Annotated in this window: 405 protein-coding genes, 15 pseudogenes and 1 riboswitch (2 of these 421 only partly in view); of the genes and pseudogenes, 232 read left to right on the top strand and 188 right to left on the bottom strand. The window is 62.3% G+C overall.

Annotated elements, in window-relative coordinates; translation table 11 throughout:
• The 7 genes in view from AC2T3R_RS10205 to AC2T3R_RS10235 are tightly spaced (at most 15 nt apart) and all read left to right on the top strand, a layout consistent with a single transcriptional unit that may run on beyond the window.
• Positions 1-152, top strand: partial view of a thermostable hemolysin gene (locus AC2T3R_RS10205; RefSeq protein ID WP_003259304.1) — the 3' portion only. The gene continues 526 nt to the left of window position 1, outside the view; only the last 152 of its 678 coding nucleotides appear in the window; the start codon falls outside the window, past its left edge; the stop codon is at positions 150-152.
• Positions 142-1,602, top strand: coding sequence for an AMP-binding protein (locus AC2T3R_RS10210; protein ID WP_486745036.1), 1,461 nt, complete (start codon positions 142-144; stop codon positions 1,600-1,602). The genes AC2T3R_RS10205 and AC2T3R_RS10210 overlap by 11 nt, the downstream gene beginning before the upstream one ends.
• A 15-nt stretch (positions 1,603-1,617) precedes the next feature.
• A complete protein-coding gene (locus tag AC2T3R_RS10215) occupies positions 1,618-2,298 on the top strand; it encodes an iron-containing redox enzyme family protein (protein ID WP_023663323.1) in 681 nt (226 codons plus the stop codon).
• Entirely contained in the window at positions 2,285-3,091 is an 807-nt protein-coding gene (locus AC2T3R_RS10220) for an SDR family oxidoreductase (protein ID WP_013972081.1), read from the top strand. The genes AC2T3R_RS10215 and AC2T3R_RS10220 overlap by 14 nt, the downstream gene beginning before the upstream one ends.
• The gene (locus AC2T3R_RS10225) at positions 3,088-3,729 is read left to right on the top strand and encodes a tetratricopeptide repeat protein (protein ID WP_486745037.1); all 642 of its coding nucleotides are present in this window, start codon (positions 3,088-3,090) and stop codon (positions 3,727-3,729) included. Before AC2T3R_RS10220 ends, AC2T3R_RS10225 begins: the two co-directional genes overlap by 4 nt.
• Positions 3,730-3,731: 2 nt before the next feature.
• Positions 3,732-4,394, top strand: a complete 663-nt coding sequence (locus AC2T3R_RS10230) for a response regulator (protein ID WP_289805799.1) — start codon at positions 3,732-3,734, stop codon at positions 4,392-4,394.
• The gene (locus AC2T3R_RS10235) at positions 4,391-5,758 is read left to right on the top strand and encodes a sensor histidine kinase (RefSeq protein ID WP_280167923.1); all 1,368 of its coding nucleotides are present in this window, start codon (positions 4,391-4,393) and stop codon (positions 5,756-5,758) included. Before AC2T3R_RS10230 ends, AC2T3R_RS10235 begins: the two co-directional genes overlap by 4 nt.
• A 7-nt stretch (positions 5,759-5,765) precedes the next feature.
• Here AC2T3R_RS10235 and AC2T3R_RS10240 read toward each other — a convergent pair whose 3' ends face one another.
• Positions 5,766-6,152, bottom strand: coding sequence for a VOC family protein (locus AC2T3R_RS10240; protein ID WP_013972085.1), 387 nt, complete (start codon positions 6,150-6,152; stop codon positions 5,766-5,768).
• 200 nt (positions 6,153-6,352) lie between these two features.
• Here AC2T3R_RS10240 and AC2T3R_RS10245 point away from each other — a divergent pair, with 200 nt between their 5' ends.
• Both AC2T3R_RS10245 and AC2T3R_RS10250 read left to right on the top strand, forming a co-directional pair.
• Positions 6,353-6,538: a hypothetical protein gene (locus tag AC2T3R_RS10245; RefSeq protein ID WP_015269971.1), complete on the top strand. Its 186-nt coding sequence runs from the start codon at positions 6,353-6,355 to the stop codon at positions 6,536-6,538.
• Positions 6,539-6,689: 151 nt separating this feature from the next.
• Positions 6,690-7,595: a LysR family transcriptional regulator gene (locus AC2T3R_RS10250; RefSeq protein WP_013972086.1), complete on the top strand. Its 906-nt coding sequence runs from the start codon at positions 6,690-6,692 to the stop codon at positions 7,593-7,595.
• Between the two features lie 38 nt (positions 7,596-7,633).
• Here AC2T3R_RS10250 and AC2T3R_RS10255 read toward each other — a convergent pair whose 3' ends face one another.
• Positions 7,634-8,107 carry a hypothetical protein gene (locus AC2T3R_RS10255; RefSeq protein WP_367245556.1) on the bottom strand — a complete coding sequence of 158 codons (474 nt, stop codon included), beginning with the start codon at positions 8,105-8,107 and terminating at the stop codon, positions 7,634-7,636.
• 150 nt (positions 8,108-8,257) lie between these two features.
• Between AC2T3R_RS10255 and AC2T3R_RS10260 the strand changes: the two genes are divergently transcribed.
• From AC2T3R_RS10260 to AC2T3R_RS10275, 4 genes are read left to right on the top strand one after another with little or no spacing between them, the layout of a single operon-like run.
• Positions 8,258-8,854, top strand: coding sequence for a paraquat-inducible protein A (locus AC2T3R_RS10260; RefSeq protein ID WP_013972087.1), 597 nt, complete (start codon positions 8,258-8,260; stop codon positions 8,852-8,854).
• A complete protein-coding gene (locus AC2T3R_RS10265) occupies positions 8,851-9,495 on the top strand; it encodes a paraquat-inducible protein A (protein WP_024086789.1) in 645 nt (214 codons plus the stop codon). The genes AC2T3R_RS10260 and AC2T3R_RS10265 overlap by 4 nt, the downstream gene beginning before the upstream one ends.
• Complete coding sequence (locus tag AC2T3R_RS10270; protein ID WP_486745038.1) at positions 9,479-11,119, top strand: PqiB family protein; 1,641 nt, start codon at positions 9,479-9,481, stop codon at positions 11,117-11,119. Before AC2T3R_RS10265 ends, AC2T3R_RS10270 begins: the two co-directional genes overlap by 17 nt.
• A gap of 11 nt (positions 11,120-11,130) precedes the next feature.
• Positions 11,131-11,664 carry a PqiC family protein gene (locus AC2T3R_RS10275; RefSeq protein ID WP_486745039.1) on the top strand — a complete coding sequence of 178 codons (534 nt, stop codon included), beginning with the start codon at positions 11,131-11,133 and terminating at the stop codon, positions 11,662-11,664.
• Between the two features lie 138 nt (positions 11,665-11,802).
• On the opposite strand, the gene AC2T3R_RS10280 is transcribed toward AC2T3R_RS10275, so the two are convergent.
• Positions 11,803-13,581 (bottom strand): phosphoethanolamine transferase CptA, encoded by a 1,779-nt coding sequence (locus AC2T3R_RS10280; protein ID WP_486745040.1) that lies wholly within the window; start codon positions 13,579-13,581, stop codon positions 11,803-11,805.
• A gap of 153 nt (positions 13,582-13,734) precedes the next feature.
• Between AC2T3R_RS10280 and AC2T3R_RS10285 the strand changes: the two genes are divergently transcribed.
• The gene (locus AC2T3R_RS10285) at positions 13,735-13,881 is read left to right on the top strand and encodes a DUF2986 domain-containing protein (protein ID WP_023662626.1); all 147 of its coding nucleotides are present in this window, start codon (positions 13,735-13,737) and stop codon (positions 13,879-13,881) included.
• A 157-nt stretch (positions 13,882-14,038) separates the two neighbouring features.
• On the opposite strand, the gene AC2T3R_RS10290 is transcribed toward AC2T3R_RS10285, so the two are convergent.
• Positions 14,039-14,407, bottom strand: coding sequence for a hypothetical protein (locus AC2T3R_RS10290; RefSeq protein WP_015269978.1), 369 nt, complete (start codon positions 14,405-14,407; stop codon positions 14,039-14,041).
• Between the two features lie 286 nt (positions 14,408-14,693).
• Here AC2T3R_RS10290 and AC2T3R_RS10295 point away from each other — a divergent pair, with 286 nt between their 5' ends.
• Positions 14,694-15,185, top strand: a complete 492-nt coding sequence (locus AC2T3R_RS10295; protein WP_015269979.1) for a GNAT family N-acetyltransferase — start codon at positions 14,694-14,696, stop codon at positions 15,183-15,185.
• Positions 15,186-15,245: 60 nt separating this feature from the next.
• Here the strand turns inward: AC2T3R_RS10295 and AC2T3R_RS10300 are convergent, their stop codons facing one another.
• From AC2T3R_RS10300 to AC2T3R_RS10310, 3 genes are all read right to left on the bottom strand, one after another.
• Positions 15,246-16,619, bottom strand: coding sequence for an 8-oxoguanine deaminase (locus AC2T3R_RS10300; RefSeq protein ID WP_410953591.1), 1,374 nt, complete (start codon positions 16,617-16,619; stop codon positions 15,246-15,248).
• Between the two features lie 224 nt (positions 16,620-16,843).
• On the bottom strand, positions 16,844-18,424 hold the full coding sequence (locus AC2T3R_RS10305; RefSeq protein WP_486745041.1) for an aldehyde dehydrogenase (NADP(+)): 1,581 nt from the start codon (positions 18,422-18,424) through the stop codon (positions 16,844-16,846).
• 289 nt (positions 18,425-18,713) lie between these two features.
• Positions 18,714-20,093 (bottom strand): APC family permease, encoded by a 1,380-nt coding sequence (locus AC2T3R_RS10310; RefSeq protein WP_397462279.1) that lies wholly within the window; start codon positions 20,091-20,093, stop codon positions 18,714-18,716.
• 281 nt (positions 20,094-20,374) lie between these two features.
• On the opposite strand from AC2T3R_RS10310, the gene AC2T3R_RS10315 reads away from it, so the two are divergent.
• The 5 genes from AC2T3R_RS10315 (at position 20,375) to AC2T3R_RS10335 (ending at position 28,303) form a co-directional block, all read left to right on the top strand.
• Positions 20,375-21,217 (top strand): helix-turn-helix domain-containing protein, encoded by an 843-nt coding sequence (locus tag AC2T3R_RS10315; protein ID WP_054571867.1) that lies wholly within the window; start codon positions 20,375-20,377, stop codon positions 21,215-21,217.
• A 42-nt stretch (positions 21,218-21,259) separates the two neighbouring features.
• Positions 21,260-22,642, top strand: a complete 1,383-nt coding sequence (locus tag AC2T3R_RS10320; RefSeq protein ID WP_015269983.1) for an aspartate aminotransferase family protein — start codon at positions 21,260-21,262, stop codon at positions 22,640-22,642.
• Between the two features lie 178 nt (positions 22,643-22,820).
• Positions 22,821-24,314 (top strand): aldehyde dehydrogenase, encoded by a 1,494-nt coding sequence (locus tag AC2T3R_RS10325; protein ID WP_410953586.1) that lies wholly within the window; start codon positions 22,821-22,823, stop codon positions 24,312-24,314.
• 319 nt (positions 24,315-24,633) lie between these two features.
• A complete protein-coding gene (locus AC2T3R_RS10330; protein ID WP_486745042.1) occupies positions 24,634-27,519 on the top strand; it encodes an HD domain-containing phosphohydrolase in 2,886 nt (961 codons plus the stop codon).
• Between the two features lie 520 nt (positions 27,520-28,039).
• The gene (locus AC2T3R_RS10335; protein ID WP_015269986.1) at positions 28,040-28,303 is read left to right on the top strand and encodes a DUF3077 domain-containing protein; all 264 of its coding nucleotides are present in this window, start codon (positions 28,040-28,042) and stop codon (positions 28,301-28,303) included.
• Between the two features lie 194 nt (positions 28,304-28,497).
• Here the strand turns inward: AC2T3R_RS10335 and AC2T3R_RS10340 are convergent, their stop codons facing one another.
• Positions 28,498-30,210, bottom strand: a complete 1,713-nt coding sequence (locus AC2T3R_RS10340; protein ID WP_486745043.1) for an FAD-dependent oxidoreductase — start codon at positions 30,208-30,210, stop codon at positions 28,498-28,500.
• A gap of 194 nt (positions 30,211-30,404) precedes the next feature.
• Between AC2T3R_RS10340 and AC2T3R_RS10345 the strand changes: the two genes are divergently transcribed.
• The 3 genes from AC2T3R_RS10345 (at position 30,405) to AC2T3R_RS10355 (ending at position 33,207) form a co-directional block, all read left to right on the top strand.
• Complete coding sequence (locus tag AC2T3R_RS10345) at positions 30,405-31,181, top strand: IclR family transcriptional regulator (RefSeq protein ID WP_085663306.1); 777 nt, start codon at positions 30,405-30,407, stop codon at positions 31,179-31,181.
• Positions 31,182-31,321: 140 nt separating this feature from the next.
• Positions 31,322-32,374, top strand: a complete 1,053-nt coding sequence (locus AC2T3R_RS10350; protein ID WP_486745044.1) for a Gfo/Idh/MocA family protein — start codon at positions 31,322-31,324, stop codon at positions 32,372-32,374.
• A gap of 17 nt (positions 32,375-32,391) precedes the next feature.
• On the top strand, positions 32,392-33,207 hold the full coding sequence (locus AC2T3R_RS10355; RefSeq protein ID WP_486745045.1) for a sugar phosphate isomerase/epimerase family protein: 816 nt from the start codon (positions 32,392-32,394) through the stop codon (positions 33,205-33,207).
• Between the two features lie 385 nt (positions 33,208-33,592).
• On the opposite strand, the gene AC2T3R_RS10360 is transcribed toward AC2T3R_RS10355, so the two are convergent.
• From AC2T3R_RS10360 to AC2T3R_RS10380, 5 genes are all read right to left on the bottom strand, one after another.
• Positions 33,593-34,918, bottom strand: a complete 1,326-nt coding sequence (locus AC2T3R_RS10360) for an MFS transporter (RefSeq protein WP_015269991.1) — start codon at positions 34,916-34,918, stop codon at positions 33,593-33,595.
• 191 nt (positions 34,919-35,109) lie between these two features.
• Positions 35,110-36,789 carry an FAD-dependent oxidoreductase gene (locus tag AC2T3R_RS10365; protein ID WP_486745046.1) on the bottom strand — a complete coding sequence of 560 codons (1,680 nt, stop codon included), beginning with the start codon at positions 36,787-36,789 and terminating at the stop codon, positions 35,110-35,112.
• A gap of 39 nt (positions 36,790-36,828) precedes the next feature.
• Complete coding sequence (locus tag AC2T3R_RS10370) at positions 36,829-37,149, bottom strand: NIPSNAP family protein (protein ID WP_013972108.1); 321 nt, start codon at positions 37,147-37,149, stop codon at positions 36,829-36,831.
• Positions 37,134-38,867 (bottom strand): FAD-dependent oxidoreductase, encoded by a 1,734-nt coding sequence (locus AC2T3R_RS10375; RefSeq protein WP_486745047.1) that lies wholly within the window; start codon positions 38,865-38,867, stop codon positions 37,134-37,136. Before AC2T3R_RS10375 ends, AC2T3R_RS10370 begins: the two co-directional genes overlap by 16 nt.
• Before the next feature lie 4 nt (positions 38,868-38,871).
• Complete coding sequence (locus AC2T3R_RS10380) at positions 38,872-39,681, bottom strand: shikimate dehydrogenase family protein (RefSeq protein WP_024086799.1); 810 nt, start codon at positions 39,679-39,681, stop codon at positions 38,872-38,874.
• A 154-nt stretch (positions 39,682-39,835) separates the two neighbouring features.
• Here AC2T3R_RS10380 and AC2T3R_RS10385 point away from each other — a divergent pair, with 154 nt between their 5' ends.
• Positions 39,836-40,606 carry an IclR family transcriptional regulator gene (locus AC2T3R_RS10385; RefSeq protein ID WP_486745048.1) on the top strand — a complete coding sequence of 257 codons (771 nt, stop codon included), beginning with the start codon at positions 39,836-39,838 and terminating at the stop codon, positions 40,604-40,606.
• Between the two features lie 157 nt (positions 40,607-40,763).
• Here AC2T3R_RS10385 and AC2T3R_RS10390 read toward each other — a convergent pair whose 3' ends face one another.
• Complete coding sequence (locus tag AC2T3R_RS10390) at positions 40,764-42,617, bottom strand: ABC transporter ATP-binding protein (protein WP_486745049.1); 1,854 nt, start codon at positions 42,615-42,617, stop codon at positions 40,764-40,766.
• Positions 42,618-42,861: 244 nt separating this feature from the next.
• Positions 42,862-43,779 carry a LysR family transcriptional regulator gene (locus tag AC2T3R_RS10395; RefSeq protein WP_023661550.1) on the bottom strand — a complete coding sequence of 306 codons (918 nt, stop codon included), beginning with the start codon at positions 43,777-43,779 and terminating at the stop codon, positions 42,862-42,864.
• Positions 43,780-43,899: 120 nt separating this feature from the next.
• Here AC2T3R_RS10395 and AC2T3R_RS10400 point away from each other — a divergent pair, with 120 nt between their 5' ends.
• The 11 genes from AC2T3R_RS10400 to dapA all read left to right on the top strand — a co-directional run bounded on the left by AC2T3R_RS10400 (position 43,900) and on the right by dapA (position 56,252).
• A complete protein-coding gene (locus AC2T3R_RS10400; RefSeq protein WP_410953709.1) occupies positions 43,900-44,658 on the top strand; it encodes a 5-oxoprolinase subunit PxpA in 759 nt (252 codons plus the stop codon).
• A 90-nt stretch (positions 44,659-44,748) separates the two neighbouring features.
• Positions 44,749-45,636 carry a 5-oxoprolinase subunit B family protein gene (locus tag AC2T3R_RS10405; RefSeq protein WP_486745050.1) on the top strand — a complete coding sequence of 296 codons (888 nt, stop codon included), beginning with the start codon at positions 44,749-44,751 and terminating at the stop codon, positions 45,634-45,636.
• Positions 45,633-46,604 carry a 5-oxoprolinase subunit C family protein gene (locus AC2T3R_RS10410; protein WP_410953710.1) on the top strand — a complete coding sequence of 324 codons (972 nt, stop codon included), beginning with the start codon at positions 45,633-45,635 and terminating at the stop codon, positions 46,602-46,604. The genes AC2T3R_RS10405 and AC2T3R_RS10410 overlap by 4 nt, the downstream gene beginning before the upstream one ends.
• Positions 46,605-46,836: 232 nt before the next feature.
• Positions 46,837-47,709, top strand: a complete 873-nt coding sequence (icmH, locus tag AC2T3R_RS10415; RefSeq protein WP_486745051.1) for a type IVB secretion system protein IcmH/DotU — start codon at positions 46,837-46,839, stop codon at positions 47,707-47,709.
• A 14-nt stretch (positions 47,710-47,723) separates the two neighbouring features.
• The gene (locus AC2T3R_RS10420) at positions 47,724-49,802 is read left to right on the top strand and encodes a type VI secretion system Vgr family protein (RefSeq protein ID WP_486745052.1); all 2,079 of its coding nucleotides are present in this window, start codon (positions 47,724-47,726) and stop codon (positions 49,800-49,802) included.
• Entirely contained in the window at positions 49,802-50,725 is a 924-nt protein-coding gene (locus AC2T3R_RS10425) for a hypothetical protein (protein WP_486745053.1), read from the top strand. The genes AC2T3R_RS10420 and AC2T3R_RS10425 overlap by 1 nt, the downstream gene beginning before the upstream one ends.
• Positions 50,722-53,949 carry a T6SS effector BTH_I2691 family protein gene (locus tag AC2T3R_RS10430; RefSeq protein ID WP_486745054.1) on the top strand — a complete coding sequence of 1,076 codons (3,228 nt, stop codon included), beginning with the start codon at positions 50,722-50,724 and terminating at the stop codon, positions 53,947-53,949. Before AC2T3R_RS10425 ends, AC2T3R_RS10430 begins: the two co-directional genes overlap by 4 nt.
• A gap of 265 nt (positions 53,950-54,214) precedes the next feature.
• Entirely contained in the window at positions 54,215-54,754 is a 540-nt protein-coding gene (locus AC2T3R_RS10435) for a DUF6708 domain-containing protein (protein ID WP_486745272.1), read from the top strand.
• Positions 54,751-55,008: a PAAR domain-containing protein gene (locus AC2T3R_RS10440; protein WP_015270011.1), complete on the top strand. Its 258-nt coding sequence runs from the start codon at positions 54,751-54,753 to the stop codon at positions 55,006-55,008. The genes AC2T3R_RS10435 and AC2T3R_RS10440 overlap by 4 nt, the downstream gene beginning before the upstream one ends.
• 103 nt (positions 55,009-55,111) lie before the next feature.
• On the top strand, positions 55,112-55,264 hold the full coding sequence (locus tag AC2T3R_RS10445) for a hypothetical protein (RefSeq protein WP_023661540.1): 153 nt from the start codon (positions 55,112-55,114) through the stop codon (positions 55,262-55,264).
• Between the two features lie 121 nt (positions 55,265-55,385).
• Positions 55,386-56,252, top strand: coding sequence for a 4-hydroxy-tetrahydrodipicolinate synthase (dapA, locus tag AC2T3R_RS10450; protein WP_015270012.1), 867 nt, complete (start codon positions 55,386-55,388; stop codon positions 56,250-56,252).
• A 151-nt stretch (positions 56,253-56,403) separates the two neighbouring features.
• Here dapA and AC2T3R_RS10455 read toward each other — a convergent pair whose 3' ends face one another.
• Positions 56,404-58,080: a M24 family metallopeptidase gene (locus AC2T3R_RS10455; RefSeq protein WP_486745055.1), complete on the bottom strand. Its 1,677-nt coding sequence runs from the start codon at positions 58,078-58,080 to the stop codon at positions 56,404-56,406.
• A gap of 78 nt (positions 58,081-58,158) precedes the next feature.
• On the opposite strand from AC2T3R_RS10455, the gene pdxR (AC2T3R_RS10460) reads away from it, so the two are divergent.
• On the top strand, positions 58,159-59,706 hold the full coding sequence (pdxR, locus tag AC2T3R_RS10460) for a MocR-like pyridoxine biosynthesis transcription factor PdxR (RefSeq protein ID WP_486745056.1): 1,548 nt from the start codon (positions 58,159-58,161) through the stop codon (positions 59,704-59,706).
• A gap of 208 nt (positions 59,707-59,914) precedes the next feature.
• On the opposite strand, the gene AC2T3R_RS10465 is transcribed toward pdxR (AC2T3R_RS10460), so the two are convergent.
• Together AC2T3R_RS10465 and AC2T3R_RS10470 are read right to left on the bottom strand one after the other, a co-directional pair.
• Positions 59,915-61,159 (bottom strand): DUF1835 domain-containing protein, encoded by a 1,245-nt coding sequence (locus tag AC2T3R_RS10465; protein WP_486745058.1) that lies wholly within the window; start codon positions 61,157-61,159, stop codon positions 59,915-59,917.
• A 189-nt stretch (positions 61,160-61,348) separates the two neighbouring features.
• Positions 61,349-61,747: a tetratricopeptide repeat protein gene (locus AC2T3R_RS10470; RefSeq protein WP_024086815.1), complete on the bottom strand. Its 399-nt coding sequence runs from the start codon at positions 61,745-61,747 to the stop codon at positions 61,349-61,351.
• Between the two features lie 253 nt (positions 61,748-62,000).
• Between AC2T3R_RS10470 and AC2T3R_RS10475 the strand changes: the two genes are divergently transcribed.
• Entirely contained in the window at positions 62,001-63,626 is a 1,626-nt protein-coding gene (locus AC2T3R_RS10475; RefSeq protein ID WP_486745059.1) for a methyl-accepting chemotaxis protein, read from the top strand.
• 932 nt (positions 63,627-64,558) lie between these two features.
• On the opposite strand, the gene AC2T3R_RS10480 is transcribed toward AC2T3R_RS10475, so the two are convergent.
• From AC2T3R_RS10480 to AC2T3R_RS10495, 4 genes are all read right to left on the bottom strand, one after another.
• Entirely contained in the window at positions 64,559-64,879 is a 321-nt protein-coding gene (locus AC2T3R_RS10480; protein ID WP_410953729.1) for a hypothetical protein, read from the bottom strand.
• A 146-nt stretch (positions 64,880-65,025) separates the two neighbouring features.
• A complete protein-coding gene (locus tag AC2T3R_RS10485; RefSeq protein WP_080604860.1) occupies positions 65,026-66,867 on the bottom strand; it encodes a potassium transporter Kup in 1,842 nt (613 codons plus the stop codon).
• 301 nt (positions 66,868-67,168) lie between these two features.
• On the bottom strand, positions 67,169-68,395 hold the full coding sequence (locus AC2T3R_RS10490) for an MFS transporter (protein ID WP_189121781.1): 1,227 nt from the start codon (positions 68,393-68,395) through the stop codon (positions 67,169-67,171).
• A 371-nt stretch (positions 68,396-68,766) separates the two neighbouring features.
• Positions 68,767-69,642, bottom strand: a complete 876-nt coding sequence (locus AC2T3R_RS10495; protein ID WP_486745060.1) for a universal stress protein — start codon at positions 69,640-69,642, stop codon at positions 68,767-68,769.
• Between the two features lie 245 nt (positions 69,643-69,887).
• Here AC2T3R_RS10495 and AC2T3R_RS10500 point away from each other — a divergent pair, with 245 nt between their 5' ends.
• Positions 69,888-70,121 carry a hypothetical protein gene (locus AC2T3R_RS10500; RefSeq protein ID WP_054572896.1) on the top strand — a complete coding sequence of 78 codons (234 nt, stop codon included), beginning with the start codon at positions 69,888-69,890 and terminating at the stop codon, positions 70,119-70,121.
• Positions 70,122-70,222: 101 nt separating this feature from the next.
• Here the strand turns inward: AC2T3R_RS10500 and AC2T3R_RS10505 are convergent, their stop codons facing one another.
• The gene (locus AC2T3R_RS10505; protein ID WP_015270021.1) at positions 70,223-70,600 is read right to left on the bottom strand and encodes a hypothetical protein; all 378 of its coding nucleotides are present in this window, start codon (positions 70,598-70,600) and stop codon (positions 70,223-70,225) included.
• A gap of 289 nt (positions 70,601-70,889) precedes the next feature.
• Between AC2T3R_RS10505 and pstS the strand changes: the two genes are divergently transcribed.
• The 11 genes from pstS (at position 70,890) to AC2T3R_RS10560 (ending at position 81,237) form a co-directional block, all read left to right on the top strand.
• A complete protein-coding gene (gene pstS, locus AC2T3R_RS10510; RefSeq protein WP_003259756.1) occupies positions 70,890-71,921 on the top strand; it encodes a phosphate ABC transporter substrate-binding protein PstS in 1,032 nt (343 codons plus the stop codon).
• Positions 71,922-71,993: 72 nt separating this feature from the next.
• On the top strand, positions 71,994-72,959 hold the full coding sequence (gene pstC / locus AC2T3R_RS10515; protein ID WP_013972145.1) for a phosphate ABC transporter permease subunit PstC: 966 nt from the start codon (positions 71,994-71,996) through the stop codon (positions 72,957-72,959).
• Positions 72,959-73,852 carry a phosphate ABC transporter permease PstA gene (pstA, locus tag AC2T3R_RS10520; RefSeq protein WP_486745273.1) on the top strand — a complete coding sequence of 298 codons (894 nt, stop codon included), beginning with the start codon at positions 72,959-72,961 and terminating at the stop codon, positions 73,850-73,852. The genes pstC and pstA overlap by 1 nt, the downstream gene beginning before the upstream one ends.
• A gap of 75 nt (positions 73,853-73,927) precedes the next feature.
• Positions 73,928-74,689, top strand: coding sequence for a phosphate ABC transporter ATP-binding protein PstB (pstB, locus tag AC2T3R_RS10525; RefSeq protein ID WP_031324478.1), 762 nt, complete (start codon positions 73,928-73,930; stop codon positions 74,687-74,689).
• Positions 74,690-74,782: 93 nt separating this feature from the next.
• Positions 74,783-75,481: a hypothetical protein gene (locus AC2T3R_RS10530; RefSeq protein WP_015270024.1), complete on the top strand. Its 699-nt coding sequence runs from the start codon at positions 74,783-74,785 to the stop codon at positions 75,479-75,481.
• Positions 75,481-76,080 carry a hypothetical protein gene (locus tag AC2T3R_RS10535; protein WP_486745061.1) on the top strand — a complete coding sequence of 200 codons (600 nt, stop codon included), beginning with the start codon at positions 75,481-75,483 and terminating at the stop codon, positions 76,078-76,080. Before AC2T3R_RS10530 ends, AC2T3R_RS10535 begins: the two co-directional genes overlap by 1 nt.
• Before the next feature lie 159 nt (positions 76,081-76,239).
• Positions 76,240-76,794, top strand: a complete 555-nt coding sequence (locus tag AC2T3R_RS10540; protein ID WP_013972148.1) for a helix-turn-helix domain-containing protein — start codon at positions 76,240-76,242, stop codon at positions 76,792-76,794.
• A 27-nt stretch (positions 76,795-76,821) separates the two neighbouring features.
• Entirely contained in the window at positions 76,822-78,168 is a 1,347-nt protein-coding gene (locus tag AC2T3R_RS10545) for a glutamine synthetase family protein (RefSeq protein WP_039613291.1), read from the top strand.
• A gap of 84 nt (positions 78,169-78,252) precedes the next feature.
• A complete protein-coding gene (locus tag AC2T3R_RS10550) occupies positions 78,253-79,026 on the top strand; it encodes a gamma-glutamyl-gamma-aminobutyrate hydrolase family protein (RefSeq protein ID WP_486745062.1) in 774 nt (257 codons plus the stop codon).
• A gap of 70 nt (positions 79,027-79,096) precedes the next feature.
• Positions 79,097-80,455, top strand: a complete 1,359-nt coding sequence (locus tag AC2T3R_RS10555) for an aspartate aminotransferase family protein (protein WP_102083680.1) — start codon at positions 79,097-79,099, stop codon at positions 80,453-80,455.
• Positions 80,456-80,682: 227 nt separating this feature from the next.
• Complete coding sequence (locus AC2T3R_RS10560) at positions 80,683-81,237, top strand: helix-turn-helix domain-containing protein (RefSeq protein ID WP_486745063.1); 555 nt, start codon at positions 80,683-80,685, stop codon at positions 81,235-81,237.
• 26 nt (positions 81,238-81,263) lie between these two features.
• On the opposite strand, the gene AC2T3R_RS10565 is transcribed toward AC2T3R_RS10560, so the two are convergent.
• Positions 81,264-82,034, bottom strand: coding sequence for an SDR family NAD(P)-dependent oxidoreductase (locus tag AC2T3R_RS10565; RefSeq protein WP_486745065.1), 771 nt, complete (start codon positions 82,032-82,034; stop codon positions 81,264-81,266).
• A gap of 158 nt (positions 82,035-82,192) precedes the next feature.
• Here AC2T3R_RS10565 and AC2T3R_RS10570 point away from each other — a divergent pair, with 158 nt between their 5' ends.
• The 3 genes from AC2T3R_RS10570 to AC2T3R_RS10580 are packed head-to-tail and all read left to right on the top strand — an operon-like array spanning position 82,193 to position 84,463.
• Positions 82,193-82,714: a chalcone isomerase family protein gene (locus AC2T3R_RS10570; RefSeq protein ID WP_486745274.1), complete on the top strand. Its 522-nt coding sequence runs from the start codon at positions 82,193-82,195 to the stop codon at positions 82,712-82,714.
• 43 nt (positions 82,715-82,757) lie between these two features.
• Positions 82,758-84,284: a cryptochrome/photolyase family protein gene (locus AC2T3R_RS10575; protein WP_486745066.1), complete on the top strand. Its 1,527-nt coding sequence runs from the start codon at positions 82,758-82,760 to the stop codon at positions 84,282-84,284.
• Positions 84,281-84,463, top strand: a complete 183-nt coding sequence (locus AC2T3R_RS10580) for a DUF2256 domain-containing protein (RefSeq protein WP_082044671.1) — start codon at positions 84,281-84,283, stop codon at positions 84,461-84,463. Before AC2T3R_RS10575 ends, AC2T3R_RS10580 begins: the two co-directional genes overlap by 4 nt.
• Here the strand turns inward: AC2T3R_RS10580 and AC2T3R_RS10585 are convergent.
• The 7 genes from AC2T3R_RS10585 to AC2T3R_RS10615 all read right to left on the bottom strand — a co-directional run bounded on the left by AC2T3R_RS10585 (position 84,401) and on the right by AC2T3R_RS10615 (position 89,906).
• On the bottom strand, positions 84,401-84,889 hold the full coding sequence (locus tag AC2T3R_RS10585; protein WP_486745067.1) for a DUF2878 domain-containing protein: 489 nt from the start codon (positions 84,887-84,889) through the stop codon (positions 84,401-84,403). The two genes, AC2T3R_RS10580 and AC2T3R_RS10585, sit on opposite strands and share 63 nt — an antisense overlap.
• Complete coding sequence (locus tag AC2T3R_RS10590) at positions 84,889-86,151, bottom strand: SAM-dependent methyltransferase (protein WP_015270035.1); 1,263 nt, start codon at positions 86,149-86,151, stop codon at positions 84,889-84,891. The genes AC2T3R_RS10585 and AC2T3R_RS10590 overlap by 1 nt, the downstream gene beginning before the upstream one ends.
• On the bottom strand, positions 86,126-86,935 hold the full coding sequence (locus AC2T3R_RS10595; RefSeq protein WP_410952995.1) for a DUF1365 domain-containing protein: 810 nt from the start codon (positions 86,933-86,935) through the stop codon (positions 86,126-86,128). The genes AC2T3R_RS10590 and AC2T3R_RS10595 overlap by 26 nt, the downstream gene beginning before the upstream one ends.
• Positions 86,932-88,179 (bottom strand): NAD(P)/FAD-dependent oxidoreductase, encoded by a 1,248-nt coding sequence (locus tag AC2T3R_RS10600; protein WP_013972159.1) that lies wholly within the window; start codon positions 88,177-88,179, stop codon positions 86,932-86,934. Before AC2T3R_RS10600 ends, AC2T3R_RS10595 begins: the two co-directional genes overlap by 4 nt.
• A gap of 6 nt (positions 88,180-88,185) precedes the next feature.
• Positions 88,186-88,938: an SDR family NAD(P)-dependent oxidoreductase gene (locus tag AC2T3R_RS10605; RefSeq protein WP_013972160.1), complete on the bottom strand. Its 753-nt coding sequence runs from the start codon at positions 88,936-88,938 to the stop codon at positions 88,186-88,188.
• On the bottom strand, positions 88,935-89,357 hold the full coding sequence (locus tag AC2T3R_RS10610) for a nuclear transport factor 2 family protein (RefSeq protein ID WP_486745068.1): 423 nt from the start codon (positions 89,355-89,357) through the stop codon (positions 88,935-88,937). The genes AC2T3R_RS10605 and AC2T3R_RS10610 overlap by 4 nt, the downstream gene beginning before the upstream one ends.
• Positions 89,358-89,459: 102 nt before the next feature.
• On the bottom strand, positions 89,460-89,906 hold the full coding sequence (locus tag AC2T3R_RS10615; protein WP_003257626.1) for a PAS domain S-box protein: 447 nt from the start codon (positions 89,904-89,906) through the stop codon (positions 89,460-89,462).
• 154 nt (positions 89,907-90,060) lie between these two features.
• On the opposite strand from AC2T3R_RS10615, the gene AC2T3R_RS10620 reads away from it, so the two are divergent.
• From AC2T3R_RS10620 to AC2T3R_RS10635, 4 genes are all read left to right on the top strand, one after another.
• Complete coding sequence (locus AC2T3R_RS10620) at positions 90,061-90,948, top strand: MerR family transcriptional regulator (RefSeq protein ID WP_486745069.1); 888 nt, start codon at positions 90,061-90,063, stop codon at positions 90,946-90,948.
• Positions 90,949-91,165: 217 nt separating this feature from the next.
• Positions 91,166-92,350, top strand: coding sequence for a porin (locus AC2T3R_RS10625; protein ID WP_486745070.1), 1,185 nt, complete (start codon positions 91,166-91,168; stop codon positions 92,348-92,350).
• Positions 92,351-92,619: 269 nt separating this feature from the next.
• Positions 92,620-93,783 carry a nitric oxide-sensing protein NosP gene (gene nosP / locus AC2T3R_RS10630; RefSeq protein ID WP_013972164.1) on the top strand — a complete coding sequence of 388 codons (1,164 nt, stop codon included), beginning with the start codon at positions 92,620-92,622 and terminating at the stop codon, positions 93,781-93,783.
• On the top strand, positions 93,752-95,650 hold the full coding sequence (locus AC2T3R_RS10635; RefSeq protein ID WP_003257629.1) for a PAS domain-containing hybrid sensor histidine kinase/response regulator: 1,899 nt from the start codon (positions 93,752-93,754) through the stop codon (positions 95,648-95,650). The genes nosP and AC2T3R_RS10635 overlap by 32 nt, the downstream gene beginning before the upstream one ends.
• 106 nt (positions 95,651-95,756) lie before the next feature.
• On the opposite strand, the gene AC2T3R_RS10640 is transcribed toward AC2T3R_RS10635, so the two are convergent.
• The 6 genes from AC2T3R_RS10640 to AC2T3R_RS10665 form a co-directional block, all read right to left on the bottom strand.
• The gene (locus AC2T3R_RS10640; protein WP_013972165.1) at positions 95,757-96,422 is read right to left on the bottom strand and encodes a response regulator transcription factor; all 666 of its coding nucleotides are present in this window, start codon (positions 96,420-96,422) and stop codon (positions 95,757-95,759) included.
• Between the two features lie 57 nt (positions 96,423-96,479).
• Positions 96,480-97,040, bottom strand: coding sequence for a PQQ-dependent catabolism-associated CXXCW motif protein (locus tag AC2T3R_RS10645; protein ID WP_486745072.1), 561 nt, complete (start codon positions 97,038-97,040; stop codon positions 96,480-96,482).
• A gap of 304 nt (positions 97,041-97,344) precedes the next feature.
• Positions 97,345-98,136 carry an ABC transporter permease gene (locus tag AC2T3R_RS10650; protein WP_013972167.1) on the bottom strand — a complete coding sequence of 264 codons (792 nt, stop codon included), beginning with the start codon at positions 98,134-98,136 and terminating at the stop codon, positions 97,345-97,347.
• A complete protein-coding gene (locus AC2T3R_RS10655) occupies positions 98,133-98,873 on the bottom strand; it encodes an ABC transporter ATP-binding protein (RefSeq protein ID WP_013972168.1) in 741 nt (246 codons plus the stop codon). Before AC2T3R_RS10655 ends, AC2T3R_RS10650 begins: the two co-directional genes overlap by 4 nt.
• Positions 98,870-99,859: a YVTN family beta-propeller repeat protein gene (locus AC2T3R_RS10660; protein WP_486745073.1), complete on the bottom strand. Its 990-nt coding sequence runs from the start codon at positions 99,857-99,859 to the stop codon at positions 98,870-98,872. Before AC2T3R_RS10660 ends, AC2T3R_RS10655 begins: the two co-directional genes overlap by 4 nt.
• A gap of 31 nt (positions 99,860-99,890) precedes the next feature.
• A complete protein-coding gene (locus AC2T3R_RS10665) occupies positions 99,891-101,084 on the bottom strand; it encodes an ABC transporter substrate-binding protein (RefSeq protein WP_350013309.1) in 1,194 nt (397 codons plus the stop codon).
• A 151-nt stretch (positions 101,085-101,235) separates the two neighbouring features.
• Here AC2T3R_RS10665 and AC2T3R_RS10670 point away from each other — a divergent pair, with 151 nt between their 5' ends.
• Together AC2T3R_RS10670 and AC2T3R_RS10675 are read left to right on the top strand one after the other, a co-directional pair.
• Positions 101,236-102,510: a HAMP domain-containing sensor histidine kinase gene (locus AC2T3R_RS10670; RefSeq protein ID WP_486745074.1), complete on the top strand. Its 1,275-nt coding sequence runs from the start codon at positions 101,236-101,238 to the stop codon at positions 102,508-102,510.
• Entirely contained in the window at positions 102,510-103,148 is a 639-nt protein-coding gene (locus tag AC2T3R_RS10675) for a response regulator (RefSeq protein ID WP_486745075.1), read from the top strand. The genes AC2T3R_RS10670 and AC2T3R_RS10675 overlap by 1 nt, the downstream gene beginning before the upstream one ends.
• A 142-nt stretch (positions 103,149-103,290) precedes the next feature.
• On the opposite strand, the gene AC2T3R_RS10680 is transcribed toward AC2T3R_RS10675, so the two are convergent.
• Together AC2T3R_RS10680 and exaA are read right to left on the bottom strand one after the other, a co-directional pair.
• The gene (locus AC2T3R_RS10680; protein WP_486745076.1) at positions 103,291-103,950 is read right to left on the bottom strand and encodes a pentapeptide repeat-containing protein; all 660 of its coding nucleotides are present in this window, start codon (positions 103,948-103,950) and stop codon (positions 103,291-103,293) included.
• Between the two features lie 188 nt (positions 103,951-104,138).
• Positions 104,139-106,034: a quinoprotein ethanol dehydrogenase gene (gene exaA, locus AC2T3R_RS10685; protein WP_013972174.1), complete on the bottom strand. Its 1,896-nt coding sequence runs from the start codon at positions 106,032-106,034 to the stop codon at positions 104,139-104,141.
• Between the two features lie 254 nt (positions 106,035-106,288).
• On the opposite strand from exaA, the gene pedF reads away from it, so the two are divergent.
• From pedF to AC2T3R_RS10735, 10 genes are all read left to right on the top strand, one after another.
• Positions 106,289-106,750: a cytochrome c-550 PedF gene (gene pedF / locus AC2T3R_RS10690; RefSeq protein WP_013972175.1), complete on the top strand. Its 462-nt coding sequence runs from the start codon at positions 106,289-106,291 to the stop codon at positions 106,748-106,750.
• A 5-nt stretch (positions 106,751-106,755) separates the two neighbouring features.
• Complete coding sequence (locus tag AC2T3R_RS10695; protein WP_486745077.1) at positions 106,756-107,631, top strand: substrate-binding periplasmic protein; 876 nt, start codon at positions 106,756-106,758, stop codon at positions 107,629-107,631.
• A 162-nt stretch (positions 107,632-107,793) separates the two neighbouring features.
• Positions 107,794-108,561: a quinoprotein dehydrogenase-associated SoxYZ-like carrier gene (locus AC2T3R_RS10700; RefSeq protein ID WP_486745078.1), complete on the top strand. Its 768-nt coding sequence runs from the start codon at positions 107,794-107,796 to the stop codon at positions 108,559-108,561.
• Positions 108,562-108,601: 40 nt separating this feature from the next.
• The gene (locus AC2T3R_RS10705; RefSeq protein ID WP_486745079.1) at positions 108,602-109,534 is read left to right on the top strand and encodes a quinoprotein relay system zinc metallohydrolase 1; all 933 of its coding nucleotides are present in this window, start codon (positions 108,602-108,604) and stop codon (positions 109,532-109,534) included.
• A 267-nt stretch (positions 109,535-109,801) separates the two neighbouring features.
• The gene (pedH, locus tag AC2T3R_RS10710) at positions 109,802-111,586 is read left to right on the top strand and encodes a PQQ-dependent alcohol dehydrogenase PedH (RefSeq protein WP_486745080.1); all 1,785 of its coding nucleotides are present in this window, start codon (positions 109,802-109,804) and stop codon (positions 111,584-111,586) included.
• Positions 111,587-111,748: 162 nt separating this feature from the next.
• Positions 111,749-113,269 (top strand): acetaldehyde dehydrogenase ExaC, encoded by a 1,521-nt coding sequence (exaC, locus tag AC2T3R_RS10715; RefSeq protein ID WP_024086835.1) that lies wholly within the window; start codon positions 111,749-111,751, stop codon positions 113,267-113,269.
• Positions 113,270-113,520: 251 nt separating this feature from the next.
• Positions 113,521-113,592 carry a pyrroloquinoline quinone precursor peptide PqqA gene (gene pqqA, locus AC2T3R_RS10720; RefSeq protein ID WP_003253598.1) on the top strand — a complete coding sequence of 24 codons (72 nt, stop codon included), beginning with the start codon at positions 113,521-113,523 and terminating at the stop codon, positions 113,590-113,592.
• Between the two features lie 52 nt (positions 113,593-113,644).
• Positions 113,645-113,917 carry a pyrroloquinoline quinone biosynthesis peptide chaperone PqqD gene (pqqD, locus tag AC2T3R_RS10725; RefSeq protein WP_061302426.1) on the top strand — a complete coding sequence of 91 codons (273 nt, stop codon included), beginning with the start codon at positions 113,645-113,647 and terminating at the stop codon, positions 113,915-113,917.
• 89 nt (positions 113,918-114,006) lie between these two features.
• Positions 114,007-115,170 carry an alcohol dehydrogenase-like regulatory protein ErcA gene (gene ercA / locus AC2T3R_RS10730; protein ID WP_013972181.1) on the top strand — a complete coding sequence of 388 codons (1,164 nt, stop codon included), beginning with the start codon at positions 114,007-114,009 and terminating at the stop codon, positions 115,168-115,170.
• Positions 115,154-116,881 carry a PAS domain-containing hybrid sensor histidine kinase/response regulator gene (locus tag AC2T3R_RS10735; protein ID WP_015270056.1) on the top strand — a complete coding sequence of 576 codons (1,728 nt, stop codon included), beginning with the start codon at positions 115,154-115,156 and terminating at the stop codon, positions 116,879-116,881. The genes ercA and AC2T3R_RS10735 overlap by 17 nt, the downstream gene beginning before the upstream one ends.
• Before the next feature lie 212 nt (positions 116,882-117,093).
• Here AC2T3R_RS10735 and AC2T3R_RS10740 read toward each other — a convergent pair whose 3' ends face one another.
• The gene (locus AC2T3R_RS10740) at positions 117,094-118,746 is read right to left on the bottom strand and encodes a SulP family inorganic anion transporter (protein WP_410953006.1); all 1,653 of its coding nucleotides are present in this window, start codon (positions 118,744-118,746) and stop codon (positions 117,094-117,096) included.
• A gap of 766 nt (positions 118,747-119,512) precedes the next feature.
• Here AC2T3R_RS10740 and AC2T3R_RS10745 point away from each other — a divergent pair.
• The 3 genes from AC2T3R_RS10745 (at position 119,513) to xth (ending at position 121,321) form a co-directional block, all read left to right on the top strand.
• Positions 119,513-120,127 (top strand): hypothetical protein, encoded by a 615-nt coding sequence (locus tag AC2T3R_RS10745; protein ID WP_015270058.1) that lies wholly within the window; start codon positions 119,513-119,515, stop codon positions 120,125-120,127.
• Positions 120,128-120,287: 160 nt separating this feature from the next.
• Positions 120,288-120,530 carry a hypothetical protein gene (locus AC2T3R_RS10750; RefSeq protein ID WP_003257678.1) on the top strand — a complete coding sequence of 81 codons (243 nt, stop codon included), beginning with the start codon at positions 120,288-120,290 and terminating at the stop codon, positions 120,528-120,530.
• On the top strand, positions 120,527-121,321 hold the full coding sequence (gene xth / locus AC2T3R_RS10755) for an exodeoxyribonuclease III (RefSeq protein WP_486745081.1): 795 nt from the start codon (positions 120,527-120,529) through the stop codon (positions 121,319-121,321). Before AC2T3R_RS10750 ends, xth begins: the two co-directional genes overlap by 4 nt.
• Before the next feature lie 18 nt (positions 121,322-121,339).
• Here the strand turns inward: xth and AC2T3R_RS10760 are convergent, their stop codons facing one another.
• The 7 genes from AC2T3R_RS10760 to AC2T3R_RS10790 all read right to left on the bottom strand — a co-directional run bounded on the left by AC2T3R_RS10760 (position 121,340) and on the right by AC2T3R_RS10790 (position 125,091).
• The gene (locus tag AC2T3R_RS10760) at positions 121,340-121,768 is read right to left on the bottom strand and encodes a hypothetical protein (RefSeq protein ID WP_486745082.1); all 429 of its coding nucleotides are present in this window, start codon (positions 121,766-121,768) and stop codon (positions 121,340-121,342) included.
• Positions 121,769-121,794: 26 nt separating this feature from the next.
• On the bottom strand, positions 121,795-122,904 hold the full coding sequence (locus AC2T3R_RS10765; RefSeq protein ID WP_023661904.1) for a mechanosensitive ion channel family protein: 1,110 nt from the start codon (positions 122,902-122,904) through the stop codon (positions 121,795-121,797).
• An 86-nt stretch (positions 122,905-122,990) separates the two neighbouring features.
• Positions 122,991-123,146, bottom strand: a complete 156-nt coding sequence (locus AC2T3R_RS10770; protein ID WP_217190497.1) for a hypothetical protein — start codon at positions 123,144-123,146, stop codon at positions 122,991-122,993.
• Between the two features lie 45 nt (positions 123,147-123,191).
• A complete protein-coding gene (locus AC2T3R_RS10775) occupies positions 123,192-123,437 on the bottom strand; it encodes a hypothetical protein (protein ID WP_015270062.1) in 246 nt (81 codons plus the stop codon).
• Positions 123,437-123,901 (bottom strand): PA2171 family ribosome-binding persister protein, encoded by a 465-nt coding sequence (locus AC2T3R_RS10780; protein WP_004376291.1) that lies wholly within the window; start codon positions 123,899-123,901, stop codon positions 123,437-123,439. Before AC2T3R_RS10780 ends, AC2T3R_RS10775 begins: the two co-directional genes overlap by 1 nt.
• A gap of 110 nt (positions 123,902-124,011) precedes the next feature.
• Positions 124,012-124,551 carry a hypothetical protein gene (locus AC2T3R_RS10785; RefSeq protein WP_486745083.1) on the bottom strand — a complete coding sequence of 180 codons (540 nt, stop codon included), beginning with the start codon at positions 124,549-124,551 and terminating at the stop codon, positions 124,012-124,014.
• A 36-nt stretch (positions 124,552-124,587) separates the two neighbouring features.
• The gene (locus AC2T3R_RS10790; protein ID WP_013972207.1) at positions 124,588-125,091 is read right to left on the bottom strand and encodes a CinA family protein; all 504 of its coding nucleotides are present in this window, start codon (positions 125,089-125,091) and stop codon (positions 124,588-124,590) included.
• 186 nt (positions 125,092-125,277) lie between these two features.
• On the opposite strand from AC2T3R_RS10790, the gene AC2T3R_RS10795 reads away from it, so the two are divergent.
• From AC2T3R_RS10795 to AC2T3R_RS10805, 3 genes are all read left to right on the top strand, one after another.
• Complete coding sequence (locus AC2T3R_RS10795) at positions 125,278-125,511, top strand: PLDc N-terminal domain-containing protein (protein WP_004376302.1); 234 nt, start codon at positions 125,278-125,280, stop codon at positions 125,509-125,511.
• A 313-nt stretch (positions 125,512-125,824) separates the two neighbouring features.
• Positions 125,825-126,520: a DUF2238 domain-containing protein gene (locus tag AC2T3R_RS10800; RefSeq protein WP_410953012.1), complete on the top strand. Its 696-nt coding sequence runs from the start codon at positions 125,825-125,827 to the stop codon at positions 126,518-126,520.
• A 362-nt stretch (positions 126,521-126,882) separates the two neighbouring features.
• Positions 126,883-127,368 (top strand): glycine zipper domain-containing protein, encoded by a 486-nt coding sequence (locus AC2T3R_RS10805; protein WP_025339507.1) that lies wholly within the window; start codon positions 126,883-126,885, stop codon positions 127,366-127,368.
• 151 nt (positions 127,369-127,519) lie between these two features.
• On the opposite strand, the gene AC2T3R_RS10810 is transcribed toward AC2T3R_RS10805, so the two are convergent.
• The 9 genes and pseudogenes from AC2T3R_RS10810 to AC2T3R_RS10850 all read right to left on the bottom strand — a co-directional run bounded on the left by AC2T3R_RS10810 (position 127,520) and on the right by AC2T3R_RS10850 (position 134,312).
• Positions 127,520-127,921 carry a GFA family protein gene (locus AC2T3R_RS10810; RefSeq protein ID WP_410953013.1) on the bottom strand — a complete coding sequence of 134 codons (402 nt, stop codon included), beginning with the start codon at positions 127,919-127,921 and terminating at the stop codon, positions 127,520-127,522.
• 289 nt (positions 127,922-128,210) lie between these two features.
• The gene (locus tag AC2T3R_RS10815; RefSeq protein WP_025339506.1) at positions 128,211-128,570 is read right to left on the bottom strand and encodes a cupin domain-containing protein; all 360 of its coding nucleotides are present in this window, start codon (positions 128,568-128,570) and stop codon (positions 128,211-128,213) included.
• Positions 128,567-129,160 (bottom strand): GNAT family N-acetyltransferase, encoded by a 594-nt coding sequence (locus AC2T3R_RS10820; protein ID WP_176240846.1) that lies wholly within the window; start codon positions 129,158-129,160, stop codon positions 128,567-128,569. Before AC2T3R_RS10820 ends, AC2T3R_RS10815 begins: the two co-directional genes overlap by 4 nt.
• A 617-nt stretch (positions 129,161-129,777) precedes the next feature.
• Positions 129,778-131,022: an organoarsenical effux MFS transporter ArsJ gene (gene arsJ / locus AC2T3R_RS10825; protein ID WP_486745084.1), complete on the bottom strand. Its 1,245-nt coding sequence runs from the start codon at positions 131,020-131,022 to the stop codon at positions 129,778-129,780.
• Between the two features lie 9 nt (positions 131,023-131,031).
• Positions 131,032-132,036, bottom strand: a complete 1,005-nt coding sequence (locus tag AC2T3R_RS10830) for an ArsJ-associated glyceraldehyde-3-phosphate dehydrogenase (RefSeq protein WP_486745085.1) — start codon at positions 132,034-132,036, stop codon at positions 131,032-131,034.
• Positions 132,037-132,059: 23 nt separating this feature from the next.
• The gene (gene arsH, locus AC2T3R_RS10835) at positions 132,060-132,776 is read right to left on the bottom strand and encodes an arsenical resistance protein ArsH (protein WP_410953017.1); all 717 of its coding nucleotides are present in this window, start codon (positions 132,774-132,776) and stop codon (positions 132,060-132,062) included.
• 3 nt (positions 132,777-132,779) lie between these two features.
• Positions 132,780-133,841: an ACR3 family arsenite efflux transporter gene (arsB, locus tag AC2T3R_RS10840; RefSeq protein WP_486745086.1), complete on the bottom strand. Its 1,062-nt coding sequence runs from the start codon at positions 133,839-133,841 to the stop codon at positions 132,780-132,782.
• An 18-nt stretch (positions 133,842-133,859) separates the two neighbouring features.
• A pseudogene (locus tag AC2T3R_RS10845) lies at positions 133,860-133,946 on the bottom strand (arsenate reductase ArsC); the annotation flags it as partial.
• Positions 133,947-133,955: 9 nt separating this feature from the next.
• Positions 133,956-134,312: a metalloregulator ArsR/SmtB family transcription factor gene (locus AC2T3R_RS10850; protein WP_013972227.1), complete on the bottom strand. Its 357-nt coding sequence runs from the start codon at positions 134,310-134,312 to the stop codon at positions 133,956-133,958.
• A gap of 441 nt (positions 134,313-134,753) precedes the next feature.
• Here AC2T3R_RS10850 and AC2T3R_RS10855 point away from each other — a divergent pair, with 441 nt between their 5' ends.
• The 3 genes from AC2T3R_RS10855 to tcuB all read left to right on the top strand — a co-directional run bounded on the left by AC2T3R_RS10855 (position 134,754) and on the right by tcuB (position 138,439).
• Positions 134,754-135,674: a LysR family transcriptional regulator gene (locus AC2T3R_RS10855; protein WP_013972228.1), complete on the top strand. Its 921-nt coding sequence runs from the start codon at positions 134,754-134,756 to the stop codon at positions 135,672-135,674.
• Between the two features lie 148 nt (positions 135,675-135,822).
• Positions 135,823-137,277 carry an FAD-dependent tricarballylate dehydrogenase TcuA gene (tcuA, locus tag AC2T3R_RS10860; protein WP_015270080.1) on the top strand — a complete coding sequence of 485 codons (1,455 nt, stop codon included), beginning with the start codon at positions 135,823-135,825 and terminating at the stop codon, positions 137,275-137,277.
• Entirely contained in the window at positions 137,258-138,439 is a 1,182-nt protein-coding gene (tcuB, locus tag AC2T3R_RS10865; protein ID WP_410953019.1) for a tricarballylate utilization 4Fe-4S protein TcuB, read from the top strand. The genes tcuA and tcuB overlap by 20 nt, the downstream gene beginning before the upstream one ends.
• 60 nt (positions 138,440-138,499) lie before the next feature.
• Here the strand turns inward: tcuB and AC2T3R_RS10870 are convergent, their stop codons facing one another.
• Positions 138,500-139,393, bottom strand: coding sequence for a LysR family transcriptional regulator (locus AC2T3R_RS10870; RefSeq protein ID WP_013972231.1), 894 nt, complete (start codon positions 139,391-139,393; stop codon positions 138,500-138,502).
• Between the two features lie 147 nt (positions 139,394-139,540).
• Here AC2T3R_RS10870 and AC2T3R_RS10875 point away from each other — a divergent pair, with 147 nt between their 5' ends.
• From AC2T3R_RS10875 to AC2T3R_RS10890, 4 genes are all read left to right on the top strand, one after another.
• Complete coding sequence (locus AC2T3R_RS10875) at positions 139,541-140,620, top strand: 4-oxalomesaconate tautomerase (RefSeq protein ID WP_015270082.1); 1,080 nt, start codon at positions 139,541-139,543, stop codon at positions 140,618-140,620.
• Positions 140,621-140,693: 73 nt separating this feature from the next.
• On the top strand, positions 140,694-142,007 hold the full coding sequence (gene dctA / locus AC2T3R_RS10880; RefSeq protein WP_003256769.1) for a C4-dicarboxylate transporter DctA: 1,314 nt from the start codon (positions 140,694-140,696) through the stop codon (positions 142,005-142,007).
• 123 nt (positions 142,008-142,130) lie between these two features.
• Positions 142,131-143,435 (top strand): CitMHS family transporter, encoded by a 1,305-nt coding sequence (locus AC2T3R_RS10885; RefSeq protein ID WP_013972233.1) that lies wholly within the window; start codon positions 142,131-142,133, stop codon positions 143,433-143,435.
• A gap of 58 nt (positions 143,436-143,493) precedes the next feature.
• Entirely contained in the window at positions 143,494-144,747 is a 1,254-nt protein-coding gene (locus AC2T3R_RS10890; RefSeq protein ID WP_054573820.1) for an OprD family porin, read from the top strand.
• 62 nt (positions 144,748-144,809) lie between these two features.
• Here the strand turns inward: AC2T3R_RS10890 and AC2T3R_RS10895 are convergent, their stop codons facing one another.
• The 3 genes from AC2T3R_RS10895 to AC2T3R_RS10905 form a co-directional block, all read right to left on the bottom strand.
• The gene (locus AC2T3R_RS10895) at positions 144,810-145,709 is read right to left on the bottom strand and encodes a DMT family transporter (protein ID WP_486745087.1); all 900 of its coding nucleotides are present in this window, start codon (positions 145,707-145,709) and stop codon (positions 144,810-144,812) included.
• Between the two features lie 24 nt (positions 145,710-145,733).
• Positions 145,734-147,245: a sensor domain-containing diguanylate cyclase gene (locus tag AC2T3R_RS10900; protein WP_410953021.1), complete on the bottom strand. Its 1,512-nt coding sequence runs from the start codon at positions 147,243-147,245 to the stop codon at positions 145,734-145,736.
• A gap of 160 nt (positions 147,246-147,405) precedes the next feature.
• Positions 147,406-148,506, bottom strand: a complete 1,101-nt coding sequence (locus AC2T3R_RS10905) for an SDR family oxidoreductase (protein WP_486745088.1) — start codon at positions 148,504-148,506, stop codon at positions 147,406-147,408.
• A 73-nt stretch (positions 148,507-148,579) separates the two neighbouring features.
• On the opposite strand from AC2T3R_RS10905, the gene AC2T3R_RS10910 reads away from it, so the two are divergent.
• From AC2T3R_RS10910 to AC2T3R_RS10940, 7 genes are all read left to right on the top strand, one after another.
• Complete coding sequence (locus tag AC2T3R_RS10910) at positions 148,580-148,966, top strand: MerR family transcriptional regulator (RefSeq protein ID WP_023660557.1); 387 nt, start codon at positions 148,580-148,582, stop codon at positions 148,964-148,966.
• Positions 148,967-149,059: 93 nt separating this feature from the next.
• On the top strand, positions 149,060-149,584 hold the full coding sequence (locus tag AC2T3R_RS10915; RefSeq protein WP_015270088.1) for an RNA polymerase sigma factor: 525 nt from the start codon (positions 149,060-149,062) through the stop codon (positions 149,582-149,584).
• Positions 149,581-150,417, top strand: coding sequence for a FecR family protein (locus tag AC2T3R_RS10920; protein WP_486745089.1), 837 nt, complete (start codon positions 149,581-149,583; stop codon positions 150,415-150,417). The genes AC2T3R_RS10915 and AC2T3R_RS10920 overlap by 4 nt, the downstream gene beginning before the upstream one ends.
• Positions 150,418-150,494: 77 nt before the next feature.
• On the top strand, positions 150,495-152,933 hold the full coding sequence (locus AC2T3R_RS10925) for a TonB-dependent receptor (protein ID WP_410953023.1): 2,439 nt from the start codon (positions 150,495-150,497) through the stop codon (positions 152,931-152,933).
• Between the two features lie 91 nt (positions 152,934-153,024).
• A complete protein-coding gene (locus AC2T3R_RS10930; protein ID WP_410953024.1) occupies positions 153,025-153,531 on the top strand; it encodes a GNAT family N-acetyltransferase in 507 nt (168 codons plus the stop codon).
• Between the two features lie 277 nt (positions 153,532-153,808).
• Positions 153,809-155,506: a 2-isopropylmalate synthase gene (gene leuA, locus AC2T3R_RS10935; RefSeq protein ID WP_015270092.1), complete on the top strand. Its 1,698-nt coding sequence runs from the start codon at positions 153,809-153,811 to the stop codon at positions 155,504-155,506.
• 298 nt (positions 155,507-155,804) lie between these two features.
• Positions 155,805-156,521, top strand: a complete 717-nt coding sequence (locus AC2T3R_RS10940; protein WP_015270093.1) for an SDR family NAD(P)-dependent oxidoreductase — start codon at positions 155,805-155,807, stop codon at positions 156,519-156,521.
• A gap of 125 nt (positions 156,522-156,646) precedes the next feature.
• Here the strand turns inward: AC2T3R_RS10940 and ftrA are convergent, their stop codons facing one another.
• Positions 156,647-157,606 (bottom strand): transcriptional regulator FtrA, encoded by a 960-nt coding sequence (gene ftrA, locus AC2T3R_RS10945; RefSeq protein ID WP_486745275.1) that lies wholly within the window; start codon positions 157,604-157,606, stop codon positions 156,647-156,649.
• Between the two features lie 95 nt (positions 157,607-157,701).
• Between ftrA and AC2T3R_RS10950 the strand changes: the two genes are divergently transcribed.
• Positions 157,702-158,136: a rhodanese-like domain-containing protein gene (locus tag AC2T3R_RS10950; protein WP_410953026.1), complete on the top strand. Its 435-nt coding sequence runs from the start codon at positions 157,702-157,704 to the stop codon at positions 158,134-158,136.
• A 124-nt stretch (positions 158,137-158,260) separates the two neighbouring features.
• On the opposite strand, the pseudogene AC2T3R_RS10955 reads toward AC2T3R_RS10950, so the two are convergent.
• The 3 genes and pseudogenes from AC2T3R_RS10955 to AC2T3R_RS10965 all read right to left on the bottom strand — a co-directional run.
• A pseudogene (locus AC2T3R_RS10955) lies at positions 158,261-158,401 on the bottom strand (chorismate mutase); the annotation flags it as partial.
• Between the two features lie 60 nt (positions 158,402-158,461).
• Complete coding sequence (locus AC2T3R_RS10960; protein ID WP_410953027.1) at positions 158,462-158,890, bottom strand: MAPEG family protein; 429 nt, start codon at positions 158,888-158,890, stop codon at positions 158,462-158,464.
• Positions 158,887-159,201 carry a DUF2834 domain-containing protein gene (locus AC2T3R_RS10965; protein ID WP_024086856.1) on the bottom strand — a complete coding sequence of 105 codons (315 nt, stop codon included), beginning with the start codon at positions 159,199-159,201 and terminating at the stop codon, positions 158,887-158,889. The genes AC2T3R_RS10960 and AC2T3R_RS10965 overlap by 4 nt, the downstream gene beginning before the upstream one ends.
• 108 nt (positions 159,202-159,309) lie before the next feature.
• Between AC2T3R_RS10965 and AC2T3R_RS10970 the strand changes: the two genes are divergently transcribed.
• Positions 159,310-160,131 (top strand): helix-turn-helix domain-containing protein, encoded by an 822-nt coding sequence (locus AC2T3R_RS10970; RefSeq protein ID WP_486745090.1) that lies wholly within the window; start codon positions 159,310-159,312, stop codon positions 160,129-160,131.
• A 194-nt stretch (positions 160,132-160,325) separates the two neighbouring features.
• On the opposite strand, the gene AC2T3R_RS10975 is transcribed toward AC2T3R_RS10970, so the two are convergent.
• Positions 160,326-161,234, bottom strand: coding sequence for a LysR substrate-binding domain-containing protein (locus AC2T3R_RS10975; protein ID WP_486745091.1), 909 nt, complete (start codon positions 161,232-161,234; stop codon positions 160,326-160,328).
• A gap of 124 nt (positions 161,235-161,358) precedes the next feature.
• Here AC2T3R_RS10975 and AC2T3R_RS10980 point away from each other — a divergent pair, with 124 nt between their 5' ends.
• The 3 genes from AC2T3R_RS10980 (at position 161,359) to AC2T3R_RS10990 (ending at position 163,306) form a co-directional block, all read left to right on the top strand.
• Positions 161,359-161,820 (top strand): DUF6196 family protein, encoded by a 462-nt coding sequence (locus tag AC2T3R_RS10980; RefSeq protein ID WP_486745092.1) that lies wholly within the window; start codon positions 161,359-161,361, stop codon positions 161,818-161,820.
• 199 nt (positions 161,821-162,019) lie between these two features.
• Entirely contained in the window at positions 162,020-162,781 is a 762-nt protein-coding gene (locus tag AC2T3R_RS10985; RefSeq protein WP_410953031.1) for an SDR family NAD(P)-dependent oxidoreductase, read from the top strand.
• Between the two features lie 189 nt (positions 162,782-162,970).
• Positions 162,971-163,306, top strand: coding sequence for a GFA family protein (locus AC2T3R_RS10990; RefSeq protein WP_486745276.1), 336 nt, complete (start codon positions 162,971-162,973; stop codon positions 163,304-163,306).
• 93 nt (positions 163,307-163,399) lie between these two features.
• On the opposite strand, the pseudogene AC2T3R_RS10995 reads toward AC2T3R_RS10990, so the two are convergent.
• Positions 163,400-164,602 (bottom strand): annotated as a pseudogene (locus tag AC2T3R_RS10995) (IS1182 family transposase); the annotation flags it as partial.
• A gap of 196 nt (positions 164,603-164,798) precedes the next feature.
• On the opposite strand from AC2T3R_RS10995, the gene AC2T3R_RS11000 reads away from it, so the two are divergent.
• Entirely contained in the window at positions 164,799-165,248 is a 450-nt protein-coding gene (locus tag AC2T3R_RS11000; RefSeq protein ID WP_173895835.1) for a GNAT family N-acetyltransferase, read from the top strand.
• 259 nt (positions 165,249-165,507) lie between these two features.
• Here the strand turns inward: AC2T3R_RS11000 and AC2T3R_RS11005 are convergent, their stop codons facing one another.
• Entirely contained in the window at positions 165,508-166,419 is a 912-nt protein-coding gene (locus AC2T3R_RS11005; RefSeq protein WP_015270098.1) for a LysR family transcriptional regulator, read from the bottom strand.
• A gap of 93 nt (positions 166,420-166,512) precedes the next feature.
• On the opposite strand from AC2T3R_RS11005, the gene AC2T3R_RS11010 reads away from it, so the two are divergent.
• Genes AC2T3R_RS11010 through aroE form a run of 5 tightly spaced genes read left to right on the top strand, consistent with a single transcriptional unit; the run spans position 166,513 to position 170,351 of the window.
• The gene (locus tag AC2T3R_RS11010; protein WP_023660573.1) at positions 166,513-167,460 is read left to right on the top strand and encodes a ketopantoate reductase family protein; all 948 of its coding nucleotides are present in this window, start codon (positions 166,513-166,515) and stop codon (positions 167,458-167,460) included.
• Positions 167,457-167,855, top strand: coding sequence for a VOC family protein (locus tag AC2T3R_RS11015; RefSeq protein WP_015270100.1), 399 nt, complete (start codon positions 167,457-167,459; stop codon positions 167,853-167,855). Before AC2T3R_RS11010 ends, AC2T3R_RS11015 begins: the two co-directional genes overlap by 4 nt.
• Positions 167,852-168,307: a MaoC family dehydratase gene (locus AC2T3R_RS11020; protein ID WP_003256790.1), complete on the top strand. Its 456-nt coding sequence runs from the start codon at positions 167,852-167,854 to the stop codon at positions 168,305-168,307. The genes AC2T3R_RS11015 and AC2T3R_RS11020 overlap by 4 nt, the downstream gene beginning before the upstream one ends.
• On the top strand, positions 168,304-169,536 hold the full coding sequence (locus AC2T3R_RS11025) for a CaiB/BaiF CoA transferase family protein (protein ID WP_486745093.1): 1,233 nt from the start codon (positions 168,304-168,306) through the stop codon (positions 169,534-169,536). The genes AC2T3R_RS11020 and AC2T3R_RS11025 overlap by 4 nt, the downstream gene beginning before the upstream one ends.
• On the top strand, positions 169,533-170,351 hold the full coding sequence (gene aroE, locus AC2T3R_RS11030; RefSeq protein WP_486745094.1) for a shikimate dehydrogenase: 819 nt from the start codon (positions 169,533-169,535) through the stop codon (positions 170,349-170,351). The genes AC2T3R_RS11025 and aroE overlap by 4 nt, the downstream gene beginning before the upstream one ends.
• Positions 170,352-170,404: 53 nt before the next feature.
• Here the strand turns inward: aroE and AC2T3R_RS11035 are convergent, their stop codons facing one another.
• The 8 genes from AC2T3R_RS11035 to pdxR (AC2T3R_RS11070) form a co-directional block, all read right to left on the bottom strand.
• Positions 170,405-171,124 carry a proteasome-type protease gene (locus tag AC2T3R_RS11035; protein ID WP_015270103.1) on the bottom strand — a complete coding sequence of 240 codons (720 nt, stop codon included), beginning with the start codon at positions 171,122-171,124 and terminating at the stop codon, positions 170,405-170,407.
• Positions 171,125-171,165: 41 nt separating this feature from the next.
• Positions 171,166-171,945, bottom strand: coding sequence for a transglutaminase family protein (locus AC2T3R_RS11040; RefSeq protein WP_015270104.1), 780 nt, complete (start codon positions 171,943-171,945; stop codon positions 171,166-171,168).
• On the bottom strand, positions 171,942-172,892 hold the full coding sequence (locus AC2T3R_RS11045) for an alpha-E domain-containing protein (protein ID WP_015270105.1): 951 nt from the start codon (positions 172,890-172,892) through the stop codon (positions 171,942-171,944). The genes AC2T3R_RS11040 and AC2T3R_RS11045 overlap by 4 nt, the downstream gene beginning before the upstream one ends.
• A gap of 3 nt (positions 172,893-172,895) precedes the next feature.
• Entirely contained in the window at positions 172,896-174,305 is a 1,410-nt protein-coding gene (locus AC2T3R_RS11050) for a circularly permuted type 2 ATP-grasp protein (protein WP_015270106.1), read from the bottom strand.
• Between the two features lie 478 nt (positions 174,306-174,783).
• Complete coding sequence (locus AC2T3R_RS11055; RefSeq protein ID WP_486745095.1) at positions 174,784-175,275, bottom strand: GNAT family N-acetyltransferase; 492 nt, start codon at positions 175,273-175,275, stop codon at positions 174,784-174,786.
• A gap of 436 nt (positions 175,276-175,711) precedes the next feature.
• Positions 175,712-176,977, bottom strand: a complete 1,266-nt coding sequence (locus AC2T3R_RS11060) for an MFS transporter (protein ID WP_039612867.1) — start codon at positions 176,975-176,977, stop codon at positions 175,712-175,714.
• Positions 176,978-177,010: 33 nt separating this feature from the next.
• Positions 177,011-178,081: a sugar phosphate isomerase/epimerase family protein gene (locus AC2T3R_RS11065; protein WP_038409403.1), complete on the bottom strand. Its 1,071-nt coding sequence runs from the start codon at positions 178,079-178,081 to the stop codon at positions 177,011-177,013.
• A gap of 111 nt (positions 178,082-178,192) precedes the next feature.
• Complete coding sequence (pdxR, locus tag AC2T3R_RS11070; RefSeq protein ID WP_486745096.1) at positions 178,193-179,698, bottom strand: MocR-like pyridoxine biosynthesis transcription factor PdxR; 1,506 nt, start codon at positions 179,696-179,698, stop codon at positions 178,193-178,195.
• A 933-nt stretch (positions 179,699-180,631) separates the two neighbouring features.
• Between pdxR (AC2T3R_RS11070) and AC2T3R_RS11075 the strand changes: the two genes are divergently transcribed.
• Both AC2T3R_RS11075 and AC2T3R_RS11080 read left to right on the top strand, forming a co-directional pair.
• Positions 180,632-180,868 carry a hypothetical protein gene (locus AC2T3R_RS11075; RefSeq protein ID WP_410952664.1) on the top strand — a complete coding sequence of 79 codons (237 nt, stop codon included), beginning with the start codon at positions 180,632-180,634 and terminating at the stop codon, positions 180,866-180,868.
• Between the two features lie 427 nt (positions 180,869-181,295).
• Positions 181,296-183,848 carry a bifunctional diguanylate cyclase/phosphodiesterase gene (locus tag AC2T3R_RS11080; protein ID WP_486745097.1) on the top strand — a complete coding sequence of 851 codons (2,553 nt, stop codon included), beginning with the start codon at positions 181,296-181,298 and terminating at the stop codon, positions 183,846-183,848.
• Positions 183,849-183,870: 22 nt separating this feature from the next.
• Here the strand turns inward: AC2T3R_RS11080 and AC2T3R_RS11085 are convergent, their stop codons facing one another.
• Complete coding sequence (locus AC2T3R_RS11085) at positions 183,871-184,785, bottom strand: LysR family transcriptional regulator (RefSeq protein ID WP_015270113.1); 915 nt, start codon at positions 184,783-184,785, stop codon at positions 183,871-183,873.
• Between the two features lie 199 nt (positions 184,786-184,984).
• On the opposite strand from AC2T3R_RS11085, the gene AC2T3R_RS11090 reads away from it, so the two are divergent.
• The 4 genes from AC2T3R_RS11090 (at position 184,985) to hutH (ending at position 189,246) form a co-directional block, all read left to right on the top strand.
• A complete protein-coding gene (locus tag AC2T3R_RS11090; RefSeq protein ID WP_015270114.1) occupies positions 184,985-185,953 on the top strand; it encodes an ABC transporter substrate-binding protein in 969 nt (322 codons plus the stop codon).
• A gap of 75 nt (positions 185,954-186,028) precedes the next feature.
• A complete protein-coding gene (locus AC2T3R_RS11095) occupies positions 186,029-186,880 on the top strand; it encodes an ABC transporter permease (protein ID WP_015270115.1) in 852 nt (283 codons plus the stop codon).
• On the top strand, positions 186,877-187,710 hold the full coding sequence (locus tag AC2T3R_RS11100; protein ID WP_023661493.1) for a quaternary amine ABC transporter ATP-binding protein: 834 nt from the start codon (positions 186,877-186,879) through the stop codon (positions 187,708-187,710). Before AC2T3R_RS11095 ends, AC2T3R_RS11100 begins: the two co-directional genes overlap by 4 nt.
• A 12-nt stretch (positions 187,711-187,722) precedes the next feature.
• Positions 187,723-189,246 carry a histidine ammonia-lyase gene (gene hutH / locus AC2T3R_RS11105; protein ID WP_196184602.1) on the top strand — a complete coding sequence of 508 codons (1,524 nt, stop codon included), beginning with the start codon at positions 187,723-187,725 and terminating at the stop codon, positions 189,244-189,246.
• A 142-nt stretch (positions 189,247-189,388) separates the two neighbouring features.
• On the opposite strand, the pseudogene AC2T3R_RS11110 reads toward hutH, so the two are convergent.
• Both AC2T3R_RS11110 and AC2T3R_RS11115 read right to left on the bottom strand, forming a co-directional pair.
• Positions 189,389-189,517 (bottom strand): annotated as a pseudogene (locus AC2T3R_RS11110) (con-10 family general stress protein); the annotation flags it as partial.
• A 224-nt stretch (positions 189,518-189,741) separates the two neighbouring features.
• Positions 189,742-190,907, bottom strand: a pseudogene (locus AC2T3R_RS11115) (SDR family oxidoreductase).
• A 360-nt stretch (positions 190,908-191,267) separates the two neighbouring features.
• Between AC2T3R_RS11115 and AC2T3R_RS11120 the strand changes: the two are divergent.
• Positions 191,268-192,896 carry a mechanosensitive ion channel family protein gene (locus AC2T3R_RS11120; protein WP_486745277.1) on the top strand — a complete coding sequence of 543 codons (1,629 nt, stop codon included), beginning with the start codon at positions 191,268-191,270 and terminating at the stop codon, positions 192,894-192,896.
• A gap of 192 nt (positions 192,897-193,088) precedes the next feature.
• Here the strand turns inward: AC2T3R_RS11120 and AC2T3R_RS11125 are convergent, their stop codons facing one another.
• From AC2T3R_RS11125 to AC2T3R_RS11135, 3 genes are read right to left on the bottom strand one after another with little or no spacing between them, the layout of a single operon-like run.
• Positions 193,089-194,327 carry an MgtC/SapB family protein gene (locus AC2T3R_RS11125; protein WP_486745098.1) on the bottom strand — a complete coding sequence of 413 codons (1,239 nt, stop codon included), beginning with the start codon at positions 194,325-194,327 and terminating at the stop codon, positions 193,089-193,091.
• A complete protein-coding gene (locus AC2T3R_RS11130) occupies positions 194,312-195,133 on the bottom strand; it encodes a helix-turn-helix domain-containing protein (protein WP_015270120.1) in 822 nt (273 codons plus the stop codon). Before AC2T3R_RS11130 ends, AC2T3R_RS11125 begins: the two co-directional genes overlap by 16 nt.
• A gap of 2 nt (positions 195,134-195,135) precedes the next feature.
• Positions 195,136-195,384, bottom strand: coding sequence for a hypothetical protein (locus AC2T3R_RS11135; protein ID WP_031324572.1), 249 nt, complete (start codon positions 195,382-195,384; stop codon positions 195,136-195,138).
• A 372-nt stretch (positions 195,385-195,756) separates the two neighbouring features.
• Here AC2T3R_RS11135 and AC2T3R_RS11140 point away from each other — a divergent pair, with 372 nt between their 5' ends.
• Positions 195,757-196,683 (top strand): universal stress protein, encoded by a 927-nt coding sequence (locus tag AC2T3R_RS11140; protein WP_039612897.1) that lies wholly within the window; start codon positions 195,757-195,759, stop codon positions 196,681-196,683.
• Between the two features lie 27 nt (positions 196,684-196,710).
• Here AC2T3R_RS11140 and AC2T3R_RS11145 read toward each other — a convergent pair whose 3' ends face one another.
• Positions 196,711-197,259, bottom strand: a complete 549-nt coding sequence (locus AC2T3R_RS11145) for a GNAT family N-acetyltransferase (protein WP_486745099.1) — start codon at positions 197,257-197,259, stop codon at positions 196,711-196,713.
• A 186-nt stretch (positions 197,260-197,445) separates the two neighbouring features.
• Here AC2T3R_RS11145 and AC2T3R_RS11150 point away from each other — a divergent pair, with 186 nt between their 5' ends.
• The 3 genes from AC2T3R_RS11150 to AC2T3R_RS11160 are packed head-to-tail and all read left to right on the top strand — an operon-like array spanning position 197,446 to position 200,394.
• On the top strand, positions 197,446-198,360 hold the full coding sequence (locus AC2T3R_RS11150) for a universal stress protein (RefSeq protein ID WP_486745100.1): 915 nt from the start codon (positions 197,446-197,448) through the stop codon (positions 198,358-198,360).
• 2 nt (positions 198,361-198,362) lie between these two features.
• On the top strand, positions 198,363-199,730 hold the full coding sequence (locus AC2T3R_RS11155; protein WP_023661504.1) for an MBL fold metallo-hydrolase RNA specificity domain-containing protein: 1,368 nt from the start codon (positions 198,363-198,365) through the stop codon (positions 199,728-199,730).
• A 55-nt stretch (positions 199,731-199,785) separates the two neighbouring features.
• Positions 199,786-200,394, top strand: coding sequence for a hypothetical protein (locus tag AC2T3R_RS11160; RefSeq protein ID WP_043935573.1), 609 nt, complete (start codon positions 199,786-199,788; stop codon positions 200,392-200,394).
• Between the two features lie 184 nt (positions 200,395-200,578).
• On the opposite strand, the gene AC2T3R_RS11165 is transcribed toward AC2T3R_RS11160, so the two are convergent.
• Positions 200,579-201,148 (bottom strand): GNAT family N-acetyltransferase, encoded by a 570-nt coding sequence (locus AC2T3R_RS11165; protein WP_024086874.1) that lies wholly within the window; start codon positions 201,146-201,148, stop codon positions 200,579-200,581.
• 57 nt (positions 201,149-201,205) lie between these two features.
• Complete coding sequence (locus AC2T3R_RS11170) at positions 201,206-201,664, bottom strand: hemerythrin domain-containing protein (RefSeq protein WP_486745101.1); 459 nt, start codon at positions 201,662-201,664, stop codon at positions 201,206-201,208.
• Positions 201,665-201,898: 234 nt separating this feature from the next.
• Between AC2T3R_RS11170 and AC2T3R_RS11175 the strand changes: the two genes are divergently transcribed.
• Complete coding sequence (locus AC2T3R_RS11175) at positions 201,899-202,630, top strand: helix-turn-helix domain-containing protein (RefSeq protein ID WP_024086875.1); 732 nt, start codon at positions 201,899-201,901, stop codon at positions 202,628-202,630.
• Here the strand turns inward: AC2T3R_RS11175 and AC2T3R_RS11180 are convergent.
• Positions 202,605-203,330: a ferredoxin reductase domain-containing protein gene (locus tag AC2T3R_RS11180; protein WP_015270130.1), complete on the bottom strand. Its 726-nt coding sequence runs from the start codon at positions 203,328-203,330 to the stop codon at positions 202,605-202,607. The two genes, AC2T3R_RS11175 and AC2T3R_RS11180, sit on opposite strands and share 26 nt — an antisense overlap.
• 194 nt (positions 203,331-203,524) lie before the next feature.
• Between AC2T3R_RS11180 and AC2T3R_RS11185 the strand changes: the two genes are divergently transcribed.
• Positions 203,525-204,079 carry an Hsp20/alpha crystallin family protein gene (locus tag AC2T3R_RS11185; protein ID WP_410952642.1) on the top strand — a complete coding sequence of 185 codons (555 nt, stop codon included), beginning with the start codon at positions 203,525-203,527 and terminating at the stop codon, positions 204,077-204,079.
• A gap of 140 nt (positions 204,080-204,219) precedes the next feature.
• On the opposite strand, the gene AC2T3R_RS11190 is transcribed toward AC2T3R_RS11185, so the two are convergent.
• On the bottom strand, positions 204,220-204,645 hold the full coding sequence (locus AC2T3R_RS11190) for a potassium channel family protein (RefSeq protein WP_486745102.1): 426 nt from the start codon (positions 204,643-204,645) through the stop codon (positions 204,220-204,222).
• Between the two features lie 27 nt (positions 204,646-204,672).
• Positions 204,673-206,514 carry an ATP-dependent zinc metalloprotease FtsH gene (ftsH, locus tag AC2T3R_RS11195; protein WP_486745103.1) on the bottom strand — a complete coding sequence of 614 codons (1,842 nt, stop codon included), beginning with the start codon at positions 206,512-206,514 and terminating at the stop codon, positions 204,673-204,675.
• A 358-nt stretch (positions 206,515-206,872) separates the two neighbouring features.
• Here ftsH and AC2T3R_RS11200 point away from each other — a divergent pair, with 358 nt between their 5' ends.
• From AC2T3R_RS11200 to AC2T3R_RS11210, 3 genes are all read left to right on the top strand, one after another.
• Positions 206,873-207,127 (top strand): hypothetical protein, encoded by a 255-nt coding sequence (locus AC2T3R_RS11200; protein WP_024086880.1) that lies wholly within the window; start codon positions 206,873-206,875, stop codon positions 207,125-207,127.
• A gap of 5 nt (positions 207,128-207,132) precedes the next feature.
• Complete coding sequence (locus AC2T3R_RS11205; protein WP_486745104.1) at positions 207,133-209,415, top strand: heavy metal translocating P-type ATPase; 2,283 nt, start codon at positions 207,133-207,135, stop codon at positions 209,413-209,415.
• A gap of 128 nt (positions 209,416-209,543) precedes the next feature.
• The gene (locus tag AC2T3R_RS11210) at positions 209,544-210,434 is read left to right on the top strand and encodes a universal stress protein (protein WP_486745105.1); all 891 of its coding nucleotides are present in this window, start codon (positions 209,544-209,546) and stop codon (positions 210,432-210,434) included.
• 15 nt (positions 210,435-210,449) lie between these two features.
• Here AC2T3R_RS11210 and AC2T3R_RS11215 read toward each other — a convergent pair whose 3' ends face one another.
• Both AC2T3R_RS11215 and AC2T3R_RS11220 read right to left on the bottom strand, forming a co-directional pair.
• Positions 210,450-211,409 (bottom strand): ribose-phosphate diphosphokinase, encoded by a 960-nt coding sequence (locus AC2T3R_RS11215; protein WP_486745106.1) that lies wholly within the window; start codon positions 211,407-211,409, stop codon positions 210,450-210,452.
• A gap of 177 nt (positions 211,410-211,586) precedes the next feature.
• Positions 211,587-212,576 (bottom strand): universal stress protein, encoded by a 990-nt coding sequence (locus AC2T3R_RS11220; RefSeq protein WP_486745107.1) that lies wholly within the window; start codon positions 212,574-212,576, stop codon positions 211,587-211,589.
• Between the two features lie 69 nt (positions 212,577-212,645).
• Between AC2T3R_RS11220 and AC2T3R_RS11225 the strand changes: the two genes are divergently transcribed.
• The gene (locus tag AC2T3R_RS11225) at positions 212,646-213,536 is read left to right on the top strand and encodes a universal stress protein (protein ID WP_410952636.1); all 891 of its coding nucleotides are present in this window, start codon (positions 212,646-212,648) and stop codon (positions 213,534-213,536) included.
• A gap of 1 nt (position 213,537) precedes the next feature.
• Here the strand turns inward: AC2T3R_RS11225 and AC2T3R_RS11230 are convergent, their stop codons facing one another.
• The gene (locus AC2T3R_RS11230) at positions 213,538-214,113 is read right to left on the bottom strand and encodes a phosphoribosyltransferase family protein (RefSeq protein ID WP_410952635.1); all 576 of its coding nucleotides are present in this window, start codon (positions 214,111-214,113) and stop codon (positions 213,538-213,540) included.
• Between the two features lie 271 nt (positions 214,114-214,384).
• On the opposite strand from AC2T3R_RS11230, the gene AC2T3R_RS11235 reads away from it, so the two are divergent.
• The 3 genes from AC2T3R_RS11235 to AC2T3R_RS11245 are packed head-to-tail and all read left to right on the top strand — an operon-like array spanning position 214,385 to position 217,860.
• Complete coding sequence (locus tag AC2T3R_RS11235; protein ID WP_486745108.1) at positions 214,385-215,578, top strand: cation:proton antiporter; 1,194 nt, start codon at positions 214,385-214,387, stop codon at positions 215,576-215,578.
• 39 nt (positions 215,579-215,617) lie between these two features.
• The gene (potE, locus tag AC2T3R_RS11240) at positions 215,618-216,949 is read left to right on the top strand and encodes a putrescine-ornithine antiporter (protein WP_039612910.1); all 1,332 of its coding nucleotides are present in this window, start codon (positions 215,618-215,620) and stop codon (positions 216,947-216,949) included.
• Positions 216,946-217,860, top strand: coding sequence for a transporter substrate-binding domain-containing protein (locus AC2T3R_RS11245; protein WP_486745109.1), 915 nt, complete (start codon positions 216,946-216,948; stop codon positions 217,858-217,860). The genes potE and AC2T3R_RS11245 overlap by 4 nt, the downstream gene beginning before the upstream one ends.
• Here AC2T3R_RS11245 and AC2T3R_RS11250 read toward each other — a convergent pair.
• Positions 217,857-218,966, bottom strand: a complete 1,110-nt coding sequence (locus tag AC2T3R_RS11250; protein ID WP_367245467.1) for a hypothetical protein — start codon at positions 218,964-218,966, stop codon at positions 217,857-217,859. The two genes, AC2T3R_RS11245 and AC2T3R_RS11250, sit on opposite strands and share 4 nt — an antisense overlap.
• A gap of 58 nt (positions 218,967-219,024) precedes the next feature.
• Positions 219,025-220,443, bottom strand: a complete 1,419-nt coding sequence (locus AC2T3R_RS11255; RefSeq protein WP_322265667.1) for a DUF2252 domain-containing protein — start codon at positions 220,441-220,443, stop codon at positions 219,025-219,027.
• A gap of 616 nt (positions 220,444-221,059) precedes the next feature.
• Between AC2T3R_RS11255 and AC2T3R_RS11260 the strand changes: the two genes are divergently transcribed.
• The 4 genes from AC2T3R_RS11260 to AC2T3R_RS11275 all read left to right on the top strand — a co-directional run bounded on the left by AC2T3R_RS11260 (position 221,060) and on the right by AC2T3R_RS11275 (position 225,981).
• Positions 221,060-223,099: an ATP-binding cassette domain-containing protein gene (locus tag AC2T3R_RS11260; protein ID WP_486745278.1), complete on the top strand. Its 2,040-nt coding sequence runs from the start codon at positions 221,060-221,062 to the stop codon at positions 223,097-223,099.
• Positions 223,100-223,113: 14 nt separating this feature from the next.
• A complete protein-coding gene (locus AC2T3R_RS11265) occupies positions 223,114-224,160 on the top strand; it encodes an ABC transporter substrate-binding protein (RefSeq protein ID WP_486745110.1) in 1,047 nt (348 codons plus the stop codon).
• Positions 224,157-225,077 carry a homocysteine S-methyltransferase family protein gene (locus tag AC2T3R_RS11270; protein ID WP_486745111.1) on the top strand — a complete coding sequence of 307 codons (921 nt, stop codon included), beginning with the start codon at positions 224,157-224,159 and terminating at the stop codon, positions 225,075-225,077. The genes AC2T3R_RS11265 and AC2T3R_RS11270 overlap by 4 nt, the downstream gene beginning before the upstream one ends.
• A gap of 127 nt (positions 225,078-225,204) precedes the next feature.
• The gene (locus tag AC2T3R_RS11275) at positions 225,205-225,981 is read left to right on the top strand and encodes an ABC transporter ATP-binding protein (protein WP_410952630.1); all 777 of its coding nucleotides are present in this window, start codon (positions 225,205-225,207) and stop codon (positions 225,979-225,981) included.
• A gap of 89 nt (positions 225,982-226,070) precedes the next feature.
• Here the strand turns inward: AC2T3R_RS11275 and AC2T3R_RS11280 are convergent, their stop codons facing one another.
• From AC2T3R_RS11280 to AC2T3R_RS11290, 3 genes are all read right to left on the bottom strand, one after another.
• Positions 226,071-227,309: an SfnB family sulfur acquisition oxidoreductase gene (locus AC2T3R_RS11280; protein WP_486745112.1), complete on the bottom strand. Its 1,239-nt coding sequence runs from the start codon at positions 227,307-227,309 to the stop codon at positions 226,071-226,073.
• Positions 227,310-227,321: 12 nt separating this feature from the next.
• Positions 227,322-227,933, bottom strand: coding sequence for an OmpW/AlkL family protein (locus AC2T3R_RS11285; protein ID WP_410952625.1), 612 nt, complete (start codon positions 227,931-227,933; stop codon positions 227,322-227,324).
• Positions 227,934-228,216: 283 nt separating this feature from the next.
• The gene (locus AC2T3R_RS11290; RefSeq protein WP_486745113.1) at positions 228,217-229,455 is read right to left on the bottom strand and encodes an acyl-CoA dehydrogenase family protein; all 1,239 of its coding nucleotides are present in this window, start codon (positions 229,453-229,455) and stop codon (positions 228,217-228,219) included.
• Between the two features lie 340 nt (positions 229,456-229,795).
• On the opposite strand from AC2T3R_RS11290, the gene msuE (AC2T3R_RS11295) reads away from it, so the two are divergent.
• The 7 genes from msuE (AC2T3R_RS11295) (at position 229,796) to AC2T3R_RS11325 (ending at position 236,783) form a co-directional block, all read left to right on the top strand.
• Positions 229,796-230,356: an FMN reductase gene (msuE, locus tag AC2T3R_RS11295; RefSeq protein WP_410952624.1), complete on the top strand. Its 561-nt coding sequence runs from the start codon at positions 229,796-229,798 to the stop codon at positions 230,354-230,356.
• A 26-nt stretch (positions 230,357-230,382) separates the two neighbouring features.
• Positions 230,383-231,474: a dimethylsulfone monooxygenase SfnG gene (gene sfnG, locus AC2T3R_RS11300; protein WP_061552144.1), complete on the top strand. Its 1,092-nt coding sequence runs from the start codon at positions 230,383-230,385 to the stop codon at positions 231,472-231,474.
• 11 nt (positions 231,475-231,485) lie between these two features.
• Positions 231,486-232,610: an AMP-binding protein gene (locus tag AC2T3R_RS11305; RefSeq protein WP_486745114.1), complete on the top strand. Its 1,125-nt coding sequence runs from the start codon at positions 231,486-231,488 to the stop codon at positions 232,608-232,610.
• A gap of 9 nt (positions 232,611-232,619) precedes the next feature.
• Positions 232,620-233,402: an ABC transporter ATP-binding protein gene (locus AC2T3R_RS11310; RefSeq protein ID WP_182328789.1), complete on the top strand. Its 783-nt coding sequence runs from the start codon at positions 232,620-232,622 to the stop codon at positions 233,400-233,402.
• Between the two features lie 20 nt (positions 233,403-233,422).
• Positions 233,423-234,304 carry a branched-chain amino acid ABC transporter permease gene (locus tag AC2T3R_RS11315; protein ID WP_486745115.1) on the top strand — a complete coding sequence of 294 codons (882 nt, stop codon included), beginning with the start codon at positions 233,423-233,425 and terminating at the stop codon, positions 234,302-234,304.
• Positions 234,305-234,316: 12 nt separating this feature from the next.
• Positions 234,317-235,384, top strand: a complete 1,068-nt coding sequence (locus AC2T3R_RS11320) for a branched-chain amino acid ABC transporter permease (protein WP_061552148.1) — start codon at positions 234,317-234,319, stop codon at positions 235,382-235,384.
• Between the two features lie 73 nt (positions 235,385-235,457).
• A complete protein-coding gene (locus AC2T3R_RS11325; protein WP_486745116.1) occupies positions 235,458-236,783 on the top strand; it encodes an ABC transporter substrate-binding protein in 1,326 nt (441 codons plus the stop codon).
• A 67-nt stretch (positions 236,784-236,850) separates the two neighbouring features.
• Here AC2T3R_RS11325 and AC2T3R_RS11330 read toward each other — a convergent pair whose 3' ends face one another.
• The 5 genes from AC2T3R_RS11330 to msuE (AC2T3R_RS11350) form a co-directional block, all read right to left on the bottom strand.
• Positions 236,851-237,699 carry an amidohydrolase family protein gene (locus AC2T3R_RS11330; protein ID WP_486745117.1) on the bottom strand — a complete coding sequence of 283 codons (849 nt, stop codon included), beginning with the start codon at positions 237,697-237,699 and terminating at the stop codon, positions 236,851-236,853.
• Positions 237,696-238,826, bottom strand: a complete 1,131-nt coding sequence (gene ssuD, locus AC2T3R_RS11335; protein WP_410952621.1) for an FMNH2-dependent alkanesulfonate monooxygenase — start codon at positions 238,824-238,826, stop codon at positions 237,696-237,698. Before ssuD ends, AC2T3R_RS11330 begins: the two co-directional genes overlap by 4 nt.
• 90 nt (positions 238,827-238,916) lie before the next feature.
• Positions 238,917-240,020: a sigma-54 interaction domain-containing protein gene (locus AC2T3R_RS11340; protein ID WP_061552152.1), complete on the bottom strand. Its 1,104-nt coding sequence runs from the start codon at positions 240,018-240,020 to the stop codon at positions 238,917-238,919.
• An 8-nt stretch (positions 240,021-240,028) separates the two neighbouring features.
• Positions 240,029-241,216: an acyl-CoA dehydrogenase family protein gene (locus tag AC2T3R_RS11345; RefSeq protein WP_486745118.1), complete on the bottom strand. Its 1,188-nt coding sequence runs from the start codon at positions 241,214-241,216 to the stop codon at positions 240,029-240,031.
• 13 nt (positions 241,217-241,229) lie between these two features.
• Positions 241,230-241,793 carry an FMN reductase gene (msuE, locus tag AC2T3R_RS11350; protein WP_061552154.1) on the bottom strand — a complete coding sequence of 188 codons (564 nt, stop codon included), beginning with the start codon at positions 241,791-241,793 and terminating at the stop codon, positions 241,230-241,232.
• A 793-nt stretch (positions 241,794-242,586) separates the two neighbouring features.
• Here msuE (AC2T3R_RS11350) and AC2T3R_RS11355 point away from each other — a divergent pair.
• The 11 genes from AC2T3R_RS11355 to AC2T3R_RS11405 all read left to right on the top strand — a co-directional run bounded on the left by AC2T3R_RS11355 (position 242,587) and on the right by AC2T3R_RS11405 (position 257,262).
• Complete coding sequence (locus AC2T3R_RS11355; RefSeq protein WP_137137435.1) at positions 242,587-243,156, top strand: acyl carrier protein; 570 nt, start codon at positions 242,587-242,589, stop codon at positions 243,154-243,156.
• An 11-nt stretch (positions 243,157-243,167) separates the two neighbouring features.
• Positions 243,168-244,442, top strand: coding sequence for a beta-ketoacyl-[acyl-carrier-protein] synthase family protein (locus AC2T3R_RS11360; protein ID WP_486745119.1), 1,275 nt, complete (start codon positions 243,168-243,170; stop codon positions 244,440-244,442).
• Positions 244,443-244,599: 157 nt separating this feature from the next.
• The gene (locus AC2T3R_RS11365) at positions 244,600-245,526 is read left to right on the top strand and encodes a beta-ketoacyl synthase (protein WP_410952629.1); all 927 of its coding nucleotides are present in this window, start codon (positions 244,600-244,602) and stop codon (positions 245,524-245,526) included.
• The gene (locus AC2T3R_RS11370; RefSeq protein ID WP_061302390.1) at positions 245,523-246,821 is read left to right on the top strand and encodes a beta-ketoacyl-[acyl-carrier-protein] synthase family protein; all 1,299 of its coding nucleotides are present in this window, start codon (positions 245,523-245,525) and stop codon (positions 246,819-246,821) included. Before AC2T3R_RS11365 ends, AC2T3R_RS11370 begins: the two co-directional genes overlap by 4 nt.
• Positions 246,818-248,023 (top strand): beta-ketoacyl synthase N-terminal-like domain-containing protein, encoded by a 1,206-nt coding sequence (locus AC2T3R_RS11375; protein WP_486745120.1) that lies wholly within the window; start codon positions 246,818-246,820, stop codon positions 248,021-248,023. The genes AC2T3R_RS11370 and AC2T3R_RS11375 overlap by 4 nt, the downstream gene beginning before the upstream one ends.
• Before the next feature lie 43 nt (positions 248,024-248,066).
• Positions 248,067-250,937: an aminotransferase class III-fold pyridoxal phosphate-dependent enzyme gene (locus tag AC2T3R_RS11380; RefSeq protein WP_031325564.1), complete on the top strand. Its 2,871-nt coding sequence runs from the start codon at positions 248,067-248,069 to the stop codon at positions 250,935-250,937.
• Positions 250,938-250,946: 9 nt separating this feature from the next.
• Positions 250,947-251,684: an SDR family NAD(P)-dependent oxidoreductase gene (locus AC2T3R_RS11385; RefSeq protein ID WP_024086890.1), complete on the top strand. Its 738-nt coding sequence runs from the start codon at positions 250,947-250,949 to the stop codon at positions 251,682-251,684.
• Positions 251,681-252,445 carry an SDR family NAD(P)-dependent oxidoreductase gene (locus tag AC2T3R_RS11390; RefSeq protein ID WP_039612918.1) on the top strand — a complete coding sequence of 255 codons (765 nt, stop codon included), beginning with the start codon at positions 251,681-251,683 and terminating at the stop codon, positions 252,443-252,445. The genes AC2T3R_RS11385 and AC2T3R_RS11390 overlap by 4 nt, the downstream gene beginning before the upstream one ends.
• 2 nt (positions 252,446-252,447) lie before the next feature.
• The gene (locus AC2T3R_RS11395; protein WP_023662733.1) at positions 252,448-253,731 is read left to right on the top strand and encodes a DUF1302 family protein; all 1,284 of its coding nucleotides are present in this window, start codon (positions 252,448-252,450) and stop codon (positions 253,729-253,731) included.
• Between the two features lie 51 nt (positions 253,732-253,782).
• The gene (locus tag AC2T3R_RS11400; RefSeq protein WP_100413528.1) at positions 253,783-254,619 is read left to right on the top strand and encodes an outer membrane lipoprotein-sorting protein; all 837 of its coding nucleotides are present in this window, start codon (positions 253,783-253,785) and stop codon (positions 254,617-254,619) included.
• A 33-nt stretch (positions 254,620-254,652) separates the two neighbouring features.
• A complete protein-coding gene (locus tag AC2T3R_RS11405) occupies positions 254,653-257,262 on the top strand; it encodes an efflux RND transporter permease subunit (protein ID WP_486745121.1) in 2,610 nt (869 codons plus the stop codon).
• A 69-nt stretch (positions 257,263-257,331) separates the two neighbouring features.
• Here AC2T3R_RS11405 and AC2T3R_RS11410 read toward each other — a convergent pair whose 3' ends face one another.
• The gene (locus tag AC2T3R_RS11410; RefSeq protein ID WP_003253954.1) at positions 257,332-257,715 is read right to left on the bottom strand and encodes a MerR family transcriptional regulator; all 384 of its coding nucleotides are present in this window, start codon (positions 257,713-257,715) and stop codon (positions 257,332-257,334) included.
• 164 nt (positions 257,716-257,879) lie between these two features.
• Positions 257,880-258,458 (bottom strand): NAD(P)H-dependent oxidoreductase, encoded by a 579-nt coding sequence (locus tag AC2T3R_RS11415; protein WP_039612922.1) that lies wholly within the window; start codon positions 258,456-258,458, stop codon positions 257,880-257,882.
• A 369-nt stretch (positions 258,459-258,827) separates the two neighbouring features.
• Between AC2T3R_RS11415 and AC2T3R_RS11420 the strand changes: the two genes are divergently transcribed.
• A complete protein-coding gene (locus AC2T3R_RS11420) occupies positions 258,828-259,445 on the top strand; it encodes a LysE family translocator (protein ID WP_085719874.1) in 618 nt (205 codons plus the stop codon).
• A gap of 46 nt (positions 259,446-259,491) precedes the next feature.
• On the opposite strand, the gene AC2T3R_RS11425 is transcribed toward AC2T3R_RS11420, so the two are convergent.
• The 3 genes from AC2T3R_RS11425 to AC2T3R_RS11435 all read right to left on the bottom strand — a co-directional run bounded on the left by AC2T3R_RS11425 (position 259,492) and on the right by AC2T3R_RS11435 (position 261,287).
• The gene (locus AC2T3R_RS11425) at positions 259,492-259,800 is read right to left on the bottom strand and encodes a chorismate mutase (protein WP_247847621.1); all 309 of its coding nucleotides are present in this window, start codon (positions 259,798-259,800) and stop codon (positions 259,492-259,494) included.
• Between the two features lie 403 nt (positions 259,801-260,203).
• On the bottom strand, positions 260,204-260,662 hold the full coding sequence (locus tag AC2T3R_RS11430) for a GyrI-like domain-containing protein (protein ID WP_486745122.1): 459 nt from the start codon (positions 260,660-260,662) through the stop codon (positions 260,204-260,206).
• A 160-nt stretch (positions 260,663-260,822) separates the two neighbouring features.
• Entirely contained in the window at positions 260,823-261,287 is a 465-nt protein-coding gene (locus tag AC2T3R_RS11435) for a GNAT family N-acetyltransferase (RefSeq protein ID WP_233694317.1), read from the bottom strand.
• A 335-nt stretch (positions 261,288-261,622) separates the two neighbouring features.
• Between AC2T3R_RS11435 and AC2T3R_RS11440 the strand changes: the two are divergent.
• Positions 261,623-261,941, top strand: a pseudogene (locus AC2T3R_RS11440) (GFA family protein).
• Positions 261,942-262,296: 355 nt separating this feature from the next.
• Here the strand turns inward: AC2T3R_RS11440 and AC2T3R_RS11445 are convergent.
• The 4 genes from AC2T3R_RS11445 to putA all read right to left on the bottom strand — a co-directional run bounded on the left by AC2T3R_RS11445 (position 262,297) and on the right by putA (position 268,057).
• A complete protein-coding gene (locus AC2T3R_RS11445; protein ID WP_486745123.1) occupies positions 262,297-262,470 on the bottom strand; it encodes a hypothetical protein in 174 nt (57 codons plus the stop codon).
• A 20-nt stretch (positions 262,471-262,490) separates the two neighbouring features.
• Positions 262,491-263,195: a LysR family transcriptional regulator gene (locus tag AC2T3R_RS11450; protein WP_486745124.1), complete on the bottom strand. Its 705-nt coding sequence runs from the start codon at positions 263,193-263,195 to the stop codon at positions 262,491-262,493.
• A gap of 66 nt (positions 263,196-263,261) precedes the next feature.
• Positions 263,262-264,053: a pyrroline-5-carboxylate reductase gene (gene proC, locus AC2T3R_RS11455; protein ID WP_486745125.1), complete on the bottom strand. Its 792-nt coding sequence runs from the start codon at positions 264,051-264,053 to the stop codon at positions 263,262-263,264.
• A gap of 68 nt (positions 264,054-264,121) precedes the next feature.
• Positions 264,122-268,057, bottom strand: a complete 3,936-nt coding sequence (gene putA / locus AC2T3R_RS11460; RefSeq protein ID WP_486745126.1) for a trifunctional transcriptional regulator/proline dehydrogenase/L-glutamate gamma-semialdehyde dehydrogenase — start codon at positions 268,055-268,057, stop codon at positions 264,122-264,124.
• A gap of 334 nt (positions 268,058-268,391) precedes the next feature.
• Here putA and AC2T3R_RS11465 point away from each other — a divergent pair, with 334 nt between their 5' ends.
• The 9 genes and pseudogenes from AC2T3R_RS11465 to AC2T3R_RS11505 form a co-directional block, all read left to right on the top strand.
• The gene (locus AC2T3R_RS11465) at positions 268,392-269,711 is read left to right on the top strand and encodes an MFS transporter (RefSeq protein WP_486745127.1); all 1,320 of its coding nucleotides are present in this window, start codon (positions 268,392-268,394) and stop codon (positions 269,709-269,711) included.
• A gap of 141 nt (positions 269,712-269,852) precedes the next feature.
• The gene (locus AC2T3R_RS11470; protein WP_486745128.1) at positions 269,853-271,142 is read left to right on the top strand and encodes an OprD family porin; all 1,290 of its coding nucleotides are present in this window, start codon (positions 269,853-269,855) and stop codon (positions 271,140-271,142) included.
• 192 nt (positions 271,143-271,334) lie between these two features.
• Positions 271,335-272,453, top strand: coding sequence for an ABC transporter substrate-binding protein (locus AC2T3R_RS11475; protein WP_486745129.1), 1,119 nt, complete (start codon positions 271,335-271,337; stop codon positions 272,451-272,453).
• Between the two features lie 63 nt (positions 272,454-272,516).
• On the top strand, positions 272,517-273,410 hold the full coding sequence (locus AC2T3R_RS11480; protein ID WP_486745130.1) for a branched-chain amino acid ABC transporter permease: 894 nt from the start codon (positions 272,517-272,519) through the stop codon (positions 273,408-273,410).
• The gene (locus tag AC2T3R_RS11485; RefSeq protein WP_486745131.1) at positions 273,403-274,269 is read left to right on the top strand and encodes a branched-chain amino acid ABC transporter permease; all 867 of its coding nucleotides are present in this window, start codon (positions 273,403-273,405) and stop codon (positions 274,267-274,269) included. The genes AC2T3R_RS11480 and AC2T3R_RS11485 overlap by 8 nt, the downstream gene beginning before the upstream one ends.
• On the top strand, positions 274,266-275,066 hold the full coding sequence (locus AC2T3R_RS11490) for an ABC transporter ATP-binding protein (protein ID WP_486745132.1): 801 nt from the start codon (positions 274,266-274,268) through the stop codon (positions 275,064-275,066). Before AC2T3R_RS11485 ends, AC2T3R_RS11490 begins: the two co-directional genes overlap by 4 nt.
• A complete protein-coding gene (locus AC2T3R_RS11495) occupies positions 275,063-275,782 on the top strand; it encodes an ABC transporter ATP-binding protein (RefSeq protein ID WP_486745133.1) in 720 nt (239 codons plus the stop codon). Before AC2T3R_RS11490 ends, AC2T3R_RS11495 begins: the two co-directional genes overlap by 4 nt.
• Positions 275,783-275,886: 104 nt before the next feature.
• Positions 275,887-276,906, top strand: a pseudogene (locus AC2T3R_RS11500) (HAMP domain-containing protein); the annotation flags it as partial.
• A gap of 315 nt (positions 276,907-277,221) precedes the next feature.
• A pseudogene (locus tag AC2T3R_RS11505) lies at positions 277,222-277,770 on the top strand (methyl-accepting chemotaxis protein); the annotation flags it as partial.
• 285 nt (positions 277,771-278,055) lie between these two features.
• Here the strand turns inward: AC2T3R_RS11505 and AC2T3R_RS11510 are convergent.
• On the bottom strand, positions 278,056-278,505 hold the full coding sequence (locus tag AC2T3R_RS11510) for a winged helix-turn-helix transcriptional regulator (RefSeq protein ID WP_182328745.1): 450 nt from the start codon (positions 278,503-278,505) through the stop codon (positions 278,056-278,058).
• Between the two features lie 98 nt (positions 278,506-278,603).
• Between AC2T3R_RS11510 and AC2T3R_RS11515 the strand changes: the two genes are divergently transcribed.
• Positions 278,604-279,545: an aromatic alcohol reductase gene (locus tag AC2T3R_RS11515; protein ID WP_486745134.1), complete on the top strand. Its 942-nt coding sequence runs from the start codon at positions 278,604-278,606 to the stop codon at positions 279,543-279,545.
• Between the two features lie 339 nt (positions 279,546-279,884).
• Here AC2T3R_RS11515 and AC2T3R_RS11520 read toward each other — a convergent pair whose 3' ends face one another.
• On the bottom strand, positions 279,885-280,799 hold the full coding sequence (locus AC2T3R_RS11520) for a LysR family transcriptional regulator (RefSeq protein ID WP_085663894.1): 915 nt from the start codon (positions 280,797-280,799) through the stop codon (positions 279,885-279,887).
• A 268-nt stretch (positions 280,800-281,067) separates the two neighbouring features.
• On the opposite strand from AC2T3R_RS11520, the gene speB reads away from it, so the two are divergent.
• The 12 genes from speB to lipA all read left to right on the top strand — a co-directional run bounded on the left by speB (position 281,068) and on the right by lipA (position 297,506).
• Positions 281,068-282,039 carry an agmatinase gene (speB, locus tag AC2T3R_RS11525; RefSeq protein WP_023662744.1) on the top strand — a complete coding sequence of 324 codons (972 nt, stop codon included), beginning with the start codon at positions 281,068-281,070 and terminating at the stop codon, positions 282,037-282,039.
• A gap of 15 nt (positions 282,040-282,054) precedes the next feature.
• Complete coding sequence (locus AC2T3R_RS11530) at positions 282,055-283,563, top strand: aldehyde dehydrogenase family protein (RefSeq protein WP_486745135.1); 1,509 nt, start codon at positions 282,055-282,057, stop codon at positions 283,561-283,563.
• Between the two features lie 98 nt (positions 283,564-283,661).
• Positions 283,662-283,841 (top strand): hypothetical protein, encoded by a 180-nt coding sequence (locus AC2T3R_RS11535; protein WP_031325569.1) that lies wholly within the window; start codon positions 283,662-283,664, stop codon positions 283,839-283,841.
• Complete coding sequence (locus tag AC2T3R_RS11540; RefSeq protein WP_410952873.1) at positions 283,838-285,307, top strand: purine-cytosine permease family protein; 1,470 nt, start codon at positions 283,838-283,840, stop codon at positions 285,305-285,307. The genes AC2T3R_RS11535 and AC2T3R_RS11540 overlap by 4 nt, the downstream gene beginning before the upstream one ends.
• Positions 285,308-285,311: 4 nt before the next feature.
• On the top strand, positions 285,312-287,000 hold the full coding sequence (gene betA / locus AC2T3R_RS11545; protein ID WP_410952872.1) for a choline dehydrogenase: 1,689 nt from the start codon (positions 285,312-285,314) through the stop codon (positions 286,998-287,000).
• A 446-nt stretch (positions 287,001-287,446) separates the two neighbouring features.
• Positions 287,447-288,871 carry a D-serine/D-alanine/glycine transporter gene (gene cycA, locus AC2T3R_RS11550; RefSeq protein ID WP_410952871.1) on the top strand — a complete coding sequence of 475 codons (1,425 nt, stop codon included), beginning with the start codon at positions 287,447-287,449 and terminating at the stop codon, positions 288,869-288,871.
• Positions 288,872-288,952: 81 nt separating this feature from the next.
• Positions 288,953-290,485 carry a sigma 54-interacting transcriptional regulator gene (locus AC2T3R_RS11555; protein ID WP_486745136.1) on the top strand — a complete coding sequence of 511 codons (1,533 nt, stop codon included), beginning with the start codon at positions 288,953-288,955 and terminating at the stop codon, positions 290,483-290,485.
• Between the two features lie 259 nt (positions 290,486-290,744).
• The gene (gene gcvH / locus AC2T3R_RS11560) at positions 290,745-291,122 is read left to right on the top strand and encodes a glycine cleavage system protein GcvH (RefSeq protein WP_367245460.1); all 378 of its coding nucleotides are present in this window, start codon (positions 290,745-290,747) and stop codon (positions 291,120-291,122) included.
• 14 nt (positions 291,123-291,136) lie between these two features.
• Positions 291,137-294,007 carry an aminomethyl-transferring glycine dehydrogenase gene (gene gcvP / locus AC2T3R_RS11565; protein WP_486745137.1) on the top strand — a complete coding sequence of 957 codons (2,871 nt, stop codon included), beginning with the start codon at positions 291,137-291,139 and terminating at the stop codon, positions 294,005-294,007.
• A gap of 61 nt (positions 294,008-294,068) precedes the next feature.
• Complete coding sequence (glyA, locus tag AC2T3R_RS11570) at positions 294,069-295,322, top strand: serine hydroxymethyltransferase (protein WP_085663887.1); 1,254 nt, start codon at positions 294,069-294,071, stop codon at positions 295,320-295,322.
• Positions 295,323-295,388: 66 nt separating this feature from the next.
• Positions 295,389-296,513 (top strand): glycine cleavage system aminomethyltransferase GcvT, encoded by a 1,125-nt coding sequence (gene gcvT, locus AC2T3R_RS11575; RefSeq protein WP_410952869.1) that lies wholly within the window; start codon positions 295,389-295,391, stop codon positions 296,511-296,513.
• A 24-nt stretch (positions 296,514-296,537) separates the two neighbouring features.
• Entirely contained in the window at positions 296,538-297,506 is a 969-nt protein-coding gene (gene lipA / locus AC2T3R_RS11580; protein WP_486745138.1) for a lipoyl synthase, read from the top strand.
• A gap of 15 nt (positions 297,507-297,521) precedes the next feature.
• On the opposite strand, the pseudogene AC2T3R_RS11585 reads toward lipA, so the two are convergent.
• From AC2T3R_RS11585 to AC2T3R_RS11600, 4 genes and pseudogenes are all read right to left on the bottom strand, one after another.
• Positions 297,522-297,696: pseudogene (locus AC2T3R_RS11585) on the bottom strand (S-(hydroxymethyl)glutathione synthase); the annotation flags it as partial.
• 15 nt (positions 297,697-297,711) lie between these two features.
• Entirely contained in the window at positions 297,712-298,845 is a 1,134-nt protein-coding gene (locus tag AC2T3R_RS11590) for an aminotransferase class V-fold PLP-dependent enzyme (RefSeq protein WP_410952867.1), read from the bottom strand.
• A 408-nt stretch (positions 298,846-299,253) separates the two neighbouring features.
• The gene (locus AC2T3R_RS11595; protein WP_156859478.1) at positions 299,254-299,715 is read right to left on the bottom strand and encodes a type II toxin-antitoxin system YhaV family toxin; all 462 of its coding nucleotides are present in this window, start codon (positions 299,713-299,715) and stop codon (positions 299,254-299,256) included.
• Positions 299,715-300,032: a type II toxin-antitoxin system PrlF family antitoxin gene (locus tag AC2T3R_RS11600; protein ID WP_085719882.1), complete on the bottom strand. Its 318-nt coding sequence runs from the start codon at positions 300,030-300,032 to the stop codon at positions 299,715-299,717. The genes AC2T3R_RS11595 and AC2T3R_RS11600 overlap by 1 nt, the downstream gene beginning before the upstream one ends.
• Positions 300,033-300,190: 158 nt before the next feature.
• Between AC2T3R_RS11600 and AC2T3R_RS11605 the strand changes: the two are divergent.
• A pseudogene (locus AC2T3R_RS11605) lies at positions 300,191-300,721 on the top strand (transposase); the annotation flags it as partial.
• 143 nt (positions 300,722-300,864) lie between these two features.
• Here the strand turns inward: AC2T3R_RS11605 and AC2T3R_RS11610 are convergent.
• The 8 genes and pseudogenes from AC2T3R_RS11610 to AC2T3R_RS11645 form a co-directional block, all read right to left on the bottom strand.
• On the bottom strand, positions 300,865-316,440 hold the full coding sequence (locus tag AC2T3R_RS11610) for a calcium-binding protein (RefSeq protein WP_486745139.1): 15,576 nt from the start codon (positions 316,438-316,440) through the stop codon (positions 300,865-300,867).
• A gap of 715 nt (positions 316,441-317,155) precedes the next feature.
• Positions 317,156-318,154: pseudogene (locus AC2T3R_RS11615) on the bottom strand (ABC transporter ATP-binding protein); the annotation flags it as partial.
• Positions 318,155-318,230: 76 nt separating this feature from the next.
• On the bottom strand, positions 318,231-318,455 hold the full coding sequence (locus tag AC2T3R_RS11620) for a hypothetical protein (protein WP_486745140.1): 225 nt from the start codon (positions 318,453-318,455) through the stop codon (positions 318,231-318,233).
• Between the two features lie 178 nt (positions 318,456-318,633).
• Positions 318,634-318,987, bottom strand: a pseudogene (locus AC2T3R_RS11625) (type II toxin-antitoxin system YhaV family toxin); the annotation flags it as partial.
• Entirely contained in the window at positions 318,987-319,304 is a 318-nt protein-coding gene (locus AC2T3R_RS11630; protein WP_486745141.1) for a type II toxin-antitoxin system PrlF family antitoxin, read from the bottom strand. The gene AC2T3R_RS11630 and the pseudogene AC2T3R_RS11625, both read right to left, overlap by 1 nt.
• A 322-nt stretch (positions 319,305-319,626) precedes the next feature.
• Entirely contained in the window at positions 319,627-319,770 is a 144-nt protein-coding gene (locus tag AC2T3R_RS11635) for a hypothetical protein (protein ID WP_167506595.1), read from the bottom strand.
• Between the two features lie 332 nt (positions 319,771-320,102).
• Positions 320,103-321,014 carry a magnesium transporter CorA family protein gene (locus AC2T3R_RS11640; RefSeq protein ID WP_410952865.1) on the bottom strand — a complete coding sequence of 304 codons (912 nt, stop codon included), beginning with the start codon at positions 321,012-321,014 and terminating at the stop codon, positions 320,103-320,105.
• A 3-nt stretch (positions 321,015-321,017) separates the two neighbouring features.
• Positions 321,018-322,598 (bottom strand): RimK family protein, encoded by a 1,581-nt coding sequence (locus AC2T3R_RS11645; protein WP_100413526.1) that lies wholly within the window; start codon positions 322,596-322,598, stop codon positions 321,018-321,020.
• A 94-nt stretch (positions 322,599-322,692) separates the two neighbouring features.
• Here AC2T3R_RS11645 and AC2T3R_RS11650 point away from each other — a divergent pair, with 94 nt between their 5' ends.
• Together AC2T3R_RS11650 and AC2T3R_RS11655 are read left to right on the top strand one after the other, a co-directional pair.
• Entirely contained in the window at positions 322,693-323,787 is a 1,095-nt protein-coding gene (locus AC2T3R_RS11650; protein WP_486745142.1) for a peptidase C39 family protein, read from the top strand.
• Between the two features lie 134 nt (positions 323,788-323,921).
• Complete coding sequence (locus AC2T3R_RS11655; protein WP_486745143.1) at positions 323,922-325,823, top strand: potassium transporter Kup; 1,902 nt, start codon at positions 323,922-323,924, stop codon at positions 325,821-325,823.
• A 181-nt stretch (positions 325,824-326,004) separates the two neighbouring features.
• Here AC2T3R_RS11655 and AC2T3R_RS11660 read toward each other — a convergent pair whose 3' ends face one another.
• The 3 genes from AC2T3R_RS11660 to AC2T3R_RS11670 form a co-directional block, all read right to left on the bottom strand.
• On the bottom strand, positions 326,005-327,363 hold the full coding sequence (locus AC2T3R_RS11660) for a glutamine synthetase family protein (RefSeq protein ID WP_309673665.1): 1,359 nt from the start codon (positions 327,361-327,363) through the stop codon (positions 326,005-326,007).
• Positions 327,364-327,438: 75 nt separating this feature from the next.
• Complete coding sequence (locus AC2T3R_RS11665) at positions 327,439-328,683, bottom strand: outer membrane beta-barrel protein (protein ID WP_486745144.1); 1,245 nt, start codon at positions 328,681-328,683, stop codon at positions 327,439-327,441.
• Positions 328,684-329,125: 442 nt separating this feature from the next.
• Positions 329,126-330,040 (bottom strand): LysR family transcriptional regulator, encoded by a 915-nt coding sequence (locus tag AC2T3R_RS11670; RefSeq protein ID WP_013972367.1) that lies wholly within the window; start codon positions 330,038-330,040, stop codon positions 329,126-329,128.
• 206 nt (positions 330,041-330,246) lie between these two features.
• On the opposite strand from AC2T3R_RS11670, the gene AC2T3R_RS11675 reads away from it, so the two are divergent.
• The 3 genes from AC2T3R_RS11675 (at position 330,247) to AC2T3R_RS11685 (ending at position 334,522) form a co-directional block, all read left to right on the top strand.
• Positions 330,247-331,269 carry a zinc-dependent alcohol dehydrogenase family protein gene (locus AC2T3R_RS11675; RefSeq protein ID WP_410952862.1) on the top strand — a complete coding sequence of 341 codons (1,023 nt, stop codon included), beginning with the start codon at positions 330,247-330,249 and terminating at the stop codon, positions 331,267-331,269.
• A gap of 512 nt (positions 331,270-331,781) precedes the next feature.
• On the top strand, positions 331,782-333,167 hold the full coding sequence (locus AC2T3R_RS11680) for a hypothetical protein (RefSeq protein WP_486745145.1): 1,386 nt from the start codon (positions 331,782-331,784) through the stop codon (positions 333,165-333,167).
• Positions 333,167-334,522 carry an aminotransferase class I/II-fold pyridoxal phosphate-dependent enzyme gene (locus AC2T3R_RS11685; protein ID WP_486745146.1) on the top strand — a complete coding sequence of 452 codons (1,356 nt, stop codon included), beginning with the start codon at positions 333,167-333,169 and terminating at the stop codon, positions 334,520-334,522. Before AC2T3R_RS11680 ends, AC2T3R_RS11685 begins: the two co-directional genes overlap by 1 nt.
• A gap of 133 nt (positions 334,523-334,655) precedes the next feature.
• On the opposite strand, the gene AC2T3R_RS11690 is transcribed toward AC2T3R_RS11685, so the two are convergent.
• Together AC2T3R_RS11690 and AC2T3R_RS11695 are read right to left on the bottom strand one after the other, a co-directional pair.
• Positions 334,656-335,966, bottom strand: a complete 1,311-nt coding sequence (locus AC2T3R_RS11690; RefSeq protein WP_410952859.1) for an MFS transporter — start codon at positions 335,964-335,966, stop codon at positions 334,656-334,658.
• 65 nt (positions 335,967-336,031) lie between these two features.
• On the bottom strand, positions 336,032-337,345 hold the full coding sequence (locus AC2T3R_RS11695; RefSeq protein WP_486745147.1) for an L-fuconate dehydratase: 1,314 nt from the start codon (positions 337,343-337,345) through the stop codon (positions 336,032-336,034).
• Between the two features lie 101 nt (positions 337,346-337,446).
• Between AC2T3R_RS11695 and AC2T3R_RS11700 the strand changes: the two genes are divergently transcribed.
• From AC2T3R_RS11700 to AC2T3R_RS11735, 8 genes are all read left to right on the top strand, one after another.
• The gene (locus AC2T3R_RS11700; protein ID WP_047932559.1) at positions 337,447-338,394 is read left to right on the top strand and encodes a LysR family transcriptional regulator; all 948 of its coding nucleotides are present in this window, start codon (positions 337,447-337,449) and stop codon (positions 338,392-338,394) included.
• Positions 338,395-338,428: 34 nt separating this feature from the next.
• Positions 338,429-339,382: a LysR family transcriptional regulator gene (locus AC2T3R_RS11705; protein WP_486745148.1), complete on the top strand. Its 954-nt coding sequence runs from the start codon at positions 338,429-338,431 to the stop codon at positions 339,380-339,382.
• Between the two features lie 266 nt (positions 339,383-339,648).
• A complete protein-coding gene (locus AC2T3R_RS11710) occupies positions 339,649-341,190 on the top strand; it encodes a UxaA family hydrolase (protein ID WP_410952855.1) in 1,542 nt (513 codons plus the stop codon).
• 34 nt (positions 341,191-341,224) lie between these two features.
• Entirely contained in the window at positions 341,225-342,283 is a 1,059-nt protein-coding gene (locus AC2T3R_RS11715; RefSeq protein ID WP_486745149.1) for an Ldh family oxidoreductase, read from the top strand.
• Between the two features lie 20 nt (positions 342,284-342,303).
• Positions 342,304-343,521 (top strand): fumarylacetoacetate hydrolase family protein, encoded by a 1,218-nt coding sequence (locus AC2T3R_RS11720; protein WP_486745150.1) that lies wholly within the window; start codon positions 342,304-342,306, stop codon positions 343,519-343,521.
• Between the two features lie 98 nt (positions 343,522-343,619).
• The gene (locus AC2T3R_RS11725; protein WP_486745279.1) at positions 343,620-344,921 is read left to right on the top strand and encodes an MFS transporter; all 1,302 of its coding nucleotides are present in this window, start codon (positions 343,620-343,622) and stop codon (positions 344,919-344,921) included.
• A 222-nt stretch (positions 344,922-345,143) separates the two neighbouring features.
• A complete protein-coding gene (locus tag AC2T3R_RS11730) occupies positions 345,144-346,793 on the top strand; it encodes a VRR-NUC domain-containing protein (RefSeq protein ID WP_410952852.1) in 1,650 nt (549 codons plus the stop codon).
• On the top strand, positions 346,790-349,051 hold the full coding sequence (locus tag AC2T3R_RS11735; protein WP_486745151.1) for an ATP-dependent DNA helicase: 2,262 nt from the start codon (positions 346,790-346,792) through the stop codon (positions 349,049-349,051). Before AC2T3R_RS11730 ends, AC2T3R_RS11735 begins: the two co-directional genes overlap by 4 nt.
• Positions 349,052-349,223: 172 nt before the next feature.
• Here AC2T3R_RS11735 and AC2T3R_RS11740 read toward each other — a convergent pair whose 3' ends face one another.
• Positions 349,224-350,405, bottom strand: coding sequence for an NnrS family protein (locus tag AC2T3R_RS11740; RefSeq protein WP_410952850.1), 1,182 nt, complete (start codon positions 350,403-350,405; stop codon positions 349,224-349,226).
• A gap of 214 nt (positions 350,406-350,619) precedes the next feature.
• Here AC2T3R_RS11740 and AC2T3R_RS11745 point away from each other — a divergent pair, with 214 nt between their 5' ends.
• The 9 genes from AC2T3R_RS11745 to ureG all read left to right on the top strand — a co-directional run bounded on the left by AC2T3R_RS11745 (position 350,620) and on the right by ureG (position 357,478).
• Positions 350,620-351,534 (top strand): site-specific integrase, encoded by a 915-nt coding sequence (locus AC2T3R_RS11745; RefSeq protein ID WP_015270152.1) that lies wholly within the window; start codon positions 350,620-350,622, stop codon positions 351,532-351,534.
• Between the two features lie 375 nt (positions 351,535-351,909).
• A complete protein-coding gene (locus AC2T3R_RS11750; protein ID WP_410952849.1) occupies positions 351,910-352,743 on the top strand; it encodes an urease accessory protein UreD in 834 nt (277 codons plus the stop codon).
• Positions 352,744-352,752: 9 nt separating this feature from the next.
• Positions 352,753-353,055, top strand: a complete 303-nt coding sequence (locus AC2T3R_RS11755) for an urease subunit gamma (RefSeq protein WP_003256923.1) — start codon at positions 352,753-352,755, stop codon at positions 353,053-353,055.
• Positions 353,056-353,074: 19 nt separating this feature from the next.
• Entirely contained in the window at positions 353,075-353,392 is a 318-nt protein-coding gene (locus tag AC2T3R_RS11760; RefSeq protein WP_015270155.1) for an urease subunit beta, read from the top strand.
• On the top strand, positions 353,389-355,092 hold the full coding sequence (gene ureC / locus AC2T3R_RS11765; RefSeq protein ID WP_013972449.1) for an urease subunit alpha: 1,704 nt from the start codon (positions 353,389-353,391) through the stop codon (positions 355,090-355,092). Before AC2T3R_RS11760 ends, ureC begins: the two co-directional genes overlap by 4 nt.
• Positions 355,093-355,102: 10 nt before the next feature.
• Positions 355,103-355,606 carry an urease accessory protein UreE gene (gene ureE / locus AC2T3R_RS11770; RefSeq protein ID WP_015270156.1) on the top strand — a complete coding sequence of 168 codons (504 nt, stop codon included), beginning with the start codon at positions 355,103-355,105 and terminating at the stop codon, positions 355,604-355,606.
• Between the two features lie 17 nt (positions 355,607-355,623).
• Positions 355,624-356,169: a HupE/UreJ family protein gene (locus AC2T3R_RS11775; protein WP_061552167.1), complete on the top strand. Its 546-nt coding sequence runs from the start codon at positions 355,624-355,626 to the stop codon at positions 356,167-356,169.
• Positions 356,169-356,843: an urease accessory protein UreF gene (locus AC2T3R_RS11780; RefSeq protein WP_039612955.1), complete on the top strand. Its 675-nt coding sequence runs from the start codon at positions 356,169-356,171 to the stop codon at positions 356,841-356,843. Before AC2T3R_RS11775 ends, AC2T3R_RS11780 begins: the two co-directional genes overlap by 1 nt.
• Positions 356,844-356,854: 11 nt before the next feature.
• Entirely contained in the window at positions 356,855-357,478 is a 624-nt protein-coding gene (gene ureG, locus AC2T3R_RS11785) for an urease accessory protein UreG (protein WP_410952848.1), read from the top strand.
• Between the two features lie 120 nt (positions 357,479-357,598).
• Here ureG and AC2T3R_RS11790 read toward each other — a convergent pair whose 3' ends face one another.
• The 10 genes from AC2T3R_RS11790 to pnuC all read right to left on the bottom strand — a co-directional run bounded on the left by AC2T3R_RS11790 (position 357,599) and on the right by pnuC (position 367,572).
• Positions 357,599-358,327, bottom strand: coding sequence for a DUF899 domain-containing protein (locus tag AC2T3R_RS11790; RefSeq protein ID WP_486745152.1), 729 nt, complete (start codon positions 358,325-358,327; stop codon positions 357,599-357,601).
• A gap of 93 nt (positions 358,328-358,420) precedes the next feature.
• Complete coding sequence (locus AC2T3R_RS11795) at positions 358,421-360,622, bottom strand: LTA synthase family protein (protein ID WP_486745153.1); 2,202 nt, start codon at positions 360,620-360,622, stop codon at positions 358,421-358,423.
• 135 nt (positions 360,623-360,757) lie between these two features.
• The gene (locus AC2T3R_RS11800) at positions 360,758-362,038 is read right to left on the bottom strand and encodes a transporter (RefSeq protein WP_024087027.1); all 1,281 of its coding nucleotides are present in this window, start codon (positions 362,036-362,038) and stop codon (positions 360,758-360,760) included.
• 46 nt (positions 362,039-362,084) lie between these two features.
• Positions 362,085-362,837 carry a hypothetical protein gene (locus AC2T3R_RS11805; protein ID WP_182328805.1) on the bottom strand — a complete coding sequence of 251 codons (753 nt, stop codon included), beginning with the start codon at positions 362,835-362,837 and terminating at the stop codon, positions 362,085-362,087.
• 46 nt (positions 362,838-362,883) lie between these two features.
• The gene (locus AC2T3R_RS11810; RefSeq protein ID WP_189121021.1) at positions 362,884-363,564 is read right to left on the bottom strand and encodes a C39 family peptidase; all 681 of its coding nucleotides are present in this window, start codon (positions 363,562-363,564) and stop codon (positions 362,884-362,886) included.
• A 62-nt stretch (positions 363,565-363,626) separates the two neighbouring features.
• A complete protein-coding gene (locus tag AC2T3R_RS11815; protein WP_031324312.1) occupies positions 363,627-365,078 on the bottom strand; it encodes a hypothetical protein in 1,452 nt (483 codons plus the stop codon).
• Between the two features lie 48 nt (positions 365,079-365,126).
• Positions 365,127-365,705 (bottom strand): adhesin, encoded by a 579-nt coding sequence (locus AC2T3R_RS11820; protein WP_085719915.1) that lies wholly within the window; start codon positions 365,703-365,705, stop codon positions 365,127-365,129.
• Between the two features lies 1 nt (position 365,706).
• Positions 365,707-366,141: a hypothetical protein gene (locus tag AC2T3R_RS11825; protein WP_015270165.1), complete on the bottom strand. Its 435-nt coding sequence runs from the start codon at positions 366,139-366,141 to the stop codon at positions 365,707-365,709.
• A gap of 298 nt (positions 366,142-366,439) precedes the next feature.
• Positions 366,440-367,009: an AAA family ATPase gene (locus tag AC2T3R_RS11830; protein WP_085719917.1), complete on the bottom strand. Its 570-nt coding sequence runs from the start codon at positions 367,007-367,009 to the stop codon at positions 366,440-366,442.
• Entirely contained in the window at positions 367,006-367,572 is a 567-nt protein-coding gene (gene pnuC, locus AC2T3R_RS11835) for a nicotinamide riboside transporter PnuC (RefSeq protein WP_015270167.1), read from the bottom strand. The genes AC2T3R_RS11830 and pnuC overlap by 4 nt, the downstream gene beginning before the upstream one ends.
• Positions 367,573-367,837: 265 nt before the next feature.
• Between pnuC and AC2T3R_RS11840 the strand changes: the two genes are divergently transcribed.
• Positions 367,838-368,896, top strand: coding sequence for an IS110 family RNA-guided transposase (locus AC2T3R_RS11840; RefSeq protein WP_085665802.1), 1,059 nt, complete (start codon positions 367,838-367,840; stop codon positions 368,894-368,896).
• Between the two features lie 307 nt (positions 368,897-369,203).
• Here AC2T3R_RS11840 and AC2T3R_RS11845 read toward each other — a convergent pair whose 3' ends face one another.
• Entirely contained in the window at positions 369,204-369,938 is a 735-nt protein-coding gene (locus AC2T3R_RS11845; RefSeq protein ID WP_486745280.1) for a methyl-accepting chemotaxis protein, read from the bottom strand.
• Positions 369,939-370,076: 138 nt separating this feature from the next.
• Positions 370,077-370,838, bottom strand: a pseudogene (mcpP, locus tag AC2T3R_RS11850) (methyl-accepting chemotaxis protein McpP); the annotation flags it as partial.
• 299 nt (positions 370,839-371,137) lie between these two features.
• Between mcpP and AC2T3R_RS11855 the strand changes: the two are divergent.
• Positions 371,138-371,968, top strand: coding sequence for an undecaprenyl-diphosphate phosphatase (locus tag AC2T3R_RS11855; RefSeq protein WP_003258998.1), 831 nt, complete (start codon positions 371,138-371,140; stop codon positions 371,966-371,968).
• Positions 371,961-372,374, top strand: coding sequence for a DUF1294 domain-containing protein (locus AC2T3R_RS11860; protein ID WP_023660800.1), 414 nt, complete (start codon positions 371,961-371,963; stop codon positions 372,372-372,374). The genes AC2T3R_RS11855 and AC2T3R_RS11860 overlap by 8 nt, the downstream gene beginning before the upstream one ends.
• A gap of 120 nt (positions 372,375-372,494) precedes the next feature.
• On the opposite strand, the gene AC2T3R_RS11865 is transcribed toward AC2T3R_RS11860, so the two are convergent.
• A complete protein-coding gene (locus AC2T3R_RS11865) occupies positions 372,495-372,854 on the bottom strand; it encodes an MmcQ/YjbR family DNA-binding protein (protein ID WP_410952841.1) in 360 nt (119 codons plus the stop codon).
• Entirely contained in the window at positions 372,847-373,749 is a 903-nt protein-coding gene (locus AC2T3R_RS11870) for a LysR substrate-binding domain-containing protein (protein WP_486745154.1), read from the bottom strand. Before AC2T3R_RS11870 ends, AC2T3R_RS11865 begins: the two co-directional genes overlap by 8 nt.
• A gap of 133 nt (positions 373,750-373,882) precedes the next feature.
• Here AC2T3R_RS11870 and AC2T3R_RS11875 point away from each other — a divergent pair, with 133 nt between their 5' ends.
• Complete coding sequence (locus AC2T3R_RS11875) at positions 373,883-374,494, top strand: FMN-dependent NADH-azoreductase (RefSeq protein ID WP_003258995.1); 612 nt, start codon at positions 373,883-373,885, stop codon at positions 374,492-374,494.
• Between the two features lie 154 nt (positions 374,495-374,648).
• Here the strand turns inward: AC2T3R_RS11875 and AC2T3R_RS11880 are convergent, their stop codons facing one another.
• The 3 genes from AC2T3R_RS11880 to AC2T3R_RS11890 form a co-directional block, all read right to left on the bottom strand.
• Positions 374,649-375,851 (bottom strand): NAD(P)/FAD-dependent oxidoreductase, encoded by a 1,203-nt coding sequence (locus tag AC2T3R_RS11880; RefSeq protein ID WP_410952840.1) that lies wholly within the window; start codon positions 375,849-375,851, stop codon positions 374,649-374,651.
• A 69-nt stretch (positions 375,852-375,920) separates the two neighbouring features.
• A complete protein-coding gene (locus AC2T3R_RS11885; RefSeq protein WP_015270174.1) occupies positions 375,921-376,520 on the bottom strand; it encodes a helix-turn-helix domain-containing protein in 600 nt (199 codons plus the stop codon).
• A gap of 39 nt (positions 376,521-376,559) precedes the next feature.
• On the bottom strand, positions 376,560-378,512 hold the full coding sequence (locus tag AC2T3R_RS11890) for an oxidoreductase (protein WP_054573111.1): 1,953 nt from the start codon (positions 378,510-378,512) through the stop codon (positions 376,560-376,562).
• Between the two features lie 176 nt (positions 378,513-378,688).
• Between AC2T3R_RS11890 and AC2T3R_RS11895 the strand changes: the two genes are divergently transcribed.
• From AC2T3R_RS11895 to AC2T3R_RS11920, 6 genes are all read left to right on the top strand, one after another.
• Positions 378,689-379,732 (top strand): ABC transporter substrate-binding protein, encoded by a 1,044-nt coding sequence (locus AC2T3R_RS11895; protein ID WP_410952838.1) that lies wholly within the window; start codon positions 378,689-378,691, stop codon positions 379,730-379,732.
• Positions 379,733-379,755: 23 nt separating this feature from the next.
• Complete coding sequence (locus tag AC2T3R_RS11900; protein WP_486745281.1) at positions 379,756-380,511, top strand: class II aldolase/adducin family protein; 756 nt, start codon at positions 379,756-379,758, stop codon at positions 380,509-380,511.
• 144 nt (positions 380,512-380,655) lie between these two features.
• Positions 380,656-381,540 (top strand): EamA family transporter, encoded by an 885-nt coding sequence (locus AC2T3R_RS11905; RefSeq protein WP_486745155.1) that lies wholly within the window; start codon positions 380,656-380,658, stop codon positions 381,538-381,540.
• Between the two features lie 208 nt (positions 381,541-381,748).
• Positions 381,749-382,069 (top strand): YbjQ family protein, encoded by a 321-nt coding sequence (locus AC2T3R_RS11910; protein WP_015270179.1) that lies wholly within the window; start codon positions 381,749-381,751, stop codon positions 382,067-382,069.
• Between the two features lie 138 nt (positions 382,070-382,207).
• Positions 382,208-382,396: a hypothetical protein gene (locus AC2T3R_RS11915; RefSeq protein ID WP_003253897.1), complete on the top strand. Its 189-nt coding sequence runs from the start codon at positions 382,208-382,210 to the stop codon at positions 382,394-382,396.
• Between the two features lie 140 nt (positions 382,397-382,536).
• Positions 382,537-382,848, top strand: a complete 312-nt coding sequence (locus AC2T3R_RS11920) for a hypothetical protein (protein WP_085704872.1) — start codon at positions 382,537-382,539, stop codon at positions 382,846-382,848.
• A gap of 46 nt (positions 382,849-382,894) precedes the next feature.
• On the opposite strand, the gene AC2T3R_RS11925 is transcribed toward AC2T3R_RS11920, so the two are convergent.
• Both AC2T3R_RS11925 and ampC read right to left on the bottom strand, forming a co-directional pair.
• Positions 382,895-383,227 (bottom strand): hypothetical protein, encoded by a 333-nt coding sequence (locus AC2T3R_RS11925; RefSeq protein ID WP_003253895.1) that lies wholly within the window; start codon positions 383,225-383,227, stop codon positions 382,895-382,897.
• A 301-nt stretch (positions 383,228-383,528) separates the two neighbouring features.
• Positions 383,529-384,671, bottom strand: coding sequence for a class C beta-lactamase (ampC, locus tag AC2T3R_RS11930; protein ID WP_486745156.1), 1,143 nt, complete (start codon positions 384,669-384,671; stop codon positions 383,529-383,531).
• A gap of 119 nt (positions 384,672-384,790) precedes the next feature.
• Here ampC and AC2T3R_RS11935 point away from each other — a divergent pair, with 119 nt between their 5' ends.
• A complete protein-coding gene (locus AC2T3R_RS11935; protein WP_015270181.1) occupies positions 384,791-385,783 on the top strand; it encodes a bile acid:sodium symporter family protein in 993 nt (330 codons plus the stop codon).
• A gap of 170 nt (positions 385,784-385,953) precedes the next feature.
• Here AC2T3R_RS11935 and AC2T3R_RS11940 read toward each other — a convergent pair whose 3' ends face one another.
• Positions 385,954-386,547, bottom strand: a complete 594-nt coding sequence (locus tag AC2T3R_RS11940) for an eCIS core domain-containing protein (RefSeq protein ID WP_043935589.1) — start codon at positions 386,545-386,547, stop codon at positions 385,954-385,956.
• Positions 386,534-387,097 (bottom strand): TetR/AcrR family transcriptional regulator, encoded by a 564-nt coding sequence (locus tag AC2T3R_RS11945; RefSeq protein ID WP_410952834.1) that lies wholly within the window; start codon positions 387,095-387,097, stop codon positions 386,534-386,536. Before AC2T3R_RS11945 ends, AC2T3R_RS11940 begins: the two co-directional genes overlap by 14 nt.
• An 89-nt stretch (positions 387,098-387,186) precedes the next feature.
• Between AC2T3R_RS11945 and AC2T3R_RS11950 the strand changes: the two genes are divergently transcribed.
• Positions 387,187-387,918: an SDR family oxidoreductase gene (locus AC2T3R_RS11950; protein ID WP_486745157.1), complete on the top strand. Its 732-nt coding sequence runs from the start codon at positions 387,187-387,189 to the stop codon at positions 387,916-387,918.
• A 29-nt stretch (positions 387,919-387,947) separates the two neighbouring features.
• Positions 387,948-388,558: pseudogene (locus AC2T3R_RS11955) on the top strand (2-hydroxychromene-2-carboxylate isomerase).
• 94 nt (positions 388,559-388,652) lie between these two features.
• Here the strand turns inward: AC2T3R_RS11955 and AC2T3R_RS11960 are convergent.
• From AC2T3R_RS11960 to AC2T3R_RS11975, 4 genes are all read right to left on the bottom strand, one after another.
• Positions 388,653-389,198, bottom strand: coding sequence for a cupin domain-containing protein (locus tag AC2T3R_RS11960; protein ID WP_003248033.1), 546 nt, complete (start codon positions 389,196-389,198; stop codon positions 388,653-388,655).
• A gap of 81 nt (positions 389,199-389,279) precedes the next feature.
• The gene (locus AC2T3R_RS11965) at positions 389,280-390,485 is read right to left on the bottom strand and encodes an MFS transporter (RefSeq protein WP_041506054.1); all 1,206 of its coding nucleotides are present in this window, start codon (positions 390,483-390,485) and stop codon (positions 389,280-389,282) included.
• Positions 390,486-390,569: 84 nt separating this feature from the next.
• Complete coding sequence (locus AC2T3R_RS11970; RefSeq protein ID WP_015270187.1) at positions 390,570-391,103, bottom strand: cytochrome b; 534 nt, start codon at positions 391,101-391,103, stop codon at positions 390,570-390,572.
• Positions 391,100-392,152, bottom strand: a complete 1,053-nt coding sequence (locus AC2T3R_RS11975; protein WP_486745158.1) for a catalase family peroxidase — start codon at positions 392,150-392,152, stop codon at positions 391,100-391,102. Before AC2T3R_RS11975 ends, AC2T3R_RS11970 begins: the two co-directional genes overlap by 4 nt.
• 124 nt (positions 392,153-392,276) lie before the next feature.
• Here AC2T3R_RS11975 and AC2T3R_RS11980 point away from each other — a divergent pair, with 124 nt between their 5' ends.
• Together AC2T3R_RS11980 and AC2T3R_RS11985 are read left to right on the top strand one after the other, a co-directional pair.
• Complete coding sequence (locus AC2T3R_RS11980; RefSeq protein WP_013972484.1) at positions 392,277-392,798, top strand: sigma-70 family RNA polymerase sigma factor; 522 nt, start codon at positions 392,277-392,279, stop codon at positions 392,796-392,798.
• On the top strand, positions 392,795-393,541 hold the full coding sequence (locus tag AC2T3R_RS11985; protein ID WP_247847651.1) for an anti-sigma factor family protein: 747 nt from the start codon (positions 392,795-392,797) through the stop codon (positions 393,539-393,541). The genes AC2T3R_RS11980 and AC2T3R_RS11985 overlap by 4 nt, the downstream gene beginning before the upstream one ends.
• Positions 393,542-393,648: 107 nt before the next feature.
• Here the strand turns inward: AC2T3R_RS11985 and AC2T3R_RS11990 are convergent, their stop codons facing one another.
• Positions 393,649-394,656, bottom strand: coding sequence for a GlxA family transcriptional regulator (locus AC2T3R_RS11990; protein WP_236222474.1), 1,008 nt, complete (start codon positions 394,654-394,656; stop codon positions 393,649-393,651).
• Between the two features lie 160 nt (positions 394,657-394,816).
• On the opposite strand from AC2T3R_RS11990, the gene AC2T3R_RS11995 reads away from it, so the two are divergent.
• Both AC2T3R_RS11995 and AC2T3R_RS12000 read left to right on the top strand, forming a co-directional pair.
• The gene (locus tag AC2T3R_RS11995; protein ID WP_054573118.1) at positions 394,817-395,287 is read left to right on the top strand and encodes a hypothetical protein; all 471 of its coding nucleotides are present in this window, start codon (positions 394,817-394,819) and stop codon (positions 395,285-395,287) included.
• A 223-nt stretch (positions 395,288-395,510) separates the two neighbouring features.
• Positions 395,511-395,723 (top strand): PLDc N-terminal domain-containing protein, encoded by a 213-nt coding sequence (locus AC2T3R_RS12000; RefSeq protein ID WP_013972488.1) that lies wholly within the window; start codon positions 395,511-395,513, stop codon positions 395,721-395,723.
• 44 nt (positions 395,724-395,767) lie between these two features.
• On the opposite strand, the gene AC2T3R_RS12005 is transcribed toward AC2T3R_RS12000, so the two are convergent.
• Positions 395,768-396,091 (bottom strand): hypothetical protein, encoded by a 324-nt coding sequence (locus AC2T3R_RS12005; RefSeq protein ID WP_486745159.1) that lies wholly within the window; start codon positions 396,089-396,091, stop codon positions 395,768-395,770.
• Between the two features lie 210 nt (positions 396,092-396,301).
• Here AC2T3R_RS12005 and AC2T3R_RS12010 point away from each other — a divergent pair, with 210 nt between their 5' ends.
• Together AC2T3R_RS12010 and AC2T3R_RS12015 are read left to right on the top strand one after the other, a co-directional pair.
• On the top strand, positions 396,302-396,712 hold the full coding sequence (locus AC2T3R_RS12010) for a RidA family protein (protein ID WP_054573119.1): 411 nt from the start codon (positions 396,302-396,304) through the stop codon (positions 396,710-396,712).
• 108 nt (positions 396,713-396,820) lie between these two features.
• Positions 396,821-397,693 (top strand): DMT family transporter, encoded by an 873-nt coding sequence (locus tag AC2T3R_RS12015; protein ID WP_486745160.1) that lies wholly within the window; start codon positions 396,821-396,823, stop codon positions 397,691-397,693.
• Here AC2T3R_RS12015 and AC2T3R_RS12020 read toward each other — a convergent pair.
• Together AC2T3R_RS12020 and AC2T3R_RS12025 are read right to left on the bottom strand one after the other, a co-directional pair.
• A complete protein-coding gene (locus AC2T3R_RS12020; RefSeq protein WP_054573121.1) occupies positions 397,690-398,409 on the bottom strand; it encodes a TorF family putative porin in 720 nt (239 codons plus the stop codon). The genes AC2T3R_RS12015 and AC2T3R_RS12020 overlap by 4 nt on opposite strands.
• 81 nt (positions 398,410-398,490) lie before the next feature.
• Positions 398,491-398,742, bottom strand: a complete 252-nt coding sequence (locus AC2T3R_RS12025; RefSeq protein WP_015270196.1) for a hypothetical protein — start codon at positions 398,740-398,742, stop codon at positions 398,491-398,493.
• Between the two features lie 122 nt (positions 398,743-398,864).
• Here AC2T3R_RS12025 and AC2T3R_RS12030 point away from each other — a divergent pair, with 122 nt between their 5' ends.
• The gene (locus AC2T3R_RS12030) at positions 398,865-399,524 is read left to right on the top strand and encodes a VIT1/CCC1 transporter family protein (protein WP_191472784.1); all 660 of its coding nucleotides are present in this window, start codon (positions 398,865-398,867) and stop codon (positions 399,522-399,524) included.
• Positions 399,525-399,535: 11 nt separating this feature from the next.
• Here the strand turns inward: AC2T3R_RS12030 and AC2T3R_RS12035 are convergent, their stop codons facing one another.
• Positions 399,536-399,781: a hypothetical protein gene (locus tag AC2T3R_RS12035; protein ID WP_025338909.1), complete on the bottom strand. Its 246-nt coding sequence runs from the start codon at positions 399,779-399,781 to the stop codon at positions 399,536-399,538.
• A gap of 294 nt (positions 399,782-400,075) precedes the next feature.
• On the opposite strand from AC2T3R_RS12035, the gene AC2T3R_RS12040 reads away from it, so the two are divergent.
• A complete protein-coding gene (locus AC2T3R_RS12040) occupies positions 400,076-401,533 on the top strand; it encodes a DUF3300 domain-containing protein (RefSeq protein WP_486745161.1) in 1,458 nt (485 codons plus the stop codon).
• Positions 401,530-402,423 (top strand): DUF2950 domain-containing protein, encoded by an 894-nt coding sequence (locus tag AC2T3R_RS12045; protein WP_486745162.1) that lies wholly within the window; start codon positions 401,530-401,532, stop codon positions 402,421-402,423. The genes AC2T3R_RS12040 and AC2T3R_RS12045 overlap by 4 nt, the downstream gene beginning before the upstream one ends.
• A gap of 24 nt (positions 402,424-402,447) precedes the next feature.
• On the opposite strand, the gene AC2T3R_RS12050 is transcribed toward AC2T3R_RS12045, so the two are convergent.
• The 3 genes from AC2T3R_RS12050 to AC2T3R_RS12060 all read right to left on the bottom strand — a co-directional run bounded on the left by AC2T3R_RS12050 (position 402,448) and on the right by AC2T3R_RS12060 (position 407,435).
• Positions 402,448-403,218 carry a DUF6708 domain-containing protein gene (locus AC2T3R_RS12050; protein ID WP_236222421.1) on the bottom strand — a complete coding sequence of 257 codons (771 nt, stop codon included), beginning with the start codon at positions 403,216-403,218 and terminating at the stop codon, positions 402,448-402,450.
• The gene (locus AC2T3R_RS12055) at positions 403,215-406,400 is read right to left on the bottom strand and encodes a T6SS effector BTH_I2691 family protein (protein WP_486745163.1); all 3,186 of its coding nucleotides are present in this window, start codon (positions 406,398-406,400) and stop codon (positions 403,215-403,217) included. The genes AC2T3R_RS12050 and AC2T3R_RS12055 overlap by 4 nt, the downstream gene beginning before the upstream one ends.
• Positions 406,401-406,580: 180 nt before the next feature.
• Positions 406,581-407,435 carry a LysR family transcriptional regulator gene (locus tag AC2T3R_RS12060; RefSeq protein WP_486745164.1) on the bottom strand — a complete coding sequence of 285 codons (855 nt, stop codon included), beginning with the start codon at positions 407,433-407,435 and terminating at the stop codon, positions 406,581-406,583.
• A gap of 92 nt (positions 407,436-407,527) precedes the next feature.
• Here AC2T3R_RS12060 and AC2T3R_RS12065 point away from each other — a divergent pair, with 92 nt between their 5' ends.
• Positions 407,528-407,956 carry a multidrug/biocide efflux PACE transporter gene (locus tag AC2T3R_RS12065; RefSeq protein ID WP_024087038.1) on the top strand — a complete coding sequence of 143 codons (429 nt, stop codon included), beginning with the start codon at positions 407,528-407,530 and terminating at the stop codon, positions 407,954-407,956.
• A 230-nt stretch (positions 407,957-408,186) separates the two neighbouring features.
• On the opposite strand, the gene AC2T3R_RS12070 is transcribed toward AC2T3R_RS12065, so the two are convergent.
• From AC2T3R_RS12070 to AC2T3R_RS12080, 3 genes are all read right to left on the bottom strand, one after another.
• Complete coding sequence (locus AC2T3R_RS12070; protein WP_085665581.1) at positions 408,187-409,206, bottom strand: branched-chain amino acid aminotransferase; 1,020 nt, start codon at positions 409,204-409,206, stop codon at positions 408,187-408,189.
• Between the two features lie 136 nt (positions 409,207-409,342).
• Complete coding sequence (locus AC2T3R_RS12075; protein WP_486745165.1) at positions 409,343-410,920, bottom strand: ATP-binding cassette domain-containing protein; 1,578 nt, start codon at positions 410,918-410,920, stop codon at positions 409,343-409,345.
• A gap of 325 nt (positions 410,921-411,245) precedes the next feature.
• Complete coding sequence (locus AC2T3R_RS12080; protein WP_410953144.1) at positions 411,246-411,605, bottom strand: hypothetical protein; 360 nt, start codon at positions 411,603-411,605, stop codon at positions 411,246-411,248.
• Between the two features lie 98 nt (positions 411,606-411,703).
• Positions 411,704-411,916, top strand: a riboswitch (cobalamin riboswitch).
• Positions 411,917-412,016: 100 nt separating this feature from the next.
• On the opposite strand from AC2T3R_RS12080, the gene cobW reads away from it, so the two are divergent.
• The 4 genes from cobW (at position 412,017) to AC2T3R_RS12100 (ending at position 418,541) form a co-directional block, all read left to right on the top strand.
• Positions 412,017-413,084 (top strand): cobalamin biosynthesis protein CobW, encoded by a 1,068-nt coding sequence (gene cobW, locus AC2T3R_RS12085; protein WP_085602303.1) that lies wholly within the window; start codon positions 412,017-412,019, stop codon positions 413,082-413,084.
• A gap of 3 nt (positions 413,085-413,087) precedes the next feature.
• Positions 413,088-416,849: a cobaltochelatase subunit CobN gene (gene cobN / locus AC2T3R_RS12090; RefSeq protein WP_486745166.1), complete on the top strand. Its 3,762-nt coding sequence runs from the start codon at positions 413,088-413,090 to the stop codon at positions 416,847-416,849.
• Between the two features lies 1 nt (position 416,850).
• Entirely contained in the window at positions 416,851-417,873 is a 1,023-nt protein-coding gene (locus AC2T3R_RS12095; RefSeq protein ID WP_486745167.1) for a magnesium chelatase ATPase subunit I, read from the top strand.
• Between the two features lie 101 nt (positions 417,874-417,974).
• Entirely contained in the window at positions 417,975-418,541 is a 567-nt protein-coding gene (locus AC2T3R_RS12100; protein WP_486745168.1) for a vWA domain-containing protein, read from the top strand.
• A gap of 108 nt (positions 418,542-418,649) precedes the next feature.
• On the opposite strand, the gene AC2T3R_RS12105 is transcribed toward AC2T3R_RS12100, so the two are convergent.
• Positions 418,650-418,916 (bottom strand): hypothetical protein, encoded by a 267-nt coding sequence (locus tag AC2T3R_RS12105; RefSeq protein WP_013972506.1) that lies wholly within the window; start codon positions 418,914-418,916, stop codon positions 418,650-418,652.
• A gap of 341 nt (positions 418,917-419,257) precedes the next feature.
• On the opposite strand from AC2T3R_RS12105, the gene AC2T3R_RS12110 reads away from it, so the two are divergent.
• Positions 419,258-420,583 carry a sigma-54 dependent transcriptional regulator gene (locus tag AC2T3R_RS12110; protein ID WP_061302356.1) on the top strand — a complete coding sequence of 442 codons (1,326 nt, stop codon included), beginning with the start codon at positions 419,258-419,260 and terminating at the stop codon, positions 420,581-420,583.
• A 124-nt stretch (positions 420,584-420,707) separates the two neighbouring features.
• On the opposite strand, the gene yghU is transcribed toward AC2T3R_RS12110, so the two are convergent.
• Positions 420,708-421,550, bottom strand: coding sequence for a glutathione-dependent disulfide-bond oxidoreductase (gene yghU / locus AC2T3R_RS12115; protein WP_013972508.1), 843 nt, complete (start codon positions 421,548-421,550; stop codon positions 420,708-420,710).
• A gap of 200 nt (positions 421,551-421,750) precedes the next feature.
• On the opposite strand from yghU, the gene AC2T3R_RS12120 reads away from it, so the two are divergent.
• The gene (locus tag AC2T3R_RS12120; protein WP_486745169.1) at positions 421,751-422,797 is read left to right on the top strand and encodes an alpha/beta hydrolase family protein; all 1,047 of its coding nucleotides are present in this window, start codon (positions 421,751-421,753) and stop codon (positions 422,795-422,797) included.
• Here the strand turns inward: AC2T3R_RS12120 and AC2T3R_RS12125 are convergent.
• From AC2T3R_RS12125 to AC2T3R_RS12155, 7 genes and pseudogenes are all read right to left on the bottom strand, one after another.
• Positions 422,759-423,952, bottom strand: a complete 1,194-nt coding sequence (locus AC2T3R_RS12125; RefSeq protein ID WP_100413720.1) for an MFS transporter — start codon at positions 423,950-423,952, stop codon at positions 422,759-422,761. The genes AC2T3R_RS12120 and AC2T3R_RS12125 overlap by 39 nt on opposite strands.
• A gap of 247 nt (positions 423,953-424,199) precedes the next feature.
• Complete coding sequence (locus AC2T3R_RS12130; RefSeq protein WP_013972511.1) at positions 424,200-425,786, bottom strand: ABC-F family ATPase; 1,587 nt, start codon at positions 425,784-425,786, stop codon at positions 424,200-424,202.
• A gap of 35 nt (positions 425,787-425,821) precedes the next feature.
• On the bottom strand, positions 425,822-427,000 hold the full coding sequence (locus AC2T3R_RS12135; RefSeq protein WP_486745170.1) for a tyrosine-type recombinase/integrase: 1,179 nt from the start codon (positions 426,998-427,000) through the stop codon (positions 425,822-425,824).
• A gap of 202 nt (positions 427,001-427,202) precedes the next feature.
• On the bottom strand, positions 427,203-427,598 hold the full coding sequence (locus AC2T3R_RS12140) for a phage protein NinX family protein (RefSeq protein WP_108479837.1): 396 nt from the start codon (positions 427,596-427,598) through the stop codon (positions 427,203-427,205).
• Positions 427,595-427,903, bottom strand: a complete 309-nt coding sequence (locus tag AC2T3R_RS12145; protein ID WP_108479838.1) for a hypothetical protein — start codon at positions 427,901-427,903, stop codon at positions 427,595-427,597. Before AC2T3R_RS12145 ends, AC2T3R_RS12140 begins: the two co-directional genes overlap by 4 nt.
• Entirely contained in the window at positions 427,900-428,109 is a 210-nt protein-coding gene (locus AC2T3R_RS12150; RefSeq protein ID WP_486745171.1) for a hypothetical protein, read from the bottom strand. Before AC2T3R_RS12150 ends, AC2T3R_RS12145 begins: the two co-directional genes overlap by 4 nt.
• Positions 428,106-428,432 (bottom strand): annotated as a pseudogene (locus AC2T3R_RS12155) (hypothetical protein). The gene AC2T3R_RS12150 and the pseudogene AC2T3R_RS12155 overlap by 4 nt, the downstream one beginning before the upstream one ends.
• A 154-nt stretch (positions 428,433-428,586) precedes the next feature.
• On the opposite strand from AC2T3R_RS12155, the gene AC2T3R_RS12160 reads away from it, so the two are divergent.
• Positions 428,587-428,907 carry a DUF4160 domain-containing protein gene (locus AC2T3R_RS12160; protein ID WP_486745172.1) on the top strand — a complete coding sequence of 107 codons (321 nt, stop codon included), beginning with the start codon at positions 428,587-428,589 and terminating at the stop codon, positions 428,905-428,907.
• A gap of 24 nt (positions 428,908-428,931) precedes the next feature.
• Here AC2T3R_RS12160 and AC2T3R_RS12165 read toward each other — a convergent pair whose 3' ends face one another.
• The 9 genes from AC2T3R_RS12165 to AC2T3R_RS12205 form a co-directional block, all read right to left on the bottom strand.
• Entirely contained in the window at positions 428,932-429,171 is a 240-nt protein-coding gene (locus tag AC2T3R_RS12165) for a DNA cytosine methyltransferase (protein WP_486745173.1), read from the bottom strand.
• A gap of 144 nt (positions 429,172-429,315) precedes the next feature.
• Positions 429,316-430,989, bottom strand: a complete 1,674-nt coding sequence (locus AC2T3R_RS12170; protein ID WP_486745174.1) for a DNA cytosine methyltransferase — start codon at positions 430,987-430,989, stop codon at positions 429,316-429,318.
• A 357-nt stretch (positions 430,990-431,346) separates the two neighbouring features.
• On the bottom strand, positions 431,347-431,778 hold the full coding sequence (locus tag AC2T3R_RS12175) for a hypothetical protein (protein WP_486745175.1): 432 nt from the start codon (positions 431,776-431,778) through the stop codon (positions 431,347-431,349).
• Positions 431,779-432,683: 905 nt separating this feature from the next.
• A complete protein-coding gene (yejK, locus tag AC2T3R_RS12180; RefSeq protein ID WP_486745176.1) occupies positions 432,684-433,694 on the bottom strand; it encodes a nucleoid-associated protein YejK in 1,011 nt (336 codons plus the stop codon).
• Between the two features lie 46 nt (positions 433,695-433,740).
• Positions 433,741-434,094, bottom strand: coding sequence for a hypothetical protein (locus tag AC2T3R_RS12185; protein ID WP_486745177.1), 354 nt, complete (start codon positions 434,092-434,094; stop codon positions 433,741-433,743).
• A gap of 81 nt (positions 434,095-434,175) precedes the next feature.
• On the bottom strand, positions 434,176-434,634 hold the full coding sequence (locus AC2T3R_RS12190; RefSeq protein WP_486745178.1) for a hypothetical protein: 459 nt from the start codon (positions 434,632-434,634) through the stop codon (positions 434,176-434,178).
• Positions 434,631-434,900, bottom strand: a complete 270-nt coding sequence (locus AC2T3R_RS12195) for a hypothetical protein (protein ID WP_486745179.1) — start codon at positions 434,898-434,900, stop codon at positions 434,631-434,633. Before AC2T3R_RS12195 ends, AC2T3R_RS12190 begins: the two co-directional genes overlap by 4 nt.
• An 18-nt stretch (positions 434,901-434,918) precedes the next feature.
• A complete protein-coding gene (locus tag AC2T3R_RS12200) occupies positions 434,919-435,302 on the bottom strand; it encodes a response regulator transcription factor (protein ID WP_486745180.1) in 384 nt (127 codons plus the stop codon).
• Positions 435,303-435,443: 141 nt separating this feature from the next.
• A complete protein-coding gene (locus AC2T3R_RS12205) occupies positions 435,444-435,749 on the bottom strand; it encodes a hypothetical protein (protein WP_486745181.1) in 306 nt (101 codons plus the stop codon).
• 630 nt (positions 435,750-436,379) lie between these two features.
• Here AC2T3R_RS12205 and AC2T3R_RS12210 point away from each other — a divergent pair.
• Positions 436,380-436,685, top strand: a complete 306-nt coding sequence (locus AC2T3R_RS12210) for a DUF1654 domain-containing protein (RefSeq protein ID WP_486745182.1) — start codon at positions 436,380-436,382, stop codon at positions 436,683-436,685.
• 45 nt (positions 436,686-436,730) lie between these two features.
• Here AC2T3R_RS12210 and AC2T3R_RS12215 read toward each other — a convergent pair whose 3' ends face one another.
• From AC2T3R_RS12215 to AC2T3R_RS12230, 4 genes are read right to left on the bottom strand one after another with little or no spacing between them, the layout of a single operon-like run.
• Positions 436,731-437,354, bottom strand: a complete 624-nt coding sequence (locus tag AC2T3R_RS12215; RefSeq protein ID WP_486745183.1) for a hypothetical protein — start codon at positions 437,352-437,354, stop codon at positions 436,731-436,733.
• A complete protein-coding gene (locus AC2T3R_RS12220; RefSeq protein WP_486745184.1) occupies positions 437,351-437,755 on the bottom strand; it encodes a hypothetical protein in 405 nt (134 codons plus the stop codon). The genes AC2T3R_RS12215 and AC2T3R_RS12220 overlap by 4 nt, the downstream gene beginning before the upstream one ends.
• A gap of 1 nt (position 437,756) precedes the next feature.
• Positions 437,757-438,818 carry a hypothetical protein gene (locus AC2T3R_RS12225; protein WP_486745185.1) on the bottom strand — a complete coding sequence of 354 codons (1,062 nt, stop codon included), beginning with the start codon at positions 438,816-438,818 and terminating at the stop codon, positions 437,757-437,759.
• Between the two features lie 29 nt (positions 438,819-438,847).
• On the bottom strand, positions 438,848-439,699 hold the full coding sequence (locus AC2T3R_RS12230; RefSeq protein ID WP_486745186.1) for a S24 family peptidase: 852 nt from the start codon (positions 439,697-439,699) through the stop codon (positions 438,848-438,850).
• An 88-nt stretch (positions 439,700-439,787) separates the two neighbouring features.
• Here AC2T3R_RS12230 and AC2T3R_RS12235 point away from each other — a divergent pair, with 88 nt between their 5' ends.
• Entirely contained in the window at positions 439,788-439,964 is a 177-nt protein-coding gene (locus tag AC2T3R_RS12235) for a Cro/CI family transcriptional regulator (RefSeq protein WP_486745187.1), read from the top strand.
• A gap of 214 nt (positions 439,965-440,178) precedes the next feature.
• Here the strand turns inward: AC2T3R_RS12235 and AC2T3R_RS12240 are convergent, their stop codons facing one another.
• Complete coding sequence (locus AC2T3R_RS12240) at positions 440,179-440,646, bottom strand: hypothetical protein (protein ID WP_069942522.1); 468 nt, start codon at positions 440,644-440,646, stop codon at positions 440,179-440,181.
• Positions 440,647-440,891: 245 nt separating this feature from the next.
• Here AC2T3R_RS12240 and AC2T3R_RS12245 point away from each other — a divergent pair, with 245 nt between their 5' ends.
• The 12 genes from AC2T3R_RS12245 to AC2T3R_RS12300 form a co-directional block, all read left to right on the top strand.
• A complete protein-coding gene (locus AC2T3R_RS12245) occupies positions 440,892-441,620 on the top strand; it encodes a DnaT-like ssDNA-binding domain-containing protein (RefSeq protein ID WP_486745282.1) in 729 nt (242 codons plus the stop codon).
• A complete protein-coding gene (locus AC2T3R_RS12250) occupies positions 441,617-442,300 on the top strand; it encodes a replication protein P (protein WP_486745188.1) in 684 nt (227 codons plus the stop codon). Before AC2T3R_RS12245 ends, AC2T3R_RS12250 begins: the two co-directional genes overlap by 4 nt.
• A gap of 26 nt (positions 442,301-442,326) precedes the next feature.
• Positions 442,327-442,623, top strand: a complete 297-nt coding sequence (locus AC2T3R_RS12255) for a DUF1364 domain-containing protein (RefSeq protein ID WP_207869541.1) — start codon at positions 442,327-442,329, stop codon at positions 442,621-442,623.
• Complete coding sequence (locus tag AC2T3R_RS12260) at positions 442,620-443,048, top strand: VRR-NUC domain-containing protein (protein ID WP_486745189.1); 429 nt, start codon at positions 442,620-442,622, stop codon at positions 443,046-443,048. The genes AC2T3R_RS12255 and AC2T3R_RS12260 overlap by 4 nt, the downstream gene beginning before the upstream one ends.
• Positions 443,045-444,334 (top strand): tyrosine-type recombinase/integrase, encoded by a 1,290-nt coding sequence (locus tag AC2T3R_RS12265; RefSeq protein ID WP_486745190.1) that lies wholly within the window; start codon positions 443,045-443,047, stop codon positions 444,332-444,334. Before AC2T3R_RS12260 ends, AC2T3R_RS12265 begins: the two co-directional genes overlap by 4 nt.
• Positions 444,335-444,605: 271 nt before the next feature.
• Positions 444,606-444,923, top strand: coding sequence for a hypothetical protein (locus AC2T3R_RS12270; RefSeq protein ID WP_486745191.1), 318 nt, complete (start codon positions 444,606-444,608; stop codon positions 444,921-444,923).
• 12 nt (positions 444,924-444,935) lie between these two features.
• The gene (locus AC2T3R_RS12275; RefSeq protein WP_486745192.1) at positions 444,936-445,622 is read left to right on the top strand and encodes a hypothetical protein; all 687 of its coding nucleotides are present in this window, start codon (positions 444,936-444,938) and stop codon (positions 445,620-445,622) included.
• A 168-nt stretch (positions 445,623-445,790) separates the two neighbouring features.
• Positions 445,791-446,183, top strand: a complete 393-nt coding sequence (locus AC2T3R_RS12280) for a hypothetical protein (RefSeq protein ID WP_486745193.1) — start codon at positions 445,791-445,793, stop codon at positions 446,181-446,183.
• A gap of 82 nt (positions 446,184-446,265) precedes the next feature.
• Entirely contained in the window at positions 446,266-446,589 is a 324-nt protein-coding gene (locus AC2T3R_RS12285) for a phage holin, lambda family (RefSeq protein ID WP_486745194.1), read from the top strand.
• On the top strand, positions 446,589-446,927 hold the full coding sequence (locus tag AC2T3R_RS12290; protein ID WP_486745195.1) for an HNH endonuclease: 339 nt from the start codon (positions 446,589-446,591) through the stop codon (positions 446,925-446,927). Before AC2T3R_RS12285 ends, AC2T3R_RS12290 begins: the two co-directional genes overlap by 1 nt.
• Before the next feature lie 157 nt (positions 446,928-447,084).
• Positions 447,085-447,561: a terminase small subunit gene (locus tag AC2T3R_RS12295; protein WP_486745196.1), complete on the top strand. Its 477-nt coding sequence runs from the start codon at positions 447,085-447,087 to the stop codon at positions 447,559-447,561.
• A gap of 3 nt (positions 447,562-447,564) precedes the next feature.
• Positions 447,565-448,608, top strand: the 5' portion of a protein-coding gene (locus AC2T3R_RS12300; RefSeq protein ID WP_414814174.1) for a terminase large subunit. It continues 636 nt past the right edge of the window; 1,044 of the gene's 1,680 nt are visible here — the first part of the coding sequence; it begins with the start codon at positions 447,565-447,567; the stop codon falls past the right edge of the window.

Raw genomic sequence — 448,608 nt, forward strand, 5'->3', positions numbered from 1 at the left:
GCGATGCCGATAGTTGGGGCAGTTACTACGCTCAGCACCCGCAAGTGTTCGTTGGCAACATCGGCTACGGCCATGCAGCCCTGGCCCGCGGCGGCGTTTTCGAGCGGCTGGGCTTGCCCGCGAGCGTGCAGGAGGCCGGCCATGCCGCGTGAATGCCAGCTGTTCAGGGAAGTGTTGCAACTGCATGCCCGCCACCGAGGGGCACAACCGGCGTTGCTGGGCCTTGGCGGGCCGTTCACCTATCAACAATTGCTGGACGAGGTCGAGCAACGCCAGGCCTGGCTGAGCGCGCAGCCACCGGGCACTTTCGCCCTGGCCCTGGAGAACGGTCCCGAGGCGCTGTTCTGGGACCTGGCTGCGCTGTTCGCGGCGCGCCCCATCGTTATTCTGCCGGCGTTCTTCAGCAGCGCCCAGCGCCGCCACTGCCTGGCACAGAGCGGGGCTGTGCTGGCGCTGGCCGACGAGGCCTTCGCTGACGACTTGCACGCCAGCGGCTTCTCTGCCGGTGAGCGCTTCTGGAGCCGGCAGCCGCCAGCGGCCGCACCCTTGCCACCGGGTACCGCGAAGATTACCTACACCTCCGGCAGTACCGGTGCACCCAAGGGCGTATGCCTGAGCGCCGAGGCCATGCTGCGGGTAGCGCGTGAGCTGGAGGCTGCCAGCCGGCCCACGGCGCCCGGCAAGTACCTGGCGGTATTGCCTCTGGCGGTGCTGCTGGAAAACCTGGGCCTGTACGCGGCCCTGCTGGCCGGGGCGAGCATTGCCCTGTATCCGCAGGCGCAACTGGGTTTTCGCGGTGCCAGTCAGGTCGACTTCAAGCAATTGCTGGGCGCCATCGCCTTGAGTGGTGCCGAAAGCCTGATCCTGGTGCCGCAACTGCTGCTTGGGCTGGTCACCGCCATCGAGCGCGGCCTGATGCGGGTCGGCCCGTTGCGCTTCGTGGCGGTGGGCGGTGCGCGGGTGGCGCCGAGCCTGCTGGCCCGGGCCCAGGCCATCGGGCTACCGGTGTTCGAGGGCTATGGCTTGTCCGAATGCGCTTCGGTGGTATGCCTCAACCGCCCCGGGGCGCATCGTGCGGGCAGTGTCGGGCGGCCGCTGCCGCATGTGCAGGTGCGCATTGCCGAAGATGGCGAAGTGCTGGTGGCCGGTTCGGCGTTGCTCGGCTACCTGGGCGAACCACCCTTCAGCGAGCCGTGGTTGTCGACCGGTGACCTGGGCCACTTCGACAGCGACGGCTTCCTGTACCTGGCCGGGCGCAAGAAGCACCAGTACAGCACCAGCTTCGGGCGCAACGTCAACCCCGAATGGGTCGAGGCCGAACTGACCCAGGGCGGGGTGATCGCCCAGGCGTTCGTCCACGGCGAAGGCCTGGCACACAACCTGGCGTTGATCTGGCCGCTGGACCCGCAGGCTGACGACCACACCCTGGAACAGGCCATCCGCCAGGCCAATGCCGGCCTGCCGGACTATGCCCGGGTGCATGCCTGGCGGCGTCTGCCCGAACCTTTGAGTGCCGCCGGGCAAACCCTGACCGCCAACGGCCGGCCACGCCGCGAACAGATCCTGCGGTGTTACCAGTCCCTGTTATCCGACCTTCAATGATCTACGAGGTTTGCCATGCTTTTCTTCGACATGCTGCAGCAGGAAACCGCCGACGAGCGTACGGCATTGTTCAGTGTCCCGGTCATCCGCGACGCGCTGGCCGGCAAGGCCAGCCTCGAGGCCTATGTGGCCTTTCTCACCCAGGCTTACCACCACGTGCGGCACACCGTGCCATTGATGATGGCCTGCGGGGCCCGTTTGCCGGCGCGGCTTGAGTGGCTGCGCGGCGCAGTGTGCGAGTACATCGACGAGGAGTACGGCCATGAGCGCTGGATTCTCGATGACATCGCCGCCTGCGGTGGCGACCCGCACCAGGTGGCCGGCGGCCGGCCGGCATTGCCCATCGAGCTGATGGTGGCATTTCTCTACGACCAGATTGCCCGTGGCAACCCGGTCGGGCTGTTCGGTATGGTCAACGTGCTCGAAGGCACCAGCATTGCCCTCGCCACCCAGGCAGCCGGTACCCTGCAGAGCAGCCTCGGCCTGCCGGACAAGGCGTTCAGCTACCTGAGTTCCCACGGCGCCCTGGACCAGGACCACATGGCCACCTACCGTGGCCTGATGAACCGTCTGGACCAGCCCGAAGACCAGCAGGCGGTAATCCACGCTGCCAAAGTGGTGTATCGCCTGTATACCGCCATGTTCGAAGGGCTGCCGCGTACCGCGCAGCAGGAGGTAAAGCATGCGCTTGCCTGATTGCGTGGCGGTGCTCACCGGTGCCAGCGGTGGCATCGGCCTGGAGTTGGCGGCCCAGCTATGCAGTGCCGGTGCTCGCGTGCTGGCGGTCAGCCGGCAGCAGGGCAAGCTGACCGAACTGATGGCGCGCTACCCCGGGCAATTGCGCTGGCAGCAGGCCGACCTGCGCTGCGCCGAAGGCCGCCGTGACGTGCTGGAGGCAGCGCGGGCGATGGGTAGTTGCAACCTGTTGATCAACGCCGCCGGGGTCAACCGCTTCGCCTTGCTCGAACAGATGGACGAGGCCGCCCTCGACGAGTTGTTCGACCTCAACATCAAGGCCGCCGTGCAGCTCACCCGCCTGTGCCTTCCGCTGCTGCGCGCCCAGCCCAGTGCGCTGGTGGTGAACGTGGGGTCGATCTACGGCTCCATCGGCTACCCAGGCTATGCCACCTACTGCGCCAGCAAGTTTGCCTTGCGCGGGTTCTCCGAGGCATTGCGCCGCGAGCTTGCCGACACCTCGGTGAACGTGCTGTATGCCGCACCGCGCACTACCCGCACGACGATGAACAGTAGCGCCGCGCAGGCCCTTAATCAGGCGTTGAAGGTAGGCGTCGATGACCCGCAGGATGTCGCCCGGGCGGTGCTCGACGCGGTACAGGCCGAGCGCAGCGAACTGTACCTGGGTTGGCCGGAGAAACTCTTCGTGCGCCTTAACGGCATGCTGCCAGGCGTGGTCGACCGCGCCCTGCGCAAGCAATTGCCGCTGATCCGTCGCTACAGCAACTGGCACAGCAAGGAGTCGAGCAAATGAAATGTCTGATACTGGCCAGCCTGCTGGCCATCGCCCCGTTCACCTGGGCCCTCGACCAGAACGGTACCCAGCAACTCAACGCCATCCAGCAGCGCTGGGCGGTGGTTCGCTATAACCTGCCCGAAGCCCAGCGTGCCGGGGCATTCGAGGCCCTGGCGGCACAGTCGGCGGCGTTGGTGCGCCAGCATCCGGGCTCGGCCGAGCCGCTGATCTGGGACGGCATCGTCAACAGCAGCTGGGCCGGCGCCACCGGTGGGCTGGGCGCGTTGGGCAAGGTCAAGGCCGCCCGCGCCAGCCTGGAAAAGGCCCTGGCCATGGACCCCAAGGCCCTGCAGGGCTCGGCCTACACCAGCCTGGGCGCGCTGTACGACCAAGTGCCCGGCTGGCCATTGAGCTTCGGCGACCAGGCCAAGGCCGAGGCCATGCTGCGCCAGGCGCTGGCGATCAACCCGGACGGTATCGACAGCAACTATTTCTGGGCCGACCACCTGTACCGGCAAAACCGCTACGACGAAGCCCGTGCCGCCCTGCAAAAGGCGTTGCAGGCACCGCCCCGGCCCGGGAGAGAGTTGGCCGACCAGGGCCGGCGTGGTGAAATCGATGCTTTACTCAACGCGATCAAGGACAAACAGGATTAAGCATGCGCCTGCTGCTGGTAGAAGATGACGTCGCGTTGGGGGAGGGGATTTGTGACGGCCTGCGCCGCGAGGGCTATACCCTCGACTGGTTGCAGGATGGCGCCAGTGCCTTGCATGCCCTGTGTCACGAAGAGTTCGACCTGGCCATCCTCGACCTGGGCTTGCCGCGCCTGGATGGCATCGAGTTGCTGCGGCGCCTGCGTGCGGCCGGGAAGAGCCTGCCAGTGCTGGTGCTGACCGCCCGCGACGCCACCGATGACCGCATTGCCGGGCTGGATGCCGGCGCCGATGACTACCTGGTCAAACCCTTCGACCTCAACGAACTCAAGGCCCGCTTGCGGGCCTTGCTGCGGCGCAGTAGCGGCCGCGCCCGGGTGCTGATAGAGCATGCCGGGGTATGCCTGGATCCGGTCAGCCAGCAGGTGCACTACCTGGGCCAGCCGGTGGTACTCACGCCCAAGGAATACCTGCTGCTGCACGAGCTGCTGGCCCAGCCGGGCAAGGTGTTCACCCGCGAACGCTTGACCCAGTTGCTGTATGGCTGGGATGAAGAGCCGGAGAGCAACACCCTGGAAGTGAACATCTACCACCTGCGCAAGAAGCTGTTTAACGGCCTGATCCGCACCGTGCGCGGGATTGGCTACCTGGTGGAACGCAAGTCATGAGCTCGTTGCGCCAACGCACCTTGTGGCGGGTGATGCTGCTGTTGCTGGTCGGCAGCGGGTTGCTGGCGCTGTACAACTATCACGACAGCCGCCACGAAATTAACGAAGTGTACGACGCCCACCTGGCGCAGAACGCCCGGCTGCTGCAGGGCATCATGAGCCTGCCGGTGCAAGAGCAGAGCCGTGACGAGTTGTACCGCGCCTTCGACGAGGCCTTGAGCAAGGCCGGGCACCACAAGGTGGGGCACCGCTACGAGAGCAAGCTGGCCTTCCAGGTATGGGCCGACGACGGCGGGCTGCTGGTACACACGCCCAGCGCCCCGCAGCTGGGGCAGGCGCCGCGGGTGCCGGGTTTCGCCGACGTGGTGGTGGATGGGCGCCGTTGGCGCAGTTTTGTCTTGCCGGTGCCGGAAAAACACTGGGTGATCTGGGTGGGCGAGCGCAACGACGTGCGTAACGACCTGATCGAACGCATCGTGCAGCACACGCTGTTGCCATTCCTGTTCGGCAGCCTGGCCCTGGCCTTGCTGGTGTGGGCGGCCATAGGCTGGGGGCTGCGGCCGCTGCAGAACATGGCCAGGGTGATCCGCGCCCGCCACGCCGAGTCGCTCGAGCCGTTGCAGCTGGTGCCGTTGCCTAAGGAGCTGGAGCCGATGCAGGCGGCGATCAACCGCCTGCTCGGGCAGATCGACGACCTGCTGCGCCGCGAACACCGTTTCATCGCCGACGCTGCCCACGAGATGCGCACGCCCTTGGCCATCCTGCGCCTGCATGCGCAGAACGCCCTGAATGCAGACAGCGCTGCCGAGCGGGACAAGGCCCTGCAGTTCCTGATGGGCGGTGTCGACCGCCTTGCCCGGGTGGTCAACCAGCTGTTGACCCTGGCCCGCCTGGAGCCGCGACCAGGCCGGCGTGACTGGCCGCGGGTGGACCTGGAGGGCGTGGTGGCCGAGACTCTGGCAGAGCTTACCCCCTGGATACTGGAGCGCGGGCTGGAGCCTTCGCTGGACATCGCCGCCGGCGACTACCATTTGCACACCGACGCTGGCGCGCTGGGTATTGCCTTGCAGAACCTGGTGGCCAATGCCGTGGACCATTCGCCGGCAGGCGGTCGGGTCACCGTGACACTGCAGTGCGAAGGGCAGGCCTTGCTGGTCAGTGTCGACGACGAAGGGCCGGGCATCGCCGAAGTCGACCAGCAGCGGGTATTCGAGCGCTTCTACAGCAAGGGCTCGACCAATGGCGCCGGGCTGGGGTTGTCGATCGTCAGCACCATCATGACCCGCCTGGGTGGCAGCGTGCAGTTGCGCAACCAGACGCCACACGGATTGCGCGCGACCTTGCGCCTGCCCGTGGAGCCCTGAACGCTTGCTAGTGTTTCTGGGCGATCTGGATCAGGTTGCCGCAAGTGTCATCGAACACCGCTACGGTGACCGGCCCCATGGCAGTAGGCGGTTGGGTGAACTGCACGCCCGCTGCGCACAGCCGGGTATATTCGGCCTGGATGTCCCGCACGCCGAACGAGGTGGCGGGGATGCCGTCCTGCTTGAGCGCGGCTTTGTAGACCTTGGCGGCCGGGTGCGCGTCGGGCTCGAGCAGCAGCTCGACGCCGTTGGGGTCGTTGGGGGAGGTGAGGGTCAGCCAGCGGTGTCGGCCCATGGGGATGTCGTGCTTGGGCTCGAAACCGAGTACGTAGTGGTAGAAAGCCAGGGCCTTGGCCTGGTCGTCGACGAGGATGCTGGTGACTATGATCTTCATGAACGCACACCGTATGCCTGGAGTCGTTGAGTACCAGTAAAGACAATCAGCGGCATTTGGCCAGGGCACCGGGTTCACTGCTAACCCTGCAACGCGATCCGACAGCATTTCTCTTCACGGTCAAAGTTCCAGATGGGTTGGTGGCAATGGGGGTTGTAGCGTTGATCGGGCGATACCACCCAAACCAAGGAGTGAACCCCATGCAAGAAGAACCCGTTAACGAGCCAGACGACACGCTCGACCACGAACAGCTGGAAAATGCAGAACCGCAGGCAACGTTGTCCCGGCGCAAGCGCGGTATAGGGCCAGTAGTCGGCATGCCCTGCAGGCCAGGGTACAAGCTGATTGGTGATGACTGTGTAATCGCCAATATCGATTTCGAGTGAAGCAAAGGGGGGGGGGCGCATCGCGCCCCTCGTAAAAACCTGCTCAAGCCATAGGTAAATCCTTCATCACCTGGCCCCCACCCAGCCGCTGCCGAGGGTAAAGTGACAGGCATGATCCCAGCGCGCCCAGACCGGCGTCAGAGAGGTGCCCGTGGCGGCCTACACATTGCGACAACTCAAGTACTTCGTTACCACCGTCGAGGCCGGCAGCGTGGCCGAAGCTTCACGCCAGCTGTACATTGCCCAGCCGTCCATCTCCACGGCCATCAAGAGCCTGGAAGAAAGCTTTGGCGTGCAGCTGTTCATCCGCCACCACGCCCAGGGTGTGTCACTGACGCCCAGCGGCAAGCGCTTCTATGCCAAGACCAAGTCGCTGCTGCAGATGGCCCACGAATTCGAGCAGAACGCCCTGGCCGACAACGACACCGTGGCCGGGCAAATCGACATCGGCTGCTTCGAAACCGTGGCACCGCTGTACCTGCCGCGCCTGATCGCGGGCTTTCGCCAGCGTTACCCGGGGGTGGATATCCGCCTGCGCGACGGCGAGCAGCAGGACCTGATCCAGGGTCTGACTGCCGGTACCTTCGACCTGGCGTTCCTCTACGACCATGACCTGGACGGCACCATCGAGGCCGAGCCGCTCATGCCGCCGCAGAAGCCCTATGTGCTGCTCCCCGAGAACCACCGCTTCGCCGGGCAGGCCCAGGTGTCGCTGCGCGATCTGTGCCCGGAGCCGATGATCCTGCTGGACGTCGCCCCCAGCCGTACCTACTTCGTCAGCCTGTTCAACGAAATGGGCCTGACGCCCAATATCGTCTTCAGTTCGCCGTCGATCGAGATGGTACGCGGCATGGTCGGGCAGGGCTTTGGCTTTTCGTTGCTGGTGACGCGGCCGCATTCGGAGTACACCTACGACGGGCAACGCCTGGCCATGCTGGATATAGCCGAGCCAGTGGCGCTGTCAGGGCTGGCAGCGGCGTGGTTGAAGCGGGTGCAACTGACCAAGCCGGCGCAGTTGTTCGTCGAGTTTTGCCGGGAAGAACTGGCCAAGTTCTGAAACGGGCACGCCATGCAGGAGCATGGCGTGCCCGTTGGTCAGGGGTTGACCTGATAGCCGCGCCCTTGCAGGCAGCCGGCATAGGCACTGGCATGAGCCTGGGTTTTCGCTTCGTCCTGGCCGCGCCGGTCCTGACGGCGGTCCTGACGCTGGCGCATGCCACCGACCGCAGCACCGGCGGCGGCCACTTCGCCGGCGCGGTTCTGTCGGTATTGCTCCTTGGCATCGTCACCGACCCGGTCATACAGCTCGTCGTGCTGGTTGCCGCGCACCTGCGCGCCTGCCGCACCGGCAACCGCGCCGGCGGCGGCACCGCGTACCCGGCCACCGACATGGGGGTCGCTGGAGGTCGCGGCACTGTTCGCGGCATTGGTCGCGACAGTATTGCAATCATTGATATCCAGTTGCATCTGCTGGCTGCTCTGGCCCTTGAGCGGCACCACCGACTGCGCCTGGGCTGCCGATGCCGCGCACAGCAGCACCAGCAGGCAACTCCACGTGAACGTACGCATGGCAAACCTCCAGCGGGTGGGGATCCCGTTTCACAGGATAGTTCTATTTGCTGCCGATGATGGCAGTTTTGCCGGGATGGTCTAAACCGGATATCAAACGTGGTTCGCCTGCGTATCACGGCGTGAATCCGGGCTACCTGTGGAAACCCCATGAGCCAGAGCCAGCAACTGATCATCTGTGAGTACTGTGACACGGTGTACCACCGTGCGCCGCTGCTCAAGCACCAGCGCGCCGTTTGCCAGCGCTGTGGCGGCGTACTGTACCGGCATACCTCGCTGACGGTGCAGCAACGCCTGGCCCTGAGTGTGACGGGTGGCATCCTGCTGGTGTTCGCCAACGCCTACCCGGTGATGACCATCGGCATGCAAGGGCTCACCCATTCCGCGACATTATGGGACTCGGTACAGATCCTCAGCCACGGCAGCATCACCTTCATCGCCCTGGTCATGGCCCTGTCGATCATCTTTGCGCCGGTGCTGCAGATTACCCTCTTGTGCTGGGTGTTGGGTTTCGCCCTGGCCGGCCAGCGCGCCCCCGGTTTTGCCCTGTGCATGCGCAGCCTGGAGGGCCTGCGGCCTTGGAGCATGCTGGAGGTGTGCCTGCTGGGGGCGATGGTGGCGGTGATCAAGCTGGCGGGGTTTCTCGACGTGATACCTGGCATCGGCCTGCTGGCGCTGGCAGCGCTGAGCATGCTGATCATCCATATCGCCGGCAAGGACATCCGCGGCCTTTGGGAGCAGGTATGAATACCCCGGCCAACGCCGACGACCTGGGCCTGTGCCTGTGCCATGGCTGCGGTCAGGCCTGCGAACTGGGCAGCGACAAGCACACCTGCGAGCGCTGTGGTGCCGCCATCCACCGGCGCAAGGCCAATGCCATCAGCCGTGGCTGGGCGTTTCTGCTGGCGGCGCTGGTTTTCTACATTCCCGCCAACCTGTTGCCAGTGATGCACACCGAAATGCTCGGCAGTGGCAGCGAAAGCACCATCGGCGGCGGCGTGCTGGAGTTCTGGGAGGCAGGGGCCTGGGACATCGCGCTGATCATCTTCATTGCCAGCGTGGGTGTGCCGGCCATCAAGTTCTTCTCGCTCGGCCTGTTGCTGTTCACCGCCCAGCGCGGTTCTACCTGGGCCTGCCGGCAGCGCTCGCAGCTGTACCGTTTCGTCGAGCTTATCGGCTACTGGTCGATGCTCGATGTGATGGTGGTGGCGCTGGTGGCGGCGCTGGTGCAACTGCGCGGGCTGGGCACCATCGAGCCGCGGGTGGGCATCCTGTTTTTCGGCATGGTGGTGGTACTGACCATGTTTTCTGCGATGAGCTTCGATCCACGCCTGATCTGGGATAGCCGTACCAACGAGGGAGGCCGCATTGATGGTGCAACAGACTGACAAGCGCGATGGCGCGGGGCAGGTTGAAGTGCGCACCCGGCGCTGGAGCGTGTCGCTGGTATGGATCGTGCCGATACTGGCGATCCTGATCGGCGCTTCGCTGGTGGTGCGCAACTGGATGCAGCAGGGCCCGGTCATCGCCATTTCCTTCCACACCGGGGAAGGGCTGGTGGCGCACAAGACCCAGGTCAAGTACCGCAGCGTGGTGATCGGCGAAGTCACCACGGTGGACCTGGCCGACGACAAGAAGAGCGTGGTCGCCAAGGTCCAGCTGTCCAACGACGCCCGTGCGTTCGCCACCCAGGGGGCGCGCTTCTGGGTGGTACGGCCACGCATTGGCGTGGGCGGCGTGTCCGGCGTGGACACGCTGCTGTCGGGCAGTTTCATCGGGGCGGATTCCGGCGAATCGAAAGTGCCGGAAAAGTCCTTTGTCGGCCTGGAGCTGCCACCGCCGATCACCTACGACGAAAAGGGCAAGCGCTTTGTGCTGACCGCAAGTGACCTGGGCTCGCTGGATATTGGCTCGTCGATCTACTACCGCAAGATCCCGGTGGGCGAAGTGGTGTCCTTTGCCCTGCAGGGCGATGGCAAGGGCGTGGAGATCGGCGTGTTCGTGCAGGCCCCTTACGACAGCTTCGTCACCGCCGATACCCGCTTCTGGAGCGCCAGTGGCGTCGACATGCAGATCGGTGCCAACGGCCTGAAGATCGATACCGAATCACTGTCATCGATCCTGGTGGGCGGGTTGGCCTTTGGCTCGCCCGACTTCGCCCCGCAAGCCGAGCCTGCTGCCGACCAGGCGCACTTCCAGCTGTTTGCCGACCGCGATACCGCCCTGGCACCACCCAGTGGCCAGGCCCAGTACCTGCAGTTGCGCTTCGACCAGGCCATGCGCGGCTTGTCGGTAGGCGCCCCAGTGGAGTTCAAGGGGGTCGAGTTTGGCCGAGTCACATCGGTGCAGCTCGACTATGATGCCACCCGCCAGACCTTCCCGGTGGTGGTCGAAGCGGTGATCTACCCGCAGCGGCTGGGGCCGGTACACCGCAAGATGCTGTCTGTGTTCAAGCATTCCGAAGGTGACATGGACGGCGCGCGACGGTTGATCGGCACCTTCGTCGAGCACGGCCTGCGGGCCCAGGCGCGCAGCGGCAACCTGATCACCGGGCAGATGTTCATCTCCCTGGACTTCTACCCGGATGCCCCCAAGGTGGCCTTCGACAAGACCGCAGACCCTATCATCATCCCCACATTGCCCGGCAGCCTGGAGCAGCTCCAGGAGCAGCTGCAGCGGGTGGTGGAGCGCATCAGCAAACTGCCGCTGGAGAGCATCGCCAGCAACCTGGACGGCAGCCTGCGAGAGCTGCGTGCCAGCCTCAAGCAGTTCAATGGCCAGACGCTGCCGGAGGTGAAGGTGGCACTGGACGAAGTGCACAAGACCCTGCGCACGGCCAATTCGGCCATTTCCGAGGACTCGCCGCAGCGCGAGCGGATGGGGGAAACCCTGGACGAACTGGAGCGCATGTCGCGTTCGCTGCGAGACCTTGCCGATTACCTGGGGCGGCACCCCGAATCACTGATACGCGGCCGGCCGAAAGCGGCCACTGCCGCCGAGCTGGAACCCTGAGGAGACAGCCGATGCTTCGACTGCGCAATGTATGTGGCGCCGGCCTGCTGGCAGTGCTGTTGGGCTGCAGCAGTACCCCGAACAACTATCACACGCTGGTACCGAGCGAACCGGTGCGCGACGGTGGCCAGCGCATCCAGGTGGCGAGGGTGGTCGTGCCGCCGCAGGTGGACCGCCCGCAGTTGGTGGTGCGACAAGGGCAGAGCGGCCTGGCCATCCTCGAGACGGAGTGGTGGGGTGCCAACCTGGTGGATGAGTTTCGCAGCGCCTTGCAGGACCAGTTGGGCGGGCCGGTGGGTGGCGGCAAGGTGTTGCTGCGGGTGGACGTGCAGCGCTTCGATACCGTGCCGGGGCGCTACGCCTCGCTGGAGGCGGTATGGCGCCTGACGCGCTCGGGGGAGGCCGAACTGACCTGCCGTACCTCGCTACAGACGCCCGCAGACAACAGCATCGCCAGCCTGGTCAATGCCCACCAGGCCAATCTGCGCAAACTGGCCGAGGCGGTGCGGGGGAGTGCCCGGCAGGGCAGCTGTTCTGCATCCTGAGCATCTCGCGGACCGTTGTAGGAGCGGCCTTGTGTCGCGATAGGGCCGCATGGCGGCCCCAGCAATCGTTGTTGTAACGCTGAAAGCCGGGGGCCGCTTCGCGGCCCTGTCGCGACACAAGGCCGCTCCTACAAGCAATCAGTTCAGGCGTCCAGCATTCTGTTTCTTGCCATTGCTGACCGTTTCCTGTCCCCGCTCGGTTTTGTCCATTGGCAACTGGTCGAAGTCGCGCAGGCCATCCTTGCGGTACGGGTCGCCGATCCAGCGCGGCGCCACCAGGAACTGCGGGCTCACCAGGCTCTTGGCCGGCTCGTAACGGTCGTAGCTCAGCCCGGCCAGGTCGGACAGGGTATGGATCAGGTGCGAGCTGCTGTAGGGGCGATCGGCCATCGCCTGCAAGTCGCGCGGGTGCTCGGCCTGCCAGCTTGGCGAAGTCCACAGCAAGAACGGGATGGTGTACATCGGCCGGGTCGGCGCGCCTTCGTTGCGCCCCAGGCGGTCGTGGTTGCCAGAGCTGTACACATCTTCGCCATGGTCGGACAGGTACAGCAGGAAACCATTGGGGGAACTGGCCGAGTAACGCTTGATCAGGCTAGACACCACGTAGTCGTTGTAGCGCACCGCGTTGTCGTAGAAGTTGTAGGTTTGCACCTGGTCGTCCGTCAGCTTGCCGGGCACCCCCTGACGGTCGTTGAAGTGCGCGTAGTCGTCCGGGTAGCGGTAGCGATAGTCCATGTGCGTACCCAGCAGGTGCACGATGATGAACTTGTTTGGCGCCGGGTCCTGCAGGGCCTTCTCGAACGGCGACAGCACCACGTCGTCGTATTGGCTGGCATTCTGGTTGCGCTGGTTGTTCAGATAGACCGGCGCGTCCGTCTGCTGCGAGAAGGTGGTCAGCATGGTGTTGCGCTTGGTCATGGTCTGCTGGTTGGTGATCCAGAAGGTCTTGTAGCCGGCCTGTTTCATCAGGTTGATCAGTGACGGGTCAGTGAGGAAACGGTCCGGGTTCTGCTCGTCGCCGAAGGTGAGGATCTGCTGCATCACTTCGATGGTATACGGGCGTGGCGACACCACGTTGCGGAACACCGTCAGGCCCTTGTCGCTGGCGGCCAGCGCATCGAGGTTGGGCGTGGTGTCGCGGTTGTAGCCATACAGGTGCATGTGTTCGCGAGTGGTGGATTCGCCCAGCACCAGCACCAGCGTGCGTGGCGCTGCACCGCTGCTGTCACGCAGGTTCTGCAGGGGCGGCAGCGCGGCGTTCTTGGCCAGCAGCTCTTGCATGTTGTCCAGTTGCTGGCGGTACTGGCGGTAGCCGACCAGCAGTTGCCAGGGCACGGCGGGCTCCATGCGTTGCTGCACTTTCTCCGCCGCGTCGGCGAAGCTGCGCTCCTGGGTGACCATCTGCTTGTAGAACGGGTACACCAGGTTGGCCAACAGCAACAAGGCGACCACCGGCAGGCGGCTGCGCAGTGGCAGGCTGACCGGGCGTACGCGCTTCCACAGCAGCACCGCCCCCAGCGTGTACAACAGCAATGCCAGGCCCAGCCAGGCGCTGAAGTACTGGCTGAAGTACTCACCGGCCTCGGCGGTGTTGGACTCGAACATCACGAAAATGACGCTTTGCGAGAACTCCTGGCGATAGATGCCGAAGTAGCTCAGGCCCACCAGTGAAGCGGCCCACAGCACCAGGCCTATACCTGCGGCCGTGGCGCGGGTGAAGCGCGGCAGCAGCAGTACCGGTGCCAGCCACAGGCTGCTGAGGAAGAATGCATCGCGAAAGCCGGCGAACCCGGTGGTACCGCTGAACAGCAGCAACGCCTGGGTCACCCCCGAGAAGTACCAGAAGAACAGCAAAAGCCAGCCCAGGCCGGCCCAATCCACGCGCTTGGGCGAGGAGGGGGATGGAGTGTGTGACACGTATGCCTCGTCGTACTTGGCGGCCAGCGGATGTGCTCGTGGCCGGAAAGGGCGTGACGCTAATCTGCCGAGCGTGAAAATAACGTCAACGAGACGCTGGCCCAGGCAAGGTATGATGTATTCAGCCAAACCGGACTGACAGGTCGAGTGAGAATGAACCGTCGCAAGAAGATCAAGCAGCTACTGCAGGCGCACGCCAAGAAGGCCAGTGCCAAGCTGGCGCCGCGCAAGCCCAAGTACATTTGCAAGGCCGACCGTTTGAAGATGGAGGCCGAGGCTGCGGGGGATACCCCCACCTGACTGGCTGGCGCGGACCTTGTAGGAGCGGCCTTGTGTCGCGATCGGGCCGCAGAGCGGCCCCACGATTTCTGCATTGAAGCAGATATCGCCGGGGCCGCTTTGCGGCCCGATCGCGACACAAGGCCACTCCTACAGGGCTCGCGTTGGCTGCTTGCGGTCAGCGGCGATAGTAGCGGTGGTCATCATTGTAGCGGTGGTGCATGGCCCGCTCATGGCGGTGCTCCCAGTCGCGGCGCCGTTCCCAGTCGCGTCGGCGTTCCCAGTCTCGCCGGCGCTCCCAATCACGGCGGGCCTGCTCGCGGCGCCACTGTTCGCGGCGCCAGTCGCTGCGGTGGTCATGCCAGCGGTCGTCATCGTGGGCCAGCAACGTGGCTGGCTGTTCATCGGCCACACTGGCCACCCTGGACCAGGGGTTGCCGGCAGGCTGCAACGGTGATTGAACCGCCGGGGCAGCCACTGCGGGCGCCTTCATCTGTGTTGCCGATGCCGTGCCCATCGCCGCGAACGAGAACAGGCCGAGCAGCATCAACCTTGCGACATGTATTTTCATGAGCGAAGCCAACCTCTGATAACAATTGAGCCATCAGGCCAGCAGGTGTCGGGCGAACCTAGTCTCGCGTTCCGTTTCCTTTCTGTGCCTCCCACATAGACCGGTAAACGGGAAAAAGTTCGCAGCGGCAACAACTTGTAGAACTTCAGCGCTTCAAAAAAGGGCACCTTGCGCCTATGACAACACAAAACAAGCTGTACCTGTGGCAGCGGAGCTCATTTACCATGGCGGCCGTTTTTGACCATTACCAAGGAAACCCGCCATGAGCGCCCCCCAGTTTCGCACCCCCACAGTCGCCGATGCCGAACGCTGCTATGCCATCGAAATCGGTGCCTACGAAGGCGACGAGGCGGCCACGCTGGAGAAGATCCGCACCCGCATCGCGCAGTATCCGCAGGGCTTCCTGGTGCTGGAAAACGCGGGCGAGATCGTCGGTTTCATCAATAGCGGCTGTGCCCACGAAGTGGTGATGTCCGATGAGGCATTCAAGGAGTTGGTCGGGCACGACCCGGCGGCGCCAAACGTGGTGATCATGTCGGTGGTGGTTGACCCGGCGTACCAGGGCAAAGGCTACGCCAAGCAGTTGATGGATGAATTCATCGCACGCATGAAGGCGGCGGGCAAGCTGACCATTCACCTGATGTGCAAGGAACAGCATGTGGCGTTGTACCGGAAGCTGGGCTATCAGTACGTGAAACCGTCGCCGTCGGACCACGGCGGCATGGCCTGGCATGAGATGCTCATGGTCCTCTGATTTCGCAAGACACGGCAGCGTTGCCGGCGATGGGCCGCCAAGGCGGCCCCGAATGGTTGCTTATTCGCCGCTGACCAACTGGCGTGCCAACTGGTTGTGGCGCTCCAGCACCCGTGGCAGGTCGACCGTGGCCAGCTGGCCGTCCTTCACCACTACACGGCCATTGATGACACTGGTGTGCACCTGGGTCGGGGTGCAGAACACCAGCGCCGCCAACGGGTCGTGGTGGCCACCGGCATAGGCCACGTGGCCAAGGTCGAAGGCGACGAAATCGGCCACCATGCCTGGCGCCAGTGCGCCAATGTCATTGCGGTTGAGCACCTTGGCGCCGCCGAGCGTTGCAATTTCCAGCGCCTCGCGCGCAGTCATCGCGTCGGGGCCGAAACCAACCCGTTGCAGCAGCAAGGCCTGGCGCACTTCACCGATCATGCTGGCGCCGTCGTTGGATGCCGAACCGTCGACCCCAAGGCCCACCGGCACCCCATGGTCGCGCATCTTGCGCACCGGCGCGATGCCCGAGGCCAGGCGCATGTTCGAGCATGGGCAGTGGGCGACACCCGTGCCGGTGCGGGCGAACAGCTCGATGCCATGCTGGTCGAGTTGCACGCAATGGGCGTGCCAAACGTCGTGGCCGACCCAGCCGAGGTCTTCGGCATATTCGGCGGGGGTCATGCCGAACTTCTCGCGGCTGTAGGCGATGTCGTTGACGTTCTCGGCCAGGTGGGTGTGCAACGACACCCCGTACTGGCGCGCCAGCACGGCTGCTTCGCGCATCAGGTCGCGGCTGACCGAGAACGGCGAGCAGGGCGCCACCACGATGCGGCGCATCGAGCCGTGGCTGGCGTCGTGATAGTCCTCGATCAGGCGCTGGGATTCCTTGAGGATGTCGGCTTCCTTTTCCACCACCGAATCAGGCGGCAGTCCGCCCTGGCTGCGGCCCACGCTCATGCTGCCGCGCGCGGCGTGGAAGCGCATGCCGATCTCGTCGGCGGCATGGATGCTGTCGTCGAGCTTGCAGCCGTTGGGGTAGATGTACAGGTGGTCGCTGGAGGTGGTGCAGCCGGACAGGATCAGTTCGGCCATGGCGGTCTGGGTCGACACCGCGATCATCTCGGGGGTCAGGCGTGCCCAGATCGGGTACAGGTTGGTCAGCCAGTTGAACAGTTCGCCGTCCTGGGCTGCCGGTACCACGCGGGTGAGGCTCTGGTACATGTGGTGGTGGGTGTTGACCAGGCCCGGGATGACCACCTTGCCGGCCATGTCCAGCACCACATCGGCGTGCTGTGGCAGGGTATCGCTGGGGCCGACCTGACGGATCAGGTTGCCTTCGATGAACATTCCGCCGTTCTTGAGCTCGCGGCGTTCGCCGTCCATGGTGACCAGCAGTTCGGCGTTTTTGACCAGTAGCGTTCTTGGAGCATTTGTAGATGACATGGCTTAAGCCTGTCGCAATACGCATCGGCGATTACCGATGTCATAGGCGCATGGCATTGTAAGCAAGGTTTTTGTGGATTGTATACAGGGCTGGTAATCCTGTGCCGGCCTCTTCGCGGGCTTGCCCGCTCCCACAGGTACGGCACAGTTCTGGAATTCTGTGCAGTACCTGTGGGAGCGGGCGAGCCCGCGAAGAGGCCAGTACAGGCTACCTCAATGTCAGATCAAACCGCCCCACGGCTGGCGACCCCATCCACCAACCGCGCAATCCCCAGCGGGTTGGCACTTTTCAGCGCCTCCGGCAGCAGCGCATCCGGGTAGTTCTGGAAGCACACCGGGCGCAGGAAGCGGTCGATGGCCAAGGTACCGACCGAAGTGCCTCGGGCATCGGAGGTGGCCGGGTATGGCCCGCCATGCACCATCGCGTCCGATACCTCAACGCCGGTCGGGTAGCCGTTCAGCAGCAGGCGCCCGGCCTTGCGCTCCAGCAGCGGCACCAGCGCAGCAAAGGCACGCAGGTCGTCCGGTTCGGCAATCAGGGTGGCCGTCAGCTGGCCTTGCAGGTGGCGCAGCGCTTCGGCCAGTTGCTGGGCATCGGCCACTTCCACCACCACGGTGGCCGGGCCGAACACTTCTTCCTGCAGCAGCGGGTCGCTGTCCAGCAGCAGGCTCACGTCCGCCTTGAACAGCTGCGGCTGGGCCTGCTTGCCGGCTTGTGGCTGCCCGGCCAGGTGCTGGATGCCAGGGTGCGCCAGCAGGTGCTGTACACCGCTCTGGTAGCTGCGCAGGGTGCCGGCGTTGAGCATGGTCTGCGGCGCCTGGTCGGCCATGCGCGCCACCAGCGTGTGCACGAAGCGTTCGAACTGCGGCGACTTGATGCCCACCACCAGGCCCGGGTTGGTGCAGAACTGCCCGCAACCCAGCACTACCGAGGCGGCCAGTTCGCCGGCTACCTGCTCGCCACGGGCCTGCAGGGCCTGGGGCAGGACAATTACCGGGTTGATGCTGCTCATTTCGGCGAACACCGGGATCGGCTGCGGGCGCGCAGCCGCCATGTCGCACAGGGCGCGACCACCACGCAGCGACCCGGTGAAGCCGACCGCCTGGATGGCCGGGTGCTTGACCAGTGCTTCACCCACGCCGGCGCCATAGATCATGTTGAACACACCTGCTGGCATGCCGCTGCCGGCCACCGCGCGGTCAATGGCCGCGGCCACGTGGGCAGCGGTCAGCATGTGCCCGCTGTGGGCCTTGAACACCACCGGGCAGCCGGCCGCCAGCGCCGAGGCGGTATCACCGCCGGCGGTGGAGAAGGCCAGCGGGAAGTTGCTGGCACCGAATACGGCCACCGGGCCGACGCCGATGCGGTACTGGCGCAGGTCCGGGCGTGGCAGCGGGGTGCGCTCGGGCTGCGCACGGTCGATGCGCGCACCGAGGAAATCGCCACGGCGCACCACATCGGCGAACAGGCGCAGCTGGTTGCTGGTGCGGGCACGCTCGCCGCGGATGCGTGCCTCGGGTAGAGCGGTTTCGCGCATCACATGCTGGACGAAGTCATCGCCCAGTGCGTCCAGTTCGTTGGCGATGGCGTCGAGGAAGGCGGCGCGCTGTGCCGGGCTGGTGCTGCGGTAGGCCGGGTAGGCAGCCTCGGCGGCCTGCACGGCGGCATCGACTTCGTCGCTGGTCGCCTGGTGGAAGGCGTATGGCAGAGGCTCGCCGGTGTGGGCGTCGACGCTGTTCAGCAGCACTTCACCGTTGCCGCTGAGCTGGCCGGCGATGTGGTTCAGGCGATGTTCGATGGACATTTCGTTTCCCGTTGGCAATGACAGTCGATGGGCTGGGACTGTAGGGGGCGAAATGCGTGCTGAATAATGATTAATGCGGATCAGGTGATAACGTTCTGTTATCGCGTGGCCTGCTATTGAGGAACAATGTTCGAGCGTGTGCCATTCCCTGTGGGAGCGGGCGCGCCCGCGAAGCGCCCGACACGGTGTATGGCACCGGCTTTGCCGGTGTTCGCGGGCACGCCCGCTCCCACAACGACCGCGCAGGCGTCCAGGTCTGGGCAAGGCGGTTGTGGGGGCGCTGTTTATGTCACTCGGCCATCTGCAACTCAGGCAGCTTCACCCGGAACGCGCGGGTCAGCCCCAGCAGCACCACAAGGCCCATGCCCATCCAGCACAAACCGATGGTAAACGACAGGCTGGTAAGGCTGCTCCACAGCCACAACGTGCTGAGGAAGCCCAGGCCGGGAATGGCGCCATACAGCAAGTAGTTGCGACCACCACGCAGCTTCTGGTCGATGAGGTAGTGCTTGACCACGGCCAGGTTCACCGCCGAAAAGGCGAACAGCGCGCCAAAGCTGATCATGTTTGCCACCGTGTCGAGGGTGATCACCAAGGCAATCAGCGACAGCAGGCTGACCAGCAGGATGGCCGTGGCCGGTACGCGCTTTTTCGTCACCAGCTGGCCGAACGCGCGGGGCAACGCACCGTCGCGGCCCATGGCGAACAGCACTCGCGACACGCTGGCCTGGGACACCATGGCCGAGGCGAAGCAGCCGGCCACGTAGGTGGCGGTGAAGGCGGTCACCAGCAGCTCGCCGCCAACCCGGCGCATCACATCCACCGACGCCGAGTCCGGGTCGGCGAAGCTGCCCCAGTCAGGGAACACCATCTGTGCGCAGTACGATACCACCAGGAACAACATGCCGCCGATCAGCGACACGGCAAGGATTGCCACGGGAATGCGGTAGGTCGGGTTGCTGGTTTCCTCGGCCATGGTCGAGACCGCATCGAAGCCCAGGAACGACAGGCACAGCACGGCGGCGCCGGTCATGATCAACGGCACGCTGAAGCCTTCGTGGTGGAACGGCGCCAGCAGCGACACCGGCTGCGCCTGCCCGCTGAGGTTGTGGATGGACAGGGCGACGAACACGACGATGAACACCAGTTGCACCACCACCAGGATCCAGTTCACCCGGGTGATCGACTCGATGCCGATCAGGTTGAGGAAGGTGACCAGGGCAATGGAGCCCGCCACCCACACCCAGGCGTGGATGGCCGGGAAGTACTCCGACATGTAGATGCCGATCAGCAGGTAGCTGAGCAGCGGCAGGAAGATGTAGTCGAGCAGCAGGGTCCAGCCGGTGATGAAACCGATGTGGCTGCCGAACGCCTTGCGGGTGTAGGTGTAGACCGAGCCGGAGTAGGGGTGGGCCTGGACCATGCGGCCATAGCTGTAGGCGGTCAGCAGCATGGCGGCGAGGGTCAGCAGGTAGGCGATGGGCAGGTGCCCCTTGGTCATCTGGGTGACCAGCCCATAGGTGGTGAATACTGCAAGTGGGACCATGTAGGCCAGGCCGAACAGCACCAGGGCGGGCAGCCCCATGGACTTGCGGAAACGGCCGTTACTGGCGGTGGGTTGCGACGGGCTATGTGCAGGGCTATGGGCTGTACTTGTTGTTGTATGCATTGCTAACTCCTGGAAAGGGATGCAGGACGCCGCGGTATGCGAGCGGGCTCGATACCGGTGGGTGTTGTGCAAGGAGGTCGAGCGGGTGGCTCGCAGCGCTGGGGCGGGTTGATGCTCCCACACCCCGTCGGTACCCGGAATCACCCTTTGGGGTGAGCCGGGAGGGGGCTTTGCCGGCTCACCCCAAAGGGTGATTTCGGTGTTTGCAGTGCCATGGGAGTATCTGGCCAACGACGCACCGCACTGGCGGCGGTGCCTTTACTTGAGACGGCAGGCCCACAGTGACTGATCAATTGCTTTCGCAACAGTGGTTCGAGCACCTGGCCAAGGTCACCGAGGCGATCGGCCGACCGGGCTTTGCCGCCTCCCTGTTTGCTGCGTTTGGCGTGATCCGACCGATCCAGGCGACCACGGTGTACCTGTACCCGCACGACGGCATGCCCTGCGCGCTGTTCGAGCAGGACGACAAGGCGCCCTGGCAGCCCGAGGGCAATGTCAGCCGCTACCTGTCCGGCTTCTATCTGCTCGACCCGTTCTACGGCGCCTGTGTGGAGCAGGTCGAGTCCGGCTGCTACGGCCTGTTCGAAGTGGCGCCCGACCATTTCGAGGTCAGCGAGTACTACCAGTCGTTCTACCGGCACTCGCACCTGGAGGATGAGCTCAACTACATCCTGCAGGTCGCGCCCGGGCAGAGCCTGGCAGTATCGCTGGCGTTCACCGACAAGCTCGATGGGCAAACCCGTGCGTTGTTCGCGCGTATCACGCCCTGGGTGCTGGCGGTGCTCAGCAAGCATTTCGCCGGGCTGGACAGCCGCGCCGGGCGCTTCGAGAACATTCTCGAGCAGCGCATCCACGCGGCGCTGAACAACTTCGGCAGCTCGCTGCTGACCGAGCGTGAATGCCGCATCGCCCAGCTGATCCTGCGGGGCCACTCGACCAAGTCGCTGGCCGAGCGCCTGGGGGTGTCGGAGGACACCATCAAGTCACACCGCAAGAACGTCTACGCCAAGCTCGACATCGGCACCCAGTCCGAGCTGTTCTCCCTGTTCATCGACGCGCTGGCCAATGCCCAGGGCGTGCTGGGCAAGGACCCGCTGGAAAGCTACATGGGCAAGCTGCGCTGATCGCAAGCCACCCTGCAACCCCACCGCAAAGGAAAACCAACAATGAATGCGCCTTTCGCCCCGCAACGCCAGACCCGTGACTACCAGGCAGCCGATGCCGCGCACCACATCCATGCCTTCCTCGACCAGAAGGCGCTGAACGCCGAAGGGCCACGAGTGATCGTCGGTGGCGAACGCCTGCACCTGTGGGACAGCGAGGGCAAGCGCTACCTGGACGGCATGTCCGGCCTGTGGTGCACCCAGCTCGGCTACGGCCGCCGCGACCTGACAGCCGCAGCTGCCACGCAGATGGACCAGTTGGCTTACTACAACATGTTCTTCCACACCACCCACCCGGCGGTGATCGAACTGTCCGAGCTGCTGTTCAGCCTGTTGCCAGGGCACTACAGCCACGCGATCTACACCAACTCCGGCTCCGAGGCCAACGAGGTGCTGATCCGTACCGTGCGCCGCTACTGGCAGGTGGTCGGCCAGCCGGACAAGAAGATCATGATCGGCCGCTGGAACGGTTACCACGGCTCGACCCTGGCGGCCACGGCGCTGGGTGGCATGAAGTTCATGCACGAAATGGGCGGGTTGATCCCGGATGTGGCGCACATCGACGAACCATACTGGTACGCCGAGGGCGGCGAGCTGACCCCGGCCGAGTTCGGCCGCCGCTGCGCCCTGCAGCTGGAGGAGAAGATCCTCGAACTGGGGGCCGAGAACGTCGCCGGCTTTATCGCCGAGCCGTTCCAGGGCGCGGGCGGCATGATCTTTCCGCCGGAAAGCTACTGGCCCGAGATCCAGCGCATCTGCCGCCAGTACGACGTGCTGCTGTGCGCCGATGAAGTGATCGGCGGCTTTGGCCGCACTGGTGAATGGTTTGCCCACGAGTACTTCGGCTTCGAGCCCGACACCCTGTCCATCGCCAAGGGCCTGACCAGCGGCTACGTGCCCATGGGTGGCCTGGTGCTGAGCAAGCGCATTGCCGAGGCGCTGGTGGAGCGGGGCGGGGTGTTCGCCCACGGCCTGACCTATTCCGGCCACCCAGTGGCGGCGGCGGTGGCCATCGCCAACCTGAAGGCGCTGCGTGACGAAGGCATCGTGCGCCAGGTGAAGGACGACACCGGGCCGTACCTGCAACGCATCCTGCGCGAGGTGTTCGCCGACCACCCGTTGATCGGCCAGGTGCAGGGTGCCGGGTTGGTGGCGGCGCTGCAGTTCGCCGAGCACAAGCCGACGCGCAAGCGCTTTGCCAACGAGAACGACCTGGCATGGCAGTGCCGCACCTTCGGTTTCGAGGAAGGGGTGATCATTCGCTCGACCCTGGGCCGGATGATCATGGCGCCGGCACTGATCGCCAACCACAGCGAGCTGGATGAGCTGGTAGAGAAGACCCGCATTGCCGTGGACCGCACGGCGCGCCTGGTCGGCAAACTCTAAACCGCTGATCCCTGTGGGAGCGGGCAAGCCCGCGAACACCGGCGAAGCCGGTGCCATCCACCGTGTCGCCTGGTTCGCGGGCATGCCCGCTCCCACAGAGGGAGTGCGGCGTGCTTGCGGACTGTGTGGTACCTGTTACTTGCGCAAGACGACCGCACGACGGTCGCCTGGAGTACAAATGTACACTCTCGGATTCTGGCAACAACGTGCCTCGGACCTCTACCTCCCGGCCAATGCACTGATCGACGGCAAGCCCGTCAACGCACAGGACGGCGCCACCTTCGCCGCCATCAACCCCGCCACCAACAAGGTATTGGCCCAGGTCACCGCCTGCGGCCAGGCCGAGGTCGACCTGGCCGTCGCCAGCGCCCGCAGGGCTTTCGAACAAGGCCCATGGCCGCGCATGGCCCCGGGTGAGCGCAAGAAAGTGCTGCTGCGCCTGGCCGAGCTGATCCTGGCCCATCGCGAAGAACTGGCCCTGCTCGACTCGCTGAACATGGGCAAGCCGGTCATGGACGCCTACAACATCGACGTGCCGGGCTCGGCGCAGGTGTTCGCCTGGTATGGCGAGGCGCTGGACAAGCTGTACGACCAGGTGGCACCCACCGCGCCCAACGCGTTGGCCACCATCACCCGCGAAGCCCTCGGCGTGGTCGCCGCCGTGGTGCCGTGGAACTTCCCGCTCGACATGGCCGCCTGGAAGCTCGCCCCGGCGCTGGCTGCCGGCAACAGCGTGGTGCTCAAGCCCGCCGAGCAATCACCGTTCTCGGCCCTGCGCCTGGCCCAGCTGGCGCTGCAGGCCGGTGTGCCGGAAGGTGTGCTGAACGTGGTGCCGGGCCTGGGCGAGCAGGCCGGGCAGGCACTGGGCCTGCACCCGGACGTGGACTGCCTGGTGTTCACCGGCTCCACCCAGGTGGGCAAGTACTTCATGCAGTATTCGGCCCAGTCCAACCTCAAGCAGGTATGGCTGGAGTGCGGCGGCAAGAGCCCCAACCTGGTGTTCGAAAACTGCCAGGACCTGGACCTGGCTGCGGAAAAGGCGGCATTCGGCATCTTCTTCAACCAGGGCGAAGTGTGCTCGGCCAACTCGCGGCTGTACGTGCAGCGCTCCATCCATGACGAGTTCATCGAGCGCCTGCAGGCCAAGGCCCGCCAGTGGCTGCCAGGCAACCCGCTGGACCCGGCGAGCCGTGCCGGTGCAATTGTCGATGCCGGGCAAACTGGCCGGATCGAAGCCGCCATCGCCCGCGCCGGGCAGGATGGCGCGCGGTTGGTGTGCGGTGGTCGGCGGCTGACTATCGATGGTTCGGACAATTATATCGAGCCGACCATTTTTGCCGGTGTCGATGGCCGTATGAGCCTGGCGCGGGAAGAGGTATTCGGGCCGGTGCTGGCGGTCAGTGCCTTCGACAGTGAAGAGCAGGCCGTGCGCCTGGCCAACGACAGCATCTATGGGCTGGCGGCGTCGGTGTGGAGCGATGACTTCAACCAGGTGCACCGCGTGGCGCGGGCGTTGAAGGCCGGCACCGTGTCGGTGAACACGGTCGATGCGCTGGATGTGACGGTGCCGTTCGGCGGCGGCAGGCAGTCCGGGTTTGGCCGCGACCTGTCGCTGCACTCGTTCGACAAGTATTCGCAGCTCAAGACCACCTGGTACCAGTTGCGCGCCTGATACATCCGATCTTGCACCGTGTCGCCTGTTTCGCGGGCTCGCCCGCTCCCACAGGTACTGCACTGGCTGCGGTGCTGCGCGGTCCCTGTGGGAGCGGGCAAGCCCGCGAAGCAGGCGACGCGGTACCCGGATCATTCATGGCGTTCCGTTAATTTTCCTTGCCAACCCGGCAGAAAGCTCGGGTCCGCTCTACACTGCTGCCAAGATAGGGCAGGGCTATGTGCCGCCACGCCCCCCCCGTCTCGCTGCCTGCGAATGGCTTCTGCCTGCATGATCGTCCTGGCTGCCCCGTCAAACCGCCATACATGGAGTACCTGAGATGGGCTGCGTGTCGAATGGTCGTGCTGCTGGCAACGCCGGACGTGGCATTTCACTGCAGTGGCTGGTGGCACTCGCCATCGTGCTGGGCATGTTGCTGCTCGGCGCCGCCCTGGCCTGGCAGGGCTATCACGGCATTCGTCAGACCTTGGTGGCCGCAGCGGGTGATTCTGCCCAGCAAATAGGCAAGACCATCGACGAGCGCGCCCGGCGCCTGATCGACCCCGTGCACAGCAGCATCCGCCTGCTCGCCCACAACCCGGCCGCGCAAACCCCGGCTCAGCGCCTGGAACGCTTGCCGCAACTGGTCGAGACGCTGGACGCCAACCGCATGCTAAGTGCTGCCTACATGGGTTACCCCAGTGGTGAGTTCCTGCTGGTGCGCCGCTTGCGTGACCCGCAGTTGCTGCAGCGTTTCGCTGCGCCGCCGGGCACGGTATTTCTGGTGCAGAGCGTCAGCCGTGAGGGCGGGGCGGTGCAGGGTGAATGGCGCTTCTACGACCGCTCGCTGAACCTGCTGCAGGCCCAGGCCAAGCCTGAATACCGCTACGATCCGCGCACGCGCCCATGGTTTGTCGAAGCCAGTGCCCAGCCCACCACCGTGCTGACCCACCCCTATGTGTTCTTCACCACCCGCGAGATCGGCCTGACCATGGCCCAGCGCAGCCTCGACGGCGGGGCGGTGATCGGCATGGACGTTTCGGTCGACGACCTGGCCAGTGAGACTCAGGGCCTGCGCATGACCCCCGGCACCGAGATCGTCGTGATCGACGACCAGGGCAGCGTGGTGGCCTACCCGGACCTGCAGCGGGTAATCGTGCACGAAGGGCAGGCCGTGCGCTTGTCGCGCATCGCCGAACTGGGCATCCCCAGCCTGGAGCACCTTTACGCCGACCTGCCGCAAGGCACCTGGCCGCAGCCTTATCAGGTGGACGGGCAGACCTGGTATGGCATGCGTGTGCAACTGACCAACCTGGCCGGGCAGGACCTGCAGGTGCTGATTGCCGTGCCAGGCCATGAGTTGCTGGCCGGTGCACGCAAGGTACTGCTCGAACAGTTGCTCTGGACCGCTGCCCTGATAAGCGTGCTGCTGGTGCTGGGTGGTGTGCTTGGCCGGCGTATCGGCCGCCCGTTGCGGTTGCTGGCTGAACAGGTACAAGGCCTGGCCGGCTTTGATTTCAGCCGCGAAGTCGGGGTGCGCTCGCGGGTATCCGAAGTGCGCGAGCTGAGCCGCGTGCTTAGCCGCATGTCCGGCACCATCCGCAGCTTTCAGGCGATTACCCTCACACTCAGCAGCGAGCGCGACCTGGAACGCATGCTCGACGGTGTGTTGACCCATCTGGTGGAAGCCGCCGGGGGCAGTGCCGGCGTGGTTTACCTGTTCGATGCCGAACACGCCTTGCTGCGCCTGGCCGCTGCCTGCCATGGCGAGCAGTACCCTGGCGAGCTGGCCGTGGACGAGACTGCCCAGCAGCACCTGGCCACGGCAGTGAGCCAGGCCCTCGGCCTGCATGAGGGCACCCTGGCCTTGGTGCTGAATGACCGTAGCCAGGCGCTGCTGGGCATATTGATCCTGCAACTGGGCGATGGACATGTACACGAGCAGGCAGGCCAGCCGTTGCGCAGCTTTGTCGCGGAACTGTCCGGGGTGGCGGCGGTGGCCATCGAGACGCGCCAGCTGGCCGAAGCCCAGCAACGCCTGCTGGATGCCATGATCAAGTTGCTGGCCGATGCCATCGATGCCAAGAGCCCCTATACCGGTGGCCATTGCGAGCGGGTGCCACAACTGGCGCAGATGCTGCTGGACCAGGCGGTGGCGGCCGAAACCGGCCCGTACGCCAGTTTCAGCATGACCGCGGCTGAACGCTACGAATTCCACGTCGCGGCCTGGCTGCACGACTGTGGCAAGGTCACCAGCCCCGAGTATGTAGTGGACAAGGCGACCAAGCTGGAAACCTTGTACAACCGTATCCACGAGGTACGCATGCGTTTCGAGGTGCTCTGGCGGGATGCCGAGCTGGCTTATTGGCAAGGCCTGGCCAGCGCTGGCGACCAGCAGGCGCTGCAAGCCACCCTGGTGCGCAGCCAGGCGCAGCTGCAGGACGACTTCGCCTTCGTCGCCCAGGCCAACATCGGCGGCGAGTTCATGCAGGACGCCGACATCGAGCGCCTGCAGCAGATTGGCCAGCGCCTTTGGCAGCGCCATTTCGACAACCGCCTGGGCATCTCCCGTGATGAGCTGGAGCGCTTTGCCGACGTGCCTTCACCTGCGCTACCGGTTTACGAGCCACTACTGGCCGACCGCCCCGAGCATTGCGTGCCCTGGGGCCCCCGCAAGCCGCCGGTGGCCAAGGACGACCCGCGCAACCGCTGGGGCTTCGACATGCGCCTGCCGGCCTGTGCCAGCAATTACGGCGAGCTGTACAACCTGGCGATCCGCCGCGGCACGCTGAATGACGAGGAACGTTTCAAGATCAACGAACACATCGTGCAGACCATCATCATGCTCAGTTCCTTGCCGTTCCCCCGCCAGCTCAAGCGGGTTCCGGACATCGCAGGCAACCACCACGAAAAAATGGACGGCAGCGGCTACCCGCGCAGGCTGGGCGAGCAGGACCTGGGCATTGCCGAGCGGGTGATGGCGATTGCCGACATCTTCGAGGCGCTTACCGCGGCCGACCGGCCCTACAAGGCGCCGAAGACCTTGTCCGAGTCGGTGAAGATCCTGGTGGGCATGGCCCGCGGCGGGCACATCGACGGCCAGTTGCTTGAGCTGTTCCTCAGCAGCGGGGTGTACCGCCAGTATGCCGAGCGGTTCCTGCGTGCCGAGCAGATCGACGAGGTGGACGTGGCGTACTGGCTGGGGCAGATGCGTTGCCCGGCTTGAGCGAAAAATCAGATTTAGCCCCTTCCTTGTAGGCCATTTCCCAAAGATACTCACGCCGCCTGTTTCCCGTTGCGGCCGCTTTGGCAGCGCTCTAGTCTCGGCGGGTCGCTGCACATCAGCGATCGGCTTTGACAGGCCGCGACGAGATACTTCGCATGGCTTTGCGCTTCATGGTGGCTGTGCATGGGGCACGTTCGCGTGCGCCGGTTCTGGTATCCGCCGGTCTGTCAACCTATGTACAGCTGCCACCTACTTGTTTGACAGCAGGCCGGTAGTGGCCCAACAAATGGATACCAAAGCATGCTGAAAGTTGTCCCCGATCCACCCCACATCCCCCGATTCCTTCGAAGACACTTTGCACCAGGGCATAAGTAATGTGTTGCCTGTTCTGGCCTCTTCGCGGGCACGCCCGCTCCCACAGGATCTTCACCGTACTCAAGAGTTGCACAGTACCTGTGGGAGCGGGCGTGCCCGCGAAAGGGCCAGTGCAAGCAGTCGAGAAATTTCAGGGGATTCACCAATGACCACAGAAGAGACCCAATTTACCGTCGGCAAGACCACCTTCTACCAAGGCGAAAACGGCACCCATCCACTGTTCCGCATCGAGCCCGGCATCCCCTGCCGCGATGCCCGCGAGCAGTCCTCGGAATTGATGGGCTATGTCCGCGAACTGACCATTACCGGCCTGATGGATGAGAAACCGATGATGATCTGGGCCGCCCATTACCTGAGCGCGATGGCCAAGGCGCTGATGGATGATGCCGAACTGGGCATGAAGCACTGAGGTATCGCAGGCAGGCGCGGTTTCCTGTAGGAGCGGCCTTGTGTCGCGAAAGGGGTGCGAAGCGCCCCCAACGATCTGTGCATCACCGCAAAAACGCCGGGGCCGCTTTGCGGCCCTTTCGCGACACAAGGCCGCTCCTACAGGAATCGCGCCGTCCATGAGGTACAGGGCATGGCCATCAGTGATCGCTCACCTCATTCATACTCCCGCACCCCAGCAATATGCCGCCCGGCCACATAGCCAAAGGTCAGCGCCGGGCCCAGGTTGATACCACCCGACGGATACCAGCCGCCAAACACGCTGGCCATGTCGGTACCCGCCGCATACAGGCCAGCAATCGGCTGCCCAGCTTCATCCAGCACTCGGGCATTCCCGTCGGTGCGCAGCCCGGCAAAGGTGCCAAAGCAGCCGGGCTGCACCTTCACCGCATAGAACGGCCCATGTTCGATGGGCGCCACGCAAGGGTTCGGCCCCTTGTGCTGCGGGTCACCCTGCTTGCGGTTGAACGGTGTGGAACCACGGCCGAACGCCGGGTCCTGGCCGTTGCGGGCATGGTTGTTGAAGTCGCTGACCGTGGCGCGCAACCCTACCGGGTCGATGCCGCAGGCCTGGGCCAACTGCTCGAGGGTGGCAGCCCGCTTGAGATAGCCGCTGCGCACGTGCGGCCACACCGGCAGTGGCGCCGGGCGGGCGTGGCCCAGGCCATAGCGGCGCAGGAAACGGTGGTCGCAGACCAGCCACGAACACACCTCTTCGCCCTGTGGCACCGCCGCGACCATCGCTGACACGTAGTCGTAGTAGCCATGCGCTTCGTTGACGAAACGCTTGCCGTTGGCCAGCACGCCGATGATGCCCGGTTTGCCGCGTTCGATGATGTGCGGGAAATGGCCGACGCTGCCGTCGCGGTGCGGCACTCGCGAAACCGGCGCCCAGGCCACCGGCGACTTCAGGTCGGTAGCGACCACGCCGCCGGCCGACTCGCCCAAGCGCAGGCCGTCACCCGAACAACCCTTGGGAGGCAGGGCCAGGTTGTCATGGCCACTGGCATCGCGCGGGAACAGTTGCTGACGGCGGGCGTTGTCGTTGGGAAAGCCACCCGCCGCAAGCACCACGGCCTTGGCACGGATCAGTTGCTCGCCCTGCGGTGTAGCCACCAGCGCGCCCCGCACCTGGCCATCCTCGACCAGCAGGCGTTTGGCCGGCGCCGATTCCTGCAGGCGCACGCCCAGGTCCTGTGCCGACCTGGCCAGGCGGGCCACCAGCGCCACGCCGTTGACCAGGTGCATCGCCCGGCCATACCGGGCCAGGTGGTACAGGTGGCGGCCAAAGCGTTTGCACACGTGCAGCAAGGCCTTGGGCGAGCGGGTCATGTTGAGGAACGCGGCAAGGTCGGCACCCGCCATGATCGGCATGCCCATGAACGAGGTTTCGCGCATGGTCTTGCGCAGGCGTGGCAGCAGCGCACCCACCTCGCGGGCGTCATAGGGCGCGGCAATCACCTGGTGCCCGCCCTGGGCCGCGCCCGGTGTGTCGCCATGCATGTCGGGGATGCCGTTGCCGTCGGCAAACTGCAGCGCCGTGTGCTTTTCGAAAAACGCCACCATATGCGGGCAGGCTTCGAGGAAGGCGTCGATGAGTTCGGCGTTGTAATACGCCCCCAGTTCATTGCGCAGGTAGGTACGCGGCTGCTCCATGTCCTCCTCGATGCCAGCCCGGCGTGCCAGCGGGTTGCGCGGCACCCAGGCCCAACCACCGGACCAGGCGGTGGCGCCGCCGAACACTGGCTCCTTCTCCACCACGATCACCTTCTGGCCATGCCAGGCCGCCGTCACGGCCGCAGCCAGCCCGGCGGCACCAGAACCTATGACCAGCACATCGCATTCGGTTTCGTAGGGAGCGGAAGGCATTGCGGGATTCCTGTATTGTTATTGGAACAAGGTTCCACATTCTTATAGGCAGCGAATCGGCCCGCAAGGGTATGGCGGCCCTTCCGGGCAAGTAATGGGCGATAACCGGACAGTTCGTGCCGCCCTGGCTGCGGCGGCTATCGGCGGTGTGGAATCATCTTCTAGAATTCGCAGAAATTTCAGGGACCTGTGTCATGGCTGGTAGTCAGATCGAACGCGCCTTCAGTCTTGTAGAAAGCCTTACCGGTGAGCCGCAAGGGCTGCCGTTGCAAACCCTGGCCGAGCGCCTGGATATCCCCAAGAGCGCCACCCATCGCATGCTCACCGAACTGGTGCGGCTGGGCTATGTGCGGCAGAACCGGGATAACAGCCGCTACCAGCTGTCGGCCAAGCTGGTGGCGCTGGGCTTCCGCTACCTGGCCAGCAGCGGTGCCGACATCATTCAGCCGATTCTCGACCGCCTGGCCCAGGACAGCGGCGAACTGGTGCGCCTTGGCGTGATCGACGGCGCCCGCCAGACCTGGATCGCCAAGTCCCAGGGTGCCCGCTCCGGGCTGCGCTATGACCCGGACATGGGCCGCGACGCGCCGCTGTTCTACACCGCGTCCGGGCATGCCTGGCTGGCCAGCCTGGACGATGAGCAGGCGCTGCAGATGGTGTTGCGCCAGGGTATTGCCGACCCGGCGCAGTTCGGCCCGAATGCGCCGCGCTCCACCGACGAGTTGCTCACCTACCTGCGCCGCGCTCGCGAGCGTGGTTATGCCTGGGTCGAGGAAACCTCGGCCATTGGCACCTCGGCCCTGGCTGCGGTGGTGCGCCGCCCGCAAAGTGACGAGGTGATCGGTGTGCTGAGCATCGCCGGGCCCAGTGCGCGCCTGGCGCAAAGCCGCCTGGCAGAACTGGCGCCGCTGTTGCTGGCGGCGGCAGAGGAACTGTCGGCGGCCAGCCGGGCCAGTGAGTTGTTCGCTTGAAGGTGCATTTCCGGTCGATTACCGCACACTCTGTCCTGCGGCTTCTTCTTAAAAGCTGAACCTGGTTCTAAATTGTCGAATGTGGATTGTGGAATCAGATTCCGGAATCCGCATGACAACAATGACAAGAGGACAGGCTGTTGAACGCACCCCTTCGTATTGCCTTGATCGGCGCCGGCAGCATGGGCCGCCAGCATTACCAGCATTTGCTGAATGTGCCGCAGGCCCAGCTGTGCGCTGTGGCCGACCCGGGCCCGCAGGCCGAGGCCTTTGCCGCCGAATGCGGCGTGCCCTGTTTTGCCGACCACCGCCAGATGCTGGAGCACGCGCGCCCCGAGGCAGTGATCGTCGCCAACCCGAACAACCTGCATGTCGCCACCGCCCTGGACTGCGTCGCGGCCGGTGTACCGGTGCTGGTCGAAAAACCGGTGGGCGTGCACCTGGATGAAGTCCGTGCGCTGGTGGAAGCCTCGCGCCGCCACGATGTGCCGGTGCTGGTCGGCCATCACCGCCGGCATAACCCGCTGATCGCCAAGGCTCACCAGGTGATTGCCGACGGCAAGCTGGGCCGACTGATCAACGTCACCGCGCTGTGGCAGTTGCAAAAGCCCGACAGCTATTTCGACACCCCCTGGCGCCGCGAGCCGGGCGCTGGCTTCCTGCTGACCAACCTGATCCATGACCTCGACCTGCTGCGCCACCTGTGCGGCGAGGTGGTACAGGTGCAGGCATTCACCTGCAACGATGTGCGCGGTTTTGCCAACGAGGACAGCGCCGCGGTGCTACTGCAGTTCGCCAATGGAGCATTGGGCAGCCTGACTGGCTCCGACGCGGTGGCCGCGCCGTGGAGCTGGGAGCTGGACTCCGGCGAAAGCCCCGTCTACCCGCGCCAGGATGGCCAACCGTGCTACCTGCTGGCCGGCACCCAGGGGGCCCTGAGCATTCCGCAACTCAAGCGCTGGCACTACGCCGAGGTCGGGTCGGGCTGGCACACGCCGTTGTTGCAGAGCGAGGAAAGCATCCCCGCCGGCGAGGCATTGACCTTGCAGTTGCAACACTTCGTGCGGGTTGCCCGGGGTGAGCAGGCGCCACTGATCGATGCCGCCGATGGTGGTCGTACCCTGGCGCTGGTCCAGGCGATCCGCCAGGCCGCGGAAACTGGCCGGGCCTGTGCGCCCGAGCACATTGCTTGAATTGTCGGGTGACGATAATGACTGAACGAATTTTCTCCCTGGCGGCCCTGACGGTACTCGAGCTTTCCCCGCCGGACATGGTCGAGGCAGCAGCCCGCGCCGGTTACAGCCACGTTGGCCTGCGCCTGGTGCCCGCCACCGAGCAGGAGCAGCATTTCCCGCTGGTGGCCGATGCCGGCCTGCGCCGCCAGACCCAGGCGCGCCTGCGCGACACGGGCATCAAGGTGCTCGACCTGGAGATCCTGAGGCTGAAGCCGGAAACCTGTGTCGCCGATTTCGAGCCGATCCTGGCGGTGGGCGCCGAGCTGGGCGGCACGGAGCTGCTGGTGGCTGGCAACGACCCGGATGAAGCGCGGCTGACCGAGCGCTTTGCTGCGTTGTGTGACCTGGCGGCGGGGTATGGCATTTATCCGCACCTGGAGTTCATGCCTTGGACTGATGTGCGTGACCTGCGCCAGGCCATGCGGGTGGTGGCCAACGCCGACCGTGCCAATGGCTGTGTGCTGGTGGATGCCTTCCACTTCAACCGCTCCGGTTCTTCGCTGGACGATCTGGCGCAACTGGCACCGCAGCGCATGCGCTATGCCCAGCTGTGCGACGTTGCCGGCCCGGTGCCGGCCGAGATGGACGAGATCCTGCGCCAGGCACGCAACGAGCGGCGCTTCCCGGGCGAGGGCGATGCCGATCTGGTCGGCCTGCTGCGCGGTTTGCCGCCAAGTGTGCCGTTGAGCCTGGAGATCCCCACACGGCAGTTGCTGGAACAGGGCATGAGCGGCGAACAGCGTGCGCGCATGGCGCTGGAGAAGGCCATGGCAGTGTTGGCCAGAGTCTGATTGATAGAGCGCGGCGCATGGCACGGGCTACCGCCCGTGTTCGCGGGCACGCCCGCTCCCACAGAGCTGCACATGATTCACTGACCTGGCAGGGGCCTTGTGGGAGCTGCAGATTTGCGGTGAGGCTGATGGCCCTATCGCCGGCAAGCCAGCTCCCACAGGTACAGCGCATGGCTTGAGCCCTGTGGAGCCCTTGTGGGAGCGGCTTTAGCCGCGAACACCGGCGCAGCCGGTGCCAGGCACCGCGTTGGACTCTTCGCGGCTGAAGCCGCTCCCACAGGTACAGCGCATGTCTTGACTCAGGCGCGACCCCAGACAGTGCGTGTATCAGCTTGATCAAAAAAAGGGCCCGCAAGGGCCCCGTAGAGGTAAGTGGCTAGCGCGTTCAGGCGCTCTCGATCTTGCGTGGTGCCATGAAGTACATCCACACCAGCGCCAGGAAGTACATCGCCGGGATCATGGTGAACAACACGGCATAGTTGTTATTGGTAGCGGTCAGCACGCTACCGACGATCTGTGTCATGAACATCCCGCCAATCGCCGCGCACATGCTGCCGAAACCGAACACAGTACTCACCAGGTGCTTGGGCGTGTAGTCCATCACCAGGCTCCAGATATTCGCCGTCCATGCCTGATGCGCGCCCACCGCCAGCGAGATGGCCGCCACCGCGACCCACAGGCCACTGGCGTTGGCGGCAAAGGTGACGCTGACCATGGTGCAGGCGAAGATCAGCATCGACACCAGCCGCGCGGTGGTGGCGCGCACGCCACGGCCGATCAGCCAGGAAGACAGGATGCCGCCGCCGATGCTGCCGAAATCCGCCGTCAGCCAGATGATGATCAGCGGGATGCCCATCTGGGTCACGTTGATGCCCAGGCTGTATTGCTGGTTGAGGAACGGTGGCAGCCAGTACAGGTAGAACCAGAACACCGGTGCGGTAATCGCGTAGGCCACCGCGAAAGCCCAGGTGCCACGCAGGCGCAGGATACGGCTGAACGGCACGCGGGTTGGCTCGGGCTCGTCATCCTGCTGGATGTACTCCACCTCGCTCTGGCGCACGCGCGGGTGATCTTCAGGGTTGTAGTACTTCAACACCCACAGCACCACCCACACCAGGCCCAGGCTGCCCATGGCGATGAACGCGGCCTGCCAGCCCCACACGGCCAGAATCATCGGCAGCAGGGCGGGTGTGACCATGGCGCCGACGTTGGTGCCGGCATTGAACAGGCCGGTGGCGATGGCCCGCTCGCCAGCCGGGAACCACAGGCGCACGGTCTTCACGCAGGCCGGGTAGTTGGCGGCCTCGGTCAGGCCGAGGATGAAGCGGCAGACCATGAAGCCAGCGGCCGAGGTGGCCAGGCCGTGAGCGCCGGTGGCCAGGCTCCACAGCAGCACGGCGAAGAAGAACGCGCGCTTCACCCCGACCTTGTCGATCAGCCGGCCCTGCAGCAGGAAGCCGACCGCGTAGCCGACCTGAAACCAGAAGTTGATGTTGGCGTAGTCCATCGCCGTCCAGCTCATTTCCTTGGCCAGGACGGGCTGCATGATGCCGAGCGCGGCACGGTCGATGTAGTTCAGGGTGGTGGCGAAGAACACCAGGGCGAGCATGCCCCAACGGGTCTTGCCGACGCCGAAGGCGCCGCGAAGCTTGTCGCCGATCGAACCCTGGGGCATCCGGGGGGCGGCGGGGGTGATCTTGGAGTGGTTCATAAACTGCTCGATTCTTGAAATTGTATTCAGCTGCGGTGCTGCGAGTACGTGACCAGTTCCCAGGCAGGGGGCACGCAAGGCCGGTGCATGGTGAGCAGTGAAGGCGGCAGCGTCAATTAAAGGGAGGGGCTAGTGTTCGGTTACCGAACGGTTGCGTTAGGCCTGCGGGCGAGGCAAGGGGCAACGTGAATTCAGGTGGTCAAGGTACTCAACGCTCTACCAGCCAGATAACCGAATGTCATCCCCGGCCCCAGGGTGATACCGCCACTCGGGTAGTGCCCGCCCATCACGCTGTGCATGTCGTTGCCCACCGCATACAGCCCGGGGATCGGCCGCGCATTGCGGTCCAGTACCCGGGCCGAGGCATCCGTGCCCAGGCCGGCGAAGGTACCCAGGCTGCCCGGCAACAGTTTCACTGCGTGGAACGGCCCGTGCAGCAGTGGCCGCAGCGACGGATTGGGGGCTTGCGACGGCTCGCCCTGCGCCCGGTTGTAGGCCGATACACCGCGCTGGAAAAGCGGGTCTTCACCCCGGGTTGCATGGCGGTTGAAACCGTCCACCGTGCGCTGCAACTGCTCGACGTCGATCCCGCAGCGCTGCGCCAGTTCCTCCAGCGTGCGACCGCTGTGCAGGTAACCGCAGCGTTGATAGTGACGGGTGGGGAAAGGGAAGGGCTTGGCCCAGCCGATACCATAGCGACGTTGCGCGGCATGGTCGCAGATCAGCCAGGCTTCCGGCGCTTCACCCTTTGGCGTGGCGGCGAACAGTGCGTTCATGAAGTCGTGGTAGCAATCGGCCTCGTTGACGAAGCGCCGGCCATCGCGGCGCACGGCGATGAAGCCGGGTTTGGCGCGATCGACCAAGTGCGGGAAATGGCCGAAACTGCCATTGCTGCGCGGCACCCTCGACACAGGTGCCCAGGCACCCGCATGGGCCGTGGTCGCCTGGACCAGGCCACCGGCCTGTTCGCCCAGGTGCAGGCCGTCGCCGCTGTTTTCCCTGGGGGCTGCGGAGTAATGCTGGGTACCGTCCGGCGCATGTGGCATCAGGTGCGCGATGCGCTGGCGATCATGTGCAAAGCCACCGCAGGCCAGCACCACACCGCGGCGGGCGTGGATCATCTGGCCGTCGGCAAACTGTGCGCCGCTGACCCGGCCTTCGCCCAGCAGGCGGCTGGCCGGCTTGTCGGTCAGTAGCGTCACGCCAAGGTCCAGGGCGCTGCGCAGCAGCCGTGCCACCAGGGCGTTGCCATTGACCAGTTGCATGCCGCGGCGGTGCAGCAGCAGGTCGCGGCAATGGCGCAGCAGGCGTTTGCCCACATGCAGCGCGGCCGTGGGCGAGCGTGTGGCGTTGAAGAAGGCGGCCATGTCGGCGCCGCCGGCAATGCCCATGCCGGCCAGGCTGACGATGTCCAGCGGTGGGCGCAGCTTGTGCAGCCAGGGCCCGAGCAGGCGCCCGTCGTATGGCAGGGCGCACAGCGAACGACCACCGCGCGTGCTGCCATCGCCCTCGTGCATGTCGGGCATGCGGCTGCCGCACTGGAACTGCACGGCGGTGTGTTGCTGGAAGAACGCCACCATCTCCGGGCCATGGTGCAGGAAGGCGCGCTGGCGCGGGTCCAGTTCGCTGACGTGGGTTTGCCCGCGCAGATAGCGCTCCGGGGCATCGTCTGTCTCGACGATGCCTTCGGCAATGGCCAGCGGGTTGCGCGGTATCCACAGCCAGCCCCCCGACCAGGCACTGGTGCCGCCCAGTTGGCTGGCTTTTTCCGCGACGATCACCTGCTGGCCGTGATGGGCGGCAGTAACGGCGGCAGCCAGGCCAGAGGCACCGGAGCCGATGACAAGTACGTCACATTCGAGGGGTTGCATCGTGGGGTTCCGCTCAGGCATTGGAGGAAGGTTTTAGTTTTACTGCAGCGGCGAAAAACCGGTGGGCCGCAGCATTCGCGACTGCAAGCGCAGCACCGCGCCCAGTTCGCGATTGCGCCTTGAAAACTCTGCCCAACGGGGGTCCGCTGCCATGGCTGCGCGGCGTGCCATGCGTTCGTCGAGGCTGGCATAGCCCCAGATATGCACCACCTGGTTGACCTCGCCGAACTCGCTGGTGAAAAAGCCGACCAGGTTACCGAGATGCTCGCTTTGCACCTCCAGCGCGTGGCTTTGGTACAGGCTCAACCAGTCGGCCATTTTCAGTGGGTCGAGGGTGTAGGTTCTCAGTTCGTAGTACATGCTGGGGTCTCCATTTGGGTGGTTGGCGCCTGCAGGCGCGCGGCGATGTGGTTGGCAGCGAGCCAGCCGAAGGTGAGGGCGGGGCCCAGGGTGATGCCGGGGCCGGGGTAGGTGCCTTTCATCAGCGAGTTCATGTCGTTGCCGACTGCATACAGCCCGGCAATCGGCTGGCCATCGCGGTTCAGCACGTTGGCCTGGGCGTTGGTCACCAGGCCGCGGGCTGAGCCAAGGTCGCCGGTGTGGATGCGGATGGCGTAGAACGGGCCGCTGGTCAGCGGCGCCAGGCATGGGTTGGGCGTGTGTTGCGGGTCGCCCATGTAGCGGTTGTAGCTGTTGCCGCCTTTGCCGAACGCGCGGTCGATGCCGTTGCGGGCATCGGCGTTGAACTGCTCCAGGGTCTGCATGAGTACCTGTGGGTCGACACCAATGGTCTTGGCCAGTGCCTGCGCTGTTGCGGCGCGGTGCAAGTAGCCGGCATGGATCAACGCCTGGTTGTCCACCGGCTTTGGCCGCGCCAGGCCCAGGCCGTAGCGGTTCATCGCTTCGGCATCGCAGACCAGCCAGCAGCTGGCGATGCCTTTGGCGAACATGGTCTGCACGAAGTGGTGGTAGGAATCGGACTCGTTGACGAAGCGTCGCCCGTCCGGGCTCACCGCGATCACCCCCGGCTTGGCGCGGTCGGTGACCAGGTGCGGGAAGCGCTCATGCTCGCCACTGGCATGGCGCAGTTCCGAAACCGGCGCCCAGAAGAAGTTGGCCACCAGACCCTCACCCTGGGCAGCGGCCACGGCTTGGCCAAGGCGCAGGGCAGCGCCGTCATTTGTGGGCGGTGACATGGTCAGGTGCGGCGCGTGCCGGGCCGGCCGGTAACTGTCGGCGAGCGCGCCTGCAGCGAACCCGCCCATGGCGCACACCACACCACCCCGGGCCAGCACCCGTTCACGGCGCCCTTCGCGTTGCACCACCACGCCGGTGACCACGCCGCGTTCGACGATCAGCTCCAGGGCTTCGCTGCGCAACCACAGCTGCGTGCCATGGGCGAAGGCGCTGCTGGCCAGGCGGGCGATCAAGGCGTTGCCGGTGGTAAGGCGGGTGCCACGCGGATGATGCAGGCGGTCCCGCGCGTAACGCGCCATCAGCTTGAGGCAATGCCACAGCGACCGGGGCGAGCGGCGAATACTGAGAAAGTGCTGGATATCCACGCGGTTGACCATCATGCCGCCGAACAGCAACATGCCGGGCGGCGGCATCTGCAGGTCCTTGAAGTGCGAGCCGAGCTGCCTGCCGTCGTACTCGACCATCTCCAGCGCCCGGCCAAACTGGGTGGCACCGGGGGCGTCCGGGTAGTAGTCCGGCGAATGCGGGCGCAGGGCGTAGCGCAGTTCGGTGTTCTGCTCCAGCCAGCGCAGCGCCTGGTGGCCATGCTCGATGAAGGCGTCGACCAGCGCGGGGTCATAGCCGTCGCCGATGACCTGCCGGAGGTAGGTGCGAATGGCCTCGGGGGAATCCACCGCACCAGCGGCGCGGGCTTGATCAGTACCATAGAGCCACACCGCCCCACCGGAAATTGCCGAGGTACCGCCAAAGTGCTCGGCCTTTTCCACCACCAGCACTTTCAGCCCCCGGCGGGCGGCGGTGGCGGCAGCGGCAAGGCCACCGGCGCCGCTGCCCAGCACGACCAGGTCAAAGTTGTGTTGCGCATGTTCATGGGTCGGCATGGCTTCAGATCTCCAGCGGCGTGACGCCCATGAAGGCGCCCAGGTGGCCGAGTTGGGCGAAGGCCATTTCCGGGCCGGTCTGGACCGCGCAGCCAACTTGGCGTGCCCGGTTCAGCAGCGGGGTGATCTCGGGCGAGGTGACCACATCGGCGACCAGGGTTTCGGGTTGCAAGGTGGCGAGCAGGGCGGCAGGCAGTGGCAGCTCCGCGCTACCGCCCATGCCGACAGGGGAGGCGTTGACCAGCAGGTCGAAGCCTTCCAGCCCGTCGACCCGGGTGGCGATTTCGACCGTGGGGAAGGCATTGCCGAGCAGCTCGCACACAGCGCCCATGCGCGCCGTGCTGGGGTCGCTGAGGGTGACGCTGGCGATGCCGGCCTCGCCCAGTGCATAGGCAATGGCACTGCCGACCCCGCCGCAACCGATTACCAACGCACGCTTGCCGGCCGGCTCGAAGCCATGTTTGCGCGCAGCACCGAGGAAGCCGGCGCCGTCCACGTTGTCGCCCAGCAGTCGCCCGTCACGCTCTCGGCGAATCACATTGACCGAGCCCAGCGCGGCTGCGCGCTCGCTCAGGCTATCAAGGCGGCTGGCCAGGGCCTGCTTGTACGGCACGGTGACCACGCAACCGCGCAGGTTCTGCCAGCCACGCAGAGTGCCGGCAAAGGTATTCAGCGCGGTCTCCTGCAGGTCGATGGGCAGCATGGCGAGGTTGCAGTTGTTGTTGGCGAACCAGGTGTTGAAGTTTTCGGGGGACTTCACCTGGGCAATGGGCGAACCGACGATGGCGACCAGTTCAGTCGAACCACGAATCATGCTGACCTCCTTATTGGCGTTGTTATGCAGGCCAAGGGTGAGGCAAGGGGGCGTGGGCAACAATGCGCTCATCGGGCGTTTAATGCGATAATCGCATCATTGATCCGGTTATCGCTGTAATCGGCTGTTTTTGCCCTGCTTGCGAGTCGAATAGATGAACACCCCCGCTATCCATCCCCGTGACCTGATCGCCGGCTTGCAGAAGGGCCTGGCGCTGATGCAGCTGTTCAGCGCCGAGCAGCCGCGCCTTGGCGTGCCGCAGGCGGCCAGGTTGTCCGGCCTTACCCCCAGTGCCGCGCGGCGGTTTCTGTTGACCTTGGTACACGAAGGGTTTGCCGAAACCGACAGCCGTGAGTACTGGCTTACGCCCAAGGCGCTGCGCCTCGGCCAGGCGTATGTGGATTCGGCGCAACTACCGCGCATGCTGCGACCGATCGTCGAGCAGGTGGCGCGGCAGACGCAGGAGCATGTGTCGGTGGGTACCCGTGATGGTGACGAGATCATCCATCTGGTACGCAGCCGCTACAGCCATGTGGCCTCATTGTCGATCCGGCCGGGTTCGCGGGTGCCGATGTATTGCACCGCCGGCGGGCGCGTCTGGCTGGCCTGGCTGGATGAGGGGGAGCGGGACGCCTACTTTGCGCGTAACCCGCTGCGGGGGTTGACGCCTTATACGCAGACGGACCGGTTACAGCTGGAGGCGGAGTTGCTGCGAGTGAAGGAGCAGGGGTTCTGTATCGTGGACCAGGAGTATGAAATCGGCATGCGCGTGCTGGGTGTGCCACTGTTGGACCGGGCTGGCCGGCTGAAAGCGACGTTGACCATCACCACCCATGCTTCGCGGTTGAGTGTGGATGAAATACGCTTGCGGTATCTGCCGACCTTGTACGAGGCGCAGGCGTTGTTGCGGCCGGTGCTGGATTGAGGCGGTATGGTTCGGGAATCGTGCTGCCGTCTTCGCGGGTAAACCCGCTTCCACAGGGATGGCGCCAGGGCAGTTGATTCTGCAGGAGTGCAGAAATCCCTGTGGGAGCGGGCGTGCCCGCGAAGCAGGCGACGCGGTACCTGATCCAACCTCCTGGCTATTCAATCGCCTCGGCCACGCCTTGGTCCTCACCCAGGAACCCGCCGCTCTGGTGCTGCCACAACCGCGCATAAGTACCATTCTTCGCCAGCAGTTCCGCATGGGTGCCTTGCTCGATGATGCGCCCTTCATCCATCACGATCAGCCGGTCCATGGCGGCAATCGTCGACAACCGGTGGGCGATGGCGATGACGGTCTTGCCTTGCATCATTTCATCCAGGCTCTCCTGAATGGCCACTTCCACTTCCGAGTCCAGCGCACTGGTGGCTTCGTCCAGCAGCAGGATCGGCGCGTTCTTAAGCATCACCCGGGCAATAGCGATGCGCTGGCGCTGGCCACCTGACAGCTTGATGCCGCGCTCTCCCACCAACGTGTCGTAACCCGTGTTGCCCTGGCGGTCGCTGAGCTGGCTGATGAAACCATCGGCCTGGGCATTGGCCGCAGCGGCGCGGATCTGCGCTTCGGTGGCATCGGGGCGGCCATAGGCAATGTTGTCGCGAATCGAGCGGTGCAGCAGCGAGGTGTCCTGGGTGACCATGCCGATCGCCGCGCGCAGGCTGTCCTGAGTGACCTTGGCCACGTTCTGCCCGTCGATACGGATTTCCCCTCTGTCCACGTCGTAGAAGCGCAGCAGCAGGTTGATCAAGGTGGATTTGCCGGCGCCGGAGCGGCCGACCAGGCCGACTTTTTCGCCCGGGCGAATGTGCAGGCTCAGGTCGTCGAGCACCTGACGCTCGCCGTTGTAGTTGAAGCTGACCTTGTCAAAACTCACCGCGCCCCCTGTGGTTACCAGCTCCACAGCATCCGGCGCATCCTTTACCTTGGGGCCGCGGGTGAGGGTGGCCATGCCGTCCTGCACGGTGCCGATGTTTTCGAACAGCGAGGTTATCTCCCACATAATCCAGTGCGACATGCCGTTGATACGCAAGGCCATGGCGGTGATCGCCGCCACCGCCCCGGTACCGACCTGGCCCTGGTGCCACAGCCACAGCGCATAGCCACCGGCAGCGATGATCAAGCCCACCACCAGCGCCTGGTTGACGATTTCGAACTGGCTGACCAGACGCATCTGGCGAAAGCCGGTCTGCTTGAAGTCCTCCATGGCCGCGCGCGCGAAGTGCGCTTCGCGGTTGGCGTGCGAGAACAGCTTCACCGTGGTGATGTTGGTGTAGGCGTCGGACACCCGCCCGGTCATCGACGATCGCGCATTGGCCTGCTCCTGGCCGACCTTGCCCAGGCGTGGCACGAAATACAGTATGGCCAGGCCGAACAGTACGACCCAGGCAATGAATGGCAGCATGAGTTTCAGGGCAAAGCCACCGGCCAAGGCAATGATCGCGATGAAGTACACCCCGATCCCGGGCAGGATCTCGATGATGGTGAACAACACATCGCGCACCGCCAGTGCAGTCTGCATCACCTTGGTGGTGACCCGACCGGAAAACTCGTCAGAAAAGAACGACAGGCTCTGGCGTAGCATCAGCCGGTGAAAGTCCCAGCGCAGCCGCAGCGGCAAGTTGATCGCCAGCACCTGGTGCTGAACCATGGTACGCAGCGCCACCAGCCCGATGCTGACCAGCAGGACGATGCCAATACCCCACAGCACCCGGGTTTCTTCGGGGCCGACGGTACCGCCGGCCTGCCAGGCCGAGAGCAGGTCCACGACCTGGCCGAGAAAGGCGAACAGCCAGGCTTCGTAGATCGATACCCCGGCACTGAGCAGCGCAAGCGCCAGGATGTAGCCGCGTGCGCCCCGGGTGCAGGCCCACATGAAGCGCAACAGGCCAACCGGTGGCGGTGGTACCTCATCAGGTGGGAAGGGATCGAGCCAGCGCTCAAAGATGCGAAGCATGCTTGTCTCCGGAAAATCAATTCTTGCCTGGCCGGTGACCATGACACGCAGCGATATGTCCGCTATCGCCATGGCAGGCTTGGGCTGCAATGCAGCCCCAGTCAAGCCGGCAACCTTAACTGACAGACACTGACCCAACGGTCGTTGTTAACAAAACTTTGCAAATTATTACATTTCTGTCTGATTTCATTTTGCCTTGGTGCTGTAGGGGTACCCGCGACGAGATCGGGCCTGCAGGGAACGGTCAGCGCCGTGCCGACAACTGCTGCGGTGCCAAAAAAGCATCATGGAAGTAATTGCGTACAGCCTGCATCGCCGGGCTGAACGCCCGTTCCCGGTGCCAGGCCAGCCCAACGCTCATCGGTGTCACCGGGTCGCTGATGGTCACCGTCTCGATACGCTTGCCCTCCAGCGACCAGGGCCGGTGCACCAGGTCCGACAGGATCGCTACACCGCTGCCATTGGCAACCATGCTGCGCACGGCCTCCACCGAACTGGTCCGCACCCGCACTTTCGGCCGCTGCCCGGCCTGTTCCCAATAGCGCATGGCGCTTTGCTCGGCCTCATCCACGGTCAGCAGGATGAACGGCTCGCAGGCCACATCGGCCAGGCTTACCGCCGAGCGCTCGCACAGCGGATGGTTGCCAGGCAGCCACAGGCGGCGTTCGGAGTTGAACAGGGTTTCCGAGACGATGTCCGGGTGGGTGAGGTTGGCGGTGAGTACCACTGCCATGTCGAAACGACCCTCCAGCAACCCTTGCTCGATGGCGCTGCGTTCCTGTTCGTACAGCTCCAAGGTCACATCCGGATGCCAGTGCTCCAGCCGCTGCAGGTGATGAGGCAGGAAGTAGCCGATCACCGTGTAGCTTGCCGCCAGGCGCAGCAGGCCACTGGCGCGTACGTCCGGCAGCGGGCTGTTCAACGCATCGTCCACGCTACGCAGGATCACGTAGGCGCGGTTGAGGAAGTGCCGGCCAGCCTCGGTCAGGCTCATGCCCTGCGCCGAGCGCTGGAACAGCAGCACGCCGAGCATCGCCTCCAGCTCCTTGATCGCCGTGGTCACTGCAGACTGGGAAATGTTCAGGTGGATTGCCGCCTGGGAAATCTGGCCGATCTCGGCGGTGGCGACGAAATAGCGGACCTGGCGCAGGGTCAGTGACACGATAGCTCCCGGGGGTATCTGATTTTCAGAAGACACCCTATCTGTTTATAGATCTTCCCAAGGGGGTGCGGAGAATCTAACGTGGCTTGCATGCAGTCACAAGCGCCAGGAGAGACAGTCATGCAGGTGGTGGATTTCAACTCGGACATGGGTGAGGGCTTTGGCCCGTGGACGATTGGCGACGGCGTCGACAACGAGCTGATGGGCTACATCAGCACGGCCAACATCGCCACCGGCTTCCATGCAGGTGACCCCGGCACCATGCGCCGTACCGTCGAGCGGGCCAAGGCCCTGGGCGTCGCAGTGGGGGCGCACCCTGGGTTCCGCGACCTGGTCGGCTTCGGTCGCCGGCACATCAATGCCCCGGCCCAGGAACTGGTCGACGACATGCTCTACCAGCTCGGCGCCCTGCGTGAAATTGCCCGCGCCCAGGGCGTGCGCCTGCAGCACATCAAGCCGCACGGTGCCCTGTACATGCATCTGGCACGTGACGAAGAAGCTGCACGGCTGCTGGTGGAAAACCTGCGGCTGATCGAGCCAGAGCTGCTGCTGTACTGCATGCCGGGTTCGGTGATCTGCCGCATTGCCCAGGAGCTTGGCCAGCCGGTCATTCGCGAGTTCTACGCCGACCGCGAGTACGACCTGAGCGGTTCGATCGTGTTCACCCGCAATGTGCGGGGCTACGAACCTGGAGCGGTCGCTGAACGGGTGTTGCGGGCTTGTCAGCAAGGCGTGGTGCGCACGGTCGAGGGCCAGGACCTGGCCATCGAATTCGATTCCATCTGCCTGCACAGCGACACCCCGGGGGCGCTCGACCTGGTCGAGGCCACGCGCAAGGCGCTGGACGCTGCCGGTATCGTGGTGCGTGCGCCACGCTGAATCCGTGGGGCATCCGGCAGGTATACGCCGGAGCCCGTGCAATTTGCTTTCGCCTGCCTTTCTGTAAAGACTCCAAGAAAAGGAACAGTCATGGCCGAACCGCTCGCTACAACCCCTATCCGCTACAGCTTCGGCGCCGACGAGCACCTGTTTGCCGAAGTCAGCGAGAGCATGTCGCTGGAGGCCTTTTTCAAGGGCATGGCCGTCACCCGCGCGGTGGAGCGGCTGGCCCTGGATGGCGTGCTGGATGTGTGCCTGGCCAACGCCTCGTTCCAGATTCGCTTCGACCCGGACCGTATCGCGCCGCAGGCACTGCTGGAGGCGGTGCGCGGTGCCGAAGCGCAGGCAGTGGCCGAGCGCTCGTTGCAGACACGGATCATCGAGATTCCAGTGCTGTACAACGACCCCTGGACCCATGAAACACTGATGCGTTTTCGTGACCGCCACCAGGCCCCGGGCAGCACCGACCTGGAGTACGCCGCGCGGATCAACGGCCTGGCCGATGTCGAGGGGTTCATTGCCGCGCACAGCGGCGCGCCGTGGTTCGTGTCGATGGTCGGGTTCGTTGCCGGCCTGCCGTTCATGTTCCAGATGGTCGAGCGAGAGCGGCAACTGCAGGTGCCCAAGTACCTGCGCCCGCGTACTGACACCCCCAAGCTCACCCTTGGCCATGGCGGCTGTTTCGGCTGCATCTATTCAGTGCGCGGGGCAGGTGGCTACCAGATGTTCGGCGTCACTCCGGCGCCTATCTACGACCCGCAGCAGACGCTGAACTACCTGAAGGAGCACGTGGTGTTCTTCCGCCCGGGAGACATCGTGCAGTTCAAACCCATTGACCGCCGCACCTACGACCAGGCGGTGGCGGATGTCGAAGAAGGCCGTTTCGACCTGCGCATTCGCCCGGTGGAATTCTCCCTGGACGCGTTCCTTGCCGACCCGGTCGGTTATCCACGGACTCTGCAGGAGGTGCTGGCATGATCAAGGTACTCAAACCCGGCTTGGCTACCTCGGTGCAGGACCTGGGCCGCGAAGGCTACTACCACCTGGGCATCCCGCCGTCCGGCGCCCTCGACCAGTACGCCCTGAGGGCGGCCAACCACCTGGTGGGCAACCCGGCCGGCGCCGCCGGCCTTGAGTGTGCGCTGGTGGGGCCGGAGCTGGAGTTCCAGCAGGATGCCCTGGTGGCGGTTTGCGGGGCGCAGATGCCGGCCTTGCTCGATGGCCGCGAGCAACGCCCGGACACCGCGTTTGCCGTACGTGCCGGGCAGGTGTTGCGTTTCGGCTTCCCTACCGCAGGTGCCCGGGCCTACCTGGCGGTGGCCGGCGGTATCGATGTACCCGAGGTGCTCGGCAGCCGCTCCACCTATGCGTTGGGTGCATTGGGTGGCTTGCAAGGGCGCAAGCTGATGGCGGGTGACCTGTTGCCGGTCGGCATGCCCAGCGGCAAGACCCGCGCCGGCGCAAGCCTGCCGATGGCCTTGCGCCAGGCCTTGGGCGGCGAGGTGGTGCTGCGGGTGGTGCCGGGGCTGTATTTTCACCGCCTGACCAAGGCTGCGGTGCAAAGCTTTTTCACCGAAGCCTGGACGGTCGGCTCCGAGGCTGACCGTATCGGCTATCGCTACAAGGGCGGCAGCGCCTTGAGCTTCCAGCCACGGGAGCAGCCGTTCGGGGCCGGCTCGGACCCGTCGAACATCGTTGACAGCTGCTACCCGATCGGCTCGATCCAGGTGCCCGCGGGGCTGGAGCCGATCATCCTGCACCGTGACGCGGTGTCGGGTGGCGGCTACGCCATGATCGGCACGGTGATCAGCGCCGACCTGGATCTGATCGGGCAGATGCAGCCCAACCAGCAGGCGCGGTTCCTCGAGGTAAGCCTGGAGGAAGCCCTGGAAGCTCGGCGCTCGTACAAGAAGAAGCTGGGTTTCCTGGCCAGGTTGTTTGGCTGATTGATGTTTGCGGCGGTGCGCCACCCACTCTAGGGCTGGCGCAGTCGTTGCAGGAGCGGCCTTGTGTCGCGAAAGGGCCGCCGAGCGGCCCCGGAATTCCGGCATCACAGCGTCCAGACAAGCCAAAAGGAGAAAATTCCTACAGCGCTTTGGGACGCACCACGCTCCTCGAAGAATTGATTCCCCGATAGTGTTCATGTCTTCAGCCTAACTGGAAGACAAGGACCTCTTCATGCCCGGCCCATCTGCTGTTCGTATTGGAAAACCCCAGGCCGCCAACGCTGCCCATGACGTAACCGAAAGCAGCCTGCATGCCATGCTCGATGTCCCGGAGGGCAGCGATTCACCTTATCCACCCGGCCACGGCAGGCGCGCGGATCATGAGGGTTATCCGGCCGACCCGTACTTCCAGCTACGCGGCGGCTTCGCCAACCTGATGCTCGACGCGGCCAACCCGCTGTTCGGCCTGGTCATACGCCTGCGTACGCTGGATGACCTGCCCAACATCGAACATGTGCACAAGACCCTGCAGATTCAGGTCAGCACAATCCGCGAGGAAATACAGCAGCACGGTTATTCCTCTGTGCACCTCGAAGCCTATTCCTATGCCTTGTGCCTTTACCTGGACGAGGCCGTGATGAGTCGCCCCTGGGGGAACAATTCGTGCTGGAGCCACGAACCGCTGCTCAGCATCTTCCATGGCGAAACCCAGGGTGGCGAGAAGATCTTCGTGTTGCTGGAGCGGTTGATGCAGTCTCCGGAGGAGTTCCAGGATGTGCTGGAGTTCCTGTACTTCTGCTTTTGCCTGGGCCTGAAGGGCAAGTACGCCCTGGACCCGAAATGCGATGAAATCATCAACGCCCTGATTTCGCGGATGCACAAGGTCATTCGTGCACTGCGCGGCCCCACGCCGGAATTCCCGGGCGATCCCTATACCAACGTGGTCCATCGCCCCCACCGCATGCGGCGTCGGGAATGGCCCTGGTGGAGCCCGTTGGTGATCTCCGCCATCGCCATGGTCTGCGCCTACTGCTACTACAGCTACCGCCTGAGCTTGATCACCGCCGAGGTGCTGGAGTCGCTCAACGGCATTTTGCAGCAGTAGCAAAGGGGATCCGCATGCCTAGCCAATCCGACTTGCGCTTCACCTTCCAGCCGCTGGCTGGCCAGATTGACTTCGAGGTGGTTTCGTTCGAACTCGACGAAATGATCAGCTCACCGTTCCAGCTGAAACTGGAATTGATCAGTTTTGAAGACGAGGTCGACTTCGGCCAGTTGCTCGACCAACCAGTGCTGTTCACGATCTGGCGCGGTGAGCGCCCCCTGCGCTATGTGCACGGCCTGGTCAGCAGTTTCAGCCAGGGTGAGACGGGGTTCTATCGCACCCGTTACCGCGCATTGGTCGAGCCCGTGCTGGCCCGTGCCGGCTTACGTTCGAACTGGCGCATCTTCCAGCAGAAGACCGTGCCGCAGATTCTCGAATTGATGCTCAAGCGCCAGGGCATTGCCCGTTTCGAAATCAACAGCATGGGCGAGCATCAGGTGCGCGAGTTCTGCGTACAGGCCGGTGAAACGGACCTCGATTTCATCGCCCGCCTGGCGGGTGAGGAGGGTTTCGTCTATCGCTTCGAGCACACGCCGAAACATCACCAACTGGTCATCACCGACCGACTGCTGGCGCTGGGACAGATCAGCCGAAGCGCGATCAAGGCCGACGACGAGGATGATGACTTCTTCGACGAAGACGACATCGGTCCCGACCAGGTGCTGTACCGCGCCAACAGCGGTGGCGACCAGGCCAGGCCTTGCCTGCGCCGCCTGCGTTACAGCGAACAGGTGCGCACTGCACGTCAGGTGCAGCGGGACTACACCTTCACCAACCCGCAGTACCGGCAGGAACACCGCGCAGGTGACAGTGGCATCACCCATCAGTCCCGGGACTACGAGCGCTTCGACTACCCCGGCCGCTACAAGCGCGACGCGGTCGGTGTACCCTTTACCGCCACGCGCTTGACGGCCCTGCGCCATGACGCCCGTATTGCCGAAGTCGAGGGTGACGATGTACGCCTGCAACCGGGGCTGAGCTTTACCCTCATCGAACACCCGCGCAAAGACCTCAACGCCCATTGGCGTGTGATGCGTGTACATCACGAGGGCAGCCAGTTCACCAGCCTGCAAGAAGAAGCTGCCGGGGCCGAACAAGGAACGCGCTACTCGCAAGAAGCCGTGCTGGTACCCGGCCGCATCGAATGGCGTCCGGCGCCACTGCCCAAGCCACGCATCGACGGCCCGCACATGGCCACGGTCGTCGGGCCGCCCGGGGAAGAGATCTACTGCGACGAGTGGGGCCGGGTCAAGGTGAGCTTCCCCTGGGACCGGGAGAGCGAGAACAACGAGTTCAGCTCCTGCTGGGTGCGCGTGTCGCAAGGCTGGGCCGGTGGTAGCTGGGGCTCGATGGCCATCCCGCGCATCGGCCAGGACGTGATCGTCCAGTACGTCAACGCCGACCCCGACCAGCCGATGATCACCGGGCGTACTTATTGCGGCGACCAGCTGCCGCCGTACGACCTGCCTGAACACAAGACGCGCATGACCATCAAGAGCCAGACCCACAAAGGCGATGGTTTCAACGAGCTGCGCTTCGAGGACGAACTCGGCAAGGAAGAAGTGTTCATCCATGCCCAGCGGGACCAGAACAATGTAGTCGGCAATGATGAGACCACGCGTGTGGGGCGTAATCGTGTCGAGCAGGTCGGCAATGATGAGCACTTGAGTATCGGCAATGACTTCCGCCAGGAAACCGGGGGTGACCATACCCAGCTCATTGGGCAAACCTGCCACGTAGACATCAAGCAGGACCTGATCGAGAAGATAGGCAACGACCGTAGCGAATCAACAGGGGCCAATCACAGGGCCCTTGTCGGGAAAGACGCCGAGCTGGTCGTCAAAGGTACGCAAAAGGTCACCGTCGGGCAGGGCATGGAGCAACATACGACGATCTATCAGCTGCGCGCCAGTGAGCGCATCGAGTTCAGAACCGCGGGCGGCAGCATTGTGCTGGACGGGCAGGGCATCACTATCAACGGGCTGAAGCTCGAGCTGTTGGGGCAAACCAGCGCGGCTGCGTCAGGGGCTGGAAACAGCCAGCCACTTACGCTTGCGCCTGACGCCAGCAACAAGTGCGAGGCCAAGGCCTGATGCGCACTGACAACCTGGCGAGGCTCATCGAAAGCCATCATGGGGCGCACTTGTACTGCCATGTGCTGATAGATCCGCTTGCGACTGCTCACGATGGCGACCACGCCGTGCTTGCCCCGCTGCGCAATGCCCTGGGTGAGCAGGCATTGACCCGTGTGCACCGGGCCGACCTGGCCCATGCCCCCCAACTGCATCCCGTACTGGTCTGCCTGGCTTCGCCCGGCATGGTCCCCAGTCGCCGTCTGTTGGAACTGACCGCCCGAGCGGCGCAGAGGGCGTTGTTTCAGCAACGGCGTTACCTGTGTGGCTGGCTGTTCAGTGAGGCGCCTTCGGCCACTGTCGCGTCCCATCTCACGGCCTTGTGTCGGCTACCCGATTCCAATCGGGAATTTGGCTGCTACCCGGTCTACGAACCCGTCCGGCTGGAGTTGCTTGCGGCGACGTTCGAGCGGCTTGAACAAGGCCCATGGTGGCCGATCAGTGACTGGTTGTTCCTGAGTAGCGGTGGGAGGTTGGCAAGCCTGAAAGGGCAGAGCGGGCAGCGACACCCTTTGCCGAGCCCTGCGCGGCGAATTCAGGATGACGTGGGGCTGATCGAACGTGTGCTGGCTACCTGGAGAGTGTTGCGGGCGGGTTCGCAGCACATCAATCAGTGCCAGATTCCACCGTTTGCTGCGGTGCGTGCTTCGAACCATGTCGATGATGCACGCAGGTTGGGCCTGAGCGCGATGGAGGACATCGTGGCCTTCGCTCTCCATCACCTGTGCATTCACCCGAGGCTGCATACCGTACCTGCGGTGGGCGAAATGATCGATGCAGCGGCCAGAGGCCAGGCGCCTCTTGCCGCGTTGCTCGCCCGCTACTCCGAGGCGCAATGGCGCCAACTGATCGAATGCCTGCCGAAATCCGAGAATCGCTCATGACTATCAGCCAACGTATTGCCCTCGCGATCGCCGAAGCCGGGCTGCCGCACGACCAGTGCATGTTCTGCGAGCGCCAGGGCCTGCCGATCCTGCCGCTGCGCCGCGCCCTGGTGCCCGATACCCGCCCCGAGTGTGTCTCCACCGTGGCGGATAACCGGCATATCTCGACAAAGATCGGCTTGCGCACCTTGCGCAGGGGCTTCCTGTATGTGCTGCTCGACCAGCAGGTCTGGCATGCCTATGCCGTCAGCGAGCAAGGTCATCTGCGCCGCTTCAACCCCTACGAGCCGCCAGATGGCCCGCCTTCGCCGCTGCCCGAAAAATGCGTGAACGCAGATCACGACATTCCTTCGGCCTTTCTCAACCTCGATACCGGCAGGTACACCAGCGCCTGGCTGGCCTTCTCCAGTGACGCCTGGCCGGTGAGCGTGCTGAACGCCTACAAGAGCGGCGCGTCGCCTGCGCATCGCTTCGAGGGCCTGGACCTGATTCAGGCCCGCAACAATCCCGAACTGCTGGGCATCGCCATGACGCCCGATAAGCTTGGGGTCGACCAGCAGGTGTTCGAGTACGCCCAGCATGGCTGTGCCCCCTTCGACAGTGCGCATGGCTTCCACAGCCGCTGGTTGCGCCGGTTCGCCCTGCGAGGGTATCTGGTCAATGCGATCAACCGGCACAAGCTGGAAAACGGCGTGCTGGCAGTGGTGCTCGACGACACTGTCGGGCTGATTCAGGAGTACAACCATCAGCGCCTGAACTGGGTAGTGAAGCGTCAGGCCTGGCGTGAAGACCCGATGCGCGCCTATCAGCTGCAGACCTCGCAGATCCTGCAGATCATTCGCGCCACGCACAGGGAATGGGCGGCGCAGAAGGTGCCGTCGCTGGAACCGATGACGGGTGATGGGCCGCCGGTGTTCACCGACCCGGCAGTCGAGCGGCAGCTGTTGGTCGAGCGTGCGCAGCAGGAGAGTGACGAGCGGCTTAAGGAGCGCTACCACGAACCGCAGCGGGCCGCGTTCCAGGCTGACTATGAGCAGCAGGAACGTGAGTTTCAGCGTTACATCGACAAGGACGCGCAGGCGTACGTTGCCTTGTTCGATACGCCCATGTTCAAGGTGGCCGAGGCGTACGATTACGACGGTAATGATCGTGAGTCCGGGGTGGCCTACGCCAAGACCATGGCCCTGTGCCTGGGTGGCGGCGTTACGGAAGCTGTCGTCCCCCGCCTTGAACCGCATGTTCCTGCTTCCGGCACCAGCGAACTGCTCTGGCTGAAATGGCTAAAGGACCCGGACAGCCCGCCCTACCGCGCCTTGCTGATGCGCGACCAGGCACTGCTGGCCGGGCTGCTGCCCAGATTCTCCGCCACAGAAGCGATCAACTGGAACGACAGCGACAAGCTCTACGGCATGCTGAGCAAGATCATCGCCAGCGATGACGCCGGCTTGCGCATGCGCAATACCCTCAAGCAGGCCGTTGCTGAAACGCAGGGCGCGCTCAATGCGGCCAGTCAGCGGCTGGCGCCATGTTTGTCACCTGGTATTCAAAAGGCTGTGCGGCATTTGAACAGTGCCACGCAGTTTCTCTACAACGGCGTCCACCTGATCGAACTGGAAGTGAAGATGAAGCTGGGCGAGTACTACGCCTTGCAGAGCGCCCACCTCCGGGAGTTGCAGCACAAGGCCAATGCGTCGATCGCCGAGGCGCGGGACCGGATGCGCCGCAATATCGATGACTTCGAGTTTGGCTCGATGAAGGCCATGCGCAAGGTGCGGCCGATCATCCAGCACGGGCTGATGAGCCTGGCCGTGCTCGATCCACGGTTCACCAATTCGATGATCAGCGTGACGGTGTGGGTCGAGGGCAAGGCCGAGGAAGTGCATGGGCGGTTGTTCAAGGAGGCCAGCATGGGGGTGACCCAGGCGAGCAGCGCGGCACAGCTTGCCCTGGTGGATATCTCGGTGGCAGCGGGGACGTTGGAAACCGATGCGCGCAGGTTGTTGCAGGGGATGAAGATCACGACGCAGCAGGCGGCCCGATTGGTTAGAACCGGTTTTTCCGGGTTGCGCGGGATTGCTGGCAGCTGGGAGGTTCTGCTGGCGACAGGCGGATTGTATTTGCAACAGGACAGCCTGGGCAGGAATCAGGAAAAGGCGGAAACGGAGATTGGGCCGAAGGCGTATGAGGCCAAGTTGGCGTTGCAAGGATCGTACTTGGGAGTGTTGGGAGGGCATATCGAACTGGTTGGGCTCATGTTGCGGGCAAGTGCCTATAAGGGTATGCCATGGGCCAAAGGTGCTACTGCCACAGGCGAGACCTTGATAAAGATCGGTGCTGTAGTAGGCGCTGTCGTCGGGTTTGTTGAGGCAGCACAGGCAGTTTCTGCTGCTAAACGTGCATCGGCAGCAGGAGATGGTGCAGCAGCGATACGATACTGGTTGGCTGCAGGTTTTTACGGGGCCAGCGCCATTGCCGTCGCTGGAACAGCATTAAGTTCCACTGTATGGGGACCCGTAGGCCTCGCTGTAGTGCTGGCGTTGACTGCCTATACGCTTAGCAAAAGCGCTGAAGAGAATGAGTCATCCGCTCTGGAACGGTGGGCCCGACGGTGCTGTTTTGGAAAGGCAGATGAGACGCCAGTCATTCACTGGAGAAGCCCGGAATACGCAGACATCGCATTTGCGGAGCTCAACGCCGCCACGCTAGGTGTACAGGCAGAATTCCACTTCGAAGCGAATCTGGTAAGCGACCCGGCCACTCCAAGGATCGGAGGGTTGACCGGTCTTGAACGGAAACAAAAAAAAAAATTCAAGATAATCCTACCTCAGTACAAAGACGGAATTTCGGCATATCGGTGGTGCCTGACAGTCCATCGTCGAGGTGATGGCCAGTTCCCGGACTACACGGGAGGAGAGACGCTGGTTGTGGATGAGTTTCATGCACGTCGCTCAACTGGCTCTTCCAAGTCGGCCAGCTTCCCTGGCTTTTCTCCGCCTAGGCTGCCCGACTATAAAAGCGACTTTAATATTGATAAAAAGTACTCTTCTTTTTCGGAGGGTAATGACCGGTCCCAATTGGCTATCTCAGGCCTTATAGAACTCATGCCGACAATTGGAGCGCACTCCATTGTCGCAGCAACATTGCTGGTAATGTACTGGCCGGACCGAGAAATTGAAAGTGCGTATATTGAGGTATGTAACCGGAGGGCAAATGACGACGCATGAGCCAAGAGTGCTAATGAGACGAGCGCCAGCCTGGCGCTACGATCTACCGAGCGCCCACGAAGCACCCACATCTCTCTTGAATTTGAACGATATTAATCCGCCACCAAACCATGCTGATGATGTATACATGGAGTTGCCTCGATCTACAGTCCGTCTACGAGGTGTATTGGCCTTGCTTGGCATTCCGACGCTGCTGTTCTTGTTTTTTGTAGCTGTACAAGTGTATTGGGGCCTAATTGATTACAGTCAGGCCTTCGATTGGATTATGAAGCTAATCTTGATACTCGGGCCTCTAATCTGCATATGGGTCGTCTTTTCATTTGTCCGGCTAGACTTGGCACTTTCACGAGACGAACCAATACGTTTTAATCGCTTGCGTCGAAAGATCTATGTTTATCAATTCAGATGCAACTACCTCTTCCTGTTCAGCCGCAAACACTGGGGCGTTAAACCGGTCGCCTACAACTGGGACGACGTAACCGCCGAAGTCTACCGAGTCTACGCCCCCGGCCACGGTGGGCTGATTGAAAACGTCATGCTGTCGGTCCGCAACCCGGAAACCAACGAAGTCATCGACCGCGTGTTCTTCACCCACGACCTGTACCACGGTGAAGCCTACTGGGCCATCGCCCGGCTATTCATGCAGCAAGGTCCCGAAGCCCTGCCGAAGTTCGTGCACCCACCCCGTGACTGGAACGATGACGATGGCCTGAGCCACATGCATTGCCTGGCACCCAAGGTTAATTGGCCAGAGGAGATAGACCGTGAATCTCGCACCGGGCCATCAGAAGGAGAGACCCAATGAATCCTGTCGTACTTGTAGGCCATCGACATGTCTGTCCGCTGCATGGCATCAACGAGGTAGAAAGCGGCAGTGCAACGTACATCTTCAACGGCAGGGCGGTTGCCAGGGTGGGGGATCGGACCACGTGCGGTGCCGTGATTGAGAGTGGAGCCGAGCATTTCCTGATTGAAGGCGCGGCTGTGGCGCGTAAAGGAGACCGGACGGATCACGGTGGTGTGCTGGAGGAGGGTGATGCTGGGTGGATGCTGGATTGATCAAATATCTCTTGTACAAGATCGGGCCCACAGATCTCTGTGCGGCTTTGGCAGTGAACACCAGCGCAGCCGGATGGGTTTGCTATCTCGGTGTTGACACCGAGTGCGCCGCGCCACCATTATCCAGCCATATCCACGCAACGGGCTTGCCGGCATGTCCATTTCCAACCACGCCATTTTCGCTTCGGGCTTCATCGCCCAGGCAGGCGCGTGCGTTGCCGTTGCCAAGAAATCCAAGAAACAGCCGCTCATCTGACCGAGGCGCGCTGTCTCGTCAGGTGGGCTGACGAGACAGAAGGCGCCAGGTATCCCTGCCAGACCACTTCGACTCTCCGCCCTGCTGACGCTGACTTTCGGTCAACATCAGGAGTTTTTGCATGTCGAATTTCCGTGGTATCTGGATTGCCCTCGTCACGCCATTGCGCGCCAATGAAGTCGACTTCGCCGCCCTGGAAAAACTGGTGAAGAAGCTGCTCGAAGAGGGTGTGGCCGGTTTTGTGGTGTGCGGTACCACGGGCGAGGCGGCGGCGCTGTCCAAGGCCGAACAACTGGCCGTGCTGGATGCCGTGCTGGCCTGGGTGGAGCCGGGTAGGGTGGTGATGGGCTTGTCGGGCTACAACTTGCGCGAGTTGTTGGCCTTCCAGGCTGAAATCCAGCGGCGTGAGATTGGCGGGCTGCTGGTCCCTGCGCCGTGCTACATCCGGCCTTCGCAGGCCGGCATCGAAGCGTTCTTCAGCACCGTGGCGGATGCCGCCAGCGTACCGGTGATCGTCTACGACATTCCCTACCGCACCGGGGTACGTATCGAGCGTGAAACCCTGCGCCGCATCGTGCGCCACCCGCGCATCGCGGCGGTGAAGGACTGCGGCGGTGACAGCGAGACCACCATGGCCCTGATCCAGGACGGCCACGCCCAGGTGCTGGCCGGTGAGGACGTGCAGATCTTCAACAACCTGTGCCTGGGTGGCGCAGGGGCCATTTCTGCTTCGGCGCATGTGCGGGCCGACCTGTACGTGCGCATGCTGCAGCAGGTCGACCATGGCGACTGGGTAGCCGCGCGCGGCACGTTCTACCAATTGCTGCCTTGGATGAAGATGGCCTTTGCCGAGCCCAACCCGGCTGTGGTCAAGGCGGCCTTGCAGCTGCAGGGGCTGATGACCGACGAACTGCGAGAGCCCATGCAGGCGTGCACGGAGATGACCCGGGGCAAGCTGCGAAGCGTTGTGGATTCGCTCGGCGCTTGAGATAGAACAGCGCAAAACTCATTGAATTAGCGGGGCCCCTGTGGGAGCGGCTTTAGCCGCGAACACCGGCGCAGCCGGTGCCATGCAGCGCGTTGGATTCTTCGCGGCTAAAGCCGCTCTCACAGGGTACGCGGATCGCTTGCTTCTGAATCTATGAGAACGACCTGGCCTCACCAATCAGGATGTCTTCGAAAAACGCCCCGACCGGCTCGCTAGGGTGGCACAACTGGATCTCCAGCACCCACACCACTTCGCTCGGGACGATTTCCACCTCGGCCAGTTTGTCCTGCCCATACAGCACATGCGGGAAGTCGGCGATGCGATGCCCGGCCAGGTTGCGCTCCAGCTGCCAGCCTTTTACCTGGGCACTGCGCTCGGCGAAGTCGTACAGTTCGCGCCCGGTCAGGCCACGGCCCCAGGCCTGGCGGGTTTCGTCGAACACCTCATGCAGTGCCTTGACGCAGGCGTGGTGCAGCTCGTGCTGGCCGAACACGAAGGTGTCGCCATAGTCGCCCTCATAGCCATCCCATACAGGGCCGACGTCGATCACGACGATATCCGTAGTACGTAATACACGTTGCAGATCAATGCCTTGGCGCGGCGTGCGCACGGTGTCGTCGCCAAAGCGGATGTAGGTCGGGTGCCAGGTGTGCGATGCACCCATCGCCTGCAAGGTTTGCGCGGCCATCTCCAGCGCCTGGGCAGTGGTCATGCCGACTTTCAGCTGGTTCGCTATCGCAGCAACGGCCCGCACCGACTGCTCGCGGGCAGCGAGCATGCCGTCCATCGAGTAGCGTGGGCCGACTTTTTCAAGCTCCGGGTGCAACGGGCTGGCTGTTGAAGCCTCTGGCGCCAGTGTGCCGCTGGCAACGAAAGCCTCCGCGACAAAACGATGGGCCTGCAGGCCTGCCGCGAGGCACTGCTCGCGAACCTGGCTGATCATCGCCGCATTGCCGCAGGCATAGACCTGGGTATCGGCCCAGCGATGGGCCTTGGCCAGCGCCACCTGCTGCACCCGCGCCTGGTCCGATAGCACCGGGTACCAGCGAAAGTGAGCGTGTGCACGGCTGGCCTGGTCGAGAAATTCACGGTCATAGAAGTCTGCGTCCGATCTGCCGCCCCAGTACAACGTGACCTCGGCATCACCTGCCAGGGCGGTCAGCAGCAAGGGCTTGATGCCGGCGTAACCTGTACCGGTGGCGAACAGTACCAGGGGGCGCTGGGCCTCGTGCTGCCAGGTGCAGGCACCCACCGGTCCTTCCAGCTTCAAGGTGTCACCTGCTTGCAGGGTTGGCAGCAGGCGTTCGGTAAACAGGCCGCCACTGACCTTGCGGATGTGAAACACCAGTTTCCCCTGGTCCCGGTCGGGCAGGTTGGCGATGGAAAAACAGCGGCTATCGCCGTTGTCCAGCCGAAAGCGTACGTACTGGCCAGCCCGTACCGACAACGGCTGCGCAGGCTGAAGCACCAGTTCGACGATATCGGCGCTCAGTTCGCGTTTACCATGTACCTGCGCGTGGATTTCCAGTGTCTGGGCTTCCAGGGACCAGCCGGGAATTTCCAGGCACATGTCACTGCAGGCGTGGCTCTGGCACAGCAACATTTCGTCGTCGGCCAGGGGGTAGCAGGGCGCCGGCATGTCTGCCGTCCGCTGCTTGTCCCGATACTGCCCCGACACCACCTTGACCTTGCACGACCCGCAGGCGCCGCGGCGGCAGGAGAAGGGTACCGGCAGGCTGCTGGCGAGCATGGCATCGAGCAGCAGTTCCTGGTTGGCGTCGAAGGTTTTGCCCGAGGGCGACAGTTCAATGACGTGGCGGTTCTGCATGGGCACCTCGGGGCAAGTGGAGGTTCGATTGTTGCTATAGTCCAGGACCAGTAGAACCTCCAGTTTCGGTTAATTCACATGGTCCAGCTTCGCAAATGGCAGCCGCTGCTCAAGCTCGACGCGGCGCAGTCGCAGGCCTCGTACAGGCAGATCGTCGAGGGCCTGGTAGCCGCTATCACCGAGGGCCGTCTGCGCCCCGGTACGCCCTTGCCCGGCACGCGGGAAATGGCGCAACTGCTGAACGTCAATCGCAAGACGGTGATCCTCGCCTACGAGGAAGCCGAGACCAAAGGCTGGCTGGAAAGCGTGCAGCGCCGTGGCACCTTCGTCAGTCGGCAGCTGGCGGCTGGCACCCTGGCCGAGCCCGATGCAGCGCAGCCCTTTGCCCTGGTGCTACAGGATGAGCCTGCCGTTGCCTACTTCGCGGCCAACGAACAGGCTGCCGCGCAGCAGGATCGGCCGGGTGCGCTGTTCTTCGACAACGGCGCCTGTGACCACCGCCTGCTGCCGCAGACCGTTCTGCACCGCTATTACCGTAATGCCTTGCGCAACAGCTTTGCCGCCAACACCGTGCGCCATGGCAGCGCGTGCAGCAGCCACTCCCTGCGCAGCGCCTTGGCCGACATGCTGCGGCACAATCGCAGCCTGAACGTTGGCGCCGAGCATATCTGCCTGACCCAGGGCGTGCAGATGTCGCTGTACCTGGTGGCTAGCGTGCTGCTCAAGCCTGGTGACGTTGTGCTGGTCGAACGCCTGAGCTATCCGCCCGCGTGGGAGATCTTCCGCCAACTGGGCGCCCGGCTGGTCACCGTGGGCCTGGATGAGGAGGGCTGTCGGGTCGAGCAGATCGATGCACTGTGCCGGCTGCACCAGGTACGCATGCTGTACATCACACCCCATCACCAGTTCCCGACCACGGTCAGCCTGCCTGCCGGGCGCCGGCAGCAGTTGCTGGAACTGGCGCGGCAGCACGACTTCTGCGTGGTCGAGGAAGACTACGACCATGAATACCACTTTGCCGGGAGGCCTTACCTGCCGCTGGCCAGCGACCGTCAGCAGCGGCACGTGATCTACATTGGCTCATTGTCCAAGTCCCTGGGCAGTACGTTCCGTTGCAGTTTCATCGTGGCGCCGGCGGAGGTGGCTGCGGCGCTCGAACGCAGGGCGACGCTGACCCTGGGGCAGGGTGATGCGGTGATGCAGCAGATGCTGGCGGACTTGATCAATGATGGCGAACTGAAGAAGCACTTGCGTCGGGTCACCCGGGAGTATCGCCGACGTCGAGAGACCCTGTTGGTTTGCTTGCGCGATGCCTTTGGCGAGCAGGTAACCGTGCGCGAGCCGGAAGGTGGGCTGGCGCTGTGGGTGAGGTTTGCTGACGAGATCAATGTGGATCAGTTGGTTGGCAAGGCGTTGGAGTTGGACCTGGTGGTACGCAGTGGCCGGCAGTTTTCGCCGTTTGGTCATGCGGAAAATGCCTTGCGCCTCGGGTTTGCCTCGCTGGACATGGATGAAATCCGGCTGGCTACACAACGTTTGGCGCAGGCGGCGAAGGCGATTGCAACATCGGTCCAGCGCAATCCCTGTGGGCGATCACCCAGCCCTTTGGGCTGCGCTGTCGAGTAGAGAACTGAATTCGCAAGCGGTCCGCGTACCCTGTGGGAGCGGCTTTAGCCGCGAAGATCCCAACGCGGTGCATGGCACCGGCTGCGCCGGTGTTCGCGGCTAAAGCCGCTCCCACAGGGGCCCTGCTAATGCAATGAGTTATGGGTAGTTCCATGAGAGCTGACTTGCCGGTGCCATCCACCGCGTTACCTGATCAAGCTTGAGCGGGCTATTTGCGCTGCCACACTCCGCCTTGTTCGCTGACCACCCAGGGCTTGTCCGCGGCATCGATAACCACTCCACCCACCCAGCGCTGCGCAGGGTTGTGGTCAAGCCAATGCGCCTGCCCCGCCAGCACCTGCTCGGCAAGTGCGGTCAGCCGCAACGGCCGTTGCGCCCAAGACTCGCCCGGGCCTTCCAGCAGCAGCGGGTGCGGTGCATGGATCAGGGGCTGCAGCAAAACATGGAACATCATGTCACCCAGGTAAGGCAGCGGTTCATCCTGCATCATCAACTGGGCAAACACACGTCCGGCCGGCAGCTCGCCGCGTGAGGCCAGAATGCGCAACAGCAGGCGTTCGGTGAGGCTCAAGCCGTCGTTCGCCCCCGGCAGTTCCTGAAGTTGCCGCGCAAGGGCCCGGCCCAGCAACGGCAAGGCCGTATGCTGGAGGCCCGCCAGGGCAGCCCAGGCCCTTGGGTCACGCGCGGTATAGGCTGCCCATGTCTGGCGGGCCAGGGCCAGCACGTCCTCACCCAGCGCGCGACGTTGTGGCCATAGCCAGGCGAGCAAGTCCGGGGCCAGCTGGCCGATACCGATGAAGCGCTCGACGCCAGGTACCTGGGTGATTTCGATCAGCTCCAAGCGGCGCGGCAGGCTGGGCAGGCTGGCGAGTACGCGGATCAGGAACAGCTGGTCGTAAGCGTCACCCTCGCACCACAGCACGATCTTGCTGTCGCTGTTCAAGCCGGCCAGGGCGGTGCGCTGTGCCGCTTGGCGTTGCTCAACGTCCTGGATGCTCAGGTTGAACGCCTGCTGTATGTAAGCGGCCCGAACCTGCCAATACTGCTCCTCGGGCAGTGCGCAGACCGGCCCCATGACCATGGGGTCCTCGAACATCTGGAAGGCACCGGCAAAACCGGCCGTGCGCAAGCTGTGGGCGATGTCGTTGCCGCAGCGCCAATGCTGCACGGCTGCCTCGTCATCGGCGGTGAAGCCAGGGTGGCGTGCCGCAAAAGCGACGGCATCGGCATGGGCCTTGAGCTTGGGCCAACTGGCAAAACCGGCCTCGCGGGCCACCAGCCATTGGGTATCGGCAAGCCGGTAGTCAGGGCCAGGCAGGCCGAGTGCGCGTAGCTGCTCGCGGGTGTCGTCGGCCTTGTGGTTTTTCAGGGCGGTGAGCAAGCGTTTGGCGCGTTTGCGCAAGGCGGGCAGGTCGAGCAGGCCGTGGTGGCGGGATGCATTGATGGCGGGCATGCCAACTCCTTTGGGGCTCGGTCCGCCGACAAGCCGGGAGCTGGTATGGGAATGTGATGATGCTTGGCTCGGGAAACCCCTTGGCGCGGACCGCAGGCGCAGCCAGCGCCCTGGCGCCGACTTTACCGGGTAATGCGCGTGGGTGCAAAGAAGGTCGATGGTGGCCTGACGCGCAGCGTCCGATCGCCGTCAGTGCGCAGCCGTCGGCAGCATGCCCGAGCCCTGGGCCTTGTGCGCGGCTTCTATCAGCTGCAGGTTGCGGCTGCGCAGGGCGTGATTGTTGCCAACACGCAGGTTGGAGCGAAGCGCCAGGGTTTCGGCCTGTTCATACTGCCCTTGCTGAAGGCGCAAAACGCCAAGGTAGTGCAGCGTTGCCGGGTTGTTCGGTTGAATGTGCAGCGCACGCTCCAGGGTGGCCGCCGCCTGGTCCAGCTGGCCGTCGGCATACTGTTGCGAGGCGGTTTCGATCAGCACCGTCGAGGCATTGTTGCTGCGTGTGGGCGCGTAGCGTTCGCCGGCCAGTGCGCCCTGTGCCGTGATTGCGCTGAACAACAGGAGCAGGGCTGACAGAACAGGTGTGCTGGGCATCGGCGGAAGACTCGGCAGGGCTTGGGCGGGCCAGGTTGGAGGGCGAGGGGATGCTATCGACCGAATTGGAGCGTTGAAGTTCCCGCCTGGTCGGCTTGTTGCCCGTTGCCCGGTATGTGCCTCGACAACATCTGTTCGGTTACCGCCCATAACCGCACTCCGGCGCCTCAAGCCTGGGGCAGTACCTCCGATAGCAGCACACCCACCGTCGAATCATCGACCAGAAGTGGTGCCAACAAGGAGTACTGCCCCCATGCTTGCCAACCTGAAGATCCGCACCGGAATGTTCTGGGTGCTGTCGCTGTTCAGCGTGACCCTGCTGTTTTCCACCGTCAGTGCCTGGCGGGCGGCGGTGGGCAGCGACCAGCAGATCACTGAACTGGACCAGACCGCGCACCAGTCGGACCGGTTGAACAATGCGTTGCTGATGGCGATTCGCGCCAGTGCCAATGTGTCCTCGGGCTTCATCGAGCAGCTGGGTGGTCATGAGGAAAGCGCCAACAAGCGCATGGCGCTGTCGGTCGAGCTGAACGACAAGAGCCAGAAGCTGGTGGACGAGTTTGTCGAAAACGCCCGCGAGCCTGCGCTGCACGCACTGGCAACCGCGCTGCAGGCCACCTACGGCGAGTATGCCAAGGCGGTCGCCGGGCAGCGTGAGGCAACCCGTCAACGTTCACTCGAGCAGTATTTCAAGGTCAACACCGACGCCGGCAACGCCATGGGCCGGCTGCAGGCGCTGCGCCAGCAACTGGTCGGCGCATTGAGTGAGCGCGGTCAGCAGATCATGCTGGAATCCGACCGGCGCTTGGCGCGCGCCCAACTGCTGAGTCTGGGGCTGCTGGGCGTGACGTTGGTGCTGGCGGTGCTGTGCTGGGCCTTTATTGCCCAGCGCGTGCTGCACCCGCTGCGCGAAGCTGGCCGGCACTTCCAGCGCATTGCCGGCGGCGACCTGAGCGTGCCGGTGCAGGGGCAGGGCAGTAACGAGATCGGCCAGCTGTTCCATGAACTTGAGCGCATGCAGCAGAGCCAGCGCGACACCCTGGGGCAGATCAGCAACTGTGCCAGGCAGCTGGACGCAGCCGCCACGGCGCTGAATACGGTCACCGAGGAAAGCGCCAACAACCTGCGCCAGCAGGGCCAGGAGCTGGAGCAGGCCGCTACCGCCGTTACCGAAATGACCACGGCCGTTGAGGAGGTTGCGCGCAATGCCATCACCACCTCGCAGACCACCAGCGAATCCAACCAGCTGGCGGCGCAAAGCCGCCGGCAAGTCAACGACAATATCGACGGCACCGAGGCCATGACTCGGGAGATCCAGGCCAGCAGCGCGCATCTGGAGCAATTGGTCGGGCAGGTGCGGGACATCGGCAAGGTGCTGGAAGTGATTCGCTCGGTGTCCGAGCAAACCAACCTGCTGGCACTCAATGCCGCCATCGAGGCCGCCCGTGCGGGCGAGGCCGGGCGCGGCTTTGCGGTGGTGGCTGATGAAGTGCGTACGCTGGCTTACCGCACGCAGCAGTCGACCCAGGAAATCGAGCAGATGATCGGGCGCGTGCAGGCGGGAACCGAAGCGGCCGTGGCCTCGATGCAGGCCAGTACCAGTCGCGCCCAGTCGACGCTGGACGTGACACTAGCCTCGGGGCAGGTGCTTGAGGGTATCTACAGTGCGATCGGCGAGATCAACGAGCGTAACCTGGTGATTGCCAGTGCAGCCGAAGAGCAGGCCCAGGTGGCGCGAGAGGTGGACCGCAACCTGCTGAACATTCGCGAGCTGTCGACATCCTCGGCAGCAGGGGCGCAGCAGACCAGTGAGGCGAGCAAGGCGTTGTCGGGGTTGGTGGGGGAGATGGCGGCGTTGGTGGCGCGGTTCAGGGTTTGAGGTCTGGCGGGCACCAGACTGTGGCAGTGGGCGCGCCCGCGAACACCGGCGTAGCCGGTGCCTTCCACCGCGTCGCCTGCTTCGCGGGTAAACCCGCACACAGGGGCCCCACCAGCTGAAGGAATGCGCCATACCTGTGGGAGCGGGCGCGCCCGCGAACACCGGCGCAGCCGGTGCCATCCAAGGCGTCGCCTGCTTCGCGGGCATGCCCGCTCCCACAGGGACCCCACCAGCTGAAGGAATGCGCCATACCTGTGGGAGCGGGCGCGCCCGTGAACACCGGCGCAGCCGGTGCCATCCAAGGCGTCGCCTGCTTCGCGGGCATGCCCGCTCCCACAGGGACCCCACCAGCTGAAGGAATGCGCCATACCTGTGGGAGCGGGCGCGCCCGTGAACACCGGCGCAGCCGGTGCCATCCAAGGCGTCGCCTGCTTCGCGGGCATGCCCGCTCCCACAGGGACCCCACCAGCTGAAGGAATGCGCCATACCTGTGGGAGCGGGCGCGCCCGCGAACACCGGCGCAGCCGGTGCCATCCACGGCGTCGCCTGCTTCGCGGGCATGCCCGCTCCCACAGGAGCCCCACCAGCTGAAGGAATGCGCCATACCTGTGGGAGCGGGCGCGCCCGCGAACACCGGCGCAGCCGGTGCCATCCACGGCGTCGTCTGCTTCGCGGGCATGCCCGCTCCCACAGGGACCCCACCAGTTGAAGGAATGCGCCATACCTGTGGGAGCGGGCGCGCCCGCGAACACCGGCGCAGCCGGTGCCATCCAAGGCGTCGCCTGCTTCGCGGGCATGCCCGCTCCCACAGGGGCCCCATCAGCTGAAGGAATGCGCCGTACCTGTGGGAGCGGGTTTACCCGCGAACACCGGCGCAGCCGGTGCCATCAACCGCATCGCCCGGTTCGAGGGCACGCCATGTGCGCTTTCAGTTATCGATCGTGCTTCGAAGAGGAGCGCCCGGCCTTGTTGTGTTCCTTGGAATGGGCAATGCCGGACCGGGTAGTGCCACGGCCGTTGTCATCATTGCGCAGGCTTCCATAGTGATTGCCGCTCTCGCCATGGTTGCGGGTGGCCTTGCCTGCATGATCACTCTCGTAGCCGGCGCCATTACCGTTGAACCCACCTTTGCCACCGCCATTGCCATTACCTTTGGCATATGCGGAACCAATCGGCGAGACATCGGCAGGCAACAATGCAGTTGCGCCGAGCGCCAGGGCACAGGTAAAGACGGCTACCAGGGCTTTTTTCATGTTTGTTCGCTTCCAAAAGGCGCAGGGGGGAAATTTGAGTGCGGATACGACATAAGGTTGCCTTTTAAGTTCCGCAGTGCGCAGCCTTTCGACGAAGCGGCTGCCAGGCCCTTTCAGTACCTGGCAGCCTTAAGCTTCATGACTGCTCAGATCTCGACCTGGGTGCCAAGCTCGATCACCCGGTTCAGCGGCAGCTTGAAGTACTTCAGGTTGCTGTTGGCATTCTTCAGCAGGAAGGCAAACAGGTGCTCCCGCCAGCGGGCCATGCCCATCTGCCTGCCTGCAATGACCGTCTCCCGGCTGAGGAAATAAGTGGTGCGCATGGGGCCGAACTCAAGGTCCGCACGCTGACAGCGGCTTAACGCCAACGGCACGTCGGGCTCCTCCATGAAGCCGAAATGCAGGCTCACGCGGAAGAAACCATCACCAAACTCCTCGACCTCAAAGCGCTTGCCAGCGTTGACCCGTGGCTCGTCCTCGAACACGACGGTCAACAGCACCACTTGTTCATGCAGTACCTGGTTATGCAGCAGGTTGTGCAGCAAGGCGTGAGGCACCGCCTCGGGCCTGGCGGACAGGAATACGGCAGTACCGCCCACGCGGTGAGGCGGCTGGGCCTTGAGGCTGGTAATGAACAGGTCCAGCGGCAGCGAACTTTCGTCCAGCCGCTCGACGATCATCCGTCGCCCGCGCTTCCAGGTAGTCATCAGGGTGAACAGTGCAAGGCCGGCAATCACCGGAAATGCACCGCCCTGGAGGATCTTCGGCGCATTGGCGGCGAAATACAGGCTGTCGACCAGCAGGAACGCCAGCAGCATCGGCACCGCCAGCCAGCGTGGTGCCTTCCACAGCAGCAGCACCACTGCCGAAGCCAGCAGCGTGGTGATCAGCATGGTCCCGGTCACGGCTACGCCGTAAGCTGCCGCAAGTGCCCCGGACGACTCGAAGCCAACCACCAGCAGCACCACGCCAACCATCAGTGCCCAGTTCACCATGCCGATGTAGATCTGCCCCTGTTCCTCGCTGGAGGTGTGCTGGATGAACATGCGCGGTACGTAACCCAGCTGGATGGCCTGGCGCGTCAGCGAGAACGCACCGGAAATCACGGCCTGGGACGCGATGATGGTGGCCAGCGTGGCCAGCCCGACCATGGGCAGCAGGGCCCATTCGGGCGCCAGCAGGTAAAACGGGTTGCGCACTGCCTGCGGGTCGCCGAGGATCAGCGCGCCCTGGCCGAAGTAGTTCAGTACCAGGCCGGGCAGCACCAGCAGGAACCAGGCCCGGGCGATGGGTTTGCGGCCGAAGTGCCCCATATCGGCGTAGAGCGCTTCGGCGCCGGTCAGCGCCAGCACCACCGCGCCCAGGATCGCCACGCCCATGCCCGGGTGCAGCACGAAGAACTTCACCGCCCAGAGCGGGTTGAGTGCCTGCAGCACCTCCGGGCGCTGGACGATGCCGTGCAGGCCCAGTGCACCCAGCACGACGAACCACAGCACCATGATCGGCCCGAAGAGGATGCCGATGCGCGCGGTGCCATGCTTCTGGATCAGGAACAGGGCCACCAGCACCACCACCGACAGTGGCACGACCCAATGCTCGATACCGTCGAAGGCCAGTTGCAGGCCCTCGACGGCCGATAGCACGGAAATCGCCGGCGTGATCATGCTGTCGCCGTAGAACAGCGCGGCGCCGAACAAGCCGAGCAGCACCAGTATCCTGCCCAGGCGCTGGTAGGGCGCCGCCGCCCGATGCGCCAGGGCGGTCAGGGCCATGATGCCACCTTCGCCCTGGTTGTCGGCACGCAGGATGAACAGTACGTATTTGAGCGATACCACCCAGAGCAACGACCAGAACACCAGCGACAGCACTCCGAGTACGCCAGCGGTGTTGGCCTGTACGCCATAGTGCCCGGCGAACACCTCCTTGAGGGTGTACAGCGGGCTGGTGCCGATGTCGCCATACACCACGCCGACAGCGGCGACGAGCATGCCGACAGGGTTGGACTTGGCGGGAAGGGATTGATTTGCGATGACGGTGGACTGGCTCACGAAAGGTTTCTCTGGACTGGCGGGTATAAATGCATGCCATCCCTGAGCATCGCGCGCCCAGTATTCCTTCTGTCTGCCGGCTCAGTCGTAAAAAGAGCGTAAAAAATCAGCCAGCGCCCCAATACCTGTCAGTCAAGCAATTCGGGGCCGCTTTGCGGCCCGGCCAGCTCCCACAGGTACAGCGCAGACTTCAAGAGTTTACGTGGTCCCTGTGGGAGCTGGCCTGCCGGCGATGGTTTGGTCAGCCAGGTTGCGCCGCCAGGCTGTTGCTGACGTTACGCCCCAGCACCAGCACCGTAGCGAAACCGCAGCCCACCAGGGCCGTGGCCAGGCTCAGCAACACCGAGCTACCCAGCTGGTCGACGATCCGACCGCCGAAGAACGAGCCCAGTGCAATGATCACCTGAAACATGGCAACGAACAGCGGCATGCCACGTTCGACATCCTTGGGCGCGACGACGAACATCCAGATACTGGCGCAGGCCGGGAACGCGCCGAAGGCGAAGCCCCACAACCCGATCAGCATCGCGGCACCGGTCATGCCGGTGGCGAAGTGAGGGAACAGGGCAGTGCTGGTGCCGATCATCAGCGCTACCAGCAGCAGGGTGTGACGTACGCTGCGGTTGGCGGCGAAACCGGCGAAGATGTTGCCGAATACCCCGGCCACGCCATAAAGCAGCAGCAACGAGCCAATGGTAGGCCCATCGAAGCCGGAGCTTTGTTTGAAGAAGGGCGCGACATAGGTGTACGCGGCAAAGTGCGCCAGCCCGATCAGCAACACGGCAATCAGGCCAACCCGCGCCTGTGGGTTGATGAACAGGGCCGGCAGGTCGCTGATGCCAATGGCTTTGTCCGGGTTGAGCCGCGGGAGCAAAAGGATCTGCGCCAGCAGCACCGGTATGCCCAGTAGCGCGGTTATCAGGAAGGTCATGCGCCAGCCCATCAGGCCACTCAACCAGGTGCCCACCGGCACGCCCAGCACGGTGGCCAGGGTTACGCCGACCATGATGATCGAGGTGGCCTGGGCTACGCCCACGCCCTTCGGTGCCAGGCGGCCGCTGAGGGCAATGGCCGTTGCCCAGAAGCCGCCGATACTCACGCCCAGCAGCACGCGGCCGAACAGCAGCAGGTTGAAGTCGCTGGCGTAGGCCACCACCGCGTTGGCGATGATCATGATCAGCGTCAGCCCGATCAGCAGGTAGCGACGGTCCAGAGCGCCAATGCCCACCGACAGTAGTGGGGCGGCGAGGGCGGCCATGATGCCGGGCAGGGTAACCATCAGGCCGGCATGGCCTGCACTGATGCCAAGGTCGCTGGCAACATCGTTGAGTACGCCCACCGGCAGGAACTCGCTGGTCACCAGGGCGAAAGCGCCGACGGCGACCGAAAGGATTGCCAGCCACTGCTGGCTGACGCTTTGTTGATCATGTTCGGGGAGGCCACGAGGGGCCTGGCTGGCACTTGGCATGGTATTGGATTCCAAGAGAGGGATGTCGCCTGAAGCAGGCGCAAGGAGCGGGGGAAATTTGCCGGGGATTATAGGGGGCGGTTTCGCTTGGCCAACATGCGGGTCGCTCGATAGTAATCATCAGCGCAATCGATGAAACGCCTTGCGCAGAGCGCCCGCTGTTGGATGGGAGCGCAGAGAACAAATATCGCTCGTTTGAAGCGTCCATTGTAGGAGCAGCCTTGTGCTGCGAAGAGGCCGGTACTGACAAAGCCTTTGTATTGCTTGTCCCGGCCTCTTCGCAGCACAAGGCTGCTCCTACAAAACCTCACTTAACCAATGAGTCGCTTGTCCGCGAAGGACAGGCACGTGTCCTCCACATCACATGCATCTTATGGCGATACCAGCACATCGCACTGGGATTCGTTCAGCACATGCTTGGTGACGCTGCCTATCAGCAGCTCTTCAAGCGCGCTTTCCCCTTGCTTGCCAACCACGATCAGGTCGCATTCCAGCTCTTGTTCCTGCTCGGCAATCCGCCAGGCAGGGTCGCCATGCACCACGATTTGCCGAGCATCTGCCACTCCGGCGGTTTCGCTCAAGGCCGCGAGCTGCTGGACCGCATCCTTGCGGATGACATTGCGGTAGTGTGCAAGGGTCTCATGGTCGATGTGGGCGAAACGCATGCTGCCTTCGAACGGCGCTTCGTAAACATGCAACAGAATGATCTCGGCCTGTGGGGCAATGGCTTTTGCCAGTTCGATGGAGCGCAGTGACGAAGGCGAAAAATCAACTGCAACCAGCAAGGTCCGGTAGGCATCGCGTGGCGCCTGCTTGACCACCAGCAAAGGGCAGGGCATGCGGTTTAGCATCTTCTGCACCGTGGAGCCCAGCAGCAGGCGCCGCGCGACGCTCTGGCCCTTCGCCCCGCATACCAGCAGGTCGCTGTGTTTATCCTGCACCACACGGGTGATCTCCGTGGTCACCGAGCCATGCGCTACCTGCACGCCAGCGGCGATGTCATGGCGCTGGAACAGCATTGCAGCCAGTGCGCGGATTTTTTCGCCAGCGGTATCCAGCACACGCTTCAGCAGATCATCACCAGGTGCGACCAGCTGCTTCAAGCGCTCGAAGGGGGCCGGGTTGGCAACGTACAGCAGGTCCAGCGATGCCTGCTGCGCCTTGCTCAGGTGCGCAGCGCGCTCTGCCGCGTTGCGGGCGGAGGTGGACAGGTCGGTTGCTACCAGTACGTGGTTCAGGTGGCTCATGTGGGACTCCTTATCCAAGGCCGCGCACAGTGCTCGATGGCGATGGCCTTGAGCACAATGCGCATGGCGGTTTTCGATTCGTTCCTTGCTGACAGCCATCGTCGCGCGAACCCGGCCCAGCGGCTTGACGTGCGTCAAGGGAGCACTTCGGCTGATAGGCTCGCAGGGCTATTGCGATTGTTTACATGAGTCAACTTGATGCTTTCCCGTAGCAGTACTAATACTAAGAGACTGCCGGGAGGGGGATGATCATGCAGACGCGCTTTGTTGTGGTTCCCGCTGTGCCGCTCAAGAAAGAGATTTACCCGCGTAGTCTTGGCTTTCCCGCAACGTTAGGGGAGGGCTATGACCTTTATGACACACAGGAAAAGCTGCGCCTGACCCTCAACTACCCCACACGTGCCGAGGCGGAATTCGTATGCGCATCCCGCAACAGTTGCCGGGATGCCGACACGGCGGATATCGCCGGGAATGGTTGATGCTGTGGCGGACACCGGCGTAGCCGGTGCCATGCATCACATTGCGTTCTTCGCGGGCACGCCCGCTCCCACAGGGATTGCGCCCGGTTCAGGGCTTGCGGTCATGCGTGCTTGAGCGCTTCCACCAACTGTGCCTTGGTCATGGTGGAGCGCCCTTTGATGTTTTTGCTGCGCGCTTCCTTCATCAGGCTTTGCTTGCTCTGGGTTTCCAGGGAGCTGCCCGATGTGCGGGAATGACCTTGGCGCGACTTCGCCGCCCGTTTGGCCGAGTCCGAGCGGGCAGTTTTCTTCTCGCTGGAGGATGTAGCCTTACCCGAGCCACCTTTCTTCTCGCCTCCACCGGACTGTTTGTTCACGGTGGCCCAGGCACGCGCTTCGGCCTGCTCTTTGGGCACGCCTTTTTGCTCGTAGCTTTCCTCGATGTGTTCGGCCTTGCGCTTCTGCTTGTCGGTGTATTTGTCCTTGTCGCCGCGTGGCATGGCACTCACTCCCGTCTGGTTTACATGAGCGGTTGAATGCCGCGGCAACGCCCGAGTGCCCGGTAATCGACCAGCGGCGCCACGAAGCCTGCTGCCTGACGGAAGCAGTCATTCAACCGACACATCGAAGCCGTAGGGTTGAGACAGGAACCACTCCAGGGCTCTGGCCCCTGATGTTGCCGTGATGGCGCCGCCAGACGGCTCTACCGTGCGGCCTGCCATTCATCGGTCACAAAGCTGTAACATTGCTGCTGCAAAGTGTGCCGGCCATCACACGGAGCGCTTTTCGATGATACGCCTGATGAAATCTGCTGCACTCGCCGTTGCCGTTTCTCTTTGCGCCACTTCGGCATCCTTTGCCGCAGAGAACATCCGCCTGACCGGTTCCGGCGCAAGTTTCCCGGCACCGATCTACCTGACCTGGTTCAAGGCCTTCAGCAAGGAAACCGACGGTGTCACCGTTGACTACCAGTCCAAGGGGAGCGGGGCGGGTGTTCAGGACTTTCTGAACAAGACCGTCGACTTTGCCGCCAGCGACTCGGCAATGAAAGCCGAAGAAATCGCCAAGGTCGGCGAAGGCGTGCAGTTGCTGCCAATGACCGCCGGTGAAATCGTCCTGGCTTACAACCTGCCAGGCAACCCCAAAGGGCTGAAGCTGCCACGCGATGTGTACTCCAACATCTTCCTCGGCAAGATCACCCAGTGGAACGACCCGCAGATCGTCGCGGCCAACCCTGAGCTGAAACTGCCCGCCACCCCGATCACCGTGGTCGTGCGTGCCGACTCCAGCGGCACCACTGCGGTATTCACCAAGCACCTGTCGGCCATCAACGCTGACTTCAAGCAAGCGCTGGGTGAAGGCAACACCGTCAACTGGCCGGCCAGCGACAAGTTCATCAAGTCGCCGAAGAACGATGGCGTAACCGCCACCGTCCGCCAGACCCCAGGCGCCATCGGCTACATCGAATACGGCTTCGCCAAGCTGGCCAAGGTCGACTTCGCCCAACTGCAGAACAAGGCCGGCCAATACGTCGTGCCGAACGCCGAGAGCGGTGCCGAGGCGCTGGCTGCGGTGAAGATGCCGGAGAACCTGGTGGCCTGGCTGCCTGACCCGGACGGTGCCAAGTCCTACCCGATCACCTCCTACACCTGGATGATCTTCCGCAAGGACAACGGTAACCCGGCCAAGGCCAAGGCCATGCGCGAAATGGTCGAATACAGCCTGACCGAAGGCCAGAAGATCGCCGACTCGATGGGCTACATCCCGCTGCCAGCGTCGGTTGTCGATCAGGTACGCAAAGCGTCGGCCAACATTCAGTAACACGTCCAGGCGCTCCCGGTGTGGTCTGGCGGCCATGCCGGGTGTGTTTGCTCTCTGTCCCGGAACTTGCCCATGAACACTCCTTTTGCCATCCCGGCTAACCCCGACTCCGCGTGCCAGCCACCGTCTGCGAAAGACTTCCTGGTTGATCGCACCTTCCGTGCGCTTGCACGCATCGGTGTGGTGCTGGTGCTGGCGCTGGTCTTCGCGCTGGTCTACGAAGTGGGCCGCAAGGCACTGCCAGGCATCGAGAAGCACGGCTTTGACGTGCTGTTCGGCAGTGTCTGGGACGTCAACCAAGGCAAGTACGGTATTCTGCCAGCGATCTGGGGCACGCTCTACAGCGCCCTTATCGCCCTGTTGATCGCCGGTTTCTTCGGCGTCAGCATGGCCATCTTCCTGACCCAGGACTTCCTCCCGGCCCGGCTGGCGGCGGTGTTCCGCACCATCGTCGAGCTGCTCGCTGCCATCCCCAGCGTCGTCTACGGCCTGTGGGGGATCTATGTGGTCATCCCGGCCATTCGCCCGCTGACCACCTGGCTGAACAGCGAGCTGGGCTGGATTCCCTTTTTTGGTACTTCCCTGAGCGGCCCAGGGCTGCTGCCTGCCGCACTGGTGCTGGCGATCATGATTCTGCCGACCATCGCCGCCGTTTCGCAGGACGCCCTGACCAGCGTGCCGATGAAGACCAAGCAGGCCGCCTACGGCCTGGGCGCCACCCACTGGGAGGCCATTCTCAAGGTAATGGTGCCATCGGCAGCCACCGGTATCTTTGGTTCGCTGGTACTCGGCCTGGGCCGTGCGCTGGGTGAAACCATGGCGCTGGCCATGCTGGTGGGCAATGCCAACAACATTTCCCTGTCCCTGTTCGCCCCGGCCAACACACTGGCGGCCTTGCTGGCCCTGAACTTCCCGGAGGCCGGCCCGAACGAGGTCGAGGTACTGATGTACGCCGCACTGGTGCTGATGTTCATCACCCTGCTGGTGAACGTGCTCGGCTCGATGATCATGCTCTACGCCCAGCGGGGTAACAAATGATGACCAACCTCACCACCCCTGCAAACGCGTTGCCCAGCCTGCAGCGCAAGCTGGAAGGCCGTTCCCTGCGCAGCCTGTTGTTGACCATGCTGGCATGGTTCGCGGCACTGGTTGCCAGCGTGCCGCTGATCTCCGTGCTGTACATGCTGATCACTCGCGGTGGCGCACGCCTCAACCTGGAGGTGTTCACCGAGCTGCCACCCACCGGCTTCGAGATGGGCGGGGGCTTTGGCAACGCCATGGCCGGTACTTTCGTCATGGTCGGCATTGCTGCTGCCATCGCCGTCCCGGTCGGTATCCTGGCCGCGGTGTTCCTGGCCGAACTCGGCCCTGACAGCAAGCTGGCCAACGCCGCGCGCTTTGCCGCCAAGATGCTCACCGGCCTGCCGTCGATCCTGGCTGGCGTATTCGCCTATGCCCTGGTGGTGATGACCACCGGCACCTACTCCGCGCCGGCAGGTGGTGTGGCCCTGGCGGTATTGATGCTGCCCATCGTCGTGCTGACCGCTGAAGAGTCGATGAAGATGGTGCCCAAGATCATGAAGGATGCCGCCTACGGCATGGGCTGCACCCGTGCCCAGGTGATCTGGAAAATCGTCCTGCCCACCGGCCTGCCGGCCATCCTGACCGGCGTCATGCTGGCCGTGGCCCGTGCCGCCGGCGAGACCGCGCCGCTGCTGTTCACCGCGCTGTTCAGCAACTACTGGATCCTGCATGACGGCGACCTGGCGGTCATGAACCCGACGGCCTCGCTGGCCGTACTGATCTACAACTTCTCCGGCATGCCATTCGACAACCAGCTCGAGCTCGCCTGGGCGGCCTCGCTGGTACTGGTGATGATCGTGCTGGTAATCAACATTCTGAGCCGAGTATTCGGCAAGCCCAAGTATTGAGAAAGGGAGCATCCGACCTTGAACGTATCCACTGCGCCAAAAGCCGCTCCCGTGGTCAGCGAAGCCCCCATCGTCATGGACTGCAAGCTGGACAAGATCTTCTACGGCAATTTCATGGCCGTTCGCGACAGCCATGTGCCGATCCGCAAGAACGAGATCACCGGTTTCATCGGGCCGTCCGGCTGCGGCAAGAGTACCGTGCTGCGTAGCCTCAACCGCATGAACGACCTGGTGAAGGGCTTCCGTTTCGAAGGCCATGTGCACTTCCTGGGCCAGGACGTCTACGGCAAGGGCGTCGACCCTGTGGTGGTGCGCCGCTACATCGGCATGGTGTTCCAGCAGCCCAACCCGTTCTCCATGAGCATCTTCGACAACGTCGCCTTCGGCCTGCGCCTGAACCGCTACAAGGGCGATATCGGTGACCGCGTCAAGCACGCGCTGCAGGGCGCCGCGCTGTGGGACGAGGTGAAGGACAAGCTCAAGGTCAGCGGCCTGGCACTGTCCGGCGGCCAGCAACAGCGTCTGTGCATCGCCCGCGCCATCGCCACCGAGCCGGAAGTACTGCTGCTGGACGAACCCTGTTCGGCACTCGACCCGATTGCCACCCGCCGGGTGGAAGAACTGATGGTCGAGTTGAAGAAGGACTACACCATCGCCCTGGTGACCCACAACATGCAGCAGGCGATTCGTGTGGCCGACACCACCGCGTTCTTCTCGGTCGATATCTCCAAGGGCACCCGTACCGGTTACCTGGTCGAAATGGGCCCGACCACGCAGATTTTCCAGAACCCGCGTGAGCAGCTGACCGCCGACTACATCAGCGGCAAGTTCAGCTGAGGCCGCACGTGCCAAGGTGGCCGGGTGTTGCAGTCAGGAAGGCTGCAACACCCGGGCGCATTACCTTCCGTCAAGTGTTACCAGGGATTTCCAATGCCAGCGACGCGTCGTCTTGATCTGCCAGCGGTAGAGCGCGCACTGCGTGAGGTGCAGGCCCGCTTTGCCGAACTCAGCCAGCATTTCACCGAACCGCGCGATCCGTTTACCGACGAGGTGCTGCTGAATGTGGTTGAAGGCTATGCCCTGATTGACGACTATGTCGCCCGGGGTGTCGACCTTTTCGACCTTCAGCAACTGAACCTGATGCTGGAGATCAACGCCACCGTGCTGTGCGGCAGCGACCCGGCACGCAGGCTGGAGTTTGCCCCGCACCTGGCGGCGACCGAGGCGCACTTTTTCAACAACGTGGAGGGCGGCATCAAGGACCTCTACAACTGGTATTGCTCGTACGGCAGCGATTCGATCTGGAAGCGCGCGGCGGGTGTCTACGTTCGAATTCTGAGCAAGCCGCAGCTGTTCATCGAAGGCAACAACCGCACAGGGTCGCTTATTGTCAGCTACCTGCTGATGCGCGCGGGGTTACCGCCATTCGTGTTGTCGCTGGACAATGCCGAGGGTTACTTCAACCCATCCTCGGTCATACGCAACTCTGCCAAGCATGGTGTCAAGGCTTTGTACGAACTACCCAAGATCAAGAAAAAGTATGCAGCTTTCCTTGAAGCGCACGCGCCTGAGCCCGGCAAGTTCTTCCTGGGCGTCACATCCATGCCTGCGCGCGAGAGGTGCCGCTGATGCAAAGCTCTTCTCTGTTCCAACGCGGGCGGCAAGCCCTCGAGCGCACGTTCAACCGCCCGCAGATACGCATTTCGTTCGATATCGACGACACGCTCGCCTGCCAGGCCGACCATGCCGCCGCCGAGGACAGCAAGCTGCCGGCGTTCATCCACCGCTGGTTGGGTGAACCCCTGCGCAGTGGCACGCGCTCGCTAATCCGCGACCTGCGCCGCCAGGGCTGCAGCATCTGGATCTACACCTCGTCGGGGCGCACGCCGTCTTACATCCGCCGTTGGCTGATGCTCTACGGTATCCGCGTCGATGGCGTGGTCAACAGTGACCGGCACCAGCATATCCTGGCCGTGAACGGGCTTGAGAATGCGCCTTCCAAGTTGCCGTCGGCCTTCGATATCGACCTGCATGTCGATGATTCCGAGGGCGTGCGGCTGGAAGGCGTCGACCACGGTTTTCGCGTGGTGGTGGTGTGCCCCAAGGATGAGAACTGGGCGCAGAAAGTGATGGATGCGGCGGTCGATGTCCAGGCACAGCTGGCCTGGCAGCAACCGCACCGCTATGAAATGCCGGTACGGCAGCGTTCGCAGGCCCTCGCTTCCTGAGGGCTTCAAGGTACTTTTCTCGTTACGCCTCTTCGCTACTTGTTGCCCCCCATACCTCCCTTCGCGGCTTCCCATTTTCAGCTTCGGCTTGACTCGTGAAATTTTTCATGTATTTTTTCATGAAAAATAACTCTAAAAATTTCACGGCAGTCTCAAACGATGAAGATGCACGAAGAGGTTGAAGCCCTCGCGATCCTTATTCACGACCTGCGCAAATTCAAGAACCTGACCCTGGGCGAACTGGCCGAGCGCATCAACCGCTCGGTGGGCTTCTTGTCCCAGGTCGAGCGCGGTGTTTCGCGCCCTACCGTGGCCGATCTCACCGCCATCAGTGAAGCGCTCGGCGTATCCACCGCGTACTTCTACAACCTGAGCAAGCCCCGCAGCGTCAGCTGGGTCACGCGCCCCCACGAGCGGCGCACGCTGTACCTCGAGTCGGGCATCACCGATGTGCTGGCTTCGCCCACCATCGGCGGCGCGTTCTCCATGCTCGACAGCCATCTCGAGCCAGGCGCCAGCAGTGGCGAGCTGTACCTGACTGACCGTTCCGAGCAGGGCTGTTTCGTGCTCGAAGGCGAACTCACGGTCTGGCTGGACCACGGCGACGCCGTGACCCTGCAGGCCAACGACTGCTTCCAGCTGCACCCCCACGCGCAGTTCCGTTACGCCAACCTGACGGAAAAAACCACCCGCGTGCTCTGGGTCTTCAACTGAATTCGTTCACCTCACAAGGACAAGAAGATGAGTGTCGTCTTTCCGGATCTGCTGACTGAAGTGCGCTCGTTCCGAGCGAAACACCCAGAAATACGTTATGTCGACCTGATTGCGCTGGATATTCCCGGGCACTTCTACGGCAAGCGCTATCCCATGGACATGCTGGAAAAAGTCGCAGCCGGCGCGCCGCTGAAGTTGCCGCAGAACTGCGTGTTGCTGGGCACCCAGGGGGGGCTCTATCCAATCGGTGACTACTGCTTCGCCGATGGCGACCCGGATGCCGCCCGCCGCCTGGTGCCGGGTACCCTAAGGCCGGTGCGCTGGGAAAAGGAACCGATCGCGCAGATGCTCATCACCTCTGACGGCACCGCCAACCCCATCGAGTTCGAGCCCCGTGAAGTGCTGGCCCGGGTGATCCAGCGCCTGGCCAGGCGCGGCATTCGCCCGGTGGTGGCCTTCGAGCTGGAGTTCTACCTGTTCGACCGCAAGCTCGATAACGGCCTGCCACAGTACCCACGCGACAAGGCGACCGACGACCACGACGACCAGCCGAACATGCACATCGAGCGGCTGTCGCGCTTTGCACCGGTGCTGCACGAGATGGTCGATGGTGCCAACGAGCAAGGCGTGCCGGCGAACGTCATCACCGCGGAGCTGGGCCCAGGCCAGTTCGAGATCAACTTCTCGCACAGCGACGATGCCATGAGCGCGGCGGACTGGTCGGCGCTGTTCTGCCGCAGTACCCGCGGTATCGCGATGAAGCACGGCTACCGAGCCAGCTTCATGAGCAAGCCGTACCTCGATGCGCCGGGCAGCGGCATGCATGTGCACGTCAGCCTGTACGACAACGCCGGCAACAACATCCTCGCCGGCGATGACCAGCGCAAGCTGCGCCATGCGGTGGCAGGGTGCCTGGAGTTGCTGCCCCACTGCATGCCGATCTTCGCCCCGAACCACAATGCCTACCGCCGTTACGGCGCCATGGTCAACGCGGCGAGCAAGGCCAGCTGGGGTTTCGAAGATCGCGATGCGTGTATTCGCATCCCCGAGTCCGACCCCCGCAACCTGCGCATCGAACACCGCCTCGCTGGGGCCGATGCCAACCCGTACCTGGTGCTGGCGGCCATCCTGACCGGGATGGAGCATGGCCTGGAACGTGGCGTCGAGCCCATTGCCCCGCTGAACGACAACCGCCAGAGCGGCATCGAGTTCCCCAAGGATGCCTTCAGTGCCCTGGCCGCCATGCGTCACCACCCGGAGGTCAACGCGGGCCTGGGCAGTGAATTCGTGATGGTCTACTGCGAAAACAAATACCAGGAGCAACTGGACTTCATGCGCCACATCGATGCCCGCGAATACCGCTGGTTCCTGTAGGTGCCGGGGTCGGGGCAGCGCCGCTGCAACCTGCCTTTCTACCGTTTCAATACAACGCGCAATATGGATTTGCCGGAGGAAGATATGCCACGTGTGCCCGTTATCGGCATTACCGCATGCACCAGCATGATCGAGCTGCATGCAACCCAGACCATCAGCGAGAAGTACGCGCGCGCGGCGGCCAAGGCAGCGTGTGGGCTGCCCATCGTGATACCCAGCCTCGCAGACCTGATGGACAGCGCCGATATTCTCGACGTGGTGGATGGGCTGATCTTCACCGGTTCGCCGTCCAACATCGAACCGTTCCACTACAACGGACCGGCCAGTGCAGCGGGCACCCATCACGATCCGCTGCGTGATGCCACCACACTGCCACTGATGCGTGCGGCCATCGCCGCCGGAGTGCCGGTGCTGGGCATCTGCCGTGGTTTCCAGGAAATGAACGTGGCGCTCGGTGGCACCTTGCACCAGAAAGTGCATGAGATCGGCATGTTCATGGACCACCGCGAAAGCAAGGGTGAGCCCATCGAAAAGCAATACGGCCCGCGTCACGCCTTGCATATAGAGCCCGGCGGCATGCTCGACCGCATGGGTTTGCCGGCGGTTATCGATGTCAATTCCATCCACGGCCAGGGCATCGATGTACTGGCCCCCGGGCTGAGGGTGGAGGCGCTGGCACCTGATGGCCTGGTGGAAGCTGTTTCGGTCGAGAACAGCAAAGGCTTTGCCCTGGCCGTGCAATGGCACCCCGAGTACCAGGTCATGGACAACCCGCATTACCTGACCATCTTCCAGTCCTTTGGCAAGGCCTGCCGGCATCGCTCGGTACTGCGCCAGATGCTGTTGAAGACCGCCTGACAGCGATTTTTCCCAATTACAAAAAAAGTACCTGCGCAGCACGGCTGCGCAACTTGATGGAGTGAAGTCAATGAGTGAGCAGAATTCGCAGACCCTTGCCTGGCAAGCCATGAGCCGCGACCACCACCTGGCCCCGTTCAGCGATGTTCGGCAGCTGGCCGAGAAAGGCCCGCGCATCATCACCTCGGCCAAAGGTGTGTACCTCTGGGACAGCGAGGGCCACAAGATTCTCGATGGCATGGCGGGCCTGTGGTGTGTGGCGGTGGGCTATGGGCGCGATGAGTTGGCCGACGTCGCCAGCCAGCAGATGAAGCAGCTGCCGTACTACAACCTGTTCTTCCAGACCGCGCACCCGCCCGCGCTGGAACTGGCCAAGGCGATCGCCGATGTGGCCCCGCAAGGCATGACTCACGTGTTCTTCACCGGCTCTGGCTCCGAAGGCAACGACACCGTGCTGCGCATGGTCCGCCATTACTGGGCGCTCAAGGGCCAGAAGAACAAGAAGGTCATCATCGGCCGCATCAACGGTTACCACGGCTCCACCGTGGCCGGCGCGGGCCTGGGCGGCATGAGCGGCATGCACCAGCAGGGCGGGCTGATCCCGGATATCGTGCATATCCCGCAGCCATACTGGTATGGCGAAGGCGGCGACATGACCGAGGCCGACTTCGGCGTGTGGGCGGCCGAACAGCTGGAGAAAAAGATCCTCGAAGTTGGCGTGGACAACGTTGCCGCCTTCATCGCCGAACCGATCCAGGGCGCTGGCGGGGTGATCATTCCACCGCAGACCTACTGGCCGAAGGTGAAGGAGATCCTGGCCAGGTACGACATCCTCTTCGTCGCTGACGAAGTGATCTGTGGCTTCGGCCGTACAGGCGAGTGGTTCGGTAGCGACTACTACGACCTCAAGCCCGACCTGATGACCATCGCCAAGGGCCTTACCTCCGGCTATATCCCCATGGGCGGCGTGATCGTGCGAGATGAAGTGGCCAAAGTCATCAGCGAAGGCGGCGACTTCAACCACGGCTTCACCTATTCCGGCCACCCGGTGGCGGCTGCGGTCGGCCTTGAGAACCTGCGGATCCTGCGTGACGAAAAGATCATCGAGCAGGTGCACGACAAGACCGCGCCTTACCTGCAACAACGCCTGCGCGAGCTGGCTGACCACCCGCTGGTAGGCGAGGTACGCGGCCTGGGCATGCTCGGTGCGATCGAGCTGGTGAAGGACAAGGCCACCCGCGCGCGCTATGAAGGCAAAGGTGTCGGCATGATCTGTCGCCAGCACTGCTTCGACAACGGCCTGATCATGCGTGCCGTGGGCGACACCATGATCATCGCGCCGCCGCTGGTTATCAGCATCGAGGAGATCGACGAACTGGTGGAAAAAGCTCGCAAGTGCCTGGACCTGACGTACGAGGCTGTTCGGTAAGGGGGGCTGCTGTGCAGCCCATCGCCGGCAAGCCAGCTCCCACCTCGACCGCATCGACTTCAAGTGCTGCGCAGTACCTGTGGGAGCTGGCTTGCCGGCGATGGGCCGCAAGGCGGCCCCGAATTACACTGCCGGTTCCCGTAATTCCTTGAAGAATCTTGCTTTGTGAAATGAATCATGTACTTTTCAGGGCATCAATTTTCCCATCCGAAAGTCGCGATTCAACCATGAAAGTGCACGAAGAGATCGAAGGCCTGGCCGTACTGATTCGCGACCTGCGCAAGTTCAAGGGCCTGACACTGGGCGAACTGGCGCAGCGCATCGGCCGTTCGGTGGGCTTTCTGTCCCAGGTCGAACGGGGCGTATCCCGCCCAACCGTGGCCGACCTCACGGCTATCAGCGAAGAGCTCGGCGTCTCCACGGCCTATTTCTACAAGCTGGACAAGCCCCGCGAGCTCGAGTGGGTCACCCGCCCTCACGAGCGTCGTACCCTTCACCTGGCCGGTGGCATCACCGATGTGCTGGCATCCCCCACGATAACGGGCGCGTTCTCCATGCTCGACAGCCACCTGGAGCCGGGGGCCAGCAGTGGCGAGGAGTACCTGGACGACAGCTCGGAGCAGGGCTGCTTCGTGCTCGAAGGCGAACTGACCGTCTGGCTGGATGGCGGCGAGCCGGTAACGCTGCGCGCCAATGACAGTTTTCAGCTGCAACCCCACGCGAGCTTTCGTTACGCCAACCTGACAGACAAGCTCACCCGCGTGCTCTGGGTATTCAGCTGAGAGGGGAATCCAGGCTGGCTCTGGAGTCACCAGGCAATCGGTGTCCCGTCCCACGCCCAGAATGTACCGCTCTGTTCTGGGCCGTGTCGGCTCACCAGCGCTAGAATGCATGTCGCCGCAAACGCCGGCGAGAACAGTTTTCCTGGCGCCACATTGCCCTGAAAGGGTTGGGAAAGGCGGGTGTCGGTGGTCCCGGGATGCAGCAACAGTACCGTGGAAGCGGGGTTCAGTCGCTTGAGCTCGATGCTCGCGGTACGCAGAAGCTGGTTGAGCGCCGCCTTGCTGGCGCGATAGCTGTACCACCCGCCAAGATGATTGTCGCTGATCGACCCGACCCGCGCCGACAGCGCCACATAGGTCATCGGTTGCTGTCGCAACAAGGGCAGCAAGTGCCTGAGCAGCAGGACAGGGGCGAAACAGTTGGTCGTGAAGCTGGCCAGCAGCCCCGCCATATCCAACTGTGTCAGCGCTTTTTCGGCCCGTGCGGGTGGCGCTTGCAGCACGCCAAGCGTGCAAAATACCAGGTTCAAGTGGTTGCAGCAGGCTCCCACCCGCGCCGCCAGTGTTTGCAGTGCCACTTCGGAACAAGCGTCGCAGTCGATGCGAACCAACTGTCGTGGGTGCTCGGCAAACAAAGCATCCAGCGTAGGGCTGCTGGTGGCATGTCGCGAGACGGCAAACACCCGTCCGATGTCGTCGCGCGCCAGCAGTTGTGTGCACAGTGCAAGGCCGATCCCCTGGCTGGCTCCGCAGACCAGCACGTTGGCGGGGGTATGAAGGTCATTGATAAGGCTCACTGAACTGCCTCCTTTGCCGGCCCCGACGCTGGTATGCCTCTGTCACTGGCTCTGCCGAAACAAGGCCCTGAGACCTGCAAGTAAAAGTTGTACAACCTCATAAAAAACTGTACATAGTTTCTAATATTGTACAGGTATTTCACGTGCTCGAGGTCAGTATGGGGCACACGACTCGTTGGGCCTTGCTTTGCCTGCTATTGACTGCCCTGTCGGAGGCGGCGGACTGGCGAGCGGAGCTGCCGGCAGCGCAACGGCTGGGCGTCGGTGAGTTCAGCTGGTTTGGCTTGCGCCTTTACACCGCACAGCTCTGGGCCGCAGGTCCGGTCCAGGACTGGAACCGGCCTTTTGCCCTTGAGCTGGCCTATCACCGAAGCCTGTCCAGGGACACGCTGGTACAGGCCAGCCTCGAGGAAATGTACCGCCTGGCACCTGAAAACGTGACGCCGCAGCGGCGCGCGGCGTGGTCCCAGGCCATGCAGCAGGCGTTTGTGGATGTACGGCCAGGCATGCGCATCACCGGCTTGTACATGCCGGGGCAGGGCTGCCGCTTCTACGTCGATGGCAAACTCAGCCGGGCGGTCGCCGACCCCGTTTTTGCACGGGCGTTCTTCGCCATCTGGCTCGATCCGCGGGCCAGGGATCAACAACTGCGTCAGCGTCTGCTGGGAGGCATGCCATGAATCTGCATAACGGTAACGCTGACCAGCCAGGGGTAGCCTGAAGATGCGCCTGGGTCTGGTACTGGGAGACCAGCTGTCCTTCGACCTGGCAAGCCTCAACGCCCTCGATCCTGCCCGCGATGCTGTGCTGATGGCGGAAGTGGAAGGGGAGGCCAGGTACGTGCCGCATCATCCGCTGAAGATCGTCCTGATCTTCAGTGCCATGCGGCACTTCGCCCTGGCACTGCGCGAGCGCGGTTGGCAGGTGCATTATGTGCAACTCGATGATGACGGCAACAGCGGAACCATCGTTGGCGAGTTGCGGCGCTGGCAGCAGGCCCTGGGAGCCACGCATATTCACCTGACCGAGTGCGGAGAGTGGCGCCTGGAGCAGGCGTTGCGCGATGCCGCACTGCCGCTTGTGTGGCATCGCGACACGCGGTTTCTATGCTCTCGCGAAGCTTTCGCGCGCTGGGCCCGGGAGCGCGGCCAACTGCGCATGGAGCACTTCTACCGTGGCATGCGCAAGCGCACCGGCCTGCTGCTGGAGCCTGACGGCAGCCCGGCAGGTGGAACCTGGAATCTCGATGGCGACAACCGCAAGGCCTTGCCTCGCCAGCTACGTGGCCCCTTCGCCGCACATTTCGCACAGGACGACATCACAGCTGCAGTAATAGCCCTGGTACGGCAACGCTTCAGCGACCACTACGGAGCCATCGACGGTTTCGACTACCCGGTGACCCATGCCGAGGCACGGCAGCTCTGGCAACACTTTCTGGATTTCGGCCTGGCGGCTTTCGGTGACTACCAGGATGCGATGGCCGAGGGCGAGCCGTACCTGTTCCATGCGCGCATCAGTGCAGCACTCAACATCGGGCTTCTTGATGTGCGTTTTCTATGCGACGGGGTCGACAAGGCCTGGCGCGAGGGGCGAGTGCCGCTCAATGCAGCAGAGGGCTTCATCCGCCAGCTGATCGGCTGGCGTGAGTATGTACGCGGCATCTATTGGCTGCGCATGCCGGAGTATGCCGCGCTCAATTACCTGGGTAACGAGCGAGCGTTGCCGGAATTCTACTGGACCGGTCGCACCCGCATGCGCTGCATGGAGCAGGCCATCGGGCAGACCCTTCGCTTGGGTTACGCTCACCATATCCAGCGCCTGATGGTCACCGGCAACTTCGCCTTGTTGGCCGGTATCGCGCCCACCGCAATCTGTGAGTGGTACCTGGCTGTCTACATGGACGCCTTCGACTGGGTCGAACTGCCCAATACGCTTGGTATGGTGATGTACGCAGACGGCGGCTACCTGGGCTCCAAGCCTTACTGCGCCAGCGGTCGCTACATCCAGCGCATGTCCGATCATTGCAAGGCCTGCAGTTACAGGGTTGACCAGGTGGCCGAGGAGGACGCCTGCCCGTTCAATGCCCTGTACTGGCATTTTCTCATCCGTCATCGCCACCTGCTTTCGGCCAACCCGCGTCTGGCGCTGGTCTATCGAAACCTCGATGGCATGTCGGCTGACCGTCGCGATGCCATCTGGCAGCGTGGCCAGACACTTTTGGCGCGACTCGATGCGGCGCAGCCGATATGAAAAAGGGTCTTTTGCCCAGCAAGGTCTGTGTGGTGTGTGGGCGGCCGTTCAACTGGCGCAAGCGCTGGTCACGTTGCTGGGAGCAGGTGCGCTACTGCTCCGAACGATGCCGCAAGTCAGCACCGCACCGCAAGGCGCACAAGCAGGGGGAGGGTAACGGCCCATATCGGCATCAGTAGCAGGCCGGTTACCAGTGGGCCCATGGGCAAGTCGACATTTGCCAGCCCCGCTCCGCCTACATAGGCCAGCGGGCCGCCAACTGCACCCAGCAGTGCACCGAGCTGCCAGTGCCTGTCGGCCCATGCCAGGCTGTGGCGCATGCCGCTGGCCAGTACCAGCCACAGCAGCGCAAGCCACAGCGGCAATGGCCAGGTGTCGAAGCTGAACACGCCCAGCGCGCCCAGCACGCTATCCAGCACACACCCGACCGGCGTTACCAGCAACAGCGCCTTGACCTCTGCGTGGACGGCCGGGCACAGGCTCAGATGCACGGCCAGGCCAGGAATCACCAGCATCGACAGGAAGGGTTTTTCGGCCCCCAGTACGCATAGCCACCAGCCAGCCTGTAGCCACAAGGCATTGGCGAGCAGCCAGCCACGGCTCATCAGGCACTGCCAGGCAAGGGCGCGCGCCGTGCCTGGGGCGCTGCCCAGAGCAGATGCGCGACACCGATGGTGCGCTCCTCGAAACCGCCTTGGCAGTAACACAGGTAGAACTCCCACAGGCGCTGGAACATGTCGTCGTAGCCCAGGTCCGTCAGCGCTGCGCGTGCCTGGCGCAGGTTTTCTCGCCAATGCCGCAATGTGTGGGCATAGTCCTGGCCGAAATCTTCCATGTGCAAGAGGTTGAGTGCGGTGTGCCGGCTGGCAGTTTCCAGCATCACGCTCAACGAAGGCAGTGCGCCACCGGGGAAGATGTAGCGCTGGATGAAATCGACCGACCGCCGCGCCTGCTCATAGCGCTGGTCGCGTATGGTGATCGCTTGCAACAGCATCAGGCCGTCGGGTTTGAGTAGCGAGGCGCACTGGCGGAAATACACCGGGAGGTAACGGTGGCCGACAGCCTCGATCATCTCGATCGAGACCAGTTTGTCGAAGGTGCCTTGAAGATCGCGGTAGTCTTCGCGAAGCACTTTCACGCGCTGCTCCAGCCCCAGGGCCTGAACGCGTTGCAGGGTATGGCTGTACTGCGCCTCGGAAAGCGTGGTGGTGGTGACCTTGCAGCCATATCGGGTGGCGGCGTGGATTGCCAGGCTGCCCCACCCGCAGCCGATCTCCAGCAGGTGGTCGGCAGGGCTCAGCTCCAGCTTCTGGCAGATGCGCTCCAGCTTGTGCAGCTGTGCTTGCTCCAGTGTCTGCCCCGGGTGTTCGAACTGAGCTGCCGAATACATCATGGTGGGGTCGAGCAGCCGCTCGAACAGGGCATTGCCCAGATCGTAGTGCGCCAGAATATTGCGGCGGGCACCGCGCCTGTTGTTGCGGTTGAGTTTGTGCTGCAACCGCAGGGCAGGGCGGCCGAAGCGGGCCAGGCCCCCCTCGAGCGCGTCAAGTACCTCAAGGTTTGCGACGAACAGACGAGTCACCAGCGCCAGGTCGGGACTGCGCCAATAGCCGTGAATGTAGGCTTCGCCAGCACCGATCGAGCCATTGCCGGCTATCAGGCCCCAGGTGATGTCATCAAGGATCTCCACCTCGGCCTGCAACGGGCTGTGGGCGTCACCGAAACTCCACTGCTGCCCGTGGCTGAGCAGGCGCAGGTGGCCATGGCGCAGCCTGCCCAGCCGGGCGAGCACGGCATTTCGTGCCAGCCCGCCGAACAATGGCCCGAGGCCTGCGAACTTGCTAACGCTCAGGGTGGGGTTCGACATCATCAGGGTCCTCGCAGGAATGGCCGAGCGCCAGGTCACGCTGGCTGGCCGTGTGGTCATGGACGGGTGTGCGTTTGAACAGCAGGCGCAATGCCTGCCAGTAAATGGCCGAGACGGTGCGCAGGCTCATCCATGGGAAGGCCAGTACGTATCGGTGCACAGCGGCTCTATCCAGCGCCTGGCGTTGCAAGGCCAGGTCGGCCTCGAACACCTTGCTATCGCCTTGCCAGTTCTCCATGTGGATGCGCACATGTTCAGCGTCCAGGGCGAAGCGCAAGCGATAGTCCATGTGCAGTGGCATGAACGGCGACACATGGAAGGCCTTGGCGACGGTGAAGGGCCCGGCAAGGTTTCCGCGCACCGGCAGCACGTAATGGAAGCGTTCACGCCATGGTGTGTTTCGCACCTCCAGCAGGATTGCCGTCAGTCGTCCGTCGCGGTCATGGCAGAAATAGAAACTGACCGGGTTGAACGACAGCCCCCAGCAACGCAATTGCGTGAGCAGGTGCACCGGCCCCTCAGGCATTTCTCCCGTCGCGCTGCGCACCAGCAAGCGTGCAGCCTGGGCCAGGGGCTCGCCCCGGCGGGTCTGGGCTGGCAGGTAATCTGCCTGGTTCCAGCTCAGCGGCGCCAGGCGCCAGCGCCACAGCCAGCGTGACAGGCCTGTCAGCAAGGCTTGCTCGTCCAGGTCCAGGTAGAACATGCCGATCCTGTAGCGGAAGGCGTGGGGGCGCGGCGCCAGGCGCCGGTGGCTGACCCAGCCCACGCAAAGGCTGCTGTTCACAGGTGCTCTCCGAAATGCGCGGCCACCTTCAACGCACTGACCACGCCATCTTCGTGAAAGCCGTTGCCCCAGTAGGCGCCGCAGAAGTAACTGTGGCGCTGGCCCTGCAGCTGCGCCTGGCGCGCCTGCGCGGCGCACGCCGCAAGGCTGTACTGCGGATGGTCGTACTGGAAGCGGGCAATGATCTGCGCCGGATCCACCAGCGCGGTCTGGTTGAGGCTCACGCAGAAGGTCGTCGGTGCCTGGATACCTTGCAGAATGTTCATGTTGTAGGTCAGCGCGGCAGGCGCCTGCTGCGGCCCGCCGAGACGGTAGTTCCAGCTGGCCCAGGCGCGCTTGCGGCGGGGTAGCAGACGGGTATCGGTGTGCAGCACCACATCGTTGCTGGCATAACCGATGGCGCCGAGCACTTCCCGTTCCTGCACGCTCGGCGCTTCGAGCAAAGCCAGGGCCTGGTCGCTGTGGCAGGCGAACACCACATTGTCGAAACGCTCGGTACCGGCAGCGCTCGTCAGGGTGACGCCACCTTCGTCGCGGCTGACCCGGAAAACCTTGCAGTCGAGGCGGATGCGCCCGGCAAACGGCCGGCACAGCGGACTGACGTAGCTGCGCGAACCCCCTTCGATCACGCGCCACTGTGGACGTTGGTTGACCGACAACAAGCCGTGGTTGCGACAAAACCGCACAAAGAACGCAAGTGGGAAGCCGAGCATGTCCGCGCGGGACATCGACCAGATCGCCGACCCCATCGGTACGATGTAATGGTCGATGAAGCGCTGTCCATAGCGCTGAGCCCGGAGGTAGGCGCCCAGGGTCGCGTTGGCATCGATACGCTGGTTATCCAGGTCGGCGAGTGCCTGACGATTGAAACGCAGAATATCCCGTAGCATCCCCCAGAACCCCGGGGACACCAGGTTGCGGCGTTGGGCGAACAGGGTATTCAGGTCGTGCCCGTTGTATTCCAGGCCAGTGACCGGATCATGCACCGAGAAACTCATTTCGGTCGGCCGTGAGGCGACCTTCAGGTGGTCGAGCAAGCGGATGAAGTGCGGGTAGGTCCAGTCATTGAAGACGATGAAGCCGGTATCTATTGCATGGCGTTCACCCTGCCAGATCACATCGAGGGTATGCGTGTGGCCCCCGATCCATTTCTCGGCTTCGAAAACCGTCACCTCATGCTTGCGTGACAGCAGATGAGCGCAGGATAGCCCTGCAATGCCGCTGCCGATGATTGCTATACGCATGGATCATCATTCCTGTTCATGACGGGCAAGGCGTTGCCCAAGCCCCAGGCGCAGGCGCGCGGGCAGTGCGCCAAGCAGGCGCAATACCAGGATGAAAAGCCGGGGGAAGTTGATTTCCAGCGGGCGCTCGGGAAGGCGTTTGGCAATATGGCTGGCTGCGCGCTGCGCCGACCACAGCTGCGGCATGGGGAAATCGTTGCGACGGGTCAATGGCGTGTCGACAAAGCCCGGGTTGACGAGGGTGACGGCGATGCCTTCGCGGGCCAGGTCGATGCGCTGCGATTCCACCAGATAACGCACGGCTGCCTTGGACGCGCCATAGGCGCCGGCACGGGGCAAGGCCAGCCAGGTCACCGAACTGCCCATGACCACCAGATGAGGGCGTTGACCGGCGCGAAGCAAGGGCAGGGCCGCTGCCAGGCAGTAGCTGACAGCAAGGAAATTGGTACGGACCACACGCTCGACCAAGGCAGGGTCGAAATGGTCCGGCTCCAGGTACTCGCAGGTGCCTGCATTGAGGATCACCCTGTCCAGCGCTCCCCAGGCCTGCTCGATACGGGTTGCGATCCCGGCGACCTGTACGGGGTCGTCCAGGTCGCCAATGGCCAGCAGCACCTGCCCGGGAAAACGTTCAGCCAACGGGGCGAGACGATCTGCATGTCGTGCGCCCAGGGCAACCTGGTGGCCTTGCTCCAGCAGGCATTGTGCAAGTGCGGCACCGATACCGCTGCTTGCGCCTGTCAGCCAGCAGCGGCTCATGCCATCCGGCCTTTGAGCCATCGAATCGCACCGCCCATGACCGGAACATGTTCGTAGAGCAGGGCTGCTGCGTCGAAATAGTCCTGGTGAAAATGGACCCGGTCATGCCATTGCAGGTAACTGCATCCTTGCAAGCTGATCTGCTGACCGCGGGCCAGGCGTGGGTGGCGAAACTGCAGGGTCCAGCGCAGGTAACCTTGCCCAGGTATCACTTCGTCGATGCTGGAAAAGGCATAGCGAATATCGTGAGCGTTGGCGTACAACTGCGCGAAATAGGTTCGCAGAGCGCGCAGCCCCTGGATCTGATGCAACGGATCGCGAAAAGTGACATCGTTGCTGTACAGCTTTTCAAGGGTGCCGAGGTTGCCCCCGTCGAGTCTGCTGAAGTGCTCGGCGAATTGCTGCAGATACGCTGACATGCTGGACTCCAGGAAATCCTGTACAGAAATGGCTTGTTGTACAGGTATATCTGAAGTCTAAGCGTAAATCTATACAAGTCAACGATCTTGTATAGGTTTTGTTCAGCGCTCAGCCTGGCCCAGTTGTCGGCGCAATTCAGCCACCTCGGCCTCCAGCTCGCGTAGCTTCTCCTCAGCGAAAATCTGCGCTGTGACATCGCGCTGGATGCCGATGTAGTACGTCAACTGGTCCGCCTCGTTGTACACCGGCGTGACGGACAACTCGTTCCAGAACAAGCTTCCGTCCTTGCGGTAATTGCGCAGCACCTGGCAGCACGGCAGGCCTCCACGGATCGCCTCGCGGATGTTGGCAAGGCCGGCCTGGTCATGATCGTCGCCCTGCAGAAAACGGCAGTCCTGATACAGGATGTCCTCGGCGCGATAGCCGGTCAGGCGCTCGAAGGCGGGGTTGACGTAGATAAGGATGCTGTCGTCGCCCTCCTGCTCTGCGACGACGATGCCATCGTTGGAATGCTCGACCATCAGTTGCATGAGTTTCGCGTTGATCATGGGGCCCACCTACAGGCATTTAGGATGCGAAGTGCGCGGCCTGGCCTGCGTGCAGAAGGCCTCGGCGCCGTTTGTTGCATGATGACCCAAGGAGGCTCGCCGCAGAAGGTGCATATGGGTTTAGAATGTGCCACCCCCCAGATAAACCCTCATCATGACTGACGCCACCCCAGCCGATTTGCTACCCATGCGCGATGTGGTCAGCCTGACCGGCATCAATCCGGTGACCTTGCGGGCATGGGAGCGGCGCCATGGGTTGATAAGCCCGCAGCGCACCGAGGGCGGCCATCGCCTTTATACCGCCCGCGATGTCCAGCGCATACGCGACATCTTGCGCTGGACCGGCAATGGGGTGCCCATCAGCAAGGTAGGCGGCATGCTCGCAGGGCAGCCGGATGCGCCGGTGCAGCAGCACTCGGCGTTCGACGACTGGCGCGCTGCCGTGGAGCGTGCAACCAAGGCATTCGATACACAAGCGCTGGAAAGCATCCATGGGCAGTTGTTCACCGTCCTGCCCAAGGCCACCGTGCTGCGTGAGGTGCTGATGCCAGTCTGGCATGGCCTGGCCTCAGGCATTGCGCCGGGCCAGCGTAGCCAATGGCTGTTTCTGGACATGTTCCTGCGCGCCCGCCTGCTGATGCGCCTGCAGATGAACCAGGCCGATGCACCGCGCGTGCTGCTGGCAGGCACCGAGGGGCAAGCCGAACTGCAGGTATTGTGCACCGGGCTGCTGTTGAGCAGCGAGCAGCAACGCATCGAAGTGCTCGGTTGCGGGCAGCCGCTGGAAGAAATACCCATGCTGTGTGCAGCAATGCAGCCCGCAGCAGTGGTGATCAAGGTCCAGGTGCCGGTGGACCCTGCCTTGGCCAGGCGCCTGCGTTCGCTGCAAATGGCAATCGTTTGTCCGCTGGCCTTGATTGGCGAGGGATTGACCGATTTACAACCAGCCTGGCAAGGCCTCCCGCTGTGTCTGCTGGACGAGCAGCGCGCTGACGTCGCACCCATGCTGAACGCCTTGCTCAGTGGTGCCCTGGACCTTTGACAGGGGCCCGCTGTAGTCTGCCGTATTGATCCTTGCCTGCTCCTGTGGGTTACGCCAGAAGTCTTGCCTCTGGGCGTAACCCGGTCCTGGGCCGGAATCATCACGCCGCGCGCGCAGGCCCAAAGCACCTGGCAGCCCCCTCCAAGGCAGCGTTTCTGGCTGTTTGCCAGCTTCTGATAATCGCCTCCGACATCCCGTCCCCGTTTCGGAGCGCGACATGTACAACAATAAGAATCTGTCCCCACGTTTGCTGGCGGCTGTTACCGTCAGCCTGTCGACCCTTTGCCTGAGCAGCCTGGCCCAGGCCGAGATCATGCTGTACGACAAGGACCAGACGACGTTTTCCACCGACGGCTATATCAACGCCTTCTACGTCAACAGCGATGTCGATCGGCAGGGTGAGCAGTTCGATCGCCGCCAGTCACGGGTGAAGATGGGCTTTCTGCCCAACTACCTGGGCTTCAACATGGGCAAGCAGGTAGATGACCTGAAGCTCGGCGCGCGAGCCTCGTTCTGGGTGACCATCAACGACAGCGAAACCAACGGTACCGACACCGCCATCGACGTGCGCCAGTTCTACGGCACCGTGGCCAACCCCGAGTGGGGTGAGGTGCTGATCGGCAAGGACTTCGGGCTGTTCGCCCGTTCCAATATCCTGCTCGACGAACTGCTGGCCGGTTATGGCCAGGTCAGTGACACCCTGGGGCTGGTTGACGGCGGCGGGGTCTCGTTCGGCAACATCGGTAGCGGCTACCCGTACCCGTTCCCCACCTCGCAGATCACCTATCGCACCCCAGTGATGGACGGCCTGCGGGTGGCGGTGGGCATCATGGACCCGGTGGACACCAACGACAGCAGCCCGACCGGCAAGGCCTACCAGGAAAACCCGCGTACCGAAAGCGAGATCACCTACCAGTTCGACCTGGGTGGGGCGCAGATCTACAGCTGGCTCAACGGCAGCTACCAGACCTCCGACAACACCGACCCGGCGGTGCAGTCGGTCACCTCCAAAGGTGTCGGCTACGGTGTGCAGGCGAAGATGGGGGGGCTGTCGCTGACCGGCTCGGGGTTCCAGGCCAAGGGCATCAACCCGTTCTTCACCAACAACGCTGGCGAACCGACCTTGCGCAATGTCGACAGCAACGGCTACCTGCTGCAGGGCTCCTACAAGGTCGGCAAGAACCGGGTGGCGCTGTCGTATGGCAAGACCAAGGACGATGGCAACGGCGCGGTGGGCAGCGGTGCGGATTACGAGACCCGTGGCGTGGCGCTGTTCCATGACGTCAACGACAACCTCAAGCTGGTTGCCGAGTACAACCAGTTTTCCATCGACGGCCATGAAACCAGTGACCAGAACGAAGACACCGATACCTTTGCGGTGGGGGCGGTGTTGACCTGGTAAGCCTTGCCAGACCGGGCAACACGGTCAATTGTAGGAGCGGCCTTGTGTCGCGAAAGGGCCGCAAAGCGGCCCCAGGATTTCAGCAGCGATGCACAAATTGCTGGGGCTGCTTTGCAGCCCTTTCGCGACACAAGGCCGCTCCTACAAGGTCCCGCGCATGCCGGTGATATTACGTCCATGGAACCGCCCACCCGCTACCCAAGTAGCATTCGTCCTCGATGATCGCCTTCGTACACTCATCACTCAGCCACCCCGCGCCGGAGACCACGATGCAGCAGGCTCACAACGACGGTGTGGTCAGCGCCATGTCCCAGGCAACCGACGCCCGGCAGGCAGCCCAGGAGCTGGCGGCGCAGTTGCTGCACCCGCACCTGGGCTTCGTGCTGTTCTTCTGCTCCGCCGAATACGACCTGCAGGCCCTGGGCGAAGCCCTGGAGCAGGGCTTTGGCGGCATCCGCCTGGTCGGTTGCACCAGCGCCGGGGAAATCACCCCGCAGGGCTATGGCCGCAACTGCATAACGGCAGTGGGGTTCGATCATCGGCACTTTTCCATCGCCACCGAACTGATCGATGAAATGGAGCGCTTCAGCCTGATCGACGCCCAGCAGATGGTCGAGCGCCTGGTCGGCACCTGCCGCAGCAATAACCTGGCGCCGATCAAGGGCCACAGCTTTGCCCTGACCCTGCTCGACGGCTTGTCCAGCCGTGAGGAAATGGTGCTTGCCGCCCTCAGTGCGGCCCTGGGCGACATCCCGCATTTCGGCGGCTCGGCCGGCGACGACAACTACCTGACCCGCACCCATGTGTATTTCGGCGGCGCGTTCCACCACGGCGCGGCGGTGGTGGTGCTGGTCAATACCTGGCTCGACTTCGAAGTGTTCACCACCCACCACATCCTGCCGCGCCAGGAAAAGCTGGTGGTCACCGGCGCCGACAGTGCCCAGCGCCGGGTCTTCGAACTGAATGCCGAGCCAGCTGCCGAGGAATACGCCCGGCACATCGGCGTGCCGGTGGCCGAGCTCGATCATCGTGTGTTCGCTGCCCATCCGCTGGCCGTGCGCATCCACGACCAGTATTACGTGCGGGCGATACAGCAGGTGCACCCGGACCTGAGCCTGAGTTTCTACTGCGCTGTGGAAAACGGCATCGTGCTCACCGCCATGACCCCGGGCCCGCTGTTGCCGAACCTGCACCAGTTGTTCGACGGCTTGCAGCAGCGCCTCGGCCCGCTGCTGCTGACCATCGGTTGCGATTGCTTCCTGCGGCGGCTGGAGCTGGAAGCCCGGGACGGGCTGGAAGCGGTCGGTGCGTTCCTGCGCGAGCAGCGGGTGATCGGCTTCAACACCTACGGAGAACAGTTCGATGGCATGCACATCAACCAGACCTTCACCGGAGTCGCCATTGCCCGCAACCGGCCTCCTGTCGGTCGCTGAACTGCAGGCCGAGGTCGCCCGGCTGCAGCACCAGAACCACAAGCTGCAGCGTATCAACGGCGCCCTGATCGAGCGTATCGAGTCCGGCGTCACGCGTGGCAACGACCCTTATGCCGCGTTTCAGCATTCGGTGGTGCTGGCCGAGCAGGTGCGCGAACGCACCGAAGCGCTGAACCAGGCCATGGCCGAGCTCAAGGCCGTCAACCACCTGCTCAGCGAGGCCCGGCAGCGGGCCGAGACGGCACACCAGCACCAGATCCGCCTGATCACCGACCATGTGCCGGCGCTGATCGCTTACCTGAATGCCGACCTGGTCTACGAATTCACCAACAAGGTCTATGAAGAATGGTATTGCTGGCCTCGCGGCGTGATGCTGGGCCAGAGCCTGCGCGAGGCCCACAGCGAGCAGCATTACCAGCGCCTGGAGGCCTACGTGGCGCGGGCGCTGGCGGGGGAGAGCGTAACCTTCGAGTTTGCCGAAACCAACATCAACGGCCAGGAACGCTACATGCTGCGCTCCTACGTGCCGAACCGCCTGGCCAATGGTGAAGTGGTGGGCATCTTCGTGTTGATCCGCGACATCACCGAGCGCCGTAATACCGCACAGGCGCTGCACCAGGCGTATCAGCACCTGGAGCAACGGGTACGCGAGCGCACGGCCGAGCTGACCAGCCTCAACGAGCAGCTGCTGCGCGAAATCGAGGAGCGCAGCCGGGTGGAATCGCGCCTGCGCGAGGCCAAGCGCGAGGCCGAGCAGGCCAACCTGTCGAAAACCAAGTTCCTTGCCGCCGTCAGCCATGACTTGCTGCAGCCACTGAACGCGGCACGGCTGTTCACCAGCGCCTTGCTCGAACACCGCGAGCCGCACAACAGTGCTCACCTGGTGCGTAATGTCAGCAACTCGCTGGAGGATGTGGAGAACCTGCTAGGTACCCTGGTGGATATTTCCAAGCTCGATGCTGGCGTGATCAAGGCCGATGTCGCCCCGTTCGCTCTGCGCGAACTGATGGACAACCTCGCTGCCGAATACGCCCAGGTGGCGCGCAGCGAAGGGCTTGAGCTGCATTTCGTGGGCTGTTCCGCCGTGGTGCGCAGTGACATCCAGCTGCTGGCGCGGATCCTGCGCAACCTGCTCAGCAATGCCATTCGCTATACCCGCAGTGGGCGCGTGGTGCTGGGCTGCCGGCGCCAGCGTGGCGGCTTGCGGATCGAAGTATGGGACAGCGGGATCGGTATCGCCGAGGAGCACCTGGAAGAAATGTTCCAGGAGTTCAGGCGCGGCGATGTGCAGCGCCCGGACCAGGACCGAGGGTTGGGTCTGGGCCTGGCGATCGTGGAAAAGATCGCCGGCATTCTTGGCCACCGGATTCGGGTGCGGTCATGGCTTGGCAAAGGCTCGGTGTTCGCTGTCGAAGTGCCGCTGAGCACCACCGCGCCCAAGGCCCAGCCGAGCCAGGCAATAAGCGAGCCGATGCTCGAACGCCTGCGCGGGGCGCGGGTGTGGGTACTGGATAACGATGCGGCGATTTGCGCTGGCATGCGTACCCTGCTGGAGGGGTGGGGCTGCCGGGTGGTTACCGCGCTGTCGGAGGAGGACCTGGCGCGCCAGGTGGACAACTACCATGCCGAGGCCGACCTGCTGATCGCCGACTACCACCTGGACAACGACTGCAATGGCGTCGACGCCGTGGCGCGGATCAATGCCCGCCGTACCCAGCCCTTGCCGGCGATGATGATCACCGCCAACTACAGCAACGAGCTCAAGCAACAGATCCGCGAGCAGGGCCACACCCTGATGCACAAGCCGGTGCGGCCGATGAAGCTTAAGGCGGCGATGAGCCATTTGCTGGGCAGCAGTGTGGCATAGCCGCCGGCCTCTTCGCGGGCTTGCCCGCTCCCACAGGTATTGCGCAACACTGAAACCTGCGGGAATCCTGTGGGAGCGGGCAAGCCCGCGAAGAGGCCGGAACAGGTCAACGCCGCAGGTAATCACCGAAATCGATATCACCGGCACTGAGGATGGCCTGTACCCGGTTGTGCACGTTGAGCTTGCGCAGGATCGCCGAAACGTGGGCCTTGACCGTGGTCTCGGCGATATCCAGGGTGTAGGCGATCTGTTTGTTCGACTCGCCCTTGGTCATGCGCTCGAGCACCAGCAGCTGCTTGCGGGTCAGGGCCTGGAGCATCTCCGGCGGGAAGCTCGGGGCATCGTTCAGGCGCCGGCTGGTGCTGCTTTTCTGGGCTCGGATGATGTCGGGCGGCAGGTAGACATTGCCGTTGAGGATCTGCTCGATCGCTTCGATCATCTGTGAACGTGGCGAGGACTTGGTGATGAAGCCCACCGCGCCATAAGTGATGGCCTGCAGCACGATCTGCTTTTCCTGCTCGGCCGAGACGATCACCACCGGCGTGGTCGGGGCCTCGTTGCGCAGGGTGATCAGGCCATTGAGGCCATGCATGCCGGGCATGTTCAGGTCGAGCAGGATCAGGTCGAGGTCGTCATGTTCGTGGGTCAGCGCCAGGGCGCTGTCCAGGTCGGCAGTTTCCATGACTTCGCTGCCCTGGAAGCCATCGCTGATAACGTTGTGGATGGCTTCGCGAAACAGGGGGTGATCGTCGGCAATCAGAATTTTGTACATGGCCTTTTCACCTCGTTTTTATTGGATGGAGCGGGCACGCGTTTGCAGGCGATGAATTCAGGGGAAGGGTTCCGGCTGCGCTGGCTGCAGCGGCAGGTTGGCCTGTTGCCAGGCGTCCAGGCCATCGCGGTACCAATACAGATTCTTATAGCCTAGGGCTTTCGCGCGTTTTACCGCGTTCCAGCTTAACCAGCAATCGGAGCGGCAGTAAAAGACCAGCGGTTGCTCCGTGCGCCCGGCGGTGGCTTTTTGCAGGTTGCGCACGAAGTAATCGTGCCACGCCGGGCTCAGCTCGCCATCGCCGGTGTTGGCCAGCCAGCGGCTGCCGGGGATGTTGGCGTGGGGTTCATCTTCGATGAAGCGGCCTTGCAGCCATTGGCGGCGATAGACGTCGATCAGCACCGGCTTGGGGGTGTGCCCCAGCAGGCCTTGCAGCATGGCGGTGTCGATGACCTGGCCGCCCTCGACCTGCTGTGGGGTCGGGCTGCGGTAGAGGGTGGTGCGGTAGCCGTCGGCAGAGAATAGCGGCGTGGTATCGGCCTGGGCAGCGCCTAGCGTCAGGCTCAGGGAAAGCGCCACCAGCAATGGGCGTGGCAGCCGGGGCAGGGCACGTGGCATGGGGGTTGTCCTTTTTGTTATAGGCCCATTACATGCCAGTGGCGGTGCATTGTGAATGCGACGATCAGACAGCAAAGGCAGTACCAAAGTAGTAGAAAGCCGGGCGCGCAAACCTGTGGGAGATTGCCCAACCCTTTGGGCTACGCTGTCGCACAGGGAACAATGTTCGAGAGCGTGTCACCTTCCCTTGTGGGAGCGGGCGTGCCCGCGAACACCGGCGAAGCCGGTGCCATACACCGCGTCGCCTGTTTCGCGGGCGCGCCCGCTCCCACAGGGTTCGCGCTAAGCGATGGATCGCTGCCGCTCAGCGTGGCTTGCGCAGCGCCGCATGCTGGGGGTTGAAGGTAAGGATCGCCAGCAGGGTGAACAGCACGGTCAGCCCCAGGCATACCGCCAGCGCCAGCGGGTTGAAGCGCTCATACAAGGCAAAGCGCACCAGCTCCACGGCATGGGTGAACGGGTTCACTGCACACAGCCAGTACAGCCACTGGCTGGCCTCGCGCATCTTCCACAACGGGTACAGCGCCGAGGACAGGAAGAACAGCGGGAATATCACGAAGTTCATCACCCCGGCAAAGTTCTCCAGCTGGCGAATCGCATTCGACAGCAACAGGCCCAGGGCGCTGAGCATCAGCGCCACCAGCAACAACGCTGGCAGCGCCAGCAACAGGCCCGCAGCCGGTGGCTGCACGCCATACAACCAGGCGATGGCAAGGAAGGCGTACACCTGCAGCAGGGAGATCAACGAGGTCGCCAGCAGCTTGCTGCCGAGCAGGAAGGGCCTTGGCAACGGGCTGGTCAGCAACACGCGCATGCTGCCCATCTCCCGGTCATAGACCATCGACAGCGAGCCCTGCATGCCGTTGAACAGCAGGATCATGCAGGCAAGGCCCGGAATGATGTACACCTCGTAGGGGATATAGGTGTCGTAGGGCTCGATGATCGCAATGCCCAGGGCCGCGCGAAAGCCGGCGGCGAACACCAGCAGCCACAGCAGCGGGCGCACCAGGGCGCTGAGAAAACGGGTGCGCTGCAGGACGAAACGCAGGCATTCGCGCAGGAGAATGCCGTTGAAGCACTGCCAGTAAGCGTTCATCGGGCATTGGCTCCTGTGGGGGCGCTGGTCAGGCGGGCAAAGGCATGGTCGAGGTCACCGCCGTGCTCCAGGCTCAGGGCATCGGCCGTGCCGCTGGCCACCAGGCGCCCTTGATGCAGGATCAGCAGGTCATCGCTGGGCTGCACTTCGTCCAGCAGATGGGTGGTCCACAGCACACTGAGGCGCTGCTCGCGGCACAGCAGCCGCAGGTGCTGGTTGAGCGCCAGGCGGCTGGCCGGGTCGAGGCCGACGCTGGCCTCGTCGAGCAACAGCAAACGCGGCTCATGCAGCAGCGCGCGGGCAATCTCCACCCGGCGCCGATGGCCGATGTTCAGCGCCCGGACAGGTTCGCGCCGCCGCTCATCGAGGCCCTGGCGGGCCAACTCGGCATCGACCCGAACATTGCCCTGGCGCCGCGACAGGCCGTGCAGCGAGGCGTGGTAGCGCAGGTTCTGCTCCACGCTCAGGTCCAGGTCGAGGGTGCTTTGCTGGAACACCACGCCCAGCTGGCGCAAGGCCGGGCGTGTGGCGTTGCGCAGCGAGCAGCCGCACACGCGGATGTCGCCATGCTGCAGGTCGTACAAGCGGGTGAGCAGGGCGATCAAGGTCGACTTGCCGGCGCCATTGGGGCCCAGCAAGGCGGCAAAGCGCCCGGGCGCCAGGCTGAAGCCGACTTGCCTGAGCGCCTCGCGCTGGCCGTAGGCAAAGCTCACGTCACTGACTTCGAGGGTATTCATGGCGTCACCACCACGCCCCAGGGGTAGCGGCCGACCTTCACCGACTTGAGCACCTTGAGGTTTTTTGCATCGATCACCGAAACGTCGCCACTGACCCCGTTGGTGGCCAGCAACTGGCTCTGGTCCGGGGTGAACGCCAATTGCCAGACCCGCCGGCCCACCAGCAGGTAGTCGAGTACTTCGTAGGTCTTGGCATTGACCACCGCCACATGGTTGGCCGGGCCCAGGGCGACGAACGCGTACTTGCCATCGGCGCTGAGCTTGATGCCTACCGGCTGGACCTTGTCCGGGTGCACGCCCTTGATCTGGAAGTTCAGGGTTTTCAGCACCTGGCGGCTGGCCACGTCGAGGATGGTCACCGTGCCGCCGATTTCTGCCGAGGCCCACAGCCGCGAGCCGTCCTGGCTGAACTCGACGAAGCGCGGCCGCTGGTCCACCGGGGTGCTGTCCGCCAGTGTCTGGGTGCTGGTGTCGATCCAGTGCAGCATGTTGGTGGTTTCGCTGGTGTTGACCGCCCATTTGCCATCCGGGCTCACCGCCATGCCTTCGGGCTCGATGCCGACGTCGATCTGCCCGAGCACCTTGTCGGTCTGGGTATCGATTACCGTCACCAGCGCGTCGTCCTCGTTGGACACATACAACCAGCGGTCGTTGGGGTGCAGGGCGAACTGCTCGGGGTCCTTGCCGGAGGGCAGTTCCTTGATGATCTTGCGGGTAGCCACATCCATCACTTGCACCCGGTCCGAATCGCTGGCGCAGATGTACAGCAGCGTGTTGTCGTGGGACAGCAGCAGGCCGCGCGGGCGTTGGCCCACTGGCAGGGTTTCGGTGACTTGCAGGGTCTGCATGTCGATCAGGCTGAGGCTGTTGTCCTTCTCGTTCGATACCCAGGCGGTGGCGGCCACGGCGTGCCCGCTGGCAAGGGCCAGGGCGCCGGACAGCAGGCTGGGGTAAAGCAGTGCCCGGTGAAAAGGGGAGCGACGCATGGCGAAATCCTTTTTTGTTGTGGTTATCGGGTCAGGGGTAGCCGCAGGTCACTTCGGGCCTGTCGTAGCCCAGGCTGTCCATTTCGTTGAGCGGGTGCAGGAAGCCCTCCTGCGGAGAGGTACTGACCAGGGCCCGCGGCTGCACCAGCGGGATCGGCTGGCGCAGCTCGCCGTTCCACGGGCGGTAGCTGAGCTTGCGGCCCTTGAAGCCGTCCAGCGGCAACTGCTCGCTGAGCAGCAGTTGCTGCAGGGCGCGGGGCTCGGCCTGGCGCAGTTTGCTCACTGCGCTGGCGACGCTGCGCACGGCCATCCAGGCGGCGAAGTCGCGGTCGTTCATCCAGCGCCCGGCCTGGGCTTCGAAGCGCTTTTGCAACTGCGCCGCGCCGAAGGTTTCAACGGTCTTGTGCCAGCCGGTGGGGGTCAGGCCCTGGGTGCCGGCTACCGGCCGCGGATACCAGGTCTGGTAGGGCAGGTACTCGCCGAAGTCGCCGCGTTCGTCAGCCACCAGCACCACGTCGTACTCGGCGGTTTGGGTGAACAGCGGCATGTCGGCCTGGGCGCTGCGGCGCTGGTCGTTGTCGAATGTCCAGGCTTTCTCCGCGACCAGCTGCATGCCGAAGCGCTTCATGGCGCGGCGCAGGGCCGCCGCATAGGCCCGGTCATCGTCGGTCTGGCCGACGACCAACAGCGCCCGTTGCCATTTGCGCATTACCAGGAACTGCGCCAGGGCATCGGCCAGCATGGCGCGGCTGGGCAGGCTGTGCAGCACATTGCCCAGGCACTGGCTGCTGCGCAGGCTGTCGTCCGGGCTGCCGGCGTTGAACAGCAGGCTGTCGGGCAGGGCGGCAGATAGCGCGCGCAGGCTGGCGGCGGGGGCATTTACCACGAACAGCCGCAGGCCCTGGTCATGCTGGGCCTTGGCAGCCTGCAGCAGGGCTTCGGGGCTTTCGACCGTGGCATTGGCCAGGTGGAATTCCTGTTTGAGAAAACGCCCGCTGCTGTTGCTGTCGACAATCGCCAGTTCGGCGCCCTGCAGCCCGGCATCGGTGGGTTCGGGAATGATGTTGGACAGCAGCGGGCCGGGATCGGGGCGATAGCCGAGATAGCCGATGCGCACCTGCAACGGTTCCCCGCCCGGGGCCTGTGCGGCGAGTGCCGGGCTTGCAGAAAGCGTCGCGGCCAGGGCCAGCAGGCAGGTCATGGCAAGGTGGGCAGGCAGGCGCATAAGGCAACTCCACGGCAGATGGCGCCAGCATAGGAAGCGCGCCGGGAGGGGGGAATATGCAGAAAGTAGCGCTCGGCCGGTACCAAGGTAGTAATTCACCACACGGGCCCGGGTTTTACGATGAGCCGCAGCCCCTGGAGGAGAATTGCCCATGCGCCTTGTCAACCTGTCGGCCCTGTGGCGAATCAACCTCTGGGTCACCTGTTGCTTCGCGCTGGTGACGCTGGCCTGTGCCGGGGTGCTGCTGCGCCAGGCGGTGGCTGATGTGGAGCGGGAGTTGCAATCGGCGCAAGCCGTGGTGGCGTACCTCGGGGACACCGCCGAACGCGCCCCGCAGAGCCTGCAACCACGGCTGACGCAAAGCCTGCGCCATGTGCGGGTGCACTGGCTGGCGGCGGATGAACCTGCGCGGCTGCCGCAAGAAACCGGCCTGGATGCCTGGCTGGGCCGCCAGCTGCTTGGCCAGCGCCATGACAGCAGCCGGCTGCTGGAGCTGGGTGACGGCCGCCGGGTAATGATCGCCGTGGATGCGCGGGATGAAATCGACGAGGTGCGTGACTCGCTGCAGCAGTTGTTGGTCCTGTGCGGCCTGGCGTTGCTGCTGAGCTTGTTGACCATCCGTTGGGCGGTGCGGCGGGGCATGGGCTTGCTGGACGATCTGCTGCAGGCCTTGCGCCAGGTCTCGGGTGGGCAATTGACCGCACGCCTGCGCGAGGCCGGCCTGCCGGAGGCGCGCCAATTGGCGGAGCACTTCAACCGCATGACCGCGTCTCTGGAGCAGGCCCGCTGCGACAATACCCAACTCACCCAGGCCCTGCTGGCGGTGCAGGAGCAGGAGCGCACCCAGTTGGCGCAGACCCTGCACGACGACCTCGGGCAATACCTGGCGGGTATTCGGGCCCAGCTCTGCCTGCTGCGCATGGTCGCCGACCAGCCAACCGCGGTGGCGCAGACGACACGCACCCTGGAGCTCGATTGTGAACGCCTGCAGCAAGGTTTCCGCGCCCTGGTACATGACCTGTACCCGCTGGCGTTGCAGCACATGCCGCTGGCCGAAGCCTTCGGCCTGCTGGTGAGCCAATGGCAGGCCAGCCAGGGTATCGATTGCCGCCTGCGGGTAGGCGAGCATTTGCCGGTACTACCCGGGCCGAGTCGCACGCATTTGTATCGTTTGCTGCAGGAGGCGTTGACCAACGTCGCCCGTCACGCCGGCGCAAGCCAGGTGCGGGTGCGCCTGCAACGCAGCGCCAAGGGCTTGCGCCTGCTGGTTCGCGACAACGGTTGCGGTGCCAGCCAGCCCCAGCGCCCCGGGGTAGGCCTGCACTCGATGGCCGAGCGCGCCCGCAGCCTGGGCGGTGAACTGCGCATCCTCAGCCGACCGGGTGCCGGCTGGGCGCTGGCCCTGAACATTCCCATGGAGGTGTGATGAATATCGTGTTGGTCGATGACCACGCCGTGGTCCGCCAGGGCTATGCCAGCCTGCTGCGAGCGGTGCTGCCGAAGGTACAGGTGCGTGAGGCTGCCAGTGGCGAAGAGGCGCTGGCGCGGGTTCAGGAACAGGTGCCCAACCTGGTGATCATGGACTTTGGCCTGCCAGGCATCAGCGGCCTGGAAACCACCCGGCGCCTGCGTCAGCGCCTGCCGCAATTGCGGGTGCTGTTCTTCAGCATGCATGACGAACTGCCGCTGGTGCGCCAGGCGCTGGATGCTGGTGCCTCGGGATACCTGACCAAGAACTCGGCGCCCGAAGTGCTGATCGAGGCGGTGCAGCGGGTGTTGGCCGGGCATGCCTATATCGAACAGCCCTTGGCCACCCAGCTGGCCTGCACGTCACAGCAGAATGCCTGCGACCCGCGCCTGCAGCGCATGACCCAGCGTGAGCTGGAAATTTTCGTGATGCTGGCCAAGGGCACCCCGGTGCGAGGGATTGCCGAGCAGTTGTGCATCAGTGCCAAGACCGTGTCCAACCACCTGACCTTGCTCAAGAGCAAGTTGCAGGTCAGCTCCCATGCCGAGCTGGTGCATCTGGGGATTGACCTGGGGGTGGTGCGGGTGGCGGGGTGAGGTCTTTAGGGTTCGGGCCCGGACCCTGTGGGAGCGGGCATGCCCGCGAACACCGGCGAAGCCGGTGCCAGACACCGCGTCGGCTGCTTCGCGGGCGCGCCCGCTCCCACAGGTAACCGAGTGGTTGCAAAAATGGCAGCGCTCATTTGTCCCAGGTGTCGGGGCACCCCTTGCACCCCTCCATGTTGGCCTCTTGAAAATTCCCGTAATGCTGCCGCGCCCCGCGCAAGTCGGCGCGGGCCAGGTTGCTCTGGCCAAACTTGGCCTCCTGCAGGTTGGCATCGCCAAGGTCGGCCCCTTGCAGATCAGCCTTGCTCAGCCAGGCCATTTCCAGGTCCGCCGCGTGCAGGTTGGCCTGCTGCATCTTCGCCGCTGACAACCTTGCGAACTGCAGGTAGGCCGCGCTGAGGTCGGCCCTGGCAAATTGCGCACCTTGGGCAAACAGGCCCCAGCCCTGAATCGCAACGAGCCGGCTTTGGCTCAGGTCGGCCAGGCGCAGGTTGCTTTGCTGCAGGCTGGCGCGGGTCAGGTTGGCGCCTTGCAGGTTGGCCTTTTCCAGGTTGGCCAGGTCCAGCCGGGCATGGCGCAGGTCCGCATCGCGCAGGTCGGCGCCGGCCAGGTTCATCTTGCGCAGGTCCTGGTTGGCCAGGTTGGCGCCCCGCAGGTCGGCCCCCGGGCACTGGCTGGCTTCGGCAATCACGCAGCCGTTGATGGTCAGGGGGGTATCGTTGCCAGCGTCGTCGGCATTCTCGGCCATGGCAGGAGACAGCACGATCAGCAAGGCAAGTGGCAGGTAGTTCATGGCGATAGGCTCTCAATGTGAAGTCGAGCAATCATCCCGGGCCGCATTGCGGCCCATCACCTGTAGGAGCAGCCTTGTGCTGCGAAGAGGCCAGCAAGGCCACAGAACTGCTTCGGCTGTAATGGCCTCTTCGCAGCACAAGGCTGCTCCTACAAGCAATAGGCTGCACCGCAGGTCACCTCAGGCAGTCAACGCTGTGCAGTCTTGTTGTCCCAGCTTGGGATCTTGAACACCCAGAACGAACCGCCCTGGGCCACCGGTTTGGTCAGTTCGGCCATGTCGCCGCCCCACAGCGGCACCGCGCCGCCGTAACCCACGGTCACGCCGATGTACTGCTCGCCGTCCTGTTCCCAGGTGATCGGCGGCGAGACGATGCCGCTGCCGGTCTGGAACTTCCACAACTCCTTGCCCGTCTTGGCGTCGAAGGCCTTGAAAAAGCCGTCGCCGGTGCCGGTGAACACCAGGTTGCCCTTGGTCGCCAGCACGCCGGCCCACAGCGGCAGGTGCTCCTTGTGCTCCCAAACCAGCTTGCCGGTGGTCGGGTCCATGGCGCGCAGGGTGCCGACGTGGTCGTCGTACATGCGCTTGATGCGGAAGCCCATGCCCAGGTAGGCCGAGCCCTTCTTGTAGTTCACTTCCTCGGTCCAGTACTCCTCCTTCCACTGGTTGCCGGGGATGTAGAACAGGCCGGTGTCCTGGCTGTAGGCCATGGGGTTCCAGTTCTTGCCGCCAAGGAAGGGTGGCGAGACCTCCACCGGCTTGCCCTTGGTTTCTCCCGGCAGCGGTTTGGCCGGGCGCTGCCCAGGGTTTTCCACCGGGCGCCCGGTCTTGAGGTCGATGTGGCTGGCCCAGGTGATGTTGTCGACGAAGGGGAAAGCGTTCTGCAGTTTGCCGTTGCTGCGGTCCACCACATAGAAGAAGCCGTTGCGGTCGGCGTGGCCGGTGGCCTTGACCAGCTTGCCGTCCTTGCCCTTGTAGTCGAACAGCACCAGCTCGTTGTTGCCGGAGAAATCCCAGGCATCGTTGGGCGTGTGCTGGTAGAACCACTTCACTTCACCGGTGCTCGGGTCGACGCCGACCTGCCCTGAGGTATACAGGCTGTCGAAGTCATGCGGGTTGCCGTCCTTCGAGGTGCGCGCCCAGGTGTTCCAGGGGCCAGGGTTCCCGGCGCCGACAATGATGGTATTGGTCTCGGGGTCGAAGCTGGCGCTTTGCCAAGGCGCGCCGCCGCCGTGGCTCCAGGCTTCGACCTTGCCGGTTTCGGTAGTGGGGTCGTCCGGCCAGGACGGCGCCTTGACGTCACCGGTCGGCGTGCTGTCCTTGCCGTTCAGGCGGCCCATGTGGCCCTCGACGAAGGGCCGCATCCACACCTCTTCACCGGTGTCCGGGTCGCGGGCGAACAGTTGGCCGACCACGCCGAATTCATCGCCGGAGCTGCCGTGGATCAGCAGTACCTTGCCGCTGGTCTTGTCCTTGATCAGCACCGGGGCACCGGTCATGGTGTAGCCGGCGGCGTGGTCGCCGAACTTCTTGTTCCACACCACTTTGCCGGTGCGCTTGTCGAGGGCGATGACCCGCGCGTCGAGGGTGCCGAAGTAGATCTTGTCGCCGTAGATCGCTGCGCCGCGGTTGACCACATCGCAGCAGGGGCGAATGTTGTCCGGCAGGCGGTGGTTGTAGGTCCACAGGCGCTTGCCGGTTTTCGCATCGAGGGCGAACACCCGCGAATAGGAACCGGTGACGTAGACCACGCCGTCGCTGACGATGGCCTGGGATTCCTGGCCGCGTTGTTTCTCGTCGCCGAAGGAATAGGACCACGCCGGGGTCAGCTTGAACACGTTCTTGTCATTGACCTGGGCCAATGGGCTCCAGCGCTGGGCGTTGGTACCCATGCCGTACTGCAGCACATCCTGGGTGGTCAGGTGGTCGTTGGCGATGTCTTCCCACGTCACGTTCTTGCTGGCAGGTGCCGCAGGGGTGGTGGCTGCCGTGGCCACGCTGCCCAGGGCCAGGCTACCGGCCAGCAGCAAGGCCCGCACGCTCAGGGCCAGAGGGGAAAGGGCGGGTAGCGTTCTTGTTGTCATGGTTGCAGTTCCCAGTGGAGGTTTTGGCCTGCACAGGGTGGGACGGGGCGGGCCTTGCGGGATACGGAAAAAGTCCCGCCCTTGCCGGGAATAGTTCCCACGGGGCACCTCATTTGGCCCTTCGCCACAAGCCCTACTACCAAGGGAGTAAGGCGCGGCCACCAAAGCAGCATTCGGCCGCCTGCGGGCTGTTTCTAAGATGGCGACACGGCCTCTGTGGTTGAGGCCTTGCGTGCAATCGTGAGGGCATAAAAATGACAACAAAACGCAACGTCTTGCTGGCTGCCGGGCTGCTTGCCAGTGCAGTGCTGACCGGCACTGCCTGGGCACATGGCAATGTGGTGCCCCAGGCTGTGGAAACCAAGGGCCTGACCCCGATCAAGGACGCTGGCGTAACCCTGGACGGCGATGGTTGGGCAGCGGTCAACCCGTACCGCAGCTCTCCCGAGCACGACAAGGCCGTGGAGATCGGTGCCTCGGCCTACAACCAGAACTGCGCCGCCTGCCATGGCCTGGAGGCCAAGTCGGGGGGCATCGCCCCGGATCTGCGCATGCTCGATGCCGGCGAGGCCGGGGATGAGTGGTTCGTCGAGCGGGTACGCCACGGTGCGGTCCGCGACGGCCGGGTGTACATGCCGAAGATGGCCGACTACCTGAGCCAGGAGGCCCTGTGGGCGGTGCGCACCTACCTGGACAGCGTGCACGTCGAGGAATGACGGCCATGCGTCTGTTGGCGGTGCTGTTCAGTGGCTTGCTGCTGTGCTGCGCGGCGGCGCAGGCGCAGGTGCGCAACTACGACGCGATCATTGCCGCCGGCGAATTGAAGGTGGCTGTGTACAAGGACTTTGCGCCCTACAGTTTCGAGGACCACGGCCAGCCGCGAGGTGTCGACGTGGAGCTGGCGCAGGCCCTGGCAACGGCGTTGGGAGTGCGCTTGCAGCTGATCTGGGCGCCACCCGGGGAAAAGCTCGACGACGATCTGCGCGACTACATCTGGCGCGGCAGCCCGTTGCGCCACCAGCAACTGGCCGACCTGATGATGCGGGTGCCATACGACCATGCCTATGCGCAGCGGCGCAACGAGGTAGGCGAGCTGGAAAACGCCCAGGTGGTCATGTTCGGCCCTTATCAGGAGGAGCGCTGGCAGGTCGCCTATGATCGCCGCCGCCTGCCCTCGGTGGCCAGTGTCGCGGTGTTCCAGCAGCACCCGATCGGGGTCGAGGTGGACAGCGTGCCGTCGTTCTACCTGACTTCCGTGTTCAACGGCATGCTCAGTGCCAGGACCCATCATTACCCCAATGTGCAGCAAGCTTTCGGCGCCATGCAGGCCGGCCAGGTGGACGCGGTGATGGCGATGCGCGGCGAAGTTGACTGGCAACTGCATCAAGCCGCCGACCCGCAGCTGGCCCTGGCGGAAAACGCCTACCCGAACCTTGGCAAGCAGGCCTGGGAGATCGGCATGGCGGTGCATGAAAGCAACCGGCAGCTGGCCTATGCGGTGGAGGAAGCGCTTGAGACGCTGATTAGTGATGGGCGGATGAAGGCGATTTATGCCAGTTATGGCCTGCGTTACCAGGTGCCGGAGATGTATCAGTAGCGCTGGCGCGACCCCTGTGGGAGCGGGCTTGTCGAGGCGTCGAACCGCCGCGAACACGGGCGAAGCCCGTGCCATCCATCGCGCCGCCTGCTTCGCGGGCATGCCCGCTCCCACAGGGATCATGCTGGCTCAACGGATAACTGTTTCATCAAGGAGTGGGCGATGAACTGGCGAGCGACTTTCCTGCTGGCCTGCTGGATGCCCTGGGCCGCACAGGCCCAGGCCAGCGAGCCGAGTAACCACAAGGACCCGGTGCCGTCGGTGATGTGGGACTTCTACCACAAGCAGCTGCTGGGCCAGGCCGCATTCGTGTTCGATGATCGGGTCAAGCTGCTGGCGCCACCCTTTGCCGAGGACGCACGCCAGGTGCCGTTGGAGATCGACGCTCGGGCGTTCAGCGGCGAAGTGGTGCGGATCATCGCCTGGGCCGAACTCAACCCGCTGCCGCGTATCGTCGACTACCAGCCTGGCGAGCGCGTGCTGCCCTGGTTGTCGATCCGCATTCGCGTCGAACAGGCCACACCGCTGCGCGCTGCGGTACTGACGCGCGACGGCCTGTGGCATGTCGGCTCGACCCTGATCGATGCTGCCGGCGGCGGTTGTACCGCGCCCAGCGTGGTACGCACCCAGCCCGGCTGGGAGGAACACCTCGGTGAAGTCCTGGGCGGGCGCTACCCGCGCGGCGACAGCAGCCGCCTGCGCCTGCAGGTGGCCCACCCGATGGACAACGGCCTGGTCAGCGGCATTCCCGAATTCTTCCTCAACCATGCCGAGTTGCAAGGCGCGGATGGCCAGCGCCTGGCCAGCCTGGAACTGTACCCGGCGGTCAGCGAAAACCCCAACCTGGGCTTCGACATCCAGGGCCCCGGGCCGACCCGGTTGGTGTTGCAGGACAACAGCGGCAACCAGTTCGAGGCGGCAGTGCCCTGAACGCGTTGCCCGACTCCATCCCTGACCAGAGGCGCCCGTCATGCGTTGCATTCTGCTGTTGCTACTGTGCCTGGGCCTGCCGGCCTGGGCAGACCTGGACTATCGGCTCAAGCCCCGGCAGATCGCCGAAGGCACCTGGCTGCTGGAGGGCAGCATCGACAATTTCGCCAAGGATAACGGCGGCAATATCGTCAACACCGCGTTCATCGTCACCGACAACGGGGTGGTGGTTATCGACAGCGGGCCGTCGAAACGCTACGGCGAAGCATTGCGCCAGGCCATTGCCGCCACCACCGACAAGCCGGTGGTCGAAGTGCTGCTGACCCATCATCACCCCGACCATGTGCTGGGCAACCAGGCCTTTGCCGATGTGCCCATCGGCGCCCTGGCCGGTACCGGCGAGCTGTTGCGCCAGCAGGGGGAGGCCATGGCCGAGAACATGTACCGCCTGGTTGGCGACTGGATGCGCGGTACCGAGGTGGTGCTGCCGACCCGCGTGCTGGAGCCAGGTATTCACGAGGTGGGTGGGCACCGCCTGCGGCTGCTGGCGCTGGGCGGGCACACCGGTGCCGATCTGGCGATTCTGGATGAAAGCACCGGTGTGCTGTTCGCCGGCGACCTGGTGTTCTACGAGCGCGCATTGACCACGCCCAACAGCCCGGGGCTGGAGGTGTGGCTGAAGGACCTGGACACCTTGCAAGCGCTGCCCTGGAAGCAGCTGGTACCCGGTCACGGCCCGCTTGCCAGCGATGCCCGGCCGTTTGCCCAGATGCGTGATTACCTGGGCTGGCTGGACGGGCTGATGCGCGACGGCGCGGCGCGTGGCGATGACATGGCCGAGATGATCCGCAGCCCCATACCCGAACGGTTTGCCGCTATCAGCCTGACCCGTTACGAGCTGATTCGCAGTGTCAGCCACCTGTACCCCCGTTACGAACGCCAGCAGCTGCGGCGCGTGGACAGCAAGGGCTGACACGGTCCCTGTAGGAGCGGCCTTGTGTCGCGAAAGGGCTGCAAGGCAGCCCCGGCAATTTCAGCCATGGGCACAAATCCTGGGGCCGCTTCGCGCCCCTTTCGCGACACAAGGCCGCTCCTACAGGGGGCCGCGCAAGTTCACTGATACCAAGGAACTAGAAAACTCAGCACTGCGGGCAATTGTTGGCAAGCAGGTCGGGACCAAGAATTCCCGACACACCGGGAAGTTTTCCCGGATACAACAAAAAAACCAAAGGTAGCCGTCATGACCCGATCCACACGTCGTCCCGTGTTCGCCTTGAGCCTGGTGCTCAGCGCCATGCTGCTTGCCGGTGCAGCCCACGCCGCTGTCAGCAATGAAGAAATTCTCCAGGACCCGAAGAACCCGCAGCAGATCGTGACCAATGGCCTGGGCGTGCAGGGCCAGCGCTACAGCCCGCTGAACCTGCTCAATACCGACAACGTCAAGGACCTGCGGCCGGTCTGGGCATTTTCCTTCGGTGGTGAGAAGCAGCGCGGCCAGCAGGCCCAGCCGCTGGTCAAGGACGGGGTGATGTACCTGACCGGCTCCTACTCACGGGTGTTCGCCGTGGACGCCCGTACCGGCAAGAAACTGTGGCAATACGATGCGCGCCTGCCCGATGACATCCGCCCGTGCTGCGACGTGATCAACCGCGGCGTGGCGCTGTACGGCAACCTGGTGTTCTTCGGCACCCTCGATGCCAAGCTGGTGGCGCTGAACAAGGACACCGGCAAGGTGGTATGGAGCAAGAAGGTGGCCGACCACAAGGAAGGTTACTCCATCAGCGCCGCGCCGATGATCGTCAACGGCAAGCTGATCACCGGCGTCGCCGGCGGGGAGTTTGGCGTGGTGGGCAAGATCCAGGCCTACAACCCGGAAAACGGCGAGCTGCTGTGGATGCGCCCGACCGTGGAAGGGCACATGGGCTACGTGTACAAGGACGGCAAGGCGATCGAAAACGGCATTTCCGGCGGCGAGGCGGGCAAGACCTGGCCTGGCGACCTGTGGAAGACCGGTGGTGCGGCGCCTTGGCTGGGCGGCTACTACGACCCGGAAACCAACCTGATCCTGTTCGGCACCGGCAACCCGGCGCCGTGGAACTCGCACCTGCGCCCGGGCGACAACCTGTATTCCTCGTCGCGCCTGGCCCTGAACCCCGACGATGGCACCATCAAGTGGCACTTCCAGAGCACGCCGCATGACGGCTGGGATTTCGACGGCGTCAACGAGCTGATCTCGTTCAACTACAAGGATAGCGGCAAGGAGGTCAAGGCCGCCGCTACCGCTGACCGCAACGGCTTCTTCTATGTGCTGGACCGCACCAACGGCAAGTTCATCCGCGGCTTCCCCTTCGTCGACAAGATCACCTGGGCCACCGGCCTGGACAAGGACGGCCGGCCAATCTACAACGAGGCCAGCCGGCCGGGGGCGCCGGGTAGCGAGGCCAAGGGCAGCTCGGTGTTCGTGGCGCCGGCGTTCCTCGGGGCCAAGAACTGGATGCCGATGGCCTACAACAAGGACACCGGGCTGTTCTATGTGCCGTCCAACGAGTGGGGCATGGACATCTGGAACGAAGGCATCGCCTACAAGAAGGGCGCGGCGTTCCTCGGTGCCGGCTTCACCATCAAGCCGCTCAACGAAGACTACATTGGCGTGTTGCGCGCCATCGACCCGGTCAGCGGCAAGGAAGTGTGGCGCCACAAGAACTATGCGCCGCTGTGGGGCGGGGTGCTGACCACCAAGGGCAACCTGGTGTTCACCGGCACGCCGGAAGGCTTCCTGCAGGCCTTCAACGCCAAGACCGGCGACAAGGTCTGGGAGTTCCAGACCGGTTCCGGCGTGCTCGGTTCGCCAGTGACCTGGGAAATGGACGGCGAGCAGTACGTTTCGGTGGTTTCCGGTTGGGGCGGCGCGGTGCCGCTGTGGGGCGGTGAAGTGGCCAAGCGGGTCAAGGACTTCAACCAGGGCGGCATGCTCTGGACCTTCAAGCTGCCCAAGCAACTGCAAACGGCAAGCGCCAGTCGCTAAGCCGACAACCTGCCGCTTGCTGCCAGGGACCCTGTGGCAAGCGGCCCTACTACCAAATGACGAGAGCCCCGCTGCCAACGATGCATTCGCCCGGCAGGCGGGGCTTTTTACCATCGGCTCATCGCCTGTCGCTGGACAGGCATCGACCCACAGAGGCTCAGCATGATCTACGCACAACCCGGAACCCCAGGCGCCGTCGTGTCCTTCAAACCACGCTACGGCAACTTCATCAACGGTGAATTCGTGCCGCCGCTGGGCGGCCAGTACTTCACCAACAGCTCGCCGGTCAATGGCCAGCCGATTGCCGAGTTCCCGCGCTCCGGCGCCCAGGACATCGAGCAGGCCCTGGACGCCGCGCATGCCGCTGCCGAGGCCTGGGGCAAGACCTCGGTGCAGGACCGCGCCCTGGTACTGCTGAAGATCGCCGACCGCATCGAACAGAATCTCGAAGTACTGGCCGTTACCGAGAGCTGGGACAACGGCAAGGCCGTGCGCGAAACCCTCAACGCCGACGTGCCGCTGGCGGCGGACCACTTCCGCTACTTCGCCGGCTGCATCCGTGCCCAGGAAGGCGGCGCCGCCGAAATCAACGAGGGCACCGTGGCCTACCACATCCACGAGCCATTGGGCGTGGTCGGGCAGATCATTCCATGGAACTTCCCGCTGCTGATGGCCGCCTGGAAACTCGCCCCGGCGCTGGCAGCCGGCAACTGCGTGGTGCTCAAACCGGCGGAGCAGACGCCGTTGTCGATCACCATTTTCGCCGAGCTGATCGCCGACCTGCTGCCGGCAGGCGTGCTGAACATCGTCCAGGGCTTTGGCCGCGAAGCCGGTGAGGCCCTGGCCACCAGCAAGCGCATCGCCAAGATCGCCTTCACCGGTTCCACCCCGGTGGGCTCGCACATCATGAAGTGCGCGGCCGAGAACATCATCCCGTCCACCGTCGAACTGGGCGGCAAGTCGCCGAACATCTTCTTCGAAGACATCATGCAGGCCGAGCCCGCGTTCATCGAAAAGGCAGCCGAAGGCCTGGTGCTGGCGTTCTTCAACCAGGGTGAAGTGTGCACCTGCCCGTCGCGGGCGCTGATCCAGGAATCGATCTACGAGCCGTTCATGGCCGAGGTGATGAAGAAGATCGCCAAGATCACCCGTGGCAACCCGCTGGACACCGCGACCATGGTCGGCGCCCAGGCCTCGGAGCAGCAATACGACAAGATTCTTTCCTACCTGCAGATTGCCCGGGAGGAGGGCGCGCAGCTGCTCACCGGTGGCGCTGCCGAGCGGCTCGACGGCGACCTGGCCAGCGGTTACTACATCCAGCCAACCCTGCTCAAGGGCAACAACAAGATGCGCGTGTTCCAGGAGGAGATCTTCGGCCCGGTGGTGGGCGTGACCACCTTCAAGGACGAAGCCGAAGCGCTGGCGATCGCCAACGACAGCGAGTTTGGCCTGGGCGCGGGGCTGTGGACCCGTGACATCAACCGTGCCTACCGCATGGGCCGCGGGATCAAGGCCGGGCGCGTGTGGACCAACTGCTACCACCTGTACCCGGCGCATGCCGCGTTCGGTGGCTACAAGAAGTCCGGGGTGGGCCGCGAGACGCACAAGATGATGCTTGATCACTACCAGCAGACCAAGAACCTGCTGGTGAGCTACGACATCAACCCGCTGGGCTTCTTCTAAACCGCGTCGCGGCCTTCGCGGGCTCGCCCGCTCCCACAGGTATTGCACTGGTCTTGAAACTTGTGCAGTCCCTGTGGGAGCGGGCGAGCCCGCGAAGAGGCCGGCACTGTCATGCACAAATCCACAGCTGCTCCGTGTTACCCCTACCAACGCACCCCGCAAACCTGTCCCAAAGTAGCATTCGGACCCGTCGCCCCTCGTGCATTAATGCCTCTACCGGAATCGCCCGGCACCAAGAAGAGGAATGCCCCATGTGGACTAAACCCGCCTTTACCGACCTGCGCATCGGCTTCGAAGTGACGATGTACTTCGCCAATCGTTGATGCCTGTCCGGCCATCAGCGCGATGGCCGGTTCTTCATTGAGCATGCCCGTTGTGAACCTGATCGATCGCGAACAAGCCCTGGCCTTGCGCAAGGGCTTCCGCCTGCGCTGGGAGCCGCGCCAGGCCTGCCATGTGCTGCTGTACCCGGAGGGCACCATCGAACTCAATGCCAGTGCCGGCTGGGTGCTCGAGTTGCTGGACGGCCGGCGCAGCGTGGCGGCGGTCATCGACCGCCTTGCACAGCGCTTCCCCGGGGTGCCGGGGCTGGACGAGGACATCCTGGCGTTCCTGGAGGTGGCCCGTGCCAAGTACTGGATCGAATGAACCGTGGCCAGGCTTTGGTCTGGTTGCTTTCGCTGCGGGATGCTTTACGCTGGCGGTTACCTTCCAGAACAATAAGAACAGGCTTCCCGATGAGCCAGAGTTTCAGCCCGCTTCGCAAGTTCGTTTCGCCCGAGATCATCTTTGGTGCCGGCTGCCGGCATAATGTCGCCAATTACGCCAAGACCTTCGGTGCGCGCAAGGTGCTGGTGGTCAGCGACCCCGGTGTGATTGCCGCCGGTTGGGTGGCGGACGTGGAGGCCAGCCTGCAGGCCCAGGGCATCGACTACTGCCTGTACAGCGCCGTATCGCCCAACCCGCGTGTGGAAGAGGTGATGCTTGGCGCCGAGATCTACCGGCAAAACCACTGTGATGTGATCGTCGCGGTCGGCGGCGGCAGCCCGATGGATTGCGGCAAGGCCATCGGCATCGTGGTCGCCCACGGGCGCAGCATCCTCGAATTCGAAGGCGTGGACATGATCCGCGTGCCCAGCCCGCCGCTGATCCTGATCCCGACCACGGCCGGCACCTCGGCGGACGTGTCGCAGTTCGTGATCATTTCCAACCAGCAGGAGCGCATGAAGTTCTCCATCGTCAGCAAGGCGGTGGTGCCGGACGTGTCGCTGATCGACCCGCAAACCACCCTGAGCATGGACCCGTTCCTGTCGGCCTGCACCGGTATCGATGCGCTGGTGCATGCCATCGAAGCCTTCGTTTCCACCGGCCACGGCCCGCTGACCGACCCCCATGCGCTGGAAGCCATGCGCCTGATCAATGGCAACCTGGTGGAAATGATTGCCAACCCCACCGATATCGCCCTGCGCGAGAAGATCATGCTGGGCAGCATGCAGGCGGGGTTGGCGTTTTCCAATGCGATCCTGGGTGCGGTCCACGCCATGTCGCACAGCCTGGGCGGGTTCCTCGACCTGCCGCATGGCCTGTGCAATGCGGTGCTGGTGGAGCACGTGGTGGCGTTCAACTACAGCTCGGCACCGGAGCGTTTCAAGGTGATTGCCGAAGTGCTGGGTATCGACTGCCGCGGCCTCAACCACCGGCAGATCTGCGCGCGCCTGGTGGAGCACCTGATCGCGCTCAAGCGTGCCATCGGCTTCCACGAAACCCTGGGCCTGCATGGGGTGCGCACGGCCGATATCCCGTTCCTGTCGCAACATGCGATGGACGACCCGTGCATCCTCACCAATCCGCGTGCGTCGAGCCAACGTGATGTCGAGGTGGTCTATGGCGAGGCCCTCTGACGAGCAGCAACGGGCGCTGGCCGGGCTGCTGGGGCTGGGCGATCACTCGGCGCGCAAGAGCCATTACCCGGAGCTGGCTGCGCGCCTGGACGAACTGGAGGCCGAACGCAACCGCTACAAGTGGCTGTTCGAAAACGCCGTGCACGGGATTTTCCAGGCCAGCCTGCAAGACGGCATGCGTGCCGCCAACCCGGCGTTGGCACGCATGCTGGGTTACGACAACCCGCAAGCGTTGCTGTTTCCGCTGACGGACCTTGCCGCCAACCTGTTTGTCGGCGGGGCCGAAGAGTTGCACGCCATCACCGCGACCCTCGCTCGTGAACGCAGCCTGCACGGTTATGAAACCCGCTTGCGGCGCAAGGACGGCAGCCACCTCGATGTGTTGATGAACCTGTTGCTCAAGCCAGGTCAGGAAGGGCTGGTGGAAGGGTTTGTCGCCGACATCACCGAACGCAAGCTGGCCCAGCAGCGCCTGCAGCAACTGAATGACGAGCTTGAGCAACGGGTGGCTGCCCGTACCGATGAGCTGCTGGAGGCCAACCGCAACCTGCAACAGCAGATCGCCGAGCGCAAACAGATCGCCCGCGCCCTGCGCGATGCCCGCGACGCCGCGGAAACCGCCAACCGCAGCAAGGACAAGTACCTCGCTGCCGCCAGCCATGACCTGCTGCAACCGCTGAATGCCGCGCGGCTGCTGATCTCGACCTTGCGCGAAAGACCGCTGCCAGAAGCGGAAAAAGTGCTGGTGGAGCGTACCCATCAGGCGCTGGAGGGCGCTGAAGACCTGCTGACCGACCTGCTGGACATTTCCCGGCTCGACCAGGCGGCGGTCAAGCCGGACGTGGCGCTGTACCGCCTCGACGAGCTGTTCGGGCCACTGGTCTCGGAGTTCCGCACGGTGGCCGATGCGGCAGGCCTGAAGTTGCGTGCGCGCATTGCCGACTACGCCATCAGCACCGACCTGCGGCTGATGACGCGTATCCTGCGCAACTTTCTCAGCAACGCCTGTCGTTATACCGATGAGGGCAGGATTCTGCTGGGCGCCAGGCGCCGCGGCGATCACTTGCGCCTGGAGGTGTGGGATACCGGTCGGGGCATCGCGGCCGATCGGCTGCAGGCCATTTTCCTCGAGTTCAACCAACTTGACGTAGGCCGTGCCGCCGATCGCAAGGGTGTGGGGCTGGGGCTGGCGATCGTCGAGCGGATCGCCAAGATTCTCGGCTATCGCGTCGAGGTGCGTTCATGGCCGGGGCGTGGCTCGATGTTCAGTATCGACGTGCCGATCGGCGAAGCCATGCCCTTGCCTATCCACCAGGCCGCGCCGCAGCCTGGCGCCGGCAACCCGTTGCCGGGCCGCCGCCTGCTGGTACTGGACAACGAAGTGAGCATCCTCGAGAGCATGGGCGCGCTGCTCGGGCAGTGGGGCTGCGAAGTGGTTACCGCGACCGACCAGGCCGGGGCCTTGCTGGCCTTGCAGGGGCGGGCACCGGAATTGATCCTGGCGGACTTTCACCTGGACCACGGTGTTGTCGGCTGCGAAGTGGTCAGGCATTTGCGTGAACATTTCGGCGCCGCCATTCCTGCGGTGATCATCACTGCCGACCGCAGCGATCAGTGCCGACGCTCCTTGAACAAGCTCGGCGCGCCGTTGCTGAACAAGCCCGTCAAACCGGGGAAGTTGCGTGCGGTGTTGAGCCAGTTGCTGGGCTGAAGCCTCAACCCCACGGCCTTGCGCAACAGATAACTGAATTCGCAAGCGATCCTCGTACCCTGTGGGAGCGGCTTTAGCCGCGAAGAATCCAACGCGGTGCATGGCACCGGCTGCGCCGGTGTTCGCGGCTAAAGCCGCTCCTACAGGGGGGCGCGCAGTGCCAGGTGGCTGTTCCTGAAATGGGACTCTGTATGGCCCTGGTGGATCACAAGTCAGTTGTGTGCCGCCGGTGCCTTTGCCTCCAGCAGGGCGGTACCGAGCATTTGGTGATAGTGCCCGGGGCCAAGCAGACGCAAGATTCCGGCCTTTTCGAGCTTGCCAAGCACCTTGCCGTTGGCTTCGCACAGTTTCACCACGATCTGGCGTTCATGCAGTTGCTGGATCACTTCCTCCAGGGTCTGCAGCCCGGTGATATCCATGAAGGGCACCCGCTTCAGGCAAATTACCAGCAGTTCAGGGTCGGTATGCGTTTGTGACAGGGCGCGCTCGAAGGTTTCAGCGGCGCCAAAGAACAGCGGGCCTTCGATGGTGTACACCAGCACGCCGGGGGGCAGCGATTTCTGGCCGTTGCTGTGCAGTTCATTGGCCAGTTCCTCTTCGACCACCTGCTGGACTTCGACGGACGATGCCATGCGGCGCATGAACTGAAGCATGGCGAGGATGACGCCGATATTCACGGCGATCACCAGGTCGCTGAACACCGTCAAGGTGAAGGTGACGAGCAGGATGGCGATGTCGGCTCGCGGTGCGCGCTGCAGCATGCGCTTGAAATGCTTCAGCTCGCTCATGTTGTAGGCGACGACGAACAGGATCGCTGCCAGTGCGCAGAGTGGAATGTTCGACGCCAGTGGCGCCAGGAACAGAATGATCAGTACCAGTGTCAGCGCATGGATGATGCCGGCCAACGGCCCGGTAGCACCATTGCGGATGTTGGTCGCTGTCCGGGCAATGGCACCTGTGGCGGCAAAGCCCCCGAACAGCGGCACTACCAGGTTGGCGACCCCTTGGCCGATCAATTCCTGGTTCGAGTCGTGCCTGGTCCCTGCCATGCCGTCGGCGACGACAGCCGAGAGCAATGATTCGATGGCCCCCAGCATGGCGATCGCAAAGGCTGGCCCGACCAGTTCGATCACCCGCGCCAGGGAGACTTCGGGCCAGGTCAGTGACGGCAAACCTTGTGGGATAGCCCCGAAGGCGGTGCCGATGGTAGCCACACCGTCAAAATGGAACAGGGATTGGACGAGCGTCGCGAACACCATGGCTACCAGTGGCCCGGGCAGGCGTTTCAGCACGGGCAGCCTTGGCGCCAGGATCAGCAAAGCAAGGCTGCATGTCGCGAGCAGCGTCGTGGCAATGTGGAGGTCCGGCAGGGCTAGCAACAGATGCCACAGTTTTTCGTGGAAGTGCCCACCTTCGATTTCGGGCAGGCCGAAGAAGTCACGCCATTGCCCAACCCAGATGATGATGCCGATGCCGGCGGTGAAACCTACGATCACCGGGTCGGGAATGAACTTGATGACTGCACCCAGGCGGGTAATGCCAAGCACCAGCAGTATGGCGCCAGCCATCATCGTGGCCAGTTGAAGGCCTTCCACTCCGTACTTCGCCGTCACCCCTGCGAGGATCACGATGAAGGCCCCGGTCGGTCCGGCGATCTGCAATCGACTGCCGCCCAGCAAGGAAACCAGCAGCCCGCCTATGATCGCCGTGTAGATGCCTTGCTCCGGCTTGACCCCGGAAGCGATGGCGAAGGCCATGGCGAGGGGCAGCGCAACAACCCCGACGATGAGGCCGGAGACAAGGTTGCGCATCCAGTGTTCACGCTTGAACAGGCCGGCGTTCCAGGCTTCGCGAACCGCGATCATTGCAGGCTCCTTGATAAGGTGCATGCACATAGTATTTAGCATGCCATGGGCCTGTTGTGCCTCTGAACGAACTGATCGAGCTGAACGAGGCGGAGCAGGGCAGGCGCGGCATCTGCACCCTCAAATGTGAAGGCGTTGTGCGGGTCCAGATTCACGATGTCTCGCACGCTTCCTTCCGACCGCCCGTGATGATCGGAATGTAGCTTGCCGGGCCTGACTGATGGCACTTCAGGCACGGTCACCTGCAAAGCGATAACTGCGAAACAGCAGGATAGAGCGTCCAAAGACACTTGCTAAGTTTGGATCCAGTTGTTGGTAAAACTTTCCATTCGGTCAAATTACAACAACTTAGCAAACTAACTAACTTGATTTAGTGTGCCGCCTGTCGGTCGTTTTGCTCGAGAAATGAACGATTTGGATGACGCTGACTCCTATTTGCCAGCAGGTGCCTTCAATGTGATTGCACTTCGCGCCTTTCCCCAGAACTTATGGACGTTCAACCTCATCGGCATTGCAGGGATGCTCATGGGGCTTTTTTATTCCTGAATAATGGAGTATTGCCATGCCCAACCGAGGCTCTTCGGGTGAGCCACCGCGTGTATTGAGTGACAATCTACTTTTTCATTTAACGATTCGAATTTGGCTTTGACGTTGCGATTAAATCGTTCGCACACCTATTTCAAAGCCATCTAGCGCTAACGCATTGCGTGGAGAAAATGTCGTGGAGATTAATACAATTATTAGCCTGTTCGGGCAGAAAGAATCCATGGAGCTGGTGCGGTTGTCTGTTATTTACGTTCATTTATTGGCCTGTTGCATTGCCATCGGCATGGTATTCGCCAGTGACGCCGAGATGGTCAGGAACTTGTTGAAGGGTCATAAAGAAACCGGGCATGACAGTAAGCATATGACCAGCTTGCAGAAGTCCGTGGCCAATGCCCTGATATTCTTGTGGCTCACGGGCGCCGCAGTGATTGGAATTGACTACCTTGATAAAGGTATGAACTATTTTGCCAATCCGAAACTTCAAGCGAAGGTCATTATTGTCATGTTGCTGACCTTTAACGGCATGTTGTTGCATCGCTATGTATTGCCTGCCTTGCTCAAAGCAGGCAACTTGCTGGACCTGAATTTTGGCGTGCGAATGTTTGCGTTGTTCTCCGGCGCACTGTCGGGTGTGTCCTGGCTGTATGCGGCGATGCTGGGTGTTGGCCGCCCACTGGCCTGGAAATACTCGCTGACCGAGTTGCTGCTGGCCTATCCGGTACTGATCCTGCTGGGCTTTGCCATGATGGCTGCCCTGACCCAGTGGGCACGCAAACGCAGCCAGGCCGAACCGGCTCCAGCGCCTGTCTGGCGACTGGCAGGCATTCCTACCTGATTGCCTGAGTAACGCTTCGGTTGCGCCGCGAACCGGGAAACCTGGTTCGCGGCGAGCTCGTTTCATGCGCAGCCTCTGGGCGGTTCGACTGGCGGCATTGAATTTGAACGTCGCCCAATGGTGGGGCTCTTAATGCAAAGGACACCGTGAGGGCTCCATCATGAGCATTGAACGCAGCATCCCCGAGCTCGAAGCCTGGTACGCCCAATACGACGACATCAGTTACCGCCGTGAGTCGCCGGATGCCTACCACCATGAACTGCTACGCACGGCCGAGGCGCTGCGTGACGATGGTGCCATCGACTGGGACGACTGGCTGGCACTCAAGGCATTGGCCGATGACGCCCATGTGCGCGCCCTGGAAGATGCCGTGCAGGCCCATGTGAGCGATCCCGACGCATGAAAGCGCTGAAGATTGCCACGTTCAACATCAACGGCATTCGTAGCCGACTGCCGGCACTGCTGGCCTGGCTGGAGCGGGAAAGGCCTGACATTGCCTGCCTGCAGGAGCTCAAGGCGGCGGATCAGCAGTTTCCTCACCAGGCGCTGGAAGCGGCGGGGTACGGCAGCCTCTATCAAGGGCAGCCTTCGTGGAACGGTGTGGCCATTCTGTCGCGAGGAAGCGAACCACTGGAAGTACGGCGTGGCCTGCCTGGCATGGAGGACGACAACCAGAGCCGCTACCTCGAAGCCGCGGTGCACGGGGTGCTGGTGGCTTGCCTGTACCTGCCGAACGGCAACCCGCAACCGGGGCCGAAGTTCGATTACAAGCTCCGCTGGTTCGAGAGCCTGATCGAGCATGTCAAAGGGCTGCATGACGGTGGCCATCCCGCGGTGCTGGCGGGCGATTTCAATGTGGTGCCAACCGATATGGATATCTACGACACGCGCTCCTGGATGAAGGACGCGCTGCTGCAGCCCGAATCACGTGCGTGCTACCAGAAACTGCTGAATCAAGGCTGGGTCGACGCCATTCGCCATCTGTATCCGGACGAGCGCATGTACACCTTCTGGGATTATTTCCGCAACCACTGGGCACGCAACGCCGGTTTACGTATCGACCACCTGCTGCTCAACCCCGAGCTCGCGCCCTACCTGAAGCGGGCTGGTGTCGATGCCTGGGTGCGTAACGAACCCAAGGCCAGCGACCATGCGCCCGTCTGGATCGAGCTGGGCACGCGTCGCCGGCCATAGGGCAGTTCGAGCGAACCTTCAACTACCGGAACCACCGCTGGAGCCCGAACCACCAGAGCCTCCGGTCCCGCTACCCGTCCCGGTGCCGCGTTCCGATCCACTGCGGTCACTACCGGATCGGTCGGTGGTGCCATCGCCACCGGTATTGTCAGTGTCATTGCCATCGGTTCCGCCGGAACCTGTCCCCATGGCATCCGCAGGCGTGCCGGAGCCGGTCGCTCCGCCTTGGTTGTTCATGTGCCCGCTGTCATGCGGCTGCGTGCCAGGAGCACGCTGATCGTTCAGGTCGGTGGCTGCCAGCACCACAGGTGCGCTGAGCCCCAGGCACAGCACGAGCAGTAACGAATGAGGCTTCATGATCTTCATGGCGATACTCCGTTGCGGGTTGGTCACCTTCTGTTCGGCCTGCATCACCCACGGGCGTGCCGTGAAATCGACGGAATGCATGGAGCGCTGACATGCACGGGGGCGGGTTACCCCACGTGAATACTTTGAGGCCCGCGCTTCGATTCCTCTGGCAAGGCCGTGACCTTGATCGCGCGTACCGGTACGGCGAATTTTGCACCTACCTTCGAGAAGCGCTCGAGCAGGTGGAAATTGATCGCTTGCTGGATGTCCATGTACAGGTTGTAGCCCGGGTCCTTGACGATATACACGCACTCGAATTCCAGCGCCTCCTTGCCGAAGCCGCGCAGGTGGGCACGGTCGAAGCGCACCTGCTGTTGTGCCTTGATCGCTTCCTCGACGATGGCGGGTGCCTTTTTCACGGCCTCGGTTGGCGTGTCGTACGACAGGCCGAACTCGAACACGATCCGTCGTTCCTGCAGGCGCTTGTAGTTCTGGATGGTGCTGCTGATCATGCTGGCATTGGCCATGACGATCTGCTCGCCGCCCAGGCTGCGGATGCGTGTGGTCTTCAGCCCCACGTGCTCCACCGTGCCGGCCAGCGGGCCGATGACGATGAAGTCGCCCACCTCGAACGGCTTGTCGACGGCGATGGACAACGAGGCGAACAGGTCGCCGAGGATGTTCTGCACGGCCAGTGCAACAGCGATACCGCCTACCCCAAGGCTGGCGACGAAGGCGGTGATGTTCACGCCCAGGTTGGACAGCATCGCCAGCAGCACCACTGACCACAACAGTACCCGCGCACCCCATGCCGACAGCGTGGCCAGCGCGCTGCCCTGGTTCAAGCCGTCGGTGCGATGCCGGGCGAAGTAGCGACTCAGGCCCAGGCCGATGGCGCGGTTGGCCCACAGCCCGATCTGCAATGCCGCGACCACGAACCACAGGCTACCGACCCGGGTCAGCCAGCGCTCGGGCAGGTCGAGCATGCTCAGGCCCACCAGCAGCGAGGCAAGGAACAGCAGAAAATTGCTGGTCCCGGCGAGCACTTTGGCCAGCACCTGGCTTAGCGCGCCGTCATGCTCGGACCAGCGCCTGACCCGATGCAGCATGAAACTGATGGCCGCCCGCGCCACGACGAATGTCAGCAGCGCTACCGTCAGTGCCAGCAACAAATTGAGAACGGAAACTCCGAACAGTGTGGTATCGGTGAACAAGGCGATGATGCGATCACTCATGAGACACTTGCCTCCTTCCATAGGATTGGGTGACTGGTGGAGCGGCATTGCCGGCGAAGCAGGCAATGCCGCTCGCCAGGTGAGCCTCAGCCGTCGGACTGCTCCTCTGGCGGCACCTGGCCTTCGGGCCAGTCGGGTGCTTCCTTCTCCTGTTCCTGTTCCTGTTCCTGTTCAGGCACAGGTTCGCCCGGGTTGTGGGGTACTTCGTCCACGTACGGGTCGGGTTGGTTGGGGTCGATCATGGTCTGGCTCCTCGCCGTTGGGCTTTCAGGCATGTGTCCGGGCGTTCAGCCCGACTCCACGGCAGTGTTTTTCTTCCAGCCCCGCAGGTTCATGGCGCACAGGCAACCCTGCAGGATGATCAGCGCCCAGGCTTGCGCCTGCCACCCCCAGGCGGCCCACAGCACGTTGCTGGCAATGAAGCAGCAGAAACCCAGCTTGCGCCGGCCTGGGCGCCGTGAGCCGATGCACCAGGCGGCAAGTACCGTCAGGGCCATGGCAGGCCATTCAAGAAAGTCGATCCAGGCTTCCATCACGCAGCACGCTGTTCGCCCTTGAGCAGTTTTTTCTGCGCTTCCATGGCCTGGCCGAGCTCATCCAGTTGCTGCTTGCCCAGCAACTTGCGGGCGGTCGGAAACAGCTCGCTTTCTTCTTCCTCGATATGGTGTTCCAGCAGTTCCTTCATCACTTTGACCCGCCCGGCGAACTCGACGGTGCCGGTTTCGGTTTGCAGCAGGTCCGGCAGCACCAGGGAGTCGACGGTGCGGTGCTCTTCCTTGGCTTCGTAATACATCTTCGCTTCTTCCTTGCCGCCGGCCTGCTTGATGGCCGGGTACAGGATTTCTTCTTCCAGGGCGGTATGGATGCTTACCTCCTGCTTGATGCGTTCGAGCAACTCGGCGCGCTTTTTCACCGCGCGCTCAGTGGTGGAGGAGAGTTCCTCCAGCAGCTTCTTCACCAGCTCATGGTCCTGGATCAGCAAATCGATAGCGTTCATGCGACACCTCTTCGGGGCTGAAAAAATCACGATTGCCTTCGATGGAGTAGGGGCCGCGCGCCAAGGTTCAAAGCGGATGATCAGCGTACTGCTGTCGCGAAAGGCGGCTCTCACCGGAATCCGTGCAGGTTGCGCCGGCCAGGCAGGGTCACTCCTGCGGAATGAAAACGCACTGCGCTGCCTGGGCCGGCGCTGACAACACCTTCGAGAGTGCCGACATGTTCGCTGCGCAGGGTCAGGTAGAGGGTGGCGATACCCTCTTTGCTGGTGCCAAGCTGGAGCAGGAGCGACCGGCCATGGGAAAGCGATACTTGCGGCTCTGGCTGCAGCGTTTCGATGCTGGCTTCGCGTAGCAAGGTCCCCCCGAGCAGCAACATCACAGGCTCCCCGGCATTGCCGCGAACGGTGATGCGCAGGTTGTCGGTGGTGCCGCTGCGGCTGAGGCGCTGATACTCCACATGCCCCCGGCCGTCGTCGCTCATGACCTGGGCGTCACTGAGCGGACCGTTGCCGAACAGCCCGGCCAGGCCCAGCAGCACGACCACCACCAGCGCGTACCATCCGACCCGTTCGAATCGCCAGACCCGCTGCTGCATGCGCATGTCTTCCTCGACGGGGTGATGCCTTGAAGCCAGCTCGTCTTCGTCCATGCTTGCAGCCTCTCACGTAGCCTCTCACGTAGCCCCTCAGGCGCGCTCACCACGCAGCCAGCGTTGGTGGTAATGGGCCAGGTGCGACAACCCGTACAGCGCGCCCTGGCGGATTACATCCGCGCGCTCGCCAAAAAAGCGCTGGCTGCGTGTGAATACCGCCAAAGGCTCGCCGGCAAAGGCCCAGGCAAAGCACACAGTGCCCGGGGCGATGCCATCCTGCGGCTGTGGCCCGGCGACACCCGTGCTGGCGATGGCGACGGTGGCGTCGCTGTCTTTCAATGCGCCGAGGGCCATCTCCCAGGCTACCGCCTCGCTGGTCAGGCCGTAGCGTTCGATAGTCTGTGGGCTGACGCCGAGCAGGCGTTTCTTGGCGCTTGGCGAGTACACCACGTAGCCGCTTTCCAGAACCTCGCCGGTCCCCGGCACTGCTGCCAACAGCGCAACCATGGCACCGGCCGTGCAGGATTCTGCGGTGGTCAGTACCAGCTTGTGGGCCTTGAGGTAATCAAGGGCCTCGAGTACGGGGTCGGTCGTCATGGCCGGTCACTCGTGCGTTGTTTTTTGGTGGACGTGTTTCCTGCGGGATTGGTTCATTGCTTGTGTGCCACCCATCAATGGTGGGGAAAGCTTCCTGAACTTTGTTCCGTTTGCCGGCTTCCTCTAGGTAGGAGGGCGGCGGTGCGGACCTCGCGCTGCGGCCGGACTAACAGAGGAGAAGCGATCATGACCGAGCCTGTGACATATTTCTGGATCGCTGTTGCAGCGATCATCGTGTTGCTCGATCTGTGGGCCATCGTCAGTGTTTTCCGCAGTGACAAGAGCGACGTGACGAAGGCGATGTGGGCACTGTTGCTGTTGGCGCTGCCCATTGTCGGCCTGGCCATCTGGGGCGTGCTTGGGCCGCGTGGAATCAAACGCGGTACCGGGCCGTCGTCGCCTGAACATAGCAAGGGGTAGGAGGGGAGATGAAGAAAGGATCGGAGACACCTCGCAGCGGAACCCAAGGTGAAGAGGAACGGGACAATGATGCGCAGCGTCCTGATGGGTCAACTGGCACGTCCCATGATTCCACTGCGCAGAAAACAGCTCGTGATAAAGCGCAACGCAAGCGTTGAGCGGGCCGTGAGCAGTTGAGCGGTGCAGCAGGGCTTCACCCGCGCCCACGGGCAAAGTGCCTTCGTGAATTCGGCGCGGTCCCTGTGGGAGCGGGCAAGCCCGCGAACACCGGCGAAGCCGGTGCCATGAGCCACGTCAAGCCGAGCGTGAAGCCATGACCAAGAATCCAGCGTCGCAAACAAGCTTTGCCCCGTCGGCCACGCCAAGGCAGGTTGCGGGTGTGCTGGCATCGGCCACGTTGATGGTGCTTGCCTCGGGAGTTGCGCCGCATGACCGTGCAGATTGGTGGCTCGAAAACGTTTTGCCGCTGGCACTCCTGCTCACCTTGGCTGCAACCAGCCGCTATTGGCGCTTTTCGTGGCATGCCTACCTGGCAATCATGGTGATGCTGGCGATTCATGAGCTAGGCGCGCATTTCACCTATGCCAAGGTTCCCTATGACGCTTGGCTGCGTGCGCTTACCGATCACTCTCTGAATGCCTGGATGGGCTGGCAACGCAACCAGTTCGATCGTCTGGTGCATCTGAGCTACGGCCTTCTGTTCGTCTTGCCGATCAGGGAACTGCTCCAGCGCCAGGCCCTGTTGCGAGGCGCCTGGTTGGCGTTGTGCACTGTTTCTTTCGTGCTTGCGACATCGGCGCTGTACGAACTGCTGGAGTGGATAGGCGGCCAATACCTGGGCGATGACCGGGCCCAAGCCTTTCTCGCGACCCAGCAAGACCCTTGGGATGCGCAAAAGGACATGGCCTTGGCTTTGCTCGGCGCACTTTTCACCTTGTTGATCCAGTGGTTTGGGTCACGCAAGCTTTGGGGCAGAAGGGTAGTGTGTCTGGGGGACAGGCACGGCTGACGGGGCAGGACTTATCGCTGTGTAGGAGCGGCCTTGTGTCGCGAAAGGGCTGCGAAGCAGCCCCAGGGTTTCGGCGCAGACGCATAAGTTGCTGGGGCTGCTTCCGCAGCCCTTTCGCGACACAAGGCCGCTCCTGCAAGACCAGCAGGTAGCATCCAACGCGATCAGAACTTCAAAAGGCCTCTCCATCACTGGAAAGGCCTTTCGCAATCAGCCTGTGACCATCGAAAATCCCTAAAGTTTCCGTCGGGAAAACAGTAACTTGGAGAATTTCTCCAAGTCGTGTCACTCGTCGGATTTCCATTGTAAGGCCCTGTCCAGAGCCTCAGGATCGCCTCCGTATCCCTCTGAGGCTTTCACATATGAAGTACTCCTCGATTCTCTTGTTGTCACTTGGCCTGCTGAGCGGCGTTGCGTCGGCAGGCGGCAATACCGAAGCAGGTATAGGTGGCGCATTGGGTGGAGTATTGGGCTCGGTAGTCGGCCAGTCGATCGGCGGCAGCACCGGCTCGGCAATCGGCGCCGGCCTGGGTGGCGCGGCCGGTGGTGCGGTGGGTGCCGACAAGCACAGCCGTGGCGAGGCGGCCATTGGCGGCGCACTGGGTGCAGCTGGCGGTAACGTGGTGGGTCGCAAGATGGGCGGCACCACTGGCAGCATGATCGGCGCAGCAGCCGGTGGCGGTGTGGGTGGTGCCTTGGGCAACCACATGGGCCGGGAATACGATGACGAGAGCGGGCATCGCTATCGTGATTATGACGACGATGACGATGATCGGGGCTGGCGCCGTCACCGCCACGACCGTGGCAATCACTACGGCTGGCGCAACAAACACCGCCACGACGACTGACCCCCGCGTTACAGGCCCATCGCAAGGGCTGGCCGCAGCAATTGCGGCCAGCCAGGCCAATACCTCCAGCGCCCCTTGCTCCAGGCACCTGCTATGAAGTCCCCCCAGATTTGAACTGCATGAAAGAGGGGACGCTATCGATCTTGAGTTTTCAGTCAACCTGAGGATGGGCATTGGGTAGTTTGTACCAGGGGACTGCGCAGTCCACGTGAACATGCTTCTGCTTCCTGGGTAGAAACGGGGTATCGAGCGTACCTAGCGCTATCGAAACCCAGTCAGCAAACTCACCCTCGAGGCGTGACCAGAACAAGGTCGAACCGCACTCGGCGCAGAACTCGCGCACTACCGTCGGTGATGAAGCAAAAGCCTTGATGCTGTTGGCGCCGCGAAGTATTCGCAGCATGCTGCATGGAACGCTGCCGTACGAAGCGAATGCAGCCCCGTGACCTTTGCGGCACTGGCTGCAATGACAATGGCTCACTGCCTTTGGCGGGGCGAGTAATTGGTAAGTGACCGCTGCGCACAAGCAGCTTCCCTGGAATGTCTCTGTCATAGGCGCTTCCGTGCAGGTAAGGAAAACAGCGTAACCGCCTCGGCTGGATCAGTCGACTGGCCGTTCGTGGCCATTCTCGACCTCAGGATCAGTAGTGATCTCGTGGGGGAGGGCTTGCCATGAAGTGGCGGGCTTGGCTTCAGCAACAGGGGTTACCCTAATGCCGGTCAGTTAAGCAAATTGGGGCCGCTTTGCGGCCCTTTCGCGACACAAGGCCGCTCCCACAAAGGCTTTGTTCCATGCGCGAGAGCGCAGCCATGAAGTAGAGGGCTGTTGTGGCTTGCCGCGCCTAGTTCGCGGGCAAGAGGATCACGAAGTTCTTTTTCATGTCTTCCAGCACGGTCCATTTACCCTTGGCGCCCGGTTCGATGATGAACGTGTCGCCAGCGGCCAGTTTGATGGGGGCGCAACCCTCAAGCTCGATGACGCAGCATCCACTCAGTACATGGCAGAACTCCCAAACCTTGTAGTCGATGCGCCACGCTCCGGTGCTGGCTTCCCATTCTCCGGAAATGCGACCTTGCTGTTCATCGTGATAGTACTTGGACGTCAGCGTATGAGGGGTGCCTTCCACGACCTCTTCAAAAAAGGGAAGGTCGCGTATCGGTTGGATATCCAGTTCGCGGAACACGGTCAGTTTCTTGTTCATGGCTTTTTCTCGAGCACGTTTTGGTTAGGGCGATACATCAAATAGGCTTCACCGGTTACGCCCAGCATCGGGTGCGGAACTATCTGGCAGGTTTTAACAATTTGAAAACCGTGACGTTCGTAGAAGCGGCGTGCACCGTGGTTTTCTGCGTAATCGATCAGGCATAGCCCATTCAGGCCAGACTCCTCGGCGCGCTGCTGGGCGTGGCGAAGAAACTGGACGCCCAGCCCCTGGCTGCGCCAGGCTTCATCCAGGGCCAGGCTGGATATGTACAAGGTGTCGGGTATTTCCATGTCGGAATAAGGCGCGAGGACCGGGTCTGCCTCGACAGACCTGTCAGGGGTCTCGCGCAAGGCATAGCTATGCATCATGCCGATGACACGCCCTTCGAAAGTGGCCATCAGGCAGTTCTTGTAGGAAAAGTCGCCTTGTTCCCTGGCATAGCGAGACGCACCGACGCTCAGCAATGCTTCTCCAGGAGCGGCAAGCTTGCTCCATATGTAATCGGCCATGCCCTCCGATGTCAGTTGAAAGAAGCGCGCAATATCGTGCGCGTCCGAGGCTTGAGCGGGCCTGAAGTCGATAGGCATGTACAGTGCTCCCATGGGACCGGGTGGTCAGTTTTCAAGGATTACGCCTTTGGCAGGGAGGCAGGGTAGGCGGGTTGAACGGTGCCCATCATGCTGTGGGCGAACACCGTCAGCACGGTGTGCGACGCTGTCCCATGCGCAAAGGCATGGCGGCATCTGTAACCGGGGCCGCTTCGCGGCCCATCGCCGGCAAGCGCGGCTCCCACAGGTACAGCGCATGCATGAAGGCTGGTGATATTCCCGAGGAAGATTGCCCAGCCCCTTTGGGCTGCGCTGTCGCGCAGAGAACAAATATCGCTCGTCTGACGCGTCCTTTGTAGGAGCATCCTTGTGCTGCGAAGAGGCCGGTACAAGCAACAGAGCGTGGATCAGTGTAAGCGCCGGGTCGTTAGCAGCCATCCGAGACCAACCGCTATGGACCCAAAGCGGACGCTAAAAGATAACTGATTTTGTAAGCGCGACGCGTACTCTGTGGGAGCGGGTTTACCCGCGAAGCAGGCGCCGCGGTGGATGGCACCGGCTGTGCCGGTGTTCGCGGGTGAACCCGCTCCCACAATGATTTCTGTTGGGCAGAACGACAGCCAAGGATCGATTGTGGGCAGCTATGGATCACCCCTTTACCTTTTTTCTTCGCTAGCCTGGAGCACCCCGGCAGCATGCCTTGGCAATGCGATAGAAATCAGGGCAGCCAGCAGAACAAACGCTGTGGAGATCCACAGGCAGGCTCCCAGCCCGTAAGCCTGGAATACCCAACCGGAAAGCAGCGTACCGACCAGCCGCCCTAGCGCGTTGGACATGTAATAGAAGCCCACATCCAGCGATACCCCGTCTTCCTGGGCATAGCTGACGATCAGGTAGCTGTGCAGCGACGAATTCACGGCGAACAGCACGCCGAACAGCATCAGCCCGCCCAGAAGCACCACCTGCGCCGACCAGCCTGCCGACAGGCCCAGGGCGATAAGCGCCGGCAGCCCGGCAAGGGCGATCGCCCAGATGAAAGCCGCGCGACCGTCGGGCACATGGCCGCGTTTCTTGCCAGTAATGTGGGGGGCAAGCGACTGGACGATGCCGTAGCCGATTATCCATGCAGCCAGGAAACCGCCGACCAGCCAGAAGTCCCAGCCAAAAGCCGTGCTCAGGTACACCGGCAAAGCGACGACGAACCAGACGTCACGGGCGGCAAAGAGAAACAGCCGTGCGGCCGAGAGAATGTTGATGGCCCGGCTCTTGGACAGCATGTCGCGGAACTTCGGTTTGGCCTTGGCCTTGCCCAGGTCCTTCTTCAGCAGGATCAGGCTGCCGATCCAGATCAATGCCAGTACCGCCGCCATGGCCAGCACCGCCAGGGTGAAGCCGAGCAGGGCGAGCAGGGCACCACCAAGGAAGAAGCCCACGCCCTTTAGCGCGTTTTTCGAACCGGTGAGAATGGCTACCCACTTGTACAGGGTGCCTTGCTGGCTGTCCGGCACCAGAAGCTTGATGGAGCTCTTGGCGCTCATCTTGTTCAGGTCCTTGGCGATGCCGGACAGCGCCTGTGCCGCCATCACCCAGGGCACTGTCAGCCAGGCTGCCGGCACCGTGAGCATCAGCAGGGCCAGAACCTGCAGGCCCAAGCCTATGTTCATGGTGCGATTCAGCCCCAGGCGGGCGCCGAGGTAGCCGCCCACCAGGTTGGTGATCACGCCGAACACTTCGTAGAACAGGAACAGCGCCGCGATTTGCAACGGCGTGTAGCCCAGTGAATGGAAGTGCAGTACCACCAACATGCGCAATGCGCCATCGGTGAGGGTGAAGGCCCAGTAGTTGCCGGTAACCAGCAGGTACTGACGCACTTCCATGGACAGGGCTGACAACGCCTTCATGATTGCCGTCTACTCCGCCATGCCGACCATTCGGGCCAGTTCCGCTGCACGGTTGGCGTAGCCCCACTCGTTGTCGTACCAGGCGTAGATCTTCACCTGGGTACCATTGACCACCAGGGTCGATAGCGCATCGATGATGGAGGACCGCGGGTCGGTGCGGTAGTCGATGGACACCAGCGGTCGCTGTTCGTAGCCCAGGATACCCTTCAACGGGCCTTCGGCAGCCGCCTTCAACAACGCATTGACCTCTTCGGCAGTGGTCTCGCGTGCCACTTCGAACACGCAGTCGGTCAGCGAGGCGTTGGCCAGCGGTACACGTACGGCGTGCCCATTCAGCTTGCCGCGCAGTTCAGGAAAGATCTCGGCGATTGCGGTAGCCGAGCCCGTGGTGGTCGGGATCAGGCTCATGCCCGAGGCGCGGGCGCGACGCAGGTCCTTGTGCGGTGTATCGAGGATGCTCTGGGTATTGGTCAGGTCGTGGATGGTGGTGATCGAGCCGTGGCGGATGCCCAGGTTCTCGTGAATCACCTTGACCACTGGGGCCAGGCAGTTGGTGGTGCAGGAAGCGGCGGTGACGATACGGTGCTGCGCCGGGTCGAACAGGTGCTGGTTGACGCCCATCACCACGTTCAGCGCGCCTTTCTCCTTCACTGGCGCGCAGACCACCACGCGTTTGACGCCCTGGTCCAGGTAGGCCTGGAGCACGGCTACCGACTTCATCTTGCCGCTGGCTTCGATGACCAGCTCGCAGCCCGACCAGTCGGTGTCCGCAATGTTCTTGTTCGCGGTGACCTTGATGCGCTTGCCCTCGATCACCACCGAGTCGCCATCTGCCCCGGCTTCACGATCCCAGCGCCCGTGGACCGAATCGAAATTGATCAGGTGGGCGTGGGTCTCGGCGTCGCCGGCCGGGTCATTGATCTGGACGAATTCGAATTCCGGCCAGCCCCAGGACGCGCGCAGCGCCAGGCGACCGATACGGCCAAACCCATTGATGCCTACTTTGATTGCCATGGTCTTGTTCTCGAGTTGTGACTTCAGATGGATCGTTGATTGACACGCCTGGACAATTCCTCGGCCGACTCCTTGCGCTCGGAGTAGCGGTCGACGAGGTAGTCGGCGCGGTCGCGCAACAGCAGGGTGAACTTCACCAGTTCTTCCATGACGTCGACGACACGGTCGTAGTACGGGGACGGTTTCATGCGGCCCGTTTCGTCGAACTCCAGGTAGGCCTTGGGCACGGACGACTGGTTAGGGATGGTGAACATGCGCATCCAGCGGCCAAGCACGCGCAACTGGTTGACCACGTTGAACGACTGCGAACCACCGCATACCTGCATGACCGCAAGGGTCTTGCCCTGGGTCGGCCGTACGGCGCCCATGCTCAGGGGGATCCAGTCGATCTGCGACTTGAACACGCCGGTCATTGCACCGTGGCGTTCCGGCGAGCACCAGACCATGCCTTCGGACCACAACACCAGATCGCGCAGTTCCTTGACCATGGGGTGGTCATCGGGCACGTCATCCGCCAGTGGCAGCCCGGACGGGTTGAAGATGCGCGTCTCGGCACCGAAGTGCTCCAGCAGGCGCGCCGCTTCTTCCGTCAGCAGACGGCTGAACGAACGTTCGCGGGTCGATCCGTACAGCAGCAGGATGCGAGGCTTGTGGGTGGACCGCTGCGCGATCGCCAGTTTCTCGGCTGTCGGCAGATCGACCAGGTCGTTGTCGATGTTGGGAATGTGGTGTTCGGTCATGTTTCACTCCTGGGACAAGGCGCCAGATGGCTGATCGAACCAGCGACGCTTGAGCCACCAGGCCACGCCAACCAGCGAGATCAGTACCGGCACTTCCACCAAGGGCCCGATGACGGTGGCAAACGCGACCGGCGAGGCGAGGCCGAAGGTGGCGATGGCCACCGCAATGGCCAGTTCGAAATTGTTGCTTGCCGCAGTGAAGGCCAGCGCAGTGGTGCGGGGGTAGTCGGCCTCCAGCAGCTTGCCCATCCAGAAGCTGAAGAGGAACATCACCGCGAAATAGATGGTCAGCGGGATGGCGATGCGCAGCACGTCCAGCGGCAGTTGCAGCACCATGTCGCCTTTCAGGCTGAACATGGCAACGATGGTCAGCAGCAACGCCACGAGGGTCAGCGGGCTGATTTTCGGAATGAAGTGCTCCTGGTACCAGGTGACGCCTTTACGGCTGATCAGGGTCTTGCGGGTCAGGAAACCGGCCAGGAACGGGATACCCAGGTAGATCAACACCGATTGGGCTATATCGAGGAAGCTGGTCTCGATGACGCTACCTTCCAGGCCGAACAGTGGCGGCAGCAGGCCCAGGAAGATCCAGGCGTACACGCTGAAGAACAGAATCTGGAAAATGCTGTTGAAGGCGACCAGGCCGGCCACGTACTGGTTATTGCCGCCGGCGATCTGGTTCCATACCAGCACCATGGCGATGCAACGCGCCAGGCCGATGAGTATCAGGCCGGTCATGTACTCGGGCTTGTCGGAAAGGAACACTACTGCCAGCCCGAACATCAGCACCGGGCCGATCACCCAGTTCTGGATCAGCGACAGGGCAAGGATGCGCTTGTTCTTGAAGACCTGTGGCAACTCCTCGTATTTCACCTTCGCCAATGGCGGGTACATCATGACGATCAGGCCGATTGCGATGGGGATGTTCGTCGAGCCCACCGACAGCCTGTTCAGCCACGCTGGCAACCCCTGGAACAGGCTGCCGAGAGTGATCCCCAGGCCCATGGCCAGGAAGATCCAGACCGTCAGGTAGCGGTCGAGGAAGGAAAGCCGGCTTTTGCTCATGGTGTATCTCCCTGAACGTCAGAGCGTTCCGATGATCGCCAGCTCGGCCTTGAGCCGGGCTGCATCCAGTTGTTCGAAAGGCAATGCGAGAAATGCCTTTTTTCTCGGCAGTGGTCAGCAGCAGGCAGCGACGCGCTGAGGGCGGTCACCCATGGTGTCCAGTCGTTTGGCGCTGGTGCTCAACCATTCGCGATTGGCTTCCAGCGTGGTTACCAGCACATCGCGTACCCAGGCGGGCAGTTCTGGATGCAGGCGGTAGTAAACCCATTGGCCCTGCCTGCGGTCTTCAAGCAGGCCGCAGGTGCGCAGTTGTGCGAGGTGGCGAGAAACCTTGGGTTGGCTTTCTTCCAGGGCGCAGATCAGTTCACAGACGCACAGCTCTTCCTCGCGAGCGATCAGCAGCATCATCCGAATGCGGTTCTCGTCGGCGAGGCATTTGAAGACCTGGGTCGGGGTCAGCGAGTCAGTCATGGCAGTTCTCGGTGTTTGCTTTTCATGCTTGATATATATGGTTTTTCAAATATACGATTTTTCGCATGTATTGCAAGGCCTGCCAGATTGATTCCTGCAGACGAAAAGAAGGCCTTGCAGGAGATCGCCCAGCCCTTTGGGCTGCGCTGTCGCGCAGAGAACTCAATTCGCAAGCGCGACGCGGCCTCTGTGGGAGCGGGCGTGCCCGCGAAAAATTCAACGCGGTGGTTGGCACCGGCTGCGCCGGTGTTCGCGGCGGTTCGACGCCTCGACACGCCCGCTCCCACAGAGGCCCTGCTCAATCATCCAGCTATATGCAGTTCCATGAGGGCGGGCCAGTCCGTTCCACCGTAGCGTCCTGTCGATCAAGGCTTGACCGCCCACGCTGTGCAAATACGTTTAACATGCTCCAGGCCTGCCCCCATCGTTGAAGAGATCTGTATGGAGTTACGTCAGCTTCGCTATTTCCTGAGTGTTCTGGAGTACGGCAGCCTTGGCAGGGCTGCGGTCGAGCTAGGGGTTGGCGCCTCGGCTTTGAGCCAGCAGTTGTCGAAGCTGGAGAGCGAGGTGAGTACCCGGCTTTTGACGCGTTCGAGCACCGGCGTAGCGCCGACCGCGGCCGGACTGGCCTTCGAATACCATGCGCGTCTTGCGCTTCGTCAGGCGGAACATGCTGTGCTGGCAGCTCAAAGTGGCCGCATGAGCGGCTATGCCAGCGTGGGGCTGGCTCCGACCACGGCTTCGATTCTTGGCCTTGCCTTGATCGACAGGATGCGAGAGCGCTATCCCGATATCCGTCTGCACCTGGTGGAGATGCTGTCTGGTTATCTGATGAACCAACTCAATGCCAGGCACCTTGACCTGGCGGTGCTGTTCCAGGCAGAGACGGGGCCGCGCCTGGAGGTGCGGGGGCTGCTGACGGAACGGCTGTTCGTGCTGGTTCCCGCACCGCTGGTCAAGGACGGCTGGGGCGAGTCGCTCACGTTGCAACAGATCGCGACGTTGCCGTTGGTGATGCCCAGCAACCAGCATGGATTGCGCACGACGTTGCGCTCGATTTTCGAGCGGGCAGGGCTGGAGGCCAGCATCGTCATGGAAGTCGATGGCCTGTCGCTGTTGATGGATTGCGTGTGTGCGGGCCATGCCGCCACCATCCAACCTGGCGCGACAGTGGCCCGGGCGCATCAGGCGGGCCTGCGCGTGTTTGCTGTCGACGAAGCCCTGGCGCAGCGTCGCAATGTGATTGTCAGCCTGACTGATGACGAGCTCTCACCGGCGGCGCTGGCTACGCGGATCGTACTGCAGGACGTTGCCCGGGAGCTGGTGGAGCAGGGCCGATGGCCAGGCGCACGGCTGCTTTGACCCAGGCGCCGGGGGCGCTTGTTCCGACCCTTTAGAAAAACTGAATGCCTCCCCCCGACCATCGCGTTTCGCGGTCTGCGGGCGCTCATTAAAGTCCCCGGTCACGAGGAGCAGCCGAACATTCGGCTCTTCGTGATCTGGAGGCGAAATGATCGATGTGCTAGTCATCGGAGGGGGCAATGCCGCCCTCTGTGCCGCGCTGATGGCGCGAGAGGCCGGAGCCAGCGTGCTGCTGCTCGAGGCCGCACCCCGCGCCTGGCGTGGTGGCAACTCACAACACACGCGCAACTTGAGGTGCATGCATGATGGACCGCAGGATGTGCTGGTCGAGGCGTACCCGGAAGAAGAATTCTGGCAGGACCTGCTGAAGGTTACCGGTGGCCAGACCGACGAAAAGCTTGCGCGGCTGGTGATTCGCGCGTCCTCCAGTTGTCGTGGGTGGATGCGCCGCCATGGCGTGCATTTTCAGCCCTCATTGTCGGGTGCGCTGCACACAGCAAGGACCAACGCCTTCTTCATGGGCGGCGGCAAGGCACTGGTCAATGCCTACTTTCGCAGCGCCGAAAACCTTGGCGTACAGATACGCTACGACACGCCAGTAGCCGACATCGAACTGCAGGGCGGACGCTTCGTCGCGGCCCATGTGCCGGCGCGTGAGGTTCAGGGGCGACACCTGCCTGCCGAGCGCATCGAGGCGCGTACCTGTGTGCTTGCCGCCGGCGGCTTCGAGTCCAACCGTGAGTGGTTGCGCGAGGCGTGGGGGCAGAACGAGCGAGGGGAGTGGCCTTCGGACAATTTCCTGATCCGTGGCACGCGCTTCAATGACGGGGTGCTGTTGCGCCGCATGATCGAACAGGGCGCCGACACGATTGGCGACCCGACCCAGGCGCACATGGTGGCGATCGATGCTCGTGCGCCGTTGTACGACGGCGGCATTTGCACGCGCATCGATTGTGTGTCGCTGGGCGTGGTGGTCAACCGCGATGGCCAGCGCTTCTACGATGAAGGCGAGGATTTCTGGCCCAAGCGCTATGCCATCTGGGGGCGCCTGGTGGCGCATCAGCCTGGGCAGGTGGGGTTCTCTATCATCGACCAGAAAGCCCTCGGGCGCTTCATGCCACCGGTTTTTCCGGGTGCCACCGCCGATAGTCTGGAGGCGTTGGCCGGCCTGCTCGGTTTGCCTGTGCAGGCCTTCCTCGAAACCGTGCATGCCTACAACCGAGCCTGCCAGGTGGGCACTTTCGACCACACCCGGCTGGACGACTGCCACACCGCAGGCCTGGAACCGGCGAAAAGCCACTGGGCGCGCCCGATCGATACGCCGCCTTATTACGGCTACCCGCTGCGCCCTGGCGTGACTTTCACCTACCTGGGGCTGCGCACCGATGAAACCGCCGCCGTCCATTTCGACGGGCGTCCCAGCCCGAACCTGTTCGTTGCTGGCGAAATGATGGCGGGCAATGTACTGGGCAAGGGCTACACCGCAGGCGTCGGCATGTCCATTGGCACCGCCTTCGGCCGTATCGCCGGGACCAGCGCTGCTGCGGCGGCGGGTTACGAACATCCAGAAAAAGAGAAGAGCCATGACTGCGCAACTGCCTGAGCCACGCCAGCCTGACACCGCCGGGCCGGCCCTCGAACTGATCCCGGTGTTGAACGTCGAGGAGCAGGAAGTGGACCGGCAAATGCGGATCTGCAATGCCTGCCGTTACTGCGAGGGCTTTTGCGCGGTCTTCCCGGCGATGACCCGCAGGCTGGAGTTCGGCAAGGCCGATATCCATTACCTGGCCAACCTGTGCCACAACTGCGGCGCCTGCCTGCATGCCTGCCAGTACGCGCAGCCCCACGAATTCGCGGTGAACGTGCCCCAGGCGATGGCCAAGGTGCGCGGGCAGACATACGCCGAGTACGCCTGGCCGGCCCTCTTCGGGCGGCTGTACAGGCACAACGGCACCTATGTCGCCAGTGCATTGGCCGTAGCCTTGTCGCTGTTCCTGCTGCTGACCTTGTTCGTCAACGGCACGCTGCTGCCCGGGCGGTTGGCTGGGAATTTCTATGCGGTCTTCCCGCACAACACCCTGGCACTGATGTTCGGTAGCGTCTTTGCCGCTGCAGCGCTGGCCCTGGCGGTGGCGGTACGTCGCTTCTGGCGCTCGGTCTCGCCTGCCGAGGCGCTGGCGCAACCGGCCAAAGGGGCGGTGTTCGAGGCATCAAGCGCGGTGTTGACCCTGAAATACCTCGACGGTGGGCACGGCCAAGGTTGCAACAATGCCGATGATCGCTACACGCTCTGGCGCCGTCGCTTCCATCACTTCACCTTCTACGGCTTCATGCTGTGCTTTGCCGCCACGGTGGTCGCCACCGGTTATCACTACCTGCTGGGCCAGCAGGCGCCCTACCCGCTGCTGAGTGCACCGGTGTTGCTCGGAACCCTGGGCGGAATTGGCTTGATTGTCGGGCCGGCCGGGTTGCTGGCGCTGAACCTGCGCAGGGCGCCGGAGCAGGGCGATGTGGCCCAGCGCCCCATGGACCGGGCCTTCATTCTGCTTCTGCTGTTGGTCAGCGCCACAGGCCTCGCCTTGCTGGGCCTGCGTGATACCGCCGCGATGGCGATCGTGCTGGCGCTTCACCTGGGGACGGTGATGGCGCTGTTCATCACGCTGCCCTATGGCAAGTTTGCCCATGGCCTGTTCCGCAGCGCGGCACTGCTCAAGTTTGCAATCGAGAAGCGCTGGCCCAACAAGCTGGGCCTGGGCGGGGAGTGAACCATGAACTCAGTCCGTATGCCCCTTGCGCCGTGCCGAGCCGGAAGCAAGGCATTTCGTTCAACGGTTGGGCCACTTGTCCAGCAGGATCGACACGAACTTCTCCGCTGCCGGCGACAGCGACGCCCCTCTGCGGTAGACCAACCCCAGGGTGCGGGTTACCTGGGGCTCGATCAGCGGCACGCTGACCAGGGTCGGGTGGTCGGCGCTGGGCATGGCCAGGCTGGGCATGGCCGACACGCCCAGCCCGGCCTCGACCATGCCCAGCGAGGTCGACAGGTGCTGAACCTCATAGAACCACTTGGGCCGCAGGTTGAGCCCGGACAGGGCATGGTCCAGCAGCATCCGGTTACCGCTAAGCCGGCCTACGCCGATCAGGCGGTAGTCGGCCAGTTCTGTCCAGGTGACGGCCTCACGGTTCGCCAGCTTGTGGTCCCTGCGGCAGGCCAGCACGAAGTGCTCCTGTACCAGGGAGACGAACTCGATGTCCGGGTGCTGGCCACTCATCATGTTGATGCCGAAATCGGCTTCACCCCGCAGCACGGCTTCGAGCCCGTCGTTGGCACTGAGGTCCAGCAGACGAATGCGGATCTTGGGGTATTGCTCGTTGTAGTCGCGGATCACCGATGGCAGGAAATAGAACGCTGCGGTCGGAATACAGGCGAGGGTTACCTGGCCGGTCTGTCGTTCTGCGAGTTCGCGAATGCTCAGGATCGAGTCTTCGAAGTCATCCAGCAGGCGCCTGGCCTTGGGCAGGAAGTCACGCCCGACGCTGGTCAGGCTGACGCGACGAGTAGTGCGTTCCAGCAACGAAGTGCCCAAGCCTTCCTCGAGCTTCTTGATCCGTCGGCTCAAGGCGGGCTGGGACAGGTGCAGCGCTTCTGCGGCTTCGTGGAAGCTGCCGAGTTCGGCGATTTTCACGAAAGATCGTATGTCTTGCAGCTCATATTCCATCTCGGATCGCTCTTGGCATTGGGTTCGGTATTGATGCTCAAATCGGAACAATAACTACGATATTTGCATTGGATTGATTTATCCATCCCTGTCAATCTTTTGTCCACAGCATCAATGATGTCCATTGATCAACAAGAGTGCGAAATCATGCAACGAATTCCTTGCGTACTCATGCGCGGTGGCACCTCCAAGGGCCCCTTTTTCCATGCATGGGACCTTCCTGCCAATGTGGTCGAACGCGACGAATTGCTGATCAACCTGATGGGTTCCGGGCATGAACTGGAAATCGACGGCATCGGTGGCGGTAGCCCGCAGACCAGCAAGGTAGCGATTGTCAGCCCCTCGCTGCATGCCGACGCCGACGTCGACTACCTGTTCGTGCAGGTCATGGTCGCCCAGCGCCGGGTCGATACCGCGCCCAACTGCGGCAACATGCTGTGCGCCGTTGGCCCGTTCGCCATCGAGCAAGGGCTTGTCAAAGGCCAGGACGGCAAGACGCTGGTGCGTATTCGCAACCTGAACACCGGCACTTTCGTCAATTCGCTGGTGGAAACCCCCGGCGGCATCGTGCGCTATGAAGGCCGCACGGCGATCGATGGCGTACCGGGCACTGCCGCCCCGGTACACCTGACCTTCCTCGATGCGGTCGGCAGCAAGACCGGCAAACTGTTCCCGACTGGCAAGGCCAAGGATGTGATCGACGGCGTTGCGGTCACCTGCATCGACATGGCCATGCCGATGATGGTGGTGGAGGCCAGCCAGCTGGGCGTCACCGGCTCGGAATCCCCGGCCGAACTCGACGCCAACGGCGAACTGCTCGAGCGCCTCGAGGCGTTGCGCCTGAAGGCCGGCAAGGCCATGGGCCTGGGTGATGTCAGCGGCATGGTCATCCCCAAGCCTGTTCTGGTGTCCAAGCCCCGTTATGACGGCACGTTGCAGGTTCGCTACTTCATGCCGCACAACTGCCACCGCGCCTTGGCCATCACCGGAGCGATAGGGCTGGCGACTGCCTGCGTCAGCCCAGGTACGGTGATCGGCGATCTGCTGGGCGAGGGCGCCGTGCAGTTGACCGAAGTGCGTCTGGAACATCCAAGCGGCGGTATCGATGTCGCGCTGTCGCGCAGTGGCGCAGATGGCAAGACGATTCAGGCCTCTGTGGTGCGAACCGCCCGGCGGCTGTTCTCAGGCTTCGTTTACGCGCCTACATTCCGCAGGTTGGCGGGGTAGGCCCAGGCGGTAGTCCAGACCTGTACATTCGCAACAAGCGCATCCGCACAATTTCAACAATGGGTGATGCCTCATGAGACTCGCCAAATCGCTGTACTTCCAGATCCTCTGCGCCGTCCTGCTGGGCGTGGTGGTCGGTCACTTCTGGGCGCAACAGGCCGTTGCGCTCAAGCCCCTGGGTGATGCGTTCATCAAGCTGATCAAGATGATGATCGCGCCGGTGGTCTTCTGCACCATCGTCACCGGTATCGCCGGGATGACCGACAAGCGCTCCCTCGGGCGTTTGATGAGCAAGACCTTGCTGCTGTTCCTGGTATTGACTGTCATCAGCCTGATGATCGGCCTGGCAGCGGTATACCTGTTCCGTCCTGGTGTCGGCATGAACATCGACCCTGCCACTCTCAGCACTGCGGGGCTCGGCCAGTACGCCGCATCTGCGGCGAAGCTCAGCGTGGTCGACTTCTTCATGCATATCATTCCCGACACGTTCATCGGGGCGTTCAACAAGGGTGAAGTGTTGCCGGTGCTGTTCATCGCGGTGCTCAGCGGCTTCGCCTTGTCTTCGATGGGCGAGAAGGGCAAGCCGGTACTCGATGTGCTGGAGTCTGCCTCGACCATGGTGTTTCGCATCTTTGGCTACCTGATGCGCTTCGCCCCGGTCGGCGCCTTCGGTGCGCTGGCCTTTACCGTCGGGCAGTACGGCGTGACGTCCCTGGGGGCACTGGCCAAGCTGGTCGGTACGCTCTACATCGCCTGTGCGTTCTTCGTGCTGGTGGTGCTTGGCGGCATCTGCCGTGCCCATGGCTTCAGCTTGTGGAAGCTGCTGCGCTATTTCCGCGAGGAGTTTCTGGTGGTGCTCGGCACCTCGTCCACCGAGCCTGTACTGCCGCGCATGCTGGAAAAGCTGGAGAAACTGGGCTGCAAGAAAGGTGTGGTCGGGCTGGTACTGCCAACCGGTTACTCCTTCAACCTCGACGGTACTGCCATCTACCTGTCGTTGGCGGCGGTCTTCATCGCTCAAGCTTGCAACATCGACCTGAGCCTTGGCCAGACGGTGACGATGCTGGCGATCATGCTGTTGTCGTCAAAAGGCGCGGCGGGTGTGACCGGTAGTGGTTTCGTTGCGCTGGCTTCGACCTTGACCGTCATTCACGACATCCCGTTGGCAGGGCTTGCCTTGCTGATCGGCATCGATCGCTTCATGTCCGAGGCGCGTGCCCTGACCAGCCTGGCCAGCAATGCCGTGGCCACGGTGGTCATCTCGCTGTCGGAGAATGCCTGTGAGCGGGAAACCTTGCTGCGCCGCCTGAACGGCATTCCGGCTGCACCGGACGAGGCGGATATTGCGCAGGCCGACTGGTCTGCCGAGCCTCGGCATCACGGCTGAAAAGCCTCTTCACCTTCCATAGTTGACTTAGAATCCCACTCAGCATCCCTGCGATGCCGAGTGGGGTAGGGGGCCGTCTGCCTTGCCGATGGCCGCAATAGAATAAAAACAAGAGAAAAGACCATGCTCGCACTCCTGGGCCTGATCATGGTGGTGACCTTCACCTACCTGATCATGAGCAAACGCCTGTCGCCAATCGTTGCGCTCACCGTGGTACCCATTGTCTTTGCAGTGATCGGCGGCTTCGCCCCCGAGCTGGGCAAGATGATGCTCGATGGCTTGAAAATGGTGGCGCCCTCGGCGGCCCTGTTGTTGTTCGCCATCCTGTTCTTCGGCCTGATGATCGATGCCGGCCTGTTCGACCCGCTGATCCGCAAGATCCTCAAGCGCGTCAATGGCGACCCGGTCAAGATCGCCATCGGTACCGCGCTGCTCTCGCTGTTGGTGGCGCTCGACGGTGATGGCACCACCACCTACATGATTACCTGTGCGGCCATGCTGCCGCTGTACAAGCGCATTGGCATGAACCCGATGATCCTGGCCACGGTATCCATGCTGTCGCTGAGCATCATGAGTGGCATGAGCCCTTGGGGTGGGCCGGCCACCCGGGCCATTGCCGCGCTCGGGCTGGATGCGACCGAGTATTTCATCCCGATGCTGCCGACCGTGATCGGCGGTGCGGCCTGGGTGGTGTTCACCGCGTTCCTGCTGGGCCGCGCCGAGCGCCGACGCATCGGCAACATCGCCCTGGAGTCGGGTGGCGGCAACTGCTACATCAAGGAAATCCTCGGCGAGAGCCCACATAAGCGCCCACGCCTGGCGTATGTGAACCTGGTGCTGGTGATTGCCGTCATGGCAGCGCTGGTGATGGGCGTGATGCATTCCGCACTGTTGTTCATGATCGGTTTCGTCGCGGCGCTGATGATCAACTACCCGCAGCTGGATCTGCAGAAAGAGCGCATCCTCGCCCATTCTGGCAATGCCATGACAGTGGTACTGCTGGTATTCGCCGCAGGCATCTTCGCGGGGATCTTCTCGGGTACCAAGATGGTCGATGCGCTGGCTCAGACCCTGGTCGACTGGATTCCCGAGGCGTGGAGCCACTGGTTCCCGCTGGTGGTGGCGCTGACCAGCATGCCGCTGACCTTCGTACTGTCCAACGACGCTTACTACTTCGGCGTGGTGCCGATCCTTGCCAACGCTGCGGCCGCCTACGGCATCGACCCGGTTGAAATCGCCCGCGCCTCGGTGCTGGGGCAGCCAGTGCACCTGATGAGCCCGCTGGTGGCCTCGACCTTGCTGCTGGTGGGCATGGTCGATCGCGACATCGGCGACTTCCAGAAGGCCACCGTGAAATGGGCGGTGCTGACATCACTGGTCATCACCGCACTGGCCTTGGTCACGGGTGCCTTGTCCTTCTTCGTCTGATCTGCTTCGGGCGCCGCTGGCGCCCACCTCATCCAAGAACAACAACAGAGTATCGAAAATGTCCCGAACTGTTTTCCGCCGGGCCACCTGTGGCCTGCTCTGCGGCTGGCTGCCTGTGGCCGGCGCTGCCGGATTCATCGACGACGGCAAGCTCAAGCTGCAGCTGCGCAACGTTTACTTCAACGAAAACTTCCGCGACGAACAAGGCATGAGCGCCCGCGCTGCTGCAACTGCAAAGAGCGAGCGTGTGGAATGGGCACAGGGTTTTCTGCTCGACTACCAATCAGGGTTCACCCAAGGCCCGCTGGGCCTAGGGCTCGATGCCCTGGGGCTTGTAGGCGTCCGGCTCGATTCGGGCCGCGGCCGCAGCGGTACCGGCTTGCTGCCGGTGCATGACGATGGCCGTGCCGCGGACGAGTTCGCCAGTGCCGGGGTAACCGCCAAGGCGCGACTGGGGCAGACCATCGTCAAGCATGGTACCTTGCTGCCCAAGACACCGGTGCTGGTGTACAACGATGCACGATTGTTGCCTCAGACCTACCAGGGTACGCAGCTGACCAGTACCGATGTCGATGGCCTGACCCTGACCGCCGGCCACCTGGACCGCTTCAAGCAGCGGGACTCCTCGGACAGCACCGGTCTGTTCCTGGATGGTTATGGTGGCGGCGAGTCTGGCGATTTCAACTTTGCCGGTGCCGACTATGCCGTCAGCAAGCAGCTGCGCTTGAGCTATTTCCACGGCCAGCTCGAACACTTCTATCGCCAGGACTATGCCGGCCTGGTACACGACCTGCCGTTGGGTGGAGGGGTGTTCACCACCGACTTGCGCTATTTCAAGAGCCGCGACAGCGGAGCCGCTCATGGCGGCCAGATCGACAATGACATGTTCAGCGGGCAGTTGTCCTATACCCACTCCGGGCACACTGTCGGTGCCGGTTACCAGGTGCTCGACGGCGAGGCAGGGCTGCCGTACATCAGCGGCGCGACGGTTTACTCGTTCAGTAACGTTGGCATAGGCAAGTTCATCGAGGAGGAAGAGAAAACCTGGATGGCGAGCTACGCCTACAACTTTGCAGCGGCCGGTGTGCCCGGGCTGACCTTCATGGCGCGTTACCTGAGCGGGGACAACGGTCGTTCCGGTGAAGCCGGGCTCAGCGAGTGGGAGCGTGATGTGGAGCTTGCCTACGTGGTGCAGTCCGGGCCAGTCAAAGGGCTGGGCGTGAAACTGCGCAACTATGTATACCGCTCTGACTTTGCCCGAGGTCGTGACAGCAACCGGATTTATCTCACCTACGATATTGCAGTCTGGTAATGCGGCAGTGCGAGCATGCGCCTCAAGGAGCGCGTGCTCGCCGGGTGCTGATTGAAAATGAATTATGCACCGGACGGTTGTGGTGCTTTTTTGCCTAACCGGATCAGCTCGTTGGAGAAACATAATCCGCAGAGGATCAGCCCGGCCCCCGGGTACAAGGTGTCTCGTGGCACTTCATTGAGGATCACGAACGCTAGAAGCGCGGCAAACAGCGGTTCAGTCAGCTCCAGTGCCTGCACTTGTGATGGCTTCAAATATTCGATGGCCTTGGTGGTACAGAAGAAGCCGAGGATAGTCGGCAACGCAGCCAGCGCCAGCAATGCCAGGACCGCTCCCAGCGACAGTTCACCCATGATGAACCCATCGGTTGCAGCTGGCATCAGCAGGTAGAGACTGCCGAAAAACAATAGTTGCCGAGTGAAATGCAGCCCCCCGGAAACGCCCATGCGCTTCATGGCAACTGAAAATGCACCGTAGCCGCAGCCCCCAGTCGCAGCGAGCATTGCGCCTTGCAGCGTGAAGCCTTGGTCCAGGTCGGCTCCAAAAATCACGGCAATACCGGCTATGGTCAAACCGGCGCCTACTGTGGCATTGGCGGTGATTGGATCCTTGAGGACTATCCGTCCCAGTAATATCGAAGAAATGGAGGCGCTCGCCATCAGGATCACCACGACGCCTGCCGCGGCGTAATGGCTATAGGCCGAAGTCTCAAAGTGGAACAGCACAAAAATGCCGAGAAAGGCGCAAACGGCGGCATGGAACCATTTGGCCGTATGCAGTGGCCGCTTGAGGAACAGTAGCAGTGCTGACAGCAATAGGCAGCCGAGGACTGTTTTTATCAGGGCGATGCTGCTGGAACTGAATCCACTGTTCATCAATACCTTGCTGAGTACACCGATCGTTGCATTCAGTGCAGCGGCGCAGAGTGCAAAGAGCAAGCCTTTGCTGAATTGAGATTGCATTTATACATTCCTTGTTATTTGGCTTTATGTCTTCGACCGGTCGACATGGAGGCGATTGCGGCCGGCCTGCTTGGCGATATAGAGCGCCCGGTCGGCGCGCTCAATCAGTGATGGCGCGCTGTCCAGGGCCGTACCTTTGGAGCAGGCGATGCCGATACTGGCGGTTATGTGTCCGAATGGGCTGCCTTTGTGAGGGATGGCTTGCAAGGCCAGGCGTTCGAGCATCAGCCTGCCGACGACGGCAGCTCCATCGTTGTCGGTATCGGGCAGGATTACCGCCATTTCCTCTCCCCCGTAGCGTGCCAGCAGGTCGCGAGGGCGGCGAATGCAGGAGGAGAGCAGGGAGGCTATCTGCTGCAGGCAGGCATCGCCCGCCGGATGCCCGTAGGTGTCGTTGTAGGGTTTGAAATGATCGATGTCGATCATCAGCAAAGCCAGCGTGGTGCCATTGCGATGGGCCGTGCGGATTTCCTGAGTCAGCGCTTCGTCAAAGCAGCGCCGGTTGGCAAGCCCCGTGAGCGCATCGTGCATCGCCAGGCTCTCGAGCTGCTGGTTGCTGTCGAGTAGCCGTTGCTGGGTCAGTCGAAGCTCGCTTTCGACCGCATTTCGCCGGCTCATGGCGCGAATCAACAGCCAGCCAATGGCCCCGGTCAGTGCCAGCAGCACAGCGACCACCAGCGTTGACAGCAGCGCCTCGAGCCGCCAGGCCGAGAGTGCCTCCTGCTTGCCCAGCGCGACCGTTGTCACCAAAGGTAGCTTGTCGCTCTTGCGAAATGCATAGAGGCGCTCCACGCCGTCCAGGCTGGAGGTGAACGATGCAGTGCCTGCTGACTGGTCAACGAGATACTTGGTAAAGATGGGCGACTTCGAAAAGTTGCGACCCATGTCCTGTTCCCGAAACGGGTAGCGCACCAGCATGGAACCGTCGGTATAGGCCAGCCCGATGGCACCCTCATGGCCGACATCGAGTTTGCCGAATAGCTGCAGGAAGTTCTCCACGCCAAGCGTCATGGCGACAACGCCGGCGAATTCGCCATGGTTATCGTTGAACCGCCGGCTGATGGTGATCACCCATTCCTGGTTGACGCGGCTACGGATTGGCAGGCCGATGAAAGGGTCGCGGGACGGGTCGTCACGATGGTGTATGAAAAAGGCGCGGTCGCTGCTATTGGCACCGACCGGGGTCGGCTGGTTGGACGACATCAGCCAGCGTCCGTCCCTGGCGTAGATCATGATGCCGCTCATTGGCGGCATCAATGGTTGCTGGCGCTTGACCAGTTGATCCAGCCGCTCGATCTGCGCAGGTCCGGAGCCCTCGGTTTCCAGGCGCTCGACCAGCCCGAGCAGCAGCATTGAGCTCTGACGGACAATACCTTCCGAATAGGTGGACAATGCCTGGGTCAGGTTAAGGCCATGGACATTGACGTCTTCCAGGGCACGCTCGCGAGAAGCCATGACCTTCCACAGCGTTAGCGAGGCGAGAGAGCAACCGATGACCGATAGCAGTAGCACAACGAGGTGGATGTCACGCTTCACGTCAATTCACACGCCTTTTTCCCTAAAGACCAAGTTGAGCGTCGACACGCTTTAACTAACCAGACGGTCAGGAAGTAACCAATCGGTTCATGTGCAACAATATAACACCGAAGTTGCTGGAATGTTCGACAGAATTACGCGTTCTGTCAGAACCCGTTTGTTATCTTCCGGCAGGGTATGCAGAAGTATGAACATGACGATTGGGCAAGTAACCCTCAACGTAGCGCACCGTCTTTTCCAAAGTTCGCGTCATGTCGGGATGGGCCAACTGATACTTTCGTTCCAGTTGCTGGCTGTCGTTCATGTCGAACCGCTGCGTCTGGATGAAGTTCAGTGACTCCGCGCTGATCGATAATCGGTTGGCCAGCCCTGGAATCGCCAACAGCCACTTCAGCAACCCTATGGGTACATGGCGGCGGGGGGGCTCTATATCCAGCGTTTGTGCCATTTGCTCAAGCATACCCTGCAGGTTCGGCGTGTGCTCATACAGCGCCAGGACCTGCCGGTTGACCATTGATGGGTCGAACGCCACGCACGTCATCATCTTTACCAGGTAATCAACGCTGACCAGCGGCAACCAGTGCCTGGCGGAACCGGGGACAGCCTTGAACCGGCCCAGTGCCAGGTTTCTGATGAGGTCCACCAGAGGTTGACCTTCAGGGATATGCCCACTCTCGCTGTGACCACATACCGTAGCAGGATGAACGATCGAGTAATCTGCGCCTACCTCCTGCATGTAACGGATGACCGCGAAATGGGACTCCAGCTTGCTGCCTTCGTAGCCCCCGACACGGCCGTATACTGCAGGCCAATTGGTGTTTTCAGGGTGCGCGTTATCAACCCCGATACTTGCAAGATGGGTAAAGTTCTGCAGCATATAACCACCAGCCATCAGCAAGCGGATACGCTGGCTCGCCGCAAGCCTGGCGACCCTCAGCGCCCCTTGTACGTTGACTGCGCGGGCCTGTTCCATTGTAAGGCCCCAGGTAAACTGCGCCGCGAGGTGAAAGGCCACCGCGGCCGAAGTTACGCATTGCCTGTCTGCTTCGCTGAGTCCAAGCCCATCCCTGCTGATGTCTCCTTCAACTGCGTTTAAATAGGCAGGATTACCTCCCAGTTGGCCTACCTGCTCTTTGAGGCGTTCGATGTTTGCAGGGTTGCGCATGAGCACCCAGGTCTTGTGCCCTGTCGCGGTAAGATGGGCCAGCAGATGTTGACCCACAAACCCACTGCCGCCAGTGACGAAGCATTCCACGCTCATATCTGAATCCTTGTCTGGATGATCGGCGCAGGCTAAGGTGTAGAGCCTACTCTACAGTCAAGGAATTTTTATCGTGAATGTCGGAGAGTTGGAGCGCCGGAGTGGGGTGGGCCGCCATACATTGCGTTATTACGAGCAACTCGGGCTTATCGTGGCCCATCGCCAAGCCAACAATTACCGCAGCTACAGCGACCAGACCGTTGTTGACCTGGCCTTTATTCAAAGTGCCCAGAGTGGCGGTTTTTCGCTCGCCGAGATTGGCGACATCCTTGCGGCCAAGCGCGGTAACACGATCGATTGCGCCCAAGGCGCGATGTTGGTAGCCGGCAAGATGGCCGAAATTCAAGCGAAGATCAACACGCTGCAAGCCGCCTATGTCTTTCTGGATGCGGAGCGTGCAAAGCTGGAAGCCAGTGCCATTGCCAACGGTCTGACCATTCCTCGCCCTCTCTCGGTTTAGCATGGCTCGATGCAGTAGCTTGTTTATTCGCAATTATTTCTCATTTACACTTGTGTCTTGTTTTCGAGGCCTACCTCTTATCCAGGATGCATCGTGTCGTTCGATCCCGCCAAACCGTCGCTGCTGTCTACATTGGTCCGTCACTATGACGAGCTGGTGGACCACATTCGCCGACGCTTCGGCGACAGAAGCGTGGCGCGCGATGTAGTGCATGACGTGTGTGTGCAGTTGCTTGAGCGCGGTGAGAAAGAAGACGTCAGAACCCCACTGGCCCTGCTACGAAAAATCTCCCACGACACCGCCGTGAGCCGCTATCGTAGCGATCGCCGCCGAGGCGCCTGGGTAGAGGCAATTTCCGAGCTGCCAGAGGTGGCCTGCCCGGCAGCCACCCCGGTGACCAGGTATGACAGCGCGCGCGAGTTTCAACTGCTCGTCAACGCTATCGCAGACCTCCCACCACGCTGCCAGGCTGTTTTCGTCATGCACAAGATTCACGAAATCCCCCAGGCAGAAGTAGCTGCGCGCCTCGGTATTTCCCTGAAGACTGTGGAAAAGCATCTGCGCCTGGGGTTGGCGGCGTGCAGGCAACGGCTTGGGCGCGATGAGGTGCATCCATGACCAAGCAGCCCGAACAGGCGCCATTGGACGAGGCACTGGGGCGACATCGTGAAGAGCTCAAGCAGCTGTTCCCCATGCCGCCGTCCAGGCCAGCGCCCTCCAAAGCGGTGAGGTCGGCCGGTATTACACTAGCGGTTGCGATCGCCTTTTCGGCCCTGGCGTGGCTGAACCCTGCCTACAAGAGCGAGCGTTTCGCTACCGCCATTGGTGAGCGGCGCGCTGTGCTGCTGAGCGATGGAAGCAAGCTGCTGCTCGACAGTGGCACGCATGTCGATATCAGTTGGCGTCTGCTCAGCCGCGAAGTCGACCTGTGCGCAGGGCAGGCGCTTTTCGATGTGTCCTCGGCCGTGTACCGCCCCTTCGTGGTGTCCGCTGGCATGGCGAAAGTCGAGGTGCTCGGTACGCTGTTCAATGTCCGCCGGCTGGATAACGACGCGGTGCGTGTGACCCTGGCCCGTGGGCGCGTGGACGTCACCGCTGCAGCTGCAGCACAGGCGCCTGTCACCCTGAGGCCAGGGCAACAGGTCGACTCGATTGGCGGGCAACTGATGCCGGTTGCAAAGGCTGACGCCTCCAAGGCGATGGCATGGAAAGATGATCGCATCGTGTTCGAGCAGACGCCGCTGGAAGAAGCGGTGTCGTTGTTGCGCCACTATCGCAAGGCCCCCATCGAGCTGAGCGACCCAAGCCTGGCCGCACTCAAGGTGACGGGGGTGTTCGAAGCGCGCAATGTCGACCTGCTACTGGATCTGCTGCCCAGCATTCTGCCTGTCGCCGTGCTGCAGGTAGGGGACGGCAGCGTCCGGATTCAACGCAAACCGACAAGAAAATAATTCTCAGGCGCAGGTAGGGTTTCTCGATCCCCATGGCGGCTACTGAAAAAGCCCAACCACAAAAAGGAACTCGAGAAGTGCATTTTCCCCTCCGCAGTCGCCAGCTACGCCTGTCATTGCTTGCCAGTAGCCTGCTCATCGCAATGTCGGCCCAGGGCCGGGAAAAGGTGAACGTGGATCTCCCCGCCGCACCGCTGGGCGAGGCCATCAACGCGCTCGCACAGCAGTCTTCGGTACAGATCATCTTCGCCAGCGATCTTGGTGCAGGCCGAAACGCGCCTGCGGTGAAGGGGCGGTTCACACCCGAGGAAGCACTTCAAACGCTGCTCAAGGACACTGGCTTGCAGGTACAGGCCAAGGATGAGCGCACGTTCGTCATCGTCGCGCAGGGTGCCCCTGCATCAAGTGCTGGAATCCAGAGCGGACCCGTGGAAATGGCCCAGACGGAAATCACCGCCTCGCGCACCAGCAGCAGCCTGGTTTCCGCGACGCGGCAATCCACCATTCTCGAGCATGAACAACTGCAGGAGCTGCGCCAGGGGTCAGAGAGCCTGGCTACGGTACTGGCCAAGGCGGTTCCCGGCATGTCCGACTCCAGCCGCACCGTCACCGAGTATGGCCAGACCCTGCGCGGGCGCAGCATGCTGGTCATGGTCGACGGGGTGCCGCTCAATACCAACCGCGACTCCTCGCGCAACCTGGCCAACATCGACCCGGCACTGATCGAACGGGTCGAAGTCATTCGTGGCAGCAGCGCCATCTACGGCAGCGGCGCCACGGGGGGCATCATCTCCATTACCACACGGCCCGCGGGTGGTGAAAACCGCGCCGAAACCAGCCTGAGCGCGACCTCGCCGCTGACCCGCCTTGGCAGCGATGGCCTGGGGGGGCAGTTCCAGCAATATTTCGCGGGCTCTCAGGGTGCGGTGGACTACTCGTTCGACTTCGGTACCCGCCATATCGGTGCCTCGTATGATGCGCACGGTGACCGGATCGCCCCGGAGCCAAGCCAAGGCGACCTGTTCGATTCGAACATCTACAACATTGGCGGCAAGCTGGGGCTGCACATTGACGAGAACCAGCGAGTGCAGCTTGCAGTCAGCCACTACGATGCCCGCCAGGACAGCGATTACGCTACCGACCCAAGCGTCGCGAAACTCCCTGCTGGCTCTGTGCCGGCCAATGCGATCAAGGGCCTGGATCTTGACGAGCAGAACCGCATTCGCAACACGCTGGTGAACCTGGAGTATGAAAATCTCGACATCCTCGGGAGCCGGCTTTCTGCCCAGATGTACTACCGGGACTACTTCACACGCTTCACCCCGTTCGATGCCCGTGCCGTTGCCACCCGCGGCGGCAATGTTGACCAGATCATGCAAAACAGCGAAGTCTTCGGAAGCCGCCTGACGCTGCGCACGCCAATTGGCGACAGCGGCAGTACCGAACTGGTGTGGGGTGGTGACTATAACCAGGAGCGCAGCGAAATGCCGCTCGATGTCTTCGACCCGGCGGCTTATGACGCCAGTGGCGGCCTGGTTTTCGACAAGACTGGCAAGCTCACCTACATGCCCCCGCTGAGGACGCGAAGCGCCGGTGCCTTCGCCCAGCTGCAGCATCGCTTCGATGAGCATTGGTCGGTCGACGGCGGCCTGCGCTACGAATACTCCACCGCCGAATTCGATGACTTCGTTCCGTTGTCCGAGTCCACGTCTGCCTCCCCGGTGGCGGTGAAGGGTGGCGACATTCATTACGATGCGGTGCTGTCGAACCTGGGCATCGTCTACTCGCCGGTACTCGGCCAGGAAATCTACGCCTCCTTCAGCCAGGGTTTCCAGTTGCCCGACGTGGGCATCCAGCTGCGCAATGCGCGCCGTGGCTTCGACATCGGCGCATCGAACCTGGAGCCGGTCAAGACCAACAACTATGAGCTTGGCTGGCGAGGAGAGCTGGGCAGCAACACCCTCGGCACCCTGGCACTGTTCTACACCACCTCCAAACTGGGGGATGTGCAAAGTTTCAACAATGGCCTGATTCTGACCCGCACCAAGGAGCGTATCTACGGTGCTGAAGCCAGTGCCGATTGGCTGTCGGACGATGCTGTGTGGGGCGCAGGGGGGAGTGCGACCTGGATGCGCGGACGAGAAAAACCGGACGGTAAAGACTGGCAAGACATGACCGGCTATCGCGTTCCGCCGCTGAAGCTGACCGCCTACGTGCAATACAAGCCGACCCTGGATTGGAGCAACCGCTTGCAAGCCACGTTCTTCGATGCCAAGGACTACAGGCTCGATGGGGTGGACAGCTTTGGTCGACATCAGGTTAGCAGTTATACGACAGTCGACCTGATCAGCCAGTACCAGATCTCCGCAGACGACAAGGTGAGCGTCGGCATCCAGAACCTGTTCAACCGCGACTACTACCCGCTCTACAGCCAGTTGCTGCGCAATAACAACAACACCAGCCACTTGCCGGCACCCGGCACGGTATTGACTGCCAGTTACACGCACAATTGGTAAGGTAGTGAAAAACCACCGGGCTCGATGTCGGCCCCGGTGGTCATTGTCATGTTTCACACCAATAGCTGGCCTGTAGGGTAGGGAGTCTACGATGGAACGGTCTTGCACCACTTATTATCTGGAAATGGTCTCGGCATCCGACCTGAAGGAAAAAACACAGCCTCACGAACTCCAGATCATTGAATGTGAAGTGCCTCAGGCGGAATTCAATCGGTTTCTGTACAAGCTGGTAGGCACACCTTGGGAGTGGGGCGATCTTGACACCTGGGGGATTTCTGACTGGCAGGCACTCGTCGAACAGGATTGCCATCGTACCTGGGTTGCCTATTACCGTGGTGCGATAGCCGGCTATTACGAGCTCTATCGCCCCGATGGCAGTAACGCAGAGATACGCTACTTCGGGCTGGCACCTCAATTCCTGGGGTGTGGCTTCGGCGGAGCGCTCCTGAGTCACGCTGTTCGAGCAGCGTGGGAGTGGAGCGGTACAGAGCGGGTGTGGGTACATACCTGCACCTTCGACCATCCTGCCGCGCTTCGAAATTATCAGGCGCGAGGGTTCCGTATCTTCAAGCAGGAGGAGACGGAAGCAAGCCAATAAGCGCTTTTTCATGAAGGCGCATTCGCCTTTGCCAGATTTTGGGGCTGTAGCTTCCGATGGGATGGTGAAGAAGGCAATCTGTGGCTGCCTATTTTCATTTTTTGATATAAAAATCCATTTTTTCATTGTTTATAACAATAAATGTTCGCAAGTTACCGAATTGATGCTGAATAACGCAATCGAGGTAAGCCAGGTTCTGTGTAAATTGGATCCAATATTTTGGCTTGTCCATCACGGGCAAGTACAAGGTGTTACACAGGCCCAGGAGAAAGCCGCCATGATGCTTAAGGATCCATCAATCAAATATCGCCATTTCGCCACAGTCGACCTGCCAGACCGCCAGTGGCCCAATCAGGTCCAGAAGGTCGCTCCCACCTGGTGTAGCGTCGACATGCGAGACGGTAACCAGGCACTGATCGAGCCGATGAACGCCGAACGCAAACGTCGATTCTTCGACCTTTTGGTGAAGGTCGGTTTCAAGCAGATCGAGGTTGGCTTCCCGGCAGCATCGCAAACCGATTTCGACTATGTGCGTGAATTGATCGAGAGCGGTCGGATCCCCGAAGATGTGACTATCCAAGTCATGACACAGGCCCGTACACACTTGATCGAGCGTACCTTCGAAGCGCTCAAGGGGGCGCCACGTGCCATCGTTCATGTGTACAACGCAACGGCTCCCGTATTTCGTGATGTGGTGTTCGGTGTGGATCGCGCAGGTTGCATCGGCATCGCCACGCAGGCTACCCGGGAGATCAAGGCGCTGATGCAGGCCAATCCGCAGACGCAGTGGACTTACCAGTATTCACCAGAAACCTTCTGCTTCACCGAGCTCGATTTTGGCCTGGAAATTTGCGAAGCGGTGATAGACGTATTCGAACCGTCTCCCACCAACAAGATGATCCTGAACCTGCCTACCACCGTGGAGGTTTCGACCGCCAACGTGTTCGCCGACCAGATCGAATGGTTCTGCCGCCACGTACGCAAGCGCGACAGCGTGATCATCAGTATCCACCCGCACAATGACCGTGGCACAGGTGTGTCTACCGCCGAGCAGGCCTGCCTGGCAGGCGCCGAGCGGGTCGAGGGCACCTTGTTCGGCAATGGTGAGCGCACCGGTAATGTCGATATCCTGACCTTGGCCATGAACCTCTACACCAGTGGCATCAGCCCGGAGCTGGATTTCTCTGACATCATCCATGTCCAGCGTGAGGTCGAGTTCTGCAACCAGTTGCCGACCCATCCACGCCATCCCTATGCGGGAGAGCTGGTGTTCACGGCATTTTCCGGCTCTCACCAGGACGCAATCAAGAAGGGCTTCGCCCAACGGCGGAAAAACCCCGACGGTTTCTGGGAGGTGCCGTACCTGCCGATCGACCCGGCCGACATGGGGCGCAGCTACGAGGCAGTCATCCGGGTCAACAGCCAGTCGGGCAAGGGTGGTGTGGCCTATCTCCTGGAGCAGCAGGGTATCGTCCTGCCGCGCCGGTTACAGATGGAGTTCAGCGGCCTGGTGCAGCAGGTCGCCGATAGTGAAGGGAGGGAGATCACCAGCGAAATGATCTTGTCGTGCTTCACCAGAAACTACCTGGAGCAGGGTAATCCCTACGCCTTGCTGCACCCCATGGTCACCACTGACGAAGCCTGCACTTACCTTGACGCTCAACTGCTGGTCGAGGGTGAACGCCTGGCGTTCGCTGGCAAGGGTAATGGCCCAGTGGCCGCACTGGTCCATGCGTTCGCCCAGCAGGGGCTGGTCTTCGATATTGCCGATTACCACGAGCACGCCGTGCGTGATGGTGCTGAGGCCGAAGCCATTGCCTACATCGAAATACGTGTCAAGAACCAGTTGCTGTTTGGCGTGGGCAGGGACGGCAGCACACTCCAGGCATCACTCAAGGCTGTGGTGAGTGCTGTCTGCCGGGCCACGCGCCTGGGGCTGCTCGATACAGTGAAAAGCACGGTCGCCACGGCTTGAGGGATACTGGCTGGCGCTGTTCGGCGGTGTGGTGACCAATGCTGCTGCGGCCACGGCGGAAAAGGTGAAATGCCAGCCTTGTAACCCTGAACCGCTATTGACCTCGAGTTAACTCAAGGTTTTAGAGTGGCGTGGCGGCACACTCGCTGCTTGCGCAAACGAACTCGCAAGCACCAGAAATGGACACTCCGACTTCACTGCTGGTTTTCCAGATTATCGGCGTCATCGCCTTGGGCCTGTCGAAGGCGATGACCGATCCAGTGAGGCCTGGAGCAGATCAGGGAAAGAGGAACAGCATGTGAAGACGATGATCGTAGGCGCCAGCAGAGGCCTGGGGCGGGCTTTGCTCGAAGGCCTCGGCAAGCCCGGGGACACGCTGATTGGCGTATCACGCAAACAGCCGAAAGATCTGGCCCTTGCGCCGGGCATCGACCTGTACTGGATCGATGCCGACCTTTCCGAGCCAGTGGCGGCTGTAGCACGGATCGCGGACCGAACACCTGCCGATCTGGACGTACTGATATACAACGTCGGCATCTGGGAAGAGCATGCCTTCAGCGAGCACTATGCATTCTCCGAAGACAGCGACGAATCGATCACCCGGCTGGTCGAGGTGAACGTCACCGCCACGCTGCTTCTTCTCAAACGCCTGATACCCAGGTTGCTCGGTGCTCCCCGGCCGCAGTTGATCCTCACCGGCTCGACTTCGGCTCTTCGCCAGAGCGGGCGCCCGGAGGTAGCGTTCGGTGCCTCCAAGTTCGCCCTCAACGGCATGGCTGATGCGCTACGCGAAGGCTTCAGGGATGACAACCTGGCGGTGACCGTGCTTCAGCTGGGTTACCTGAATACCGATGACGCCCTGTCCACGCCATTGGTGCAGGCTGCTGCGCGAGGTGAGCGGCGTTGGGTACCGGTACATGATGTGGTCACCATGGTCGATGCGTTGTTGCGCCTGTCAGGGGCTTCATTCGTACGGGAGTTGATCTTGCCCGCGATCGGGGATGAGCGCTTCTGACGCCACAACGGTCAGTCGCCCTGAGTCCGGATAGCAGCTGACGCGTACCAGGGCGCGACAGAATCGACATGCACGTGTTTCTGCTTCCTTGGCAGAAACGGTGTATCAAAGGTACCGCTGAACGGTCAGTGGTTGCCAAACTGCGCACGATACCTCATGGGCGCCAACCCCACGGTCTTGCGAAATGCTGCCCGGAAACTTTCCGCCGAGGCGAACCCGCAGCGTTCGGCGATTTGCTCATTGCTCAATGGGCTGCTTTCCAGCAACTCACGCGCCACGTTCATGCGTACCTGAAGCAGCCAGGTTTTCGGCGTGATGCCTGTCGCTTCGATGAAGCGTCGCAGGAAGGTACGTTCGCTCATCAGCGCCTTCGCTGCCAGCTGCTTGACCGTAAGCGGCCTGCCCACATGCAAGGTCGCCCACTCCAGCACCGCGGCAAGATCATCGCGAGGCTTCTGGGCAAGGGGTGCGGGGAAGAACTGTGTTTGCCCTCCGGAACGCTGGGGTGCCATAACCAGGCGACGGGCAACGGTGTTGGCAACCTGCGTACCAAAGTCTCGACTCACCAGGTGCAGGCAGGCATCTATACCGGCAGCGCTGCCTGCCGAGGTAATCAGCTGGCCGCAGTCTACGTAAAGCACGCCAGGGTCAACTTCAAGGAGTGGATAGCGTGCCGCGAGTTCGTCCGTATAGCGCCAATGGGTGGTGGCACGCTTGCCGTCCAGAAGGCCCGCAGCCGCGAGCACGAACACCCCCGAACAGATGGAAAGCAGCCGCGCCCCGCGTTGATACGCGGCGCGCAAGGCGTCCAGCAGCACCTGCGGCGGGCGCTCATCGCGGCTACGCCAGCCCGGAATGATAATGGTATGGGCATCAACGAGCGACTCCAAGCCGAACTCGGCAATGACCTGCATGCCACCTGCCGCGTGCATTGGTGCGGGATCGACGGCGACGATGCGATGCGTGTACCAGGCGAATTCGAACTCCGGGCGTGGCAGCCCGAAGATCTCCACGGCAATGCCGAACTCGAAGGTGCACAGCCCGTCATAGGCCAGCACGGCGACCAAACCAGGGTTCGTGAGCATTGGCGGAAAACTACCGGTGACTGTCGAATGCGCCACTGTAGCGATACAGGCGGGCTTCCTACAATGGGCGCACCTTCAACCGAGGAGTGAAATCCATGCCAAGCCTGGTCAGCGAATATCCTGCCGCAAGCCCATCCGATGCCCTGCTTCATTTCAGCCGCCGTCTGGCGTTCGAGACGGATTGTTCGGATGTTGAACGTAGCCAGCGGTCGGGTGACGTCGACTATGTGCTGGTAGATGTAAGGAGCAGCGAGGCGTTTGCGCAGGGCCATGTGCCGGGCGCGATCAATATTCCTGGCCGCACCATCAGCGCAGAACGCATGGCTGACTATGCGCGCCAGACGCTTTTCGTTGTTTATTGCGCGGGGCCGCATTGCAATGGCGTACATCGGGCGGCGGTTCGTTTGGCTGAGCTGGGTTTTCCGGTGAAAGAAATGATTGGCGGGGTTACCGGCTGGCTTGACGAAGGGTTTTCGTTGGTGGGGGCGGACGTTGCTGCACAGGGTAACGGCGTTTCATGTGCATGTTGAGTCGAGAGGGCACAGTTCGAGCGGCATCACCCGAAGACGTACCCGGCTTGATCGAGCACACGCCGCTTTGAGTCAAAGATGGAAGGGGGAGGCGGCGGGGCTTCGGATGAGCCCCGCGTTGTCTTCAAGATGCTGAAGGTCCGTTGGCCAGCTGCGCATGAATGGCCAGTTCTTGAGTGATGAAGGCCGAAATCATCGCCCGGTAGACCTGCTCCACGACCTCGGCCGAGGCACCAGTTTCGTCAGCCATTTCACGTTGGGGCCGCGCTTGCAAAACTAAATCTCGGAGCAAATTCTGCCTGGGGCTTCTGGCATGAACCCAGGATCAGCGCACCCATATCGTCATTGTGAGCGACGTACAGAACCCCAAGAGGCAGAGTATCCCGATACCATAGTAAACCGTGCGCCATGGCTGGATACCCCTCAAGTAAACCACGGTATGCAGGACCCTGGCGACGGTGAACAGAATGCTCAACACTGCCGTGACGGTTGCAGGTGCATTCATGGCAATGGCCAACCCACCGAGCGCGAAAAAAGTCGGGATGTTCTCCAGGTCGTTTGCCCAGGCCCTGCTCGCCCGATTCACTTGTGCAAGCTCTGCTTCACGGGCAACCCGATTGAAAACAGCGGCGTCTTCTGCGTTGGTGAATGCCCTGTGCCGCAGTCGGAACCAACCTTGGTAACAGGAGACCGCAAACATCTTGAGGAACAGCACAACCACGCACAGCGCGTAGACGTTCAAGGCATCGTTCACACCTGGCGCCCCCGATCAAGGCCATTGACCGCCAGATAGAGCAGCGGCCCGACGGACACGAAAACCGCCGTGAGCAGCAAGTAGGGAAGCATTGCGATGAGCGACCTGCCCCGAGAGTGGTTGTCCTTCACCATCCAGACGCAGGCCAGCGCCGCCATCAAGTACAAGTCGATGACCACCTGGGCTGTGTCCGGTCGCGAAACAAGCTCGCGCCCAAAGGCCAGTAGCGATTGTTCGGCGATCAACATCGTCCAGCCACTGTAAATCGAAAAGAGCACCAACGATGCCAGCGCACAAATACGAAGAGCCATGATCATGTCCCTGATAGGTTTTCCTGGCACATTAGGGGTAGGATGGTCGACGCTCAATGACCTCTGAGGTCATTGAGCCGGAGCGCAAGGACGGGCTAGAGACGAAGCATGAGTTACCAACTGTTCCATCAAAAATCCCCCGCACCGGCCACCTCCGCGGGCCAGCATTTGCGCCACCTGCGTCGGCAGGCGGGGCTCAGCCAGCTTGACCTGGCACTGATGGCCGGGGTTTCGCAGCGCCACCTCAGCTGTGTGGAAACCGGGCGTGCCAAAGTCAGCCCCGACACCTTGCATGCCTTACTGATGACCCTTGGGGCGCCACTGGAATACTGCAACGAAGTGTTTCTTGCCGCTGGCTACGCGCCGCGCTACGCCGCGACGCCACTCGATGCGCCCGCTATGGGTGTGGTACACACGGCCATCGAACATATCCTGCATGCAAACAATCCGGCGCCGGCCATCGTCATGGACAGCAACTGGGATATCACTGCCGCCAACGTGAGCACGGGTCTGCTGTTGGCGCTGGCGGGTGTGGCGCAGGACCTATCATCAGGCGTCAACCTGTTGGAAACACTGTTATGCCCCGGCGGCCTGGGTGATCGCCTGGCCAATGCCCAGGAGGTCCGTGCTGCCGCGTGGCAACGCGCGGCCAGGGAGTCAGTCAGCAACCCTACGCTCGCAGAGCGCCTGAGCAGCCTCCCTCCGCCGGGCATGGCCTTGCACGCAGAGACTGCCAGCCCCGTGCTGCTGACACGAGTGCGCATCGCAGATGGCGAGTTGAGCTTTCTATCTACCTTCACGACCTTCGGGCTACCCCTGGACATCACTGTAGAGTCACTGCGAATCGAGCATTTGATACCTGCCGATCTATCGACCAGACAAAGGATGATGCAAGCTTTCGATGCTTGGAATGCGGAATACGGCGAATAGCGCATAGCAGCTATCGACCCATAGCTGCCGGTCAGCACCGGCAGAGGTCTGCCAAAAGCGGGCATCCTGTAACGGATTACTGCCAGCCTCATCGGCATCAGGCCAGACGACCATGGCTCGGGTGCGATCAGATGATTTCGCCTTCACTATCAAGCACTCTTGCATACAAGCTGCGCGCAACCAGCCCTGTTCTGTTAAGCCTTCGGCGAACCCAATGCAGCAACAACTTCGTCTATGAAGTGCCTGAGCTTTGCGGAGGGGCGACGGTCGAAGGGGTAGATCAGATTGACGGGATACGTGGGCCCTTCGAATTCCTCGAAAAGTACGACCAGTTCACCCCGTTGCACGTAAGGCATCAGTACATCCTCGACGCACAGCGTGATGCCGAAATCCGCTAATGCGGCGTTCACCTTGGCCAGGGTGTTATTGACTTTCAGTCGACTCGCAATGGGGATCGTGAACGTCTGCATGTCTTTGGTGAATCGCCAGAGTTTGTCCGTCATTCGATCGGAGAACAGATAGCCCAGGCAATCATGGTCCACGAGTTGTTCGGGATGGAGCGGGGTCCCTTTGCGCGACAGATAAGCGGGAGATGCGCAAGCAAACATCCTGAAAGGTCTCAAGCCGCGTTGAACCAATGCCGCGCTGTCGGCCAGTTGGGGTTTGCCAAGCCGAAACACGACTTCGAATCCCTCTTCTACGATATTCACGAACCTGTCAGTCAACTCCAACTCGATTTCCGTTTCTGGGTAACGCGTTAGGTATTGGGTCAGGAACGGGATGAGTCGATGAGAACCATAATTATAGGGCGCGCTGATGCGGATTTTTCCGCGCGGAGTCGAGTTTGCTGACAGCGCCAGCTGATCGGCGTCTTCAACGTCGCTCAGGATAGCCTTGCAGCGCAAGTAATAGTCCCTGCCCACGGCGGTCAGGCTTTGTCGGCGAGTGGTGCGGGTGATCAGTTTAAGGCCTAGCTGAGATTCCAGATTGCTGACCTGTTTGGCAATCAGCTGTGGCGTCACGCCTAACACGGCAGCTGCTGCCGAGAAGGAGTCTGACTCCGCTGCTGCTACGAACGCCGCCATGCTTTTTAGCTTATCCATATCTACAATCTTTAGTTGTTAATGTTATTTAAATCCGAGCATTTATCTTGAAGATCTTCCTGCTTAGCATCTCCTCGGTCAATCAAAAGAAGCGCTGCGCGCTTTACTGAACGGAGAGTCTGAAATGGTGAACATTTCCCATGAAACGGTCCAAGATACGGAGCGCCGCTTGTTGCGCGTCATTACCCAAGCCCATTTGAGGCTCTTCCCCGGCACCTACGCATTTCTCGAGTTTCCGTTGCCATCGTTCCCTAATGCCGCTCGCCCTGATGCACTGGCGCTCGTACGGGATGACCAGGTATGGAGTCAACTGGTCCCCTGTGCTGATGTCGAGCAAGAGCTATTCGGCGTCTTCCGATTTCACTTTCCGCAAGGCGCCGACAACAGCGGTTTCGTTGGCTGGTTGGCAATGCGCCTGAAGCAGAAGTTTGGGACCGGCGTTTTTGTGACCTGTGGCCAGAATCGAGATGAGGGTGGGATCTTTGATTATTGGGGCGTCCCGGCCAGCCTAGCTTCGGATGTCTTCGCAGAGATCCAGACTTTGGTAGATGGCCAAACGGACGGGGAGGTGGGAGTTTCCCTGTAGCGGATACGTTCGCGCGTCCCCAAATCTCAGCTTCTGCGCGGCTGAATGGTCATGACCCATGCGCGTATCTAAATGATGTGCTGACGCAGTGAGCCAGTGAGATCTAGCAACTGCTTGCACATCTGTGGATGCCTGACTGAGACGTGCAAGGTGTGTACGCTGGCCGCTTACTCTTTAGCAACCCATTCGAGATATCCATATGCCACCCAATCCGACAACCGATAACGTATTACGCGTCGCATTGGTGACAGGATCAACTTCCGGTATCGGCGCAGCCATTGCACGTGTACTTAGCCGGGCAGGCTATGCGGTGGTGCTCCATTCGCGAAATTCTGCGGATACGGGACACGCTATGGTTGCCGAAATGAAGCAGGCTATTTACTTGCAAGCTGATCTTGCTGTCGAAGCTGACAGGGTCAGGCTTGTTAACGAGGCTATCGCCGCGTGGGGGCAGCTCGACGTACTGGTCAATAACGCCGGTATTAGCAGAGTCATTGCGCACGGCGACCTTACCTCTGCCAGTTCGACGGTGTGGCACGAACTTAACGAGGTTAATGTCGTGGCGCCGTTCCATCTGGTTGCTTTGGCCGAGTCGGCACTGCGCGATGCCGCCCGTTACCGTCGAGCAGGTTGCGTCGTAAACATCAGTTCGCATGCCGGTACCCGTCCTAAGGGCGCATCGATTCCCTATGCGGTAAGCAAAGCTGCGCTTAATCACATGACCCGCTTGCTCGCGGTATCGCTAGGGCCAGAAATTCGCGTAAACGCTGTGGCGCCTGGCTTGGTCGACACGCCTCTGACCGCAGAGTGGACAGAGGCTCAAGAGTTGTGGCGAACTCGCGCACCTATGCGCAGGGCCGCCAGCCCAGAGGACATCGCAAAAGCTGTTGTCATGCTGGTCGAGTCCGACTACTTGACCGGCGAGATACTCCTTTCAGACGGTGGGTTGAATCTGACCTAGAGAAAAAGAGTCACCCTGTCGACCCATGGCTGCCCCTCATCCATCTGAGGTATCTGAAGTCTTGGTAAGGCACCCTTCCAATTGCCACTGTATTTATGTACAGTATTTGTTTCCTTTGGAGAGAAAGCCATGCTTAACGGTAGTTGCTGCTGCGGAGCAGTGAAGTTTTCGGTGTCGAGTCCTCCGACAATGATGGGAACATGTCATTGCTCTCGTTGCAGAAAGGTCGGAGCAAGTACCTTCGTCTTCGTAAAGCGCTCATCGTTCGAGCTGATTTCCGGCTCGGACTCCATCACCACCTACTATCCTGAAGCACCTTATAAGTACAACCGGTGCTTCTGTTCGCACTGCGGAACAGCATTGGGCGAGGTGACGTCAACCGCCGAGTCGTTTCCCGTGGCTGCGAATTGCATCGATGAGGCATTAACCATCACCAATCTCTTCCATGAGTTCGTCAAGGAAAAGCCAAGCTGGTACGACATTTGCGACAGCGCCAAGCAGTTTCCGGAACATCCACATCAATAAGACGGCACTCGCGCCCGACCAAGGCTTTAACGTGGCAACTCGCAAGTGCCACGGCCAGCTCCTGGCCGCAAGCTGCCCTACATGAAGGGCAGCTACCGTTTCATGCTCCCAGCGCTTCAATCGGCGTTCCTTACCCGTCGTACACTGCTTCTGCATGGAGCAACTTTGGCAGCCAGAGAACCAGTAGGAGTGCAGCAACATGCCGTCTTCCACCGAAGAATGCCTGCGGGTCAGTAGTTGATCCGCAGGGCATCGGTATTCATCCGATGCAGCGATGTAGATGAAGTCCTGCTTGCCGAATCGGCCTTCCGCTTTGCTGCTTGATGTCAGCGGCTTCGGGACAAAAGTGGTGATCCCTGCCTGCTCGCAAGCAAGGATCTCCGGACCTTTGTAATAGCCTCGGTCGGCGACCACTGTCAGCGACTCAGCGCCGATCTCTTCGCGTGCCTGGTTCGCCATATTGCTCAGCTGCGTTCGGTCATTGCCAACATTAGTGCCTTCATGAGCAATGATCAGATGGTATTTGTCATCGACTGCTGTTTGTACGTTGTAGCCAACCGTGCCAGTACCTCGGCCACTCGTGGCCATTGAGCGTGCATCAGGATCGGTAAGAGAGATTTGCTGATCTGGGCTGGCGTGAAGCTGCGCTTCAATGTCCTTTAGCTTTGTCATCTGCTGTTTCAGCTTTTCTATTTTTTCGCTCAGCCGTTCAGCCTTGGCCTCGGCGACCTCGGGCGCCGCCCGATCCGCCGAATCCAGCGCCGCAAGATAGCGGTCAATGCTCTGCTCGATCTGCTGCATGCGCGCCTTGATCTTGCCCTGGGTGAAGTTGCGGTCGCGGTTATTTACGGCTTTGAATTTGCTGCCGTCGATGGCAATGATCGACTGGGAGAAAAGATTGAGGTTGCGGCACAGCACTACGAATTGCCGGCACACGCCGCGAATAGCTTTACCGTTGTCTCGACGAAAGTCAGCAATCGTTTTGAAGTCAGGAGCCAACCGGCCCGTTAACCACATCAGCTCGACGTTGCGCTCTGCCTCGCGCTCAAGCCGGCGGCTGGACTGAATCCGATTGAGGTAGCCATAGATGTAGATTTTCAGCAGGACTGCTGGATGGTAGGCCGGACGACCCGTAGCAGCCGGATCGACACCCTCGAATCCGAGCGCTCCGAGGTCGAGTTCATCGACGAAAACGTCAACCACTCGAACAGGGTTTTCTTCGGTGATGTAATCATCCAGGCACTCCGGCAGCAGCGTGACTTGCGTCCGGGCCTCACCCTCAATGAACCGCTTCATGATCGTCCCCGCCACGATCTCGACGATCAGAAGGTTAGATAATCGCAGGGTTTTTTCACAGCCTGGACCCGAAGCTGCCGGTCTGTAACGTTACCTCTCGCGCATGGAAGTGTCTGTTAGCAGAGGCGTTGTTGCATATCTCTAAGTCGGATGTTCTGGTATAAAAATACCCCTGCCCAAGTCACGGACGACGACCATGCAGATACGCAAGATGACTCAGGAAGACCTGCCAAGCGCCAACGCCCTGTGCTTGGATGCGTTCATGCTAGCGGTTGCGCCATCGCTGTCTGCCCAGGGCGTGGAAACCTTCGCAAAGGTGGTTGCTCAGAAGGCGTTTGCCGAACGAATGGTAAGTGACAACCTGATGCTGGTTTGTGTCGCGGAGGGAACCTTGGTCGGGCTGATCGAGCTGAAGGAAGGGCGCCATGTGGCGATGCTGTTCGTTGCGCCGGCCTGGCAGCGCCACGGCGTTGGGAGGCGCTTGATGAATGCGGCTCTGGAGCAGGCCAGGGCCAATGTAGTAACAGTTAGAGCGTCGCTATCTTCAGTGGCCGCTTATGAACGTTACGGTTTTGCGTTGGCAGGGGAAGTGGGCGAGCTTGCCGGGCTGATCTACCAACCGATGGAGAAGCGGTTGACCATTTGAAGCGCCGTCTACGACCCAGGCCGCTGTTCTTAATGACTTCAAATGGCCGTTAGGGGCCATGCGCCAAGGGCCGTAATGGGTCGTTAGTCGCCGTTCGTGGACAATTGCTGTCGGCCCAGAGACCGGCCGCTTCGCGGCCCCATCGCCTTCGACCCGCGCCCGGCGCGGTCGGCAAATAGGCGGCACGCTATGCCCGTTGAACGGCGGGTCAGCCCAGAACCATGGAGCGATGAGGCGAGCGAAGGTTTCGCCGTGTGTGCTAACCGGCCCCTGTTTGAAACAAGCCCCGCACCACCTCCCTGATCCAGCGATTCCCGCTGTCTTGCTGGTACCGTGCGTGCCAGTGCTGCTTGACCGTGAAACCTTCCACTGCAAACGGGCAATCGTGCACGTGCAAACCATGCATGTCGGCGAGTGTCTGGCCGATGTGCCGTGGCAACGTAGCCACCAGGTCGGTCGACCCGACAATCATCCCCAACCCCAGAAACGCCGGCAGCTCCAGCATGATCCTGCGTTCGATGCCGGCCCGCGCCAGGCCAGCTTCCAGTAACTTCTGCCCGGTCCCGGCACTGATTTGTACATGCCCCTCGGCCTGGTAGCCCGCCACGCTCATGCCGTTGCTCAAACGCGGGTGTAGCGGGTTGCTCAGGCAGACCCAGTCCTGCTCGAACAACACTTGCTGATACATCCCCGCACCCAGCCAGGGCACGAAGCCGATGGCCAGGTCCGCCTCGCCCGACTCCAGCGCGCTCTCGGTATTGCCATCGATGCGTGCAGCTTCCAGGCGAATACCCGGCGCGTGGGTGCGCAGGTGGTTGAGGATGCTGGGCAGCAGGGTGATATGGCTGGCATCACTGACGCACAGGCGAAAGCGCCGCTGCGCCGTGGCCGGAACGAACTGCGGCTCCCAGGTAGTCAGGCGCCGCAGCGATTCCAGCACCTCGCGGCATGGCCCGATCAGCTGGTCTGCCCGCGGGGTTGGCGCCATGCCGCCTGGCGTACGCACGAACAGTGGGTCGTTCAACTCTTCACGCAAGCGCCCCAACCAGATGCTCACGGTAGGTTGGCTCTGGCCGAGCTGTTCAGCACTGCGAGTGACGCTGCGGCATTGGTACAGCACATCGAACAGTTGCAGCAGCTTGGGGTCGGGCAAAGCGTCGAGCGCACTCATTATTGCGAAATCCAATAAGTGTATTGAGTCCATTGTATAGCCGAAATAAGGCTCGCTGCATAAGGTAGTCGCAAACCACAGGAGGTCAGCGATTTGAAAATCTGCATTCTGGGCGCCGGCGCCCTGGGTTGTGCCATCGGTGCGGCCTTGAGCGAAGCGGGGCACGAAACCTGGCTGTTGAACCGTGGCCATGCACATGTCGAGGCGATGAACCTGCACGGGCTGCGGGTGCAGGACGAACGCGGCGAGCGGCAGGTCCGGGTGAAGGCAGCCTGCGACGCGGCAACCGTGGGCGTGGCCGACCTGGTGGTGGTGCTGGTCAAGTCATTCCACACCGGCGAGGCGATTGCCGGGGCCAAGGCGCTGATCGGGCCGCAGACGCTGGTGCTGTCACTGCAGAACGGTCTTGGCCATGAAGACATCCTGGCCGAGGCCGTGGGCCGTGAGCGGGTGCTGGCTGGCAAGACCTACGTCGGTGGCGTGCTGCTGGCGCCGGGTTCGATCCGCGCCGGTGTTGCGGGCAAGCAGACTTTCATCGGCGAACTCGACGGCCAAAGGACGCTGCGTGTGCAGGCCATCGCCGAGGTCTTCAATGGTGCCGGGCTCGCCACCACGGTCAGTGACAACATTCTCGGCACCATGTGGGACAAGCTGCTGGTCAACGTCGCGACAGGCGCGCTCAGCGGCATCACCAGGCTCGGTTATGGCCAGTTGTACAGCGAGCCGCTGCTGGAAAGCACCGCCAAGGCAGCGGTGGCTGAAGCCATTGCCGTCGCTGAACGAGCAGGCATCCGCCTGAGCCTCACCAGCCCGGATTCTGCATGGCGGCTGGCCGCCGAAGGCCTGCCGGCAAGCTTCCGTACCTCGATGCTGCAGAGCCTGGAAAAGGGTTCGGTCACCGAGATCGATTTCATCAATGGCTCCGTCGTGCGCTGGGGCCAGCGCCATGGCGTGGCCACGCCGGTCAACGCGACCCTGGTGGCCTGCATCAAGGGCATCGAACGCGCCATGGCCGATCAGCAGAAGGGGAGTAATCCATGAGCCAGCCGAAAGCCTACCTTGAACACGTTGCGTTCTGGGTGCGCGACATCCAGTGGCACATCCGCTTTTTCAGCGAGGTGTGTGGCATGACCATGCGTGAAATACAGGGTGACGTCGAGCAGCCTGCACAGTACTGGACCCTTGGTGGCCTGCAGTTCATCCACCAACCGGACTTTGCCGGCCCGGAAGGGCGCATGGCGCACCTGGGCATCATGTGCGAGGACCTCGAAGCCACCCTGGCCGCCGCACAGCGTTTCGGCGTCAGCGAAATGCCCCAGGGCCGCAACTGGCTGCGCCTGCCTGACGGCCTTGCGGTCGAGTTCATTCAGGCATCGCCGGCGAAATGCGTCGCCCAGGCACTGGCCATCGACCCACGTGCAGAGGTGGTGGCATGAGCGTAGTGGAAAGATACTGGGACGATGCCCGCGAAGGCGATGAATGCATCAGCCCCACCTACACGGTGACCCGCGAACGTATCCTGGCCTACGCAGACCTCACCGGCGACCACACCCCGGTGCATGTCGACGAGGCCTACGCCAACGCCAGTCATTTCGGCTGCCTGGTTGCCCACGGCCTGTTCGGCCTGTCGATCGCCGACGGCCTGAAGACCCAGTGCGAATACCGCTTTGTACCGGGCATGTCGCTGGGCTGGACCTGGGACTTCGTGCTGCCGATCAAGGTCGACGATGTGCTGCACGTGCGCATGCGCGTGGGGGCGATGCGTCCGAGCAACAGCCGACCGGGCTGGGGCATCGTGGTCTTGCCGTCGGAGCTGATCAACCAGCACGGCGAAGTCGTGCAGCGTGGCGAGCACCGGCTGATGGTGCCCCGGAGGGTGCAGGCATGAGCCAGGCATTGCCATTGGCAGGTATCCGCGTCATCGACTACAGCCACTTCCTCGCCGGGCCCTATGTGGGCCGCTGCCTGGCAGCACTCGGCGCCGAGGTGATCAAGGTCGAACGGCCGGGCAGCGGCGATGCCGGGCGCCAGCATGCATTTACCCTTGATGAGCAGCAGAGCGGTTACTTCCTGCAGCTGAACATGGGCAAGCAGGGCGTCAGCGTGAACATGAAGGACCCGCGTGGCAAAGCGTTCATGCAACGCCTGACCGATTCGGCCGATGTGTTCATCGAAAACTATCGCCCCGGCGCCCTGGACAAGCTGGGCCTGGGCTATGCCGAGCTGTCGGCGCGCAACCCGCGTCTGGTGTACTGCTCCATCTCCGCCTATGGCCATACCGGGCCGGATGCCCACCGCGCCGGTTTCGGGCTGATCGCCGAGGCCAAGAGCGGGATCATGCAGATGGTCGGCGTGCCGGGCGAAGCGCCGCCGTTGCTGCGCATTTCCCTTGGCGACATGTACACCGGCATTCATGCCGTGGCGGCGATCAATGCGGCATTGCTGGGCCGGGCGAACAGTGGTCGCGGCCAGCACATCGACATGGCCCTGTACGACACGCTGGTGTCGATGCATGAATATGCGGTGCAGTGCTACACCTTGTCCGACGGCACTGTCCTGCCCGAGCAGACCGGCCATGACATGCCCACCTCCACCCTGTACGGCGTGTTTCGCGCGGCCGATGGCGACCTGGTAATCGCCGCCCAGGTCGACGATGCCTGGAAGCGCTTTGCCGCGATGCTGGAAGCCAACGGTGGCCCGGCCGGGTTCGGCAGCGACAGCCGCTACCACAGCCTCAATGGCCGCAACGCCCATCGCCAGGCGATTCTGGCCGTGGTTCGCGACTGGGTCGGCGCGCGCCAGGTGGCGGATATCCTGCAGTTGCTCGATGACATCGACATCCCCAGCGCCAAGGTGCAGCGCATCGACGAGGTGGTGGCCGACCCGCAGATTAAGGCGCGCAACATGGTCATCGAGCAGCAGCACCCGCGCTACGGTACCTTGCGCCTGCCCAACCTGCCGTTTCGCTTTTCCGACTGCGACACCACGATCCACCAGGTGGCCCCGGACCTCGGTCAGCACAATGCCGAAGTGGCCGCCGGCCTAGGTTTCACCCCTGAAGAAATCACCGCCATGCAGGCAGACGGTGTGCTGTTCACCCACGGAGATGCACGATGAGCGACCGCTATGCAGTGATCGGCCGGCCGATCAACCACACCAAGTCCCCGTTGATTCATGGCCTGTTCGCCCAGGTCGCCGGCCAGTGCCTGGAGTATGGCGCGCTGGAGGGCGAGCTCGAGGGCTTCGAGGCTCAGGTACTGCAGTTTCGCAGTGATGGCGGGTTGGGCATGAACATCACCGCGCCGTTCAAGTTGCGAGCCTTCGAGCTGGCCGACCAGCGCAGCGAGCGCGCCCAGTTGGCGCGGGCGGCCAATGCGTTGAAGTTCGAGGATGGCCGTATCTTTGCCGAAAACTTCGACGGCATCGGCTTGCTGCGGGATATCGAGGAAAACCTCGGTGAGCCGCTGGCCAATCGACGGGTACTGTTGCTCGGCGCCGGTGGCGCGGTACGCGGTGCATTGCTGCCGTTCCTGCAGGCGGGGCCGAGCGAGCTGGTGCTTGCCAACCGTGACATGGCCAAGGCGCTCGCCCTGCGCAACGAACTGGATCATCCAAGGCTGCGCATCAGCCGTTATGAGGAGCTGGAGGGACAGTCCTTCGACATCGTGGTCAACGCCACCTCTGCCAGCCTCACCGGCGAGCTGCCGCCACTGCCTGAAGGCGTGCTGGGCGGGACGCAGCTGGCTTACGAGCTGGCGTATGGCAAAGGCCTTACGCCGTTCCTGCGCATGGCCCAGGCGCAGGGGGTGGTGCGCCTGGCCGACGGTGTCGGCATGTTGGTCGAGCAGGCGGCGGAGGCTTTCGCCTGGTGGCGCGGGGTACGGCCAGAAACCCGCGCCGTCATCGATCGCCTGACTATTCCGCTGGAGTAGGACCATGGCCACAGTGGGAACGGGCATGCCCGCTTCCACTGTGGCCCTGCCAATCAGTACGGCGGCGCTGGCAGTTCGGCCAACAGTCTTTTGAGCCCGTCGCTCCACTGCCTGCGTATCTGCTCGTAATACACATCGTCGCTGGCGATACGCTGGCGTTTCGGTGTTTCCAGGCTGTCCTTCTGATACACCAGCAAGTCCAACGGCATGCCCACCGACAGGTTGCTGCGAATGGTCGAGTCGAACGAGATCAGGCCACAGCGCAACGCTTCATCGAGTGGCATATGGTAGCCGAGGTTACGGTCCAGAATCGGCCGCCCGTACTTGCTTTCGCCCAGTTGCAGGAACGGGGTGTCCGGCGTGGCCTGGAAGAAATTGCCCTGCGCATAGACGTTGTATATGCCCATGGGGCCGCCGGCAATCTGGCCGCCGACGATGAACGAACTGCTCAGGTCGATTCCGGCCGACAGCTTGCTGCGATCACGGCTGACCACCTCGCGCAAGGTGTCGGCGACCAGTACCGTTGCATCGTAGAGCGTCGCAACGTTCAACAGGTGGGGGCCGGGGCCCTTCGTACGTTGCTGGAGCAGGTTCACCACCGATTGCGAGGTCGCCAGGTTGCCAGCGGTCTGCAGGACGATCAAGCGCTCCCCCGGCACGCCGAACACGAACAGCTTGGCAAAGCTGGCGATCTGGTCGATGCCCGCATTGGTGCGTGAGTCGCTGATGAAGACAAGCCCGTCCGCCAGGTGCATGGCGACACAATAGGTCATGCTGTTTCCCTTGTTTTTTTCATGAACGGATGCCGCACCTGTCATTGGCGGTGCACGTGTACGCTGGCCTGCATCGATTCGGCGCCGCCCCCGCGGCGCACGCCCCTGACCGGGCAGGCATCGAGGTAGTCCAGGCCCACTGCCAGCTTCAGGTGGCGTTCTGGCCGGGTCAGGCGGTTGGTGATGTCGAAGCTGTACCAGGCGTCATCGACCCAGGCTTCCGCCCAGGCATGGCTGGCCAGGTGCTGCTCGTCTTCGGTACATAGGTAACCGGACACATAGCGTGCCGGAATACCCAGGCTGCGCGCGCAGGCGAGGAACGCATGGGTATGGTCCTGGCACACCCCGGCAGCGCCGCTGAACGCTTCGATGGCAGTAGTGCCCACCGATGTGGCACCGGGGCTGTATGGCATGTGCTCGGCCAGGCCTTGCATCAGCCCGATCAACGCTGCCCGGTCACGGTGCTCGCCACAATGTCGGCTGGCGAAGGCCTTGAGAGTGTCATCGGCCTGGGTCAGGTGGCTGCCGCGCAGGAAGGGCAGGGGTGAATGTTCGCCGGCCTCCTGCTCGCGATCCGGGTCGATTTCTACCTGGCCGCTGGCGGTCAGTGCCAGGTGGCCATGGGGTTTGTCCAAGGTCAGTACATGCAGGATGTTGCCATACGGGTCGATCTGGCCCTTGACCTTGCAGGGCAGGTCGAGTTGCCATTCAGTGATGCGCTGGCGCTCGCTGCTGCGTGGCGTCAGGCGCAGGAACTGGATACTGTTGCACACATCGCTTGCATAGCTGTAGGTAGTGTCGTGACGAATGGACAGTTTCATACGACCTCCAGATAGGAGTGGTGGACCGCCTGGCCCAGTTGATTGATGCGCCCGATGAAGTCGCTCAACCACGGGTGCAACCCTGCTTCGAGTATTTCGTCGATCGCGGTGTAGCGCAGGCGAGCGTTGAGTTCGGCGGCCATGCGCTGGGCGGCGCGCCCGGTGCTGCCCGGCAGGCTGGCAAGGATCTGGTCCAGCTCCTCGATGCAGGCATGCAGCGAGCGGGGCACATCGACCCGTAGCAATAGCAACTCGGACACCGGTCGTGCACTGGGTGCGGCGCGATACAGTTCGTTGAAGGCTTCGTAGGAGGTCAGCGCGCGCAGCAAGGCGCTCCATTGGTAATAGCCGCGGGCAGAATCATCGCTGACTTCCTCGGAGGCCTCCCCGAACATTTCATAGCGTGCATCGAGCAGGCGCAGGGTGTTGTCAGCCCGCTCCAGGAAGGTCCCCAGGCGGATGAAGCTGTAAGCGTCGTTGCGCATGATGGTGCCTGAAGTAGCACCGCGGAACAGGTGCGAGCGTTCCTTGACCCAGTCGCAGAACTGGCTGATGCCATAACGGCCGAGACCATTGCTGGCAATGTTGCGCATCTCGATCCAGGTAGCGTTGATGTTCTCCCACATGTCGGCAGTGATGCGGCCACGCACTGCGTGGGCATTGGTCCTGGCCGCCTGCAGGCAGCAATAGATGCTGCCGGGGTTGGTCGCATCGAGGGCGAAGAAGTGCAGCATGCGCTCGGTGTCCAGCTCGGTGTGCCGGCGGCGGTAGTCGTCCAGCGTTCCGGATGCCAGCAGTGACATGGCCAGCTCGGCATGGCCGTCGCTGCGGCCAGCCTGGGGCATCAGCGATAGCGAATAACTGACCTCGAGCATGCGCGCAAGGTTCTCTGCACGCTCCAGGTAGCGCGACATCCAGTAAAGGTCGGAAGCAGTTCTCGAAAGCATGGTTCAGTCCTCCACCACCCAGGTGTCCTTGGTACCGCCGCCTTGCGACGAGTTGACCACCAGCGAACCTTCCTGAAGGGCCACGCGGGTAAGGCCGCCTGGCACCAGTCGGGTTTCACTGCCGGACAGCACGAACGGGCGCAGGTCGATGTGGCGCGGCGCGATGCCGCTGTCGACGAAGGTCGGGCATGTGGAAAGGCACAGGGTAGGTTGAGCGATGTAGGCGTGCGGGCGGGCCTTGATGCGGGCGCGGAAGTCCTCGATCTGTGCGCTGGTCGCCGCAGGCCCGACCAACATGCCGTAGCCACCGGACCCCTGGGTTTCCTTGACCACCAGCTCGGGCAGGTGGGCCAGGACATGGGAAAGCTCTGCAGGCCTGCGGCACTGCCAGGTAGGGACGTTGTTCAGGACCGGCTCTTCGCTCAGATAGAAGCGGATCATGTCGTCGACATAGGGGTAGATCGACTTGTCGTCTGCCACCCCGGTGCCTACCGCATTGGCCAGCACCACGTTGCCAGCGCGGTACACCGAAATCAGCCCCGGCACGCCCAGCATCGAGTCAGGGTTGAACGACAGCGGGTCGAGGTAGTCGTCGTCCAGGCGGCGATAGATCACATCCACCTGTTTTGGACCAGCGGTAGTACGCATGTAGACGTGCTCGTCACGGATGAACAGGTCCGCACCCTCGACCAGTTCGATGCCCATTTCCCGGGCCAGGAAGGCGTGCTCGAAATAGGCACTGTTGAAGCGGCCAGGGGTGAGCAACACGGCAGTGGGGTTGTCCAGTGGGCTGGCGCTCTTGAGCGTGTCCAGCAGCAGGTTGGGGTAGTGGTCGATGGGAGCGATACGCTGTGCGGCGAACAGCTCGGGGAACAGCCGCATCATCATCTTGCGGTCTTCGAGCATGTAGCTGACCCCGCTGGGGGTGCGCAGGTTGTCCTCCAGCACGAAGTAGCTGCCATCCCCGTCACGGACCAGGTCGACGCCAGCGATATGGGCATAGAGCCCGCGGTGCAGGCCCAGGCCCTGCATGGCGATCTGGTAGCCTTCGTTGGCCAGCACTTGTTCCGGCGGGATGATGCCGGCCTTGAGGATGCGCTGGTCGTGGTAGATGTCCTGCAGGAACAGGTTCAACGCCTGAACCCGCTGGATACAGCCGCGCTCGACCATGCGCCATTCGCTGGCGCGAATGCTGCGCGGGATGATGTCAAAGGGGATCAGGCGCTCGGTATCCTCTTTGTCACCGTACAAGGTGAAGGTGATACCGGCGCGGTGAAACAGCAGGTCAGCTTCGCGTCGGCGTTGCTCCAGCAACTCCAGCGGGGTGTTTGCCAACCAGCGGGCGAACTCCTGGTAATGCGGGCGGCAACTTCCGTTCGTATCATACATTTCATTGAAAAATGCCCGGGACATACCCACTCCTTGCCACCGTTGCCGGCAGCTTCATTGCGGTTCATCTACGTGTTTCAGGGTGCGGCCTTGCGGGTCGGTGGGTGTTTTGTCTGCGGTGAGCCTCGAATCCGATCAATTGCTGTGCGTTGTGCACGCAAGAGGCCATTGCAATGAAGGTGCCGAAAGCCAGGCACAGTTCTGGAGTGGCAACGGGCTGGCGGTAACACCTTGAAACTCTTGGGTTTTATTGCTGCATTCGATGACTGCGCCGCATGCAGCCGTGCGGGAACGGTCGGGAGGGGGGACAGGCGCGCCTCAAAAAAAGGCGCGCTATGCACCGAGCTGCAGCTTTTGCTCCGAATTGGAGCGAGTCCATGGCGAGGCGGCACTCCGGCCGCGCAAGCAAGGAGTAGTGCGTTTCGTTCCGAGTGTCAGGTTATGACGCAGTCACCGACGCAGAATGCTCTGGACGTCGCTTGCAGATCGAAAACGGTCACTATCATTCAATGGATTTGGCCATTTCCGACGTTCCAGTCCAGCCGGTCTGCTCATAGACCGGTTTACCCGTCTCGGTGGCATGCAGGACAGCGAAGGTGATACCTCGGCGAGCGAACTCGGCGTCAGCAGCCTGCATCAAGGCCGAAGCCAGGCCGCGGCGGCGGTAGGCCGGCTGGACGAACACATTCAGCACGTACCCACGTTTGTCCAGGGTTGGGTGCGATGGATGGGGAGGCCAGTCAATGCTCATCAGGCCAATGGCTGCAAGCGGTTGGTCGCCATCCAGGAGCTTGAAACCGTAATACCGACCGTCACCGAGCCGCTCTTCCAGCCATGGGCGAAAGTGCTGAGTCATGAGTTGCAGTTTTTCAGGGTCGCCACCTGCCTCAAGAAACATCTCCTGGCGATGCGAGCAGATCATTGCTGCGTCAGCGGGCCCGACTGGCCGACACTCCAGGCCTGAAGACGCTCCACATCCTTGTAGCTCGATCATCGTTTATCCAACGTAAGTGGCCGATTCATGAGAAGGCAGCCTATGGCCTCTTCAGGCCTGCTTGCAATGGCTTGGTTCAACGCCTGGCCCGCCAGACGAAACAAGACCCAATGGCTAACGATCGACCTTGGCAAGCAACTCAGCTTTTGTCATCTCTCATGGAACTGCACATAACTCATTGAATCAGCAGGGCCCATGTAGGAGCGGCCTTGTGTCGCGATGGGGCGCGCAGCGGCCCCGGCAATTTCAACTGTTGCGCATCAATCCTGGGGCCGCGATGCGGCCCTTTCGCGACACAAGGCCGCTCCTACAGGTACAGCCACAACCTCGAGAGCAACGCTGTACCTGTGGGGTTTTAGCCGCGAACACCGGCGTTGTGGGCGGAGGAGGGCTCGGCATGATGGACGAACCCTCCTCCTGAAGCCCATGGCGACGATCAGGCTTGTACCGCGTCGGCCCCGCCAGAGAGCACGGATTTTTTGCGTACCGCTTGATAGAGAAGGCTGGACACCATGAAGCCTGCAATGGCCAGCATGCTCATCAGAATGAACACATAGTTGTAGCCCTGTTGACCAGGGAAGTGGTCGAGGATCGCGCCATAGATGACGTAGGCAAACATGCCGGGGGCATAGCCGATCAGGCAACCGATGCCGAAGGCCGAGCCGGTGATGTGCTGGGGAATGCCGACTTCGCCCATGGGTGCCCAGAACACGCCGCGCATCGAGAAAACAATCAGCGCGAAGGATAGGGTGGCCGCCATCCCCGCATAGATGAAGCCCGGGCTTTTAGGAATCAGCATGATCACGGCCATCAGCGGCAATAGCGCCAGAAATGCCCACTTCAGGTAACGGCTGGTGCTCTTGAACTGCTTGTCGGCAATGAAACCGCCGGCAGGCCCGCCGAGGATTTTCAGGAAGTATTGATTGATGATGCCGTAGGCACCTACCAACGCTACTGGCAACCCGTACATTTCCTTGAGGTAGGGGATGAAATAGGTCAGGCCGCAGTAGACGATGTAGACCATGAACACATTGAGGCTGACCAACCAGATACCGGGTACCTTGATAGCCTCCATCAGGTTTGCCAGACCGTTTTTCGGCTTGGTGGCTGATTGCGCGTTACCGCCCTTGAGCAGGACCCAGGTCAGGGTGCCAGCCAGAATGTCGATGACCGAGTAGAACAGGATCGCCGATTTCAGGCCGGCTTCCCCCGAGCCCATGGCGACGAACACGCCCAGTGCGGAAAAGGCCACCAGCGTATCAACCACGCCACGCCCGCCTTCCAGCAGGCCGAACAACCGGCCTTGCTCCTGATCGTCACCCAGATTGCGGATGGCCTTGAGCAGCGATGGCCAGAACAGGCAGTCGGCACAGACGGCCAACAGACTGAACACGATCAGCAAACTGCTGAAGGGCGGGAAGGTCGCCAGGTACAACCCCAGGCTTCCGGTCCCGATCAGGCCGAGGGGGATCAGTTTGCGCGTGTCGTAGCGATCGGCGAGCAGGCCACCAACCACGAACAGTGCAGTCGCGATGATTGCGTTGGCACTCAACAGCATGCCGATTTCAGTGTGGCTCAGGCCCATGAATTCCTGCATGGGGACATAGAAGGCGTCCTTGAGGTTCGCCAGCTTGTAAATGGTGCCGCCACCAAGGATGAGAATCAGGAATCTGAGCCATTTGGCCTTGTTTTGAGTTGTCATTATTGTTCTCCGGGCGTAATCGGGTCGTCAGGTTCAGGCGTTGGAAGGAGCGGCCAGGGTCAGTTCAGCCAAGGTGCGCAGTTCGCCCAGCAAACCTCGGACATAGGCCACCTGATTGTTCGCCCAGCGGTGTTCGTCGGCCAGCATGCGCTCGAGCGAGTAGCCTTTCGGGAGCGGCGTTTCGCTCATCTCCCGGTAAGCAATGAATGGATCGGCTGCTTCGAGGCTCTGCCGGAATGCCGGGGCCACGTAGTGATTTTCCTGCTCGAGAATGAACGCGATCACTTGCGGGGTTGCTTCGCCCAGCATCAACAGTTCGAACAGCATGCGGGCGCTGGGCAGATCGTCTTCGTCGCTGCCTTGCAACACGCCGTAATGGCCGAAGCCGTTTTGTTCGGGGACGATGCGTACGCCCTTGAGGTGAGCCTGGCGGATGTGCGGCGCCAGGTTGTGCAGGGCCTGCAGGGGCTGTTCGCAGGCATTGATCATGTTGCCGAAGTCGAACAGGGCATGCAGGCGAGGGTGGTTGACACGGTTGAGCAGCTGCGCAATTTCGCTGCTCTTGAGTTCTTCATGCTGCTCGAAGTCAAAGTACAGATCGTTGGCATCGGCCTGTTGTGCGAGGTAGTGCAGGTCGGTCTCGATCACGTCCATGACCCGCGACAGCGGACCCTCGTAACGTGAGTAGACACGGATGTTGCGCACGCCCAGTGCGTTGGCGATGGCGATCACCTGGTCGACATCCTTTTTCAGCGTGCTGCTGATTTCCAGGTGCACATCCAGCCCCAGCGCCTTGGCCTTGCTGGCAAACACCTGGAGCTGCTCTGGCGACATCTGGCTCAGGCTGTTTTCCTCGCCGTCGAGCAAGTGCAGGCTCAGGCCTTGCAGCTCGTGGCGATAGGCGAAGTCCAGCATGTCCGCGGGTGTGACACGACCGTGGGTGAGGTTGGTCAGTAGCGGGTAGGCGTGGGCAAACAGGCGCAATTGCCCGAGACGCTCAAGCAGCCGCTGGGCCAGTGCCTCTGTCAGCACTGGAGCAGCCACGTGTTCGACCACCTTGTGGCTCAGCAAGGCGTTGAATCGTTCCTGGATCTTGTTGTTCATTAGAGTTGTTCCTGGTTCAGGCACCGGTCTACCGGCGCAGCCTTTATCGCGCCAGCCAGGAACTCTCGATAGATCCATTATCAATTAATTGATAAGGCCACTTTCCACGCATCAAGTGGTCGGCGGAAGATAACCCAGCGTGCGCAAAGCCTGGGCCAGCTCCTCGACACGCTCCCGGGCCTGCTTTTCAGGCGTGCCGGCAAAGCCGATCAACAGGGCAGGCGGCAGGTCATGCTTGATGCGGTAGTCGCTCAAGGCGTAGGTGTGGATGTTGTGTCGGGCCAGTTGCCGGGCGATTTCAGTGTCACTGAGTTCGGGGGGCAGCCAGGCGATCAGGTGCATGCCGGCATCCGTCGGAGTGATCCTGAAAAAGCTGCCGATCTGCTTTTCAAGTTGTTCGATCAACGCCTGCTGGCGCGCCTTGTACAGTGCACGCATGCGGCGGATGTGCCCCAGGAAGTGGCCTTCGCTCATGAAGTCGGCCGTTGTGGCCTGAAGCAGTGTGGGCGGGCTGCGATCCATGACCGCGCGCAGGGTGCAGAAGGGCTCGACCAGCGCCTGCGGCAGAATTACGTAGCCCAGTCTCAGTGACGGGAAGAGCACTTTGCTGAATGTGCCGACATAGATCACTCGGGCCATCTGGTCCATGGCATACAGTGCCGGAAGAAGTCGACCACTGTAGCGAAACTCGCTGTCGCAATCGTCCTCGATGATCCAGCTCTGATGCTTCGCAGCCCAGTCGATGAGTGCCTGGCGCCGCACATAACTCAGGGTGACACCCAAAGGATGCTGACGCGAAGGCGTACAGAATACCAGGCGCGCATCAGGGCACTCGGCAAGGCCTTGCTGGGCATCGATCCCCTGTTCATCAATACGCAACGGAATGATCCGGGCCCCCTGGGCTTGCAACGCAATTCGCGCGGCGATGTGCCCAGGGTCTTCCATCCAGACACTGTCCTGCGGATTGAGCAGCAGCATGCCCAGCAGGTTGAATGCTTGCTGCGCGCCGGAAACGATCACCACTTGCCCGGCATTGCAGTCGATACCTCGCGCATCGAAGACATACTCGGCAATCGCTGTGCGAAACGCCTGCAAGCCTTGTAACTCGCCATAACCCAGGATCGCCTTGGTTGGCTTTAGCAAATGACGGTTCATCAGGCGCCGCCAGATGGCTTGCGGAAATCCTTCATAGGTGCTGTGACTGGGCAGGAAGGAGGTCGGCGTCGCCGGATCCCAGTCGGCATAGGACACCCCGCGAAAATGATCGCTGCGCAGCGACAGCATCGACTGGCTCAGTTCGGACAGGCGCGGTGGCTGGCGCGGTTGCTCGTCCTCGATACTCCGGTTTTCCCACTCAGTACCGACATACGTACCTGCACCCGTGCGCGAGGCCAGGAAACCTTCGGCAATCAACTGATCGAAAGCATTGAGGATGGTGATCCGCGACAGCCCCAACTCGATGCTCAAGGTCCGCGTCGACGGCAGGCGCACGCCCCCCTGAATTCTGCCGTTGAGTATCTGTTTGCGAATCTGCAGATACAGCTGGCGGTACAGGGGTATGGCACTGGCACGGTCCAGTTCGATAGCCGACAGCAGCAAACCTGTGGGGGATTTCATGACATGCTCGTCTGGGTGAAACGGGATTTGACCCGGGAACCGTCAGGCGACGGGATTTCAGGGTAGCGAGCGATACCCGATAAGTCATCCGTCCGGCTTTGATGTCCGGTGCAGTTTGATGGCTGGATACTGCAGAAAAGACCGAATAAAGCGTCCGCTTTGGGTCGTTGACGCTCAGTCGCGAATGGCTGCTAACGATCCATTGCGGACACCTGTAACCGGGGCCGCTTCGCGGCCCATCGCCGGCAAGCGCGGCTCCCACAGGTACAGCGCATGCCTGAAAGTTGGTGATATTCCTGTGGGAGCCGGCTTGCCGGCGATGAGGCCGGTACTGACTACAGAGCTTTGGATCAGTGTCCGCCGTGGGTCGTTAGCCGCCATTCGCGGTCGATCGCTTTTGGCCCAAAGCGGACGCTAAAGGATAACTGGTTTCGTAAGCGCGACGCCGCTCCTGTGGGAGCGGGTTTACCCGCGAAGAGGCCGGTGCAGGCGACACAACATGGTGATCACTGCTGACTCGCCGGCCGGGATGAGTGAGAGGCGCCAACGGAAGTGTTACTGCACATTCCCTTCGCTTGAAACGCTTCCCTGACACCGGTAGTCTTTGCCCGCTGCTGTAAGTCCAGCGGCCGGGTTTGGTCACCCGCAATCATCAAGGCGCACAAGCGCCCGCTCTGCGATACAGTTGGCGCTTTTTTGTGCCCGCTGTTTCGTTTTATGGCGGCTGTGCGTGGGGCGCCTCCGTGCGCGCCGGTTTCCTTGATTCCCGGTTGACCAACCCGCGTACAGTCGCCACCCATTCGTTTGGTCACGTTGTGTGGCGGCTCCAGTGAATCAAGGAGCGACACAATGACAAAAGGCTTACCCGATCCTCCCGTACGCGCCACCACGGCGTCCTCCAGTTTCTCCACGTGCGAATGCAGCCATCCGCCATTGTTTGCCGTGCGTTCTGGGGTGGACTACGAAGATGCGCTGGTGCATCTGGCCACGCTGCTCAAAGGCGCTTTTGCGACCAATCTCAAGGCACTGGAGCTGGCCAAGGGAACCTGTCGTGATCTGTTGTTGAGCAATGACCATGGGCTGGATTCGGCCAAGGCGGTGGTGGAGGCGTTGCTGGATGGGGTGGAGAGACAGCAACTGGTTGGGCGGAAGACGGTGCCGGGTGTCTGACGAGCGTTTGGGCTTTGTTGGACTCAAGCGGCAGCCGTGATTGACCTCGAGGCCCCTTCGCGAGTGAACCCGCTCCCACAGGTACAGCGCCAACTCGAAGCCCGCGCAGTACCTGTGGGAGCGGGCGCGCCCGCGAAGCAGACGACGCGGTGGATGGCACCGGCTTTGCCGGTGTTCGCGGGCATGCCCGCTCCCACAATGATCGCCGTTGGGCAAAGCGACAACTATGGGTCGTTATCCGCGGTACGCACCAGAACCGTTATCCAACCTGGCGGTCGTTCACCGCTGGCAGGCCCCCGCGCTGTACTGACCATAGCCCCGGATCAGGCTTTAGGTTGCCTTTTGCCAACCACCGATCGTCAGCTCCATCGACCTCCAAGCCTGCCGCCCGGTCAACCGGGAGACCCTAGGCCGCGATGGTGAACCAATGGACGTCTTTGCTGACAATGAAATGTCGACCCGCAGTGATGTGGTCGGGCAACTGATCGTGGCGTTTTCCCTGATTCTGCTGTTGGCCTTGTTGCTGGGGCTGTTCTCCCTCTACCGCCTCGCCGGGGCGCTGGACGCCCGAGAAGTGGAGCAGAGCCGCTTCTATGCTGAATCCGCCATGGCCCAGCTGCAGAAGAACGACAAGACGTTCCTGCTGACCCATGCCAACTGGCAGGCCGCCTATGATCACTTGGGCGGGCAGGTCGATGCACATTGGGCATACGACGAGGACAATGTCGGCGCCACGCTCTATACCTCCGATGGGTACGAAGGCGTATATGTGCTCGATGACGACGGTACGCGGTACGCAATACTGGACGGTAGGCTCAGCCAGCAGGGCCTGGAGCAGCATACCGTCAGTGCCGGCAAGATCCTGCAGGAGGCTCGGCAAGCAGCGCAGCACGATCAGGCGTCTTCAGGCTATCTGGTGTTTCGTGGCCAGCCGGCGGTGTACGTCGCTGCACTGATCCGCCCGCAGACCCAGCCGGCCCGCCCGCCGGGACCAACTGCGGTGTTGGTGTTCATTCGGGTTCTATCGCCACAGGTGCTCTTGCCGCTGGGCCAGGCGGCGGGGCTGTCCGGCCTGGCCGTGGGCGATTCGGCCGATCAGCGCCAAGGGCGCGGTGCCTTGCCACTCGAAGGCAGCGGCCACACCTTGACATGGGATATACCGCAGCCAGGCACCGAACTGATCCACACGGTAATCGCGCCCTTGGCTATCGCCGTTCTGTTCATCGCGCTGAGCATGGCATTGTTTGCACGCTATGCGATCCGCGCCAGCACCAGGATCGATCGCAGCCACCGTGCTCTGGTGACTTCCAGGGTTGCCCTGCAATCAAGTGAAGAGCGCTTCAAGGCAGTGGCCGAAGCTGCCTCGGACTGGATCTGGGAAACGGATGTGCTCCTTCGCCTGACCTACCTTTCGGACCGGTTCACCGAACTCACCGGGCACCCCGTCGAAGCGTGGCGACAGCGCCCGATTACCGAGTTGCTATCGTGTGATACCAGCAACCTCCGGACCTCGCTGCACAGCCTGGCCGCGACAGGCTCTTCCGGCACGGTGCGCTGCCAGTACCAGGACCATCTAGGCCAGCAGCGTATCTGCAGGATCGCTTCGCGCGCGATCGTGGCCGAGGGCGTGTGTACCGGCTTTCGTGGCACGTGCAGCGACATCACCGACGAAGTCGCCGCCCATGCCCAGATTCAGCACCTCTCCTTGCACGACGCCCTGACCGGCCTGCCGAATCGCAACAAGCTGTTCCGTTTCCTCGAACAATCAGCCCCTGGCGCTGAGCTACCCAAGGTGGCGCTGTTGATGCTCGATCTGGACAACTTCAAGCCAATCAACGACAGCCTTGGGCATCCGGCCGGCGACGCGGTGCTGCTCGAGGTAGCGAGCCGCCTCGGTCAAGTTACCCGCGACAGTGATCTGGTCGCCCGTCTGGGAGGCGATGAGTTCATCGTCGTACTGACCCGGCCAGGCGATCACCAGGACATGGACCGATTCTGCATGCGCGTGATCGAGGCGATCAAACGCCCCATTCAGGTCGAAGGGCATGTCGTGCAAGTGGGGGTAAGCCTGGGTGTAGTGCTGTCGGCCGAGTACCCTGGTACGCCGAGCGACCTGATCCGGCACGCCGACGTGGCCCTTTACAGCGCCAAGCAGGCGGGCAAGAACACCTGGCGATTCTTTTCGGCACAGATGAATGCAGCATTGATGGAGAAGCGTGTGCTGGAAAGCGAGCTGCGCGAGGGCATACCGCGTGGCGAGCTGGTGCTGCATTTTCAGCCGCGCTTCAAGGTCGATGGGGTCTCGATCGCATCGGCCGAGGCCCTGGTGCGCTGGCAACACCCGCGCCTGGGCTTGCTCCGCCCGGATCGTTTCATCCCGCTTGCCGAAGAGTCCGACCTGATCGTGCTGCTTGGCAACTGGGTGCTGCAGGAAGCCTGTACCAAGGCGCGGGGCTGGCCGCAGGCGGTGATGGTCTCGGTCAACATGTCGCCGGCCCAGTTCAGCCGCAGCGATGTGGTCCGCGACGTCGGCAACGCGTTGCGCGCCACCGGGCTGCCAGCCCACCGCCTGGAGCTGGAAATTACCGAGAACGTCATGCTCAACGATGTCGAAGGCGCACTGCACACCATGCTTGCACTGAAGGAGCTGGGCGTGCGCCTGAACATGGACGACTTCGGGACCGGTTACTCCTCGTTGGGTTACCTGCGTACCTACCCGTTCGACAGCATCAAGATCGACAAGCGCTTCGTGCAGCACCTGGGCAAGAGTGGCAGCGACCGTAGCGTGGTCCAGGCCATCATCAACCTCGGCAATGCAATGGGCATGACGGTGACTGCCGAAGGTGTCGAGACCGCCGAGCAACTGGCCTTGCTCAGCGATGACCAATGCCATGAAGTACAAGGCTTTCTGCTCAGCAAACCGCTGGAAAACGAGGTACTGATGGGGATGATGAAAGACCAGGTATCGTTAGCGCAATGACGCCTCGCAGAGGAGGGCAGTTTCATTCGGATGCAAACGACGGCCGTTCCGCGAACCATGCTACTGCCAGCTCCTTGAACGCCTCAGCCGAAGGCGTCAGCGGATAGCGCTGATCATGCGCCAGCACGATGCTGTGCGTTGGCAATTTTTCCTCGGTCGGCCGACACACCAGCGCTTGGCCATCATAGCTGCGGTCACCAAATGGCCGGGTGTAGATCAGCGCCACGCCAAACCCGTTGGCGACCAGGCTACGCTGCATCTCGAAGGTGCGCACACGGTGCACAGCGGCGGGCGAAAGATCGTAGAAGCTGAACAGGTCCAGCACATGCTGCCAGCTGTGGACCTGATCGGTGACTACCAGTGTGTATTCGGATAGCGCTTTGAGGCTGACGCGCGATTCCTTGGCCAACGGGTGATCGGCAGCCAGCAGTACCTGAGCGGTCAGCTGGCACAACTGGGTGCATTGAGTGTTCGGCGGCAGACCCAGATCGTAGGTGATCGCCAGCTCTATCGCACCCTCACTCAGCCGCTTGCCAACATAATCGAAGCTGCCTTCGCGCATATCGACCGTGACCCTCGGGCAGGACTCCTGCATCCGTCGCACGATCTGTGGCAGGCAATAGGGCGCCAGGTCTTCAAAACATCCGACCACCAACTCTCCGACACACTCTCCTGCATTGGCATTGATCTCGGCAAAGGTCCGAGCCTCGCTCAGAACGCGGCGGGCCTGGACCATGACGGTACGCCCGAACGGGGTCAGCGATATGCCGAGGCCACGTTGGCGCACGAAAATCGATTGGCCCAGCACCTCTTCCAATTCGCTGATGGCCGCCGAAATGGAGGGCTGCGAAACATGAAGCTCCATGGCGGCAGTCGTGAGGTTCCCGTGCTTGGCCGCTGCGAGCGCGTAGCGCAGTTGTCGCAGTGTGAACTTCATAGGTTTTTCCGTTGTGATACATCAGGACATATTATTTTATCCTTTTTTGAGGTTGTGAAATATTTCCTCTGTGTAGTGGCAACCGATCACAGGTGCCACGCCGATGCCGATTGCAAGGCTGATCAGCCAGTTTGGCGACCCTCTTTGGGCCGGATGCCCTCGACTACTGCAATCCATGTTCTTGTTTGGGAGCGTCACAATGAAAATTACAAAGGCTCTGCTGACCACCACACTATCTTTCGGGCTGCTGGCGGCCGCTGGTGCCAGCCAGGCGGCCGGCTGGTGCGAGTCTGGCAAACCGGTGAAATTCGCCGGATTGAACTGGGAAAGCGGGATGCTGCTCACCGACGTGATGCAGTTCGTGCTGAAAAATGGTTATGGCTGTGAAACCGACAGCCTGCCGGGTAACTCCATCTCCATGGAAAACGCCCTGAGCAGCAACGACATTCAGGTGTTTGCCGAAGAGTGGGTAGGGCGCAGCGAGGTCTGGAACAAGGCGGCGGCCGCCGGCAAGGTCGTTGGCGTCGGCGCGCCGGTCGTTGGCGCAGTCGAAGGCTGGTATGTGCCGCGTTACGTGATCGAAGGCGACCCCAAGCGCAAACTCGAAGCCAAGGCACCGAACCTCAAGACCATCGCCGATCTTGGGCAATACGCCCAGGTATTCAAGGACCCGGAAGAGCCGGACAAGGGGCGCTTCTACAATTGCCCGGCCGGCTGGACCTGCGAGCTGGACAACAGCGAGATGCTCAAGCACTACGGCCTGGAAAGCAGCTACACCAACTTCCGCCCGGGCACCGGCCCGGCACTGGATGCCGCCGTGCTGTCGAGCTACAAGCGTGGCGAGCCGATCCTGTTCTACTACTGGTCGCCGACGCCGCTGATGGGCCTGGTCGACCTGGTCAAGCTGGACGAGAAGCCAGGCGTGGATAAATCCCTGACCATCAAAGTGGGCCTGTCGAAGGCCTTCCACGAGCAGGCGCCGGAACTGGTGGCGGTGCTGGAAAAGGTCAATCTGCCGATCGACCTGCTGAACCAGAACCTGGCGCGCATGAGCAAAGATCGCATCGAGTCGCCGGAACTGGCCAAGTTGTTCCTCAAGGAGCACCCCGAGGTCTGGCACAGCTGGGTCAGCGAAGACGCAGCCAAAAAGGTGGACGCGGCACTCTGAGCGTGTGGGTTCGTCCGGCTCCTGCCGGACAAGGCACGCGACAGTCCGTTTCATGCACTTGCTCGAGAGAATTCCATGTTTCCCAAGAACTTCACGTTTTCCATTGCCGACTGGGTCAATGGCTGGGTCGATGCGCTTGTAACCAACTACGGTGACGTGTTCCGGCACATCTCCGACACACTGCTGTGGGCCATCGTCAACCTCGAAGGCCTGCTGCGCGCAGTACCCTGGTGGCTGATGCTGGCCATTGTTGCTGGTATCGCCTGGCACGCCACCCGCAAAGTCGTGACCACTGCCGTGATCGTCGGCTTGCTCTTTTTGGTCGGCGCGGTCGGCCTCTGGGACAAGCTGATGCAGACCCTGGCGCTGATGCTGGTCGCAACGCTGATATCGGTCCTGGTCGGCATTCCGCTGGGTGTGCTGTCGGCGCGCAACGATCGCCTTCGGGCGGTGTTGATGCCGCTGCTCGACATCATGCAGACCATGCCCAGCTTCGTGTACCTGATACCGGTGCTGATGCTGTTCGGCCTGGGCAAGGTGCCGGCGATCTTTGCCACCGTCATCTATGCCGCGCCGCCGCTGATTCGCCTGACCGACCTGGGCATTCGCCAGGTGGATGGCGAGGTCATGGAGGCGATCAACGCTTTCGGTGCCAATCGCATGCAACAACTGTTCGGCGTGCAGCTGCCACTGGCGTTGCCGAGCATCATGGCCGGTATCAACCAGACCACCATGATGGCCCTGTCGATGGTGGTCATCGCCTCGATGATCGGTGCCCGCGGCCTGGGTGAAGACGTCCTGGTCGGCATCCAGACCCTGAATGTGGGCCGCGGCCTCGAAGCGGGCCTGGCCATCGTGATTCTGGCGGTCGTGATCGACCGCATTACCCAGGCCTATGGCCGACCACGGCATGGGGTGGGCAAATGAGCGCCAAACAGACAATGAACAAGATCGAAGTCAAGAATGTCTTCAAGATATTCGGTGCTCGCGCCGAAGATGCCCTGAAACTGATCCGCCAGCAAAAAGCCAAGGATCAGGTCCTGGCCGAAACCGGCTGCGTGGTTGGGGTCAACGATCTCTCGTTGTCCATCGGCAGCGGCGAGATCTTCGTGATCATGGGGCTGTCGGGCTCGGGCAAGTCGACCCTGGTGCGCCACTTCAACCGCCTGATCGACCCGACCAGCGGCCAGATCCTGGTCGATGGCGAAGACATTCTGCAGTACGACATGGACGCCCTGCGCGAATTCCGCCGGCACAAGATCAGCATGGTATTCCAGAGCTTCGGCCTGTTGCCGCACCGCAGCGTGCTGGACAACGTCGCTTACGGCCTGAAAGTCCGTGGCGAGAGCAAGGCCAGGTGCGCAGAGCGTGCCCTGCACTGGATCAACACCGTGGGCCTCAAGGGTTACGAAAAGTCGTACCCGCACCAGTTGTCGGGCGGCATGCGTCAGCGCGTCGGCCTGGCCCGCGCTCTGGCAGCCGACACTGACATCATCCTGATGGACGAAGCCTTCAGTGCGCTCGACCCACTGATTCGCGCCGAAATGCAGGACCAGTTGCTGGAGCTGCAGAAGACCCTGCACAAGACCATCGTGTTCATCACGCACGACCTGGACGAAGCGGTGCGTATCGGTAACCGGATTGCCATTCTCAAGGACGGTCGCCTGGTCCAGGTCGGTACGCCGAAAGAAATCCTCTACCAACCTGCGGACGAATATGTAGATCGTTTCGTGCAGCGTCGCGTAGCTTCGCTTTAAGGAACCGGGTGTATGTCGTTTGCCGAAAGAATCATCATCGCCGACGCGCCAGTGCGTTGGCAGGACGTGGTGGCAGTGGCCCGGCATGGCGCGAAGCTTGAGCTGGCCCCATCGGCCTGGGCGCGGATCGAGAACGCCCAGGCGATTGTCCAGCGCATCGTTTCCAGCGGTGACCGCGCCTATGGCGTCAACACCGGGCTTGGCGCCTTGTGCAATGTCTCGTTGCAGGACGAACAACTCAGCCAGCTGTCGCACAACACCTTGCTCAGCCATGCCTGTGGCGTGGGTACGGCGCTGTCGGACGAACAGACCCGGGCGATCATGTGCGCGGCGATCATCAATTTCTGCCAGGGCCGTTCCGGCCTGCAGCGCAAGGTGGTCGAGGCGCTGCTGACCCTGCTCAACCAGCACATCACGCCGCAGGTGCCGAAGCAGGGGTCGGTGGGGTACCTGACCCACATGGCGCATATCAGCATCAGCTTGCTGGGCGTCGGCCAGGTCAGCTATCGCGGCCAGATCATGCCGGCGCAGCAGGCCTTGGCCGAGGTCGGTCTAGCGCCGGTCAAACTGGGTGCCAAGGATGGCCTGTGCCTGGTCAACGGTACCCCTTGCATGACCGGCCTTAGCTGCCTGTCCCTGGACGATGCCACGCGGTTGAGCCAATGGGCGGATGTCATCAGTGCCATGAGCTTCGAGGCCCTGCGCGGCCAGCTCGATGCCTTCGACCCTGAAATCATCGCGATGAAACCGCACCCCGGCATGCAGCGCGTGGGCAGTAACCTGCGGCGCCTGCTCGACGGCAGCGAAATCATTGCCAGCAGCCAAGGCATTCGCACCCAGGACGCCTTGAGCATTCGCTCGATTCCGCAGGTTCATGGCGCCGCGCGCGATCAGCTAGACCACGCTGCGCGGCAGATCGAAACCGAACTCAACTCCACCACCGACAACCCGATGCTGCTGGGTACGCCCGAGTCGTATCGGGTGGTTTCCCAGGCGAATCCGCACGGCCAGTCGGTGGCCATGGCGGCTGACTTGCTGGCCATCGCGGTGGCCGAGATCGGGGCGATTGCCGAGCGTCGTCTCGATCGCCTGATCAACCCGTTGGTCAGCGGCTTGCCGGCTTTCCTGGTCAGCCAGCCAGGAGTGAATTCGGGGATGATGATTGTCCAGTACGTGGCCGCCTCACTGTGTGCAGAAAACCGTCAGCTGGCACAACCGGCAGTCGTCGACAACTACGTCACCTCCGGCCTGCAGGAGGACCATCTGAGCATGGGCACCAATGCCGGGTTGAAGCTGCACCGCGCCCTGGAGAACTGCACGCAGATCCTCGCCATCGAATACCTGTTGGCGGCCCAGGCATTCGAGTTCCTCAAGGAGCAGCGCTTTGGTGCGGGTACCAGCGTTGCCTGGCGGTTGTTGCGCGAACGGGTCCCGGCGTATGCCCAGGACCGTTGGCTGGCCCCGGATATCGCCAGCAGCGCATCGATCCTGAAGGATCCGGGCCTGCTTGGCGCTGCATTCCCCGAGCTGTTATGAGCGATGCAAGCGCCACTCATGGCTTCGGCTCCTGAGGCGCAAGACCTGTGCAATCGGGGGGCAAATGCCCCCTTGATTGTGAACGACCAATATTCAGAAAAAAGGCCAGGGTGCCGTGCACCCTGGCCGAGCTCATTTCAAGTTAGCGATTTTCGCTACCACGACCGCCGCCGTGGCTGTGCTGTCCGCCTTTGCGTCCTGTCTCGGAGGCGCGTTCACTGTCGTTGGCAAAATTGCCTGGATTGTTCTGGGCGGTACCACCTTGGCGGCCACGATTGGTTTGGTTGTCAGCCATGATCTTTCACCTCATGTCGTCACACAGGAAAGTCTGTGTTCAACTCGGACGTCAGGCAGAGGGGCGTTTGCTCTACTGCATTTTGCTCGGCCCGACGGGTTGCGCGAAAGAACCCGTGCGGGCGCCTGTGGTGCAGCAGAGCTTTGTTCGCCAACCTTTGGGAAGGATCTGGCTTGCATCGACTTTGACGGCACGGTTGTTCAGCTCCTGCGTCGTGAGTGGGTGATTGCAAAGCCCACGATCATTCCAAGCGCCGCTGCGCCGATCAATAGAGGTGTCTTGTCTTTTGACTTCCTCCAACCCCCGTCGATACTCCTCCTGCCACTCGGCGGCTCAAAGAGGTTGCCTGATGATGTTTCGGCTTTCGGGCTGCGGTTTATCCCCCGACGCGTCAGCCACCCCGATAACAGAGGCAGGCCCGGTACCAGGTAGCTGGCCAGATGCGCCAGGCGGGCCGTGGCACCGACCGTGGTGTGAGCGCGTGGTGAGATTGCGCAGGCCACCATGGCCTTCGCCACAAGTTCGGGATCATATACAGGGCCCGGAGGCGTCAGCGCATGGCCTGTGTAGTTGCCGCCGTCTCGAAAGCCCGGTGTGTCCATGACGGCTGGATAGATATCGCACACGTGGATATCGGGAAACTCCGTCAATTCCCCCCGCAGCGCCTCGGTCAGGCCACGCAAGCCGAACTTGCTCGCGGAGTACGCGGCTGTTGGGCCACCCAGCTGCCCAGTGACAGCGTATTGATCAGGATGCCGCTGCCCTGGGCTTTGAAGAGGGGGAGGGCTACGAACGCACCGCGCAGGTAACCCATCAGGTCGGTCTGAATGACCTGCTCGTGGGCCTCCAGCGGTGTTTCCTCGAAATTGCCGACCGCCCCAACGCCGGCGTTGTTGATCCAGATATCGATTCGCCCGTGGCCGAATTCTGCTGCCTGTGCGGCCAGCGCTTGCACCTGGTCGTTGCGGGTGACGTCGGTCGTGATTGCTATGGCATCGGTACCGCAGTCGGTGCATTCATCCAGCACGTCGAACAACGCCTCTTCATCGCGCGCAGCGAGCACCAGGCGAGCACCCTTGCAGGCAAATGCGTGCGCGGCGGCCCGGCCTATACCGCCGGAAGCGCCAGTGATCACCACGACTTTGCCGCGCAGTGGCCCTCTGCTCGGAGCGCCCCCGCGGGGCGCTTCCTGTTCTGTGCCAGATTTCTTGTGGTCGTCAAGTGGCGCGATCGTTTCGCTGGCCTCGATCCGAGAAAGCTCAAGAGCGGTGCCATCGACCAGGGTCAACCTCAGCCCTTCCATCGTGCCAGCCTCTTCCACGCGATAGCGTTCACCTGGTTTCATACCTGTCGCTTGATCGATCATTTTGCGAACCCCTGTAGTTGGACCTCGGAAATGCCAGCCTTTGCTGTGCTAGTCAGAAGCAGGCCCGGTGCGCTTGACGCCGCGCGGGCCAGCAACGCTCCGGATACCAAAGCGCTCGTTGGCACCTGCCCGGCAGGCGCATCTTTGCGTGTTGGATATGCAGGGGAAGCCAGGGCGGACGGCAAAGTTCAGACCAACAAGTCCGGTGGTACCAAACGGTGCTTCGCTGCATCCGTGTGTCACTGGATGATGTCCTGAACCGCCGCGCCCGTATTTCCGCTGGTTCCTCAGCCCTGGGCAGTAAACGCTGTGCTATCACTACCTGCATGGTTTTCGCCATAGGGGCCCGGGGATTTCATGATGAAGCGCCTTTGTTGCCTGCTGTTGATTCTTTTCACCCTGCAGCCCATGGCCGGGCACGGTATCGAGGTTGCAGGCAGTGCCACAGATGGCGTGCCCGGTGAACCGGCCGAGCTGACCATCGCCAATCGCAGCATCTTCATCTTCCACGCCACCTTGCTGGGGGAAACGCCGGCGGCGCGGGTGCAACGGGCCACAGCCGTGATCGACGAGGCCTTGCGCGGGACTGATGAGCTGAAGGTCAGCGTCGACCCCATCCTGAATAGCCACCTGGTGCTATTGGGAGGGCGGCGTGCCTTCATCATTGCGCCGCAGGACCTGGGCCTGGCCGGTGGCGACACTCGCGAAGCCGCCGAGCAGGCAGCCGCTATGCTGCGCCTGGTGGTCGACGAGACCGGTCAGGCCCGCAGCCTGCGCTTTCTGCTCAAGGCAGCAGGCTACTCGGCGCTGGCCACGTTGATCTACGTGGTGCTCATCAAGGGCACCAACCTGGCTCGGCGCAAGCTCCAAGGCCTGTTGCCGCAGCTGATGCGCGAGCGCGCCCGGCAGATACGGCTCGGGCAGATGCCGCTGTTGGACATGCAGCTGGTCTACACCGTGATCGAACGCCTGTTGCGGCTGCTGCACTGGGGCGTAGTACTGTTGCTGAGCTACCAGTGGCTGAGCTTCGTGCTGTCGCAATTCCCCTACACCCGGCCTTGGGGGGAAAGCCTCAACGTCCACTTGATCGACCTGTTACGTTATCTGCTCGACGGCATTTTGCAGGCAATTCCCGGCATCGCCGTGGCCATCATCATTTTTTTCATCGCCCGCGGTATCAGTGGCTTCAGTCGGCGCCTGCTGGAGCGCATGGCCCGGCCGGGCACCCTCAAGTGGCTGACCGAGGAAACCCTGCAGCCAACCACACGCCTGACCTCGCTTGCCATCTGGCTGTTCGCCCTGGTGATGGCGTACCCGTACCTGCCGGGTTCCGGCACCGACGCCTTCAAGGGGCTGTCGGTGCTGCTCGGGCTGATGATTTCTCTCGGCGCCTCCAGCATTGTCGGGCAGGCGGCAGCGGGCCTGATCCTGACCTATTCACGCACCTTGAAGGCTGGCGAGTATGTGCGGGTAGGTGACCACGAGGGCACGGTGACCGAAGTCGGCATGTTCAACACCACGATCCGCACTGGACTGGGCGAAGTGTTGACCATGCCCAACTCGATGATCACCGGCTCGGTGACACGCAATTTTTCACGTGTTGTACAGGGGCAGGGCTACATCGTCGATACTGTGGTCACCATCGGTTACGACACGCCGTGGCGCCAAGTGGAAGCGATGCTGGTGGAGGCGGCCATGCGTACCGACGGCATACTGGAAAAACCCAGGCCGCAGGTGTTTCAGACCGGGCTTTCGGATTTCTACCCCGAGTATCGCCTGGTGGCGCAGGCGGTGCCGAGTGAGCCACGGCCACGGGCAGAACTGCTGAGCCTGTTGCACGGCAACATTCAGGATGTGTTCAACGAGTACGGGGTGCAGATCATGTCGCCGCATTACCTGGGCGACCCCGCGCAGGAAAAGTGGGTGCCGCACGAGCGCTGGTTCACGGCACCTGCGCGGAAACCTGAGGTTGGCCAGCCGGGGGAATAGCGTCATAACCGGCGATCACGGGGTCGCCATGCTGCCGACGGTGCTCCAGTGGCGTCATGTCGAACCAGCACAGATGGGCGCGGCACCAACTCTTGAGCAAGGTTGATTGGATATATCGTGGTCATGGTCCCTGTAGCTCATCAGTTCCTCAAGCTTGTCCTCATCCAGGGGGTAGAGGTTGCCGATACAACCTCATATCAAAAGCCCCAGCCACATTGCGCCGAGGATGACCAGTTGGCCGGGAACAAGGTATCTCCCGAAGCTGCAGCCGCCGCTACCGAGGGACAGAATACATTTGGTCAAGGTATTGCCGGTCAATGCCAGTAAACCGGGTACTACCAGGCCATCTACACCGAGTCTACCGGCAACGACCAGGGAGGCGACCGACGCTGTCGCTACGTGAGCATCGGCCAATCCGCTGATGAAAGCCGCGATACTGACCCCGTTGTGGCCCAGATGGTGAAGTAGAAATGCACAGAACAAGGCGATTCCGGTCAGCGCGACGGTGATGATCAGGGCTGTGAAGAGATCGAAGGCACCATCGCCCTGATGCGCTGTTGAAGTGCCTTGGTCGCTACGCCAGGGGGCAAGCAACAAAGTGCCGTAAACCACCGTACCCACCGTACCGAGCCCGATCGAGGCCACGAAAGGCTTCAACAGGTGTCGGTCGACGACGCCTAGCACCAGGGCGAATTGCGCGATGCTGGCGAGGTTCGACAGTACGGCAGCGGCGGCCAAGGGCCTCACGGCTGTGACTTGCCGACGTGCCTCATGGGCAAGCAGCGCAATGGTTGCCGTGCCGGAGGCGAAACCTGAGGCGATCGCGCTCAGGGGCAAGCCGTAGCGTGGGCCCACCAGACGCAAGGCGATATGCCCCAGTGCACCGACGGTCATCAGCAGGACGACCAGCGTACAGATGGTGCGAGGGTTGAGTGCGCCATACGGCCCCATGAACCTGTCCGGTGTCAACGGTAGCACCACCAGCGCTACCGTCAGCAGCATCAAACCATCGCGCAGCTCTTCCTCGCTCAGCTGCTGGAGCACGAAATGGTGCAGCTCGCGGCGCAGTGCCAGCAGCACGGTCAGCACCACGCCGACCGCCGTGGCAAGTTCTGGCTCGTCAAGGCTCAGTGCGCCCAGCGTCAGCACCAGTAGCAGGGCGATTTCGCTGGTGACTTCGGGGTCTTTGTCGGCGTGTTTGCGGTAATGCATGCACAGCATCAGAACCAGGCCCAGGCTGGCGACCCCGACCAGCACCGGCCCGGCCAGCAACATGCTGACGTAGCCCAGCAGGGCGGTGATGGCGAAGGTCCTAAGGCCAGCAGCGGCATGATCTTCATTGCGGCCTTTCTTGCGCTCGCGCTCAAGCCCCACCAGCATGCCGATGCCCAGCGCGACGGCACCGTGGCTGACATTTACCGCGTCGAGCATGGCGCCTTCGGGGTGTCCTTGGGGCTGACTTCCGCGCCGCCTTGCTCAAGGGCTATCAAGGCTGGCAGATCGAGTATCTCGACAAGCCTGCCACGCATGCTGACGATGCCCAGCGCGCGCATGCGGGCGACTGAGCGACACACGGTTTCCAGGCGCAGGCCCAGGTACGAAGCCATGTCTTCCCGGGACATGCGCAGCATGAAGCCGTGGGCAGAGTAGCCGCGGCTGACGAAGCGCTGTGACAACCCAACCAGGAAGCTTGCCAGGCGCTGTTCGGCTGTGAGGTTGCACAGCATCAGCACCCGCTCATGCTCACGCACGATTTCTCGGCTCATCAAACGGTTCAGGCTTTGCTGCAGGACGGGAAAGTCACGCGCCAATGCCTGCAGCCGGCGATAGGGGACAGGGCACACCTCGCTGTCTTCCAGGGCAATGGCATCGCATACGTGATGTTCGGTGGCGATGGCGTCGAGCCCAAGTACATCGCCCGGCATCCAGAAATTGATCACCACTCCCTGGCCTTCGGCGCTGTTCAGGCTGGTCTTGAAGCTGCCACAGCGCACGGCATAAAGCGTCGTCAGCGGATCGTTGGCGTTGAACAGCGCGGCGCCTTTGCGAATACGCATGCGCGGGCCGATCAGTGCGCCCAGGCAACTGTTGTCATGCACGGGTAGACCGGTGGGCAGGCACAGCCCGCTGACACGGCACTCTGTGCACAGGGTCGTCAGCGGTTTCAGGTGAATCGGTGTTGCCGGGCTCGACGCTGCAGGTTGGTCGAGCAAGGTCACTTTCAGTAGGCCAGTCATTTTCAGGCCTCCTTCGCGCATCGGAGACCTGCCTGGGCTGCCATCCCTGCATTGGTTTTGCCAACGCTGCCCATACCTGGGCGTGGTGACCAGTCGGCGAGCATGTCCCGCGAGTGGGGCGCGTTGAGGCGCGCATTCAACCGGTCGACAAAGGCTTGCGCTTCGGCGGACGTAACGAAACTCACCCGGCAGTCGTCCATGCGGACCCACCAGCGGTTCTGCTGAGGGCTATTTTCGACGTAGATGTTCATGGAAGCCTCCAAAAGCATGCATGAGCAAACCAACTGCAAATCCATGCGAAAACGAAGGCATCCCTGCCGGCAACAGGGGTGTTCAGGGCGTGATGGCCATTTTCATCGCACTATCGCGCCGGTTGGCGAACGACCATAGGCGACACTCGATGGTTTTCATGAGCGCCATGGCAAGCCTCCGGGGCATTCGATGATTGTTGTTGGTGTAGGGTCAGATTGCGCCGTTAACGGCCAGGATCTTTGACCAGCATCAAATTTCCGCGCAGCGGGCGTTGCCGTTTGTCCGCCCAGTGGTTCAGTTGATAAACATCAAATCTGCCAGGTGCGGGTGATGGATGATCCAGAAACACTTCCCAACCGCTGAGGTGCGCCATGGACAACCCGCAAAGACTCCTGCTGATCGCCTCGCCGCTGATGCGGCGCACCCCGGTCTACGACCGTGCGGCTGCGCTGGCCAAGGCCAAGGGCATGGCCCTGCATATCGTTGCTTTCGACTATCTCGAAGGCCTTGCCACGGCGGGCCTGGTCAACGACCAGGCACTGGCTGTGATGCGTGAAGGTTATGTACAGCAACACCGTGGATGGCTTGAAACCCAAGCGCTTTCGATGCGCCGTAACGGGGTCACGGTCACCACCGAAGTGGTATGGGTGCAGCATCCGCTGGACGAGATCCTCGTCCACCTGCGCGAGCAGCCGTTCGCCATGCTGATCAAGGCCTTCGAGCATGAGCCCTGGTGGGCGCGGGCGATGTTCACCTCGCTCGACATTCAGTTGCTGCGGGAAACCCGCATCCCCCTGCACCTGGTGCATCAGGCCAGCCACGCGCTGCCGCGCAAGATTCTGGCTGCCGTGGACCTGTCCCGCCCCGAGGACCAGTTTGAGGGGTTCAACGACCAGATCATCAGTGAAGCGCTGAAACTGGCATTACAGTGCAACGCCCAGATCGAACTGCTATATGCCTACGACCTGGGGTCCATGTACCTGGACTCAGGCGGCAGCCGCGAGCATTCGTTTCTGTTCGACTCCAACCTCGCCCAGACGCTGCACGAGGCGCAAAGCGAGGCATTCCAGGCACTGGCCGAACGCAACGGTATCGCCGCCGAACACCGCCACCTGCGGCTGGGAGACCCGGCCAAGGTGCTGGCGCTGTTCATGGACAACAATGATATCGATGTGCTGGTCATGGGCAGTTACCACCATCGCGGCATTGGCTGGTTCATCGGTAGCACTGCGGAGCGGGTATTGCATCGGTTGTCCAGCAGCGTGCTGGTGATATCACCAGAGCATTCCCAAGGCTGAGAGACAAGGCCCGAAAGGGCCTTGCTTTCAGGCGTGAAGATCGAGCTCGTGAAGGATTTCGCTGACATCGCCACCCAGGTAGCGGGAGGTGAACCCCAGGGTCTTGGTCAGCCGGTGCATGGCGTAGTTGTTCGCCAGGTCCCTGGAGATCATGCAGTGGAAGCCATTGCGCTTCGCGGCCGCGATCAGGTGCTGCATCAGCAGCCGGCCCAGCCCCTTGCGTTGCCATTCTTCATTTACGGCTACCGCGCATTCGCACTGGAGGCTGCCGGGAACACTGGCATACCGGCTGACCCCGATCTGGCGCAACTGGCCATCTGCATGGACCAGGGCAACGTAGGCTTCGCACTGGTGATGATCCACCGGCATATGCTGCGCATCCAGGCTCGGCACACCGCCACTGAGCCCGGCGATGAAGCGGAAACGCCGGGCCTCGAAGGCGATCGTGCTGAGAAAGCGGCGGTCCCTTTCGCGGTCTTCCTCGCGCAGGGGGCGGATCAGTACGGCAGAGCCATCAGAAAGCTTTTCGATCCAATGCTCGCACGCGTCTGGCTTTACAGTCTGCTGCCTGTTCATGTCGCCTCCCGGTCACCTGGTCGATGCTTGCCAGAGCTGTTGTACCGTGCTGGGCGGCGCCGGTTCTGACAATCGTCAAGTTCCGGCTCGGATGGTGGTTTTCTGATCTGCATCAAGCGCGAACAGGCCTGCTTTCGGACAATCGCCTACATCATCACGCCAGCCGCGCAAGCCCGGAGGTTCGCCATGGGTCAATATCGACAACTGCTGGTGCTGCTCACCGAGCTCGATCCGCATTCGGCCGCGCTGCGCCGGGCCCTGGCGCTGGCGCATGTCAGTGGTGCCAGTGTGCATGTACTGGGCTTGTTCGAACCGACGCAGGAGCACCTGCTGCGCGAAGAGCGATTGAACGAGGCCGATATCCAGCGTCAGTTCGACCAGTACCGTTTGCGGCTGGCGGGGTTGGTCGAGCGTCACCGTGGCAGCGGCATCGCTTTGACGGTCGACGCCTTGCAGGCAGATGACATCCGCAGCCAGGCCATCGACTACATCAGCGAACTGCACCCCGATATGGTCATCAAGGACAGCGAAGTGACGCCAACCATGGTGCGCCTGTTCAGCACGCCCCTGGATTGCGCGTTGATGCGGGGCTTGAGGGGCATCACGCACTTCGTACCGGAGGCGGCGGTGTCGCTGCCCCGGCGCGTGCTGGTCGCCGTGGACACCTCCTTCAGCGAAACCCCCGAGGACCAGGCGTCCTTCAACCGCAGGCTGATTCGTGCAGCGCAGGCGCTGGCACTGCAATGCGATGCACAGCTGCACCTGCTCTCGGCCTACAACCTGGCGGGCGTGTTCGCCTCGGACATGAACGTTACCCAGGCGTGGATCGATGAGATGCGCAATGCCTTGAAGGAGCCGTTCGACACCTTGGCGGACGCCGAGGGGGTCCCGGCCGATTGCCGCCACTTCATGGAAGGTGGCCCGGTTCAGGTGATTCGCGAGCAAGTCGCTGCGCTGGATATCGACGCGGTGGTCATGGGCGTCGTGCAGCCAAAGGGCCTGGACAAACTGCTCGGCGACACCACTGAACGCATCGTCAGCCGCCCGCCGTGCAGCGTCCTTGCGGTTCACCCTCAAGCGGCCGAAACCTTGGAGCCCTAGCCATGCAACTGACATTCCTCGGTGGTACCGGGACCGTGACGGGCAGCAAGTTCCTGTTGACCCGCGACAGCAGCCGCGTGCTGATCGACTGTGGGCTGTTCCAAGGCTACAAGCAACTGCGCCTGCGCAACTGGGAACCGCTATCGGCGGCGCTGCGCGCGCTCGATGCCGTGGTGCTGACCCACGCCCACCTCGACCACAGCGGTTATCTTCCGGTGCTCGCGAAGGAAGGCTATACCGGGCCGATCTACGCAACACCGGCCACCTGTGCCTTGGCCGAAATCCTGTTGCTCGACAGTGCCCGGCTGCAAGAAGAGCAGGCAGAGCATGCCAACCGGCACGGCTACTCGAAGCATTCGCCGGCACGCCCGCTTTACACCGAACAGGATGCAAAGCGTGCCTTGGCATTGTTGCGCCCTGTGGAGTTGCATCACCCGACCATGATTGCGCCAGGGATGGAGCTGCTGTTGCGCACGGCTGGGCACATACTCGGCGCGGCGACGGTACAGATCAAGGTCGACGGCCAGACCTTGGTCTTCTCTGGCGACCTGGGCCGGCCACAAGACCCGATCATGCGCGCGCCGGAACTGATCAGGACGGCAGACGTGCTGCTGGTGGAGTCCACCTATGGCGATCGCCAGCATCCAAGCGAATCGACCGAGCAGTTTCTGGCCCAGGTCATCAACCAGACTCTCCTGCGCCACGGCATCACCTTGGTGCCCTCATTCGCGGTTGGCCGGGCCCAGTTGCTGATGTATTACCTGTACAAGCTCAAGCGCGATGGCCTGATACCCGACATTCCGGTCTACCTCAACAGCCCGATGGCCACAGACGCAACCACCCTTTACCAGCAGTTCCGGAGCGAGCATCGCCTGACGTTGGCGGAATGCGCCGAGATGTGCAGGGGCACGCATATCATCCGTACCGTCGATGAATCCCGGCATCTGGATCAGCTGCGTGAGCCCGCGGTCATTATCGCCGCCAGTGGCATGGCGACCGGTGGACGAGTCTTGCACCATCTCAAGGCACTGGCCCCCAACCCGCGCAACAGCATTCTGTTCTCTGGTTTCCAGGCCGGTGGTACGCGCGGTGCCGACATCGTCGCCGGTGCGCGCAGTGTCCGCCTGCACGGTGAAGACGTGCCGATCCGGGCCCAGGTGCATGCGATGGATAATCTCTCTGCGCACGCCGATGCCGACGAGATCATGGAGTGGTTGCGCGGTTTCGCCCGCCCGCCACGCCAGACCTATGTCATCCATGGTGAACCGCACGCCGCCGACACGTTGCGGCGGCGGATCAGCATCGAGCTCGGTTGGCAGGTGTACGTACCCGAGTACCACGAAACGGTTGCTATTGACCCAGTGCGCTAGCCTGGGCCGGGAGGCTGTCATGGATACACAAGCAAGGGCGAAACTCCGGGCCTGGATGCATCGGCCACGGGGTAGCCTGGGGTTTATCGTGGCAATCTTCGCACTGCTCGTCGTGGTCGCTGCCTACCGGTCGTTGAACCCGAACTGGCGCCTGCCGATGCAACATCCACTTATGCTGCTGGCCTTGCTCGCCTTGTGCGTGGCGTTGGGGTGGGTGGTGCAGCGTGGCGTGAAACGCACGGTAGGCAAGACCATATTCAATGGCCAGGCCACGGGCTGGCAGGCTCGGCTTGCCTTCCTGCGCTCGGTCACCCAGGAGTCGAACGTGCTCTTGGGCATGTTGCTGTTCCTGGCGTTGCTCGCTGGCGGCACGGTTTGGCTGGCGGGGCGCTCGGTGGACCGAATCGTGGAAAATTGCACAGACAGCCTGCAGGCCCGGGTGAACACCCCTGAGGATGAAAAGCTCACGGCATTGGTCGGCAAGCCGGTGTGTACCTGCCTGGCGCAAACGTTTCTGGACCGTAATGGGGTGATACGCCTGGCCTTGTTCGAAACGCCGATGCGGGAAGTGAGCGCATACAAGGCGTTGACGGCAGACGATGAACAGCGCTGCCTCGAGCAGTTCGACCTGCTGCCTGAAGAGGCCCGGGCGACGCTGCCTTGAATGTTAGTAGTGCTTGCCAGTAGCTGGAACGACAGGCGCCCGTCGCGGCGCGGGAGGTTTCCATGTCGCATGATCTTGCTCCTTGTTCACGGATACCTCCTCGTGCGGATAGGGCCGGAGGTCGTGGGGCTTGCAGCGGGCGGGGCAGCACGGTGGCTGCCCCAGGCGCTGGCGCAGCGGCGCTTCAGGTCAGGTTGAGGCGATGGATGACCTGGGCCGGATCCTCCGGATCGGTGCTGGTGGTGAATCCTGCCGCCTTGGCCAGGTCGCGCATCGCCAGGTTGGCGGCTGAGTCGATCGAGTACATCTGCCGCAGGCCCTTTGCCCGGGCATGATCGGTCAGGTGCTTGAGCAGCAGGCGGCCCAGGCCATGGTGCTGCCAGCTGTCGAGTACTGTCACGGCGCATTCGCATTCATCCTTGCCGGCAATGGCGGCATAACGCGATATGCCCACCTCCTGCAGCTCGCCGTCCACATGGGCGAGGGCGACATAAGCCGCTTGTCGGTCCTGGTCGACCGCCATCAACTGGTCGAGCATCGCCTCACCGGGCTCTTTGATCTGGCACAGGAAGCGAAAATGCCGCGACTGCGGTGACAGCCGTTCGATGAAGGCCCTCTCGCGCTCCCGGTCCTTGGCTTGCAGCGGCCTGATCAGTACATGGGTGCCATTGTCGAGGGCTTCGATCCAATGCTCGCCCGCAGGCTTGGGAAACGAGGGCGCGGTATGTTGACGGGAAGTATCAGCAGAAGCCATGGCAGTATCCTCGTGTGATTGAGATGGGGCGGTTGGGCACTTGAATTTGCACTCCAGTTAATGCCATTGATGTTTTATTTCCAGCCATTGACTGTTTGAAAGCCATTTCTCTGCAGCTGGAAAGAATATGTTTTCCTCCGACTCCATGTGGTCGTAATATTTTTCGATATAGTCATCGACAGTGTCAGCGATTACTTTCGTGTCTTTTGTCGTAGCCGCTAATGTCTTCAATTGCCCAGCAATGCGCGCAAATGCCTGGTGATCTCGCTCGATATCCAGGATCCGCGGGTGGATCGGCGCCTCCGTGGCCAGCAAGGCTCGCCGAATGATTTCTTCATTCTCATGGTGGTGCCGCTCTGCATTGCTGTGCAAGGCCTCCAACATTTCGAACAAAAGCTTACAATCATCAGTGGCATCGGGTTCATGCTTTAGCTTTTTCAGCAACTTCCTGATCTGGCTTATCTTATTGGCCATGTCATGGTGATAGGCGTGAAGTTCGTTCAGTAAGGTATTCATGACACATCCTCTACACGTTACCAGACAATGCAGATTTATAAGGCCCAAGGGCCTTCAGACAGGAACACGGGTTGAAGGCTGTCTAAGTCGAGCATGAGGGCAGCGCACTGGCCTGACTTGATCTTGATCAAGCTTTAGTGGGGCACAGCCATGACCCTTGGTCAGTTGCCTCAGAAACTTCGGGCGAAGCGGCTAGCGTTTATAGAGCCCGCAAGAAAAAGCGGAGACATCGTCATGTCAGGCCCTGAAGATATGGGTATAAAGCCCCAGGTAAAGTGCCTTGCGTGCTCTTTGAGCCGACTTTGCCTGCCCGCCAGCCTAAGCGTCGATGAAGTGGAAAAGCTGGAGCGTATCATTCGCCGTAACCGCCCTTTGAAGAGGGGCGAGTATCTGTTCAAGGCCGATGAGCCCATGGAGCATGTGTTTGCCCTGCGCTCAGGGGTCATCAAGAATTTTCTGATTGATACCGAGGGCAACGAGCGGGTCACCGGCTTCGTTCTGCCGGGCGAAATCTTGGGGCTGGACGCTATCGGGGCAAGTCATTATCGGAGCTATGCGTTGGCGCTGGACGTTTCACTGGTCTGCTCGATCCGGCTGGACCAGTTGGTTGATCTGTCGGGGCAGATACCCGGATTGCGCTATCAATTGTTGCACATGCTCAGCCTGGGTATTCAAGGCAAGGACGAACACCTGCGCTGCTGCCACGGGCGAGCCGAGCAGCGCCTTTCGCTTTTCCTGTTGGGCATGGCGGCGCGTTATCAAGAAAGAGGTTTGCGTGCAGACGTCCTTAATCTGCCCATGTCGCGAGGAGATATCGCAAACTACCTGGACCTTACCCTGGAAACTGTCTCCCGGCTGTTCAGCCGGTTCAATCAGGCTGGGCTCCTGCAATGCGTTGGCCGGGAAGTCCGACTCATCGATCAACAGGGCCTGCTCAAGCTCAGTCGGATGGAGGAGCCGAATTGAGGGCCTCGAGAATCCTGTCATAACGTTGCACAGGCCCATTCAGAGGAAATTGACAATTCCAGGATGGACGCGACACATGGTCTGCCCGCAACCAGATACGCTGTATCGGGACCCCCTTTTGCCAACAGATGCGCGCGGCATGCCTTGCCACCAAGGATGGCGCGCAGCAGTAGACAGTGTCCGGCTTGAAATCCTCCAGCTGTTCAGTCAGTTGACTCCAAACGCTTCTGCTGTTGCGCGGCACCGAGGTAAACGCTGAGATCCATGGCTTACATTCAGCGGGCAGTTGCTCCTGCTCAAAGCTTTCGTGCAACAGCCTCACCTCTACCCAAGGTAGCCAACAGCGAACCTCATCCAGTGTGCAAAGTAGCGCCAAAACCCCCTCGCCGTGAGTGATAGCCAGCAGTCGCACACTCTGCAAGGGCACCGGCCAGGCGCTGCCCAGAGGGCCTGAGTACTCCAGCAGATCTCCGACCTTCAATGCCAGGACGCTGCGGGTGGCGACCATGAACCGACCTGCTGCGCCAGGCATGCTGATGTAGTTGCAGGTCCAGCGCTGGGTTTGATTCGCCAGTTGGCAATACTGGCCTGGCATCGCCTCGCTGCGTTGCGGGTTGCACAGCATCAGGCGAAGGTACTGTATGCCGGGCCCCGGCAATGTTTCCAGCAAACGGACACACTCACTGTCATCCTGGTCCATATGCGCCTCGAACAGGTTTGGGCGGGCCACGTTCCATATAAGCTAAGCCCCTGCGATGGCAACACTTTGATCAGGATCAAACCGACAGAGGATGGTGGCCGCATCCTGATTGATAAAGGTCAAACGGGGGCTTGCCTGCCAGCGCAATATCGAGGCGTCTCCCAGGGAGGCATTACTCATTAGAGGAGGTCGCCATGTCCGAAACAGCGAAGAAAGTACCTGTCACTTCCGCAACCACCCAACCTGCCAAGGCTACGCCGCCAAGTACCGAGCCATCGGACCTGTGGCGCCCATTCCAGCAGTTGCGGCGTCAGATCGACAGCCTGTTCGACGATTTCGGTCGCCGGCCATTGCGCATGCCGTTCAGCCATACCCCGTTCGATGTCGAGCCATTCTGGCGCCGTGAACTGTTCAGCCATGGCATGCCGGCGATGGATATCAGCGAACTGGCCGATGAGTTTCGCATCAGTGCCGAACTGCCTGGTGTGGACGACAAGGACATCGAGATCAAGCTGGTCAATGGCAGCGTTGTGATCCGCGGCGAGAAGCAGGAAGAGGTTGACGAAAAGCGCAAGGAGTACCACCTGTCAGAGCGTCACTACGGCAGCTTCGAGCGGGTCTTCCAGTTGCCCCGTGAAGTCGACGCTGAAAAGATCACTGCCCAGTTTGCCAAGGGCGTGCTGCTGGTGCACTTGCCCAAGCGCGCCGAAGCGATTCACCCTGAAAAAGTGATTCCCATCACCAAATGAGCGACCCGGCCGCGTTCAGGAGCATGGACGCTCCCTTTTCGTGTTACAGCGCAACGGTGCTCCAACCAACTGCCCCAGGTGACCTTCGCAAGCCGTCCACTTGTGGCACTGGACGCCGCACCCAGACGCCTGAACAGGTGCTATTTGGCTTTCCAGTATTTCTGCATTTCGAGGAACAGGAACGACGCGGTCCAGGTGATCAGCACCAGGCCTGTCAACGCTTGCAGGCCGGTGAGGTACTTCAGATGGCCGTTAGGCGCTATGTCGCCAAAGCCTATCGTGGTGTAGGTGGTGAAGGAAAAGTACACGCAATCCAGGAAGCTGCCGTCGAAGTTGCCACTGAGCATGCCCCAGCCTTCGGCGTGAATCATCAGGTAATACACCAGGGCGAAACACCAGACCTCCAGCGCATGAGCCAGCAGCGCGCCGAATACGCCTGCGACGATCCGGAATCGGCTCCACAGTTTCAGCCGCGGTAGCCAGTCGTTCAGGCGCAGCAGGCATTCGTAGTGGATGATCACCACCAGGATCACCACCAGCATGTTGATCAATGTGACGGTGAGCATGGTCGGTACTCGGACTGGATCGGAGTGTCATTTGGCCGCATCGACCAGATTATAGGTGGCAGGGTCCTTGGCCACCGGCAGCAGCGCCGGGAATTCTTCCGGGGTGATGGTTTCCCTGGCCAACAACAGGCGTGCCCCAGTGTCCAGGTCGGCGCGTCGTTGCTCGAGCAAGGTCCGGGCACGGGCGTAAGCGTCTTCCAGCAGGCCTCGAATACCCAGGTCGATTTCGCGCGCGGTCTGCTCTGAGTAGTCCTTGCGCTCCTGGCGCAACAACGATTCGCCCAGGTAACTGGCCTGTTGGCGCTCCAGCACTGCCTGGCCCAGTTCCGTGCTCATGCCGAATCGGGTGATCAACTGGCGGGCGATGTCGGTGGCGCGTCCCAGGTCGTCGGCAGCCCCGGTGGACACCTGGCCGTATACCAGGCTTTCGGCGGCTCGTCCGGCCATCAGCACGACGATCCGGTCGCGGAGCATCTGCGCGCTGATCAGGTAGCGGTCATCGGTCGGCCGTTGCAGGGTGAACCCCAGCGAGCCAGCGGCCCTGGGGATGATCGACACCTTGTGCACCGGGTCCATCGCCGGCAGGCTGCTTGCGGCCAGCGCGTGGCCCATCTCATGGTACGCCACGACCTGGCGTTCATCGTCGCGCAGCACGTTACCCTTGCGCTCCACGCCTGCCACCAGGCGCTCGACGGCAGCGGTGAAGTCCTGCAGCTCGACCCATTGGCTGGCACGTCGGGTGGCGACGATGGCGGCTTCGTTCACCAGGTTGGCCAGGTCGGCGCCGGTCAGGCCGGGGGTGATGTCGGCGATGCGTTCGCAGTCCAGGTCGTTCTTGTAGACGATCTTGTGCAGGTGCACCTTGAGGATCGCCAGGCGACCCTTGCGGTCAGGCCGGTCGATCAGGATCTGCCGGTCGAACCGTCCGGCTCGCAGCAGCGCGGGGTCCAGTATCTCCGGGCGGTTGGTCGCCGCCAGCAGCACGACGCCTTCGCGTGGGTCGAAGCCATCCAGTTCGGCCAGCAGTTGATTGAGCGTCTGTTCCTTCTCGTCATTGCCGCCCAGGCTGCCGATGCCACGCATCTTGCCCAGGGCGTCCAGTTCGTCGATGAAAATGATGCAGGGCGCGGCGCGTCGGGCCTGGTCGAACAGGTCGCGCACCCGCGCCGCGCCCACGCCGACGAACATCTCGACGAACTCGGACCCTGAGATCGAGAAAAAGGGTACCGCCGCTTCGCCGGCGATCGCCTTGGCCACCAGGGTCTTGCCGGTGCCCGGGGGGCCGACCAGCAATGTGCCCTTGGGCACATGCGCCCCCAGACGGGCATAGAACGCCTGGTTCTTGAGGAAGGACACCACTTCGGTGAGTTCGCCCTTGACGTCGTCTATGCCCGCCACATCGGCGAAGGTGACCTTGATGTCACGCTCGACGTAGACCCGGGCGCGCGACTTCCCCACACCCATCAGACCGCCCAGGCCTTGTTTATCGGTTACCCCACGAAACAGGAAGAACCACAGCGCCAGCATCATTATCAGCGGCATGAGCCAACCCACCATGGCAGCCAGGTTGCTGTCCTCGGCTACTCCGGTGAAGGTCACGCCCGTGCGGCCCAGTTGCTCGCTCAGTTGCGGGTCGATCCGCACCGTGGAGAACATCGAGCGGCCTGCGATGGGTTCCTGCAGCTTGCCCAGGATACGGTCGTGTTCGACCCGAAGGTCGCTGACCTTTTGCTGCTCCAGCAATTGCAGGAACTGGCTATAGGAGATGGTCTGCACGGCCGCACGGTCGAATAGGCCGAACTGAATGGCGGCGAGCACGGAAAGCCCGATCGCCAGCAAGTACAGCTTCCAGGGCTGATCTTTGTTCATGACCATATCTCGTGGTGGGCAGCCGGGTCAGGCGATCAACAAGTAGTCTTCGACCTTGCTCACGTCCAGGCAGCGCGCTCGACCAATTTCCGTTCGCGAAGCAAATGCACCTTGGCTTCCAGCCCACCGTTGACGGTGTCGCGCAAATCAAGGTCGTTCGGGTGGTCTTCGCTATTCGTTGGAAAGGTGGGCTGAGATGCCCTCAGCCCATGTTTCTACCCCCCAAGCGGTATTACGTGATTGACAAAGGTCAAAACCGGCGCGCTATCGCACGCTGGGCGAGATTGATAAATGTCAGGCTGCGCTGAGTGGCGATGCCGATACTGAGGGTGTCTTGGGCATGCGCGAGGGCACCAACATGCAACGCTATCTGCTTGCCGGATTGTCCAGTCTGCTGCTGGCATCGGCTTCGGGCTGTACCCCTTGGCACGCTGAAGAATACGACGCGCGCCTGGAGTCGGCCGAGAACAACGCGGCTACCGCCCGTTTGCGGGCCGACCAGGTGTGCTACCGCATCGACCTGGTCGAGCAGACCGCCAACGAGGCACTGCGCAGAGCGACCCAGGCCCAGGAACAGGTCCAACAATTGCTGCAGCAGGCCAAGCGCAAGTGACCGCCATGTCACGTCGATGGCTGGACCCAAGCCTGTTGCTGGTCTGCGTCCTGGCCTTGCTGCTCGGAGGGCTGGCCTATGCGGCGCAACGGCCGACCTGGGCTGCGCTGATCTGGGCCGCCGGCAGCGCGATCATGGCAGCGGTGCTGGCGGTGGAAATGGCCCGGCGCCTGGCCAGGCGTGAGGCGGGCATTGACCTGATCGCGCTGATGTCGATTGGCGCGGCCCTGGCCCTTGAGCAGATGCTGGTAGGCGCCGTGGTTGCGCTGATGCTTGCCTCGGGCCGTACATTGGAGACTCTCAGCTTGCGTCACGCCGAGCGCGAGTTGCGGGCACTGATCGACCGGGCCCCTCAGCGGGCCTGGATTCAAGAGCTGGATGGTTTGCGTGAGGTACCGGTGGACGAAGTCCGCGCTGGGCAGAGTGTACTGGTGCGCCTGGGTGAGATCGTGCCGGTGGACGGGTGGTTGCAATCCGAGCAGGCGACCCTGGACGAAGCTGCGCTGACTGGCGAATCGTTACCGGTTACCCGCCATGCCGGTGAGCCGGTGGCCAGTGGGGTGACCAACTCCGGTGCGCCGCTGCTGTTGCTGGCCACGCATACCGCGGCGCAAAGCACCTACGCTGGCATCGTGAAACTGGCCGAAGCGGCACGTCAGTCACGGGCACCTTTCATGCGCCTGGCCGACCGCTATGCGCTGGCGTTGATCCCGCTGACATTGCTCATTGCTGCGCTGGCGTGGTGGGCCAGTGGCGATGTGCAGCGAGTGCTTGCCGTGCTGGTGGTCGCTACTCCTTGCCCGCTGATACTGGCGGTGCCAATTGCCATCATCTCGGGTATTTCGAGGGCTGCACGGCGCAACATACTCGTGCGTGACGGCGAGGTGCTTGAAGCCCTGGCCGGCATCCGCCAGGTGTTCCTCGACAAGACCGGTACCTTGACCAGTGGTCATGCCCAGTTGCAGTCGATCGAACTGAAGGGGCAAGGCGCGCCGTTGCAGATGCTGCAGTTGGCCGCTTCGTTGGCCCAGTCATCGACCCATCCGATTGCCCAGGCCATCGTTCATGCTGCCCGCCTGCGCAACCTGACGCTGACCGCGCCCGAGCAGGTGCAGGAAAGCCCCGGCCAGGGGCTTGCCGGGATCGTTCAAGGCAAGGCTGTACGCTTGGGCGCCCTGGCCTATGTGCAGAACGAGAAGGACGATGGCCAGTGGGCACAGGCACGTTTGCAGCAACTGGACTACCTGGCCAACAGCGGCAGTTTCGTGGCGGTTGACGGTGAGTTGAAAGCGGTACTGCGGCTGGCCGATGACTTGCGCCGGGAAACCCCCCAGACACTGCGCCGCCTGCGGGCGCGCGGGATCGAAAAGGTCGTCATGCTCACCGGTGACCGCCCGGAAACGGCGGAAATGGTTGCGCTGGCGGCGGGTATCGATGAGCTTCGCTCGGGGCTCTCGCCAGTCGACAAGATTCGCCTGGTGCAGGACGGCTGCCGCATGGCGCCCTCGCTGATGGTCGGCGATGGCATCAACGATGCGCCAGCATTGGCGGCGGCCGATGTCGGGGTTGCCATGGGCGCTTCTGGCGTCACGGCCTCTGCCCAGGCGGCCGGTGTGGTGTTGCTGGTCGATCGTCTCGATCGATTGGTCGATGCCTTGGATATCGCCCGGTACGCCGTGTACATCGCCCGTCAGGGGGTATGGGTGGGCATGAGCTTGTCGTTGCTGGCCATGCTGGTTGCCGCCGCCGGCTACCTGCCCGCGCTGCTGGGGGCGGTGTTGCAGGAAGGTATCGACCTGTTGATCATCGTCAACGCCTTGCGTGCGCTGGGCCCCTTGACGGCCGGGCGACGCAGCGGGCTTGCCGTCGAGGACCTGGATCGGTTGCAGGATGAGCATCGGCAACTCGACGGGTTGCTGACGGAGCTGAGCCAGATGGCCTGCGATTTCGCCAAACGCCCCATCGAGCAGGCGCGGGACGACCTGGGCAAACTGGTCACCGGCCTGCATGACCTTCTGGAGCGCCACGAGCGCGATGACGAGCGTCGTTTGTATCCGCTGCTGAGCCGCTTCATGCAGGGCGAAGATCCGCTCTCGGCGATGAGCCATACCCACCGGGAAATCTTCCGCCTCATCCATCTTCTTTCCTGCATGAGCCAGGATTTCAACCGAGCGGCAGCGAGCCCGAGCCCTGATGACATCCAGCACCAGCTGATACGCCTGGACACCTTGGCCAAGTTGCATTTCGACCAGGAAGAAGCCCTTTACCGGTATTTGGATCACCGCTGAGAGCATTCAGCGCCTGACAGGGTTGATAAAAATCAAGCGTTCAACTCCCCCCGAGGCAACCATGACCGATATCCCGGAAAAGCCAGCACCTTTGATGCATCCCCCGATCCCGATCATTGGAGGCTACCATGAGCCACTATCAACGCCTGTTGCTGATCCTGCGCCCGGCATTGTGCCAGTCCTGTGCCTTGGAACAGGCTGCCGCCCTGGCCAGGTCAAGTTCGGCCAGCCTGCACATAGTGGGTTTGCTGGAGTCGCTGGACAAGCTCAGGTTCCTGGAGACAGGTGACCCTCGGAGCGAGCGGCAGGCTCACCTGCAATCCCAGCAAGACCAGCTCGAGGCCCAGGCCAAGGTGCTACGAGCCTCGGGTGTGCAAGTGACGACGGAAGTCGCCTGGAGCAGCAATCTGCAGGCGGATATTCTCGAACATGCCCTGGAGATGCAGCCGGATGTACTGCTCAAGCAGGTCGAGCACGAGCCGGTGCTCAAGCGGGCCTTCTTTACCCCATTGGACTGGCAGTTGCTGCGCCATTGCCCGATCCCGGTCTACCTGTTGGGCGCCGCCAGACCGGCCTTGCCTCGCCAGATCGTCGCGGCGGTGGACGTGGCCGATCAATCGCCCGAGGGCCAGGCGCGCAATAACAGCATCGTCCTGCAGGCCAATGCGCTGGCCTTGCAGACCGGCGCGCAACTGGACCTGCTGTTCGCCTGTGACCTGACCATGGCCTACATGGGCGACATGGGATATGGCGCCTGGGCCATTGGCGACGTCGGCGAGTCCTTGCGCCATGCCCTGGAGGACGATTTCAAGGCGCTGGCCGACCGCTACGGTGCGCCGGCCGAACGCAGGCACTTCCTGCTGGGCCGCCCGGTCGCGGTGCTGAGTGAATATGTCGAGACCCACCCGGTGGACGTCATCGTCATGGGCAGGCCGCTTGCCCGTGGGCTGGACCGACTGTTCGGCAGCACCACGGAGCATGTGTTGTACCAGATACCCTGCAATATCCTGGCGGTGTAGGGCGATGCCTAGGGTTCATGCGCCCCAGCCCCGGCGGTTGGCAAGCAACTCGGCGACCAGGGCGCTGGTATCGACGATATCCAGCTGCTGCAGGCATCGCACGGGCAGGCGAAAGGGCGCGATGCTGTCGGCCACCAGTACCCGTTCGAATACCCCGCTGTCGAACAGCTCGCCACCAGTGGTGAACAGGCCATGGGTGGCAGCGGCCAGCATGCGGCTGGCTCCGGCCTGCCGGCAGGCCTGAGCTGCGCGCAGCAGCGTCTGCCCCGTGCTGATCAGGTCGTCGAACACGATGACAGTGCTACCTGCCACGTCACCCACCAGGTGTTCGCCGCTCAGGCCCGCCTGCTGGCGGTGCTTTTCCATCATGGCCACAGATACCGGGCGCCCGAGCAGGTCCGCCAGAACCTGGCGAAACTGCTCGGCGCGTTTGATGCCGCCAATATCCGGCGACACGACCGTGACTGTCTGCTCACCGAGCAGCGGGGCCAGGTGTTGGGCGAACAGCTCGGTGCATTGCAGGTTCCAGCTCGGGATTCGGTAGGCGTTGTCGAAGGCGCTGGGGTTGTGTACGTCCAGCGCCACCACGCGGTCGACACCGATGCTTTCCATCAGGCAAGCCACATGGCGGGTGATGGTCGCATCCTGAAACTCCACCTTGCGGTCCTTGCGGCCATAACACAGGTAAGGCGTGACTGCTGTCACCCGGCTGGCACCGGCGTCCTTGAGCGCACCACAGAAGAACAGCAACCGGCACAGCTTGTCGTGTGCGCTGTGGTGCGCGTCGCCATAGAGCGAGTGAAAGACGATGACCGATCGACCGTCGACCGATTCGCCAGGCCAGCATTTGTGTTCTCCGTCCTCGTAGTCACGCTCTTCATGTGCTGACAGTGTCCAGCCCAGGCGTTGCGCCACGGCATTCCCATAGGCCTGGCTGCCTCGCAGGGCGAACAGTAACGGCGGTGTCTCATTCATGCCCTGCGCTCCATTGGTCGTACATAGCAACATAAGCTGAGTTGGACTGTGGGGTTTGACGTTTATCAAGTCGAGCATAGCCTGCAGGCGGACACTGGGCAGGTCAGAGCATGCCAAGGCCTGCGCACCTATACCCTGCACGGAGAGTGGAGAAGGTGAAACCAGGCAGGTGATCGTTCAACCGTGGATCGCCAGAATGCTGGAGTGAACCTTGTACAGGGTTTGCTCTGTAGTACTGCCAAGGACCTTGCTCACCCCCTCGTGGTAGAGCGTACCCATCACCACCACGTCGAAGCCATGCTTGTTCGCGTAGTCGCTGACCACGTTACGGGCAGCGCCTCGCACCAGGTGCAGATGATCTGGCTTGATGCCGTAGCGGCCGCCGAACGTCGCCATGCGCTCGCGCGCGCGACCAGATATTTCCTCTACCAGCTTGTCAGTCCAGGCCACGGGTGCGGCGGCATAGGCAACGAAGCTGGTGCTGGGTTCATAGGCCTGCAGCAGGTGCAGTTGCGCCTTGCATCGCTGTGCCAGTGCCTGTGCCCGTTGCAGGATGTGGTCGTTGAGCCTGTCGATCACCGGGTCGTGCTCGACAAGATCCACGGCGACAAGGATGCGCGCTGGCAGCTTGGTTTCAGCCTGGGCCACCAGGTGCATCGGGATCGGGCAACCGCGCAGCAGTTGCCAGTCCAAGGGGGTGAGCAGGGCACGGCTCAAGGCGGTTTCGTGCCTGATGTCCTTGATCACCATCTCCACCCGGTGCAGTTGGGCCAGCCGGATCAAGTCCTTGAGCGGGTCTTCATCGTCCAGTGTCTCGGCGTAGGCGGTAATGCCCAGTTCGCCCAGCGCCTTCACCTGGTCGGCGAGCCAAGCCTTGCGGTGCTCGGCGTCCTGCTTGCGGGCATTACTGCGCAGCACCTGGTCCAGGGTGGCCAGGCGTGAGGGCAGTTGACTGAGCACCACCAGGTGCAAGGTGGCGCCTGCCGTACTGGCCAGCGCCTGAGCACGCATCAGGGCAGGCGAGGGGTGCAGGTCTGGATGGCAGATCAGTAGCAGTCGCGAGTAAGCGTTCATGATGGCCTCCACGGCGATGGCAGCCTCGATGAAGGCCCACCGGTACAGGCCAAGGGTGACGCACTGGGGCTTGATGGCCTTGATATTTATCAAGATTGGCTGAGCGGCAGCTTCGATAATGAAAGCGGTGCGGCACCCTATATTCGCGCCAGGAGGTGGCTGATGAGCCCGTACCGCCGGATTCTTCTGGTCATGACCAAGGTCCAGGCCCATGCCGCGATGCATCGGGCCATGGCATTGGCTCGAGCGTCAGGTGCCTTGTTGCACGTACTGGGCATCCACACCACCACTGAGCCTGGCCTGCCCGAGCCAGGGCAGCAAGCTTCACAACCTTCAGCCGCGTTCGCGCACTTCAGTGCCGGGCTCAAGGCATTGCTCGACGAGCAGGCGCCCGCAGGGTTGCACACCACCTTCGAAGCGCTGGAAAGCTCCATGGCGCGTGACCTCGTACCGGCGTGTATTGCACGCTTTGCGCCTGACTTGGTGATCAAGGGGCTACCCGCCAGTCCGGTACCTGGCCTGAACGACAAATCCTCGGTTGACCATGTGTTGCTGCATACCAGTAAGGTGCCATTGCTGCTCGTGCCTGCCGAGGCCAGCGCCATGCCCGCGAACATACTGGTGGCCGTGGATGTGGCCAAGGCGGACCTTGCGCAGCAAGCGCTGAACCATGCACTGGTGGAGGCAGGCCGGCAACTGGCGAGCCCATGCAACGGCCAGGTCCATCTGCTGTCGGTTTACGATCTGCCGTTGGCCATGCTGGCCAATCCCGACCTGGCAGCGCCATGGGCGGAGCAAGTGCGCGAGTCACTCCAGCTACCATTCGATGAACTGGCCGATATCCATGGCATTCCCTATACGCAGCGCTACTTTATCGAAGGTGCGCCGCTGCGCGTCATTCAGTCTCTCGTCCCCACGCTGAAGATCGATGTGGTGGTGGTCGGCGTGGTGCAGCCCAGACGTTGGGCCAAGCTGATCGGCGATACTACCGAACGGCTCGTCAATGACGCCCCGTGCAGCGTTCTGGCAGTCAGGCCCCCGTCAGCCGATTGATTCAGGCGGTATCGCCGGCTCGGCCGTGGCGAATCACTTCCACGCTGAAATCCGCTTCGAAAGGCGGCACATGACATTCGACAATGTCCTGCTTGGCGACTTGCAGGTGTATGCCCACGATGTGTGCATGCACGGGTTGGCGGCAGGCGTGACGGTCAACGAGCACCGCGCTGAGTACCCGTCGCGCCCCAAGCTCAGCCAGGTAAGCGCAGGTGCGCAGCAGGGAGTGCCCTTCGTACAGCACGTCATCGACCACCAGCAAGGTGGTTTCGGCCAGATTCAGGTTGGCCAGCTCAGGGTTCTCGGTGAGCTGCGTATGGGCATGCAGGAGGCTGAGGTCGTCGGCGTAGCGCTTGACCTTGATCGGGTAGAGCGGCAGTGGCGCGGCACTTCCGGTCAGTTGCTGCAAGTGCAGTTGCAGGCGCCGCGCCAAAGGCTCACCTCGGCGTTGAATTCCCACCAGTACCAGGGGCTGCGCAGGCATCAGCGCCAGGGCCTGATACGCCATTGTACGCAGCACGCTATCGAGATCTTGTTCGTCATACAGGCGAACGCGTGAGGGAGCGGGGCGGTTCATGATTCTTGTCCGTAGCCGGCCAATGGTCATTGGCAAATTAAGCTGCCACCGCCAATTGGACTTGATAAAAGCCAAGCACAGGTCAGTTCCATGACAATGCTTGCGGTCGATGTCGAGGGCATTGGGGCTGGCACCGCCCGATGCGCAGCGGTCTTGCAGGTTAATTACTTCAACTGTTGACCTAAGATAACTTCTGCCGCCTTTGGGATCGCCGCGCCACGGACGCAGTGGTAGCGTTTTTATACAGTCGTGTCGATCCCGGTGGGTTGTCATGTATCAGAATCTGGCTGTCCTGGCTGCCTTGCTGGTGCTTTACGCCAACCTGGCCGGCGCGCTCGAATCCAGGCCCGTCAACGGGCCCCTGTTGTTCCTGCTGGCGGGCCTGGTGGCCGGCCCGGCCGGGCTCGGGTTACTGAACCTTTCCCTGGACCGCCATGATCTTCGGCTACTGGCCGAGCTTACCCTGGCGATCGTGTTGTTCAGCGATGCTGCCCATGCTGATCTGGCTCAGTTACGCCGCAACCGGAGCCTGCCGCTGCGCCTGCTGGCGATCGGCTTGCCGCTGACCCTGGTCGCCGGTTGGCTAGCTGCGTGGCTGATGTTTCCACGCATGCCCTGGCTGGAAATGGCCCTGTTGTCGACAATCCTGGCCCCCACCGATGCCGCCCTTGGCAAGGCAGTGGTGACCAACCCCCTCGTGCCAGCCAACGTGCGTGAAAGCCTGAATGTCGAAAGCGGATTGAACGATGGCATATGCGTGCCGGTGCTGCTCTTGTTGCTGGCATTGTTGATGGAGAGCCGCTCGACGATGCCCTTTGCCCTGGGGGGATACTTCTTGTTTGAGGAGTTGGGTATCGGCGCACTGACGGGGGCTGTGCTGGCGCTGGTGGTGGGAGGGTTGTTGCGTCTTTCGCAGCGCCGCTGCCTGCAGGTGGAGTCATGGCAACAACTGGTAATGCCCGCCCTGGCGTTGCTGAGTTTCGCCAGTGCCCAGGCAATGGGCGGAAGCGGTTTCATCGCGGCATTCTGCGCAGGATTGCTCACGGGGTACCTGTTCAATCGGGAAACGCAACTGCTGCTCAAGACCGGCGAATCCTGCGGTGAAGCGCTTTCGCTGCTGACCTGGGTGGTGTTCGGTGCCTACGTTGCGCCCAAGGCCTCGCAAATCCTGTCGCCCTCGGTATGGTTCTACGCGCTGCTGAGCCTGTCGCTGGTGCGTATGGTGCCTGTCTGGGTCAGCCTTGCCGGGAGCGAACTGACTGCCGATAGCCGTCTGTTCATTGGCTGGTTCGGGCCGCGTGGTCTAGCGTCTATCGTTTTCGCTGTGCTGGTACTCGATGCACGGTTGCAAGAGGGCAGCACGATCATCGCCACGACTATCGCTTGCGTCGTGCTCAGCGTGGTATTGCACGGCATAAGCGCTGCACCTGGGGTCCGTCGGTTGGGACGCAGCGTTGGAAAGTGACGATCGGTTCTTCGACAGGCTTTCGCGGAGGTTGCCGCCATGCGTGAAAAAGCAAAGAAAATGGGCCTTGTCGGACTGACGACACTGGTCACGGTAAACATGATGGGGTCCGGCATCATCATGCTGCCGGCGAGCATGGCGCAGATCGGCGCTGTCTCGCTGTTGTCCTGGGTGATCACGGCCATAGGCTCGATGGCTATCGCCTACTGTTTCGCGCAATGCGGCATCTACTGCACGCAATCGGGTGGCATGTCTGCCTACAGTGAACAAGCCCATGGCAAGTCTGCTTTCTTTCTGTGCTCCTACCTTTACTTTCTGTCACTGATGATTGGCAACGTGGCCATCGCCATTTCCGCCGTGGGCTACCTCACGCCTTTCATTCCCTGGCTTGGCAGTGGCGGCGGGCCGCTACTGGCAGGAGCGGTGACGTTGATCTGGTTTACCACCTTGTCCAACCTGGGTGGCGCCGAGGTTACCGGTCGTATTGGCGCGGTCAGCGTATGGGGTGTCATCGTCCCGGTTGCCGGCTTGAGCTTGATCGGCTGGTACTGGTTCAGCCTCGCAACCTTCCAGGACGCCTGGAACCCAGGTCAAATGCCGGTGGCTCAGGCCATAACCAACAGCATTCCACTGACCTTGTGGGCGTTTCTGGGTATGGAATCAGCTGCGCAGAACTCCGACGCGGTGGAAAATCCGAAGCGCAATGTGCCTCTGGCTTGCTTGCTCGGCACCCTTGGCGCGGCGGTGATCTATATCCTCTCGACCAGTGTCATCCAGGGCATCGTGCCGAATCCGGAGCTTGCCAACGCCAGCGCGCCCTTCGCCATGGTCTATGCACAGATGTTCAACGACTCCGTCGGCAACGTGATCATGGCATTGGCGGTGATCGCTTGCGTCGGTTCGTTGCTTGGCTGGCAGTTCACCTTGGCTGAAACCGCCAGGGTCACCGCCGGGCAGGGGCTTTTCCCAACGCTGTTTACACGCACCACGGCCCGTGGCGTGCCACTGGCGGGCATGCTGACCTGCGCGGTGCTGCAGAGCCTCATTGCCCTGTCGACGCTCTCGCCCAATGCCAGCGCCCAGTTCAGCAAACTGGTGAACCTGGCTGCCGTGACCAACATCATCCCCTACATCACCTCGCTGACCGGGCTGTTGGTGATCATGTACAAGGCCCAGGTACAGGCAGCCATTTTTCGCCGTAACAGCGCAATCATGGTGGTCGCGGTTTGCTATTGCTTCTACGCACTGTACGCCTCGGGCCTGGAAGCCGTATTCGGTGCGGCACTGATCATGGCGCTGGGTTACCTGCTGTTCGGCTTCATTGCCAAACGTTTCGTCAAGGCGCTGGACATGATCGGAGGTGCGCCATGAAGCGCGGATCGAAAGTGACCGGTTGGTGTCTTGTCAGTTTGCTGTCGTGCGCGTCAGCGGACAGCACCGTCGCCGCTGCCGACACGTTGGGCCGGTTACGCCAGGAGCAGGTGCTGAACCTCGGATTCATGGAGGGGTTCGCACCCTTCTCATCAGGCAGCGATCAGGCTCCGGAGGGGTATTCCATCGACCTTTGCCAAGCAGTCGTTGCACGTATTCGGGAATTGCCAGGGCTCGCTGGCTTGCAGGTGCGCTGGCACTCACTGGCAGAGCCAGAGGCTGTTCGGGCCGTGGGCAACGGGCAGGTCGACCTGCTGTGTACACCTATTGTGGAAACCAAAACCAGACGAGGCACCTTGGATTTTTCCATTCCGGTGTTTACCTCCGGCCTCGCGGCTTTGGTCAGGCGCGATGCAGCTGCCAGCTTGCTCAGCCCCCTCAGCGGTAGCACGGACAATACCGGCCCGCGCTGGCGCGCGACGATCAATGCAGGGCTGAGTAAGCACAGTTTCGCCGTATTGCGTGGCACCTTGAGCAGCCGCTGGGCCCATGAGCGGATTCGCCAGCTTGGCTTGCAATCCACGCTCGAGGAAGTGTCGACGTACGAGGAGGGGGTGCAACGGGTGGCCGACCGCAAGGTCGATGCGTTCCTCGGAGACAGGGTGGTCCTGCTGGCCCACCAGGCCCGGCAAGCCGAACGCGACCAGCTGTGGGTTCCGGATCACCTGTTCGTCATGAGCCGGGTGGCGTTGTCGATGCCAAGGGGAGATGTAGATTTTCGCTTGTTGGTGGATACCGCCTTGAGTCAGGCCCTTTCGGGGCCGCAAGGTGAGGCGCTGTTCGTTCGCTACCTAGGTCCACAGTCCGCACAGGACCGATTGCTGCAAAGCCTGTATCCGCTGCCGGACTAGTTGGCGGGGATGGTGATGACTGGTGTTTCCGGCGCGACGCCGGTTTCGGCAAGGGACAAGAGCACAAGGATGAACAGAAACTCGGACTTGGACCTCAGGTCGCGATCGTCTATCCAGAACCAGTGATCGCGATAGCGCACGGCCGCATAGGCATTATCTGGCTTGTGCTCGCTTGAGAAGATACGCACCAGTGGCGCGTCCCACTCGCTGGAAACCACAGGAAGGGCGGGCGCGGGGTTTGCCCGCCCTTCTTGCACATGGATGGGCGGGGCGTCGATGGTGGCGGCAATTTCCGAGAAGATCTCCGACATCGAGCGCGTCAGCAAGGCCACTTCGGAATCGTTCCGCTGCACCGAGCCGAAAGTGAGGTGCAGTACCTCCGCATCGGGTCGAAGGTGCAGCGACTGACGCACCAGCTGGCGGTCTTTTTCGACGATCTCCGACCTGGTGTCGGCAATCAGCAGCAGCTCACTGTCAGCCCCAGCACGTTGACTGATCCGCATACCCAGCTTTTCCGAACGCTGAATCCGCCGAAGTGCATCCAGCACCGCATAGAACTCGGGGTCTGCTGAACGTAGCCGAGACGGGGAGGTAGACCTGTTGTACAAGCCGTTTGCAGCACGCGTGGTCAGGTGCAGCACGCGATCGACCGGATAGCCCGCCTGAATCAGCGAGAATATCGCCGCTGGCGAAAGCGGCGTGAGCAGATAGCGGGAAAAGCGTTCACCGGATAGCGGTGTGTAGCTGATGGTAGGGCGATCCGTATAAAGGCCGGAAGCACCCAATGTCTGGCTGTTACCCTCGGCTGGTGAACCACTGAACCAACTTGCGGAAAGGTTTACCTGGCTTTGGATGGCCGTGGAACTGATCACCGATGACACCTCCAGATACACAGGGGCATCGGCGTAGCGCAACTTGACGATGTTCAACAGGGTCTGTTCTTTCCAGGTCGTGGCTATGACGGTCGCGTAATCGCTTCTATCGCGCTCGATAGTAGAGGGGCCGAGCGTGGAACAGGCGGTCAGCATCAGTGTGGCCGCGACGAGAGCGGTTCTGTTGAAACGGAGGGAGCTTGAATCCGCAGTGGAAACACGATTTTCATTCATCTTCTTGAATCCAGATAAATGCAGTTGGGTCACTCCCGGGCATAGGCCATGGCAGTGCTCAATCGTCTTCCTCGCGAAACGCTTTTATCCTGCCTTTTTTCTCGGCGTTGACCAGCGCCGCGTAGTCCCTGGCATTCTGCTCGGCATAAGCCAGGGCAAACTTGCCAAGGGCCTGATCGAAGGCGTCCGACTTGCCGAGATATCCGCTGATCAGTGCTGCGTCCCCTGACTTGGCATGCGCCCGCGCCAATGTCATGCCGCACACCTGCGCATACATGTTCATCTGCTCGAAAGACGCACCTTCCACCGGCAATGACATCTTCATATCGCGCAGTTGTCTGACGAAAAACTGCCGGCCCTTGCTGCTTTCGGTCCAGCCCAGAAAAATGTCGCTGGCGGACTGCGAAAGGCGCTGGCCGGTAACCACGCGCTGACCTTGATTGGCAAATTCGCTCTTGCCGGCATAGGGCGCCAGCACTGATGGGCAGGCTTCCTTGAATTGCAGCAGTAGCGGATGGTTTTCGGCCGAAAAGAACAAGCCAACGAAGCAGAACGTGCCCACGCTGCCGATGCCTACGGCTTTTACTGCAAAGTCCTCGAGGCGATAACGGTCGTAGAGAAATCTGCGCTCGGGTAGCAATGAACTGCGGTAATCCTCAAGAGCCAGCTTCACGCGCTTGGCAAAACCGGCTTCATGGATATGGAACAGGATTGGCGGCTGGTCGACCAAGCGCCGCCTACCGCCCACTTCATCACTGATCTGGGGATACAGGTAGTCCCCAATGCGCGTTCTGGCCCTGGCTATCAACTCTTGCCGCGCTTTGCGGTATTTCATGCTGGGTGCCATGTCGATGATCGCTTGAGCGTCCAAGCGGTCGTACCAGACGTCAAGCGGACTCATCTCCGACAATTCACGCATGCGTTTGCGGTAGGCCTGCACGCAGGCCATGGCCAGCTGTCCTGCCTCCTTATCGTTCAGCCGATTGTCCTGGGCGGCGACGGCAAAACTGACCGCCAACCGTTTGATGTCCCATTCCCAAGGTGCAGGAAGCGTCTCGTCGAAGTCGTTGATATCGAAGATCAGGTTGCGTTCAGGGGTGGCGAACAAGCCAAAGTTGAGCAGGTGGCAATCGCCGCACGCCTGGACGCGTATGCCGGTGCAAGGCAGTGTGGCGAGGTCGCGTGCCATCAGGCCGGCCGAGCCGCGCAAGAAGGTGAATGGACTGCGCAGCATTCGCCCGTAACGCACAGGCACCAGTGCCGGATGTCGGTCACGGTTGGACAGTTCGAGCAAACCGACAGGATCACGCTGCCTGGGCTTGCATTTCCACGTTGCATGAGCCGCCCGCGGCACGACATCTCGTAGACGTTTGCCGGCCTCCAGTCTCTCCTTGAGCGAGTGAAAATTCTTATCTTCACGGATGTCGTCTATTACCCTGGACAACCGTTTGGTTGAACGCTTCTTGAACTCAGCCATGTCGGCACCTTGGATGAGCAAAGGGTGGGCCCGACCGACAACGGAACTCGTCTGTGATGAATCACTGATGCGGCGTCGAATATTCCCGGACAGCTTCTGAAAAGCGTAGCAGTAATTCACTTATCCCAAAGACACGATGGGCTGGCTCAGACTCGGATTTCGACCGTGCTGGCCCAGCATTCAAACAAGCGTTGTATCAACCCCCAGAAATGCCCTCGATTTCCCCAGCAGGATGCAGGATCGAGAATGGCGATTGCTGACAGCTATCGTAGTGGGGAACTCCGCACCGCAAGTTCACATAGCAGGCCTTCGAGAATCGTTGGTACTCAGTAGCCTGGATACAAAACTGATGAATAGCAGTTTCACCAACCTTTCTTGTTAGGCGGGTTACGCCATCTTACTGTTGCTCACACAGCAGCGGTGCTACAGCGATGTTGCATCAGCATCATGTCGTCCAATGTAAAAAAGCTGGCAACCCCCAGAATACGTGGGTTCTGGTCGGTTGGCATGAAGACTGCTCTCGCTCCCTGGAATCTCATCAATCCCAGGTGCCGACGTGAGTGAAGTATACCCACCGATTACCAATGACCTAGTTGAAGCCGCCCCACGAGACGTGGTGGATGGTAGAAGCGTGTCCTTCGGTTCTGCAGAGACCACCGATATCGCTCTGGAGTTTCGCGCAGTGACCAAGCGCTACGAGGGGGGCCGGAGAGCGGCAAGGAACGCTGTAGAACAAGTGAGCCTTGCTGTGCGTCGTGGCGAGGTGCTCTGCCTGATGGGCACCTCAGGGAGCGGCAAGTCGACCCTGCTGCGTCATGTCAACCGGTTAATAGAACCAAGCAGCGGCGATGTGCTTGTCGATGGCGAGGTGCTGGGTGATTTGACATTGACTGCGCTGCGTCAGTTGCGTTCGCAGCGCGTTGGCATGGTGTTCCAGCACTTTGGACTATTGCCACATCGCAGCGTGCTTGACAACGTCGCCTTACCCTTGGAACTACGAGGTGAGCCGGAAAGTGCGCGGCGTGCTTCTGCACAACTGCAGCTAAAGGCGGTGGGGCTGGGGGACTGGGCCGAGCACTTTCCCCATGAGTTGTCCGGCGGCATGCAGCAACGCGTCGGGCTGGCCCGGGCGCTGGTTACCGAGCCGCGCATTCTGCTGATGGATGAGCCCTTCAGTGCGTTGGATCCGACCATTCGCCGCGATTTACAGGGACGCTTCCTGCAACTGGTACGTCAGCGCGGCATCACGACCTTGCTGGTGACCCACGATCCGGGAGAGGCGCTGCGCCTGGCTGACCGCATCGCCGTACTACGTGATGGCCAGTTGGTACAGGTCGGCACGCCTGATGAGTTACTCGAACACCCGCTGGATGAAGGGGTGGCGGACTTCTTCGACGAACGGCCGCATATCAGTCCAGCCGTGTCGTCAACTGGATACGAGACAAATAACGTCTCGCCGTTTCTAGCCCACGAAGAGCCGGTGGCGGTCAACTGGTTTCGCCAGGGACTGTTGGGGCCGGCGGCCCTGGCGGTAGCCGGACGAAATGGCCTGTTCTGGCTTGCGCTACTGGTCGAGCTTATCGCCTTGGCTGGGCTCGCCAGCGCTTGGCGAGAGGGGGGGAGGTGGACGCTGGCCGGCGCATTTGCAGCGCTGCTCGTCAACCACATGGCCAGTGCCTGGCTGAGCCTGCGTAGTCACTGCCGCGATTCCCATGGAGTAACGTTGCCCTTGGCGCTTTTGCTATTGAGCCAGGCGCTGACTCTTTGGCGGGGGCTGACGCCGGATGCGGCGGGCGCACTACTGCACTTTCCCGCAGACCGCGACAGCATGCTAGCGGTCGCTGGCGCGATTGACCGGATTATCGGCTGGTCACAACAGGCCTTCGAGAGCGTCTTCATCGGGGTGATAGTCGCGGTGCGTACCGTTGTCGAAGGTGTGGAGGGCGCATTGGGCTGGATTCCCTGGCCTGTTCCTGCGGCAGCTTTGATCTACCTGGCTTGGCGCTCTGCCGGTGCGGCCCTGGCACTGACCAGTGCGTTGGCCTTGGGCTACATCGGACTGTTCGGCTTCTGGGAGCGAACGGTTTCCACCATAGCCCTGGTTGGCTCGTCGGTGCTGTTGTCACTGTTGATCGGCATCCCGGCGGGCATTCTGTTGGCCAAGAAGTCACTCGCGCGGCGCTTGATCACGCCGCTGCTGGACGTCATGCAGACATTGCCGACCTTTGTCTATCTGATTCCAGCGGTGGCCTTTTTTTCCGTTGGCAAGACGCCGGCAGTGATAGCTACGGTGATATTCGCCCTCGCACCAATGATTCGCCTAACGGCACTGGGCATCAGGGAGGTACCCAGGGAGGCCGTAGAGGCCGCGATTGCTCATGGCGCGACGCCCTGGCAGACGCTTACCCGAGTCGAGTTACCGTTGGCCTCTGGCTCGCTGTTGCTGGGAGTCAACCAAACCATCGTGATGAGCTTGTCAATGGTCGTCGTGGCCGCGCTGATCGGCGCCGGCGGGCTGGGCTACGACGTCATGACCGCCTTGCGCAACATCAAGGGGGGAGAGGGCGTCCTTGCCGGTATTGCCATTGTTTTCTGTGCCCTGGTACCCGATCGGATCATCCAGGCATCCCTTCGCAAACGTCATCATTCTACTTAGGAGTAATACCTTCCATGACCAGGTTCCTTTCCCGCGCCCTTGCCGGAGTTTTATTGCTAGGCACGATCGTGCCTATTACGGCAAGCTTCGCCAAGGACAAGATCGTGATCGGCGAGCAGAACTGGACCGGCGCTATCGCCATCCAATACATCCTCGGCGACATCATCTCCAGTCGTCTCGATGGTGATGTCTCCTACCTGGCGGGTGATCTGCCAGTATTGTTCGCAGCCGCCGCCAAGGGCGACGGTTCGGTCGATGTGCTTACCGACATCTGGCTGCCTAACCAATCGGCGGCCTTCGCCAAGTACGTGACTGGGGGCACCCGTTCGCTGATTCCCAACAAACAGCCTTATGTCGGTGTGCAGGGCTTTTACATTCCGGGCTACATTCAGGACAAGTACAACGTGAAGTCGGTGTATGACCTGAAGAAGCCGGAGATCGCCAAGTTGTTCGCCCCGCTGGGTGGGGGCAAGTCCCAATTATTGGTCGGCCCTGCCGGCTGGGAGTCGACCTACATTGGCCAGATCAAAGCCAAGGACTTTGGTTTCGACGGCAACTTCGAGTCGGTCTCCACAGAGGCCTCGGTGACTTACGCCAAGCTTGATGCTGCCTACAAAGCCGAGCGCGGGGTGATTTTCTATGCCTATACGCCAGACTGGATCTTCTCCGCCTATGACCTTCGCCGTCTCGATGAACCGCCGTTCGACGGTTACGCTCAGGACAACAAGAAGGGCGACCCGTTGTACAAGGCTGATGGCTGCTGGAAATTCATCAGTCCAACCGTCGATGCCGACTGGCTGAACAAGAGCCACGTGACCTGTGCTTACCCCGACGCGAAGGTTCACATTCTCGCGTCTTCAGCGTTGCAGAAACGCGCCCCCCGGATCGCCGCTTTCCTGGAAAACGTGAGTATCGATCCGGAAGCCCTCAACGACTTGATCCTGAAGATCGAACGCGAAAAACAGCCAGCGGAAGTTGCTGCCAAAGCCTGGGTCGCCGCCAACGAGGCGACCGTCGATCGCTGGTTGAGTACCGCTGACACCAAGGAGAGCGCTCAATGACTCAGAATGCCTGGACTCTACTCGACGGTGGGATGGGGCGAGAGCTCAAGCGCATCGGTGCGCCGTTCCGGCAGCCGGAATGGTCAGCCCTGGCTCTGCTCGAAGCGCCTGAGTACGTAACCCAAGTGCACCGAGCGTTCATTAAGGCAGGTGCTAAGGTGATCACCACCAACAGCTATGCAGTGGTGCCGTTTCATATTGGCGAGGAGCGTTTTGCCCGCTCGGGTCGAACCTTGGCCAAGCTTTCCGGGCAACTCGCCCGCGGTGCTGCTGACGAGGCGGAAACTTCGGTACAGGTTGCTGGATCTTTGCCGCCTGCGCTGGGGTCGTATCGGCCGGATCTTTTCGATCCGATCCGTGCTCAGGCCATCCATCGTGAACTGATCTGCGGCCTTGCGCCGCATGTGGATTTCTGGCTGGCAGAAACCCAGAGCTCCTTGGCCGAAGCTCGCGCCGTGCATGCCGCGCTGGACGGCGAGCACAAGCCGCTCTGGCTGTCCTTCACGCTGCTTGATCCCGACACCGAAGATACGCCGCCTTTGCTACGCTCGGGTGAAAGCGTGGAGCAGGCTGTTCTTCTGGCTATTGAGCTGGGGGCCAGCGCATTGCTCTTCAATTGCAGCCAACCTGAGAGCATGGCCGCAGCGCTCCATAGTGCCCAACGGGTGCTGAAGGCGCAGGCTCGCGAGTTACCGCTAGGTGTCTATGCCAATGCCTTTCCTCCGGTACGTGAAGACGCCCAGGCCAATGACACGTTGCTTGATATCCGTGCCGATCTTGGGCCGGAGGCCTACCTACAATGGGCGCAGCGGTGGTTAGAAGGCGGGGCAACGATCATTGGTGGTTGCTGTGGCATTGGTCCGGAACATATCGCCCAGATCAATGTTCATCTGCAGACGCATGAGGAAAAGCCGTGAGGTCGACCCTGGTTGTAGGACGGCACTGGCACGATGATGCACCGACAGAATGTGCGAGCCAAAGGAATGGCTCGCCATCTACATGATCATAGATGGGCGCCAAGGGCACTCTAAGAGCAAAGCATCCATGAACCATGCGATTTTTGCACGCACCGTAGGCCAGTTGCTGCTTGCGGTAAACGACATCGAAGTGATCTACGACGGCGCGATTCTTGCCGTGGCCGGAGTTTCACTTGAGGTTGGGCAGGGCGACATCGTCGCGTTGCTTGGTGCCAACGGCTCCGGCAAAAGCACCACGCTGAAAGCGATCTCAGGGCTGGCCCATGCTGACCGCGCGCAAGTTAGCCGTGGCGATATCTGTTTCCAAGGGCAGGACACTGCCGGGGTGGCGGCGCATCTTCTGGCGTGCCGGGGTATCGCCCATGTGCTGGAGGGGCGGCATGTATTCGCTCACCTGACCGTAGAAGAGAACTTGCGCAGCGGCGGCTTTCTGCGCAGCCCGAAGCGGTGCGAGCTGGAGCAGGAGCTGGAGCGCATCTACTCCTGGTTCCCGCGTTTGAAGACCAAACGCAAGGCGCAGGCTGGGCTGACCTCGGGCGGCGAGCAGCAGATGCTCGCCATTGGACGTGCCTTGATGACCAAGCCTCGGTTGGTGCTACTCGATGAGCCTTCGATGGGCCTGGCGCCGATCATCGTCGAGGAGATCTTTGCCATCGTCGCCCAGCTCAACGCCCAAGAAGGTATGAGCTTTCTGGTCGCCGAGCAGAACATCAACGTTGCCCTGCGCCATGCCCGTTACGCCTACATCCTGGAAAACGGCCGGGTGGTGGGTGAGGGCCCTGCCGCCGAGTTGGCGGCGCGGGAGGACATTCAGCATTTCTACCTCGGTGGCAAGGCTGGCTGATTGGCGCCGACACCTTGCCGACCACGCAGTATCCATCCCTGTGGCCAAGAGGTTGCCCTGGCCGCGCCTGAGCGCGGCCAGGGGCGGCTTCAGTTCCAGGGATGGCGCGGCGGCTTGATGCCGTTAAGCAGGTAGTTGCCGATGATGTGGTATTTCCAGCGCACGGGGTCGTGTAGGGTGTGTACCCGGGCATTGCGCCAGTGACGGTCGAGGGCGTATTCCTCCAGGGTCGAGCGAGTGCCGGCCAGCTCGAACAGGCGGTTGCTGGCGAGTATGGCCACCTCGGTGGTCAACACCTTTGCTTCCGCCGTGCGGATGGAGGCCTCGGCCACGCTCTCCTCGCTGGGTTCGCGTAGCGCCTGGTCGATGGCATCCGCCGCCAGGTCCAGCACTGCCTCGGCAGCGCTCAGACGAATCTGCAGATCGCCCAGTTGCTGGAGTATGTAAGGGTCATCGGTGGCCTTCTCCAGCCCCGAGTCAATCCAGGGGCGGGTATGCCGGCGCACGTAGTCCAGGGTGTCGGCCAACGCTCCTCGGGCCAACCCTGCATCGATGGCCGCCTGGATGAACTGCGAGATCGCCCCGCCAGCCGTGGGGCGGTCGAAGGCTTGCCAGATCGGCACTACCTGGCTGGCCGGCACGCGGACCTGCTCGATCAGCACCGTGCCGCTCGCCGTGGTGCGCTGGCCGAAGCTGGACCAGTCATTGATCACCTTGAGCCCTTCGGTTTCCCGTGGCACGACGGCCAGGTGCGGGCGCCCCTGATCGTCCACGCTGACGATGGGAATCCAGTGCGCCAGCAGGGCACCGGTGGAGAAGAATTTCTGCCCGTTGACCAGGTAGTCGTCGCCAGCGTGAGTGATCCGGGTCTGGAAGTCCGCGACGTGCTTGCCATTGCGCTCGGAGAAGGCATTGCCGAAACGTGTGCCGGACAGGGCGAGATCGAAGAAGAAACGCTTCTGCTCCTCGCTGGCGTCGAAACCGAGGTGGGCGAGGATGACGAAGTGGTTCTGCGGCAACTGGCCGAGTGAACCGTCGGCTGCCGAGATGATCTTGAACACCTCGCCGACGGTGCGGTAACTGGCGCCCAGGCCGCCATAGGCTTGGGGCACGATGATGCTCCAGAGGCCGCTTTGCGAGTAGGCCTCCAGCTCCGCCAGGGGCAGGCGGCGTTCGCGATCACGGGCGGCGGCTTCGCGGCGGAAGTCTTGAGCCAGGGCGTGCGCTGCCTCGATGGCTTCGCGCTCGCTGCCAAGACGGTGGGCTGGGATGCTGGATTGGCGCAGCACGATGGTTTCATCACGCTGCTGCAGGTGGTTTTCGCTCATTGATGGGCTCCTTCAGAAACGGTAGGCGAGGTTGAGGCTGTAGATGAAAGGGTCGACGTCGACGCTGCCGACCTTCTGCCCGTCGATCTTCACGCTGCTGTCGATCCGGGCGTAACGCACATCGCCGCCCAGGCTCCACTGCTTGTCGAGGGCAAAGTCGAGGCCGGCCTGGAGCGCGGCGCCCCAAGAGTCGGAGAGTTCAAGTTTGGCGCCGTTGTCCAGGTGCTCGTCGTAGAAGTAGGTGTAATTCAGCCCCACGCCGACGAAGGGGCGCACCTTGGCGCCCGGTGCGAAGTGCCATTGCAGGGATACGATCGGCGGCAGGTGCTTGGTGCTGCCGACCTTGCCGCCGTTGAGCTGGATGTTGTGCTTGAACGGCAAACCGCCCAGGACGTCCAGCGCCAGGTTGGGGGTAAAGAAATAGGCGACGTTGAAACTCGGGCCGGTATCGTTGTCGATGTCGATCTTGCCGGGGGTGATGTTGCCGGGGTGGGAGGTCGGGACGATCTTGCTGATGCCGGCGCGAATCAGCCAGGGGCTCTCGGCAGCGAGTATCGGGGTACTAAGCCCCAGGAGCAGACCGCCGAGCAGAGCAGGGCGGGACCAGGGTGCGGAGAGACGCATGCAAGGCTTCCTTTCGAAGTGTGAGGTCGATGCCGCCTCCGTGCGTTCGGTTGGCGTGGCACAGTCCTCTTTTCATTTTTCGTGCCACGCTATAAGTTGCTGAAATTAAAGGAAATGTGTCTTTTGTGGAGTGTTTGGTGGGAGGCAGATTTCGTAAGTACTGCTGCTGCACGAACAGGTCATCAGGCACGGCCTTTGGCCGTAGTGGCGCACTGAAAAAATACGCCCACCCGCGAGCCAGGCTCGGGGTGGGCGTGATTGCAGCGGGCGTGGAGAGGTGTTTTCAGCGCTGCTTGGCGCCACCGCCGATCTGCCAGACATAGGGCGGTTCGCTGCCATTGACGTGCCAGTCACCGATGATGCGTTCCTTGTAGATCACCGGGTTGTGCGAGGCGGCGGTACGGGCGTTACGCCAGTGGCGGTCAAGTTGCCTGGTGGTACTTGTGCCAGACGCGCCCAGGGTGTTGAACAGGTCGCTGGTGGCGCGCAGCACCAGTTCCACGGCGGCCACCTGGGCCTGGGCCGATTCCAGTTCGGCGGCGATGTTGGCTTGGCGCTTGGCGGTTTCGTCATTGTCGAAGCGCGCCAGGTAAGCCTGCTGCGCGGCCTCGCTGGCGCGCAGGGTGCCGGCCTCGGCGGCATAGATCAGCCCCGAAGCCCTGCCGATAACCTGCAACACCTGTGGATCCTCACTTACTGCTGCACCATTGCCATGGCTGAACACACGCGAACGCTTGCCGGTTTCCTGGCTGAAATCGCGCACAGCTGCTCGGCCTGAGCCGACGATGACGGCGAGCAGCACCAGTTGGTAGAAGGCCGTCTGGTATTTGAAACGGGTGGCGAAGTCTAAGATGTTCTCTTCCTCGACCACCGCGTTCTCGAACACCGAGGTGCCACTGCCGGTGGTGCGCTGGCCGAAGCCATCCCAGTCGTCGCTCTGGGTGATGCCGGGCTGCTGGGTACGGATTGCCGCGATCACGTCGGCGCCGGTGTCGTCGCGGCGGGCGAACAGGTCGATCCAGTCGGAGAAGAGGCTGCCGGTGCTGTAGTACTTGGTACCGTTGACCACCCACTGGTCACCCTGGCGCGAGACACGGGTGATGACGTCGCCAATTTTCACCGCACCTACCTCCGTCCAGGCGCAGCCCACCAGATCGCCTTCGACGAAGCGTTTGAACCAGACGTGCTGCGGTGCGCTGGCATGGGCATTGAGACGATCCTCGACAAAGGCGAAGTGCCCACGCAGCGCCTGCGGCACGTTGGAGTCGGCTTCGGCCAGTTCGATCAGCAGCTGGAACAATTGCGGCAGTGAGGCCCCCGCACCGCCGTGCTCGACGGGTACGCGCACGGCGCCGAAGCCGGCTTCCTTGAGCCAGCGAATGGGCTCGAAGGGCAGACTGCGGGTGCGTTCGCGCTCCACGCTGCCTTCGGCGATACGCGCGAAGACCGGGCGGAAGCGGGCGGCAAGGGATGGGTAGTCGGTGCCGGTAGATAGATGTGGCACATGGGCTTGAGCGGTCATCGCGGTTCTCCTCGATTGGTGCGATTACGGACCGTGGGGCCCTCGCAAACTCTGTGCCTTTCCAAATAAAACCTTTTAAATCAGATGCTTATGTTTTATCGCCGACACTCAGACTGTACCGTTGGCAACAGCCTGTTGAACGGTTGTTGCCAGGCGGTCAGCTGGGCCTTTTGGCGTCATTGTTGCCTGGCGGTCATTCATCCAACAGCTTGCTTGCGCAGGTGCAGCAAGAGCTGTTTGATAAATCGTTCAACCTATTGATTTAAAACATTTTCATGGGGTGGCACGGTTGCTGCTCAAGTACTCCCGAACGTAGCCCATACGGGCAGGAGGGATGTACATGAGCGCAAGCGTCATCAAAGTCGTGGTGGTATCTGGCAGCCTGCGTGCGCCATCACGAACTCATGGGCTGCTACAGGCCCTGGTGGCAAGGTTGCAGGCAAGGTTGCCGAACCTGGACGTGCATTGGGTGCGTATCGCCGCGCTGGCCGACGTATTGTCGGGCTCGCTCGAGCGCGACAGCGCCTCTGCCGCGTTGCAACCGCATCTGCAGGCGATCGAGCAGGCTGATCTGCTGCTTGTCGGCAGCCCGGTCTACCGGGCGTCCTACACCGGCCTGTTCAAGCATCTGTTCGACCTGGTCGACCATCAGTCACTCAAGGGCGTGCCGGTCGTGCTGGCCGCCACCGGTGGTAGCGAGCGCCATGCGCTGATGATCGATCACCAGCTACGCCCACTGTTCGCCTTCTTCCAGGCCCACACCCTGCCGTATGGCCTGTACGCCAGCGTCGAGGCCTTCGACCAGCATCGCCTGGTCGAGCCCGCGCAGTTCGAACGCATTGAGCGGGTAATCGATACCGTCAACACCTTCTTCCAGATCCCGGTCGCCACGGCGGCCTGACTTTCCGTGCTACAGGAGATATCGTCATGAGCCAACCGATCAAATTTGCCTACTGGGTACCCAATGTCAGCGGCGGCCTCGTCGTCAGCAAGATCGAGCAACGTACCCATTGGGACATCGACTACAACCGCAAACTAGCGCAAATCGCCGAACGTTCCGGGTTCGAGTACGCGTTGTCGCAGATCCGCTTCACGGCTGGCTATGGCGCTGACAATCAGCATGAGTCGGTGACTATCAGCCACGCCCTGCTGGCCGCCACCGAAAAGCTCAAGGTGATCGCCGCGATTCTGCCGGGGCCGTGGACGCCGGTACTGGCAGCCAAGCAACTGGCGACCATCGACCAGTTCACCGGTGGTCGTGTCGCCATCAACGTGGTGTCCGGCTGGTTCAAAGGAGAGTTCCGTGCCATCGGCGAGCCCTGGCTGGACCATGACGAGCGCTACCGCCGCTCCGAGGAATTCATCCGTGCCCTCAAGGGTATCTGGACCCAGGACAACTTCAGCTTCCACGGCGACTTCTACCGCTTCCACGACTACAGCCTCAAGCCCAAGCCGCTGCAGCGTCCGCATCCGGAAATCTTCCAGGGCGGCAGCTCGCGAGCCGCGCGTGACATGGCTTCACGGGTATCGGACTGGTATTTCACCAACGGCAACACAGCCGAGGGGATCAAGGCTCAAGTCGAAGATATCCGCAACAAGGCGGCCGCCAACGGCCATTCGGTAAAGATCGGGGTGAACGCTTTCATCATTGCCCGCGACACCGAGGAAGAAGCCCGCGCTGTGCTGGCGGAGATCATCGCCAAAGCCGACCCGGAAGCGGTCAACGGCTTCGGCAGCGAAGTGAAGAATGCTGGCTCGGCCAGCCCCGAAGGCGAGGGCAACTGGGCCAAATCCACCTTCGAGGATCTGGTGCAGTACAACGACGGCTTCAAGACCAACCTGATCGGCACGCCACGGCAAATCGCCGAGCGCATCGTCGAGCTCAAGGCAATTGGCGTTGATCTGATCCTCTCCGGTTTCCTGCACTTTCAGGAAGAGGTCGAGTACTTCGGCAAGCATGTACTGCCGCTGGTGCGCGAACTGGAGCAGGCGAAGGCCGCATCATTGGCCTTGGCCTGAGGCGCCGCACCATGCACGAGGAACTCGCGGACAACCTGCCGGCCAGCCTGCTGGCCCGCGCGCGCCAGCGCGCAGGAGATGTAGCGCTGCGCCACAAGCACCTGGGTTTGTGGCAGCAACGGAGTTGGAGGCAACTGCTGGCCGAGGTCCAGGGGCTGGCCACGAGCCTGCGCGCAGCCGGTTTTGCGGTTGGTGACAGCCTGGTTATCCTCAGCCGTCCACGCCCCGAGGCGTTGCTGGCGAGCCTGGCGGCGCAGTGGCTGGGTGGTGTCGCGGCACTGCTCGACCCGTTGGCCGCAGGCGATGAGCAGGTGACCTTGCTGCGTGAGCTGGGGAGCGCTTTCGTCTTCGCCGAGGGCCAGGAGGAGGTCGAGCGGGTGCGCCAGGCGGGCCTGAGCCCCCGCCTGCTGTTCTACGCCGATGCGCGTGGCCTGTCGGCATCCGGCGTGGATAGCTACGCCAGCCTGGTCGCGCAGCCGCTGCAAGGTGACTTGCCGATCCTGGCCCATGGCGAGCTCCCTGCGTTCAGCTTCCATCGCCTGGAAGCCGGGCAGGCCCAGCAGCATTGGCTCTTGCACGCGCAACTGCTCGATGAAGGGTTGCGCCTGATCGAACAGGAACGCCTGAGTTCGGCCGAGGAAGCCCTTGCGGCGCGTAGCTTCGCCGCCAGCGGGCAGGCGCGCTACCTGCTGGCGCCCTGGCTGCTGGCCGGGTTTCGCCTGAATTTCCCGGAAAGCCTGGCGACCCGTGACAACGACCGCCGGGAGCTGGGCCCAACCCTGGTGCTCGGTACCCACGACAGCTACGGCAGGCTGTTTGGAGTGGCGCAGCAGCGCCTGCCGCTGCCCGGCAGCCTGCTCCGGCGCTGGCTCGATTGGGCCCTGGACGGTCGCGGCGGGGTGCTGCGCAACAGCTTTGGCCATTGGCTGCTGCGCCGGCCGCTGCGCGACGTACTGGGGCTGAGCCGCACTCGAGTGCCGTTGCTGGTCGGTGAGGCCTTGCCAGCTGAGGCCCAAGCGTTCTTCGCCGCCCTTGGCGTTGCACCACGGGCCTGGCCGGAAGCCCCGCTGTGGCAGGCCGCGCAGCGCCTGCGCCCATCCACCGCCTGGCCGCTGGGCCAGGTTCAGCCTGCGTGAGTGCTACCCATGTCGAAACCTCCATTGCTCGAGCTGGAAGGCATCAACCTGTCGTTCCAGGGCGTCAAGGCCATCACCGATATCGGTTTCAGCGTCGCCGAAGGGGAGATCTGCGCGCTGATCGGCCCCAATGGTGCCGGCAAGAGTTCGCTGCTGAACATCATCAATGGTGTCTACCAGGCGCAGCAGGGGCGCATTCGTTTCGCTGGCCAGGAGCGGCGGGCGATGCAGCCGCACGCGGCGGCCCTTGGCGGCATCGCGCGTACCTTCCAGAACATCGCGCTGTTCAAGGGCATGAGCGTGCTCGACAACGTGCTCACCGGGCGCAACCTCAAGCGTCGCAGCTCCTGGCTGGAACAGGCGTTGCGTTTCGGCCGCGCACCCGCCGAAGACGACCGCCAGCGTGCCGCCGCCGAGCGGGTGATTGAGTTCCTGCGCATTCAGCCATGGCGCGACGAGGTCGTCGGTACCTTGCCATACGGCCTGCAGAAGCGCGTCGAGCTGGCCCGTGCGCTGGCCGCCGAGCCACGCCTGTTGCTGCTCGACGAGCCGATGGCCGGCATGAATGCACAGGAGAAGCGCGAGATGAGCCGCTTCATCGTCGAGATCAATCGCGAGTTCGGCACCACCGTGGTGTTGATCGAGCACGACATCGGCGTGGTCATGGATATTTCCCACCACGTGGTGGTGCTCGACTATGGGCGCAAGATCGGCGACGGCACGCCCGATCAGGTTCGCAATGACCCCGACGTTATCGCCGCCTACCTGGGCGTGCGCCCGGCCGCGGCCTAGCCCGAGTACAGGAGCGTTCCATGGAGTTCTTTCTCGAAGTGTTGATTGGTGGCCTGTTGGCCGGGGTGATGTATTCCCTGGTGGCCATCGGTTTCGTGCTGATCTACAAGGCCAGCGGTGTGTTCAATTTCGCCCAAGGGGCGATGGTGTTGTTCGCCGCGCTGACCTTCGTCAGCCTGCTGGAACGCGGTGTGCCGTTCTGGCTGGCATTTCTCCTCACCCTGGCGGCGATGGTGCTGTTGGCCCTGCTGATCGAGCGCGCCGTGCTGCGCCCCTTGGTCGGCCGCTCGCCTATCACCCTGTTCATGGCCACCCTCGGCCTTGCCTACATCATCGAAGGCGCCGCTCAGGCGTTGTGGGGGAGCCAGGTGCATGGCCTTGAGCTGGGCATCAGCGACGAGCCGCTGGAGCTGGGCGGCCTGCTGCTGTCGCAGTTCGACCTGTTCGCCGCCGCCACGGCGGCGACCCTGGTGCTGCTGTTGTCGCTGCTGTTCAACCGTACCCGCATTGGCCTGTCATTGCGTGCGGTGGCGGACGATCCACGTGCGGCCATGGCCATCGGCATCCGCCTGCCCAAAGTGTGGGCAGTGGTATGGGCCGTCGCCGGTTTCGTCGGGCTGGTCGCCGGGCTGCTCTGGGGCGCGCGCCTGGGGGTGCAGTTCTCGCTCTCGATGGTGGTACTCAAGGCTTTGCCGGTGCTGATCATCGGCGGTTTCACCTCGATCGCGGGCGCCATCGTCGGCGGCCTGATCATCGGGGCCTCAGAAAAGCTCGCCGAGGTCTACCTCGGGCCGATCATCGGTGGTGGCCTGGAAAACTGGTTTCCCTATGTGCTGGCCCTGCTGTTCCTGCTGGTGCGTCCGGCCGGGCTGTTCGGCGAGCGCGCCATCGAACGGGTTTGAGGAGAGTCGAGCATGTTGTATCGAGAAGCTGGCCAGTTCAGCCTGCGTTATGCCGATGACCGTCGGTTTTTCCGCCTGCGCCAGGCTCGCCTGGGGCTGGCAGCCTTGCTGGTATTCGCCTTCGTCGGCATGCCACTGTTGGGCAATGACTACTGGTTCAGCGCCATCCTGATTCCTTTTCTGGTGCTATCGCTGGCAGGGCTCGGGTTGAACCTGCTGACCGGCTATGCTGGGCAATTGTCACTGGGTTCGGCAGCCTTCATGGCAGTGGGCGCCTTCGCCGCCTACAACTTCGAGCTGCGCGTGGCAGGCCTGCCACTGCTCGCCAGCCTGCTGCTCGGCGGCCTGGTGGCGGCGCTGGTGGCGATCATCTTCGGCCTGCCGAGCCTGCGCATCAAGGGCTTCTACCTGTTGGTATCGACCCTGGCGGCGCAGTTCTTCGTGCAATGGGCGCTGACGCGTTTCAGCTGGTTCAGCAATGACAGCGCCTCCGGGGTGATCAGCGCACCGCCACTGATGGTGGCCGGCCATGACCTGTCGTCGCCGGCAGGGCGCTACCTGCTGACGCTTGCAGTGGTCAGTGCGCTGTTCTGGCTGGGCGCCAACCTGGCACGCAGCGAGCTGGGGCGCAACTGGATGGCGGTGCGCGACATGGATACCGCTGCTGCGGTGATCGGCATTCCCTTGCTCAAGACCAAGCTGCTGGCGTTCGCCATCAGCGGCTTCTTGCTCGGCATCGCCGGTTCGCTCTGGGCTTTCACCTACCTGGGTACGGTGGAGCCGCATGGCTTCGACCTGAATCGTTCGTTTCAGATCCTGTTCATCATCATCATCGGCGGCCTGGGCAGCATCCTCGGCAACTTCCTCGGCGCCGCCTTCATCGTGCTGTTCCCCATCCTGCTGTCGAACCTGGCTGCGCTGTTGCCGGCCGGGCTGATCGACGCCGGGCAGGTAGAGAACCTGCAGAAGATCGTCTTCGGCACGTTGATCATCGTTTTCCTGATCAAGGAACCGGAGGGCCTGGCGCGCCTCTGGCAACGTTTTCGCGAGCGCGCACGGCGTTGGCCATTGCGCTACTGAGCGAACCCTCGAAGCGGGCGGGCAGCCGCCCGCGCCCCAAACATTGCCCACTGATTTGCAAAGGATAAACACGATGTCGACCCGATCCGTCCTCGGCCGCCTGGCGCTGGCCGTGAGTCTCGCTGCGGGTGCACTCAACGTGCACGCGGCTAACGAACAATACTTTCCTCTGCAGAGCTACCGCGTCGGCCCCTATGCCGCCGGGGGTACCGGCTTCTTTGGCGGCTTCATCGATTACCTCAAGTACGTCAACGCCAACGGCGGCGTGAATGGCGTCAAGCTGACCTGGAGCGAGTGCGAAACCGAATACGTGGTGGAGAAGGGCGTGGAGTGCTATGAGCGCCTCAAGGGTGGCCTCAACGGCGCGCCGGCTGCCGCCACCAACCCGCTGTCGGTGGGCATTGCTTACGCCACCCTGGATCGCTCGACGGCTGACAAGCTGCCGCTGATCACCATCAACCACGGGCGCACCGATTCCACCGATGGCCGCGTGTTTCCCTATGTATTCCCGCTGCAACTGAACCCCTATTCGGAGGTGTCGGCCATCGTCAACTGGATCGCCCAGCAAGCCGGCGGCGAGCAGGGCCTGAAGGGCAAGAAGATCGCCACCTTGTACCATGGCTCGCCCTACGGCAAGGAAACCAACGAGGTGCTGCAGACTCTGGCCGACAAGTACGGTTTCGAGCTTACCCTGCTGGAAGTGCCGCACCCGGGCAACGAACAGCAGTCGCAGTGGCTGAATATTCGCCGGCTCAAGCCGGACTGGGTGATCCTGCGTGGTTGGGGCGTGATGAACCCTGTGGCGCTGAAGACCGCGCAGAAGGTCGGTTTCCCCGCTGATCACATCATCGGCAACATCTGGAGCAACTCGGAAGAGGATGCAGCACCGGCCGGCGCCGCCGCCAAGGGTTTCATCTCCATCACCACGCACCCGTCCGGCACCGGCTTCCCGGTGCTGCAGGGCATCAAGCAGCAGGTGGTGGACAAGGGGCAGGGTGACCTGGCCGATCCCAAGCGCTTCGGCACGGTGTACTACAACCTCGGGGTGGTCAACGGCATCCTCAACGTCGAGGCGCTGCGCCTGGCGCAGGAAAAGTTCGGTCAGCAGCCTCTGACTGGCGAGCAGGTGCGCTGGGGCTTCGAGCACCTCAACCTGGACGACGCACGCCTGCAGGCCCTCGGCGCCCAGGGCCTGGTGCAGCCGCTGAAACTGTCGTGCTCCGACCACGAAGGTGGCGGTGCGGTGCGTTTCCAGCAGTGGGACGGGCAGAAGTGGAACCTTATCAGCGACTGGGTGCAGGCCGACCGCGCGTTGCTGCGGCCGATCATTGAGGCGTCATCGCACACTTACGCCAAGGAGAAGGGCATCACCCCGCGCGATTGCAGCCAGGAAGGCTGATGGAGCAGGGCTGGCCGAGGCGAATGCCTCGGCCAGTTCGTTTCCTCAAGCACTTGTCGTAGAGCGCCTAGCCAAGCTTGAACAAGCGTTGGGCATTACTACTGAAGAACTTCTCCACCACCTCGTCATTGAGCCCCAGGCGCTGGGCGTCCTCGATGCTCTGGCGGATCGGGCGGAACGTGTAGGACGATCCGAACAGCAATTGCTCGGCGAGGAAACCGTTGGCCGCCTGTACGTAGCCCTCGCTGCCGGGCAGGAACAGGTACATATCCGGCACCAGGTGGATGTTCTCGTAGCGGAAGGCCAGGCCGATTGCCTGTTGCACGTTGGGCCAGTAGCCGTGGTAGACCACGATCCTGAGATCAGGAAAGGCGCGGCCTACAGCGGCCAGGCGCGCAGGGTCGTTGTAGCTTGGGGCCGGCGTGGTCGGGCCGCTCATCAGAAACAGCGGGATGCCACGCTTTTGCAGGTGTTCGTAGATCGGCCAGTACAGCGTATCGTCGGGGTGTCGCGCCGGCTCGGCGAAACCGGGTTCCAGGTCGATGCCGGCGAGGCCGAGTACATCGATGGCGCGGTCGATTTCCTTCAGCGCGGCGTCTATTCCCTGCTGGGCCGGCTCCACCGCGCCGATGCCGAGCAGTTCGGCATGGCCATGGACGATGCCGTGGATCGTATCGTTGGGCAGGTGCTGGCTCGGTGTGTGGCGGCCGACCACAACGGCCTTGTGCAGGCCCGCCTCGCGTACTTCGGCCAGGAAGCCTTCGGGCGTCAGCGAGCGCTCGAAGTGATCGTCCGCGCCACGGGTGCCGACGCGGCGATTGAGCCAACGGGCAACGTCATGTTCGGGCGAGCCGGGTACGCCACCGAAGAAGGGGTGCAGGTAGGCTGGGCGACAGCGCAGGTCGATGACCTTCATGCGACTTTCTCCTTGCCGGCACGCACGTCGAACGCACCACCGGTGAAGGCACCTTCGACGGTGACCTTGACCTTGCCGGGTAGCAGCGGGAACACCAGTTCGGCAAAGCGATAGGCTTCTTCCAGGTGGGGGTAACCGGATAGCACGAAACTGTCGACACCAAGGTCGGCGTATTCCAGCAGGCGTGCGGCGACCGTTTCCGCATCGCCCACCAGCGCGGTGCCGGCGCCGCCGCGTACCAGGCCGACACCGGCCCAGAGGTTGGGCGCGACCTCCAGTTTATTGCGCTCGCCACCGTGCAGCGCGGCCATGCGGCGCTGGCCCTCGGAGTCCATCTTGGCGTAGTTGGCCTGGGCGGCGGCGATGGTGGCATCGTCCAGATGACTGATCAGCTCGTCGGCGGCGGCCCAGGCCTTCTCGCTGGTTTCGCGCACGATCACATGCAGGCGCACACCGAAGCGCACCGTGCGCCCGAGCTTGGCGGCGCGAGCGCGCACGTCGGCGATCTTTTCGGCCACGGCGGCGGGTGGCTCGCCCCAGGTCAGGTAGGCATCGACGTGCTTGGCCGCCAGTTCGTGGGCGGCAGCGGAGGAGCCGCCGAAATACAGCGGCGGGTAGGGCTTCTGCACCGATTCGAAGAAGTTCTGCGCGCCGCGCACCTTGAGGTGTGTGCCGTCGAAATCGACCTTCTCGCCCTGCAACAGGCGGCGCCAGATGCTGAGAAATTCGTCAGAGGCGGCGTAGCGCTCGTCGTGGGCGAGGAAGACACCATCGGCCTCCAGCTCGGTGGCGTCGCCGCCTGGCACCACGTTGAGCAGCAGGCGCCCACCGCTGGCTTGATCCAGGCTGGCGGCCTGGCGTGCGGAAGCGGTGGGATTGCCCAGCGAGGTGCGCAGTGCCACCAGCAGCTTGATGCGCTGGGTGACTGGCACCAGGCTGGCAGCGGTGACCCAGGGATCCAGGCAACTCGCACCGGTGGGAATCAGCAAACCGTCATAGCCGAGCTGGTCGGCTGCCACGGCGATCTGCCGCATGTAGGCGTTGGTGGCGGGGCGGCCACTGGCGGAGTGACCGATGTAGCGGGTGTCGCCCGATGTGGGCAAGAACCAGAAGATATCCAGGCTCATGGGAATCAATCCTTGTGCGGTTGGGCGTCTGGAAGGGCCAGAGGTTCCCGCCCGGAAGCGCACGTGCGGGCAGGCCTTGCGTGTTCGTTATCAGATTGACAATTGCACGGCCCGATCGGGATGGACCTGCGTCTGCGGCCGGCGTCGATTGACCACCAGCTCACCGATGGCGATCAGCCGCGCGCGGGTGATGTTGCGGCTCAGGCCCAGCAGGCTGGCCGTGTGCACCTGGTTGTAGTGGCAGAAGCGATAGGCCGCGCGCAGCAGGCTGTCCTCGACCTTCTCGTGCAAGCCACCGGCTTGCTCCTCGAACAAGCGGTGGAAGGCACGCAGCAATTGCTCGTCGGCGTTCTCCACGGGCAAGACCTGTGGCTGTTCCTGGCGCTCGATGCGCAGGTGCGACAGGCGCAGGTCGTCGTCCTGCACCAGGCCGTTGCGGCACACCAGCAGGGTGTGGTGGATGACGTTCTCCAGCTCGCGGATGTTGCCCGGCCAGTCGTAGCTCACCAACTTGCGCTCGGCCTCGGGGGACAGGCGTACTTCGCCGTAACCCAGGCGGTTGCAGTAGGTTTTGATGAAGTGGCGGGTCAGCGGCAGGATGTCGCCTGGACGTTCGCGCAGCGGGTAGAGCTGCAGACTGACGACGTTGAGTCGGTAGTAGAGGTCCTCGCGGAAGTTGCCGGCGCCGATGGCCTTGTCCAGTTGCACGTTGGTGGCGGCGACCACGCGCACGTTGATCGGGATGCTCTTGCGCGAGCCCAGGCGTACCACCTCGCGCTCCTGCAACACGCGCAGCAGCTTGACTTGGATGGCCATGGGCAGGTCGCCTATTTCGTCGAGGAACAGCGTGCCGCCATTGGCCTCCTCGAACCAGCCGGCCTTGGCCGCCAGGGCGCCGGTGAAGGCGCCTTTCTCGTGGCCGAACAGTTCTGCCTCCACCAGCGATTCGGAGAAGGCTCCGCAGTTGACCGCGACGAAGGGGCCGTTGCGCCGGCCACTGAGGTTGTGGATATGGCGTGCAACCAACTCCTTGCCTGTGCCGGTCTCACCGATGATCAGGACGCTGGCCTCGCTGGGGGCGACCTGTTGCAAGTGGGCGAGCAGCGCCTGCGATCTAGGGTCTTCGAAGACCTGTGCGGTCGCCCGGATCGAGGTAGCCAGTGTCGGCGAAGGGGGGAGAGTCAGCAGTTGCATGGGAATCCCTATGAATAGAAGGTGGGCGTAGGTCGCGTCTGGTTCAGCGCCCACTCACCCAGCTCATGGAGCTTGTAGTCCAGTGGGTCGTGCAGGCTCTGGGTGCGCAGATTGCGCCAGTAACGGTCGAAGCGGAGCGAGGCGTGGGTGGCGCGCGCGCCGATCACTTCGAACAGCCGGTTGCAGATGTCCAGGCCGGTGCGCACCGCCGCTACCTTGGCGGTGGCTATGGCCAGCGCCAGTTGTGCGCGCTCTTCGGCACCCAGGGCGTGTTCTTTGTGCCAGGCGGCATCGAGCTGCTCGGCAGCACGCTCCACCAGCAGGCGCACGCCTTCCAAACCGACCCAGAATTCGCCGTAATGGCGCAGGATGTAAGGGTCTTCGCTGACGTGCTGGGCTTTGGAGCGGAACCACGGGCGCCCCTCCTTGAGGGTATACTGGCGTGCGTCTTCCAGGGCGCCTTCGGTGATGCCAAGGAAGATGTAGGCAAAATGCAGTTGGGCGATCAGCGGGCGCAGGCACGCGAACGGCGTACTCAGCTGGCCAGGATCGAGCAGCAGTTCGTTCGCCTCCACGCGTACGCGTTCGAAGGTGGCGCTGCCGCTGTCGGTCTGGCGTTGGCCCATGTTGTTCCAGTCGCTGTGCAGGGTGATGCCGGTGCGTGCGCTGGGAATCGCGGCAATCAGCAGCTTGCCCCCGACACCCTCGTCGATCGCCGACGCGATCAGCATTTCTGAATCGCTGGCACCGGAGCAGAAGCTCTTCTTACCGGAGAACTCGAACCAGCCATCGTAGCGCTTGAGCACGGTACGGGTGTCCAGCGGGTTGAGGGCATTGCCCCAGAACCAGTTCTTGCGCGCGGTCTGCTCGAACCAGGGTTGCCACTGATCCGGTCGGGAAAACAGGCGTACGGTCGCCAGCATCAGGTGCTGGAAGCCGAAGACGTGGGCGATGGAGCTGTCGACCTTGGCGAACTCGCGTACCACGCCGAAGGTTTCGCTCCAGCTGGCACCGAGGCCGCCGAACTCAGTCGGGATACTCAGGGCCAGCAGACCGCTCTGACGGATGGCATCGCGCTGTTGCTTGGGCGTGCCACCGGCCTCGTCGCGCTCGACGGCAGTCTCGGCGAACTCTGCTGCCAGCCGGCGGGCGGACTGCAGAGGGCTGAGCACGGTGTGTTGCTGATGGGTTCTCATGCGTCCGCGCTCCTCAGGCAATTTTGCGCAGGGCATGCGCCCGATTGCTGAACACGCCAGCGGCGCGCTCGGCCGCCAGCTCGACACGTGCCTGTAACGCCGGGCTGACGATGCGGTAGTCGGCGAAATCGGCTTCGCTGGCGTAGACGCCGATGGGCAGGGTCAGCGACTGGAAGAAGCTCAGCAGCGGGCGCAACTGGTGATCGAGCACCAGAGCATGGCGTTCGCTGCCACCGGTGGCGGCGAGCAGCACTGGGGTGTCTATCAGTGCGTCCTGGCCGATCAGGTCGAACAGGTGCTTGAACAGCCCCGGGTAGGTGCCGCGATAGACCGGCGTGGCGACGATCAACAGGTCGGCGGATTCGATCTGTTGCAGCTCGTGTTCGACGGTTTCCGGCAACTCCTTGCGCCACAACGCGCTGCCTAGCGGGCGGGCAATGTTGCCCAACTCGATCAGGTGCGTATCGATGTTCAGATGCTGGCCTATCTCACTGACGATGGCTTCGGTCAAGGCCAGGGTGCGCGAGGGGCGGGCGGTGCCGCCAGAGACGGCAACGACTTTCAGTGGGGTGCTCATCCGGTAAGTTCCTGTAGGGCTGTTGGTGTGGACACAAGCCCTTGAGCAAGCCCTGTACCAAGAGCAGAACCCACGTAAAAACTGGGCCACAGGCCTGATGACACAAACAGGCCTGTTGCCCTGGCGGAAGGTTTGTTGAATTGCTGTTGCCGGACGAACAGATGGTCGCCTGTTGCTCTGGCAACAGTGGCGGCAGCAGCAGCGGGTCGAGGGTTGACGGGTGTGGGAATAGGCATGTCGACACCTGAAGCGGGATCGAGGCGCTGGATGCGTCCCGGAAAGCTCTCTTATAGAGATATTTCGCTATTTCTAAAAAGAATAATAATAAATATTTATATCTGATTAGGTTATATAGTGGCTTGTAACGCTGTCTGGACTTGACCTCGTCAGGCAGTGGCCAGATGAAATATACGGGGGGCTGAGAAGTGGGGCGGTACTGTTAATGGGTGAACAGTGGGCTTGTTCCTGCCCGGCCATTAGACTTGTTTCCCTAAATCGGGAAATGGCTGGTGCTTGCCAGCGGGCACGGTTATATCCCACTTCTGGAACTATCGTGCTGTTTCAAGCAATCGATTTTGTCATTTTACGATCCCTCTGCAAGCACAATTGAGCTGCATAAATCAAAGGTTCCAGGGCGCGTCGGGATTTCTCGCAAAAAGCAATGCTGGCGCGTTGACTCTCCCCTTAGGGGGAGACTTTAGACTCCCGGCCCTCGATATATCTGGCCTGAAAACAGCATTTTTTGGCCCGATGAATTTATTCATTCAATGCGGCTTTTGTAGGGAAACAATCAATGAACAATCCCTTGGAATTGGACAGCGTTATCAGCAGTACACAGGAGATTCTTGCGCAGTTGCTGGTGTTGGACCGGGCCGACGTGGCAGAGCACAGCAGTATCGTTGACGACCTCGGCGCCGACTCGCTGGACATCGTCGACCTGAGCTTCCAGCTGGGCCGTCAGTACGGTTGCACCTTGCCGAAAACCAGCGTGCTGGATCACGCGGTAGCGGTGTTCGGCGACGCCACCCGGTTTGTCGAAAAAGGCCGAATCACGCAGGACGGCGTGGCCTTGCTGGAGCAGAGCCTCAGCGCTTATGCGCCGGGCCAGTTGCACGCGGGCATGCAGCCGGGCGATGTCTTCTCGGCCACCACCGTGCGTAACTGGGCGCAGCAATGCCATAACGTTTTCAACTACCTCCCCGAGACCTGCCCTGAGTGTGGCGCGGTGCATGCCCAACTCAATGAACGCAAACAAGTGGTGTGTGGCGGTTGCAGTGCTCGTCTGACCCCTCTGGACGGTGACTCGATCTCGCGTCTGTTGGTTGAGCAGTACGCAGCCACCCAGTTGAAGGCTTCGGTGTAGGGGTTGCCTTGATGCAGGCCCGAGAGGTTCTGGTCACCGGCTATGGCCTGGTGGCTCCCACGGCACTGGATGCAGCCTCGCTGTTCACGACGATCAGCGAAAACCGTTCCTGCATTCGCCAGCACCCGGCGTTTGTCGACCTGGGCTTTGCGAACCCGGCGGCCGGGTTTATCGATGAGCAACAATGGCAGGTGATCGCTGCGGCCTTTCCGGGCGATCTGCAGACCACCTCCCGCCAGGAATGGCTGGCGCATTACGTGGCCCGTCAGGCGTTGGCCCATGCCGGGTTGGCCGACGGCGCATTTGCCCGGGTCGCCAGCGGTATTTTCGTCGGGGCCAATAAATACTGCATGAGCGGTGATTTGCGGGACGCCAGCCGTTACATGGACGATCAGGGGCGGGTCGATCTTGACCAGTACCTGGATAACCACACCCTCAGCGGTGGGGCGTTCGCCCGGCGGGTTGATCAGCAAACCCGCCATCTCGCCGAATGGCTGGGTGTACGTGACCATATCTCCACACATTCCGATGCCTGTGCCGCTGGCACCATGGCCATCGGCAGCGCCTATCGAGCGATCGCCCGTGGCGAGATCGACCTGGCGTTGTGTGGCGCGGTGGAGTTGATGGCCCATGAATTGTCCTACTACAGCTTTGATGGGCTGGGCGCACTCTGCCAGCGAGTGGACTTTTCCCCACAAGAACAGAGCCGGCCGTTCATGCCAGACCGCTGCGGTTTTGTGCTGAGTGAAGGGGCGGCGCTGTTGGTGCTGGAATCCCGCGAGCATGCCGAGCGTCGTCAGGCCCGCTCGCTGGGCCGGGTGCTGGGTTACGCGAATCTGTGCGAGGCAGAGAAAATCACCTCCAGCAGCCGCGATGGCAGCAAGTACGCCGCCTGCATGACCGCGGCCCTGGCCGATGCCGAACTGCCCAGTGCGGCTGTGGACCATGTGAATGTTCACGGTACGTCGACACAAGCCAATGACCGTTGCGAGGCCCTGGGCATGGCGCAGGTGTTCGGCGAAACCCTGGAGCAGATGACGTTCACCGCCAACAAATCTGCCGTAGGGCATTCGTTGGCCGGCAGTGGTGCCATTGAGGCGGTGCTGTCGTTGATGAGCATTCAGTTGGGCGTGGCTTTGCCGACCCTCAATTTTCAGCCGGAAAAATCTGAATTTCCGGAGTTGAAATTCCTTTGCGAACCGTTGCAGCAACCGATCAATGTCGTGCTCTCAAACTCCTTCGGGTTTGGTGGCGTGAACAGTTCGTTGGTGCTGGGCAGGGCATGACATGACCAGATCCAATTCAACTGCTGTTTATATCACTGCAGCGTCGGTACTCAACGCCGCCGGTACTGAATGTGCGCCTCGTGACAGTCAACCTCAGGCCGCGCAACCGTTGGATTTCGACCCGGCACGCCTGGCCCGTTGCGTCGCAGCGCCCGCCTTGCCGGCTGGTGTGTATGACCGCAAATTGTCCCGCAGCCTCGAGCCTCAGGGCGCGCGCCTGCTGTATTGCGCCGGCCGCCTCGCCGAGGCCTTGCGTGAGCTGGAACTGCCCGATGAGCGGATCGCATTGACCGCTGCCATTCCGGAAGTGGATGGCCCCAGCTCGTGCTGGGATGCAGTGCAGGCCATTGGCGCACAACCGGCGGATCTGTTGGCGCAATTCTTTGCCCACACACCGCCGCTGCATGCGCTGATGATGCTCAACAGCAGCGTCATGGCCCACGCGGCTGAGGCCTTGCATTGCAAGGGCCCCATGGGCGGTTTTTGCTCCCAGGGCAATGCAGGACTGGATGCTTTGATGGAGGCCGCCGCCCATCTGAGCGAAGGCCGTGCCGATGCTGCCGTCGTCGTCAGTAGCAGCCCGAACATCACCCCGGCGTTGTACCTGCGTGACGCTACACACCCACCTGTGAACCCCGGCCCGTGGGTTTTCGGCGAAGGTGCTGCGGCACTGTTGCTGACGACCATGCCGGGCCGCGGTGCTCAATCTGCGTTGCGCATTGCCGGGTTTGCCCGTGGTTACAGCGCGCAACCCGAGCGTGGGCTGGCGGTTGGTCGCGACGTCATCGAGCGTGCTTTGAGCAACGAAAAACTATGCCTCAGCGATGTCGGGCAAGTCGTCGCCGATGCACAGGACCCGCAGATTGCCGCGTTGTTCACCCTATCGGGGCACACCCTCGAACACTCCAAGGCGTTGGTAGGTGACTTGGGCGCCAGTGCCTTGCTCAGCGAAATCGCTGTGACCTGGGCACTGGATTGCAGCCGTTACACGCTGTTGCTCGAACATAGCCGAGGTGGGCATTGGGGCGCGGTGCTGCTGGCCAGAACGTCGTCGGACACAGAGACAATGGAGAGTTACCCATGAGCCCCAGACGGATCGTGATCACGGGCATGGGCGCCGTCACCGGCTTCGGTTTCGAGTGGCAGTCCATGTGGCAAAGAATGTTGGCCGGCGAGCATTGCATTCGGCCATGGCAACCGGAAGGTGTCGAGGCGGGTGCGTTCCCCGTGCGTTACGCAGCACCCGTGGATATGGGCTTGATGCCGGCACACTTGAAAGACCATCCGGCCTGGGGATTGTCGCTGGAAAAACGCACCCGCTTTGGTTGGGTCGCGGCCACCCAAGCCATTTCCGACAGTGGCCTGAGCCCCGAACAGTTGCGTGGCGCGGCGGTATTGTCAGCGTCCGGCGCACCTGCTCATCGTTTGCAGGACATGCTGCTCAGCCTGGCGGATAACCCGGCGCAGGCACCGTCCTGGGCTCAGTTGATGGCGCGACAGGCGCAGGTCGATCCTGACAGTTCACTGTGTCAGAGCAACGACCGCCTGGCGCGGGTGATTGCCGATGGCATCGGCAGTGAAGGCCCGGTGATCAATATCAGCAGCGCCTGCGCGGGAGCGTCCCAGGCCATCGGCAATGCATTCCAGATGATCCGTCGCGGCGAGGTCGAACTGGCCATTGCCGGGGGCGCCGATTCGGTGCTGAGCCTGGACACCATGACCGCGCTGTATCTACTCGGCGCCGCCAGCAGCGAGCAGCGTTGGGGCACCGAACTGTGTCGGCCGTTCGACCGCCATCGCAGTGGCTTGATTGCGGGTGAAGGCGGTGGTTTTGTCGTGCTCGAAACCCTCGAACGGGCGCTCGCCCGAGGGGCAACGCCGTACGCCGAAGTGCTGGGTTTCGGCAGCAGCCTGGATGCCTACAAAATCACCGCACCCGACCCGCAGGGCCGGGGAGCGGTGCTGGCGATGCAGGCGGCCCTGACAGATGCCGGGCTGGAGCCGCAACAGGTCGATCTGATCAATGCCCACGGTACGTCGACACCCCTCAACGATGCCGCCGAAACCCTGGCGATCAAGACCCTGTTCGCCGAGCGCGAACATTATCGGCGGTTGCTGGTGACGGCCAACAAATCCCAGTTCGGCCACCTGATTGCGGCCGCCGGAGCACCGGAGTTCATGCTCACGGCCCTGGCCTGCCGGGATGATCGGGTCACGCCGACCCTGAACCTGCATGATGCCGATGAACAATGCGACCTCGACTACTGCGCCCATCAAGCGGTCAAGCGCAAGGTCGACGTTGCCCTGAGCAACTCCTTCGGTTTCGGCGGCCTCAACACTTCACTGGCGCTGGGCAAGTACCGGGAGGCGCCGCGATGAAACAGGCGGTCGCGATTGCCGGTGCGGGTTGCGTGTTGCCCAGCGGCTGGGGTGTCGAATCTTTCTGGGCGGCTGCGAACGAAGGGCGCAGTGCAATTACGGCGCTGAACGCCCGAAGGTTCAGCAGCGAACGCGTGGTGGCGTTCGGGCAAATTCAGGATCAGGACCACCAACGCAGCCGACAAGACCTTGCGCAAAACCTTCAGCGTTACTGCACGCCGGCAGTGATCTGGGGTGTCAGCGCGGTACGTCAGGCGTTGGAAGAGGCAGGCCTGGCCGATGAGCAGGCGGATGTCCGTTTTGGCTTGTATTGCTGTCAGGGCGGCTACACCCATCCGTCTCTGGAGTCCTATGCCGAGTTGTTGCTCGGCTGTCGGCAGGACGGCGACGCCGACATGGCGGCGTTCGCCAAACGGATCCTGCAAGACCGTGCCCAGGACCCATTTCTGGTGCTCAAAGGCTTGAGCAACTGCTTGCTCGGTGTCACCAGCCTGGCGCTGAAACTGGTGGGTGAGTGCAACGCCTATATGCAAGGTGTCGCCGGCAACCTGGCAGCCTTGCGTGAGGCTACGGCCGCTTTGCAGGATGGCCGAATCGACGCGGCAATCGTTGTCGGTGCGGGCAGCGAACTGGACGCCCTGGCGCTGTCCGGGTTGGTCCAGGCGGGGGTCATCAGCGCCAACGGCTCGAACACTCTGCTGCCGTTTGACCTTCGGGGCACCGGCGGCATTGCCGGGGAGGGCGCGGCAGCATTGGTGCTGCGCCGTCGCGAAGACCTGCCGGCCGGTCCTCAGGTGTGCCTCGCCGACATGACGGCCCATGCCACCCTCGGTCGCTTGAGCCTGCCCGACAGCCCAACCGATCTATTGGTGTGCAGCGGCACCGGCGATGCGCACAAAGACCGCGTGTTGTGCCAGACGCTGGCCCTTGCGCGCGCCTCGCACATCACCAGCGGGTTGGCGATAAACGGCATTCTCAGCGCAGCGCCGAGCCTGGTGGATCTGATGCTTGCGCGTTGCGCATTACAGGCCCAAAGCGTGCCGCCGATTGCCGGTTTGCAGCAGCCAGTGGCAAACCTGCCGTTTATTCAGGGCGCGCCCCACGCCGCGAGCCTTGAGCATTGCCTGGTGCTGAACCGCGACGACAACGGATTCAGCGCCGCCTATCAAGTGCTCTACAGCGCAAAGGTCACTCAAGACTGACGCTGACTACCGCCTATTTTTTACTTTCAGGGATATGACAGTCATGGATTATCGCGATTTCGTTCGGCCCAAATTCGTCGGCTTGCTCCAGGCACTGGGCCTGGAGTGTGAGTTTCAGCGCGCCCTCGGTAGCCAGTTGTTCTACCGCAACCCCAAGGGCGACATGGTCACGGTCACCGACTTTCTCGGCGGTTACGGTGCGGCACTGTTCGGCCACAACGACCCACAGTTTGTCGATCAGCTCTGTGCGCTGCTGCGCAGTGACGTGCCGTTCAACGCACAAATGTCGATCCGCGGTGCGGCCGGGCAATTGGGGCGAGAGCTCAGCGACGCCTTCAATCGCGAACTGAAGAACACCGAACGTTACATTTCGACTTTCTCCAACAGTGGCGCGGAGGCGGTGGAAATTGCCGTCAAGCACGCGGAGTTCCGTCGCCAGAAGAGCCTGCAAAAGCAATTCGACGACATCGATTTCACCCTGGCCAGCCTGACCGCCAGCGAACGCGCCTACCGCGAGCTGGATGTGGCCGACCTCGACCTGCCTGCAGGTGTCCTGCCAGCCACTCTGAACAGCGTGACCTTGCGTCAGGTGGTTGAAGCCGTTCGCCAACACAACCTGGCGCAGTTGCACATCGAACCGGTATTCATCGCCCTGCGCGGCAGCTTCCACGGCAAATTGGTCAATACCGTGCAACTGACCTATGGCCGCCAGTACCGCGCGCCGTTTGCCCGTTTTGGTCTGAACGTCGAGTTCATCGACCCCCAGCAGCCCCATCAGTTACAGGAATTACCGGCCCGGCACACGCACCATTGGCTGAGCCTGCAATGGGACGGCGAACACCTGAACGTGCTGAAACTGCCGTTCAGCGCGATTACCGCCGTGTTGATGGAGCCGATTCAGGGCGAAGGCGGTATCAACGAGTTCGCGGCCGAGTTCTACCTGGGGCTGCGCAAGCTGTGTAACGAGCAACAGTGCCCGCTGGTCATCGATGAAGTGCAGTCAGGTTTTGGTCGCGCCGGGACGTTTCTTGCCAGCAGCCAGTTCAACCTGCAAGGCGACTATTACTGCCTGTCCAAGGCCCTCGGCGGCGGCTTGATGAAAATCGCCGCGACGGTGATCCGCAGCAGCCACTACGAAGGCGAGTTCAGCTACATCCACAGCTCGACCTTCGCCGAGGACGATCCGTCCTGCCATATCGCGCTGTCGGCATTGCGCCGGTTGTTCGCCAATGACGACGCGATGCTCAAAGACATACGCACCAAGGGCGCCTACCTCAAAGCCTCGCTCAATGAACTGAAGATGGCCTATCCGGATGTGATCGCCGACGTGCGCGGGCGCGGCTTGCTGGTGGGTTTGGAATTGCACGACCTGAGTGTCAGCAGCTCGCTGGTACAGGCGTCGGCCCAGTACAACGATGCCTTGGGTTACTTGATCGCCGGCTACCTGTTGCAATTCGAAGCGTTGCGGGTAGCACCGTCGGGCAGCAACTCCAACGTGATTCGCCTGGAGCCGCCAGCCTGTATCACCCTGAGCGAAATCGACGGGCTGATCGGTGCCTTGCAACGGGTCTGTGACATGCTGCGCCGTGGCGATGCGTTGCCGTTGGCGGCGGGTATCTGCGCGGACTCGATTCCCGCCGTGCCAGCCCGTCAGGACGATTTTCGGATGGCCGAGCCCGTTGAAAACATCGATGCCAAGGTCGAAGTCGTCGCCCGGGTAGCGTTCATCAACCACCTGATCGATGCCGATATCCTCGGTGACGTCGATCCCTCGCTGGCAGCCCTGAGCCCGGAACAGAAACGCACGTTCATCAACCGCACCAAGCCTGAACGCCGCGCTGCGCCAGTCGGCCCGGTGATCATTCGGTCGCGCCTGGGCATGGCGGTGGAGTTCACGTTGTACCCGCTGTGCATGGATTCGGATGCCATGGCCGAGTACATCCTCAGCGGTGACCTGGACAGCATTCGCGAAGAAGTCGGCAGGCGTGTCACCGATGCCCGCGCCGATGGCTGCAGCATCGCCGGCCTCGGGATGTACACCTCGATCGTCACCAACAATTGTCAGGCGCTGAAGATTGCCGACATGGCGCTGACGTCCGGCAATGCCCTGACCATCGGCATGGGGCTCGAAGCCATCGAGCAAGGCTGTGTACAGCAAGGCCTGGCACTGCGCGAGCAAACCGCTGCCGTTGTTGGTGCCGCCGGTAACGTTGCCTCGACCTATGCCTCGGTGCTGTCCGCCACCGTCGATCACCTGATTCTGATTGGCAGCGGTCGTGACGGCTCGGTTCGGCGCCTGGAGAAAACTGCCCAACTGATTTACGCCGACGCGGCCCGTTCGATCCTCAAGGGCACAGCCGAACACGACCGGTTGGCGCAGCGACTGCTGAGCCTTGATGGTTTTTGTGACTTGTTGCGCTCACATGGACAAAAAGCCGACCTCGGTTTGCACATCGCCCGTCTGGTGGATGAGCGCCTTGGCGCGAACGCCTTCATCACGGTCACCAACGATCTCGACGCCCTCAAGGGCGCACGGGTTGTCCTGTGCGCGGCCAATGCGCCTCAGCCATTCCTCGGCGCCGAACATTTCGCCGAGCGCAGCGTGATTTGCGATATCGCCGTGCCGCTGAACGTTCATCAAGACATGCCGAGCCAACGCGAAGACGTGCTCTACATGCACGGCGGCATCGTCCAGACGCCGTTCGACGACGGCCTGGCGCCCAACGTGCGGGCATACCTGAAAAAAGGTCAGCTGTATGCGTGCATGGCCGAGTCGGTGTTGATGGGCTTGTCTGGCATGAGCCAGCACGGCTCCTACGGCGATATCAGCCGTGAGCAAGTTCAGCAGGTCCGCGCACTGGCCGCGACCCACGGCTTCACCCTCGCGCAATTCAAAACTCAAAACTCGCTTTAAGGAGCGGTCATGACTCAGAAAATAGCCGTCGTGACCGGCGGCAGTCGCGGCATTGGCAAGTCCGTCGTGCTGGCCCTGGCCGGCGCGGGTTATCAGGTTGCCTTCAGTTATGTCCGTGACGAGGCGTCAGCCGCTGCCTTGCAGGCACAGGTCGAAGGGCTCGGCCGGGAGTGCCTGGCTGTGCAGTGTGATGTCAAGGATGCGCAGAGCATTCAGGCGTTTTTTGAACGGGTCGAGCAGCGTTTCGAGCGTATCGACTTGTTGGTCAACAACGCCGGTATTACCCGTGACGGTTTGCTCGCCGCGCAATCGTTGAGCGACATCACCGAGGTCATCCAGACCAACCTGATCGGCACGTTGTTGTGCTGTCAGCAGGTGCTGCCCTGCATGATGCGCCAACGCAGCGGGTGCATCGTCAACCTCAGTTCGGTGGCCGCGCAAAAGCCCGGCAAGGGCCAGAGTAACTACGCCGCGGCCAAAGGCGGTGTAGAAGCATTGACGCGCGCACTGGCGGTGGAGTTGGCGCCGCGCAACATCCGGGTCAACGCGGTGGCGCCCGGCATCGTCAGCACCGACATGAGCGAAGCCCTGGTCGGCGCCCATGAGCAGGAAATCCAGTCGCGGCTGTTGATCAAACGGTTCGCCCGGCCTGAAGAAATTGCCGACGCGGTGCTGTATCTGGCCGAGCGCGGCCTGTACGTCACGGGCGAAGTCTTGCCCGTCAACGGCGGATTGAAAATGCTATGAGCCAGGCACGCACGATTGTGATTACCGGCGCGGCCAATGGTATTGGCCGCGCCGTCGCGGAAAGTTTTGCAGCCCAGGCCGAGCACCTTTTGATCTTGCTTGATCGGGATCTGGCAACCTTGCAGCGGTGGGTCACCGAGGGCGAATTTGCCGCTCGCATCGAAACCCATCAAGCGGACATCGCCGATCTGGCCAGCCTGCAACTTCTGTTCAAGGGCCTGGCCAACCGGGTCGGCTTTGTCGATGTGCTGGTCAACAGCGCCGGGGTCTGCGACGAGAACGAGCCCGAAGACCTGGACAACTGGCACAAGGTGATTTCGATCAACCTCAACGGCACTTTTTACGTCACCTCGTTGTGCCTGCCACTGATGGCGGATGGTGGGCGGATCGTCAACATGTCGTCGATCCTCGGCCGAGCAGGCAAGGTCCGCAACACCGCTTACTGCGCCTCCAAGCACGGCATCATCGGCATGACCAAGGCCTTGGCGCTGGACCTGGCGCCACGGCGAATCACCGTCAATGCCATCCTGCCCGCCTGGATCGATACCCCGATGCTGCAAGGCGAATTGGCGGCTCAGGCGCGGATCGCCGGGATCACCCACGAGCAAATCCTGCGCAATGCCAAGAAGAAGTTGCCCCTGCGGCGCTTCATTCAGGGCGACGAAGTGGCGGCCATGGTCCGTTATCTGGCGAGCCCGCAGGCGAGTGGTGTCACAGCGCAAAGCCTGATGATCGACGGCGGTGCCGGGTTGGGAATGTAGCCATGGCTCGACTGGGATTGAACCGCGGCCTTTTGGCCGCGCTGGTCAGCCTCGGCTCGCCGGTAGCGATCGCCGAGTGGTTGCCGGAGCATCATGAAGCGGAGATCGGCGTAGCCACGGCCGTGCGTCTGCACGGTGACGACCAGGTCACGCAAAAGGCCGTGTACCTCAAGTTCAGCCTGGAGGATGCCTGGGACAGCGGCTACTACAAGGCCAAGGGCCGAGCCCGTTACGACTTCCGTTATGACGGCAACAACCCCTACAGTGCGCAAGCCCGGGACGATTACCGGGCGACCGCCGATTGGCGGCACCTTTACTGGGGGCTCTACGTTGGTGACGGCGAGCTGACGGTGGGCTGGCAGCAGGTGGTGTGGGGGCGTGCAGATGAATTACGGGTGCTCGATCAGATCAACCCGCTGGACTATCGCGAGGGGGTGATCGGTCTGTTGGAAGACAGCCGCATCGCGGTGCCGATGATTCGCCTGGTGCAGCCGGTCGCCGAGTGGGAGCTGGAAGCGCTGGTGATCACTGATTTCGTGAAAAACCAGGCGCCGGCCGTCGGCAGCGAGTTCGATGCACCGATTTTTGCCACACCCGATCCGCAGATGTTTGTGGTCGATTCGCGGCCCGGCTATGACGGTCACAGTGGCTTCGGTTATGGCGCCAGTGCCAACGGCCGGATCGGCACGGTGGATGTCAGCTTCGTTGCCCTCAACGCCCGCCAGCAGGACCCGGTTTACGCCGTCGAAGGCCAGACCGAAGAGGGCCTGATTCGCCTCGAACGGCAATTCCCGCGCTATTCCATGGGCGGCGCCAGTGTGGCCATCGATGCCGGCCACAGCATCGTGGTACGCAGTGAAGTCGCCTACTTCGACAATTGGCGCGTCACCAATCCTTACCGCGCTTACGGCAGCGACCAGACGGCGATGACCAAGTCGCTGCTGGGCGTCGATTACCTGTTGCGGGACTGGCTGATCTCGACGCAGTGGCAACATCAGCGGCTGCTCGACTGGCAGCCCGGCATGGTCCAGGACAAACGCGACGACCTGTTCACCGTGTCTGCCGAGGGCTCGCAGTTCCAGGATCGCCTCAAGACCCGTCTGGTTTTCGGCATGTCGCCGCCAGCGCAGGACGATAGCTTCGTTCAGGGGATCTTCACCTACAAACCGGTGGACTGGCTCAAGTTGGGGCTCGAAGTCGATGTGTTCTTCGGCAAGCCCGACCGCCAGTTCGGTGCTTACGCCAACCGCGATCAGGTGCGCTTGTCCGCGGGTTATCTGTTCTGACCACACCGGTGCCGGTGTGCGAACCACTCAAACAATGAAAAGGAAATCGCGATGTTGCCCATCTTCAAGACCCTGACTGTAAGCGCACTGTTGCTGAGCACCGCTGCCGCCATGGCAGCTGAAACACGCACGGCCGACGACATCATTCGCCAGGCCCGGGACCGCGATGACGGCAAGAGCTTCATGTCCCAGGTGTCCCTGATCCTGATCGACAAGCAAGGTAACAGCCGCATCCGCGAGTTCAGCTACCTGCAAAAGGATTACCCGGACAGCGACAAATTCACCATGTATTTCTCCGCGCCGAGTGATGTGCGTGACGTCGCCTTCCACATCGAAAACCCGCGCGAGGCCCTGGGCCTCGAAGACAGCCAATGGATGTATTTGCCGGTCAGCCGACAGACCCGAAGGATTTCCACCACCGACAAACGCGGGGCGTTCATGGGTAGCGACTACTCCTATGCCGACCTCGACAAGATTCGCGCCGAAGACTATCGCCAAACGCTGGTTGGCGAAGAGCAGTTGCAGGGCCGCGATTGCTACGTGATCGAGCGTGAGCCGGCGACGCCTGCCGTGCTGGCCAAGACCGGCTACAACAAGCTCAAGGTCTGGGTTGACAAGAAAAACTCACTGGTGCTGCGCCAGGACTTCTTCGATGTAAAAGGTGTGATGTTCAAGCAGATGCGCACTCTGAAGACTGAAACCATCGACCAGATCGACAGCATTACCTTCAGCGAAACCGAAGACTTCATCGCCGGTACGCGCTCTCAGTTGCGCTTCAACCAGTTGCAGTACAACGTCGCACTGGACGACCGCCTGTTCACGCAGACCGCGATCAAGCGTGGGCTGAAAGCCGGCGACTTGCCGGAATACGCCGTGTCTGCCCGCTAAGCGCCGCTCTCGATTCATCTGGAACCCTCATTCATGGAAAGATACCTGAACTTCGTCGAGCGCTATGCGCGGGCAATTGTGTTCGTGCTGGTGGCGATCACCGCCTACTTCACCTACACCCTCGGCGCGCTGATGTCGGACACCAATCCGTATCTGCTCAAGGACACTCACCCGGCGCGCAAGACGATCATTGATTTGCAGCGCGAGTTCACCGGCACATATGACTCGGTCATGGTGGCGCTGAGCAACCCCGAGAGTGTCTTCAACACCACGTCGCTGAACGCGCAGTTCGAGTTGTCCCAGGCCATACGCCGGCTGATGCTGGCGAACGATGAGGACCGTGTCGAACTGCAGCGCATCGTTGGCCTCCACAGTGGCGATCCCGATGCCCAGGCCTTGCTGGTGCAGATCCTCGCCGAAGGTTTTTCGCAGAACGATTACGCTGCCGCCAAAGCGCTGCGCGACCATGGGATTGCCCGGTACTGGGACAGCCACGACCTGCAGTTCCTGAGCTTTCTTGCCGAGCGGCTCAACCCGATCCAGGAAATGGCCTCGATGGCTGACCTGGAAAACATCAGCTTGAGTGCCGATGGCGAGTTGTGGATCCACAAGACCCTGCACGCCCTGGATATGGACCCGAGCAAGGTCGAAGCGCAGATCATGGGCAACGAGCAGATGGTTGGTGGCGTCGTCTCGGCGGACAAGAAAGTCGCCATGGTCGTCGCCGAACTGGGCACCAAACAGGACGACGCTCAGGCCCAGTTGCGTGCCTATCACCAGGTCCGCGAGATCATCGCGAAGTACCAGGCCGCTCACCCGGAGTTCACCGATGAGGTGTTCATCGCCGGCATGCCGATCTTCATTGCGGCCCAGCAGGAAATCATCGATCACGACCTGGCGATGCTGTTCCCGATCGTGTTCCTGTTGGTGACCTCTCTGCTGGTTTTCTTCTTTCGCAAACCACTTGGCGTGGTGCTGCCGCTGTTCAATATCCTGTTCTGCACCATCTGGACCCTTGGCCTGATGGCGCTGCTGCGTGTGCCGATGGACTTGCTCACCAGTGTCTTGCCGGTGTTCCTGTTCACCATCTGTTGTGCCGATGCGATCCACGTCATGGCCGAGTATTACGAACAGCTCAATTCGGGCAAGTCTTTCCGCGAAGCCAACCGTGAAACCCAGCGCCTGATGGTCACGCCCGTAGTTCTGACAACGGTCACGACTATTGCGACGTTCTTGATTTCCACCACCAACAACATTGTCAGCATCCGCAACTTTGGCGTGTTCATGTCCATTGGCCTGACGGCGGCGTTGATCATCTCGTTGCTACTGATCCCGGCGTGGATTTCGATCTGGGGCAAAGATGCCGTCCCGCGCAAAGTGCAACTCAAAGAGTCGCTGATCTCCCACTATCTGGTGGTGTTCTGTGCCTGGCTGATTCGCTGGCGCAAGCCGGTATTGCTGGTGACCCTGCCGTTGTTGGCGATGATGACGGTGTTCACGTTCAAGGTGGATATCGAAGACTCGGGCATTGCCTACTTCAAGAAGGACAGCCCGGTGCGGATGTCCGACGAGTTCATCAACCGGGCAGGGGTCGCGGGTACGTCGCCGGGCTGGATCGCTTTCGACACCAAGACTCCGCGTGGCGCGCTGACCACTGAAACCGTGCAGTTCCTGGAACGTCTGGACCAGTTCATCAGGGCCCAGCCGAACGTGAGTTACACCTATTCGGTGGCGACCTACATCAAGCGCATGAACCTCGTGCTCAATGACATGAACCCTGCTTTCCTGCGGGTGCCGCAGGCGGTGGAGCAGGTGACGGTGGTCGATGATGACGGGAAACCGGAGACCTTCGAAGTCGATGGCAACTCGCTCATCGAACAACACATCATGATGTTCGAGAACGGTGGCGGCACCGACTTGCAGAACGTGCTCAATGCCGATTACTCGAAGGCGGTGACGCTGTTCACCATGACCTCCTCTGTGGCGGGCGATTACCAGGCGATGCTCGATAAACTGGACGCCTGGCTGGCGATCAACAAACCGGCCAACCTGCAAGTCACCCATGCCGGTACGCCGTACATATGGACCGGGGTGTTGCAGGAAATCACCCAGGGGCAGGTGCTGAGCTTCTCGCTGGCGTTGCTGGCCGTGACCTTGATGATGATGTTCTGGCTCAAGTCAGTACGCCTGGGCATCCTCGGCATGCTGACGTTGCTGACCACGTCGGTGACGGTGTACGGCAGCATGTACCTGTTGGATATCGAGTTGAACATCGGTACCACACTGGTGACGTTCCTGGTTGTGGGCGTCGTGGATTACGCCGTTCACCTGCTGTCACGGATCAAGATGCTGGTGCAGAAGGGCATCGAGGTCGACGAGGCCATCCTGGCGGCCATGCAGGGCGTCGGGCGCTCGACGGTGGTCAATGTCGTGATCTTCTCGATGGGCTTTGTCGCGCTGCTGTTCTCCGCCTACAAACCCGTCATTGACCTGGGGGTACTGGTGATACTGGCGCTGTCATCCAGTGGCTTCATGACCATTTTGTTGGTCACGCTGATTTCGCCGTGGTTCTTTGCCTCGATTGTGCCGCAACCAGCAGTGCAAGAGGGCGAGCAGCCGCGGGGTGAGGCTGTGCCAGGCTAAATCGCCGGGGCGCCTGCGTGTTGAAAACGGCACGGGGCGCCATGGCCGTTCAGGGGCGGCGGTGCGGATTCAGCGGGCTTTTTCCAGGTGTTCGAACTGGCATTGCATCTGAGCATCTTTGAGGCTCAGCTCAAACTCTACCAAGCCGTCATGCACTTGCTGCAAGGCCTGGATCTGCCCCATCAATTCCTGCTTTTTGTTATCGATGGCCTGCATGGCCAGATCCCAGGGCAGCTCCTGGCCGCGATGATCCTGAAGAATGGCCTGCATTTCCTTGAGCTTGAAACCGAGTTGCTGAGCGCATTTGATGAAGGTCAGCAGCTCTACGCTTTGCTGGCTGTAGATGCGGTACTTGCCTTCGCGTTGCGGGGGGGGCAAGAGGCCGATTTCTTCGTAATGTCGAATGCTTTTGACGGTGGTGCCCGACAGCTGGGCGGCTTTGCCGATGTACATGAAAATCCCTTTTTGACGCATCAGAAGCGAAAAGATGTCGCGCGCTCGCACAGGCGCGCGACATCTTTGCACAAGCGTCAGGGGGTTGGAAGCCAGTTTGGACAAGGTGTCGCAGCAGGTAGGCTCGGCTGGGCAGTGCAGGGGCACGGCACGACCGGGGCCGATCAGCGGCTGGCGACTGCCTGGACCTGTTTGAGCCAGGCTTCACGCTGTTCCGGCTTGGAGCCCAATACCGGACCGAAGGTCAGGGTTTTCAGGGGCTTTATGCCGCAGAATTCCAGGGTGGTCTTGCGCATTTGGTGCAGGCCCGGCATGCGATACACCCATCGGTAGTACCACGGCGGCGTGTCCATGGTCACCAAAAGGTGAGCTGTGCGACCCTTGAGCAGCTTATCCGGGAAGGGCGAGCCCTTGCGGTACTTGAAGGCAAAACCGGGCAGAAACACGCGGTCGAAGAACCCCTTGAGCAACGCCGGAATGCCGCCCCACCAGATCGGGTACACAAATGTCAGGTGTTCGGCCCAGGTAATGTCGTTCTGTGCGGCGATCAAATCGGGCTCAAGCAACTGGACCTGGTTATAGCCATCGTGCAGGACCGGATCGAAATCCAGGGTGTCCAGGCGCAGCAAGCGCACCTCATGGCCTGCTTGCGTGGCGGCCTCGACGTAACGTTCGGACACAGCGCCGCAAAAGCTGTCGTTCGAAGGGTGGCCGAGGATTACGAGCATGCGTTTGCTCTTCATGACAAACTCCAGGTAATGAAGTGCCAAGGGTAAAGTCTGCCCCTTACGGTAGAGTCAAGCCTTGCCGGTTAGCGGTAGAGACAAACAGTTCAGCAGCGCTCGGGTGTAGCCCGGCAAACCGTCGAATGAGTGGGCGCAGGAACGTAATGTCTCAGGGTCCCCGAAGAACATTTGGACAGGGCTCTGTGGCGGCATTTTTGCTTGATGGAATGCTTTCACGAACGGCTGCTATCGACCCATTGCGGACATAGCGTTTGTCGCTGACTTGGACAACTCAGCCAACAATCCTTGAGATTCCTCCTTGCCATTGGCATACCCCACCGTCAGGATGGATGCTTTATCAGGCTTAAGGAGAGAGCCGTGTTTCCAATGAATGTGTGGTTTGCCTACACTGCTGCCTGCGTGCTGTTGGTATTGGCGCCGGGCCCTGACAACCTGTTGGCCATTGGCCGTGGTCTCAGCCAGGGCAAAGTCGCAGCGGCCGTATCCGGCATGGCGTCAGGCGCGGGTATTCTGTTTCACGTCGCAGCCGCTTCGTTAGGGTTGACCCTTCTGATGCAAACCTCGGCGGTCGCTTTCTGGGTGATCAAACTCATCGGTGCTGGCTATCTGCTCTGGCTCGGCATCAAAGTCTTGCGCGCGCGCAGTTTGATCAGCTTTCAGCCGGCGTCCCGGCAATCGTTGCCCAGCATTTTTCTAACGGGTCTGCTTTCGGCTGCGCTCAACCCGAAACCAGGCTTGTTCGTGTTGGCATTCATTCCCCAATTCGTCGATCCAGCTCGCGGATCGGTCAGCGTGCAGATGATGGTTTACGGGGTGTGGTTTGCTGTACTCACAGCCTTGGGTTTTGCCTTGATGGGCATTTTCGCCACGGTGTTATCTCGCTACCTGTACCAGCGGCCGCGGCTGGTAAATGGGCTAAACGTGGGCGCTGGCCTCACCTTTGTCGCATCTGGTGTTTCGATTGCGGCTTTGAGTCAAAGGTAGTGGGTAGGGAAAAGCGGCGGGGCTTCGGATGAGCCCCGCGTTGTCATCAAGATGCTGAAGGTTCGTTGGCAAGCTTCGCATGGGTGGCCAGTTCTTCACTGATGAAGGCCGAAATCATTGCCCGGTAGACCTGCTCCACGACCTCAGCCGAGGCACCAGTTTCCTCAGCCATTTCACGAACCTTCCTTATCACTTGCTCAACCCGAGCAGGCGCACGCACATCATCTGTGGTTTTCTTGAAGGCAGCTGCTTGCGTCACAAGCCGGCCCCGTTTGGCGAGAAGCGAAACGAGGTTGCGGTCGATTTCATCGATCCCTTGGCGGACTTCGTCCAGAGAGGTGCAAAGTACATCCACTTGCTTGACTTCCTTTTCATGAGCCTGCGCTTGATTAGGGCAGGCAGTTGCTGATGGTTTGGGGCTTTATTGTAGCCTCTGGTGGATGTCCGCAGTGGGTCCAGGCTGTGTGAAAACGCAAACGGATCGCTGAAGAGCGCGAGCGTACGTGAAATCTGTAATGGCTTGGTTATTCAGCTAACACTGATTTCGCGCAGGAGCGCGGAATCCTGTTTGTTTTCTAACCCACCGGATCCCGTCGAACGTTTTCACACAGCCTGGACCCGAAGCGGACGTTCGTGGAGGGCAGCAAACGGCCAAATACGGTCATTCAGTGCCTATGAAATTAAGAGCGGTTAAGGGTTTCGGTATTGAACAGCCTGATCAATAGATTCATAAGGGGCTTAGCATTCTTTGCCATGCATCAGACGATACCAAATTGGAGTTCTATGTGATTGTCTAGAGAATCTGGTCCCTGCCAGTTGTGATAGACCTCTCGGCTTTCGTCGGTTAGTCTACAGTCGGCTGCTCGAGCCCCTTCGACGAGCTTCGCATAACCATGGGAAAAGAGGTCGCTGATGGGCCCTCGGTAATCTTCATAAATGCAATGTAACGCCGGTAGCAGTTGATAGCGAACCCCTTCAATCTGCTTTTCCAAGTTACCCTGCACTGGCAAGCAGAATTCAATCCGAAAACGGTCGTTAGAATTGTTAGGGATCTTGTGGGAAACGAAAACCCACGGACCGACGACCTCAAGCCCAAGATATTCGACAGCGCCAATGATTTTTGCACAACAGACTGACGCTTGGTCAGCGATTTCCGGGATGGATAACTCTCGCCCGATAAAAAGTACCCGCTGAGAACCTATGCTTTTTTCCTTCATCTATAATTCCTTGTTTGTCAGGCAGTTACTGCAGGGTCTACTAATCCGTGTAGAGGGCAGATTGAAACCAGGGCGCTCAGTTGATCGCGCCGCTCTAGTGCTCGCCAAGTGGAAATGGCTCTGCGAAGTTGCAGGGGCGCCACGGCGCCCCTGCCTATGATCACGTAGACATCCGTCGCATGATCAACTCACCATCAATGACTTCACCGGTCTCGAAGAAGCCTTCAGATGCATAGAGACGTCGCGCTCCGATGTTCTCGGGGTCGACCCCAAGGGCGACGCCAGGTCCCCCAGGCAACGACTGGAGATGAGCCATGAGCGCTCGCAATGCAGCACGCCCGTAACCACGGCCCTGGTGGTTGCGGTCAATCATCAAGCGGTAGATCCACCGGCTGTTCTCATCCGGATCGAGGGCGTGCATTAGGAAACCGACTAGCTCACCAGTCTGCATGGCCCGTATGGCCAACGGTTCACACCAAGGGCTATCGGCAGCTTGTTCCAGCGATTCGGTATTGCTGGCGATAAAATCAATTTGGTCGTCGCGTACTTGTAGGGCGCGGCAGAGTGCTTCTTCCTCTGGAGAGCTGAGGTTAACAAGAAACACCGGCGGGCAAAGATTGGACATGTTTGATTCTCCGCGGGGCAAGAGGGGCCCCTTCAGGATTTCGTTGACGGTTTATTGGCGGACACATCATTGAAAACCGGGTCATAGGGCACCTCCTTGTTTCGCGGATGGGAAATATTCGGCTCATCCTGCCGAGTAGTTGTAATACTAATTGACAGTTCGTGAATCACGCAAGCGCTCCATCATGTGCTAAACGCAGTCGAACCGCACAACTGCTCGACCCAAAGGAGCCATTTACCGACAGTGACTTACAACCTGTCGACCAATTCAGCCAGGGCGGTTACGCTGGCGTCATTTGCACGGAAGCGTCAATGACAAGGACTTAAGGTGGCTGTTTGTGCTCAGCAGTGAGTTTCGAGTTAGCCACCCGCCAAAGACAGTGACTTACTGCCATTGCAACCAGTGCCGCAAAGTTCACGGGGCTGCTTTCGCATCCTACGGAAGCGTTCCGCGTAGCGACCTGCTAATTCTTCGCGGCGCCAACAGCATCAGGGCGTATGCGTCTTCACCGACGGTAGTACGCGAGTTTTGTATGGAGTGCAGCTCGACTTTGTTCTGGTCACGCTTGATACCCCGTTCATGCCGACGCAGCAGAGACATGTGCACGTCGACTCCGCTGCGTCCTGGTATACGTCAGTCAGCATTCGGACTTAGATCGGCGTACCACTATTGGTCGATAGCTGTCAGTCTAATTATGGCTGTTTTCGACCCAGGGCTGCCAGCGGGGTCAGAGGTGATCTTTGTGGGAGCGGGTTTACCCGCGAACACGGGCGTAGCCCGTGCCATCCTCCGCGTTGCCTGCTTCGCGGCGATTCGACGCCTCGATGAACCCGCTCCCACAGCGTTCGCGTCAGCCTTGGAAAATGAGCAAGGCCAATGCTTTCGCAACGGCCGCTTCGGGTCGACAGCTGCCGGTCCTGAAGGACAGCTATCGGCCCAAAACTCACGGTCGGCCATCCTTCTTGGCAGACCAGTTGTCAGGGGTGACATCTCAGTAATCGGCGTTCCTCTAAGGTGACCGTGGGTTGGTAAACACATACACAAGCTCATCGGCGAGCAGCCGGGCTTCTCGCGTGAGAAGCTCCTGATTTCGATAAACCAGGGAGATATTGAGCGCTGGCGCCTGTTCCTCGACGTTCAGTATCTCCATCGCCTGGCCATCTCGGTTGACGTAGTCGAGCATGCGAAGAGGCCAAAAACTGATCACATCCGTGGTGCGGCCAGTTCGCAAAATATGATTCCAGCTGAGCATTCAAGAATGTTTTCCGGGGGCGCCAGTTGGTGCTGCTCAAACATCAAGCCGATCTGCGAGCTTTCCAATGGCTCCTGCAGTAGCCATCGCTGCTCGCGCACTTGTTCGAGGGAGCGTGCGTGGCGCAGTGGGTGGCCTCTGCGTACCACCAATGCGGTCGGCTGGTGGTAAAGCTCTGTCCATTGGAACCCGTCGCCATAGCGACTGGCCGGTTGGCACGACAATGCAAGGTCCACTTGCCCTTCACGCAGGCCCTCCATCAGCTTTGAAGGACGCATCTCATGAATGCGCAGCCGCACCTTTGGGTAGCGTTCACTGTATTGATTTATCGCCGCGATCACCTGTGCACGGGGCGTCGCCGGTGATAAGCCGATTGATACCCGGCCGTTGGTTTCCCCCTTCAGCGCTGCGATTTCTTCCCTGGCCCGATTAGCCTCTTCCAGCATCAGGCGGGCCCTGCGTATCAGGCGTTCGCCGTATTCAGTGGTGGTGATGCCGCGGTTGGAACGGACCAACAGAGGCACCCCCAGAGATGTCTCGAGTTCCTTGATGGTCCTTGAGAGTGCAGGCTGGGAAAGGTGCAGCAAACGTGCAGTTTCCTGAAAGCTGCCGCTCTCGCAGATGGTGACCAACACTTTCAGTTGATGGAGCTTCATAGGCGTTGTACGTCGGCTACGTGGAGCAGCGTTGGCGTCTTGGCGGCCGCCCGCTGCCCCGGGCTTTCAAGATTCGCGTGAGAGCGCTTGTGAACGGGAATGTGCGGCCTGCACGGCGGCGTCGACCAGCCGACGCAAGCCCTCATTGTCTTCAAACGAGGCGATCGCCGCCGCCGTGGTGCCGTTGGGCGAGGTGACTGCGGTGCGCAACTCTACAAAGTCTGCGCCTGGCTGGGTTTGCAGCGTCGCGGCACCCAGCGCTGTCTGCGCTGCCAGGGTCTTTGCCAGTTCCGGGGTCAGGCCAAGTGATACGCCTGCTGCGGCGAGGGCTTCGCTGAACAGGTGGTAGTAGGCAGGGCCGCTGCCGGACAACGCCGTCACGGCATCCAGCAGGCCCTCGTGCTCCACCCAACTGGCGCTGCCGACAGCTTCGAACAACCGAGTCACCCGCTCGCGCAGGTTTGCATTCAGGTCAGGGGTGGCGAACAGGCCGGTGCAGCCCGCGTTGACCAGTACCGGCGTGTTGGGCATCGCGCGTACCACCGGGCAGCTGTGGCCCAGTGCCAGGCTGAGCTTGTCATGGGGTACACCGGCGGCGACAGAAATCACCACTGCGTGCTCGCGTACTGCGCGGGGTAGGGCGGCCAGTACCTCGCACGCGTAGTTCGGCTTGACCGCCACCACGATGATGTCAAAAGGCAGTGCAGGCAGGGCTGCGACGTTGCTGTAGAGGGTGACTTTGCTGGCTGTTTGCAGATAGGGGTCAACGGCGCTGACATGGCTGACCAGGCCGGCCTTGAGCCAGGCTTGGCCAATGGCGCTGCCCATGCGGCCGTAGCCCAGGAATAGTGCGTTCATGGTTGTTCCTCGTGGTTGTGCGAAAGTGCGCAGCGCAAGGATGCGCTGCGCCGGTTGCGATCGTGGGCCTAGCAGATGGTCATGAGATTGGCGTTACCACCGGCCGCTGCTGTGTTAACGCTAAGGGCATGCTCGATCAGCAGGCGTTCCAGTGGAATGTTGGTGTCTGCTCGCCCCAGACCGTGAACGCCGACGATGGCACCGCGGCGCCGTGCAGACAGCTGGCTGACGTGGCGCAATTGATCGCTATCGCCGTGGTGCAGAATGGCGTCGAAATGGGCGTCCGGGTCGGTCCAGTCGCTGATGCTGTCGATGCGCGCTTGTACCGATGCTGGCAGTTCTGCGCGTAGGGCCTGATGGCTATCGAGCCATAGCACGCGGCTGCCGACCGCCAGGCTGGCGGCGAGTTGGGCGAGCAGGTCCAGGCGGTTTTCAGCCAGATTCAGCACCACCTCCCGCGGCAGCAGGGTGTAGCTGTTGCGCTCACCGGTGGGGCCGGCGAGCAGGTGGGTGGTGTAGCTTTGCGACTGCTCCAGATAGCGGGCGAACAGGTTGGCGATTTCCGGTTCTTTCTGCTCGGCCCAAGCGGCAAAGGCCTTGCGCGCATTTTCCAGGTCGGTGGGGGCTGCAACCTCATGCCCATCGCCGTCAGCCAGGGCCTGCGCTACGGCATCGTGCGGGCGGGTGGCGAGCAGGCGATACAGGTACAGCGGGCCTCCCGCCTTCGGGCCGGTGCCAGACAGCCCTTCACCGCCGAACGGTTGTACGCCGACCACGGCCCCGACTATGTTGCGGTTGACGTAGAGGTTGCCCACGCGGGCGGTATCGACCACTTGGGCGATGGTCTCGTCGATGCGGGTATGCACGCCAAGGGTCAGCCCGTAACCGCTGGCGTTTATCTGCTCCAGAAGTTGGCTGAGCTGGCTGCGCTCGTAGCGCACCACATGCAGCACGGGGCCGAAGATCTCCCGTTCCAGTTCGTCGAGACTGTCCAGTTCGATCAGGGTCGGCAACACGAACGTGCCCCGTTGCAGCACCTGGCCGTCGGCCCGGGCAGCCTGGAAGACGGCACGGCCTTTACGGCGCATGTGCTCGATGTGGTTGACGATGTTGTCCCGGGCTTCGCGGTCGATCACCGGGCCTATGTCGGTATCCAGGCGCTCTGGCGAACCGACGCGGTATTCGGCCATCGCGCCACGCAGCATCTGGCAGACGTGCTCGGCCACGTCTGCCTGCACGCACAGCACCCGCAGCGCTGAACAGCGCTGGCCGGCGCTATCGAACGCAGAGCTGATCACATCCACGACCACCTGTTCGGCCAGTGCCGAGGAGTCGACGATCATGGCGTTCATGCCGCCTGTTTCGGCGATCAGCGGCAGCGTCTGGCCCAGGCCATCTAGGCGGCCGGCAAGGTTGCGGCTGAGGATGCCGGCGACCTCGGTGGAGCCGGTGAACATTACCCCCCTGATTCTGCTGTCACCGACCAGGCTCGCCCCAACGGTCTCGCCCCGGCCTGGCAGCAGTTGCACGACGCCGGTCGGCACACCGGCTTCGTGGAGGATGCGCACGGCCTGGGCGGCGATCAGCGGCGTCTGCTCGGCAGGTTTGGCCAGCACTGTGTTGCCAGCGGCCAGGGCGGCGGCGACTTGGCCACTGAATATCGCCAGCGGGAAGTTCCAAGGGCTGATGCACACCACAGGGCCCAGTGGGCGATGGCTGTCGTTGCTGAAGCTGCCAGCCTGGGCACCGTAGTAGCGCAGGAAATCGACTGCTTCACGGATTTCGGCGATCGCATTGCTGAAGGTCTTGCCAGACTCGCGTACCAGCAGGCCCATCAGTTGCTGCATCTCGCTTTCCATCAGGTCGGCGGCGCGCTCCAGAATTGCCGCGCGCTCGGCGGGCAGGGTCGACTGCCAGATCGGGCCGCTGGCCTGGGCGCACAGAATGGCGTTCTGCACATCGCTTTCGTTGGCTTCGTACACCTGACCGATCAGGTCGCGATGATCCGCCGGGTTACGCACGGCGGTGACGGTGCGCGGGTGGCTGCAATCTTTGCTTGACGTCGGGCCGGCAGTGTAGGGCTGGTTGGCGCTGGCGAGCAGTGCCGAGGACAATGAGCCAAGCCGGTGCTCATTGGACAAGTCAAGGCCGCCGGAGTTGAGGCGGCTGGTGCCATACAGGTTGCGCGGGAGCGGGATGCGCGGGTGCGGCAGGCCCAGCGCGCCTTCCTGCCCGGCCATCTTCTCCACCTGCAGCACTGGGTCTTCGACCAGCTCATCAAGGGTGATGGAGCGATCCGCGATACGGTTGACGAACGAGGTGTTGGCGCCGTTTTCCAGCAGGCGGCGTACCAGGTAGGCCAGCAGGGTTTCGTGGCTGCCGACCGGTGCATAGATGCGGCACGGGCGGTTCAGCTTGCCATCGGCCACTTTGCCCACCACCTGCTCGTACAGTGGCTCGCCCATGCCATGCAGGCACTGGAATTCGTATTGGCCCGGGTAGTAGTTCTGCCCGGCAATATGGTAGATGGCCGCCAGTGAGTGAGCATTATGGGTGGCGAACTGCGGGTAGATGGCCTCCGGTACCGACAGCAGCTTACGGGCGCAGGCGATGTATGACAGGTCGGTGTAAACCTTGCGGGTGTAGACTGGGTAGCCTTCCAGGCCGTCGATCTGGGCGCGCTTGATCTCGCTGTCCCAATAGGCGCCCTTGACCAGGCGGATCATCAGGCGGTGGCGGCTGCGCTTGGCCAGGTCGATGACGTAGTCGATCACGTACGGGCAGCGTTTCTGGTAGGCCTGGATGACGAAGCCGATGCCGTTCCAGCCGGCCAGTGACGGCTCGAAGCACAGACGCTCGAGCAGGTCGAGCGACAGCTCGAGACGGTCGGCTTCTTCAGCGTCGATGTTCAGGCCGATGTCGTACTGCCTGGCCAGCAGGGTCAGCGACAACAGGCGCGGGTACAGCTCTTCCATCACGCGCTCGTACTGGGCGCGGCTGTACCGCGGGTGCAGCGCCGACAGTTTGATCGAGATGCCCGGGCCTTCGTAGATGCCGCGCCCGTGCGAGGCCTTGCCGATGGAATGGATCGCTTGTTCGTAGGCTGCAAGGTAGTTCTGCGCGTCGTGCTCGGTGAGTGCAGCTTCACCCAGCATGTCGTAGGAGTAGCGGAAGCCTTTTGCTTCACGACGTGCCGCATTGGCCAAGGCCTCGCCGATGGTGTCACCGGTGACGAACTGCTCGCCCATCAGGCGCATGGACATGTCCACACCCTTGCGAATCAGCGGTTCGCCACTCTTGCTGATGATGCGGTTGAGTGAGGACGACAGGCCCGTCTCATTGTGGGTCGACACCAGTTTGCCGGTGATCAGCAGGCCCCAAGAGGCGGCGTTGACGAACATCGACGGGCTCTGCCCCAGGTGCTGGCTCCAGTTGCCATTGGCGATCTTGTCGCGGATCAGGGCGTCACGGGTGCCCTTGTCGGGGATGCGCAGCAGGGCCTCGGCCAGGCACATCAACGCCACCCCTTCCTGCGACGACAGCGAGAACTCCTGCAGCAGGCCTTGCACCAGCCCCTGACGGCCGCCGGCGCTTTTCTGGTTACGCAGCTTCTGGGCGATGCTGTAAGCCAACTGGTGAGACGCTTTCGCCATCTCTGCCGGCTGGCGTGCCTGCTCCAGCAGCATCGGTACGGCGTCCGCTTCGGGGCGGCGGTAGGCTGCGGTGATGGCAGCTCGCAGCACCGATTGCGGAAGGACGCTTTCGGCGAAGTCGAGAAATACCTCCAAGGCGCCCTCATCCAGGTGTTCTGCCTGTTCTTCGCCTGCAACAGCGGCCAGGCCAGACTGACGAGCGGGCGTCATGCCGCCTTCGATCTGCTCCAGGTAGTTGAAAATGGCCTGTTTGATCATCCAGTGAGGAGTCTGGGCGATTTGTTGTGCAGCCTGTTTGAGTCGCTCGCGGGTGGCGTCGTCAAGCTTTACGCCAAGTGTGGTGGTTGCCATGTTGTTATCACCGGGTAGGTAGTTGGCTAAACGGAACGGTGCGCAGATTAAACCCGGAATCAATAAGGGTGCAACCTAGTGCAACCCAATAGTTACAATGAACTTTATTGGATGTTTGTTCAATAAAAAATATTGTGTGCCAGCCCAAGGCAGCAAACGTTTGGCATGTGCGTGGCGTGCACTTCAATGGTGCATTTTGGTTTCATTCACCCATTTTGTTATACCTATAGCAAAATAGGTGGTTGCACCTTGTGCCCGATGAAATCTAGGATCGGTGCTACCCAGTGATACTTGGGTCATTGTGGCCCAACCCAAAAAAAATAAGGCATAACACATGAGCAATTCCTCCGCCGATGCGCAATCGGCCAAGACCCGTCGCCGCGCGTTGGTCGCCAGCCTCACAGGCAGTTCGATCGAGTGGTTCGACTACTTTCTTTATGGAACAGCCGCAGCGCTGGTTTTCAACAAACTGTTCTTTCCTAACTTCGATCCGGTCGTTGGGCTGTTACTGGCTTACTTGTCGTTTTCCCTGACGTTCTTTATTCGACCTATTGGCGGCGTACTGTTTGCCCATATCGGCGACCGCATCGGGCGCAAGAAGACTCTGGTCATCACGTTGTCGCTGATGGGGGGCGCAACCGTGTTGATCGGCTGCCTGCCTACTTATGAACATATCGGCGTCTGGGCACCGATCCTGTTGATCCTGCTGCGGGTGGTTCAGGGCCTTGGCATTGGTGGCGAGTGGGGTGGGGCGCTGTTGCTGGCCTATGAATACGCACCGGCCAACCGCAAGGGCCTGTTCGGCAGCGTGCCGCAAGTGGGCGTCACCCTCGGCATGCTGCTCGCCACCATGGCCGTGAGCCTGATGGCGATGCTGCCCGAGGAAGACTTCCTGTCCTGGGGCTGGCGTGTGCCCTTCGTGCTGAGCGCCGGCCTGGTGTTCCTCGGCCTGTGGATCCGCCACGGCCTCGACGAAACCCCGGACTTCAAGAAAGCCAAGGCCAGCGGTAACGTTTCGAAAATGCCGGTGGTGGAGACGCTGCGCAATCACTGGCGTGAAGTGCTGATCGCCGCGGGCCTGAAAGTGGTCGAGACGGCGCCGTTCTATATCTTTTCGACCTTCGTGGTCAGCTATGCGGTAAACAACCTGGGCTACCAGAAAGTCTCAGCGTTGAACGCCGTGATGATCGGTGCCCTGGTGGCCTCGCTGCTGATCCCGGTCATGGGCTGGCTGTCTGACCGCATCGGCCGCAAGCGCGTTTACATCGGCGGCATTCTGGCCATCGCGTTGTACATCGTGCCGTATTTCATGCTGCTCGATACCCGCACCCAATGGGGCATCACCGTCGCCACCGTCATCGGCTTCGGCGTGCTCTGGGCGCCGGTCACCGCCGTGCTCGGCACCTTGTCTTCGGAAATATTCTCCACCCGCGTGCGCTACACCGGCATCACCCTGGGCTACCAGCTGGGCGCTGCACTGGCGGGCGGCACGGCACCACTGATCGCAACCTGGCTGCTGTCCGAGTACAAGGGCGACTGGCAGCCGGTGGCCCTGTACATGCTGGCAACCGTAGCCATCTCGCTGGTCGCCATCCTGTCTGTAGGTAAACGTCGCAAAGACGACGAAATTCAAGGCGGCGCTCGCGCTTCCTGAATGCAATGACCGGAGCCTGCGCGCTCCGGGTTCTATCTGTCGCCACTCCGTATCCGTTCCCCGGGCCTGCCTTGCCATGGCAGCCCCGCGGGAGCGTGTGTCCTAAAAAAAAAAGCAATACACAAGGGAGAGTTGCTTCACATGAAGAGAAAACTATTGAATCTGGCCATTCTTGCGGCCATGGGGAGTTTCGGCGGGCAGGCACTTGCCGCAGGGTTCATCGAAGACAGCACGGCAAAGCTGGAGCTACGCAACTTCTATTTCAACCAAGATTTCCGTGACACCGATACCCAGACCCAGGACGAGTGGGGCCAAGCCTTCCTGCTCAACGTGCAGTCCGGTTTCACCCAGGGGCTGGTCGGCTTCGGGGCAGATGCCACCTACACCCTGGGCGTGAAGCTCGATGCGCCGGGGGCGCGGTCCATTTTCCCCGCCGACAGCGACGGCGAAGCCGTGGACAACTTCAGCCGCGGTGGCCTGACCGGCAAGGTACGCCTCTCCAAGACCGAGGCCCGCTATGGAATCCTCACGCCGAAGCTGCCCATCCTCTGGTCGAACGACGGCCGCATGCTGCCGCAGTTGTTCGAAGGCGGGCAGATCACCAGCAACGAGATCGACAAACTGACCCTCACTGGTGGCCAGATCGAGCATGTAGTGGGCCGTATGTCGAGCAACTTCACCGGCATGTCTATCGCCGGTGGTAGCCAGCAAAGCAACCACCTGCGTTTTGCCGGGGGCGATTACAAGGGCATCAAGGACCTGACCCTGCAGTACTACTTCGCCAACCTCGAAGATTATTATGACCAGCACTTCCTCGGTGCGTTGCACAACCTGGCACTGGGCCCCGGCGTGCTCAAGACCGACCTGCGCTACTTCCGCACCACCTCTGATGGCAAGAATGCCGACCGTGCTGCAGGCTTTCTGGCATCGACCAACGGCAGTGGCAACGATGGCGAACTGGACAACTCGACCTGGAGCGCCAAGTTCACCTACGCCCTGAGCGGCCATGCCCTGACCCTGGGTTACCAGCAGGTGTCGGACGACAGCATATTTACCCAGTTGAACCAAGGCGGCCTGGCCAACGAGGGCGCAGGCGGGACAAGCACTTATGTGATCACCGACAGCCTGGTGCAGAACTTCACCTACGCGGGTGAGCGCACCATCCTTGGCGGCTACGCCTACGACTTCGCCGCGCTCGGGGTACCAGGCCTGAACGCCAGCGTCACCTGGCTCAAGGGCGATCAGATCAAGACTGCCGTGGGTTCCGACCGTGAAGAGTGGGAGCGCGACATCGTACTGAGCTATGTGGTGCAAGGCGGACCATTGAAAGGTGTGGGCGTCGCCTGGCGCAACGGCGTACTGCGCAGCGACGTGCTCGGTGATATCGACCACAACCGCCTGACCGTCAGTTACACCGTGCCTATCTGGTAAGAGTTTCGAAGCGTTTTCATGAATTTTTCCTCCTCCCGCAATCCTCGGGAGGACCGGAGCGGTGCGTCCGTGATTTGCCACGAGCGACTCAGGGAGCATCGGTGCTTGAGCTGTTTTGCCCCGCTGGCGCAGGGGGCTGCATGACGCAGTGAGCGACGGCGACGCCGTCACGATCATTCCAAGGAGACAGTTATGCCTTTCAAGTTCCGCTCCATGCTTATCTCGACTTCGATGTTATTTACCCTGGCCACGGCCGCGCCGTTCGCGTCTGCCGCTGACGCTGTGCAGATGGGCGCGGTGCTCTCGCTGACGGGCGCCAACGCCACCGTTGGTGAAGACGTGCGCCGCGCCGTGAAGCTGGCTGAAGACAAGGTCAACGCCGACGGTGGTGTGCTCGGCAAGCCATTCCAGGTCATCGTCGAAGATTCCGGTGGCAATCCCACCACCGCCATCAACGCCGCACGCAAGCTGGTCAGCGTCGACAAGGTGCCGGTGGTGATCGGCGAATACTCGTCGGGTATCAGCATCCCGATGGGCCAGTATCTGGTGAAAGAGGGCGTGGTGCATATCAACATCGCCAGCACCAGCGTGAAGATCCGCGACCTGGGCAGTAGCTCGTTCAACCTGATCGGCCTGGAAGACAAGGGCAACAAGTTTTCTTCCCAGGATGCCTGGGACCTGGGCTTTCGCAACGTCGCCGTTCTGGCACCGAACAATGCCTACGGCCAGGGCGTAGCACACGGTTTTCGCGCCGAGTTCGAAAAGCTCGGCGGCAAGATCGTCAACGAGACGCTCTACACCGCCGGCCAGTCAACCTACCGCCGCGAACTGCAACAGATCGCCCGCAGCAAACCGGACGCATACATCTACACCGCCTACGGGCAGGAGTCTGCGGTCATCAACCGCGAGGCACTGGAGCTGGGGCTGCGTGAACAGCCGTGGTACGCGATCCTGTTGTCCATGAGCCTGTCGGACACGCCGGCCAACATCGCCCAGGGCCAGTTGGGGATGGAGGTTGGGTCGTTCGTTGGCCTGACCGGTAAGGCCTACGCCGATGCCTTTGCCGCCAAATACAACGAAGGTATGAAAACCTCCTACACCGGCTATGCCTACGACGCTGTGCTGATGGCGGCCAAGGCGATCGAAAAGGCCGGCAGCACCGAGCCGGCCGCAGTACAGGCTGCGCTCAAGGAAGTGGGCAAGGGCTATGACGGCGTGACTGGCACAGTCGCCTTCGACGACGGCCGCCAGCGGCTCGACCCGCCCTACGCCAAGCTCAAGTATGACGGCGGCAAAGTCGTGCCTCGATAAGTACGCGATACGCCCGTCCGGTTCGCCGGGCGGGCTTGTGCCTGCTCTTGCGGAGTGTTTTCCATGTTGCAGTTCCTGATCGATACCTTGCTGCGGGCAACCGACCTGGCGCTGATCGCCTTCGGCCTCAGCCTGGTGTATGGCCTGGTCAAGTTTCCCAATATCGCCCACGTGCAATACGCCATGCTGGGTGCGTACCTGACCTATGGCCTGGACGCCGCCGACGTGCCCTTGCCGCTGGCCTTGCTGTTTGCTGCACTGCTGGTCGGTGCCCTGACTCTGGTGTTGCAGCGCCTGGTGTTTCAGCGCCTGCTCAAAAGTGGCCCGGCCATCGCCATGATTGGCTCGCTGGCCATCGCCATGCTGCTGGTCGCCGCGCTCCAGGGCATCGCGGGTACTTTCCCGCGGATGTTCGAGCTACCCCTGAAGGCGCCGATCCTGTTGGGCGATGCGCGTATCACCCACACCCAGCTGTACTTCTTCGCCACCACCCTCGTTCTGCTGGCAGCGTTCACCGTGGCACTGTTCCACACTCGCCTGGGGCGCGCCATGCGCGCGCTGGCCTGCAACCCGGCACTGGCCAACGCCAGCGGGCTGCACGCTGCCCGGATCACCCTGATGGTGACCTTCGCCAGTGGCGCCATCGCAGGGCTTGGCGGCGGTCTCTTGGCATTGTCCACCGGTGCCCACATCAACCTGGGGCATGACCTGCTCCTGCCGGTGTTTGCTGCGGCCATCCTCGGTGGCCTTGGCAACCCCATGGGGGCGGTGGCCGGCTCCTTGTTGATCGCCTTCACCGAAACCCTGGTCACCAACCTGAACTTCGGTTGGCTGGTGGGCCGGGAAATGGCCTTCCTGCCGGTGTCCTACATCAGCGGCGCTGCGTTCCTGATCCTGCTGCTGGCATTGCTGTTCAAGCCCTACGGCCTGTTCGACCGGGAGGTGCGCCGTGTTTGATTTCCTGGTTTCCGCGCTTACCTTCGCCAGCCTCTATGGCCTGATGGCGCTGGGGCTCAACCTGCAGGCCGGCTATGGCGGCCTGCTCAATTTCGGGCACATCGCCTTCGCCGGCCTGGGCGCCTACGGCACCGGCATTGCGGTCCAGGCTGGCTATTCGCCATGGCTCGGCATGGCCTTTGGTGTGCTTCTGGCCATGGGTCTGGGCGGGTGCGTGGCCCGCCTGGGGCGCAAGCTTGCTTCGGACTACTGGGGTATCGCCACCCTGGCAATTGCCGAAATCCTGCGCGTGGTGGCGACCAACGAGGGCTGGCTTACCGGTGGTGCGCAAGGTATCGGTGCGATCCCTACGCTGTTCGACGGTGTGGGCTTTCTGGTGATGATGCTGGTGCTGCTGGGCATCGCTACGCTGCTCTGCCAGCGCCTTGCCGATGGCCGTTTCGGCCGTGCCCTGCGGCTGATGCGCGAGGAACCGCAACTGGCCGCCTGCATGGGTTATGACCTGACCTCGCTGAAGTCGCGGGCGATCATGGCCAGCGCGGCGCTAACCGCCATCGCCGGTTCGCTGTACGCCCACTTCATGAGTTATGTCGGCCCCGACTACCTGCTCGCCTCTGAGACGTTCCTGCTCTGGACCATGTTGATGATCGGTGGCCTGGGCAACCTGCGCGGCGTGCTGCTGGGGGTGTTGTTGGTACAGGCCGCCTACAGCCTGGTGCCGTTCGCCAAGGATTACCTGGGCTTTGACTCCGACCTTGCCGGCGCCCTGCGCCTGGGTCTGATCGGCGCGGTCCTGCTGGCCTGCCTGATGTGGCGCAGTGAAGGCCTGATCCCTGAAAAAGTGAGGAAGATCGCATGAGTGCTTCGCGCGAATACCTGCTCAACGTGCAATCGGTAGCCAAGGCCTTTGGCGGCAACCAGGTGCTGCGTGACGTGAGCTTCAACGTGCAGCGCGGCGAAATCGTCGGCCTGCTTGGGCCCAACGGTTCTGGCAAAAGCACCTTGCTCAACTGCATCACGGGTTTTGAAGCGGTGGATGGCGGCGCCATTGCGCTGGGAGCACGGCGTATCGAGCGGTTGCAGGCCCACCGTATTGTCCGCCACGGCATTGCCCGGACATTCCAGCTGCCTTCCATGCCCACCAAGATGTCGGTCATCGAAGTGGCGATGGCAGCCTGCACTCGCCAGCACGGTGTGTTCGCCACGCTGCTCGGTCTTCCGGCGCTGCGCCGGGCCGAAGAACAGGCGCGGGCCAAGGCCGAGCGGCTGATCGATGAGTTGCTGCTCAGCCCTGTGCGCGACCTGCCGGCTTCGGCGCTGTCGGGTGGGCAGAAGAAACTGCTGGGCATTGTCTGCGCCTTGATGGGCGAGCCCGAGCTGGTGCTGCTCGACGAGCCTACCGCCGGGGTGCACCCCAACCTGCGCCGTGACCTGGTGGCAGCGCTCAAGCGCCTCAATGCCCAGGGCATGACGCTGGTGATCGTCGAGCATGACATGCACTTCATCCGCGACGTCTGCAGCCGCTGCGTGGTGCTGGACCGCGGTGAGATCGTCGCCAGTTGCAGGCCGGACAAACTGGCCTCCAACGCGCGGGTGATCCAGGCCTACCTGGGTGGCCGTCACAGCCCGCAAGCCCTTGAGGAGAACGCGCCATGATTGAAGTGAAGGACGTCGTCGCCGGCTACAGCGCCGAGGTGGACATCCTGCGCGGCATGACTTTGCATGCCGAGCAGAAGGAAATCGTTACTTTGCTGGGCCCCAATGGTTGCGGCAAGAGCACCTTGCTCAAGACCATCGCCGGTTACCTGCTGCCGCGCAAGGGGCAAGTCCTGCTGCAGGGGCAGGACGTGTCGCGGGTACCGGTGCACGAGAAGATACGCCGCTGCCGGCTTGGCTTCGTGCCGCAGACCGACAACGTGTTCGCCAGCCTGAGCATCCGCGAGAACCTCCACGTGGGCGGGCACTACCAGCGCCCTCAAGACAAACAGCGACGTATCGATGAGCTGTGCACGGCCTACCCGATCCTGGCAAAGAAGTTCAACGCACCCGCGGCGTCCATGTCCGGTGGTGAGCGGCAGATCCTTGCCCTGGCCCGGGCGTTGATGCCCAGGCCCAGCCTGCTGCTGCTCGATGAACCCTCGGCGGGCCTGTCGCCCAAAGTGCTGCTGGAAGTGTTCGAAGCCATCCAGCAGGTCCGCGACCAGGAAGGCGTGACCATACTGATGGTGGAGCAGAACGCGATGGAGGCGCTGCGCATCTCCGATCGCGCCTATGTGCTGTCGATGGGCAGTGTGGCGTTGACTGGTAATGCTCGGGAGCTGATGCACGACCCGCAAGTCAGCGAACTGTACCTGGGAGGGCGGGTCGCCTGAGACTCTGCTGGCATTCGCGTCCTCGCGCTCCTGGGGCCGCGAATGACGTAGAGCGTGTTTGGCCGCGCAGGGTTTACTGCGCGGCCCTTTTTAGAGCCTTGATGATGAAATTCAGCCACAAGATTCTGTTGGCCGCTGCCCTGGTAGTGGTCAGCGCCTTCGCTTCGTTCACCCTGTACAACTACATCTGGCAAAAGCGCCTGCTGGCTCGAGAGCTGCAAAGCCAGCTGCGTGAGGTTGGCGCCCTGGCCGCCGACAGCGTTCACAACTGGCTTGGTGGGCGAGTGCTACTGGTGGAAAGCCTGGCACAACGCTTGGCCGCCGATACCAGCGAAGCCGCTGTCGAGCCGGCCTTCGGCCAGGATGTGCTGAAAAACACCTTCAACATGGTGTACCTGGCGCGCGCCGATGGCAGTTTCAGTATTCGCCCGCAGCAGGATATGCCCGCCGGCTATGATGCCCGCCAGCGTGACTGGTACCAGCGTGTGCAGGCGCGCAACGACAGCGTCCTCACCGAGCCTTATGTCAATGCCGCTACCCAGGAAATGATCATGGCCGCCGCTGCTCCGGTGGTGCGTGCCGGCGAGCTGCTTGGCGCGGTGGGCGCGGGAATGCCGATCGATACGCTGGTCCAGATCATCGGCAGCGTCAACCTGCAGGGCAAAGGCTATGCCTATCTGGTCAATGGCGCTGGAAAGATCCTGGTGCATCCCCAGACTGACCTGATCAACCGTCGCCTCAACGAACTGGACCCAGCGCAACCCCTGAAAGTCAGTCGTGACCTTCAAGAGCACGATGTGAATGGCCAGGTTCGCATCGATACCTTCGTCCCGGTACCGGGGCTACCGGGTGCCGACTGGTATGTCGGGCTTTCGGTGGATCGTGACCTTTCTTACCAGCAACTGCGCGACTTCAGCGGTTCGGCGTTGATCGCCATGCTGGTGTCAGTGCTGCTGGTGATGGTCGCCCTTGGTGTGCTGCTGCGTTTGCTGCTAAAGCCGCTGCTGCGCATGATCGTCGCCATGCAGGACATCGCCGCCGGTGAAGGCGACCTTACCCAGCGCCTGCCTGCCACCGGCCGTGACGAGCTGGCCCAGCTGGCCCAGGCCTTCAACCTCTTCGTCGAGCGCATGCAGCGCACCATCGGGCTGGTCGCAAATGGCAGCGTCGGTGTCGATGAAGGTGCGCGCAGCGTGGTCCAGGCCAGCCAGGCTACCCTGCGCCAGTCAAGCGAACTGGTGCAGCGCAGCGACACGGTTGCTGCTGCCATCGAGCAATTGGGTGCCGCCGCCCAGGAAATCGCCGGCAGCGCCGCGAATGTTTCGGTGCAAAGTGCTGCTGCACGCAACCAGGCCGAGCAGGGCCAGCGCATGCTCAGCGATGGTTCCACGGCACTTAGTGCGCTCGCGGCGCAAGTTGACACCACCCGCGCGAGCATGGAGCAATTGGGCAGCCAGACCGAAGCCATCGGCCGCATCCTCGACGTGATTCACGGCATCGCCCAACAGACCAATTTGCTGGCGCTCAACGCAGCCATTGAAGCTGCGCGAGCAGGGGAGTCTGGCCGAGGTTTTGCGGTGGTGGCCGACGAGGTGCGTCAACTGGCACATCGCAGCCAGGGGTCAGCCCAGGAGATCCAAGAAATGATTGAATCTCTTCAGGTCGGCGCCCAGGCGTCGATTGCCTCGATGGTTGCCAGCCATCGGCACGCCGAGCACAGCGTTAACGTCATTGCTAAAGCCTGCGGGGGTATTGACACAGTCATCGAGCGTTTGGCCGATATCGATGAAATGAACCAGTCTGTAGCTGCCGCCACGGACCAGCAACGCGCGGTTGTCGAGTCGATCAGTCGCGAAGTGGGCGAAATCGCCACGCTCAATCAGCATGTTCAAGTGGGGCAACAGCAGACGCTGGACGTTTGCAAAATGATGGATGCCAGATCAGGTGAACTGCGTCAAATGGTGGCAAGCTTCTGCATCAATCGTTAGTAAATTTCGATTTTGTGCAGAGGCTTTAAACAAGCAGAGCTACTGGTCCCTCGTTTCAGCCAACAAATGTCAAAAAACGGGAGCTGTCTGCTCGCAGTAGTACCGAGCCTATAGGCGGTTCCTTCTTTGAGTGACCGCTATGGGTCGAAAGCTGCCGGCCTTGGTTGGCCGCTTTCGACCCATAGCTGCCCTTCGCGAAGGACGGCTGTAGGCCAAAGGCATGCGTTCGATTTTTGCTAGGTCAAATCGAGTGCTACTTATCTTAATGAGGGTGCACGCTATCGATTACTCTGGATCAAAGAGTGCCGGGGTGGGGATTTGCCAGGCGGGCTTTTTTTCACCTTGACTGTCGAAAGCGCGACGCGCCTCGCGGAATTCCTCGGCGTTTTCGACCACCCACATCCAAACGGGGGACATCCGAACCAACAGCTCCATACCCAGCGGCGTCAGCTCGTATTCGACGCGCGGTGGAATTTCCTCGAACTCCCGTCGAAGCAGTAATCCATCCCGCTCCATGGCGCGTAGCGTCTTGGTGAGCATTCGCTGGGTCACCCCAGTCATCTGTCTTTTTATCTCGGCGTGGCGCATCGTGCCGTACACGCCCAAGGCATGCAGGATGCCCAATGACCATCGGCTACCTGCGTGAGCGAGGACTTCCCGCCTGACGCCATCATCATCTTCTCGGAGCGTTTGGCAGATGGCTTCTGCCTGGCTCAGAGCGTCCTGATTGGTCATTTATTCCTCCTAGGTATCACGCGTGTGCCTTCTTACGAGTACTGCCTGATCATGCCAGCATTTGCTCATGTTATAGGCATCACGCCTCAGGAGGAATCATGACCGAAGCAACCCCACTTGCCCCTCAATCCATTCTTGTTCTCGGCGCCGGGGAACTTGGTCTCCCGGTTTTGCGCAATCTCGTGCGAGTGGCAAAACGCGCACCCGGTTCCCAAATCAGCGTTCTTCTCCGAGAGTCGACCATCAACACCCAGATACCGGAGAAAAAGGCCGAAATCGAGGAGCTTCGCGGGCTGGGCATTCAGATGGTCGCAGCGGACCTGGTGAACGATTCAATTGAACAGTTAGCTGAAGTGTTCGCCCGGTTCGATACCGTCATAGGCTGTGCCGGCATGGTCGCGGGTCGAGAAACCCCCATGAAACTGGCAACCGCAGCGCTAAAGTCGGGGGTGAAGCGCTACTTCCCGTGGCAGTTTGGCGTGGATTTCGAAGTGATCGGTCGGGGCAGCCCCCAAGATCTTTTCGATTCTCAACTCGATGTACGCGAGGCGCTTCGTGCGCAAGACAAAACTGAATGGGTCATTATCTCGACGGGCATGTTCACCAGCTTCCTTTTCGAGCCCGTATTTGAGGTCGTCGACTTCGACAATGACACCGTTAACGCTCTCGGCAGTCTTGAGAACAGCGTGACGCTCACTACACCAGACGACATCGGCGCTCTCACGGCGGAAATCGTCTTCTTCGAACCTCGCTTCCGCAACGAGATTGTCTATCTCTCAGGCGACACGGTGTCGTATGGACAAGTCGCGAACATCCTCGAACATGCGCTGGGTCGTCCGTTCAAAACTAACGTGTGGACTGTTCCGTTCCTGATGGATGAGCTGAGAAAAGACTCTACCCATCACATCAAAAAGTACCGTGCTGTGTTCGCACAGGGCAGAGGTGTGGCATGGCCTAAATCGGGAACCTTCAACGAACAGCAGTCGATTCCAGTAACCACCGCTGAGCAATGGGCTCGGGCGAACCTTGGGGGCAAGTGAGCGCGACGACAGGTAGCTGACTTGCCGAGAACTCCTAGGCTCGACAGTGGACGCTGATAACTAGGTTGAGCGTTTAGAGGGCGACAAGCTGTCTAGACTTCAGCGTAGGGCCTCAGTGTCCGCAATGGGTCGAAAGCGGTCGGTCGCGATCAGCTACCTGCGACCTGTAGCCGGTCAGCGGCGACACAGGCGGGGACGTTGTAATCGACCACTTGCTTGACGTTTACCAATACCCTCATAGGTTCTCCAGTCATTGATGTTGGGGCGGCGGGCAGGGGGGCAACGACGGCAGCGCAGTATTGGCGGGTGGGGATCGTCCGTTTCGAGTAGCGGGGTGAATCAGGGGGAGCCGGGCTGGGAGGCGCAGGCATCGAGGTCTTCGAGGAACGCCTGCAGGATGGGTGGGCGCGATACGCCGCGGCGGGTGACCACATCGAACGGCGAGCAGAGGTCCAGCAGGCTGGCACCCAGGCGACGCATGTCGCCCGTCTTGATCCATTGCTCGGCGAAGTGCACCGGCAAGAAGCCGATATAGGCGCCGGAAATGATCAGGATCGCCGCTGCCTCGATGTTCTCCACGGTTGCATCGGCCTTGGTGATGCCCAACTGCTCCAGGTCGTACTGCTGCATGTAGCCACGCACCACGATCCGGCTCTGGCGCACGTCCTCCATCAGCCGACCGTTGCTCGCGTTGCTGGCGAACAGCGGGTGGCGCCGGCCACAGTAAAGTCCCAGGGCCTCGTCATACAGCGGCTGGTAGGACAACCCCGCGACCCGCAATGGGAAGTGGCCGATGGCCAGGTGCAGCCTGCCGTCGAGCACGCGCTCTTCGAGTTCCGCCGGGGCACCGATATAGATGTGCAGGTGGGCATCGTGCCCACGCGAAACAAAGCGCTGGGTGGTGCGCGGCAGGGGCGAGACGGGGTCGGTCAGGGTGGAGTCGATGATGCCCAGGTTGAGCTTGCCGCTGATGTGCTGCTTGAGCACGTCGGCGTCCATGCAGAAGCTCTCAACGGCACTGAGCAGGCGCAGGGTCGCTTCATGGATGGCCACCCCTTGCTCGGTCAGGCGAAAGCCACTGCGCCCGCGCTGGCAGAGCTTGACCCCCAGGCGGGTTTCCAGGTGCGACATCTGTTCGCTTATGGTCGACTGGCCGGCGTTGAGCGCGGCCTGTGCCGCAGAAAAGCCGCCGCACCTGACGATCGTGGTGAATACCCTGAGCAGTTTAAGGTCGACATCGTGCAGCTGGATCACCGTAGCCTCCCGGCCGGGTGTCACATCGCCAGTGCTGATATGAACACCCGTGCATTGTTCTTGTCGCGCAAGCTAACCATGAGTACCTGGCCGCTGCAATGCCTGGTATCGCCGGGTTTAACCACCGGCAGATACTTCGGATAGGGCGATGTATGTATCTGCACTTGCGCATTTTTCCTCGCTGGCACGGTTGCCATAGTGGATCGCAACGGTGGTCGAGCAGTCGCCCCGTCTCCTGAAACAGAACAAGAACTGGAGAAACCAGAACATGGCAAAGCACGGTTACGAGTCCGGCCGCCTGAACCTGCCCTTCGTGGGCCATTGCACGTTTGCCAAGGCCCCGGTGTGCACCGACTGGGCGGCGATCGACGCCGATGTGGCAATCCTCGGTGCGCCCAACGACATGGGCACCCAGTGGCGTTCGGGGGCACGTTTCGGACCCCGCGGCATTCGCGAGGCATCGACCCTGTTCTCCTTCGGCCATGCTGGCGCCTACGACTTCGAGGATGACGCCACCTACCTGACCGAAGACCAGGTCCGCATGGTCGACGTTGGCGATGCCGATATCGTGCACACCGACATGGCCAGCAGCAACGCCAACATCGAGTCGGCGGTGCGGCAGATCCTTGCAGCGGGGGCCATGCCGGTGGTGCTGGGCGGTGACCATTCGGTGCACGCCCCGGTCATCAAGGCGTTCGAAGGCCATGGGCCGATCCATATCGTGCACTTCGATGCCCACCTGGATTTCGTCGACGAGCGCCATGGCGTGCGCTACGGGCACGGCAGCCCGCTGCGCCGCGCTTCGGAGCTGGAACACATTGTCGGCATGACCCAGATGGGCATCCGCAACGTGTCGTCTTCCAACCGCGACGACTACGATGCCGCACGTGAGGCCGGTTCGCAGATCCTGTCGGTACGTGACGTGCGCCGCCTGGGCTGCGCGGGCGTGCTGGCGAAAATCCCCGAAGGCCGCAACTACTACATCACCATCGATATCGACGGCTTCGACCCGTCCATCGCCCCGGGCACCGGCACGCCGAGCCATGGCGGATTCTTGTACTACGAAGTGCTGGAGATCATCCAGGCACTGGCGCAGCGCAGCCACGGCCGGATTGTCGGCATGGACCTGGTAGAAGTGGCCCCGGCCTACGACCCCACCGGCATGACCTCGATCCTCGCCGCGCAACTGCTGATGAACAGCATCGGCTTCATCTTCCACGCGCGCGCCAAAGCCCGCTGACTCGGAGACTGTCCTGTGGACCACAAGGTAAAAGACTACTTGCAGGCCTTTGGTGTATCCGAGGCGACCCAGCACTTTCTCGGCAAACCGCAGCGCATGTTCATTGGCGGCGCCTGGCTCGAGGCCAGCGACGGTGGCAGTGCCGAGGTGCTCGAGCCGTCCACCGAGGGTGTGCTGACGCGCATCCCCATGGCCACTGCGGATGACCTTGATCGTGCCGTGCGCGCAGCACGTGCGCAGTTCGATGGCGGTGCCTGGAGCCAGCTCAAGCCACTGGAGCGCGAGCGCCTGATCCATCGCCTGGCCGACCTGATCGAGACCCACGGCGACGAACTGGCGCAGATCGAAGCCATCGACATGGGTAAGTCGGTCGCCCAGGCACGCGCGGTCGATATCCAGGGCACGGTCGATACCCTGCGCTATTTCGCCGGCTGGGCCAGCAAGATCCACGGCCGCACGGTCGAGCCTTCGCTGCCAGGGAACTACCTGGCGTACACGCGCAAGGAGGCGGTGGGGGTGGTCGGTGCCATCGTGCCGTGGAACTTCCCGCTGCAGACCATGGCCTGGAAGCTCGGCGCGGCGCTGGCCACCGGTTGCACGGTGGTGGTCAAGCCGGCAGAGCTGACTTCGTTGTCGGCGCTGCGCTTTGCCGAGCTGGTGCAGGCCTCGGGTATTCCCGACGGGGTGGTAAACATCGTGACCGGGCGCGGCAGCGTGGTCGGCGAGGCGATGTCCCGTCACCCGGGCATCGACAAGCTGAGCTTTACCGGTTCGACACCGGTCGGCTGCTCGGTGGGCAAATCGGCGATGGACCAGATGAAACGCCTGACCCTGGAGCTGGGCGGCAAGTCGCCAGTGATCGTGTTCGCCGATGCGGACATCGAGGCAGCGGCGCAAGCCGTGGCCAACGGGGTGTTCTTCAACTCCGGGCAGGTGTGCGACGCCGGCACCCGTGCGTATGTCGAACGCAGTGTCTACCCGGCGTTCCTCGAAGCGCTGGCCAGGTACACCGCCACCCTGAAGATCGCCCCGGGCCTGGACCCGGACTGTTTCATAAGCCCCATGGTGTCGCTCCAGCAACAGCAGCGGGTGCTGGACTACATCGCCCTGGGCAAGGCCGAAGGCGCGCAGGTGTACTACGGCGGCGAGCCGCTCGACGGCCCGGGCTTCTTCGTGCAGCCCACGATCTTCGCCAACTGCAGCAACGACATGCGCGTGGTTCGCGAGGAGATCTTCGGCCCGGTGCTGGTGACCCAGCCGTTCGACACCCAGGAACAAGCGCTGGCCCTGGCCAACGATTCGGAGTTCGGCCTGGCGGCGGCGATCTACTCCAACGACCTGGGCAAGGTCCATGGGCTGATTCCGCACCTGCGTGCGGGCACGGTGTACGTCAATGCCCACAGCACCCTGGACCCGTCCATGCCGTTCGGTGGCTACAAGCAGTCGGGCTATGGCAAGGACATGGGCGCAGAACAACTGGAGTTCCTGCTGGAGACCAAGGCGGTCTGGATCACCTTGCCCTGAGGTAACAGGGCCGTCCTGCGCCGCTGAAGGTTGGCGAGCGGCGCAGGTTTATCGAATGCATCAAATTTCAAGAACAAGAACCTGTCGAGGTGATGCCGATGAACAGCCAAGTGGATATCGAGCGAGCGCAAGACCTGGAAAGGCGCTTGCGCGCCTATGAAGAACTGGAGAACAAAGCGCACTGGCCGGGCGCATTGACGGTGGCCGACGTGGTGGCACTGGCCCTGCTGACGCTGGTGATGGTTGCCGGCGCGTACTACCTGGGAGGCCAGCCATGAGTGCTTCCCGCGAGCAAGAATTTCGCCTGAGCGCGGAACGTGGCGACACCCCCTTGCTGCCCAGTGAGCGGGTTTGGGGTTTCTGGGGGTTTGCCTACGCCAACTCGGCGCTGGCGGTGGCCACCTGGGTGTTCCTGATCGGCGGCGCCACCGCGCTGTTCGTCGGGCCCTTGCAAGGGATTGCCGCAATCATCATCGGCAACATCATCGGCGTGGTCCTCGCCGCGTCGTCCACCTGCCTGCCGTGTGGCAAGTACGGCGTCGAGCAGTTCACCTTCCTGCGCAGCATGTTCGGCCTCAATGGCAGCCGCCTGGTGTACTTCCTCTCGGTGGTGGTGCTGACCATGGGCTGGCTGGCGGTGCTGGGGCTGATGTGCGGGCGGGCGCTGGACAATCTGGAAACCCTGGTACAGCAGAGCCAGCCCAACGGTGATGGCTGGCTGGTAACCGCGGGAGGCTTGCTGGCCATCGTGCTGGCGGCGCTGGTGGCCATGCGCGGGCCGGACATGATCCGCCGGCTGAGCGCGGTGATCGCGCCCAGCCTGATCCTGATCATGCTGGCACTGATGTACTTCATCTCCGGTCGCTACAGCTTCGACGAACTGCTGGCCATGCCGCCTTTGCAGCCACCGTTCGAGAACCCGCACGTCAACTTCATGGTCGCGGTGGAGATCAACATCGCCGCGGGCTTCTCCTGGTGGCCCTACATCGGCAACCTGTCGCGCCTGTGCAGCAACCAGCGCACGGCCTTCTGGCCCAACCTGGTGGGCATCTTCGCTGCGGCGTCGCTGGGCGAGTCAATCAGCCTGTTCGCCGCCACTACCCTGGGCAGCAGCGACCCTACCGCGTGGATGCGCCTGGCCGGCGGCATGGGGTTCGGCGTCATCGCCCTGAGCTTCCTGGCGCTGGCCAACCTGACCGGCATGGTCAACATCCTCTACACCGCGGTGATCGGCTTGCGCCAGCTGGGCGGCGAGCGCCTGCGCAGCGTGGGCTGGGGGGTACTGATCGGCCTGTTCTGCATCATCCCGTTATTGATCGTGGTGTTCCTGCCGGGGATCTACGACGGCTTCTTCATCTTCCTGGTGTGGACATCCGCGCTCAACAGCGCCCTGGCCGGCATCGGCATCGCCGATTACTTCTTTTTGCGCAAGCAGCGCCTGAACCTGCGCCAGCTCTACGCCGAACAGAGCGTATCGCCGTTGCGCTACTGCAAAGGCTTCAACCCCATCGCGCTGCTGGCGCTGGTGGCGGGCTTCGCGATCTATGTGGTGGTGTTCAACCCGCAGACGCTGGCCCATACCGACTTCTTCACCTTCGCCACCGCCTCGCTGCCGTCCTGCCTGCTGGCCGGGCTGGTGCACTACGGCCTGACCCGGCTGCTGGCGGCGCGCCTGGGCTGGGGCGGCTACCCAAAGCGCAATGAACACAATATCCAGGCTGCCAGCCTTCGTGTACAGGACTAGAACCATGACCAAGCGATACGACTACATCATCATCGGCGCAGGCTCTGCTGGCTGCGTCCTGGCCAACCGCTTGAGCGAAGACGCCGGTACCTCGGTGCTGGTCCTGGAGTTCGGCGGCAGCGACCGCAGTGTGCTGATCCAGATGCCCAGTGCCTTCTCGTTGCCGATGAACACCAAGAAGTACAACTGGCGCTACGAGACCGTCGCCGAAGCGCACCTGGACAACCGCCGCCTGCATTGCCCGCGGGGCAAGGTGCTGGGCGGCTCGTCCTCGATCAATGGGCTGGTCTACATCCGTGGCCATGCCTGCGACTTCGATGAATGGGAAAGCCTGGGGGCGAAGAACTGGAGCTACCGTTACTGCCTGCCGTACTTCAAGCGTGCCGAGCAGTACAAGTTTGGCGGTGACGACTACCGCGGCGGCATGGGGCCGCTGGCCACCAACAACGGCAACAACATGCAGAACCCGCTGTACGGCGCCTGGGTCGAGGCCGGTGCCGAAGCCGGCTATATCAAGACCGACGACTGCAACGGCTACATGCAGGAAGGCTTTGGTGCCATGCACATGACGGTCAAGGATGGCGTGCGCTGGTCCACGGCCAACGCCTATCTGCGCCCCGCCATGAGCCGGCCGAACCTGACCGTGATCACCCATGCCATGACCCGGCGCATCCTGCTCGATGGCAAGCGGGCGGTGGGCGTGGAATATGATCACGGCGGCCAGACCCACAAGGTCCTGTGCAACCGCGAGGTGCTGGTGGCGTCCGGCCCGATCGGTTCGCCGCACTTGTTGCAACGCTCCGGCATCGGCCCCGAGGCCGTGCTGAAGAAGGCTGGCATCGAGGTGCGCCACCCCTTGCCTGGGGTGGGCGAGAACCTGCAGGACCACTCGGAAATCTACATCCAGTATGCGTGCAAGGAGCCGGTGACCCTCAACGGCAAGATGAACCTGCTGGGCAAGGCGATGATCGGTCTGCGCTGGTTGCTGTTCAAGGACGGTCTGGGCGCGAGCAACCACTTTGAGGCGGGCGGTTTCATCCGCTCATCCAAGGGCCTGCGCTGGCCGGACATCCAGTTCCACTTCCTGCCGGCGGCCATGCGCTATGACGGCGACAAACCGTTCAAGGGCCATGGTTTCATGGTGCTGACCGGGCCCAACAAGCCCAAGAGCCGCGGCCATGTGCGGGCGCTGTCGGCCGACCCGTACCAACATCCGGAAATCCGCTTCAACTACCTCGAGAGCGAGGAAGACCGGGAGGGCTTCCGCCGCTGTGTGCGGCTGACCCGCGAAATCATCGCCCAGCCGGCCATGGACCGTTTCCGCGGCGAGGAACTGGCGCCCGGGCCGCAGGTGCAGACCGATGAGCAGATCGACGCATTCGTGCGCGCCAACATGGAAAGCACCATGCACCCGTGCGGCTCGTGCCGGATGGGCGAGGATGACATGGCAGTGGTCGACTCGACATTGCGTGTGCATGGCCTGCAGGGGCTGCGGGTGATCGACTCCTCGGTGTTCCCGAGCGAGCCCAATGGCAACCTCAACGCGCCGACCATCATGCTGGCCGAACGCGCTGCCGACCTGGTGCGCGGGCGCCAGCCGCTGGCACCGAGCGATGTGCCGGTTGGCCTGGTTGGGGGCTGGGAGGAGCAGCAACGCAGCCGTGCGCCGCTGCGCGAGATGCCTGTCCGCTAGATAGCCGGGCTGACGCGTTCGGTGCAGGAGCGTCCTTGTGTCGCGATAGGGCTGCGCAGCAGCCCCAGGATTTCAGCGCAGAAGCGAACATTGCCGGGGCCGCTTTGCGGCCCTATCGCGACACAAGGCCGCTCCTACAGGGGATCGCGTCAGCCTGGCGGACTGAATGCGCTCCATTGGAATGATTTCGATACAGAATGGGGAGGGGCAGCGCTCAGTGTGCCCCGGGGCTGCTCGAACGCCTGATTGGCACGGTTTTCTGGAGTGACTTCTTTACAGCCACGAAAGCCCTGATTGAATAAAACCCCGCCAACTAGCGCTATTGGCGTTTGGCACAGAGCTTGCTCTCTACCTTGCACGCGATCGGACTTGAAAGTTGTTCATCCGGTCTCGAGGTTTGAACTTGTGACGTTATAAAAACAATTAGACTAGCAAGGTAGAAAACAATGAATAACTTGCCCCACGGTCACCGCCCGCCTGATGGTGACGCACACGAACTCAAGCGTAACCTGTCCAACCGCCATATCCAGTTGATCGCCATTGGCGGTGCTATCGGCACCGGCCTATTCATGGGCTCTGGCAAGACCATCAGCCTGGCGGGGCCCTCCATCATCTTTGTCTACATGATCATCGGCTTCATGCTGTTCTTTGTCATGCGGGCAATGGGCGAACTGTTATTGTCCAACTTGAAGTACAAGTCGTTCATCGATTTCTCGGCTGACCTGCTCGGCCCGTGGGCGGGGTTCTTCACCGGCTGGACCTACTGGTTCTGCTGGATTGTCACCGGTATCGCCGACGTGATCGCCATCTCTGCCTATTCGCAGTTCTGGTTCCCCGACATCCCCTTGTGGATACCGGCGTTGGCGTGTGTCGGCCTGTTGCTCAGCTTGAACCTGATGACGGTGAAGATGTTCGGCGAAATGGAGTTCTGGTTCGCCATGATCAAGATCGTCGCCATCTGCGCGCTGGTCTGCACCGGGTTCTACATGGTGGCGGTGGCTTACCAGTCGCCGGCCGGGCATGCGGCATCGCTGGCCAACCTGTGGAATGACGGTGGCATGTTCCCCCATGGCGCCATGGGCTTCTTTGCCGGCTTCCAGATTGCGGTGTTTGCCTTCGTCGGCGTCGAACTGGTGGGGACCACCGCCGCCGAAACCAAGAACCCGGAACGCAACCTGCCACGGGCGATCAACTCGATTCCCTTGCGCATCATCGTCTTCTACGTGCTCGCGCTGGTCGCCATCATGGCCGTCACACCCTGGCGTGAAGTGGTGGCCAACAAGAGCCCCTTCGTCGAGCTGTTCGTACTGGCCGGTCTGCCGGCAGCCGCGGGCATCATCAACTTCGTGGTGCTGACCTCGGCCATGTCGTCGGCCAACAGCGGCGTGTTCTCGACCAGCCGCATGCTTTACGGCCTGGCAGTGGATGGCGATGCGCCTGGCAAGTTCGGTGCGCTGTCCTGCCGCGCGGTACCTTCCAACGGCCTGATCTTTTCCTGTGTGTGCCTGACGGGCGGGGCGCTGGTCATCTACCTGGTGCCGAACATGCTCGAGGCCTTCACGCTGATCACCACGGTGTCGGCACTGCTGTTCATGTTCGTCTGGTCGATCATCCTGCTGTCGTACCTGGCGTACCGCAAGCAGCGTGGCCCGTTGCACCAGGCGTCGATGTACAAGATGCCGGGCGGCACGTTCATGTGCCGGGTGTGCCTGGTGTTCTTCGCCTTCATCCTGGCCTTGCTGGCGCTGGAGGCTGACACCCGCAGCGCGTTGTACCTGATGCCGGTCTGGTTTGTCGTGCTGGGCCTGGCCTATCGATCGATCTGGCGGAAAAGGCAGCAGGCCATGCAGCTGTCATTCGATGCCGATTGATCACCTTATTCACGTTTTGCCCAAGGGGGACGGCGTGCTGCGCTGTCCCCCTGTCGTCTTTTTGCCAAGCAGGGAATCTTTATGAGAATCCACGTCAACTTTGTCGACCGTGTCGGTATCACTCAGGAAATCCTCTCGCTGCTTGGGGCGCGCAACCTCAATCTTGATGCGGTGGAGATGATTCCGCCCAACGTCTACATCGATGCCCCAACCTTGTCCCCGGTGGTGCTGGACGAACTCTACGCTGCCCTGATGGGCGTGGACGGCGTGCAGGAGGTGGCGCTGGTCGACTTCCTCCCCGGCCACCGCCGGCGCCTGCAGCTGGAGGCATTGCTGGCGGCGATGAGCGACCCGGTGCTGGCGGTGGACCCTGGCGGTCATGTGCTGCTGGCGAACCCGACCCTGGTCGCCCTGGTGGGGCGCGAGCCGGCCGGTGAGCCGTTGAACAGGTTGTTTGCCGAGCCGGACCTGGCCAAGACCCTGATCGACAGGGGCTTCCGCCTGCCAATGTGCGAGGTGGGCTTTCAGGGCCAGGCCCTGCTGCTGGAGGCCACGCCGATCAGCGGTGGCGCCGATGGCCTGGTGGGTGGCCTGCTGACCTTGTACCCACCCAGCCGCATCGGCGAGCGCCTGGCCTCGCTGCTGCATGACAACAGCGAAGGCTTGGGGGCGTTGCTGGGCGAGTCGGCGGCGCTGCAGGCGCTCAAGGCCCGCCTGCACAAGGTGGCGAGCCTGGAGGCGCCGGTATTGATCCAGGGCGAGACCGGTACGGGCAAGGAACTGGTGGCCCGTGCCTGCCACGCGCTGAGTGCACGGCGCGATGCCTCGTTCCTGGCGCTGAACTGCGCGGCATTGCCCGAGAGCCTGGCCGAAAGCGAGCTGTTCGGCTACGCCGCCGGTGCCTTCACCGGCGCCCAGCGCGGCGGTAAACCGGGCCTGCTGGAACTGGCCGATGGCGGTACGGTGTTTCTCGATGAAGTGGGCGAGATGTCGCCGTACCTGCAGGCCAAGCTGCTGCGTTTTCTCAATGACGGCAGTTTTCGCCGGGTGGGCGGTGGCAGCGAAGTGCAGGTGAATGTGCGGGTGGTCTGCGCCACCCACCGCAACCTGGAAAACATGGTGATCGAGGGCGGCTTTCGCGAAGACCTCTACTATCGCCTCAACGTGCTCAACCTGCAGGTGCCGCCGCTGCGTGAGCGCGGCAAGGATATCCTGCTGCTGGCCGAGCATTTCCTGCGCCAGGCCTGTGCGCAGATCCAGCGCGCCCCGTGCCGGCTGGCGCTGGCCACCCATCCGCTGCTGCTGGGCAATCGCTGGTCCGGCAATGTGCGCCAGTTGCAGAACGTGATCTTCCGTGCGGCGGCCATCAGCGAAGGGGACGTGATCGACTGCGATGACCTGGAGCTGGCTGGCACCGCCCTGAGCAGCCAGCAAGCCGAGGGGCTGGAGATCGTCAGCCTCGAAGCGGCCGTGCAGGCATTTGAAAAATCCTTGCTGGAAAAGCTGTACACGAGCTACCCCTCGACCCGGCAACTGGCGGTGCGCTTGCAGACTTCGCACACGGCGATCGGCCAGCGTTTGCGCAAGTACGGCATCGCTAGTCGGGTCTCGTAGCCGGCCCGGTGCGAATACGCTCCGCTGGAGTGATTATGCTCCAGGCGGGCGTGGTCCCGGGTTCATTGGCCCGTGCTGTCAGGGTTGGCTGCCGGGCCCAGGCCACGGAGCGAATACGCTCCATCGCGCAGGCTTGGGATGGACCGAAATAAAACAGTAAGCCATTGATGTATAAGTATTTTAGTGAGTTGGCATCACCCTTGCTATGTATCAGTCAGTCCTGCATCAGGACCTATCTGATAACAAGAGAGGAAGATCCATGAGCACGCTGCGTTTTACTCCTGAACACGAATGGCTGCGTCTGGAAGCGACTGGCGAGTTGACCGTCGGCATCACCAGCTATGCCCAGCAGGCCCTGGGTGACGTGGTGTTCGTGCAACTGCCGGAGCCGGGCGAGTACGGAGAGGGCAACGAAGTCGCGGTGCTCGAGTCGGTCAAGGCCGCCAGCAACATCACCATGCCTTTGCGCGGCACCGTGGTGGCCGTCAACCAGGCCCTGGCCGACGACCCCGAGCTGGTCAACACCTCGCCCATGCAGGACGGCTGGTTCTTCCGCATCCAGGCGGCCAACCTGTCGGAGCTCGACGGCCTGATGGACCAGGACGGCTACGACCGCTTCCTGGCCGACAACGCCTGAGCCAGGGGGCAGAGATGACCAACGCATCCATCCCGCTGGGCACTGACAACGAATTCATCGCCCGCCACATCGGCCCGCGCGAGGGCGATATCGACGCCATGCTGGCGCTGGTCGGCCATGACTCACTGGAAGCCCTGATCGACAGCGTCATCCCCGCCAGCATCAGGGGCACCAGCGTGCTCGAGCTGAGCAAGGGGCAGGGCGAGGCTGAAGCCCTGGCCGCACTCAAGGCCATCGCTGCGAACAACCAGCTGTTCAGCAACCACATCGGCCAGGGCTATTACTCTTGCCACACGCCCACGCCGATCCTGCGCAACCTGCTGGAGAACCCGGCCTGGTACACCGCCTACACGCCATACCAGCCGGAAATCTCCCAGGGCCGCCTGGAGGCGTTGCTGAACTTCCAGACCCTGGTCAGCGACCTCACCGGCATGCAGATCGCCAACGCCTCGTTGCTCGACGAAGCCACCGCCGCCGCCGAGGCCATGACCTTCTGCAAGCGCCTGGCGAAGAACAAGGCCCCGGCGTTCTTCGCGTCCAGCCATTGCCACCCGCAGACCCTCGATGTGCTGCGTACCCGTGCCCAGCCACTGGGTATCGAAGTGGTCATCGCTGATGAAGCGTTGCTGGATGGCCAAGCCCTGGACGGCTATTTCGGCCTGTTGCTGCAGTACCCGGCCAGCACTGGTGCCATCACCGACCACCGCGCCCTGGTACAACGCGCCCATGCGGCGGGTGCGCTGGTGGCTGTGGCCGCTGACCTGCTGGCACTGACCTTGCTGACCCCACCGGGTGAGTTCGATGCCGACGTGGTGCTGGGCAGCGCCCAGCGCTTCGGCGTGCCGCTGGGTTTTGGCGGCCCGCATGCGGCGTACTTCGCCACCCGCGATGCGTTCAAGCGCGACATGCCCGGCCGCCTGGTGGGCGTTTCCATCGACCGCTTCGGCAAGCCGGCCCTGCGCCTGGCCATGCAGACCCGCGAACAACACATCCGCCGTGAAAAGGCCACCAGCAACATCTGCACCGCGCAGGTGCTGCTGGCCAACATCGCCAGCATGTATGCGGTCTACCACGGTCCCCAGGGCCTGGAGCAGATCGCCCGGCGTGTGCACCGGCTGACCGCGATCCTGGTGCAAGGGCTGAAACAGCTCGGGCACAAGGTCGAGCAGGCGCACTTCTTCGACACCATCAGCGTGGTCACCGCGAGCCCTTTGGCCGATGTGCTGGCTGCCGCCAATGCGGCACGCCTGAACCTGCGCCTGGTTGACGAACTGCGGGTTGGTGTGTCGCTGGATGAAACCTGCGAACAGGCCAGTGTCGAGGCCCTGTGGCAGGTGTTCGCCGAACCCGGCCAGGCGCTTCCAAGCTTCACCGCGTTGGCCGCCGGCAGCAGCGATTGCCTGCCCGTGCCACTGCTGCGCGCGACCCCGTTCCTGCTACACCCGGTGTTCAACCGCTACCATAGCGAAACCGAACTGATGCGCTACCTGCGCCGCCTGGCCGACAAGGACCTGGCCCTGGACCGCAGCATGATCGCGCTCGGCTCGTGCACCATGAAGCTCAATGCCGCCAGCGAGATGGTCCCGATCACCTGGCCCGAGTTCGGCGCCCTGCACCCATTCGCCCCGGCTGAGCAGTCGCAGGGTTACCGCCAGCTGACCGATGAACTGGAGGCCATGCTCTGCGCGGCCACCGGCTATGACGCCATGTCGCTGCAGCCCAATGCCGGTTCCCAGGGTGAGTATGCCGGCCTGCTGGCGATCCGCGCCTACCACGCCAGCCGTGGCGAGGCAGGGCGCGATGTATGCCTGATCCCGTCGTCGGCCCATGGCACCAACCCGGCCACGGCGCAGATGGCCGGCATGCGGGTGGTGGTGGTCAACTGCGACGAGCGTGGCAACGTCGATGTCGCCGACCTGCAGCTCAAGGCCGAGCAGCACAGGGCGCAGTTGGCTGCGCTGATGATCACCTACCCCTCGACCCACGGCGTGTTCGAAGATGCCATCACCCGCATCTGCGACATCATTCACGAGCACGGCGGCCAGGTGTACCTGGATGGCGCCAACATGAACGCCATGGTCGGCCTGTGCGCCCCGGGCAAGTTCGGTGGCGACGTGTCGCACCTGAACCTGCACAAGACCTTCTGCATCCCCCATGGCGGTGGCGGCCCCGGTGTCGGCCCGATTGGCGTCAAGGCGCACCTGGCGCCGTTCCTGCCCGGTCACGCCCATCTGGCGAACCCGCGGGGCGCGGTCAGCGCGGCGCCTTATGGCAGTGCCAGCATCCTGCCAATCACCTGGATGTACATCCGTATGATGGGCGGGGAAGGGCTCAAGCGCGCCTCGCAGCTGGCGATCCTCAATGCCAACTACATCGCCCGCCGCCTGGAGGACCACTACCCGGTGCTGTACACCGGCGAGAACGGACTGGTCGCCCACGAGTGCATCCTCGACCTGCGCCCGCTCAAGGACAGCAGCGGCATCAGCGTCGAGGACGTGGCCAAGCGCCTGATCGACTTCGGCTTCCATGCCCCGACCATGTCCTTCCCGGTGGCTGGCACGCTGATGGTCGAGCCGACCGAGAGTGAATCCAAGGAAGAACTGGACCGCTTCTGCGCAGCGATGATCTGCATCCGCGAGGAAATCCGCGCCGTGGAAAACGGCACCCTGGACAAGCTCGACAACCCGCTGAAGAACGCCCCGCATACCGCCACCGAACTGGTGGGCGAATGGCCCCACGGCTATGCCCGGGAGCTGGCGGTGTACCCGCTGGCCGAACTGCGCGACAGCAAGTACTGGCCGCCGGTGGGGCGCGTGGACAACGTCTACGGCGACCGCAACCTGGCCTGTGCCTGCCCGCCGCTGTCGAGCTATCAAGATGCCTGACCCTGCTGGCCCGGACGCTTCCGGACCGTGCTTGCCGACCGAACAACAAGGAATCTCACCCATGTTCCACAAAAGCCTGACCCTGTCCGATTTCGACCCTGCACTGTCCGCGGCCATCGGCCGTGAAGTGCAGCGCCAGGAAGACCACATCGAGCTGATCGCTTCGGAAAACTACACCAGCCCCCAGGTGATGCAGGCCCAGGGCACCGAACTGACCAACAAGTACGCCGAAGGCTACCCGGGCAAGCGTTACTACGGGGGCTGCGAGCATGTCGATGTGGTCGAGCAGCTGGCCATCGACCGCGCCAAGCAGTTGTTCGGTGCCGGTTATGCCAACGTCCAGCCACACTCGGGCTCCCAGGCCAACGCGGCGGTCTACCTGGCCCTGCTGCAGGCCGGTGATACCTTGCTGGGCATGAGCCTGGCTCACGGCGGCCACCTGACCCACGGGGCCAAGGTGTCGTCCTCGGGCAAGCTGTACAACGCCGTGCAATACGGCATCGATGCCAACGGCCTGATTGACTACGACGAAGTCGAGCGCCTGGCGGTCGAGCACCAGCCGAAGATGATCGTGGCTGGTTTCTCGGCCTACTCGAAGACCCTCGACTTCCCGCGTTTCCGGCAGATCGCCGACAAGGTCGGGGCCTACCTGTTCGTCGACATGGCCCACGTTGCCGGGCTGGTCGCGGCAGGCCTGTACCCCAACCCGCTGCCGTATGCCGATGTGGTCACCACCACCACCCACAAGACCTTGCGCGGGCCGCGTGGCGGCCTGATTCTGGCCAAGGCCGACCCGGAGCTTGAGAAAAAACTCAACTCGGCGGTGTTCCCAGGCGGGCAGGGCGGGCCGCTGATGCACGTGATCGCGGCCAAGGCGGTGTGCTTCAAGGAGGCCCTGGCGCCTGGTTTCAAGGATTACCAGCGCCAGGTCATCAGCAACGCCCAGGCCATGGCGCAGGTGTTCATGCAGCGCGGTTTCGACGTGGTCTCCGGTGGCACCGACAACCATCTGTTCCTGGTCAGCCTGATCCGCCAGGGCATCACCGGCAAGGATGCCGACGCCGCGCTGGGCCGTGCGCACATCACGGTGAACAAGAACGCGGTGCCCAACGACCCGCAGTCGCCGTTCGTGACCTCGGGCCTGCGCATCGGTACCCCGGCAGTGACTACCCGTGGGCTCAAGGAGGCGGAATGCCGCGCCTTGGCGACCTGGATCTGCGACATCCTCGACCATCTCGGTGATGCCGACGTCGAGGCCCAGGTGGCGCGCCAGGTGGCAGCGCTGTGCAAGCTGTTCCCTGTCTATCCGGCCTGACCTCAGGGCTTGGCGGCTGTCGGCAGTGTGCCGGCAGCCCATATCATCGAAGGCCAGGAGCCAGCCATGACCACAGAACAACTGCAACAAACCCCGCTGCACGACCTGCACCTGGCGCTGGGGGCACGCATGGTGCCATTCGCCGGTTATGCCATGCCGGTCCAGTACCCGCTGGGTGTGCTCAAGGAACACCTGCACACCCGTGAACAGGCTGGTCTGTTCGACGTTTCGCACATGGGCCAGATCCGCCTGCGCGGCGCAGAGGCCGCCAGGGCGTTGGAAGCGCTGGTGCCGGTCGACATCATCGACCTGCCGGTGGGCATGCAGCGCTATGCGCTGTTCACCAATGACGATGGCGGCATCCTCGACGACCTGATGGTGGCCAGGCTGGGTGACGACGAGCTGTTGCTGGTGGTCAACGCCGCCTGCAAGGAGCAGGACCTGACCTACATGCGCCAGCACCTGGAAGGTTATTGCGAGGTCGAGTCGTTGTTTGCCAGCCGGGCCTTGCTGGCCCTGCAAGGCCCGGCGGCGGCCAAGGTACTGGCGCGACTGGCGCCCCAGGTTGCCGGCATGACTTTCATGCAGTTCGCCAGTGTGAGGCTGCTGGGTGTCGACTGTTACGTCAGCCGCTCGGGCTACACCGGCGAAGACGGCTACGAAATCTCGGTACCGGTCGAGGCGGCGCCCATGCTTGCCCGTTCGATGCTGGCCGAAGCCGAGGTCCAGCCCATCGGCCTGGGGGCCCGTGATTCGCTACGCCTGGAGGCCGGGCTGTGCCTGTACGGCCATGACATGGCGGTGCACACCACGCCGATCGAGGCCAGCCTGGGCTGGGCGATCTCCAAGGCCCGGCGTGCCGAGGGTGAGCGCGCTGGCGGCTTCCCCGGCGCCGAGCGCATCCTTGCCCAGCAGCACGAAGGCGTGGCCAGCAAGCGCGTGGGCCTGCTGCCTGCAGAGCGCGTGCCGGTGCGTGAAGGGGCAGTGATCGTCGATGCTCGGGAGCAGGTGATCGGCCGGGTCACCAGTGGCGGTTTCGGTCCCAGCCTGGGCGCGCCGCTGGCGATGGGCTACCTGCAGAGCGAGCAGGCAGCGCTGGGCACGCAAGTGTTCGCCCAGGTGCGCGGCAAGCACGTGCCGATGCAGGTGGTGCGCACACCGTTCGTGGCGCAACGTTACTACCGTGGCTAAAGGCCAGACTGTCGGAGCATGAGCATGAGTGAAATCCAGACTGCCCCTACGCACCCGCAGCCCTTGCAGGCCGGGGTGAAACTGCGCGGCGCCGACAAGGTGGCGCGCATCCCGGTGAAAATCCTGCCCACCGAGCAGGTGCCGCGCAAACCCGACTGGATTCGCGTGGAGATTCCCACCACGCCGGAAGTGGCACGGGTCAAGGCCCTGCTGCGCAAACACAAGCTGCACAGCGTGTGCGAAGAGGCGTCCTGCCCGAACCTGGGCGAGTGTTTCTCGGGCGGCACGGCGACGTTCATGATCATGGGCGACATCTGTACCCGCCGTTGCCCGTTCTGCGATGTCGGCCATGGCCGGCCCAAACCACTGGATGCCGATGAGCCGACGAACCTTGCCATCGCCATTGCCGACCTTGGCCTGAAGTATGTGGTGATCACCTCGGTGGACCGTGACGACCTGCGCGATGGCGGCGCCCGCCACTTCGCCGATTGCCTGCGCGAGATCCGCAGGCTGTCGCCGGGTATTCAGCTGGAAACCCTGGTGCCGGATTACCGTGGCCGTATGGACGTTGCTCTGGACATCACGGCGCAAGAGCCGCCAGACGTGTTCAACCACAACCTGGAAACCGTGCCGCGCCTGTACCGGGCGGCACGGCCGGGCTCGGACTTCGAGTGGTCACTGGACCTGCTGGAGCGCTTCAAGCAACGCCTGCCGGCGGTACCGACAAAGTCCGGCCTGATGCTAGGCCTGGGCGAGACCGATGCCGAGGTGGTCGAGGTGATGCAGCGCATGCGTGAGCATCAGGTTGACATGCTGACCCTGGGGCAGTATCTGCAACCGTCCCGCAGCCACTTGCCGGTGCAGCGCTTCGTGCACCCTGACACCTTCGCCATGCTTGCCGAGCAGGCCTTGGCGATGGGGTTCAGAAACGTGGCCTCCGGGCCGCTGGTGCGCTCGTCTTACCACGCTGACCGGCAACTGCAAGCAGTTTAAGGGTTCAGATCACCATCATTCGCGGTAAGTGCCTTTTTGCTTGGCGGCGTGAACCGCGAGTGCATCCATGAGTGGGGGGCGACAAGCAGTCGTAAGGTTCCAGGCCAAGTACACGCAGACGCTCGCGAATTGCCGCCATCTGTGCCGGTGGCGTGCCGCTTTCGATCACCGAGGACACGAAAGCGGCAAATGCCAGGATGAGGCCTTAGTTCACCATCACTTCGTCCAGTGCCTGCTCGAGGGTGCTGACCGTGCGCTCGATATTGTGCAGTTTTTCGAGCCCGAACAGACCGATGCGGAAGGTCTGGAAGTCGGCCGGCTCGTCACATTGCAACGGCACTCCGGCGGCAATCTGCAGGCCGTGCTCGACAAATTTCTTACCGCTCTTGATATCGGCATCATCGGTGTAGCTCACCACTACGCCCGGGGCCTGAAAGCCGGCTGCGGCCACGCTCTTGATGCCTTTGCCAGTCAACATGGCGCGCACCCGATCGCCCAGAGCCTGTTGTTCGCCGCGGACCTTGTCGAAACCGTAGGCTCGCATCTCGTTGATTACTTTGTTAAATCGCGCGAGAGAGTCGCTGGGCATGGTCGCATGGTAGGCATGCCCGCCCTGTTCGTAGGCCTGCATGATCTGCAGCCACTTTTTCAGGTCGCAGGCGAAACTGCTGCTTTGCGTCTGCTCGATACGCTCCAGGGCCAAAGCACTGAGCATCACCAGGGCGCAGCAAGGGGAGGCGCTCCAGCCTTTCTGTGGAGCGCTGATCAGCAGGTCGACTGCGCACTTTTGCATATCAACCCATATCGTGCCTGAGGCGATGCAGTCGAGCACGAACAGGCCGCCCACCGCATGTACAGCGTCGCCGACGGCCCGCAGGTAATCGTCGGGCAGGATAATCCCGGATGAGGTTTCAACGTGGGGGGCGAAGACAATCTGCGGCTTGTGCGCCTTTATCGCCGCCAGCACTTCGTCCAGAGGGGGCGGAGCGTAGGCAGCCTGGCGACCAGTGTCGACCGGTCGGGCTTTCAGCACCGTGGTGGCCGCCGGGATGTTGCCCGTCTCAAGGATCTGGCTCCAGCGATAACTGAACCAGCCGTTGCGTATCACCAGGCATTGCTGACCGGTGGCAAACTGGCGCGCTACCGATTCCATGCCGAATGTACCGCTGCCTGGCACTACCGCAACAGCCTGGGCGTTATAGACCTGTTTCAGGGTTCTGGAAATGTTCTTCATCACGCCTTGAAACGTCTGCGACATGTGATTGAGCGAGCGGTCGCTGTACACCACCGAGTACTCGACCAGCCCCTCAGGATCAATGCTGGGATAAAGCTTCGACATGGGTGACTCCTTTGGCAGAGATGTCATTGGTATCGACCCTGTCCTTAGCCTTGTCAAATGGCAAGATTGATCGGGACTGATGAAATACATGTAATACCGCGGCGCCTGCTTCGCGGGTGAAGCCGCTCCCACAGGGGGGGCGTGGCGTTCTTGCCGGCCAAGCGTGAAAGCCTTGATCCATAGCGCCTGGGCCATTTGCGCGATGAGGTGTTGGGGATCGTGCTCAGAGACTGTCCGGATCCCCGAAGAAACATTTGGCCCTTCATATAAATCAAATGGTTATGAACGGGGAATTGGTTTTGTACCCGCAGATGTACCCCTTTTTACAGCAGCTACGAGTGGATTACAGTGGACGCACCGGGGGCGGGGCTGGCGCAGAACGTGCAATCCCTCACCCATTTGCGCATCTTATGCTTTGGGCTCGTCCCAGTCGCTACGCGTCGCAGCAGTCAGCGCATCCCAGTCATCAGGAGGGTTGCCGCGGCCCAGCATCTTCTCGAATACGGCGTAGGGATCGGATTTGCTGCCTGCGGACCGTAGGGTGTTTTCGTCGTTGACCCATGCATAGACGATGACCTTGGACCTTGAGTCGTAGCGAAAGAACAGCCGAAAACGCCTGCCGATTTTTGCGCGCCGCCAATGTCGGTAGGCGGTGCCCAGCGTGTTGCCTTGGCGGAACTCATCACGGCCCGGGTCGGCAGGCACAGCCTCCATGATCAGATGGCTCAATGCCCGAAACAGCTTGACGTTGGCGTTGCTCTCAAAACCTTGCGGATCGTTCTGCTCGGCTCGGGCGGCGGCTTCTTGCAATTTGCGTAGCTGTAAAGTCACACCTTCATGGAACAACAGTGTCCAGCCATGTCGCAGCATCAGATCGCGACCTCACCGTCGATATCTTCGTCCAGGTTTACAGGGTGGTTTGCATTGGCGAGCATGGTTTGCGCCAAGTCTTCCGGCAGGGTGGTGAGGTTGCGTCCGTTTCGGATATCAGCCTCCAGCAAACCCAGGAACGCACCGATGGCAGGGTCTTCGTGGGTGGTTTCTACGCGGCTGACCACGATTTCACCCCCGCGTACGTCGAATGCAATCTTGCCACCGGTGTCAATGCCCAAAAGCTGGCGAACGGATTTGGGCAGTGTGACCTGCCCCTTCGAGGTCAATGTGGCGATTTCGTGGATGGCAGGCATGGGCGTTCTCCCGGATGTATTGACTGAATGGTAAGGAATAATCCTTACGTGGTCAATTTCGGTTTTATGCTGATCAAGCATAGGCGGGGAGGACGCTCAATAGGGCCGCAAGATGAGTTACACCCTTCCAGGGACGTGAGGCTCGGACACAGGTCACATTGCTGCCGGAGTGCCTGGACGACTACATCACCGATGAAAATCCAGTGCGAGTGGTCGACGTCTTCGTCGACGAACTCGACCAGGGGACGCTCGGTTTCGCAGGCGTCGATCCAGCAGCAACGGGTCGCCCGGCTTACCATCCAGCAGTCCTGCTGAAAATATACATCTATGGCTACCTCAATCGGATTCAGTCCAGTCGTCGGCTTGAGCGTGAGGCAGAGCGTAATGTCGAGCTGATGTGGCTGACAGGGCGTTTAGCTCCTGATTTCAAAACGATTGCCGACTTTCGCAAAGACAACGGTAAAGCCATTCGCAGCGTGTGCCGGCAATTCGTAGTGCTGTGCCGCAACCTCAAACTTGTCTCACAATCCATCATTGCCATCGACGGCAGCAAATTCAAAGCCGTGAATAACCGCGACCGTAACCTCACCCAGGGCAAAGTGAAGGCGCGCATGCTGCAAGTCGAACAGAGCATTGACCGCTATCTGGCGACGATGGATTCTGCCGATAAGGCAGCGCCAGAGGTAGCCGAGTGACTTTTTCAGTGGTACTTCTGAAAGACCACACTAGGCCCTGTACGAAAAGCCTTGATACATCGGTGATGCTGCGTTGAAAACAGCCTCGCCTGACCTTCGTCTCAAGACTTCTCATACAGACCCTAACCAAGCAATGCCTAGGTGATCAGGTCATTGATAGTCAATGTGGATACGCCTGTCAGCTGGATGGAAAACTCTGGGGTGGCATCGTTATCGGTATTGCCGTAAAGCACACCCGCGGAAAACTTCAACTGGCCTGGTGCTGTAAACGCAGCGGTGTCGGCAATGAATGAAGCAAAGCTGTTGTCGGTGGCCGTTGTGGTGTTGGCATCCAGCGATGACAAGTCGAGTTTGTCGATGCCTACTTCAAAGTCGGTGATGATGTCCCGGTTTGAGCGGGAGGTGCTCATGTCGGACAGCGCGCTGAACCGGAAGGTATCGGTACCGGCGCCTCCGGTGAGGGTGTCTTTCCCTGCACCGCCGATCAGGGTGTCGTTGCCATCGCCCCCTGCCAGCACGTCGTTGCCAGCGCCCCCGCTCAACACGTTGTTGCCACTGCTGCCGGTCAGGGTGTCCGCAAAATTCGACCCGGTCAGGTTTTCGATGCCCATGATCACATCAGCGCCCGAGCCGCCACTTGCCGTGGCTGGCGCTGAGTCGTTCAGCGACAGCGTTACACCGATTCGTCCCCGGCCTATTGCAAACGAATAATCGAGGGTATCGAGGCCACCACTGCCATCGATGATGTTCACACCTGTACCTGCGTAGATCAGGTTGTCGAGGCCGTTGCCGGTGAGGTTGGAGGCACCGGTTGCAAAAATGCGGGCATGCTCGATGTTGTCAGCCAGTGTCAACGTGCCGTTTTCCAGATAGCTGTAGACTGTGTCGACCCCGCCCGCATCGCCGCTGGTGCTTTCAACCACGCTGTCACCGGTATGGTCCACGTAGTAGAGATCGTTGCCAACACCGCCATCCATGACGTCGGCACCCGTGCCGCCGTTCAATGTGTCATTGCCGGCACCGCCCTCCAGCCCGTCATCGCCTGCGCCACCGGAGAGCACGTTGTCCAGTCCGTTTCCGATGATCAAGTTGTTCTCGCTATTGCCTGTTCCTGACAGCGCGGCACCGACCAGTACAAGACGTTCGACATTGTTGCCGAGGGTGTACGCGCTGGCGGAAGACAGAACGGTGTCGATGCCTTGGCCACTGGCTTCGGTGACCGTGTCCCGGGTGTTGTCAACCAGGTAAAGGTCGTCGCCTTCCCCGCCGCGCAGGGTGTCGCGCCCGGTACCGCCATCGAGTGTGTCATTGCCGGCGCCACCGGTAAGCACGTTGTTGCCACTGTTGCCGGTCAACACGTTGTCCAGTGCGTTGCCTGTTCCAGAAATACCGGCTATGCCTTTGAGCAGTAGGTCCTCAACGTCGGCGCCGAGCATGTAGTTGATGCTGGCCTCCACCAGGTCCCGACCGTTGTTGCTGGCTTCGATGACTGCGTCGCCGATGGCGTTGACGATGTAGCGGTCGTTACCTGCGCCACCGTACATCCTGTCGTTCCCGGCACCTCCATCCAGGGTGTCGTCGCCTGCGCCCCCGATCAGTTGGTCGTTACCGGAACCGCCACTTAACAGGTCATCGCCATCGAAACCGTAAATGATGTCGTTGCCTGTGGTTCCGAGGACCGTATCGGCAGTGTCGCTGCCCACAACGCTGCCCGGCACAGGGGAAATGACCAGCAAAAAGTCGTCACTGACCGACAGGCCTGCTGGGTCGCTGGCGGTTACCCGCAGGTTGTAGCGCCCGGCATCGGTGAGCGCTGGCGTACCGGTGAACGTCCTGCTGCTGGCGTTGAACTGCAACCAGGCTGGCAGGGCAGAGGCATCCGTGGATGTCGCCGTGTAGGTCAGTGGGTCGCCTTGCCCATCCGTGAAGCTGTCGTCAGGCAGCGTGAGTGTGAACGTTGCGCCGGAGGCTTGGGTGCGGTCCACCAAGGGCCTGTTCACCAGCGGCGCCGAGTTGATGTGGGTGGCTGCCACTGTGACGGTGACGGCGGCACTGTTGCTGTTGTCTTGCCCGTCGCTGGCGATGTAGTTGAAGCTGGCTGTGCCGAAGAAGTTGGCAGTTGGCGTGAAGCTGACGTTACCGTCGGCATCCAGCGCTACCGTGCCACCGTTGCCGCTGGACACCGCGACGATGGCCAGGGGCGATCCTTCCACATCGCTGTCATTGCCCAGCAGCTGCGCTGCGGTAAAGGTAACCGGCGTGTCTTGCAGTGCATCCAGTGCATCCGGGTTGGCGAGCGGCGCGTCGTTGACCGATGCCAGGTTGAAGCTGTTCAGCGCGTTGGTACTGCCACCCTTGCCGTCGAGCACCGTGTAACTTAACGCCACCGGGCCGTTGTAGTGGGCCGTGGGTGTGATTGTCCAGGTGCCGTCGCTGTTGTCGGTCACGGTGCCGTGGTCAGCCACCAGGTCGCTGACCGACAGCGCGTCACCGTCCACGTCAATGAACCCGCTCAGCAGTGCCGTACGGGTCACGGTGTAGGCTGTATCCTCGCTGCCGGCAGCGAGAACGGCGCTGGCGCTACCCGAAGGCGCGCTATTGGCTGCGCCGGCTACCAGCACCCGCAAGTCCGCCTGTGCAGGCGCCGCTTCCTTGTTACCGGTATGGTCGCTTGCCACGGTGTAGAACGCATAGCTGTGGCCGGCCTGGCCGATGTAGGTGGCGTTGGTCAGCGTGGTGTTTTCAAGCCATGGAAGGTAGGCGCCACCATTGTCGGACACGTAAACCGTGTAGTCAGCCACGCCTGAGCCTGCGTCATCCCCTTGCCAGCTGACGTCGAACTCGGTGCTTTGCACGGTGATTTCCGCTGTGTTACCCGTGACCGTGTCCATCTGGCTGGTCGGTAGCTGGGCATCGATGGTGTTGAAGATGGGCGGGGTGTCGATGGGCTCGTTGGTGTCGAAGATGATGCTGGCCTTGGCATCGATCACCGCGCCGGTTGCGGAACCGGCGGCGGGTTTTACGGTGAAGCTTACGTAACCTTCGCCAATCCCTTCGGCAGTGTTCGGCGGCAGGAAACCGACTGTGGGGTCGTCGGGTTGCTCGCCGGTGTTCGGGTCGATTGCCGTGAGGGTCCAGAAGGCCTGGTGACGCTGCACGTCGATACCGGCCACGACATCGACCAAAAAGCCCTTGCTGGCAGTGAGGTCGAGGCGGTTGGCATAGAAGGCGATGCCTTCGGGCACCTGGATGTCGATATCGCCCCAGCCAAAGTCGCCCAAGCGGAAGCTGTTGACGCCGATGTCGCTGTCCAGGTCCAGGGTGATGGACACTTGCCGGGCTGGAGCGGTGGCGGTGGGCTGGTTCTCGAAACGAATGGTGTAGGGCAGGACGTCGTTGTTGGAGACCCAGTGTTGGTCACCATGGCCGTCCGGGCCGATGATGTCATTGGGGTCAGAGGGGGCGATGATACGGACAGTGTTGGTGGTTTCTGGAGTCGAATGAGATGAGACAAAGTCGATCATAAAGGTCGAGATTTTGTCACTAATGCCAAAACGCTCGTCCATAAAACTTCCGTACTTGTAGCCTAGATCAAATACAGCAAAGGCAGTTAGCGGTGAAAGTCCTCCGGCGATAACCGCCGCTCTATAGAGCGGTAGGAACTCAAGAACATCAATAATTAGCGCTGCTGCGTCAATGACATCGGCGGCCTCCGTTGGTGATTGTACACCCAGATATTCATACATTAGCTCGGTTTGTCCAGCGGCATATATTAAGGTTTTTATAAGTGAGCCGGATGCTACCGCTTCAACGCCGGCGAGTAGGTTTTCTCCAGTATTCCAGATGAAGTCCGCACCCTTGTAACTGTCGAAGTGTTTGCCCATCGCGTTGCTGAATAGGTCGGCGAGATACGAGTTAGTACCTTTTGGGTCAATGTATAAATTAGGGTTATTGTGGCTGTACTGATAAAGATTCAATCCTCCTGACAGCTTAATGGGGTCTTGTTGGAGAAAATGTCCGGTGGTTTGGTCGTAAAACCTTTGACGCATTAGCAGCATGCCGTCGTCGCCGTTCATAACACCCCATTGGCCCGCGTATTCAAATGCGTTGGCGATGGTTTCGCCAGATGTTGCAGTTTCTCCAAACGGTAAGTAATGGTATTGATTTACATATGCACCATTGGTGTTTGTCAATCCCGCCGTCGAGCCAATTGCATCAAAGTCGTAGTAACTGGCTCCGTTCGCATCGCGGCTCGAACTCTCCAGCCCGATTCCGTAGTTGTACACCGCCATCTGATTACCCGCACCATCATATTCCGCCGCCACATTCACCATACCGGTCGGGTCCAGTTGATAGTCGGTACGAACCCCGTTATGCACGCTGGCGATGCGGCTACCCAGCGCGTCATACTCGTAGGTCCAGGTATCGCTCGGTGTGGTGACGCTGACCAGCCGATTCTCGCTGTCGTAGCCGTAGGTGGTGGTGATGCCGTTTGCGGTCTTGCTGTGCAGGTTGCCGTCAGCGTCGTAGGTGAAGGTGGCGTTGTCGGTCTGGGTGTATTGGTTGAGGTTGTTGGCCACGTAGTTATCGGCCACGCCATTGTCAGTGACCGAGAGCCGGTTGCCGGCCGCATCGTATCGGTACTCGATATGGCGGCCACCCGGCAAGGTAACGCCGGTCAACTGGCCGATGGCGTCGTAGTCGTAGTGGGTGTTGCCGTCCAGCGTAGTCACATCGGTGCGTCGCCCCATCGCATCGTAGGTGTAGTCGAAGCGCGAGTTGACGGTGCCATCGGCCTTGAAATTGACCAGATGGGTCAGTTGCCCGGCAGCGTCGTACTGATAGGTGGTGTAAGTGCCATTGCCGTTGTCGCCACGGGCCAGGTGGCCAGTGCTGTCATAGGCATAGCGGGCAATCAGGTTACCGGCACCATCGCTCAACTCAGCCAGCTGGCCATCGGCGTTATAGCTGTAGCGGGTGACGTGGCCGGCCTGGTCGGCCATCTCGGTGCGTTGGCCGGCTACGTTATAGCTGTAACTGAGGAAACGGCCCGCAGCGTCGGTGACCTTGATCAGCCGGTCGGCTGCGTCGTACTGGTAGCTGGTGTGGCTGTCAGCATCGCTGGCGCTGGTCAGGTTGCCGCGGGCATCCCAGGTGTAGTTGGCGCTGGAGCCATCGGCGTAGGTCTTGGTAATCAACTGCCCGCGGGCATCGTAGCTATAGCTGATACCGTCACCGCTGCGGTTTAGCGACCCAGTGAGATGGCCCTGCGCGTCGTAGCTGTAGGTTTCGTTGCTGCCGTCGGCATAGGCGATCTTGGCCAGGTTGCCATTGTCGTCGTAGCCGTAGCCAATCGCATTGCCCCGCGGGTCGGTGACGCTGGCCAGCTTGCCGAACGCGCTTTCATAGCTGAACTGCACTTGGCCGCCCAGCCCATTTTGCGCCGTGAGGGGGTTGCCGTTGGCGTCGTAGGCAAAGCTGCTGGCGGTGCCATCCGGGTTGATAATGGCGGTCAGGTTGCCATCGGCGTCATAACGCAACTGGCTGACCTGGCCCTGTGCGTCTTCGATCTGCGCCACTTGGCCACGGTCGTTTAGCAGCACACGGGTGACCGCGCCGCTGGCATCGGTAATGGTGATGCCATTGGCACTGTCGTAAGCGTAGCTGTACTCGACCGAGCCGGTGCTGTAATGGCTCAGCCTGCCTTGGCTGTCGTAGGCAAACTGCTGCACCAGGCCATCAGGGTGGGTAATGGCGCTGACCATGCCCAAGGCGGCACCCGGTGTTGTGACATAGTCGTAATGGGTGGTGCCGTTGGCTGTTGTGACATTGGTGAGGAAGGTGTTGCCGGCGTCGTACCTATAGGTGGTGACTCTCCCCGACTGGTCGCTCATCGCAGCCAGGCGGCCAGCGGTGTTGTAGCTGAAGGTCAGGCTGTCACCGTTGGTGGCGACGATCTGGCTGAGCCGCCCGTTGTCGTAAGAAGCAAGCAACTGGTTGCCGTTGCTGTCGGTGCTGCTGCCCAGGGTGCCGTCAGGGTTGAAGGCCGTTTCGCTGCCATCCTGCTGGCGCAGGAAGAACGCGTTGCCAATCTGGATGAGCTGCGCCGTGCCGCCGCCGACGAAACTGCCGTCGGCTTGGAGCGCAAAATTGGCCTCCATGCGGCCTTGGCGAATGACCACATCGCCATTGGCCTGCCGGGTGGCGGTGATATCCCAGTCGAAGGTCTGGCCAGTTCCGAGCACGCCGGGCGTAGCAGGCCGCAGCAGGCTACCATTGGCGGCGGCCTGGGCGTACTCCATGCCGAACAGCGTGCCAACGTTGTTGCTGGCGGCTTCGACCTGGTCCAGGCGCGTGGCATCTTCGGCCAGTGCGTTCTGGTAGTCGGTGGTGGTGCTTCCCAGTTGCGCGATGAGGTTGGCCTTCAACTGAGCCCAGGCCAGGTCATCGATGCCCACTGGCTTGACCGCTTCCAACTGGGCACTCCAGTCGATGGCTTGGTCTGGCGTCATGCTGGACATGCCAATTTTCAACGTGCCAGCGCCGACGAAGTTGGGGCGGAAATAGAGCTGGATGCTGCCCTCGGCACCTGGGCTGAAAATGCCCGCTGGCCCTTCTTCGTTGATGGCCAGGAACTGCAAGCTGGTGCCTCCAAACTGGGCATCTTCCGGCAGCTTGAACAAGGCATTGCCAGAAACAGTCAGCAGCGGGGCGGTGGCATCCGTATCGCCAACGTTCTTGTACACGATGCGCACGACGCCGCTGCGCCCCACCAGCAACGCCGATGGCGTCTCGACACCATACTCGACGTGGCCGAGGGCACCGGTGTTGACGGTGAAGGCATCGTTCAACAGCGCGGCTTTGGCGCCGTCCACAAGCTTGACGTCGTAGGCCTCTGTCGCCATGCCGGTAAGGTCGAAGGTTGCCCACAGCTCGGTACTGTCCTTCCAGAACACCTGCTTGGCAGTGTGCGCCACGCCATCACTGCCAACCAACTGTGCGGTTGTGTGCTCGGTAAATTTGGCGCCGTCGATGCGCAGGGTCACATTGCCCTTATTGCTGCCGACATGGGTGCCGATGTCGGTGATCGAGAACTGCAGGATATCGGCTGTGATCGTGTACGCGGCGGGTGTAAAGGTAGACGCCGTAGCCAAAGGGCCGGGCTGCTCGACCATGTTCGCATCAGGGCTGAAGGCCATGATGTAGTAGGTGCCGGCGTGGGTGTTGGCAACCACGATGTTCTGGTCAGGGGCGTCGGCCAGAGTGAAGGCATAGTCGAACGCCGACCGGGTGGGCATGCGCTCATAGCTGACGTACAGCTCGGTATGGCCGCTCGCCGCGAGGCTGTCGTAGGCAATCTTCAATGTTTCGCCCGCCGCCACATCGATCCGGTAGAAGGCTTGCCCGGCCTCTGGGCGGGCGTAGTTGCCTGCGCTCAGCAACGTATCGGTGACAGGTGTACCCAGTGTCAGGCCCACGACATCGACGTGGACCTTGTCGCTGGAAACCAACTGGTTGTTGGCCTCGTTGGTTTCACTGAGCTGATTGCGGACGTCGCTGCGCACAATGACGTAGTAGTCGCCTGGTAGCACGCCGGGCATTTCACCTGCGGCCGTTCCCGAGTACTGGCTGCCGCCATTGACTGGCCCACGGGTTTCAACCCGGGCAAACAGGGCGTCGTTCACATCCCAGACGTTGTCCTTGGACAGGTACACGGCATCCAGCCAAGCGCCGGTGCCCGTGTTTTCGCTCAAGTTGCTAACGGTGTAGCTGATGCTGGTGGGTTTGCCGGCCACGCTCGACGCCGGCAGGATGATGGCCGTTGGGGTGTAGTCCACGGGCGGGGGAAGGGCGATCTGCAAGGCTTGGTTGGCGGTAGCTACGTTGTCGGTTTCGCCGTTCCTTTCGTAGATCACGTTTCGGCTGTCGACCATGCCAAACAGGTAGTACTGGCCCGCCACGCCTTTGGGTATCTGGAAACTCTCGGTGAACGACAGCGTGCCGTGTGCCGCCAGCGCAGTCTGGTAGTCGGCAAAGCCGAGGAACACATCGCTGGTTCGATCAAAAACCGTATCGAGGGACAAGTAGAAGGACTGGCGCCACACCGTTTCCTCTAGGGCAGCGTTCTGATTCAGCACATCCCAGGTCAACGTAATGGCTTGGCCACTGATCGCACTGCCAACGGCCTGTAGGTTGCGAATGACCAGGTCGGGGGTAGGGCTCAGGGCAATGCTTGTGGTGGTGGCGCTGATGGCCGCGTTGTTCGCCAGTTGCCCACCTTCGGCGACCGCTTCGAGGACGTCGGTGCGTACAAAGGTCCAATAGTCGCCCTGCAGGTCAATGGGCAGTTCCAGGGTGACCGTACGCTGATCCTGTTGTTGAGCGCCCAATACGCCGGTATGACCCGCTACCAAAAATACCAGGTCGTCTTCGTTGCCCAGCGTGGTGTCCTTCGACAGCACCACTGCATCATGCCACGGTGTACTTTCGATCCTGGCGGGCCCTGGCCCCTGGTTGGTGACGGTGTACTTGACCGTGAGCGGGCGCCCGGAGTCGGCGGCCGCAGGTGCGCTGACCAATGAAACCTGCAGGTCGGCGGGCCAGGGCTTGATATCGACCGGGGTAGAGGTGGCGTTGTTGTCTTCGCCGGCCCCTTCATAAACCTGATCCGGCTCTTGGCCTTGGTCGGCCACGACGAAGAGTTTCGATTCTCCCGTCCATTTGGTCGGCAGGGTGACAAAGGTGCTGGCGGAATAGCTTTGGCCCGCTTCCAACAAGCCTGTGTGGCGAACCTGGGCAAGCGTGCGATCATCCGCATTGCCCAGTACCGAATCGCTGGACAGGATGATCCTGTCTCCCCAACTGGAGACGATACTGTCTCCTGAACCCTGGTTGGTCACCGTCCAGTTTACCCTCAGCCCCAAGCCTTGCAGTGCGGTTGCCGGAACGCTGATGGCACTGACAACCAGGTCGGCGGGAAGGGAAAGCACAGTGATCGGCGCGGAGGTGAAGATGTTGTTCGCGTTATCCAGTTCGAACACGTTGTTACGGCTGTCGGTACTGGCGATCAGGTAGTAGGTGCCCGCAATGCCGTTGGGCAGGGTGGCCGTGAAGTTCTGCGTGTATTGCTCGCCGATGGCGAGGGTGCCTGCGCGATGCAGGTCGGTGGGCGTTAGCTTGATGTCACCGGCATCGAGCGTGGTATCGCTGGACAGGTAGGCGCTGTCGTACCAGCCACTCACTGCTGGCGCACTGAGCCCATGGTTGGCCACACTGAAGGTGATGCCAACGGTGTGCCCGGCAACGGCTTGCCCCGAGGTACTGATGGACACCGGCAGCAAGTCGGGTGGCGGGGTCAGGCGTACCAGTGTGGGTTCAGGGTCGTAATCCTTGTCGTTGGATTGCAGCGGGTTGCTGACCCCTGGCGCTGGGGTGAGCCGCACGAACAGGTACGCGTCGCCTGAATAGCCGCTTGGCAGCATCACATTCATGCTGGTCGAGAACAGGCTTTGGTGCAGGGGGGAGGGTAACGAGGACAACGGCGCAAAGTCCGTTGCGGACGTCTGCGACTGACCAGCCGGTGCGAACCCGCCCAGCAGGTTGGGATCATAGAACCACTGCACCACTGTGCGCAGCAGTAGGTCGCTGTCATCCAGCACGTTGTCAGTCGAGAAGAACACCTGTGCGGTCCATGTTCCGCCCTGTGGGTTCCAGGCAATGGCGGTTTCGCCGACATTGCTCACGGAGTACCTGATGTTTACTACCTGGTCTGAAAATGCCTGGGCCGGTGCGCTCACCCGTTCAACTTGCAGGTCGGACTGCTGAGCCAGCGGCACGGCCTGGATGTCGATGGTGGGGCTGGCCAGCAGATTGTCGTCCTCGTGGCCGATTTCAAGCAGGTTCCGGTTGGCGTCCGTCTGCACGAGAATGTGGAAGTTTCCCTGAAGATTGCTCGGCAACTTGAAGGTTGCCTGGTTGGCATAGGATTCACCGATGCCCAGATAACCTGGGTTCTGCACCAGCCCCAGCAGCACGTCGGTGCTGAATGCTCCGGTGTTCAATTGGTCGTCTGTGGACAGCCATACCGCGTCGGCCCAGGTGGGTGACGTGGTCGGGCTGGTACCGGTGTTCTTGACCACCCACTGGACGGTGATGGTGTTGCCTTGGAAAACGCTCGTCGGCGTGGTGATGTGATCCACTACCAGATTGGGGCTGGGCGGCAGGCTGAAGTGGATGAGGGTATCTGAAACCGTCACATTGTTGTTTTCACCCAGCGTGCCTTCTGCAACCCTATTACCGGCATCTGTGATAACGACAAAGCGATAGTCACCCAGCGCTTCGAGCGGAATGGGGACGGACTGAATGCGCTGCAGTGGCGAATCCGGGTTCAGTGTGCCGGTAAAGCTGAACTCGCCCACCAGGCGATCACGCTCGGGCGTATTGGGATCGTCCAGATAGATCAGGTCGGTCCAAGTGCCAGTGATCGGCGCTTCGCCACGGTTGGTGATGGTCCAGACAAGCTCAATCGGCATTCCACTGTTCGCCAGCGCCACGGAGTAACGTGGCGATACTTGGCTGACCAGCAGATCACCATCGATGTTTCTCACCGTGACGATCAGGTCCTGGTCGACGCTCAACCCGCCTTGATCGGTCGAGCGAACCTTCACGGTATGTGTCGGATGGCTTTCAAAGTCGATCAGACTGGCGTTGGCGACCAGGAGCTGATTGCCTTGCAGCAAGAAGCGCCCACCCGCGTCATCGAGCAGCAGGTAGCTGAATTGTGCGTCGTGGTCGGGGTCTGCGGTGCTGAGGGTACCCACCAACTCGCCATCGATCCCGCGTTCATCAATGCCGGTGGATGCAAGGGCGATGGCGGTGGGCGTTTCGTTGACGTTCCTCACGTCGACGTTCAGCACTGTATCGACACTCAGCCCCGTGCTGTCGGTGGCGCGCACCAGAATACTGTGACTTGCCGCGCTTTCGCGGTCCAGCAAGCTGCCGTTGTTCACGCGCAATTGGTTATCGACCAGTACGAAGCGGCCGTTGGCATCGTCCAGGAGCTGGTAGGTGTTTACGTCGCCAGTGTCGGGATCGGTGCTGGACAGTGTTCCGATCAAGGTGCCTGCGGCGGCGTTTTCGTCCACGGAAGCTACGTCCAGCAGGATGTTGCTGGGCGCTTCAGGCTGGTTGATCACAGTCAGGGCAAAATCGCTGCTGGCTTGAGCACCTGCGCTGTCCGTTGCCACCACTCGAACTGTGAGGGTGCCGATATCTGGGTCATCCGGGGTGCCGGTGAAGGTGCGTGTGCGGGTGTCGAAATGCAGCCAAGCGGGTAATGCCGCGCCCCCAGCGAGCATCGCGGTGTAGTTCAGGGTGTCGCCAGCGTCCGGGTCGGTAAACGTGCTTGCCGGTACGGTGTAGCTGAACGGCTGGCTATCGGTTGCCGCCTGGGCTATCAGGGGTTGGGCGACGACCGGTGCGTGGTTGAGGGTGCGCACCGTCAGGGTGAAGGTATCGGCAACACTGGCGCCTGCCAGGTCGGTGGCAATGACGCGCACCTCGAACGCCCCGGTATCTGCAGCACCGGGGGTGCCAGAGAATTGGCCTGTTAGGGTATTGAAGCTCAGCCAGGTCGGCAGGGCAGTGCCGCCTGCCAGCGTTGCGGCATAGGTCAAAGCGTCGCCCGCGTCGACATCGACGAAGGTGTTTGGCGCAATCGTGTAGATGAACGGCTGACCTTCCGATGTGGCCTGGTCGGGGATTGCATTGTGCAGCTCTGGGGCGTCATTGACGTTGCCGACGCTAAGGGCGAAGGTCACCGCAGCGCTGGCCCCAAGGCTGTCGATGGCATTGACTCGAAGGGTGAGCGTACCTACGTCTGCGTTGCTGGGGGTGCCACTGAGTGTGAGCGTGGTGCCGTCGAAATGTAGCCAGGTGGGAAGTGGCGAGCCATTAGCCAGGTTGGCGGTGTAGTGCAGGGTGTCGCCTGCATCCCCATCCGTGAAGGTGCTGGGTGGTACCACCAGCGTGAATACTTGGTCTTCCAAGGCAGATTGATCGGCGATAGTTGCTGCTACCGTCGGCGCGTGATTGTCGCCAATCGAGGCGGAGGTCCACACAGTGCCGTCGGCGAACTCAATGCGTTCGATCTGGTATTGGGTGTTGTCCTGGAAGCTCGATTGAAGGAACCAGTTCTGCACGGTGACGCCGTCCGTGCCGTTGTGGTGGGCGAGTATCAGGTCCATGCCGTTCTTGCTGACCACGATGTCGCTGGGGGCGATGCCGGGGCCGAAGCGCAGGATATCGGTGATACCGCCGTAGTAGAGGTTTTCCTGGATCAGGTCCTGGCCATCGCCAAGGTTGAATTCGTAGATATCGGCACCACCGGTACCGCGCAGGGTGTCGTTGCCAGTGCCGCCACGGTAGATATTGCCCAGGAAACTGACGAAGTCGCTGGTTGCGTAAGCGCCGCCAAGAATGTCATCGCCCTGGCCGCCGACCAGGGTGTCCGGGCCGTCGCCACCATCAAGGGTGTCGTTGCCATCGCCGCCATCGAGGGTGTCATTACCCGAACCACCTTCCAAAGTATCAGCGCCGAGGCCACCGAGCAGGGTGTCTTGCTCGCCGTCGCCTTTGAGGGTGTCGTCGCCATCGCCGCCCACCAGCGTGTCGCTGCCGGCCCCGCCGATCAGGGTATCGGCCCCCAGCCCGCCGTCGAGCAGGTCATCGCCGCCCAAGCCATCCAGCACGTCGTCGCCCTCAAGGCCGGTGAGGGTATCGCTGTAGCCAGCCAGGCCGGTCAGGGTGTCATTGCCGGCGGTGCCGGTCTGGGTCTGGAACGGTGCGGTGATTTGCGTGGAGGTCCACACAGTGCCGTCGGCGAATTCGATGCGCTCGACCTGGTACTGGGCGTTGTCCTGGAAGTTCGATTGAAGGAACCAGTTCTGTATGGTGACGCGGTCCGAGCCGTTGCGGTGGGCCAGCACCAGGTCCATGCCGTTCTTGCTGACCACGATGTCGCTGGGGGCGATGCCGGGGCCGAAGCGCAGGATATCGGTGATACCGCCGTAGTAGAGGTTTTCCTGGATCAGGTCCTGGCCATCGCCAAGGTTGAATTCGTAGATATCGGCACCACCGGTACCGCGCAGGGTGTCGTTGCCAGTGCCGCCACGGTAGATATTGCCCGGGAAACTGACGAAGTCGCTGGTTGCGTAAGCGCCGCCAAGAATGTCATCGCCCTGGCCGCCGACCAGGGTGTCCAGGCCGTCGCCACCATCAAGGGTGTCGTTGCCATCGCCGCCGTCGAGGGTGTCGTTGCCTGAACCACCTTCCAACGTGTCGGCGCCGAGGCCACCGAGCAGGGTGTCTTGCTCGCCGTCGCCTTTGAGGGTGTCGTCGCCATCGCCGCCCACCAGCGTGTCGCTGCCGGCCCCGCCGATCAGGGTATCGGCCCCCAGCCCGCCGTCGAGCAGGTCATCGCCGCCCAAGCCATCCAGCACGTCGTCGCCCTCAAGGCCGGTGAGGGTATCGCTGTAGCCAGCCAGGCCGGTCAGGGTGTCATTGCCGGCGGTGCCGGTCTGGGTCTGGAACGGTGCGGTGATTTGCGTGGAGGTCCACACAGTGCCGTCGGCGAATTCGATGCGCTCGACCTGGTACTGGGCGTTGTCCTGGAAGTTCGATTGAAGGAACCAGTTCTGTATGGTGACGCGGTCCGAGCCGTTGCGGTGGGCCAGCACCAGGTCCATGCCGTTCTTGCTGACCACGATGTCGCTGGGGGCGATGCCGGGGCCGAAGCGCAGGATATCGGTGATACCGCCGTAGTAGAGGTTTTCCTGGATCAGGTCCTGGCCATCGCCAAGGTTGAATTCGTAGATATCGGCACCACCGGTACCGCGCAGGGTGTCGTTGCCAGTGCCGCCACGGTAGATATTGCCCGGGAAACTGACGAAGTCGCTGGTTGCGTAAGCGCCGCCAAGAATGTCATCGCCCTGGCCGCCGACCAGGGTGTCCAGGCCGTCGCCACCATCAAGGGTGTCGTTGCCATCGCCGCCGTCGAGGGTGTCGTTGCCTGAACCACCTTCCAACGTGTCGGCGCCGAGGCCACCGAGCAGGGTGTCTTGCTCGCCGTCGCCTTTGAGGGTGTCGTCGCCATCGCCGCCCACCAGCGTGTCGCTGCCGGCCCCGCCGATCAGGGTATCGGCCCCCAGCCCGCCGTCGAGCAGGTCATCGCCGCCCAAGCCATCCAGCACGTCGTCGCCCTCAAGGCCGGTGAGGGTATCGCTGTAGCCAGCCAGGCCGGTCAGGGTGTCATTGCCGGCGGTGCCGGTCTGGGTCTGGAACGGTGCGGTGATTTGCGTGGAGGTCCACACAGTGCCGTCGGCGAATTCGATGCGCTCGACCTGGTACTGGGCGTTGTCCTGGAAGTTCGATTGAAGGAACCAGTTCTGTATGGTGACGCGGTCCGAGCCGTTGCGGTGGGCCAGCACCAGGTCCATGCCGTTCTTGCTGACCACGATGTCGCTGGGGGCGATGCCGGGGCCGAAGCGCAGGATATCGGTGATACCGCCGTAGTAGAGGTTTTCCTGGATCAGGTCCTGGCCATCGCCAAGATTGAATTCGTAGACATCGGCACCACCGGTACCGCGCAGGGTGTCGTTGCCTGCGCCGCCCCGGTAGATATTGCCCTGGAAGCTGATGAAATCATTGGTTACAAAGGCAGCGCCGCCAAGGATGTCATCACCCTGGCCGCCGACCAGGGTGTCCAGGCCGTCGCCACCATCAAGGGTGTCGTTGCCATCGCCGCCGTCGAGGGTGTCGTTGCCTGAACCACCTTCCAACGTGTCGGCGCCGAGGCCACCGAGCAGGGTGTCTTGCTCGCCGTCGCCTTTGAGGGTGTCGTCGCCATCGCCGCCCACCAGCGTGTCGCTGCCGGCCCCGCCGATCAGGGTATCGGCCCCCAGCCCGCCGTCGAGCAGGTCATCGCCGCCCAAGCCATCCAGCACGTCGTCGCCCTCAAGGCCGGTGAGGGTATCGCTGTAGCCAGCCAGGCCGGTCAGGGTGTCATTGCCGGCGGTGCCGGTCTGGGTCTGGAACGGTGCGGTGATTTGCGTGGAGGTCCACACAGTGCCGTCGGCGAATTCGATGCGCTCGACCTGGTACTGGGCGTTGTCCTGGAAGTTCGATTGAAGGAACCAGTTCTGTATGGTGACGCGGTCCGAGCCGTTGCGGTGGGCCAGCACCAGGTCCATGCCGTTCTTGCTGACCACGATGTCGCTGGGGGCGATGCCGGGGCCGAAGCGCAGGATATCGGTGATACCGCCGTAGTAGAGGTTTTCCTGGATCAGGTCCTGGCCATCGCCAAGATTGAATTCGTAGACATCGGCACCACCGGTACCGCGCAGGGTGTCGTTGCCTGCGCCGCCCCGGTAGATATTGCCCTGGAAGCTGATGAAATCATTGGTTACAAAGGCAGCGCCGCCAAGGATGTCATCACCCTGGCCGCCGATCAGCGTGTCCTGGCCCTCGCCACCATCGAGGGTGTCGTTGCCGTCGCCGCCGTCGAGGGTGTCGTTGCCACCCTCGCCAAACAGTAGGTCGTTACCACCGCGGGCAGAAACCGTGTCACCTCCATCACCACCATGGATTTCGTAGTCTTCATTGTCTGGCGCATTCAGATTGTCAGGAGACGGGGTACCATCAATTCGGGTTGCCATTTCCAAATTCCTCGCGATTACGATGGCATCACACCTGCTGTAGCTCACAGCGGCGCCTTTGAGGCCGAACTCCTTTTGCCTGAAAACTCCCATTCTGTAGCGTGAAGCACTGCGTTAACCCAGCGTCGAAAACGCCGTCACGAAGGGTTGTCGGGCAGGTGATGCAGGTGCAAAAGGCGCGAGCTGATTGTTTGATCGCAAGCGTCGGAGGGGGGATTGGAAGTGCAGAGGGGCGTCAGCCATCGTGGGTCAGGCCGAGCAAGTGGAGCGGGTGCCAAGATGTACCGAGTGGTTTGGAGGGCGTGAACGCCGAAGAAATCGGCACGAACCAGTTCATGCATGCCAAGCATGTGAACCTCCTCGCTGTGTCTGATGAGGTGGCCCGCAACGGTTGCGGGCTACCTGGCAGCCAGAATTGCATCTGCAGGTAGCCGTACCTGGCTGACGCGCACAACTGAGATTCAACAAAGCGCTAGCAGAGGGGTATCTCGACTACGCGGGCCTTGGAGGCCAGTGATAGTCAGCGACTTAGATGTCTATCGATCAAATCTAGCTAACCTCGACCGTCCTCGCCAGGCGCGCAGCCAGCTTTATTGGAACATGATGGCAAATAGATATGCTTCGATGTAGCGCGCGGTTATATCACGGCGTGTCCGACGCGAATGTGTGGCCAAGAAAACCAGCTAAGCGCGCCTTTGATATCTGTTCGAAAGGCCTACTCCATTGCCTCGGCCAACCCCTGTTCCTTCCCCAGGAAACCACCACTCTGGTGCTGCCAGAGCCGCGCATAGACGCCGTTTTTCGCGAGCAGTTCAGCATGGGTACCTTGTTCGATGATGCGTCCCTCATCCATGACGATGAGCCGATCCATGGCCGCGATGGTGGACAGTCGGTGGGCAATGGCGATGACGGTCTTGCTTTGCATCATTTCATCCAGGCTTTCCTGAATGGCCACTTCAACTTCCGAATCCAGGGCGCTGGTGGCTTCGTCGAGCAACAGGATCGGGGCGTTCTTGAGCATCACCCGGGCGATGGCAATGCGTTGGCGTTGGCCGCCGGATAACTTAATGCCGCGTTCACCCACCAAGGTGTCATACCCTGTGTTGCCTTGCCGGTCGCTCAGTTGGCGGATGAAACCGTCGGCCTGGGCATTGGCTGCGGCATTGCGAATCTGCGCCTCGGTGGCGTCGGGGCGGCCGTAGGCGATGTTTTCGCGAATGGAACGGTGCAGCAGGGAAGTGTCCTGGGTGACCATGCCGATGGCGCTGCGCAGGCTGTCTTGCGTTACCGAGGCGATGTTTTGCCCATCAACGCGGATTTCACCGCTGTCGACATCGTAGAAACGCAGCAGCAAGTTGATCAAGGTGGACTTACCGGCACCAGATCGGCCCACCAGCCCGATTTTTTCACCTGGGCGAATGTTCAAGCTCAAGCCATCGAGCACCTGGCGCTCACCGTTGTAGTTGAAACACACGTTGTCGAAGGTCACCGAACCGCCCGTGGTCACCAGGGTGCCGGCGTTCGGCGCATCTTGAACCTTCGGCCCACGGGTCAAGGTTGCGATGCCGTCCTGCACGGTGCCAATGTTCTCGAACAGCGATGTCATCTGCCACATGATCCAGTGCGACATGCCATTGATACGCAACGCCATGGCGGTAATCGCGGCCACGGCCCCGGTGCCGACAGCGCCTTGGTGCCACAGCCACAAGGCATGGGGAGTGGAGTGGCACAGGTGGTCGCGCTGCTCCTCACCTGCTCCTGTAAACGGGAGAGGGGGCAAGGCCTGCGGCTCAGCGGCGCAGGCGATTGATCTGGCTGATTAATCCGGCCTGGCGGCTACGGCTGGTGCTGCGCAACAGCGCCTTGACGCCACCACCGCTGAGCAGCGGGAAGTTGATTTCCCGCCCTATTGAGCTTGAGTGGCTGCGCTCGGCTGCAAGGTAGCGGCGAGCAGCCGATTCGACGATTGATGTAACTAATAGGGGATCCTCGGCCGCTTTTTTCGACCACTTCAAAGACTCTCTGGATCCCCGAAGAACATTTGGCCCTTCATATAAATCAAATGGTTATGAATGGGGAATTGGTTTTGTACCCCCAGATGTACCCTTTTTTACAGCAGCTACGAGTGGATTACAGTTGGACGCACCGAGGGGAGGGCCGGTGTCAAACGTGCAATCCCTCACCCAGTCGCGCAGCTTTGCTGCCTGCGGGCCGTAGGGTATTTTCGTCGTTGATCCATGCATAGACGATGACCTTGGATTTTGAGTCGTAGCGAAAGAACAGCCGAAAGCGCCTGCCGATTTTTGCCCGCCGCCAATGTCGGTAGGCGGTGCCCAGCGTGTTGCCTTGGCGGAACTCATCACGGCCCGGGTCGGCAGGCATAGCCTCCATGATCAGATGGCTCAATGCCCGAAACAGCTTGACGTTGGCGTTGCTCTCAAAACCTTGCGGATCGTTCTGCTCGGCTCGGGCGGCGGCTTCTTGCAATTTGCGTAGCTGTAAAGTCACACCTTCATGGAACAACAGTGTCCAGCCATGTCGCAGCATCAGATCGCGACCTCACCGTCGATATCTTCGTCCAGGTTTACAGGGTGGTTTGCATTGGCGAGCATGGTTTGCGCCAAGTCTTCCGGCAGGGTGGTGAGGTTGCGTCCGTTTCGGATATCAGCCTCCAGCAAACCCAGGAACGCACCGATGGCAGGGTCTTCGTGGGTGGTTTCTACGCGGCTGACCACGATTTCACCCCCGCGTACGTCGAATGCGATCTTGCCACCTGTGTCAATGCCCAGTAGCTGGCGAACGGATTTGGGCAGTGTGACCTGGCCCTTCGAGGTCAGCGTGGCGATTTCGTGGATGGTAGGCATGGGCGTTCTCCCGGATGTAATGATTGAATCGTAAGGAATAATCCTTACTTGGTCAATCTTGGTTTTCTGCTGATCAAGCATAGGCGGGGAGGACGCTCAATAGCGCCGCAAGATGAGTTACACCACTTCCAGGGACACGATCTGTCTGATGTGCACCAAGCGATCTTCTGGTGGCTACCGGCATGGTGAGCAGATGTTGCCGATAGGATTTACCCACCAGAAGATTCATTGGATCAAGGAAGCCGAAAAAACACACCGCATAATTATTGCGGACACTGACAAGGCAGCCTAACAGCGGATCGCGCAATGCTTCAGCGCTGTCTCATGAACGCCGCTGAACTTTGGTGGCCTGACTTTTCATTAACGGCCTTGCTGGTTTATTGATACGGCGCTCGAACAGACTGATGAGCGTCCCAGTGATGGCTACCAGCGCCAGTAAAAACAGTCCGATGTCTGAGTTTTCCATGAGAATCTTCCTGCCAGTCTGTCTGAAAAATGGAGATGTCTGCCTTGCGTTTGCGCTGGGCGAGTTGATCCGTGCGTTGCCAGTACGCCGTTTCATTGGCGTGCATCGAGATTACGGCTTTTCCAGGTCAAGTTGCTGTCGGTTTTCTGCACGCTGGCGTAAAGACTCAATAAAGGGCCTGCGTTGGGCTGGCATGAGCTCGCGGTGACCTCTCTGAACCAGGCAGAAAACCGTGCATTGGAAATGGGGACCCTGTGGATGGCTGTGTTCGCTGTAAGCCTGCTGGCAGTGCTCAACGGCCTGTGTCTGCACAATAAGTAGAGGGCAAGGGCTCATGCTACGCGCCGCAACGCCACGGCCATGCCCCCGCCCAGCGCCGCCATGCCCAGCAACAAGGCCGGAAATGACAGCCACCAGGGCATGCCAGCAGTCATCATGCTGAATTCCGACATCCCGCCGATGCTGGCCAGCAGGTTCAACGGCAGGAACACCACGTTGATCAGCGTCAAATTGCGCAGGGCGTGGTTCATGCCGTTGTTGGCCAGGTTGCCGCGGGCCTCGATGAGGTTGGTGAAAACCTGGGCGTGGATTTTCGCCTGCTGATAGCTCTGCTCGTTCTCGATGATCAGGTCGTTGAGCGCCTCCAGCTGCTCGGGCCTGAAGCCGTGCTTCTGACCGTGACTGCGCAGCAGCGCGAGCACGGCGCCGTTGCTCTGGATCGCGTTGACGTAATACACCAGGCTTTCGCTCAGGCTGTACATCTGCACCAGGTGCTGGCTGTCCATGGGTCGGTCGAACTGCAGCTGGATCTCCCTGGCCACCTGCTTGACCACCCGCAAATGCCCCAGGTAGTGATGCACGCTTTCGGCCAGCATTGCCATCAGCACATCCAGCGGGGTGCTGATACCGGCCTGAGGATCCACGCCGTCCAGCAGCGAATTGCTGGCGCAAATCACCACCAGGCGTTTCTCGCTGAGCACCACGCCGAATGACGATACGTTGAATACTCGGCCGTCGAAGCTTTCCGGGCGTTTCCAGATCAGGAACAGGTGATCGGGCTTGATCTCGATACGCGCCACTTCGTCCGGGTCCAGCGACGACTCCAGCGCCTGGGCGCTGACGCCCAGACGCCCGCATAGTCGAGCCTGTTCGGCTGCGTCCGGCGCCACGCACAACCAGATGCTGGCCTGATCCTCGGACGACTCAAGAAGGGCACCGTGCTCGGTGCAGTAGCATTCGATCATCGCTCACCAGGTCTGGCCAAGATGTTTGCGTTCGAGCCGCTGCACGAAGGCCTGCAGTACACGGCGGTACAGTTCGTCGCCCAGCACGGCGTCTTCGATGCCGGCATCGAGATTGGGGTTGTCGTTGACTTCAATCACCAGCACGCGGTCGCCGGCCTGCTTGAGGTCCACGCCATACAGCCCATGGCCGATGAGCCGCGCGGTGTCCACGGCCAGCTTCACCACCTCGGGCGGTGCCTGCTCCACCGGCACCGCGCGGCACCGGCCATTGACTTCGCCGGCCTGAGCCTTGTGGTTGTAGATTTGCCAGTGGCCCTTGGACATGAAGTACTGGCAGGCGTAGAGCGCCTCGCCATTGAGCACGCCAATGCGCCAGTCGTATTCGGTGTAGCAGTACTCCTGGGCCAGTAGCAGCACCGAGTGCTCGAACAGTTCCTGTGCCGCCGAGGCCAGCGCTTGGGCGTCGGCAACCTTGATCACACCCTTGGAGAAGCAGCCATCGGGGATCTTCAGCACCAATGGGAAGCCTAGGCGGCGGCCCACCAGCTCAAGTTCCTGGGGGCGGTCCTTGTACAGGATCTCGGTGGCCGGTGCGCCAAGGTTGTGGCGTTTGAGCAGGTCGGCCAGGTACACCTTGTTGGTGCAGCGCAGGATCGAGGAGGGGTCATCGATCACTACCAGGCCTTCGCTCTCGGCCTTCTTCGCGAAGCGGTAGGTGTGATCGTCCACCCGCGTGGTTTCGCGGATGAACAGCGCGTCGAACTCGGCCAGGCGTGCGTAATCTTTCTTTTCGATCAGCTCCACGTCGATGCCGAGCGGCTTGCCGTTCTCGATGAACTGTTCCAGGGCCTGGGCATTGGACGGCGGCAGTTCCTCTGCCGGATCGTGCAGGATCGCCAGGTCGAAACGCGCCAGGCGCTTGGAGGCGGGCTGGCGCCACGTGCGGCGGTTGAAGGCATCCAGCGCGTCGGCAAAGAAATGCTGCTGCTCATCGCGCAGCTTGTGCAGGGCGCCTGCTTTGATGCCGGCGATCTGCCAGGCGTCGCCGCGACGAAACTCCACCAACAGGATGGGGCAGGGGAACGCCTCGAACAGCTGGCGGCCGATCTCCTGCAGTGGTTCGATGGCTGTGCGGCCGAAGTACAGGGTGAGGGTGAAGGCCTCGGTGCTGCCATATGGGTGGTTGACCAAGGCACGCTCGAGGGTGCGCTCAAGGTCGTCCAGCCCCACGCCATAGAGCGCCTTGCGGCTCAGTTCGCTGACCGTGCGTACCGACGGGAACACCTTGTGCCCACGTGCCTCGGCCAGCAGCGAGCAGTAGTAGCCCTGGCCCAGGTATTTGTAGTTGCGGCACAGGTTGAGCACCTGAGTGCGACCGGGTGCGTCATCGCTGTGCTCAAGGTAGTCCTGGGCGAGCATCAGGCTTTCGCTGGGCAGGTAGCTGGCCCAGTCCTCCTTGCGCTCCACCAGGATCAGCAAGCGGCTACCGGCGCGCCGTGTACTGGGAGGTTCCTCGTTGAGGGTGATTGTGGAAGTTTCGCTTTTGGCCAATACTTCGGCCACGTTGGCTTGCACCGCTGACATGAGTATTCGATCCCTGTTGAAGAACACGCCGCTTCAATAAATCACGGGTTTCTCGACCTGTCCCGGTTCGTTACTCAAACATTACGGTGGTGCCATGGTTTTTGATTTTCGCTTTGCGTCGGTGGCCGATGTCGAGGCGCTGGCGGCCCTGGAGCAGGACTGCTTCACCCTTGATCGCCTGAGCCCGCGCAATTTCAGCTGGATGGTGCGCCGTGCCAATGCCTGCCTGATCGTTGCCGAGCAGCAGGGGCAAATGGCCGGTTATGCGCTGCTGTTGTTTCATCGCGGTACGTCACTCGCGCGCCTTTACTCGATTGCTGTGAGCCCCGGCTGGCGTGGCCATGGCCTAGGGCAGCGTTTGCTGGAGCAGGCCGAGGCGGCAGCGCTGAAGCGTAATTGCGCTTGGTTGAGGCTTGAGGTGCGCGCCGACAACCCGACGGCGATCAGCCTGTACGAAAGCAATGGCTATTATCGCTTCGCCGTGGTCGAAGACTACTACGAAGACCATGGCCAGGCGTTGCGTTATGAAAAGCGCATCCTCTGCAACGCACCTGCACCTGCTCGGCAAGTGCCCTATTACGCGCAAACGACAGAGTTCACCTGCGGTGCGGCCTGTCTACTGATGGCCATGGCTGCGATCGAGCGTGGGCGGCCGCTGTTGCGCGCCGAGGAGATTCAGCTCTGGCGTGAGGCCACCACCATCTTCATGACCGCCGGCCATGGCGGCTGTAGCCCGCAGGGCCTGGCTCTGGCGGCCTGGCGCCGTGGGTTCGAGGTGCGCGTGGTGCTTAGCCAGCCGGGGTCTCTTTTTCTCGACGGTGTGCGCAGCCCGCAGAAAAAAGACGTCATGAGGCTGGTAGAGGACGAGTTCGTCGAGGCTCTGGGGGAGACTGACGTGCAACAGGTGGTGGCGCCTGGCTTCGATATCCGTTCGGTGTTGCAAGCGGGTTTCAGACCACTGGTGCTGATCAGTTGTTATCGCTTCACCCGTCTGAAGGCGCCGCACTGGGTACTGGTAACCGGCTGCGATGAGGAGTTCGTCTACCTGCACGACCCGGACGTGGACCACAGCCGCCACCGTCGCAGCCTGGATTGCCAGCACCTGCCGGTCAGTCATGGCGAATTTGCACGCATGAACTGCTTTGGCAGGCAGCGGGTGAGGGCGGCCGTTCTTTTGCGTGGTCGGTGAGACGACCGACGAGCATTTCTTACCCATTCTTTATGCGCTGGATCACGGCCAGGGCCAATACTGGTGCAGCTTTTTCAAGCCCCCGAATTCCCGCCTACACTCAGACTTTACGCAAAACAGACGAGACGTTATCTGTGAGTCAGACCGCAGCCGCTGAAAATCAATCCCACGCAGGCAAGAGCACGGGCGTTGGCCTGTTGGTCGCAGCTGTTGGCGTGGTCTATGGCGACATCGGCACCAGCCCGTTGTATACCCTCAAGGAAGTGTTCAATGGCCACTTCGGCGTGCAGGCCAACATCGAAGGGGTGCTGGGCATTCTCTCGCTGGTGTTCTGGTCGTTGATCTGGGTGGTGTCGGTCAAATACGTGCTTTTCATCCTGCGCGCCAGCAACCAGGGCGAAGGCGGGATCATGGCCTTGACTGCGTTGGCCAGGCGGGCGGCGCGGCCTTATCCAGTGCTGAGCAGGGTGCTGGTGCTGTTGGGCCTGTTCGGCGCGGCGCTGTTCTACGGTGACAGCATGATCACCCCGGCAATTTCCGTGCTGTCGGCGGTCGAGGGCCTGCAACTGGGGATCGACGGGATTGACCACTGGGTCGTGCCGATTTCGGTCGTAGTCCTGTTAGGGTTGTTCATTATCCAGAAGCACGGAACAGCACGCATCGGTATCCTGTTCGGGCCGGTGATGGTGCTGTGGTTTGTGGTGCTCGGCGCGCTGGGCGTCTATGGCATTGCCCAGCGGCCCGATGTGCTACAGGCGCTGAGCCCGACTTGGGCCGTGCACTTCTTCGTCGCTCATCCCGGCGTGGGCATCGCCATTCTGGGCGCGGTGGTACTGGCCTTGACCGGGGCCGAGGCGCTATACGCCGACATGGGGCATTTCGGTCGCAAACCGATTTCTCGCGCCTGGTTCATGCTGGTGCTACCGGGCCTTGTACTCAACTATTTTGGGCAAGGCGCACTGATCCTCAACGACCCAGCCGCGGTGCGAAACCCGTTCTACCTGCTGGCTCCCGGGTGGGCACTGCTGCCGATGGTAGCGCTGGCCACCCTGGCCACTATCATTGCCTCGCAGGCGGTGATTTCCGGTGCGTTCTCGTTGACTCGCCAGGCCATCCAGCTTGGCTATGTGCCGCGCATGTTCATCCAGCACACCTCCAGCGAAGAGCAGGGGCAGATCTACATCGGCATGGTCAACTGGGCGCTGATGGTAGGCGTTGTGCTTCTGGTGATCGGCTTCGAATCGTCCAGTGCTCTGGCAGCAGCCTATGGCGTGGCAGTGACCGGAACCATGCTGATCACCACGCTCCTGGCGTCGGCAGTGGTGTTGCTGTTGTGGAAGACACCGCGCTGGCTGGCCGTTCCGCTGTTGTTGGGCTTCCTGCTGGTGGACGGCCTGTATTTTGCCGCCAACGCGCCCAAGATCTTCCAAGGTGGCGCATTCCCGGTGATCGCCGGCCTGGCATTGTTCGTGCTCATGACCACCTGGAAGCGCGGGCGCAGCATTGTCGTCGAACGGCTGGACGAAACCGCGTTGCCGCTGCCGTTATTCATCGGCAGCGTACAGGCGCAGCCGCCCCACCGTGTACAGGGTACTGCGGTGTTCCTCTCCGCCCGTACCGACGCCGTACCCCATGCCCTGCTGCACAACCTGCTGCACAATCAGGTGCTGCACGAACAGGTGGTACTGCTGACGGTGGTCTCGGAAGATTCGCCGCGTGTCAGCGCTGACAAACGCTTCGAAGTGGAAGCTTTTGGCGCAGGCTTCTTCAGAGTCAGCCTGCACTTCGGTTTCATGGAAGAGCCCGACGTGCCGCTTGCCCTAAGCCAGAGCAGCACTGCTGAGCTGGACTTTAGCCCTATGCGCACCACCTACTTCCTCAGCCGGGAAACCGTGGTGCCCACCAAACGGATCGGCATGGCCAAGTGGCGCGAGCACCTTTTCGCCTTCCTGCTCAAGAATGCCAACAGCAACCTCAAGTACTTCAAGTTGCCGCTGAACCGGGTGATCGAACTGGGCACTCAGGTCGAGATGTGACGTTGGCCTAAGGAATGAACCGGTCGAGCACGATCAGGTCCGGGCCATGAAGATCAGGTCCATGGCGTTTCCTCCAGTAGTGAAGGAAGGCTAGTGGCCCGCAGCGCAAGATGTCAGAAGGATTGGGGCTTTCTGGATAAAGATCGCATCAAGTCCATTCGTGCGGTTTTTTGGAGCGGTGTTACACACTCAATTGCAGATACTCGCGTTCCCACGTGCTGATGACTTGCCGGTAGTGGCGGTGTTCGGTGCGCTTGACCGCGACATACCCTTGCACGAACCTGTCACCCAGGTAGGTCTTGAGCTTGTCGCAGGCGTCCATTCGAGCCAGCGCCTCGTCAAGCGTGTTAGGTAGGCTCAGGCCGCAGTGAGCGTAGGCACGTCCCGATAACGGGGCGCTTGGCTCGATCCGTTCGCGCATGCCCAGATAACCGCACAGCAAGGTGGCGGCCAGCGCCAGGTAGGGATTGGCATCGGCGCCGGGCAGGCGGTTCTCCACGCGCATCGCGGCGGGCGATGCGCAGGGTACACGCAGGCCGACGGTGCGGTTGTCGTGGCCCCAGGCGACGTTCACCGGCGCGCAGTTGTCCGGCAGGAAACGGCGGAACGCGTTCACGTTGGGCGCGAGCAGCGGCAGCAGCTGCGGGATGTAGCGCTGCAAGCCGCCGATGTAATGCAGGAACTGCTCGCTCATGCCGCCGTCATCGCGGGCGAACAGGTTGTCGCTGGTATGCAAGGCTTGCACACTCTGGTGGATGTGCATCGCGCTACCGGGTTGGTAGGCGATCGGTTTGGCCATGAAGGTCGCACTGATGCCGTGCTTGAGCGCCGCTTCGTGAAGGGTGCGCTTGAACAGGATGAGCTGGTCGGCCAGGCGCAAAGCGTCGCCGTGGCGGAAGTTCACTTCCATTTGGGCGGGACCGCTTTCATGGCTCAGGGTATCGAGGTCCAGCCCCTGGGCATCGCACCAGTGGTAGAGGTCTTCGAACAACGGTGCGAATTCGTGGGTGGCGTCGATGGAGAAACTTTGCCGACCCCGTTCCGGGCGGCCGGAGCGGCCGTCGGGTGCCTCCAGTGGCACGTCCGGATCAAAGCTGCGCCGGGTCAGGTAGAACTCCAGCTCTGGGGCTACCACCGGTTGCCAGCCCTCATCGGCATACAGGCCGAGCACCTGCTTGAGTACATGGCGCGGCGACAGTTCGATCGGGTTGCCGGCCTTGTCGAACGGGTCGTGGATGACCATGGCGGTAGGCTCGGCCAGCCAGGGTAGAACAAAGCAGGCCTGCGGATCGGGGCGGCAGTACATGTCGGCACCTGCCTCGTCGAGCAGGGTATCGAACACATGGTCATCGACGTATTCACCGGTCACCGTTTGCAGCAGGACGCTTTCCGGCAGGCGCATGCCACCTTCTTCGAGAAAGCGAGCGGTGGCGGCGATCTTGCCTCGGGCGATGCCACAAAAATCGCTGAGCGCGCACTCGACTTCGGTGATGCCGTGTTGCCTCAGTTGCTCTTGCAACTGCTCAAGGGGGTTATTCATGAAAGCCTCGTCGGATTGGACATTTATTCCTTGACGCCCGTGGGTCGAGCCCTGTGCGACCACAGGGCTTTAGGGTCAGAGCATCAGGCCGGTTTCGGCGAGTACCCGAACCTGGTCACGCTCATCACCGCTGGCACCGAACGCCGAACCATCGTCGGCGCCCAGTGCCTTGACGTAGGCCACCTCGCCCCGTACGAAGAACGGGCCGTCACGGTAGGTCGGCGTGGCGGTCAACGCCCAGGCGCCGGAGCCTGGGCCGTAGAGCAGGTTGGTCGAGGCGCAATTCTGGTCGGTGCCGCAACTGCCGCCCTGGCTGTCGATGAATTCGGCACGCACGCCCAAGGCCCAGTGTTCATCGAAACTGTACTTGGCCAGGAGCGCGGCGCCATAGCTTTCGGCGGCTGCATGGATGCCGATGTCGCGGTCTTGGTCAATACGGGTGTATTGCAGGTAGGGGCTGAGGGTGAAGTCACCGTCGGTGTGGGTGTAGATCAGGTTGTAGAGCTGGCTGTTGTTCTGCACTGTGGGCGTGGCGATGTTCGACTTCGCGTTGCTGGAGAAGTTACCCGCCCCGATGAACGCCAGGGTGTTGTCGGCATCGAAAGCGTAGGCGAGGCTGGTGCTGACCCAGTTGTACTTGCCGGAATAGAAGCCATCGTTGACCGACAGGCTGGCGCTGAGTTTGTCCCTCGCATAGTTCAGTTGCACGCCGCGGCTGATGGAGGGCTCCTGGTTCCACAACAGGCCACGCTGGATGTTGATGTTTTGAAAAGTGAAAGTGGACTCAGCACCAACCAGGGTCGGCAGCGAGCCGGCCAGGATCGCGAAGTGTTCGCCCAACGGCGCCTTCAGGTAAGCCACTGGCAGGTTGCCGTAAAGCTCTTCGGCGGCCTTGGTCGACTTCATGTAGGTGCTGCCCAGGGACGGCAACGAGTAGCCACCGGCCTGGATATAGAACTGCAGCGGCCCGTCGATGGTCTGGATCTCGACTTGGGCATTGCTGAGGTCGGCGCGGAAGGTGTCGTTATCGTTACCGGGAGCATCGATAATATGGTTCTGCCACAGGCCGAGCCCGGTCAGTTGACCGCTGACGTAGACCTTGCCCAGCAGTGTCGTGTCCACGGCGAAGGGGTTGGGGGTGGATGGCAGGGTGCTGGCGATGGCAGGGGCAGGAAGTGGATCCGCCAGTGCTGGCCCGATCATCAGGAATGTGGCAAGACCAGTCTGGACGGGCAACAGGGCGAGGGGCTTGGTCTTGCAGGATTTTGCGAACGAAGCGGACTGGGTGGGGCGAATGAAGGTATTGACGTACAGGAACATGTAGCGCTCTCGATACTCCGAAGAAGTGACTAAAGCGTATTGATTCGCGTGCCAAGTTGCTGTCGGTTTATTTTTCGCCGGCGTAAATTCTGGATAAAGAGTACTAGGCATGGTTGCTGCGCGGCCCTACCTACACAGCAGCGCTCCAACTCTCACAACAACGTCAGTTCTTGATGATCTGTGCCGTTTCCTGAATTGGGTTTTCATTATCTCAGGTGTGTAAGGAAAGAGCTTCAAGTCGACAATCTTAAGCGAGCAAATGGCCATCGATTTCAGTTTGGGAGCGGCAGGGGGTGTAGACATCAGGTTGGGGGCATCCTTTTCAAACCATCCAAAGCATGCCCTCAAATATGCCCCAAATTTAGCAATTAGCTGGAGGAAAATGGCTCTTCGAGGCTAGGAAGAGGCAGAAATGATTAGTTATTAAGCATGCGCGAAGCCCCTATAGGCTGTCAGGGTCGCCGAAGAACATCTGTATCCGCGACCGCAACCACCGTTCCGCCGGGTCATTGTCCTGCGCCCCGCGCCAGGCCATGTGCAGCTCGAAACTACGCACATCCAACGGCAGATCCTCAGCCCGCAACCCACCCGCCGCGGTCAGCGCGTCCGCTGTGTAGTCCGGCACCGTAGCGACAATATCGGTGCCCGCCAGCAAACTCCCCAGCCCGTTGAACTGCGGCACCGCCAGCACCACATGGCGCTTGCGGCCAATCTCTTCCAGGGCCTCGTCGATGAACCCCGACAGGTCCCCGGCAAACGACACCAGCGCATGCGGCCGCGCGCAGAAGTCGTCCAGGGTGATGGCGCCCGGCACGCTGTCGGCGCGCAGCAGTTTCGGCATGCTGCGGCGCAGCACCTTGCGCTTGGCGTTGGCTGGCAGCTCGCTGGTGTAGCTGACCCCCACCGAGATCTCGCCCGAAGCCAGCAGCGTCGGCATCAGCAGGTAATTGACCCGGCGCACCACCAGCACGATACCCGGCGCTTCGGCGCGGATGCGCTTGAGCAACTGCGGCAGCAGGGCGAATTCCGCGTCGTCAGACAGGCCGATGCGGAACACCGCATTGCTGGTGGCCGGGTCGAATTCGGCGGCGCGGCTGACGGCGGTAGAAATCGAGTCCAGCGCCGGGGACAGCAGGGCGAAGATCTCGTGGGCCCGGGCCGAGGGCTCCATGCTGCGGCCGGTACGCACGAACAGCGGGTCGTCGAACAGGTTACGCAGGCGCGACAGCGCCGCGCTGATGGCGGGCTGGCCGAGGAACAGTTTTTCCGCGGCACGGGTCACGCTGCGTTCGTGCATCAGCGTTTCGAACACGATCAGCAGGTTGAGGTCTACACGACGCAGGTCGTTTCGATTCATCGGTGAGCTTCGCCTGAAGTGGGGCAGAGGTGAATCTTAAGGCCAAAGGCTGGTACCCTGCACGGGTTTAGGGGGACCAATCGCAGGGAAAGTCAGGTGCCCAATCGATGACAAGCATGTCGACTATTAATGACCACTGATGGTCTAACCGGCAAAGCCCGGATAGAGTTCGTGGTAATTAGAGGTTCACAATGGCGAGGTATGCGATGTCCCGCATGATCCGTTTCCACAAGTTCGGCGCTGCCGATGTGCTCCGTTGCGAGGAGCAGCCCGAACCGTCACCCGCTGCCGGCGAGGTACAGATCCGCGTCGAGGCGGTTGGCGTCAGCTGGTATGACGTGCTCTGGCGCCAGAACCTGGCACCGTCCCAGGCGCGCCTGCCGGCGGGGATCGGCCACGAGATGGCCGGGGTGGTGACCGCGGTCGGTGAAGGGGTCGAGGATATTGCGGTGGGTGACCGGGTTGCCAGCTTCCCGGCCACCAGTGCCAACGACCACCCGGTGTATGGCGATGTCATCGTGCTGCCGCGTTCGGCCATTACCCGTTATCCGGATGTGCTTACCCCGATCGAGGCCAGCGTGCACTACACGCCGCTGCTGATCGCCTATTTCGCCTACGTCGACCTGGCCCGGGCGAAAGCCGGGCAGACGGCGCTGGTCACCGATGCCAGCCACTGCGCGGGCCCTGCCTTCGTGCAACTGGGCAAGGCCCTGGGGCTGAAGGTGTTCGCCGCCACCAAGGAGCCGGAACAGCGTGAGTACCTGCTGGGCCTGGGCGCCGACAAGGTTATTGTCACCGAAGAGCAGGACCTGCTGCTGCAGGTTGGCAAGTACACCGATGGCCGTGGTGTGGACATGGTCCTGGATGGCATGGGTGGGCCGCAGATGTCGCTGCTCGGCGATGTGCTGGCACCGCGCGGCAGCCTGGTGCTGTATGGCCTGCAAGGCGGCAATCAGACGCCGTTCCCGGCTTGTGCGGCGTTCCAGAAGAACATCCAGTTCTATGTGCACTGCATCGGCAACTTCACCGGCAAGCCGGAGCTGGGTATCAGCCAGGACCAGGTGGCGCTGCAGCGCGCCTTGCGCGATATCAACCAGTTCACTGCCGACCAGTTGCTGACACCGCAGATCATCAAGGTTTACCCGTTCGAGCAGGTGGTCGAGGCGCATCGCTACATGGACCAATGCCCATGCGGCGGGCGCGTGGTGCTGGACATGGCGCAACACTGACAGCGGTCTGCGTCATCAGGAAGCCCGGGCAGAGTCCCGGGTTTTTTGTGCCCGGTACAGAATGATTGATGTTTAAAAAAGAATTTTCCTACAATAAAAGGAGACGCGGATTATATTTAAACGATCACTTGGAGGTTCGTCGAAATATTCCGCCAAGCTTTTTGCCTTGAATTGTTATTCTCTCGCGGTCAATGTGTTTTCTCACTTCTTCTGAATGGTTTTTTTACCCTGATCTGTATCTTCTATTCGCCTTGCATCCCTCGATAATGGCTCAATGATAGTTTGCGCAAGGAGCGTGGAATGAGCATGGCTATGCCCAGGCCAGGGCGGTGTATGGCAGCGGCGGGGCGTCGCTACGATGCGTTTTTCTCGATGTCTTGGCGACAGTGACTGGTTACGTCATTACTTCCAATTAGTTGTAGGAAATTTCTTCTGGAAAAGTTCAGGGCATGTTGATGTTCAGGTTCTCTGATCAACGTGCGCTGGCTGCATGAAGTTGATGAGGTGATTTCGTGACTGCTATTCACGACCAGGCAATGCACTATATCTACCAGCAAGTACTCGAGCGCTTGCTCAGTCATATGTCACAGGCGCAGCGTGCTTCCTTGCAGTTGTTGATACAACGGCTGCTGGTTGCTGCAGGCGGGCCAGAATACATCGGCACCTACCGCTTGCTGGTGCTGCAAGGCAACGATCAGCGCAGCGCCCGGCTGCTGGCGATGCTGCGTGCCGCACAACTGAGTATCGCCCTGCGTGCGCCGGTAACCTTCCAGCTGCGGGTGCTGGTAGTGAGCCTGCCCGTGGCTGACAGTGCCACGCTCGAATGCCATGAGCGCGGCTTCAATGCGCTGTTCTTGCAGGATGACCCGCGGGTGCAACTGCAGATGATCAAGGGGCGTGAAGTAGTGCCGTTCAGCCGGCATGCCCCTGCCGCGCCCGAGAGCTGGCTGTTGGCGAGGGACGCCATGCTGATGTTCGGTCACCTGGTCGACGCCAGCCCCGAAGCGCTGCTAGGGAGTCGCCTGCACCTGGAGTTGGCGGCCGCGGTTGGCTTTGCGCTGCAGGCCCATACCCCTGCGGATGTATTGATCACCGCCATCCCGGCGTGCCAGCGCCGCCGGTACCTTGCCTGGGCACGGCGCAGCTTGCGCCTGGCAGGGGAGCGGGGTTCGTATGCGGTGCACCAGTGCCTGGCGACGCTGGCACAGGGGCTCAGTCGCCTGCATGGCGGCATCGGGGGCCCATCGAGCGCCTTGGCGGAACCGGCCGTGGGGGCGGTGCCGCAGAATACGCCGGTGCGGTTGATTGCCATTGACGACCTGCTGCCGCCGTTGCTCGAAGAACAGCAGCTTGACCTCATGCTCGGTTGCCGCTTCGAGGGGGGCCAGGACGCCCGGCCATTGGCCGCGTTCGTCGAGCCGTTGGCCCCGGCGCAGTTGCAGGAACTGCACGCGCGCAGTCTCGAACCGCAGGCAAGTCGCCCGGCATTGCGGCTGGCTGGCCAGCCGGGCGCCAACAAGCGGCGCGATGTGCATCAACTGCAGTTCGGCAGGGCATACGGCATCAACCAGATCCAACAGGTGTGCCTGCTGTTCAGCCCGTTTGCCAGGCAGGGGAAGAACCTGGAGCGTTTTCTGCAGTGCTGGCATGCCGACATGCTGGTGGCGCTGCCATATCTGCATCGGGCCTTGCAGGGTAAACCCTGCCCTGAAGCGGTGAAAAACTGGCTGGTGAACACCAGCGGCCTGCCGCTGGGGCAACTCAGGTTGATCTATGGCGGGGGCCTGCCGCTGGCCTCCTGGCGCCTGATGAGCCATCTGGCCCGTCGCGATGTACAGCTTAGGTTGCTGCCGCGGCGGGCAGCGGGGCGGCGGCGTGGTCATGCGGGGCCGCCTTGATGGAGCAATCGGGCGCCGGAGAGTTCGCCTATCGCAAGGTCTATCGCTACCTGGAAGCCCTGATCGACCAGGCTCCACGAAGTGGCCCCTGCCGTTTGCCGTCGTTGCGCGAGTTGGCCCGGCGGTTGCGGGTGTCATTGGCCACCGTACAGAGTGCCTACAGCCTGCTGGAAGAAGAGGGTCGCGTGCAATGCCTGCCCAGGTCGGGCTATTACGTACAGGGCGCTGCCAAGGATGCTGCTGCGGCCCTGCCCCTGCAGGCACCCCTGCCGGCACAGCCGATGCTGGAGCGAACCCTGCTCAGCCACGAACGGCGCCTGGCACGTCAGCGCACGGACAATGGTGCCCCTTGGGACGCGCCCGGCAGCGCCCGCCTGCGCAATGCCGTCGCAGAACGCTATACCCGTTCCTCCAACCGGTACTGGCGTGCCGAGGACGTTCAGTTGGCTCCGGATGTGCAGGCGTTGCTGGAGACCTTGCTGGCGGCGTTGGCCGTGCAAGGAGGAACCGTGGTGGTGCACTCGCCCTGTTGCTGGCAGGTACTGCGCGCGTTGGCCCGCGCCGGCATGCGAGTGTTGGAGGTACCACTGGATACCTGCGGCAACCCGGACCTGCGCGCCCTGGCCTGGCTACTGGATAGCGAGCCGGTGTCCATGCTCGTGATGCCGTCGTGCCTTGGCATGCCGCAGGGGCGGCTGGTATCACCGCACTATCAGCAGCAGCTTGGCCAGATGCTTGGGCAGCACTCTGTATGGGTGCTGGAAAACGACCTGGACAGTGAGCACTGTTACAGCGGGCCGCCGAATATGCGCCTGCGCGATTGGGTCGACCCCCGCTGGCTATTGGTGATGGGGGCGTTCGATGCCGCAGTGGGGAGCGAGGCGCCCTATGCCTACTTGCTGGGCCATGATGCCGGGCTGGCCGAGGCTTTCGCGGAGCGTGCGTTTCGGCTTGCACCGCTTCGCCTGCAAGCGCTGGCGCACATGTTGGGCAAAGGCGAGATCGAGACGCAACTGGTGCGGCTACGTACGGACCTGCAAAAGCGTATGCAATGCCTGGCGCGTGAGCTGCAGCTGCAATTTGGCCAGCGGGTTGCATTGGAAACGCCGGAGGGCGGTCGGACCCTGTGGGTGCGCTTTCGCCAGCCACTGCCATGGGCGGATATTGCCGCGTCGTTGGCGGGTTCAGCGCTGCATGCAATGCCGGGCGAGCAGTTCAGCTTGCAGGGGCGCTACCAGCAGTGCCTGGCGATGGCGTGGCTGGGTGATCACCCGGGGGAGCTGCAACAGGCGGTAGAGCGCCTGGCTCAGGTGCTGGAACTGCGCTGCGGCCGACCGGCCGGCGCTACACCTTGAGCCGCCGGGGTTGCGTTGCAACCCATCGCCGGCAAGCCAGCTCCCACGGGGGCAGCGTTGAACTCAAGGTTGTCGCTGTACCTGTGGGAGCCGGCTTGCCGGCGATTAGGCCCTGGCAGGCAAACGCCTCCTGTCAGCGATTCGCTTGCTCCTGCCCTTGTCGCAAGCGGGTACTGACCAGCGCTGCCACCACCAGCAACGCGGCGATGATCCACAAGCCATTGCGGGTACTGCCGGTGGCCTGCTCGATCAGGCCCATCACTGATGGGCCGACGAAACCGCCAAACAGGCCGCAGGTGGTGACAAAGGCCAGGCCTGCCGCCAGGGCGCTGCCACTCAGGCGGCTGGAGGGGAAAACGAAGATGATCGACTGCACCACGAACAGCATCAGGGCAGTCAGCGAAAACCCGATCAGGCCGATGAACGAGTTGGCCAGCGACGCCAGCAGCAGCCCGGCCGCCATGGTCAGCAGGCCGCCGAACAGCAGGGTACGGCAACGGCTCGGCGAGGTGGCCAGGCGCGGGAAGGTGGCGGCGCCGATGGCGGCAGCAATCCACGGTACGGCGGTCAGCAGGCCGACCTGGAAGGGCGACAGCGCGCCGTAGGTGCCGATGATGCCCGGCAGGAAGAAAATCACCGTGTAGATGGTGATCTGGTGCACGAAGTACACCACGATCGCCAGCCAGATCTGCCGGTCGCGGAACATCTGCCCCAACTTGCTCTGCTGCGGTGCGGCGGCACGCTCCGCAGCCAGACGGCGCTCGATGTCCTCGGCTTCGGCGGGCGAGAGCCAGGGCGCCGAGGCCGGGCCATCGGGCAGTTTCTTCCATACCACATAGGCCAGGGCCACTGCCGGCAGGCCCTCGAGCACGAACAGCCATTGCCAGCCGTGCCAGCCCAGCACACCGTCCATTTCCAGCAGCGCACCCCCCAGCGGGCCGCTGAGGATGTTGGCCAGGCACACGCCCAGCAGGAAGTAACCCGTGGCGCGGGCACGCTGTTCACGGTCGAACCAGTAGGTCAGGTACAGCATCACGCCGGGGAACAGGCCCGCTTCGGCGACCCCGAGCAACAGGCGCATGACGTAGAACGAGGTTTCGCCCTGGACGCAGGCCATGCCCGCCGAGAGCAGGCCCCAGGTGATCATGATGCGGGTGATCCAGAAGCGTGCGCCCACCCGATGCATGATCAGGTTGCTGGGTACTTCGGCCAGGGCGTAGGTGAGGAAGAACAGGCCGGCGCCCAGGCCGTAGGCCGCTGCCGACAGGCCGAGGTCGATGCCCATGCTGGCCTTGGCCAGGGCAATGTTGGTCCGGTCAAGGAAGCTCATCACGTAGACAACGATGAGCAGTGGCATCAATTTGCGCAGCAGCAGGCCGTTCAGGCGCTGTTCGGTGGTGGCTGCAGGGGCGGGCGCCGCTGCAGTACCGGTGAGGATTGTCATTGTTTTTTCCCCGTGAAAAGTGCTGGTGGCGTGCCGCGCAAAGGCGGCACACCCAGGTAGGTGGGTCAGGAACGGTTGATGTCGAGCCACACCGCGCCGTTGGGGTACTGGTAGCGTTCCAGGGTCTCGGCATGCATTTCGATGCTGTAGCCCGGGCGTCGCGGCGGCATGTAGCGCCCGCGGCGGATCACCACCGGGTCGATGAAATGCTCGTGCAGGTGGTCGACGTACTCCAGCACCCGGTTGTGCAGCGAAGCCGACACCGCGATGTAGTCGAACAGGGCAATGTTCTGCACGTATTCGCACAGGCCGACACCGCCGCCGTGCGGGCACACCGGTACGTCGTACCTGGCTGCCATCAGCAGCACGATCAACACTTCGTTCAGGCCACCCAGGCGGGCCGCGTCCAGTTGGCAGAAGTCCAGCGCGCCGGCCTGGAACATCTGCTTGAACATCACCCGGTTGTGACAATGTTCACCGGTGGCCACGCCAATCGGCGCAATGCGCTGGCGGATGGTGGTGTGCCCGAGGATGTCGTCCGGGCTGGTCGGCTCCTCGATCCACAGTGGCTCGAAGGCGGCCAGGCGGCGCATGTTGGCGATGGATTCCTCGACGCCCCATACCTGGTTGGCATCCATCATCAGGGTGCGCTCCCAGCCAATTTCGTCGCGCAGGATGCTGGCGCGGCGAATGTCTTCCTCCAGGTCCGCACCGATCTTCTGCTTGATGTGGGTCCAGCCATCTTCCACCGCCTCGCGGGCCAGCTTGCGCATCTTTTCCTCGCTGTAGCCCAGCCAGCCAGGCGCGGTGGTGTAGCCGGGGTAGCCTTCGCGCAGCATCTGCGCTTCGCGCTGGGCCTTGCCCGGGGCCTGGCGGCGCAACAGGGTGATGGCTTCTTCGGGGGTGAGCACATCGGTGACGTAGCTGAAGTCCAGGCAGCGCACCAGTTGCTCGGGCGTCATGTCGGCCAGCAGCTTCCACACCGGCTTGCCTTCGTGCTTGGCCCACAGGTCCCACACGGCATTGATGATGGCGGCAGTGGCCAGGTGGATCACGCCCTTTTCCGGGCCCAGCCAGCGCAACTGGCTGTCGCTGACGGTGAAGCGGTGCCAGAAACCGCCCATGTCGGCCGTGATTTCCTCCAGGGTAAGGCCGACGATCAGCGGCGCCAGCGCCTGCACCGCCGCCGCGCAAATCTCGTTGCCTCGGCCGATGGTGAAGGTCAGGCCGTGGCCTTCGAGGGCCTCGGCGTCGGTGTGCAGCACCACATAGGCCGCTGAATAATCGGGGGCGCTGTTCATGGCGTCGGAGCCGTCCAGCGACAGCGAAGTGGGGAAACGAATGTCGCGAACGCTCAGGTGGGTAATACGTATGCTCATGGTCGGCTCTTGTTCTGTTCAAGCACTGGGGGACCTGACTGTAGGTTGTCGAGCGATACAGGCATAATCGCCAAATCTTAACCAGCGATACCGAATTCGATATGTCTCGATTGCCACCCGACAGCGCCCAGGCGCCTGCCAGCCTCGGCGCATTGAAGATCTCCAGCCGGCAGATCACGCTGCTCAACGCCTTGGGCGAGTTCGCTAACCTGCGCCGTGCTGCCGCGGCGATGCACACCACGCAACCGGCAGCGAGCCTGTTGCTGCAACAGCTCGAGGAACGCCTTGGCGTACGCTTGTTCGAGCGTTTGCCACGGGGCATGCAAGCGACGCTGTATGGCGAAGTGATGATCCGCTATGCGCAGAACGCGCTGCATGAGTTCGAGCACGCCCAGGCGCAGATTGCCGAGCTGGCGCGCGGGGCTCAGGGCCTGGTGAGGGTGGGCAGCGTCATGGGCCCGGTGCCGGGTGTGCTGACCAGGGCGGTACTGGCCTACAAGCGCGATCACCCCAAAGTGCGCATTTCCCTGGAGGTTGGCACCAGCGACACCTTGCTGCCGGCCTTGCTGCGTGGCGACTTCGACATGGTGGTGGGGCGCCTGCCGGACCAGAGCGACAGCCAGGAATTGAACATCGAACTGTTCGAAGGCGGTGAGCAGATGCGGGTTATCGCCCGCGCCGACCACCCGCTGGCCAATGCCACCGGGCTGCAACTGGCCGACCTGGTGGCGTCGACCTGGATACTGCACCCGATCGGCAGCCCGATGCGCCGCCGCGTCGAAAGCGCGCTGCAGGCCGGCGGCATGGTGCAGTCACTGGATATCGTCGAAACTGCCTCGATCCTGGCTACCACCGCCATGCTCGAAGCCTCCGAGATGATTGCGGTGGTGCCCGATGACGTGGCCAAGCATTATGCCCGCTATGGCATGGTCGCCATCCTGCCGGTGGAACTGCCGCTGGCCATGGCCAACCTGGGCGTGCTGACCCTGCGCTCGCGGCCCAACTCGGTTGCCCTGGACACCTTGCTGCACTACCTGCGGGCGCAATAGCCCTGCCTTTTCACTTGCCTGAGGCCCTGCGTCAATGCCGCCGGACATGACCCATTCCAGCTTTTGCAACTGGATCCGCTACAAGCACCTGGTGCTGATCGACACCTTGGCGCGCACCCGCAACATGCACGCCACCGCCACGCGCATGAACCTGAGCCAGCCGGCACTGAGCAAGATGTTGCGTGACCTTGAGGAGCAGTTCGGCTTCGCCCTGTTCGAGCGCCTGCCGCGGAGCATGCCACCCACCGAACTGGGCGAATATGTGGTGCGTTATGCCCAAGGCGCGCTGGCCGAGTCGCAACAGTTCGTCGACCAGGTAAACCGCCTGCGCAATGGCGGGCACGGCTTTATCCGCGTCGGCGGGATCTTTGCCGCCACCGCGCTGGTGTTGCCGCAGGCCATCGCCGCGATCAAGGCACGCAGCCCGTTGCTGTCGATCGAAGTGGTGGAGCATTCCAGCGATCACTTGTTGACCATGCTGGAGCAGAACAAGCTCGACATCATGATTGGCCGCTTCACCGAAGAACGCTTCAGCCAGCTGTTCGACTTTCAGCCCCTTGAGCCGGAACCGTTCAGCCTGGTGGTCAACAGCGAGCACCCGCTCAACCAGCTGGAAAGCACGCCGCTGACAGCGCTGGGCGACTGGCCGTGGGTGCTGTACCCGGGGGGTACGCCGATCCGCAACCGCCTGGAGCAGGCCTTCCGGCTTGCCGGCATTGCCACGCCTGCCGACAGCGTTGAAACCATCTCCATGCCGATGTTCCTGCAATTGCTGCAGGCGGCGCCGATGATCGCCATGTTGCCGCGCTCGATGGTTGCCGCGCAGTTGGCCAGCGGCCAACTGAAAGAATTGCGCAGCCCCTTGCACCTGGCGGCGCTGGAGTACGGCGTAGTTACCCGCAAGGACGAGCCGCTGAGTGCTTCGGCCCGTGCGTTTGTCGAGATTTTGCTGGAGGGGGCTCGGCGCCGTCAGCAAGAGCGGGGATGAAGCCATTGGGGCTGCTCTGCAGCCCATCGCAGGCACAGCACAAGGTTCAAGGCATGCGCTGTACCTGTGGGAGCGGGCAAGCCCGCGAAGGGCTGCGCAGCGGCCCCAATGGCCCTCAAAGTGATTGATAAACGCGCTCTGATACCTGCTTTTGATAACCCAAGGTTATCGCACGATCGGATCATCTCATTGGGAATGTTGCCCAAGGCTTCTTACAGTGGTCGCAGCCATAACAAGAAGCCAGCCGCACCGCCCTGAGAGGTCCCATGCAACTGATTGCCAAATCCGGTGACCTTGCCGTCATCCGCCTCAACCCGCTGGACAACGTGCTCATCGCCCGCCAGGCCCTGCCGCAAGGCCTGCGCCTGGACGCCGAGGCGATTACCGTGCGTCAGCCGATCCCCTCGGGCCACAAGCTCGCTACCGAGCGTGTAGAGCAGGGCCAGCCCCTGCGCCGTTACGGGCAGATCATCGGTTTTGCCTCTCGGGCCATCGACGCCGGCGAACACGTGCATGTGCACAACGTGCAGATGGGCGATTTCGCCCGTGACTACGCCTTCGGTGTCGACACCCGCAGCCAGCCCGGCCGCGAGGCGCAGTTCCAGGGCATCGTGCGCACCGATGGCCGGGTCGCCACCCGCAACTACATCGGCATCCTCACCTCGGTGAACTGCTCGGCGACCGTGGCCCGGGCCGTGGCCGACCATTTTCGCCGCGACATCCACCCTGAAGTGCTGGTTGATTACCCGAACATCGACGGCGTCGTGGCGCTGACCCACGGCGCCGGTTGTGCGGTGGACCCCAGCGGTGAAGCCCTGGGCATGTTGCGCCGCACCCTGGCCGGGTACGCCGTACACCCCAATTTCGCTGCCGTGCTGATCATCGGCCTGGGCTGCGAAACCAACCAGATCGAAAGCCTGCTGGAAACCCAGGGCCTGCAGGCCAGCGCCCAGCTGCGCGCCTTCACCATCCAGGGTATCGGCGGCACCAGCAAAACCATCGCCGCCGGTATCGAGCAGGTCAAGGCGCTGCTGGCCGAGGCTAACCAGGTGCAGCGACAGCCGGTCAGTGCACGGCACCTGGTGGTCGGCCTGCAATGTGGCGGTTCCGATGGCTATTCCGGCATTACCGCCAACCCGGCGTTGGGCAATGCCGTCGACCGTCTGGTGGCCGCCGGCGGCACCGCAATCCTCTCCGAGACCCCGGAAATCTACGGTGCCGAGCACCTGCTCACCCGCCGAGCGGTCAGCCGCGAGGTTGGCGAAAAGCTGGTGGCCCGCATCCGCTGGTGGGAAGACTACTGCCAGCGCATGAACGCCGAGCTGAACAACAACCCCTCGGCCGGCAACAAGGCCGGGGGCCTGACCACCATCCTCGAGAAGTCCCTCGGTGCGGTGGCCAAGGCTGGTTCCAGCAACCTGGTCGATGTGTACCAGTACGCGGAAGCGGTGCACGCCCAGGGCCTGGTATTCATGGATACCCCCGGTTACGACCCGGTTTCGGCCACCGGGCAGGTCGCTGGCGGTGCCAACCTGATTGCCTTCACCACCGGCCGTGGCTCGGCCTACGGCTGCGCCCCGGCGCCGTCGATCAAGCTGGCCACCAACAACCGGGTGTTCGAGCACCAGGAAGAAGACATGGACGTCAATTGCGGCGGCATCGCCGACGGCTCCACCAGCATCGAGGAGCGCGGCGCGTTCATCTTCGAACAGATGCTGCGCATCGCTTCCGGTGAGCGCAGCAAGAGTGAGCTGCACGGCTACGGGCAGAACGAATTCGTGCCCTGGCAGATCGGTGCCGTGACCTGATCGCCAGCCCTGTCCCATTTCCGAGGCAACCGCAATGACTCAAGCCACACATTACAACGTGCAAACGCTCACCACCTTCGTCGAGCGGCTGTTCGAAAAGGCCGGCGCCGATGCCGAAGTCGCCCAGGTAGTGACCCGGGTACTCCTCGAAGGCGAATTGCTGGGCCATCGCACCCATGGCCTGAACCTGGTCAGCCGCTACATCGACGGCATGCTCGGCGGCCAGGTCAAGGCCCGCGCTCAGGTACTGGAGCAGGTGTCGGACAGTGGCATTTCCAGCCTGTTCGATGGCCACTACGTGTTGGGGCCGTACTGCGTCAGCCGTGCCCTGGACTGCGCGGCAAAGGGCGCCACTTTGCAGGGTATCGGTATCGCCGTTGTGCGCCGTGCCGCGCATATCGGCTGCCTGGCAGCCTACCTCAAGCCCTACACCGACCAGGGCCTGGTAGCCATGCTGTATTCCTCGGACCCGTCGGTAGGGCTGGTCTGCGCCCATGGTGGCGTCGACCCGGTGTACACCCCCAACCCGATTGCCGCGGGCATCCCGACCCAGGGCGAGCCGATTCTGCTGGACGTGAGCATGTCCACCGTCACCCTCGGCCTGGTCGGCCAGTGCCGCGACGCCGGCAGCCGCCTGCCGCACCCGGTGCTGGTGAGCAATGACGGGCAACTGAGCGACGACCCGCGCGACTTCTTCACCAGCCCGCAAGGCAGCATCCTGCCCTTGGGTGGCCAGGCTTTCGGCCACAAAGGTTTCGCCCTGGCGCTGCTGGTAGAAGCCCTGACCTCGGGGCTGGCCGGCCATGGCCGCAAGGACGCACCAGACCAGTGGGGTGCCTCGGCCACCGCCGTGGTCATCGACCCGCGTTTCTTCGGCGGCCTGCAAGCGTTCACCGACGAAACCAGCTTCCTCGGCCGGCTGGTCCTGGCCAGCCGGCCACTCGACCCCGAGCGCCCGGTGCGCCTGCCTGGGCAGGCTGGCCTTGCCTTGCGCCGCCAGGCCCTGAAGCAGGGCGCAAGCCTTTCGTCACAGCTGGTGTCCGACCTTGACCGCCTGGCCGGGCAGCTGCAACTGCCGGCACTTTCCCAATGAATGACAGTAAGGGTACACAGATGACTGATCGAGCGAACGGCAAGCGACCGCTGCCTCTGAATCACGATGCCAGCGCGTTCGACAGCGGCAGTTGGGTAGGGCGGGTCTGGCTGCCGGAGCAGGGCCCTGCGGTGGTACTGGTGAAGACCGGTGCCGTGCACGACATCAGCGCCCATGTAGCCACCGTCTCGGCCCTGCTGGAAGTGGCCGACCCGGTGGCCTACCTGCGCGGCCTGCCGCTGGCCGAGCCACTGATCGGGCTGCCAGCCTTGCTGGGCAACAGTGACCCGGCCCGACGCGACCCGCGCCAGCCATGGCTGCTGGCACCCATCGACCTGCAGGCGGTGAAGGCCGCTGGGGTGACCTTCGCCACCAGCCTGCTGGAGCGCGTGGTCGAAGAGCAGGCCAAGGGCGACCCGGCCAAGGCCGATGCCATCCGTGACACCCTGGCCAGCCGCATCGGCGCCGACCTGTCGCAGATCGTGCCGGGCTCGGCCCAGGCCGAGGCGCTGCGCAAGGTGCTGGTGGAGCAGGGCCTGTGGTCGCAGTACCTGGAAGTGGGTATTGGCCCGGATGCCGAGGTGTTCACCAAGGCCCAGCCGCTGTCGGCGGTCGGCCACGGCGCCGACATCGGTATCCACCCCAAGTCGAGCTGGAACAACCCGGAGCCTGAAGTGGTACTGGCGGTGTCGAGTGATGGTCGCATCAAGGGCGCGATGCTCGGCAACGACGTCAACCTGCGTGACTTCGAAGGCCGTAGCGCCTTGCTGCTGTCAAAAGCCAAGGACAACAATGCCTCCACTGCGCTCGGCCCGCTGTTACGCCTGTTCGACGAAAGCTTCGGCCTGGACGACGTGCGCGCCGCCGAGGTGGACTTGCAGGTGGTGGGCGAAGACGGTTTCATCCTCGCCGGGCGCAGCTCCATGCGCCAGATCAGTCGCGACCCGCAGGACCTTGTGCAGCAAACCCTCAACGAGAACCATCAGTACCCCGACGGCCTGGTGCTGTTCCTCGGTACCTTGTTCGCCCCCAAGCAGGACCGCGACCAACCGGGCAACGGCTTCACCCACAAGCCGGGCGATGTGGTGAGCATCAGCAACCCGCAACTGGGTACCCTGTGCAACCGCGTGACCACCAGCGACCTGGCACCGCAGTGGCACTTTGGCCTGCGTGCGCTGATCGACAGCCTCGGCCGACGCGGGCTGCTGGAAGTTGCAACCACCGCGCGCCAGCCTTGAGCGGCGCGCTGCGTCAGGGAGGGCGCAGCTTGAACGAAGGACCGCCAAGGCGCTGACAGCGCGGCAACAATAATAATAAAGGTCATCACATGAACCCTATGAAGAAGTACCAACGCATCACCGTCGTGTTCCTGCTGTTGATCGGCATCGTCAACTACCTGGACCGTAGTGCACTGTCGATCGCCAACACCTCGATCCAGAAAGACATGATGATCAGCCCGTCGCAGATGGGCATCCTGTTGTCGGCGTTCTCCATTGCCTATGCCTTTGCCCAGCTGCCGATGGGCATGATCATCGACCGCCTGGGCAGCAAGATCGCCCTCGGCGCTTCGCTGCTGGGCTGGTCGGTGGCCCAGGCAGCGTTCGGCATGGTCAACAGCTTCGCCGGCTTCATGGGCCTGCGGGTGCTGCTGGGGATTGGCGAGGCGCCGATGTTCCCGTCGGCGGCCAAGGCCCTGTCTGAGTGGTTCGATGCCAATGAACGCGGTACCCCGACCGGCGTGGTCTGGTCCTCGACCTGCCTCGGCCCGTGCCTGGCGCCACCCTTGCTGACGCTGTTCATGGTCAACTTCGGCTGGCGCGGCATGTTCATCATCACCGGTGTGATCGGCGTGGTGCTGGCGCTGTGCTGGCTGACCTTCTACAAAAGCAAGGCACGTTACCTGGCGGAGCTTGCTGCCGAGGGCAAGCCGTTGCCGAGTGGGCAGCAGGCGCCTGCAACCACTGCACATGCGCCGAAAGCCTCGTACTTCGCCGGCTGGCTCGACCTGTTCAAGCACCGCAGTACCTGGGGCGCGGTGCTCGGCTTCATGGGCGTGATCTACATGCTCTGGCTGCACCTGACCTGGCTGCCTGGCTACTTCGAGCGTGAGCACGGCCTGGACCTGTACAAGACCGCCTGGGTAGTGTCGCTGGCCTATGGCTTTGGCGCAGCGGGCACGATCGTTGCCGGGCGCTTCTGCGACTTGCTGGTCAAGCGCGGCATGAGCGTGCTGGCCAGCCGCAAGTTCAGTGTCATCACCGGCCTGGTGCTGGCGGCGCTGTTCACTTTGCCGCTGTCGTTCGTCACTGGCCTGACCGGTTGCATCATCCTGCTGTGCCTGGCGCTGTTCAGCATCAACATGGCCAGTGCCACCGCCTGGATGATCGTCAACACCATCGTCGACAGCCAGCGCGTGGCGTCGTTTGGCTCGATCCAGAACTTCGGCGGCTACATTGCCGGTTCGGTGGCGCCGATCGTCACCGGCTTCAGCATCCAGTATTCGGGCTCGTTCACCACGGCGTTCATGATCAGTGCGGTAGTGGCGCTGTGTTCGGCGGTGGCCTACTTCCTGCTGCTGCAGGCGCCGATTGGCAGTGCCAAGGTCAAGGCGGCGGAGATGGTTGCCGCGACTGAGTAACCTTTGCGCCGTCGCCTGTAGGAGCGGCCTTGTGTCGCGATGGGCTGCGCAGCAGCCTCGGGATTTTCAAGCCAACGCCGAAATCGCCGGGGCTGCTGCGCAGCCCATCGCGACACAAGGCCGCTCCTACAGACAGCGCCACCGAGATGACCCACGGCACTTGCCAGGCATACTGGTCTGTATGTATAACCAGTATTCATTCCAGCCGCCTGACCCCAGCCCGTGATCGCCCATTCCGTCGACGACCCGTTCTACTACCTGCACAACTTCCGCCAGGTGCTGCTGTGGGTCGAACAGCGCTACGAAGACCTGCTCGACGATCAGGAACTCGCTTTCATCCGCACCTTCGGCCAACTGGACGCCCCGGCACAGGCCCTGATGGTGCGCATGGTCATGCGCAAGGGCGAGCTGTTTCGCAGCGACCGCCTCGACTATGCCGAAATCGGCGATACCGGGCAGGCCCTGCAGCCGTTGCTGGCCCTCGGCTGGGTACGGGAGCCCGCGCAACTGGAACTGGAGCAACTGTTCGCCCTGTTGCGCAAGGACGAATTTGCCCGTTGTTTTGCCCCACAGCTGAGCCGCCCTCGCGCCGCCAAGCATGACCTGCTTGCACAGCTGCAACCTCTGGGCCTGCAAGCCCGTTCACTGGCCGAGTGGTTCCCGGACAGCGGCATGCGCATCCTCCATTGGTGCCTGCAACCCTTGTGCGACCGCATGCGCCTGCTGTTCTTCGGCAACCTGTACCAGGACTGGTCGGACTTCGTCCTCGCCGACCTTGGCTTGTTGCGCTACGAACAGGTGCCGTTCAGCCCCGATTCGCGTGCCCTTCAACAACGTGCCGAAGTCGACCTGGCCATGGCCTTGCACCGTTGCGCCGAGCGCCTTGAGCAAGGCGACGACCCGCAGGCGATCCTGGCAGCCATGCAGGGCCTGCACAGCGACAACCCATGGCTGGCCCGGCGCCATGCGCGCCTGCAATTCGCCTTGGGCCAGCAATGCGAGCGTCTGGGCGACTGGACGCAGGCCATGGCTGTTTACACGCAGTGCAGCCACGCCCAAGCGCGCATCCGCCAGGTGCGGGTGCTGGAGCGCAGCGAGCAGTGGCACCAAGCCCATGCGCTGGCGCTGCAACTGGCCGCGGCACCGGCCAACGCCCTGGAAGTGCAGGCGCTGGAACGCATGTTGCCACGCCTGGCACGCAAGCTCGGTGGCCCGCCACAGCGGCGCCAGCGTGTCGCGCCGCTGGAACTGATCGAGCTGGAGCTGCCCCGGGAACACGCAGCGCTGGGCGTGGAGGAGGCGGTACGCCAGTACCTGGCCGAAGCCGGTGGGCCGGTGCATTACGTGGAGAACACGCTGTTCAACAGCCTGTTCGGCCTGCTGTGCTGGGAGGCGATCTTCGCCCCGGTGCCTGGCGCCTTCTTCAACCCGTTCCAGGCCGCCCCGCAGGACCTGCACGACGGTGATTTCCAGCAACGCCGCAGTGCTCTGTTCGAACGTTGCCTGGGGCGACTCGACGATGGCAGCCATCACAGCGCGATTCTCGACTGCTACACCGCCAAGCAAGGCCTGCAGTCGCCGTTCGTGTTCTGGTCCGTGCTCAGCGAAGAGTTGCTTGAGCAAGCCCTGGCCTGCCTGCCGGCGGTCCATTTGAAACAGTGCTTCCTGCGCCTGCTGCAGGACATCCGCAACAACCGCGCCGGCATGCCCGACCTGATCCAGTTCTGGCCCGAACAGGGCCGCTACCGCATGGTCGAGGTCAAGGGGCCCGGCGACCGCCTGCAGGACAACCAGCTGCGCTGGCTGGAGTTCTGCCGGGCGCACGGTTTGCCTGTCGCGGTGTGCCATGTACGCTGGAGCGAAACGCCTTGAGCTATAGCGTGGCGGTACGGGCCTTGTGCGAGTTCAGCGCCAAGGTCGGCGACCTGGACCTGCGCTTCACCCCATCACCCACCGCTCAGGAGGGGATCGATGGGCACCGTCGGGTGGTGGCGCGACGCGCTGCGGGCTATGAGTCGGAAATTACCCTCGAAGGCCAGTTCGAAATCCTGAAAGTGCGTGGCCGCGCCGACGGTTACGACCCCACCTGCAACCGCCTGGAAGAGATCAAGACCCACCGTGGCGACCTGGCGCGCCAGCCGGCCAATCATCGCCAGTTGCACTGGGCGCAGGCCAAGGTCTATGGCTGGTTGATGTGCCAGGCACGGCAACTGCCGGACATCGAGGTGGCGCTGGTGTACCTGGACGTGGACAGCGATGGCCAGACGCTGATCAGTGAACACTGCACGGCAGCCGAACTGCAGGCCTTCTTCGAAACCCAGTGCCAACGCTTTCTGGCTTGGGCACAAGGGCAGGAGCAGCGCCTGGCCGAGCGTAACCAGGGCCTGCAAGCGCTGGGCTTTCCCTATCCGGCGTTCCGCCAGGGCCAGCGACAACTGGCAGAAACCCTGTACAAGGCGGTCAGTACCGGCCGCTGCCTGATGGCCCAGGCCAGTACCGGAATTGGCAAGACCCTCGGTACCTTGTTCCCCCTGCTCAAGGCCATGGTGCCGCAGCAACTGGACAAGCTGTTCTTTCTCACGGCCAAGACCCCGGGCCGGGCCCTGGCCCTGGATGCCATGCGCCAGATCACCGATGCCACGCCGCAGCCGGCCTTGCGCACGCTGGAGCTGATCGCCCGCGACAAAGCCTGCGAGCACCCCGACAAGGCCTGCCATGGCGAATCCTGCCCCTTGGCCGCAGGCTTCTACGACCGCCTGCCGGCCGCGCGCGCTGCGGCGGCAGCGTTGCCCATGCTTGACCGCGCCCAGCTGCGCGAAGTGGCCTTGGCGCACCAGGTATGCCCGTATTACCTGGGCCAGGAGATGGCGCGCTGGGTAGACGTGCTGGTGGCGGATTACAACTACTACTTCGATGCCCATGCCTTGTTGTTCGGCCTGACCCAGGCCAACCAGTGGCGGGTCGCGGTGCTGGTGGACGAGGCGCACAACCTGGTCGAGCGCGGCCGCGGCATGTACAGCGCCAGCCTCGACCAGGGGCAGTTGCAGGCCCTGCGCCAGAGCAAACCGCCTGGGCTGGTCAGTGCGCTGGACCGGCTGAACCGGCAGTGGAACGCCCTCTACAAGGAGCAGCGCGCGCCGTACCAGGCCAGCGAGTCGCTGCCAGATGCTTTGCTGCGTGCCCTGCAGCAATGCATCGGGCTGATCCAGGAACAAATGAACCAGACGCCTGCGCAAATGGACCCGCAGGTGCTGCAGTTCTTCTACCAGGCGTTGCAGTTCAGCCGGGTTGCCGAGCTGTTCGACGAGCACTTCCTGTTCGACATCAGCCAGCGCCAGGGGCCACGCAAGCGGCGGCTGGCCACCCTGTGCCTGCGCAATGTCACCCCGGCGCGCCTGTTGGGCCCACGCATGCAGGCGGCGCGCAGCGTGACGCTGTTCTCCGCCACCCTGAGCCCACGGCACTTCTACAGCGACCTGCTGGGCATGCCGGTCGATACCGCCTGGCTGGAAGTGGCCGCGCCGTTTCGCGCCGAACAGCTGGAAGTGCGCATCGCCAACCAGGTATCCACCCGCTACCAGCAACGCCAGGCTTCGCTGGCGCCGATCGTCGAGCTGATTGCCCGGCAGTACGAGTGCATGCCGGGCAACTACCTGGCATTTTTCAGCAGTTTCGAGTACCTGCAACAGGTGGCCGGGCTGCTGGCCGAGCGGCATCCACAGATACCCATGTGGGCCCAGGAACCGGGCATGGACGAAGCGGCCCGCCAGGGCTTTCTCGATCGTTTTGTGGCGGATGGCCGTGGGGTGGGCTTTGCGGTGCTGGGTGGTGCATTCGGGGAGGGGGTGGACTTGCCGGGCACACGGCTGATCGGCGCGTTTGTCGCCACCCTCGGGCTACCCCAGGTCAACCCGGTCAACGAGCAGTTCAAGCAGCGCCTGGGGCGGCAGTTTGGTGCGGGGTTCGATTACGCCTATCTCTACCCGGGCGTGCGCAAGGTTATCCAGGCGGCAGGCCGGGTCATCCGGGGCGACCAGGACCGTGGCGTTCTGGTCTTGATCGACGAGCGCTTCGCCGAACCCCGGGTGCAGCAGATGTTCCCGGGGTGGTGGCCGGCGCCGGGAGGTTAACGCGGCCCCGGCAATTTGTGCATCTGTGCTGAAACCTTGGGGCTGCTTCGCAGCCCATCGCCGGCAAGCCAGCTCCCACAGGTACAGCGCTGGCCTTGAGGTCGGCGCGGTCGGTGTGGGAGTTGGCTTGCCGGCGATGGGCCGCAAAGCGGCCCCAATCTAGGCATCAAGGCTAGCCCGGCATACCGTCAGCCCGTGGCTGCAGAAGGATGGGCAGGTAGTGGCGCAGGAACAGCAGCAGCGCCAGGCTCCAGCAAACTACTGAAAGGCTCACCCCCAGCGGCGTGAACAGCGGCAGCACCACCCGCGCCAGCGTCGCCAGTTGGATCAAGGCAAAGGCCCAGGCAATGCTGGTCGGCACCTGCAGCGGCCTGCCGGTGTGGCCCAGGCTGACCCGTGCCATCATCGCCAGGATCAGCCCGCTCATGGCGCCCACGGTCAGGGCGTGGGTCACCAGGCTCGGGCCCAGCGCCACCCCGGCATGCCACAGCGTCATGCCCAGGCAGGCAATGGCAATCCAGGCATAGGCCAGATGCAGCGACCACAGCAGGGGTACACGCCACAGGCCGCGGTCATGCCACAAGGTCAGGCGGGCCGTATGCAAGGCAAACAAGGTGCCGAACAGCACGGCCAGGCCGATATGCGGCGTATCGGCCAAACCCGAAGCAAAGGCCAGCGGTACCGCCACGCTCAGCAGCAGGCAGGCCCGGTCCAGCCAGGGGCGGGCAGGGGTCGGTGCCATGTTGCCCAGGCCGCGCCGGGTGAAGAACGGGATCACCCGCCCGCCAAGCACGGTCATCACCGCGGCCACCAGCCACAACCCGGCAAACACCCCGCGGCGCTGCCACAGTTCGTCCTGGCGCAGCCAGCCGGCCAGGGTCAGCCACTGGCAGGCGGCGATCAACAGCACCAGGCCGACGATCGGGTAGTTGTTACGCAAGCGCCGTTGCACGATCGGCCGTGCCAGGGCTAGTGCCACCAGTGGCAGGAAGCTGCCCTCGATCACTACCAGCAGGCCGCCCGGTAGTGGCAGGAACCAGCTCACCCGGCCCAGCAGCCAAAGCAGGAACAAACCCTGTAGCGCGCGCCCGTTCAAGCCTGGGATGCCGCTCCAGTTCTGCACGGCGGTCAGCAGGAAACCCGCGATGATGGCAGCAGCAAAGCCATAGAGCATTTCGTGGCGGTGCCAGGCGAGCATGCCGCCGGGGGGCGTGGGCTCCAGCGCACCGGCCAGTACGCCGCCCCACAACAGCAAGGCGAGCAGCGCAAACAAACTGCCACCCAGGAAGAATGGGCGGAAACCCAGGCCCCAGACGGCCTGGCGTGGGCGTGAATCGATCGGCTGCACAAGCATGGGCTGACCTTCGTTCGTTCAGTGGGCTCAATTGGGGTAAGATCACGATCCGTGCCAGCTCCGAACCCCTTGTATATCAAGGTGATGGCACTTCTCCGGGTCCGAATGACATGTGTATTCCGCTGTTATTTGGACCTGCTTGTATGTCGTATTGACTTGCTTCAGGGTCTGGCCGGTTCGCCGCTGGCCAACGCTTCGCTACAGGATTCACGTTTTGTCCGATCTCTCGAAAAATCCGCTGCTGCAGTACATGGCCCGCCTGGCCCCATCCAGCCAGCAAACCATGCGCTACATACTTCAGGACGCCGCCGATCGGCTGGGTTTTGTCGACTGCAATATCGTCGATGTGCCCTGGCATCGGCTCGAGCCCGGCCATGTGATCGCCCTGGTGGCGGCGCTGCGTGCGGACGGTTACGCCCCCAACAGTTCGTCGCTGTACGTCAACGCCATTCGCGGTGTGATGAACGAAGCCTGGCGCCAGGGCCTGATCGATCACGAGCAGTTGCTGCGCATTCGCGAGGTCAAGCCGGCCACCGGCAGCCGCCTGCCGCCGGGGCGCAACCTGCGCCGCAGCCTGATTCGCGAGCTGATGGATGTGTGTGCGGCCGACCCACGGCCGCAGGGTGTGCGTGACGCGGCGATCATCGCCTTGCTGTACGGCACCGGCATGCGCAAGTCGGAATCGGTGGACATCGACCTGGACCAGGTCGACTTCGAGGCGCGCAGCCTGCAGGTGCTGGGCAAGGGCAACCGCCAGTTGATCAAGTACGCCCCGCCATGGGCGTTCGAGAAGTTGCAGGCGTGGCTGGACCTGCGCCGCCAGGACTTGCCCGCAGGGGCCGAAGACGACCCATTCCTGTTCAACCGCATCCGCCGTGGCAGCCATATCACCCGGGCGCGTATCACCAAGCATGCCATTTACTACATCGCCCGCCAGCGTGGTGCGCAGGTGGGCGTGAAGATCATGCCGCACGACTTCCGTCGCGCGTTCATCACCCGGGTGATCGAAGAGCACGACCTGTCCATTGCGCAGAAGCTGGCGCATCACGCCAATATCCAGACCACCGCCATCTATGACCGGCGTGACGACAACGAACGCCGACGTGCGGTGGACCGCTTCGATTACTGAGTTTTGATAGTTGGGGCCGCTTTGCGCCCCTTCGCGGGCATGCCCGCTCCCACAGGTACTGCACAGGCCTCCAGACACCCATCAACCTGTGGGAGCGGGCGCGCCCGCGAAGGGCTGCAACGCAGCCCCATTTTCACCTTGCTCCGGCACCGAAACAGGGCCGAAGCACGCCCCTGCCTTGTGCGCCATCCCCCCGTATGCCCGATGCCAGAGCGGCCATGGCAAATCCTTCATCTTCGTTCACCTGCGGAGTTGGCCCGCAACCTGCTATATCCAGCCTGCGAATTTGATCGAGTGGTCAGGGCGCGCACGCCGTAGCCGTGCGTGCCTGCCACTCTAAACGGCCAGCAGGCCACGGATTTCAGGGGCCGCAGGATGTCGCTCGCGGAGCAGATCGAACAACAACACGACGATGCCGGCTGGAGTGCTCACCTGCAGTTGCGCTTCGTCAGACGCGACAAGGTGACCCGCCTTGGTGCGTGGCGGCATTTCGGACCTCTTTTGGTGCAGCGACCGTTCTATCCGGAAGGTGCACCGTGCCATGTCTACGTGCTGCACCCTCCTGGAGGGATCGTCGCTGGCGACCGCCTGGAGCTGGATATCCAGCTGGAGCCGGGCAGCCACGCGCTGCTGACCATGCCCGGCGCCAGCAAGTTCTACCGCAGCATCGGCCCGACCGCGCGGCTGGTCCAGCGTTTTCACCTGGGCGCCGACAGCACCCTGGAGTGGCTGCCGCAGGACAGCATCTTCTTCTCCGGCGCCCGCGCCAGCCTCGACAGCCGTTTCACCCTCGAACCGGGGGCGCGCCTGCTGGCCTGGGAAACCCTGTGCCTGGGGCGCCCGGTGATGAGCGAGCGGTTCGATCACGGAGCCCTCGACAGCCGCTTGCACATCGAACTGCCCGACGAAGTGGGCCTGCACGAGCGCCTGCGCGTCGAAGGCGGGCGCCTGAGCAAGCTTGGCGGGCATCCGCTGCTGGCCACCTTCTGCGCCGCACCCGCCGACCAGGCCGTGCTGGATCTGGTGCGCCCGCTGCTCGATGAGATGGCCAACCCGGCCGGCGCGACCCTGCTCGGGTCGTTGCTGGTGATTCGCGTGCTCGACCATGACAACCAACACCTGCAACGCACCCTGCAACGCCTGTGGCATGTGCTGCGCCCGGCCGTCCTCGGCCTGCCGGCCTGCCCGCCGCGTATCTGGGCCACCTGAGAGAGCGCCATGGAGCTGACCCCGAGAGAGAAAGACAAACTGCTGCTGTTCACCGCCGCGCTGCTGGCGGAGCGGCGCCTGGCCCGTGGCCTGAAACTCAACTACCCGGAAGCGGTGGCGTTGATCAGTGCCGCCGTGCTCGAAGGCGCCCGTGATGGCCGCACCGTCGCCGAGCTGATGAGCCTGGGGCGTGAAGTATTGAGCCGCGAGCAGGTAATGCCTGGCATCGCCGAAATGCTCCACGACGTGCAGGTCGAAGCGACCTTCCCGGATGGCACCAAGCTGGTGACCGTGCATGACCCCATCGTTTGAAGTTGCCCAGGAGCCCCGCATGATCCCAGGTGAAATCCAGGTCGCCGCCGGCGACATCGAGCTGAACAGCGGCCGCGCGACAGTCAGCGTCAGCGTGGCCAACCATGGCGACCGGCCGGTGCAGGTCGGCTCGCACTACCACTTTTACGAAGTCAACGAGGCGCTGGTGTTCGAGCGCGCGCCTACGCTGGGCTTTCGTCTGGACATCCCCGCGGGTACCGCCGTGCGCTTCGAGCCTGGCCAGGCGCGTACCGTGCAACTGGTGGCATACGCCGGCAAGCGCGAGGTCTACGGCTTCCAGGGCAAGGTGATGGGCGCGCTGGAGGGCAGGGCATGAGCCGCATTTCCCGCCAGGCCTATGCCGACATGTTCGGCCCCACCGTGGGCGACCGCGTGCGCCTGGCCGACACCGCGCTGTGGGTCGAGGTGGAGCACGACTTCACCATCTATGGCGAAGAGGTGAAGTTCGGTGGCGGCAAGGTCATCCGCGATGGCATGGGGCAGGGCCAGATGCTGGCTGCCGAAGCCATGGACCTGGTACTGACCAATGCCCTGATCATCGACCACTGGGGCATCGTCAAGGCCGATATCGGTATCAAGCACGGGCGTATCGCGGTGATCGGCAAGGCTGGCAACCCCGATGTGCAGCCGGGCGTGAACGTGCCAGTGGGCCCCGGCACCGAGGTGATCGCGGCCGAGGGCAAGATCGTCACCGCCGGTGGTGTCGACTCGCACATCCACTTCATCTGCCCGCAACAGGTGGACGAGGCGCTGAACAGCGGTGTCACCACCTTCATCGGCGGCGGTACCGGGCCGGCCACCGGCACCAACGCCACCACCTGCACGCCCGGCCCCTGGTACCTGGCGCGCATGCTCCAGGCTGCCGACAGCCTGCCGATCAACATCGGCTTGCTGGGCAAGGGCAACGCCTCGCGGCCGGAAGCGCTGCGCGAGCAGATCGCAGCCGGCGCCGTGGGCCTCAAGCTGCACGAAGACTGGGGTTCGACACCAGCAGCCATCGACTGCTGCCTGGGCGTGGCCGAGGAAATGGACATCCAGGTGGCGATCCACACCGACACCCTCAACGAGTCCGGCTGCATCGAAGACACCCTGTCGGCGATCGGCGACCGCACCATCCACACCTTCCACACCGAGGGTGCTGGTGGCGGTCACGCCCCGGACATCATCCGCGCGGCAGGGCAGGCCAACGTGTTGCCGTCCTCGACCAACCCGACCCTGCCGTACACGGTCAACACCGTGGACGAGCACCTGGACATGCTCATGGTCTGCCACCATCTGGACCCGAGCATCGCCGAAGACGTGGCCTTTGCCGAGTCGCGCATCCGCCGCGAAACCATCGCCGCCGAGGACATCCTCCACGACATGGGCGCCTTTGCCATGACTTCGTCCGACTCCCAGGCCATGGGCCGGGTTGGCGAGGTGGTGCTGCGCACCTGGCAGGTGGCCCACCAGATGAAGCTGCGCCGCGGGCCACTGGCGCCGGACACCAGCTACAGCGACAACTTCCGGGTCAAGCGCTACATCGCCAAGTACACCATCAACCCGGCCCTGACCCACGGCATCGGCCACGAAGTGGGCTCGGTGGAAGTCGGCAAACTGGCCGACCTGGTGCTGTGGGCGCCAGCGTTCTTTGCGGTCAAGCCGGCCCTGGTCATCAAGGGCGGGATGATCGTCACCGCGCCCATGGGGGACATCAACGGTTCCATCCCCACGCCGCAACCGGTGCATTACCGCCCGATGTTCGGCGCCCTGGGCGCGGCGCGGCATGCCACGCGCATGACCTTCCTGCCCCAGGCGGCGATGGACCGTGGCCTGGCCGAGGAGTTGAACCTGCGCAGCCTGATCGGCGTGGCCCACGGCTGCCGCCGGGTGCGCAAGCCCGACATGGTCCACAACACCTTGCAGCCGCTGATCGAGGTCGATGCGCAGACCTACCAGGTGCGTGCCGACGGTGAACTGCTGGTCTGCGAACCGGCCCGCGAACTGCCGCTGGCCCAGCGTTACTTCCTGTTCTGAAGGAGCACCGATGATTGTCTTGACCCGCCGTATCACCGAGCCCGGCCAGCTGGGCGAAACCGGCACCGTCACCCTGGACGTGGACAGCCGCATCAAGAGCCGCCTGCGGGTGACCCTGGATGATGGTCGCGAGGCCGGGCTGATGCTCGAACGCGGCCACCTGCTGCGCGGAGGCGAACTGCTGGCCGATGCCGAGGGCACCCAGCTGATCCGTGTGCTGGCGGCGCCCGAGGCGGTGTCCACGGTGCGCTGCGCCGACCCGCACCTGCTGGCCCGCGCGGCCTATCACCTGGGCAACCGCCATGTACCGCTGCAGATCGAACCCGGCCTGTTGCGCTTCCAGCACGACCACGTGCTGGACGACATGTTGCGTGGCCTGGGCCTGACGGTAGAGGCCGAACAGGCGCCGTTCGAGCCTGAAGCGGGCGCCTACCAGAGCGCACCGCACAGCCACAGCCATAGCCATGCCCACGGCCACGATCACCCGTTCGTGCGCCTGCCTGCCCATTCCTGAACTGCCTGGAGCAACCGATGAAAAAGACTTTCGCCCTGTTTCTGCTGATGCTGGCTCTGCCTGCCTTCGCCCACCCCGGGCACGACGCCAACCCGCTGCAGGACGGCCTGCTACACCCGCTGACCGGTCTTGACCACCTGCTGATGCTGCTGGGCACCGGTGCGCTCGCCGCGCTGACCCGGCGCAACCTGACGCTACCCCTGGCAACCCTGGCGGCGATGTTTGGCGGCGCGGTGTGCGGCCACCTGTTCGGCGATGTACTGGGTATGGAAACCCTGATTGCTGTGTCGCTGCTGGTGGCTGCCGGTGCCGTGCTGCTGCCCAGCCGCCAGCTGCTGCTGGCAATGGCCATGCCGGTGTTCGCCCTGTTCCATGGCTGGGCCCATGGCGTGGAAGCCACGCCAAGCGCGTTCTGGCAGTTCAGCGCCGGCTTCGTCACGGTCAGCGGCCTGTTGCTGGCGGCCGGCTTTGCGGTCGGTTGCCTGTTGCGCAGGCATAGCGGCCTGCAGAAGGCCTTTGGCGGCGGCCTGCTGGCCGGCGCCGCGCTGGTACTGGCTGGTTGATGGACAGCGACCTGGCGCTGTTGCGCCTGCTGCAGCTGGCCAGCCCTGGCTTGCCGGTGGGTGGCTTCACCTACTCGCAAGGCCTGGAGTGGGCGGTCGAGGCGGGCTGGGTACGGGACGTGGATGGTTTCGCTGCCTGGCAGCGCGAGCAGATCGACGACACCCTGGCCTGCCTCGACTGGCCGGTGCTGGCGCGCTTGTACCACGCCTGCCAGGCCGAGGACGCCGAAGCCTTCGGCCACTGGAGCCGCTTTCTGCTGGCCAACCGTGAAACCGCCGAGCTGCGCCTGGAAGAACAGCAGCGCGGCGCGGCGCTGGCACGGCTGCTGGACGGCTGGCAACTGGGCCAGGCGCCGGCCTGGCGGGCCAGCCTAGAACTCACCCAGCTGGGCGGTATGGCCTGGCTGGCTGCGCACTGGGCGATCCCACTGCGCCAGTTGGCCCTGGGCCATGGTTTTGCCTGGCTGGAGGGCGCGGTAATGGCCGGGGTCAAGCTGGTGCCGTTCGGCCAGCAGGCCGCCCAGACCTTGCTGCGCGACCTGGGTGCAGGGCTGCCCGCGGCCCTCGACCAGGCACTGGGCCTGGGCGATGACCAGCTTGGCGGTGGCCTGCCATTGCTGGCCATTGCCTCATCGCGTCACGAAACCCAATACACCCGTTTGTTCCGTTCCTGAGGACTGCCTGCATGCAAAGCTATCAACAACCCCTGCGCGTCGGTGTCGGCGGCCCGGTCGGCTCCGGCAAGACGGCGCTGCTCGAAGCCTTGTGCAAGGCCATGCGCGACCATTACCAGATCGCAGTGGTCACCAACGATATCTACACCAAGGAAGACCAGCGCATCCTGACCGAAGCCGGGGCCCTCGAGCCGGAGCGCATCGTCGGCGTGGAAACCGGCGGCTGCCCGCACACGGCGATACGTGAAGACGCCTCGATGAACTTGGCGGCGGTCGAAGCACTGGCGCGCAAATTTGGCAACCTTGAGGTGATCTTTGTCGAAAGCGGCGGTGACAACCTGAGTGCCACCTTCAGCCCTGAGCTGGCCGACCTGACTATCTACGTGATCGACGTGGCCGAAGGCGAGAAGATCCCGCGCAAGGGTGGGCCAGGGATTACCAAGTCGGACTTCCTGGTGATCAACAAGACCGACCTGGCGCCCTATGTGGGGGCTTCGTTGGAGGTGATGGAGCGCGATACCCAGCGCATGCGCCCGGAGCGGCCATGGACCTTCAGCAACCTGAAGAAGGGCGAGGGGCTGCAGGCGGTTATCGACTTCATCGTCGAGCGCGGGATGCTGGGTGTGCGCGGCTGACATACCGCGGCCCCAGTGGGAGCGGGCGCGCCCGCGAAACAGGCGATGCGGTGCCTGGCACCGGCTTTGCCGGTGTTCGCGGGCATGCCCGCTTCCACAAGGGATATGTGTTGCCTCACGTTATTTGTGGCAGCAGTTAGGCTTGTCCGGCTGCCCTTCATAACGGTCGTGGTGCCGCACCCAGTCCATGGTCCCGGCCTCGTTGCGCCCCAGTGGCGCGATGTCGAGGAAGTTGTAGGTGTTGACCAGGATGTCCAGCCCGCGGGCATAGGTCGAGTAGGTGTGGTACACGCTGCCGTCCGGCTCGCGGTAGAACGCACTCAGCCCGGGAAGCTCGCTTTCATCGCCCTCATATGGCTCATAGTTGTACTGCCGCTGGCCCTCGCTGCCGACGCTGACGCCAAAGTCCTCGTTGAAGCCGCTGCCATGTGACGAATACCAGGGGAACTGCCAGCCCATGCGCCGGCGGAATGCCTGGAACTCGGCATACGGCGCACGCGACACCGCCACCAGCGACACGTCGTGATGGGCCAGGTGCAGGTTGGCGCCGTCAAAGTGGTCGGCCAGGAATGAGCAGCCGTGGCAACCTTCGCTCCAGCCTTCGGCGAACATGAAGTGGTAAACCAGCAGTTGGCTGCGGCCTGCGAACAGGTCGGCCAGGCTCAGTTCGCCGTCGGGCCCCTGGAAGCGATAGTCGTGCTCCACCTTGAACCAGGGCAGGGCGCGACGGGCTGCGGACAGCGCGTCGCGGTGGTGGGTGAAGGCCTTTTCGTGCAGCCACAGCTGCCGGCGGGCCGCCAGCCACTGGCTGCGGGAAACCACCGGGTGCCTGCTTTCGCTTGTGCTCATGGTGTTATCTCCACATTGGGTGATTCACACACTAGTCGAGCACGGACGGGTTGAATCGACAGGTCGCGGCGGCCCGGCGATGAGTGGTACCGTTCAGCCCGAATGGGCGATATGCCCTTCGGTCAGCTCATCCGCTGCTTCATCTTCCCCTGGCAGCGCGGTTATCACACTGAAGTCGCTGATTTCCACCTGACCACCACCATAGCCCAGCAAATGGAAGGAAAACGCTTTGCGCGCGGTCGGGTTGTCGAAGCTGAACTCCATTTCCAGCGGCTCGTCGGCGGTGACTTTCACTTCGTAAGGCAAGCCCAGCGGTACGTCCTGCTCCAGCTGTTTGGCCTTGAGCTGGATATAGGCTGCGCGCTTGGGGTCCAGCGAACGTACCTTGACCCGTACGCGGGTATGCGAACCCTCGGGCATTTCCAGGTACTGGGCGCCGATCAGGTTGTCGGCCCAGTCATCTTTGATGCGCTTGCGCAGCTGGATCGGCGATGGGCCGCCGAACTGGTAACGCAGGTTGAGCGGTGTCTGCAGCAGGGACTGGTCGAGCACCCCCGCGAGGGCACCGATCTGCTGGCCCAGCAGGCTGTCGCCCAGCCCAAGGTAACGTGCCTGGTCGGCGATGAAGCCCTCGCTGGCGTAACGCCGGCAGCGCTGCTGGAAATCGCATTCGGTGAACACACCCCGGCCGTCGTGATAGCGCAGCATGCCGTTGGTGTAGGAGATCATTTCACGACCGCTGTCGTAATCGCGGTATAGCGAGCGACCGCCGAGCGCCATGGGGATGGGCAGCGCAAAATAGTCGAGCAGGGAGGTGGCCAGGTCGATATGGCCGTAGGTACCCCGCTTGATCCGTGGCAACTGCGCCTGCTCCGGCGCCAGAGTAAGGTTGAAGCCCCAGGACGAGGCCAGGCGCACACCGTCGATGCCGTGGGACTCGTCGGAAGTCACCACCACCAGGGTGTCCTTGAGTACGCCCTGGCGTTCGAGGTTGGCGAGGAATGCACCGAGCGCATCGTCCAGGTAGGCGACTGCCGCCTGTTTCGGCGTGTCGTAGCGCTCCATGTACTCGAACGGCGCCGAGTAGGGCTGGTGGGTGCCCACGGTGAGCAGGGTCAGCATCCATGGCTTGTCCTGCTTTTGCAGCTGGCCGACGTAGTCCAGCGCCCCCTCGAAGAAGGAGCGATCATCCTTGCCCCAGGGGAAGTCCAGGTAGTTCTTGTTGCGGAACCACTCCTGGCCGTGCACCGAGTCAAAGCCGATGTGCGGCATGATGCGGTCCTTGGCCATGAAGCGCAGGCCGGCACCCTGCAGGTAGTGGGTAGTGAAACCGGCCTGGCGCAACTGCGCCGGCAGGCAGGCCTGGTTGCGATCGTTCTGGGTCAGCAGTTCCATGCCCTTGGGCGTGCCGTTGGCCAGCTTGTCATAGTCACCGCAGAGCATCGCGTACAGGCCACGGATGGTCTGGTGGGTATGCAGCACGTAGTCCGGGGTGTTCATGCCGCGCTCGGCCCACTGGCTGAGCTTTGGCATCAGCTCTTCGTCGAAGCGGCTGTGCAGGGCCTGGCGGTTGGGCCGCAGGTAGGCCCCGGGGATGCCTTCCACGGTGATGATCAGCAGGTTGCGGGCGTTGCCTGGCCCGGCGAGCAGCCGCTGGCCATGCAGGTCGGACTGGGTCAGGCCGGTACTGGCCAGAGGGGTGAAGGTATGTGTGCGGCCCATCCAGCCTTCGACCTGGCGCTGCAGGTTGCCGGCCCCGGCCGACAGCAACTGGTGGGTGAGGTTGTATTGCCGCCATTGGTCGGCGTCGGAAGGTACCAGTTGCTGGCTGCCCCAATGGGCGCCAAACATCAGCAGCGGAATGGCCCAGGCCTTGCGTGGCAGCGGCTGGCTGCGTTGGCTACGGCTGCGCCAGGCGATGGCCAGCCAGCCCAGCAGGCCGGTGCTCATGGTCCAGGGCAGCCAGGCATGGGCCAGGCCGCCACCGGTCGAGTTTTCCATGAACTGCGGGTCGAGCAGGTATGTGAGGTCAGCGCTGGTGGGCAAACGGCCAACCGCGCTGACCAGTTCGGCCGAAGCCACCCAGAGGGCCGCCCAGGCCAGCAATACGGGGAGCGCCAACCACCACGGCCGACGGTGCAGCAGCAAGACCAGCAGGCTGCCGAGTGCGAGGTCGGACAGGTAACCGAGCGGGTTGGACCAACCCAGCATGGCGCGCGTACCCAGTGGGATCACCAGTACCAGGGCCGCCAGGGCGACAAGCCGGGTACGTGGGTGGTCTGACAGGTTCTTCACGAAAACATCCCTTTTGCCATTAAATCGTCATGCAACTGTGCTTGATGATAACAGGCCGTGGCATGGGAGGCGGTCCGGGACAAGGCTGGTAACCAAAACCGGGCCCTTTAGCGCGGGCCCGGCCGATGGCAAGTATCAGAAGTAGTAGGGGAATTTCAGGCTGAAGGAAAAGTCCGGTGCGTCATCGGTCAGACCAATGGACAGGTTGGGCACGATGGTCAGGTTGTCGGTGGCGGCGAAGGTCATGCCGATGTTGAAGTTGGCTGCGTTGTAGTCGCTGTTGGAGATCGACTGCCAGTCACCACCATCCGGCTTTATCTTGCTCTTGCGGGCGAACTGGTCGGACACCGAGAACGACATGCTCATCTTCTCGTTCAGGGCAAAGGCGATACCGCCGCCGATCTGCCAGGAGTCGCCCAGCTTCACGTCGCCGGGCACCTTGCTGTTGACCTGTGGGCTGATGTCGCTGAACGAGTCTTCCATGTTGTAGGTATAGGACAGGCTGCCGAAGAGCACGGCCGGGTCGAACGTCTTGACCAGCGAGATGCCCGGCGTGATCGACCAGACGCCGTTGCCGGTCGGCAGGCTTTCCGGTACCGACAGGTTGTCGTTGCCCTCGACCTGGCGCAATTTGATGCCATACGGGTCTTTGCCGGTCGGTGCCTTTATGCGCAAGGTAGCGACGGCGTCAGGCCAGGTCTCGTCTTCGTCGAGGAACTTGTAGGCGACGCCGACGTTGACGTCGCCAATTTCCGGGTCGCGGGTTACGGTTTCGTCCGAGGTGCTCGCCCCGGCTCCCCCTGCACCGCCGGAAGAATAAGTGGATTCGCGGTACACCACCGGGACGTTGATGTCGAACTGCCAACGCTGGGCGAGGTTGTAGCGGGCAGTCATGTCCAGGGTCCAGTTATCTGCCTTCACCCGGTCAAGGTTGATACTGCCGAGGAAGATCGAGTCCAGTGCCAGGAAGCCGTTGAGCACCAGCGCCCGAGTATCGTAGTGGGTATAGGTGACACCGGTCTCGAAGCTGAACTTGCCGCCGCCGAAGAAGCCGCTGGCCTCGTCATACAGGTTGGACACGCTCTGTGCCGGTTCGGCGTCGGCGGTCAGCGCCTGACCATAGGAGCTGCCGGTGGTGCCCGGTGCACCCGATGCCACCGTCTGTGCGCCCTTGACCCCTTCGGCCGGGGACCTGACCAGGCGTTTGGGCGGTGGTGCTGCCGGGGTTTCCTCGACCTGGCGTACGCGCTGCTCCAGCACCATCAGCGCTTGCTGCTGGGCTTCGTAGCGACGTTTCAGTTCCATCAGTTCCTGCTTGAGAGCCTCAACCTGTGGGTCGGAGGCGGCGTAGAGCAATGTGGCCGGGGCCAAAGTGGTCAAACACACAAAAGCTTTGAGCGATAAAGATCGGTGCATGGAATTGCCGTCCCTGCCGACTACTTTTGATGAGACTGAGCGTAGATCAGTATCCGAATGTGCGAAGACCTTTGAGCTGATCGAGGCTACCGTTCAGCGACGCGGCTGTAGGCACGCTTTCACGCATCACCACATTGAGCGTGGTGACGTTGTTCACCCGGTTGCCATTGCCCAGCAGCGTCGAGTTCTGCATCAGGCCACCCTGCGCCAGGCGCTGTACGCTGCTGCCCTGGTTGTTGCTGGCATTGATATTGAACTGCACCCCTACGCCGCTGGCAGACACACTCAGCGCACCTGCGCCGTTTTCGCCCGTCAGCGTCTGGCCGTTGGCCAGTGCCTGGCCCTGTGGCTGCGCGGTGGGCGCCTGGTTGGCCTTGGAGACATTGATGGCGACATCGTTGTAGGCGGTGTTGTTGTCGCCAGCGGCGCGTACCACCTGGGTAACACCCTCTGTGGTGTTGAGGCCGGCACCGCCCGTGACGGTACCGGTACCTGGTGCGGTGGATCCAGCTGACGCTGTGCCAGTGCCGCTTTCGTCGATCAACGACACATAGAATTGCGGTTTGATGGTCGACTGCTGAATCTGCATCGTGCTCGTGGCACCGATCACGTCCCCTTTGGCATTCTGCCAGGTGCTGGACATGACAATGCCGAAACTCACGATCCGCCCCGGCATCACGTAGCGGCCACGCAGGGTCGCCAACTCATGGTCCTTCAGCTCGATGGGCTTGAACGTTTCGGCATGGGTGGGAAGGCTGACGGCCAGGCATGCGATCGCGAGCCAGAATGGGTTCTTCATTGGGGTGCTCCCCGGAGCCTCGTGCTCCTTGTCGTTGCAAGAGTCGTTAGAAGAAGTCGCTTTTGATGAAACCGAAGTCCAGCAGCTCTGCATCCTGCACCGGGGTGAAGTTGTTCACCCGACCCTTGGCGGTCAGCGGCAGGGGCGGGTCGAGCAGGATGTTGTTCTTGTCGTAGCCTTGGCCGATGACGGCGAAGATGATGCCGTTCCAGCCCTTGAGAAAATCTTCGACCTTGTAGCGCTTGTGGCCCAGTACCGGGTCACCGATATACACCCAGCCCTTGTCGACCTTCTGCATGACCACGAAGTGCTTGTAGCCGCGCACGTCCATCAGCACCACGACCGGGATGCGCACGCTGTGCAGGGTCTCGGGTGCCACCCGGTATCCGCGGGCACGCATCCCCAGGCTTTCCACGTAGCGTTTCATGTCGAGCATCGAGAAGCCTTGCGTGCGCACCAGGTCCTGGTCGGCGTGGGCCAGCATGCCTTCGATGATCTGTTGCTCGTCCACATCCAGCCAGTAGGCCTGGCGCAGGATGGTGGCCAGCGCGGCGGCGCCGCAGCTGAAGTCGGTTTTCTGTTGCACCAGGTCGGCGAACTTGCGCTCGCGTACGCTCTGGATGGGCTTGAACACCACGGCGCCGCCCGGCAGGACGGACAGCGGCATTTGTGCAGCTTCGCTCATGCTGGCCAGGCACAGCAAAAACGCCAGGGCAATGATGCGCATGATCGGATGCCTTCCGGTTCTGTTGAAGAAAGGCCCCCCGAAGGGGGCCTCAAGCACAGCGATCAGAACGAGGTGTTGGAGATGGCCAGCGAGTTGCTCTGCTGGTTGCCCACACCGGCTGCCACGTTCACGCCCAGGTTGCCACTGCCGCCATTCACCGAACCACTAAGGGTTGCAGTGTTGGTAACAGGGTTTGCCCATCCGGTAGGGGTCAGCACTTGGAAGGACACGGTATTGCTCAAGTCGTAGGCACTGCTTTCGCTGTAGCTCTTCGACACGTCGTTCGACGATTGAGACGATTTCTCGCCAGACTTTTCAAACGCCGATTCCGATGCATTGGCATAGGACGACTCGTGAGCCTTCTCATACGAGGAGTCGCGAGACTTCTCGTAGCTCGATTGGCGAGCCTTGTCATACGACGAGTCGAATGCCTTCTCGAACGACTTGTCGTAAGAGCTTTCCCGCGAGTGGTCGACATCCACATTGAGCGATGCATTGAGCGAGGCATCGAAGCTGTCGGTGCGAGTGCGCTCGTGACGGCCGTAATCGGTGGTCGTGGTGCGGGTCGCATCGGCTGCCGCGGCCAAGGAGGCGCTCAGGCTGGCACTGCTGGACGAACTGGAGTTGCCGGCCATCGAACCACTGGCGTTCCAGCTGTTGGAGCCGCTGGCAGTGGAACTGTGCGAGCCGCTGGCGTTCATGCTGCTCGAACCGCTGGAGTTCCAGCCACTGGAGCCACTGGAACTGGCACTTCGCGAGCCGGCCACGCTGAAGCTCGAGGACGAGCTGCGGTCGTCGGTCGAATTGAACGTGCCCTCACGCGAGCTGGAACCGCTCTTGGTGGTGGTGATGGTCAGCGTGTCCACCCGGTAGGTGCGGTCGGCGCCGTTGTTCACCGTCAGGCCTGGGCCGTTCTGGTCGGCAGAGGCGGTGGCAGTGGCATTGCCCAGCGGGGCACCGGTGTTGGCGATGGCCATGGTGTTCTTCTGCTGGTTCAGGTCGCCGCCAGCGATGTTGATGCCGACGTTACCCTCCGCACCATCGGCCGAGCCGGCCATGACTGCCGAGTTCTGGGTGGACCAGTTGTCGACACGGTTGTTGTTGCTGAACTGGCGAACGTCAGCGGTGGCTTCGGCGGTGCCGAACACGAAGCTGTTGTCCAGGCTGGACTCGGACGATGCATTGGCAATAGCCGCAGCATTGTCCTGCTGGTTGCCGTTACCGGCTGCCACGTTGACACCCACGTTGCCGCTTGCACCCGTGGCCGAGCTGCTCATTTCGGCTTCGTTGATGGTGCCTTGGTTGGTGATGGTGTTACCCGTGCTGCGTTGGCTGTCCATGGCGTTGGCTGTGGCATACACAGGGATCCGGGTGGGAGGAGGGGTGTGATGCCCGTTATTGTGGTGACCATTGTGGTGCCCGCCACGCCGGTCGTTCTGATCAGCTTGTACAGCAACAGCCATGACCGCAGCAATTGCGAAAACCAGAGGCTTGATTGCCATCGAGGGTTTCATGGTGATTCTCCGTACTTTTAGGTTAAGTGTTGTTCTTAACTGGATGGGTCAATCCGCGACCCGGATGCTCAAGGTGTTGGCCATTCGGTTTCCCACCCCGGCACTCTGGTTCAACTGAATCACTCCACGGCTACCGGTGAAGGCCTGGTCACTGGTGGTGACCTGGCGATTGCCAGTTGAAGTGTCAATCGGACCGGAGTTGTTGAGCAGCGCCACGTTCTGTTGCATGAGGACGCTGTCGTCGATGCTTTGCGGCTGGGCACCGAGACTGATGCTCAGTGCGTTCGCTTGCTGGGTGTTGGCGCCGGCGCTCTGGTTGACCCCCAGGGCGCCGCTACCGTTGCTGAAGGCGTCGCCCTGTATGGTCGCGCGCGCGTCCATCGCGGAAGTTGCGGGGGCGTTCAGCCGTTGGCGGATCTGCGTGGTGGCGCCAGCCTCGGGCCCTGCGGCGAAGGCGCGCGCGTTGGCCTGTTGCTGTTGGTCGCCGGCTGCCTGGTTGACCGACAGGTTGCCCTGGTAACGGCTGCCCGAGCTGTCGATGTCGGCGTTGTTGATCACGGGGACCGGGGATTGCGCGAAGGCCGATGTACTGCACAGCGTGACCAGGATCAGCAGCGTGTGCTTCATCTCACTTGCCTCCGGTCAGGATCTGCAGCGGCGCCAGGCCGCGCTGCACACTCGAGTTGACCATGTTCGAGATGCCATTTCCCGAGCCTGTACCGCGGCCACCGGCCAGGTTGGGCAGTTGGGACTGGTTATTGAGGTTGCCGCCCAGGTTGTTGGTCTGCTGGGTAATCAGGGTGCTGATGCCCGCACCGCTGCTGATGTTGGCGAAGTCGCCATCACTCAGTTCGTTGGTTTGCTTGAGGATGTGAGCGGAAGGATTGGCATTGACGGTGGTGGGGTTGGGGTCGGGTCTTAACGGCGGGACCACAGCGTTGCGTGTCTGCACATCACGGGTTATCACGATGATGCCGTTGTCGGCCTGGGCCGTCAGGCTCAACGAACCCAGCACATAGCCCATCAGCAGCAGGTGATAAAGGCGTTTGTCAGTTTTCCTCACGACGGCAACTCCTTCAATGAGCGCTGGCCCTGTTCAGCGATGTGAACGAGGGAGCAGAAGGTGTGCCGCTTTCGAGAAGCGGTTTCAGATCAAAAGGTTAAGGTAGGCACCATGACAAGCTGCGGCATATTCTGTCTCAGGGCTGAAACAGGCAGCCGCGAGTGGTGCAGGCAAAGCCAGTGTCGGCCTTGATTGGAAGGGTTTTTGCAGGAGTGTTTCAGCGCCTTGACATTACTTTCGACGCCCCGCAAGACCTCATGTTTTCAGGGGCTTCGCCCCACAAGGGTGTGTCAGTGGGTTAACACTCGGTGGGGCAGGATGGCGTATCGCTATCAATGAGCTTAGCGACTGTTTGCAGTGCCAGCAACTGGCGTTGTGGCCAATTGCCCTCAATTATTTTGTACGCCTGCTCATGCCGTTGCAGCCAGTGCAGGCTGTCGTCGAAAAAGCGCTGGCGGTCGCGCAGTTCCGGCTGGCTGCGCTGGCCATCGGCAACCCAATCCACGCCTTGCGGGCTCAGCAGCAGGTGCAGGTGGTAATGCCGCGCCAGCAACGCCTGTTCCAGCCAGGCCGGGCAGTCGCCGAACAGGGCGTGGCTCCAGAGCATGTTGCTGAGCAGGTGAGTGTCGAGAATCAGTAGCGACGGTGCCTGCTCACGGGCCTGGTCTTCCCAGGCCAGCTGACCACGAGCGATGGCAGGGATATCGGCATAGCAGGTGTCGCGGCGTTCCTGATCGATGAAGTGGCGCACGTATTCGGCCACCACCACGCCGCCGAAATGCGCCTGGATCACACCGCTGAGCCAGCTCTTGCCACTGGATTCCGGGCCGCACAGCACCAGTACTTTCATGGATTGTGCCGCGCTCATGGCTGCACCAACGCCGGGTCACGGCGCCATTCCAGCCAGCCGCGCACGGCAATCAGGGTGAGCACGGCGAAGAAACCGGCGGTGAAGTACAACTGCTGGTGCAGGTACTGGCCCACGTAGACGATATCTACCACTACCCACAGCGGCCAGCACTGCAGGCGCTTCTGCGCCATCCACAGTTGTGCCACCAGGCTGAAGCCGGTCAGGGTAGCGTCCAGCCAAGGCAGGACGGCGTCGGTCCAGGTGGCCATTGCCGCGCCCAGTGTGGCGCTCAACAACACCCCGCCGGCCAAACCGACGAGCAATGCCGGACGCTGCAGGCGGGTGACCTGGCGGGCGTCTTCAGCATGGCCCGGGCGCTTCCATTGCCACCAGCCGTAGACCTGCAGGATGGCATAGGCCAGTTGCAGCAACATGCCGGAGTACAGCTTCACCTCGTAGAACAGCCAGCCGTAGATCAGCACCATGACCAGGCCGATGGGCCAGCACCAGGCATTCTGCTTGACCGTGAGCCAGACAGCGGTGACGCCGAGGACGGCGGCGATGAGTTCAAGGCCGGACATCGGCGATCCTTGGAGACTGCGGGGAAGGGCGCGATTGTAGCGGGTCGGCCGGGGAAGGTGTAGGGCGTTGGGGTCTTTGGGGCTGCTTTGCAGCCCATCGCGACACAAGGCCGCTCCTACAGGGGGACGCGATCGTCTGTAATCGATGGACTCGCCCCCGCCGAGGCATCACAGTGCCACGGTGGCGTTCTAAGAAGCCAACGGCAGCGAGGGCGAGACCATGAAAAAGCATAGTTCCAAGCAAGGTTCCCTGTCGTCCACTGATGTGGAGCTTTGCACAACCATCTGTGTAGACCTGGCCAAGCAGGTCTTTCAGTTAGCAGGCGAGGATGCTACCGGTCGGGTGATCTACGAAGATCGCATCAAATCCCGTCAGGCCTTTCATGATTTCCTGCTCAGGTTGCCAGCGACAGTGACCGTCTTGATGGAGTGCGGCCCAGGTGCACAAGCCTGGGCAAGGCTGCTGCAGGCCAAAGGTAATGCGGTTCGCATCCTGCCTGCGCAACGAGTCGCCGAACACCGCAGCGGCGCGAAGAACGACCGTAACGACACCCATGCCATTTTGCGCGCCGGTCGCGATACCAGTATTGCCTCGATATCGATCAAGAGCACCACAGCACTGGCTATTCAAGCACTGCACCGTATCCGCCGCGGCAACATCAAGCGGCATACCGCGCTGGGTAACCAGATACGTGGTTTGCTGCTTGAGCATGGCGTATCCATGCCACAGGGCGACGCTGCGATTGGTAAGCATGTGCCGCGGTCTCTTGAGGATGCCTCTTTACCTTTGCCCGACCTATTGCGTGAGTTGCTCGATGAGCTGTTGACGGACTGGCTGTCTCTGGGTGAACGCATTGCGGGGCTCAGTAGACGGCTCGAAGCGACAGCCCGGGAGGATAAAGTCGCACAGCGACTGGTCACCATTCGTGGCGTAGGCCCTATCATCGCCACGGCGATCGTGGCGAAACAGACCGAGCCCAGCCGCTTCGCCAGTGGCCGAATGTATTCCGCCTTCTTCGGTATCGTGCCCGATCAGCACAGCAGTGGAAACAAAGTCAGATTGGGCAGGATGAGCAAGCGAGGTGACGGCTACATACGTAGCCTGATGATCCAGGGCGCACATGCTGTCTTGAGTCAGCTAAGGCCTGATTCCGATCAGCCAGACGATCGCCGCCTCTTGCGCTGGCTATCCCGCCTTGGGCGCAAGGAAGCGGCGATCAGACTGGCTAATCGAAATCTGCGCATTATCTGGGCCCTGTTACAGAACGACCAGGTTTATCAACACAAACCGAACAGCAACCCGGAGGCTGCCATGAGCCTCTGACCAACCGAGTAATGCCACCGGGGCGCTAAGCGCTCCAACCCCTGCTAGTGAACATTGACCCCTGGTAAGACCGTCGCAGACTGATGCCTCCGCTCCTACAGGCCCGATGCAGTGGCCTCAATGTAAACGGCACGCTGCGAGCTCACCACGATGTCGGCCAGAAGCAAAAAGCTTCCTCGAACAGGCCTGATACATAGATGCAACCGGGTTCCTATGTTCAAAAGCAGCTAGACAGTGTGGGCGAGTCCATACATAGGAGCGGCCTTGTGTCGCGAAAGGGCGCAAAGCGCCCCCGGCATTCTCAACCTTATACCCGGAACTGCCGCAACAACTGCTCCAGCTCTTCGCTCAACTGCCCCAGCGCCATCCCGGCATCGCTGGATTGGCGCGCCGCATCGGCGGTCTGCTGAGACAACCCGGCAGTATCCAGCACGTTGCGGTTGATCTCTTCTACCACGTGCGACTGCTGCAAGGTGGCGCTGGCGATGGAGGCATTCAACGCCGTGAGGTTGTTCAGTGATTGGTTGATGGCATCCAGGCTGGCACCGGCCTCGCGGGCCTGCTCGACCGTCTGGCGCGAGGCCTCGCTGCTGGTGTCGATGGCTTTGACCGCAGCGTCCGACTGGCTTTGCAGGTGCTCGATCATGGTATGGATCTCGGCAGTTGACTGCGCCGTGCGCTGGGCCAGCAGGCGCACCTCGTCGGCGACCACGGCAAAGCCACGGCCCTGCTCGCCGGCCCGCGCCGCCTCGATGGCCGCGTTCAGCGCCAGCAGGTTGGTCTGTTCGGCGATGGAGCGGATCACATCCAGTACACCACCGATGCGCGCGCTGTGCCCGGCCAGTTCACGGATCACCTGCACGGCCTGGTCGATGGTCAGCGACAGCCGGTCGATCTGCGCCAGGCTGCCGTGAATGGCCTCCTGGCCGTGTGCCACCTGCTGTTGCGCGGTGCGCATTTCACCAGCGGCCTGCTCGGCGGTCTTGGCCACGTCTTGCACGGCGTAAGTCACTTCGTTGACCGCAGTGGCCACCTGGTCCATCTGCAGCGACTGTTGGGCGCTGTGCTGCTGCGCGGCACCGGCGTTGTCGCCGACATGCCCGGCGGACCGGGCCAGGGCATGGGCCGCGCCTTGTAACTGGCCGACCACGCCTTGCAGCTTGCCATTGAAGCGGTTGAAGTGCTCGCTCAGGTGGGTGATTTCGTCACGGCCGTGAGTGTCCAGGCGTCGAGTCAGGTCGCTTTCTCCACTGGCGATGTTGCCCATGGCCTGCACTGCTTCCTGCAACGGGCGGGCGATGCTGCGCGCAATCAGCATGACCACCAGCGCCATCAGCAGGGCGATGGCCACGCCCACCAGCGAGGCGTCGCGCAACTGGCGGGTGAATTCGGCCTGCACGTCATCGACGTACACGCCTGAGCCGATGATCCAGCCCCAGGGCTTGAACAGCTGGATGTAGGACGTCTTGGCCACCGGCTCGCTGGCACCGGGCTTGGGCCAGCGGTAGTTGACCGGCCCGGCGTCCTGCTGCCGAGCCAGGGCGACCATCTCGTTGAACACGGCAAAGCCGTCGGGGTCGCGGATGGCCGACAGGTCCTGGCCGTCGAGCTTGGGGTTGGCCGGATGCATGATCATCTTCGGCCCCAGGTCGTTGATCCAGAAGTAATCATCGTGGTCGTAGCGCAGCGCCCGCACCACTTGCAGCGCCTGTTGCTGGGCCGCTTCACGGCTGAGCGTGCCGGCTGCCTCCAGCTCTTGGTAATAGGCCAGCACACCGGCTGCGGTCTGCACCACGTGGCGGGTTTTCTCCGCTTTGGCCTGGTACAGGTCACCGTGGATCTGGCGCAGCATCAGCAGGCCCAATACCACCAGCATGGCCACCGCCACCAAAAGGATCAGCCACAGACGGCGGCTGATAGACATCGATCTCAGGGTTTTCATACCACAGCTCCCGCATTGTTCTTTTTATTCAGGCGCATCCAAGCATGCTTTGCGCGAGGCCCCCACACGACTAATGGCTAAGTGCTATCCATTCAATAGTCTGCAGCAGTTTGTACAAGGTGATTGCGAAGGCGCTCTGCTAGGATTTCGGCCGCGCAAGATGAAACCTTTAGGCGGCGTGAACTTTTCTACTGGCATTACGCCCAACAGTCGCTGTAAAACAGCCGGGCCGCGCGCGGCAATTTCAAGCAAATCAAGAACAAGGGGCCTGCAACGAGCAGTGCTCCATCGGGGGAACGATGGATTTTTGGACTGCCTTCCAGGCAATCATCTTAGGCGTGGTCGAAGGGCTGACGGAGTTTCTGCCAATCTCCAGTACCGGTCACCAGATCATCGTCGCCGACCTGATCGGGTTTGGTGGCGAACGGGCCATGGCTTTCAACATCATCATTCAGCTGGCGGCGATCCTGGCGGTGGTGTGGGAATTCCGCGGCAAGATCTTCGACGTGGTCTTCGGCTTGACCAGCCAGCCCACGGCGCGGCGTTTCACCGGTAACCTTTTGCTGGCGTTCCTGCCGGCAGTGGTGCTGGGCGTGCTGTTCGCCGACCTGATCCACGAATATCTGTTCAACCCGATCACCGTGGCGGCTGCGTTGGTGGTGGGCGGGGTGATCATGCTCTGGGCCGAGCGTCGCGAGCACCGTGTGGAGGTGGACCACGTGGACGACATGCGCTGGAGCCACGCGCTGAAGATCGGCTTCATCCAGTGCCTGGCGATGATCCCGGGCACTTCGCGCTCCGGTTCGACCATCATCGGTGGCCTGCTGTTCGGCCTGTCGCGCAAGGCAGCGACCGAGTTCTCGTTCTTCCTGGCGATGCCGACCATGGTCGGTGCGGCAGTGTATTCGGGCTACAAGTACCGCGACCTGTTCCAGCCTGGTGACCTGCCGGTATTTGCCATTGGCTTCGTGACTTCGTTCATCTTTGCCATGATCGCCGTGCGTGGCCTGCTCAAGTTCATTGCCAACCACAGCTACGCGGCGTTCGCCTGGTATCGCATTGCCTTTGGCCTGCTGATTCTGGCGACCTGGCAGTTCGGCTGGGTTGACTGGGCGACGGCCCATGGCTGAGGTGGCACGGGGGCAAAGGGTGGAGGGCGTACGTAATGTGCGCCTGAAGCTGCTGCTGTTGGGCCTGCTGTGCCTGCTGCCCGCCCTGGGCGCGGCGCGCATGGCCTGGGTCGACCAGGCCTGGTGGCCGCTGGCGTTGTACCCGGCAATGAGCCTGATCAGCCTGCTGCTGTATTGGCAGGACAAACAGCAGGCGCGTACCCAGGCCTGGCGTACGCCCGAGAAGGTGCTGCATGCCAGTGAGCTGCTGGGCGGCTGGCCTGGGGCACTGCTGGCGCAGCAGCTGTATCGACACAAGACCCGCAAGGTGTCGTACCAGCTGGTGTTCTGGGGGATTGTGCTGGTGCACCAGGTGTTCTGGGCGGACTGGCTGTTTCTTGGCGGGCGGTATTTGCCCTTCAGTTGATATGTGATTGTGCCGGCCTCTTCGCGGGCGTGCCCGCTCCCACAGGTATTCCACTGGTCTTGAAGGCAGTGAAAAACCTGTGGGAGCGGGCACGCCCGCGAAGAGGCCGGCACAGGCTAGCTAGATTACCAACCCCACCTGCAACCGCTTTGGCAACCGCCGCACCACCAGCTGGTGCGAGCGTTGCAACAGATCACACAGTTCATCACGCCCCAGCGGGTAGGGCGATGCCATGCTGATCCACCGCGCCCGTGCCAGATACGGCGCAGGCCGCACCCCCGGGCGGTCGCAGTAGCCAAGAAACAGTTCGTCGGCCACTTTGAACGACAACCCCGCACCCGCCAGGTCGAGCACCGCGAACATCTTGTTGCCTGCCACGGAGAACACCCGGATGCCACCCCATTTGTAGTCTTCCCGCGCACCCGGCAGGCTCAGGCAGAACGCTGCCACCTGGGCTTCGCTCATGTTTCGCTCAGACATACTTTTCTCCACAGGCCTCGAACGACGCCGCCAGGTGGTCGATCCATACCCGTACCGCCGGCAGCAAGCCGCGCCGGTGCGGGTACACCGCCTGCAGGTAGCCACCCGGCAGCGACCAGTCCGGCAGCAGGCGCACCAGTTCGCCGCGCGCCAGTTCTTCTTCACAGAACATGCTGGGCAGTGCGGTAAACCCGAGGCCTGCCCGTACAGCAGCATTACGTACTACGAAATCATCGATGGCGAGGCGCGGTTCCAGGGCGATTTCCTGCTGTTTGCCATGGGGGCCGAACAGGCGGAAGTGTACCAGCCGGTCCGCCTCGGCAGCGCCCAGCACCGGCAATGATGCCAGTTGGCCCGGTTCGCGGATGTGATCGGCGAAACCGGGCGCTGCAACCAGTTGCATCTGCGCCTGGCGCAGGCGGCGGGTGACCAGGGCCGGGTCTTCATCGCCCAGGTCGCGTACGCGCAGGGCCACGTCGATACCTTCGGAAATGAGGTCTACCCGGCGGTTGAGCAGCACCATTTCCAGTTGCACCAGCGGGTACTGCGCAAGAAAGCGGCTGATCACATCCGGCAGAAAGGCGTGGGCCAATGCCACCGGGCACGACACCCGCAAGCGCCCGCGCGGTTCGCTGCTCATGCTGGCCACGGCCTCGTCGGCGGCTTCGGCTTCCAGCAGCATGGCCTGGCAGTGGTGCAGGTAGCGCTCGCCCACCGCGGTGAGCTTCAGTTGCCGTGTAGTGCGTTGCAGCAGGCGCGTGCCCAGGCGTTCTTCAAGCTCGGCGATACGCCGCGAAAGGCGCGATTTGGGGATGCCCAGCTGGCGGCCCGCTGCGGCGAAACCGCCGGCTTCGACTACTCGGGCGAAGTAGAAAAGGTCGTTGAGGTCTTGCATGGGAATGTCTCACTGTTCCACCAGTAGGACAAACTAACGCATTTTTGCTGCCTTATCAGCCATTGTTGATGTCGGTAGGATTCTCCCCATCGTGATCGCCCAATGTCGCGGTCTTCATTCACAGGAGAATCCCATGAAACTGTTGCACATCGATTCGAGCATCCTGGGCGACAATTCCGCCTCCCGCCAACTGAGCCGTGAAGTGGTCGAAGCCTGGAAAGCCGCCGACCCGAGCGTGGAAGTGGTGTACCGCGACCTGGCCGCTGACGCCATCGCCCACTTCTCCGCGGCAACCCTGGTAGCGGCTGGCACCCCGGAAGACATGCGCGACGCAGCGCAGGCCTTCGAAGCCAAGCTGAGCGCGGAAACCCTGGAAGAGTTCCTGGCTGCCGATGCCGTGGTGATTGGTGCGCCGATGTACAACTTCACCGTGCCGACCCAGCTCAAGGCCTGGATCGACCGCGTTGCCGTCGCCGGCAAGACTTTCCGCTACACCGAAGCCGGCCCGGAAGGCCTGTGTGGCAACAAGAAGGTAGTGCTGGTGTCCACCGCCGGTGGCCTGCACGCTGGCCAGCCGACTGGCGCCGGGCATGAGGACTTCCTCAAGGTATTCCTGGGCTTCATCGGTATCACCGACCTGGAAATCGTCCGCGCCCATGGCCTGGCCTATGGCCCTGAGCACCGCAGCCAGGCGATCGATGCTGCCCAGGCGCAGATTGCCAACGAGCTGTTTGCTGCTGCCTGATCGAAGGTACGCGATCGAATGTAGGAGCGGCCTTGTGTCGCGATGGGCCGCAAAGCGGCCCCAGAATTCTCGGCATCAACGCTGAAATCCTGGGGCCGCTTTGCGGCCCATCGCGACACAAGGCCGCTCCTACAATGATCGCGTCGGCCTGGTGTCAGGCCACTGGAATAGCCGGGTCAGCCGCTGCCAGCGCCGCAGCACGTTCGGCCGCCGGTGGATAGATCCACACGGTATTGATCTGCGCCTTCAAAACCTTGGCTTCGGCCTTGTCCTCCGGTGGCGACACCGTGCGTTCCCACCCTTCGGTATACACCGCCCCCCAGGCCCCAAGGTCCAGGCAGGTCACGTACTTGGGCTGGCTGTAAGTCTTCGGTGCCACGCCAATCAGCTCGGCCGCCGCATTGTTGCCCGCATGACGCCCCAGCGGAATCGCATGCTGGCAGGACATCACCGCATGATTGCCAGCCTCGTCGCAGGCGGCGTAGGCCACATCACCCGCCGCGTACACGGCATCATTGCCTTTCACCTTGAGATTGCCATCGACATGCAAGCGGCCCAGGCGGTCGCGCTCGCCACTGATCTGTTCGGTGAGCGGGTTGGCCTTGAAGCCCACGGTCCAGATCACCGTGCTGGCGTCGATGCGCTGGCCGTTGTCCAGCACCACGCCGGCAGAATCGACCGAGGCTACCGTGGCGCCACAGATCCACTCCACGCCCAGGGCCTCGGAGGCCTGTTCGATGGCGGGGCGGATGCCTTCACCCAGGGCCGCGCCAATCCTCGCCCCACGGTCGACCACCACCACGCGCAACGCCGCGTCCTCGCCGAGGATTTCGCGTAGACGGGCCGGCAATTCGGTGGCGGTCTCGATGCCGGTAAAGCCACCACCGGCCACCACCACGGTATTGCGCGCCGGTGTGTCGGGCAGGTTGGCCAGTGACTTCAGGTGGGTCTCCAGGCGCGCGGCGCTGTCGAGCTTGTCGACATCGAACAGATGCTCGATGCCGACCATGTCGGGCCGGTTGAGCACGCTGCCGCAGGCCATGATCAGGCGGTCGTAGGGCAGGGTGCATTGGGTTCCGCTGCGGGTGCGATAGCCCACACGGCGGGCTGCTTCATCTATATGAAAGGCCGTGCCCTGCACGAAGCGGACGTTGGCGGCATCGAACAGCTCCTGCAACGGCGCGGCCATGGTATGTACGTCGGGTTCGTAGAAGCGCGGGCGCACATGCAGCTCGGCCTGGGGTGCAAGCAAGGTGACCTCGACATCCTTGCGGCCATGGAGGTCAAGCTGGCGGGCGGCGCTGAGCGCGCTCCACAGGCCGGCAAAGCCCGCGCCTATGATCAGGATCTGCTTCATGGTTGTGCTCCTCTAAAGTTCGGTTAACAAGGTAGACCCTGTTGCTGGATATTGGGGAGCGAGCATGCTTCAGAATGTTGGCGGCGTGATCACCCAGATCACCACGGCATCGACTTCACCGGGGTTGCCGTAGCGGTGCGGTTCCTGGCTCGAGAAGCTGAAACTGTCCCCTTCACCCAGCTGGAAATGCCGCTCGCCCACCCACAGCTCGAAGCTGCCGCTGAGGATGTAGCCGGCCTCTTCACCGTCGTGGCTGTAGCTCTGTTGGCTGTAGCTGCCCGGAGGGAAGCGCGAATGCAGGATTTCCAGCTGACGGTTGGGCTGGGGCGTGAGCAGTTGATCGACGATACCGTCTTCGTAATGCACGCTCAGGCGGCTGTTGCGTCGTACCACATAGCCTTGGTCTTCGGGCGCAGTGATGGCTTCGCTGGCGAAGAACCACTGGATGGTCACCCCCAGGCTGCGGGCGATGTTGAACAGCGCCGGAATCGATGGATAGGAGAGGTTGCGCTCCAGCTGGCTGATGTAGCCGGCGGTCAGCTCACTGTGCGCGGCCAGCTCCGCCAGGGTCATGCCACGGCGCTTGCGCAGGCCGCGAATGCGGCTGCCGAGAAACTGCGGCGCGGCGCCCCCGGCTTCGCTGGCGGGGGGCTGGGGGAGTTGGCTCATGCACGTCGGTCCATCGTAAAAGCCGCAGTATGTACAGCCTCAGAGCGCCCAGGCAACCGTCAGGCCATCGTGAATCGCTTCTTCGGCGGTACGCGGCGCCAGGCAGTCGCCAATGCGGCGCACCTCGACCAGGCCGGCCAGCTCCGTTGCCAGGCGGTCTTCCGGTTGATGGCCCTGGCACAGTACCAGGGTGTCGATGCCTTCGAAGATCATCGGTTCGCCGCTGGCGGTGTGCTGCAGGTACACCGTGTTGTCGTCGCAGCCATACAGGCGGGCATACGGTGTGATGGGAATACCCAGGCGATGCAGCTCGCCGGCCAGTTGGTCGCGCACGTACAGCGGCAGACTTTCGCCGCAATGGGTGCCATTGACCGCCAGCTGCACCTGGTGGCCGTCGCGTACCAGGCGTTCGGCGATGCCGGGGCCGATCCAGTCGCAGCGCCAGTCGATCACCAGTACCGAGCGGCCCGGTTTTGCTTCACTGCGCAGTATTTGCCAGGCATCCACCACCTGTAGATCACCGGTGCGCTCGAAGGCCGGCCAGTAGGGGGTGGCACCGGTGGCGGCGATCACCAGGTCGGGGCGTTCCCGTTCGACCAGTGCGCGGTCGACCCGGGTGTTGCGCACCACTTCCACGCCCGCCAGGGCCATTTCCCGTTGCAAGTTGGTGCTGGCGCCACCGAACTCGCTGCGCCGTGGCAGCAACTGGGCCAGCAGCACCTGGCCACCGAGCTGCGGGCCAGCCTCGTACAGCGTGACCTGATGCCCGCGCGCAGCGGCCACGGCGGCGGCTTTCATGCCTGCGGGCCCGCCACCGGCCACGAGGATGCGCTTGGGGCGGGTGGTGGGTGGCAGTTGCTCGTACTGCAACTCGCGGCCAGTCTCTGGTCGCTGGATGCAGGAAATGGGCAGGCCGCGGTGGAAATGGCCGATGCAGGCCTGGTTGCAGGCGATACAGGCACGTACGTCCTCGACCTGGCCATGCTCGGTCTTGTTGGGCATCTGCGGGTCGCATATAAGCGCGCGGGTCATGCCGCAGACGTCGGCCTGGCCACGGGCCAGGATCAGTTCGGCTTCCTGGGGCTGGTTGATACGCCCGGTGACGAACAGCGGGATGCTCAGGTGTTGTTTGAAGGTGCCGGCCTCACGGGCCAGGTAGGCCGGTTGAATAGCCATCGGCGGCACGATATGCACGGCGCCGCCGAGGGACGCCGACGTCCCGGCAACGATGTGCAGGTAGTCGAGCTGGCCTTGCAAGGCAACCGCTGCGGCCAGCGATTCATCCTCGCTCAGCCCTTGGCTGTCGCGCTCGTCGGCACTGATGCGCAGGCCGATGATGAACTGTTCGTCGGTAGCCGCGCGTACGGCGGCCAGCACTTCGCGCAGGAACCGCAGGCGCTGCTCCAGCTCACCGTTGTAGCCATCCGAGCGCTGGTTTACCCGCGGGTTGAGGAACTGCGCAGGCAGGTAGCCATGGCTGGCCACCACTTCAACGCCATCCAGCCCGGCCTGGTGCAGGCGGCGGGCAGCGCTGGCATAGCCCTGGACGATCTCGTCGATCATCGCCTGGTCCAGTGCGCGCGGCATCACCCGGAAGCGTTCATTGGGTACCGCGGACGCCGAGTAGGCCACCGCCAGCAAACCGTCCGCCGACTCCATGATCTCCCGCCCGGGGTGGAACAGTTGTGACAGCACCACGGTGCCATGCTCATGGCAGGCCTCGGCAAGCTGGCGGTAGCCGTCGATGCAGGCATCGTCGGTGGCCATCAGCACATGCGAGGTGTAGCGAGCGCTGTCATGCACCCCGGCCACCTGCAGCACGATCAGGCCCACGCCACCGGCGGCGCGGGCGCGCTGGTAGGCGATGAGCTTGTCGTTGACCAGGTTGTCGGTAGGCAGGCAGGTGTCGTGGCCGGTGGACATGATGCGGTTCTTCAAGCGTTTGCCGCGGATCTGCAAGGCTTCGAACAGGTGAGGGAAGGCGGTCTGCATACAGGCGGCTCCGGTGCGGTGTTGTTCTTGTTTTTTTATGAAAGTGTAGCGCCAGTAAAAAATCAACTTGTTTTTTTACTGGTCGGCGACTAGGTTTTTCTCACCCTCGTGGCGAGGGCGTGACCTCACAACAACAAGAAAACGGGCCCCTCGGGCACCGGCAGGAGGCAACTACGATGCAGGTATTCCCACGTGTAAGCAGCTTTTGCGCAGCGTTGCTGGCCATGGGCCTGGGCAGTGCGCAAGCGGCACCGCAGATGGTCGTGGTCGGCTATGGTGGTGCCGGCCAGAAAGCTCAGGACGAGGCGATCTTCAAACCGTTCAGTGCCCAGGATGGCAGCAAGCTGATCCAGAGCGAGTACAACGGCGAGATGGCACGGATCCAGGTAATGGCCGACACCGGCAATGTCGACTGGGATGTGGTGCAGATCGAAGGGCCTGACCTGATGCGTGGCTGCGACGAGGGCATCTACGAGCAGCTGGATTGGCAGCGCATGGGCCATGCGGGTGAACTGATTGCCGACGCGGCACAAGCCTGTGGCTCGGCCGCGCTGGTATGGAGCGTGGCCATTGCCTATGACCGCAGCAAGCTGGCCCAGGCGCCTGCGTCGTGGGCCGACTTCTGGGACGTGAACAAGTACCCTGGCAAGCGCGGCCTGCGCAAGCGTGCGGTGTACAACCTGGAGTTCGCCCTGATGGCAGATGGGGTGAAGGTCGAGGATGTGTACCAGGTACTGGCCACCCCGGCAGGGGTCGAGCGTGCCTTTGCCAAGCTCAGCGAGCTCAAGCCGTATATCCAGTGGTGGGACGCCGGCGCCCAACCTGCCCAGTGGTTGGCGGCGGGAGATGTGGTGATGACCTCGACCTATAGCGGGCGCATCGCCGTGGCGGCCCAGCAGGGCAGCCCGCTGGCGGTGGTCTGGCCTGGCAGCCTGTATGGCATGGATTACTGGGCGATCATCAAAGGCTCGCGGCATGTCGACCAGGCCAAGCGGCTGATTGCCTACGCCAACCAGCCGGACACCCAGGTGCGTTATGTGCAGCAGATTCCCTATGGGCCGACCAACACCCAGGCGGCGGCGAAGCTAGACCCGTCCCTGGCCAGCTGGGTGCCTACTTCGCCGCAGAACCTGCAGGGGGCGTTGGCGATGAATGTGGAATTCTGGGTCGACCATGGCGAAGAGCTGGAACAGCGCTTCAATGCGTGGGCCAGCAAATAGCGTACTGCAAAGGTATAACGATGATGACCACAACGGAACAAAGCCTGCGCCAGGAGCTGGCCGCCTGCTATCGGCTGATCGCCCACTTCCGCATGAGCGACCTGATATTCACCCATATTTCCCTGCGCCTGCCGGGGCCGGAGCACCACTTCCTGATCAATCCGTACGGCTTGCTGTTCGATGAGATCACGGCCTCCAGCCTGGTGAAGATCGACCTGCAAGGCCGGCCAGTGGAAGCGACGCCGCACCCGGTCAACCCGGCCGGTTTCGTCATCCACAGCGCCATCCATGCTGCCCGCGAGGATGCCCGTTGTGTGCTGCACACCCACACCCGGGCAGGTTGTGCGGTGGCTGCGCTGGAATGTGGGCTGCTGCCGCTCAACCAGATGTCCATGGAGTTTTATGGCCAGGTGGCATACCACGCCTATGAAGGGATTGCGCTGGACATGGATGAGCAGCGAAGGTTGGTAGCCGACCTAGGCGACAAGCCGGTGATGATCCTGCGCAACCATGGCCTGCTGACCACCGGGCGCAGCGTGGCCGAAGCATTCCTGCGCATGTACTACCTGGAGAAGGCGTGCGAGATCCAGTTGGTGGCACAGAGTGCTGGGCAGGTGATTTTGCCGCCGGCCGAAGTGTGCGCGCATACCGAGCGGCAGTTCAATGAGCCTGGACGAGGGTTGAAACAGGGCGAACTGGCGGATCCGGATGCGTTGCAGCTGGCATGGGCGGCACTGTTGCGGATGCTGGAAAAGGTCGCACCTGGATACCGGAGCTGACGCTCCGCCAATCACCTCGGCAACCCTTGCACGATAACAGTCACTGTTGCGCACCTCTGGGCCGCAACTGTGCTGGTCCCTGTCAAAGGAATAGCCTTATGCTGTAACGAAATATGTCTAGAAAGCTTGAAGAAGGATGTCGCAATGCCACTCAAGGATCTGCTCATCGCCCTGGTGGTGATTGTCGCCTGGGGAGTCAACTTCGTGGTCATCAAGGTTGGCCTCGATGGCTTGCCGCCGATGTTGCTGGGGGCATTGCGCTTCTTGCTGGTGGCATTCCCGGCGATCTTGCTGGTCAAGCGGCCGAAGTTGCCCTGGCGCTGGCTGGTCGCCTACGGCGCGACCATTTCGTTGGGCCAGTTCGCTTTCCTGTTCCAGGCCATGTACAGCGGCATGCCGCCAGGGCTGGCCTCGCTGATCCTGCAATCGCAGGCGTTCTTCACCCTCGGCTTCGCCGCGTTGTTCCTCGGCGAGCGGCTGCGCCTGGCCAGCGTACTGGGGCTGCTGGTGGCCGCCAGCGGCCTGGCGCTTATCGGCAGCGAAGACGGCGGCCATGTACCGATGTTGGCGCTGGTACTGACCCTGTGTGCCGGCGCCATGTGGGGCATGGGCAACATCATCACCCGGCGCTTTGGCTCGGTTGACCTGGTGGCGCTGGTTATCTGGGGCGGGCTGATCCCGCCACTGCCGTTCCTTGCGTTGTCCTGGTGGCTGGAGGGGCCGGAGCGCATCGGCCACGCCATTGCCAATATCAGCTGGAGTTCGGTATTGGCCCTGGCTTACCTGGCGTTTGTCGCCACCATGCTCGGCTACAGCCTGTGGAGCAAGTTGCTGTCGCGCCACCCGGCCGGCAAGGTGGCGCCGTTCTCGCTGCTGGTGCCTGTGATTGGCCTGAGTTCGTCGGCGTTGTTGCTGAGCGAGCGTCTGACCGCGACCCAGGGCTGGGGCGCATTGCTGGTGATGGCCGGGTTGCTGGTGAACGTGTTTGGCGCCCGCATTGGCCAACGGCTGCGCGCGGTCAGCGCGTAGTTGATCCTTCAACCACTGCCCGACTGAAAATCGCAAGCCAGCGCAATCCCTGTGGGAGCGGGCCTGCCCGCGAACACGGGCGAAGCCCGTGCCAACCACCGCGGTGCCTGCTTCGCGGGCACGCCCGCTCCCACAATGACGGCATATCTGCGAGTGGATTTGCGCTCTGTTAGAATCGGTCTCTTTTGCCGGCCAATGGAGCGCACCCATGATCATTTCCACCACCAGCCAGCTCGAAGGCCGCCCGATTGCCGAATACCTGGGTGTGGTCAGCTCCGAATCGGTGCAGGGCATCAATTTCGTGCGCGATTTCTTTGCACGTTTTCGCGACTTCTTCGGCGGGCGTTCGCAAACCCTGGAAAGCGCGCTGCGCCAAGCCCGGGAGCAGGCCACCGAAGAACTGAAGGCGCGGGCACGCCAGTTGCAAGCCGATGCGGTAGTGGGTGTGGATTTCGAGATCAGCATGCCGTCGGTACAGGGCGGCATGGTCGTGGTATTTGCTACCGGTACAGCGGTGCGCCTGAAGTAGAGCGTCTGCCGCTGGTCGGGTCCAAGGCTTCGGTCTGGGCGGTCCGCAAATGACCAGCTAGTCTCACTTTCACAGGTCGCGTTTGGTAGAGCAACTGTTCTGGTTGCCGACGCGTCCGCCACTGGAGGGAGACAGGGCATGAGCGAATCCTTTTTCGAAGACCTGAACGACGCGTTCCCCATCAACAGCCAGGTGCGTTGCGGCCAGGCGGCATTTCGCCTGGGCTTCGCCCACATGACGCTGGATGATTCCGAACAGCTCCAGCCTGCACATCTGCAGCGCAGCAAAAAAGGCCGCTTCATGCCGCGGGTTCCGCTCAAGAAGTGATCCCGCTCCAGCACAACCCCGCCGAATGGCGGGGTTTTTATTGCCATTTCTTGATCCGCCTCATGGCATTGCCGGGTAGCACTCGCAGGATGGCCAAGGCTGTGGTTTTCTTGCGCGGCATTCCAGCAACGGAGGATTGAATGCTCATGCGAGTCAGGGAAGAGACCTATTGGCAATGGGCCGACGCACAGCTGCACAGCCGCTGCCACGACGAAGCACTCAGTGACGGCACCACGCTGGACGTGCAGGTGCGCCTGTCGCGCCTGGGGGCGACCCAACTGTTTTTGGGGTTGTACGCCGGTGATGGGCGAGCGTTGCTGGAGGAGTATTACCCCGCACGCCCAGGCGAGACCATGACTCGCGCCCTGGTGTGGGGTGTCGACCGTGCCCGCGCGATGGCAACCGGCGCCTTGCCGCTGCCAGAGCACCGCAGCCAGCGGCGCCAGGCATGAAAAAGCCCGGCCTATGCGGGCCGGGCTCAGGTAAGGGTGGGAACCCTCAGTTGAGCGGTTCGATCACCTTGACTGCCTGCTGCTCACGGGCAGCGGGCCATTCTTGTTGCAGGGTCTGCAGGACGCGGCCGACGAACTCGGTATCGGCGGCGGCCTTCTTGCCGACGTAGCCTTGGCCACGGCGGTAGACCTTGAAGCGGGCACGCATGCTGGGCAGGTGCTCTTCGAATTCATCTTCGACGGTGTTCGGTGGCAGGCGGTCGAGGCGCACTTCACCGGTCTGGCTTACCCACAGCAGATGGTCGTCAAGGCTGTCCTTGCGTACGGCGAACAGCTGGGCCAATTGGTCGATAGTCGGATTGTTGTTCAAGTTCATCATAAAGCCCCCATTACCCATTCGTAGGTGATTTTTCACAGTTGGCGCTACCACGGTGTAGCGCACTACCAAGGCTGCTACAGCAGCATCGCAACAGGGGCTTTCTCACGCTGCCTTTTGGACAGTTTCCCTCTCCACGGACGGCCTGCGTTACCGCGCAGGCCGTCTGGAACACCCTTGCCACCGCTCCCGATCAGGGAGACGGCTTCATCATGCCCAAGGGCGATGAACGGCGTCAACCATTTTGTAGTGAATATTTTTTCTCACTACATTGTGTCGTTTTGTTCGACAATCGCTGCCCGCACTACAGCCCGGAGAGAATGTCGAAGGCTGCGCGCACCCGGGCTTCGTTCGGGTAGTTTCGGTTGGCCAGCAACACCACGGCCAGTTGTTCGGCGGGCACGAACGCGGCGTAGGCGCCGAAGCCATTGGTCGAGCCGGTCTTGTTGTACCAGGCTGCCGGCAGCGGCGGCAGGGCTGGTTGCAAGCGTGTGGTTGCCTGCGGTTCACGGATTAGCTGCGGGCCGTTGCCATCGATCAGTGTGGCCAGCGTGACCGGGTAGGGGTAACGCTCCCAGCCCAGGCCCTGGGTCATGGCGCCGACCTGGAAGTAGCCCCGCTGGGTGATGGCCGTGGCTTGTGCCAGCGCCGGTGGCAGCCCCTCCGGCTGCATGTGCAGGCGCACATAGCGCAGCAGGTCGCTGGCGCTGGTCTTGATGCCGTAGGCTTCGTCGGCGTAAGGGCCGGGGCCGACACGCACCGGCTTGTCGGCACTGTCGTAGCCCTGGGCATACAACCCCTGGGCGCTGGCCGGGACCTGCAGATAGGTGTTTTCCAGGCCCATCTGTTTCAGCAGGCCCTCGCTCATCAGCGTGGAAAACGGCTGATGCTGCGCTCGGGCGGCCAGGTCACCGAACAAGCCCAGGCTGGGGTTCGAGTAGCAGCGCTGGGTGCCGGGTTTGGCGCGGGGTTGCCAGTGACGGAAGAAATCGACCACCTGCGGCGGCGTCTGCACCGCATCCGGGAACTGCAACGGCAGGCAGTCGGCACTATAGGCGCCCAGTTCCAGCACGCTTGCGTCGCCGATGGGGGAGCCGGCGAGGGCAGGGTGATAGCGCTTGGCCGGGGCATCGAGGTCCAGTTTGCCTTCGGCACTGGCCAGTGCGGCCAAAGTGGCGGTGTAGGTCTTGCTCAGCGAGCCGATCTCGAACAGCGTGTCGCGGCTGACCGGCACACTGTCTGCCTTGCTGGCCACGCCATAGCTGAAGTAGTGCGCGTGGTTGCGAGCATAGATGGCCACGGCCATGCCGGTGATGCCTTGCTCCTGCATCAGCGGGCGGATGATCTGGTCGACCTTGGCCTGCAACTGGTCGTCGGCCTGGGCGGCACTGTAGCCCAGGGTGAGAGTGATGGCGGCTGCAAGTGCAGCCAGGCGGGAGAGGGGCATGAGCGGGTCCTGTGCTGGAGCGTGTCCGTTGAGCGACACCGGTGGGGGTTCCGGCGTTAGCGGCGAAAAACCGAAGACCTTATCGTCTGCCCTTGCACAATGACAAGACGGAAACTGTGATGAAGTATTTGCGCATGTTATTCGACAATTTCACCCTGGCCTTGCTCGGGGTGGTACTGATTGCCACCGTGCTGCCTTGCTCGGGCGACGGCGCAGTGTATTTTGGTTGGCTGACCAACCTGGCCATCGGCCTGCTGTTCTTCCTGCACGGCGCCAAGCTGTCGCGCGAGGCGATCATTGCCGGAGCGGGGCACTGGCGCCTGCACTTGCTGGTGTTCTCCTGCACCTTCGTGCTGTTCCCGCTGCTGGGCCTGGCGTTCAAGCCACTGTTCGTGCCGCTGGTGGGCAACGAACTTTACCTGGGCGTGCTCTACCTGTGTGCCTTGCCGGCTACCGTGCAGTCGGCCATCGCCTTCACTTCGCTGGCGCGTGGTAACGTTCCGGCGGCCATTTGCAGTGCGGCGGCATCCAGCCTGCTGGGTATCTTCCTCACGCCGTTGCTGGTAATGATGTTGCTGGGGGCCAGCGGTGATACTGGTTCTGGTCTGGATGCGGTGCTGAAGATCACCCTGCAGCTGCTGGTGCCGTTCGTGGCCGGGCAGGTCGCCCGGCGCTGGATCGGTGCCTGGGTCAAGCGCAATGCGCGCTGGCTCAAGGTGGTGGACCAGGGTTCGATCCTGCTGGTGGTCTACACCGCGTTCAGCGAGGCGGTGGTCACCGGGCTGTGGCACACGGTATCGCCGCAGCACCTGGCCGGGTTGTTTGCCGTGTGCGGGATTTTGCTGGCAGTGGTGCTGTACGGTACACGGCTGCTCGGCAAGTTGCTGGGCTTTGACCTGGAGGACCGCATTACCATCCTGTTCGCCGGTTCGAAGAAGAGCCTGGCTACCGGGGTGCCGATGGCGCAGGTGCTGTTCGTCGGCAGTGGCATTGGCGCGATGATCCTGCCGCTGATGCTGTTCCACCAGATTCAGCTGATGGTCTGTGCAGTGCTGGCGCAACGTTATGCCAGCCGTGAGCAGGTGGCTGAAGAAGCTTCGGCGGCGTCCTGACACCTGGTTTGGCCACTGATGCGGTCGCCATGTAGGAGCGGCCTTGTGTCGCGAAAGGGCCGCAAAGCGGCCCCGGCAATATTTGCTCCAAGCTGAAATCGAGGGGCTGCTGCGCAGCCCTTTCGCGACACAAGGCCGCTCCTACACGGCGACCGCGCAATGACCAGGAATTATCTGGCCTGCCCTGAACCACGCTCGCGCAGCGCCTTGCCTACCTCGGCCTCGATCTTGTAGGCCGGCGCTTCCAGGTCGTCGTAGTTGCGCGTGTAGCGCCGGGCGAACTCTTCTACACCCAGCTGCTGATACTGCTGCACATGCTTGAGCTCATGTGCCCACAACGCCACGTTGTCCTCGGCATCGGCGGGGCGGCGGAAGATGATCGTGTCGATCAGTGTCACGGCGTTCACATCGGGGTTCTGCAGCAGCGCATTGGCCGCGCTCATCTGCTGTTCGTCACCCACCCGGAAGCGCGCCGCGTCGAGCACGGCAAAGTCGTACCAAGGTTCGAGTTGCGCACGGATATGCAACGGGATCGGCTCGACGCCGCTGGCGGTGGCTTCGTCGCGGGCCTGCTGCAAGGCGTAGGTCAGGCTGGACGAAGCCAGTACTTCCACGTCCTTGAAAATCTGCCCGGCCTGGCCGGGGTCGATGGGCGCACAGAAACATCCCATCAGGCACACCTGGTATTGCCCTGGCGGGCAGGCCTGTTCGGCGAGTGCAGGCAAGCTCAGCAGTAGCCCCAGCAGTAGACTAATCCGCTTCATGCAGGGCCTTCTCGACAAAGTGGCGGCTGGCCTCCAGTACCTGCGACTGCACGCTTTCCGTGGCCAGCATGCGCCCGACCAGCAAGGCACCGACGCACTGGCTGATCAGCACCCAGGCCAATTCGCTGTCTTCCAGGGTCGCGCTCCAGGCCTGGTGCAGCTCCACCAGCCAATGCTCGGCCACTGCACGCACCGGTGCTTCGGCCCGGGCAATCTCCACCCCCAATGGCGGCAGCGGGCAGCCACCTTCGGCATTGTGCAGGTGGGCCAGGCTCAGGTACTGCTGCAGGCAACGGCCCAGGCGTTCGCGACTGGCGCCCTGGTTTGCCAGGCGCGCCAGCGGGCTGTTGCACAATTCCTGCCGCACTACCTCGGTGAACAGGTCGTCCTTGGACGGGAAGTGGTTGTAGAAGGCTCCGCCGGTCAGGCCGATCGCCTTCATCAGCCCGGCTACGCCAGTGCTGGAAAAACCCCCGCGTTTGGCCAGCGCGCCGCTGCTGGCCAGCAGCCGCTCGCGGGTTTGCTGCTTGTGTTCGTTGGTGTAGCGCATTCAGTTGCCTCTGCAGGCGAGCTTGACGGTGGCGGCGATCATAACATAGCGTTCGTTTACTAAACGACCATTCACCAATGGAGGCAGGCATGACAGAACAACAAAAAGTGGTGCTCGTGATTGGCGCGGGGGATGCTACCGGCGGCGAGATCGCCAAGCGCTTTGCCCGCGAGGGCTACATTGCCTGTGTTATCCGGCGCCAGGCTGACAAGTTGCAGCCGCTGCTGGACGAAATCCGCGCTGCCGGCGGCCAGGCCCACGGGTTTGGCTCCGATGCGCGCAAGGAGGAGGAGGTGGCGGCGCTGGTCGAAACCATCGAGCGTGATATCGGCCCGATCGAAGCGTTTGTGTTCAATATCGGTGCCAATGTGCCCTGTAGCATTCTTGAGGAAACCCCACGCAAATACTTCAAGATCTGGGAGATGGCCTGTTTTGCCGGTTTCCTCACCGCCCAGGCGGTGGCCCGGCGCATGGTCCAGCGCGAGCGTGGCACCATCCTGTTCACCGGCGCCACCGCTGGCACTCGTGGCGCGGCGGGCTTTGCGGCATTCGCCGGGGCCAAGCATGCCTTGCGCGCCCTGGCCCAGAGCATGGCGCGCGAGCTGGGGCCGCGGAACATCCATGTCGCCCACGTGGTGGTTGACGGGGCCATCGACACCGCCTTCATCCGTGACACATTCCCCGAGCGCTACGCCCTCAAGGGCCAGGATGGCATCCTAGATCCGGCCCACATCGCCGACAGCTACTGGTTCCTGCATGCCCAGCCCCGCGACGCCTGGACCTTCGAGCTGGACCTGCGCCCCTGGATGGAACGTTGGTAAGCCCCTTTCACCGAGCAAGGACCGTAACCATGCACAAGACTGTCGACTTCTTTTTCGATCTGGGCAGCCCGGCCAGCTATCTGGCCTGGACTCAACTGCCTGGGCTGTGTGCCCGCCAGGGTGCCACGTTACGTTACCGGCCGATGCTGCTGGGTGGGGTTTGCAGGCTACCGGTAATGCTTCGCCGGTGATGATCCCGGCCAAGGGTCGTTACATGTTCACCGACCTGGCGCGCTTCGCCGAGCGCTACGGGGTACCGTTCGGGTTGCCGCCGGGGTTCCCGGTCAATACCTTGACCCTGATGCGCGGGGCAATGGGCACCCAGCTGCGTTCGCCGGAGCGGTTCGATGCGTTGCTGGCGGTGCTGTTCAATGGTCTGTTTGCGCAGCGCCGCAACCTGGGCGACAACGCCGTCCTCGACGACACGCTGAGCCAGGGCGGCTTCGACCCGCAGGCATTTCGCGCGCTGGCGGGTGATGACGAGGTGAAGGCCGCGCTCAGGCACGCGACCGAAGCTGCAGTGGAGCGCGGGGTGTTCGGCGCGCCGACCTGTTTTGTCGGTGACGAGATGTTCTTCGGGCAGGACCGCCTGGACTTTGTCGAAGAGGCCCTGCGTCAGGGTGTCGACAGCCTTACCTGAAGGCGCCTCTCCCACAGGGTTGGCGCGTTTCCTGTGGGAGCGGCTTCAGCCGCGAACACCGGCAAAGCCGGTGCCATCTCCATGCATAAAGCAGTCAGAAGTTCGCCGGGGTGTTGGCGCTGATGATTTCGGCCTCGTCCGGGCCGATGTTCTTGAAACTGTGCGGCAGGGTAGTGGGGATGTAGTAACCGTCGCCCGAGTTGAGCACGCTTACCTGGCCATCGACCCACAACTCGACGGTGCCGCGTGTGACCAGGCCACACTCCTCACCCTCGGCATGCACGATCGGCTCGCCCGAATCGGCACCCGGTGCATACAGTTCACGCAGCATGCGCATCTGCCGGCCTTCGACACTGGCGCCAACCAGCAGCATGCGCAGGCCGTTGCGGCCCAGATCTGGCTGCTCGCCGCCACGGAACACATAGCGCTCTTCGCGCACCGGCTCGTCGAAGCTGAAGAACTCCGCCAGGCTCATCGGAATGCCTTCGAGCAGTTTTTTCAGGGAGCTGACCGAAGGGCTGACGCGATTCTGCTCGATCTGCGAGATCGTCGAATTGGTCAGCCCGCTGCGGCGGGCCAGTTCCCGTTGGGAGAGGTTGTTGCGTTCACGCACCAGTTTGAGTCGCGTCCCCGTGTCCATAGCCGCCTTGTAATCAGAGGTGTCAATAATAATGAGCGATGCGCATTAAAACACACTCTGCGCGCTTGCGCGCTGTGCTTGTCAGGCCCGCTGATCGCGGGGCATCGGCCATGACCCCACCAGCAGCAACAGCGCCGCCACCGCCAGGAATGGCAAGCGTGGATCGACGGCATAAACCAAGGTGCCGGCCAGCGGCCCGATCACTGCGCCCATGCCCTGGGCAGCACCGATGGACCCGGCCGTGGCGCCTTGCTCGGAGGCGTGCATGGCATTGGCCGCCAGCGCCGAAAACGCCGGGAAGACAAAGCCCATGCCCGCCGCCGCGACAAAGTAGCAAGCCCAAAGCCATGGCGCCGTGGTGGCCAGCGAGCCGCAGGCAAAGCCCAGGGCCGAAACCGTGGCGCCGACCCGGATCATCTTCAACGGCGGCCATTCCAGCTGGCGCAGCAGCATCTGCGCCAGGATCAGTGCAACGCCTACCGTGGTCAGGGCGATGCCGGCAGCCTGGGCAGCCTCGGCAGGGCCCAAATGCAGGCGGTCGAGGGCAAAGAAACCGACGATGATCTGCGATACCGTGACGCTGAGCATGGCGCTGAACGCCACCAGCAAAGGCCGGCGCAGGCGTGGGTCGTTCAGGCGCACCGGGCTGGGAGCATGGCTGTGCGGCAGCGCCTGCGGCTTCAGGGTGAACAGCAGGACCAGAAAGGCACTGGCCGGCAGCAGCGACATGATATGGAACGGCAGGCTCAGGCTATGCCGCGCCAGCAGCGCTGCCAGCGCCGGCCCCACCACCAGGCCGACGGCGTTGGCCGCCCCCAGCGAGGCCATGGCCCGGGCCCGGCGTTGCGGTTCGACATGGTCGGCGATCAGCGCATTGCAGCCCACCGGGATGGCAGCATAGAAGGCGCCGATACAGCCGCGCGCGACCATCAGGCCGATGAAGGCCAGGGTCGCCCCCGGTAGCCAGCGCAGCGCACCTTCTACGAACAGGCACAGCAGCCAGTAGGCCAGGGTGAAGCCGGCGCTGCCCAGCAGCAGGATGCGCCGACGGCCCAGACGGTCTGCGGCGCGCCCCCAAGGCCGGGCCAGCAGCACCCAGACCACGCCCGCCACGGTCACGGCGGCACCGGCTTGCCAGGTGGCCATGCCGAGCTGGCGGGCGATCGGGCCGATCAGGGCGACGAAGGCCATCATCGACATGGTGCAGGCCATGTTGGCCAGCAGCAGGGGGCGCAAGTCCAGGGTACTGGCGGGTGCGAGTGTGGCAGGATCCTTTGCGACATTCATAGGGCAGTCCAGGGCGGTACGGCAAATAGAAAGCCGATCTTGTTGGGAATCGTTATCGGTGTCGAGCCCCTGGGCTGCCGAGCGTCATTGGCTGCGGCGCAGCGGGCCAGGCCACATGCTACGCAACACGCCATCGCGGCGCACCCACGCGTGCATCAAGGCCGCACCCACATGCACCAGCACCGTGGCGAACAGCAAGTAGCCAGCCCAGCCATGGGCCTGGCGCAGCACTGCATACAGTTGCAGGTCATGGGGGGCAATGGCCGGCAAGCCCAAGGGGCGGGGGTAGCCACCGGCCGAAAGCATGGCCCAGCCCAGCAGCGGCATGGCAAGCATCAGTCCGTAGAGCACCAGGTGCGAAGCCCCGGCGGCCCAGCGTTGCAGTGCAGGCAGGTCGCGCGGCAGGGCTGGGTGGGGCAGGGCCAGGCGAACGGCGATGCGCAGCAGCACCAGCACCAGCAGGGCCAGGCCGGTTGCCTTGTGCAACCCGATCAGCACGGGGTGGCGCGGCGACAGGTCGGCGACCATGCTCACACCGATGAACAACATGGCCAGGATCAGCACGGCCATCAGCCAGTGCAACAGGCGGGCGAGGGGGTGGAAGGCGTCGGTTTTCATGGGTGGGCTCCGGTGTCGAGCGATTCGCGGCTGCGGCGGTTGAAGGATTCCGAGTAGGCGGCTGAACGGGCGGCGAGAATCGGGTCGGCAGAGGCCTGGATGCCCCGGGGTAGAATCAGCGGGTCGAAGTTGATGTCGCGGCAGGCCCCTTGCTCGGGGCCGTCGACCTGTTCCAGTACCAGCGTGCCGGCGTCCACGCTGCGCCGGTCGGCAGGCCACGGGCTGGCAGGGTCGTCCACTGCATCGCCGGGTTCCGCCAGTACCAGGCGCAGCGTCCAGCGCAGCGGGCCCTGGGCCAGCCGTTGCTGCAGGTCGTGCTGCAGGAACTGTTTGTCATCGACTTGGGCAGGCAGGGCGGCAAACGCTGTCTGCGGCTCCAGTTGCCAACGCACGGGGTGGGACGCGCCGCTTGTGTCGATCAGGCGGAAGGCGTTGATGCTGTGGTACTGCGTGCTGGCGAAGCTGTTGCTGGGCTTGTACCCCGCCGCCCATTGGCGAAACGCCGCGCTTTCCGGGTGGGCGGCGAAAAACGCCTGCAGTTTGCCCGGGTCCGGTTTGCCGGTGGCCGGGTCGGGTGCCCCCGCCAGTACCTGTTCATAGAAGGCTTGTGGCGTGCTTACCGCCAGCACCGGCGGGTTGTTCATGCCGGTACGCCAGACTTGCCCGTCGTCGGTGCTCAACTCGATGGCCAGGCTGCGCACCGGTATGCCGGTATCCGGCGCGAACGGGTTGGCGCCGCCGATGGCGAAGCGGCCGATCACTGGCACCCGCGGCTGGCTGAACGCCCGCGCCGTGGACAGGCTGACGGCCTGCCCGCTGGGCTGGAAGTAGCCGCTGACGCACAGGCCCTTGGCGTGGTTCTTACGGTAACCCGGGTAATGCCCGGCCTGGGCTTCGAAGGTGTCGATGATGCGTTGTGGGGTCAGGCGGGTATCGCCAACCCAGCCGGCGGCATAGGCAAAGGCGGCGCCCGCGCCCAGCATCACGACGCCGATGGCGGCCAGGCGCAGGGCCTTGGCCGGGCCGTGCAGGGGTGAGTTCATGGTCATTGTCCGGTTCAGTGAAGGTGCCGGTACGACGGCGCAGGGAAAAACTTATTCCCTTGCCGGGAATAGATTTTCCTCGCAGGCGTCTGCCTCTTACACTGACAACCCCAGAGGCCGGGACCTTGCCATGCATGATCTGGACGACCACCAGTGGCGCGAGCTGCTGGCCCGCCTGCGCCGCTTTGCCGTGTGGCTGACCCGCGAGCCGGGCAGCGCCGACGACCTGGTACAGGCCACGGTCGAGCGGGCCTTGAGCCGGCGCGACCAGCAACGTGATGCCGATGCCCTGCGGGCCTGGCTGTTCACCATCCTTTATCGGCTGTTCCTCGATGGAAAGCGCCGCGAGCGCCTGCACGCGCGATGGCTGTCCTGGTTCGGCCGCGGCGAGCGCGATGACGAGCCGGTTGGTGGCAACCTCGAGGCCATTGTCCTGGCCCAGGCCGACCTGCAGGCTTTCGCCCGGCTCACGGCAGAACAGCGTGCGTTGTTGCTGCTGGTCAGCATTGAAGGTTTGAGCTACAAGGAGGCCGCCCAGGCCCTGGGCATCCCTATCGGCACTGTGATGTCGCGCCTGTCGCGCGCCCGCAATGCCTTGCGCGAACTGACCGAGGGCAGCCCCCAGCCCCCGGCCTTGCGGAGACTGAAATGACGCGCCTGATCCCCAGCGAAGACGAACTGCACGCTTATGTCGACGAGCGCCTGGAGCCTGCGCGCCGGGCCGAGGTTCAAGCCTGGCTGGCGGCCAACCCGCAGGCTGCGGCCAAGGTCGAGGGTTGGCGTGCCGACGCCCGCCGCCTGCGTACGGCGCTGGCCGGGTTTGGCGAAGTGCCGGCGCAGCTGGACCTGGGGCAGTTGCGCAGGCAAGTGCGCCAACGCCGCCAGCGCCGCTGGGCTACGGCGGCGGTGCTGCTGCTGGCGTTTGGCATAGGTGGCCTGGGAGGTTGGCAGGTGCGCGATGCGACCTTGGCGCGTGCCGAGCTGCCGATGGCCGATGCCGTCCAGGCGCACCGCTTGTTTGCCGGTAGCCAGGCGTTGGATATCCAGGCCAGCGACCCAGGCCAGTTGCGCGACTGGCTGGGGCGCCACTTCAGCCGCGTTGGCCACTTGCCGGACCTGGCGGGCTACGGCTTCAAACCGGTGGGCGCGCGCCTGCTAAGCAACGAGCAGGGGCCGGCGGCATTGCTGGTGTTCGAGGATGGCAAGGGCCAGCGCATCAGCCTGTTCCTGCGCTCACCAGGTGATCATTATCGGCGCATGCCGGACGGGCAGCGCGTGGACGGGCAGCTGGAGGCGCGGTACTGGTCGCATGGGGCCTACAACTTTGCTCTGGTCAGCGCGGTGGACGATTTGCGTGGGGCGGGGGTGGGGGAGGCGTTGCGCTTGGGTTTGTGAGCCCGCTCTCGCCGGGATCGCGCGTGGATGCTGTGGTGATCCTGTGGGAGCGGGCGCGCCCGCGAAGAGGCCTCGCCAGGCCACACATTCCTGCCATTTTCCCCTGCTCACTCGCCCAACCGCTGCTCACGCGACGGCGGGTAGCCAAAGTAAGCCGCATAGCATTTGCTGAAGTGCGACACCGAAACAAACCCGCAGGCCACTGCCACTTCCATCACCGACAGGTCGGAATACTGCAGTAGGCGGCGGCTTTTGGTGACGCGCAACTCCATGTAGTAACGCCGCGGCGAAGTACCCAACTGGGCCTGGAACAGGCGGTCGATCTGTCGGCGCGAGCGCCCGCTGTAGGCGGCCAACTGGTCGAGGCTGAGGGTTTCCTCGAGGTTGTTCTCCATCAGCTCGACGATGGTGCGCAGGTGCAAACTCATGGATTTCTTCGCGCCAGGACCGACCTGGCGATAGCGGGCACCGGAGAACGACAGGATCTCCTCGACGCCTTCGGCCAAGCCGTCGCCATACAGCCGGCGCACCAGGCCGAGCATCAGCTCCATGGCACCATTGGGGCTGGCAGCGCTGAGGCGGTCGCGGTCGAGAGTGAAGCTGGCCGGGGTGATCCGCGTCTGCGGGCTGCGCTCGGACAGGCTGGCGCGCTGCTCAGGGTGGATACTGCAGCCATAGTCGTCCAGCACCCCGGCGCGGCCGAGGAACCACGCGCCGTTCCACAACCCGCCCAAGGCCATGCCGTGGGCCGCACAATCGCCCAGCAGGCGGTCAAGCTCGGGGTACTTCAATGGCGTGCGCAGGCCGCCACAGATCACCAGCAGGTCCAACTCCTTCAGGGCCTCGGCGGATAACTCGGTAGCCACCAACTCCAACCCCAGGTCGCTGAGCACGCGGTCGCCTGCAAGCGACAGCGGGGTGAATTGAAAGCTGTCGGCGCGCAGCAGGTTGGCCGTGACCAGCACGTCCATGGCCACGGTGAAGCTGGCCATGGAGAAGTGTTCGAGCAATACGAAATCGACCCGATAGGGGGCTTGGGCATTGGCGCTGGTGGACTTCAGCCGCAGCATGTTGCTGGTACTGGTCTTCTTGCTGAACTGGCGTGGCGTGGGCACTCTGGACTCCGCTTCCTGGCTGGCCTTGAGAGTGTGGCGGGTGGCCGGGGGAAAGACAATCTCCCGGGTGGCCGTGTCGTATTCCAGGTCGTGTTCAGGCAACCTGTCTGGCTTGGCCCGTTGCCGCTATGCTGATGCTCCTGTCACTGAGGATACCTTGATGAAGTACGCCGCTGCCCTGTTGCTTTGCCTGATGCCATTGCTGGCCAATGCCCTGGAGCAGGGCGACAAGCTCGCCCCGTGGACGCTGCTCGACCAGTACGACCAGGCCTATAGCCTCGCCGCCGGCACGCACATCCTGCTGGTGGCACGCGACATGGACGGTGCCAAGCTGGTGAAGGCGGCGTTGGCCGAACAGCCCAAGGGTTACCTGGAGGCGCGCGATGCGGTGTTCGTTGCCGACATCCAGCGCATGCCGGCGCTGATCAGCAAGCTGTTCGCCATCCCCGCCATGCGCGATTACAACTACCGCGTTTTGCTCGACCGCGACGGGCGCGTGGCCAGCCGTTATCCAGGGCAGGATGGCCAGGTGCAGTGGTTGCAACTGGAGCAGGGCAAGCTGGTGAGCCAGCGGGCATTTGCCGATGCGCCGGCGTTGAAGGCGGCGTTGGAGACTGCACCACGGCATTGAGAGCTGTCACTGCTCCCTGTAGGAGCGGCCTTGTGTCGCGATGGGCTGCATAGCAGCCCCCTGCGGTCCTTTGTAGGGCAAAAATCCTGGGGCCGCTGCGCAGCCCATCGCGACACAAGGCCGCTCCTACAAGGACCGCGGTGCCATGCCGCCAGCCAAATCAATCTGAACCCTCGGCAGCCTCTGCAACCCAACCCATTACATGCCAAATGGGAGAGCGCTCATGGAAATCGGAACGATCTGGATCATCGTCGCGGCCTTTGTGATCCTGCTGGAAATCTGGGCCATCTGGCACATCATCGGCAGTGACCGGCGCGCCGAGCGCAAGATGCTGTGGATCGTCTTCGTGGTCTACGCACCGTTCCCCGGTTTGCTGTTCTGGGCCTGGCGCGGGCCTCGGGCGGTGAAGGGCAGGGCGGTACTGCAGGAAAAATGATGGCGAACGGCCTCAGGCGCGGGGGCGCCTGAGGCCGTCGATGTTCACTTGGGCAGGATATCGAAGCGAATGGCTGACCCCAGCCCGTCCACTATCAGGCAACCATAGAACTTCACGGTCGACAGCACACACAGATGCTTGAGCGCTTCATGGATGTAATCGTGAAGCAGCTTTTCGGCATCGCGCCTGCGGTCTGCGAGCGTGGTGCTGCTGAGAGTGATCACCCCGAGCAAGGTGGTTTCAATGTGTTCGACGGTGTCCAGGCCAATTTTTTCGCGCAGGTGCAGGCGCGCCTTTGCCGCATCGTCTTCATCTCGTGCGGTTTTGGGCTTGATGGTATAAGCCAGCTGAAAATCATATTTGCTCATCGCTTTATCCTTGGTACGTGCAGGCCTCCATGCCGGGCCTCGCAATCTAGCGCCTGGCAGCCACCGCGCATACAAACGCGTGGTTCACGCAAGCCAGTGCGCTGTGCGAAACGTCCTACGCAGACAAGCCCGTTTTACGATGCATGCTTGACCTCGAGTTAACTCAAGGTTCGATACTCCGTCCCTCTTCCAACTGATCGAGGGTTTACCGTGAGCCATTCAACCGCGTTCCAGCTGAGCAACCCCGAAGGCCTGTACGACCCCAGCGGTAATGCCTACTCTCATGTCGCCGAGGTTCATGCCGACAGCCGCCTGTTGTTCATCGCCGGCCAGGGCGGGGAAGACCGCAACGGGCAGCTGTCGCCGCTGTTCGCCGAGCAGGCACGCCAGGCACTGGCCAACCTTGAGATTGCCCTGGCGTCGAAAGGCGCCAGCCTGGCCCAGGTGTTCAAGCTGACCCTGCTGATCGTCGAGCATTCCGAAACGCGACTGCATGAATGGGTAGCCGAGGCTGACAGGGCCTGGGGCCGCAGCATGAAACCGACCTGCACGCTGATACCGGTACCCCGGTTGGCGCTGGACGGCATGCTGGTGGAGATCGAGGCAGTGGCGGCTGTATAGGTCCGGGCGATTCGGTGGTGGCGGCAGATAAACACTATGTTGTATATCGGTGCTGGCCCAACCAGCATGGCCGCTATAACAACAATTGACCTCAAAGGTGACCACACCATGAGCACCGGCACCACCACGCTTGCCGACCCCAAGGCCTGGGCCTGGGTCTGGCCCGCACTTTTCAGCCTGGTGGCCTTCGCTGCCAACTCGGTATTCTGCCGGCTCGCGCTGAAGGATGGGGCCATCGACCCGGCATCCTTCACCGTGGTGCGCCTGGCCAGTGGTGCACTGTTCCTGCTGCTGTTGATCCGCCTGCGCAAACCCGCGCTTGCCATGGGGGGGAGCTGGCGCGGCGGCTTGGCCCTGTTCCTCTACGCATTCCTGTTTTCTGCGGCATATCTGCAACTGGGCGCAGGCGCGGGTGCGTTGCTGCTGTTCGGCGCGGTGCAGATCACCATGTTCGGCTTCGCCTGGTACAAAGGCGAACAAATCACCGCGCGGATGCTGCTGGGCATGCTGATCGCCTTCGTCGGCCTGCTGGTGCTGCTGTTGCCCGGTACTGCGGCGCCACCTTTTGCCAGTGCCTTGCTGATGGCCCTGTCTGGCGTGGCCTGGGGCGTTTACACGCTGCTGGGCAAAGGTTCACCCAGGCCGCTGGCCGACACTGCCGGCAATTTCACCCGGAGCCTGCCGTGCCTGGTGCTGCTGGCGCCGATGCTGTTACTGGGCGCCGGCTTGCACCTGAGCCCGCTCGGCGTGCTGTATGCGCTGGGTTCTGGTGTGCTGGCGTCCGGTGCTGGCTATGCCGTGTGGTACGGCGTGGTCAGGCAAGTCAGCGCGCAGCAGGCGGCGACCATGCAGCTCAGCGTCCCGGTGATCGCGGCGTTGGGCGGGGTTGGCCTGATCGGCGAGCCATTGTCGTTGCGCTTGCTGGTGGCCTGCGTGGTGGTGCTGGGCGGTATCGCCCTGGCGCTGGCGCCGCGCCGTTAAAAGAAACGGCGTTGCGCCTTGAGCGTGACCATGCTGTCGCAATAGGTGTTGATGCCCGAATACGCATCACACCCGCCACCACTGAGGTTTGAGTTGCTGTAGACCAGGTTCAGGTCGATGCCGAGCCAAGGCCGGGAAAGTTCCAGCGACCAATCGGAAAAGGCATTCACCTCGCTGCCATCACCAATGGTGAATGGCGTACCCAGGCGGTGATGGGCGAGCTTCACGCTCAGGTCGACATCAAACAGCGGCAGTTGGCCGAAGTCGGCGAACAGCGTGGCGGTGCGGTTGTCGGGATTGTCGCGCAGCGCTCCACCGAAACGGCTGCCCAGCACCGAAACACCGCCGTACAGGGCATAGCTGTCGGGGCCCGCAATGTTTGGCTGACTATAATGGATCAACCCCACCTCGTAGCCCAGGCTAGTGTCGAACCGGTGCTTGTAGCCCAGATAACTGTCCAGCCGCAGGGTGGAGTCGGGCGTCACGCCCATGCTCGGGGCGTACTGGCCAAGGTACCAGCCGCTGGGGTGGCTGAAGTCGAGGCCACCGTGGAACGCACCGATGGCGCTGGGCGATATCAGCCCCTGGGCCATACTGCGTGAGGGGGTGGTGCCGAGTGTAAAGTCGAAGTCGCCCAGTTCGCGTTTGATCTGTTGGGCCAGCAGCATGGGGCTGAACAGCAGTGCAGCACTCAGCAACAGAAGGGGCCTGGTCATGGTCTCCGTCCTGGAAGGCTTGCGGTTGAGCGGTAAAGCATACCTGTGCAGGTAACGTGAGGGAACCGCCGGCTAGCCCATTCAGCCTTTGGTCGAACGGTCGGCGTCTGCAGCTTCGGTCACCACGGGCAGGTTGCCGGCACGCTGGATTACCCGCCGTTGCTGCTCGTAGTCGTCCAGCGACAGGCCACGGCGTTGCAAGGCTTCCAGTTGCAGTTGACGGGTTTCTTCGGCGGTGTAGGGACGCAGTTCGGGGTGGCTGGCACAGCCGCTGGTGATGGCGATGGCAATGACGGCAAGGGTGGCGGACAGCAGGCGGGCCAAGGTGTTCATCAGGTAGCTCCAGGGGCCGGTGTGGTGGGCGGCGAGTCGATGGAGCTAGGTTATTCGGCCATGTCGTTCGGCAGAAATTGCCATTCTCGATAGTGACTATCGATGGTTCCTGGGAGGGTGCGATGGGGCAAGACGAGCAACCGCGAAAATGGGGTGTGCTGGAACCGATCGACCGGATCACCGAAGTCATCTTCGGCCTGTTGATGGCGATGACCTTCATCGGCTCGCTGAGCGTGGCCACGGCAGGGCGCGAAGACGCGCGGCTGATGCTGATTGCCGCGCTCGGCTGCAACCTGGCCTGGGGCCTGGCCGATGCCGTCATCTACCTGCTGCGTACCTGGACCGAACGTACCCGCAGCCGGACCTTGCTGGCTCGCCTGCAAGCCGGTGATATCACCCAGGGGCGCAGGCTGATTGCCGATACGCTGCCAGAGCGCATCGGCCTGGCACTGGATGAAGACGGGCTGGAGATGCTGCGCGGGCGCATGCTGCGTGATGCTGGCCGCCCGCTGCCGGCACGCCTGGGGCTGGATGATTTCAAGGCTGCCCTGGCCACTTTCCTGCTGGTGGTACTGGCAACTTTCCCGATGGTCATTCCGTTCCTGCTGATCGAGACCACCGGTACGGCCATCCGTGTATCGAACCTGGTCGCCCTGGCCATGCTTTTTCTTGCGGGCTGGCTGCTGGCACGCTATTCCGGTGGCCGTACCCTGTTGACCGGCGTGGTTCTGGCGGTAGTCGGGGCGTCACTGATCGTGGCGATCATCGCCTTGGGCGGTTGAGCACTGCCCGCTCAGTATTTTATGTCGCGGGCGCGCTCACGGCCTTGCTGCTTGGTATGGCGTTTGTCCTGCCGGCAGCCGGCGTTGCTTTGCTGGTCGGCGTGGCGGCAGTCCTGTTTGGTCTGCCGCGCGTCCTGGCGGGTTTCCTGCCGCACATCGCGGGCCTCGCGGCGCCGTTCGGCGCGGTCGGTGGCCGCCCAGGCCGAGGTGCAGAGCACGGCCAGCATGATCACGGCGATGAGGCGGGGCGTGTTCATCAGGGTGGGCTCCTTTTTTGGATACGGTCTCGTGCATGCGCCGGCCTCTTCGCGGGCACGCCCGCTCCCACAGGGTCACCACAGGTTCGAACATTGTGGAGTACCTGTGGGAGCGGGCGTGCCCGCGAAAGGGCCGGTACAGTCAATTACAGATCTCAACCCAGCCCTGATATAGATTCAAAAGCAGCAACCACCCCACCCTTAGAGCGCGAAAAGTTCGCGCCCCCGTATCTGGCCAAAAGCAGCGCCATTGCTACCCTTAACCCACGCGGCCTGATCTCACGGAGAGATGCGATGCGCATGCCATTGTCAGCGGTCCTGTCGGTGATCCTGTATCTGAGTGCCACGCCCGGCCTGGTGCTGGCAGAGGATGTACCGGCCCCCGACCCGGCACCACAAACCGACACGGTCGCGGCCAAGGACCCGGTGTTCACCCAGGAGCAACTGGATCAGATGCTGGCACCCATCGCGCTGTACCCCGATGCGCTGCTGGCACAGGTATTGATGGCCTCCACTTACCCGGGGCAGGTGAGCGAAGCTGTGACCTGGTCCAAGGCCAACCCCAAGGCCACCGGCGACGATGCCGTCAAGAAGGTGGCGAACCAGCCCTGGGACCCGAGTGTACAGGCGCTGGTGGCCTTCCCGCAGGTACTGGCGACCCTGGGGCAAGACCCGGTCTGGGTACAGCGCCTGGGTGACGCCTTCCTTGCGCAGCCCGACGATGTCATGGGCGGCGTGCAGCGCCTGCGCCACCAGGCCCAGGCCGCCGGCAACCTGCAGAGCAACCAGTACCAGAACGTGACCGTGCAGACCGCCCCGGCACCGGCCTCCAGCGGTAGCAGTACCCAGGTGGTTACCGCCAGTAGCCCGCCCACCACCATCATCATCGAGCCAGCCGACCCGCAAGTGGTGTACGTGCCCAGCTACAACCCGACCACCAGCTACGGCACCTGGGCCTACCCGGCCTCGCCGCCGGTGTATTACCCGCCACCGCCCATGTATTACCCTGGTTCTGCACTGGTGGCGGGCCTGGCCTTCGGTACCGGCGTGGCGATTGTAGCCTCGCTGTGGGGCGACTGTGACTGGGGCAACAACGACATCGACATCGACGTCAACCGCTACAACAACATCAACGCCAACAACCGCATCACCAACAACCAGAACAAATGGCAGCACAACGCCGCCAACCGCGACGGCGTGCCGTACCGCGACTCTCGCAGCCGCCAGCAGTACGGTCGCCAGCTGGACGGTGCCACCCAGCGTACTGCCTTCCGCGGTGACGACGCCCAACGCGCCCAGGCGCGGGACAAGGCCCGGGCGTCGATGGACCGGGCCGGCATCGAACGTCCGGCCACCAGCAACCGCCAGGCACGCCAGCAGATGCGCGAGGCGCAGGCAGGCAATTCGGTCGGCAACCGCATGCAGCCTCGTAGCGACAACCCCAGGGCAACCGACCGTCGACAGGAAACCCGCAACACCCAGGCTCGCCAGCAGAACAGCCAGGTGAACCAGCGCAGGCAGGGCGAAGGCCAGGGGCGGCAGCTGGCACAAAATCGGCCTTCCAATACCGCTGGCCGCGCGCGTAACAATGCCTTCGACGGCGTCCGTTCACCCTCGCGCACCAGCGCGCAGGCAAGCCGTGGCCGCACCAGCCAGTCGTTTGCCCAGCGCCCGAGCGCATCACGTGCCGCCGGGCACCAGATTTCCCGGCCCAGTGCGCCCGCACGCCGCGGGGGAGGTGGCCGTCGATGAACCGTCAAACGATAGCGGCACTGGTAATCGCAGCCGGTATGACATGGTCATCCCTGGCCGCTGCGCAGGAAGCCTTCCCGACACCGGAGAAGGCCGTGGAATCCTTTGTTGCGGCGCTGGGCGAGGAGAAACCTGATGAAGCCCGCCTGGCCCGGTTGCTGGGTGATGACTGGCGTGCCTACATACCGCGCGGTGGTGTGCAACGCAGTGATGTGGACACGTTCCTTGCGCAATATCGCGCGCAGCACAACATCAACCTGTCGGGGGCAAACAAGGCCATCCTCGCGGTGGGCAGTGATCACTGGACGTTGCCTATTCCGTTGACCAAAGGCGACCAGGGTTGGCGTTTCGACCTCAAGGCCGGCAGCGCCGAAATCCGCGCGCGGCGTATTGGCCGCAACGAGCTGGGTGCCATGCAGTCGATGCTGGCCTATCACGATGCGCAAATGGAGTACGCCACCCAGGACCACAACGGCAACGGTGCGCTGGAATACGCGCAGAAGATATTCAGCGAGCCCGGCAAGCATGACGGGCTGTACTGGGACGACGATGGCGATGACCAGGTCAGCCCGCTGGGCCCGCTGTTCGGCCAGGACCGGGTTGGCGACGACTGGTATGGCTACCACTTTCGTATCCTCGATGCACAGGGCCCATCCGCCCCTGGCGGTGCCTACAGTTACCTGATCGGCAACCAGATGAGCCGTGGCTTCGCCATGGTTGCCTGGCCGGCCAGGTACGATGACACCGGGGTGATGAGCTTCATGATCAGCCATGACGGCGAGGTGTTCGAGAAAGACCTCGGGCCGCACGGTGACAAGCTGGCCAAGGAGATGAAACGCTTCGATCCGGATGACAGTTGGAAGGTGGTGGATGTGCCGACGGGGGATTGAGCCGCTCGTATCACCCACCCCCTTTCAGGGGGCTGTTCTCGATTCCAGATCCATCTCTGACGGCCAGTTTACCTTCGGTGCCAAACGCAGGGCGAACTCACACCAGAGCACATCGTTGTGGTCTTTGGGTTCGCCTGGTGGTGGCAGGGCTGAGGGGCCTTCCTGCATGTAGGTGCAGATGTAGGCCCAGGCATGCTCATTGGCACCCATCGTAACCAGAGGAAAACGGTCGATGACATTGTTTGTGCCTGGTGCAACGATGGAGAGTGTGACACCCCATTTGAAAATTAACCCACCGTTTGGCAGTGCGCCGGTCTGGGACCAGCGCTCGGCGCGGACTTGTGGCCAGTCGTAACTGACCGGTACGACCTTGCCTTTGTCGAATGGGTTCCACCATTGATGCTTGAAGTTGTAGGCGTAGATTTTATTACGGGCCCGGTTGAATCGAATGGGCAGGTCTCGGGGCGCTGAGAGGTCTGCCCGGAACAGGACAACGGTGCACCATGCTGACAATGAGAGCATGATAATTTCCTGAAGAACACTTTCGATGTCCGTTGGGTCCGTATGCCTGATCACCCAAGGAAGGTCAACCAGGATCGAAATCAGAAAGATAAGTGCCAATATCGAAACGATCCCACGATAGGCCATTGCTGAGCGACAAATCTCGAGGTAAATATCATCTTGAAAGTTCGGCGTATGGGGAGCCAAGCCAGGTTCTAGAATCGGTGCATCGAAGGGCGATGGCAAGTCTTCTTGCCAGCCAGTGCAGGGTGGGATCAGTCTTGGGCGGCTCATTGATTTTTGCTCTTGTTGGTGCGTATCTCATTCTCTATTAATACAATCTGAGCGAGTGTTGTTTTGTCGTCTTTGTCAGGCCAGAAGTTTAGGGTGAATTCTATTGCCTGGATGGTGTGGTGGTCGGACAATGGCAGCGCTCCTTGAATGGTGAGGGCTTTAGTCATTGGATCGACCTTTGTGAATGGCTGCATATCGGGTGGTCTTGAGAAGAGCTTATTGGTCGCTCTGTCTTGAGCTTGCAGTTTCAACGGCGACGAACTGTCTGCGGACAGTACAGCTAATTCACTACCTCTAGGTCCGTGGTACAGGCTTAAGCTCCACTCGTAATGCGACAGGTGCTGATTGAAGTTTGGAATGCGAATAAAGAAAATCAGGCCGACGCTTGCCGGGATCGCATTACCATCACTGGTAAATATCGTTGACGCATTTTCTTTGTGGATGGAGTGATTGATTTCGAATTGGATTTGAATCGAGACCTCCGCCTCCAAACCGAGGAGGGATGCATTGAGAGCGGCAATGGCCGCGTCCATATCGGTGTTGGTCACCCATTGGCGATGTGATTCCGGTAACCCCCACTTGGTATTTCTGGCCCAAATCTGCGTTGCTGATGATTCTTTGTGCTTGGCTGAAGTTGCAAGCAGATAGGCTGCTATGCCCAAGGTGATGCTTATGCCTATCGGGCCAAGTAAAGCGCTGGAGCCAAATGCGGCCCAGACGCCAAATGCTGCGGCCCCGAATGAAGTGGCACTTGCGAACCGGTAGAGGCGAGCTGCAGAGCCATCTCCCACTCTCTCGGATCTAAGGTTTGCATACCTGTACTGAGCCGCATCCATGACACCAGCAAGCGCAGAAATCCCCGCGCCGAATCTGGCAATACCGGTCCCCAATGAGATTGTTGTCACCGTCCCCGGCCACGGTATCTTCGGACGCACAAGCGCAACAACCAGTCCCGCCGCTTCGACGCTGGCACCCAACAACCCAAGCGAAGAAGACCAGATCGCCACAAGCGCCTCCGGGTTGTCCTGATGCGTCTCTTGCAACGCTCGATAGTTCTTGCCCAGGCTGTCCTGATGGAACCACATGCTGCCCAAGGCAAATAGCAGCCCGACGCTTCCGCTACTCGCTGCAGCATCCCGCAGGCTGCGCATGGCATCGCTTGCCACGCTTTGCGCGGCCGTAGAACTGATCTTCAAACCACCCGTAACCTGCGCACGCAGCGTACCCGCACCAATCGCAACATTGCGTACCAGCGCCCCGACGCCGCCGGCTGCACCCTCGCGCAACTGCACCAGCCGCGCCTGCAGGCTCTCGGCGCTTTCGAGCGTCCAGAGCATCACCTCGATCATCTGGCTGCGGTTACCCGCTGCCGCAATATTGATCGCGCCACTCAGCACCATGGCCCGCACCTTGCGGCCCAGTGGGTCACGGAACTGCTTGTCTACCTGCTGCAGAAACGCATCGGTCCGCGCTTCCAGGGCTTCATTGAGCAGGCTCATGTATTCGCCCACTGTCAGCGACACCCGCAGCGGCGTTACCTGCTGCCCGGCGAACAGTGCAAACGCCGAGCGATGCACATGACCGATCAGGGTCTTGGTCCGTTCACCCAAGTGCTGGCTGAGCGCATTCCCTGCGCTGTTGGTCGCGGCCAGCAACTGGCCAACGGCATCCTGTATCGGCTTGATCATCAGCAGTTGGCCATCGGCGGTACCGGCGATGCCCTTGATGATGTCGTACACCTTGCCGAAGTCGTCCCCGGACAGCGCCCTGGCCACCTGCTGCATCAGCTTCTGATTCTTGGCCAGCAGTGCCTGGTACAACAGGCTGCGGTCGTCTTCCAGCAGCTGCTGCCAGATATGCTGGGTGATCCCGAGCGGCTGACCCTCCTGCGGCAAGGTTTCAGTGGGCCCGCCGGCCAGGCAGGCGGCCATCATCTGGATGAAGTACTCCACCGAAACGGGGGAGGTCGCGTCATAGTCGTAGTAGCCGATCTGCTGAAACGCCCGCTTGGCATAGTGCCGCGCATACAGATCGCCAACCTGGTCGATCATCGACTGCCAGTTTTTCAGTTCGCGGTCGTAATCGGCCTGGAACGCGGCGCGGGCGCTTTCGTCGTAACGCTCTTCCAGCCGCTCGCGGGCGTCCTGCTGCTTGCGCGCGGTGTTGCGTTCGGTCTGCGCGTCGATGTCCACCGGCGGCAGATACGCCTTGGCCGCGATCGGGCTGTCGTTCCACTGCTCGACCTGCCGGGCTTCCCGCTGCGCGTCCTCGGCACCTTGCACGGCCGCCATGGCCGCGTGCAATTCGCGGATGCCCAGTAGTGCTTGCGAGGTGAAGTATTCGAAGTGCCGCTGCGGCTGCGCCCGCCATTCCTGCAGGGCCTGCACCCAGCCAGTGCGTTGCGCGTTGAGCTCCATGACCATGCCGACCGGGTCGGGCAGCGTCAGCGCCAGCACGCCATTGGGCAGTTGTTCCTGCTGGATGACATTGCGCACATGCGTGCGGGTTTCATGCCAGCGGCCCAGGCGGCTGTAAAAGCCATGAACGCTGGTAAACCTGGCAGAGGAAAAGGTGGAGAACTCCAGCACCTGTTCCAGGCCGAAGCGGAAGCTGTCGGTCATGGCGATGCCGAGGCTGGCAGGGTCGTTGCGTGCGGTGTTCAGGTCCACCTCGACGAAGCGGGCGAGGGTGCCTGGGTCACTGTCGGCGATGCCTTGCCGATAGCGGTCGAGTACCGCACGGGGCCAGGGGTCGTTGGCGAAGGCGATCCAGGCCTTGCGGTAGAGCAGGGTATCGATGTTGATGAACGAGGCGATCACGTCATGGCCTTCGGTGGCGCATACCTTGGGTAACGGCCTGGGTGGCCCAAAGGGCATCTGCGACACCGGGAAGCGCCGCAAGGTACCTTCCGCCGCCACCTCGTAGGCCTGCCAGATTTCCTGGTCGAGCAGTACGTAGACATAACCCTGGCGCAAAAGGCGCAATTGGTCGGTGTGCATCGGGTGGAAGATGATTTCGCTGTCGTCTGCCAGGCGATAGGGGCGCCCTGTGTCCGGGCGCGGGGCGTAGGCCTCGCGCAGCAGCAGAATCGGCAGGCCGGAGCGTTCGCAGGCATTGCAGGTGCCGTAGGTGTTGGGGATCTCTTCCTGCATGGCGATGTGGATGGCTTTGCTGATGCTCATCAGGAGTTCCTTTCCAGTGATTTGACGCAACGGCCAAAACACTAGCGAGGAACGCCTTCGCGGGGGAGCAATGGGCTTCCTAAAACGTTGTAGGATTTTTCGCTTTAGTGCCCCTGTAGGAGCGGCCTTGCGTCGCGACGGGCTGCGCAGCAGCCCCAGGATCTTGCAGGCGATAAAGGCCTATTGCCCCAACATCTGCCGCACCAGCCACTGCCCCGCCGGCCCGAGCGCGCGCCGGCTCGACCAGGCCACGTCCATGTCAACCCGTCGCGGGTACCCGGCCACCTGCAACTCCACCAGCCCATTGCCAAACCGTGCCACCAGCGCCCTGGGCAGTTCGGCCCAGCCGAACCCGCGCACGGCGAACTCCAGCAGGGTGAGGTAGTCCGGTGCCGACCAGGCCTGGCCACGACCGTGGTGCAGGCTGGGAGCATAGGTCTTGATATACAGCTGCCGGACGTTCTCCAGGTGCTGCGTCTGCACCTGGGGCAAAGCCGCCAACGGATGCCCGCTGGCCACGTACACCCCAAACTCTGCCTGCTCGGGCAAGCGTGCCACGGCAACGTCAGCGGGGTAGCTGGGCTGGGTGGCAAGAATGCCGACGTGTGCCAGGCCCTGCTGGATCAGCTCGATCACATCGGCATCTTCCGACGGGCCGCAGCGCAGCTCGGTATGCGGGTAGTGCTGGGCGAAGCGGGCCATCACCGCGCCCTGGAAGGTCACGCTGTAGCTGTCCGACATCACCACCGAGACCAGTGCCTCGATGTTTTCCGCCAGCCGCACCGCCAGGGCATCGAGCTGGGCGCTGGCATCGAGAATCGCCTCCACATGGCTCAGCACCTGCCGCCCAGCCTCGTTCAGTGTAGGGTGGCGACCGCCACGCTCGAACAACGGGCAACCCATATCGGCCTCGAAATTGGCGATGGCAATGCTGATGGTGGACTGGCTTTTGCGCAACTTGCGCGCCGCAGCGGAGAACGAACCCAGCGATGCGGCTTCGACAAAGGCGACCAGAGCTTCGGGTGAGTAGCGCATGGTATTGATAAAACCGATGGTAGCTATGTCGCGAGTATCAGTTCTATCAAAGAAAATAGGAAGCACGACTCACGCACTGGATGGAATCTGCAATGAAAAATGTCTCTTTCACCGAACGCCTGGTTCACGCCGTCGGCTATGAAGTGTTCGCCGTGCTGCTGTGTGCGCCGCTGTTGTCCTGGATCATGGGCAAGTCGCTGGCGACGGCGGGGGCGCTGGCGGTGACCCTCTCGGTGATCGCCATGCTGTGGAACATGGTCTATAACGCGCTGGTCGATCGCTACGTGCGGGTCGAGCGCATCCACTGGAAGGCCAGCGCACGCTTTGCACACGGCCTGGGCTTCGAAGCCGGGCTGGTGGTGTGGTGCCTGCCGGTGGCGGCGTGGATGCTGGAAATTTCGTTGCTGCAGGCGTTCATGGTGGAGTTGGGCTTCTTCGTGATCATCCTGCCCTACACCGTGCTGTACAACTGGGCCTTCGACAAAGCCCGGCACCTGCTGATGCAGCGTCGCCTTGCATGAAAACCACCAGCCTGCGCTGCTCCTCGATTTGTGCATTGCGCGGATATCCTGGGGCTGCTTCGCAGCCCTTTCGCGACACAAGGCCGCTCCTACAGGGATGGCTCAGGCTTCAGGCTTGCGCTGTACCTGTGGGAGCGGCTTTAGCCGCGAACACCGGTGCAGCCGGTGCACCCAATAAAAAGGGGCATGCCATCGCTGGCATGCCCCATTTTTCAAAACGTTAGAGCGCCTCAGGCAACCTTGACGATCCAGCCAGCCGGTGCTTCCACGTCACCGCTCTGGATACCGGTCAGCTCGTTGTAGAGCTTCTGGGTAACCGGGCCGACCTTTTCCAGGTCGTGGAACACGTGCAGCTTGCCGTTGTACTCGATGCCGCCGATCGGGGTGATCACCGCAGCGGTACCGCAGGCGCCGGCTTCGATGAAGCGGTCCAGCTTGTTGATTTCCACATCGCCTTCGATCACTTTCAGGCCCAGGCGCGATTGCGCCAGTTCCATCAGCGACAGGCGGGTGATGCCTGGCAGCACCGAAGCCGATTTCGGGGTGACGAACTCGTTGTTGGCGGTGATGCCGAAGAAGTTGGCCGAACCGACTTCCTCGATCTTGGTGTGGGTCAGCGGGTCGAGGTAGATGGCGTCGGCGAAGTTGGCTTTCTTCGCTTCTGCACCCGGCTGCAGGCTGGCGGCGTAGTTGCCACCGACCTTGGCCGCGCCGGTGCCTTGCGGGGCTGCGCGGTCGAAGCTGGAAATCTGGAAGTTGTGCGGCTTCATGCCGCCCTTGAAGTACGAGCCAACCGGGATGGCGAAGATCGAGAAGATGAACTCGGGGGCGGTGCGCACGCCAATGTTGTCACCGGTGCCGATCACGAACGGGCGCAGGTAGAGGGCGCCTTTACCATGCGGTGGCACGAACTTCTCGTTGGCCTTGACCACTTGCTTGCACGCCTCGATGAACACATCGGTCGGCACCTGCGGCATCAGCAGGCGGGCGCAGCTGCGCTGCATGCGGGCGGCGTTCTGGTCCGGGCGGAACAGGTTGATCGAACCGTCCTTGCAACGGTAGGCCTTGAGGCCCTCGAAGCACTGCTGGCCGTAGTGCAGGGCAGTGGAGCCTTCACTGATGTGCAGTACGTTGTCTTCGGTCAGGGTGCCCTTGTCCCACTCGCCATTGCGCCATACGGACAGGTAGCGTTTGTCGGTCTTGATGTAGTCGAAACCCAGCTTGTCCCAATTAATGCTTTCGTTGCTCATGACACCCTCATTGTCTTGCAAGTGCCCGATTGCTCGGGCTGCTGTTATATGCGCACCACGCCACCATAATACATCCGTGGCAGATCGGGAACGGCCAGTCACGAATTGATAGCCTGCAATGCATTTATTGCGGCTTCTACAGGTGCAGGTACTCGTCCAGCGCCAGCCGGTCGAGCAGTACCTGGTCGTGGGACACCACCACCAGCGCCCCGCGAAACTGCCCGATCATGTGTTCCAGTGCGGCCAGCGACGGCAGGTCCAGGTGGTTGCCGGGTTCGTCCAGCAGCAACAGGTCGAGCGGCCGTTCGCGGTACAGCACGGCGGCCAGTGCTGCCTTCATCCGTTCACCGCCGCTGAGCAGGCCGCTGGGCAGTTCGATGCGGGCCGCATCCAGGCCAAGTTGCGCCAGGCGGCTGCGCAAGTCGCCCTGGGCCAATGTCGGGTTTGCCTGGTGCAGGTGGTCGAGCACGCTGGTATGGCCTGGTAGTGCGCTGCAGTGCTGGTCAAGCAGGGCGGTTTCACCACTGAGGCGCAGGCTGTCGGGCGGTGCTGGCAACTCGCCGTTCATCAGCTTGAGCAGGGTGGACTTGCCACTGCCATTGGCGCCGACCAGACCCACCCGCTGGCCCAGGCACAAGCGCAGGTTCAATGGTTTGCGCGTGCCGCGGGGTAGGTGCAGCGCCTGCAAGGCCAGCACTTCGCGGCCCGGATGACGCTGCGGCGTGGGTGCATGCAGGGTAATGGCGCAGTCCTGCTCGACTTCGCGAGCGGCGTCACGCACTTTGCCCTGCAGCGCCTGCCGGGCGTCGCGATGGTCGCGGCACTGCTTGCCCGCAGTGGCCTGGCTGCGTTCCTGCTGGCGGTCGACCAGGATCTTGGCCTGGTTGGCGTGCCTGGCGTTGCGCCCGGCGCGGGCTTGATGACGTTCCAGGTCTTCGCGCTGGCGCTGCAGTTCGCGCGCCTGGCGTTGCTGCTCCTGTTTCAGCCGGGCAAGTTGCTGTTGGGCCAGCGCCGTCTGGCTGGCTTTCTGGGCCGAATAGAAGCTGTAGTTGCCGCCATAGGCCTGCAAGCCCAGGCTGGACAATTCGACGATGCGCGTCATGTGCGCGAGCAGGCTGCGATCATGGCTGATCACCAGCAAGCCCCGGTCCCAGGCTTCGATCATGCTCAGCAGTTGGGCGCGGGCGTTGCTGTCCAGGTGATTGCTCGGTTCGTCGAGGATCAGGTAGTCCGCTTCGCTGAGCCAGGCGCCGACCAGCGCCACGCGCATGGCCTGGCCACCGCTCAGGCTGTGGGCGGGCTGGTGCCAGTCGAGCTGGCCCAGGCCGTGGCGTTGCAGGTGCCCCTGCAATTGCTCGCGGATATCCCAGCGTTCGCCGACGGTGTCGAAGTCACTGGGTGCGACGCTGCCTTGCTCGATGCGCTCCAGCGCAGCGAGCACCGCGCCCACCTGGGCCAGGTCGGCGACCGTGGCGCTGTGCTCGATCACCTGCTGGTCCAGAAGATGGATGCGCCCAAGGCGCCGACACTGGCCGCTGCTTGGTTCGCGCTGGCCGGCAAGTACCTGCCCGAGCAGGCTCTTGCCCACACCGTTGCGCCCGACCAGGCCGGTGCGGCGTTGGTCGAAGGTTTCGCTGAGGTCGGTAAATAACAGCCTGCCGTCAGGCAAGGCCAAGGAGACGCTGTCCAGCGTCAGGATCGACGTGTTCGTCATGCACAACTCCACAAATGCCGCGACATCTCCGGAGCGAACCGGAGGCTGAAGACTGGCCGTCGAAGGGACGGCGGCATCAATGGCGCATTGGACGAACACCTCGTGACAGGGGAATGCGTAGCCTAACGGATAGAGGCATCGTTGTCGCGGAAAACAGATTCCGCGAGTGCGCCGCGTGCGCTGTAGGAGCGGCCTTGTGTCGCGATAGGGCTGCGAAGCAGCCCCAGCAATTTGTGCCACTATGCTGAAACCCTGGGGCTGCTTCGCAGCCCTATCGCGACACAAGGCCGCTCCTACAAGAGCCAGGGCCGCGCATGCCCCTGGTTCAGCGCCCCATCAAGCGCCTGGTCCAGTCGCCCCCGTGGCTCTGCTGGCAGGCCTCTTCACTGTCAAACCGCACATGCCAGGCCGGATGATCCAGCTGAATGCCGGCCTGCTCCAGCGCAAGGCCTGTCAGTGCCAGCATGCGCACCTTCGCGTCGCCCGCCACGGCGGCGGCCTTGTCGGCCTCTCGCTCGAACACCCAGGTAATACGCAGGCTGGCCGGAAAATTCTCGGGCGCGAGACGATGGGTAAGCCAGCTGAAACCGACGATCTCCGCCTTGGCGGTTTCGCAGGCTTCGGTCAGGCAAACCACCAGTTCACGCTCCAGGCGTGCCATATCGCGCTTGTTCAGGGGTTTCACCGGTGGGCCTCGCTGCTCAAAGCCACCACTGTAACGCAGTTGCGCCACTTGCTGTCGGCCAGCCCGACAGCAATGGTTGACCACCCGCCAGCCACTGCGTAGCCTTGCCACTTCGAGGTTCTTCGGCCAGGCCGAAGCTAAGACGGGAACGCGGTACAAGCCGCGGCTGCCCCCGCAACTGTAAGCACCGACAACGGATCGACACAGCCACTGCGCCCGCGCGCGGGAAGGCGTCATCCCGCCAGCCCGCTGCACCAGCGGGTACATGGAACGGTGCGAGCCAGGAGACCTGCCTCGTCACGTTTTCGACTTTCAACCGGGCGGGGTGATCCGGTGGCGAACAAGCCCGGCCGGCCTGGCCTGCGGCTGTCGTCCTGCATGCCCGCGCCAATCTGCCAAGGGCAATGCGACATGAAAACACTGGCCAAGCTCCCCGTCACCATCGTCACCGGCTTCCTCGGCTCGGGCAAGACTACCTTGCTGCGCCACATGCTCGACAACGCCCAGGGCCGCCGCATTGCGGTGATCGTCAACGAGTTCGGCGAACTGGGCATCGACGGCGAAATCCTCAAGCAGTGCAGCATCGGTTGCACCGAAGAAGAAGCCACCGGCCGCGTCTACGAGCTGGCCAACGGCTGCCTGTGCTGCACCGTGCAGGAAGAGTTCTTCCCGGTGATGCGCGAGCTGGTGGCACGCCGTGGCGACCTGGACCATATCCTCATCGAAACCAGCGGCCTGGCCCTGCCCAAACCGCTGGTGCAAGCCTTCCAGTGGCCGGAAATCCGCAATGCCTGCACCGTCGACGCGGTGATCACGGTGGTCGATAGCCCTGCGGTGGCCGCCGGCACCTTCGCCGCCTACCCGGACCAGGTCGATGCCCAGCGCAAGCTCGACCCCAACCTGGACCACGAGTCGCCGCTGCACGAACTGTTCGCCGACCAGCTGGCCAGCGCCGACCTGGTGGTGCTGAACAAGGCCGACCTGATCGACGCCGAAGGCCTGGCCAAGGTCCGCGCCGAGGTGGCTGAAGAACTGCCGCCGGCGGTCAAGGTGATCGAGGCCAGCAGCGGCAAGCTGCCGCTGGAGGTGCTGCTGGGCGTGGGCGCCGAGTCCGAGGCGCACATCGATGGCCGCCGTACCCACCACGATTCGCATCATGACGGCGATGACCATGACGATCATGACCACGACGCCTTCGACTCCATCTCCATCGACCTGCCCGAAGCCGACGAAAGCCTGCTGCTCGACGCCCTGACCCAGCTGGTGGTGGAATTCGGCATCCTGCGCGCCAAAGGCTTCGCTGCCATCCCGGGCAAGCCGATGCGCCTGCTGGTGCAAGGCGTGGGTACCCGTTTCGACAAGCACTTCGACCGCGCCTGGCGCGCCGACGAGCCGCGCATCACACGCCTGGTGCTGATTGGCCAGGACCTTGACGCCGCCCAGCTGGAAGCGCGCCTGCGCCAGGCACTGGGCGCCTGACGCATGCACCTGCTGCGGACCCAGCCCGGCGGCTTCGTGCCGGATGACAGCATTGCCGACCTCGGCCAGACGCCCGCCGAGCTGGTGATTCTCTGCAGCGGCGATTCGCACCTGGCATTGCTCGCCGATACCGCCGAGCAATTGCCCGAGGATTACCCCAGCCTGCGCCTGGCCAACCCGATGCAGGTACAGAACCATGCCTCGGTCGACCTGTACGTCGACCAGGTGCTGCGCCATGCCAAAGTCATCCTGGTGTCGCTGCACGGCGGCGTCGGCTACTGGCGCTATGGCGTCGAGCAGTTGGTCGAGTTGGCCGGCCGTGGCGTGCAGCTGATCCTGGTGCCGGGTGACGACCGCCCCGACCCGGAGCTGACCAGCCTGGGCAGTGTCAGCGGCGAGCAGGCCGAACGCCTTTGGCACTACTTGCGCCAGGGCGGCAAGGCCAACGCCATCAACCTGTTCAACTGCCTGGCCAGCCAGTGGCTGGGCCGCGACTATGCCTGGGACGAGCCGCAGCCGCTGCCGCGCACTGCCGTGTATCACCCGGCCAAGGGCAGCGCCACGCTGGAGGATTGGTACCCGCAGTGGCACCCCGAGCAGCCGGTGGCGCCACTGTTGTTCTACCGCTCGCACCTGCAGGCGGCCAATACCGCGTTCATCGATGTGTTCTGCCAGCGCCTGCAGGCCGCCGGGCTCAACCCGTTGCCGATCGCCGTGGCCAGCCTCAAGGAAAGCGCCTGCCTGGAGCAGGTCGAAGCCTGGCTGGACGAGGTGGGTGCCGAAGTGCTGGTCAACACCACCGGCTTTGCCCTGTCCAGCCCCGAACGCCCCAACCTGCGCCCGTTCCGTCGCGACATCCCGGTGCTGCAGGCCATCTGCGCGCAAGACAACCAGCCCGGCTGGGAAGCCAGCGAGCAGGGCCTGGGGGCGCGTGACCTGGCCATGCACATTGCCCTGCCCGAACTGGACGGGCGCATCATCACCCGCCCGGTCAGTTTCAAGGACATGGCCTGGCGCAGCGAACGCAGCCAGTCCGACGTGGTCTGCTACCGCGCCCACCCCGAGCGCATGGACTTTGTCGCCGAACTGGCCCGCCGTTGGGTCGAACTGGCGCGCCTGCCGAATGCGCAAAAGCGCGTGGCCCTGGTGCTGGCCAACTACCCGACCCGGGATGGCCGCATTGGCAACGGCGTTGGCCTGGACACGCCAGCGGCCGCGCTGAACATACTCAAGGCCCTGCAGGCCGAAGGCTATCCGCTGGCCGACTTGCCGGGCAGCGGCACGCAGCTGATCCATCAGTTGCTCGGTGGCGTGACCAACGACCTCGACCAGCTGGACCTGCGCCCGTGCGCGCAGAGCCTGAGCCTGGCCGACTACAAGGCCGCCTTCGAGCGCCTGCCAGAGGCAAACCGCCAGGCCGTGCTGGAACGCTGGGGGCCGCCGCAGCAGGACCCGATGTACCGCAGTGGCCGGCTGATGGTGGCCGGCCTGCGCTTTGGCTTGACCTTTGTCGGCATCCAGCCGGCGCGCGGTTACCAGGTGGACCCCAGCGCGGTGTACCACGACCCGGACCTGGTGCCACCGCACGGCTACCTGGCATTTCACTTCTGGTTGCGCCATGCCTTTGCCGCCGACGCGGTGATCCATGTCGGCAAGCACGGCAACCTCGAATGGCTGCCCGGCAAGGGCGTCGGGTTGTCGGCGCAGTGCTGGCCGGACGCCTTGCTCGGCCCGCTGCCGAACATCTATCCGTTCATCGTCAACGACCCGGGCGAGGGCGCCCAGGCCAAGCGCCGCACCCAGGCGGTGATCATCGACCACCTGATGCCGCCGCTGACCCGTGCCGAAACCTACGGCCCGTTGCGCCACCTGGAGCAATTGGCCGACGAGTTCTACGAAGCGCAGCTGCTCGACCCGCGGCGCGCTCGCGAGTTGCAGCGCGACATTCTCGAACTGGTCAAGGCCAATCACATTGACCGTGAACTGCAGCTGGAAGGCCAGCTGGACGATGCCGCCGTATGGCTGCCACGCCTGGATACCTACCTGTGCGACCTGAAGGAATCGCAGATTCGCGATGGCCTGCATGTGTTCGGCCAGTCCCCGGAAGGCCGGCTGCGGCTGGATACCTTGCTGGCGCTGTTACGGGTCGAGCGTGGCGACGGTCGCGGTGGCAATGCCAGCCTGTTACGGGCCCTGGCCAAGGCGCTGGTGCCAGGCTTCGATCCGCTCGATTGTGAACTTGGCCAGCCGTGGCAAGGGCCACGCCCGGAACAACTGCAGGCCATGAGCAGCGAGCCTTGGCGCACCTGTGGCGATACCCGCGAACGCCTCGAACTGTTGGCGCTGCAGTTGATCGACCAGGCGCTGTGCGGCACCGTGCATTTACCTGCCCAGAGCGAATGGCAGCCGGTGCACGATGTGGTACGGACGCTGCGAGAATCGGTGGCACCCAGCCTGGACGCCTGCGGCAGCGCCGAAATGGATGGCCTGCTGGCGGCGCTGGCCGGGCGTTTCGTGCCCGCCGGCCCCAGTGGCGCACCCAGTCGTGGTCGCCTGGACGTGCTGCCCACCGGTCGCAACTTCTATACCGTGGACGTGCGCAACCTGCCCACCACCACCGCCTGGCGCCTGGGCTTCGCCTCCGCCAACCTGATCCTGGAGCGCCATCTGCAGGACCACGGCGATCACCTGCGCCAACTCGGCCTTTCGGTGTGGGGCACGGCAACCATGCGTACCGGCGGTGATGATATCGCCCAGGCCATGGCGCTGATGGGCGTGAGACCGGTATGGGCCACCGGTAGCCAGCGGGTCGACGATTTCGAGATCCTGCCGCTCAGCCTGCTCGACCGCCCGCGGGTGGATGTGACCTTGCGCGTTTCCGGCTTTTTCCGTGATGCCTTCGGCAACCTCATCCGCCTGTTCGATGCCGCAGTGCAGGCGGTAGCCGCACTTGATGAACCCGAGGATCTCAACCCCCTGGCCGCCCGCGTGCGTAGCGAGCGTGCCGCGCTGCAGGCGCAGGGCGTGGACGCCGAGCGTGCCGCGCGCCAGGCTGGCTGGAGGGTGTTCGGTGCCAAGCCCGGGGCCTATGGCGCCGGGGTGCAGAACGCCATCGACGGGCGCCTGTGGCACAGCCGCGACGACCTGGCCGAGGTTTACCTCAACCACGGCGGCTATGCCTACGGCGCCAGCGACGACGGAACCCCGGCCCGAGCCCAGTTCGCCCAGCGCCTGGCCAAGGTGCAGGCGGTGCTGCAGAACCAGGACAACCACGAACACGACCTGCTCGATTCCAACGACTATTACCAGTTCCAGGGTGGCATGCTGGCGGCGTCGGAAACCTTGTCCGGTGCGGCAGTTGCCAGTTATCACGGCGACCATAGCCAGGCCGACCGGCCGCGCATCCGTACCCTCAAGGAAGAGCTGAACCGGGTTATCCGCGCCCGGGCGCTGAACCCGAAATGGATCGACGGGGCCAAGCGCCACGGCTACAAGGGCGCCTTCGAGATGGCGGCGACGGTCGACAACCTGTTCGCCTTCGACGCCACCACGCAACTGATCGACGACCATCATTACCAGGCGCTGGCCGATGCCTACGTGCTCGACCCGGCGACCCGCGACTTCATGCGCGAGCACAACCCCGAGGCCCTGCGCGACCTTACCGAGCGTTTGCTGGAGGCCCAGCAGCGCGGTCTGTGGCAGGCACCGGGCGACTACCGTGAAGCCCTCGAGGAACAACTGCTCGACGGCGAGGAACAGGCTTGAAATGAGTGAACCCGTGCAATTTCCACTGGCAGCCGTGGTCGGTGCCGATGACCTGAAACTGGCGCTGTGCCTGACCGCAATCGACCCGAAGATCGGCGGCGTGCTGATCGAGGGGCCACGTGGCATGGCCAAGAGTACCCTGGCCCGTGGCTTGGCCGACCTGCTCGGTGAGGGGCCGTTCGTGACCCTGCCACTGGGCGCCAGCGAAGAGCGGTTGGTCGGCACCCTCGACCTGGATGCCGCACTGGGGCAGGGCAAGGCGCAGTTCTCCCCAGGGGTACTGGCCCAGGCCGATGGTGGCGTGCTGTACGTCGATGAGGTGAACCTGCTGCCCGACACCCTCGTCGACCTGTTGCTCGATGTGGCGGCCAGTGGCACCAACCGTATCGAGCGCGACGGCATCTCGCACCGGCACAGTGCCCGCTTCGTACTGATCGGCACCATGAATCCGGAGGAGGGCGAACTGCGCCCGCAGTTGCTCGACCGCTTTGGCCTCAATGTGGCCCTGGAAGGCTTGCCCGAACCTGAGGCGCGCCAACAGATCATTCGCCGCCGTCTGGCCTTCGACAGCGACCCGCAGGCCTTTTGCGCGCAATGGGCCGAGGCCCAGGCGCAATTGCGCGAGCGCTGCCAGGCGGCGCGTCAGGCCCTGGCCGGCATTGCCCTGGACGACCAGGCGCTGACCTGGATCACCGAACGCTGCTATGCCGCCGGGGTCGACGGGCTGCGCGCCGATCTGGTCTGGCTGCGCGCCGCACGCGCCCACTGTGCGTGGCGTGGTAGTGAGGCCATCGAGGAGGCCGATGTCGATGCAGTGGCCGAGTTCGCCTTGCGCCATCGCCGCCGCGTTTCGCCCCAGGCCAACCCGCCTGCGGCGCCGCAGCAGCCTGAACAGCAACGCGGTCGACAAGACGCGGGCAACCCTGGCGAACAGGGCGGGCAGGGCGACTGGGGCGCCATGCCGGCGCAGCCTGTGGCCAGCGGCGCGCGCCGCGAGGTGCCGAACTGGGCAAAAAAGCCCTGAGCATCCCCCAGTCACCTGCCAAAGGGGCGGATGCCAAAGCAGGCGCAGGTAAGCAATACGGTGCCAGCCGAGGCCGGGCGCGCAGTGCTGCGGCCGGGCGGGTGGCCTGGCTGCCGACCCTGCTCAAGGGCCGGCCACGCCAGCGTCAGGACCTGTGCTGGCAGCAACGCCAGGCCAGGCCCGCAGAACTGTGGCTGGTAATCGTCGATGCTTCGGCCTCGACCCGTCGCCACCAGGCGTTGGCGCAAACCAAAGGGCTGCTGGCGGCGCTGTTCGACCAAGCCTACCGCCAACGTGCCCGGTTGGCCCTGCTTACCGCCAGCGGGCGCTCACCTCAGTGGCAGCGCCACGGCCTGAAGGCCTCGGCCGCCTTGCAACCGTGGCTGCAAGCCTTGGGAGCTGGTGGTGGCACGCCGTTGATCGCTGCGCTGGAGCAGGCTCGGCACTGGTTGCAGGGTCGGCAACGGGCCCACCCCGAAGAAGCGTTACGCTGCCTGGTGTTCACCGACGGTCGCCTGCAACACTGGAATACCGTGCAACCGATGCCGTGCGCCACTCTGTTGGTGGACATGGAACTGGCGCCGGTGCGCCTGGGGCGTGCGCAGCGCCTGGCGCAGCAACTTCAGGCGGATTACCAGCACCTGCAACAGTTCAGGTTGGTGGATTGAAAAAGCACCGGTGCGACACTATGCCGCAATAAGAAAAAGTTGCCAGAACAGCAACCCGGAAGTTGTACAAGTGCGTGGCGACGCACGCACTTGGTTTGCCGGCCGATATTATTTCGGCATTGACCACGGTTGCAGGTCGTAACCTTTTTCGCACAGTTCGGCGCGCACTTCCTCGATCAGGCTGGCCCACTGGGCCGGGTCGGAATAGATGCGCGAAGACACTTGCTTGCTGCCGATGCGGGTGCTGGTCCGGTCGATCACTGCCAGGCTCAGTTCACCAGTACCGTTGGGTGCATCCCAGGCTACGCACTGGAAAGGTTCGAAGGCGTGGTCGGCAATCAGCAGTGCTTCGTTGACACGGAGCGGGGCATTCATGGTTCGGTCTCTCTATGGTCCCAAACATCCAGTTAAAGTCCGCGTTGCTTCGAAGTCGCCTCGGTTATCGCGAAGTGCAGCGCGGGGTTATGTGTACTGATGCTCGTTGTCCGGGGGCGAGTCACACATTGGTTGTAAAAAAATTTGCCAAGGTCGAATCCGTTCTTGCCCATGCCGCCATGTGATGTCGATAAAGTGCGAAAATTCCCGTCACGCATTGTAAAAAATGATTCGGCAGACAGACGGTACTGGGAACCGTCAACTTAGTTGCTACTGTTAATCGGGCGCCACAACTTACTGTTTTATTTCAAAAAACTGAAAACTGGCGCCAAGGATTGGTCATGCAGCAGCCTGCCGCCCAACGCCGTTTGCTCATCGTCGACCCCTGCGATGACTGCCATCGTTTGTTACCCGGATTGCGCAGCGCAGGCTGGGATGTGCACAGCTGCATGCTCGGCGCCGCGTTGGATCATCCCTGCGATGTGGGCCTGTTGCGCTTGCAGGCGTCGCACCTGAGGCGCCCGGACGGGGTCAAGGACTTGATCAAACGCAGCAACACCGAATGGATTGCCGTGCTCAGCGCCGAACAACTGCGCATGCCGGCCGTCGGCGATTTTGTTTGTGAATGGTTCTTTGACTTCCACACCTTGCCGTTCGACGTTTCCCGCGTTCAGGTCACGCTGGGCCGGGCCTTCGGTATGGCGCGCCTGCGCGGCAAAGGGATGGCGAGGGTGGATGAAACGAGCCACGAACTGCTCGGTGATAGCCGCCCGATCCGCGAACTGCGCAAGCTGCTGGGCAAGCTGGCGCCCACTGAATCGCCGGTGCTGATCTGTGGAGAAAGCGGCACCGGCAAGGAACTGGTGGCCCGCACCCTGCATCGCCAGTCGCAACGCAGCGAGCAACCGTTCATTGCCATCAACTGCGGGGCAATCCCCGAGCACCTGATCCAGTCGGAACTGTTCGGCCATGAAAAGGGCGCTTTCACGGGTGCTCATCAGCGCAAGGCCGGGCGCATCGAAGCGGCTCATGGTGGCACGCTGTTTCTCGACGAAATTGGCGATTTGCCGCTGGAGTTGCAGGCCAACCTGCTGCGCTTTCTGCAGGAAAAGCACATCGAGCGCGTGGGGGGCAGCCAGCCGATCCCGGTGGATGTCAGGGTGCTGGCGGCTACCCACGTGGACCTGGAAAGGGCCATCGAGCAAGGGCGCTTTCGCGAAGACCTGTATTACCGCCTGAACGTGTTGCAGGTAGTGACCGCACCACTGCGAGACCGGCATGGCGACCTGTCGATGCTGGCCAGTCATTTTGCCCATTTCTACAGTCTTGAAACCGGGCGTCGACCGCGCTCGTTCAGCGAGCATGCCCTGGCGGCCATGGGCCGGCATGACTGGCCGGGCAATGTCCGCGAGTTGGCCAACCGGGTAAGGCGCGGGCTGGTGCTCGCAGAAGGCCGGCAAATCGAGGCACAGGACCTTGGATTGCAGCCCCTGGACCAGGTACAGCAACCGCTGGGCACGCTGGAAGAGTACAAGCACCGAGCCGAGCGCCAGGCGCTGTGCGATGTACTCAGCCGGCACAGCGACAACATGAGTGTGGCGGCCAAGGTGCTAGGTATATCGCGGCCGACTTTCTATCGGTTGCTGCACAAGCACCAGATTCGCTGAGCAGCAGCCCTCGGCCGTGCCCGAGCCTTGTGGGAGCAGGCATGCCCGCGAAGCAGGCGCTGCGGTGGATGGCACCGGGCTACGCCGGTATTCGCGGGTAAACCCGCTCCCACAAGAGGCCGTGTTATTCGTCCAGGTCTGCCGCTGCATGCCGCTCCGGCACCTGGCTGGCCTCATCCCCCCAGGTCCGGTTCACCCGTGTGCCACGCTGCACCGCCGGGCGCAAGGCAATCTCCTCGGCCCAGCGCTGCACATGCTTGTACTCGTCCACCGCCAGGAACTCCGCCGCGCCATACAGGTTGCCGCGCACCAGCTGGCCATACCAAGGCCACACGGCAATGTCGGCGATGCTGTATTCCTCGCCGCCCAGGTAGCGGCTTTCGGCCAGGCGCCGGTCGAGCACATCCAGCTGACGCTTGGCTTCCATGGTGAAGCGGTTGATCGCGTACTCGAACTTTTCTGGCGCATACACATAGAAGTGGCCAAAGCCCCCGCCCAGGTATGGCGCCGCGCCCATTTGCCAGAACAGCCAGTTCAGGCTTTCGGTGCGTGCAGCTGGCGCTTTCGGCAGCAAGGCACCGAACTTTTCCGCCAGGTACAGCAGGATCGAACCCGACTCGAACACCCGCACCGGTGGCTCGACGCTGCGGTCGAGCAGGGCGGGGATCTTCGAGTTGGGGTTTACCTGGACAAAGCCGCTGGAGAATTGGTCGCCCTCGCCAATGCGGATCAACCAGGCATCGTACTCGGCACCAAGGTGGCCCAGGGCAAGCAGCTCTTCGAGGGCGATGGTGACCTTCACGCCATTGGGCGTGGCCAGGGAGTACAGCTGCAGCGGGTGCTTGCCCTGCGGTAGGTCCTTGTCGTGAGTCGGGCCGGCAACCGGGCGGTTGATGCTGGCGAACTGGCCACCGGACGCGGCGTCGTTGCGCCAGACCTTGGGTGGCACGTAGGCGGGCTTGCTCATGCGTGAATCTCCTTAAATGGCGCGAAACGGTCACGTAGAGACGTGGATCTGCATCTATGCCACGGGTTCGACGAAAAGCGCAAATGCATAGGGCGCGGGCGTGAAGTGCATGACTTCGGTTTCATTCAGGTTTCATCCTGTGCAGCCCAGGCCGGTTCTATGCTGGGCTATCTCTTCGCCCTGCAAGGAACCGCCGGCCGATGACTCTTTCTCGCTGCATGCTGGCGCTGGCCCTGCTCGGTAGCCTTCTGGCCCATGCCGAGGCCGCACCCTGGGTTGTCGGCCTGCATCACATGACGTTGGCCGACCCGGTCGACGCCCGGCCCATGCAGGCGCTGGCGTTCTACCCGGCCATTGGCAAGACCCGCAGCAGCCGGATAGACGGCTACCCGGTCGACGTGAGTGAAGAGGCGCCGGTAGCATTGGGCCAGTTCCCGTTGCTGGTGCTGTCCCACGGCAATACCGGCAGCCCGCTGGCCTTGCACTACCTGGCGACGTCGCTGGCGCGCCAGGGTTTTATCGTGGTGGCGGTGGTGCACCCCGGCGATAACGCCCGCGACCACAGCCGCCTAGGCACCCTGAGCAATCTGTACGGCCGGCCGCTGCAAGTGAGTGCCGCAATTACGGCCGCCCGCGATGATGCCTTGCTGGGGACTTACCTGAACGGTGGCAAGGTTGGGGTGATCGGCTACTCGGCCGGTGGTGAAACTGCCTTGATCCTCTCAGGCGCGCGCCCGGACCTGGACCGCCTGCGCAAGTACTGCCTGGAGCGCCCTGACGACACCGACGCCTGCAAGACCCACGGTGTACTGATTGCCGACCGCAGCGAGCTGGTGCCAGAGGCCGACCAGCGGGTGGGGGCCGTGATGCTCATGGCACCGCTCAGCCTGCTGTTCGGGCGCCATGCCCTGGCCGGGGTGCAGGTGCCGGCGCTGATCTACAGTGGCGACAGCGACCAGCTGGTGGCGGTGGACCGCAACGCCGAAGCCCTGGCCCGCAAGTTGCCGGTGACACCGGACTATCGCCTGCTGGCCGGCGCCGGGCACTTCGTGTTCATGGCCCATTGCGATGCCGAGCAGTCCGTGCGGATGCCGGCGCTGTGCAAGGACGCCGCAGGTGTGGATCGTCGGCACATCCACCATTCCCTGCAACATGAAGCCGCGGTGTTCTTCAGCCAGGCGTTGGGCGCGCCGGAGCCGGCCGAGCGTTCAGCCGCGAGTGGCGCGCCGCGCCAGCAACAGCGTTAGGCCGACACCGGCCAGGGCAAGCAGAGCGGCCACACAGAAGATCGAGGCATAGCCCAGATGTGCGGCCACTGCGCCCATCACCGGCCCGGCGATGGCCAGGGCCATGTCGAAGAACACGGCGTAGGCTCCCAGCCCTGCACCACGGCTGCTGCTGGGTACCTGCTTGATCGCTTCAACTCCCAGCGCCGGGTACACCAGCGATAGCCCGAAACCGGTAAGCCCGGCACCGATCAGCGCCCACGGCGGCGACGGTGCCAGCCACAGCAGGCTCAGGCCGAGCACTTCGGTGGCCATGCACGCGACCGCCACGTTGTAGCCACCAAAGCGGTTGACCGCATTGACGAACAGCAGCCGGGAAATGATGAAACACACGCCAAAGGCACTCAGGCACCAAGCTGCGCCCACCCAGCCGCGTTCCAGGTAATACAGGGTGACGAAGGTGGTCAGGGTACCGTAGCCGATAGAGGCAAGGGTCAGACCCAGACCGCACGGTGCGACCCGGCCGAAGGCCGACCAGAAGGGCAGGCGCTCGCCGCGCACCACCACCACGTCCGGCCGCTTGCGCAGTACCAGCAGGGCAGATACCGCCAGCACCAGCAATGCCGGCCCCAGCACGCTGAAGTCCAGCCCGTCGACGGCCAGTACACCCAAGGGGGCACCAATGGCGATGGCGCCATAGGAGGCGATACCGTTCCAGGAAATCACCCTGGCGGTGTGTTCGGGCCCGACCTGGCTGATGCCCCAGCTCAGCGTGGCTACGCCGATCAGCCCTTGGGCGATGCCCAGCAGCAGGCGCCCGCCGAGCAACAGCGCCAGGCTCAGCAGCGGAAGCGTCAGGGTCCAGGCCGAGAGCAGGGTCAACACCCCGCAGCCGGCAATCCCCAGCAAGCCGAAGCGAATGGCCTGCTTGCCCCCCAGGGTATCGGCCACGCGCCCGGCAAACGGGCGGCTGAGTAGCGTGGCTAGGTATTGCAGGCCAATGGTCAGCCCGGCGACCACCGCGCCAAACCCCAGCTGGTCGTGCACATGGCTGGGCAGCACGGCGATCGGCAGGCCGATGCAGAGGAAGGCGATGAAGGTGTAGAAAACGATCGACAGGATCTGCAGGGTGATTTGCAGCGTGTTACTGGCGGGGGCGGGTTGTTGCGCGGTCATGGGCTCGTTCGCGGGCGGGCGGTTGGGCGTGGCCCCATCATGGCCGTTGCGCGAAGGAAATGAAAGCAGGCTAACGAATTATTCGTCGGGCAGTGCCAGCCCGTGGGATCGGCGGTGAATTCTTCGCGGGCGAGCCCGCTCCTACAGGATGTGCATAGGCCTCAAATGCTACGCAGCCCCTGTGGGAGCGGGCATGCCCGCGAAGAGGCCGGCCCAGCCATACAAGATGGCCAGGCCGCCGCATCAATCAGACCAGCACACCCTGGCTACGCAGGTAATCGTCGTAGGTACCGCTGAAGTCCACCACGCCATCAGCCGACAGCTCGATGATGCGCGTGGCCAGCGAAGACACGAACTCACGGTCATGGCTGACGAACAGCAGGGTGCCCGGGTAGTTCTCCAGCGCCAGGTTCAGCGCTTCGATCGATTCCATGTCCAGGTGGTTGGTCGGCTCGTCCATCACCAGCACGTTCGGCTTTTGCAGGATCAGCTTGCCGAACAGCATGCGGCCTTGCTCACCACCGGAAATCACCTTCACCGACTTGAGAATCTCGTCGTTGGAGAACAGCATGCGCCCGAGGGTGCCGCGGATCACCTGCTCGCCGGAGGTCCACTGGCCCATCCAGTCGAACAGGGTCATGTCGTCTTCGAAGTCGTGGGCGTGGTCCTGGGCGTAGTAGCCCACTTCGGCGCTGTCGGTCCACTTCACTTCACCCTTGTCCGGGGTCATTTCACCGACCAGGGTGCGCAGCAGGGTGGTCTTGCCGATACCGTTGGGGCCGATGATCGCCACGCGCTCGCCAGCCTCGATGGTGAAACCCAGGTCCTTGAACAGCACCTTGTCGTCGAAGGCCTTGGCCATTTTTTCGACGGTAACAGCCTGGCGGTGCAGCTTCTTGGTCTGTTCGAAGCGGATGAACGGGCTCACCCGGCTCGACGGCTTGACCTCGGCCAGCTGGATCTTGTCGATCTGCTTGGCCCGCGAGGTGGCCTGCTTGGCCTTGGAGGCGTTGGCCGAGAAGCGGCTGACGAAGGTCTGCAGTTCGGCGATCTGGGCTTTCTTCTTGGCGTTGTCCGACAGCAGCTGCTCGCGGGCCTGGGTGGCAGCGGTCATGTACTCGTCGTAGTTGCCCGGGAACACGCGCAGCTCGCCGTAGTCCAGGTCGGCCATGTGGGTGCAGACACTGTTGAGGAAGTGCCGGTCGTGGGAAATGATCACCATGGTGCTATTGCGCGCGGTGAGGATGTTTTCCAGCCAGCGGATGGTGTTGATGTCCAGGTGGTTGGTCGGCTCGTCGAGCAGCAGCACGTCCGGGTCCGAGAACAGCGCCTGGGCCAGCAGCACGCGCAGCTTCCAGCCCGGTGCCACTTCGCTCATCGGGCCGAAGTGCTGTTCCAGCGGAATACCCAGGCCCAGCAGCAGTTCACCGGCACGGGATTCGGCGGTGTAGCCGTCCATCTCGGCGAATTCGGTTTCCAGCTCGGCGACGGCCATGCCGTCTTCCTCGGTCATTTCCGGCAGCGAGTAGATGCGATCGCGCTCGGCCTTGACCTTCCACAGCTGGCCGTGGCCCATGATCACCGTGTCGATCACGGTGAATTCCTCGTAGGCGAACTGGTCCTGGCGCAGCTTGCCCAGGCGCGTGTTCGGCTCGAGCATGACCTGGCCGCCGGACGGCTCCAGGTCACCGCCGAGGATCTTCATGAAGGTCGACTTGCCGCAACCGTTGGCGCCGATAAGGCCGTAGCGGTTGCCGTTGTTGAATTTGACGGAAACGTTTTCGAACAGCGGCTTGGAGCCGAACTGCATGGTGATGTTGGCGGTGGAGATCAAAGGGCTTACCTATCAGTCACTTACAGAGCTGGCTTTCAAGCTGATACCGATTTGATACCAATTTTGAGTTTTTCCAGCTCGCTCCAGTCGGAGCTTGAGTTGAGCCAACGGGCATACGTCGACAGCAGCATTTGGACGCTGTGACCCAGCTGTTGGGCGATAAATGCGGGGTTGAGGCCGGACATTAAGCATATTGTCGCATAGGTGTGCCGGCAGTTATATGGGGGACGACGCCGAATGCCCAGCTCATTCAGCACCGGCACCCACTGTTTGTGCAGATCGGAGGTCTGTTTCACGTGCTCGGCGTTCTTCGACGGCGGGAACAAGAATGGCGTTTCGGTCACCGCTCCCTTCCCATGCCGGCGGCGGTCCGCGTATTCCTTGGCGAACTGGATCGCGCGCAAGGCCCGGTCATTCAGCAGCACGAAGCGATCCCTGCCTGTTTTCGTCCTTTCCTCCACCTCGCCCAAGGCGACGGTCCTCTTTACGTGCACAGTCCTCTTTTCCATATCGATCACATCCCAGCGCACTGCCAAGGCCTCCGACAAGCGGAGGCCGGTGAAGAACATAAACTCGAACAGCGCGGCATAGATGAGGCTCGGCCAATGCTTGTGTTCGTAGAGCTTGTCGATGATGGTGTTGGCTTCGGCCAGGGTGAACGGGTCGATCTCCTTACGCGACCGCTTCGGCAACTCAATCACCTCGGCGGGGTTCTTGGTCAGCAGGCCTTCCCGGGTTGCCGCAGCCAGGATCGTCGACAACCTGGTGATTGCGTTGCGCTTCACGTTTGCTGAGGTCCATTCTGTTTCTGTGATGACGCGGCGGAGTAGGGTGGTAGTGATCAGGTCAATACGGACCATGGCCAGGCGGGGTACCCAGTAAAGGTTCAGGGCGCTTTTGTAGTTGTTGTGCGTTCCTTGGGTGATTTCGCGGCTGTCCAACCAGAGTTGGGCGTACTCACCGAACGTCGGCTTACCACCGACGGCGGCCTGTGAGCTGGGGAACAGCTCGGCGTACTTGTCCTGGTCAAGGAGTCCGAGTTTGTTGAGGCTAGTTACCTGATCGCGAAGGCTGGATGCAGCTTTGATGCCTTTCTGTGTCGGGGGATAGGGGAGCGTTTCGCATCGACGGACACCGTCCCATGTGAAACGAATGCGGAGGGAGTTGCGGAAGATCTCGACCCCTCTGGGTAGATCCATTGGCTTTCCAGCCATTCGTCGTATCTCCTTTTGCTGTAAATGATGCGGCCGCCATGCTTCATCCAGACGCCTTCAGGAATGATGCCGCGCAGGCGGCGGTGCTCAAGAGAGCGTTTGGTGCAGCCGAGTAGGTCGGCCATGCGTTGTTCGGTGACCTTGTCGATATCACCGGTGCTTTCGGTTTCCATGGGATGGTCTCCACGCCTCCGTTCCGGAATCATGGCATCAGCTCCTTCGGCACTTGTATGGAATCGCCGAGCTTGTGGTTGACGAGGCCCCGGCAGAATGCGATCAGGGCTGTGGGGCCGTAGCACCAGACCCCGGCTCCGGCCGGGCCACCGGCGTAACCCAGATGGGCAGGCAGCCCGGGAATGTGCTGAGCGGTGCCGCTGTGCTTGTCGATCAGTTGGCCGCCGTGCTCCCAGTTTGATGAGGGCCTGAATCCGTAGCCCATCTCGACGCCGCGGATGCTGATGCTGGTAGGGTCTTCTTCGTTGAGCCAAACATTTGTCAGACGCTCGGGATCTGACTCGAATCCTTCGGCCATGGCCACAGCCCAGTCCAGCGGCGCGCCGACCAGGTTGGATACCCTCACTTCGATCAGGTCGGTCATGGCGCTACCTGCTTGGTCTTGGCAGCTCTGGCGCGCTCGATGTTGCCGAACTTGCTCTTGCGCTGGATATCCTTGAAGTTGCGGCAACCGGACATGAACAGGGTGGAAGTCAGGTCTTTACGGCTCCTGCCAACTTCCATTATCCCTTTCACACCGTGGCGGCAGAGCACATAGGCACTCTTGTATTCGCCGCTGCGCAGCATGGTTGTGTAGAACGCCAGGCGCATTGCCATGCGCCAACTGTCACTGTCGTCAGACGGGCGCATGCGGCGGGTGTAAAGCTGACCTTTACGATACTTGCTCACAGCTGATACCTCTCATCAATCCAGCGCCCAGGCGCCAGAGCGGGTGTAGGTTCGGGTTGGGTTTCGTGCGGGGAGAGCTGGCGCTCGTTGCCGGCCTGCAGCTGGCAGACCTTGGTCTCGCGACCGACAAACATGCCCACGCAGAAGGCCTGCACCAAGGTGAAGGTGCCGATCAGGACGCCCATGACGACTAGGTGGCGCTTCATGGCTTGACCTCGCGGCGTGCCCACCAGCACACCGGGCCGTCGTCGGTGTCGTGGATGGCCAGTCAGAACCAGTCGCCGCCGGTAGGCCGCTCTGGCTCCCAATAGCTGCAATCTGGGTCATGGCTTTCGAAGTAGCGGTTGGCAATCGCCTCATCGGCGTACTCCAGGCTGACCATGCAAACCTGCAGGCCCTGCTGGGCTATCCAGGCCTTGCACTTGTCGCCGTCACCCTCGTCGAAATCGGGTAGGTCCGGATGTTGGAACATCCCATTTTCATCGCGCACGACCGGCGCCCGCTGGATCAGATTCATTTTTTCAGGCATGACGATTACTTGGCCGCGTTGGCAGCTTGTTTCATCCGTAGTGGGGAGGGCTACTCGTGTACCAATTTCACTGGCAAGATCTGCTGCCTTTTTCATGAAAACGAGTAAGTAAGCTATGGGAATTTCCGCAGAGGATCTGCAACGGGACTTAGCAATGTTCGATGCGTTGAACTCGCCATCACGCGGCGGCGGTTCGATAGGGTTTCTATTGCTCAAACTTCAACCCTTGGCTCTAAGAATGGAGCCAGATCACCACGCTCGGGCGCATATCCATATCGACTATGGACGAGTACGCCATACAGCTAGTTTCGCGGTTGATACGGGGGAGCGATTAGTGGGCCAACTACCACGGAAATACGACAAGAAAATCGCGGGTTGGATTGAGAAAAATCGTGATGTATTACAGTCGGCTTGGGATGAGCTCAAGGCTGGTGAAGATCCTCGAGAGCGCATATTGGTAAATCTGAAAGCCTAGTTTGCCGCGTTCTTTTTGCGTCACCTAAGCTGCAACAGCGGTACATATTGCACTCCAAGGGTCATTGGCCCTAGCAAGAGCAGCCATCGGCGGCGGACTGACGCTGTTGCCGCACATGTGCACCTGCTCGGTCTTGGTGAACGATTTGCCGTCGGCGCCCTTGTCGATGATGTAGCTTGGCGGGAAGCCCTGTGCACGGTAAAGCTCGTGCGGTTGGAGCATGCGCAGGCAGATGTCGACGATGACGTACGGGGTGCCCTTCACGAAGACCGTGACCAGGCCCAGGCGGTCCTTGGTGGTGATTGTCGGCGCTGGCGCGTCTGCTGCGCTGATGTTCTCCGTGCCGTAGTAGCTGATGAGGAACGCCGCGACACGTAGGGCGCCTTGCTCATGCTCCGATGACAGCTTTTACTCGACCAAGGCGTGGTGCTCGGCGCCGGCGGTCATGGTCGGTACGGGCTCATCAACGGCTCGGCCTACGCAGTTGCGCCGAAGCGTGGCCAGGCTGGCCGTTACCAAACGCTGCTGGCTGCCCGTGTTGGTGACGGTGCTCATCGGCTCGTCCATGCCACGGGCTGGGGTGGTGTTGAACCCGCCGTTGGCCTGCTCGATGAAAGCAGTACAGACTCCCATCGCGTGCGCTGCGCCAGCCGGGCGCTTGTAGTTGCCGCCGCTGGTGATTGTCGGCACAGGGTCGGTGATGGCCGATCCTTCGCTGTTAAACCTAAATTTGACCAGGTGTGCTGATGCAAGCGCGCGGTGGCTTTGGGTCATCAGGGTGCCCATGGGCTGGTCAGCTGGTACAGGCTTGCCGGCATACACCGGGCCGCCGGCCCCGACCATTACCGGGCTGGCCATCATCAACTCTCCGCGGTTGGCGGCGGTGACCGTCGGCATCGGTTCGCCTGGGTCGTTCACGCGGTCGGCACCCTGGTGGGTGGCTGGGAGGATCACCGCACTTGAAAGCGCATGCTTCACTCCGCCGGCGACTACAGTGCCCAGCGGCTGATCAAGGCCGGGCACGCGGGGCTGCTGCCCTTGGCGCTCTCCGTATCCGGTCTGCACCAGGGTCGGGCTGGCCATTGCGAACGAACCGCCCCGCGGCCAGGAGGTAACGGTGCGCAGCGGCTCGTCGGCTGACTGGGCCAGCTCGCCCGACCAGTTCGCGATCGGCACGATGAAGGGCTGCGGGTTGTCCAGAACGAACTTCTTCATTCCCTTGGCCACCCGGCGCAGCGTTGCGGCTGCCAGCTCTTTCTTGCGGCCGAAGATGCTCTTGCTAGGCACGCTCCAGTCGATGCAGTCGGCGGCGGTGCGCCACTTCTGCTGACCCTTGGCTGGGTTCTTGGCATGGGTCGGTTCTGGCCACACGATTGGCTTGCCGTCGCAGCGGGCGATCATGAACAGGCGTTCCCGGCTGGTTGGCGCGCCGAAGTCGCAGGCCTTGAGGATGCGCCATTCCACCTGGTAGCCCATGCCTTCGAGCAGCTGCACGAACCGGCGCCAGGTAATGCCGCGGCGTTTCGGGTCGGGCACCAGGAACTGCTGCTGCACCGGCACGCGCTCACCGATTTCCGCCACAGTGCCGTCCAGCTTCATCACCCGGCCGGTGGCTTTGTCGCGCTTGGCGATCAGCGGTCCCCACTGCAGGATCTGCTTCACGTTCTCCAGGCTGATTACTCGGGGCTTCTTCTTGCCGGCCCACTTGAGGCCGATCCATGACAGGTTGCGGATCTCGCGCTTGCGCGGCTGCCCGCCGGCGGCCTGGCTGTGGTGGGTGCAATCGGGGCTCATGTGGAACCAGCCCACGGCCCGGCCCTGGCATTCTTCGTCCGGGTCGCCCTCGAACACGTCGGTGGTGAAGTGGCGCGCCGCCGGGTGATTGGCAGTGTGCATGCTGATGGCTGCTGGGCTGTGGTTCTTGGCCACGGTCACCGGCCGGCCGAGGCCCATCTCCAGACCGGTACCGGCACCGCCGCCACCACAGAAGAAGTCGACCACGATCTCGTCGTCTTGAGGATCGAAGCCAAGGCCGTACTGGGTTTTGAAGTCGAGGGGGTTCATTTTCTGAAACGCAGACATGGGCGGTCCTCGCCGGGGTGGCGTGATTCGTTGAAATGGGGTAATTAGCTCGGTTTTTCGGAGGGTGTAGATTTGGAACACTTCAAGACCGTTGTAACGACCGTGCTGTGTGTGAGCGCTATCATCTCTGCCTTTTGCTGGGCGAAATCAGCAGCAGCCAAGGTCCCGGCCAAATTCCCTGGAAGTCGTCTGGTATGGACGGATGAGGATGGCTCCCAGACGGACCTGGTCGAGACCACTAAGAAACAGGGGAAGTGGAACAAGATTGCGGCAATTTTTGCCTCTGTCGCTGCAGTAGCCCAAGCGATTCAACCACTCTTGAACTAAGTGAAGGCACTGGCGGGCAGCGCCGGAGGGTCAGGGACAGTTGTTCGCGCCGCAGTTCTGGCAGTCATTGAGAAATCGGCCGTCCCAGCTGATGAAGCGTCCGCAGCCGCAGCAATTGAGCATCGGCTGGCGGCGCTTGGCGACCTTGGGCGGCCTGGGCATCTTTACGCCGGCCACGCGCAGGGCCAGCGTATGGTCGACGTTCTGGCGGTGCACCAGGCGCCGGCGGATCTCCTCGATGTAGGCTGCCGGCCAGAATACTCGCGTGCCTTGGCCGGCATGATTGGCATACGTGAATTGGGCGTTTTCCAGATCCATGCAGATCGCTTGCTGCAGGTTCTCGGTCACCTTGCCACGCTGTTCGCTGACCCAGTAGACATCGTTCCCATTCCAGTCGCCTGGCACGTGCACGTAGACGCGGGCGCCGGCCTGTAGCCCAACGATGCGCTTGTCGTCTTCCATCAGCTGGCAGTCGACGCCGTAGTGCCCTGGCGTCGATGTACTCCTTCGGCCAGGGGATATCGGTGTCACGGTGGCGACATGCCTCTTCGAAGGTAAACAGCTCGGCCTGGTCCAGGTTAGTCACGTAGCCGCGGCCTTCCTTGGCCCAGAACATCATTCCGTCGCCGACATGACTGCGGCTGTCCTGTAGGTAGAACTGGCTCATGGCTTTCTCCATGCATGCGCCGCCCTCCATGGCTGGATGCGGCATAGTGGCAATTTGGGGTGGGATGCGATTGAATTCCCTAGGTTATTTCGGAGGGAATACGATTGAAGATTAAGGAAGCACTGCGAGAGAGCGCGCCATTCGCGATTAGAACTATGTGGGTTTGCTTGCTAGTCGGACCTACAATGTGGGTGCTGGGGGGGAGTCTTCAGCCAATCGCTGAGATTGGTAGCTCTGAGCTTGCCTCTTGGGTGCAAGCTATTGGATCGGTCGCGGCTATCCTGATAGCGATATGGGTAGCTTCTTCTCAAAGGAGAGCCCAGTTACAGGACGAAAAGGCCCGCAGCCAGCTTGTAGAATGCCATGTCAGATCTCTAGCAGAGAGATCAAAGCGAGCTGTTACGATCCAGAGCAGAGAGCGTATAAATCTCAAATCCAGTTTGAATCTGATTTCAGGGCTTCGTCATTCATTAGACAGCATCAATTTGCTGGATCTTCCATCAGTAAACCTCCTAGAGCCTGTGTCTACGCTGAGAGACGCTTTACGCGGTTTGGAAGGCGGGATGCTCGAAGCTGAGTCGGACAAGATTCTGGACTTTTGGATGGACACGCCCACCGCCGCGCTTTGGATAAGCTTGGCAACAGTATCAGCAAATCAGGTTCTTAAAGAAAGCTGACAAAGCCGGTGGCTGCGGGAGAGTCATTTCGTTTCTGCTCGCTTCAGCTGATCGACCAACTGAGTCGGCACGCCCTTGATCATCAGCGTGCCGGCCTCCTGGTCGAATTCGATCTTGTTGCCCAGCAAGTGCGCTTCGAAGCTGATCGACAACCCTTCGGCGCGGCCAGTGAAGCGGCGGAACTGGTTGATCGTCCGCTTATCCGCGGGGATCTCGGCAGACAGGCCGTAGTCAGCATTACGGATGAACTCGGCGAAGTTCTGCGGGCGGTCATCGTCGAGCAGTTCTGACAGCTCCTGCAAGGTCAGCGGCTCCCCCAGCTTGGTCTGGGCGGTGGCGTACTCGACCAGGGTGTGGGTCTTCTCGCGGGCCGCCTCCTCAGGGAGATCCTCACGCTCAATGAAGTCGCTGAACGCCTTGAGCAGTGTCCGGGTTTCGCCAGGGCCGTCGACGCCTTCCTGGCAGCCGATGAAGTCGCGGAAGTAGTCGGAGAGCTTCCGGCCGCTCTTACCCTTGATGAACGACACGTACTGCTTGGAGTCCTTATTGTTGCGCCACTCCGACAGGTTGATGCGGGCGGCCAGATGCAACTGTGAAAGGTCCAGGTGGCGGGATGGCTTCACGTCCAGCCCATCGCTCACCGTCACGCCGTCACGGTGCTGCAGGAGTGCAATGCCCAGGTACTCGGTCATGCCTTGCTGGTAGTGGGCGAAGAGGACGTGGCCGCCGGTTGTCAGGTTCGATTCTTCCATCAGGCGCTGCAGGTGCTCGACTGCCTGGTCAGTAAACGCCAGGAACTCGGTATTTCCATCAACGAAGGACCGAAGCCAGCCGCTGAACGGGTAGGCGCCAGACTCACCGTGGAAGAAACCCCAGGCCTTGCCCTGTTTAGCGTTGTATGCGTCGTTGAGGTCTGCCAGCAGGTTTTCGATGGCCTCGCTGGGTGGCAGCGCGCCATGGGCCTTGTGCAGCACCGCTGGGCTTCCGTCCGGCTTCTTGTCGATGAAGTGCATCACTGCGTGGCGAATGGGCATGGGTGATCCTCCGTGGCCGGTTGGCGGCGTGATTTCGATTAGGGGGTTACAGGTCTGGTCTGACGATTTCGTCGCCGGGGTCGCGGCGGAGGTCGCGCAAGCTCTGTTCTTCGAACTGACGCGCTAGTTTTGGCGAGATGTAAAAAGCTGGCGCGTCAGGTCGTTCAAGACGACGCGCCCGCTCCTCGGGATCCTGCGCAATCCACGACAAGGCCAGGTCCTGCCAGAGTTCCTGCACCTGGTCGTAGCCGTGACACTCGATCTCGGCAGCCATGGCAGCCTTGATCCCTTCCGGCATGTTGAAGAACACCTTCTCGATGCCCAGCTTTGCGGCAGTCTTCTTCTGGCGGTCTCGGTAGTCCGCTGAGTGTTTCGCGGCTCCGGTCTTCTGTTCGGCCATGGCCGATACCTCCCAAGCCGCTGGGCGGCAGATTGATGTGTTGCTGGCGCCGGCCGTGCCGGACGCGTGCGGTGATACGTTTCATGCTGCTTTCTGCTGATTCCAGGCGCCGACAGCGGCAAAGATCTTGGCGGCCTCTGCCTCGTCGAGCGTTGTGTCGGTGGGGATGGCGATCCATCCGGCCGCCACCAGGTGATTAGGGTTGGCCGTGGCCCGCAGGTCGGTGTAGGTAGCCTCGATAACGTCGGTCAGGTGCTCGGCCCGGTAGTTGCCCTGCGGCGCGACCTCGATCGACTTGTGGTACCGCGCGCCGAAGTGGTCTCGGCACAACACGCTCAGGTAGATGGTCCACCGGTGAGGGATATCGCAGACGGCGTCGACGACCTGGCGCACCCGGATCTGCTTGAGGTTCTTCCAGTTGATCAGCACCTGCTGGCCGCTGGGGTCGATATTCACCACGGCGGCGTGGTTGGCCGAGACCAGGGCCCTGCAGGTGCGTTCCAGCCGGGCGTGCATGTTGTGCGGCTTGCGCTTGCTCATAGCATGCCGCCTTGCTTGCTCGCTGCACCTGCCTCCATCGCATCCACAAACCGCATGGCCGTCTGGTAGCTGTAGGCAAAGCCCTGCTTGGCGCCGGTGGCGATTTCGATCACATCCCAGATCTTGCCCTTGCCAGAGGCCTGATAGCGCGGGGCGCCTTTACCTATCTTGGCGAAGGCCTCGTCACGGGCTTCCTGAGTGCGAGCCAGGAGCGCCTTGAGCGTGTCCACCTTCTCTCGGAAGGCCGGGTGCATTGTTGTCTGCATGGGTGATCCTCGGGTGGGTCAGGCGTGGAGCTCGAAGGCCTCGGCCTTGCGAACGATTCGAACTTGGGCGGTGCGGCGTTCCGGCGCGCGGCGGTCGCGGCGCATGGGGTCGCTGTCGTTGACCACCGCGTGCATGGCGATGAGGCCGGCAAGGGCGATGCACAGCGGGCTGATGATCTGCTGCCGCATTGCCTTGGTGACCGCCTCGATGCGGCGGCCGGCTTCCAGCTTAAAAAGCGCGTTCTCGATGCGGTTGGCCACGGTACCGGGGCTTACCGCCATCTGGCGGGCGATTTCTTTGGTGGTGAGGCCTTGGGCCACCCACAACAGTGCTTCGAGCTCACGGGGAGCCAGCGTCTTGCCGAGCTGGCCAATCCATGAGCCGCAAGTGATCGTTTCCATGAAGTGTCCTCGGTGGGCTGTATTGGTCGTGACGCTCGCTGCCGCTACCTCCCGGACCAGGGGAGGGAGAACGCCACGACCGATGCAGCCTGGTGATGGGGAACCAGGTGGATCGGGCCGTCTTTCCGGCTGTCCAGGGAATCAGATTATTGCTGCCAGTGTCCTGGTGCCGTCGGCGTGCTCGGTGGCAATGTGAAGCGATGGAGATGCGTAACGGCCGCACTTGATCAAGCTGAATGCCTTCTGGAATGTCGGATTGGGATTGCCTTTTCCGTCTGGGGTCAGGCTTGAGCAAACCAGGCCTGTGCAGTCTTCGCCGTTCGGCCCCTCTCCCTCATGGCCAATATCAAAGCTGGCGATCATTGCGATGCCTTCTGTCTTGCAGAACTCGATGATCTGCAGCATCAGCGGGCTAATTCGGCTGTCGTAGATCTCTTCTTTGTTCACGCTATTTCTCCCAGTGGATTCCCCCTGATGCGCCCCACTTGAGGCGCACCGGGGAATCGTCTGGCGTCACCGCCTCAGATGGCAGCTCTGCTGCTCATTGCGTTGGCCTTGGGCTTCCCTCGCATCGCCTTCAATCTGAATACGGCGGTGGTCGCTGGGGATCATGTTGCTCCGCGCTTGAGTGCAGCCCGTTGGCCGGCTGAGTAGGGCACGTATGCGCGGATTGCCGACCCGGTTTGTCGGCTGGGCTTAATGCTTCATTGGCAGGTTCCTCCTATGGTTTTTGATCCGCTCCATGCTCGTCGCCGGGTTTCCCCACCTCTGCCTGCTGCAGCTACTGGCTACGCATCAGGTGGCTCGCATGGTTTGGCGTCCTCCCATGGGGGAGTCCGGCAGCTATCCAGAGGCTGCGTGGTCGACGACTTAGCTTGTCCCGACCCAGGTAATGGCCTGGGTGCGTCGAGGTGGTCACGTCTTGTTGTGTAAAGAGCAGTGGCTGCCGGAGCTGCCTGGCTCGATTGCAAATGCAAGCGAACTTGCATCAATAAAAGCATGCTTGCACTTTGAATGCAAGCACGCTTGTGCAATTTTGAAATACTGTACATGCATACAGGTAGAAGGAGGCTTCTGATGTCAGCGCAGGAAAATTTCGCACGCAGGGACGAGCTCACCGGATTGGAGCGCTTAGGGCTGAGGGTTTCATCGATGATCAACTCACCGCTGGCGCAGTTCGGCAGGAAGGTTCTGATCCATCAACTGGACACGGACAGCGACCATGATTGGGGGGCGATCATGGAGGTGCTTTCAGAGACAGACGGCCTGGACATGACGTTCTGTGATGACGGATCTGTGATCCTGCAATGGAATGCACCGACGGATGACGATCAAGTGATCGATAGCGGAGAGGATGTGGTTCTGATTGATGCCGCAGGATGATCTGCCTTTTGACGTAAACAGCCCGCCGAAGCGGGTTGTTCCTTATTACTTCACTGGATTGAAATAGGCGCTCAGTGCAAAGTGAGTGACGTGGCAATTGTCGCCAAATCTTGTATGCGTATGGGTACTGATGAAAGAGTGGGGGTGCGGAGAATCACCAAACTCAAATTTATAGCCGGGCGCATTCGCCATATGCTGTTGCCAGCGCTCCATGACTCTCTTTGAGTTTGGTTGTTTTATGTATATAACAAAACCAGCCTTATTGGATCCGGCGGTGTTGGTAGCATATCGCTCCGTTAGCTGCATGAATCCGTCCCAAAGCCACGAATACTGATAGGTATCATCTTTTATCTTGGCCTCAGCCAACCATTTGTGTCTGAGGTTTTTGACAACAATATCCGCATGCCCGCCTTCCATTGAGTCATGCTCAGCATTTATGCCTGCCATTCTCAAAGAAACGCATAGCATATTCGTGATTTCATCTTCTGAAAGTTGAAGGAATTTCGGGTTTGCCTCCATTAGACTTAGTGTTTTTTGAAGTGTTTTTTCAGTGACATTAACAAAATCATCGTAAGATTTAAGTGCGAAAAAAGACGTTGCATTGTTGTCAAGATAGTCATCCGAATCAAAATGCTTAGTCACGTTGTCGGTGGCGGTCAAATTTGTCATGAGGCACGCACCAGGCCGGATTCGGTTTTATACAGCAGAAAAATATGCGCGTTGTCACTTTTCAGGAGTTTGCCAGATGACGGGTGATAAAGTTTTCTTGTTTCTTGGTAAGTAATCAGAGCTTCGCTGTTTAGCTCATGAAAGATAGCGTCGTCATCAAGGAAGCAATAAGTCTGAATGAGTGTAGGAGGGGTAGTAGTCGCTAGGTAGTTTACTACTTTCTCGGCGTCACTTTCTGAGCACGAATTTGTCGACTTAATGATGTCAGACAGTGAGATGTAGAAGAAGCCTTGGGCAGGGCTTCTCCCGATAAACTCGATAATGCTAAGTGCGCACTTTTCAAGTCCAAAAAAGCCTAATTCTCTTTGGATTCGCTCGACAAGATCAGGCTTTAATTTCATCTCAGACGGCTCCATTCAGCTTGTCGATCAAGAGACGAGTATCTTCATCGGTGCTGCAAAACCGCAGTATAGCATAGGTTTGAATTGCGGAACTGCCAGTGCTAGCCACGGCGAGCCTGCTGGGTATGGTTAGTTCGACTTCCTGACCTGCACCAAATATATTCACGTTATGCCAAATGACAGAAATGTCAAAGGGGACAATGTTCCCTCCTACAGCAGCCAATCCATTTTTGTAGAAAAGTTCGCTTCTTAGGTCTTCTCCGCGCTTCATAGTGTCTTGCTTCACGGAACCTTGGGGTGTCATGAAGTTCAGTTTGCTGATCAACCCGTCTGCAGCAAAGGTGAAGTGTGAAATGGCCGGAAACAGATTAATTGGCGTGGTCTGGCCAAACGTAATCTTAAGCTGGCCACAGCCATATGTAATCCAGCCCAGTAGTTCGCCGATTGATCGATCAATTTGTTTGCTATTTTGGTAGCTGCTTTCTGAGCGCGTGTAATCTGCGCGCAACTCTAGCTGGTTGGTTTTATGATTCAGGCGAATAACGTCAAAAGTCTGCCAGTGATAGTCTGCTACGCCAAAAACCTCATCGAATGTCGAGAAAATTGCTTGTCCATCTTTCCCCAAAGATGCCTTGTCAATTTTTTTTCGTAATGTGAACGTGCGTCGTCTTGTAAGTACAATCGTACTATGGGTTGCGTTAGACTCAGTATGAGCAAGTGCAAAACGTTGCGAGAGACTGGTCAACTGCGAGCCTGACTGCACCACAGGGTAAGCAATTTTCTTTTGAGGCCCAAGCGTTGAAAAGAGCATTTTAAATGACTTTGCTTGAGCGGTCGTCAACTGATATAGGCTTACAATTTTGTAATTGTTTTCCAGCTCTGATTTGAGGTAGGAGGACAGTTCGTCATTGAGATCGTCATCATTTTTTGCATCCTCAGCTATTTTTAGTTCCAAGCCTTCCCAATCGCGTGGAGGTTTTTTAGAATACTTTGCAACAATTGCGCGTGTGTGGAAAATGTTGGCACGCATCTTCAGAGAGTATGCAAGTTTACGACTGTCCATAGCGACCCTAGCTTTTTATGCAAATTTAGTTAAAGTTTTTTTGCGTTCCACACAAGTATGACTTTGGCGTGAATTGTAATATCTTCTATTCTTGCGGATTGTTTTTCATAATTGCGGTTATCTGAGATGAGCCATAAATGATCTTCGTCTCTCCGCTGGAGCCGTTTAATCAATAAGTCCCCATGCCATGTGACGACATACACACCTTCGCCGACATAGTCGTTAACACCGCGGTCTACAATGACGGGGTCTTTATCGTTAATCGTTCCTTCCATGCTCTGTCCCCAACCCGTGATCATCGCTAGGGCTGGGGCAGCGGTGTAGGTCACACCTTTCTCGCGCAGCACCTCTTCTCGGATGACCACATTCCTGATGACTTCGCTGTACTCGGCTGGCACCTGGCCGTGACCCATGGCTGCCCGGATGTCGTACTGGGGGATTGAGATGTCGCCGTCGGCCGGTTGGGCTGTAGCAATGATGAAACCACTGCTTTTGTCTCCAGCAGGGTCTTCTTCGACCGCGCGAACGATGCTTTGCCGTGCTTCTGAGCTTAGCCCCTTGCCGTGCTTCTCAAGCATTTTTCTAACAGCATCTGCTGCTGAGCTGCTGCCGCCAGAGTCCTTTGCCGCAACTGCCTTGGCTTCGCTTTTGCGGGGAGGTTCGCCTTTTCCTGACAGAAGCCAGTCGACAGAAGTGTCGTAGCCCTCGGCGAGAGCCACAAGGTTCTCGTTTTTGATGTTTTCGGTGTCGCCAGCGAACCACTGGCGTACAGCCTCGTAGCTGATGCCGCAGGTGTTGGCGATATCTCGCTTGACGTTGCGCACGCCCAATTCAGGGCGCCGAGCCAGCACGAGCTTAGTGATTCGGTCTGTGGTCTTCATGTGCGCAATCTACAAGGTTGCTTGTCAAGCATGCTTGTTTTGAATATGCAAGCATGCTTGAATGTTAGGACGAGCAAAGGAGGTCGCCATGACCAAAAGCCAGGCAATCAAACATTTCGGGTCAACAACGGCGCTCGCAAAGGCGCTTGGCGTGACCTACGAGGCGGTCCGTCAGTGGGCAGATGTGCCTGAGCTGCGCCAGTACCAGATCGAGCGGATCACGAAGGGTGCGCTAAAGGCCGGGAGTGCTGACGCAGCAGCGTGACCGTGAGCACATTTTCATCTGCCTGGCCTTGCGCCAGTAGATGACCGAAACACCTGATGATCCATCCAGTACCTGAATCGCAGGCGAAAAAAAACCGCCTGGCAGGGCGGCTTCTCTACAACAAACATCGAGGTCGATTATGCACTCCGCAATCGATGCTAGCAATACTACTCCTGTTGCGTCAGCTGTTGGCGAGCATCAGGGCCAAACGCCTTCAAGCCAATACGGACACAAGCCATTCCCATGCATTCAGTTTTCGCAAATGGCTCTCTCGGCCATGTCGCCGGAGATTCGCGTTGTAGCTTGGCTTTTGCAGAGCACTGATGATGTGAAGATCCTCGCCGTACAAAACGCTCATTCGCTTGTCGAGCTCTTCCAGTGTGAGGTTGTCCTTTTCAGCTCTGAGATCTCCCCAACGTCTTTTCATTTCAACGTGCTTGGCTATTTTGTCGCCAGGTGCCAGAAGGTGATCAATGATCGCGGTAATGGCTATTGCCGCACCAACCCAAGCACCGTACCCCTGAAAGTCGCCTGCCTTACTGAAAACAGCCGTTCCGCTGACCAGAAAGATGAAGCTGAAGAACCATTTCAGGTGCCTGTAAAGCTTGATATGGCGATTGTTGAGTTCAATCGCGTAATCAATATCCAGGCCTGCTTCGTAATGAGTGCGGCAATAGCTCATGTCTTAATTCACCTGACTGGGAGCCGGGGCCGGCTCCGGTGGGGGATTACGGTATACCGGTACCTGTGTTCTGTGTTCAACATCACCTTGACTCATGAGGACTCCTTGAAATGGATTGAAGTGCTTGGCAGCGCGGAAATCCTAGCATGTGAGTCCTCACCTTTTCTTGCTTCGGAAAATTATGCCTCCCTAATGCAGCGCCCGCAGCTCATGGCTTGTGAGGTGACGCCGTGAGTGTACAAGCCATGACCTGGGCTCTGGCCATTCCGAAGTCCTCCCTGGAGAACCCTGCGGCGCGTCACGTCCTACTCTGCCTGGCCAACTACGCCGGCAGCGATGGCCGAGGTGCGTTTCCTTCTGCCGCAACACTGTCCGAAGACACCGGTCTGTCCGAGCGTACCGTGCGCCTCAAGCTGGACGAATTGGTGCTTGCTGGGTGGATCGCCGAAGGCAACCAGGCGATTGCTGCTGCGTACATTGATCGTCGTGACCGCCGCCCGGTTGTTTACGACCTGCAGATGAAGCGGGGTGCATCTGCTGCACCCCGGACAGAACGGGGTGCAGGAAAACGCACGGGGTGCAGCTCACGACAGAACGGGGTGCAGGAAAATGCAGAACGGGGTGCAGCAGCTGCACCCAATACGCCAATTAACCAATCTACTCACTCTCTGCGCGAGCCGTTCGAAATGTCGCTCGAGTGGACCCCTAATCAAGACCAATTGCGGGCTTATGCCCTCCGGGCAGGCCTGACGCTGGATCACTTTTCGGACGAAGCCATCTCGGGCTTTGTGCTCCACCACGATGCCAAGGGTCTCGCTCAGACGGAAAAGCAATGGCTGGCGGCCCTGGTCAACTGGGTGAAATCGGACTTGGCCAGGGCTGCGCGAGTGCCCGCTGCCCGCCCAGGCACTTCGCAATCCAGCAACTTTGATGATGACGACACCTCATGGATCAACGGGAGGGAAGGCCAGTGAATCAGGTATCCGTCGTGACTCATGGCCTGTGGGCGAAAGTGCAATCGGGTCAGTACATCCCGGCCGAGCACTCGATTCCCGCCGACGTGAAGGCCGAGCTCAACCGCAAAACCGCTGCGGTGATCAACGACCTGTTCCGCGACCTGCGCACGATTTTCAGCGCCTGGAAGCAGGCGTGGCCGGACGCGGACACCTACAAGGCCGCCAAGCAGCAGTGGCTGTCGGCCTTCCTTGAGGCGGGAATCAACACTCCTGAGCAACTCCAGTTTGGCCTGATGCGCTGCCGCCAGTCTGGGCGCGAGTTCATCCCGGCTCCCGGGAAGTTCATCGAGTGGTGCCAGCCATCCCCCGAAATGCTCGGCCTTCCAGCGTTTGGCGCTGCGTTCCGCGAAGCGTGCCGCAATGCTCACCCAGCCATGGCTGGGCAGGGCAAGTGGAGCCACGACGCGGTGTGGCACGCCGCCAAGGAGTGTGGCTTCGAGAACCTGAACAAGCTGCCCGAAGATGCCAGTTCCAAGCTGTTCGAGCGCAACTACACCATCGCAGTTCGGCGGCTTATGGCCGGTGAGCCGCTGCAGAAGATGCCGCTGGCACTTCCTGCGGAGGTTGCCTCGCGCCGCACTCCGCAAGTCGGAAATTCTGCCCTGGCAGCCATGCGCGCCCGCTTGGTGGGGCGCTGATCAATCAACCTGCAAGGAGGCGTCCCGTGCGCCAAACAAAACTGACCAAGGCCGCACGCGGTCGGGAGTGCCAGGTTCGCATCCCGGGTGTGTGCAATGGTAACCCCGAAACCACCGTCCTTGCGCACTACCGCTTGGCCGGCACCTGCGGCGTGGGCAAGAAGCCGCACGACATGCAAGGCGCCTGGTCCTGCAGTGCGTGTCACGACGCCTGTGACGGCCGAAGCCGGGTCGTGGATCGCGACACCGCGCGCCACTACCACGCCGAGGGTGTGATGCGCACCCAGGCGCTGCTGATCAACGAGGGTGTGCTGGTCGCATGAGTGCTCCCGCCCTTCGCCCGTTCAAGGCCAAGAAGCCGAGAGCCAAGCGCATTGACCGCGAGGGGCTGGAGCAGGCCGCCCTGATAGCGGAGATCAAGCTGCGCTATCCCGAGGTGTTCGCGAACCTGCATCACACCCCAAACGGGGGCTACCGGGGCAAAGCTGAGGCGGGACGGCTCAAGGCCCAGGGCACCAAGGCTGGCATTCCTGACCTGCAGCTGACCATGGCGCGAGGCGGGTACTTCGGCCTATTCATTGAATTCAAGGCCACTGTGAAACCTGCGGCGGTATCCCTCGAGCAGCAGGCCTGCATCGGCCGACTGAACGAACAAGGCTACCTGGCCGTTGTGTGCCGGGGGCATTTCGACGCCATGGAGTGCCTGAGGGCGTACCTGGCCCTGCCAAAAACGGAGGTTGCAGCATGACCAATACCGCCGCTGTGAAAATCAGCGATGCAGAGATTCGCCGGCAAGCCGCCGGCCAGGTGCGTGACCTGCGCGCCCTGGGTAACCACGGCCTGTACTTCCGGTTCCACCGTTCCCGTGAGCGAGGGTCCTGGTACCTGATCCACAAGGGCAAGTGGAACCTGATCGGTTCCTACCCTGAGCTGAGCGCTGCCAAGGTGGCCGCTGCGCTGCCGGATATCCGCCTGCGCCTGGAGGCGGGTGAGGGGGCGAGCCTGTCGAGTTGGGTGCTGACCGGCGAACTGCTGGCCTGGTTCGCTGAACGAATGTCCCGGGACCGAAATCTGTCGGGCAAGCGCAAGAGCACGGCCGCGTCGGCGATCAAACAGCACTTGGTGCCGCGCCTCGGACAGATCCCGCTGGCCCAGATCGACAAGGCGCTGCTCGACCGGGAGCTGATGTGGCCGCTGCAGGAGTCGCTGTCGATCGACTACGTGCGGTTGGTCTTCCAGTTGCTGGCCCTGTCGTTCCGCCAGGCGTTCAAGTTGGGCCTGATCAGCTCCAACCCTATGGCCGGCATCCGCTTTGGTGACTTCTCCAAGGCCAAGGTCACGGTCAAGCCATCGCGCCTGCGTGGTGTGCACCTCGAAGACCTGCTGGCCCGCATTAAGAGCACTCTGGCGAACCGCCCCCAGCATGGCGTGCTGGCCCTGATGATGCTGTGCCACGGCACCCGACTGGGCGAAACCCGCCTGGCCCGCTGGAGCCACATCAGCCTGGCCGAACGGGAGTGGTTCATTCCCGCTGAGCACACCAAGACCAGCGTGCAACACCGCCTGCCACTGACCGACCAAGTGCGCTTCCTGCTGATGGCCTACCGCGAGATCCAGCGCAACGAGGGTTACGACGGCGAGTTTCTGTTCCCGGGGCGCCAGGGCAAGCCGATGAGCGAGGCCAAAGCATCAGCCGTGTTCACCGTCATGGGGCGGGGTGAGTGGACGAGTCACGACCTGCGCAAGCTGGCCCGCACCGGCTGGGCTGATCTGGGCGTCGACCACCTGGTGGGTGAGCTGCTGATCAACCACGCCATGGGCCACAACGTGAAGGTGTACATCCAGTCCGACGTGATGGCCCGCAAGCGCGAGGCCCTGGAGAAGTGGCATGCACACCTTGACCAGAAGGGTTTCGAGGCGGTTCACGGCTTGACCGGGGATAGATCGACAGATTCATGGATTCTATCGCAGGCCGCAGAGCGTGCGGGTTTCGACGGACTTCCGATATCCACCATAAGCGAGGATTCGAAATGACTGGAAAGCGGCCAGAGCCAGCCATGCCCGACTTGAACACGATGTCTCCAGCGGCCCGCTCGGCGGCAATGCGCGGCGGGATTGAGAGTTGGGGTTTTATCGGCGGGCTGCCTGGGCAGATCTGCTATCAGGAACAGGTTGATTCGAAGTCGCGCCGGCGCTGCAACTGCGGCTGCGGGCGCCGGGCAACCCATCGGGGGATGGCTAACGGGGTCTGCTTGAAGATGGGGTGTGAGCTGTCGGTGCGGCGCTGGGTAAAGGCGTCCAACGCATGAGGAAGAGCCACGGCCCAGCCTTCAAGAAGGCCGTGATCGAGCTGGAAGAGTGCCCTTTGTGCCGCGGGAGAGCGGTAATCAAGGGTTTGTTTCACGAACTGCCATGCGACCACTGCAACGCCTCGGGCTGGGTAGTGGCTGCAACTGGCGAGGCCCTGGCCCTGGATCAGCTGGTGACCCAGCTCAGCATGGCGCTACAGGCTGCGCACCGACAGATCGAGCAGTTGAAGAAACCTCGGGCATCCGGGCCAGAGGCGACATATCAGGGAAGCAACCGGCGCGGCGCCGGCGGCACCAACTACACCGGGGATTGAGGGGGAAGGACCATGGTTTACAGCAGCGTTTCGGGTGCAGTAGTTGCCGCTCTGGCGGCGGGCGAGAAGGGATCGGCGAAGGCCCAGGCCTGGCAGAAGCTGTACAAATCGGCAGAGGAGGAGGGCGGCTGCCTGGCGTCACTGGGTGGCCGATCGGGCGGTATTGACCGCACCCAAGTCGATTACTGGCTGTCGGCGCGCCTGCACCACATGCTCAAGGGCAGGCACTGGGATGCACTGGTCGCCAAGTACAGCACCAACAAGGCGAACAAGGTTCAGGCGATTACGCTGATCCGGCCACTCATCGCGAGCCCAGCGCCGACACTCTTCATCTACAAGGCGGTGACCGCGTGGGCCATCCCGAAGCTCAAGGGTGCGCGTCGTAAGGCGCCACAATCTGTATCGGTGGATATTCCTCTCGATGCGTCGCCGTGGCGTCGTGAGGCCACGGTGAATGCTGCGGTTGCCGCAGGCAAGGCCGCCAAGAAGCGCATCGAGGCACTCGAAGAAGACGTGATCATCCTGCCGGACAGTTTCTACGACATGAACACCTGGGATCTCGACGCCACGCCGGAGTCCACCCGCCGGCGCTGGAGGCTAGAGATCAACGAGAAGCTTGACGGCATGATCGACGATGCGCTGGCAGAGGTGCGGGTGATTCTGGAGGCCGAAGGGCTGCTGCTGAAAGATGCCGCATGATTGCCTGTTGACATCAGTGAGCGACTGAGCGAAATTATCTCCATCCTGTCATTCCTGCGTGTGTTGAGGAGTGATCACCGAAAGCCCGGCCATTGTGTCGGGCTTTTTGTTTACTGGAGCGCCACTGCTGAATAGAGTGGCCCCTCATCAGCGATGGCGAGGCCAGTTATGTACAACTTTGATGACCTGATTGATGCACTGAAGAAGGTCGAAGCAAAAGCGAGCGAAGTCTCTGCTTGGCATGATAACGACGGAGAGGAAACGTTGAACTCCTTTGCGTTCTCAGGTGTTGGTGGCAAGCGATCTAAAGTCCTTGTTCCTTTGATCAACGAAGTGCTGGAGGTCGCTGATCGGGTTCTGGAGTTTACCCGAGATGACCGCCTGCACCGCACGCAGGCCAACCGGCTCACGGACGCTGGCTTCCTTGTTGATAGTCAAGAGCGAGGCTATGTATCAGTGTACGTTTACCCGACTGAAGAGGCTTTCAATCTAGCTGAGGAAGAAGACGAGCCTTTGCCGGACAAGATGCTACTAATCATCAGCGAGGATTTGGCTGACTGAACCAGTCACTGACCTCTTCCGCCAAAGCCCGGCCTAGTGCCGGGCTTTTTCATATCTGCTCCCCGCAAAGGGAGGAACTGAGATGGCCCATATGCCTGAGAAAGATCCCGGCCTGTGGGCCGCTGTGCTCGCCTGGGTGCTTGCTCACCAGCCTCAGTTGTATGCCGCTGGCCTGTCGGTCGCGATCGCCGCCCTTCGGGTGGTGTACGGCGGCGGCACGCGTCGGCAGATGATCTTGGAGGGCGCGCTCTGCGGCCTCATTACCCTGGCCTTGGTGCCGCTACTCGAATGGATGGGACTGCCTCAGGGCATGGCAACCTTCGCCGGTGGTGCTGTCGGCTTCATGGGTGTGGAGAAGCTGCGCGGCTACTCCGATCTGTTCCTGTCCCGTAAGGCTCAAGGCTGATGGCCAGGCTCAAGACGCTCGGCTCACGCATCAAGGAGAGCGCAGGATCGCGGGTCAAGGTGGTCACACCTGGCAGCTGGCGGAGCGGCATGACCAGCTCCCAACGTGGCTACGATTACCGATGGCAGAAGGCACGGGAGCAGTACCTGCGTGACAACCCGCTGTGCGTCTACTGCGAGCGGAACGGCCGTACAACTGCCGCGAGGGTTGTCGACCACATCGTTGCTCACCGTGGCGACATGGTTCTCTTCTGGGATCAGACCAACTGGCAGAGTCTCTGCAAGCCTTGTCACGACTCCGTCAAGCAGGCCGAGGAGGCGGCGGGGCTGGGTGGCTGACACCTCAGCGGATCGCCGAAACCCGGCGCGGCGAGCTAGAAGCACGCCAGTGACGTGCCTCTAAAGGGTAGGGGGGTAAAAAGCTAGGGATTCTCATCTAGCTAGACCGCCACCGACCCCACGTACACATTTTTTCCCGTTTCAGGAAAAGTTAACCATGGCTTTAACCGACAAGAAGCGGCGGTTTGTTGACGCTTTGTTGTCGGGGGCCTCAAATCGTGAGGCGGCGATTGCTGCCGGATATTCGGAGAAGACCGCGTCGCAAGCGGGCTCCAAGCTAGCCAAGGACCCCGACGTGCTCGCAGAGGTCGGGCGGCGCCTGAAGCAAAAGCAGGCAACCAGCACCGAAGTTAAACCTGCGCGAAAAGTTAAAGCTGAGCATCCGGAATCCGCGCAGCCCGGCGAGGTGTCTCTCACAGAAACCGACGACCCGCGAGCCTTCCTTACTGAGCTGATGAACGCCGAAGGCGCCGACATGCGGATGCGCCTAGAAGCCGCCAAAACGCTCATGCCCTATTCGCACGGCAAGGTCGCCGACCAGGGCAAGAAAGAGCAGAAGGCCGAGGCCGCCAAACAGGTCGGCAAAGGCAAGTACTCCCAGGGCAAGCCACCCCTCTCCGTAGTGAAGAATTGACCTATGCAATGGACAACAGCCTGCCCGGATTGGTGGAGGTGCCTGGCTGCGGGCGAATCAATCATCCCTGAGCCGCTGTTTCCAGACGAAGCTGAAGCCGGCCTCGATGTTTTCAAGGGGCTGAAGATCGTCGATGCCCCGGGCAGTCCTACCATTGAGGCCGCCTGCGCACCTTGGGTCTTGGCGTTCGCCGGGGCCATCTTCGGCAGCTACAACAGCGAGACCGGCGAGCGTCTGATTCGGGAAGTGATGCTGTGCATCCCGAAGAAAAACAGTAAATCTACGATTGCTGCAGGGATCATGCTGACCGCACTGATCCGCAACTGGCGTCTTTCGGCTGAGTTCATCATCCTGGCGCCGACCAAGGAGATTGCCGACAACTCGTTCATCCCGGCCAAGGACATGGTCAACAATGACGATGAGCTGAAAGCGCTGCTGCATGTCCAGCCGCACCTGCGGCTGATCACTCATCGTGAGACCGGCGCCACCTTGAAGGTGGTGGCCGCGGATAGCGATGTGGTTGGCGGCAAGAAGGCGGTCGGCGTCCTAATCGATGAGGCCTGGCTGTTCGGCAAGAACCCCAAAGCCGCTGACATGATCCGCGAGGCCACTGGTGGTCTGCTGTCGCGACCTGAGGGCTTCATCATCTGGTTGACGACCCAGTCGAACGAGCCGCCGGCTGGCGTGTTCCGCTCCAAGCTCAACTACGCACGCGGCGTGCGTGATGGCCGGATCGACGACAACCGCTTCCTGCCGATCATCTATGAGTTCTCTCAAGAGATGATCAAAAGCGGCGAGGCGCGGAAGCCTGAGAACTTCCACCTGGTCAATCCGAACATCGACTACTCCGTCGACCGACCTACGCTTGAGCGCCTGTTTATGCAGGCTGAGCTGGACGGCGAGGCTGAATTGCGCGGCTTCCTGGCCAAGCACCTCAACATCGAGATCGGCCTTGCGCTGATGTCCGATGCTTGGGTCGGGGCAGAGTTTTGGGAGGCCCAGGCTTCAGCGTGGCTCAGCCTCGACGAAATCCTCACGCGGTGCGAG

It is taken from the genome of Pseudomonas sp. PVC-5-1, assembly GCF_057444345.1.

What these genes read in the sequence shown, in the direction of transcription:
- AC2T3R_RS10210 (WP_486745036.1), top strand. Translation starts at nt 142, where the DNA reads ATGCCGCGTGAATGCCAGCTGTTCAGGGAAGTGTTGCAACTGCATGCC.
- AC2T3R_RS10215 (WP_023663323.1), top strand. Translation starts at nt 1,618, where the DNA reads ATGCTTTTCTTCGACATGCTGCAGCAGGAAACCGCCGACGAGCGTACG.
- AC2T3R_RS10220 (WP_013972081.1), top strand. Translation starts at nt 2,285, where the DNA reads ATGCGCTTGCCTGATTGCGTGGCGGTGCTCACCGGTGCCAGCGGTGGC.
- AC2T3R_RS10225 (WP_486745037.1), top strand. Translation starts at nt 3,088, where the DNA reads ATGAAATGTCTGATACTGGCCAGCCTGCTGGCCATCGCCCCGTTCACC.
- AC2T3R_RS10230 (WP_289805799.1), top strand. Translation starts at nt 3,732, where the DNA reads ATGCGCCTGCTGCTGGTAGAAGATGACGTCGCGTTGGGGGAGGGGATT.
- AC2T3R_RS10235 (WP_280167923.1), top strand. Translation starts at nt 4,391, where the DNA reads ATGAGCTCGTTGCGCCAACGCACCTTGTGGCGGGTGATGCTGCTGTTG.
- AC2T3R_RS10240 (WP_013972085.1), bottom strand. Translation starts at nt 6,152, where the DNA reads ATGAAGATCATAGTCACCAGCATCCTCGTCGACGACCAGGCCAAGGCC.
- AC2T3R_RS10245 (WP_015269971.1), top strand. Translation starts at nt 6,353, where the DNA reads ATGCAAGAAGAACCCGTTAACGAGCCAGACGACACGCTCGACCACGAA.
- AC2T3R_RS10255 (WP_367245556.1), bottom strand. Translation starts at nt 8,107, where the DNA reads ATGCGTACGTTCACGTGGAGTTGCCTGCTGGTGCTGCTGTGCGCGGCA.
- AC2T3R_RS10260 (WP_013972087.1), top strand. Translation starts at nt 8,258, where the DNA reads ATGAGCCAGAGCCAGCAACTGATCATCTGTGAGTACTGTGACACGGTG.
- AC2T3R_RS10265 (WP_024086789.1), top strand. Translation starts at nt 8,851, where the DNA reads ATGAATACCCCGGCCAACGCCGACGACCTGGGCCTGTGCCTGTGCCAT.
- AC2T3R_RS10270 (WP_486745038.1), top strand. Translation starts at nt 9,479, where the DNA reads ATGGTGCAACAGACTGACAAGCGCGATGGCGCGGGGCAGGTTGAAGTG.
- AC2T3R_RS10275 (WP_486745039.1), top strand. Translation starts at nt 11,131, where the DNA reads ATGCTTCGACTGCGCAATGTATGTGGCGCCGGCCTGCTGGCAGTGCTG.
- AC2T3R_RS10285 (WP_023662626.1), top strand. Translation starts at nt 13,735, where the DNA reads ATGAACCGTCGCAAGAAGATCAAGCAGCTACTGCAGGCGCACGCCAAG.
- AC2T3R_RS10290 (WP_015269978.1), bottom strand. Translation starts at nt 14,407, where the DNA reads ATGCTGCTCGGCCTGTTCTCGTTCGCGGCGATGGGCACGGCATCGGCA.
- AC2T3R_RS10295 (WP_015269979.1), top strand. Translation starts at nt 14,694, where the DNA reads ATGAGCGCCCCCCAGTTTCGCACCCCCACAGTCGCCGATGCCGAACGC.
- AC2T3R_RS10300 (WP_410953591.1), bottom strand. Translation starts at nt 16,619, where the DNA reads ATGTCATCTACAAATGCTCCAAGAACGCTACTGGTCAAAAACGCCGAA.
- AC2T3R_RS10305 (WP_486745041.1), bottom strand. Translation starts at nt 18,424, where the DNA reads ATGTCCATCGAACATCGCCTGAACCACATCGCCGGCCAGCTCAGCGGC.
- AC2T3R_RS10310 (WP_397462279.1), bottom strand. Translation starts at nt 20,093, where the DNA reads ATGCATACAACAACAAGTACAGCCCATAGCCCTGCACATAGCCCGTCG.
- AC2T3R_RS10320 (WP_015269983.1), top strand. Translation starts at nt 21,260, where the DNA reads ATGAATGCGCCTTTCGCCCCGCAACGCCAGACCCGTGACTACCAGGCA.
- AC2T3R_RS10325 (WP_410953586.1), top strand. Translation starts at nt 22,821, where the DNA reads ATGTACACTCTCGGATTCTGGCAACAACGTGCCTCGGACCTCTACCTC.
- AC2T3R_RS10330 (WP_486745042.1), top strand. Translation starts at nt 24,634, where the DNA reads ATGGGCTGCGTGTCGAATGGTCGTGCTGCTGGCAACGCCGGACGTGGC.
- AC2T3R_RS10335 (WP_015269986.1), top strand. Translation starts at nt 28,040, where the DNA reads ATGACCACAGAAGAGACCCAATTTACCGTCGGCAAGACCACCTTCTAC.
- AC2T3R_RS10340 (WP_486745043.1), bottom strand. Translation starts at nt 30,210, where the DNA reads ATGCCTTCCGCTCCCTACGAAACCGAATGCGATGTGCTGGTCATAGGT.
- AC2T3R_RS10345 (WP_085663306.1), top strand. Translation starts at nt 30,405, where the DNA reads ATGGCTGGTAGTCAGATCGAACGCGCCTTCAGTCTTGTAGAAAGCCTT.
- AC2T3R_RS10355 (WP_486745045.1), top strand. Translation starts at nt 32,392, where the DNA reads ATGACTGAACGAATTTTCTCCCTGGCGGCCCTGACGGTACTCGAGCTT.
- AC2T3R_RS10360 (WP_015269991.1), bottom strand. Translation starts at nt 34,918, where the DNA reads ATGAACCACTCCAAGATCACCCCCGCCGCCCCCCGGATGCCCCAGGGT.
- AC2T3R_RS10365 (WP_486745046.1), bottom strand. Translation starts at nt 36,789, where the DNA reads ATGCAACCCCTCGAATGTGACGTACTTGTCATCGGCTCCGGTGCCTCT.
- AC2T3R_RS10370 (WP_013972108.1), bottom strand. Translation starts at nt 37,149, where the DNA reads ATGTACTACGAACTGAGAACCTACACCCTCGACCCACTGAAAATGGCC.
- AC2T3R_RS10375 (WP_486745047.1), bottom strand. Translation starts at nt 38,867, where the DNA reads ATGCCGACCCATGAACATGCGCAACACAACTTTGACCTGGTCGTGCTG.
- AC2T3R_RS10380 (WP_024086799.1), bottom strand. Translation starts at nt 39,681, where the DNA reads ATGATTCGTGGTTCGACTGAACTGGTCGCCATCGTCGGTTCGCCCATT.
- AC2T3R_RS10385 (WP_486745048.1), top strand. Translation starts at nt 39,836, where the DNA reads ATGAACACCCCCGCTATCCATCCCCGTGACCTGATCGCCGGCTTGCAG.
- AC2T3R_RS10390 (WP_486745049.1), bottom strand. Translation starts at nt 42,617, where the DNA reads ATGCTTCGCATCTTTGAGCGCTGGCTCGATCCCTTCCCACCTGATGAG.
- AC2T3R_RS10400 (WP_410953709.1), top strand. Translation starts at nt 43,900, where the DNA reads ATGCAGGTGGTGGATTTCAACTCGGACATGGGTGAGGGCTTTGGCCCG.
- AC2T3R_RS10405 (WP_486745050.1), top strand. Translation starts at nt 44,749, where the DNA reads ATGGCCGAACCGCTCGCTACAACCCCTATCCGCTACAGCTTCGGCGCC.
- AC2T3R_RS10410 (WP_410953710.1), top strand. Translation starts at nt 45,633, where the DNA reads ATGATCAAGGTACTCAAACCCGGCTTGGCTACCTCGGTGCAGGACCTG.
- icmH (WP_486745051.1), top strand. Translation starts at nt 46,837, where the DNA reads ATGCCCGGCCCATCTGCTGTTCGTATTGGAAAACCCCAGGCCGCCAAC.
- AC2T3R_RS10420 (WP_486745052.1), top strand. Translation starts at nt 47,724, where the DNA reads ATGCCTAGCCAATCCGACTTGCGCTTCACCTTCCAGCCGCTGGCTGGC.
- AC2T3R_RS10425 (WP_486745053.1), top strand. Translation starts at nt 49,802, where the DNA reads ATGCGCACTGACAACCTGGCGAGGCTCATCGAAAGCCATCATGGGGCG.
- AC2T3R_RS10430 (WP_486745054.1), top strand. Translation starts at nt 50,722, where the DNA reads ATGACTATCAGCCAACGTATTGCCCTCGCGATCGCCGAAGCCGGGCTG.
- AC2T3R_RS10435 (WP_486745272.1), top strand. Translation starts at nt 54,215, where the DNA reads ATGAAGCTAATCTTGATACTCGGGCCTCTAATCTGCATATGGGTCGTC.
- AC2T3R_RS10440 (WP_015270011.1), top strand. Translation starts at nt 54,751, where the DNA reads ATGAATCCTGTCGTACTTGTAGGCCATCGACATGTCTGTCCGCTGCAT.
- dapA (WP_015270012.1), top strand. Translation starts at nt 55,386, where the DNA reads ATGTCGAATTTCCGTGGTATCTGGATTGCCCTCGTCACGCCATTGCGC.
- AC2T3R_RS10455 (WP_486745055.1), bottom strand. Translation starts at nt 58,080, where the DNA reads ATGCAGAACCGCCACGTCATTGAACTGTCGCCCTCGGGCAAAACCTTC.
- pdxR (WP_486745056.1), top strand. Translation starts at nt 58,159, where the DNA reads ATGGTCCAGCTTCGCAAATGGCAGCCGCTGCTCAAGCTCGACGCGGCG.
- AC2T3R_RS10465 (WP_486745058.1), bottom strand. Translation starts at nt 61,159, where the DNA reads ATGCCCGCCATCAATGCATCCCGCCACCACGGCCTGCTCGACCTGCCC.
- AC2T3R_RS10470 (WP_024086815.1), bottom strand. Translation starts at nt 61,747, where the DNA reads ATGCCCAGCACACCTGTTCTGTCAGCCCTGCTCCTGTTGTTCAGCGCA.
- AC2T3R_RS10475 (WP_486745059.1), top strand. Translation starts at nt 62,001, where the DNA reads ATGCTTGCCAACCTGAAGATCCGCACCGGAATGTTCTGGGTGCTGTCG.
- AC2T3R_RS10480 (WP_410953729.1), bottom strand. Translation starts at nt 64,879, where the DNA reads ATGAAAAAAGCCCTGGTAGCCGTCTTTACCTGTGCCCTGGCGCTCGGC.
- AC2T3R_RS10485 (WP_080604860.1), bottom strand. Translation starts at nt 66,867, where the DNA reads ATGCTCGTCGCCGCTGTCGGCGTGGTGTATGGCGACATCGGCACCAGC.
- AC2T3R_RS10490 (WP_189121781.1), bottom strand. Translation starts at nt 68,395, where the DNA reads ATGCCAAGTGCCAGCCAGGCCCCTCGTGGCCTCCCCGAACATGATCAA.
- AC2T3R_RS10495 (WP_486745060.1), bottom strand. Translation starts at nt 69,642, where the DNA reads ATGAGCCACCTGAACCACGTACTGGTAGCAACCGACCTGTCCACCTCC.
- AC2T3R_RS10500 (WP_054572896.1), top strand. Translation starts at nt 69,888, where the DNA reads ATGATCATGCAGACGCGCTTTGTTGTGGTTCCCGCTGTGCCGCTCAAG.
- AC2T3R_RS10505 (WP_015270021.1), bottom strand. Translation starts at nt 70,600, where the DNA reads ATGCCACGCGGCGACAAGGACAAATACACCGACAAGCAGAAGCGCAAG.
- pstS (WP_003259756.1), top strand. Translation starts at nt 70,890, where the DNA reads ATGATACGCCTGATGAAATCTGCTGCACTCGCCGTTGCCGTTTCTCTT.
- pstC (WP_013972145.1), top strand. Translation starts at nt 71,994, where the DNA reads ATGAACACTCCTTTTGCCATCCCGGCTAACCCCGACTCCGCGTGCCAG.
- pstA (WP_486745273.1), top strand. Translation starts at nt 72,959, where the DNA reads ATGACCAACCTCACCACCCCTGCAAACGCGTTGCCCAGCCTGCAGCGC.
- pstB (WP_031324478.1), top strand. Translation starts at nt 73,928, where the DNA reads ATGGACTGCAAGCTGGACAAGATCTTCTACGGCAATTTCATGGCCGTT.
- AC2T3R_RS10530 (WP_015270024.1), top strand. Translation starts at nt 74,783, where the DNA reads ATGCCAGCGACGCGTCGTCTTGATCTGCCAGCGGTAGAGCGCGCACTG.
- AC2T3R_RS10535 (WP_486745061.1), top strand. Translation starts at nt 75,481, where the DNA reads ATGCAAAGCTCTTCTCTGTTCCAACGCGGGCGGCAAGCCCTCGAGCGC.
- AC2T3R_RS10540 (WP_013972148.1), top strand. Translation starts at nt 76,240, where the DNA reads ATGAAGATGCACGAAGAGGTTGAAGCCCTCGCGATCCTTATTCACGAC.
- AC2T3R_RS10545 (WP_039613291.1), top strand. Translation starts at nt 76,822, where the DNA reads ATGAGTGTCGTCTTTCCGGATCTGCTGACTGAAGTGCGCTCGTTCCGA.
- AC2T3R_RS10550 (WP_486745062.1), top strand. Translation starts at nt 78,253, where the DNA reads ATGCCACGTGTGCCCGTTATCGGCATTACCGCATGCACCAGCATGATC.
- AC2T3R_RS10555 (WP_102083680.1), top strand. Translation starts at nt 79,097, where the DNA reads ATGAGTGAGCAGAATTCGCAGACCCTTGCCTGGCAAGCCATGAGCCGC.
- AC2T3R_RS10560 (WP_486745063.1), top strand. Translation starts at nt 80,683, where the DNA reads ATGAAAGTGCACGAAGAGATCGAAGGCCTGGCCGTACTGATTCGCGAC.
- AC2T3R_RS10570 (WP_486745274.1), top strand. Translation starts at nt 82,193, where the DNA reads ATGGGGCACACGACTCGTTGGGCCTTGCTTTGCCTGCTATTGACTGCC.
- AC2T3R_RS10575 (WP_486745066.1), top strand. Translation starts at nt 82,758, where the DNA reads ATGCGCCTGGGTCTGGTACTGGGAGACCAGCTGTCCTTCGACCTGGCA.
- AC2T3R_RS10580 (WP_082044671.1), top strand. Translation starts at nt 84,281, where the DNA reads ATGAAAAAGGGTCTTTTGCCCAGCAAGGTCTGTGTGGTGTGTGGGCGG.
- AC2T3R_RS10585 (WP_486745067.1), bottom strand. Translation starts at nt 84,889, where the DNA reads ATGAGCCGTGGCTGGCTGCTCGCCAATGCCTTGTGGCTACAGGCTGGC.
- AC2T3R_RS10590 (WP_015270035.1), bottom strand. Translation starts at nt 86,151, where the DNA reads ATGTCGAACCCCACCCTGAGCGTTAGCAAGTTCGCAGGCCTCGGGCCA.
- AC2T3R_RS10600 (WP_013972159.1), bottom strand. Translation starts at nt 88,179, where the DNA reads ATGCGTATAGCAATCATCGGCAGCGGCATTGCAGGGCTATCCTGCGCT.
- AC2T3R_RS10605 (WP_013972160.1), bottom strand. Translation starts at nt 88,938, where the DNA reads ATGAGCCGCTGCTGGCTGACAGGCGCAAGCAGCGGTATCGGTGCCGCA.
- AC2T3R_RS10610 (WP_486745068.1), bottom strand. Translation starts at nt 89,357, where the DNA reads ATGTCAGCGTATCTGCAGCAATTCGCCGAGCACTTCAGCAGACTCGAC.
- AC2T3R_RS10615 (WP_003257626.1), bottom strand. Translation starts at nt 89,906, where the DNA reads ATGATCAACGCGAAACTCATGCAACTGATGGTCGAGCATTCCAACGAT.
- AC2T3R_RS10620 (WP_486745069.1), top strand. Translation starts at nt 90,061, where the DNA reads ATGACTGACGCCACCCCAGCCGATTTGCTACCCATGCGCGATGTGGTC.
- AC2T3R_RS10625 (WP_486745070.1), top strand. Translation starts at nt 91,166, where the DNA reads ATGTACAACAATAAGAATCTGTCCCCACGTTTGCTGGCGGCTGTTACC.
- nosP (WP_013972164.1), top strand. Translation starts at nt 92,620, where the DNA reads ATGCAGCAGGCTCACAACGACGGTGTGGTCAGCGCCATGTCCCAGGCA.
- AC2T3R_RS10640 (WP_013972165.1), bottom strand. Translation starts at nt 96,422, where the DNA reads ATGTACAAAATTCTGATTGCCGACGATCACCCCCTGTTTCGCGAAGCC.
- AC2T3R_RS10645 (WP_486745072.1), bottom strand. Translation starts at nt 97,040, where the DNA reads ATGCCACGTGCCCTGCCCCGGCTGCCACGCCCATTGCTGGTGGCGCTT.
- AC2T3R_RS10650 (WP_013972167.1), bottom strand. Translation starts at nt 98,136, where the DNA reads ATGAACGCTTACTGGCAGTGCTTCAACGGCATTCTCCTGCGCGAATGC.
- AC2T3R_RS10655 (WP_013972168.1), bottom strand. Translation starts at nt 98,873, where the DNA reads ATGAATACCCTCGAAGTCAGTGACGTGAGCTTTGCCTACGGCCAGCGC.
- AC2T3R_RS10660 (WP_486745073.1), bottom strand. Translation starts at nt 99,859, where the DNA reads ATGCGTCGCTCCCCTTTTCACCGGGCACTGCTTTACCCCAGCCTGCTG.
- AC2T3R_RS10665 (WP_350013309.1), bottom strand. Translation starts at nt 101,084, where the DNA reads ATGCGCCTGCCTGCCCACCTTGCCATGACCTGCCTGCTGGCCCTGGCC.
- AC2T3R_RS10670 (WP_486745074.1), top strand. Translation starts at nt 101,236, where the DNA reads ATGCGCCTTGTCAACCTGTCGGCCCTGTGGCGAATCAACCTCTGGGTC.
- AC2T3R_RS10675 (WP_486745075.1), top strand. Translation starts at nt 102,510, where the DNA reads ATGAATATCGTGTTGGTCGATGACCACGCCGTGGTCCGCCAGGGCTAT.
- AC2T3R_RS10680 (WP_486745076.1), bottom strand. Translation starts at nt 103,950, where the DNA reads ATGAACTACCTGCCACTTGCCTTGCTGATCGTGCTGTCTCCTGCCATG.
- exaA (WP_013972174.1), bottom strand. Translation starts at nt 106,034, where the DNA reads ATGACAACAAGAACGCTACCCGCCCTTTCCCCTCTGGCCCTGAGCGTG.
- pedF (WP_013972175.1), top strand. Translation starts at nt 106,289, where the DNA reads ATGACAACAAAACGCAACGTCTTGCTGGCTGCCGGGCTGCTTGCCAGT.
- AC2T3R_RS10695 (WP_486745077.1), top strand. Translation starts at nt 106,756, where the DNA reads ATGCGTCTGTTGGCGGTGCTGTTCAGTGGCTTGCTGCTGTGCTGCGCG.
- AC2T3R_RS10700 (WP_486745078.1), top strand. Translation starts at nt 107,794, where the DNA reads ATGAACTGGCGAGCGACTTTCCTGCTGGCCTGCTGGATGCCCTGGGCC.
- AC2T3R_RS10705 (WP_486745079.1), top strand. Translation starts at nt 108,602, where the DNA reads ATGCGTTGCATTCTGCTGTTGCTACTGTGCCTGGGCCTGCCGGCCTGG.
- pedH (WP_486745080.1), top strand. Translation starts at nt 109,802, where the DNA reads ATGACCCGATCCACACGTCGTCCCGTGTTCGCCTTGAGCCTGGTGCTC.
- exaC (WP_024086835.1), top strand. Translation starts at nt 111,749, where the DNA reads ATGATCTACGCACAACCCGGAACCCCAGGCGCCGTCGTGTCCTTCAAA.
- ercA (WP_013972181.1), top strand. Translation starts at nt 114,007, where the DNA reads ATGAGCCAGAGTTTCAGCCCGCTTCGCAAGTTCGTTTCGCCCGAGATC.
- AC2T3R_RS10735 (WP_015270056.1), top strand. Translation starts at nt 115,154, where the DNA reads ATGGCGAGGCCCTCTGACGAGCAGCAACGGGCGCTGGCCGGGCTGCTG.
- AC2T3R_RS10740 (WP_410953006.1), bottom strand. Translation starts at nt 118,746, where the DNA reads ATGATCGCGGTTCGCGAAGCCTGGAACGCCGGCCTGTTCAAGCGTGAA.
- AC2T3R_RS10745 (WP_015270058.1), top strand. Translation starts at nt 119,513, where the DNA reads ATGGAGCTGGTGCGGTTGTCTGTTATTTACGTTCATTTATTGGCCTGT.
- AC2T3R_RS10750 (WP_003257678.1), top strand. Translation starts at nt 120,288, where the DNA reads ATGAGCATTGAACGCAGCATCCCCGAGCTCGAAGCCTGGTACGCCCAA.
- xth (WP_486745081.1), top strand. Translation starts at nt 120,527, where the DNA reads ATGAAAGCGCTGAAGATTGCCACGTTCAACATCAACGGCATTCGTAGC.
- AC2T3R_RS10760 (WP_486745082.1), bottom strand. Translation starts at nt 121,768, where the DNA reads ATGCATTCCGTCGATTTCACGGCACGCCCGTGGGTGATGCAGGCCGAA.
- AC2T3R_RS10765 (WP_023661904.1), bottom strand. Translation starts at nt 122,904, where the DNA reads ATGAGTGATCGCATCATCGCCTTGTTCACCGATACCACACTGTTCGGA.
- AC2T3R_RS10770 (WP_217190497.1), bottom strand. Translation starts at nt 123,146, where the DNA reads ATGATCGACCCCAACCAACCCGACCCGTACGTGGACGAAGTACCCCAC.
- AC2T3R_RS10775 (WP_015270062.1), bottom strand. Translation starts at nt 123,437, where the DNA reads ATGGAAGCCTGGATCGACTTTCTTGAATGGCCTGCCATGGCCCTGACG.
- AC2T3R_RS10780 (WP_004376291.1), bottom strand. Translation starts at nt 123,901, where the DNA reads ATGAACGCTATCGATTTGCTGATCCAGGACCATGAGCTGGTGAAGAAG.
- AC2T3R_RS10785 (WP_486745083.1), bottom strand. Translation starts at nt 124,551, where the DNA reads ATGGACGAAGACGAGCTGGCTTCAAGGCATCACCCCGTCGAGGAAGAC.
- AC2T3R_RS10790 (WP_013972207.1), bottom strand. Translation starts at nt 125,091, where the DNA reads ATGACGACCGACCCCGTACTCGAGGCCCTTGATTACCTCAAGGCCCAC.
- AC2T3R_RS10795 (WP_004376302.1), top strand. Translation starts at nt 125,278, where the DNA reads ATGACCGAGCCTGTGACATATTTCTGGATCGCTGTTGCAGCGATCATC.
- AC2T3R_RS10800 (WP_410953012.1), top strand. Translation starts at nt 125,825, where the DNA reads ATGACCAAGAATCCAGCGTCGCAAACAAGCTTTGCCCCGTCGGCCACG.
- AC2T3R_RS10805 (WP_025339507.1), top strand. Translation starts at nt 126,883, where the DNA reads ATGAAGTACTCCTCGATTCTCTTGTTGTCACTTGGCCTGCTGAGCGGC.
- AC2T3R_RS10810 (WP_410953013.1), bottom strand. Translation starts at nt 127,921, where the DNA reads ATGACAGAGACATTCCAGGGAAGCTGCTTGTGCGCAGCGGTCACTTAC.
- AC2T3R_RS10815 (WP_025339506.1), bottom strand. Translation starts at nt 128,570, where the DNA reads ATGAACAAGAAACTGACCGTGTTCCGCGAACTGGATATCCAACCGATA.
- AC2T3R_RS10820 (WP_176240846.1), bottom strand. Translation starts at nt 129,160, where the DNA reads ATGCCTATCGACTTCAGGCCCGCTCAAGCCTCGGACGCGCACGATATT.
- arsJ (WP_486745084.1), bottom strand. Translation starts at nt 131,022, where the DNA reads ATGAAGGCGTTGTCAGCCCTGTCCATGGAAGTGCGTCAGTACCTGCTG.
- AC2T3R_RS10830 (WP_486745085.1), bottom strand. Translation starts at nt 132,036, where the DNA reads ATGGCAATCAAAGTAGGCATCAATGGGTTTGGCCGTATCGGTCGCCTG.
- arsH (WP_410953017.1), bottom strand. Translation starts at nt 132,776, where the DNA reads ATGACCGAACACCACATTCCCAACATCGACAACGACCTGGTCGATCTG.
- arsB (WP_486745086.1), bottom strand. Translation starts at nt 133,841, where the DNA reads ATGAGCAAAAGCCGGCTTTCCTTCCTCGACCGCTACCTGACGGTCTGG.
- AC2T3R_RS10850 (WP_013972227.1), bottom strand. Translation starts at nt 134,312, where the DNA reads ATGACTGACTCGCTGACCCCGACCCAGGTCTTCAAATGCCTCGCCGAC.
- AC2T3R_RS10855 (WP_013972228.1), top strand. Translation starts at nt 134,754, where the DNA reads ATGGAGTTACGTCAGCTTCGCTATTTCCTGAGTGTTCTGGAGTACGGC.
- tcuA (WP_015270080.1), top strand. Translation starts at nt 135,823, where the DNA reads ATGATCGATGTGCTAGTCATCGGAGGGGGCAATGCCGCCCTCTGTGCC.
- tcuB (WP_410953019.1), top strand. Translation starts at nt 137,258, where the DNA reads ATGACTGCGCAACTGCCTGAGCCACGCCAGCCTGACACCGCCGGGCCG.
- AC2T3R_RS10870 (WP_013972231.1), bottom strand. Translation starts at nt 139,393, where the DNA reads ATGGAATATGAGCTGCAAGACATACGATCTTTCGTGAAAATCGCCGAA.
- AC2T3R_RS10875 (WP_015270082.1), top strand. Translation starts at nt 139,541, where the DNA reads ATGCAACGAATTCCTTGCGTACTCATGCGCGGTGGCACCTCCAAGGGC.
- dctA (WP_003256769.1), top strand. Translation starts at nt 140,694, where the DNA reads ATGAGACTCGCCAAATCGCTGTACTTCCAGATCCTCTGCGCCGTCCTG.
- AC2T3R_RS10885 (WP_013972233.1), top strand. Translation starts at nt 142,131, where the DNA reads ATGCTCGCACTCCTGGGCCTGATCATGGTGGTGACCTTCACCTACCTG.
- AC2T3R_RS10890 (WP_054573820.1), top strand. Translation starts at nt 143,494, where the DNA reads ATGTCCCGAACTGTTTTCCGCCGGGCCACCTGTGGCCTGCTCTGCGGC.
- AC2T3R_RS10895 (WP_486745087.1), bottom strand. Translation starts at nt 145,709, where the DNA reads ATGCAATCTCAATTCAGCAAAGGCTTGCTCTTTGCACTCTGCGCCGCT.
- AC2T3R_RS10905 (WP_486745088.1), bottom strand. Translation starts at nt 148,506, where the DNA reads ATGAGCGTGGAATGCTTCGTCACTGGCGGCAGTGGGTTTGTGGGTCAA.
- AC2T3R_RS10920 (WP_486745089.1), top strand. Translation starts at nt 149,581, where the DNA reads ATGACCAAGCAGCCCGAACAGGCGCCATTGGACGAGGCACTGGGGCGA.
- AC2T3R_RS10930 (WP_410953024.1), top strand. Translation starts at nt 153,025, where the DNA reads ATGGAACGGTCTTGCACCACTTATTATCTGGAAATGGTCTCGGCATCC.
- leuA (WP_015270092.1), top strand. Translation starts at nt 153,809, where the DNA reads ATGATGCTTAAGGATCCATCAATCAAATATCGCCATTTCGCCACAGTC.
- ftrA (WP_486745275.1), bottom strand. Translation starts at nt 157,606, where the DNA reads ATGCTCACGAACCCTGGTTTGGTCGCCGTGCTGGCCTATGACGGGCTG.
- AC2T3R_RS10950 (WP_410953026.1), top strand. Translation starts at nt 157,702, where the DNA reads ATGCCAAGCCTGGTCAGCGAATATCCTGCCGCAAGCCCATCCGATGCC.
- AC2T3R_RS10965 (WP_024086856.1), bottom strand. Translation starts at nt 159,201, where the DNA reads ATGGCTCTTCGTATTTGTGCGCTGGCATCGTTGGTGCTCTTTTCGATT.
- AC2T3R_RS10970 (WP_486745090.1), top strand. Translation starts at nt 159,310, where the DNA reads ATGAGTTACCAACTGTTCCATCAAAAATCCCCCGCACCGGCCACCTCC.
- AC2T3R_RS10975 (WP_486745091.1), bottom strand. Translation starts at nt 161,234, where the DNA reads ATGGATAAGCTAAAAAGCATGGCGGCGTTCGTAGCAGCAGCGGAGTCA.
- AC2T3R_RS10980 (WP_486745092.1), top strand. Translation starts at nt 161,359, where the DNA reads ATGGTGAACATTTCCCATGAAACGGTCCAAGATACGGAGCGCCGCTTG.
- AC2T3R_RS10985 (WP_410953031.1), top strand. Translation starts at nt 162,020, where the DNA reads ATGCCACCCAATCCGACAACCGATAACGTATTACGCGTCGCATTGGTG.
- AC2T3R_RS10990 (WP_486745276.1), top strand. Translation starts at nt 162,971, where the DNA reads ATGATGGGAACATGTCATTGCTCTCGTTGCAGAAAGGTCGGAGCAAGT.
- AC2T3R_RS11000 (WP_173895835.1), top strand. Translation starts at nt 164,799, where the DNA reads ATGCAGATACGCAAGATGACTCAGGAAGACCTGCCAAGCGCCAACGCC.
- AC2T3R_RS11005 (WP_015270098.1), bottom strand. Translation starts at nt 166,419, where the DNA reads ATGAGTGCGCTCGACGCTTTGCCCGACCCCAAGCTGCTGCAACTGTTC.
- AC2T3R_RS11015 (WP_015270100.1), top strand. Translation starts at nt 167,457, where the DNA reads ATGAGCCAGCCGAAAGCCTACCTTGAACACGTTGCGTTCTGGGTGCGC.
- AC2T3R_RS11020 (WP_003256790.1), top strand. Translation starts at nt 167,852, where the DNA reads ATGAGCGTAGTGGAAAGATACTGGGACGATGCCCGCGAAGGCGATGAA.
- AC2T3R_RS11025 (WP_486745093.1), top strand. Translation starts at nt 168,304, where the DNA reads ATGAGCCAGGCATTGCCATTGGCAGGTATCCGCGTCATCGACTACAGC.
- aroE (WP_486745094.1), top strand. Translation starts at nt 169,533, where the DNA reads ATGAGCGACCGCTATGCAGTGATCGGCCGGCCGATCAACCACACCAAG.
- AC2T3R_RS11035 (WP_015270103.1), bottom strand. Translation starts at nt 171,124, where the DNA reads ATGACCTATTGTGTCGCCATGCACCTGGCGGACGGGCTTGTCTTCATC.
- AC2T3R_RS11040 (WP_015270104.1), bottom strand. Translation starts at nt 171,945, where the DNA reads ATGAAACTGTCCATTCGTCACGACACTACCTACAGCTATGCAAGCGAT.
- AC2T3R_RS11045 (WP_015270105.1), bottom strand. Translation starts at nt 172,892, where the DNA reads ATGCTTTCGAGAACTGCTTCCGACCTTTACTGGATGTCGCGCTACCTG.
- AC2T3R_RS11050 (WP_015270106.1), bottom strand. Translation starts at nt 174,305, where the DNA reads ATGTCCCGGGCATTTTTCAATGAAATGTATGATACGAACGGAAGTTGC.
- AC2T3R_RS11055 (WP_486745095.1), bottom strand. Translation starts at nt 175,275, where the DNA reads ATGATCGAGCTACAAGGATGTGGAGCGTCTTCAGGCCTGGAGTGTCGG.
- AC2T3R_RS11060 (WP_039612867.1), bottom strand. Translation starts at nt 176,977, where the DNA reads ATGACAACTCAAAACAAGGCCAAATGGCTCAGATTCCTGATTCTCATC.
- AC2T3R_RS11065 (WP_038409403.1), bottom strand. Translation starts at nt 178,081, where the DNA reads ATGAACAACAAGATCCAGGAACGATTCAACGCCTTGCTGAGCCACAAG.
- pdxR (WP_486745096.1), bottom strand. Translation starts at nt 179,698, where the DNA reads ATGAAATCCCCCACAGGTTTGCTGCTGTCGGCTATCGAACTGGACCGT.
- AC2T3R_RS11080 (WP_486745097.1), top strand. Translation starts at nt 181,296, where the DNA reads ATGGACGTCTTTGCTGACAATGAAATGTCGACCCGCAGTGATGTGGTC.
- AC2T3R_RS11085 (WP_015270113.1), bottom strand. Translation starts at nt 184,785, where the DNA reads ATGAAGTTCACACTGCGACAACTGCGCTACGCGCTCGCAGCGGCCAAG.
- AC2T3R_RS11090 (WP_015270114.1), top strand. Translation starts at nt 184,985, where the DNA reads ATGAAAATTACAAAGGCTCTGCTGACCACCACACTATCTTTCGGGCTG.
- AC2T3R_RS11095 (WP_015270115.1), top strand. Translation starts at nt 186,029, where the DNA reads ATGTTTCCCAAGAACTTCACGTTTTCCATTGCCGACTGGGTCAATGGC.
- AC2T3R_RS11100 (WP_023661493.1), top strand. Translation starts at nt 186,877, where the DNA reads ATGAGCGCCAAACAGACAATGAACAAGATCGAAGTCAAGAATGTCTTC.
- hutH (WP_196184602.1), top strand. Translation starts at nt 187,723, where the DNA reads ATGTCGTTTGCCGAAAGAATCATCATCGCCGACGCGCCAGTGCGTTGG.
- AC2T3R_RS11120 (WP_486745277.1), top strand. Translation starts at nt 191,268, where the DNA reads ATGAAGCGCCTTTGTTGCCTGCTGTTGATTCTTTTCACCCTGCAGCCC.
- AC2T3R_RS11125 (WP_486745098.1), bottom strand. Translation starts at nt 194,327, where the DNA reads ATGCTCGACGCGGTAAATGTCAGCCACGGTGCCGTCGCGCTGGGCATC.
- AC2T3R_RS11130 (WP_015270120.1), bottom strand. Translation starts at nt 195,133, where the DNA reads ATGACTGGCCTACTGAAAGTGACCTTGCTCGACCAACCTGCAGCGTCG.
- AC2T3R_RS11135 (WP_031324572.1), bottom strand. Translation starts at nt 195,384, where the DNA reads ATGAACATCTACGTCGAAAATAGCCCTCAGCAGAACCGCTGGTGGGTC.
- AC2T3R_RS11140 (WP_039612897.1), top strand. Translation starts at nt 195,757, where the DNA reads ATGGACAACCCGCAAAGACTCCTGCTGATCGCCTCGCCGCTGATGCGG.
- AC2T3R_RS11145 (WP_486745099.1), bottom strand. Translation starts at nt 197,259, where the DNA reads ATGAACAGGCAGCAGACTGTAAAGCCAGACGCGTGCGAGCATTGGATC.
- AC2T3R_RS11150 (WP_486745100.1), top strand. Translation starts at nt 197,446, where the DNA reads ATGGGTCAATATCGACAACTGCTGGTGCTGCTCACCGAGCTCGATCCG.
- AC2T3R_RS11155 (WP_023661504.1), top strand. Translation starts at nt 198,363, where the DNA reads ATGCAACTGACATTCCTCGGTGGTACCGGGACCGTGACGGGCAGCAAG.
- AC2T3R_RS11160 (WP_043935573.1), top strand. Translation starts at nt 199,786, where the DNA reads ATGCATCGGCCACGGGGTAGCCTGGGGTTTATCGTGGCAATCTTCGCA.
- AC2T3R_RS11165 (WP_024086874.1), bottom strand. Translation starts at nt 201,148, where the DNA reads ATGGCTTCTGCTGATACTTCCCGTCAACATACCGCGCCCTCGTTTCCC.
- AC2T3R_RS11170 (WP_486745101.1), bottom strand. Translation starts at nt 201,664, where the DNA reads ATGAATACCTTACTGAACGAACTTCACGCCTATCACCATGACATGGCC.
- AC2T3R_RS11175 (WP_024086875.1), top strand. Translation starts at nt 201,899, where the DNA reads ATGTCAGGCCCTGAAGATATGGGTATAAAGCCCCAGGTAAAGTGCCTT.
- AC2T3R_RS11180 (WP_015270130.1), bottom strand. Translation starts at nt 203,330, where the DNA reads ATGGACCAGGATGACAGTGAGTGTGTCCGTTTGCTGGAAACATTGCCG.
- AC2T3R_RS11185 (WP_410952642.1), top strand. Translation starts at nt 203,525, where the DNA reads ATGTCCGAAACAGCGAAGAAAGTACCTGTCACTTCCGCAACCACCCAA.
- AC2T3R_RS11190 (WP_486745102.1), bottom strand. Translation starts at nt 204,645, where the DNA reads ATGCTCACCGTCACATTGATCAACATGCTGGTGGTGATCCTGGTGGTG.
- ftsH (WP_486745103.1), bottom strand. Translation starts at nt 206,514, where the DNA reads ATGAACAAAGATCAGCCCTGGAAGCTGTACTTGCTGGCGATCGGGCTT.
- AC2T3R_RS11200 (WP_024086880.1), top strand. Translation starts at nt 206,873, where the DNA reads ATGCAACGCTATCTGCTTGCCGGATTGTCCAGTCTGCTGCTGGCATCG.
- AC2T3R_RS11205 (WP_486745104.1), top strand. Translation starts at nt 207,133, where the DNA reads ATGTCACGTCGATGGCTGGACCCAAGCCTGTTGCTGGTCTGCGTCCTG.
- AC2T3R_RS11210 (WP_486745105.1), top strand. Translation starts at nt 209,544, where the DNA reads ATGAGCCACTATCAACGCCTGTTGCTGATCCTGCGCCCGGCATTGTGC.
- AC2T3R_RS11215 (WP_486745106.1), bottom strand. Translation starts at nt 211,409, where the DNA reads ATGAATGAGACACCGCCGTTACTGTTCGCCCTGCGAGGCAGCCAGGCC.
- AC2T3R_RS11225 (WP_410952636.1), top strand. Translation starts at nt 212,646, where the DNA reads ATGAGCCCGTACCGCCGGATTCTTCTGGTCATGACCAAGGTCCAGGCC.
- AC2T3R_RS11230 (WP_410952635.1), bottom strand. Translation starts at nt 214,113, where the DNA reads ATGAACCGCCCCGCTCCCTCACGCGTTCGCCTGTATGACGAACAAGAT.
- AC2T3R_RS11235 (WP_486745108.1), top strand. Translation starts at nt 214,385, where the DNA reads ATGTATCAGAATCTGGCTGTCCTGGCTGCCTTGCTGGTGCTTTACGCC.
- potE (WP_039612910.1), top strand. Translation starts at nt 215,618, where the DNA reads ATGCGTGAAAAAGCAAAGAAAATGGGCCTTGTCGGACTGACGACACTG.
- AC2T3R_RS11245 (WP_486745109.1), top strand. Translation starts at nt 216,946, where the DNA reads ATGAAGCGCGGATCGAAAGTGACCGGTTGGTGTCTTGTCAGTTTGCTG.
- AC2T3R_RS11250 (WP_367245467.1), bottom strand. Translation starts at nt 218,966, where the DNA reads ATGAATGAAAATCGTGTTTCCACTGCGGATTCAAGCTCCCTCCGTTTC.
- AC2T3R_RS11255 (WP_322265667.1), bottom strand. Translation starts at nt 220,443, where the DNA reads ATGGCTGAGTTCAAGAAGCGTTCAACCAAACGGTTGTCCAGGGTAATA.
- AC2T3R_RS11265 (WP_486745110.1), top strand. Translation starts at nt 223,114, where the DNA reads ATGACCAGGTTCCTTTCCCGCGCCCTTGCCGGAGTTTTATTGCTAGGC.
- AC2T3R_RS11270 (WP_486745111.1), top strand. Translation starts at nt 224,157, where the DNA reads ATGACTCAGAATGCCTGGACTCTACTCGACGGTGGGATGGGGCGAGAG.
- AC2T3R_RS11275 (WP_410952630.1), top strand. Translation starts at nt 225,205, where the DNA reads ATGAACCATGCGATTTTTGCACGCACCGTAGGCCAGTTGCTGCTTGCG.
- AC2T3R_RS11280 (WP_486745112.1), bottom strand. Translation starts at nt 227,309, where the DNA reads ATGAGCGAAAACCACCTGCAGCAGCGTGATGAAACCATCGTGCTGCGC.
- AC2T3R_RS11285 (WP_410952625.1), bottom strand. Translation starts at nt 227,933, where the DNA reads ATGCGTCTCTCCGCACCCTGGTCCCGCCCTGCTCTGCTCGGCGGTCTG.
- AC2T3R_RS11290 (WP_486745113.1), bottom strand. Translation starts at nt 229,455, where the DNA reads ATGACCGCTCAAGCCCATGTGCCACATCTATCTACCGGCACCGACTAC.
- msuE (WP_410952624.1), top strand. Translation starts at nt 229,796, where the DNA reads ATGAGCGCAAGCGTCATCAAAGTCGTGGTGGTATCTGGCAGCCTGCGT.
- sfnG (WP_061552144.1), top strand. Translation starts at nt 230,383, where the DNA reads ATGAGCCAACCGATCAAATTTGCCTACTGGGTACCCAATGTCAGCGGC.
- AC2T3R_RS11305 (WP_486745114.1), top strand. Translation starts at nt 231,486, where the DNA reads ATGCACGAGGAACTCGCGGACAACCTGCCGGCCAGCCTGCTGGCCCGC.
- AC2T3R_RS11310 (WP_182328789.1), top strand. Translation starts at nt 232,620, where the DNA reads ATGTCGAAACCTCCATTGCTCGAGCTGGAAGGCATCAACCTGTCGTTC.
- AC2T3R_RS11315 (WP_486745115.1), top strand. Translation starts at nt 233,423, where the DNA reads ATGGAGTTCTTTCTCGAAGTGTTGATTGGTGGCCTGTTGGCCGGGGTG.
- AC2T3R_RS11320 (WP_061552148.1), top strand. Translation starts at nt 234,317, where the DNA reads ATGTTGTATCGAGAAGCTGGCCAGTTCAGCCTGCGTTATGCCGATGAC.
- AC2T3R_RS11325 (WP_486745116.1), top strand. Translation starts at nt 235,458, where the DNA reads ATGTCGACCCGATCCGTCCTCGGCCGCCTGGCGCTGGCCGTGAGTCTC.
- AC2T3R_RS11330 (WP_486745117.1), bottom strand. Translation starts at nt 237,699, where the DNA reads ATGAAGGTCATCGACCTGCGCTGTCGCCCAGCCTACCTGCACCCCTTC.
- ssuD (WP_410952621.1), bottom strand. Translation starts at nt 238,826, where the DNA reads ATGAGCCTGGATATCTTCTGGTTCTTGCCCACATCGGGCGACACCCGC.
- AC2T3R_RS11340 (WP_061552152.1), bottom strand. Translation starts at nt 240,020, where the DNA reads ATGCAACTGCTGACTCTCCCCCCTTCGCCGACACTGGCTACCTCGATC.
- AC2T3R_RS11345 (WP_486745118.1), bottom strand. Translation starts at nt 241,216, where the DNA reads ATGAGAACCCATCAGCAACACACCGTGCTCAGCCCTCTGCAGTCCGCC.
- msuE (WP_061552154.1), bottom strand. Translation starts at nt 241,793, where the DNA reads ATGAGCACCCCACTGAAAGTCGTTGCCGTCTCTGGCGGCACCGCCCGC.
- AC2T3R_RS11355 (WP_137137435.1), top strand. Translation starts at nt 242,587, where the DNA reads ATGAACAATCCCTTGGAATTGGACAGCGTTATCAGCAGTACACAGGAG.
- AC2T3R_RS11360 (WP_486745119.1), top strand. Translation starts at nt 243,168, where the DNA reads ATGCAGGCCCGAGAGGTTCTGGTCACCGGCTATGGCCTGGTGGCTCCC.
- AC2T3R_RS11370 (WP_061302390.1), top strand. Translation starts at nt 245,523, where the DNA reads ATGAGCCCCAGACGGATCGTGATCACGGGCATGGGCGCCGTCACCGGC.
- AC2T3R_RS11375 (WP_486745120.1), top strand. Translation starts at nt 246,818, where the DNA reads ATGAAACAGGCGGTCGCGATTGCCGGTGCGGGTTGCGTGTTGCCCAGC.
- AC2T3R_RS11380 (WP_031325564.1), top strand. Translation starts at nt 248,067, where the DNA reads ATGGATTATCGCGATTTCGTTCGGCCCAAATTCGTCGGCTTGCTCCAG.
- AC2T3R_RS11385 (WP_024086890.1), top strand. Translation starts at nt 250,947, where the DNA reads ATGACTCAGAAAATAGCCGTCGTGACCGGCGGCAGTCGCGGCATTGGC.
- AC2T3R_RS11390 (WP_039612918.1), top strand. Translation starts at nt 251,681, where the DNA reads ATGAGCCAGGCACGCACGATTGTGATTACCGGCGCGGCCAATGGTATT.
- AC2T3R_RS11395 (WP_023662733.1), top strand. Translation starts at nt 252,448, where the DNA reads ATGGCTCGACTGGGATTGAACCGCGGCCTTTTGGCCGCGCTGGTCAGC.
- AC2T3R_RS11400 (WP_100413528.1), top strand. Translation starts at nt 253,783, where the DNA reads ATGTTGCCCATCTTCAAGACCCTGACTGTAAGCGCACTGTTGCTGAGC.
- AC2T3R_RS11405 (WP_486745121.1), top strand. Translation starts at nt 254,653, where the DNA reads ATGGAAAGATACCTGAACTTCGTCGAGCGCTATGCGCGGGCAATTGTG.
- AC2T3R_RS11410 (WP_003253954.1), bottom strand. Translation starts at nt 257,715, where the DNA reads ATGTACATCGGCAAAGCCGCCCAGCTGTCGGGCACCACCGTCAAAAGC.
- AC2T3R_RS11415 (WP_039612922.1), bottom strand. Translation starts at nt 258,458, where the DNA reads ATGAAGAGCAAACGCATGCTCGTAATCCTCGGCCACCCTTCGAACGAC.
- AC2T3R_RS11420 (WP_085719874.1), top strand. Translation starts at nt 258,828, where the DNA reads ATGAATGTGTGGTTTGCCTACACTGCTGCCTGCGTGCTGTTGGTATTG.
- AC2T3R_RS11430 (WP_486745122.1), bottom strand. Translation starts at nt 260,662, where the DNA reads ATGAAGGAAAAAAGCATAGGTTCTCAGCGGGTACTTTTTATCGGGCGA.
- AC2T3R_RS11435 (WP_233694317.1), bottom strand. Translation starts at nt 261,287, where the DNA reads ATGTCCAATCTTTGCCCGCCGGTGTTTCTTGTTAACCTCAGCTCTCCA.
- AC2T3R_RS11445 (WP_486745123.1), bottom strand. Translation starts at nt 262,470, where the DNA reads ATGCTCGACTACGTCAACCGAGATGGCCAGGCGATGGAGATACTGAAC.
- AC2T3R_RS11450 (WP_486745124.1), bottom strand. Translation starts at nt 263,195, where the DNA reads ATGAAGCTCCATCAACTGAAAGTGTTGGTCACCATCTGCGAGAGCGGC.
- proC (WP_486745125.1), bottom strand. Translation starts at nt 264,053, where the DNA reads ATGAACGCACTATTCCTGGGCTACGGCCGCATGGGCAGCGCCATTGGC.
- putA (WP_486745126.1), bottom strand. Translation starts at nt 268,057, where the DNA reads ATGGCAACCACCACACTTGGCGTAAAGCTTGACGACGCCACCCGCGAG.
- AC2T3R_RS11465 (WP_486745127.1), top strand. Translation starts at nt 268,392, where the DNA reads ATGAGCAATTCCTCCGCCGATGCGCAATCGGCCAAGACCCGTCGCCGC.
- AC2T3R_RS11470 (WP_486745128.1), top strand. Translation starts at nt 269,853, where the DNA reads ATGAAGAGAAAACTATTGAATCTGGCCATTCTTGCGGCCATGGGGAGT.
- AC2T3R_RS11475 (WP_486745129.1), top strand. Translation starts at nt 271,335, where the DNA reads ATGCCTTTCAAGTTCCGCTCCATGCTTATCTCGACTTCGATGTTATTT.
- AC2T3R_RS11480 (WP_486745130.1), top strand. Translation starts at nt 272,517, where the DNA reads ATGTTGCAGTTCCTGATCGATACCTTGCTGCGGGCAACCGACCTGGCG.
- AC2T3R_RS11490 (WP_486745132.1), top strand. Translation starts at nt 274,266, where the DNA reads ATGAGTGCTTCGCGCGAATACCTGCTCAACGTGCAATCGGTAGCCAAG.
- AC2T3R_RS11495 (WP_486745133.1), top strand. Translation starts at nt 275,063, where the DNA reads ATGATTGAAGTGAAGGACGTCGTCGCCGGCTACAGCGCCGAGGTGGAC.
- AC2T3R_RS11510 (WP_182328745.1), bottom strand. Translation starts at nt 278,505, where the DNA reads ATGACCAATCAGGACGCTCTGAGCCAGGCAGAAGCCATCTGCCAAACG.
- AC2T3R_RS11515 (WP_486745134.1), top strand. Translation starts at nt 278,604, where the DNA reads ATGACCGAAGCAACCCCACTTGCCCCTCAATCCATTCTTGTTCTCGGC.
- speB (WP_023662744.1), top strand. Translation starts at nt 281,068, where the DNA reads ATGGCAAAGCACGGTTACGAGTCCGGCCGCCTGAACCTGCCCTTCGTG.
- AC2T3R_RS11535 (WP_031325569.1), top strand. Translation starts at nt 283,662, where the DNA reads ATGAACAGCCAAGTGGATATCGAGCGAGCGCAAGACCTGGAAAGGCGC.
- AC2T3R_RS11540 (WP_410952873.1), top strand. Translation starts at nt 283,838, where the DNA reads ATGAGTGCTTCCCGCGAGCAAGAATTTCGCCTGAGCGCGGAACGTGGC.
- betA (WP_410952872.1), top strand. Translation starts at nt 285,312, where the DNA reads ATGACCAAGCGATACGACTACATCATCATCGGCGCAGGCTCTGCTGGC.
- cycA (WP_410952871.1), top strand. Translation starts at nt 287,447, where the DNA reads ATGAATAACTTGCCCCACGGTCACCGCCCGCCTGATGGTGACGCACAC.
- AC2T3R_RS11555 (WP_486745136.1), top strand. Translation starts at nt 288,953, where the DNA reads ATGAGAATCCACGTCAACTTTGTCGACCGTGTCGGTATCACTCAGGAA.
- gcvH (WP_367245460.1), top strand. Translation starts at nt 290,745, where the DNA reads ATGAGCACGCTGCGTTTTACTCCTGAACACGAATGGCTGCGTCTGGAA.
- gcvP (WP_486745137.1), top strand. Translation starts at nt 291,137, where the DNA reads ATGACCAACGCATCCATCCCGCTGGGCACTGACAACGAATTCATCGCC.
- glyA (WP_085663887.1), top strand. Translation starts at nt 294,069, where the DNA reads ATGTTCCACAAAAGCCTGACCCTGTCCGATTTCGACCCTGCACTGTCC.
- gcvT (WP_410952869.1), top strand. Translation starts at nt 295,389, where the DNA reads ATGACCACAGAACAACTGCAACAAACCCCGCTGCACGACCTGCACCTG.
- lipA (WP_486745138.1), top strand. Translation starts at nt 296,538, where the DNA reads ATGAGTGAAATCCAGACTGCCCCTACGCACCCGCAGCCCTTGCAGGCC.
- AC2T3R_RS11590 (WP_410952867.1), bottom strand. Translation starts at nt 298,845, where the DNA reads ATGTCGAAGCTTTATCCCAGCATTGATCCTGAGGGGCTGGTCGAGTAC.
- AC2T3R_RS11595 (WP_156859478.1), bottom strand. Translation starts at nt 299,715, where the DNA reads ATGCTGCGACATGGCTGGACACTGTTGTTCCATGAAGGTGTGACTTTA.
- AC2T3R_RS11600 (WP_085719882.1), bottom strand. Translation starts at nt 300,032, where the DNA reads ATGCCTGCCATCCACGAAATCGCCACATTGACCTCGAAGGGGCAGGTC.
- AC2T3R_RS11610 (WP_486745139.1), bottom strand. Translation starts at nt 316,440, where the DNA reads ATGGCAACCCGAATTGATGGTACCCCGTCTCCTGACAATCTGAATGCG.
- AC2T3R_RS11630 (WP_486745141.1), bottom strand. Translation starts at nt 319,304, where the DNA reads ATGCCTACCATCCACGAAATCGCCACGCTGACCTCGAAGGGCCAGGTC.
- AC2T3R_RS11635 (WP_167506595.1), bottom strand. Translation starts at nt 319,770, where the DNA reads ATGGAAAACTCAGACATCGGACTGTTTTTACTGGCGCTGGTAGCCATC.
- AC2T3R_RS11640 (WP_410952865.1), bottom strand. Translation starts at nt 321,014, where the DNA reads ATGATCGAATGCTACTGCACCGAGCACGGTGCCCTTCTTGAGTCGTCC.
- AC2T3R_RS11645 (WP_100413526.1), bottom strand. Translation starts at nt 322,598, where the DNA reads ATGTCAGCGGTGCAAGCCAACGTGGCCGAAGTATTGGCCAAAAGCGAA.
- AC2T3R_RS11650 (WP_486745142.1), top strand. Translation starts at nt 322,693, where the DNA reads ATGGTTTTTGATTTTCGCTTTGCGTCGGTGGCCGATGTCGAGGCGCTG.
- AC2T3R_RS11660 (WP_309673665.1), bottom strand. Translation starts at nt 327,363, where the DNA reads ATGAATAACCCCCTTGAGCAGTTGCAAGAGCAACTGAGGCAACACGGC.
- AC2T3R_RS11665 (WP_486745144.1), bottom strand. Translation starts at nt 328,683, where the DNA reads ATGTTCCTGTACGTCAATACCTTCATTCGCCCCACCCAGTCCGCTTCG.
- AC2T3R_RS11670 (WP_013972367.1), bottom strand. Translation starts at nt 330,040, where the DNA reads ATGAATCGAAACGACCTGCGTCGTGTAGACCTCAACCTGCTGATCGTG.
- AC2T3R_RS11675 (WP_410952862.1), top strand. Translation starts at nt 330,247, where the DNA reads ATGTCCCGCATGATCCGTTTCCACAAGTTCGGCGCTGCCGATGTGCTC.
- AC2T3R_RS11685 (WP_486745146.1), top strand. Translation starts at nt 333,167, where the DNA reads ATGGAGCAATCGGGCGCCGGAGAGTTCGCCTATCGCAAGGTCTATCGC.
- AC2T3R_RS11690 (WP_410952859.1), bottom strand. Translation starts at nt 335,966, where the DNA reads ATGACAATCCTCACCGGTACTGCAGCGGCGCCCGCCCCTGCAGCCACC.
- AC2T3R_RS11695 (WP_486745147.1), bottom strand. Translation starts at nt 337,345, where the DNA reads ATGAGCATACGTATTACCCACCTGAGCGTTCGCGACATTCGTTTCCCC.
- AC2T3R_RS11700 (WP_047932559.1), top strand. Translation starts at nt 337,447, where the DNA reads ATGTCTCGATTGCCACCCGACAGCGCCCAGGCGCCTGCCAGCCTCGGC.
- AC2T3R_RS11705 (WP_486745148.1), top strand. Translation starts at nt 338,429, where the DNA reads ATGCCGCCGGACATGACCCATTCCAGCTTTTGCAACTGGATCCGCTAC.
- AC2T3R_RS11710 (WP_410952855.1), top strand. Translation starts at nt 339,649, where the DNA reads ATGCAACTGATTGCCAAATCCGGTGACCTTGCCGTCATCCGCCTCAAC.
- AC2T3R_RS11715 (WP_486745149.1), top strand. Translation starts at nt 341,225, where the DNA reads ATGACTCAAGCCACACATTACAACGTGCAAACGCTCACCACCTTCGTC.
- AC2T3R_RS11720 (WP_486745150.1), top strand. Translation starts at nt 342,304, where the DNA reads ATGACTGATCGAGCGAACGGCAAGCGACCGCTGCCTCTGAATCACGAT.
- AC2T3R_RS11725 (WP_486745279.1), top strand. Translation starts at nt 343,620, where the DNA reads ATGAAGAAGTACCAACGCATCACCGTCGTGTTCCTGCTGTTGATCGGC.
- AC2T3R_RS11740 (WP_410952850.1), bottom strand. Translation starts at nt 350,405, where the DNA reads ATGCTTGTGCAGCCGATCGATTCACGCCCACGCCAGGCCGTCTGGGGC.
- AC2T3R_RS11750 (WP_410952849.1), top strand. Translation starts at nt 351,910, where the DNA reads ATGTCGCTCGCGGAGCAGATCGAACAACAACACGACGATGCCGGCTGG.
- AC2T3R_RS11755 (WP_003256923.1), top strand. Translation starts at nt 352,753, where the DNA reads ATGGAGCTGACCCCGAGAGAGAAAGACAAACTGCTGCTGTTCACCGCC.
- AC2T3R_RS11760 (WP_015270155.1), top strand. Translation starts at nt 353,075, where the DNA reads ATGATCCCAGGTGAAATCCAGGTCGCCGCCGGCGACATCGAGCTGAAC.
- ureC (WP_013972449.1), top strand. Translation starts at nt 353,389, where the DNA reads ATGAGCCGCATTTCCCGCCAGGCCTATGCCGACATGTTCGGCCCCACC.
- ureE (WP_015270156.1), top strand. Translation starts at nt 355,103, where the DNA reads ATGATTGTCTTGACCCGCCGTATCACCGAGCCCGGCCAGCTGGGCGAA.
- AC2T3R_RS11775 (WP_061552167.1), top strand. Translation starts at nt 355,624, where the DNA reads ATGAAAAAGACTTTCGCCCTGTTTCTGCTGATGCTGGCTCTGCCTGCC.
- AC2T3R_RS11780 (WP_039612955.1), top strand. Translation starts at nt 356,169, where the DNA reads ATGGACAGCGACCTGGCGCTGTTGCGCCTGCTGCAGCTGGCCAGCCCT.
- ureG (WP_410952848.1), top strand. Translation starts at nt 356,855, where the DNA reads ATGCAAAGCTATCAACAACCCCTGCGCGTCGGTGTCGGCGGCCCGGTC.
- AC2T3R_RS11790 (WP_486745152.1), bottom strand. Translation starts at nt 358,327, where the DNA reads ATGAGCACAAGCGAAAGCAGGCACCCGGTGGTTTCCCGCAGCCAGTGG.
- AC2T3R_RS11800 (WP_024087027.1), bottom strand. Translation starts at nt 362,038, where the DNA reads ATGCACCGATCTTTATCGCTCAAAGCTTTTGTGTGTTTGACCACTTTG.
- AC2T3R_RS11805 (WP_182328805.1), bottom strand. Translation starts at nt 362,837, where the DNA reads ATGAAGAACCCATTCTGGCTCGCGATCGCATGCCTGGCCGTCAGCCTT.
- AC2T3R_RS11810 (WP_189121021.1), bottom strand. Translation starts at nt 363,564, where the DNA reads ATGCGCATCATTGCCCTGGCGTTTTTGCTGTGCCTGGCCAGCATGAGC.
- AC2T3R_RS11815 (WP_031324312.1), bottom strand. Translation starts at nt 365,078, where the DNA reads ATGAAACCCTCGATGGCAATCAAGCCTCTGGTTTTCGCAATTGCTGCG.
- AC2T3R_RS11820 (WP_085719915.1), bottom strand. Translation starts at nt 365,705, where the DNA reads ATGAAGCACACGCTGCTGATCCTGGTCACGCTGTGCAGTACATCGGCC.
- AC2T3R_RS11830 (WP_085719917.1), bottom strand. Translation starts at nt 367,009, where the DNA reads ATGAGCGCGGCACAATCCATGAAAGTACTGGTGCTGTGCGGCCCGGAA.
- pnuC (WP_015270167.1), bottom strand. Translation starts at nt 367,572, where the DNA reads ATGTCCGGCCTTGAACTCATCGCCGCCGTCCTCGGCGTCACCGCTGTC.
- AC2T3R_RS11845 (WP_486745280.1), bottom strand. Translation starts at nt 369,938, where the DNA reads ATGGACCAGGTGGCCACTGCGGTCAACGAAGTGACTTACGCCGTGCAA.
- AC2T3R_RS11855 (WP_003258998.1), top strand. Translation starts at nt 371,138, where the DNA reads ATGGATTTTTGGACTGCCTTCCAGGCAATCATCTTAGGCGTGGTCGAA.
- AC2T3R_RS11860 (WP_023660800.1), top strand. Translation starts at nt 371,961, where the DNA reads ATGGCTGAGGTGGCACGGGGGCAAAGGGTGGAGGGCGTACGTAATGTG.
- AC2T3R_RS11865 (WP_410952841.1), bottom strand. Translation starts at nt 372,854, where the DNA reads ATGTCTGAGCGAAACATGAGCGAAGCCCAGGTGGCAGCGTTCTGCCTG.
- AC2T3R_RS11870 (WP_486745154.1), bottom strand. Translation starts at nt 373,749, where the DNA reads ATGCAAGACCTCAACGACCTTTTCTACTTCGCCCGAGTAGTCGAAGCC.
- AC2T3R_RS11875 (WP_003258995.1), top strand. Translation starts at nt 373,883, where the DNA reads ATGAAACTGTTGCACATCGATTCGAGCATCCTGGGCGACAATTCCGCC.
- AC2T3R_RS11880 (WP_410952840.1), bottom strand. Translation starts at nt 375,851, where the DNA reads ATGAAGCAGATCCTGATCATAGGCGCGGGCTTTGCCGGCCTGTGGAGC.
- AC2T3R_RS11885 (WP_015270174.1), bottom strand. Translation starts at nt 376,520, where the DNA reads ATGAGCCAACTCCCCCAGCCCCCCGCCAGCGAAGCCGGGGGCGCCGCG.
- AC2T3R_RS11890 (WP_054573111.1), bottom strand. Translation starts at nt 378,512, where the DNA reads ATGCAGACCGCCTTCCCTCACCTGTTCGAAGCCTTGCAGATCCGCGGC.
- AC2T3R_RS11895 (WP_410952838.1), top strand. Translation starts at nt 378,689, where the DNA reads ATGCAGGTATTCCCACGTGTAAGCAGCTTTTGCGCAGCGTTGCTGGCC.
- AC2T3R_RS11900 (WP_486745281.1), top strand. Translation starts at nt 379,756, where the DNA reads ATGACCACAACGGAACAAAGCCTGCGCCAGGAGCTGGCCGCCTGCTAT.
- AC2T3R_RS11905 (WP_486745155.1), top strand. Translation starts at nt 380,656, where the DNA reads ATGCCACTCAAGGATCTGCTCATCGCCCTGGTGGTGATTGTCGCCTGG.
- AC2T3R_RS11910 (WP_015270179.1), top strand. Translation starts at nt 381,749, where the DNA reads ATGATCATTTCCACCACCAGCCAGCTCGAAGGCCGCCCGATTGCCGAA.
- AC2T3R_RS11915 (WP_003253897.1), top strand. Translation starts at nt 382,208, where the DNA reads ATGAGCGAATCCTTTTTCGAAGACCTGAACGACGCGTTCCCCATCAAC.
- AC2T3R_RS11920 (WP_085704872.1), top strand. Translation starts at nt 382,537, where the DNA reads ATGCTCATGCGAGTCAGGGAAGAGACCTATTGGCAATGGGCCGACGCA.
- AC2T3R_RS11925 (WP_003253895.1), bottom strand. Translation starts at nt 383,227, where the DNA reads ATGATGAACTTGAACAACAATCCGACTATCGACCAATTGGCCCAGCTG.
- ampC (WP_486745156.1), bottom strand. Translation starts at nt 384,671, where the DNA reads ATGCCCCTCTCCCGCCTGGCTGCACTTGCAGCCGCCATCACTCTCACC.
- AC2T3R_RS11935 (WP_015270181.1), top strand. Translation starts at nt 384,791, where the DNA reads ATGAAGTATTTGCGCATGTTATTCGACAATTTCACCCTGGCCTTGCTC.
- AC2T3R_RS11940 (WP_043935589.1), bottom strand. Translation starts at nt 386,547, where the DNA reads ATGAAGCGGATTAGTCTACTGCTGGGGCTACTGCTGAGCTTGCCTGCA.
- AC2T3R_RS11945 (WP_410952834.1), bottom strand. Translation starts at nt 387,097, where the DNA reads ATGCGCTACACCAACGAACACAAGCAGCAAACCCGCGAGCGGCTGCTG.
- AC2T3R_RS11950 (WP_486745157.1), top strand. Translation starts at nt 387,187, where the DNA reads ATGACAGAACAACAAAAAGTGGTGCTCGTGATTGGCGCGGGGGATGCT.
- AC2T3R_RS11960 (WP_003248033.1), bottom strand. Translation starts at nt 389,198, where the DNA reads ATGGACACGGGGACGCGACTCAAACTGGTGCGTGAACGCAACAACCTC.
- AC2T3R_RS11965 (WP_041506054.1), bottom strand. Translation starts at nt 390,485, where the DNA reads ATGAATGTCGCAAAGGATCCTGCCACACTCGCACCCGCCAGTACCCTG.
- AC2T3R_RS11970 (WP_015270187.1), bottom strand. Translation starts at nt 391,103, where the DNA reads ATGAAAACCGACGCCTTCCACCCCCTCGCCCGCCTGTTGCACTGGCTG.
- AC2T3R_RS11975 (WP_486745158.1), bottom strand. Translation starts at nt 392,152, where the DNA reads ATGACCATGAACTCACCCCTGCACGGCCCGGCCAAGGCCCTGCGCCTG.
- AC2T3R_RS11980 (WP_013972484.1), top strand. Translation starts at nt 392,277, where the DNA reads ATGCATGATCTGGACGACCACCAGTGGCGCGAGCTGCTGGCCCGCCTG.
- AC2T3R_RS11985 (WP_247847651.1), top strand. Translation starts at nt 392,795, where the DNA reads ATGACGCGCCTGATCCCCAGCGAAGACGAACTGCACGCTTATGTCGAC.
- AC2T3R_RS11995 (WP_054573118.1), top strand. Translation starts at nt 394,817, where the DNA reads ATGAAGTACGCCGCTGCCCTGTTGCTTTGCCTGATGCCATTGCTGGCC.
- AC2T3R_RS12000 (WP_013972488.1), top strand. Translation starts at nt 395,511, where the DNA reads ATGGAAATCGGAACGATCTGGATCATCGTCGCGGCCTTTGTGATCCTG.
- AC2T3R_RS12005 (WP_486745159.1), bottom strand. Translation starts at nt 396,091, where the DNA reads ATGAGCAAATATGATTTTCAGCTGGCTTATACCATCAAGCCCAAAACC.
- AC2T3R_RS12015 (WP_486745160.1), top strand. Translation starts at nt 396,821, where the DNA reads ATGAGCACCGGCACCACCACGCTTGCCGACCCCAAGGCCTGGGCCTGG.
- AC2T3R_RS12020 (WP_054573121.1), bottom strand. Translation starts at nt 398,409, where the DNA reads ATGACCAGGCCCCTTCTGTTGCTGAGTGCTGCACTGCTGTTCAGCCCC.
- AC2T3R_RS12025 (WP_015270196.1), bottom strand. Translation starts at nt 398,742, where the DNA reads ATGAACACCTTGGCCCGCCTGCTGTCCGCCACCCTTGCCGTCATTGCC.
- AC2T3R_RS12030 (WP_191472784.1), top strand. Translation starts at nt 398,865, where the DNA reads ATGGGGCAAGACGAGCAACCGCGAAAATGGGGTGTGCTGGAACCGATC.
- AC2T3R_RS12035 (WP_025338909.1), bottom strand. Translation starts at nt 399,781, where the DNA reads ATGAACACGCCCCGCCTCATCGCCGTGATCATGCTGGCCGTGCTCTGC.
- AC2T3R_RS12040 (WP_486745161.1), top strand. Translation starts at nt 400,076, where the DNA reads ATGCGCATGCCATTGTCAGCGGTCCTGTCGGTGATCCTGTATCTGAGT.
- AC2T3R_RS12045 (WP_486745162.1), top strand. Translation starts at nt 401,530, where the DNA reads ATGAACCGTCAAACGATAGCGGCACTGGTAATCGCAGCCGGTATGACA.
- AC2T3R_RS12050 (WP_236222421.1), bottom strand. Translation starts at nt 403,218, where the DNA reads ATGAGCCGCCCAAGACTGATCCCACCCTGCACTGGCTGGCAAGAAGAC.
- AC2T3R_RS12055 (WP_486745163.1), bottom strand. Translation starts at nt 406,400, where the DNA reads ATGAGCATCAGCAAAGCCATCCACATCGCCATGCAGGAAGAGATCCCC.
- AC2T3R_RS12060 (WP_486745164.1), bottom strand. Translation starts at nt 407,435, where the DNA reads ATGCGCTACTCACCCGAAGCTCTGGTCGCCTTTGTCGAAGCCGCATCG.
- AC2T3R_RS12065 (WP_024087038.1), top strand. Translation starts at nt 407,528, where the DNA reads ATGAAAAATGTCTCTTTCACCGAACGCCTGGTTCACGCCGTCGGCTAT.
- AC2T3R_RS12070 (WP_085665581.1), bottom strand. Translation starts at nt 409,206, where the DNA reads ATGAGCAACGAAAGCATTAATTGGGACAAGCTGGGTTTCGACTACATC.
- AC2T3R_RS12075 (WP_486745165.1), bottom strand. Translation starts at nt 410,920, where the DNA reads ATGACGAACACGTCGATCCTGACGCTGGACAGCGTCTCCTTGGCCTTG.
- cobW (WP_085602303.1), top strand. Translation starts at nt 412,017, where the DNA reads ATGAAAACACTGGCCAAGCTCCCCGTCACCATCGTCACCGGCTTCCTC.
- cobN (WP_486745166.1), top strand. Translation starts at nt 413,088, where the DNA reads ATGCACCTGCTGCGGACCCAGCCCGGCGGCTTCGTGCCGGATGACAGC.
- AC2T3R_RS12095 (WP_486745167.1), top strand. Translation starts at nt 416,851, where the DNA reads ATGAGTGAACCCGTGCAATTTCCACTGGCAGCCGTGGTCGGTGCCGAT.
- AC2T3R_RS12105 (WP_013972506.1), bottom strand. Translation starts at nt 418,916, where the DNA reads ATGAATGCCCCGCTCCGTGTCAACGAAGCACTGCTGATTGCCGACCAC.
- AC2T3R_RS12110 (WP_061302356.1), top strand. Translation starts at nt 419,258, where the DNA reads ATGCAGCAGCCTGCCGCCCAACGCCGTTTGCTCATCGTCGACCCCTGC.
- yghU (WP_013972508.1), bottom strand. Translation starts at nt 421,550, where the DNA reads ATGAGCAAGCCCGCCTACGTGCCACCCAAGGTCTGGCGCAACGACGCC.
- AC2T3R_RS12120 (WP_486745169.1), top strand. Translation starts at nt 421,751, where the DNA reads ATGACTCTTTCTCGCTGCATGCTGGCGCTGGCCCTGCTCGGTAGCCTT.
- AC2T3R_RS12125 (WP_100413720.1), bottom strand. Translation starts at nt 423,952, where the DNA reads ATGACCGCGCAACAACCCGCCCCCGCCAGTAACACGCTGCAAATCACC.
- AC2T3R_RS12135 (WP_486745170.1), bottom strand. Translation starts at nt 427,000, where the DNA reads ATGGCTGGAAAGCCAATGGATCTACCCAGAGGGGTCGAGATCTTCCGC.
- AC2T3R_RS12140 (WP_108479837.1), bottom strand. Translation starts at nt 427,598, where the DNA reads ATGACCGACCTGATCGAAGTGAGGGTATCCAACCTGGTCGGCGCGCCG.
- AC2T3R_RS12150 (WP_486745171.1), bottom strand. Translation starts at nt 428,109, where the DNA reads ATGAAGCGCCACCTAGTCGTCATGGGCGTCCTGATCGGCACCTTCACC.
- AC2T3R_RS12160 (WP_486745172.1), top strand. Translation starts at nt 428,587, where the DNA reads ATGTTCGATGCGTTGAACTCGCCATCACGCGGCGGCGGTTCGATAGGG.
- AC2T3R_RS12170 (WP_486745174.1), bottom strand. Translation starts at nt 430,989, where the DNA reads ATGTCTGCGTTTCAGAAAATGAACCCCCTCGACTTCAAAACCCAGTAC.
- AC2T3R_RS12175 (WP_486745175.1), bottom strand. Translation starts at nt 431,778, where the DNA reads ATGGAAGACGACAAGCGCATCGTTGGGCTACAGGCCGGCGCCCGCGTC.
- yejK (WP_486745176.1), bottom strand. Translation starts at nt 433,694, where the DNA reads ATGCCCATTCGCCACGCAGTGATGCACTTCATCGACAAGAAGCCGGAC.
- AC2T3R_RS12185 (WP_486745177.1), bottom strand. Translation starts at nt 434,094, where the DNA reads ATGGCCGAACAGAAGACCGGAGCCGCGAAACACTCAGCGGACTACCGA.
- AC2T3R_RS12190 (WP_486745178.1), bottom strand. Translation starts at nt 434,634, where the DNA reads ATGAGCAAGCGCAAGCCGCACAACATGCACGCCCGGCTGGAACGCACC.
- AC2T3R_RS12195 (WP_486745179.1), bottom strand. Translation starts at nt 434,900, where the DNA reads ATGCAGACAACAATGCACCCGGCCTTCCGAGAGAAGGTGGACACGCTC.
- AC2T3R_RS12200 (WP_486745180.1), bottom strand. Translation starts at nt 435,302, where the DNA reads ATGGAAACGATCACTTGCGGCTCATGGATTGGCCAGCTCGGCAAGACG.
- AC2T3R_RS12210 (WP_486745182.1), top strand. Translation starts at nt 436,380, where the DNA reads ATGTCAGCGCAGGAAAATTTCGCACGCAGGGACGAGCTCACCGGATTG.
- AC2T3R_RS12215 (WP_486745183.1), bottom strand. Translation starts at nt 437,354, where the DNA reads ATGACAAATTTGACCGCCACCGACAACGTGACTAAGCATTTTGATTCG.
- AC2T3R_RS12220 (WP_486745184.1), bottom strand. Translation starts at nt 437,755, where the DNA reads ATGAAATTAAAGCCTGATCTTGTCGAGCGAATCCAAAGAGAATTAGGC.
- AC2T3R_RS12225 (WP_486745185.1), bottom strand. Translation starts at nt 438,818, where the DNA reads ATGGACAGTCGTAAACTTGCATACTCTCTGAAGATGCGTGCCAACATT.
- AC2T3R_RS12230 (WP_486745186.1), bottom strand. Translation starts at nt 439,699, where the DNA reads ATGAAGACCACAGACCGAATCACTAAGCTCGTGCTGGCTCGGCGCCCT.
- AC2T3R_RS12235 (WP_486745187.1), top strand. Translation starts at nt 439,788, where the DNA reads ATGACCAAAAGCCAGGCAATCAAACATTTCGGGTCAACAACGGCGCTC.
- AC2T3R_RS12240 (WP_069942522.1), bottom strand. Translation starts at nt 440,646, where the DNA reads ATGAGCTATTGCCGCACTCATTACGAAGCAGGCCTGGATATTGATTAC.
- AC2T3R_RS12245 (WP_486745282.1), top strand. Translation starts at nt 440,892, where the DNA reads ATGACCTGGGCTCTGGCCATTCCGAAGTCCTCCCTGGAGAACCCTGCG.
- AC2T3R_RS12260 (WP_486745189.1), top strand. Translation starts at nt 442,620, where the DNA reads ATGAGTGCTCCCGCCCTTCGCCCGTTCAAGGCCAAGAAGCCGAGAGCC.
- AC2T3R_RS12265 (WP_486745190.1), top strand. Translation starts at nt 443,045, where the DNA reads ATGACCAATACCGCCGCTGTGAAAATCAGCGATGCAGAGATTCGCCGG.
- AC2T3R_RS12270 (WP_486745191.1), top strand. Translation starts at nt 444,606, where the DNA reads ATGAGGAAGAGCCACGGCCCAGCCTTCAAGAAGGCCGTGATCGAGCTG.
- AC2T3R_RS12275 (WP_486745192.1), top strand. Translation starts at nt 444,936, where the DNA reads ATGGTTTACAGCAGCGTTTCGGGTGCAGTAGTTGCCGCTCTGGCGGCG.
- AC2T3R_RS12280 (WP_486745193.1), top strand. Translation starts at nt 445,791, where the DNA reads ATGTACAACTTTGATGACCTGATTGATGCACTGAAGAAGGTCGAAGCA.
- AC2T3R_RS12285 (WP_486745194.1), top strand. Translation starts at nt 446,266, where the DNA reads ATGGCCCATATGCCTGAGAAAGATCCCGGCCTGTGGGCCGCTGTGCTC.
- AC2T3R_RS12290 (WP_486745195.1), top strand. Translation starts at nt 446,589, where the DNA reads ATGGCCAGGCTCAAGACGCTCGGCTCACGCATCAAGGAGAGCGCAGGA.
- AC2T3R_RS12295 (WP_486745196.1), top strand. Translation starts at nt 447,085, where the DNA reads ATGGCTTTAACCGACAAGAAGCGGCGGTTTGTTGACGCTTTGTTGTCG.